This is a genomic window from Luteimonas flava (assembly GCF_036584485.1).
In the GTDB taxonomy this organism is placed as follows: domain Bacteria; phylum Pseudomonadota; class Gammaproteobacteria; order Xanthomonadales; family Xanthomonadaceae; genus Luteimonas; species Luteimonas flava.
The window spans coordinates 1-454,398 of the sequence record NZ_JAZHBM010000003.1 but is presented as its reverse complement, the minus strand read 5'-3'; the positions used below and the strand labels follow the sequence as shown (position 1 = coordinate 454,398).

400 protein-coding genes, 2 pseudogenes and 1 riboswitch (1 of these 403 only partly in view) are annotated in these 454,398 nt (G+C 68.4%); of the genes and pseudogenes, 201 read left to right on the top strand and 201 right to left on the bottom strand.

The genetic code is table 11. From position 1 onward, the window contains the following. Window positions 1-1,780: the 5' portion of an alpha/beta hydrolase family protein gene (locus V3391_RS14455; RefSeq protein ID WP_332079148.1), read on the bottom strand. Its footprint begins 188 nt before the window's first position; only the first 1,780 of its 1,968 coding nucleotides appear in the window; its start codon is at window positions 1,778-1,780; its stop codon lies beyond the left edge, outside the window. Window positions 1,781-2,072: 292 nt separating this feature from the next. On the opposite strand from V3391_RS14455, the gene V3391_RS14450 reads away from it, so the two are divergent. The 3 genes from V3391_RS14450 (at window position 2,073) to V3391_RS14440 (ending at window position 4,233) form a co-directional block, all read left to right on the top strand. Next, window positions 2,073-2,276 carry a hypothetical protein gene (locus tag V3391_RS14450; RefSeq protein ID WP_332079147.1) on the top strand — a complete coding sequence of 68 codons (204 nt, stop codon included), beginning with the start codon at window positions 2,073-2,075 and terminating at the stop codon, window positions 2,274-2,276. A 64-nt stretch (window positions 2,277-2,340) separates the two neighbouring features. Continuing rightward, window positions 2,341-2,880 (top strand): pyridoxamine 5'-phosphate oxidase family protein, encoded by a 540-nt coding sequence (locus V3391_RS14445; RefSeq protein ID WP_332079146.1) that lies wholly within the window; start codon window positions 2,341-2,343, stop codon window positions 2,878-2,880. A 207-nt stretch (window positions 2,881-3,087) separates the two neighbouring features. Beyond that, window positions 3,088-4,233, top strand: a complete 1,146-nt coding sequence (locus V3391_RS14440; RefSeq protein WP_332079145.1) for an extracellular catalytic domain type 1 short-chain-length polyhydroxyalkanoate depolymerase — start codon at window positions 3,088-3,090, stop codon at window positions 4,231-4,233. 66 nt (window positions 4,234-4,299) lie between these two features. Here the strand turns inward: V3391_RS14440 and V3391_RS14435 are convergent, their stop codons facing one another. Beyond that, the gene (locus V3391_RS14435) at window positions 4,300-4,902 is read right to left on the bottom strand and encodes a hypothetical protein (protein WP_332079144.1); all 603 of its coding nucleotides are present in this window, start codon (window positions 4,900-4,902) and stop codon (window positions 4,300-4,302) included. Window positions 4,903-5,051: 149 nt separating this feature from the next. Between V3391_RS14435 and V3391_RS14430 the strand changes: the two genes are divergently transcribed. Continuing rightward, entirely contained in the window at window positions 5,052-5,387 is a 336-nt protein-coding gene (locus tag V3391_RS14430; RefSeq protein WP_332079143.1) for a hypothetical protein, read from the top strand. 10 nt (window positions 5,388-5,397) lie between these two features. Here V3391_RS14430 and V3391_RS14425 read toward each other — a convergent pair whose 3' ends face one another. The 6 genes from V3391_RS14425 to V3391_RS14400 all read right to left on the bottom strand — a co-directional run bounded on the left by V3391_RS14425 (window position 5,398) and on the right by V3391_RS14400 (window position 12,152). Further along, window positions 5,398-6,606 (bottom strand): serine hydrolase domain-containing protein, encoded by a 1,209-nt coding sequence (locus tag V3391_RS14425; protein WP_332079142.1) that lies wholly within the window; start codon window positions 6,604-6,606, stop codon window positions 5,398-5,400. 159 nt (window positions 6,607-6,765) lie between these two features. After that, entirely contained in the window at window positions 6,766-8,028 is a 1,263-nt protein-coding gene (locus V3391_RS14420) for a S41 family peptidase (protein WP_332079141.1), read from the bottom strand. Between the two features lie 126 nt (window positions 8,029-8,154). Then, the gene (locus V3391_RS14415) at window positions 8,155-8,655 is read right to left on the bottom strand and encodes a CIA30 family protein (RefSeq protein ID WP_332079140.1); all 501 of its coding nucleotides are present in this window, start codon (window positions 8,653-8,655) and stop codon (window positions 8,155-8,157) included. After that, window positions 8,652-9,632 (bottom strand): NAD(P)H-quinone oxidoreductase, encoded by a 981-nt coding sequence (locus tag V3391_RS14410; protein ID WP_332079139.1) that lies wholly within the window; start codon window positions 9,630-9,632, stop codon window positions 8,652-8,654. Before V3391_RS14410 ends, V3391_RS14415 begins: the two co-directional genes overlap by 4 nt. A gap of 90 nt (window positions 9,633-9,722) precedes the next feature. Next, window positions 9,723-10,052: a hypothetical protein gene (locus V3391_RS14405; protein WP_332079138.1), complete on the bottom strand. Its 330-nt coding sequence runs from the start codon at window positions 10,050-10,052 to the stop codon at window positions 9,723-9,725. Window positions 10,053-10,241: 189 nt separating this feature from the next. Then, window positions 10,242-12,152, bottom strand: a complete 1,911-nt coding sequence (locus tag V3391_RS14400) for a putative bifunctional diguanylate cyclase/phosphodiesterase (protein ID WP_332079137.1) — start codon at window positions 12,150-12,152, stop codon at window positions 10,242-10,244. A 309-nt stretch (window positions 12,153-12,461) separates the two neighbouring features. Between V3391_RS14400 and V3391_RS14395 the strand changes: the two genes are divergently transcribed. Then, on the top strand, window positions 12,462-13,010 hold the full coding sequence (locus V3391_RS14395) for a DUF805 domain-containing protein (protein WP_332079136.1): 549 nt from the start codon (window positions 12,462-12,464) through the stop codon (window positions 13,008-13,010). A 24-nt stretch (window positions 13,011-13,034) separates the two neighbouring features. Here the strand turns inward: V3391_RS14395 and V3391_RS14390 are convergent, their stop codons facing one another. Both V3391_RS14390 and V3391_RS14385 read right to left on the bottom strand, forming a co-directional pair. Beyond that, a complete protein-coding gene (locus tag V3391_RS14390) occupies window positions 13,035-13,382 on the bottom strand; it encodes a hypothetical protein (protein ID WP_332079135.1) in 348 nt (115 codons plus the stop codon). 65 nt (window positions 13,383-13,447) lie between these two features. Beyond that, window positions 13,448-15,643, bottom strand: a complete 2,196-nt coding sequence (locus V3391_RS14385; protein ID WP_332079134.1) for a DUF5916 domain-containing protein — start codon at window positions 15,641-15,643, stop codon at window positions 13,448-13,450. Between the two features lie 249 nt (window positions 15,644-15,892). Here V3391_RS14385 and V3391_RS14380 point away from each other — a divergent pair, with 249 nt between their 5' ends. From V3391_RS14380 to V3391_RS14370, 3 genes are all read left to right on the top strand, one after another. After that, window positions 15,893-17,089, top strand: coding sequence for an FAD-dependent monooxygenase (locus V3391_RS14380; RefSeq protein ID WP_332079133.1), 1,197 nt, complete (start codon window positions 15,893-15,895; stop codon window positions 17,087-17,089). Window positions 17,090-17,250: 161 nt separating this feature from the next. Next, window positions 17,251-17,484 carry a hypothetical protein gene (locus tag V3391_RS14375; protein ID WP_332079132.1) on the top strand — a complete coding sequence of 78 codons (234 nt, stop codon included), beginning with the start codon at window positions 17,251-17,253 and terminating at the stop codon, window positions 17,482-17,484. Window positions 17,485-17,717: 233 nt separating this feature from the next. Next, window positions 17,718-18,050 carry a hypothetical protein gene (locus tag V3391_RS14370; RefSeq protein WP_332079131.1) on the top strand — a complete coding sequence of 111 codons (333 nt, stop codon included), beginning with the start codon at window positions 17,718-17,720 and terminating at the stop codon, window positions 18,048-18,050. Between the two features lie 209 nt (window positions 18,051-18,259). On the opposite strand, the gene V3391_RS14365 is transcribed toward V3391_RS14370, so the two are convergent. Next, a complete protein-coding gene (locus tag V3391_RS14365; protein WP_332079130.1) occupies window positions 18,260-18,598 on the bottom strand; it encodes a hypothetical protein in 339 nt (112 codons plus the stop codon). 406 nt (window positions 18,599-19,004) lie between these two features. Here V3391_RS14365 and V3391_RS14360 point away from each other — a divergent pair, with 406 nt between their 5' ends. The 8 genes from V3391_RS14360 to V3391_RS14325 are packed head-to-tail and all read left to right on the top strand — an operon-like array spanning window position 19,005 to window position 26,182. After that, complete coding sequence (locus V3391_RS14360; RefSeq protein WP_332079129.1) at window positions 19,005-19,664, top strand: thermostable hemolysin; 660 nt, start codon at window positions 19,005-19,007, stop codon at window positions 19,662-19,664. Further along, window positions 19,661-21,151, top strand: coding sequence for an AMP-binding protein (locus V3391_RS14355; RefSeq protein WP_332079128.1), 1,491 nt, complete (start codon window positions 19,661-19,663; stop codon window positions 21,149-21,151). The genes V3391_RS14360 and V3391_RS14355 overlap by 4 nt, the downstream gene beginning before the upstream one ends. After that, complete coding sequence (locus V3391_RS14350; protein ID WP_332079127.1) at window positions 21,148-21,828, top strand: iron-containing redox enzyme family protein; 681 nt, start codon at window positions 21,148-21,150, stop codon at window positions 21,826-21,828. Before V3391_RS14355 ends, V3391_RS14350 begins: the two co-directional genes overlap by 4 nt. Further along, entirely contained in the window at window positions 21,828-22,667 is an 840-nt protein-coding gene (locus V3391_RS14345) for an SDR family oxidoreductase (protein WP_332079126.1), read from the top strand. The genes V3391_RS14350 and V3391_RS14345 overlap by 1 nt, the downstream gene beginning before the upstream one ends. Further along, the gene (locus V3391_RS14340; RefSeq protein WP_425497266.1) at window positions 22,648-23,313 is read left to right on the top strand and encodes a hypothetical protein; all 666 of its coding nucleotides are present in this window, start codon (window positions 22,648-22,650) and stop codon (window positions 23,311-23,313) included. Before V3391_RS14345 ends, V3391_RS14340 begins: the two co-directional genes overlap by 20 nt. Before the next feature lie 22 nt (window positions 23,314-23,335). Further along, a complete protein-coding gene (locus V3391_RS14335) occupies window positions 23,336-24,010 on the top strand; it encodes a response regulator transcription factor (RefSeq protein WP_332079125.1) in 675 nt (224 codons plus the stop codon). Window positions 24,011-24,027: 17 nt separating this feature from the next. Then, window positions 24,028-25,413, top strand: a complete 1,386-nt coding sequence (locus V3391_RS14330; protein ID WP_332079688.1) for an ATP-binding protein — start codon at window positions 24,028-24,030, stop codon at window positions 25,411-25,413. A gap of 58 nt (window positions 25,414-25,471) precedes the next feature. Further along, window positions 25,472-26,182: a VIT1/CCC1 transporter family protein gene (locus V3391_RS14325; protein ID WP_425497265.1), complete on the top strand. Its 711-nt coding sequence runs from the start codon at window positions 25,472-25,474 to the stop codon at window positions 26,180-26,182. A 216-nt stretch (window positions 26,183-26,398) separates the two neighbouring features. Here V3391_RS14325 and arsH read toward each other — a convergent pair whose 3' ends face one another. Further along, window positions 26,399-27,112: an arsenical resistance protein ArsH gene (gene arsH, locus V3391_RS14320; protein WP_332079124.1), complete on the bottom strand. Its 714-nt coding sequence runs from the start codon at window positions 27,110-27,112 to the stop codon at window positions 26,399-26,401. A 44-nt stretch (window positions 27,113-27,156) separates the two neighbouring features. On the opposite strand from arsH, the gene V3391_RS14315 reads away from it, so the two are divergent. From V3391_RS14315 to arsB, 3 genes are read left to right on the top strand one after another with little or no spacing between them, the layout of a single operon-like run. Beyond that, window positions 27,157-27,480, top strand: coding sequence for an ArsR/SmtB family transcription factor (locus V3391_RS14315; RefSeq protein ID WP_332079123.1), 324 nt, complete (start codon window positions 27,157-27,159; stop codon window positions 27,478-27,480). A 36-nt stretch (window positions 27,481-27,516) separates the two neighbouring features. Next, a complete protein-coding gene (locus V3391_RS14310; protein WP_332079122.1) occupies window positions 27,517-28,008 on the top strand; it encodes an arsenate reductase ArsC in 492 nt (163 codons plus the stop codon). Then, a complete protein-coding gene (gene arsB, locus V3391_RS14305; RefSeq protein WP_332079121.1) occupies window positions 28,005-29,078 on the top strand; it encodes an ACR3 family arsenite efflux transporter in 1,074 nt (357 codons plus the stop codon). The genes V3391_RS14310 and arsB overlap by 4 nt, the downstream gene beginning before the upstream one ends. An 8-nt stretch (window positions 29,079-29,086) precedes the next feature. Here arsB and V3391_RS14300 read toward each other — a convergent pair whose 3' ends face one another. Continuing rightward, window positions 29,087-29,263 carry a hypothetical protein gene (locus V3391_RS14300; RefSeq protein ID WP_332079120.1) on the bottom strand — a complete coding sequence of 59 codons (177 nt, stop codon included), beginning with the start codon at window positions 29,261-29,263 and terminating at the stop codon, window positions 29,087-29,089. 349 nt (window positions 29,264-29,612) lie between these two features. Here V3391_RS14300 and V3391_RS14295 point away from each other — a divergent pair, with 349 nt between their 5' ends. Beyond that, entirely contained in the window at window positions 29,613-29,873 is a 261-nt protein-coding gene (locus V3391_RS14295; RefSeq protein WP_332079119.1) for a hypothetical protein, read from the top strand. A 488-nt stretch (window positions 29,874-30,361) separates the two neighbouring features. Beyond that, window positions 30,362-31,669: a putative bifunctional diguanylate cyclase/phosphodiesterase gene (locus tag V3391_RS14290; protein WP_332079118.1), complete on the top strand. Its 1,308-nt coding sequence runs from the start codon at window positions 30,362-30,364 to the stop codon at window positions 31,667-31,669. Window positions 31,670-31,838: 169 nt separating this feature from the next. On the opposite strand, the gene V3391_RS14285 is transcribed toward V3391_RS14290, so the two are convergent. The 3 genes from V3391_RS14285 to V3391_RS14275 form a co-directional block, all read right to left on the bottom strand. Continuing rightward, complete coding sequence (locus V3391_RS14285) at window positions 31,839-32,159, bottom strand: hypothetical protein (protein ID WP_332079117.1); 321 nt, start codon at window positions 32,157-32,159, stop codon at window positions 31,839-31,841. 592 nt (window positions 32,160-32,751) lie between these two features. Further along, window positions 32,752-33,048, bottom strand: coding sequence for a hypothetical protein (locus tag V3391_RS14280; RefSeq protein ID WP_332079116.1), 297 nt, complete (start codon window positions 33,046-33,048; stop codon window positions 32,752-32,754). 319 nt (window positions 33,049-33,367) lie between these two features. Then, the gene (locus V3391_RS14275) at window positions 33,368-34,726 is read right to left on the bottom strand and encodes a serine hydrolase domain-containing protein (protein ID WP_332079115.1); all 1,359 of its coding nucleotides are present in this window, start codon (window positions 34,724-34,726) and stop codon (window positions 33,368-33,370) included. A 579-nt stretch (window positions 34,727-35,305) separates the two neighbouring features. Between V3391_RS14275 and V3391_RS14270 the strand changes: the two genes are divergently transcribed. Continuing rightward, window positions 35,306-35,737 (top strand): DUF4189 domain-containing protein, encoded by a 432-nt coding sequence (locus V3391_RS14270; protein ID WP_332079114.1) that lies wholly within the window; start codon window positions 35,306-35,308, stop codon window positions 35,735-35,737. Between the two features lie 162 nt (window positions 35,738-35,899). Here V3391_RS14270 and V3391_RS14265 read toward each other — a convergent pair whose 3' ends face one another. Further along, window positions 35,900-36,100, bottom strand: a complete 201-nt coding sequence (locus V3391_RS14265) for a hypothetical protein (protein ID WP_332079113.1) — start codon at window positions 36,098-36,100, stop codon at window positions 35,900-35,902. Between the two features lie 268 nt (window positions 36,101-36,368). Between V3391_RS14265 and V3391_RS14260 the strand changes: the two genes are divergently transcribed. Next, complete coding sequence (locus V3391_RS14260) at window positions 36,369-38,849, top strand: hypothetical protein (RefSeq protein WP_332079112.1); 2,481 nt, start codon at window positions 36,369-36,371, stop codon at window positions 38,847-38,849. Window positions 38,850-38,946: 97 nt separating this feature from the next. Here V3391_RS14260 and aceE read toward each other — a convergent pair whose 3' ends face one another. Continuing rightward, a complete protein-coding gene (gene aceE / locus V3391_RS14255; RefSeq protein WP_332079110.1) occupies window positions 38,947-41,637 on the bottom strand; it encodes a pyruvate dehydrogenase (acetyl-transferring), homodimeric type in 2,691 nt (896 codons plus the stop codon). 201 nt (window positions 41,638-41,838) lie between these two features. Between aceE and V3391_RS14250 the strand changes: the two genes are divergently transcribed. The 3 genes from V3391_RS14250 to V3391_RS14240 are packed head-to-tail and all read left to right on the top strand — an operon-like array spanning window position 41,839 to window position 44,466. After that, window positions 41,839-43,653: a sensor histidine kinase gene (locus tag V3391_RS14250; RefSeq protein WP_332079109.1), complete on the top strand. Its 1,815-nt coding sequence runs from the start codon at window positions 41,839-41,841 to the stop codon at window positions 43,651-43,653. Between the two features lies 1 nt (window position 43,654). Then, window positions 43,655-44,095 (top strand): response regulator, encoded by a 441-nt coding sequence (locus V3391_RS14245; RefSeq protein WP_332079108.1) that lies wholly within the window; start codon window positions 43,655-43,657, stop codon window positions 44,093-44,095. Continuing rightward, window positions 44,095-44,466: a response regulator gene (locus tag V3391_RS14240; RefSeq protein ID WP_332079107.1), complete on the top strand. Its 372-nt coding sequence runs from the start codon at window positions 44,095-44,097 to the stop codon at window positions 44,464-44,466. Before V3391_RS14245 ends, V3391_RS14240 begins: the two co-directional genes overlap by 1 nt. A gap of 353 nt (window positions 44,467-44,819) precedes the next feature. On the opposite strand, the gene V3391_RS14235 is transcribed toward V3391_RS14240, so the two are convergent. From V3391_RS14235 to V3391_RS14205, 7 genes are all read right to left on the bottom strand, one after another. After that, on the bottom strand, window positions 44,820-46,478 hold the full coding sequence (locus V3391_RS14235; RefSeq protein ID WP_332079106.1) for a phosphoethanolamine transferase: 1,659 nt from the start codon (window positions 46,476-46,478) through the stop codon (window positions 44,820-44,822). Further along, a complete protein-coding gene (locus V3391_RS14230) occupies window positions 46,475-47,230 on the bottom strand; it encodes a phosphatase PAP2 family protein (RefSeq protein WP_332079105.1) in 756 nt (251 codons plus the stop codon). Before V3391_RS14230 ends, V3391_RS14235 begins: the two co-directional genes overlap by 4 nt. Further along, window positions 47,227-47,583: a diacylglycerol kinase gene (locus V3391_RS14225; protein WP_332079104.1), complete on the bottom strand. Its 357-nt coding sequence runs from the start codon at window positions 47,581-47,583 to the stop codon at window positions 47,227-47,229. The genes V3391_RS14230 and V3391_RS14225 overlap by 4 nt, the downstream gene beginning before the upstream one ends. Before the next feature lie 596 nt (window positions 47,584-48,179). Then, window positions 48,180-50,465 carry an NADP-dependent malic enzyme gene (locus V3391_RS14220; protein WP_332079103.1) on the bottom strand — a complete coding sequence of 762 codons (2,286 nt, stop codon included), beginning with the start codon at window positions 50,463-50,465 and terminating at the stop codon, window positions 48,180-48,182. A 114-nt stretch (window positions 50,466-50,579) separates the two neighbouring features. Continuing rightward, the gene (locus V3391_RS14215) at window positions 50,580-52,061 is read right to left on the bottom strand and encodes an OprO/OprP family phosphate-selective porin (RefSeq protein ID WP_332079102.1); all 1,482 of its coding nucleotides are present in this window, start codon (window positions 52,059-52,061) and stop codon (window positions 50,580-50,582) included. Window positions 52,062-52,104: 43 nt separating this feature from the next. Beyond that, on the bottom strand, window positions 52,105-53,127 hold the full coding sequence (locus V3391_RS14210) for an alpha/beta hydrolase (protein WP_332079101.1): 1,023 nt from the start codon (window positions 53,125-53,127) through the stop codon (window positions 52,105-52,107). A gap of 51 nt (window positions 53,128-53,178) precedes the next feature. After that, window positions 53,179-54,534: a dicarboxylate/amino acid:cation symporter gene (locus V3391_RS14205; protein WP_332079100.1), complete on the bottom strand. Its 1,356-nt coding sequence runs from the start codon at window positions 54,532-54,534 to the stop codon at window positions 53,179-53,181. Window positions 54,535-54,775: 241 nt separating this feature from the next. On the opposite strand from V3391_RS14205, the gene V3391_RS14200 reads away from it, so the two are divergent. Both V3391_RS14200 and V3391_RS14195 read left to right on the top strand, forming a co-directional pair. After that, complete coding sequence (locus V3391_RS14200) at window positions 54,776-55,951, top strand: OprO/OprP family phosphate-selective porin (protein WP_332079099.1); 1,176 nt, start codon at window positions 54,776-54,778, stop codon at window positions 55,949-55,951. A 59-nt stretch (window positions 55,952-56,010) separates the two neighbouring features. Beyond that, a complete protein-coding gene (locus V3391_RS14195; RefSeq protein WP_332079098.1) occupies window positions 56,011-58,656 on the top strand; it encodes a hybrid sensor histidine kinase/response regulator in 2,646 nt (881 codons plus the stop codon). Window positions 58,657-58,858: 202 nt separating this feature from the next. Here the strand turns inward: V3391_RS14195 and V3391_RS14190 are convergent, their stop codons facing one another. Further along, the gene (locus V3391_RS14190) at window positions 58,859-59,500 is read right to left on the bottom strand and encodes a response regulator transcription factor (protein ID WP_332079097.1); all 642 of its coding nucleotides are present in this window, start codon (window positions 59,498-59,500) and stop codon (window positions 58,859-58,861) included. An 89-nt stretch (window positions 59,501-59,589) separates the two neighbouring features. Here V3391_RS14190 and V3391_RS14185 point away from each other — a divergent pair, with 89 nt between their 5' ends. After that, a complete protein-coding gene (locus tag V3391_RS14185; protein ID WP_332079095.1) occupies window positions 59,590-62,775 on the top strand; it encodes a diguanylate cyclase domain-containing protein in 3,186 nt (1,061 codons plus the stop codon). A 134-nt stretch (window positions 62,776-62,909) separates the two neighbouring features. Here V3391_RS14185 and V3391_RS14180 read toward each other — a convergent pair whose 3' ends face one another. Both V3391_RS14180 and rsgA read right to left on the bottom strand, forming a co-directional pair. Then, a complete protein-coding gene (locus V3391_RS14180; RefSeq protein ID WP_332079094.1) occupies window positions 62,910-64,136 on the bottom strand; it encodes a peptidase MATCAP family protein in 1,227 nt (408 codons plus the stop codon). A 276-nt stretch (window positions 64,137-64,412) separates the two neighbouring features. Beyond that, window positions 64,413-65,570 carry a ribosome small subunit-dependent GTPase A gene (gene rsgA / locus V3391_RS14175; RefSeq protein ID WP_332079093.1) on the bottom strand — a complete coding sequence of 386 codons (1,158 nt, stop codon included), beginning with the start codon at window positions 65,568-65,570 and terminating at the stop codon, window positions 64,413-64,415. Window positions 65,571-65,720: 150 nt separating this feature from the next. Between rsgA and V3391_RS14170 the strand changes: the two genes are divergently transcribed. The 4 genes from V3391_RS14170 to V3391_RS14155 are packed head-to-tail and all read left to right on the top strand — an operon-like array spanning window position 65,721 to window position 68,852. After that, window positions 65,721-66,989: an aminotransferase class I/II-fold pyridoxal phosphate-dependent enzyme gene (locus V3391_RS14170; RefSeq protein ID WP_332079092.1), complete on the top strand. Its 1,269-nt coding sequence runs from the start codon at window positions 65,721-65,723 to the stop codon at window positions 66,987-66,989. Continuing rightward, window positions 66,986-67,606: an SGNH/GDSL hydrolase family protein gene (locus tag V3391_RS14165; RefSeq protein WP_332079091.1), complete on the top strand. Its 621-nt coding sequence runs from the start codon at window positions 66,986-66,988 to the stop codon at window positions 67,604-67,606. Before V3391_RS14170 ends, V3391_RS14165 begins: the two co-directional genes overlap by 4 nt. Then, on the top strand, window positions 67,603-68,319 hold the full coding sequence (locus V3391_RS14160; protein ID WP_332079090.1) for a class I SAM-dependent methyltransferase: 717 nt from the start codon (window positions 67,603-67,605) through the stop codon (window positions 68,317-68,319). The genes V3391_RS14165 and V3391_RS14160 overlap by 4 nt, the downstream gene beginning before the upstream one ends. Next, complete coding sequence (locus V3391_RS14155) at window positions 68,316-68,852, top strand: hypothetical protein (protein WP_332079088.1); 537 nt, start codon at window positions 68,316-68,318, stop codon at window positions 68,850-68,852. The genes V3391_RS14160 and V3391_RS14155 overlap by 4 nt, the downstream gene beginning before the upstream one ends. A 232-nt stretch (window positions 68,853-69,084) precedes the next feature. On the opposite strand, the gene V3391_RS14150 is transcribed toward V3391_RS14155, so the two are convergent. Further along, window positions 69,085-69,861 (bottom strand): polysaccharide deacetylase family protein, encoded by a 777-nt coding sequence (locus V3391_RS14150; RefSeq protein WP_332079087.1) that lies wholly within the window; start codon window positions 69,859-69,861, stop codon window positions 69,085-69,087. A gap of 117 nt (window positions 69,862-69,978) precedes the next feature. Here V3391_RS14150 and grxD point away from each other — a divergent pair, with 117 nt between their 5' ends. From grxD to V3391_RS14110, 8 genes are all read left to right on the top strand, one after another. Then, on the top strand, window positions 69,979-70,908 hold the full coding sequence (gene grxD, locus V3391_RS14145) for a Grx4 family monothiol glutaredoxin (RefSeq protein ID WP_332079086.1): 930 nt from the start codon (window positions 69,979-69,981) through the stop codon (window positions 70,906-70,908). 133 nt (window positions 70,909-71,041) lie between these two features. After that, window positions 71,042-72,070, top strand: a complete 1,029-nt coding sequence (locus V3391_RS14140; protein WP_332079085.1) for an isopenicillin N synthase family dioxygenase — start codon at window positions 71,042-71,044, stop codon at window positions 72,068-72,070. An 843-nt stretch (window positions 72,071-72,913) separates the two neighbouring features. After that, window positions 72,914-76,366: a hybrid sensor histidine kinase/response regulator gene (locus tag V3391_RS14135; protein ID WP_332079084.1), complete on the top strand. Its 3,453-nt coding sequence runs from the start codon at window positions 72,914-72,916 to the stop codon at window positions 76,364-76,366. A 95-nt stretch (window positions 76,367-76,461) separates the two neighbouring features. Then, window positions 76,462-76,602, top strand: coding sequence for a hypothetical protein (locus tag V3391_RS14130; RefSeq protein ID WP_332079083.1), 141 nt, complete (start codon window positions 76,462-76,464; stop codon window positions 76,600-76,602). 43 nt (window positions 76,603-76,645) lie between these two features. After that, complete coding sequence (locus V3391_RS14125; RefSeq protein ID WP_332079082.1) at window positions 76,646-76,882, top strand: thioredoxin domain-containing protein; 237 nt, start codon at window positions 76,646-76,648, stop codon at window positions 76,880-76,882. A gap of 113 nt (window positions 76,883-76,995) precedes the next feature. Beyond that, a complete protein-coding gene (locus V3391_RS14120) occupies window positions 76,996-77,934 on the top strand; it encodes a DegV family protein (RefSeq protein WP_332079081.1) in 939 nt (312 codons plus the stop codon). 127 nt (window positions 77,935-78,061) lie between these two features. Then, window positions 78,062-78,403 (top strand): hypothetical protein, encoded by a 342-nt coding sequence (locus V3391_RS14115; protein WP_332079080.1) that lies wholly within the window; start codon window positions 78,062-78,064, stop codon window positions 78,401-78,403. Between the two features lie 10 nt (window positions 78,404-78,413). Next, window positions 78,414-79,091, top strand: coding sequence for a Dph6-related ATP pyrophosphatase (locus tag V3391_RS14110; protein ID WP_332079079.1), 678 nt, complete (start codon window positions 78,414-78,416; stop codon window positions 79,089-79,091). 17 nt (window positions 79,092-79,108) lie between these two features. Here V3391_RS14110 and V3391_RS14105 read toward each other — a convergent pair whose 3' ends face one another. The 11 genes from V3391_RS14105 to yihA form a co-directional block, all read right to left on the bottom strand. After that, window positions 79,109-80,164 (bottom strand): L,D-transpeptidase, encoded by a 1,056-nt coding sequence (locus V3391_RS14105; RefSeq protein ID WP_332079077.1) that lies wholly within the window; start codon window positions 80,162-80,164, stop codon window positions 79,109-79,111. An 87-nt stretch (window positions 80,165-80,251) separates the two neighbouring features. Beyond that, window positions 80,252-80,779: a GNAT family N-acetyltransferase gene (locus tag V3391_RS14100; RefSeq protein WP_332079075.1), complete on the bottom strand. Its 528-nt coding sequence runs from the start codon at window positions 80,777-80,779 to the stop codon at window positions 80,252-80,254. 2 nt (window positions 80,780-80,781) lie between these two features. Next, window positions 80,782-81,612 (bottom strand): S-formylglutathione hydrolase, encoded by an 831-nt coding sequence (fghA, locus tag V3391_RS14095; protein ID WP_332079684.1) that lies wholly within the window; start codon window positions 81,610-81,612, stop codon window positions 80,782-80,784. 7 nt (window positions 81,613-81,619) lie between these two features. Next, a complete protein-coding gene (locus V3391_RS14090; protein ID WP_232136201.1) occupies window positions 81,620-81,952 on the bottom strand; it encodes a DUF3658 domain-containing protein in 333 nt (110 codons plus the stop codon). Next, window positions 81,952-83,061, bottom strand: a complete 1,110-nt coding sequence (locus V3391_RS14085; RefSeq protein ID WP_332079072.1) for an S-(hydroxymethyl)glutathione dehydrogenase/class III alcohol dehydrogenase — start codon at window positions 83,059-83,061, stop codon at window positions 81,952-81,954. Before V3391_RS14085 ends, V3391_RS14090 begins: the two co-directional genes overlap by 1 nt. A gap of 23 nt (window positions 83,062-83,084) precedes the next feature. Beyond that, on the bottom strand, window positions 83,085-83,360 hold the full coding sequence (gene frmR / locus V3391_RS14080) for a formaldehyde-responsive transcriptional repressor FrmR (protein WP_232136203.1): 276 nt from the start codon (window positions 83,358-83,360) through the stop codon (window positions 83,085-83,087). 52 nt (window positions 83,361-83,412) lie between these two features. Further along, window positions 83,413-85,164 (bottom strand): GGDEF domain-containing protein, encoded by a 1,752-nt coding sequence (locus V3391_RS14075; protein ID WP_332079071.1) that lies wholly within the window; start codon window positions 85,162-85,164, stop codon window positions 83,413-83,415. Between the two features lie 197 nt (window positions 85,165-85,361). After that, window positions 85,362-85,958 (bottom strand): glutathione S-transferase family protein, encoded by a 597-nt coding sequence (locus tag V3391_RS14070; protein ID WP_332079070.1) that lies wholly within the window; start codon window positions 85,956-85,958, stop codon window positions 85,362-85,364. Between the two features lie 108 nt (window positions 85,959-86,066). Beyond that, a complete protein-coding gene (gene ppc / locus V3391_RS14065) occupies window positions 86,067-88,790 on the bottom strand; it encodes a phosphoenolpyruvate carboxylase (RefSeq protein WP_332079069.1) in 2,724 nt (907 codons plus the stop codon). Window positions 88,791-88,837: 47 nt separating this feature from the next. Continuing rightward, the gene (locus V3391_RS14060; RefSeq protein ID WP_332079068.1) at window positions 88,838-90,202 is read right to left on the bottom strand and encodes a glutamate--cysteine ligase; all 1,365 of its coding nucleotides are present in this window, start codon (window positions 90,200-90,202) and stop codon (window positions 88,838-88,840) included. 175 nt (window positions 90,203-90,377) lie between these two features. Then, the gene (gene yihA, locus V3391_RS14055) at window positions 90,378-91,010 is read right to left on the bottom strand and encodes a ribosome biogenesis GTP-binding protein YihA/YsxC (protein WP_332079067.1); all 633 of its coding nucleotides are present in this window, start codon (window positions 91,008-91,010) and stop codon (window positions 90,378-90,380) included. A 129-nt stretch (window positions 91,011-91,139) separates the two neighbouring features. On the opposite strand from yihA, the gene V3391_RS14050 reads away from it, so the two are divergent. From V3391_RS14050 to V3391_RS14035, 4 genes are all read left to right on the top strand, one after another. Then, window positions 91,140-92,072 (top strand): c-type cytochrome, encoded by a 933-nt coding sequence (locus V3391_RS14050; protein WP_425497264.1) that lies wholly within the window; start codon window positions 91,140-91,142, stop codon window positions 92,070-92,072. Between the two features lie 142 nt (window positions 92,073-92,214). Beyond that, complete coding sequence (locus V3391_RS14045; RefSeq protein WP_332079066.1) at window positions 92,215-92,880, top strand: thiol:disulfide interchange protein DsbA/DsbL; 666 nt, start codon at window positions 92,215-92,217, stop codon at window positions 92,878-92,880. 41 nt (window positions 92,881-92,921) lie between these two features. Further along, the gene (locus V3391_RS14040; RefSeq protein WP_332079065.1) at window positions 92,922-93,716 is read left to right on the top strand and encodes a thiol:disulfide interchange protein DsbA/DsbL; all 795 of its coding nucleotides are present in this window, start codon (window positions 92,922-92,924) and stop codon (window positions 93,714-93,716) included. Window positions 93,717-93,728: 12 nt separating this feature from the next. Continuing rightward, complete coding sequence (locus tag V3391_RS14035) at window positions 93,729-94,514, top strand: endonuclease/exonuclease/phosphatase family protein (RefSeq protein ID WP_332079064.1); 786 nt, start codon at window positions 93,729-93,731, stop codon at window positions 94,512-94,514. 341 nt (window positions 94,515-94,855) lie between these two features. Here V3391_RS14035 and V3391_RS14030 read toward each other — a convergent pair whose 3' ends face one another. From V3391_RS14030 to purT, 5 genes are all read right to left on the bottom strand, one after another. Further along, the gene (locus V3391_RS14030; protein WP_332079063.1) at window positions 94,856-97,729 is read right to left on the bottom strand and encodes a TonB-dependent receptor plug domain-containing protein; all 2,874 of its coding nucleotides are present in this window, start codon (window positions 97,727-97,729) and stop codon (window positions 94,856-94,858) included. A gap of 119 nt (window positions 97,730-97,848) precedes the next feature. Next, window positions 97,849-98,964 (bottom strand): PLP-dependent cysteine synthase family protein, encoded by a 1,116-nt coding sequence (locus V3391_RS14025; RefSeq protein WP_332079062.1) that lies wholly within the window; start codon window positions 98,962-98,964, stop codon window positions 97,849-97,851. A 97-nt stretch (window positions 98,965-99,061) separates the two neighbouring features. Further along, entirely contained in the window at window positions 99,062-100,240 is a 1,179-nt protein-coding gene (locus tag V3391_RS14020; RefSeq protein WP_332079061.1) for an amidohydrolase, read from the bottom strand. Between the two features lie 28 nt (window positions 100,241-100,268). Next, entirely contained in the window at window positions 100,269-101,066 is a 798-nt protein-coding gene (locus tag V3391_RS14015) for a sulfite exporter TauE/SafE family protein (protein ID WP_332079060.1), read from the bottom strand. Window positions 101,067-101,307: 241 nt separating this feature from the next. Further along, window positions 101,308-102,501, bottom strand: coding sequence for a formate-dependent phosphoribosylglycinamide formyltransferase (gene purT, locus V3391_RS14010; protein ID WP_332079059.1), 1,194 nt, complete (start codon window positions 102,499-102,501; stop codon window positions 101,308-101,310). A 180-nt stretch (window positions 102,502-102,681) separates the two neighbouring features. Between purT and V3391_RS14005 the strand changes: the two genes are divergently transcribed. Both V3391_RS14005 and V3391_RS14000 read left to right on the top strand, forming a co-directional pair. After that, window positions 102,682-104,652 carry a lytic transglycosylase domain-containing protein gene (locus tag V3391_RS14005; protein WP_425497263.1) on the top strand — a complete coding sequence of 657 codons (1,971 nt, stop codon included), beginning with the start codon at window positions 102,682-102,684 and terminating at the stop codon, window positions 104,650-104,652. Window positions 104,653-104,657: 5 nt separating this feature from the next. After that, window positions 104,658-105,881, top strand: coding sequence for a multifunctional CCA addition/repair protein (locus V3391_RS14000; protein ID WP_332079058.1), 1,224 nt, complete (start codon window positions 104,658-104,660; stop codon window positions 105,879-105,881). 17 nt (window positions 105,882-105,898) lie between these two features. Here V3391_RS14000 and V3391_RS13995 read toward each other — a convergent pair whose 3' ends face one another. Genes V3391_RS13995 through V3391_RS13975 form a run of 5 tightly spaced genes read right to left on the bottom strand, consistent with a single transcriptional unit; the run spans window position 105,899 to window position 109,835 of the window. Further along, on the bottom strand, window positions 105,899-106,735 hold the full coding sequence (locus V3391_RS13995; protein WP_332079057.1) for a DUF72 domain-containing protein: 837 nt from the start codon (window positions 106,733-106,735) through the stop codon (window positions 105,899-105,901). Between the two features lie 28 nt (window positions 106,736-106,763). After that, entirely contained in the window at window positions 106,764-107,117 is a 354-nt protein-coding gene (locus V3391_RS13990) for a bleomycin resistance protein (protein ID WP_332079056.1), read from the bottom strand. Between the two features lie 18 nt (window positions 107,118-107,135). After that, window positions 107,136-108,164 carry an aminoglycoside phosphotransferase family protein gene (locus tag V3391_RS13985; RefSeq protein ID WP_332079055.1) on the bottom strand — a complete coding sequence of 343 codons (1,029 nt, stop codon included), beginning with the start codon at window positions 108,162-108,164 and terminating at the stop codon, window positions 107,136-107,138. 50 nt (window positions 108,165-108,214) lie between these two features. Beyond that, complete coding sequence (locus V3391_RS13980) at window positions 108,215-108,640, bottom strand: VanZ family protein (RefSeq protein WP_332079054.1); 426 nt, start codon at window positions 108,638-108,640, stop codon at window positions 108,215-108,217. 10 nt (window positions 108,641-108,650) lie between these two features. Beyond that, window positions 108,651-109,835 carry a class I SAM-dependent methyltransferase gene (locus tag V3391_RS13975; RefSeq protein ID WP_332079053.1) on the bottom strand — a complete coding sequence of 395 codons (1,185 nt, stop codon included), beginning with the start codon at window positions 109,833-109,835 and terminating at the stop codon, window positions 108,651-108,653. A gap of 236 nt (window positions 109,836-110,071) precedes the next feature. Here V3391_RS13975 and V3391_RS13970 point away from each other — a divergent pair, with 236 nt between their 5' ends. After that, on the top strand, window positions 110,072-110,803 hold the full coding sequence (locus V3391_RS13970; protein ID WP_332079052.1) for a pteridine reductase: 732 nt from the start codon (window positions 110,072-110,074) through the stop codon (window positions 110,801-110,803). An 84-nt stretch (window positions 110,804-110,887) separates the two neighbouring features. Here V3391_RS13970 and V3391_RS13965 read toward each other — a convergent pair whose 3' ends face one another. The 11 genes from V3391_RS13965 to tsaD form a co-directional block, all read right to left on the bottom strand. Further along, a complete protein-coding gene (locus tag V3391_RS13965) occupies window positions 110,888-111,721 on the bottom strand; it encodes a DUF6159 family protein (RefSeq protein ID WP_332079051.1) in 834 nt (277 codons plus the stop codon). A gap of 109 nt (window positions 111,722-111,830) precedes the next feature. Beyond that, on the bottom strand, window positions 111,831-113,093 hold the full coding sequence (locus V3391_RS13960; protein ID WP_332079050.1) for a glycosyltransferase: 1,263 nt from the start codon (window positions 113,091-113,093) through the stop codon (window positions 111,831-111,833). Continuing rightward, complete coding sequence (locus V3391_RS13955; RefSeq protein WP_332079049.1) at window positions 113,078-113,659, bottom strand: hypothetical protein; 582 nt, start codon at window positions 113,657-113,659, stop codon at window positions 113,078-113,080. Before V3391_RS13955 ends, V3391_RS13960 begins: the two co-directional genes overlap by 16 nt. Further along, window positions 113,649-114,683 (bottom strand): glycosyltransferase family 2 protein, encoded by a 1,035-nt coding sequence (locus V3391_RS13950; RefSeq protein WP_332079048.1) that lies wholly within the window; start codon window positions 114,681-114,683, stop codon window positions 113,649-113,651. Before V3391_RS13950 ends, V3391_RS13955 begins: the two co-directional genes overlap by 11 nt. Before the next feature lie 116 nt (window positions 114,684-114,799). After that, a complete protein-coding gene (locus tag V3391_RS13945) occupies window positions 114,800-115,756 on the bottom strand; it encodes an NAD-dependent epimerase/dehydratase family protein (RefSeq protein WP_332079047.1) in 957 nt (318 codons plus the stop codon). Continuing rightward, a complete protein-coding gene (locus V3391_RS13940; protein WP_332079046.1) occupies window positions 115,741-116,607 on the bottom strand; it encodes an MBL fold metallo-hydrolase in 867 nt (288 codons plus the stop codon). Before V3391_RS13940 ends, V3391_RS13945 begins: the two co-directional genes overlap by 16 nt. A 1-nt stretch (window position 116,608) precedes the next feature. After that, window positions 116,609-117,613 (bottom strand): 3-oxoacyl-[acyl-carrier-protein] synthase III C-terminal domain-containing protein, encoded by a 1,005-nt coding sequence (locus tag V3391_RS13935; protein WP_332079045.1) that lies wholly within the window; start codon window positions 117,611-117,613, stop codon window positions 116,609-116,611. Next, entirely contained in the window at window positions 117,613-118,116 is a 504-nt protein-coding gene (gene folK / locus V3391_RS13930) for a 2-amino-4-hydroxy-6-hydroxymethyldihydropteridine diphosphokinase (RefSeq protein WP_332079044.1), read from the bottom strand. Before folK ends, V3391_RS13935 begins: the two co-directional genes overlap by 1 nt. A 67-nt stretch (window positions 118,117-118,183) precedes the next feature. Then, the gene (locus V3391_RS13925; protein ID WP_332079043.1) at window positions 118,184-119,506 is read right to left on the bottom strand and encodes a mechanosensitive ion channel family protein; all 1,323 of its coding nucleotides are present in this window, start codon (window positions 119,504-119,506) and stop codon (window positions 118,184-118,186) included. A 56-nt stretch (window positions 119,507-119,562) separates the two neighbouring features. Next, window positions 119,563-119,919, bottom strand: a complete 357-nt coding sequence (gene folB / locus V3391_RS13920; RefSeq protein ID WP_332079042.1) for a dihydroneopterin aldolase — start codon at window positions 119,917-119,919, stop codon at window positions 119,563-119,565. 68 nt (window positions 119,920-119,987) lie between these two features. After that, window positions 119,988-121,022: a tRNA (adenosine(37)-N6)-threonylcarbamoyltransferase complex transferase subunit TsaD gene (gene tsaD / locus V3391_RS13915; protein WP_332079041.1), complete on the bottom strand. Its 1,035-nt coding sequence runs from the start codon at window positions 121,020-121,022 to the stop codon at window positions 119,988-119,990. Window positions 121,023-121,204: 182 nt separating this feature from the next. Here tsaD and rpsU point away from each other — a divergent pair, with 182 nt between their 5' ends. The 6 genes from rpsU to V3391_RS13885 all read left to right on the top strand — a co-directional run bounded on the left by rpsU (window position 121,205) and on the right by V3391_RS13885 (window position 126,310). Beyond that, window positions 121,205-121,420, top strand: coding sequence for a 30S ribosomal protein S21 (gene rpsU / locus V3391_RS13910; protein ID WP_101926061.1), 216 nt, complete (start codon window positions 121,205-121,207; stop codon window positions 121,418-121,420). 144 nt (window positions 121,421-121,564) lie between these two features. Continuing rightward, on the top strand, window positions 121,565-122,011 hold the full coding sequence (locus V3391_RS13905; RefSeq protein WP_332079040.1) for a GatB/YqeY domain-containing protein: 447 nt from the start codon (window positions 121,565-121,567) through the stop codon (window positions 122,009-122,011). Further along, complete coding sequence (locus V3391_RS13900) at window positions 122,008-122,505, top strand: GNAT family N-acetyltransferase (RefSeq protein ID WP_332079039.1); 498 nt, start codon at window positions 122,008-122,010, stop codon at window positions 122,503-122,505. Before V3391_RS13905 ends, V3391_RS13900 begins: the two co-directional genes overlap by 4 nt. A gap of 105 nt (window positions 122,506-122,610) precedes the next feature. Further along, window positions 122,611-123,594 (top strand): YihY/virulence factor BrkB family protein, encoded by a 984-nt coding sequence (locus V3391_RS13895; protein ID WP_332079038.1) that lies wholly within the window; start codon window positions 122,611-122,613, stop codon window positions 123,592-123,594. Between the two features lie 135 nt (window positions 123,595-123,729). Next, window positions 123,730-125,457, top strand: coding sequence for a DNA primase (gene dnaG, locus V3391_RS13890; protein ID WP_332079037.1), 1,728 nt, complete (start codon window positions 123,730-123,732; stop codon window positions 125,455-125,457). 217 nt (window positions 125,458-125,674) lie between these two features. Further along, window positions 125,675-126,310, top strand: coding sequence for a hypothetical protein (locus tag V3391_RS13885; protein ID WP_332079036.1), 636 nt, complete (start codon window positions 125,675-125,677; stop codon window positions 126,308-126,310). Window positions 126,311-126,692: 382 nt separating this feature from the next. Here the strand turns inward: V3391_RS13885 and cyoE are convergent, their stop codons facing one another. From cyoE to V3391_RS13865, 4 genes are read right to left on the bottom strand one after another with little or no spacing between them, the layout of a single operon-like run. Beyond that, window positions 126,693-127,625: a heme o synthase gene (gene cyoE / locus V3391_RS13880; RefSeq protein ID WP_332079035.1), complete on the bottom strand. Its 933-nt coding sequence runs from the start codon at window positions 127,623-127,625 to the stop codon at window positions 126,693-126,695. 1 nt (window position 127,626) lies between these two features. Beyond that, window positions 127,627-128,826, bottom strand: coding sequence for a COX15/CtaA family protein (locus tag V3391_RS13875; RefSeq protein WP_332079034.1), 1,200 nt, complete (start codon window positions 128,824-128,826; stop codon window positions 127,627-127,629). After that, window positions 128,826-129,422, bottom strand: a complete 597-nt coding sequence (locus V3391_RS13870) for a hypothetical protein (RefSeq protein WP_332079033.1) — start codon at window positions 129,420-129,422, stop codon at window positions 128,826-128,828. Before V3391_RS13870 ends, V3391_RS13875 begins: the two co-directional genes overlap by 1 nt. After that, window positions 129,419-130,153 carry an SURF1 family protein gene (locus V3391_RS13865; protein WP_332079032.1) on the bottom strand — a complete coding sequence of 245 codons (735 nt, stop codon included), beginning with the start codon at window positions 130,151-130,153 and terminating at the stop codon, window positions 129,419-129,421. The genes V3391_RS13870 and V3391_RS13865 overlap by 4 nt, the downstream gene beginning before the upstream one ends. Before the next feature lie 65 nt (window positions 130,154-130,218). Here V3391_RS13865 and V3391_RS13860 point away from each other — a divergent pair, with 65 nt between their 5' ends. After that, complete coding sequence (locus V3391_RS13860; protein ID WP_159681651.1) at window positions 130,219-130,437, top strand: twin transmembrane helix small protein; 219 nt, start codon at window positions 130,219-130,221, stop codon at window positions 130,435-130,437. A 54-nt stretch (window positions 130,438-130,491) separates the two neighbouring features. Here the strand turns inward: V3391_RS13860 and V3391_RS13855 are convergent, their stop codons facing one another. From V3391_RS13855 to coxB, 5 genes are read right to left on the bottom strand one after another with little or no spacing between them, the layout of a single operon-like run. Continuing rightward, a complete protein-coding gene (locus V3391_RS13855; protein WP_332079031.1) occupies window positions 130,492-131,373 on the bottom strand; it encodes a cytochrome c oxidase subunit 3 in 882 nt (293 codons plus the stop codon). A gap of 49 nt (window positions 131,374-131,422) precedes the next feature. Continuing rightward, the gene (locus tag V3391_RS13850) at window positions 131,423-132,037 is read right to left on the bottom strand and encodes a cytochrome c oxidase assembly protein (protein WP_425497296.1); all 615 of its coding nucleotides are present in this window, start codon (window positions 132,035-132,037) and stop codon (window positions 131,423-131,425) included. Between the two features lie 8 nt (window positions 132,038-132,045). Beyond that, on the bottom strand, window positions 132,046-132,189 hold the full coding sequence (locus tag V3391_RS13845) for a hypothetical protein (RefSeq protein WP_332079029.1): 144 nt from the start codon (window positions 132,187-132,189) through the stop codon (window positions 132,046-132,048). Continuing rightward, window positions 132,189-133,814 carry a cytochrome c oxidase subunit I gene (gene ctaD / locus V3391_RS13840; RefSeq protein ID WP_332079028.1) on the bottom strand — a complete coding sequence of 542 codons (1,626 nt, stop codon included), beginning with the start codon at window positions 133,812-133,814 and terminating at the stop codon, window positions 132,189-132,191. Before ctaD ends, V3391_RS13845 begins: the two co-directional genes overlap by 1 nt. Window positions 133,815-133,834: 20 nt before the next feature. Then, window positions 133,835-134,770, bottom strand: a complete 936-nt coding sequence (gene coxB / locus V3391_RS13835; RefSeq protein ID WP_332079027.1) for a cytochrome c oxidase subunit II — start codon at window positions 134,768-134,770, stop codon at window positions 133,835-133,837. Between the two features lie 290 nt (window positions 134,771-135,060). On the opposite strand from coxB, the gene V3391_RS13830 reads away from it, so the two are divergent. From V3391_RS13830 to V3391_RS13820, 3 genes are all read left to right on the top strand, one after another. Further along, entirely contained in the window at window positions 135,061-135,687 is a 627-nt protein-coding gene (locus V3391_RS13830) for a hypothetical protein (protein ID WP_332079026.1), read from the top strand. 91 nt (window positions 135,688-135,778) lie between these two features. Then, window positions 135,779-138,979: a bifunctional proline dehydrogenase/L-glutamate gamma-semialdehyde dehydrogenase PutA gene (gene putA / locus V3391_RS13825; protein ID WP_332079025.1), complete on the top strand. Its 3,201-nt coding sequence runs from the start codon at window positions 135,779-135,781 to the stop codon at window positions 138,977-138,979. A 276-nt stretch (window positions 138,980-139,255) separates the two neighbouring features. After that, window positions 139,256-140,170, top strand: a complete 915-nt coding sequence (locus tag V3391_RS13820) for an AEC family transporter (RefSeq protein WP_332079024.1) — start codon at window positions 139,256-139,258, stop codon at window positions 140,168-140,170. A 142-nt stretch (window positions 140,171-140,312) separates the two neighbouring features. Here V3391_RS13820 and V3391_RS13815 read toward each other — a convergent pair whose 3' ends face one another. After that, entirely contained in the window at window positions 140,313-141,659 is a 1,347-nt protein-coding gene (locus V3391_RS13815) for an OmpP1/FadL family transporter (protein ID WP_332079023.1), read from the bottom strand. 225 nt (window positions 141,660-141,884) lie between these two features. On the opposite strand from V3391_RS13815, the gene V3391_RS13810 reads away from it, so the two are divergent. From V3391_RS13810 to V3391_RS13760, 11 genes are all read left to right on the top strand, one after another. After that, on the top strand, window positions 141,885-142,583 hold the full coding sequence (locus V3391_RS13810) for a rhomboid family intramembrane serine protease (RefSeq protein ID WP_232136271.1): 699 nt from the start codon (window positions 141,885-141,887) through the stop codon (window positions 142,581-142,583). 23 nt (window positions 142,584-142,606) lie between these two features. Next, the gene (locus tag V3391_RS13805) at window positions 142,607-142,930 is read left to right on the top strand and encodes a DUF1820 family protein (RefSeq protein ID WP_332079022.1); all 324 of its coding nucleotides are present in this window, start codon (window positions 142,607-142,609) and stop codon (window positions 142,928-142,930) included. Window positions 142,931-143,052: 122 nt separating this feature from the next. Continuing rightward, window positions 143,053-144,738: an electron transfer flavoprotein-ubiquinone oxidoreductase gene (locus tag V3391_RS13800; protein WP_332079021.1), complete on the top strand. Its 1,686-nt coding sequence runs from the start codon at window positions 143,053-143,055 to the stop codon at window positions 144,736-144,738. A gap of 100 nt (window positions 144,739-144,838) precedes the next feature. Continuing rightward, window positions 144,839-145,354 (top strand): c-type cytochrome, encoded by a 516-nt coding sequence (locus V3391_RS13795; protein ID WP_332079020.1) that lies wholly within the window; start codon window positions 144,839-144,841, stop codon window positions 145,352-145,354. 84 nt (window positions 145,355-145,438) lie between these two features. Further along, window positions 145,439-147,145, top strand: a complete 1,707-nt coding sequence (locus V3391_RS13790; protein ID WP_332079019.1) for an ExeM/NucH family extracellular endonuclease — start codon at window positions 145,439-145,441, stop codon at window positions 147,143-147,145. Between the two features lie 70 nt (window positions 147,146-147,215). Next, complete coding sequence (locus tag V3391_RS13785; protein ID WP_332079018.1) at window positions 147,216-147,884, top strand: alpha/beta hydrolase; 669 nt, start codon at window positions 147,216-147,218, stop codon at window positions 147,882-147,884. Between the two features lie 46 nt (window positions 147,885-147,930). Then, window positions 147,931-149,124 (top strand): cell division protein ZapE, encoded by a 1,194-nt coding sequence (gene zapE / locus V3391_RS13780; RefSeq protein WP_332079017.1) that lies wholly within the window; start codon window positions 147,931-147,933, stop codon window positions 149,122-149,124. 292 nt (window positions 149,125-149,416) lie between these two features. Next, entirely contained in the window at window positions 149,417-152,047 is a 2,631-nt protein-coding gene (locus tag V3391_RS13775; RefSeq protein ID WP_332079016.1) for a TonB-dependent receptor plug domain-containing protein, read from the top strand. A 101-nt stretch (window positions 152,048-152,148) separates the two neighbouring features. Next, entirely contained in the window at window positions 152,149-154,731 is a 2,583-nt protein-coding gene (locus tag V3391_RS13770; protein WP_332079015.1) for a M14 family zinc carboxypeptidase, read from the top strand. Between the two features lie 329 nt (window positions 154,732-155,060). Continuing rightward, window positions 155,061-156,080, top strand: a complete 1,020-nt coding sequence (locus tag V3391_RS13765) for a LysR substrate-binding domain-containing protein (protein WP_332079014.1) — start codon at window positions 155,061-155,063, stop codon at window positions 156,078-156,080. Between the two features lie 67 nt (window positions 156,081-156,147). Beyond that, window positions 156,148-158,619, top strand: coding sequence for a mechanosensitive ion channel family protein (locus V3391_RS13760; RefSeq protein WP_332079013.1), 2,472 nt, complete (start codon window positions 156,148-156,150; stop codon window positions 158,617-158,619). A 13-nt stretch (window positions 158,620-158,632) separates the two neighbouring features. Here the strand turns inward: V3391_RS13760 and V3391_RS13755 are convergent, their stop codons facing one another. Continuing rightward, on the bottom strand, window positions 158,633-159,427 hold the full coding sequence (locus tag V3391_RS13755; protein ID WP_332079012.1) for a hypothetical protein: 795 nt from the start codon (window positions 159,425-159,427) through the stop codon (window positions 158,633-158,635). 394 nt (window positions 159,428-159,821) lie between these two features. Beyond that, window positions 159,822-160,035: riboswitch (cobalamin riboswitch) on the top strand. 188 nt (window positions 160,036-160,223) lie between these two features. Between V3391_RS13755 and V3391_RS13750 the strand changes: the two genes are divergently transcribed. The 7 genes from V3391_RS13750 to mntR all read left to right on the top strand — a co-directional run bounded on the left by V3391_RS13750 (window position 160,224) and on the right by mntR (window position 167,164). Further along, window positions 160,224-162,728 carry a ribonucleoside-diphosphate reductase subunit alpha gene (locus tag V3391_RS13750; protein WP_332079011.1) on the top strand — a complete coding sequence of 835 codons (2,505 nt, stop codon included), beginning with the start codon at window positions 160,224-160,226 and terminating at the stop codon, window positions 162,726-162,728. 164 nt (window positions 162,729-162,892) lie between these two features. Next, window positions 162,893-163,942, top strand: coding sequence for a ribonucleotide-diphosphate reductase subunit beta (locus V3391_RS13745; protein ID WP_332079010.1), 1,050 nt, complete (start codon window positions 162,893-162,895; stop codon window positions 163,940-163,942). A 60-nt stretch (window positions 163,943-164,002) separates the two neighbouring features. Continuing rightward, the gene (locus tag V3391_RS13740; RefSeq protein ID WP_332079009.1) at window positions 164,003-165,274 is read left to right on the top strand and encodes an nSTAND1 domain-containing NTPase; all 1,272 of its coding nucleotides are present in this window, start codon (window positions 164,003-164,005) and stop codon (window positions 165,272-165,274) included. Window positions 165,275-165,319: 45 nt separating this feature from the next. Continuing rightward, window positions 165,320-165,823: a flavodoxin gene (locus V3391_RS13735; RefSeq protein WP_332079008.1), complete on the top strand. Its 504-nt coding sequence runs from the start codon at window positions 165,320-165,322 to the stop codon at window positions 165,821-165,823. Next, the gene (locus V3391_RS13730) at window positions 165,795-166,139 is read left to right on the top strand and encodes a thioredoxin family protein (RefSeq protein WP_332079007.1); all 345 of its coding nucleotides are present in this window, start codon (window positions 165,795-165,797) and stop codon (window positions 166,137-166,139) included. Before V3391_RS13735 ends, V3391_RS13730 begins: the two co-directional genes overlap by 29 nt. Further along, window positions 166,139-166,552, top strand: coding sequence for an acyl-CoA thioesterase (locus V3391_RS13725; protein ID WP_332079006.1), 414 nt, complete (start codon window positions 166,139-166,141; stop codon window positions 166,550-166,552). The genes V3391_RS13730 and V3391_RS13725 overlap by 1 nt, the downstream gene beginning before the upstream one ends. 144 nt (window positions 166,553-166,696) lie before the next feature. After that, on the top strand, window positions 166,697-167,164 hold the full coding sequence (mntR, locus tag V3391_RS13720; RefSeq protein WP_332079005.1) for a manganese-binding transcriptional regulator MntR: 468 nt from the start codon (window positions 166,697-166,699) through the stop codon (window positions 167,162-167,164). Between the two features lie 423 nt (window positions 167,165-167,587). On the opposite strand, the gene V3391_RS13715 is transcribed toward mntR, so the two are convergent. Continuing rightward, complete coding sequence (locus V3391_RS13715; protein WP_332079004.1) at window positions 167,588-168,379, bottom strand: MipA/OmpV family protein; 792 nt, start codon at window positions 168,377-168,379, stop codon at window positions 167,588-167,590. A gap of 657 nt (window positions 168,380-169,036) precedes the next feature. Further along, entirely contained in the window at window positions 169,037-169,930 is an 894-nt protein-coding gene (locus V3391_RS13710) for a fructose bisphosphate aldolase (RefSeq protein ID WP_332079003.1), read from the bottom strand. Window positions 169,931-170,105: 175 nt separating this feature from the next. On the opposite strand from V3391_RS13710, the gene V3391_RS13705 reads away from it, so the two are divergent. From V3391_RS13705 to V3391_RS13675, 7 genes are all read left to right on the top strand, one after another. Next, window positions 170,106-171,113 (top strand): methionine ABC transporter ATP-binding protein, encoded by a 1,008-nt coding sequence (locus tag V3391_RS13705; protein WP_332079001.1) that lies wholly within the window; start codon window positions 170,106-170,108, stop codon window positions 171,111-171,113. Then, window positions 171,110-171,787: a methionine ABC transporter permease gene (locus V3391_RS13700; RefSeq protein ID WP_332079000.1), complete on the top strand. Its 678-nt coding sequence runs from the start codon at window positions 171,110-171,112 to the stop codon at window positions 171,785-171,787. Before V3391_RS13705 ends, V3391_RS13700 begins: the two co-directional genes overlap by 4 nt. Window positions 171,788-172,032: 245 nt before the next feature. Next, window positions 172,033-172,836 carry a MetQ/NlpA family ABC transporter substrate-binding protein gene (locus V3391_RS13695; protein WP_332078999.1) on the top strand — a complete coding sequence of 268 codons (804 nt, stop codon included), beginning with the start codon at window positions 172,033-172,035 and terminating at the stop codon, window positions 172,834-172,836. 149 nt (window positions 172,837-172,985) lie between these two features. Beyond that, entirely contained in the window at window positions 172,986-173,393 is a 408-nt protein-coding gene (locus V3391_RS13690; protein ID WP_332078998.1) for a hypothetical protein, read from the top strand. 200 nt (window positions 173,394-173,593) lie between these two features. After that, a complete protein-coding gene (locus V3391_RS13685) occupies window positions 173,594-173,998 on the top strand; it encodes a DUF2946 family protein (RefSeq protein WP_332078997.1) in 405 nt (134 codons plus the stop codon). A 112-nt stretch (window positions 173,999-174,110) separates the two neighbouring features. After that, a complete protein-coding gene (locus tag V3391_RS13680; RefSeq protein WP_332078996.1) occupies window positions 174,111-176,342 on the top strand; it encodes a TonB-dependent receptor in 2,232 nt (743 codons plus the stop codon). 2 nt (window positions 176,343-176,344) lie between these two features. Next, complete coding sequence (locus tag V3391_RS13675; protein ID WP_332078994.1) at window positions 176,345-177,745, top strand: PepSY-associated TM helix domain-containing protein; 1,401 nt, start codon at window positions 176,345-176,347, stop codon at window positions 177,743-177,745. A gap of 16 nt (window positions 177,746-177,761) precedes the next feature. Here V3391_RS13675 and V3391_RS13670 read toward each other — a convergent pair whose 3' ends face one another. The 12 genes from V3391_RS13670 to V3391_RS13615 all read right to left on the bottom strand — a co-directional run bounded on the left by V3391_RS13670 (window position 177,762) and on the right by V3391_RS13615 (window position 194,456). Next, complete coding sequence (locus tag V3391_RS13670; RefSeq protein ID WP_425497262.1) at window positions 177,762-177,935, bottom strand: oxidoreductase-like domain-containing protein; 174 nt, start codon at window positions 177,933-177,935, stop codon at window positions 177,762-177,764. Between the two features lie 2 nt (window positions 177,936-177,937). Then, on the bottom strand, window positions 177,938-178,804 hold the full coding sequence (locus V3391_RS13665; protein WP_332078993.1) for an acid phosphatase: 867 nt from the start codon (window positions 178,802-178,804) through the stop codon (window positions 177,938-177,940). 1 nt (window position 178,805) lies between these two features. After that, complete coding sequence (locus V3391_RS13660; RefSeq protein ID WP_332078992.1) at window positions 178,806-179,780, bottom strand: transaldolase; 975 nt, start codon at window positions 179,778-179,780, stop codon at window positions 178,806-178,808. 33 nt (window positions 179,781-179,813) lie between these two features. Beyond that, the gene (locus V3391_RS13655) at window positions 179,814-181,004 is read right to left on the bottom strand and encodes a CaiB/BaiF CoA transferase family protein (protein ID WP_332078990.1); all 1,191 of its coding nucleotides are present in this window, start codon (window positions 181,002-181,004) and stop codon (window positions 179,814-179,816) included. Between the two features lie 126 nt (window positions 181,005-181,130). After that, window positions 181,131-183,032 carry a glycoside hydrolase family 127 protein gene (locus tag V3391_RS13650; RefSeq protein ID WP_332078988.1) on the bottom strand — a complete coding sequence of 634 codons (1,902 nt, stop codon included), beginning with the start codon at window positions 183,030-183,032 and terminating at the stop codon, window positions 181,131-181,133. Further along, on the bottom strand, window positions 183,029-185,251 hold the full coding sequence (locus tag V3391_RS13645; RefSeq protein ID WP_332078987.1) for a formylglycine-generating enzyme family protein: 2,223 nt from the start codon (window positions 185,249-185,251) through the stop codon (window positions 183,029-183,031). The genes V3391_RS13650 and V3391_RS13645 overlap by 4 nt, the downstream gene beginning before the upstream one ends. Window positions 185,252-185,276: 25 nt before the next feature. Further along, window positions 185,277-186,221: a ribokinase gene (locus V3391_RS13640; protein WP_332078986.1), complete on the bottom strand. Its 945-nt coding sequence runs from the start codon at window positions 186,219-186,221 to the stop codon at window positions 185,277-185,279. Then, entirely contained in the window at window positions 186,218-187,450 is a 1,233-nt protein-coding gene (locus V3391_RS13635; RefSeq protein ID WP_332078985.1) for a serine hydrolase domain-containing protein, read from the bottom strand. The genes V3391_RS13640 and V3391_RS13635 overlap by 4 nt, the downstream gene beginning before the upstream one ends. Before the next feature lie 123 nt (window positions 187,451-187,573). Next, window positions 187,574-189,799, bottom strand: coding sequence for a TonB-dependent receptor (locus V3391_RS13630; protein ID WP_332078984.1), 2,226 nt, complete (start codon window positions 189,797-189,799; stop codon window positions 187,574-187,576). 258 nt (window positions 189,800-190,057) lie between these two features. Beyond that, complete coding sequence (locus V3391_RS13625; protein ID WP_332078982.1) at window positions 190,058-190,957, bottom strand: LysR family transcriptional regulator; 900 nt, start codon at window positions 190,955-190,957, stop codon at window positions 190,058-190,060. A gap of 146 nt (window positions 190,958-191,103) precedes the next feature. Further along, window positions 191,104-193,581, bottom strand: a complete 2,478-nt coding sequence (locus tag V3391_RS13620; RefSeq protein ID WP_332078980.1) for a sodium:solute symporter — start codon at window positions 193,579-193,581, stop codon at window positions 191,104-191,106. Further along, complete coding sequence (locus V3391_RS13615) at window positions 193,578-194,456, bottom strand: HpcH/HpaI aldolase/citrate lyase family protein (protein WP_332078979.1); 879 nt, start codon at window positions 194,454-194,456, stop codon at window positions 193,578-193,580. The genes V3391_RS13620 and V3391_RS13615 overlap by 4 nt, the downstream gene beginning before the upstream one ends. Before the next feature lie 262 nt (window positions 194,457-194,718). On the opposite strand from V3391_RS13615, the gene V3391_RS13610 reads away from it, so the two are divergent. Beyond that, the gene (locus V3391_RS13610; protein WP_332078977.1) at window positions 194,719-195,450 is read left to right on the top strand and encodes a response regulator transcription factor; all 732 of its coding nucleotides are present in this window, start codon (window positions 194,719-194,721) and stop codon (window positions 195,448-195,450) included. A 45-nt stretch (window positions 195,451-195,495) separates the two neighbouring features. Here the strand turns inward: V3391_RS13610 and V3391_RS13605 are convergent, their stop codons facing one another. Further along, entirely contained in the window at window positions 195,496-196,860 is a 1,365-nt protein-coding gene (locus V3391_RS13605; protein WP_332078975.1) for a sensor histidine kinase, read from the bottom strand. A 163-nt stretch (window positions 196,861-197,023) separates the two neighbouring features. Between V3391_RS13605 and V3391_RS13600 the strand changes: the two genes are divergently transcribed. The 5 genes from V3391_RS13600 (at window position 197,024) to V3391_RS13580 (ending at window position 205,496) form a co-directional block, all read left to right on the top strand. Next, window positions 197,024-200,608, top strand: a complete 3,585-nt coding sequence (locus tag V3391_RS13600) for a YadA-like family protein (RefSeq protein ID WP_332078974.1) — start codon at window positions 197,024-197,026, stop codon at window positions 200,606-200,608. A 47-nt stretch (window positions 200,609-200,655) separates the two neighbouring features. Next, window positions 200,656-202,608 carry a S8 family serine peptidase gene (locus V3391_RS13595; RefSeq protein WP_332078973.1) on the top strand — a complete coding sequence of 651 codons (1,953 nt, stop codon included), beginning with the start codon at window positions 200,656-200,658 and terminating at the stop codon, window positions 202,606-202,608. 112 nt (window positions 202,609-202,720) lie between these two features. Continuing rightward, window positions 202,721-204,019: an amidohydrolase gene (locus V3391_RS13590; RefSeq protein WP_332078972.1), complete on the top strand. Its 1,299-nt coding sequence runs from the start codon at window positions 202,721-202,723 to the stop codon at window positions 204,017-204,019. 166 nt (window positions 204,020-204,185) lie between these two features. Then, complete coding sequence (locus V3391_RS13585; protein ID WP_332078971.1) at window positions 204,186-205,202, top strand: 3-oxoacyl-ACP synthase III; 1,017 nt, start codon at window positions 204,186-204,188, stop codon at window positions 205,200-205,202. Window positions 205,203-205,244: 42 nt separating this feature from the next. Further along, window positions 205,245-205,496 carry a hypothetical protein gene (locus V3391_RS13580; RefSeq protein ID WP_332078970.1) on the top strand — a complete coding sequence of 84 codons (252 nt, stop codon included), beginning with the start codon at window positions 205,245-205,247 and terminating at the stop codon, window positions 205,494-205,496. Between the two features lie 71 nt (window positions 205,497-205,567). On the opposite strand, the gene V3391_RS13575 is transcribed toward V3391_RS13580, so the two are convergent. Further along, window positions 205,568-207,289 carry a GAF domain-containing protein gene (locus V3391_RS13575; RefSeq protein ID WP_332078969.1) on the bottom strand — a complete coding sequence of 574 codons (1,722 nt, stop codon included), beginning with the start codon at window positions 207,287-207,289 and terminating at the stop codon, window positions 205,568-205,570. After that, window positions 207,286-207,873, bottom strand: a complete 588-nt coding sequence (locus V3391_RS13570; RefSeq protein ID WP_332078968.1) for a biliverdin-producing heme oxygenase — start codon at window positions 207,871-207,873, stop codon at window positions 207,286-207,288. The genes V3391_RS13575 and V3391_RS13570 overlap by 4 nt, the downstream gene beginning before the upstream one ends. Before the next feature lie 162 nt (window positions 207,874-208,035). Between V3391_RS13570 and V3391_RS13565 the strand changes: the two genes are divergently transcribed. Further along, entirely contained in the window at window positions 208,036-208,938 is a 903-nt protein-coding gene (locus V3391_RS13565) for an alpha/beta fold hydrolase (protein ID WP_332078967.1), read from the top strand. Between the two features lie 96 nt (window positions 208,939-209,034). Here the strand turns inward: V3391_RS13565 and V3391_RS13560 are convergent, their stop codons facing one another. After that, a complete protein-coding gene (locus V3391_RS13560) occupies window positions 209,035-209,469 on the bottom strand; it encodes a YkgJ family cysteine cluster protein (protein ID WP_332078966.1) in 435 nt (144 codons plus the stop codon). 137 nt (window positions 209,470-209,606) lie between these two features. Then, a complete protein-coding gene (locus tag V3391_RS13555) occupies window positions 209,607-210,077 on the bottom strand; it encodes a YiiD C-terminal domain-containing protein (protein ID WP_332078965.1) in 471 nt (156 codons plus the stop codon). Window positions 210,078-210,143: 66 nt separating this feature from the next. Between V3391_RS13555 and V3391_RS13550 the strand changes: the two genes are divergently transcribed. After that, window positions 210,144-210,920: a uroporphyrinogen-III synthase gene (locus tag V3391_RS13550; protein ID WP_332078964.1), complete on the top strand. Its 777-nt coding sequence runs from the start codon at window positions 210,144-210,146 to the stop codon at window positions 210,918-210,920. Between the two features lie 85 nt (window positions 210,921-211,005). Beyond that, window positions 211,006-212,292, top strand: coding sequence for a heme biosynthesis HemY N-terminal domain-containing protein (locus V3391_RS13545; protein ID WP_332078963.1), 1,287 nt, complete (start codon window positions 211,006-211,008; stop codon window positions 212,290-212,292). A 275-nt stretch (window positions 212,293-212,567) separates the two neighbouring features. On the opposite strand, the gene V3391_RS13540 is transcribed toward V3391_RS13545, so the two are convergent. Further along, window positions 212,568-213,143 carry a hypothetical protein gene (locus V3391_RS13540; RefSeq protein ID WP_332078962.1) on the bottom strand — a complete coding sequence of 192 codons (576 nt, stop codon included), beginning with the start codon at window positions 213,141-213,143 and terminating at the stop codon, window positions 212,568-212,570. A 17-nt stretch (window positions 213,144-213,160) separates the two neighbouring features. Next, the gene (locus tag V3391_RS13535) at window positions 213,161-214,438 is read right to left on the bottom strand and encodes an acetyl-CoA C-acetyltransferase (RefSeq protein ID WP_332078961.1); all 1,278 of its coding nucleotides are present in this window, start codon (window positions 214,436-214,438) and stop codon (window positions 213,161-213,163) included. 92 nt (window positions 214,439-214,530) lie between these two features. On the opposite strand from V3391_RS13535, the pseudogene V3391_RS13530 reads away from it, so the two are divergent. Further along, a pseudogene (locus V3391_RS13530) lies at window positions 214,531-215,248 on the top strand (hypothetical protein); the annotation flags it as partial. Window positions 215,249-215,896: 648 nt separating this feature from the next. Here V3391_RS13530 and V3391_RS13525 read toward each other — a convergent pair. The 6 genes from V3391_RS13525 to V3391_RS13500 form a co-directional block, all read right to left on the bottom strand. Further along, window positions 215,897-216,529 carry a superoxide dismutase family protein gene (locus tag V3391_RS13525; RefSeq protein WP_332078959.1) on the bottom strand — a complete coding sequence of 211 codons (633 nt, stop codon included), beginning with the start codon at window positions 216,527-216,529 and terminating at the stop codon, window positions 215,897-215,899. A 101-nt stretch (window positions 216,530-216,630) separates the two neighbouring features. Then, window positions 216,631-217,182, bottom strand: coding sequence for a superoxide dismutase family protein (locus V3391_RS13520; protein ID WP_332078958.1), 552 nt, complete (start codon window positions 217,180-217,182; stop codon window positions 216,631-216,633). Between the two features lie 45 nt (window positions 217,183-217,227). Continuing rightward, a complete protein-coding gene (ntrC, locus tag V3391_RS13515) occupies window positions 217,228-218,649 on the bottom strand; it encodes a nitrogen regulation protein NR(I) (RefSeq protein WP_332078957.1) in 1,422 nt (473 codons plus the stop codon). Next, the gene (locus V3391_RS13510) at window positions 218,646-219,728 is read right to left on the bottom strand and encodes a two-component system sensor histidine kinase NtrB (protein ID WP_332078956.1); all 1,083 of its coding nucleotides are present in this window, start codon (window positions 219,726-219,728) and stop codon (window positions 218,646-218,648) included. Before V3391_RS13510 ends, ntrC begins: the two co-directional genes overlap by 4 nt. Window positions 219,729-219,775: 47 nt before the next feature. After that, on the bottom strand, window positions 219,776-221,425 hold the full coding sequence (locus tag V3391_RS13505) for a gluzincin family metallopeptidase (protein ID WP_332078955.1): 1,650 nt from the start codon (window positions 221,423-221,425) through the stop codon (window positions 219,776-219,778). Between the two features lie 79 nt (window positions 221,426-221,504). Further along, complete coding sequence (locus V3391_RS13500; protein WP_332078954.1) at window positions 221,505-222,314, bottom strand: rhomboid family intramembrane serine protease; 810 nt, start codon at window positions 222,312-222,314, stop codon at window positions 221,505-221,507. Between the two features lie 134 nt (window positions 222,315-222,448). Here V3391_RS13500 and V3391_RS13495 point away from each other — a divergent pair, with 134 nt between their 5' ends. Next, complete coding sequence (locus V3391_RS13495) at window positions 222,449-223,645, top strand: GGDEF domain-containing protein (protein WP_332078953.1); 1,197 nt, start codon at window positions 222,449-222,451, stop codon at window positions 223,643-223,645. 12 nt (window positions 223,646-223,657) lie between these two features. Here V3391_RS13495 and V3391_RS13490 read toward each other — a convergent pair whose 3' ends face one another. Continuing rightward, entirely contained in the window at window positions 223,658-224,617 is a 960-nt protein-coding gene (locus tag V3391_RS13490) for a TerC family protein (protein WP_332078952.1), read from the bottom strand. Window positions 224,618-224,863: 246 nt separating this feature from the next. Between V3391_RS13490 and V3391_RS13485 the strand changes: the two genes are divergently transcribed. Both V3391_RS13485 and V3391_RS13480 read left to right on the top strand, forming a co-directional pair. Continuing rightward, window positions 224,864-226,033 carry a class I SAM-dependent rRNA methyltransferase gene (locus V3391_RS13485; protein ID WP_332078951.1) on the top strand — a complete coding sequence of 390 codons (1,170 nt, stop codon included), beginning with the start codon at window positions 224,864-224,866 and terminating at the stop codon, window positions 226,031-226,033. A gap of 9 nt (window positions 226,034-226,042) precedes the next feature. Beyond that, window positions 226,043-228,148, top strand: coding sequence for a gluconolaconase (locus tag V3391_RS13480; RefSeq protein WP_332078950.1), 2,106 nt, complete (start codon window positions 226,043-226,045; stop codon window positions 228,146-228,148). Between the two features lie 7 nt (window positions 228,149-228,155). Here V3391_RS13480 and V3391_RS13475 read toward each other — a convergent pair whose 3' ends face one another. Then, a complete protein-coding gene (locus tag V3391_RS13475) occupies window positions 228,156-228,647 on the bottom strand; it encodes an Lrp/AsnC family transcriptional regulator (RefSeq protein WP_332078949.1) in 492 nt (163 codons plus the stop codon). A gap of 301 nt (window positions 228,648-228,948) precedes the next feature. Between V3391_RS13475 and V3391_RS13470 the strand changes: the two genes are divergently transcribed. The 5 genes from V3391_RS13470 to V3391_RS13450 all read left to right on the top strand — a co-directional run bounded on the left by V3391_RS13470 (window position 228,949) and on the right by V3391_RS13450 (window position 236,320). Then, window positions 228,949-231,201: a TonB-dependent receptor gene (locus V3391_RS13470; RefSeq protein WP_332078948.1), complete on the top strand. Its 2,253-nt coding sequence runs from the start codon at window positions 228,949-228,951 to the stop codon at window positions 231,199-231,201. A 76-nt stretch (window positions 231,202-231,277) separates the two neighbouring features. Beyond that, complete coding sequence (locus tag V3391_RS13465) at window positions 231,278-232,738, top strand: amidase family protein (RefSeq protein ID WP_332078947.1); 1,461 nt, start codon at window positions 231,278-231,280, stop codon at window positions 232,736-232,738. After that, entirely contained in the window at window positions 232,738-233,370 is a 633-nt protein-coding gene (locus tag V3391_RS13460; protein WP_332078946.1) for an FMN-binding negative transcriptional regulator, read from the top strand. The genes V3391_RS13465 and V3391_RS13460 overlap by 1 nt, the downstream gene beginning before the upstream one ends. Beyond that, on the top strand, window positions 233,367-234,350 hold the full coding sequence (locus tag V3391_RS13455; RefSeq protein ID WP_332078945.1) for an alpha/beta hydrolase: 984 nt from the start codon (window positions 233,367-233,369) through the stop codon (window positions 234,348-234,350). Before V3391_RS13460 ends, V3391_RS13455 begins: the two co-directional genes overlap by 4 nt. Then, a complete protein-coding gene (locus V3391_RS13450; RefSeq protein ID WP_332078944.1) occupies window positions 234,347-236,320 on the top strand; it encodes a S9 family peptidase in 1,974 nt (657 codons plus the stop codon). Before V3391_RS13455 ends, V3391_RS13450 begins: the two co-directional genes overlap by 4 nt. A 27-nt stretch (window positions 236,321-236,347) precedes the next feature. Here V3391_RS13450 and V3391_RS13445 read toward each other — a convergent pair whose 3' ends face one another. Beyond that, window positions 236,348-237,010, bottom strand: coding sequence for a LysE family translocator (locus V3391_RS13445; protein WP_332078943.1), 663 nt, complete (start codon window positions 237,008-237,010; stop codon window positions 236,348-236,350). Window positions 237,011-237,158: 148 nt separating this feature from the next. Between V3391_RS13445 and V3391_RS13440 the strand changes: the two genes are divergently transcribed. Continuing rightward, window positions 237,159-238,307 carry an aldo/keto reductase gene (locus tag V3391_RS13440; RefSeq protein WP_332078942.1) on the top strand — a complete coding sequence of 383 codons (1,149 nt, stop codon included), beginning with the start codon at window positions 237,159-237,161 and terminating at the stop codon, window positions 238,305-238,307. A 21-nt stretch (window positions 238,308-238,328) separates the two neighbouring features. Here V3391_RS13440 and V3391_RS13435 read toward each other — a convergent pair whose 3' ends face one another. From V3391_RS13435 to V3391_RS13415, 5 genes are all read right to left on the bottom strand, one after another. Further along, on the bottom strand, window positions 238,329-238,865 hold the full coding sequence (locus tag V3391_RS13435) for a nucleoside 2-deoxyribosyltransferase domain-containing protein (protein ID WP_332078941.1): 537 nt from the start codon (window positions 238,863-238,865) through the stop codon (window positions 238,329-238,331). A 70-nt stretch (window positions 238,866-238,935) separates the two neighbouring features. Further along, the gene (locus V3391_RS13430; RefSeq protein ID WP_332078940.1) at window positions 238,936-240,060 is read right to left on the bottom strand and encodes an alpha/beta hydrolase family protein; all 1,125 of its coding nucleotides are present in this window, start codon (window positions 240,058-240,060) and stop codon (window positions 238,936-238,938) included. 53 nt (window positions 240,061-240,113) lie between these two features. Beyond that, window positions 240,114-240,512 (bottom strand): VOC family protein, encoded by a 399-nt coding sequence (locus V3391_RS13425; protein WP_332078939.1) that lies wholly within the window; start codon window positions 240,510-240,512, stop codon window positions 240,114-240,116. Then, the gene (locus V3391_RS13420) at window positions 240,509-240,751 is read right to left on the bottom strand and encodes a DUF1653 domain-containing protein (protein ID WP_332078938.1); all 243 of its coding nucleotides are present in this window, start codon (window positions 240,749-240,751) and stop codon (window positions 240,509-240,511) included. Before V3391_RS13420 ends, V3391_RS13425 begins: the two co-directional genes overlap by 4 nt. Before the next feature lie 26 nt (window positions 240,752-240,777). After that, entirely contained in the window at window positions 240,778-241,008 is a 231-nt protein-coding gene (locus tag V3391_RS13415; RefSeq protein WP_332078937.1) for a hypothetical protein, read from the bottom strand. Between the two features lie 83 nt (window positions 241,009-241,091). Here V3391_RS13415 and V3391_RS13410 point away from each other — a divergent pair, with 83 nt between their 5' ends. Together V3391_RS13410 and V3391_RS13405 are read left to right on the top strand one after the other, a co-directional pair. After that, the gene (locus V3391_RS13410; RefSeq protein WP_332078936.1) at window positions 241,092-242,543 is read left to right on the top strand and encodes a DNA recombination protein RmuC; all 1,452 of its coding nucleotides are present in this window, start codon (window positions 241,092-241,094) and stop codon (window positions 242,541-242,543) included. A 149-nt stretch (window positions 242,544-242,692) separates the two neighbouring features. After that, window positions 242,693-243,238, top strand: a complete 546-nt coding sequence (locus V3391_RS13405; protein WP_332078935.1) for a glutathione peroxidase — start codon at window positions 242,693-242,695, stop codon at window positions 243,236-243,238. Between the two features lie 405 nt (window positions 243,239-243,643). Here V3391_RS13405 and V3391_RS13400 read toward each other — a convergent pair whose 3' ends face one another. The 6 genes from V3391_RS13400 to V3391_RS13375 form a co-directional block, all read right to left on the bottom strand. Further along, window positions 243,644-244,726, bottom strand: a complete 1,083-nt coding sequence (locus tag V3391_RS13400; protein ID WP_332078934.1) for an MlaA family lipoprotein — start codon at window positions 244,724-244,726, stop codon at window positions 243,644-243,646. A 38-nt stretch (window positions 244,727-244,764) separates the two neighbouring features. Continuing rightward, the gene (locus V3391_RS13395) at window positions 244,765-245,052 is read right to left on the bottom strand and encodes an STAS domain-containing protein (RefSeq protein ID WP_232136394.1); all 288 of its coding nucleotides are present in this window, start codon (window positions 245,050-245,052) and stop codon (window positions 244,765-244,767) included. Then, a complete protein-coding gene (locus V3391_RS13390; protein ID WP_332079681.1) occupies window positions 245,052-245,714 on the bottom strand; it encodes an MlaC/ttg2D family ABC transporter substrate-binding protein in 663 nt (220 codons plus the stop codon). The genes V3391_RS13395 and V3391_RS13390 overlap by 1 nt, the downstream gene beginning before the upstream one ends. Before the next feature lie 5 nt (window positions 245,715-245,719). Continuing rightward, on the bottom strand, window positions 245,720-246,274 hold the full coding sequence (mlaD, locus tag V3391_RS13385) for an outer membrane lipid asymmetry maintenance protein MlaD (RefSeq protein WP_332078933.1): 555 nt from the start codon (window positions 246,272-246,274) through the stop codon (window positions 245,720-245,722). A gap of 69 nt (window positions 246,275-246,343) precedes the next feature. Next, window positions 246,344-247,087: an MlaE family lipid ABC transporter permease subunit gene (locus V3391_RS13380; protein ID WP_332078932.1), complete on the bottom strand. Its 744-nt coding sequence runs from the start codon at window positions 247,085-247,087 to the stop codon at window positions 246,344-246,346. Then, window positions 247,084-247,881 carry an ABC transporter ATP-binding protein gene (locus V3391_RS13375; RefSeq protein WP_332078931.1) on the bottom strand — a complete coding sequence of 266 codons (798 nt, stop codon included), beginning with the start codon at window positions 247,879-247,881 and terminating at the stop codon, window positions 247,084-247,086. Before V3391_RS13375 ends, V3391_RS13380 begins: the two co-directional genes overlap by 4 nt. Window positions 247,882-248,165: 284 nt before the next feature. Here V3391_RS13375 and V3391_RS13370 point away from each other — a divergent pair, with 284 nt between their 5' ends. The 4 genes from V3391_RS13370 to recD all read left to right on the top strand — a co-directional run bounded on the left by V3391_RS13370 (window position 248,166) and on the right by recD (window position 260,263). Continuing rightward, window positions 248,166-250,754: a hypothetical protein gene (locus tag V3391_RS13370; RefSeq protein WP_332078930.1), complete on the top strand. Its 2,589-nt coding sequence runs from the start codon at window positions 248,166-248,168 to the stop codon at window positions 250,752-250,754. A 98-nt stretch (window positions 250,755-250,852) separates the two neighbouring features. Next, on the top strand, window positions 250,853-254,248 hold the full coding sequence (gene recC / locus V3391_RS13365) for an exodeoxyribonuclease V subunit gamma (RefSeq protein WP_332078929.1): 3,396 nt from the start codon (window positions 250,853-250,855) through the stop codon (window positions 254,246-254,248). After that, window positions 254,245-257,862: an exodeoxyribonuclease V subunit beta gene (locus V3391_RS13360; RefSeq protein ID WP_332078928.1), complete on the top strand. Its 3,618-nt coding sequence runs from the start codon at window positions 254,245-254,247 to the stop codon at window positions 257,860-257,862. The genes recC and V3391_RS13360 overlap by 4 nt, the downstream gene beginning before the upstream one ends. 292 nt (window positions 257,863-258,154) lie before the next feature. Next, entirely contained in the window at window positions 258,155-260,263 is a 2,109-nt protein-coding gene (gene recD / locus V3391_RS13355) for an exodeoxyribonuclease V subunit alpha (RefSeq protein ID WP_332078927.1), read from the top strand. Between the two features lie 73 nt (window positions 260,264-260,336). Here recD and V3391_RS13350 read toward each other — a convergent pair whose 3' ends face one another. Then, window positions 260,337-262,130 carry a hypothetical protein gene (locus V3391_RS13350; RefSeq protein ID WP_332078926.1) on the bottom strand — a complete coding sequence of 598 codons (1,794 nt, stop codon included), beginning with the start codon at window positions 262,128-262,130 and terminating at the stop codon, window positions 260,337-260,339. Window positions 262,131-262,361: 231 nt separating this feature from the next. Here V3391_RS13350 and V3391_RS13345 point away from each other — a divergent pair, with 231 nt between their 5' ends. The 10 genes from V3391_RS13345 to V3391_RS13300 all read left to right on the top strand — a co-directional run bounded on the left by V3391_RS13345 (window position 262,362) and on the right by V3391_RS13300 (window position 269,781). After that, a complete protein-coding gene (locus tag V3391_RS13345) occupies window positions 262,362-263,195 on the top strand; it encodes a restriction endonuclease (RefSeq protein ID WP_332078925.1) in 834 nt (277 codons plus the stop codon). Between the two features lie 55 nt (window positions 263,196-263,250). After that, window positions 263,251-263,544, top strand: a complete 294-nt coding sequence (locus tag V3391_RS13340) for an excalibur calcium-binding domain-containing protein (protein WP_332078924.1) — start codon at window positions 263,251-263,253, stop codon at window positions 263,542-263,544. Between the two features lie 134 nt (window positions 263,545-263,678). After that, window positions 263,679-264,803, top strand: coding sequence for an ImmA/IrrE family metallo-endopeptidase (locus V3391_RS13335; RefSeq protein WP_332078923.1), 1,125 nt, complete (start codon window positions 263,679-263,681; stop codon window positions 264,801-264,803). Beyond that, complete coding sequence (locus V3391_RS13330) at window positions 264,796-265,320, top strand: DUF4411 family protein (RefSeq protein ID WP_332078921.1); 525 nt, start codon at window positions 264,796-264,798, stop codon at window positions 265,318-265,320. Before V3391_RS13335 ends, V3391_RS13330 begins: the two co-directional genes overlap by 8 nt. Before the next feature lie 254 nt (window positions 265,321-265,574). Then, window positions 265,575-265,835 carry a hypothetical protein gene (locus V3391_RS13325; RefSeq protein ID WP_332078920.1) on the top strand — a complete coding sequence of 87 codons (261 nt, stop codon included), beginning with the start codon at window positions 265,575-265,577 and terminating at the stop codon, window positions 265,833-265,835. Window positions 265,836-265,916: 81 nt separating this feature from the next. Continuing rightward, a complete protein-coding gene (locus V3391_RS13320; protein ID WP_332078919.1) occupies window positions 265,917-266,291 on the top strand; it encodes a hypothetical protein in 375 nt (124 codons plus the stop codon). A 55-nt stretch (window positions 266,292-266,346) separates the two neighbouring features. Beyond that, the gene (locus tag V3391_RS13315) at window positions 266,347-266,883 is read left to right on the top strand and encodes a hypothetical protein (RefSeq protein ID WP_332078918.1); all 537 of its coding nucleotides are present in this window, start codon (window positions 266,347-266,349) and stop codon (window positions 266,881-266,883) included. Between the two features lie 144 nt (window positions 266,884-267,027). Continuing rightward, window positions 267,028-267,963, top strand: a complete 936-nt coding sequence (locus tag V3391_RS13310; protein WP_332078917.1) for a hypothetical protein — start codon at window positions 267,028-267,030, stop codon at window positions 267,961-267,963. A gap of 299 nt (window positions 267,964-268,262) precedes the next feature. Continuing rightward, window positions 268,263-269,102, top strand: coding sequence for an alpha/beta hydrolase family protein (locus V3391_RS13305; RefSeq protein WP_332078916.1), 840 nt, complete (start codon window positions 268,263-268,265; stop codon window positions 269,100-269,102). A gap of 505 nt (window positions 269,103-269,607) precedes the next feature. Further along, window positions 269,608-269,781 (top strand): hypothetical protein, encoded by a 174-nt coding sequence (locus V3391_RS13300; protein ID WP_332078915.1) that lies wholly within the window; start codon window positions 269,608-269,610, stop codon window positions 269,779-269,781. Window positions 269,782-269,862: 81 nt separating this feature from the next. Here V3391_RS13300 and V3391_RS13295 read toward each other — a convergent pair whose 3' ends face one another. The 3 genes from V3391_RS13295 to V3391_RS13285 all read right to left on the bottom strand — a co-directional run bounded on the left by V3391_RS13295 (window position 269,863) and on the right by V3391_RS13285 (window position 273,233). Continuing rightward, on the bottom strand, window positions 269,863-270,120 hold the full coding sequence (locus V3391_RS13295) for a hypothetical protein (protein WP_332078914.1): 258 nt from the start codon (window positions 270,118-270,120) through the stop codon (window positions 269,863-269,865). Window positions 270,121-270,182: 62 nt separating this feature from the next. After that, on the bottom strand, window positions 270,183-271,862 hold the full coding sequence (locus tag V3391_RS13290; RefSeq protein WP_332078913.1) for an ankyrin repeat domain-containing protein: 1,680 nt from the start codon (window positions 271,860-271,862) through the stop codon (window positions 270,183-270,185). 318 nt (window positions 271,863-272,180) lie between these two features. Continuing rightward, window positions 272,181-273,233: a hypothetical protein gene (locus V3391_RS13285; RefSeq protein ID WP_332078912.1), complete on the bottom strand. Its 1,053-nt coding sequence runs from the start codon at window positions 273,231-273,233 to the stop codon at window positions 272,181-272,183. Window positions 273,234-273,480: 247 nt separating this feature from the next. Between V3391_RS13285 and V3391_RS13280 the strand changes: the two genes are divergently transcribed. The 6 genes from V3391_RS13280 to V3391_RS13255 all read left to right on the top strand — a co-directional run bounded on the left by V3391_RS13280 (window position 273,481) and on the right by V3391_RS13255 (window position 280,256). Next, entirely contained in the window at window positions 273,481-274,980 is a 1,500-nt protein-coding gene (locus V3391_RS13280) for a helix-turn-helix transcriptional regulator (RefSeq protein WP_332078911.1), read from the top strand. 148 nt (window positions 274,981-275,128) lie between these two features. Then, complete coding sequence (locus tag V3391_RS13275; RefSeq protein WP_332078910.1) at window positions 275,129-275,311, top strand: CsbD family protein; 183 nt, start codon at window positions 275,129-275,131, stop codon at window positions 275,309-275,311. A gap of 176 nt (window positions 275,312-275,487) precedes the next feature. Then, complete coding sequence (locus V3391_RS13270) at window positions 275,488-276,360, top strand: hypothetical protein (RefSeq protein WP_332078909.1); 873 nt, start codon at window positions 275,488-275,490, stop codon at window positions 276,358-276,360. A gap of 280 nt (window positions 276,361-276,640) precedes the next feature. Next, complete coding sequence (locus V3391_RS13265; protein ID WP_332078908.1) at window positions 276,641-277,807, top strand: PepSY-associated TM helix domain-containing protein; 1,167 nt, start codon at window positions 276,641-276,643, stop codon at window positions 277,805-277,807. Next, window positions 277,804-277,998 carry a hypothetical protein gene (locus V3391_RS13260; RefSeq protein ID WP_332078907.1) on the top strand — a complete coding sequence of 65 codons (195 nt, stop codon included), beginning with the start codon at window positions 277,804-277,806 and terminating at the stop codon, window positions 277,996-277,998. The genes V3391_RS13265 and V3391_RS13260 overlap by 4 nt, the downstream gene beginning before the upstream one ends. A gap of 50 nt (window positions 277,999-278,048) precedes the next feature. Then, window positions 278,049-280,256, top strand: a complete 2,208-nt coding sequence (locus V3391_RS13255; protein WP_332078906.1) for a TonB-dependent receptor — start codon at window positions 278,049-278,051, stop codon at window positions 280,254-280,256. A 193-nt stretch (window positions 280,257-280,449) separates the two neighbouring features. Here the strand turns inward: V3391_RS13255 and V3391_RS13250 are convergent, their stop codons facing one another. The 3 genes from V3391_RS13250 to V3391_RS13240 all read right to left on the bottom strand — a co-directional run bounded on the left by V3391_RS13250 (window position 280,450) and on the right by V3391_RS13240 (window position 283,767). After that, window positions 280,450-281,532: a DUF1615 domain-containing protein gene (locus tag V3391_RS13250; protein WP_332078905.1), complete on the bottom strand. Its 1,083-nt coding sequence runs from the start codon at window positions 281,530-281,532 to the stop codon at window positions 280,450-280,452. Between the two features lie 93 nt (window positions 281,533-281,625). After that, the gene (locus V3391_RS13245; RefSeq protein WP_332078904.1) at window positions 281,626-282,825 is read right to left on the bottom strand and encodes a VWA domain-containing protein; all 1,200 of its coding nucleotides are present in this window, start codon (window positions 282,823-282,825) and stop codon (window positions 281,626-281,628) included. A gap of 72 nt (window positions 282,826-282,897) precedes the next feature. Then, entirely contained in the window at window positions 282,898-283,767 is an 870-nt protein-coding gene (locus V3391_RS13240; protein ID WP_332078903.1) for a type II toxin-antitoxin system RelE/ParE family toxin, read from the bottom strand. 279 nt (window positions 283,768-284,046) lie between these two features. Between V3391_RS13240 and V3391_RS13235 the strand changes: the two genes are divergently transcribed. Then, window positions 284,047-285,717, top strand: a complete 1,671-nt coding sequence (locus V3391_RS13235) for a hypothetical protein (RefSeq protein WP_332078902.1) — start codon at window positions 284,047-284,049, stop codon at window positions 285,715-285,717. Then, window positions 285,710-286,342, top strand: a complete 633-nt coding sequence (locus tag V3391_RS13230) for a hypothetical protein (protein ID WP_332078901.1) — start codon at window positions 285,710-285,712, stop codon at window positions 286,340-286,342. Before V3391_RS13235 ends, V3391_RS13230 begins: the two co-directional genes overlap by 8 nt. An 88-nt stretch (window positions 286,343-286,430) precedes the next feature. On the opposite strand, the gene V3391_RS13225 is transcribed toward V3391_RS13230, so the two are convergent. The 3 genes from V3391_RS13225 to V3391_RS13215 all read right to left on the bottom strand — a co-directional run bounded on the left by V3391_RS13225 (window position 286,431) and on the right by V3391_RS13215 (window position 288,604). Then, window positions 286,431-286,877, bottom strand: a complete 447-nt coding sequence (locus V3391_RS13225; RefSeq protein WP_332078900.1) for a DUF3597 domain-containing protein — start codon at window positions 286,875-286,877, stop codon at window positions 286,431-286,433. Between the two features lie 439 nt (window positions 286,878-287,316). Next, window positions 287,317-288,078, bottom strand: a complete 762-nt coding sequence (gene tam / locus V3391_RS13220) for a trans-aconitate 2-methyltransferase (protein WP_332078899.1) — start codon at window positions 288,076-288,078, stop codon at window positions 287,317-287,319. 385 nt (window positions 288,079-288,463) lie between these two features. After that, complete coding sequence (locus V3391_RS13215; RefSeq protein WP_332078898.1) at window positions 288,464-288,604, bottom strand: hypothetical protein; 141 nt, start codon at window positions 288,602-288,604, stop codon at window positions 288,464-288,466. 278 nt (window positions 288,605-288,882) lie between these two features. Here V3391_RS13215 and V3391_RS13210 point away from each other — a divergent pair, with 278 nt between their 5' ends. Next, entirely contained in the window at window positions 288,883-289,437 is a 555-nt protein-coding gene (locus tag V3391_RS13210) for a YdeI/OmpD-associated family protein (RefSeq protein WP_332079680.1), read from the top strand. Window positions 289,438-289,470: 33 nt separating this feature from the next. Here V3391_RS13210 and V3391_RS13205 read toward each other — a convergent pair whose 3' ends face one another. Together V3391_RS13205 and V3391_RS13200 are read right to left on the bottom strand one after the other, a co-directional pair. Then, a complete protein-coding gene (locus tag V3391_RS13205; RefSeq protein WP_332078897.1) occupies window positions 289,471-290,982 on the bottom strand; it encodes a S41 family peptidase in 1,512 nt (503 codons plus the stop codon). Between the two features lie 85 nt (window positions 290,983-291,067). Further along, on the bottom strand, window positions 291,068-292,213 hold the full coding sequence (locus V3391_RS13200; protein WP_332078896.1) for a helix-turn-helix domain-containing protein: 1,146 nt from the start codon (window positions 292,211-292,213) through the stop codon (window positions 291,068-291,070). A gap of 226 nt (window positions 292,214-292,439) precedes the next feature. Here V3391_RS13200 and V3391_RS13195 point away from each other — a divergent pair, with 226 nt between their 5' ends. Both V3391_RS13195 and V3391_RS13190 read left to right on the top strand, forming a co-directional pair. Further along, complete coding sequence (locus V3391_RS13195) at window positions 292,440-292,841, top strand: hypothetical protein (protein WP_332078895.1); 402 nt, start codon at window positions 292,440-292,442, stop codon at window positions 292,839-292,841. Between the two features lie 110 nt (window positions 292,842-292,951). Continuing rightward, complete coding sequence (locus tag V3391_RS13190; protein ID WP_332078894.1) at window positions 292,952-293,344, top strand: barstar family protein; 393 nt, start codon at window positions 292,952-292,954, stop codon at window positions 293,342-293,344. Between the two features lie 4 nt (window positions 293,345-293,348). Here the strand turns inward: V3391_RS13190 and V3391_RS13185 are convergent, their stop codons facing one another. The 3 genes from V3391_RS13185 to V3391_RS13175 are packed head-to-tail and all read right to left on the bottom strand — an operon-like array spanning window position 293,349 to window position 296,047. After that, window positions 293,349-294,749 (bottom strand): hypothetical protein, encoded by a 1,401-nt coding sequence (locus V3391_RS13185; protein ID WP_332078893.1) that lies wholly within the window; start codon window positions 294,747-294,749, stop codon window positions 293,349-293,351. Between the two features lie 54 nt (window positions 294,750-294,803). Continuing rightward, complete coding sequence (locus V3391_RS13180; RefSeq protein WP_332078892.1) at window positions 294,804-295,310, bottom strand: nuclear transport factor 2 family protein; 507 nt, start codon at window positions 295,308-295,310, stop codon at window positions 294,804-294,806. Next, window positions 295,310-296,047 (bottom strand): SDR family oxidoreductase, encoded by a 738-nt coding sequence (locus tag V3391_RS13175; protein WP_332078891.1) that lies wholly within the window; start codon window positions 296,045-296,047, stop codon window positions 295,310-295,312. The genes V3391_RS13180 and V3391_RS13175 overlap by 1 nt, the downstream gene beginning before the upstream one ends. A 109-nt stretch (window positions 296,048-296,156) precedes the next feature. Here V3391_RS13175 and V3391_RS13170 point away from each other — a divergent pair, with 109 nt between their 5' ends. Next, window positions 296,157-297,053 carry a LysR family transcriptional regulator gene (locus V3391_RS13170; protein WP_332078890.1) on the top strand — a complete coding sequence of 299 codons (897 nt, stop codon included), beginning with the start codon at window positions 296,157-296,159 and terminating at the stop codon, window positions 297,051-297,053. 177 nt (window positions 297,054-297,230) lie between these two features. Here the strand turns inward: V3391_RS13170 and V3391_RS13165 are convergent, their stop codons facing one another. From V3391_RS13165 to V3391_RS13140, 6 genes are all read right to left on the bottom strand, one after another. Beyond that, window positions 297,231-297,704, bottom strand: coding sequence for a hypothetical protein (locus V3391_RS13165; RefSeq protein ID WP_332078889.1), 474 nt, complete (start codon window positions 297,702-297,704; stop codon window positions 297,231-297,233). 94 nt (window positions 297,705-297,798) lie between these two features. Beyond that, window positions 297,799-298,374 (bottom strand): hypothetical protein, encoded by a 576-nt coding sequence (locus tag V3391_RS13160; protein WP_332078888.1) that lies wholly within the window; start codon window positions 298,372-298,374, stop codon window positions 297,799-297,801. Between the two features lie 26 nt (window positions 298,375-298,400). Continuing rightward, complete coding sequence (locus V3391_RS13155) at window positions 298,401-299,597, bottom strand: glycosyltransferase (RefSeq protein ID WP_332078887.1); 1,197 nt, start codon at window positions 299,595-299,597, stop codon at window positions 298,401-298,403. A 30-nt stretch (window positions 299,598-299,627) separates the two neighbouring features. Then, complete coding sequence (dbpA, locus tag V3391_RS13150; RefSeq protein ID WP_332078886.1) at window positions 299,628-301,019, bottom strand: ATP-dependent RNA helicase DbpA; 1,392 nt, start codon at window positions 301,017-301,019, stop codon at window positions 299,628-299,630. A 308-nt stretch (window positions 301,020-301,327) separates the two neighbouring features. Then, window positions 301,328-302,509 carry a glutathionylspermidine synthase family protein gene (locus V3391_RS13145; protein WP_332078885.1) on the bottom strand — a complete coding sequence of 394 codons (1,182 nt, stop codon included), beginning with the start codon at window positions 302,507-302,509 and terminating at the stop codon, window positions 301,328-301,330. 1 nt (window position 302,510) lies between these two features. Beyond that, window positions 302,511-303,044, bottom strand: a complete 534-nt coding sequence (locus V3391_RS13140) for a DUF1190 domain-containing protein (protein ID WP_332079679.1) — start codon at window positions 303,042-303,044, stop codon at window positions 302,511-302,513. 136 nt (window positions 303,045-303,180) lie between these two features. Here V3391_RS13140 and V3391_RS13135 point away from each other — a divergent pair, with 136 nt between their 5' ends. From V3391_RS13135 to folE, 3 genes are all read left to right on the top strand, one after another. After that, window positions 303,181-304,584, top strand: a complete 1,404-nt coding sequence (locus tag V3391_RS13135) for a serine hydrolase domain-containing protein (RefSeq protein ID WP_332078884.1) — start codon at window positions 303,181-303,183, stop codon at window positions 304,582-304,584. 131 nt (window positions 304,585-304,715) lie between these two features. After that, window positions 304,716-305,090 carry a hypothetical protein gene (locus V3391_RS13130; protein WP_332078883.1) on the top strand — a complete coding sequence of 125 codons (375 nt, stop codon included), beginning with the start codon at window positions 304,716-304,718 and terminating at the stop codon, window positions 305,088-305,090. Window positions 305,091-305,156: 66 nt separating this feature from the next. Further along, a complete protein-coding gene (gene folE / locus V3391_RS13125; RefSeq protein ID WP_332078882.1) occupies window positions 305,157-305,768 on the top strand; it encodes a GTP cyclohydrolase I FolE in 612 nt (203 codons plus the stop codon). 19 nt (window positions 305,769-305,787) lie between these two features. Here the strand turns inward: folE and V3391_RS13120 are convergent, their stop codons facing one another. Beyond that, entirely contained in the window at window positions 305,788-306,564 is a 777-nt protein-coding gene (locus V3391_RS13120; protein WP_332078881.1) for a sulfite exporter TauE/SafE family protein, read from the bottom strand. A 300-nt stretch (window positions 306,565-306,864) separates the two neighbouring features. Here V3391_RS13120 and argS point away from each other — a divergent pair, with 300 nt between their 5' ends. The 6 genes from argS (at window position 306,865) to V3391_RS13090 (ending at window position 312,339) form a co-directional block, all read left to right on the top strand. Beyond that, on the top strand, window positions 306,865-308,565 hold the full coding sequence (gene argS / locus V3391_RS13115) for an arginine--tRNA ligase (protein ID WP_332078880.1): 1,701 nt from the start codon (window positions 306,865-306,867) through the stop codon (window positions 308,563-308,565). Further along, on the top strand, window positions 308,565-309,350 hold the full coding sequence (locus V3391_RS13110; protein WP_332078879.1) for an SPOR domain-containing protein: 786 nt from the start codon (window positions 308,565-308,567) through the stop codon (window positions 309,348-309,350). The genes argS and V3391_RS13110 overlap by 1 nt, the downstream gene beginning before the upstream one ends. Window positions 309,351-309,684: 334 nt before the next feature. Further along, window positions 309,685-310,056, top strand: coding sequence for a hypothetical protein (locus tag V3391_RS13105; protein WP_332078878.1), 372 nt, complete (start codon window positions 309,685-309,687; stop codon window positions 310,054-310,056). Window positions 310,057-310,095: 39 nt separating this feature from the next. Beyond that, window positions 310,096-310,659, top strand: a complete 564-nt coding sequence (locus V3391_RS13100; protein WP_332078877.1) for a methyltransferase family protein — start codon at window positions 310,096-310,098, stop codon at window positions 310,657-310,659. A gap of 57 nt (window positions 310,660-310,716) precedes the next feature. Next, window positions 310,717-311,490, top strand: coding sequence for a UPF0149 family protein (locus V3391_RS13095; RefSeq protein ID WP_332078876.1), 774 nt, complete (start codon window positions 310,717-310,719; stop codon window positions 311,488-311,490). 96 nt (window positions 311,491-311,586) lie between these two features. Continuing rightward, complete coding sequence (locus V3391_RS13090) at window positions 311,587-312,339, top strand: SDR family NAD(P)-dependent oxidoreductase (RefSeq protein ID WP_332078875.1); 753 nt, start codon at window positions 311,587-311,589, stop codon at window positions 312,337-312,339. Between the two features lie 324 nt (window positions 312,340-312,663). Here V3391_RS13090 and V3391_RS13085 read toward each other — a convergent pair whose 3' ends face one another. Beyond that, window positions 312,664-313,620 (bottom strand): MBL fold metallo-hydrolase, encoded by a 957-nt coding sequence (locus tag V3391_RS13085; protein ID WP_332078874.1) that lies wholly within the window; start codon window positions 313,618-313,620, stop codon window positions 312,664-312,666. 241 nt (window positions 313,621-313,861) lie between these two features. Between V3391_RS13085 and V3391_RS13080 the strand changes: the two genes are divergently transcribed. Next, window positions 313,862-314,284, top strand: coding sequence for an EF-hand domain-containing protein (locus V3391_RS13080; RefSeq protein ID WP_332078873.1), 423 nt, complete (start codon window positions 313,862-313,864; stop codon window positions 314,282-314,284). Window positions 314,285-314,296: 12 nt separating this feature from the next. Here V3391_RS13080 and speA read toward each other — a convergent pair whose 3' ends face one another. Next, entirely contained in the window at window positions 314,297-316,186 is a 1,890-nt protein-coding gene (speA, locus tag V3391_RS13075; RefSeq protein WP_332078872.1) for an arginine decarboxylase, read from the bottom strand. 76 nt (window positions 316,187-316,262) lie between these two features. Beyond that, the gene (locus tag V3391_RS13070) at window positions 316,263-318,119 is read right to left on the bottom strand and encodes a M48 family metalloprotease (RefSeq protein WP_332078871.1); all 1,857 of its coding nucleotides are present in this window, start codon (window positions 318,117-318,119) and stop codon (window positions 316,263-316,265) included. Window positions 318,120-318,282: 163 nt separating this feature from the next. Here V3391_RS13070 and speE point away from each other — a divergent pair, with 163 nt between their 5' ends. Further along, on the top strand, window positions 318,283-319,134 hold the full coding sequence (speE, locus tag V3391_RS13065) for a polyamine aminopropyltransferase (protein ID WP_332078870.1): 852 nt from the start codon (window positions 318,283-318,285) through the stop codon (window positions 319,132-319,134). A gap of 79 nt (window positions 319,135-319,213) precedes the next feature. Here the strand turns inward: speE and V3391_RS13060 are convergent, their stop codons facing one another. Further along, window positions 319,214-319,552, bottom strand: coding sequence for a P-II family nitrogen regulator (locus V3391_RS13060; protein WP_232136472.1), 339 nt, complete (start codon window positions 319,550-319,552; stop codon window positions 319,214-319,216). Between the two features lie 217 nt (window positions 319,553-319,769). On the opposite strand from V3391_RS13060, the gene ubiK reads away from it, so the two are divergent. Both ubiK and V3391_RS13050 read left to right on the top strand, forming a co-directional pair. After that, a complete protein-coding gene (gene ubiK / locus V3391_RS13055; protein ID WP_332078869.1) occupies window positions 319,770-320,060 on the top strand; it encodes a ubiquinone biosynthesis accessory factor UbiK in 291 nt (96 codons plus the stop codon). A gap of 10 nt (window positions 320,061-320,070) precedes the next feature. Next, window positions 320,071-321,582 carry a YifB family Mg chelatase-like AAA ATPase gene (locus tag V3391_RS13050; RefSeq protein ID WP_332078868.1) on the top strand — a complete coding sequence of 504 codons (1,512 nt, stop codon included), beginning with the start codon at window positions 320,071-320,073 and terminating at the stop codon, window positions 321,580-321,582. Window positions 321,583-321,633: 51 nt separating this feature from the next. Here the strand turns inward: V3391_RS13050 and V3391_RS13045 are convergent, their stop codons facing one another. Then, window positions 321,634-322,599 (bottom strand): DUF4349 domain-containing protein, encoded by a 966-nt coding sequence (locus tag V3391_RS13045; protein WP_332078867.1) that lies wholly within the window; start codon window positions 322,597-322,599, stop codon window positions 321,634-321,636. A gap of 191 nt (window positions 322,600-322,790) precedes the next feature. On the opposite strand from V3391_RS13045, the gene V3391_RS13040 reads away from it, so the two are divergent. Beyond that, the gene (locus V3391_RS13040; RefSeq protein ID WP_332078866.1) at window positions 322,791-324,884 is read left to right on the top strand and encodes a S9 family peptidase; all 2,094 of its coding nucleotides are present in this window, start codon (window positions 322,791-322,793) and stop codon (window positions 324,882-324,884) included. A gap of 103 nt (window positions 324,885-324,987) precedes the next feature. Here the strand turns inward: V3391_RS13040 and V3391_RS13035 are convergent, their stop codons facing one another. The 4 genes from V3391_RS13035 to aceB all read right to left on the bottom strand — a co-directional run bounded on the left by V3391_RS13035 (window position 324,988) and on the right by aceB (window position 329,048). Then, a complete protein-coding gene (locus V3391_RS13035; RefSeq protein ID WP_332078865.1) occupies window positions 324,988-325,302 on the bottom strand; it encodes a hypothetical protein in 315 nt (104 codons plus the stop codon). Between the two features lie 207 nt (window positions 325,303-325,509). Beyond that, window positions 325,510-325,959 carry a hypothetical protein gene (locus V3391_RS13030; protein WP_332078864.1) on the bottom strand — a complete coding sequence of 150 codons (450 nt, stop codon included), beginning with the start codon at window positions 325,957-325,959 and terminating at the stop codon, window positions 325,510-325,512. Between the two features lie 110 nt (window positions 325,960-326,069). Further along, a complete protein-coding gene (gene aceA / locus V3391_RS13025; protein WP_425497261.1) occupies window positions 326,070-327,401 on the bottom strand; it encodes an isocitrate lyase in 1,332 nt (443 codons plus the stop codon). A gap of 57 nt (window positions 327,402-327,458) precedes the next feature. Next, on the bottom strand, window positions 327,459-329,048 hold the full coding sequence (aceB, locus tag V3391_RS13020; RefSeq protein WP_425497295.1) for a malate synthase A: 1,590 nt from the start codon (window positions 329,046-329,048) through the stop codon (window positions 327,459-327,461). A gap of 153 nt (window positions 329,049-329,201) precedes the next feature. Here aceB and V3391_RS13015 point away from each other — a divergent pair, with 153 nt between their 5' ends. Then, a complete protein-coding gene (locus V3391_RS13015; RefSeq protein WP_332078862.1) occupies window positions 329,202-330,170 on the top strand; it encodes a LysR family transcriptional regulator in 969 nt (322 codons plus the stop codon). Between the two features lie 617 nt (window positions 330,171-330,787). Here the strand turns inward: V3391_RS13015 and V3391_RS13010 are convergent. From V3391_RS13010 to V3391_RS13000, 3 genes are all read right to left on the bottom strand, one after another. Next, on the bottom strand, window positions 330,788-331,489 hold the full coding sequence (locus V3391_RS13010) for an alpha/beta fold hydrolase (RefSeq protein WP_332078861.1): 702 nt from the start codon (window positions 331,487-331,489) through the stop codon (window positions 330,788-330,790). A gap of 19 nt (window positions 331,490-331,508) precedes the next feature. Next, entirely contained in the window at window positions 331,509-333,686 is a 2,178-nt protein-coding gene (gene bglX / locus V3391_RS13005; RefSeq protein WP_332078860.1) for a beta-glucosidase BglX, read from the bottom strand. Window positions 333,687-333,790: 104 nt separating this feature from the next. Further along, on the bottom strand, window positions 333,791-333,970 hold the full coding sequence (locus tag V3391_RS13000) for a hypothetical protein (RefSeq protein WP_332078859.1): 180 nt from the start codon (window positions 333,968-333,970) through the stop codon (window positions 333,791-333,793). A 148-nt stretch (window positions 333,971-334,118) separates the two neighbouring features. Here V3391_RS13000 and ku point away from each other — a divergent pair, with 148 nt between their 5' ends. The 3 genes from ku to V3391_RS12985 all read left to right on the top strand — a co-directional run bounded on the left by ku (window position 334,119) and on the right by V3391_RS12985 (window position 338,343). Beyond that, window positions 334,119-335,054, top strand: a complete 936-nt coding sequence (gene ku / locus V3391_RS12995; RefSeq protein ID WP_332078857.1) for a non-homologous end joining protein Ku — start codon at window positions 334,119-334,121, stop codon at window positions 335,052-335,054. Between the two features lies 1 nt (window position 335,055). After that, a complete protein-coding gene (gene ligD / locus V3391_RS12990) occupies window positions 335,056-337,671 on the top strand; it encodes a DNA ligase D (protein WP_332078856.1) in 2,616 nt (871 codons plus the stop codon). A 63-nt stretch (window positions 337,672-337,734) separates the two neighbouring features. Beyond that, window positions 337,735-338,343 (top strand): hypothetical protein, encoded by a 609-nt coding sequence (locus V3391_RS12985; protein WP_332078855.1) that lies wholly within the window; start codon window positions 337,735-337,737, stop codon window positions 338,341-338,343. 6 nt (window positions 338,344-338,349) lie between these two features. On the opposite strand, the gene V3391_RS12980 is transcribed toward V3391_RS12985, so the two are convergent. Both V3391_RS12980 and V3391_RS12975 read right to left on the bottom strand, forming a co-directional pair. Then, window positions 338,350-339,786, bottom strand: coding sequence for an ABC transporter permease/substrate-binding protein (locus V3391_RS12980; protein WP_332078854.1), 1,437 nt, complete (start codon window positions 339,784-339,786; stop codon window positions 338,350-338,352). A 35-nt stretch (window positions 339,787-339,821) separates the two neighbouring features. Next, window positions 339,822-340,559: an ATP-binding cassette domain-containing protein gene (locus tag V3391_RS12975; RefSeq protein ID WP_332078853.1), complete on the bottom strand. Its 738-nt coding sequence runs from the start codon at window positions 340,557-340,559 to the stop codon at window positions 339,822-339,824. Window positions 340,560-340,666: 107 nt separating this feature from the next. Here V3391_RS12975 and V3391_RS12970 point away from each other — a divergent pair, with 107 nt between their 5' ends. The 3 genes from V3391_RS12970 to V3391_RS12960 all read left to right on the top strand — a co-directional run bounded on the left by V3391_RS12970 (window position 340,667) and on the right by V3391_RS12960 (window position 344,157). After that, window positions 340,667-341,272, top strand: a complete 606-nt coding sequence (locus tag V3391_RS12970) for a hypothetical protein (RefSeq protein WP_332078852.1) — start codon at window positions 340,667-340,669, stop codon at window positions 341,270-341,272. A gap of 50 nt (window positions 341,273-341,322) precedes the next feature. Then, entirely contained in the window at window positions 341,323-343,017 is a 1,695-nt protein-coding gene (locus V3391_RS12965; protein ID WP_332078851.1) for a M28 family metallopeptidase, read from the top strand. Between the two features lie 99 nt (window positions 343,018-343,116). Beyond that, window positions 343,117-344,157, top strand: coding sequence for a patatin-like phospholipase family protein (locus tag V3391_RS12960; RefSeq protein ID WP_332078850.1), 1,041 nt, complete (start codon window positions 343,117-343,119; stop codon window positions 344,155-344,157). Between the two features lie 476 nt (window positions 344,158-344,633). Here V3391_RS12960 and V3391_RS12955 read toward each other — a convergent pair whose 3' ends face one another. From V3391_RS12955 to coaBC, 4 genes and pseudogenes are all read right to left on the bottom strand, one after another. Continuing rightward, window positions 344,634-345,506, bottom strand: coding sequence for a DNA ligase (locus tag V3391_RS12955; RefSeq protein ID WP_332078849.1), 873 nt, complete (start codon window positions 345,504-345,506; stop codon window positions 344,634-344,636). 333 nt (window positions 345,507-345,839) lie between these two features. Then, window positions 345,840-348,176 (bottom strand): phosphomannomutase/phosphoglucomutase, encoded by a 2,337-nt coding sequence (locus tag V3391_RS12950; RefSeq protein WP_332078847.1) that lies wholly within the window; start codon window positions 348,174-348,176, stop codon window positions 345,840-345,842. Window positions 348,177-348,188: 12 nt separating this feature from the next. After that, window positions 348,189-348,662, bottom strand: coding sequence for a dUTP diphosphatase (gene dut, locus V3391_RS12945; RefSeq protein ID WP_332078845.1), 474 nt, complete (start codon window positions 348,660-348,662; stop codon window positions 348,189-348,191). Continuing rightward, window positions 348,659-349,875, bottom strand: a pseudogene (gene coaBC, locus V3391_RS12940) (bifunctional phosphopantothenoylcysteine decarboxylase/phosphopantothenate--cysteine ligase CoaBC). Before coaBC ends, dut begins: the two are co-directional and overlap by 4 nt. Window positions 349,876-350,048: 173 nt before the next feature. Between coaBC and radC the strand changes: the two are divergent. The 4 genes from radC (at window position 350,049) to V3391_RS12920 (ending at window position 353,023) form a co-directional block, all read left to right on the top strand. Then, entirely contained in the window at window positions 350,049-350,723 is a 675-nt protein-coding gene (gene radC, locus V3391_RS12935; RefSeq protein WP_332078844.1) for a RadC family protein, read from the top strand. 100 nt (window positions 350,724-350,823) lie between these two features. Beyond that, on the top strand, window positions 350,824-351,222 hold the full coding sequence (locus V3391_RS12930; RefSeq protein ID WP_332078843.1) for a YchJ family protein: 399 nt from the start codon (window positions 350,824-350,826) through the stop codon (window positions 351,220-351,222). Between the two features lie 88 nt (window positions 351,223-351,310). Next, window positions 351,311-352,576, top strand: coding sequence for a lytic murein transglycosylase (locus tag V3391_RS12925; protein WP_332078841.1), 1,266 nt, complete (start codon window positions 351,311-351,313; stop codon window positions 352,574-352,576). Between the two features lie 219 nt (window positions 352,577-352,795). Beyond that, complete coding sequence (locus V3391_RS12920; RefSeq protein ID WP_332078840.1) at window positions 352,796-353,023, top strand: hypothetical protein; 228 nt, start codon at window positions 352,796-352,798, stop codon at window positions 353,021-353,023. 86 nt (window positions 353,024-353,109) lie between these two features. Here V3391_RS12920 and V3391_RS12915 read toward each other — a convergent pair whose 3' ends face one another. Continuing rightward, window positions 353,110-353,550, bottom strand: a complete 441-nt coding sequence (locus V3391_RS12915) for an I78 family peptidase inhibitor (RefSeq protein ID WP_332078839.1) — start codon at window positions 353,548-353,550, stop codon at window positions 353,110-353,112. A 102-nt stretch (window positions 353,551-353,652) separates the two neighbouring features. Between V3391_RS12915 and V3391_RS12910 the strand changes: the two genes are divergently transcribed. Beyond that, window positions 353,653-355,368 (top strand): M28 family metallopeptidase, encoded by a 1,716-nt coding sequence (locus tag V3391_RS12910; protein WP_332078837.1) that lies wholly within the window; start codon window positions 353,653-353,655, stop codon window positions 355,366-355,368. 237 nt (window positions 355,369-355,605) lie between these two features. On the opposite strand, the gene tyrS is transcribed toward V3391_RS12910, so the two are convergent. Further along, window positions 355,606-356,823: a tyrosine--tRNA ligase gene (tyrS, locus tag V3391_RS12905; protein WP_332078836.1), complete on the bottom strand. Its 1,218-nt coding sequence runs from the start codon at window positions 356,821-356,823 to the stop codon at window positions 355,606-355,608. Window positions 356,824-356,997: 174 nt separating this feature from the next. Here tyrS and V3391_RS12900 point away from each other — a divergent pair, with 174 nt between their 5' ends. Together V3391_RS12900 and V3391_RS12895 are read left to right on the top strand one after the other, a co-directional pair. Beyond that, window positions 356,998-358,464 carry a M23 family metallopeptidase gene (locus V3391_RS12900; protein ID WP_332078835.1) on the top strand — a complete coding sequence of 489 codons (1,467 nt, stop codon included), beginning with the start codon at window positions 356,998-357,000 and terminating at the stop codon, window positions 358,462-358,464. Between the two features lie 69 nt (window positions 358,465-358,533). Further along, window positions 358,534-359,667 carry an anhydro-N-acetylmuramic acid kinase gene (locus V3391_RS12895; protein ID WP_332078834.1) on the top strand — a complete coding sequence of 378 codons (1,134 nt, stop codon included), beginning with the start codon at window positions 358,534-358,536 and terminating at the stop codon, window positions 359,665-359,667. Between the two features lie 58 nt (window positions 359,668-359,725). On the opposite strand, the gene V3391_RS12890 is transcribed toward V3391_RS12895, so the two are convergent. From V3391_RS12890 to V3391_RS12880, 3 genes are read right to left on the bottom strand one after another with little or no spacing between them, the layout of a single operon-like run. Beyond that, window positions 359,726-359,992: a hypothetical protein gene (locus V3391_RS12890; RefSeq protein WP_332078833.1), complete on the bottom strand. Its 267-nt coding sequence runs from the start codon at window positions 359,990-359,992 to the stop codon at window positions 359,726-359,728. Beyond that, window positions 359,989-361,314 (bottom strand): AmpG family muropeptide MFS transporter, encoded by a 1,326-nt coding sequence (locus tag V3391_RS12885; protein ID WP_425497260.1) that lies wholly within the window; start codon window positions 361,312-361,314, stop codon window positions 359,989-359,991. The genes V3391_RS12890 and V3391_RS12885 overlap by 4 nt, the downstream gene beginning before the upstream one ends. Next, window positions 361,311-362,129: an exodeoxyribonuclease III gene (locus V3391_RS12880; protein WP_332078832.1), complete on the bottom strand. Its 819-nt coding sequence runs from the start codon at window positions 362,127-362,129 to the stop codon at window positions 361,311-361,313. The genes V3391_RS12885 and V3391_RS12880 overlap by 4 nt, the downstream gene beginning before the upstream one ends. A gap of 83 nt (window positions 362,130-362,212) precedes the next feature. Here V3391_RS12880 and V3391_RS12875 point away from each other — a divergent pair, with 83 nt between their 5' ends. The 4 genes from V3391_RS12875 to V3391_RS12860 all read left to right on the top strand — a co-directional run bounded on the left by V3391_RS12875 (window position 362,213) and on the right by V3391_RS12860 (window position 364,939). Beyond that, window positions 362,213-362,725 carry a GNAT family N-acetyltransferase gene (locus tag V3391_RS12875; RefSeq protein WP_332078831.1) on the top strand — a complete coding sequence of 171 codons (513 nt, stop codon included), beginning with the start codon at window positions 362,213-362,215 and terminating at the stop codon, window positions 362,723-362,725. Beyond that, window positions 362,722-363,381, top strand: coding sequence for an orotate phosphoribosyltransferase (gene pyrE, locus V3391_RS12870; RefSeq protein ID WP_332078830.1), 660 nt, complete (start codon window positions 362,722-362,724; stop codon window positions 363,379-363,381). Before V3391_RS12875 ends, pyrE begins: the two co-directional genes overlap by 4 nt. 34 nt (window positions 363,382-363,415) lie before the next feature. Beyond that, window positions 363,416-364,066, top strand: a complete 651-nt coding sequence (locus V3391_RS12865; protein ID WP_332078829.1) for a hypothetical protein — start codon at window positions 363,416-363,418, stop codon at window positions 364,064-364,066. Between the two features lie 78 nt (window positions 364,067-364,144). Beyond that, window positions 364,145-364,939 (top strand): undecaprenyl-diphosphate phosphatase, encoded by a 795-nt coding sequence (locus V3391_RS12860; RefSeq protein ID WP_332078828.1) that lies wholly within the window; start codon window positions 364,145-364,147, stop codon window positions 364,937-364,939. Window positions 364,940-364,943: 4 nt separating this feature from the next. Here the strand turns inward: V3391_RS12860 and V3391_RS12855 are convergent, their stop codons facing one another. Further along, a complete protein-coding gene (locus V3391_RS12855) occupies window positions 364,944-365,732 on the bottom strand; it encodes a TatD family hydrolase (protein ID WP_332078827.1) in 789 nt (262 codons plus the stop codon). A 148-nt stretch (window positions 365,733-365,880) separates the two neighbouring features. Next, entirely contained in the window at window positions 365,881-367,656 is a 1,776-nt protein-coding gene (locus V3391_RS12850) for an endonuclease (protein ID WP_332078826.1), read from the bottom strand. Between the two features lie 92 nt (window positions 367,657-367,748). Between V3391_RS12850 and hrpB the strand changes: the two genes are divergently transcribed. Beyond that, the gene (hrpB, locus tag V3391_RS12845; RefSeq protein ID WP_332078824.1) at window positions 367,749-370,301 is read left to right on the top strand and encodes an ATP-dependent helicase HrpB; all 2,553 of its coding nucleotides are present in this window, start codon (window positions 367,749-367,751) and stop codon (window positions 370,299-370,301) included. A 355-nt stretch (window positions 370,302-370,656) separates the two neighbouring features. Next, window positions 370,657-371,013, top strand: coding sequence for a hypothetical protein (locus V3391_RS12840; RefSeq protein WP_332078822.1), 357 nt, complete (start codon window positions 370,657-370,659; stop codon window positions 371,011-371,013). Between the two features lie 77 nt (window positions 371,014-371,090). Here the strand turns inward: V3391_RS12840 and V3391_RS12835 are convergent, their stop codons facing one another. From V3391_RS12835 to V3391_RS12825, 3 genes are all read right to left on the bottom strand, one after another. Further along, entirely contained in the window at window positions 371,091-372,236 is a 1,146-nt protein-coding gene (locus V3391_RS12835; RefSeq protein WP_332078821.1) for a hybrid sensor histidine kinase/response regulator, read from the bottom strand. 118 nt (window positions 372,237-372,354) lie between these two features. Next, on the bottom strand, window positions 372,355-372,891 hold the full coding sequence (locus V3391_RS12830) for a pseudouridine synthase (RefSeq protein ID WP_332078819.1): 537 nt from the start codon (window positions 372,889-372,891) through the stop codon (window positions 372,355-372,357). A 102-nt stretch (window positions 372,892-372,993) separates the two neighbouring features. Continuing rightward, complete coding sequence (locus V3391_RS12825; protein ID WP_332078818.1) at window positions 372,994-373,848, bottom strand: class I SAM-dependent methyltransferase; 855 nt, start codon at window positions 373,846-373,848, stop codon at window positions 372,994-372,996. A 181-nt stretch (window positions 373,849-374,029) separates the two neighbouring features. Between V3391_RS12825 and V3391_RS12820 the strand changes: the two genes are divergently transcribed. Both V3391_RS12820 and V3391_RS12815 read left to right on the top strand, forming a co-directional pair. Further along, the gene (locus V3391_RS12820; RefSeq protein WP_332078817.1) at window positions 374,030-374,980 is read left to right on the top strand and encodes an aldo/keto reductase; all 951 of its coding nucleotides are present in this window, start codon (window positions 374,030-374,032) and stop codon (window positions 374,978-374,980) included. An 82-nt stretch (window positions 374,981-375,062) separates the two neighbouring features. Then, on the top strand, window positions 375,063-376,085 hold the full coding sequence (locus tag V3391_RS12815; RefSeq protein ID WP_332078816.1) for an NADP-dependent oxidoreductase: 1,023 nt from the start codon (window positions 375,063-375,065) through the stop codon (window positions 376,083-376,085). Between the two features lie 758 nt (window positions 376,086-376,843). Here the strand turns inward: V3391_RS12815 and V3391_RS12810 are convergent. Beyond that, window positions 376,844-377,896 carry a LysR family transcriptional regulator gene (locus V3391_RS12810; protein WP_425497259.1) on the bottom strand — a complete coding sequence of 351 codons (1,053 nt, stop codon included), beginning with the start codon at window positions 377,894-377,896 and terminating at the stop codon, window positions 376,844-376,846. Window positions 377,897-378,277: 381 nt separating this feature from the next. Here V3391_RS12810 and V3391_RS12805 point away from each other — a divergent pair, with 381 nt between their 5' ends. From V3391_RS12805 to V3391_RS12785, 5 genes are all read left to right on the top strand, one after another. Beyond that, window positions 378,278-379,108 carry an SDR family oxidoreductase gene (locus V3391_RS12805; RefSeq protein WP_332078815.1) on the top strand — a complete coding sequence of 277 codons (831 nt, stop codon included), beginning with the start codon at window positions 378,278-378,280 and terminating at the stop codon, window positions 379,106-379,108. Continuing rightward, a complete protein-coding gene (locus V3391_RS12800) occupies window positions 379,105-380,289 on the top strand; it encodes an efflux RND transporter periplasmic adaptor subunit (RefSeq protein ID WP_332078814.1) in 1,185 nt (394 codons plus the stop codon). The genes V3391_RS12805 and V3391_RS12800 overlap by 4 nt, the downstream gene beginning before the upstream one ends. A gap of 209 nt (window positions 380,290-380,498) precedes the next feature. Further along, the gene (locus V3391_RS12795; protein WP_332078812.1) at window positions 380,499-383,678 is read left to right on the top strand and encodes an efflux RND transporter permease subunit; all 3,180 of its coding nucleotides are present in this window, start codon (window positions 380,499-380,501) and stop codon (window positions 383,676-383,678) included. 85 nt (window positions 383,679-383,763) lie between these two features. Further along, a complete protein-coding gene (locus V3391_RS12790; RefSeq protein ID WP_332078811.1) occupies window positions 383,764-384,513 on the top strand; it encodes an SDR family oxidoreductase in 750 nt (249 codons plus the stop codon). Continuing rightward, window positions 384,513-385,979 (top strand): efflux transporter outer membrane subunit, encoded by a 1,467-nt coding sequence (locus tag V3391_RS12785; protein WP_332079676.1) that lies wholly within the window; start codon window positions 384,513-384,515, stop codon window positions 385,977-385,979. The genes V3391_RS12790 and V3391_RS12785 overlap by 1 nt, the downstream gene beginning before the upstream one ends. A gap of 17 nt (window positions 385,980-385,996) precedes the next feature. Here the strand turns inward: V3391_RS12785 and V3391_RS12780 are convergent, their stop codons facing one another. Both V3391_RS12780 and htpG read right to left on the bottom strand, forming a co-directional pair. After that, entirely contained in the window at window positions 385,997-387,007 is a 1,011-nt protein-coding gene (locus tag V3391_RS12780; RefSeq protein WP_332078810.1) for a Gfo/Idh/MocA family protein, read from the bottom strand. Between the two features lie 123 nt (window positions 387,008-387,130). Continuing rightward, window positions 387,131-389,029 carry a molecular chaperone HtpG gene (gene htpG, locus V3391_RS12775; RefSeq protein WP_332078809.1) on the bottom strand — a complete coding sequence of 633 codons (1,899 nt, stop codon included), beginning with the start codon at window positions 389,027-389,029 and terminating at the stop codon, window positions 387,131-387,133. Between the two features lie 558 nt (window positions 389,030-389,587). Here htpG and V3391_RS12770 point away from each other — a divergent pair. Beyond that, window positions 389,588-392,377 (top strand): TonB-dependent receptor, encoded by a 2,790-nt coding sequence (locus V3391_RS12770; protein WP_332078808.1) that lies wholly within the window; start codon window positions 389,588-389,590, stop codon window positions 392,375-392,377. Between the two features lie 73 nt (window positions 392,378-392,450). On the opposite strand, the gene V3391_RS12765 is transcribed toward V3391_RS12770, so the two are convergent. From V3391_RS12765 to V3391_RS12730, 8 genes are all read right to left on the bottom strand, one after another. After that, window positions 392,451-392,870 carry a DUF1801 domain-containing protein gene (locus tag V3391_RS12765; RefSeq protein ID WP_332078807.1) on the bottom strand — a complete coding sequence of 140 codons (420 nt, stop codon included), beginning with the start codon at window positions 392,868-392,870 and terminating at the stop codon, window positions 392,451-392,453. A 54-nt stretch (window positions 392,871-392,924) separates the two neighbouring features. After that, complete coding sequence (locus V3391_RS12760; protein ID WP_332078806.1) at window positions 392,925-393,512, bottom strand: cytochrome b; 588 nt, start codon at window positions 393,510-393,512, stop codon at window positions 392,925-392,927. Beyond that, window positions 393,509-394,591, bottom strand: a complete 1,083-nt coding sequence (locus V3391_RS12755; protein ID WP_332078805.1) for a catalase family peroxidase — start codon at window positions 394,589-394,591, stop codon at window positions 393,509-393,511. Before V3391_RS12755 ends, V3391_RS12760 begins: the two co-directional genes overlap by 4 nt. Before the next feature lie 93 nt (window positions 394,592-394,684). Beyond that, window positions 394,685-395,134 carry a hypothetical protein gene (locus tag V3391_RS12750; RefSeq protein ID WP_332078804.1) on the bottom strand — a complete coding sequence of 150 codons (450 nt, stop codon included), beginning with the start codon at window positions 395,132-395,134 and terminating at the stop codon, window positions 394,685-394,687. A gap of 113 nt (window positions 395,135-395,247) precedes the next feature. Beyond that, the gene (locus V3391_RS12745; RefSeq protein WP_332078803.1) at window positions 395,248-395,652 is read right to left on the bottom strand and encodes a hypothetical protein; all 405 of its coding nucleotides are present in this window, start codon (window positions 395,650-395,652) and stop codon (window positions 395,248-395,250) included. Window positions 395,653-395,744: 92 nt separating this feature from the next. After that, window positions 395,745-396,326, bottom strand: coding sequence for a hypothetical protein (locus V3391_RS12740; RefSeq protein WP_332078802.1), 582 nt, complete (start codon window positions 396,324-396,326; stop codon window positions 395,745-395,747). Window positions 396,327-396,375: 49 nt separating this feature from the next. Further along, window positions 396,376-396,756, bottom strand: a complete 381-nt coding sequence (locus V3391_RS12735; protein ID WP_332078801.1) for a GFA family protein — start codon at window positions 396,754-396,756, stop codon at window positions 396,376-396,378. Window positions 396,757-396,785: 29 nt separating this feature from the next. Beyond that, entirely contained in the window at window positions 396,786-397,004 is a 219-nt protein-coding gene (locus tag V3391_RS12730) for a polyprenyl synthetase (RefSeq protein ID WP_332078800.1), read from the bottom strand. 168 nt (window positions 397,005-397,172) lie between these two features. Here V3391_RS12730 and V3391_RS12725 point away from each other — a divergent pair, with 168 nt between their 5' ends. Continuing rightward, a complete protein-coding gene (locus tag V3391_RS12725) occupies window positions 397,173-398,009 on the top strand; it encodes a CPBP family intramembrane glutamic endopeptidase (RefSeq protein WP_332078799.1) in 837 nt (278 codons plus the stop codon). Between the two features lie 124 nt (window positions 398,010-398,133). Then, window positions 398,134-398,811: a hypothetical protein gene (locus tag V3391_RS12720; RefSeq protein ID WP_332078798.1), complete on the top strand. Its 678-nt coding sequence runs from the start codon at window positions 398,134-398,136 to the stop codon at window positions 398,809-398,811. 52 nt (window positions 398,812-398,863) lie between these two features. Here the strand turns inward: V3391_RS12720 and V3391_RS12715 are convergent, their stop codons facing one another. The 14 genes from V3391_RS12715 to V3391_RS12655 all read right to left on the bottom strand — a co-directional run bounded on the left by V3391_RS12715 (window position 398,864) and on the right by V3391_RS12655 (window position 410,072). After that, entirely contained in the window at window positions 398,864-399,403 is a 540-nt protein-coding gene (locus V3391_RS12715; protein ID WP_332078797.1) for a DUF1697 domain-containing protein, read from the bottom strand. Window positions 399,404-399,471: 68 nt separating this feature from the next. Then, window positions 399,472-400,218, bottom strand: a complete 747-nt coding sequence (locus V3391_RS12710) for a DUF3833 family protein (RefSeq protein ID WP_332078796.1) — start codon at window positions 400,216-400,218, stop codon at window positions 399,472-399,474. 9 nt (window positions 400,219-400,227) lie between these two features. Next, on the bottom strand, window positions 400,228-400,443 hold the full coding sequence (locus V3391_RS12705) for a hypothetical protein (RefSeq protein ID WP_332078795.1): 216 nt from the start codon (window positions 400,441-400,443) through the stop codon (window positions 400,228-400,230). Between the two features lie 275 nt (window positions 400,444-400,718). Beyond that, the gene (locus V3391_RS12700; protein ID WP_332078794.1) at window positions 400,719-401,060 is read right to left on the bottom strand and encodes a YciI family protein; all 342 of its coding nucleotides are present in this window, start codon (window positions 401,058-401,060) and stop codon (window positions 400,719-400,721) included. A gap of 101 nt (window positions 401,061-401,161) precedes the next feature. Continuing rightward, window positions 401,162-401,449 carry a hypothetical protein gene (locus V3391_RS12695; RefSeq protein WP_332078793.1) on the bottom strand — a complete coding sequence of 96 codons (288 nt, stop codon included), beginning with the start codon at window positions 401,447-401,449 and terminating at the stop codon, window positions 401,162-401,164. Between the two features lie 791 nt (window positions 401,450-402,240). Then, window positions 402,241-403,113, bottom strand: a complete 873-nt coding sequence (locus tag V3391_RS12690) for a hypothetical protein (RefSeq protein WP_332078792.1) — start codon at window positions 403,111-403,113, stop codon at window positions 402,241-402,243. Between the two features lie 89 nt (window positions 403,114-403,202). Then, a complete protein-coding gene (locus V3391_RS12685) occupies window positions 403,203-404,108 on the bottom strand; it encodes a hypothetical protein (RefSeq protein WP_332078791.1) in 906 nt (301 codons plus the stop codon). Window positions 404,109-404,178: 70 nt separating this feature from the next. Beyond that, the gene (locus V3391_RS12680; protein WP_332078790.1) at window positions 404,179-404,709 is read right to left on the bottom strand and encodes a hypothetical protein; all 531 of its coding nucleotides are present in this window, start codon (window positions 404,707-404,709) and stop codon (window positions 404,179-404,181) included. Window positions 404,710-404,792: 83 nt separating this feature from the next. Further along, window positions 404,793-405,110: a MafI2 family immunity protein gene (locus tag V3391_RS17865; RefSeq protein WP_484498683.1), complete on the bottom strand. Its 318-nt coding sequence runs from the start codon at window positions 405,108-405,110 to the stop codon at window positions 404,793-404,795. A gap of 70 nt (window positions 405,111-405,180) precedes the next feature. Further along, on the bottom strand, window positions 405,181-405,501 hold the full coding sequence (locus tag V3391_RS12675; protein ID WP_332078789.1) for a hypothetical protein: 321 nt from the start codon (window positions 405,499-405,501) through the stop codon (window positions 405,181-405,183). A 318-nt stretch (window positions 405,502-405,819) separates the two neighbouring features. After that, window positions 405,820-407,892: a peptidyl-dipeptidase Dcp gene (dcp, locus tag V3391_RS12670; protein WP_425497294.1), complete on the bottom strand. Its 2,073-nt coding sequence runs from the start codon at window positions 407,890-407,892 to the stop codon at window positions 405,820-405,822. A 282-nt stretch (window positions 407,893-408,174) separates the two neighbouring features. Next, complete coding sequence (locus tag V3391_RS12665; protein ID WP_332078787.1) at window positions 408,175-408,783, bottom strand: lysophospholipid acyltransferase family protein; 609 nt, start codon at window positions 408,781-408,783, stop codon at window positions 408,175-408,177. 32 nt (window positions 408,784-408,815) lie between these two features. Beyond that, complete coding sequence (gene arfB / locus V3391_RS12660) at window positions 408,816-409,226, bottom strand: alternative ribosome rescue aminoacyl-tRNA hydrolase ArfB (RefSeq protein WP_332078786.1); 411 nt, start codon at window positions 409,224-409,226, stop codon at window positions 408,816-408,818. A gap of 156 nt (window positions 409,227-409,382) precedes the next feature. After that, complete coding sequence (locus tag V3391_RS12655; RefSeq protein WP_332078785.1) at window positions 409,383-410,072, bottom strand: pseudouridine synthase; 690 nt, start codon at window positions 410,070-410,072, stop codon at window positions 409,383-409,385. Between the two features lie 84 nt (window positions 410,073-410,156). Between V3391_RS12655 and V3391_RS12650 the strand changes: the two genes are divergently transcribed. Then, window positions 410,157-412,880: a M16 family metallopeptidase gene (locus V3391_RS12650; protein ID WP_332078784.1), complete on the top strand. Its 2,724-nt coding sequence runs from the start codon at window positions 410,157-410,159 to the stop codon at window positions 412,878-412,880. 278 nt (window positions 412,881-413,158) lie between these two features. Here the strand turns inward: V3391_RS12650 and V3391_RS12645 are convergent, their stop codons facing one another. The 4 genes from V3391_RS12645 to V3391_RS12630 form a co-directional block, all read right to left on the bottom strand. Next, window positions 413,159-413,656 (bottom strand): hypothetical protein, encoded by a 498-nt coding sequence (locus V3391_RS12645; RefSeq protein ID WP_332078783.1) that lies wholly within the window; start codon window positions 413,654-413,656, stop codon window positions 413,159-413,161. Between the two features lie 66 nt (window positions 413,657-413,722). After that, window positions 413,723-414,679, bottom strand: coding sequence for a 2-dehydropantoate 2-reductase (gene panE, locus V3391_RS12640; protein WP_332078782.1), 957 nt, complete (start codon window positions 414,677-414,679; stop codon window positions 413,723-413,725). A 52-nt stretch (window positions 414,680-414,731) separates the two neighbouring features. Further along, window positions 414,732-415,541 carry an ABC transporter permease gene (locus tag V3391_RS12635; RefSeq protein ID WP_332078781.1) on the bottom strand — a complete coding sequence of 270 codons (810 nt, stop codon included), beginning with the start codon at window positions 415,539-415,541 and terminating at the stop codon, window positions 414,732-414,734. Then, the gene (locus tag V3391_RS12630) at window positions 415,538-416,500 is read right to left on the bottom strand and encodes an ABC transporter ATP-binding protein (protein WP_332078780.1); all 963 of its coding nucleotides are present in this window, start codon (window positions 416,498-416,500) and stop codon (window positions 415,538-415,540) included. Before V3391_RS12630 ends, V3391_RS12635 begins: the two co-directional genes overlap by 4 nt. A 269-nt stretch (window positions 416,501-416,769) precedes the next feature. On the opposite strand from V3391_RS12630, the gene V3391_RS12625 reads away from it, so the two are divergent. The 7 genes from V3391_RS12625 (at window position 416,770) to V3391_RS12595 (ending at window position 423,060) form a co-directional block, all read left to right on the top strand. Next, window positions 416,770-417,477: a ferredoxin--NADP reductase gene (locus V3391_RS12625; protein WP_425497293.1), complete on the top strand. Its 708-nt coding sequence runs from the start codon at window positions 416,770-416,772 to the stop codon at window positions 417,475-417,477. Between the two features lie 10 nt (window positions 417,478-417,487). After that, window positions 417,488-418,690, top strand: coding sequence for a site-2 protease family protein (locus V3391_RS12620; protein WP_332078778.1), 1,203 nt, complete (start codon window positions 417,488-417,490; stop codon window positions 418,688-418,690). Window positions 418,691-418,779: 89 nt separating this feature from the next. After that, window positions 418,780-419,355 carry a hypothetical protein gene (locus V3391_RS12615; RefSeq protein ID WP_332078777.1) on the top strand — a complete coding sequence of 192 codons (576 nt, stop codon included), beginning with the start codon at window positions 418,780-418,782 and terminating at the stop codon, window positions 419,353-419,355. Window positions 419,356-419,365: 10 nt separating this feature from the next. After that, window positions 419,366-419,566, top strand: coding sequence for a helix-turn-helix transcriptional regulator (locus tag V3391_RS12610; RefSeq protein ID WP_096296798.1), 201 nt, complete (start codon window positions 419,366-419,368; stop codon window positions 419,564-419,566). After that, on the top strand, window positions 419,563-421,089 hold the full coding sequence (locus V3391_RS12605; RefSeq protein WP_332078776.1) for an alpha/beta fold hydrolase: 1,527 nt from the start codon (window positions 419,563-419,565) through the stop codon (window positions 421,087-421,089). The genes V3391_RS12610 and V3391_RS12605 overlap by 4 nt, the downstream gene beginning before the upstream one ends. Before the next feature lie 46 nt (window positions 421,090-421,135). After that, window positions 421,136-421,882 (top strand): ABC transporter ATP-binding protein, encoded by a 747-nt coding sequence (locus V3391_RS12600; RefSeq protein ID WP_332078775.1) that lies wholly within the window; start codon window positions 421,136-421,138, stop codon window positions 421,880-421,882. After that, entirely contained in the window at window positions 421,879-423,060 is a 1,182-nt protein-coding gene (locus tag V3391_RS12595) for an ABC transporter permease (RefSeq protein WP_332078774.1), read from the top strand. The genes V3391_RS12600 and V3391_RS12595 overlap by 4 nt, the downstream gene beginning before the upstream one ends. 683 nt (window positions 423,061-423,743) lie before the next feature. Here V3391_RS12595 and V3391_RS12590 read toward each other — a convergent pair. The 5 genes from V3391_RS12590 to rpmH all read right to left on the bottom strand — a co-directional run bounded on the left by V3391_RS12590 (window position 423,744) and on the right by rpmH (window position 428,704). After that, window positions 423,744-424,811, bottom strand: coding sequence for an energy transducer TonB (locus V3391_RS12590; RefSeq protein WP_332078773.1), 1,068 nt, complete (start codon window positions 424,809-424,811; stop codon window positions 423,744-423,746). A 144-nt stretch (window positions 424,812-424,955) separates the two neighbouring features. After that, window positions 424,956-426,293, bottom strand: a complete 1,338-nt coding sequence (gene mnmE / locus V3391_RS12585) for a tRNA uridine-5-carboxymethylaminomethyl(34) synthesis GTPase MnmE (RefSeq protein WP_332078772.1) — start codon at window positions 426,291-426,293, stop codon at window positions 424,956-424,958. 66 nt (window positions 426,294-426,359) lie between these two features. Beyond that, a complete protein-coding gene (gene yidC, locus V3391_RS12580; protein WP_332078771.1) occupies window positions 426,360-428,072 on the bottom strand; it encodes a membrane protein insertase YidC in 1,713 nt (570 codons plus the stop codon). Window positions 428,073-428,085: 13 nt separating this feature from the next. Further along, complete coding sequence (rnpA, locus tag V3391_RS12575) at window positions 428,086-428,502, bottom strand: ribonuclease P protein component (protein ID WP_332078770.1); 417 nt, start codon at window positions 428,500-428,502, stop codon at window positions 428,086-428,088. A 61-nt stretch (window positions 428,503-428,563) separates the two neighbouring features. After that, entirely contained in the window at window positions 428,564-428,704 is a 141-nt protein-coding gene (gene rpmH, locus V3391_RS12570; RefSeq protein ID WP_047138036.1) for a 50S ribosomal protein L34, read from the bottom strand. Window positions 428,705-428,911: 207 nt separating this feature from the next. On the opposite strand from rpmH, the gene dnaA reads away from it, so the two are divergent. The 10 genes from dnaA to V3391_RS12520 all read left to right on the top strand — a co-directional run bounded on the left by dnaA (window position 428,912) and on the right by V3391_RS12520 (window position 440,306). Then, on the top strand, window positions 428,912-430,249 hold the full coding sequence (dnaA, locus tag V3391_RS12565) for a chromosomal replication initiator protein DnaA (protein WP_332078769.1): 1,338 nt from the start codon (window positions 428,912-428,914) through the stop codon (window positions 430,247-430,249). A gap of 254 nt (window positions 430,250-430,503) precedes the next feature. Further along, complete coding sequence (gene dnaN / locus V3391_RS12560; RefSeq protein WP_159681201.1) at window positions 430,504-431,604, top strand: DNA polymerase III subunit beta; 1,101 nt, start codon at window positions 430,504-430,506, stop codon at window positions 431,602-431,604. A gap of 139 nt (window positions 431,605-431,743) precedes the next feature. After that, on the top strand, window positions 431,744-432,841 hold the full coding sequence (gene recF, locus V3391_RS12555; RefSeq protein WP_425497258.1) for a DNA replication/repair protein RecF: 1,098 nt from the start codon (window positions 431,744-431,746) through the stop codon (window positions 432,839-432,841). Between the two features lie 223 nt (window positions 432,842-433,064). Further along, a complete protein-coding gene (gyrB, locus tag V3391_RS12550) occupies window positions 433,065-435,503 on the top strand; it encodes a DNA topoisomerase (ATP-hydrolyzing) subunit B (RefSeq protein WP_332078768.1) in 2,439 nt (812 codons plus the stop codon). 107 nt (window positions 435,504-435,610) lie between these two features. Continuing rightward, a complete protein-coding gene (locus V3391_RS12545; RefSeq protein ID WP_332078767.1) occupies window positions 435,611-436,420 on the top strand; it encodes a M48 family metallopeptidase in 810 nt (269 codons plus the stop codon). Between the two features lie 125 nt (window positions 436,421-436,545). Next, a complete protein-coding gene (locus V3391_RS12540) occupies window positions 436,546-437,769 on the top strand; it encodes a tetratricopeptide repeat protein (RefSeq protein WP_425497292.1) in 1,224 nt (407 codons plus the stop codon). A gap of 135 nt (window positions 437,770-437,904) precedes the next feature. Further along, the gene (locus V3391_RS12535) at window positions 437,905-438,570 is read left to right on the top strand and encodes an energy transducer TonB (protein ID WP_332078765.1); all 666 of its coding nucleotides are present in this window, start codon (window positions 437,905-437,907) and stop codon (window positions 438,568-438,570) included. A 100-nt stretch (window positions 438,571-438,670) separates the two neighbouring features. Then, window positions 438,671-439,420 (top strand): MotA/TolQ/ExbB proton channel family protein, encoded by a 750-nt coding sequence (locus V3391_RS12530; protein WP_425497257.1) that lies wholly within the window; start codon window positions 438,671-438,673, stop codon window positions 439,418-439,420. Window positions 439,421-439,457: 37 nt separating this feature from the next. Continuing rightward, window positions 439,458-439,880 (top strand): ExbD/TolR family protein, encoded by a 423-nt coding sequence (locus tag V3391_RS12525; protein ID WP_159681207.1) that lies wholly within the window; start codon window positions 439,458-439,460, stop codon window positions 439,878-439,880. 15 nt (window positions 439,881-439,895) lie between these two features. Further along, window positions 439,896-440,306, top strand: coding sequence for an ExbD/TolR family protein (locus tag V3391_RS12520; RefSeq protein WP_159681208.1), 411 nt, complete (start codon window positions 439,896-439,898; stop codon window positions 440,304-440,306). Between the two features lie 246 nt (window positions 440,307-440,552). Here the strand turns inward: V3391_RS12520 and V3391_RS12515 are convergent, their stop codons facing one another. The 3 genes from V3391_RS12515 to cls all read right to left on the bottom strand — a co-directional run bounded on the left by V3391_RS12515 (window position 440,553) and on the right by cls (window position 443,395). Beyond that, entirely contained in the window at window positions 440,553-441,314 is a 762-nt protein-coding gene (locus tag V3391_RS12515) for a pyridoxine 5'-phosphate synthase (protein WP_332078764.1), read from the bottom strand. Next, window positions 441,311-441,592 carry a hypothetical protein gene (locus V3391_RS12510; protein ID WP_332078763.1) on the bottom strand — a complete coding sequence of 94 codons (282 nt, stop codon included), beginning with the start codon at window positions 441,590-441,592 and terminating at the stop codon, window positions 441,311-441,313. The genes V3391_RS12515 and V3391_RS12510 overlap by 4 nt, the downstream gene beginning before the upstream one ends. A gap of 360 nt (window positions 441,593-441,952) precedes the next feature. Next, window positions 441,953-443,395: a cardiolipin synthase gene (gene cls, locus V3391_RS12505; RefSeq protein ID WP_332078762.1), complete on the bottom strand. Its 1,443-nt coding sequence runs from the start codon at window positions 443,393-443,395 to the stop codon at window positions 441,953-441,955. A 300-nt stretch (window positions 443,396-443,695) separates the two neighbouring features. Here cls and V3391_RS12500 point away from each other — a divergent pair, with 300 nt between their 5' ends. The 6 genes from V3391_RS12500 to V3391_RS12475 all read left to right on the top strand — a co-directional run bounded on the left by V3391_RS12500 (window position 443,696) and on the right by V3391_RS12475 (window position 449,511). Beyond that, the gene (locus V3391_RS12500) at window positions 443,696-444,217 is read left to right on the top strand and encodes a hypothetical protein (protein WP_332078761.1); all 522 of its coding nucleotides are present in this window, start codon (window positions 443,696-443,698) and stop codon (window positions 444,215-444,217) included. Continuing rightward, complete coding sequence (locus tag V3391_RS12495) at window positions 444,217-444,834, top strand: hypothetical protein (RefSeq protein ID WP_425497291.1); 618 nt, start codon at window positions 444,217-444,219, stop codon at window positions 444,832-444,834. Before V3391_RS12500 ends, V3391_RS12495 begins: the two co-directional genes overlap by 1 nt. Before the next feature lie 53 nt (window positions 444,835-444,887). Beyond that, window positions 444,888-446,435, top strand: coding sequence for an adhesin (locus V3391_RS12490; protein ID WP_332078759.1), 1,548 nt, complete (start codon window positions 444,888-444,890; stop codon window positions 446,433-446,435). Between the two features lie 182 nt (window positions 446,436-446,617). Next, window positions 446,618-447,313, top strand: coding sequence for a C39 family peptidase (locus tag V3391_RS12485; protein WP_332078758.1), 696 nt, complete (start codon window positions 446,618-446,620; stop codon window positions 447,311-447,313). Window positions 447,314-447,326: 13 nt separating this feature from the next. After that, window positions 447,327-448,085, top strand: a complete 759-nt coding sequence (locus V3391_RS12480; RefSeq protein WP_332078757.1) for a hypothetical protein — start codon at window positions 447,327-447,329, stop codon at window positions 448,083-448,085. Between the two features lie 115 nt (window positions 448,086-448,200). Further along, complete coding sequence (locus V3391_RS12475) at window positions 448,201-449,511, top strand: transporter family protein (protein WP_425497290.1); 1,311 nt, start codon at window positions 448,201-448,203, stop codon at window positions 449,509-449,511. A 94-nt stretch (window positions 449,512-449,605) separates the two neighbouring features. Here V3391_RS12475 and V3391_RS12470 read toward each other — a convergent pair whose 3' ends face one another. Further along, window positions 449,606-450,928: a sigma-54 interaction domain-containing protein gene (locus V3391_RS12470; protein ID WP_332078755.1), complete on the bottom strand. Its 1,323-nt coding sequence runs from the start codon at window positions 450,926-450,928 to the stop codon at window positions 449,606-449,608. A gap of 198 nt (window positions 450,929-451,126) precedes the next feature. On the opposite strand from V3391_RS12470, the gene V3391_RS12465 reads away from it, so the two are divergent. From V3391_RS12465 to V3391_RS12455, 3 genes are all read left to right on the top strand, one after another. Beyond that, complete coding sequence (locus tag V3391_RS12465; protein ID WP_332078754.1) at window positions 451,127-452,221, top strand: PA0069 family radical SAM protein; 1,095 nt, start codon at window positions 451,127-451,129, stop codon at window positions 452,219-452,221. A gap of 127 nt (window positions 452,222-452,348) precedes the next feature. Beyond that, the gene (locus V3391_RS12460; RefSeq protein WP_332078753.1) at window positions 452,349-453,368 is read left to right on the top strand and encodes a sensor histidine kinase; all 1,020 of its coding nucleotides are present in this window, start codon (window positions 452,349-452,351) and stop codon (window positions 453,366-453,368) included. Continuing rightward, on the top strand, window positions 453,365-453,799 hold the full coding sequence (locus tag V3391_RS12455; protein ID WP_332078752.1) for a response regulator: 435 nt from the start codon (window positions 453,365-453,367) through the stop codon (window positions 453,797-453,799). The genes V3391_RS12460 and V3391_RS12455 overlap by 4 nt, the downstream gene beginning before the upstream one ends. Window positions 453,800-454,398 lie beyond the last annotated feature (599 nt).

Here is a 454,398-nt window from a genome sequence, read left to right as displayed (position 1 = left end):
GGCTGTGCGCCAGCGGCGCGCGCAGATCCTGCCCACCTGCCGCCAGGAGCACCGGAATCCGGATGCGGTCGGCGAGCGTGGTCGGCGAGCGTGCCGCCAAGGTGTTGCGCGCGCCCATCCATTCGCCTGCCCACGTGCGGCCAGAGCGGCTGGCGGACTGGTCGCGATGTACCATCCCCAGATCGTAGACCCCCACGTAGCCGACCGCGCACTTGTACAGATCCGGCTCGCGCGCCGCGCCCATCAGTGCCGCGTAGGCACCGTAGCTCGCGCCGTAGATGCAGATGCGATCGGCCTGCGCGATCCCGGTCTCCACCGTCCAGCGGGTGGCATCGGTGAGATCGTCCTGCATCGCGCCGCCCCACTCCTGCGCGCCGGCATCGAGATGCGCGCGGCCATAGTTGCCCGAGCCCCGGTAGTTCACGCGCAGCACCGCGTATCCCGCGGCCGCGAGCACTTGGCTGTCCTCGTCGAAACCCCACTGGTCGAACACGCCGAACGGCCCGCCATGCGGCAGCACGACCAGCGGCGCCGGACCTGTCGTGTCGCGCGGCACGGTCAGATAGCCGTGGATCTGGCGGCCATCGCGCGCGGCGAATGCCACCTCGCGGCTGGCCAGCATGTCCGCCGGATGCAGCCACTCGCGCTGCGCGAAGATCCGGCTGCCGGTCTTGGCCACGGTGTCGAACAGGAAGTAGTCACCGCTGTTGCGATCGCTCCATAGCGACACCAGCGCCAGTCGTCCGTCTCCACTGGTCGATGTGATGCGGATCGCATCACCATCGAATGCGGGCTCCAGACTGCGATAGAGACGCGCGGTGGGATGCGCGTTGTCGAAGAACCGGTTTCGCACGCGGTCGGTCATGAACGATGCCCCGATCGGCGTGCGCCCATCGAGCGCGTAGAGAATTCCGTAGGGGTCCACCTTCGCGTCGCGCAGCAACTCGGTGTAACGGTCGGTGACGGGATCCCAGGCCACGATCGCATCCGGCCCGTCGGGCTGTTCGATCTGCAGATACGCCACGCGGCCGTCTTCGGAAAACCCCAGCGCGTAGGTATTCCGGCCAGCCGACGCGCTCGCGTCGATCTGCCGCCATGGGCTGCCGTCGTCTTCGCGATAGAACAGCTTCTGCACGTTGTCGGCATTCGCGCCGGACGCGAAGCGCACGCGGCCCTGCGCGTCGGCCAGAAACTTCGCGCGCCGCACGGGGACCATCGCCACCGTGTCGCGCCGGCCGGTGTAGATGTCGAGCCGCTCCACGCGCACGTTGGGGGCGCTGATCTGCGGGACCGCCGAGACCAGCACCTTGCGGCTGTCGCCGGGCAACGTGTCGAACAGGTAGACCGAAGGCTCGAGCAGCAACTGCACCGTGGTATCCAATGGTCCGCGCGCGCCGAACGGGCTGGCCAGCAATCGCGGATGGCTACCGTCGGCATTCACCGCGTGCAGTTCGCCGATCGAACTCGGCTCGTCGCGCGACCCGCGCTTGCTGGCGAGTGCGACCACGATGCGCTCATCGTTCGCCCACCAGAAATCCTCGACCACCGAATCGCGCTTGCCGACGACCTTGGCCGTCGGCACGTTGTCGGACGCGCGCACCACCGCCAGCGCGGTACGGTCTTCGAGCGCGGTGATCACCGCGTAGTAGTCACCGTCGGGCGATATCTTCACGCTCTGGAACTGCGGCTGCCGCAGATACGGCGCCAGATCCACTGCAGATGGCTGCGCCCACACTACGACCGGCACGATGCACAGCAGCACCGCCCACACACGACGCATCCAACGCGCCATAACGCCCCTGTCCTTTTTCTTCCCCGCGGCCATCTTGGCGACACCGCGATTCGGTGTCCATGCCTCCGACCGTGCAGGCCACGTCGCCCGATGGCCGCCGGCGACATGAAGCCTGCCTGTCGATGCATCGCCTCGCCGCGCATGAATGCTGTTGCGTCGCTCGGGATTCACGGCAGCGGGTGCAGCGTCCCGGTTCCACGCAGTCCGCCGGATCCGGACGTCTGCGTGTCTGATGCCACAGACGCTGCCCTTCCCTCACCACTCGATACAGGACACCCCCATGGGACTTCTCAGAATCGCCGCCGCTGGCGCACTCGGTTACTTCGCCTACCAGGCTTGGCAGCGCCGCGCATCCGCCGCGCCCGGGATCGAAGACGAGGCGCCGGCGCGCACGGACCGTCCGCTGGTCACCGATGTCTCCGACGACGCCAACCGCGCGTCCTACGACGACGCGACGGCCACACCGGGCGCCAGCGCGCACTGACGCGTCCGTCTGCCACGCGCCGCGCCATCCACAGCGACTCGCACTTCATCTTCCGGAGACATCCATGGATTCGATCAACCGCAACCAGCCCGAACACAACCGCGAGGATCTCGCCGGCACCGATGCCGCTGCGCGCATCCGCGACATGACCAAGGACGCAGAGTCGTGTTTCTTCTGCACCACGCCGTTGTCTGGCAGCGAAACCGGCGGCACGCGGCCGATGGCGATCGAAGAGGCCGACGCATCCGGTGCACTGTGGTTTCTCAGCGCGTCCGACAGCCACAAGAACGCCGAGATCGAGGCCGACCCCGCCGTGCGCCTGTACTTCCAGGCCTCGAAGCACTCGGGCTTTCTCGCCCTCGACGGCCACGCGACGATCAGCCGTGATCGCCAGCGTATCGAGGACCTGTGGAATCCGATCATGAAAACCTGGTTCACCGGGGGCAAGGACGACCCGCGCATCACCGTGATCCAGGTGAAGCCGACCGGTGGCTACTACTGGGACAACAAGCACGGCGATTTCGTCGCCGCGTCGAAGATGGTCGTCGGTGCCGCGATCGGCAAGACGCTCGACGATTCGATCGAAGGCCGCGTCTCGCCCTGACCGCAGTGCACCGGCGCGACGGAGCGGGGTCCAGCCCCGCTCCGTCGCGCCGGCGACTGAACGCCGCAATCACGATTCAGGACGTGCACCGCGCTACACCATCGCGCTCACACGCCCGGCCGTACGCTGCGCAGGCGGACTCCCCCTCTCCGCCTGGCGCCTCTCTTGAAATCCTTCAGCTCCCTGTTCCGCCGGCATGCGCCGGCGATGACCGCACTGGTCCCGAAATCCGTGCTCGACCGCGGTACTGCCGGTGCGCAGCAGATCCAGACCACGATCCAGGATGCGCTGTCGTCGGCGGGCATCCGCGCCGATGGCAATGCGACCGGCGTGCAGAAGACGATCCAGGACGCCCTGCAGCAGGCCGGCCTCCTGTCGCCGGACGCCGCTTCCGCGCAGGCCTCACCTGCGCACGACGAGACCTCGGGCCCGGATCGGCCGAACACGCGCCTGCATGGCGCCGAGCCGACGACACGCACCGCGCGCGGCACGACCACCGAGCACAGTTACAGCAACCACGCCGGCACGCGCAGCTACACCCTGTATGTGCCGCCGGCGCTCGCTGCGGCCGATGCCGCCGTCGCGCCGCTGATGATGATGCTGCACGGCTGCACGCAGACACCCGCGGACTTCGCGGCCGGCACGCGTATGAACGCCCTTGCCGATGCGCACGGTGTGATCGTGGCGTATCCGGCGCAGACCGCGCGCGACAACGGACAGAAATGCTGGAACTGGTTCCGCAGTGAAGATCAGGCGCGTGATGCCGGCGAACCGTCCATCCTGGCCGGCATCGTCGACGACATCGCCCGCCGTCATCGTGTGGATACGCGCCGCGTCTATGTCGCGGGACTGTCCGCCGGCGCGGCCATGGCGGTGATTCTCGGTCGCACCTATCCCGAAAAGTTCGCCGCCGTCGGCGCGCATTCGGGTCTGCCCTTCGCCGCGGCGACCGACGTGCCCGGCGCATTCGCCGCAATGCAGGGCCGCAGCACGCGGCCCGAAACGCGGACCCAGGCAGATGCGCAGCGCGTGCCGACCATCGTCATCCACGGCACGGCCGACCACACCGTGCGGCCCGACAACGGCAGCGCGATCGTGGCCGATGCGACCGCCGGCACCGCGACGGTTCCACCGCTGCGCGCGGAGGTGTCGGGCACCACGAAGATCAACGGCCGCGAATGCACGCACACCGCGTTCGTCGATGCCGAAGGCCACGCCCGCGTCGAGCACGTGCTGATCACGGGCGCCGGTCATGCGTGGAGCGGCGGCGATCCGTCAGGTAGCCACACCGATGCCAAGGGCCCGGATGCCTCCGCGCTGATCCTCGCGTTCTGCCTGCGTCACCCGCACTGACGCCATCCGGGCAGCCGAAGCTGCCCGGATGTGCTGCATGACATTCGCGGTGCTATCGCCGCGGCATCAGGGCCCGCACTGCCAGCGACCTTCGAGGGTGCGGCTCGCGCCATCGGCGCGCAGGTAGGTCAGCGTGGCTGGACGCGGCGGCGATTCGCCACCGCCGATTGCCGCGCCGGTTTCTTCGATGCGGATCGTTTTCCCCTGACCGGTGAACGTCGGGTTCTGCGTCATCCCGTCGAAGCCGCCAGGCGCTCGCACGGGTTCGACATAGCCGGCAACTTTCACGACGCCCTGCGCGGGATCCTGCGACCCGACGACGCCCACCGCGTGCAGCAGCGGCGGCCGGCCGTCTTCGGAGAAACTGCAGGCGAGCTCACCTTGGAGATTCGCGCCGGTCACGTCGGCTTCGGTCAAGGTGTCGAGCACGATCTGCGATCCATCGCCGCCCACGGTGCCGCCCGCGGCCACGGGCGCAGGTGTGGCAGGCTCGGGTGCGACTTCGTCGGCAGCCGTCGGCGTCGGCGCAACTGCAGGCACATCGGCCGCCGGTTCGGCTGCATCGTCGGCCGGCGAGCACGCGGCGAGCAATGCGGTCGAGACGATGGCGATGGCCAGCGCCTTCGCGATGGCGGCGGGTGGGAGCGCAGCGGGTGTCGGCTGGGACATGCAGACCTCGTACATGACGGCCGCGCACATCGGCGGCCCGGAACACCGATCCTCGCGGCGCAGACCTTCGCATGCCGTGAAGCGCACATGCGCAGTGCACACGCGACCTGTGTCTAGACTCGCGCGTCACCGCATCACGCGCACATCGCATGCCGCAACTGCTCACACCGGACGGCCGCTATCTCATCGTGCGCGGTCGGCTGTGGCGCGCGAGCAATCCCGGGCTGCCGGAGGCGGAACGCCGGCGCCTGGTCGATGCGCTGATGGATGCGCGGCGTGCGGTGAAAGACGCGAAGCAGGCGGATGACGCCACTGCCCTGACGCAGGCGCGTCGCGACGTGGATGTCGCGAAGCACGCACTCGGCGAACGCGGCCCCGTGTGGTGGCGCGATGGCACGCCGGACTACAACCGGCATCTGGCCAAGAATTCGCCGTATGTCGACTGGTACGCAGAACGCAGCGCGCACACGGACGCGTCCGGTTGATCGTGCGCCCTCAGGCTTCGGGCATGTCCGCCTCCACGGCATCCGCGAGACGCAGGACATCGCCGACGAAATCCGCGTAGTCGTCGCCGGGAAACGCATGCGTCTCCCGGCGGTGGATGAGCCGCACCGCCACGATGTCCTGGGCAGGCACGATCACCAGATGCTGGCCCAGATAGCCGTTCGCGGCGTAGGCACGTACCGGCCCACGGGCTTGCGTGAACATGTCGCTGAGGCGGATGCCGCGTCCGGTGATCTCTTCGCCGTATCGCGCCGGCCACGCCGGCCCGAGTCGCTGTGCCAGGAAATCCGTCAGCGCGATCCGACTGCCGAACTGCATGCCGGCGGTGGCGAGCAGTGCATCGCGCACATCCGGAGCGACGGCCTTGTCCGCGAGGAAGGCGCGCGCCTCGTCCTTGAGCGTGTAGCGCTCCCACGCGGCATGTCGCCACCACAGCAGGCCGACCTCAGGCGAACGCGCGCTTTCCGCCGTCAGCATCGCGGTGAAATCCTCGCCCAGAATGCGTCGGCCATCAGGCGCGATGCCCTTGTCCAGAATCAGACGCCCGAGTCTGGCGAGATCACGGGCCGACAGGGCGAGCCCGGCCATGCCCATCGGTGTGCCCGCGGCATCGCGCATCCACGTGTAATCGGTGATGCCCAGTGGCGCGAAGATCCGCGCGGCGACGTAGCGGTCGATCGGCTCGCCGGCCAGCGCGCCGACGATGCCGGTCAGCAGATTCGTCGCCTTGTTGTTGTAGGCGAAGGTCGTGCCGGGCGCGCTCGTCAGCTCCGCTGCCAGCGCGAGTTGCACGAGGTCCGGCGCACTCTCGAGTTCGACTCCCGCGTTCGGCACGTTCTGCAGGCCCGACGTATGGTCGAGCAGCATCCGGATCGTGATCTCACGCTTCCTGCCCTGCGCCCATTCGGGATACACGGTGCTGACCGGCTGGTCGATGGAGCCCAGCTTGCCATCCTCGATCAGCAGTCCGATCGCCAGTGCGACGATCGATTTCGTGGCGGACATCAGTGCCACCGGTTCTGCGGACGTGGCCGCTTCGAACAGCACCGTGTCGCCACGCAGGACCAGAACCGCGTCCGAATGCGAGGCCGCCGCTTTCGATTCGATGGTCGCGAGCGCATCGGAGACCTGCGCCGCATTCGCTGCAGGGATGCCCGATGCGGCACAACAAAGAATCGCGGTCGCAAGAAAGATGCGCATTCGAATTTCCTGTCCGATCAACGACGCGCATGTTGACTACAGATGTAGTCAACATGCAGTGCCGAAGGTCACGGAGGGCTATTCGCGCCCAGACGCACATCACGCGATCGCCGCTGATGCTTGCGATCGCGTCCGGTGCTGGTGCGGAACATCCTCCGCTCAAAGCTGCTGCGATTTCAGCCACTCCGTAGCGATGTCGATCGCGGTCTGCGCATCGTCCACCTGCACGTCGGGCGGCACGCCGTCCGGGTACGCCGCGCCCGCGCGATCGACGAACGCCGCGGTCGTCAGCATCAGCACGCTGCCATCGGGCAGCGGGAATGTCTGGTTGGATGTCGCCAGTCCGGCGGTGGGCGTTCCGAAGAATCGCGTCCGGTCGCGTCGCTTGAATGCGATCGCGACCGCTTCGCCCGAACTCGCGGTGCGGGCACCGATGAGCACCGCCACCGGGACGTGGAGGAGGTCCGCGCTGCAGGCATCGATCGGTCGGGGCTTCCATGGGCTCGACGCGCCCGCACGATCCTTGAACGCGCCGATGTGTACATCGCCCAGCAATGGGCGCAAGCCTGCGAGCATCGGCCACATCGCGCCACCGCCGTTTTCGCGCAGGTCGACGATCCAACCGGAAGACGCCGCCGCGCTGTGCGACTCGATGGCCTGGCACAGGGCAGCGCTGATGATCCGGCCGGCCTCGCGATCGGAACCGCGCACGCCCGGCACCCGGACGTAGCCCACGCCATCGCGCACGTGCGCGTCGATCGACTGCGTCGCGACAGCACCGGCGCGATAGTCCGCCGCCGCTCGCCTGGGCAGGAGTGCACTGTGCCGGTCGCCGAGCGCTTCGAGCACCGCTTCGATGTGCGCGTGCGCTTCCTGCGCAGGCGCGTCCTTCAAGGCCGGTGTCAAACGACGTGACTGCGCCGCCCAATCGACACGCGCGGTATCGAGCGCGTGCGCGCGGATTATCGAGATCGCCGTCTCCAGCAGCGCGTAGGCGGAACCGGTATCCCGCGCCGGCTCCAATGCCGTCAGTCTCAATGCAGTGGCGCGCACGGCACCCGCCGACTGCAGTGTGACCCCGGACTTCAGATGCGTGGCGTCCATCGGGATGTACAACTGGAGCGTGCGCGGCTGTGCACCGTTCTGCAGCGTGACGGGGCGGCTGCCCGTGCTGAAAACGCCAGACGTCCGGCAGGCCCGTCCGCACGCAACCACAGCGCCGCTGCGCCCGCACCGTGCGTGACCTCGAGCACGCCAGACAGTTCGACTTCGCGACCACGGAACGCCGTCGCATCCACAGAGGTGATCGCGCCGGATCCCGCTGGGCCTGTCACCTCGGTCGACAGTGTCACCGTCGCGCCGCCGGGTGCACTCGGGTCGCCCGCGGCCTGCACGACCGATGTCGGGTGCATCGGCGACCACGGGACCGCGGCGTGTGCAATGAAACTCCACAGCAAGAGCGCAAGCAGACATCCTGTCCGACGCATCCGGTGACCGTGCCCGTGTCCGAAGCCAGCGCGCATCGTAGCGGCCGCGGGCGTCGCTCTGCTATCCGGCCACCGGCCTGATCCACGCGACGTCCAGCGCGAAGTCACCGGCCTGGCCATCGCCGATCAGCAATCCGATTTCTTCGACCTTCGACAGATCCAGCGTCGGGCCGTCGAGCACGGTGCCGCGATACGTCGGCTGCATGTCGGCGAACGCGACGTCCGCTTCGATCCAGTCGCCGGCGCGGGTCTCGAAGTTGCCACGCCAGGACACGTTCGAACCGCGATGGCGTGCATCGGTGGCGATGCGCAGCTGGTAGGCGCGGCCATCGCCGCGGACGCGCAGCCGCATCGCGGGCACGCCGTGGAGATCGAACGCGCCGCGGGCACGGATCGAGGCGAAGCCGCCGTTGTCCTCCAGCGACGTGGCGCCGCTGAAATGCAGCACGCCCGCACGTACCTCGACGCGACTGCGGGAGTGGCCACCCATCACATCGTCGTCGAGCGTGGTCCAGTGCGCGTTGATCGCGCCGACGGGAAGCCCGGCAGGCGTCGCGCTCATGCGACCTCCAGCACGACCTTGCCGAAGTGCTCGCCGCTTTCGAGATACGCGTGCGCGGCGGCGGCTTCGGCCAGCGGGAACCTGCGATCGATGATCGCGTTGACGCGTCCGTCGGCGATCCACGGCCAGACGATGCGCTCGACGGCGACGGCCAGACGCGCTTTCTCGTCGGCGCTGCGCGGACGCAAGGTGGAGCCGGTGAGCACGGCCTGCTTCTGCATGATCTTCATCACCGGCACCTGCAGCACCGGGCCGCCGAGCGTCGCGATGTAGACGATGCGGCCTTTCGGATTCAGCGCGTCCAGCGTGGCGTCGAACGTCGGCGCGCCGACCATGTCCAGCGCCACGTCGATGCCGCTGTGTTCCTTCGCGATCGCACCGAACTCCATCGTCGAGGTATCGACGGACACGTCCGCGCCGAGTGCACGGGTCCGCGCCGCCTTGTCGGCGCCGCGGCTGCTCGCCAGCACGTGTGCGCCGGCGGCCTTGGCCATCTGGATCGCGGCCACGCCGATGCCCGAGGTCGCGCCATGCACCAGCAGCCATTCGCCCGGCTGCAGCGCGCCGTGTTCGAACACGTTGGCGTAGACGGTGAACACCGTTTCCGGCAGCGCCGCGGCATGGGCCCAGTCGAGGCCGTCCGGGATCGGCAGCACGTGGCGCGCATCGGCCACGGCGTACTCGGCATAGCCGCCCCCGCCCAGCAGCGCGCAGACGCGATCGCCTTCCTGCCAACGCCCAGCGCCACGCACGATTTCACCCGAGACTTCCAGCCCCAGCGTGTCGGGTGCGCCGGGTGGGGGCGGATAGGTGCCGCCGCGCTGGGCGATGTCCGGGCGATTGACGCCTGCCGCGCGCACGCGGATGAGCACTTCGCCGTCTGCGGGCACCGGCCGTGGCCGCTGCACCGGATGCAGCGCGGCGGCGTCCCCCGTGCCACCCCGGATGGCGATGGCGGTCATGGTCGGCTCTGGCATGGCGGGATCCTGCGATCGCGAGCGGGGCTCGCAGAGGGCGCCACCGTAAACGCGCAGGCGTTGCGATCAGGTGTTGTCTGATCTCCGACCTCAGTTGATCGACTGCCCCGGGCTGGGCGTGTGGTTCGCCCGGTAGCGCGTGACGATCAGCATCTCCACCCCGTGCACCCGGCCGATCGAGCGTGCCTCGTAAAGTTCCAGGGTGTCGGCGCGTCGCAGACGACACCAGCGCTTGAAATGCACCGCCCAGGCCCGATCCGGGGGCCGATTGCTCCGCGCCAGAAAGTCCTCCAGTGCGAACGTCTTCGACTCGCGGCCCATGGGGCTCGCTTCCCAGAACGGGATGTCCAGCAGCCAGTTGTATGTATCAGGCACGTCATCACCCGTTGCTTCCAGCCGGGCGCTCGAGGCGCCCGGCATCGTAGAGCGGCCGTCGTGGCCGCTACGGAGAACACCGCCTTACCGTCGGCTTCGTCTGCCTGGTGTTCCACATTGCGCAATGGATAGGCGCCGGACTGCCTGCACACGGTTCGTCCGACGCGCGTCGATCATGGGTTCATTGACGCCTGGCTTTCGTTACGAATTTCTGCGCGCCGGTCCGCGGCCGCCTCACCGGGACGGCAGCGACTCCGATTCCACGGGGGCCTTCAGCACCTGGCACAGCGCCGCATTCGGCATCGCCTTGCCGTACAGCCAGCCCTGCAGGCGATGCACCCCGGCGGCCGCCAGCGAAGCGGCCTGCGCCTGGGTCTCGACACCTTCCGCGATGACCTCGATTTCGAACGCGGCGGCGAGGCCGACCACCGCCCGCACGATGGCCAGATCCGCCGCGCTGTCGGGCATGCCTTCCACGAAGCTGCGGTCGATCTTCAGCGCATCCACGGGCAGGCGCTTGAGGTAGACCAGCGAAGCATACCCCGTCCCGAAATCGTCGATCGCCACCTGCACGCCCATCTCTCGCAAAGGCCGCAGGATGTCGAGTGCATGGTCGATGTCGCGCATGAGCGTGGTTTCGGTGAGTTCCAGACTCAGTCGTGCGGGATCGAGCCCCGACGCGTCCAACGCGGCCCGTACGTCCTCCAGCAGGCCGGATTCGTCGAACTGTCGTGCCGACACATTCACCCGCACGCTCGGCGCGGTGCCTGCCGCGTTGGCCGGCCAGGTCGTCGCATCCTGACAGGCCTGACGCAGCACCCAGCGTCCGACGTTCACCATCAGGCGGGACGGCTCCAGGACTCCGATGAACTCGCCTGCCACACGCAGCTGCTCTCCCGAGCGCCAGCGCAACAGCGCTTCGGCCGCCACCCACCGGCCGTGTCCTGCGTCGTATTCGGGCTGGTAGTGCAGCTCGAACTCGCCGTTGGCGAATCCGTCACGCAAGGCGCGCTCGAAGCGCAACGCCTCCACCAGCGAGGCATGGTGTTCGGTGTCGTAGATCGCGTAGCCGAACCGACCGGCTGCGCGCGCCTGCGCGGCGGCCTCTTCGCCCTGCTGCAACAGCAGCAGGGCATCCTGGGCAACGGCCTGCTCGGCCACCGCGATGCCGATGCTCGCACCCGGATCGACATCGGCGTGGTGCCAGTCCATCGACTCGAGCGTCGTGAGGATGGACTCGGCCAGACGGATCACGGTCCGCTTCGCCGGGTGGGTGCTGACCAGGAAACTGAATCCCTCGGCGCTGGTCCGCGCGAGCTCGGTGTCGTTGCCCATCAAGGAACGCAGGATCTGCGCGACGCGCCCCATCACCTCGTCCACACTCGGCGCACCTGGCGACCAGGCCACCCCTCGGCTCACGTCCATCTGCACGTGCACGATGGCGAGGATCTCGTTCTTGCGAAGCGGGCCCCCCAGAAAGCGCTGCCGGATCAGCTCGGTCATGTAGTCGCGGTTCGGCAGACCGGTTGCGCCGTCATGGAGCCGCAGATGCTCCACCTCGGCCTCGGCCCGTCGCCGCCGGGCGATCTCGAACGCCATCGCCACGTAATCGCCCATGCTCGCGGCGAACGTGGTTTCTTCGGGCGACCAGGTGCGTGCGCCCTCCAGACTTTCATGGCAGATGACGCCCTGCAGCTCGCCACCGACGAAGGCCGGCGCGTCGAGCACACCATGGATGCGGTGGCGTTGCAGGTAATCGCGCAGCGCGAGATGCGAACGCGCCATCTCGGCGTCGCGCTGCAATTCGTCTACTTCCAGTGTCCGTACATCCTTGAACGGCGCGATGTAGTCGTCCTCGTCGAGCGGCAGCGTTTCCAGCGCGTCGAACGGGGCGCTGAGGCCCGACTTCGCGTCGTAGACGTGCAGGCAGCGCAGGCAGGACGCGGTGGCCTCGTAGTTCCATACGCTCACCCGCTCGATCTGCAGCGCGCTGGCCGCGGTCTGGCAGATCGCCCCGATGGCCGTCTCGAACGTGCACTCGGGGCTCCAGACCTGGCGCGTGAGGGCAACCAGCGCGCGCGTGAACCGCTCGCTCGCATTCTCTGCATCGGGTTGCAGCGCCGACGAGGGGACGGGCTTGAACATCTGCAATGTCACTGGACCACCCCCGCGGGTCGAGGCGTAACGAGTCCATCCGGCGGATGCCCCGAGCGCTCGTTCAGCACAGTACGCCTAAAGCAGGCGCATAGTCCCGCGCGCGCGGCGTACCGATCTGCGCGATGCCTGTTCCCACGACAGCGCCGCCCTGGGCCCCGCCTGGATGACGCCCGGACTCCACAGCGCCCTGGCCCCGTGGCGGCCGAATGTCGGCCCCGTGTCGGCTCCGGATCGTAGCGCGATGCCGCGCGGCGGCGGGATGATGGGCGCCATCCGGGATCCACGAGCGAGGCACCCATGCAGATCGACAGCGTTTACCTCCGCGAGCTGCGGACCGGCCGCCGCTGGTCGCAAGAGCAACTGGCCGAGCTCAGCGGCCTGAACCTGCGGACCATCCAGCGGCTCGAATCCGGGGCGAAGGTATCGACCGAATCCCTGCGCGCCCTCGCAGCCGTGTTCGAAGTGCCAGCCGAGCGCCTGTTGCTGGGCACGCCCGCACCCTGCCAACCCGCGATCGCGGCGATGCGCGACGGCGTGCTGCGCGGCCTGGAGTTCACCGGCACCACCGGGCGCGCGGACTTCTGGTGGTTCGCGCTCGCGGTGACGATGGTGCTGGCGCTCGCCGGTCTGCTCGGCGAGGCGACCGGCCCGCTGCCGTTGCAGCTCGCATCGCTGGTCGTGCTGCTGCCCTGGATCGCGGCCTGCACCCGGCGCCTGCGCGATGCCGGTTTCAGCCCGTGGTGGCAACTCATCAGCCTGGCGCCGGTCGGCGGCCTGCTCGTGCTGCTGTGGCTGCTGAGTTACCCGACGAAATCCGGGGCACCGCTGGTCGCATCCGCGGGTTGAGGCGGCGCGCCGGCCCGTGCGCGCTCAATACCCGCTCGCCTCGTACTCGCGCAGGAACACCTCCAGCGGCACCAGCGCCTTCGGCGGCAGGTCTTCGTCCAGCAGCGGCGCGGTGTGGCGACGTGCGCCGATCCAGCGCGCCATGAACCGCTTGGCCTGCGCCGGCGACGCCGCGGTGCCGACGTATTCCCTGCGCCGCCACCTGAGCCAGTAACGCCCGCCCGGATACACCGCGCCGACCGTTTTGCCCTTCCACATCAGCATCGTGACGCCGGCGCACTCGCGCCAGTCGTAGAGCAGCGGAATCGTGCGCGGCACGCGCCGCGCCACGCCGATCTCTTCCCGCAGCAAGGGGTTGGTCTGCCATTCCATGGCCGCAGCGTGGCCGGTGGCCGCCTCAGCGGCTGAGACGCGGCGCGCCCGGCTCGCGATGCGCGCTACAGCTCGAAGCGGTAGCTCAGCTTCACCGCCAGCTGTTCGTCGTCGCGCAGCGACAGGCTGTCGAACAGAGCGTCGCCGACGCCGTCGCTGCCCGGCTGGCGCGCGAAGCCGCCGCGCGCGTAGACCACGTACAGATACGACAGCGGCGCCAGCTCGTAGCGGTAGCGCACCTGGAAGCCGAGATTGCGCACGTTGAAATCGTCGATGGCATCGGCGCCCGCGATCGCGTTGCCGGCCGGATCGAAACGCCACGCGCCGGTGGCGCGCGCGCCGATGCCGATGGCCTGCAGCTTCACGCGCAGTTCCTGGCGAGCATCGACCGTCCAGTCCATGCCTGCGCTCAACCGCGTTTCGCGACCGTCGAACGCACCGACCAGTCCGGGTTCGACCGGCCCCTGCCAGATCAGCCAGTCCGGCCGCCGGATCGCGACGACTTCCGCGTTCAGGCGGAACGCATCGCTGACGAAATACGTGCCGCCCAGCCAGCCCGCATAGCCGATCGCGTCGTTGCCGGCGAGGCCACCGCTGAAGACTTCGGCGCCGTACCCGGGCGCCCAGTTGCCTTCGCGTGGGCGCTCGTACTCGTAGGTCGCGCTGAAGCTCTCCGGCAGCTTCACCAGCCCGTTGCCGCGCAGCAGCAGATCGTTGACGCCGGCGCTTTCGATTTCAAGCTGGGCGTCGCCGGTGCCGCCATTGCGCAGCTGGCTCTGGCGGCGCATGCGGAACTGGTCGTTGAGCTTGTCGCCGCGGTCGTTGTGACTGGTGCTGATGCGCCAGCGCCAGTCGACGGACGCATTGCGCGCGGTCTCGGGCAGATCGGTGAAGCGCTTGCGGACTTCCCAATGCAGGTAGTTGGTGCTGTTGCGCGACAGATAACCGAAGTCGTTGATCTCCAGCGCGTCGCCGAAGTGCATGGCAATCCACTGCTGGCGCCAGCCGTCGTCCATCTCGTAGTCGGCCCACAGTGTCGCGCCGACATCCTGCTCGGTGTCACCGGCCTGTTCGATGCGGCTGCCGAGCAGGCGCGTGCGCACATTCCAGCGCGCGGTCGGGCGCCAGTTGTGGTCGACGCCGAGCACGGTCGCCTCGCGCGCGCGGAACGGATCGTCGACGCGGGTCAGCATCGCGCCCAGGTTCTGCGATTCGAAATCGCGCACCAGCCGCAGCGCCTGGTAGGCGCGTCCGGTCGGGCCGTCTTCCTCGGCCACGAACACGCCGTAGTTCGCGCGGCCCAGGCTGCCGTTGAACTTGACCGCCGCCTGGATGTCGCCGGTGCTGCCCACGCGCCGCGTGTAGAGCTGCTGGCTGAAATCGGACGGCGTGGTCAGCTCGAAGATGCCCTGGTTTTCGGTGAAGAACGGCCGCTTGTCGCTGATGAAGGTTTCGGTGGCGCTGAAGTTCACCACCAGATCGTCGCTTTCGACCTGACCAAAATCCGGATGCACGGTGGCGGCGAGCTGGAAACGGCTGCTCGGTTTCCAGAACACGTCGACGCCGGCATTGAAGTCCCGGCCCTTGCGCACGTTGTCATACAGGCCCGACGCATACGGCGTGACCGCGAGCAGCGACTGGCTGTACTGCTGCACGGTGATCGGCGCGAAGTCGGACAGGAAGCGCGGGCGCTCGAAGCTCGCCACCGGCCAGGCCATGCGTTCGCCGGTGGAGCCGATCACGCGCGCGAGAAACACCTTGAGCGTGCGCTGCCCGTCCACGCCGTCGCGCATCGGCGCGGTATGCCAGGGAATCAGCAGCTCGACCGACCAGCCGTCGTCGTCCTCGGCCACGGCATGGCGCCACTGCCCGTCCCAGTCGCTGTTGAAATCGTTCTGGTTGGTGATGATCTCGTCGGCGATACCGCCGCTCGCACTCACGGTGAACGCGTACCCGGTGCGCCCGTCGCCGTCGAAATCGACGAAGACGTTGACCCGGTCCACCTGCTCGTCGAAATCCCGCTGCACCTTCTGCCGCGAGCGCGCGACCTCGGGCGGCTGCACGTTGCGGAACGCCACGGCCAGGCCTTCCGGCGTCGCCAGCACCCACGCTTCGGTGGGCAGGGAACCGGGTTCGCCGGTCAGCGGCTGCACCCTGCGGAAGTCGACGATGTGCTGCGCGCCCGTCCATTCGTCGGGGTCGATCCGCCCGTCGATCTCGACCGCGAACGCAGGCGCGCACGCGAGCGCGAGCGCGGCCATTACGCAGCGGATGAACCCTCGACCCACACCCCTCTCCCTCGATCCCCTCGGAACGACGCGCAGGCTAGCCGCGCGCCCGGCGCGCAGCGCCTGCCATCGGTCATGGCGACTTCCGGGGACAGGGCGTTGCCGCAATGCAGCGCGGCGACCGGCGATCGCCAGACGGCTCCAGGCCACCGGTCACGCCCTCACCCGCCCTAGCCGAAGCACCGCGGATGCTGGCGCCTCCCGCCCCGGATACGCCCCCCCATGACGCGACGCATCCTGATCACCGGCGCCAGCATCGCCGGCAATACCGCGGCGTGGTGGTTGGGCCGGTCCGGCTTCGACGTCACCGTGGTCGAGCGTGCACCGGCCTTCCGCGATGGCGGGCAGAACGTCGACATCCGCGGCGTCGGCCGTGAGGTACTGCGCCGCATGGATCTGGAACAGGCCGCGCTCGATGCCGGTACCGGCGAGACTGGCACGGCATGGGTGGATGCACGGGGACGGATCGTCGCCAAGGTCGTCGCACCGCCCGGCGAAGACGGCCCGACGGCGGAAATGGAAATCCTGCGCGGCGATCTGGCGAAACTGATCCACGCGCCGGCGCAGCAACACGCCACCTTCCGTTTCGACGACTGGATCACCGCCCTCGACGACAGCGCCGAGAGCGTACGCGTGACCTTCCACAGCGGCACCACCGAACGGTTCGATCACGTGCTCATCGCCGAGGGCGTCGGCTCGGCGACGCGCGAGCTGGTGTTTCCCGGCGACAACGACCCGCGCTGGATGGACATGCTGTGCGCCTACTTCACGATTCCCGGGCAGGCCGATGACGACCGGCTGTGGCGCTGGTACACCGCGACCGAGCGGCGCAGCGTGAGCCTGCGGCCCGATCCCTACGGCACCGCGCGCGCAACGCTGACCGCCCTGCAACAGCCGGGCGACGAGCAGGACTGGCCGCGTGAACGCCAGCAGGCCTGGCTGCGCGAACGCTTCGCCGATGCCGGCTGGCAGACGCCGCGCGTGCTCGCGCACATGGCGACCACCGACGACTTCTACTTCGACGTGCTGCGCCAGGTGCGCATGCCGCGCTGGTCGAAAGGCCGCGTGGTGCTGCTCGGCGACGCCGCCTGGTGCGTGACCCCACTCGGTGGTGTCGGCGCCACGCTGGCGGTCACGGGCGCGTACGTGCTGGCCGGCGAGCTGGCCCTGCAAGACGATGCGCGGGCCGCCTACGACGCTTACGAACGCGCCATGCGGCCGATGGTGGAACAGGCCCAGGGCATTCCGAAGTTCGGGCCCCGCCTGCTGCATCCCAGTACCCGCGCCGGCATCGCGGTGCTGCATCGCGTGCTGGCGGTGGCGACCCGGCCGGGGCTGATCAAACTGTTCTCGCGTGTGTTCGCGTCCAAGCCGAAGACGCCCGACCTCTCGCGCTACGCCGCGTTGCCGAAGCGCTGATCGCGCGCGTGCCGGATCGCTCGCCGTCGGACGGCCAGGCGCGTCTCAGCTTCTGAGACGCACATCCGGACACTGCTCGCCCTGGGCAGTCTGGCGCCGCCCGGGCCCGACGCGACGCCATCATTCGCGCCCCTTTTCAGGAACTGCGGCAAGGATTCGATTTGAGCCTGCTCACCGACATCGAAGGCCAGATCCTCTTCATGCATTCCCAGGGCAAGCGCCCGCGACGCATCCAGGTTCCGCTGCGCCTGCGCCCGGAACTCGAATTCTCCATGCGCCGCTCGCAATCGGCCCGTCGCGATGACGAAATGCCGCTGCACATCATGGGTGTCATGGTCTATTTCGAAGGCGAGTCGGTGGAAATCGAGTCCGACAGCGGGGCCAACTTCGGATAATCCGGCTCGGGCTTGTTCATGAACAACCGCACGCCGAGCGCGTTTGCGGGTCGAACACGGTGCGCACCCCAAACCGCCTTCGCGCACAATGCCGACACGCGGCACGCAAGGTAGCGGGCCCGCTCACGCTTCCTGGCGCCGCGCAAGCGTCCCACCGGGAAGATGGCGTCACGACACGGATGCAGTGCGCGTGCGCCAATGCGCGGCTTGGCGCAGCCAGATCGGGAGGCATCGTGGAATCGCGAGACTATGCAACCGCGTCGCTGGCCGAGCTGGACGAAGAGCTCGAACGTCTGGCGCGCCTGAGCGCGTCGCCCGAGACCCTGCAGACGACCTTCGACCGATCCGCCGATGCCATGCGGTCTCTGATCTCGTCCGATTCGAAACCCTGGCTCGAGGAACGTCTTGCAGAGGTGGCCGATAAATTCTGCGGGCCCATGCGCCAGACCGGGATCGAAGACAAGGGTGACGAACCGGCCGCGTGTGAACTCGTCGAACTGATCGCGGCGCCGCTGGCGAACGTCTTACCCGAAGACCCGCCCGACTCGGCGTCGCTTCCGGCTTGACCCCGCCCACTGCGCACGAGGTGCGCACGACGGTCGTGCTGCCAACGTCGATACGGTGGCTGCGCGGCGTTGCATCCATACCGGTCTGGTGGGCCTGGGTGTCCCGCACGTTTCAGAGCGGTCGCCGGCTTCGCGTGTGCGGATCGCGCATCGTCAACGTCCGTGATCTCGACCTTGGCCTCGAACGCAGAGCTGCCCGGGATCGGTCTTCAGTTGGACTCGTTACTCGCCCGCCGCCGCATCAGCAGCACCATCTCGATGCCGCAGAACGCGGGCAGCGCGCGGGCATCGTAGAGCTCGAGTGCCTCCAGCCGGCGAACGCGGCACCAACGCCGGAAATAGACGTACCACGCCTGCGCGAGCGAGAGATTGCTTCGCTCGAGAAAATCCGAGAGCGCGAATTCGCAGGATTCATGCGTGGCCGACACTTCCCAACAGGAGAGATCGGAGATCCAGTCGAAAGAAGGCGCGTTTCGGCTGACTGGAGGCGCGGTGACACTGGCCATCTGGATTGCATCATTCCGGCCGAACATGCGGCCCAGCTGCACCTTACGCTCTATTCAGCTTTCGTTTCGTGCGAGTGCGCACAGAAAGATGGGACCTGCCATTCGCTTTCCATAACCCCGGCACGCCTTTTGAAGACCGGCGATCGTGCTGCTCTCGAGCCGGCGTCAAGTACGCCGCGATTGACCGGACGTGACACGCTCCAGCGAGACAGCAGCGGGTAATCCGAAGACGCATGTGGTTACCCTGAATCGAGCGCACGGGTGTGTGCGTCGACGTGCGTGTGTCGACGATCAGAGCATTGAACCGCAGGCCGATGCGTGGCGCGGTGTGGATCGCTTAGAACCCGTGTCGATCTCGTGTCACCTGCCGACACACCCGCGTACGTGGAACGAAGTCCTAACAACCGCCTAATCGAGCGGTAATCCGGCGTCCTCAGCATGCCGCCGCATGGACAGTCTCAAAGCGCCGCACACGGCCACGCCCTGGACCCGTTGGGATCGCGTCGAACCCGACGACCCCGCGCGCGCCGAGGTCGAAAGCTTCATCAGTCACGTGTATCGGGCGCGCTACGGCGCGCACCTGCGAAGCTTCCTGCCGCATCTGCTCGCGTTCCGGGACGACGCCGGGCGCCTGCAGGCCGCGGTGGGGCTGCGCATCGGCACCGAGGGGCCGCTGTTCGTCGAGCAATACCTCGATGCGCCGGCGGAACGCGCCATCGCTGCGGCAGGCCGCGGCCCTGCAACGCGGGACGAACTGGTCGAAGTGGGCAATCTCGCCGCATTGCGTGGCGGCGATGCGCGCGCCCTGATCGTGCATCTGACCGGCACGCTGCACGCGGCGGGTCTGCGCTGGGTGCTGTTCACCGCGACCCGCCAGTTGCGCAACGCCTTCGATCGCCTGCATCTGGATACCGTGGCGCTCGCCGACGCCGACCGCACCCGCCTGCGGGACGACGCCACCGACTGGGGGCGCTATTACGAAGTGCAGCCGCAGGTGCTGTTCGGCGATCTGGCCGCCGGCCATGCCTTCCTGCAGACACGCAACCGGCACGAACTGCCGCAGCGCGCCGCTCTTCCGACCCTGGATGCACTGGAGGCGCAGGCATGAGCGATTTCGCCGACATGCTGCAGACCCTCGGGACTTCGCGGGTGTGCGTGCTCGCCGGTGCCGGCACGCTCGACGGTCCAGGCCTGCGCGCACGCGCTCTGGCCGTTGCCGAAGCATTGCACCGGTGCGATGCACGCATCGTCGCCAGCCAGCTCGACAACGGTCCGGACTGGCTCGCTCTGGATCTTGCGTTGCGCGCGCACGGCCTCGTGCACGTGCCGATCCCCACGTTCTTCAGTCAGGCGCAGGTGGCGCACGCACTGGGGCGCAGCGGCGCGGATCTGCTGGTGACCGCAGACGACGGCGCGCGCCACGACGACGCGGCGCTGCTGATCGCAGGCTTGCGGGCACGCGTACTCGCGAGATCGCAAGCCGCGCCGTTGCCGACAGGCACCGCGTGCATCACCTTCACCTCCGGAACCACCGGACAGCCGAAGGGCGTGTGCATCGATGCGCCGGCCTTGCTGACGGTTGCAGGTGCTCTGGCGCACGCATCGCAGCCACTCGCCCCGGCACGGCACCTGTGCCTGATGCCGCTCTCGACGTTGCTGGAGAACATCTCCGGCCTGTACGGCGCCCTGCTGTCGGGCGCCGACATCGCCGTGCCGTCGCTGGCCGAGATCGGCTACAGCGGTGCGGCCGGACTCGATGTCGCACGCCTGGTCGCGTGCCTGCATCGCTACGCGCCCCACAGCATCATCCTCTTCCCGCAGCTGCTGCTGGCCCTGGTCACGACGGCCGAACAGGGCATCGCACTGCCGACATCCCTGCGCTTCGTCGCGGTGGGGGGTGGACGGGTCGGACCTGCGCTTCTCGCGCGCGCCGCTGCGCTCGGCTTGCCGGTGTTCGAAGGCTACGGCCTGAGCGAATGCGTCTCCGTCGTCGCCCTCAATCGACCCGGCGGAATGCGTCCGGGCAGCGTCGGCCGCCCGCTGCCGCATGCGCACGTGTCGGTGCTCGACGGCGAACTCCACGTCGCCGGCGTGCGCTGCCTGTCCTATCTGGGCGAGAACGCACCGCCACCGGGCGCGATCGCGACGGGCGATCTGGGCCATGTCGACAGCGACGGGTTCGTCCACATCACCGGTCGCCGCAAGCACATGTTCATCACCGGATTCGGACGCAACGTCTCGCCCGAGTGGGTCGAGAGCGAACTGCTGCAGCATCCGCTGTTCGCCCAGGCGATCGTGGTCGGCGAAGCGCGTCCCTTCAACGTCGCCGTCGTCTGGCTGCGGCGACCCGACGCCGATCCCGGGACCGTGCAGCGCGCACTGGATGCGATCAATGCCGGCCTGCCCGACTACGCACGCGTGAGCCGCATCGTCCGCGCAGACCGTCCGTTCTCTTCGACAGACGGCCTGCTCACCGACAACGGCCGCCCACGTCGCGACGCGATCGCGCGTGCGTATGCCGATGCGATCGCGCATGCGTATCACGACGCCAGCGCGTCTCCACCGTCTTCTCCCGCACAGGAACTGCCCGCATGACCTTTCACGAACGCCTGCTCGCCGACACCACGGATGCGCGCGCCACTCTCGTCACGCTGCCCATCATCCAGCGCGCCCTCGCCGGCGACATCCCGCGCGAGACCTACATCGACTTCCTGACCCAGGCCTATCACCACGTGCGCCACACCGTGCCGCTGCTGATGGCATGCGGTGCGCGTCTGCCCGCGCGACTGGAGTGGCTGCGCACCGCGATCGGCGAATACATCGAAGAGGAGATGGGCCACCAGGAGTGGGTGCTCGACGACATCGCCGCCTGCGATGCGGACCGCGCGGCCGCCGCGGCGTCCGAGCCATCACTGGCGACGGAGCTGATGGTCGCCTACGCCTACGACACCATCGCACGCGGCAATCCGGTCGGCTTCTTCGGCATGGTGCTGGTGCTCGAAGGCACGAGCGTCGCGCTGGCGACACGTGCGGCCACCAGCATCGAAACCTCGCTGGGCCTGCCGCGCACGGCGTTCAGCTATCTGCTGTCGCACGGTGATCTCGACATCGAGCACGCCGGCTTCTTCGAGGGCCTGATGAACCGCCTCGACGATCCGGACGACCAGGCTGCGGTAGTCCACGCGGCGCGGCGCTTCTACGTGCTCTACGGCAACGTCTTCCGGTCCTTGCGCACGTCCGACGTGGATGTGCGCCACGAGGAGGCTGCGTGATGAAACTCGAAGGGCGGACCGTCCTGCTGACCGGGGCCACCGGCGGCATCGGCGCGGCACTGGTGGCCACACTCGTCGCGCGCGGTGCGCACGTACTGGCGGTCGCGCGGCATGCGGATCGGTTGAATGCGCTCGCCCGCAGCCATCCGGCGGGCGCGGTCACGCCGTTCGCCGCCGATCTGACCGAGCCCGCCGACCGCGCATCCCTGCTCGCGCACGCGCGCACGCTGCTGCCGTCGCCATCGGTACTCGTGCTCGCGCATGCCCGGCCTGCATTCGGGCTGTTCCCGGCTCAGAGTGATGCCGAGTTCGATGCGCTCGTGCGGACGAACCTCACCGCCCCGATGCAACTGATCCGCTGCCTGCTGCCGGTGTTGCAGGCGCATTCGCAAGCCGCCGTGCTGGCCGTGGGTTCGACCTTCGGCAGCCTCGCGTTCCCCGGATTCTCGGCCTACAGCGCGAGCAAGTTCGGCCTGCGCGGCCTGATCGAGGGGCTGGGCCGCGAGCATGCGGACGGCACGGTGCGCTTCCAGTACATCGCGCCGCGGGCCACCCGCACTCCGTTCAATGCACCCGCCGTGGATGCGTTGAACCGGGCACTCGGCACGCACGTGGACGAACCGGCTGCAGTCGCCGATGCCCTGGTGCATGCCATCGAACGCGGCACGCGTCGTCGCCAGCTCGGCTGGTCCGAAGCGCTGTTCGCGCGCATCAACGCGTTGCTGCCGGCACTGGTCGACCGCAGCCTCGCCAAGCAACTCCCGCTGATCCGCCACCATGCCGGTGGCGCACCCTCCGCCGTCTCCCAGGAGCACCGCCATGATCCGCTTCCGCACTGAACGCCGCGCCGCCGCCCTCCTCGCGGCGTGCCTCCTCATGCCCGCGCTTGCGCCCGCTGCCGAACCCGCCGCGCCCGTGGCAGCCGTGCGCGATCAGTGGGCACAGGCTGCGTACGTCACACCGAAGGCCCAGCGCGGCGCTGCACTGGTGGCGCTCGCCGGCCGGTCCGAAGCGCTGGTCGCCGCGCGACCACGCGATCCCGATGCGCTGATCTGGGACGGCATCGTGCGCTCCAGTCTCGCCGGCGAGCGGGGGGGACTCGGCGCACTATCGCTGGTGAAACAGGCGAAACGCGACTTCGAGGCGGCGATCGCACTCGATGACACCGCACTCGGCGGTGCGGCGCACACCAGTCTCGGCGCGCTGTACTACCAGGTCCCGGGCTGGCCGGTCGGGTTCGGCGACGACGCCAAGGCGCGCGAGCATCTGCAGCGGGCGCTCGCGATCGATGCGACCGATATCGATGCCAACTATTTCTACGGCGATTTCCTGCGTGACCAGGGCGACTGGTCCGGTGCCGCAGCCGCGTTCGAAAAGGCCATCGCCGCACCGGCGCGTGCCGGACGGGAGGTCGCCGACCGCGGGCGTCGCGCCGAGGCCACGCGCAAGCTGGCCGAGGTGCGCCGGCACCTTGCCAGCCGCTGACGCCCGCCACAGACTGCGGTCCATGCGCATCCTGCTGGTCGAAGACGATCCATCGCTCGGTGAAGGGCTGCGCACCGCACTCCGGCGCGCAGCCTATGCGGTCGACTGGCTCAAGGACGGCAACAGTGCGCTCGCCGCCATCAAGACCGGCGGGATCGATCTGGTGGTGCTGGATCTCGGCCTGCCGCGCAAGGACGGTCTCGACGTGATCCGCGACGCGCGACGAGCCGGCGCGACGGTGCCGATTCTCGTGCTGAGTGCGCGCGAACGCGCCGCGGAACGCATGCTCGGTCTCGACCTCGGTGCGGACGACTACGTCGGCAAGCCTTTCGACAACGGCGAACTGCTGGCGCGCGTACGCGCATTGCTCCGTCGCAGCAGTGGACAGGCCAGTCCGACCTTGACCTTCGCGGGCCTCGCACTCGATCCGGCTTCGCTGACGGTGACCTGGCAGGGCCGCGTCATCGACCTGCCGCGTCGCGAGGTCGCGCTCCTGCGGCTGCTGATGGAACACCCGGGCCGGATCGTGTCGCGCGAGACCGCGCAGCAGCGCCTCTACGGCTGGGACGAAGACGTCGCCAGCAACGCGGTCGACGTGCACGTGCATTACCTGCGCAAGCGTCTGCACCCGGGCCTGATCCGCACCGTCCGCGGCGTCGGCTACGCCCTGGACGATCCATCGGCGGATACCGCATGAAGTCGATCCGCCGCCTGCTGCTGTTCGGCATCATCGGCGTGATGTCGATCGTCATGCTGGTCGCCGGTGCTTTCAGCTATCGCGCCGGCCTGCAGGAAGCGGGCGAGATGTTCGATGCCAAGCTCGCGCACTCGTCCCGCGTGCTGATGAGCCTGGTCGATGCGCCGCTCGGCGATCTGGGCGAACACGGCGCGACCGGCGATCCGATGGTGATCGCGGTCTGGCAAGGCGCTGCGACCGGTGTCGGCGATGCGCTCGCGTTTCCCACCGGCCATGCCTACGAAACCAAGCTCGCGTTCCAGGTGCGCGATGCGGGCGGGCATCTGCTGCTGCGTTCCGACAGCGGGCCGGATACGCAACTCGCGCCGCTGTCGCCGGGCTTCGCGGATGTGGTGATCGAGGGCGCGCACTGGCGCACGTTCACCCTGCGGTCGCCTGGCGGATACTGGTACCAGTCGGGCGAGCTGGCGGACATCCGCGCCGAGCTGGCCGAGGACATCGCCGAGGGCACGCTGCTTCCGCTGCTCGTCGCGATCCCGCTGATGGCGCTGCTGGTGTGGGTGCTGGTCGGGTGGAGCCTGGGGGGCCTGCTGCGGGTCTCGGACGAGGTGGAAGCGCGCGCGGCCCACCATCTCGAGCCGCTCAAGCCGGGCAGCGTGCCGAGAGAAGTGCACGGACTGGTCGCGGCGATCAACCGGCTGCTCGCGCGCCTGGACGCGTCGTTCCAGCGCGAGCGCCGCTTTACGGCGGACGCGGCGCACGAGCTGCGCACGCCGATCGCCGCGCTCAAGGTGCACGCCGACAATCTCAGGTCGTCGACGGATTCGAACGAACGCGCGTCCAGTGAGCAGCAACTCGACCTCGCCGTACTGCGCATCGAACGCCTGGTCGAGCAACTGCTGCAGCTCAGCCGCGTCGAGCCGGACGCACGCGCGCAGGCCGCCCAGCGCGTCGATCTGTACGCACTCGCGCAAACGCATGTCGGAGAGCGCCGCACGCTCGATGCCGCACGCGCGCTCTCCATCCGTCTCGACGGCGAGTCCTGCGAAGTCGTCGGGGACGAAACCGCGCTGGACGCACTGGTGGGCAATCTCATCGACAACGCCTGCCGCTACACGCCGGCGGGCGGCAGCGTGCACGTGCGCGTGTCCTGTCAGGCGGATCGAACCCGCCTGCTGGTCGAGGACAGTGGCCCCGGCATTCCGGCGCATGCGCGCGAGCGCGTCTTCGACCGCTTCCATCGTGAACTCGGCACCGGTGTGGTGGGCAGCGGACTCGGACTTTCGATCGTGCGGCAGGTGCTCGACCAGCACGCCGGCAGCATCGTGCTCGACACCTCTCCGACGCTCGGCGGTCTTCTGGTGAAGGTCGAGCTGCCGTCCGCGTCTTCCGGCGCCTTGTAACGGGTGCGACGCTTCCAAGCATGCAGGCGTGCGCATCGAGTTTCGACGTGTCGCGCCCATGTCCAGTCAGGAGACCGCGATGCGTCATACGGAGCACCATCGCAACGAACGCTCCGGCTGGCTGCGCGCCGCTGTGCTGGGCGCCAATGACGGACTGATCTCGACGAGCGCATTGATGATGGGCGTCGCTGCGGCAGGCGCGACCTCCCAGAATGTCCTGCTGGCCGGTTTCTCCGGATTGGCAGCTGGCGCCTTGTCGATGGCCGCTGGCGAGTATGTGTCGGTCAGTTCGCAAGCCGACACCATGCGCGCGGACACGGCCCGGGAGCGGCAGGAGCTGCAGACGAAGCCGTCAGCCGAACTTGCAGAGCTGGCGGGCATCTACGAAGCCCGCGGCTTGCGTCGTGAACTGGCACTCGAAGTCGCCGCTGCCCTGACCGCCCACGACGCGCTTGAGGCACATCTGCGCGACGAGCTGGGCATTGTCGAATCGACACGCGTACAACCCGTACAGGCCGCGCTTTCCTCGGCAGCTTCGTTCTGCTTGGGCGCTTTCCCACCTTTGCTGATCGGCGGGCTCTGGCCGCGAGCGGCCTATCTGATTCCCGTTTCGACGCTCGCGCTACTCGCAGTTCTGGGTGGGCTCGCAGCGGGCATCGGGGGCGCGCCACCCTGGCGGGGGGCTTTTCGGGTCACGGTTTGGGGTGCAATCGCGATGTTGGCAACCCACTGGCTGGGCCGTGCGTTCGACGTATCCGGGCTTGGTTGAAATCCGTTTCCTGAAGTTCATGACGCGCAGTCGCCTGCGGATGAAGGCCGCCGCACTTGCCGGGTGCACAACGTTTCGAATGCATTTCCGGCCGATGCAGTCATGTGCTCTGACCGTTCCACGCAGAGCCACATGATCCGCATCACCGATGTTCGCGACTGACTGGAAGCAGGCGCACGCCCCAAGTTCATTGGATGCGAGCAGCCGCACTGCCCGCTAGCCGTTCGCGCCCGACGCCTCCGCCAGCCTTGCGGCCGTCAGGTCGCCTTTTCGTTCGCTGTATCGATCTGACAGATGCGGCTTTCGAGCGCGCACGAGCAGCGTGAATTTCACCAGCTCCTCCATGACGTCGACGACGCGGTCGTAGTACGGCGACGGCTTCATGCGCCCGGCCTCGTCGAACTCCTGCCAGGCCTTGGGCACCGAGGACTGGTTGGGGATGGTCACCATGCGCATCCAGCGGCCGAGCAGGCGCAACGCGTTGACCACGTTGAAGGACTGCGAGCCGCCGCAGACCTGCAGCACCGCCAGCGTGCGGCCCTGGGTGGGACGCACGCCGGCACTTTCCAGCGGCAGCCAGTCGATCTGGTTCTTGAACACCGCAGTCGGTGCGCCGTGGCGCTCCGGGCTCACCCAGACCTGGCCTTCGGACCACAGCGACAGTGCGCGCAGCGCCTCCACCTTGGGATGGGTGGCCGGCACCGAATCGAGCATCGGCAGGTCGTGTGGATCGAACAGCCGGGTGTCGGCGCCGAACAGTTCGAGCAGGCGCTGGGCCTCCAGCGCCAGCTTCCGGCTGTAGGACTCGGGGCGCAGCGAGCCGTAGAGGATCAGGATGCGCGGCGGGTGGCCATCGGCCGTCACGCCGAATGCGGCCAGGTCGATGGGCTTGAACGCGTCGGGATCGAGATTGGGCAGATCGTGTGCCATCGGGTGACTTGTGACCGTCATAAATGTTCGACTATTCTAGAAACATGGAACATAAAGCCGCAACTTCCGCACTCGCCGCCCTCGGCCAGGACACGCGCCTGTCGGTCTTCAGGCTGCTGGTGCGGGCCGGTCGCGCCGGCAAGCTGGCCGGCGACATCGCCGAGGCGCTGGCCCTGCCCGGCGCCACCCTGTCCTTCCACCTCAAGGCGCTGACCGCCGCCGGGCTGGTGAGCGGCAACCAGAGCGGCCGGACCATCCGCTACCGCGCCGATTTCGATGCAATGAACGCACTGGTCGGCTATCTCACCGAGAACTGCTGCGCCGACGACGCGGGCGACTGCGCACCGTCCGCTGCCTGCGGGTCCTGATCCATTCCGTTACGCCATCCACCCGAGAGCCGACCCATGACCCGACGCGTCCTGTTCCTGTGCACCGGCAACTCTGCCCGCAGCGTGCTGGCCGAAGCCACGCTCCGCGCCTGGGGCGTGGGCCGTTACGAGGCCTACAGCGCCGGCAGCCAGCCGGCCGGCCAAGTGAACCCGTTCGCCATCGCGCAGCTCGAGCGCGAGGGCTTTCCCACCGACAACCTGCGCAGCAAGTCCTGGGACGCGTTCTCGGCCGAGACCGCCGCGCCGATGGACCTGATCGTCACTGTCTGCGACAGCGCGGCCAACGAGAGCTGCCCGATCGTCCATGGCGACTTCGTGCGCGTGCACTGGGGCCTGTTCGATCCCGCCGCGGTGACCGGCAGCGATGCCGACAAGCGCGCCGCATTCGCGCAGGCGCACGCGATCATCCAGAAGCGCATGCGCGCGTTTCTCGATATCCGCGATGACGTCTGGGCCGACAAGGCCGCGGTCAAGGCGCTGCTCGAACCGATCGCCGACATCGGATGAGCACGCCCGCGCCTGCGCCCGCACCCGGTCGCCTGTCGTTCCTCGATCGCTGGCTCACGCTGTGGATCTTCGCGGCGATGGCGCTGGGCATCGCGCTCGGCACGCTGTTCGACGGCCTGCCGGCCGCGCTCGATGCGCTCAGCTGGGGCAGCACGAACGTGCCCATCGCGATCGGCCTGATCCTGATGATGTATCCACCTTTGGCCAAGGTGCGCTACGCCGAGCTGCCCAACGTCTTCCGCGACAAGCGCGTGCTCGCGTTGTCGCTGGTGCAGAACTGGCTGATCGGGCCGTTCCTGATGTTCGGGCTGGCAGTGCTGTTCCTGCGCGAACATCCGGACTACATGACCGGCCTGATCCTGATCGGCCTGGCGCGTTGCATCGCGATGGTGCTGGTGTGGAACCAGCTGGCCCGCGGCGACAACCAGTACGTCGCCGGGCTGGTCGCGTTCAATTCCGTGTTCCAGATCCTGTTCTTCAGTGTCTATGCCTGGTTCTTCCTCAGCTGGCTGCCGCCGGTGTTCGGGCTGGAAGGCAGCGTCGTCGACGTCAGCACCTGGACCATTGCGCAGGCGGTGCTGGTGTATCTGGGCATTCCGTTTCTTGCCGGCTATCTGACACGCCGCTGGCTGGTCCGGGCCAAGGGTGAGCGCTGGTACGAGACGCGCTTCCTGCCGAAGATCAGCCCGATCACGCTGGCCGCCCTGCTCTTCACCATCGTTGCGATGTTCAGCCTCAAGGGCGCCGACGTGGTGCGGATTCCGATGGACGTAGTGCGCATCGCGGTGCCGCTGACGCTCTACTTCCTGATCCAGTTCGGCATCAGTTTCTGGATGGGCAAGCTGATCGCCAAGGACTATCCACGCACGACGGCCATTGCGTTCACCGCCGCGGGCAACAACTTCGAGCTGGCGATCGCCGTTGCCATCGCCGCGTTCGGTCTGGCGTCACCGGTGGCGTTCGCAGCCGTGATCGGCCCCCTGGTGGAAGTGCCGGTGCTGATCCTGTTGGTGCACGTGGCACTGCGCCTGCGGGCCCGATCGACGGCGGCGGTTCCGCGCGAGGCCTGAAGGCGCACTCAGGGTGCGTCGGTCTCGCTCTGTTTCGCGTGCTGCGTCTTTTTCGCCTGCGCGTCCTTCTCGTCCTGCGCATCCTTCTTGGCTTGATCGTGATGCCATTTGATGGCGAAGAACATGCCCACGCCGAGCACGACCACCTTGAACACGATGAACACTATCGGGAACCAATCGTACATTTCGATGTCTTCCGGGCCGGCACGCGATACCACCGATCGTGAGGCGCATGCTCGCCTTCACGACACCGCTTCAGCAGCATCCAGGTGTGCGTGCCGTCGAGTGGCATCTTAGTCCTCTCACACGCCCCGCCCGCGCGACCGTTTGTCGCACCACCCAGCCTCGGACCTGCCAACGCCATCCGCGCAATGACGACCGGGACTGCGCTGTCGCGCATGGCCGCGATTGCGCAAGGTCCGCGGACCCTGCATCTCCGATCTCCGCACACCTGGCGTTCTCAGGTGCATCCGCGCTTCACGGCCCGCCCGTATCTCGCTGTCCAAGCCCGTGCTCACACATTGGAGAGTTGCGATGGCGCGCCCCGACAATGCACTCGCTTTCACCGTCACCGCCCAGCCCCGCCGCACGATGCACATCGTCGTTGCCGAACTGAAGGCGCATGTGCGACGGCAGAAAGCGATGGGGCGGCGCGAGCTGGCCTGGAGTGTCAACGTCGGCGGACTCGACGACGAGACGCTCGACGATGCCCTGGCCGCCATGGCACGTGCCGGCTGCAATGGCGCCTGGGAGCGTGAGTGTGGATTCGTCGCCCACTACACCCTGACCTGGTAACGCCGAGCGGGCTGGACGCTCTGCGAGCGCGTGGCCCATCGGCACGCGCCGATGGCTGCGTTTCGAACCAAGCGCCCGGGTGGCCGTCGCGCCGAGACGGGCGACGTGGGCCTGCTCACAGGCTGGCGGTCTTCCTGGAACGAGGCGCCGCTGTCGTTCCGGTGCGCCCGACGATTGCCGGCGAGCGCATGGCGGTCAGAGGATCCGCTGCGCACACAGCGACCCATCCGTGCCGAACGCTGTGACAGCGTTCGCAGTTGACGACGCTGGTCGCAAGTTGCGGCCCAAAGATGAATACGTAACCGGCATCATCCGGACCAGATCGGCGCCGCCCTCGACGCCGCGTCGGATGCGCCAGACCGCCCCCCCCCAGTTGACCTTGCTCAATCAGCCTTCTCACGGGAAGACGAATTGATGTAGCCACGTCGCGCCAGCGCTGAAAGAACGAGCAACACCATGATGGACATCAACGGCGCGGCCAGTACGGCATGCTGAAATTCCAGACCACCGCGCGTCGCGAGAAGGTGGCCGCCATCCTGACGATGACCGGCCTGGCGTGCATGTCGCTCGGGCTGGCATGGGCGCTGTGCTACTGGTACTTCGACCGCGCGGACCTCTCGGTCCTGTTCGTGGGCGTCATCGTCGTCGGCGTGATGGCACTGGCCCGCAGCAGGCGCAGCGACGGCAGATCGATCCTGTTCGTCGCCCACGGCATCCTGATCGCGACGTGCGCCATCTCGCTGATCGACGCGCCCATCGAATGGGTGCCCCGCTCGGCGCACATGTTCCTGCTCCCGCTCGCAGCGGGCGCGGCCTTCACCTTCGAAGCGCGCGAGCGCTACGGCTCGCTGATCTTCCCCTTGATCTGCCTGGCAGCGTTTGCCGCGTTCGCGGCCGGCGCACTGGATCCACTGGCGCCACAGATCTCGCCGCCACTCGAAGTGCGGGAGTGGGGTGCACGTTCGAACATCCTCGTGGCCATCGCACTGCTCGCGGCCATCTTCAGGATTTACCGCGCGGATGTCGGCAAGCGCCTGCAGCTCGAACGCGAACTGGGACGCGCCGTGCGCAACGGCGAAATCGAGGTGATGTACCAGCCGCAGGTGCGCGGCGACGGTGCGGTCACCGGCGTGGAAGCGCTGGCGCGCTGGCGGCACCCGTCGGGCACCCTGCTGTCCCCGGATGTCTTCATCCCGGTGGCCGAAGAAAGCACGCTGATCAGCGACATCGGCCTGGAGGTCCTGCGCCAGGCCTGCGACAAGCTCGAGGCGTGGTCCGGCGCGGCGCACACCCGGCATCTCCGCATCGCGGTCAACGTCAGCCCGATGCAGCTGATGGACGAACACTTCACGCCGTCCCTCACTGCCGTCATCCGCCAAGCGGGCATCGACCCGACCCTGCTGGAGCTGGAGCTCACCGAGTCCGCGCTGTCCACCAACACCGCAGCCATCGTCGACAAGATGCGCGCGATCGAGACGCTGGGCATCACGTGGGCGCTGGACGATTTCGGCACCGGCTATTCGTCCCTGGCCACGCTGCGCCAACTACCGGTGCGCAAGCTCAAGATCGATCGCCAGTTCGTGCAGGAAGCCGCCACCCAGGACAGCGCGCAGCGCCTGCTGGGCAAGATCATCGAGATTTCCCAGGTGATGCACATGAGCGCATTGGCCGAGGGCGTCGAAACGGTCGCCCAGCGCGACCTGCTGATCGGGATGGGCTGCGACCACTTCCAGGGTTATCTGTTCGCGCGGCCCATGTCGGAATCGATGCTGGACGAGTGGCTCACAAGACAGTGAAGGCAACGACCGGCAGCATCAGCCCCCAAAGTGGGGCAATCGGCAAAGTTAGCTGTTGGCGTTCGACAAATTAACGAGGGCGCCCAAACGGTTAGCGCGTTGGAAGCAGAAACGAGTGAACCCATACCCCGTCGAGCAGGTGAACTTGGAAACGTTATTCTGCTGAAATTTACAGCCCATTGTTGGCTTGTAAGATTCTTCGCTCCAGCTTCTTGTGGATCAACCATGAAATCACTGAGAACGCACCAAGAAGAAGGCTGCTCGGCAATATCAAACTGTAGAACGCATAACTTCTATCATCCAGAAAAACAGAAATCCCCTTGATCACCACCGGATTAATTTCACCGGTAGCAAAGTCCGATACTCGCTTTGCAGTAGCGAGATGAGAACGGTCGTATTCCATTCTCGCGGCCCCGACAACAACGGCCGCCGCTGCAAAAATGAGTGAGGCACCGTTACAAACGCGACTCCAAAGGTCCTTGTTGATCATGCAAATGCCGGCTCTCGATTCGTTAGATCGCACTCTATCCTGAGCTTCCCTTCTGGTCCTATTTTCCTGGAACTGACGTCAAGAATGACGCTGGCGCGATTGCTGACGCCGACCATAGTTTTGTCGTCGGCCCCATAGAACGACAGTGCGTTGCTGGTCACGGGTGCGCCACCGTGTCCCAGTGCAGGACCTCTGGCGAATCTGACGAGATGAAGCGCGCGGTGTTAGGGGGTTGCTTCTTTCAACAGCGGCAGCGAGATCAGCCTGCCGCCTCGTGTGCTTAGGCGAATCGCAGTTCGTCCTCGCCCGTCGTGATGCCGCAACTTCAGCTAGTTCTAGCCGCAGGAACACGCCGCGCCCACCACCTTGCCCTTCCACACATCACATCACGCCGGCGCAGACGCTTTACTCGCAGAGGAGTGGGATCGAGCGCAGAGTCGACGGACCACATCGATCTCTCGTAGGGGCAAAGGGTTGGCCCACCAGTTCATGGGCGCAGGTTCACTCGACGAGCCCTCCTAAGCTGAGACCAGAGCCTCTCACTTCGCGGAGCCTGCCTCGGACTTCTTTCTCGTCATACCGACCAACCCGCTTAGCGCAGAGAGAGGCTGATGATCATCAGCAACATGGCACCGAGGAAGCCGGCATACACAGCTGCGTAGAGCGCAAAGACCAACCGATCGACATGTCGCAGTTCTGGCGCGCTCAAACGAAGAAGTCGAAACGGCAGAAGATCAGAGAAGAAGAACTGTCTTGGCTTGCCTAGTTCATCGTAAAGATCCGCTCGCTTGAGCAAGAAGATGGATAGAAGCCTCAAAGCAATCATCGCACTGCCAAGTATCAGGACCGCGTTCGAGATGTCTTCAAAACTCGTTCCGATCCACCGCATCCTGTTTCGCCCTCCAAAGATGAAAGTGCAGGGATTCCGATGCTAACGCGACACCTGCTTAGCGATTTTCCTCGACCATAAGAGCGGCCTGGTCAGAATCCGCGATATGTTCACATGAGTTGCCAAACGTTTTTCCTCCTGACCGCTCGCCTTTCATTTTCACGCGCATGCGTTCTCATCGCTGCACTCGAACGCACGTGAACTCGACGCGCGGGGCGATGATGTCAAGCCGTCGGCGCTTATTTCGTCGGCCGCCCAGAGCGAAGACTCTTCACTGTAGCTCTAGCTGTAACGGCTCTTCATACTTCAAGCCCGCTTATCAATCTCCAACAGGTTCGTCGGCATCCGAAGGCGGCGACAGATGCCAATGCAGCCGCGTCAGCAGGCGGTCGCAGACCGGCGGATCGCGGTTGCTGAGGCAGACCATGGTCATGTCGTTGGTCGGATAGATCGACAGGGCGGCGCTGTTGCCGGGCGCGCCGCCGCCGTGGCCCCAGTGCGGGAACTCGGGTGGGCCTGACGAGATGAAGCCATAGCCGTACCAGTCGGTCTGCTGGCTGATGGCCTCTTGCAACAGCGGCAGCGGAATCAGCTTGCCGGCCTTGAGCGCTTCGACGAATCGCACTTCGTCATCGGCCGTCGTGACGCCGCCGCCAGCAGGTGTACCGCGCCATGGGAGTTGATCAGCGCTGGGTACCAGCGTGCCGTCGCCAGCCTGCGTATAGCCGCGTGCGACATCGTCCATTTCGTCCAGCGTCGGGTAGCGCGTGGCGGTCATGCCGGCGGGCGCGAAGATGTGTTCGGCCACGTAGTCGTAGTAGCTCTGTCCGCTGACCGCCTCGACCACTGCGCCGAGCAGCAGGAAGCCGTAGTTCGAGTACTCGAAGTCCGATCCCGGCGGGAACGCCGGTGCGCGGTCGCCGTTGAGCCTGATCAAATCGGCGATGGAGCGCACCCACGCGCGGTTCGCGGCTTCGTCCGGCTGCAGCACGCCGATGTCGCCGGTGCCGCCCTGATGCGCGAGCAACCGCCGGATGGTGACGGCCGCCATCGCCTGGTTGGGGTAGTCGGTCAGGTGTTTGCCGAGCGGATCGTCCAGACCGAGCTTTCCAGCCGCGACCAGCTGCAGCGCCGCCACGGCGGTGAACATCTTGCCTTGTGATGCGAACAGGAACGGCGTGTCCAGTTGCACCGGCGTGTCGTCTTCGCGGTTGCCGAGCCCGAAGGGCTTTGCGTAGAGACGCTGGCCGTTCTGCTCGATCACCAGCACGCCCGAGAAGCGATCCGCTGCCGCCAATTGTGTGGCGAAGGCGTCGAATGCTTCCAGCGCTTTCGCCTGCGGAATCTGCAGCGGTTCCTGCGTGATGTGTTCGAGACGCCCGGACGCTGCGTCCTCGACCTGCACGGTGATGCGTCGCTGGACAGGAAAGCTTCGCTCCAGCGTCAGCGCGACGAACTTCAAGGGCTCGCTGCGCTCGACCGCGACAACAGCCAAGCCGCCGGTCTCTTCGCGGCTGTCGAGCAGGTACTCGAAGTTGTGCTCCGGCTCGCCGAAGCGTCGTGCGTTGAACTCGGTCAGCGCAGCTCGATCGTTGCGGTTGAATGCGTCCAGCCACTCTTCGAAGGCTGCCTCGGCAGGCGGCTTGACCAGTACCGGCGTTGAGAGGCAAACCAGCAAAGCTAACGCTTTCAACGAGATCCGCATGGGCACCCTTGCTTGTCGGTCACCGGAGCGGCAAGTGTGTCGCCAATCGAGCCGAGAAGTGAATTCGGGATCCTAGCGTTCGGTTGGGAATGGTCTTACACCCGCTCTCATGTCCCACTGCGCCTCGCCTGTCGCAAGGAAACGTGCGTGAAAAGTGGCGAACCCAACGAGGAGTGCAGCCCACGCTTTCTGCGCCAACGGATAGTCGGGGTCTGCCTCTGGGAAATAAATCGTTAAAGGTAAGAACATCACTAGAAACTTGATCCAGACCCATGCGCGCATGCGCCGAAAGCTCTGATGCCCGAGATAAGGCTCCATCACACCAAGGGGCACAGTGGGAGTCCACGCCCAATAAAAGCCTGCCCCAAGCACGAACCCGCCGATCAGAACCCCTAGGGTCCCTGCATCCATCGCGCTCTCTCCGTGCAGCCTCAGCCGTAGCCCTCTCTCGCCGAGAGCTTACAGAACCTGTAAGTGAACCTGACCCCGTTACTCTATTCGCGCGGCTCTGTGATATGAAGATCTCTGGTCAGTTCGCAAGGAAGCATCGGGATGAAATTGAACGTCGTGTCTGCGGCTTTTTACATCGTGACGCTAATGGGCGCCGGGCCTGCTATCGCACAACAGCCGGGGTCGTCTGCTTATAACACCCAGGTTCTTCCCGCACATGGCCTAGGCGATACGAGACGCGGAATTCAGAGCTGGGGCGCGTACGCCATGGCGTCGAACTCCTTCTTAGGCCTGTCGAGCAATGCTCGAAGCGAGCGCGAAGCTCGAACAAACGCAATCAAGAATTGCGCCAGTCGTGGCGGCGTCGAATGCGAGATCGTGAGTGTCTACGCAAACGGATGCATCGCGATCGCCGTCAACGAAGACGCGGGATTCTATGCGACCGGCTCAGACCTTGAAGAAGTCAAGCGCAGAGCTCTGGATAACTGCGGTGAGGGATGCGAGATATTCCGAGACGAGTGTTCGCTTCCGTAGCGATGTATCGCTCGTATCTCGCAGGAAGTTACTCCTTCTCCAACGTCCAGCCGTTCAACGCCCCTGACTTATTCACATCAGTGGCTTAGCTCAGAAGGCGAAGTGGGAGAAGTAAACCTGACCCCGTTACTGGCTGGCGGATGATAAGTGAAGCTGGCCCCGTTAGCGCTGCAAGGCGCCTACCTCGTAAGCGGAAAGTGAACCTGACCCCGTTACTCTGAGCAAGTACTCGATGTTGTGCTCAGGCTCGCCGAATCGTCGTGCGTTGAACTCGGTCAGCGCGGCGCGATCATTGCGGTTGAATGCGTCGAGCCATTCGTCGAATGCCGTCACGGCAAGCGGCTTAGCCAAGACGGGCGTCACGAGGCATAGCAGTAGCGAGACCGCCTTCAACGATATCCGCATGAGTACTTCTTCCCTGCCGGCCAATCAGCAGCAAGTGTCGCCCTAACCGAGTCGATAAGTGAACCTGACCCCGTTATCCCCGTCGAATGCGGTCTCGGCAGGCGGTTTAGCCAAGACCGGCATTGTGAGGAACCACAGCAACGCCATTGAGCTCAACGAGACCCGCATAAGCACATCTTGGTGTCGACCACCGGAATGGCGAGTGTCGCCCCAATCGAGCTGATAAGTGAACCTTACCCTGTTTGTCGCTATATTACTCTGCAGCTACAAAAATCACGGAGGAAATGGAATGCCGGACAACAAGGGCAAGCGAGCGAGAACTTTCGATACATTCAGTCAAGCTAACAATCTTCTTGAAACCAAAAATCTCGAAGAAGCCCACTCATTAAGTTCTTTCTTTTCATCTTCCTTGAAATGCATAAACTACGAATCGGATCCCAGATGGGTTGAAGCGATCAGCCTAACCCTTGAGGGGAAAAATGCGAAGCTTGAGCTAGATGCTTACCCTGAAGCAACTGCGATGCAGGCTCTGTTCATCGATTTCTATCATTTAGATATCTACATAGACACTGAAAATTCGAATCTACCGCTTGTCTTTGAAATACTCAACGATGAGATAAAGTGCAGAAGAATAATATTGCCGAACAGGTTCGGGAGAGAGCTGTACGATAAGTATAATTCCAACTTGAGGCGGCACAGAGAAGATCATCTTTCGTATGAAGAAAGCCTGGAGCTCACCGGGACAACTGAAGCTGGCGTCTACCAAGTGGGCACACTCGTCTCAGGGCCATTCGGTTTACTGAGATCTCCAGTAAGGCGCCTTACACCGCCCTCGTTGTCTCTGCCGCTTTGGCATTGCTCTGATGTAGGTTGTCGCGTGCTACACCAGGTTCGATTGATCGACGATCAGTCGCCCTTGAGCAGGGCCATACGTACGCTACAGAACAAACAAGTCGAGAATCTAGGCCCTCACGCGGATTGGGGCGCGGCGCTCCGCAGCCTCGTTATTCCTGAAAGAGGTACGGATCCCTTTTCTTATACTGATCTTGGCCCAATGGTCGCAGATTCAATTCACGGTCAGGAGAGAGCCGTACTTGTTGCTCAAGCCCTCGCGAGTGACTGTGGCAAGCGACTAAGAACGGCGCTGAAGTCCGGACCGGCTGCAAGCTCTGAGCTACGTAGGTCACCGGAAGAGATTAGTGCCGCGCTTAGTCAAGGCCAGCTACTACAGCTCCTTCATCTGCTCTCAGACGACGAACTCGTAAGACTTATAGACGCTGCAGTTTTTCAGCAGTCAATTCGAATACCTTCCAATGAGGTAAGGAAATCAAAGAATATTCCGCGAGCTACGCGACATTCGTCTGAGCTTTCGTCTTTGGGAGTACGCTGCGTAGGCAAGAGCCCACTTGTAGACCTCTGCTCACTAATTTGGGAAGCGTATACCTGCAGCGAGAAAACAGCCGACTTAGAGTGGAATTTACGCGTCGCTGTTGGAGGCGCCTCCACGAGGAACGCCCTCCTGCTACACCTTTGCAAGATAGAGCCTAGCGACGCGGTTAGGGAGCTTGTACTTTCAAGTGGCGACGTATCACGCCACATCGCTAATGCTATCGGCTGCCCGATCGATCATGCGAATGATTCGGGCTTCATCGACAGAGTCCTTTGGAAGCTCGGATTCAATACACCGAGATATAGCCTCCCAATACAACATCTTCGCCAACGTTTAGATTTCTTCAGCCAAGAGATACTCGCAGTTGGAGCTTTGAAGCATGAGAGAGATAGAGAAAGAATCCGCAGCGCCGGCGTAAATCTATTTGTATCGGTAGAGACCTATCTTCAAGAGCTTATCCGATATAACGTCTGGGTTCTCTCGAGCGACCACTACCTAGGCACTCAGTTTGTTTATAACACTGATGAAGCGATGGAAGCAGTTGCGAATACACTGGGACCTACAGTGGCTTCTGGCTCGGTGACAGTGCACTGGAGCACTACAGGAGACAACACTCTGGGTACGCTTCTCGCCTACTTACAAGCGACGCTTAATTGGATGAAAGGCCTGCCAAGCTCAGATCGCTCCGCATTCTTAAGACACGAAAACGATCTCCCGCACTATTATTCAGACAAGTTTAGAGTCTTTCCATTCAAACATACTGAGCTCTGGGCTGACTCAGACTACAGTGCACTGCAAAGAATTTACGAGAATTTCAACAGCATCTCTGCAAAATTAATGCGCTCCAAACTGGCCGAGATTCGCAATGGATTAGACCACCAGAGAGATGAGTCCAGGTTCCCCAGCATTGATCTAATGCTTGCCTTCGTAGCACATTTCCGAGAAGCGATGGAGACGTCGGAAGCGCTTCTATTTTATCCGAAGGAGTTCTGGACGTATGGCACAGAAACCGACCGGTACGACAGGACAACTACTAAGCTCTATGACTATGCACGAAGGCAACATGTACTCTACGGCCCATCTGTTGTTTATGACGTACAGCGCTCACTCAGCCCGAAACATCCCATACTAATCGCGCCGGGAAGCCCACTCGGGTTCGCAAACTCTGAGATTACATTTCAGATTGCCAACCCAAGTATTCACTCCAAGTATTGGTCGAACTACCCGATTCGCCCACCCGGCCCGGATTCGGGTAATCCGAATATGAAAGAGGCTTCCGGGTCCACTAACCAGTTTCCCGACAGTACCGACCTGTGAGAAGAGTTTTTTTTTGCGCCCAGCTTCCGAAACTTGAACTATTTCCAACAAAAAAAGGGCGGCCAAATGGCCGCCCTTTTTACATCGATTCCCGGAATCACATCCCAACCGGATTCGCCTTCTCAGGATCGATCTTGTACAGCTTGATCGCCCGGGCGACGTCCTTGCCGGTCATCTTGCCGTCCTTCATCAGGCCCTCAATCGCCGCCTGGGCGATGTAGTACCGGTCCACTTCGAAGTGACGACGCAGGTTGGCGCGGGTGTCCGAGCGGCCAAAGCCGTCGGTGCCGAGCACGGTGTACGTGGCCGGGACGAAGGCGCGGATCTGGTCGGCGAACGCGCGGACGTAATCCGTTGCGGCGATGACCGGGCCCTGGCGGCCTTCGAGCAGCTGGGTGACATAAGCCTTGCGCGGGGTCTTGGCTTCGGGGTTGAAACGGTTCCAGCGCTCGACGTCCCAGCCGTCACGACGCAGCTCGGTGAAGCTGGGGCAGGACCAGATGTCGGCGGTGACGCCGAAGTCCTTGTCCAGCAGCTCGGCAGCGGCGATGGCTTCGCGCAGGATGGTGCCCGAGCCCAGCAGCTGCACGCGCAGCTCGCCCTTCTTGGCCTTGCCGGCATCCTTGAGCAGATACATGCCCTTGATGACGCCCTCGGCCGCGCCTTCGGGCAGCGCCGGGTGGCTGTAGTTCTCGTTCATCAGGGTGAGATAGAAGAACTCGTCTTCCTGCTGGTCGAGCATGCGCTGCATGCCGTAATGCAGGATCACCGCCACTTCGCCGGCGAAGGTGGGGTCGTAGGCGCGGCAGTTCGGGATGGCGCCGGCCAGCAGGTGGCTGTGGCCGTCTTCGTGCTGCAGGCCTTCGCCGTTGAGCGTGGTGCGGCCGGCGGTGGCGCCGAGCAGGAAGCCGCGGGCGCGCATGTCGGCGGCCTGCCAGGCGGAGTCGCCGATGCGCTGGAAGCCGAACATCGAGTAGTAGATGTAGAACGGCAGCATCGGCACGTCGTTGGTGCTGTAGCTCGTTGCCGCGGCCATCCAGCTGGAGAACGCGCCGGCTTCGGTGATGCCTTCTTCCAGCACCTGGCCGGCCGCGTCTTCGCGGTAGTACGAGAGCTGGTCACGGTCGACCGGCTTGTACTTCTGGCCCTGCGGGGCGTAGATGCCCAGCTGGCGGAACAGGCCTTCCATGCCGAAGGTGCGGGCTTCGTCGGCGACGATCGGCACCACGCGCGGGCCCACCTGCTTGTCGCGCAGGATGATGGACAGCGACTGCACGAACGCCATGGTGGTGCTGATCGAACGCTCGCCGGTGTCCTGCATCAGGCGGTCGAACACCTTGAGCTCCGGCGCCTTGAGCGTTTCGGTGCTCTTGCGGCGACGCTGCGGCAGGAAGCCGCCCAGCGCCTGGCGGCGCTCGAGCATGTACTGCACTTCCTCGGAATCCTTGCCCGGGTGATAGAACGGGATTTCGCCGTCCTTGAGCGCGGCATCCGACACCGGAATCTTGAAGCGGTCGCGGAAGGTGCGCACGGCTTCGTCGTCGAGCTTCTTGGTGTTGTGGGTCGGGTTGAGCGCTTCGCCGGCGCTGCCGAGGCCGTAGCCCTTGACCGTCTTGGCGAGGATGACCGTGGGCTGGCCCTTGGTGTCCATCGCGTTCTGGTAGGCGGCGAAGACCTTGTGCGGATCGTGGCCGCCGCGGTTGAGGCGCCAGATGTCGTCGTCGCTGAGGTTGGCGACGAGGTTCGCGGTTTCGTCGTACTTGCCGAAGAAGTTCTCGCGCGTGTAAGCGCCGCCGAACGCCTTGCAGTTCTGGTACTCGCCGTCGACGGTCTCCATCATCAGCTTCTTGAGCATGCCGTCCTTGTCCTTGGCAAGAAGCGGATCCCAGTAGCTGCCCCAGATGGTCTTGACCACGTTCCAGCCGGCGCCGCGGAAGCCGCCTTCCAGTTCCTGGATGATCTTGCCGTTGCCGCGCACCGGGCCGTCGAGGCGCTGCAGGTTGCAGTTGATGACGAAGACCAGGTTGTCGAGGCCCTCACGGCCGGCGACCGAGATCGCGCCGAGGCTTTCCGGCTCGTCCGTCTCGCCGTCGCCCATGAAGCACCACACCTTGCGGTCGGACTTGGGCATCAGGCCGCGGGCTTCGAGGTACTTCCAGTAGCGCGCCTGGTAGATGGCGGCGATCGGGCCCAGGCCCATCGAGACCGTGGGCACCTGCCAGTAATCGGGCATCAGCCAGGGATGCGGATAGGACGAGATGCCCTGGCCGTCGACTTCCATGCGGAAGTGGTCGAGCTGGGCTTCCGTGAAGCGGCCTTCGAGGAACGAGCGGGCGTAGATGCCCGGCGAGCTGTGGCCCTGCGTGGCGATGACGTCGCCCGGGTGATCGGCCGACGGCGCGCGGAAGAAGTGGTTGAAGCCGACGTCGTACAGCGTGGCGCTGGAGGCGAAGCTGGCGATGTGGCCGCCGAGGTCGCCCGGCTTGCGGTTGGCACGCACCACCATCGCCATCGCGTTCCAGCGGATGATGGAGCGGATGCGCCATTCCAGCTCGGAATTGCCCGGCATCTTCGGCTCGAGATGCGTGGGGATGGTGTTGACGTATTCGGTGGTCGGCGCGAACGGCAGATGCGCGCCGGCGCGGCGCGTCAGCTCGACCATGTTCTCGAGCAGCTGGTGCGCGCGTTCCGGGCCGCCGACGTCGATGACCGCTTTGAGCGACTCGACCCATTCGCGGGTTTCGGTCGGATCGGGGTCGTTCTGCAGGACGTCGTTCAGCCAGTTCATTCTGTGCTCCAGCGCGGCGCGCATGCCCGCGTCTCATGGGGGTCGTTCGGACCCTGAATTCTAACAGGGGGACGCGACTGACACCGGACGCCAGCGGACGGTCCGCGTTGCCAGACACCCGGCCCTCGGCGATGATCCCGTGTTCAGGGGTGGATGCGGCATCATGCGCGACCGCTCCGTCCGCGCGAGACGCCCGCCCCGATGCCGCACACCGCCCCCGCCCCCTCCCTGCTGAGCCGCTGGCGCCTGCCCGCGCTGGGCATTGCGATCGCGGCCATCGTGGTGGGGCCGTTCCTGATCATGCGGTCGGCGATCAGCGAGGCGGACTTCGCCACGGAGAAGGTGCTGCACACCCGTGAGGTGGAATCGCTGATGCAGACGGTGGCGGCGGATGCGCGCAGCCTGGAAGGCGCGGCGGTCATCCGCGCCCGCGGCATCGACACGCCCGCGCTGCAGCAGCGCTTCGACGAGGCGCGTGCGCGCGTGCTGCCCAGCGTGGACGCGGTGCTGCAGCTCACCCGCGACAATCCCGAGCAGCTGGCCCGGCTGGGCGCCCTTCGCGGCAACATCGAACAGAAGCTCCAGCGCGTGGATGCCGTGTACAGCGCGGGTGAAAGCGCCCGCGCCCGGGATATCGACGACATGCTGGTGCTGTATCCGCTGCAGCGCCTGATCGACGACATCGTCAACGAAGAACAGTCCCTGCTGGCGGAGCGCTCGGCGCGCGCCGCGCGTGCCGACCGCAATGCCGACATCGCCAGCTGGACGGCGATGCTGGTGCAGCTGGCGCTGCTGCTGAGCGCCACCTATTTTGCCGTGCGCCAGCAGAGCGGACGCCTCGTGGCCGAGGGCCTGGCCGCGCGCGCCAGCAACCGCTCGGCGCTGGTGCTCGACAGCGTGCGCGAGCCGATCGTGCTGATCGACCGCGACCAGCGCGTGGTGATGCACAACGCCGCGTTCGCCGAGTTGTACGGCATCGGCGACGAAATCCGCGGCGAGCGGCTGGCGGAAGTGGGCGAAGGTGCGTGGGATCACGCCGAGACGCTGCGCCGTCTGCACGACGTGCTGGCCCGCGACCGCGAGCTGTGGGACCACCGCCTCAACCAGAGCACGGTCGACGGCATCGAACGCACCATGCTGCTCAACGCGCGGCGCATGCCGCTGCCCGACCGCGAGGATGCGGTGGTGCTGGTGACCGCGTCCGACGTGACCGCGCAGACGATCAGCGAACGCCAGATCCGCGAGCTCAACCAGCAGCTCGAAGGCAAGGTGGAGCAGGTCTCGGACGTCAACCGCGAGCTGGAGGCCTTCAGCTATTCGGTCTCCCACGATCTGCGCGCGCCGCTGCGGCACATCGCCGGCTTCGCCGACAAGCTGGGCCGGCACCTGGGCACCGACGTCGACGAGAAGACCACGCATTACCTGGGCGTCATCGGCAGCTCGGCGCGGCGCATGTCGGCGCTGATTGACGATCTGCTGGTGTATTCGCGCCTGGGCCGCAGCGCGCTGCGCCTGCAGAGCGTGGACCTGCAGTCGCTGGTGGCCGACACCCGCGCGATGCTCGATTCGAACGCGGCCTCCGAACATCCCGGCCACCGCATCGAATGGACGATCACGCCGCTGCCGATCATCGTCGGCGACGAGAACATGCTGCGGCAGGTGTGGCTCAACCTGCTGGGCAACGCGGTCAAGTACAGCACCGGCAGCGAGCCGGCGCAGATCGAGGTCGACTGCCGCCGCGGCGCCGATGGCGGTTACCAGTTCAGCGTGCGCGACAATGGCGCCGGCTTCGACATGCAGTACGCGGGCAAGCTGTTCGGCGTGTTCCAGCGCCTGCATTCGGCGACCGAATTCCCGGGCACCGGTGTGGGCCTGGCCAGCGTGCGCCGCGTGCTGGGCCGTCACGGTGGCCGCATCTGGGCCGAAGCCGAGCCCGGCAAGGGCGCCACGTTCCACTTCACCCTGCCTGCTTCGGTTGCCGAGGCGGGTCCGTCTACACCCTCTGGACATGCCTGACATGAGTGAAATCCGCACGATCCTTCTCGCCGAGGACAGCCCGCACGACGCCGAGATGGCGATCGACGCGCTGCGCGACGCCCACCTCGCCAACCCCATCGTGCACGTGGAAGACGGCGTGGAAACGCTGGACTATCTGCTGCGTCGCGGCAAGTTCGCCGACCGCCCTGAAGGCGATCCGGCGGTGCTGCTGCTCGACATCAAGATGCCGCGCATGGACGGCCTGGAAGTGCTCAAGCAGCTGCGCGAGCACCCCACGCTCAAGCGCATGCCGGTGGTGATCCTGTCGTCCTCGCGCGAGGAAAGCGATCTGGCCCGCAGCTGGGATCTCGGCGTCAACGCCTACGTGGTCAAGCCGGTGGACGTGGACCAGTTCTTCGAAGCCGTGCGCACGCTGGGCAAGTTCTGGGCCGTGCTCAACGAAACGCCCGACGAAGAGTGATGGTCGAGGCCACGCCGCTGCGGGTGCTGATCGTCGACGACTCGCGCGACGATGCCGAGCTCACCGAGCTGGCCCTGCGCGACGCGGGTATCGAAGTGGAGGTCCGCCGCGCCTATGGCGAGGCGGGCCTCACCGATCTGCTGCGCGAGTTCAAGCCGCAGATGGTGCTGTCGGACGTCAACCTGCCGGGTTTCTCCGGCGCCGAGGCCATGGGCCTGTCGCGCGCGATGCTGCCGGGTGTGCCGGTGGTGTTTCTGACCGGTTCGGCGATCGGTGCGCCGGGTGAGGAATTGCCGGTGGGCGACGGCCTGGTGTTCAAGGATGAGCTGGAGTTGCTGCCTGATGTGGTGCGGGGGTTGGTCGCGCCGTAAGTGGGGTTTTTGAGTTGCGTGCTTGAAGTATGTGGCGCTGCTGGGTGTTCGCGGCGCTGGTGGGGCGATGGGGTCTGCTTTGCTTGATCCATCCTACGAATGACTTGCTGCTTGCTTGCGGCTGGGTGACTGCGGGCGTCTGCCCTCACCCCAACCCCTCTCCCATGGGGAGAGGGGCTCGGTCAATCGCGAGCTCCGGCCTTCAAGCCCCGCTCCCTCTGGGGTGAAGAAGCACGCTTGCGAGCCACTGGCTCGCGTGCTGATGAACGCCCTCGCGATATCGCGAGGGCCGGGGCGCGGAGCGGGGGTTGGGGTGAGGGCAAGCGCGGACCAGATCCGCTCGACGCTCGCCTCTACGCGGCGGTGTGACGACACGGCGCGAACAGATCCAGATCCGGCGCGTAGTCGCGCGTCTGCACGCCGAACACGCCCAGCACCGAATGGAACAGGTTGTCGTGACTCAGCGGCATGGCAGACCGTGCGCGCAGACAGCGCATGTCCAGATCCATGTCAGCTGCGAGCCCTGACGACACCCACGCGATCATTGGCACGTGCAGCTGCTGCGACGGCGCGATCGCATACGGCGCACCGTGCAGGTAGAGGCCGTACTCGCCGAGCGATTCGCCGTGGTCGGACACGTACAGCAGCGCGGCATCGTGGTCCTGTTGCTGCTGCACGAGATCCAGTGCGCGGGCGAGGAAGGCATCGGTGTAGCCGATCGCGTTGTCGTAGGCGTTGGCGATCTGCGCCGGCGTGCAGCGGCTCAGCTCCGCGGTGTGGCAGGCGGGCTTGAAGGTCTCGTACGCCGCCGGATAGCGCTCGAAATAGTTCGGCCCGTGGTTGCCGAGCTGATGCAGCACGATCATCAGGTCGCCGGGCGTGGCGTCGATGCGCTCGCGCAGCCGGGTCAGCAGGATGTCGTCGAGGCAGCGGTCGTCTTCGCACAGCGCGGGGGCGTCGCTGGCCTGCATGTGCTCGATGCCGGTGCCGTCACACACGCCCTTGCAGCCGGACTGGTTGTCGCGCCAGCGCACGTCCACGCCGCTGCGCGCGACGACGTCGAGCAGGGACTCGTGGGCACGGATCGCGGCCTTGTCGTAATGCGCGCGGCCCTGCAGCGAGAACATGCACGGCAGCGAGACCTCGGTGCTGGTGCCGCAGGACTGCACGTCGCTGAAGTTCACGACGTCGCGTTTCGCCAGCTGCGGCGTGGTCTGCCGCGCGTAGCCGTTGAGGCCCCAGTTCTGTGCGCGCACCGTCTCACCGACGACGAGCACCAGCAGTCGCGGCTTCTCGCCGGCCGGCCGCGACACGCGCGCGGCATCGGCGGCGATCGTCAGCCGTTGTCCGGGCGGCGGTTCGGGTGCTTCGGTCAGGGCGCGCACCGTGGACACCACCAGATTGCCGGGCGTGATGCGGTACCGCAGTGCGTGATCGCTGCGCATCAGCGCGAACATGCCCTGCGAGGACAGCAGCACGGCGATCGTCGCCAGCAGCGCCATCGCGCCGAGAAACACCGCGCGCGCAGCGATCGCCTGACGCAACGGGCGTGGCGCCACCCGCACCCACGCCAGTACGAACAGCGGCGGTCCGGCCTGCAGCAGCACGTGCAGCACCAGCCATGGCGACAGCAGTTCGCGGCTCTCGGCGGGATCGGTGTGCAGGACGTTGAGGATCATCTCCACATCGAACAGCACCGCGTAATGGCGCATGTAGAACGTGGCGAACGCGGTGATGACGATCAGCGTGGCCAGCACCGGCCGCAGCGCACGCCGGATCGCGACCAGGCCGAACAGGAAGGCGTGCAACGCGAAGATCGCCACGCCCAGCGAGGCCAGCAGGCCGGGTGAGGCGCCGTCGTGCACGGCCGCCTGCCAGAAGCCGACGTTGCAGATCGCGACGAAGTACAGGCACGTGCCCGCGAGCAGGGATTCGGACGCGACCTGCGGACGCGTGAGCCAGCCGCTGCGCTGCGCCTGGACCAGCGGCCCGCGCCAGGGACGCGCACTCATCGCAGTGCCCCGTGTGCGATCGGCGCGCGGTGCGATGTGATGCGCGCGGCCGCGGCATCGCGCAGCTGCGCCGGCAGCCAGACGCGCGCCGACAGCGCCGCGACCAGCCAGCACAGCGTCAGCGCCCACAGATCGTGCGACAGGAAATGCGCGCCGCGCAGCTGCTGCACGGCGCCGAAGACCAGCCCCAGCGCGAGTCCGAACACGAGGCCCAGACGTCGCCACGTCCGCAGCGACGGACCGGCCGCCGCGCAGGCGAAGTACAGCGCCAGCCACGCATAGCCGGCCGCGGCATGCGCCGCAGGAAAACACGCGGCCGGGCCGAGTGCTGCGGGGCGCGGGTCGAAGGGCGACAGCCAGGGATGCGTGCCGCCGTAGCGCTGCAGATCCCAGGGGCAATCGATGCCGGTATGCGTCTTGAGCACCGACACCAGGGCGCTCGCGAGCGGAACCGTCAACAGCACGTAGCCCAGCGGTCGACGCCACGCCGCCGGCACGCGCCCGCTCCAGGTCAGGCCCCACGCGACGGCGGTCAGCATCCAGCAGCCGATGCTGAAACGGCGGCCGCCGACGTGCAGGAGTTCCGCGCTCCACCAGGCATCGCGCGCAGCCCAGGTGCCGCCCTGCCAGGCGTAGAGATGATCGGCCCACCAGGCGTCGCCGCCCGTTGCCGCCAGCAGACAGGTGAGCGCCACCGCGCCCGCGATCACGCCGAGCAGCGCCGGCGTCCGCGTGAGGGCGTCGACGCTCACAGCACGCAGATCCAGACCGCGACGTGCACCAGCAGACTCACCGTGACCGCCGCCGACCCCGCGTCCTTGGCCTTGCCGCTCAGCGCGTGCCAGTCGGCGCCGACGCGATCGACGACCGCTTCGATCGCGGTGTTGAGCAGTTCGACGACGAGGACGAAGCCGAGCGTGGCGAGCAGCAATGCGCGCGACAGCGGCGCGAGATCGAGCGCGAACACGAGGACCAGCAACGGGGCGCCGAGCAGCAGTTCCTGGCGGAACGCGGCTTCACTGCGCCAGGTGTCGACCAGGCCACGCCAGGAATGCCCGGTCGCACGCAGCAGGCGACCGGCACCGGTGGAGGAAGGGTTGCGCATCGGCAGGCTCTGCCGGGAATCCGTCCCGGCTTGTCGCGGCGCAGGATCGACAGCGCCACGTCGGAGCGGGGTCGGAGAGATGTTCGCTGGGGATTAAGGCGGGGGTGACCGGGGCGCGGTTGCGGATGAGGAATTCAGCGCCGCATGACGTCGAGCCTGCCGGCGACCTCGGGCTCGGGTGCGGGGCTGGCGTCGTGTGCGGGGTGGAGGTCCCCGGATGCGTCTTCCTGCGACAGGCATGCCAGGGCGGGGACAGCTTCGCGGATCGGGATGGCGCGCGTCGGCTTTGAGGACGGATATGGGTCCGATCGTCCGTAGGTCGAAGGTCGGAGTGTGCGCCGGAGCTGGACACTCGCCTCGAAGCTCCCTGAAACCCGTCATTCCGGCGAAAGCCGGAATCCAGCGCCTTTATCTTTTGCTTGAGAGCCTGGAGCCACTGGATTCCGGCTTTCGCCGGAATGACGGGGATATTGCCCCCCGCTTCACCGCGTGCGCTCGCTGTTCCGCAACCGGACCGTTTACCCCCATCCCGGCCTTCCCCGGCATGCGGGGGAAGGAGCAGGTCATACGCAGGTCAGAGAGCCCGCGAACGACGGTCAACCCTCCGCCAGCTGCGCCTTGCGGATCTGCGCGTCCACCGAGGCGATCGCGGTCATGTTGATGACGCGGCGCGGGGTGGCGGACGGGGTGAGGATGTGGGCGGGCTTGTTGACGCCCATCAGGATCGGGCCGAGCGCGGCGCCGCCGGTCATCACGCGGATCATGTTGTAGGTGATGTTGGCGGCGTCGATGTTCGGAAACACGAACAGGTTCGCGCGCCCGCTGAGCGTGGTGTCGGGCAGCATGCGGCGGCGCAGGGATTCGTCCCATGCGGTGTCGCCCATCATCTCGCCGTCGAATTCCAGCTTCGGCGCGCGGCGGCGCAGGATGTCGTGGACTTCGCGCATCTTGCGGGCGCTGGGGTCGTCGTGGCTGCCGAAGTTGGAGTGCGACAGCAGCGCGATCTTCGGCTCGATGCCGAACAGCTTCAGACGGAACGCGGCCTGGATGGTGCTCTCGGCGATCTGCTCGGCGCTCGGGTCGGGCTGCACGTGGGTGTCGACGAAGAACCACAGGCCCTGGTCGTTGACCACGCCGGTCATCGCCGAAGTGCTCTGCAGGCCCGGGTCGAGGCCCAGCACGCTGCGCACGTAGCCGAGCTTCTTGTGATAGCGGCCGACGATGCCGGTGATCATCGCGTCGGCTTCGCCGCGGTCGACCATGATCGCGGCGATCAGTGTGGGGCGCGAACGCAGCAGGTTCTTCGCCGAATCCGGGGTGACGCCGCGACGCGCGGTCAACGAGTGGTAGTGCTGCCAGTACTCGTTGAAGCGGGGATCGTCGTTGATGTTGGTCAGTTCGAAATCGCGACCGGCGACCAGGCGCAGGCCCAGACGCTTGATGCGCATGTCGATGACGTCGGGGCGGCCGATCAGGATCGGCGTCGCCAGACCTTCGTCGACCACGGTCTGCACCGCGCGCAGCACCACTTCTTCTTCGCCTTCGGCATAGACGATGCGCTGGCGGTCACCGCGCGCACGGTCGTAGACCGGCTTCATCACCAGACCGGTGCGGTGGATGAACTGGCCGAGCTTCTCGCGATACGCGCGCATGTCCTCCATCGGGCGCAGCGCGATGCCCGACTCCATCGCGGCTTCGGCGACGGCCGGGGCGACGATGGTCAGCAGGCGCGGGTCGAACGGGCGCGGAATGATGTACTCGCGGCCGAAGCTCGGAATCTCTTCGCCGTAGGCGCTGCCCAGATCGCTCGCTTCTTCCTTCGCCAGCTGCGCGATCGCGTGCACGCAGGCGAGCTTCATCGCTTCGTTGATGCCGGTCGCGCCCACGTCGAGCGCGCCGCGGAAGATGTACGGGAAACAGACCGCGTTGTTGACCTGGTTCGGATAGTCGCTGCGGCCGGTTGCGATGATCGCGTCCGGGCGCACGCGCTTGGCGTCCTCCGGCATGATTTCCGGGTACGGGTTGGCCAGCGCCAGGATCACCGGATTGGGCGCCATCGCCTCGACCATTTCCGGCTTCAGGATGCCGCCGGCCGACAGGCCCAGGAACACGTCGGCGCCGACGAGGATCTCGGCCAGCGTGCGCTTGTCGGTGTCGCGCGCGTAACGCGCCTTGTCCGGATCGAGATTGTCGCGACCGGTGTGGATCACGCCGTCGCGGTCGAAGGCGAGGATGTTCTCGGGCTTGAGGCCCAGTGCGACCAGCATGTCCAGACACGCGATGCCCGCAGCGCCCGCGCCGGTGGTGGCGAACTTGACGTCCTCGATGCGCTTGCCGGCGATCTCGAGCGCGTTGACGATCGCCGCGCCGACGATGATCGCGGTGCCGTGCTGGTCGTCGTGGAACACCGGGATCTTCATCCGCTCGCGCAGCTTGCGCTCGACGATGAAGCACTCCGGCGCCTTGATGTCTTCGAGGTTGATGCCGCCGAAGGTCGGCTCGAGGCTGGCGATGATCTCGACCAGCTTGTCGGGATCGGTCTCGTCGACTTCGATGTCGAACACGTCGATGCCGGCGAACTTCTTGAACAGCACGCCCTTGCCTTCCATGACCGGCTTGCCGGCCAGCGCGCCGATGTTGCCCAGGCCCAGCACCGCGGTGCCGTTGGAGATCACCGCGACCAGATTGCCGCGCGCGGTGAGTTCGCTGGCGGCGTTGGGATCCTTGACGATCTCCTCGCAGGCGTAGGCGACACCCGGCGAGTACGCCAGGGCGAGATCGCGCTGGGTCAGCATCGGCTTGGTCGCGCTGACCGTGATCTTGCCGGGCGGCGACGCGCGGTGATAGTCGAGGGCGGCCTGGCGGAATTCGTCGTTGGACATCGTCGGGGGATCTGCTCTGGGAAAAAATGACGCGGGACAGGATTCTAACCCCGCCCCGCGCAAACCCCTGGACGGGGGCGTGTGGTCCGCTTCAGGACCGGTCGGAACGGCCGGTCAGAACACCACCTGGGTGCGGACGTTGAAGGTGTGGCCCGAATCCCGGCCGGCGTAGGCACCGACCTGGTTGTCGGTGTTCCAGCGCACGACGTTGAACATCACGCGCGACCAGTTGTTGAGGTACCAGTTCAGGCCCAGCGTCCACGAATCGCCCTCGCCGCCGCGCGCGGCGTCGGTGAAGTCGTACTTGTCCCAGCGCGTGGCCAGTTCCCAGGCGCCGATGCCGCCGTCGGTGACCGGGCGCGCCACGCGGGTGGTGCCCCAGACGCCGGAGCGGGCGCTGAAGCCGGGCTTCTCGCCGGTGATCAGCCAGCCGGCGTAGGCCGAGTGCGCCTTCTGGTCGACTTCGCCCACCGAGGTGGAGCGCAGCGTTGTCTCGCTGGTCTCGGCGAAGGCCCAGACGTTGCGCCAGGTCCCGCCCAGCTCCGCGCCCCAGACCTTTTCGCCGGTGACGTCGTTGATGGCGCTGGCCGACACGCGCACGTTGTCGTTGAAGCGCGAGGCCACACGCGGCGTGCGGTTGATGCGGTTGGTGTCGACGCCGTAGTCCTCGTGCACGTACCAGCCACCGACATGCAGGAAGCCGGACGGGCGCTTGATCGGGTTCACGTGGCCGCGGAACGAATAGGTCAGCGAATCGGTCTCGGTGCCGGTATTGCCGACGTCGTCGCCGGTGATGCCGAAGGTGGTGTGCCAGTTCTGGCCGATCATCTTCATCTGCACGCCGAGGCCGAAATAACCGCTGGCCGGCATGCCGACGCTGGCGACCGCGTTGCGTTCCATGAAGGGCGTCCGGGTGAGCGTGGTGCTGGAATCGATGGCGCGGTCCTTGAGCTTGTTGCCGACGTAGAACTCGGTCGGAATGCTGCCGAGCATCGTGTCCCAGCTCAGGTAGGCATCCGACAGGCTGACGGTGTTGTTCGAGAGTTCGGCGTCGATCTTGTAGCCCAGCGCGCCGATGGTGCCCTGCGCGCCCAGACGCGCCTGGCGCAGGTTGGTGCCGGTGATGTTGCGGCTGTCGAAGTCCGAGCCGTGGGTGGACGAGAAATCGACCAGCACGCGGCCGCGCGGATTGAAGGTGAAGCTGCGGTCGCTGTTGCGGAACTCGGGGCCGCCGCGGCGCCAGCTGACGTTGCCGCCACCGCCGCCGGTGCCGCCGCTCGCGGCGAGCTGCGCGACCTGGGCCTGCAGGATCGCCATGTCGTCCTGGCGGGTGTCGGCCACGGCGGCGTCGATCTGTGCCTGCACGCCGTCGACTGGCGCGGTTGCGGGCGATGCGGCGACGGCGGGTGCGCCCATCGCGTCGAGGCGCCGGGTGAGCGCCTGCAGTTGCGCGGACTGCTGCTGGATCTGTTCGGCCTGCAGGCGGATCAATTCACGCAGTTCGGTTTCGGTGGCGGTGTCGGCAGCGAGGGCGGGCAGCGTGGCCAGGCCCAGCAGCGCGCCGGCAGCCAGCGCGCGGGGGTGTGTGCGATTCATTCGGTGGTCTCTCCCGTGGAACGGATGCAAAGGCGTGGACGGCTCAGTCGCCGTCTTCTTCGAGATCGGCGTCGGCGTCGTCGACCGGCGGCGGTGCCAGCGGCGCGGTCTCACCGGTCAGCGGCTGCAGGCTGACCGGCGGCGCGGCCATGAAGCCGTGCGCGCGCGCCCAGGTGACGAACAGGCGCGGCCACTGCGCGACCTGCGTGCCGGGTTTGCCCAGTCCCCAGCTGTGGCCGCCGCGGTCGAAGACGTGCAGTTCCGCCGGCACGTTCTGCGCGCGCGCGGCCTGGAACATCAGCAGGCTGTGCTGGACGTCGGCGATGCGGTCATCGGCGGCGTGGGCGAGGAACACCGGCGGCATGTCGCTGCGCACGTGGCCTTCGACCGAATACGCCTCCACCGCGTCGGGCTGGGTGGCGAGTTCGCGGCGGCTGCGCGTGGTGTCGTACGGCGGCTTCAGCGTGACCACCGGGTAGAGCATCGCCAGGAAATCCGGACGCGACGGCAGGCGGTCGCTGGCGTCGAGCGCGGGATAGAAATCGTGATCGAAGCGCGTCGACAGGATGCCGGCGAGGTTCGCACCGGCCGACGAGCCCATGACGCCGATCTTCGTGGGATCGATGCCGAGTGCATCCGCATGCGCGCGCAGCAGGCGCATCGCCCGCTGGCCGTCGGCGAACGGTGCCGACGCCGGCCAGCCGTCGACCGGCATGCGGTAGTACAGCACCGCCGAGGTCACGCCGATCGACGCCAGCCACTGCGCCATCGGCCGCGCCGCGGTGCCGACCTGGATGCGGAAGTAACCACCGCCGCCGAGGATCAGCACGGCGGTGCCGTTCGGGTTCGCCGGCTGGTGGATCTCCAGGCGCGGCTGCGAGACACGGGTGACCGCGCCCATCGAGCTGCCTTCGTTGCCGACCAGTTCCGGGCCGCTGACGGTCTGCGGCAGATGGCCGTCGGGCCACAGCGGCAGAGTCTGCGTGCCGGCCTGGGCATGTGCCAGGCCGGTAAAGCTGAGCAGGAGGCCGGCGATCAGGCCGGCCCAGCGGTGTCGTGTCGTCATGGGTCCCCTCCCAGGGCGTTGCGTGAATCGTTTCAAGCTTCGTGCGCGCCCTCAGTCCAGCGCGAGCACGTTGCGGTCGCCCGGGCCTGCGGCCGGATCGGGCGCAGCGGCGACCGGCAGCGGCTTGCCGTCGAGCGCGGCGGCCAGCTGGTCGCGGTCGAGCGCGCCTTCCCAGCGCGCGACGACGACCGTGGCGACGGCATTGCCGATGAAGTTGGTGATCGAGCGGCACTCGCTCATGAAGCGGTCGATGCCGAGGATCAGCGCCATGCCCGCGACCGGCACCGTCGGCACCACCGACAGCGTGGCGGCCAGCGTGATGAAGCCTGCACCGGTCACGCCGGCCGCGCCCTTGGAGCTGAGCATCGCGACCAGCAGCAGGGTGACCTGCTGCCACAGCGTGAGTTCGGTATTCGTGGCCTGGGCGATGAACAACGCGGCCAGCGTCATGTACAGGTTGGTGCCGTCGAGGTTGAACGAGTAGCCGGTGGGCACGACCAGACCGACGACCGACTTCTGGCAGCCGGCCTTCTCCATCTTCTCCATCAGCGACGGCAGCGCCGATTCCGACGACGACGTGCCCAGCACCAGCAGCAGTTCGGCCTTCAGATAGCGGATCAGCTTGAAGATCGAGAAGCCGCAGGCGCGCGACACCGCGCCCAGGATCACGAGCACGAACAGGGCCGCGCTGACGTAGAACGTGCCGACCAGCCACGCCAGGTTCGCAAGCGACGACAGGCCGTACTTGCCGATGGTGAAGGCGATCGCGCCGAACGCGCCGATCGGTGCGGCCTTCATCAGGATGTGCACCAGCTTGAACACCGGCACGGTCAGCGTTTCCAGGAACGACAGGATCGGCTTGCCCTTCTCGCCCACCAGCGCGAGCGCGATGCCGAACAGCACCGCGATGAAGAGCACCTGCAGGATGTTGCCGTCGACGAAGGCGCCGACCAGCGTGCCGGGAATGATGTCGAGCAGGAAACCGGTGAGCGTCATCTCGTGCGATTTCTGCACGTAGCCTTCGACCGCGGCGGTGTCGAGCGAGGCCGGATCGATGTTCATGCCCACGCCCGGCTGCACCACGTGCGCGACGACCATGCCGATCACCAGCGCCAGCGTGGAGAAGAACAGGAAGTAGGTCATCGCCTTGGCGAACACCCGGCCCACCGTGCGCAGGTGGGTCATGCCGGCGATGCCGGTGACGATGGTCAGGAAGATCACCGGCGCGATGATCATCTTGACCAGCTTGATGAAGGCATCGCCGAGCGGCTTGAGCTGTTCGGCGAACGCCGGCTCGAAATGGCCGAGCAAGGCGCCCAGTGCGATCGCGATCAGCACCTGGGCGTAGAGCTGGCGGTACCACGGCAGCCGCGGCGCGGCCGGAACATTGGAAGGCATGGCGTGCATGGGTGCGTACCGGGTGTGCGCATCCAGCGGATGTGGATGCAGGCGATGCGTTGTACGCGGGCGCGTCGACGCTGCCGATAGCGCATTGGTGTTAAAGGGCGCATTCCTAATCCTTTCGGATTAGCTCACGTGCCTGCGAGACGCTGCCGTCCTAGACTTCTCCGGTCGCGCGCCCGCGCGCGACCGCCCCCCACCGCAGCCGGCCGCCCCCGCGTCCGCCTGCCGCTTCCCCAAGGATTCCATGCGCAACGTTCTTCCCCCGCTTCTGGTGCTGTGCGCCTGCACCGCCGCCACGCCCGTTCTCGCCGCCGAAGGCGCGCAGGCCTGGCCGCCGAAATTCACGTTCGCCGACAAGACCGAAGTCGCGCTCACCGGCAACTTCGCCTGGGACAGCGCGGACTTCGCGGGCCACCCGCGCCTCGAGGACAACGAGGGCCTGCGTCGCCGCGAGTTCGGCGCGACCGTCAAGAAGGCCGGCGTCTGGGACGCGATGGTCTATTTCGACTTCGAGTCCAAGAGCTGGCTCGACGTGTTCGTGCGGTTCGACAGCAAGCATTTCTTCGACCGTGATCTCGGCAAGCTGCGCATCGGCTACATGAAGGTGCCGGTGGGTCTGGAAGGCGTGACCAGTTCGCGCGCGGGCACGTTCATGGAACTGGCGTCGCCGATCCAGGCGATCTACCAGGGCCGCCGCACCGGCGTGGAGTGGACGCTCGAGCAGGACAAGGCGCTGTTCCAGGTCGGCGGCTACGGCGGTAGCGACCTGCAGGGCGACAACCCCGGCCAGACCTATGCCGCGCGCGCCGCGTGGACGCCGCGCAAGGCCGCCGGCGACGTGCTGCACCTCGGCATCGCCGCCTCGCGCGAGAACCCGCAGGGCTGGACCGACGGTCGCGGCGTGCAGTTCGACCCGACCGCGCGCCTGCGTGCGCGTCCCGGCACCAACCTCACCGACGTGCGTCTGGTCGACACCGGCAGCCTGGCGCCGGTGAACCACATCCAGCGCACCGGTCTGGAAGGCATCTGGATCAACGGCCCGGTGTCGATGCAGGGCGAACTGCTGCGCGCCGACATCGCCCGCGACAACGGCCTATCCGACTACACCGCCGAGGGCGGCTATCTCGCCGCGAGCTGGCTGCTGACCGGCGAAAGCCGCGTGTATTCGAGCGGCAACGTGGCCAACCCGAAGCCGGCCAACGGCTACGGCGCGGTGGAACTGGCCGCGCGCTACAGCACGCTCGATCTCGACGACGGCCCGGTCAATGGCGGCCGCCAGCACGATTGGACCTTCGGCGCGAACTGGTACCTCACCCCGTACGTGAAGCTGCAGGCCAACTACGTGCGCGCCAACGCCACCCGCAACGGTGCGACCAGCCGTCCGGAGATCGTGGAAGTGCGCGCACAGGTACACTTCTGATCGTGCGCGGACGCCGCGCCCCTGCGGCGTCCGCGATGCCTGGCGCCTGAGTCCGCGCGATGCGTACGCAACCGCGCCTGCGACGTCTGCTGCTGACCGTGCTGATCGCCTGCGGCGGGCTCGTGCTCGTCGCCGGCCTCGGCTATCGCGAAGGGTCGCGGCGCGCGCTCGACGCGCAATCGGCGCAGGCCGCACAACAGCTCGACCTGCAGGCGCAGGCCCTCAACCAGCGCATCGAACGCTACCGCGCCCTGCCCCAGGTATTGGCGCTGGATCCCGACCTGCGTGCCGCCGTGGCCGCACCGGTCGATGCCGACACCCGGGCGCGTCTCAACCAGCGCCTCGAAGAAGCCAACCGCACCACGCGCGCGTCGACGCTGACGCTGATCGATGCACGCGGCATCGCGATCGCCGCGAGCAACTGGCGCGATGCCGGCAGCAATGTCGGCGAGGACTACGCGTTCCGCCCGTACGTACAGCAGGCGCTGCGCGACGGCCGTGGACGCTTCTACGGCATCGGCGTGACCACGTCGGTGCCCGGCTATTTCCTGTCCGAAGCGCTGCGCGACGATGCCGGCAACGCGGTCGGCGTGATCGCGATCAAGATCGAACTGGCGGCGATCGAACAGACCTGGCCCGACGACGGCGATCTGGTGCTGGCCAGCGATGCGCACGACGTGGTGTTCCTTGCCAGCCGCGCGGCATGGCGCTACCGCGTGCTCGCGCCGCTGGATGGCGAGGCCCGGCAGGAACTCGTGGCCACGCGCCAGTACGAAGGCGAGCAGCTGCGCGCGTACGCCGGCCAGGTGCTGCGCAATGCCGGCGCACACGGCGCGGTGGTGCGCGTCGACATGCCGGCGATGCCGGGCACGTGGCTGTGGCAGCGCGCGCCGGTCGCCGATACCGACTGGACCCTGCATCTGCTCCACGACGCCGCGCCGATTGCCGCCGCGGGCCGCGAGTGGGCGACGATCGCCGGCGTGTCATGGGCGGCGCTGGTGTTCCTCACCCTGTTCCTGCAGCAGCGCGTGCGCTTGGGGGCGCTGCGCCGGCGCAGCCGCGACGAACTCGAAACCCTGGTGCGTCACCACGCCGAGGAGCTGCGCAGCGCGCGCGACGGTCTGGTCGCCGCGGCGCAGGAAGCCGACACCGGCCTGAGCCGGCGGCTGGCGCATCTGCCGCAAGGCGTGGTGATCATCGACGCGGCGCTGCGCATCGTCGCGTGGAATGCACGCTACATCGAACTGTTCCGGTTCCCGCCGGACCTGGTGCGCGTGGGCACGCCGATCGAAGAGGTGTTCCGCTACAACGCGCGTCGCGGGCTGCTCGGTCCGGGGCCGGTGGAAGAGGCGATCGAACGTCGCCTCGAACATCTGCGCAGCGGCAAGCCGCACATGCGCGAGAGCGAGAAGTACGACGGCACGGTGCTGGAGATCCGCGGCAACCCGCTGCCCGACGGCGGCTTCGTCACCAGCTACGCCGACATCACCACCTACAAGACCACCGCACGCGAACTGCGCACGCTGGCCGACGCGCTGGAACGCCGTATCGCGGAGCGCACCGCCGATCTCGAACAGGCACGCGCCGAGGCCGAAGCCGCGAACCGCTACAAGGGCCGCTTCGCCGCCGCCGCGGTGCACGACCTGCTGCAGCCGCTCAATGCCGCACGCATGTTCGCCGCAGGCCTGCGCGCACGCCTGCGCGACGACGAGACGCGACGCCTCGCCGACAACATCGACGGCGCGCTGTCGGCGCAGGACGGCATCCTCGCCAGCCTGCTCGACATCTCGCGCCTGGAAACCGGCACGCTGCGCACCGATGTCCGCGAGGTCGCGCTCGGTCCGCTACTCGATGGTCTGGCGCGCGAAACCGGCGTGCTCGCGCAGGCGCGCGGTCTGCGCTTCGATCACGTGCCCACGCGCGCCTGGGTGCGCAGCGATGCCACGCTGCTGCGGCGGCTGGTGCAGAACTTCCTGTCGAACGCGGTGCGCTACACGGCGCGCGGCCGCATCGTGCTGGGCGTACGTCGCGACGGCGACCGGCTGTGGATCGAAGTCCACGACACCGGGCCCGGCATTCCGCCGAACCGGCAACGCGAGATCTTCGAGGAGTTCCGCCGCCTCGACGACGGCAATGCCGGTGACCGCGGTGCGGGCCTGGGGCTCGCCATCGTCGATCGCATCGCACGCCTGCTCGGTCACCGCATCGATCTGCGCTCGCGCCCCGGCACCGGCAGCGTGTTCCGCGTCTGCGTGCCGCTGACCGACGCACCCGCGCAGCCGGTTGTCGAACCCGTGGCACCACGCGTGCCTGCCGAAGACGACGCCCCGCTGCGCGGCTGCCGCGTCTGGGTCGTCGATGACGATCCGCAAACCTGCGCCGCGACGCGGCAGCTGCTGGAACGCTGGGACTGCGAGGTCCCGCTGGCCGACGGCCCGCACGCCGCGCTGGCCGCCGCCGTGCGCGGCGAAGCGCCGGACCTCGTGCTGCTCGACGTGCGCATGGGCGAGCACCACGGCCCGAGCCTGTTCGAAACGCTGTGCGACCGCTGGAGCGCGGTGCCGCTGGCGATCCTGGTCACCGGCGAATCCGACCCCGCCCTGCGCGCGCAGGCGCGCGATGCGGGTCAGGGATTTCTGCCCAAGCCGGTGCGGCCGCCGGCATTGCGGGCGCTGATGATGCAGATGCGGTTGCGGGGTTACTGAGGGAGAACTGCTCTCTGCCGAGGTGGTGGAACGGCACTTACCGCACGCCGCTAGATGCATCCCTCGTCATCCCAGCGAAAGCTGGAAACGCTTTTCAACAGCCGGATGGCTGGTCATCCATCTTGATTTTGGCTTTTCGAGCGAACGTCAAAATGGGCCCCAGCGTTCGCTGGGGCGACGGAATCTGAATTCGCTGAGGCGACTACGCCTCATCCTCCCGCTCCAACGCCTTCACCAGCACCGCGGCCTGCGTGCGGCTGTGGCATTCGAGCTTCTTGAGGATCGCGGTCACGTGCACCTTGACGGTGTTCTCGGCCAGGCCGAGCTGATGCGCGATCTGCTTGTTGAGCAGGCCGTCGGCGATGCCCAACAGCACGCGGAACTGCTGCGGGGTGAGCTGGGCGAGACGCGAGGCGAGCTGCGCGTCCTCTTCGGAACGCTCCGCGGTCAGCGGCGGGAACCAGCTGCCGCCGTCGAGCACGTTCGCCACCGCCTGGCCGATGGACTCGGCCGGCGCCGATTTCGAAATGAAGCCCGAGGCGCCGAACTGCTGCACGCGGCGGACGGTGCGCGGGTGGTCGTTGGACGAGATCACCACGACCGGCAGTTCCGGCCGCTCGCCGCGCAGCCAGACGAGCGACGACAGTCCGCGTGCGCCGGGCATCGTCAGATCCAGCAGCACCAGTTCGATGTCCGGGTGCGCGTCGAGCGCGGGTTCGAGGGCCGATGCGGTGGCGGCTTCGATCACGCGGATCTGGCCGAGGCTGTCGCGCAGCGCATGCAGGACGGCGGCGCGCAGCAGCGGGTGGTCGTCAGCGACGAGGATGGTGGGAGCGGCGTCCATGGCGTGCAGTCTGGCATGGACGGCGGAATGCGACGCCGGTCACGCTGGCACGGAATTCGCAGGCACACTATGCAAAGGGGGAACACCGATTGCGTAACCGAGCCGTCGCCAGCGCGCGCCGTGCGTGCCAGCCAGTACGTGCCGACGCGTGCAGCGTCGGCAGGGCCGGCCGTGCGCGCAGTCTGGCGACGCGCCTGCTGGCCGCGACGCTGCTGGCGTGCGCGTCGTTCACCGTCTCGGCGCAGGTGCCCGATCCGGTCGACGATCCGCCGCTGAGTCTGGAGATGTACGGCCTCGACGAAGGCCTGTCGCAGCTGACGGTCTCGGCGATGACCGGCGACGACCAGGGCTTCCTGTGGGTCGCCACGCAGGATGGTCTCAACCGCTTCGACGGCCACCGTTTCCGCGCGTATCGCAACCTGCCCGACCAGCCGGTCGGCGGCGCGAATCTGGTCAGCAGCAGCATCGACAGTCTCGCCTTCGAGCCGCAGCGCACGCGCATGTGGCTGGGCACGAACGATGCCGGTCTGGAGGTCGTGCATCTGCCGACGTGGACGCAGCGCCGGCTCGGCGTCGACGACGGGCTGTCGCATGCGCGCGTGGTGCGCATCCTGCTCGATCCGGCCGGCGGCGCGTGGCTGGGGACCGAGGCCGGCGTGGATCACGTCGACGCGGAGATCCGCGGCGCACGCCGGCTGGGCGCGACCGGCGAGATCGTCGGCCTCGCGTGGTCGGCGGCGCGCAAGCGTCCCGTGGCGCTCGATGCCGCGTGCGGCCTGTGGTCGGTCGAGGCGGACGGCCTGGTGCGGTTGCCGGCCCTGCCCGGCGCGAAGCGGTGCGTGTCCCTGCAGGCCGGCCGCGAGGGCCTGTGGGTGCTCGCCGCCGACGCCGGCCTGTTCCGGCTCGACACCGCCGCGCGCCTGCAGCGGCACTGGTCGCCGGCCGCGCTCGGCGTGGCCAGCGTCGACGCGACCGCGATGATCCGGCTCGAGGACGGCCGCGTGCTGACCGGTTACGGCAACGGCGCAGTGGTGCAGCTCGCGCCCGGCAGCGACCGGCCGCGACGCCTGCGCTTCGACAATCCACCGCGCAGCGCGATCACCAGCTTCCACCAGGGCGAGACCGGCGCGTGGTGGATCGGCACCTATACCTCGGGCCTGTACCGCGTGCGGCCGCTGGCCTCGGTGATCCGTCACGACGGCGCGGGCGTCGGCACGATGGACGACTGGGACAGCCACAGCGTCCGTGCGATCCGCCGCGACGGCGCGCGCATGCTGATCGGCACCGACAGCGGTCTGCGCATGCGCGACGGCCCGCGTGCGGACTGGCGCCCGGTCCCCGGACTCGCGGATCTGTCGGTACGTGCGATCGAACCCGCGCGCGACGGTGGCTGGTGGATCGGCACCCAGGTCGGCTTGCGCCGTCTGTATGCCGACGGCCGCGTCGATGCGCTCGACGGCCTGCCCGATGCACGCATCGACGCCCTGCTCGCCGAAGACGACACGCTGTGGATCGGCACGCGCAGCGGCGTGATGCAGCTGCGCGACGGACGCATCGACGCCGATCCGCGCTTCGCCGCGATCGCCGGCGACGTGGTGACGGTGCTTCATCGCGACCAGGACGGCAGCCTGTGGATCGGCACCAATACGCGCGGCCTGTGGCGGCTGCACGACGGCGTGTTCGCGCAGGTCCAACCCGCCGGCGCGGGCATGCACCGCTCGGTGTGGGCGATCCATGGCGACGCGGACGCGATCTGGGTCGGCGCGTTCGCCGCCGGCCTGTACCGCATCGATCGCGCGACCGGGGTGTCGTCGGTGCTGACCGAGCGCGACGGCCTGACCAACAACGTGATCTACCGGATCCTGCCCGACATCGGCGGGCGCCTGTGGCTGAGCACCAATCTCGGCCTGAGCGTCTACGACCCCGAGAGCGGCATCGTGCAGAACCTCGGCCGCCGCGACGGCCTGCGCAACCAGGAATACAACAGCGGCTCGGCGTTCAGCGGCCGCGACGGCCTGCTGTACTTCGGCGGCACGATGGGCGTGGACGTGATCGCGCCGATGCAGCTGCCGCGGCGCAGCGCGCCCGCGCATCCGGTGCTGACCAGCCTGCAGCTGCTGAGCCGCCAGTCCGACACCGACGCGCGCAGCGGCACCGAAACCGACATCGTGTACACGCCCGGCATCGACCTGCGCGAGGAGGACAGCGTCTTCACCATCGGCATGACGGCGATCGATTTTCTCGCCCCGGCGGCCGCGCAGTTGCGCTATCGCGTCGACGGCCTGCACACCGGCTGGATCTATCCGCACCAGGCGCGTACCGAGTTCTCGCTCAACCATCTGCCGGCGGGCCACTACCGGCTGGAAGTGCAGGCCGCGGGCCGCGACGGCCAGTTCGGCGAATCGCGCGTGCTGACGATCGCGATGCCACCGCCGCCGTGGCGGCACCCGCTGGCCTACGTGCTGTACGCGGTGCTGGCGGCGCTGGCGGTGGCGTTCTTCGTGCGGCGCACGCGGCGCGCGGTGCAGCGCGAACGCGAGCGCGTCGAACTGCTCAACCGTACCGTCGCCGAGCGCACCGCGCAGCTGGAGCAGGCCAACCGGCAGCTGCAGCAGAGCAACGCCCAGCTCGACGCGGCCACGCGGCTCGATCCGCTGACCCAGGTGCCCAACCGTCGCGAGCTGCAGGAATGGCTGGCCCGCGAAGCCGTGCATGCGCCGGGCCGGCGCGGCTCGGACACGCTGTTCTTCTTCATGCTCGACATCGATGCGTTCAAGCGCATCAACGACGGCCACGGCCATCAGGCCGGCGACGAAGCGCTGGTGCAGTTCGCCGCGCGCATGCGCGCCCTGACCCGCGACGGCGATCTGCTGCTGCGCTGGGGTGGCGAGGAATTCATGCTCGTCGCGCGGCTCGACGATGCCGATGCCGCCGCCGGGCTGGCCGAACGCATTCGCAGCACCGTCGCCGACACGCCGATCGCGCTCGCGCACGGCGCGTCGCTGCGCATGACCTGTTCGATCGGGTTCGCGCCCTGGCCGTTCTCGACCGCGTGGCCGACGCTCGGCGACTGGCAGCAGACCACCGCGATCGCCGACCGCTGCCTCTACGCCGCCAAGGACAGCGGCCGCAATGCCTGGGTGGGCCTGGTGCCGGGTCTCGATGCGGATCGACCGCGTCTGCAGGCACTGCTGTCGGGCGCCGACCCGGTGACGCTCGGCCATGCGGTGCGGCTGCTGCATTCGACGGTGGCGCCGCCGCGGTTCGAGCGTTGATGCGAAGGCTCCGACGGGTTTCGCGTTGCGCTACCCCTCCTGCGGTTCCGTGCGCACCTGCAACGGTTCACCGAATCCGGAGCGCTTCGCAGGCCGGGTAGCGCGCAGCGAAAGCCATCACTGCATCCGATCGCCTACAACTGGTCGATCCGGATCCGGTTCGCGAACAGCGAGAACGCGAGCATGCCGGCCAGGCCGCCGGTGCGCTCCAGCCATGGCGGCAACCAGCGCGGCGGTGCGAGCGTGCCGTCGTCGAACAGCGGCGACAGCCGTCGCACGTCGTCGAGCGTCATCTTGCCGGCGAACAGGTGCCGGCACAGCGGCAGACGCTGCGCGGCCAAGGCCTGACGGAAGAAGGTGTGCACGTCGATCAGGCCACGCAGATACACCGCATCCTTGGTGAAGGCGTGCCCGCCATTCAGCGGCACGCCGCGGAACACGCGCTGCGCGGACGCGAAGCTTTCCGCCGCCGGTTGTCCCGCGTGGTGGAAGTAGTCGAATACCTGCAGGAAATCCGCGCCGTCGAGTGCACGCGCGATCGCCTCGATGCGCAAGCTCACGCGTTTCATCCGGCCGATGTCGATGCTGCCGGTGATCTGTTCGGCGAACACCGCCAGTCCTTCCTGCGTGCAGGTCGTGCGCGGCGACGACATCGCCAGACTCGGCAGCAGCGGTTGCTCGCGGCCGTTGAGCGCGGTCAGCGAATGCACGAAGGCCTCGTGCTGCAGCAGTTGTTCGCGGTCGTGGATCGAATAGCGCGCGTCGCTGCGCAGTCGCAGGCGATAGGCGCCGGCCGCGGCCTTGGCGATCATGCCCGGATCGAGTTCCACCGCGACCACGCGCGTGCCGAAGTACGCGTCGAGATCGGCCTGCAGCTGCGTCTGCAGCGTGGCGGCGTCGAGCGTGGGATGTTCGACGTCGGCGAGCAGGCCGGGATCGAGTTCGTCGGCGATGTGGATGAAATGCCGTGCGGCATCGCAGGTCGTCAGCGCGCCGCCGGGCAGCGCGGCATCCGGGCGCCCGTAGAGTGCGATCGCGTGTTCGCCGGCGGCTGCGGTGCCGAGCGATTCCAGCAGCTGCGCGGCCGCGTCCCAGGCCTGCGTCGATTCGACGATGTAGGCACCGAGCGGATGATCCGGATCGGCAGCCGCGCCGATCGCGGCGAGTTCGCGGCGGGTGTCAGAGAATTCCAGCACCGGATACACGATCTCCGGCATCTCCCGGCGTCCGGCCGCGAACGCGGACAGGAAGCACTGCTGTGCACCGGACGGCCAGCTCGCCAGACTCAGCACCCGGATCCCGCGCGCAGCCACGACCATGCGCGCATCGAGCGCCGCGTGATGGGCGATGGCATCGGGCATCGGGAACTCCGGCGGGCGGTGTGGTCACGCTAGCGGATTGGTGCGGGGGACTCAAAGCGGCCGACGTCTGGTTCGGGAAGCGCCGCACGTCGGGACGGTTTGAAAGCGCGCGTGTCGGGACGCCCTATGCGACCGTCCGCCCTCACCCCAACCCCCGCTCCGCGCCCCGGCCCTCGCGATATCACGAGGGCCGGGGCGCGGAGCGGGGGTTGGGGTGAGGGCCGACGCCTCTCGATGCTTCAGAACGAAAGCGAATGGCGCGCTGTAAACATCGCCCTACTCCTCTTTGGTCCAATCCGACCCGCGCTTCGCCGGCTTCACCCCCGGACGCCCACCCGTCTTCGCGCCCGGTTTCTTTCCCGACGGCCGACTCTCCACCTTCTGCGCCATGCGGGTGGCGAGCTGCCCCGCAGCGCCGGCGAGCTCGTCGCGGAGTTTCAGGTAACTGCCCAGGCGCCCCGGATCGAGCGTGCCGGCATCGACAGCGTCCCACACCGCGCAGCCCGGTTCGTCGCCGTGTGTGCAGTCGCGGAAGCGGCATTGCGTCGCGATCGCCTCGACGTCGGCGAATCCACCTTCCGACAGGTCCTCCTCGCCGGTCGGCTTGAGTTCGCGCATGCCGGGCGTATCGATCAGGCAGGCGCCCGACGGCAGCGGAATCAGCGCGCGATGGGTCGTGGTATGGCGGCCGCGGTCGTCGGTTTCGCGCACGGCAGCGGTCTTCATGCGTTCGACGCCGAGCAGGCTGTTGGTCAGCGTGGACTTGCCCGCGCCGGAACTGCCGACCAGCACCGCGGTCATGCCGGGGCCGAGCCAGCGGTGCAGCACCGCGGCGCTGCCCGGATCGCGCGCATTGACCGGCACCACGGCGACACCCAGCCCGGCGATTTCGGTCAGCGCAGCCACCGCGGCGGCGATGTCGGCTTCGGGCTTGTCGGCCTTGGTCAGCACGATCACCGGCGTGCCGCCGCCCTGCACCAGCAGCAGATAGCGCTCGATGCGGCGCGGATTGAAGTCGGCATCGAGACCGCAGACCACCAGCACGGTGTCGATGTTCGCGGCGATCAGCTGCTGCTTGTAGTGCTCGCCGGCGGCGGCGCGCTTGATCGCGCTGCGCCGGGGCAGCATCGCGACGATGCGCTGGCCGTCCTCGACCAGCACCCAGTCGCCGACCGCGGCGCGGTCCTCGGGCGCGATCGTGCCCTTGCGGTAACCGCTGCGGCGCAGCCAGTCGGGCAGCGATTCGACCGCGATCGCCTCGCCCGGCGCACCGGCGACCAGATAACCGGAGCGGTGCTGCTCGACCACGCGCATCGGCCGGGCCTGTGCATGCGTGGCCATGACCTCGGCCCAGGGACCCGACGGCGCACCGTCGAAGGGCCAGCCGATCGCGCGCAGCGCGGTGTCTGGGGGACTCGGATCGGCGGGGTTCAAGCGCTGCGTCGGGCTGTCGTCATGCCGCGGATTCTACGGGCGCCAGGCGTGCAGGCGCGAACCGGCGGGGCCTGCCACTCATCGGCCCGGGCCGCATTCACCCGGCTTTTCCGCTAGCATCGCGCGACATTCCCGCGCCGAGCGCCGCCGATGTCCGCCCCCCTGAAAACCCGTGAACGCCTGACCGAAGTCCGTTACGAGATCCGTGGCGAGCTCGCGCGGCGCGCGCGGGAGCTCGAAGGCCAGGGCCGCACGCTGATCAAGCTCAACATCGGCAACCCCGGCGCGTTCGGCTTCCGCGCGCCGGATCACCTGCAGCGCGCGATCGCCGAACGCATCCACGACACCGATCCCTACACGCACCAGCAGGGCCTGCCGGCCGCGCGCGAAACGATCGCCGCGTTCCATGCCGCGCGTGGCACGCAGGATGTGTCGGCCGATCGCGTGTTCGTCGGCAACGGGGTGAGCGAGCTGATCGACATCGCGCTGCGCGCGCTGCTCAATCCCGGCGATGAAGTGCTGGTGCCCTCGCCCGATTATCCGCTGTGGTCGGCGGCGACGATCCTCAACGACGGCCGTCCGGTGTTCTACCAGTGCAAGGAGAGCAACGGCTTCCTGCCCGATCCCGACGCACTCGAAGCGCTGGTCTCGCCGCGCACGCGCGCGATCGTGCTGATCAATCCGAACAATCCGACCGGCGCGGTGTATCCGCGCGCGCTGCTCGAGCGCATCGTCGCGATCGCCGCCAAGCACGAGCTGCTGCTGCTGTGCGACGAGATCTACGACGGCATCACCTACGACGACGCGCCGTTCGAACCCATTGCGCCGATCGCCGGCGACGTGCCCTGCGTGTCCTTCGGTGGCCTGTCGAAGGTGCACCGCGCCTGCGGCTGGCGCGTGGGCTGGGCAGTGCTGTCGGGCGACGAGGCGCGCAGCCGCGATTTCCGCAACGCGATGGACCTGCTCGGTGCGCTGCGCCTGTGCGCGAACGTACCGGGCCAGTTCGCGATCGAAGCCGCGTTGACCGGCATCGACACGATCAGCGCGCTGTGCGCGCCCGGTGGCCGTCTGCACGAGGCGCGCCGCGCGGTGGTCGAGGCCTGCGAGGCGAGCCCCTACCTGCGCCTCGTCGCGCCGGCGGGTGCGCTGTACGCGTTTCCCGGCATCGCCGAGGAATTCAGCCAGGGCTTCGACGACCACGCATTCGCACTCGAACTGATGGAAGCCGAAGGCGTGCTGGTGGTGCCGGGCAACAGCTTCAACGTGCCCTATCGCAACCATTTCCGCGTGACCCTGCTGCCCGAGCCCGCGCAGCTGCGCGAGGTGTTCGCGCGCATCCATCGCGTGCTGGAACGGCAGATCACCGACGCCCGCAAGGTCGTGCCGCTGGCCAAGCGCCAGGCTCGCGTCGCCGGATGACCGTACCGCGCCGCTATCTCGCGCTCGGCGACAGCTACACGATCGGCGAAGGCATCGCCGCCGAAGACCGCTGGCCGGTGCAACTGGCCGATGCGCTGCGCGGCGCAGGCATCGCGCTCGACGCGCCCGAGATCATCGCGACCACCGGCTGGACGACCGACGAACTCGACGCGGCGATCGATGCCGCGGCGCCGGTCGGCCCCTTCGATCTGGTGAGCCTGCTGATCGGCGTCAACGACCAGTACCGCGGCCGCGATGTCGCGCTGTACGGCCCGGCGTTCTCGGCACTGCTGGCGCGCGCGATCGGCTTCGCCGGCGGCAATGCGGCGCGTGTGTTCGTACTCGCGATTCCGGACTGGGGCGTCACGCCGTTCGGTGCGCATTCGGGGCGCGACGTCGCCGCGATCGCGCGCGAACTCGACGCCTACAACGCGGCGGCTGCCGCGATCTGCGCCGCGCGCGGCGTCGCCTTCGTCGACATCGCAGCGGTCAGCCGCGCGCACGGCGGCGAGGCGGACATGCTCGCCGATGACGGCCTGCATCCCTCGGCCGCGCTGCATACCGAGTGGATGCAGCTGGCGTTGCCGGTCGCGCGCGGCTTATTGTCGCGGGCATGACTGCGACCACTTCCGACACCACGCCGCTCTCCACCGCACCGTATCCGCGCGAGGACGCCCGCAACATCGCGCGCGCGTTCCTGCCCAGGCACGTGCTGGGGAACCGCTACGACTACTACTACACGCTGACCAAGCTGCGCACCGATCCGCTGTATCCGGGCGTGCTGCAGGCGCTGCGTCCGACGACCGCGCCGGTGCTCGATCTGGGCTGCGGCCTGGGCCTGCTCGCGCATGCGTTGCGCGCGGACGGCCAGGCGCTGCCGTTCACCGGCGTCGACATCGACGCGGCCAAGATCCGCCGCGGCCGCGAGGTCGCCGCGCGCGCCGGACTCGCCGACGTGCAGCTCGACGTGCTCGATCTCGGCGTCGGCCTGCCGGCGCACCAGGGCAGCGTGGCGATTCTCGACGTGCTGCAGTACCTGTCGCCCGAACGCCAGCGCGAGCTGCTCGACAACGTGATCGCGATGCTGGTGCCGGGCGCGCGTCTGGTGATCCGCAGCGGCCTCGCCGACGACAGTTCGCGCAGTCGCACCACGCGCATCACCGACCGCCTCGCCAATTTCGCCGGCTGGATGCAGGAGCGGGCGAAGAGCTATCCGACCGCCGACGGCCTGCGCGGCCAGCTCGAAGGTGCCGGCCTGCAGACGACGCTGCGTCCGCTGTACGGCGACACGCCGTTCAACAACTGGTTGATCACCGGCATCCGCACATGACCGCCCGCGACGGCCTGCCGCATGCGCCGATGCTGGCGCTCGACGATCCGTCGTGGACCACATTGCGTTGCGCGCACGGGGATGCGCGCGGCATTCCCGCGCTGCTCGCGCAGCTCGACGGCGCGCGCGGAGACGACTGTCTCGGCGAACCGTGGCAATCCTTGTGGGAATCGCTGTGCGACGAGGGCCGCGTGTTTTCCGCTTCGTTCGCCGCCGTTCCGCACATCGTCGCGATCCTCGCCGAGGCACCGGAACGCGCGACGCCGAGTCACTTCGTGCTGCCTGCCAGCATCGAACTCGCCCGCGCCGCGCACGACGCGGAGATTCCGGAGCATCTGATCGACGGCTACGTCACCGCGTTGTCGCGCCTGCCGCTGCTCGCCGGCCTCGTCGCCGCTCCCGACTGGAGCGAACTGATGTGCAGCGCCGCGCTGGCCGCGACGGCAGCGGCAACGGGTCAGCATGCGGTGGCGGAACTGCTGCTGGAAGCCGATGACATCGGCGCCGTGCTGGCCTGGTTACGGGCGGAATAAGCCGGATTTCGCGCGAATCGATGCCGTTTTCGACGGCCCTACGATGGGTTTCGCTGGGGTCTACCCATCCTACAAACGGCCGCATCGTGCGGTTCGAGCCCCTCTCCCCATGGGAGAGGGGTTGGGGTGAGGGATGGGAGCACGCGCTACAGGTCAGATTCGACCCTACCCGCATCCCAGCTGCGCAGGACGGTTAAACCCATCACGCATCGCTGCCTGCCTCGCCTGACCGTCAGACCGCCTGATCCGGCAGCACCGCCCGCAATCCCTTGGCTTGCATCCGCGCGAGCACGCCTTCGACCATCGCGACATTGCGGCCATGCTTCGCGCCTTCGTGCAGCAGCACGATCGCACCGGGCGCGAGGTCGGCATCGATCCGCGCGACCACGTCCTCCACGTCCGCCTTCACCGCATCGAATCCGCGCGCACTCCAGCCGACGCGCGCCAGTCCTGCCTCCCGCAGCGGCGCGTGCACGAACGGATTGGTATGACCGACGACCGAACGGAACCACATCGGTGCATGGCCGGTGACACCGGTCAGCGTGCGCTGGGCGTCGAGAATCTCGCGCCGCATCCGCGCCGGTCCCAGCGCCCAGAACATCGCCTGCGGATGGGTCTGGCTGTGGTTGCCGATGCCGTGGCCGCGTGCAGCGATTTCGCGCACGAGGTCCGGTCGCTCGGCGGCGCGTGCACCGACCAGGAAGAACGTCGCCTTCGCGTCGTGCGCATCGAGCAGATCGAGCAGCGCGGGGGTGTCGTCGGACGGGCCGTCGTCGATCGTCAGCCACACGCTCTCGCCCGGCAGCCGGGTCAGCACCGGGCCGTACAGGCGCGATGCGGGCGCCAGCACGCCCCACAGGCACAGCCCGTGGCTGGCCAGCAGCAGCGGCAGGCCGATCATCCAGCCCAGCTGCCACCATACCAGCGCGATCAGCAGCTGCGAGGCGATCAGCAGCGGCAGCCAGAGCTGCGGACGACGAGGCGGGCGATGCACGGACATGGCGCGCATGATGCCATCGGCACCGCCGCGCAACGCGGTGTTCCGGGCTCACGGGCGGCGCCTGCGGGCTTGCATCGCAGGCCGCGCGGTACCATGTGGGTCGTTCCCGCACACCGGATCCATGCCATGTCCCTCGACCCCGCTCTCCGCACCCGCATCGAAACCCTGCTGCAGGGCAACCGGGCCGTGCTGTTCATGAAGGGCTCGCCGACGACCCCGCAGTGCGGCTTCTCCGCCAAGGCTATCTCGGCGCTGGAAGCGGTGGGCATCGACTACGCGACCGTCAACGTGCTCGAAGACGGCGAGATCCGCGAAGGCATCAAGGTCTACGGCGACTGGCCAACGATTCCGCAGCTCTACGTCGACGGCGAGCTCGTCGGCGGCAGCGACATCATCGAGCAGATGGTCGGCAGCGGTGAGCTGCACGGCCTGTTCGGCGTCGCCCCGCCGGACCGCACGCCGCCGTCGATCTCGATCACCCCGGCCGCGCGCGAGATGATCGCCAAGGCCGTCGGCGACGCCGGTGGCGATTACGTGCTGCAGGTCGACATCGACGGTAATTTCCGCACCCGCCTGCAGCTCGCACCGCGCAGCACGTCGGCGATCATCGCCCAGGCCGACGGCATCGACGTGCAGTTCGACCTCGCCGGCGCACGCCGCGCCGAGGGCATGACGATCGACTTCGCCGACGACATCCGCGGCCGCGGTCTGGTCATCGACAACCCGAACGCGCCCAAGCCCGTACAGGACATCAGCCCGGCCGACGCGAACGACCGCCTCGCCGCCGGCACGCTGACCCTCGTCGACGTGCGCCCGCCGGACGAACGCGCCACCGCCAGCGTCGCGCGCCCGTTCGAGGTGCTCGACGGCGACGCGATTACCCGCCTGCAGCAGCTGCCCAAGGACACCCCGCTGGCGTTCCTGTGCCACCACGGCGGCCGCAGCCAGCAGGCGGCCGAGCATTTCCGCAACCAGGGCTTCACCCACGTCTACAACGTCGCCGGCGGCATCGATGCCTGGAGCGACAGCGTGGATGGCGGTGTGCCGAAGTATTGACGGGGCGCGCCGGACGGACGAGAAAAGGAGACCACACGGTCTCCTTTTTTCATCGTCGACACACACGCCGGCGCCATCCGGCTGAGGTCGCGCCACTCTGAGTTTCAATGCGTCTGTCCCCGAGGATCGGACCATGTCCACGACCCACCGGCAGCTGCCGCTGATCGACCTGTCGCAACTCGAAGCCGGCAGTCCCGGCGATCGTGCCGCCGCGCTGCAGACGCTGCGCCAGGGCGCACGCGAGGTCGGCTTCTTCTATGTGGGACATCACGGTGTACCGCCCGAGCTCGACGCCGCGCTGCTGCTGCAGGCGCGGGCGCTGTTCGCGCTGCCCGATGCGGACAAGCAGGCCATCGCGATGGTCCACTCCCCGCATTTCCGCGGCTACAACCAGGTCGGCGCCGAACTGACCCGCGGCAAGGCCGACTGGCGCGAACAGATCGACATCGGCGCCGAACGCGAGGCGGTGCCGCAGGCGCCCGGCGTGCCGGCGTGGACCCGCCTGCAGGGCCCCAACCAGTGGCCCGCGGCATTGCCGGAGTTCCGCCCGCTGGTGCTGGCCTGGCAGGACGCCGTCACCGATGTGCTGCTCCGCCTGCTGCAGGCCTGCGCCGAAGCCCTCGGCCAGCCGCGCGAGGTATTCGCACCGATCTATCGCGACCAGCCCTACCAGCTGATGAAGCTGATCCGATACCCCGGCCGCGAACAGCTGGAGAACGATCAAGGCGTGGGCGCGCACAAGGACAGCGAGCTGCTGACGCTGATCCTGCAAGACGGCGTCGGCGGTCTGCAGATCGAACTCGACGATGGCAGCCTCATCGACGCCATCCCGCGCCCCGGCACCTACATCGTCAACATCGGCGAGTTGCTGGAGCTGGCATCGGACGGGTATCTGAAAGCCGCCGTGCATCGCGTCAGCAGCCCGCCGCCGGGCGTCGAGCGCCTCTCTGCTGCGTTCTTCCTCGGTGCACGTCTCGATGCGACGGTCCCGGCGCTGACGCTGCCGCCGGAGCTCGCCCGCGAAGCCAGTGGCTATACCCGTGACCCGCACAATCCGCTGTTCCACCAGGTCGGCCAGAACACGCTCAAAGGACGTTTGCGCTCGCATCCCGACGTGGCTGCGCGGCATTACGCCGATCTGCTGGCGCCTTCGCAGGCCTGACGTCAGCCGACACTCGCTTCTGCTTGTCGGCTTTTTCAGCTTTGGCTTTTGCTTTCGCTTTGTCTTGCGCCTTTGATCTGCATCGAGCCGTAAAGCGAGCCGAGCATCGCAGGGCGTCGGGGTCGAAGAGCAGCCCATGTCTGAGCGCAGCGAGTTTGGGCTGCGTGCCCCGTCGACCGAGAAGCGCAGGGGACCGGCACGGCGCAGCCGTGTCGGATCGCGTCCGGCGAAGGGACCTTTTGGTTCCTTTTGGGTCCATCCAAAAGGGACTCGCACGCGCAGCGGGCGAAAGCCCTGTACTTGCTTGAGGCTCCTCGCTCGTCGTTTTGCGGCTTCGATGTTCGGGGCGAAAGCAGATGAATCAATCGCAGAAGCGAAGATCAAGTACAGGGCTTCCGCGCTGTCGCGCGGCTTACTTTTGTCTTGGCAAAAGTAAGCAAAACCGTCTTCGCCGGACGCGAGCCGATGCGATGAAGCCGCATCGGTGCCCTGTGCTCCTCGCCTGACGCGGCACGCAGCCCAAACTCGCTGCGCTCAGACATGGGCTGCTCTTCGGCCACGCCAGGCTCCGGTGCTCGGCTCGCTCTACGGCTCGATTCGAGATCAAGTGCAACAGCGAAATCCAAAGCCAAAGCCAGAATCGAAGCCGAAGCAAGAACAACACAAAGCCAGAATGGATTCCCGCTTTCGCGGGAATGACGGCGGTAAAGCAAACGCCAAGGCAGAGACAGAAGCAGAAGCGCGAACGACGGCCGGACGGGAATAACGACAGCGGAACAACCTCCGGCCCACGCCCCGCCCCTCGCCCCGTACACTCGGCCGCTTCGGATCGAGGGGACGGGCATGCTGCCGGGCTGGGTACTGCTGCTGGTGTCGCTGGGCTATGCCGCGCTGCTGTTCGGTGTGGCCTGGTATGGCGACCGGCGTCCGCTGTCCCCGGATCGGCCGTGGCTGCGCACCGCTGTCTACAGCCTCGGCATGGCGGTCTACTGCTCGTCGTGGACGTTCTACGGCGCGGTGGGTACGGCGGCGCGGCAGGGGTTGGGGTATCTGCCGATCTATCTCGGGCCGTTGCTGTTGCTGCTGTTCGGCTGGCGCATCCTCGAGCGGCTGGCGCTGATCGCGCAGTCGCAGAACACGGTGTCGATCGCCGACTTCATCGCGTCGCGCTACGGCCGCTCGCAGCGGCTGGCGGCGATGGTGGCGTTGATCGCGCTGGTGGCCGCGGTGCCGTATCTGGCGCTGCAGTACAAGGCGGTGGCGATCAGCCTGGGCGTGCTCGGCGGGCCAGACGATCCGGTGACCCCGTTCGGCGATCCGGCGTTCTACGTCGCCGCATTGATGGCGCTGTTCGCGATCCTGTTCGGTACGCGCCAGGTCGATGCCACCGAGCATCGGCCCGGCATGATGCTGGCGGTCGCGCTGGAATCGCTGGTCAAGCTGGTCGCGCTGGTCGCGGTCGGCGTGTTCGCGATCGCGTGGTTCGACAGCAATGACCTGAAGCTCGTCGAGGCGACGCACGCGCTGGTCGAGAACGCGCCGCCCAGCAGTTTCGTTGCGCAGTGTCTGCTCGCGTTCGCGGCGCTGATCTGTCTGCCACGCCAGTTCCACGTGGCGATCGTCGAATGTGGCGACGTGCGCGACATCCGCCGCGCGCGCTGGCTGTTCGGCGGCTACCTCGTGATCATCTGTCTGATGGTGCTGCCGATCGCCAGCGCCGGCGTCGCGCTGTTCGGTCGCGACGGGCCGGTGGCGCCGGACAGCTTCGTGCTCGCGCTGCCGATGGCGATGAATGCCGATTCGCTGGCGCTGTTCGCCTACATCGGCGGCTTCTCGGCGGCGACCGGCATGGTGATCGTGTCCTCGGTCGCGCTGGCGACGATGGTCAGCAACGACCTGGTGATGCCGCTGCTGCTGCGCCGCGGCTATGCCGAACGCCACGGCGGCAACGTTGCACGCACGGTGCTGTGGATCCGCCGCGTCGCGATCGTCCTGCTCGCCGCGCTCGCCTACGGCTATTACCGCGCCAGCGGCACCGAGACCACGCTGGCGGCATTTGGCCTGATGGCGTTCGCGGCCGTCGCGCAGTTCGCGCCGGCGCTGATCGGCGGTCTGTACTGGCGCGGCGCGAGCCGGCGTGGTGTGGAGGTGGGCCTGCTGATCGGCTTCGGCGTGTGGACCTACACGCTGCTGCTGCCGACGCTCACGCAATCGGGCTGGCTCGATCCGCAGTGGCTGACGACCGGGCCGTTCGGCATCGACTGGCTGCGGCCGCATGCACTGTTCGGGCTCGCGGGCTGGGACCCGCTGACCCACGGCACGTTCTGGTCGCTGCTGCTCAACGTCGGTGCGCTGTTGCTGGTGTCGGCGCGCTGGCGGCCGACGCTCGACGAGCGCCTGCGCGCAGCGCCGTTCCTCGATCCTTACGCCGAGCGCCGCACGTTCGCGTCCGAGGACTGGAGCGGCAATGTCGGCATTCCCGATCTGCTGACGCTGACCGGCCGCATCGTCGGCGAACGCACCGCGCGCGCGGCCTTCGACGAACACGCGCAGGTGCAGGGCAAGCCGCTCGCGCTCAATGCGCCGGCCGATCGCACTTGGCTGCAGTTCACCGAACGCCAGCTCGCGGCGGCGGTTGGTGCATCGTCGGCGCGCCTGCTGATGACCAGCGCGCTGAAGGGCTCGGGCATGGAGGTCGACGAGGTCGTCGCGATGCTCGACGAGGCAGGCCAGGAACTGCGCTTCAACCGTGAAGTGCTGTCGTCGACGCTGGAGAACATCGATCACGGGGTGAGCGTGGTCGATCGAACGATGCGGCTCGTCGCCTGGAACCGCAGCTACCAGCGCCTGTTCGGCTATCCCGACAACATGCTCTACGTCGGCCGTCCGGTCGCCGACCTGATCCGCTACAACGCCGAGCGCGGCGAGCTCGGGCCGCGCGACGTCATCGACATCGACACCGAGATCGACAAGCGCATCGCCTACATGCGCGCCGGCTCGCCGCACGTGTCCGAGCGCGTGCTCGGCAACGGCCAGGTCATCGAACTGCGCGGCCAGCCGCTGCCCGGCGGCGGTTACGCGACCAGCTACAGCGACGTCACCGACTACAAGCGCGTGGAACGCGAACTGCGCGACATCAATGAGACGCTGGAACAGCGCGTCGCCGATCGCACGCGCGAGGCGGAAGCCGCGCAGGAATCACGCTCGCGCTTTCTCACCGCGGTCAGCCACGACGTGCTGCAGCCGCTCAATGCCGCGCGCCTGTTCACCTCGGCGCTGCGCGAAACGCAGGACGGCGCCGAGCAGAAACATCTCGCCGAACGCGTCGACACCTCGCTGCGCGCGGCCGAGGAACTGCTCGACGGCCTGCTCGACGTCTCGCGCCTCGATGCCGGTGCGCTGAAGCCCGAGATCACCGATCTCGACGTGTCAGAACTGCTGCGTCAGCTCGCCGGCCAGTACGCGCCGATGGCCAAGGCGCGCAAGCTCGACATCCGCCTGCACGCGCTCCCGATCGCGGTGCGCAGCGATCGCCGGCTGTTGCGCCGCGTGCTGCAGAACTTCCTCGCCAACGCGCTGCGCTACACGCGTACCGGGCGCATCGTGCTGTCGGCGCGGCGCCGCGGCGACCAGGTCGCCCTGCAGGTCTGGGACACAGGGCCGGGCATTCCCGAACACCACATGAGCCAGATCTACGACGAGTTCCACCGCTACGAACAGAACTTCGACTGGGACGGTCGCGGTCTGGGTCTGGGCCTGTCGATCTGCCAGCGCATCTCGCGCCTGCTCGGCCACACGCTCGATGCGCGCTCCAGCGTCGGCCGCGGCAGCATGTTCTCGATCACCGTGCCGCGCAGCGTCATGGCGACGCTGCCGCCGACCGCCGCGCCGGCGCCGCTGCACGACGAATCGCTGCACGGCTTGCGCGTGCTGTGCGTCGACAATGACGACGACATCCTCGCCGGCATGCGCGCCCTGCTGCGGCGCTGGGGCGTGGAGCCGCTGTGCGCGAAGACCATCGACGAGGCGATCGCCTGCATGGACGAATCGCCCGACGTGATGCTGGTCGATTACCACCTGCACGACCGGCTCGACGGCCTCGACACGCTCGACGCGCTGCGCGGCATCGCGCCCGACGTGCCCGGCGCGCTGCTGACCGCCGACGGCAGCGATACGCTCAAGCAGACCGCGCGCATCCGCGGCTATCGCGTGCTGACCAAGCCGGTGAAGCCGGCCTCGATGCGCGCCTTCCTCGGCGCCCAGCGGATGGCGGCGAGCCGACGCGCCGGCAGCTGACGGGCACGGTCGCGCGGGCGCCGCCGGGCTGCACGTCACGCGCGTCACATGCCGATGCCTAGGATCGAGCGCTCCCGCCTGTCCGGATCCCCACCATGAGTTCCAACGAGAAGACCCCCAAGCCGCCGATGACCAAACGCCGCCGCGTGTTCCTGTTCGGTGCCGTGGTCGCCATCGTGGTGCTGCCGCTGATCATCTACATGGTGGCGATCGGGATCGGCGGCGGCGTGGAGTAAGCGCCACGCACTGGAACCGACGCATTCGACGAGGGCGCCTGCGATGCCTGCGGCCTGGTATTTCGACGTCGTTTCACCGTTCGCCGACCTGCAGTGGCGCCGGCTGACATCACTGCTCGCGGCGCACGACATCCGCCCGGTGCCGATCCTGTTCGCGGCGGTGCTGTCGGCGATCGGCAATCGGGCCGGCGGAGATTCCGGCCAAGCGCACCTTCACCTACCCGCACGTCGCCTTGCGCGCGCAACGGGACGGCTGCCGGTCGGCACCACGCGCGGCTGAGATGCGGGCAACGGCGCCGATCGCGTAAAGTGCCTCCGGGTGCGACGCGCGCCCGACCCGCGACCCGTCGGCACAGACGGGCGCCGGCCACGCGAAAGAAATGGGGAGGGCGCATGCGCATCGGAATCGTCGTCGACTCGGCCTGTGATCTGCCGCCGGAGTGGCTGGCTGCCCACGGCATCCATCTGTTGCCGGTGACGGTGAAGATCGGCCAGTCCGCCTTCGTGGACCTGCGCGACGAACGCGCGACGCTGGACTTCATCGAAAGCCACGTCACCGGCCGGCACACCGCCGAGACCTCGGCGTTTCCCGCTGACAAGATCAAGGCGTTGTTCCTCGAGCAGTTGGTCATCGATTACGACTACGTGTTCTGCCTGACGGTCACGCGCCATCGCAGCCAGATCCACGACAACGCGACCCACGCGAGCTTCGCGATCCTCAACGAGTACAAGCCGATCCGCGCGCAGGCCGGTCGCACCACGCCATTCGCGCTGCGTATCGTTGATTCGCAGCAGGTGTTCGCCGGCCAGGGCATCCTGCCGGTCGAAGCCGTGCGCCTGCGCGATGCCGGCGCCAGCGCGCCGGAGATCCGCAGCCGTCTCGAATTCCTCGCCGAACGCAGCTACGCCTACATGGTGCCGCGCGATCTCGGCTACCTGCGTGCGCGCATCAAGCATCGCGGCGACAAGAGCGTGAGCCTGCTGGCCGCGTTGATCGGCGGCGCGCTCGACATCAAGCCGATCCTGCACTGCCACCGTGGTGACACCGGCCCGGTCGGCAAGGTGCGCGGGTTCGAACCCGCCGCCGAGAAACTGTTCGCCTTCGCCGTCGAGCGCGTGCGCGCCGGCCTGCTCACCCCGACGTTGTGCCTGAGCTACGGCGGCGAGCTGGACCAGATGCGCGCCCTGCCCGGCTACGCCGCCTTGGTGGCCGCGTGCGAGGAACATCACGTCGAGCGCTTCGAAACGGTGATGAGCCTGACCGGCATGGTCAACGTGGGCTCGGGCTCGCTGACGCTGGGCTTCGCGGCACCGCCGCATACGTTCGCCTGACCCGCTCGTGCGCGGATCGCGCCGCGCGCGACGCGCCGATCGTCGCGCCGTGCGCCCCGCATGACGGATTTCTAACACGCCCGGTTGCTAGGCTGACGGCCTTCCCGTTTCACCGAATGGACGCCGCATGAGCACCCGCTATCTGATCCGACTGCCCGAACCCGAGCAGGCCCGCGCCTCGGGCGAACACGCCTTCCGTGCGCAGGGCGCCGCCGGCATCGCGGCCGAACTGCAGGACGCCCTGCGCGGCGACACGCTGTTCGCCCGCTGGCGCGACCAGCAGCCGGATCCGGACGAGGTCGATCCGTCGCTGGGCATCACCGATCCCGGTGCGCAGGTCAGCGGCGAAGACCGCGATCTCGGCGTCGATCTGGTCGTGAACACCTCGATTTCCAGCACCGTGCTCAAGCACCGCCTGCGCCTGCTCGCCGGCAGCGCCTGGGAACTGCGCGACGTCCGCGCTGGCTGAGGTGGCCGCGATGCCCACGCCGGTGCTCCTGTCCTGGAGCGGCGGCAAGGACGCGGCCTGGACGCTGCACGTCCTGCGACAGCGCCATGACGTCGAAGTCGTGGGGCTGGTCACGACGATCACCGAAGGATTCGAGCGCATCTCGATGCAGGGCATCCGCGTCGACGTGCTGCATGCACAGGCGCGCGCCGCGGGTCTGCCGGTGATCGAGGCGCGGATCCCGCAGGCTGCGGACAACACGATCTACGAGGCCGCATTCGCCGGCGCGCTGCACGCGGCGCGTACGCGCTGGCCTGCACTGCGCACGATCGCGTTCGGCGACCTGTTCCTCGACGACATCCGCGCGTGGCGGCAGGCGCAATGCGCGAAGCTGGACTGGGACGCGCTGTTTCCGCTGTTCGGCAGTGACACATCGACCCTCGCGCGCACGATGCAGCAGCAGGGCCTTTGCGCGGCCCTGTGCTGCGTCGACACCACGCAACTCGACGCGCGTTTCGCCGGCCACGTCTTCGACGGCACCCTGCTCGATGCGCTGCCGCCGCAGATCGATCCCTGCGGCGAGCATGGCGAGTTCCACACCTGTGTCTACGACGGCCCGATGTTCGCGGCGCCCCTTCCGCTGGTGCAGGGCGGGACCGTGCTGCGCGACGCGCGCTTCGCCTATACCGATTTCCGTCTGCGCGACTGAGCCACGGCGATCGGCGATCAGCGCGCCGGCGGCAACGCGTCGAGCACGCGCTGGCCACGGCCGGTGGTTTCCGGCAACACGTGGGCGTCGGTCGCCACCAGCACGGTGCCGGGACGCAACCGCGGCAGCACGCGTTCGACGAATCCCGGTGGTACCTGCACGCCGGCCAGCAGAGTGGGATCGAGCGTCTGGCCGGCATCGGCCTCGCGGCCCGGGACCGCGATCGACTGCCATGCCGGCAGCTGGCCATCGGGCACGCCGTCCACATGCACCGGCAGCGTGCCGGCGCCCATGACGTAGACATGGGTGCCACGCGGCGCGGCCGCCGCCGGCACGACGATCCGTGCGCGCCCGACTTCGCGGCCATCGGCGAGTGCGATCAGGCGCTGGTCGCTGCGGCTGAGCACCAGCGACAGCGGACCGGTGGTCGCGTCATCTGCGGTCCACCGCCAAGGCTGACCGTCGTCGAGCGGCAGGGCCGCGATCGATGCCCCACTCGCGGGATCGACCGGCGCGAGCAGGCCGGGGTGCACGGCATCGGCCGACGCGTGTCCGTCCTCGGCGATGACCACCGTCATGCCCAGTGTCGTCGCGGCGAACAGACGACGCGCGAACTCGGTCGGCAGATGCACGCAGCCGTGCGATTCCGGATAGCCCGGCAGGCCGCCGGCATGCAGCGCGACGCCGTCCCAGGTCAGCCGCTCCTGGTAAGGCATCGCGGCGTTGTTGTACTTGTTCGAGTGGTGGTCGCGATCCTTCTGCAGGATGGTGAACACGCCGGTCGGCGTCGCGTGCCCGGGCTTGCCGGTGCTGACCGTGGTCACCGCGATCCGCAGGCCATTGCGATAGACGTAGCCGCGCTGCTCGTCGAGGCTGACGACCATCACCATCGGACCGAGTGCGGGATCGTCGCCCGCCCAGATCCACGCGCCGGGCTTCAGCGCTTCGGGCGGCGTGTCGACCGCGCTCGACTGCGGCGCGCCCCAGGACGGCACCGCGGTCGCAGCGCCTGCCGCGAACGGTGCGCACAGCAGGCAGAGCCAGCACAGCAGCCACATCCTTCGTATCGACATCGTCTTCGCCCCGGAACGCATGTAGCGTGACGCTAGCATGCAGCGCGGTGCGCGACGTCGCCGCCCGGATCGCGGGTGTCGGCGCGCTCACCGCTGCGACCAGTCGGCGCCCGACAGCCACAGCACGCGGCAGTCGTCGTCGCCGAACCGCCACGGTCCCAGATCGACGAAACCCAGGCGCGCGTACAACGCGCGTGCACGCATGTTCGACGCGAGTGGATCGAGCAGCACGCCGGCAACGCCGGGCACTGCGAAGACACGCACCAGCGCCGCCTCGAGCATGCGGGTGCCATGGCCCTGGCCCAGTGCGTCGGCCTCGCCGATCCAGATGTCGATCGCGCGCGAGACCCGGGCGGGATGGTCGGGATGCGCCGCCAGCCAGTCGGCCCAGTAGGCGTCGTCGGCGCGCACGGGATCGGCGATTTCCATGAAGCCGATCGGACGGCCGTCGACTTCGGCGATCAGCTGCGAGCGCCAGTCGGGCCGGCGCAGCAGTTCCGTCTCCCAGGCCCAGTCGTCGTTGGGATCGGCATCGACGACCTGCGGCGCCTCGTCCCAGCGCCGCAGCAGCGCGAGATCGTCGATCGTCGCCTCGCGCAGCTGCAGTGTGGCCATCGTCAGACGTGCAGCGCCTTGGCGTGATGCGCGATGTGCGCGCCGATGAAGCTCTGGATGAAGTAGTAGCTGTGGTCGTAGCCCGGCTGCAGGCGCAGTTCGATCGGATGACCGGCGGCCTCGCACGCGGCCTGCAGCAGCTGCGGCTTGAGCTGGCCATCGAGGAACTCGTCGGCATCGCCCTGATCGATCAGCAACGGCAGGCGCTCGGTCGCATGTGCCACGAGCGCCGTCGCGTCGTAGGCGCGCCACGCGGCGCGGTCGTCGCCGAGGTACGCACCGAAGGCTTTCTCGCCCCACGGCACCTGGCTCGGCGCGACGATCGGCGAGAACGCCGACACGCTGCGATAGCGCCCCGGATTCTTCAGCGCGATCACCAGCGCGCCGTGGCCGCCCATCGAATGACCGCTGATCGCACGCGCGCCGGTCGCCGGCAGTTCGGCCTCGACCAGCGCCGGCAGCTCGTGCACGACGTAGTCGTACATCCGGTAGTGCGTGGCCCAGGGCGCCTGCGTCGCATCGACGTAGAAGCCCGCGCCCTTGCCGAGGTCGTAGCCGTCGGCATCGGCGACATCGTCGCCGCGCGGGCTGGTGTCGGGCGCGACGAGGATCACGCCGTGCTCGGCCGCGTAGCGCTGCGCGCCGGCCTTGGTGATGAAGTTCTGCTCGTTGCAGGTCAGGCCCGACAGCCAGTACAGCACCGGCAGCTTCGCGTGCTCGGCCTGCGGCGGCAGATAGACCGCGAAGCGCATCGTGCAGCCGAGCGTCTTCGAGGCGTGCTCGTAGACGTCCTGCCAGCCGCCGAAGCAGGCGCGGTGTTCGACGCGCTCCAGCGCCACGTCAGCGGCCGCCCTGCGGCAGACGGATCTCAAAGGTCTTGAGCACCTGCGGATCGCCCTTGCCTTCGATACGACCGGCCTGCACCAGCGCGCGGATGCGGATCGTGTAGAGCACTTCCGGCAGTTCCTCGTGCTCGTCGGGCGCGGCGATCATCACGCCGGAGGCGATGAAGCCCGCCTTCTTCCAGCTGCTGTCGAGCGCCGACAGGATGGACTGGTCGATCTGTTCGAGATCACCGTCGTCCAGCTGCGCGATCGCATCGCGCTGCTCCTGTTCGAGGTCGAGATGTTCGATCGCGGCTTCGAGCGCGATCGTGTCCATGAAATCAGTCATCAGTAGTGCACCACGGAGCGGATGGATTTGCCTTCGTGCATCAGGTCGAAGGCGTCGTTGATGGCGTCGAGACCCATGGTATGGGTGACGAACGGCGCGAGTTCGATGTCGCCCTTCATCGCGTCTTCGACCATGCCCGGCAGCTGGGTCCGACCCTTGACGCCACCGAACGCGGTGCCGAGCCATTTGCGGCCGGTGACGAGCTGGAACGGGCGCGTGGAGATTTCCTGGCCCGAACCGGCGACGCCGATGATGACCGACTGGCCCCAGCCACGGTGCGCGCATTCGAGCGCGGCACGCATCACGTTGACGTTGCCGATGCACTCGAAGGAATGGTCGACGCCCCAGGTCGTCATCTCGACGATGACCTGCTGGATCGGCTTGTCGAAATCCTTCGGGTTGATGCAGTCGGTGGCGCCGAATTCCTTCGCCAGCTCGAACTTCGACGGGTTGGTGTCGACGGCGATGATGCGGCCGGCCTTGGCCTGGCGCGCGCCCTGGATCACCGCCAGACCGATACCGCCCAGACCGAACACGGCGACGCTGTCGCCTTCCTGCACCTTGGCGGTGTTGTGCACCGCGCCGATGCCGGTCGTCACGCCGCACCCGAGCAAACAGACGTGCTCGGGGTTCGCCTCCGGGTTGATCTTCGCCAGCGAAACTTCGGCGACCACGGTGTACTCGCTGAAGGTCGAGCAGCCCATGTAGTGATAGACCGGCTCGCCGTTGTATGAGAAGCGCGTGGTGCCGTCGGGCATCACGCCCTTGCCCTGCGTGGCGCGCACGGCAACGCACAGATTGGTCTTGCCGCTCTTGCAGAACAGGCACTCGCCGCACTCGGCGGTGTAGAGCGGGATCACGTGGTCGCCCGGCTTCACCGAGGTCACGCCTTCGCCCACTTCGACCACGATGCCTGCGCCTTCATGGCCCAGCACGGCCGGGAACAGGCCTTCGGGATCGTCGCCCGACAGCGTGAACGCGTCGGTGTGGCAGACGCCGGTGTGGGTGATCTTCACCAGCACTTCGCCCGCCTGCGGCGGTGCGACGTCGATCTCGACGATCTTCAGGGGTTCGCCCGCGGCGAACGCAACGGCGGCACGTGACTTCATGATGGACTCCCGGAAAACGAGGCTTACTTGAGATAGGTCCGCACCAGGGCGACGGCATCGTCGACACTGGCGCGGCGGTGTTCGGGCGAGTCGGCCGGCTGGCCAAGTTCCTCGCGCAGATGGCTTTCGAGTACGCCGGACATCAGCCCGTTGACCGCGCCGCGCAGGGCGGCGAGCTGCTGCAGCACGGGGCCGCAGTCGGCGCCGGCTTCGAGCGCACGCTCGAGCGCGTCGAGCTGCCCGCGCATGCGACGCACGCGCAGCAGGACACGCTTCTTCTCTTCGGGCGAATGCGGCATGGCAGCGTCGTCTCGATACTCTGGGGGAGTATACGACGTCTGCACTGAACCGTCAGCGTTCCAGCAGGTGCACCGACAGGCCGCGGCGCTTGGCTTCGCGTTTCGCGCGCGCCGCGCTGGATGCGATGTCCTCGGCGCCGCTGCGCTCGCCGGCAGCGACCTGCACGATGCCGATCGTCAGCGTGGTCAACGGGAAGGTCGCGTAACGCCCGCTGCGGTCCTCGCCTTCGAGCACGCCGCGCGCCCGGTCCTCGGGATCGAACAGCGCCAGCGCCACGGCATTGAACTCGCCGACGACGCGCCCGCAGCGCAGCGCCCAGTCGTCGCTCTGCATCAGCATCACGAAATCGTCGCCGCCGACATGGCCGACGAAATCCCAGCGCGGATCCGCGTGCCGCAGCAGCGTGGATGCGACCAGCTGGATCATGCGGTCGCCGAGGAAATAGCCGTACTGGTCGTTGTAGGGCTTGAAGTGGTTGAGATCGCAGTAGCAGGCGACAAAGCCCTGCCCGGTCTCGACCAGCCGTCGCACGTGCTCGGTGATCGGGATGTTGCCCGGCAGCTGGGTCAGCGGATTGGCGTAACGCGCCGCGTCGATGCGCAGCTCCGTCACGCGTCGCACCAGGGCCTCGCCGGTGCCCACACCGCGATAGCGGCCGTCGTCGGTGATGATGAAACCGTCGTAGAGATAGCGCTGGTCCTCGCCGAGCAGGATCTGCGACATCTCGTCGACGCTGCGGCGTACGTCGCACAGCACCGGCGATGCGTTCATGTGCGTCGTGCAGGATTTGCGGCCGAGCAGTTCGCGCGCGAACGGCATCGCCATCTGCTCGTTGAACGCACGGCGGTTGATCAAACCGACCGGCAGATCATCGCGGTCGACGACCGGAATCGCGGTGAGCTGCGGGTTCTGCCGGAACAGCACCTCGGCATCGTGGTTGGTCGCCGAATCGCGGATGCTCGGCGCCTCGATCAGCATGTGCTCGGCGAGAACGCGGCGGAACGCGCTGGGCCGGTCGTCGCGCGGCCAGACCTGGATCTTGTCGTCGGCGGTCGCGCGCACCGCATCGGACACCGTGCGCGAGATCGCCGCCGACGGCCGCCCCAGCAGATACCCCTGCACCAGGGGAATGCCGAGATCGCGCAGCACGCGCAGATCCTCGATGCGCTCGACGCCCTCGGCGATCAGTTCGGTGCCGAACCCGTCGGCCACCTGCACCAGCGCCTTGAGGATGTTGAGCCGCCCTGCGCTGTCGGCCAGACCGTGCACGAGGAAGCGGTCGATCTTGACGAACTCCGGCGACAGCTCGTGCCACAGCTCGAAGTTGGAATGCCCGTTGCCGAAATCGTCGAGCGCGATGCGCACGCCGGCCGCGCGCAGATAGCCGATCGCATGCGCGAGCTGCTGGCAGTCCTCGACGATGTCGCGCTCGGTGATCTCGACGACGTAGTTGCGCAGATCGCGTCCGCCGGCCTGCAGCGCTTCGAGCACCTGCTGCGGCCGCGTGCTGCCACCGAGGATCGCGTGCGCGCTCAGGTTGAGCAGCAGCAGGCCACCGCCGGCGAAGTCGTAACCGGCGGCCGCGCTGCGCACCGCGCGTGTCTCCAGCTCGCCGAGCGCGTCTTCGGCGCGGGCGCGGTCGAGCAGCTGCAGCGGCGAACTGCCGTCGTCGGGCCGCATCAGCGCTTCGTGCGCGATCACGCGATGGTCCTGCAGCCGCACGATCGGCTGGTAGACCATCGAGAACCCCGCCATGGCGGCGGATACGACGACGTCGTCGGTGGCGATGGCGACGGCGCTCATGCGCGCAGCCGCTGGAGAGGAGACGCGAACATCCACATGGCAGGTCCCGGGTCGTGAGGCGGCAGAGCTGACTGACCGGGGGACGACAGTGCAGAAACGGGCACGCGGCGACAGCCGTCGCGCGGACCCGTGCCATCCATGGCGGAGGGCATTGCACCGGGACTATGTGACAGCGGCGTTTCGGCGCCGCCGTCGACTCAATCGCGCCTGGGCATCGCCGCGTCGTCGAGCGCATTGGCGCGCTGCCATGCGGGCCGCGCCTGCAGCCGCTCGACGTAGGCGACGAAGGCCGGGCGCGCCGGCAGCGATTTGAACAGCAGACCCCAGGCGATCTGGCTGCCGACGTAGACATCGGCGGCGGTGAAGCGCGCGCCGGTGATCCAGGGCGCGGCGGATTCGACCGCCTGCTCCAGCACGTCGACCATCTGCTCGAAGCTGCCGTATCCGACCATCATCGAACGCTCGGGCGGCGCCAGCAGACCGAGCGACTTGGCCGTGACCGCGGCCTCGACCGGACCGGCGGCGAAGAACAGCCAGCGGAAATACGCCGCGCGCGACGCGGGCACGGGATCGGGCAGCAGATCGGCCTGCGGAAACGCGTCCGCGAGGTAGGCGCAGATCGCCGCCGCCTCGGTGACCACGACACCGCCGTGCACCAGCGTCGGCACCTTGCCCATCGGATTGACCGCGAGGAATTCGGGCGAACGGTTGCCGCCATCGAAGCCGACCAGCTCGACGCGGTACGGCTGCCCGGTTTCCTCGAGCATCCAGCGCGCGATGCGGCCGCGGGACATGGGGTTGGTGTGGAGGACGAGCTCGCCTGCAGCCATCGGAATGCTCCCGTTGCGAAAAGCGGAGTGTGCGCCGGGTTTCGCGACAGGTGTACGACGCCCGTCGGCACGTCAGCCTGTGTTCTGGATGCCCGCCGCGATGCCGTTGACGGTCGACACCAGCGCGCTGAGCAGGGCCTCGTCTTCGCGATCCGTTGCGCGCCAGCGGCGCAGCAGTTCGACCTGCAGCAGGCTGATCGGATCGACGTAGGGATTGCGCAGGCGGATCGACAGCTGCAGGCGGTAGTCGTCGGCGAGCAGCACGTCCTGTTCCTTCAGCAGCAGGATCGCATCGCGGGTGCGCAGGCATTCGTCGAGGATGCCCGGGAAGAACGCGTCGTGCGCGTCCCCGGCGAGGCGCGAGTAGCGTTCGAAGATCGCGATGTCGGTCTTGGCCAGCAGCATTTCCACGTCGTCGAGCGCGGCGCTGAAGAAGGGCCAGTCACGCGCCATCTCGGTCATCGCCTGCTGGCCGTAGGTCCGGATGCCGTGCTGCAGGGCGGTGCCGAGGCCGTACCAGCCGGTCAGGCCGGAACGGTTCTGCGCCCAGGCGAATACCCACGGAATCGCGCGCAGGTTGGAGATGCCGCCATCGCGCCGGCGCGACGGGCGCGAGCCGATCTGCAGGCGTTCGATGACGTCGATCGGCGTGGCCGCTCGGAAGTAGTCGGGGAAGTCGTCGCGTTCGTGCACCAGCGCGCGGTAGTGCGCGCGCGAGACGGCGGCCAGATCGGTCGCCATCGCGCGCCAGGTGTCCTCGCGCGGATCGGGCGCACGCGGACGCAGCGTCGCCTGCAGCACAGCGGCAGTGGACTGTTCGAGATTGCGCAGCGCCAGCGCGCGGATGCCGTACTTGCGATGGATCACTTCGCCCTGCTCGGTCACGCGCAGGCTGCCGTCGACGGAGCCGCGCGGCGCGGCGTTGATCGCGCGTCCGGTCTTGCCGCCACCGCGGCTCACCGAGCCCCCGCGGCCATGGAAGAACACGATGCGCACGCCGGCCTCGCGGGCGAGCGCGGTCAGTTCGACCTGGGTGCGTTGCAGCGCCCAGCGCGAGGCCAGCAGGCCGCCGTCCTTCGCGCTGTCGGAATAGCCGAGCATCACCGTCTGGCGCTCGCCACGCGACGCCAGATGCGCGCGATACCGTGGATCGTCGAACAGCGCGCGCATCACCGCCGGCGCGGCCTGCAGATCGTCGACGGTTTCGAACAGCGGCGACACGTCGAGCGGCACCTGGTCGTCCTCGACGCAGCCGGCGATGCGCGCCAGCGCCAGCACCGCGAGCGCATCGGCCGCGCTGCGCGCCATCGAGATGATGTACAGGCCGGTCGCGGATGCGCCATGGCTGCGGCGCAGATCGGTGACGGCGTCGAACACGCCGAGCGTCGAGGCGACGGTCTCGTTCGACAGTGCGCCGTTGGCCTTCGGCGGCGCATCGAGCATCGCGTGCAGACGTTCGACGCGCGCGTCGATCTCGAGCGCGGCCCAGTCGCTGTCGTCGATGCGGCCGAGCACCTCGTCGTGCACGGCCGAGTCCTGGCGCAGATCCAGTGCGGCGAGATGGAAGCCGAACGTACGCGCACGCCACAGCAGGCGCTCGAGCGCGAACAGGCCGGCGTGGTCGCCGCGGTTGCCGCGCAGGCTCGTATCCATCAGCACGAGATCGGCAAGGAACGCATCGGCGTCGGCGTAGCCGGCGCGATGGTCGGCATCGGTCAGGCGCAGGCGCAGCTGCATCAGATCGAGCAGGCGCCGGTAGGGCATGTCGGCGTGGCGCGGGTTGAGCGCGGCCTCGGCGTCGGGCAGGCGACGCCGGTAATCGTCGACGCGCGCGGTGATCGCCTCGTCGATCGTCGCGCGGCCCAGCGTCTGGGTCAGCACGTTGCCGAGACCGCGCAGATCACGCCGGTACTGCGCCAGCGCCTGGCTGCGCTGCGCGCCGAGGGCGGCGCGCATGGTGTCGGCGTTGACGTTCGGATTGCCGTCCATGTCGCCGCCGACCCAGGTACCAAAGCGCAGCACCTGCGGCAGCGACGGACGCGCGCCGTAGACCGATTCGATCGCGTCCCCGAGCGCCTCGTAGAACACCGGCAGCACGCGATAGAGCACGTTCGACAGGTAGTAACCGACGTGCTCGACCTCGTCGGCGACTGTGGGCTTGCGCGCCGGCGATTCCGAGGTCTGCCAGGCCGACGTCAGCGCCAGCACGATGCGGGCATCGTCGGCGCGGCGTTCGGTGGGGGTGCGTTCGCGGTCGATGTCGGCGATCAGGCGCTCGACGATCGTGCGTTCCTTCTCGAGCAACACGCGGCGCACGGCTTCGGTCGGATGCGCGGTGAACACCGGCTCGATGTGCAGGCGCGCGAGCGCAGCTTCGAGCTGCGGCAGGTCGACGCCGGCGTCCTTCAACTCGTGCAGGACCGCTTCCAGCCCGCCGGGCTGCGGCGCATCGCCGGTGCGCTGGTAATCGCGACGGCGCCGGATGCGATGCACGCGCTCGGCGAGATTGATTGCGCCGAAATACGCGGCGAAGGCGCGCACCAGTGCATCGGCATCGTCGAGCGAGACATCGGCCAGGCCGTCGGCGAGCATGTCGACCGGCGCGCCGGTTTCGCGGCGCGCGATCGCCGCACGGCGGACCGCTTCCACCTGGTCGAGCAACGCAGGCGACACCTGCTCGGACAGCATGTGGCCGACCATCGCGCCGAGGCGGCGCACGTCGTCACGGAGCAGGGTGTCGGTCTTCGCGAAACCGACTTCACGCAGCGGTGGGGGCAGGTCGTCGTGGGCGTTCATCCAGCCACGTTACACAAGCCCCGCGTGACTGTCGTGCAAGGCGTGCGTCAGTACGCGAACTCGCGGAACACGCGGTCGATGTCGCCCTGCCAGGGGCCGTGATACAGCGCGAGCTTGCGCTCGGCGGGCGTCTCGCCCGACTCGGCGATCTCGATCAACGTCTCGAGGAACACGCGCTCGTCCTGTCCGCGCGCATTGGTCCGCGCGCGACGCTGCAGGCCGGCAGCGGAAATCTTCAAGGCCTCGACCGCGAGATCGCGCAGCGTGCCGCCGCGGAACGGCGTCTTCAGCGCGAACTTCGGCACGTCGTCGCGCAGGGCGTTGCGCTCGGCCATCGAGAAGTCGCGCACGAGATCCCAGGCCGCATCGAGTGACGCATCGTCGTACAGCAGGCCGACCCAGAATGCCGGCAGCGCGCACAGCCGGCCCCAGGGACCGCCGTCGGCGCCGCGCATCTCGAGGAACTTCTTCAGACGCACCTCGGGGAACGCGGTGGTCATGTGGTCGTTCCAGTCGCGCAGCGTCGGCAGCTGGCCGGGCAGCACCGGCAGTTCGCCGCGCATGAAGTCGCGGAAGCTCTGGCCGCTGGCGTCGTGGTAGGTCCCGTCGCGGTACGAGAAATACATCGGCACGTCGAGCAGATAGTCGACGTAGCGCTCGTAGCCGAAGCCGTCCTCGAACACGAAATCGAGCATGCCGGTGCGGTCGGCGTCGGTGTCGGTCCAGATCTTCGAGCGGTAGCTCAGGAATCCGTTGGGGCGGCCTTCGGTGAACGGCGAATCGGCGAACAGCGCCGTCGCCACCGGCTGCAGCGCCAGCGACACGCGGAACTTCTTCACCATGTCGGCTTCGGTCGCGTAGTCCAGGTTGACCTGCACCGTGCAGGTGCGGGTCATCATGTCCAGGCCCAGATCGCCGACCTTGGGCATGTAGTCGCGCATGATCCGGTAGCGGCCCTTGGGCATCCACGGCATGTCGGCGCGCGACCACTTGGGCTGGAAGCCCATGCCGAGGAATCCGAGCCCCAGACCGTCGGCCACCGCGCGCACTTCGCGCAGATGGCTCTCGACTTCGCTGCAGGTCTGGTGGATGTGTTCGAGCGGCGCGCCGGAGAGTTCCAGCTGGCCGGCCGGCTCCAGCGTCACCGAGGCGCCGTCCTTGAGCAGGGCGACCGTGCGGCCGCCTTCGTCCACCGGCGCCCAGCCGAAGCGGGTCAGGCCGGTGAGCAGGGCTTCGATCCCGCGCGCGCCGTCGAAGGTCGGCGGGCGCAGGTCGTCCAGACGGAAGCCGAACTTCTCGTGCTCGGTGCCGATGCGCCAGTGATCGATCGGCTTTTCGCCCGACGCCAGCACCTCGACCAGTTGCGCGCGGCCGGTGATCGGGGTGTCTTCGACGTGACTGGGGCTGGACATGCGATGGACCGCTCTGCGGAAAAGGGGGCGCCCGGCAGACCCGGAATCGCGAGCGCGCACTATAAGCGCGGACCTGCGCAACGGGCGTGCCGCCGGTGCGACGCCAGCGTTCCAGTGATGCGCGATGGGGGGCCGGTCGCCGGCCCGCACTGCGGGCCGTGCACGGCGGCCGACGTCAGGACGCGCGCACGGGCGTGCGCGGACCGATCTCCATCCAGCGCGCGATCACCCCACGCGCCTCGTCGATGCCGATGTTGGTCTCGCCGGAGAACACCTGCACGCTGACCTTGTCGCCGTGCAGCGCCAGCAGTTCCTTGCGCACCGCCTGCAGCGTGTTGCCGGCCGCGCCGCGACCGAGCTTGTCGGCCTTGGTCAGCAGCGCATGCGCCGGCATGCCGTGCTCGACCGCGAACGCGATCATCTGGCGGTCGTAGTCCTTGAGCGGATGGCGGATGTCCATCACCACGACCAGGCCCTTGAGCGCCTCGCGCTCGCGGAAGTACTGGGCCAGGAACGCCTGCCAGTGGGCCTTCAGATCCCGCGGCACCTTGGCGTAGCCGTAACCGGGCAGATCGACGAGGAAGCGGTTGTCGTACGGCGGAAAGTCGAAGAACACCAGCTGCTGGGTGCGGCCCGGGGTCTTGGACACGCGCGCGAGCGCGTTCTGCTGGCACAGCGCATTGAGCGCGCTGGACTTGCCGGCGTTGGAGCGGCCGGCGAACGCGACCTCGTACCCGCCGTCGGCCGGAAGCTGCTGCGGGGTGTGGGCGGCCAACAGATATTTGGCGCGTGCGAAGGGATTGGACATCGCAATAGCTTGGCACGACCGGCGCCGGCTTGCCCGCGCGGTTTGACCCGCCCGGTGCGGGCCAACATAATCCGGAGACTCGCGGCCGGCACCTGTCGGACCGGCGTTGAAAGATCTCGGAGCCCAGCAATGCGCCACGCTCGCGCCATTGGTATCGCCGGTCTTGTAGTCATTGCCGTGGGCGCCGTCGCGTTCGCGCAGTCCACCGTGCAGCCGTTGCCGGACGCGCCGGCAGTGGAAACACGTGACCTGGACGACAACGCCGTCGCGGAACTCGCCAAGACCACGCACGGGGATCCACAGAAGGGTGCCCAGCTCGCCGGCGCCTGCGCCGCGTGCCACGGCCTCGACGGCAACGCCGACGCCGACCCCAGCCTCTACCCGCGCATCGCCGGCCAGAGCGAGCGCTACATGGCCCGCCAGCTCGCGCTGTTCAAGAGCGGCGAGCGCGTCAACGCGGTCATGCAGCCGTTCGCGATGCCGCTCAGCGCGCAGGACATGCGCGATCTCGGCGCGCACTTCGCCCAGCAGACCAGCGGCGCCGGCATCGCCGACGATGCGGTGGTCGAGGCCGGCCCCTACAAGGGCATGAAGTTCTTCGAGGTGGGCCAGAAGCTGTTCCGCAGCGGCGATACCGAGCGCGGCATTCCGGCCTGCATGGCCTGCCACGGCCCGGCGGGCAGCGGCAATCCCGGCCCGGCGTATCCGCACGTCGGTGGCCAGCAGGCCTGGTACAGCTCGGGTCGTCTCTACGCCTATCGCGAAGGCCAGACCAGCGAAGACGACAAGCATCTGTTCAACGTCATGGCCGCGGTCGCCAAGTCGCTGACCGACGAAGAGATCGAAGCGGTATCGAGCTACATGCAGGGCCTGCATGCACGTCCGGACCCGGCGATGCTGGCCGCGATCGAAGCCCAGGCCGCGTCGATGCCGGCGCCGGCGGTGCCCGCCGAAGAGCAGGCCGTCCCGGCGACCGATGCGACCGCCGACGAAGCGCTCGAAGCCGCGGAGCCGGCGCCTGCCGCCGAGCCCGCGCCCGCACCGGCGCCCGAAACGCCGTGATGCACGGCCCGGTGCCGGCATCCGGCACCCTGTCGATTTGAACCCGCACATCCCTTTTCTTCGCCGTGCCGATGGCGGCCCCCGCGCTCCTCGCGCCCGGGCCGACGCCTGCACGGCGTCCGCATTCCGGAGTGACCCGACGATGCCGTCCCCGCCCCGCGCCTGGCGCCACCTGTTCGCGATCGCCGTGCTCGCCGCATCCGCCTGGCTGCCGGCGGCTGCGCAGACGGCCGCCCCGGTCGAAGGCCTCGACTACGCCCTGATCCCCGACGGCCAGCCCTGGCAGCCGCTGGACGGCAAGATCGAGGTCGTCGAGATCTTCTCCTACGGCTGCGTGCACTGCTTCCATTTCCAGAAGCAGGTCGATGCCTGGCGCGCGAAGGCGCCGCGCGACGTGCGCTTCACCTATCTGCCGGCGGCGTTCTCGGCCGGCGACAACTTCGCCCGCGGCTTCTTCGTCGCCCAGGCCCAGCGCATCGATGCGCGCAGCCATCACGCGGTGTTCTCGGCTGTCCACGAAACATCGGTCCTGCCGCGCAGCGGTGCGAGCATCGATGCGATCGCGGCGTTCTACGTCACCCAGGGCGCGCGCTCGCAGGCCCGTTTCGCGGCAGCGATGGCGAGTCCGGCGACCGACGAAAAGCTGAACGCCGCGCGGGCGTTCGCAGTGCGCAGTGGCGTGGAGGGCACGCCCACGCTCATCATCAACGGCCGTTACCGGGTGATGGGACGGCGGCTGGAGGATCTGCTGGTGATCGCCGACCAGCTGATCGCACGCGAACGCGAACGCGAACGCGCCCAGCGCTGACACGCACCGCCCATCGAACGAATTCCTTCGAGAGAGACACCATGAAGATCCGCCACACCCTGCTCCTGATGCTCGCGCCCGTCCTGCTCATGGCCTGCAGCCAGCAGCCCGATCCTGCCGCCGCGCCTGACGCGACGGCCACGACGCCGGCACAGACCGCACCCGCGGCGCCTGCTGCCGATGCCGCGCCGGTCGGCGATGCTGCCGCGCCGACCGATCCGCAGGCCGAGGCGCCCGCCGCCAACAGCAATCCCGTCGTCGCGCCGCAGGGCGCGGCCCCGGTCGCCGGTACCGATTACGTCGAGATCCAGGGCGGCCAGCCGTTCGCCAACGCCTCGGGCGAGATCGAAGTGGCCGAGGTGTTCGCCTACTGGTGCGGTCACTGCGCCGCGTTCGAACCGCTGGTCAACGCATGGAAGGCGCGCCTGCCGGGCGACGTGAACTTTGTCGCGCTGCCGGCCGTGTTCGACGAGAACGACGCCTTCCCGCGCGCCTTCTTCGCGTCCGAGACGATGGGTACGCTCGCGCGCACCCACGACGCCACGTTCAACGCGATCCACCTCGAGAAGAAGCTGCGTCCGAACGCCGACGCCGCCGCGATCGCCGCGTTCTACGGCACGCTGGGCATCGACCAGCAGCGCTTCACCAGCACGATGCAGAGCTTCGCGGTCAACGCCAACCTCGGCCGCGCCCGCCAGTTCGCCGTCCGCAGCGGCGTCAATGCCACGCCGACGATCATCGTCAACGGCAAGTACCGCGTGATCGGCGGCAAGTCGCTGGAAGACATCCTGCGCATCACCGACCACCTGGTCGCCATGGAGCGCGCGGCGCAGTAAGCGTCCGACGTTGTGAACAACTCCGATCCGCAGCCCGCCGGGGCATCGCGCACGCTCAAGCTGCTGAGCGCGAACATCCAGGCCGGCTCCAGCACGCGTCGCTACAGCGACTACGCGACGCGCAGCTGGTCCCACGTGCTGCCGGCCGGCAAGCGCACAGCGCTCGACGCCATCGCCACGCTCGCCGGCACACACGACATCGTGGGTCTGCAGGAAGCCGATCCGGGCAGCTGGCGTTCCGGTTTCACCAACCAGACGCATTACCTCGCCGAACGCGGCGGCTTCGAGTACTGGACCCACCAGCCGAACCGGCGCGTGGGTGCGGTCGCATCCAGCGCCAACGGCCTGCTGAGCCGGCTGGAACCGATCGAGGTCGTCAACCACGCCCTGCCCGGCCGCATCTCCGGCCGCGGCGTGCTGCTGAGCCGTTTCGGCGAAGGCGACGAGGGCCTGGTGGTCGCGGTGGCGCATCTGTCGCTGGGCGCGCAGTCGCGGCTGTCGCAGCTGTCCTTCATCGCCGAAGTCCTGGCCGATCACCCGCACGCGGTGCTGATGGGCGACTTCAACTGCACCTCCGACCGCCCGGAGATGTCGGTGCTCTATCGCCAGACCGGCCTGCAGCCGCCGGCGTGCGCGGTGCACACCTTCCCCAGCTGGCGCCCGCAGCGCGCGATCGACCACATCCTGGTCACCGGCCATCTCAAGTGCGCGGACATGAAGGCGTTGCCGGCCGCGTTCTCGGACCATCTGGCGCTGTCGACCGAACTGCAGGTGCCCGAGATCGCGCTGCGGCGTTGAGGGTGCATCGCGCTTCGTAGGATGGATAGAGCGCAGCGACACCCGTCATTGCCATCGTTCCGCTCTGGATGACACAGATCGGAATCGAGATCGCGCTGACCGTGCACCGCGCGACCTGCTGCCCTCACCCCAACCCCTCTCCCAGAGGGAGAGGGGCTTCTTGGGCTGCAGCGCGCGACCAGAGCGCGACGGTACTGGATGGCGACGATGGGTTTCGCTGCGCTCGACCCATCCTGTGCATGCAAAAAGCCCTCCCCGGTTGAACCGGGAGAGGGCTTGATGGCGCACTCCGGCAGATCGCGTCGCGCCGATCTGCCGGTTTCAGCGACGTGCGAACCCGATCAGAAATCGATGCCCAACCGCGCGTAGATGAAGCGGCCCGGCAGGTCGTAGGTCGAGGCGTCGTAGCCGTTGAGGCTGCAGCTCAGGCACACCGGCGGTTCCTTGCCGGTCACGTTGTTGACGCCCAGCGCCAGACGCGTGCCCTTGAGCCAGGCGGTGTTGCGCCAGGACAGCTGCAGGTCGTGGTAGGTCGTCGAACCCAGGCCGTTGAGATCGTTGTCGCTGTCGTCACAGATCGGGAAGCCGTTGGCGCCGCCGCAGGATTCGACGAGGCTGTCGATGTAGCGGACCGTCCACGCCAGCGACCACGGGCCGCGGGTCCAGTCGGTGACCAGGGTGCCGCTCCATTCGGGAATCGCGCTGTTGTTGACCTCAACGCCCGGACGGCGCGGTTCGAGTTCGCCGGTCTCGTTCGCCAGTTCGTAACGCGTGACCCACGTGGTCTTGGCGTCGAAGCGCAGGCGGCCCCAGTCGCGCTCGGGCAGCGTCCACGCGGCGGTGAAATCCCAGCCGTCGGTCTTGATCGTGCCGAGGTTGGCGAGGATGTCGTCGAAGCGGATGATCTGGCCGCGGTCGCTGCGCTCGTAGGACGCGCAGGAGAACGGATCGCGCGTGGCGATGCAACGCTCGAGGATCGCCTGCGCATCGGGCGCCTGGATCGCATCGTCGATGTGGTGGCGGTAGAAGGTGACGCCGAGATCCAGACGGTCCGACCACCACACCTCGTCGGCGAACGACGGGCTCCACACCGAGCCGATCATCAGGCTGCGGCTGCGCTCGGGTTCGAGATCGGCATTGCCCGACGTCACCACCGAGATCTGCGAATTGGTCTGCTCGTAGCCCGGCGGCACGCCGTCCGCGGCGCAGGCCGGCGACGGCACGGCGGCACCGGAACACGGATCGACCAGGGTCGCGTCGAAGCGGCTCAGCGTGCCGTAGAGCTCGCCGATCGACGGCGCGCGGAAGCCTTCGGCGTAGCTCATGCGGAACAGCAGTTCGTCGACCGGCTGCCAGCGCAGGCCGACCTTGCCGGTGGTCTCGCCGCCGAAGGTCGAATAGTCCGAGTAACGACCGGCGATGCTGAGGTCGAGCGTTTCGCCGAACACGGTGTCGCGCATCAGCGGCACGCTGAACTCGGCATAGGCCTCGTTGACGTCGTAATCGCCGCGGGTGATGCCCGACGGCACGCCGTTGTACTCGCCGGCAACGGTGATCGGATCGGGCGTGTAGCTGCCTTCGTACTTGCGGTATTCGACGCCGGCGGCGAAGGCCAGCGGACCGGCCCACATCTCGAACAGGTCGCCGGTGACGTTGGCCGAGGCCAGGGTCAGCGTGTTGCTGCTCTCGTCGCGGACGATCGGCTGGATGAAGGCGAGCATCTGCGGGGTGATCGTGCCCGGGCCCCCGAACAGGTCCAGCGGCGTGCAGCCGGCGATCGCCGCGCACGCGGCCGGATCGCCCAGCGCTTCGTTGATGCGGCGGATGTTGTAGCTGCCCGAATTGGTCTGCTCGGCGCGGCTCTGGCTGCGCACCAGATTCACGTCCCAGTTCCAGGTGCGCACGCCGACACCGAACGTGCCCTCGAGACCACCGGCCGCGTACCAGGTCTTGACGTCCTGCTGGTAGCGACGCGGGCCGCCTTCGACCGGACGCCGCGCGAGCAAGAACAGGTTCGGGTTGTCGCCCTCGGTGGTGAGGTCGAAGCCGAAGGGGTTGAACGGATTGAGCGCGGAAATGGTCAGCGTGCTTTCGGCGTAAGGGTTGTACACGCCGGCATCGGTGCCGAGGAAGATCGGCTCGGGCGCGGCCTGGTTGGCCGAAGTGCGCTCGTTGTAGAGCACGCGCGCGTAGGCCGAGACCTGCGGGGTGAACTCGAAGCGCACCTGGCCGAACACCGACTTGCGCTCCGACGGGGTCAGCAGCAGGTTGTTCGGCGCGAAGTTGTAGCGGTCCGCGGTACCGAAACAATGGAAGTCGTCGGTGCGGGTGCAGCCGGTCTGGGACGGGTCGTAGAACGGCGACGTGGCGCCGTCGTTGGGCGTCAGGTTGAACGACTGCCCGGTGTTCGGATCCTGGAACACGAAGCGGCCCTGCGGCGTCGCCGAGCTGCCGTTCGCGAGCCCGGTGCCGGGCACCGGCACGCTGGCGTTGGCGAACTTCGACGAGGCGATTTCGCGTTGTTTGTAGTAAGAGGCGCCGAGGAACCACTGCGCGCGTTCGCTGCTGCCGCCCCAGCCGAGGTCTGCGCCCCAGGTCGCGCCGCCGAGATCGTCGTACTCGCCGTAGTGCAGGTCGAGCGTGCCGCCTTCGGCATCGCGCTTGGTGATGATGTTGACCACGCCGGCGATCGCGTCGGAACCGTAGATCGACGAGGCGCCGTCTTCCAGCACTTCGATGCGGTCGATCAGCGCGAGCGGAATCGTATTGAGATCGACCGCCGAGCCGACGCCCGAGGCGGAGGACTCGTTGACCCAGCGGATGCCGTCGACCAGCACCAGCACGCGCTTGGCGCCGAGGTGCCGCAGATCAACGGTCGCCGCGCCCGCGCCCACGCCGCCGCCATCGGGCGGGAAGCCGAAGTTGCCGCTGGAATTGAACTTGGTGTTGAGCGCCGCGCCGCTGGCGGTGAGGTTCTGGACGATGTCGGCGACGGAGGTGAAGCCGCTGCGATCGATGTCCTCGCGCGTGAGCACCTGCACCGGCACCGCGGTTTCCAGTTCCGCCTTGCGGATGCGCGAGCCGGTGACCTGGACGGTATCGAGCGTGCGCGCCTCGGGCTGCGGCGCGGGGGCCTGGGCGTTGGCGGCGGCGGGCAGCGCCAGCAGCAGCGACAGCTGGACTGCGGCAGCCAGGCGGTGGCGAGGCATCGTCATGTGTGCAACTCCGAATGGTGCGGAAGGTCGTGCCGGTGCCCCTGTGCCGCCGGCGATTCGTTGTAACGAATCCTTAACCTCCCCGCACCTGGGGTCAACCCCAGCTTGACGGGCGCCCGTCAGTCGACGGCGTCGCCGGCAGTCACCATCACAGGCAAGGCCGCGGCCTGCTCGGCCACTGCGCGCACCCGTGTGTCGGCCGCGTCCATGTCGAACCCGTGCGCCGCGTACCAGTCGGGGTTGTAGTAGCTGTGCGCGTAGCGCTCGCCGCCATCGCACAGGATGCTGACGATCGAACCGCTGCGACCGGCCGCGCGCATCGCATGCGCGACGTGCAGCACGCCGATGACGTTGGTGCCGGTGGAGCCGCCGACGCGCCGGCCCAGCCGCGTATTGGTCCAGCGCATCGCCGCGAGGCTCAGCGCGTCGGGCACCTTGAGCATCGCGTCGACACAGCCGGGGATGAAACTGGCCTCCGCGCGCGGACGGCCGATGCCTTCGATGCGCGACGACGGCGCGACGGTGTCGGCATCGCCGGACGTGTCGCCGTCGATGCAGCGCGCGTAATGGGCGAAGAACGCCGAATGTTCGGGATCGGCGCACAGCACGCGCGTGTCGTAGCCGCGGTAGCTCGCGTAGCGGCCGATCGTCGCACTGGTGCCGCCGGTGCCGGCGCTGCAGACGATCCAGCGCGGAACGGGATGCGCTTCCTGCGACATCTGCTTGAAGATCGACTCGGCGATGTTGTTGTTCGCGCGCCAGTCGGTCGCCCGCTCGGCGTAGGTGAACTGGTCCATGAAGTGGCCGCCGGTCTCGCGCGCGAGCTGCACCGAGGCCTCGCCGATGCCGCAGGCGCTGGGGACCAGATGGCAGCGACCACCGTGGAATTCGATCGCGGCGATCTTCTCCGGCGACGTCGACGCCGGCATCACCGCGACGAAGGGCAGGCCCAGCAGGCGCGCGAAATACGCTTCCGAGACCGCGGTCGAACCGCTCGACGCCTCGACCACCGTGCTGCCCGCATGCAGCCAGCCATTGGCCAGCGCGTAGAGGAACAGCGAGCGCGCGAGCCGGTGCTTGAGGCTGCCGGTCGGATGGCTGGATTCGTCCTTGAGATAGACGTCGATGCCCGGAAAGCCCGGCAGCGCCAGCGGAATCAGATGGGTGTCGGCCGAGCGGTTGAAATCGGCTTCGATCTTGCGGATGGCCTGCGCCACCCAGTCGCGCTGGGACATGGGGCACTCGCGTGGAGATGTCGACGGCCGCGATGGGCCGCGGCGCGGCGCACAGCTTACGCCGGTCTGTCGGGCCGCAGCAGTGCGGCGCGTCCGCTCAACCCAGACGACGCCGCACGATGCGGTCGAAGACCGCGGCGGCGACCGGCAGCAGGCCGTCGTCGAAGCGGAAGGTCGGGTGGTGGCACATCGCGCTGTCCATGCCGAGGAACAGATAGGCGCCGGGCCACTGTTCGAGCATGTACGAGAAATCGTCGGAGAACGGATACGCGCGCAGATCGGTCTTCACCTGATCCGCGCCGAGCACGTCGGCGATCGCCTCGGCCGCCAGCGCGGCTTGCTCCGGTGCGTTGACGCAAGGCGGGCACGAGTGCGGAATTTCCAGCGCGATGCTGCAGCCGGAGATCTGCGCGTGGCCCTCGCACAGCGCACGCAGGCGCTTGAGCAGTTCGTCGTGCACATCCTTCGACAGCGAGCGGATCGTGCCACTGAGCGTGGCGGTCGAGGGGATGATGTTGTGCGTGGTGCCGGCCTGCAGCGAGCCGACGTTGATCAGCGCCGCTTCCATCGGATCGATGTGGCGGCCGACGATCGCGCCGATGTCCACGGCCAGCCGAGCGGCGACCTGCAGCGGATCGTTCGCACGATGCGGCGCGGCGGCGTGTCCACCGACGCCCTCGATCGCGATCTCGAACACCGCCAGCGACTGCAGCGTGGCACCGCTGCGCACGCTGGCCTCGCCGGTCTTGAGCGCCGGCATGTTGTGGAAGGCGTAAACCTCGTCGCAGGGCCAGCGCGCGAACAGGCCGTCCTCGATCATCCGGATCGCGCCGCGCCCACCCTCTTCGGCCGGCTGGAAAATGAGCACCACGCGGCCGCTGGCCGGCGGATGCGCGACCAGATGCCGCGCCGTGCCGAGCAACGCGGAGGTATGACCGTCATGCCCGCAGGTATGCGCCACACCCGGACGCTGCGAGCGGTACGGAAGTTCGCCGCGTGCGTCGGCGACCTCGTCCATCGGCAGCGCGTCCATGTCGGCGCGCAGGCCGATCGACAGGCCCGGCGCGCCGCTGTCGACCACCGCGACGACGCCGGTGCCGCCCAGGCCCGTGTGCACATCCAGACCGAGCGCGCGCAGCTCGCGGATGACCAGCGCCGAGGTCTTCACTTCCTCGAAGCCGAGTTCCGGCCATGCGTGGATCTCGTGGCGCCACGCGGTCATCTGCGGCGCCAGCGCGGTGATGGAGTCGGGAATGGTCGGTGCGGAAGCAGTCATGGACGGTCCAACGGAAGAAGGAAAGGAATCACAGGAACAGCAGGCTCGCGCCCACGCAGTACAGGAACACGGCGAACACGCGCTTGAGCGCGGCGCCGCTGATCGCATGCGCGAGGCGCGTGCCGTAGGGCGCCACGATGACCGACGCGAGCGCGATGCCGATCGCGCCCGGCAGATACACGTAGCCCCAGGACACGCCGGGCAATACGTCCGCCGGCGCCTGCAGCGCGTAGCCCGCAGCCGCCGCCAGTGCGACGAACACGCCGCAGGCCGACGAGGTGCCGACCGCGCGCACCGGCGACACGCCCAGCCACACCAGCAGCGGCACCGTCATGCCACCGCCCCCGATGCCGACGATCGACGACAGCGCGCCGATGCCGACACCCGCGCCCGACAGACCGACACCGGTCGGCACCACCGCATCGCCACCGGGCGGCGGCGTGCGCGACAGCAGCAACTGCGTGCCCACGACCGCGCAATAACCGACGACGCAGTAGCGCAGCACATCGCCATCGAGCAGCACCGCGAGCCAGCTGCCGATCCAGCCGCCGAGCATCACGCCGGGCACCATCCACGCGACCGTGCGCCACAACACGCTGCGCCGCAGATGATGCGCGCGCGCCGACGACAGCCCGGTCAGGATGATGCTCGCAAGCGCGGTCGCGAGCGCGGTGTGCATCGCCGCGTCCTGCGGCACGCCGTAGAGCGGCAGCAGCCACACCAGCGCGGTCACCAGCACCAGCCCGCCGCCGATGCCGAGCAGACCGGCGAGCACGCCGGCGACGGCACCGAGCAGCGGGAAGCAGAGCATCGACCAGGTCAGCATGAGGATGCACCTGACCGAATATGCGGGCGGTGGAGAAGCGAAGCCCTCCCCCGTGCACGGGGAAGGGTTGGGTGGGGGCGAACGATCAGATCGAGGGGACCATTCGAATCCAGCTGGGAGAGTTGCCCGCGATCAAGCAGCTCTGCACACGGACCACTTGCCCCCATCCCAACCTTCCCCCGCGAGCGGGGGAAGGCGCTGCATTGCGCTCGGGGATAGAGGGCCAACACCAGGCGGAGAATCAAACCCACTCGATCGTGATCGCAGCCGCCGACTCGCGCGCCGTCGCCCGCGCCGCCTCCACATCGGTCCCGCGTGCGAGCGTCACGCCCACGCGCCGCTGGCCTTCGACGCGCGGCTTGCCGAACAGGCGCAGCGCGCTGTCGGGCGACTGCAGCGCGGCGTCGATGTTCGAGAACACCGGCACGCCCGTGCCCTGCGCGAGCAGCGCACAGGACGCGGCGGTGCCGTGCTGCACGACGTCGTCCGCATCCACCGGAATCGGCAGGCCGAGGATCGCGCGCGCATGCAGCGCGAACTCGCTCAGGTCCTGCGAGGCCAGCGTCACCAGACCGGTGTCGTGCGGACGCGGCGAGACTTCCGAGAACCACACGGCGTCGCCCTTGACGAACAGCTCCACACCGAACACGCCGCGGCCGCCGAGATCATCGGTGACCGCACGCGCCACGTCGCGCGCGCGCTGCAGCGCGGCCGGCGACATCGGCTGCGGCTGCCAGCTCTCGCGGTAGTCGCCGGCGATCTGCACATGGCCGATCGGCGCGCAGAACGCGGTGCCGCCGGCGTGGCGCACGGTCAGCAGGGTGATCTCGTAATCGAAATCGATGAAGCCCTCGACGATGCAGCGCCCCGCACCGGCGCGGCCGCCGGTCTGCGCGTAGTCCCACGCGGCGTCGATGTCGGCATCCGAGCGCACCGTGCTCTGGCCTTTGCCCGACGACGACATCACGGGCTTGACCACGCACGGCAGGCCGACGGCGTCGATCGCGGCGCGGTACTCCTCGCGCGTGTCGACGAAGCGGTACGGCGACGTCGGCAGGCCCAGCGTTTCGGCGGCGAGGCGGCGGATGCCTTCGCGGTCCATCGTCAGGCGCGTCGCGCGCGCGGTCGGCACGACCTTGAGGCCGTCCTGCTCCAGCGCGACCAGCGTGTCGGTGTGGATCGCCTCGATCTCCGGCACCACGAGGTGCGGCTGCTCCCTGGCGATCAGGGCGCGCAGCGCGGCCGGATCGAGCATGTCGAGCACGTGGCTGCGATGCGCGACCTGCATCGCCGGCGCATCGGCGTAGCGGTCGGCGGCGATCACTTCGACGCCGAAGCGCTGCAGCTCGATCGCCACTTCCTTGCCCAGTTCGCCCGAGCCGAGCAGCAGCACGCGGGTGGCGGAGGGAGACAGGGGCGTGCCGAGAGTGATCATGTGCGCGGGCCGGGAAGCGGTTGGGGACGCCAATTCTAAAGCGTCGGCGCCGGCGGCTCCGGCCGTTGTGCATGCGCAGTCGGTGATGCAGACGATTGCTTTCGCGCAAGCGCTGCCTGCGAAGGGCGCTTCAGCCCGCCTCCGCTATAGTCGGCCGCCGCCCTCGACATGCCTGTGCCGATGCCGCAGAACCGCCGCGACACGCTCCCGATCTTCCGTCCGCTGCGCACCCGTGCGCTGCGTGCCCTGCTGCCCGCGCTCGCACTCGCGTTGCCGGGCATGGCCTGCGCGCAGACCGCCGACGACGCCGCCTTCCGCGCCGCGATGCTGGCGGCCGAACGCGGCCAGCCGGTCGCGCCGGCGATGCAGTCGCATCCCGCCAGCGCGTGGCTGGAACTCGCCGCGCTGCGGCGCAATCTCGACACGCTGCCGCTCGCGCAGGGTCGGGATTTCATTGCGCGCCATCAGGGCGCGCCGGTCGCCGAAGTGTTCCGCGAAGGCTGGTTGCGCGCGCTCGCCACACGCCAGGAATGGGCCGCGGTGCGCGAGGTCTGGGTGCCCGGCACGACCAATGCGACGCTGCGCTGCATCGAGCTCGACGCGCGTGCGCGCACCGGCGCCACCGACGCGCAGTGGACCCGCGACGCACAGGCCCTGTGGCGCAGCAGCGGCAGTTCGCTGCCGAACGAATGCGATGCGCCGTTCGCGACGCTGGCCGCACGCGGCGGGCTCGGCGACGACCTGCGCTGGGAACGGTTCGATCTTGCCGTCGCCGAGCAGGACGTCGGCGTCATGCGCAGCGTCGCGCGCGGCCTTTCCAGCGGCCAGCAGGCACTCGCCGAGGACTACGCGGCGTACATGACCGCGCCGCACGCGCGAGCGCTGCAGTGGCCGAAGACCGCGCGCAGCCGCCTCGTCGCCTCGCACGGCCTGGCGAAGTTCGCCAAGGCCGATCCGCTGGCCGCCGAACGCCAGCTGCCGGCGCTGGCCGATGCGCTCGGCTTCGGTGAGACCGAGAACGGCCGCGTGCTGTACCAGGCTGCGCTGTGGACGGTCGCGTCGTATCTGCCCGATTCGGCGCGCCTGCTCAACCGCGTGCCCGAGAGTGCCTACGACGACCGCCTGCACGAATGGCGCGTGCGCGAAGCACTCGCGCGCAAGGACTGGCAGGCCGCGTTGACTGCGATCAGGAAGATGGGCGCCACACAGCGTGGCCAGTCGCGCTGGACCTGGTTCCAGGCGCGCACGACCGAACTCACCGGCGATCGCGCCGGCGCCACGCCGCTGTTCCGCGAAGCCGCGAAGAATTCCGATTTCCACGGCTTTCTGGCGGCCGATCGCGTCGATCAGCCCTACGCGCTGTGCCCCCTCGACTTCTCGCCGTCGAACGATGCACGCGCTAAGATCGCTGCCGATCCGGGCCTGACGCGTGCGCTCGCGCTGTATCGCATCGACCGGCCCGGCTGGGCCACGCGCGAATGGACCGCCGCGCTGCGCAATTTCGACGACACGCAGCGCCGCATCGCGGTGCAGGTCGCGCAGGAAAGCGGCTGGTACGACCGCGGCGTGTTCGGTCTCGGTCGCCAGCCGGAAGAAACGCGCCTGTACACGCTGCGCTTCCCGCTGACCCAGCAGGCCTTGATCGAACGCGAATCGCAGCGGCAGGGCCTCGATCCCGCGTGGGTCGCAGCCGAAATCCGCGCCGAGAGCACGTTCAATCCCAATGCGCGTTCGCCCGCCGATGCGCGCGGCCTGATGCAGGTGATGCCGGCCACCGGTGCCGCGGTCGCGCGTCGCCTGGGCATCGCCTACGGCGGCCCGGACAGCCTGTACGACCCGGCGACGAACGTCGCGATCGGCACCGCGTACCTGCGCGAGAAGAAGGACATGTACACACTGCCCTACGTGGCCATCGCGGCGTACAACGCAGGCCCGACACCGACCGGCCGCTGGCTCGCGCAGCGCCCGGACATGGATCCCGACATCTGGATCGAGACGATCAGCTATCGCGAAACGCGTGAGTACGTCGCGCGCGTGCTCGCCTTCAGCGTGCTCTACGACTGGCGCATGTACGGCCAGGCCGCGCCGCTGGAACCGCGCATGCGCGGCGCCGAGGCGCAGCGCAACAAGCGTTTTGCCTGCCCGGGCTGACGACGGTGGAGATCTACCTCGTCGGCGGCGCGGTCCGCGATCGCCTGCTCGGGCAACCGGCCGGCGACCGCGACCACGTCGTCGTCGGCGAAACCCAGGCCTCGATGGAAGCCGCGGGCTTCCGCGCGATCGGCCGCGACTTTCCGGTGTTCCTGCATCCCAGGACCCAGGAAGAACACGCGCTCGCACGCACGGAACGCAAGTCCGGTCGCGGGTACCGCGGCTTCGTCGTCGACGCCGATCCGTCGGTGACGCTGGAACAGGATCTCGGCCGCCGCGATTTCACGATCAACGCGATCGCGCAGGCGCCGGACGGCACGCTGGTCGATCCTTACGGCGGCGCGCGCGACATCGAAGCGCGCGTGCTGCGCCATGTCGGCGATGCCTTCTCCGAAGATCCGCTGCGCGTGCTGCGCGCCGCGCGTTTCATGGCCCGCTTCGCCCCGCTCGGCTTCACTGTCGCCGACGAGACCATGGCGCTGATGCGCGGCATGGTGGAAGCCGGCGAACTCGAAACGCTGACGCCCGAGCGCGTGTGGCAGGAGCTGTCGCGCGCGCTGGCGTCGGCGCGCCCGTCCGCGTTCCTGCGCACGCTGCACGACTGCGGCGCGCTCGCCGTCGTGCTGCCGGAAGTCGATGCGCTCTACGGCGTGCCGCAGCGTGCGGACTTCCATCCCGAAGTCGACACCGGCGTACACATCGAACTGGTCGTCGACATGGCCGCGCGACTCGCGCCCGGCGATGCGGTGATCGGCTTCGCGGCGCTGACCCACGACCTCGGCAAGGCGCTGACGCCGGCGGACAAGCTGCCACGCCACGTCGGCCATGAACACGCCGGCCTCGCGCCGCTCGAGGCCCTGTGCGCGCGTCTCAAGGTGCCCGCCGCGCAGCGCGAACTCGCGATCGTCGCCTGCCGCGAACACCTCAACGTGCACCGCATCGCCGAACTGCGCGACGCCACGCTGCACGACCTGATCGCCCGCTGCGACGGCTTCCGCAAGCCCGCGCGCATCGACCAGCTCGCACTGGTCTGCGAGTGCGACAAGCGCGGGCGCCTGGGCAGTGCAGACGATGCCTATCCGCAGGCCGACATCCTGCGCCGCGCCCACGCCGCCGCGCTCGCGGTCAACGCCCGCGACATCGCCGCCGAGGGCATCACCGGCCCCGCAATCGGTGAAGCGCTGCGCACGGCGCGGATCGCGGCGATCGCGCAGTCGCGCGCAGGCTGAGTGCGACGACGGCTGAGTTACGCGGCGGCCTGCAGCCGCTGCTGCAACGCCATCGCTGCGGCGGGGTTGCGTTCTTTCGCCGCCGAGATGAAGAACACGAAGGTGTCGCGCGGGGTGACCGGCGCGGCGTCGCGCGACCCGGCATACGGCAGGTCGGACGGCGCTGCCCCTGCGGCCCACTGCAGCGCGCGCTTGGCCCAGGCGTCGAGCTGCAGGCCCGGATAACCCGTGGCGCTGGTCTCGCGGCTGGCCATCAGGCGGGCGTAGACGAAATCGCCGGTGATGTCGGCGAAGGACGGGTAATCGCCGGAATCGGTGAACACCGTCGCCACGCCGCGCGCGCGTGCCAGGCGCAGCCACGCCTCGCTCTGGAACGAGGGATGCCGCACCTCGACCACGTGGCGCAGCGACAGACCGTCGACCGCATCGGGCAGCAGGTCGAGGAAGGCTTCGACATCCTCGGCATCGAAACGCCGCTGCGGCGCGAACTGCCACAGCAACGGACCGAGATGATCACCGAGTTCGGCGATGCCGCCTTCGACGAAGCCCGCGATCTGCTTCGCGGTGCCGGCCAGCGCGCGGGCACCGACGATGTGGCGCGGCGCCTTGAGCGAGAACACGAAGCCCGGCGGTGTCTCGCTGCCCCACTTCGCATAGGTCGCCGGCTTCTGCGCGCCGTAGAAGGTGCCGTTGATCTCGATCGCAGTCAGCCGGCGGCTGGCGTATTCGAGCTCGCGCTTCTGCACGAGACCCTTGGGATAGAAGTTGTCGCGCCACTCCGGATACGTCCAGCCGCCGATGCCGGTGCGGATGCCGTGGACGGGCACGGGTGCGTCTGCGAACAGATCGTCCATCGGAATCTCCTCGGGCCGTTCGGCGCGATCAGTCGGGATGCTGCGCGAACCGCAGGCGATTGTGGTCAGGATCGACGAGCACCATCTCACGCGTGCCCCAGTCCGTGTCCCAGGGCGCGGTCACGATCGGCACGCCGGCGGCGGCGAACGCACGCGCGCAGGCGTCGACATCGCGCACCTTGAAATACACCGCGCCGCCGATCGCACAGTCGCCGGCATGCCCGCTGAGAAAGAGCGTCTGCCCGTCGCGCGTGAGCTGCGCGAACAGCGGCATGCCGGTGTCGAAGCGGTGCTCCCAGTCGACGGTGAACCCGAGTGCGGCGTAGAAGGCCAGACTGCGCTCGGCGTCGGTCATGCGCAGCTGCGGGATCACGGTCTGCATGGCGATGCGTCCTTGGGGTCAGTCGGCGGCGAGTCGCGGGCGCACGTGGCGATCGAGCAACGCGCCCAGCGGCGCGAGCGCGGGATCGAGCGGCACCGCCGCGTCGAGATAGGCGAGGAAACGCGGTGCGTCGGCAAGGTACTTCGGCTTGCCGTCGCGATGATGCAGGCGCGCGAAGATGCCCATGACCTTGAGGTGCCGCTGCACACCGGTCAGCGCGGCGTCGTGGGCGAACTGCGCGAGCGCAGGCAGCGGCAGACCGCTCGCCTGCGCACGCGCGTGGTACTGCGCCAGCCAGGCATCCGCCTGCGCGGCGGGCCAGCTGTAGAACGCGTCGCGCAGCAGGCAGGCCACGTCGTAGGCGATCGGCCCGGTCACCGCGTCCTGGAAATCCAGCACCGCGACGCCGCCTTCGACCGGCATCAGATTGCGCAGCATGAAGTCGCGATGCACCAGCACCTGGGGCTGCGCGAGCATGGCCTCGACCAGATGCGCCTGCACGGATTCCCAATCGGCGCGCTCCGCGTCCGACAGGGTCACGCCGAGATGCCGGCCGAGGAACCAGTCGTCGAACAGCGCGAGTTCGCGCCGCAGCATCGCCGCATCGAAGGCCGGCAGATCATCCGGCGGCGCGATCGCCTGCAGCCGCAACAGCTGTTCGAACGCCGCATCCATCAACGCGTCGGCATCAAGCGAGTCCAGGGCCTGCAGGCAGGTCTCACCGCCGAGATCCTCGAGCAGCAGGAAACCGGATGCGACATCGCGCGCCCGCACGTGCGGCACGCGCACGCGGTGCAGTTCCAGCAGATCGCGGATGCGCAGCCACGGACGCACGTCCTCCAGATCCGGCGGCGAATCCATGACGATGCGCGACAGCCCGTTCGCCTCGCCGCGCCAGTAGCTGCGGAAGCCGGCATCCATCGACGCGCGTTCGAGTGTCAGCGCGGCATCGCCGCTGGCCTCGCGGGCCCAGGCCAGCCGCGCATCGGCACGGGCGGCATCGTCGGCGGGCGCGGCGGACGCGTTGGCAGGCAGGACAGCGGACATGCGATGGACCAGGTCGGGGATAAGGGATTATCGGGGAATCGATGCCGCGCTCAGCGTCCGATCCCGTCGAGCCCGCGCGTGTCGAACTGCAGCAGCACGTCGCGGAACGGGGTGAGTCGCGTCGACAGGCCGACGATCACGCCCAGCGTGTTCGCCAGTGCATCGGCGGGATCCTGCATGCGCGTCTGGGTCAATGCGCCCTGCGCGTATTCCAGCCCGATGCCGAGCAGCACAAGACCAACGCCGGCGCCGAGCAGCGCTGGCCAGCGTGCGTAGAGCTGCACCGCAGCGGCAGACAGCGCGAAATAGGCGAGGAAATGGCCGAGCTTGTCGCCATCAGGCACATCCGGCATCGGCACCGACGGCGCCAGCGACAGCACGACGACTCCTGCGATCGCGGCGATCCACAGCCCGCCCCACAGCAGCGGGCGCCGCAGCGGCTTGAACGAACGACCGAAGCGCGGACGCCGGTTCACGACAGCTGGCTCACAGACGGTGGCTCATGTCGCCGATCAGGAAGGCGTGGTCGAACTCGACGTCCTTCGCGAATCCGATCGCCTGGAAGGCCTCGCCCATCTCGCCCGGCAGCGTGAGCCGCTTGGCCTGCTGGCGCAGCGTGTACCGGCCGGCCTCGTCCGTCGCCAGGGCCTCGTGCGCGGCCAGTCGCTGTTCGAGGCGGTTGCCGAGCAGCAACGAGGTCTGGTTGCAGTATCCGGCGAACTCGAACCCGGCATGCGTGCCGGCTTCGGCCAGCGCGGTGAAATCGACCGACGCGGTCAGATCCTGCAGGCCCGGCAACGCGAACACGTCGCCGGTGACCTGGTGACGATGGAAGGCGCGCAGCGTGCCGGCGTCGCGATCGTCGCGGTAGAACTCGCGCCGCGCATAGCCGTAGTCGACGAACAGCATCGCGCCGCGGGTCAGCCCGCCGGCCACGGCCTGCACCCAGTACGGCAGCTGCGGCAGCAGTTCGGAACGGTAGCCATCGGGCAGCGGCCCGCCGCGCTGGCGCTCGACGTGGCGCACCGCCGAACCGAGCAGCGCATCGGCCGGATGCACGGTGCGGCCGAAGCCGTCGCCGTCGCGGGTCACGTACTCCTCGAACACCTCGCCTTCGCCGATGACGAAGCGCGGCGTCGGCAGCGCATCGACGACCTCGTTGGCGAACAGCACGCCCTGCCAGTCGCCGGGCATCGGGCCGTCGACCCAGTCCACGCGCGCGAACAGATCGGCCGACAGCCGCTGCTGCAGATGCGCACGCTGGCGCTCGCGCAGATCCGCGCTGGGTTCGAGGATCGCGTAGCGCGCGGGCGTCGCATCGAGCGCCGCCAGATGCGCCAGCGCATCACCCGCGAACGCACCGCTGCCGCCGCCGATCTCGAAGAACTGTGCGTCCGCGCCGATCTCTCGCAGCACCGGCGCGAACGCCTCGGCGATGCATTCGGCGAACAGCGGACCCAGCTCGGGGGCGGTGACGAAATCGCCGGCAGCGCCGAACTTCGCCGCGCCGGCGCTGTAATAGCCCAGACCCGGCGCGTACAGCGCCAGCTCCATGAATTTCCAGAACGGAATCGCGCCCCCGGCTTCGTCGATCTGGGCGTGGATCAGGGCGCGCAGACGCTCGCTGTGGGCGAGTGCGTCGTCGCTCGGGGCGTGGGGCTGGCTGGACATGCAGGGGTTCCGGAACAGTCGCGGATCAGGATACGCGAGGCCACCTGACGGCCTGCCGTCACGCACGCGCTTTCGGCACGCAACAGTCGTCAGTGCACGATGCCGGTCGGTCGCGAGGCGTCTCCCCTCACCGACCCCCTCTCCCGGCGGGAGAGGGCGATGACCGCCTCCGGCCGACGGGACTGCGACCGACCGGTGGCGTAAGGTGACCACCCATCGCCACAGCACGTCCCCGCATGCCCGCATCCGCCCCCGTCGTTCTCGTCACCGGCGCTGCCCGTCGCATCGGGGCGGCGATCGTGCGTCGCCTGCATGCAGGTGGCCATGCGGTCGCCCTGCACTGCAACCGCTCGCGCGACGATGCCGATGCGCTGGCTGCCGAGCTGGAGGCGCAGCGGCCGGGCCGCGTGCACGTGCTGCAGGGCGATCTGGCCGACGCGGCCGTGCTGCCGGGGCTGGTCGAGGACACCGTCGCGCATTTCGGGCGTCTCGATGCGCTGGTCAACAACGCCGCGGCGTTCGCGCCGACGGCGTTCGAGGCGACCGGCGCCGACGCCTTCGACGCGCTGATGGCGACGAATGCGCGCGCGCCGTTCCTGCTGGCGCAGGCCGCAGCGCCGCATCTGCGCGCGTCACGCGGCGCGATCGTCAACATCGGCGATCTGTATGCGGAACGCCCGCGCGCCGATCTCGTCGCCTATGCGGCGTCGAAGGCTGCGCTGCTCGGTCTGACCCGCGGCCTCGCGGTCGCGCTGGCGCCGGAGGTGCGGGTCAATGCGGTGTCACCCGGCGCGATCCTGTGGCCGGAAGACGGCGCGGATACCGCGCAGCAGGCCCGCATCCTCGAGGCGACGCCGCTGGCGAGGCTGGGCCATGCGGACGAAATCGCCGACGCCGTGGCCTGGTTGCTGCGCGGCGGATTCAGCACCGGCGAAGTGTTGCGGCTCGACGGCGGGCGTTCGCTCTGAAACGACCGTAGAGGCGCCCTCGTGCGCAACGGGGCGTTCCAGAAAACCCCGATCGCGCCCGAAGGCGCTCCCACACGGCTGCACTCAGCGCTTCGGCTCGAACGCATGCGCCAGCTGCGCGCCGGAGAATCCGTCCGGCACTTCGTGCGACACCGCGTAGCGGTACAGCGCCGCCGAGTAGATGCCGGTCAGCGCCGCCTGGTAGACGCCCAGCAGCAGTACGCCCAGTGCGCAGACCACGCCGATGGCGATGCCCAGCACGACCGAGCTCTGCAGCGCGATGACCGTCACGCCGACGCCGATCATCGCCACCAGCGTGGTCAGCAGACCGAAGGCCGCGCCGATGCCGACGTTGCCGATCGCGTTCTCGCCCCAGGTGCGCTTGAGCAGGGTCACGCTCTGCTTGAGCGCGTCGATCGGGCCGATGTCGCGGCTGACCAGCACCGGCACGACCAGAAACGTCGCCAGCGTCCAGGCCACACCGAGACCGCTGCCGAGCAGCCGCACGAGGACATTGTCTTCCTTGTGCTTGAGCGACTGCAGCAGCACGCCCACGGTTGCGGCGATCGCCGCGTAGCCCAGAATCGCCGGCAGCCGGCGCTTCGCCGCGGACAGACCATCGGACAGCGTCGGATCGCCACCGTCGAGGCGGATCATCGCCGCGCCGACCAGCGCGCAGTTGAAGAACACGATCACCGTGTACTGGCAGAAGTAGAAAACGAACGCGAGCAGCAGGCCGGCGACGCCGATGCCGTGCTCGAAGACGCGCAGCGCGAACAGCGGCAGCACGAAGGTCGCCAGCACCGCCAGCGTGGCCAGCCCCGACAGCATCGGGAACAGCATCAGCTCCTTGTCCGAACGCAGCACGGCCGCGCTCGCCTTCACCAGATCCCAGCTCCGCGACAGCTTGTCGAACATGTTCGGTCTCCCCTGTATGTACGCGACGCCGGCATGCGGGCGTCGACTGGATGGTCCCGCCCGACGGGCGCGATGCCCAGTGACAGAGGTCACCTTCTGCGCTCGGGCACTACCACGACGTGTCGTCGGCGACCTCTGTGACCAGGCGCGGCCCCGCGGCCGCCGCGCGCACCGCCGCCTCCAGCGCGGGGAGGCCCGCGAACAGCGCCGGCTCGGCGAACGCACGGCGCACGGCGGCCTCCAGGCCGGCCGGATCGCGCAGCCACAACGCCGCATGGGCGTGCTGCAGGCGCGCGGCGTGGTCGAACTGGTCGTAGTCCTGCGGGCAGACGATCGCCGGTCGCCCCGCCGCCAGGCACTGGTACAGGATGCCGGCGCCACCGTGATGCACGACGAGATCGTAGCGGCCGATCCAGCGCGCGTAGTCGATGTAGGCCAGACGCTGATGGTTACCGGCGTGCGCGTGGTGATCCGCAGCGGCATCGCCGTCGGTGAAGTGGAATTCCACGTCGGGCATCGCCGCGGCCAGCGCGCGCAGACGCACGTCGAAGCCGTCCTTCGCCCAGCGCAGATGCGTGCCCAGCGTCACCAGCACATGACGGCGGCCTTCGACGAAGCGCGGTGCCGGACGCGGCGCCAGCCAGGGCGTCTCCGTGCCGGGCGCCGGTAACTGTGGGCCGACGAAACGCAGCGCCGCCGGCCAGGTGCGCGGAAACTCCAGCGCCTCGATGCCAAGCGCGAGGATGCGCTCGGACGAATAGACCGCCTCGCTGCCGTCGTCGCGGTAGAGCCGCGGCAGGCCGAGCGCGGTCATCCGACGGCGATACGCGCGGTGCACGCCGCGCTTGAAGCCGCGCACGGCGAGCCGCGCCAGCGCGTGCTGGATGCGCTGGCCAGCATGCGTGGCAGGCAACAGGCCGCCCATGTAGGCCGGCGGTCCGTCGGGCGCTTCGAGCACGCACGGCGACGGCAGGCTGGTCCACCAGCGGATGCCGAGCGACTGCGCAACCGCGCCAGCCGCCGGTACGGTGAAATCGGCAATGACCAGATCGGGTCGCGTCGCCGCATCCGCATACGTCTCGCGCAGCGCCTGCGCGAAGCGCGCCATGACGTCGAGCGCGGCGCGCAGTTGCCGGTGCATGCGCAGCGGATGATTGCGCACGGCATGGCGCGGGTCGGAAATCGCATCGAGCGTGTGTTCGGCGTCGGCATTGAGCAGCGGCACACCGACCAGACCCGCACGTGCGATCTGCGCCATCGCCGACGGCGTCGACAGCACCCGCACGTCATGGAACGCGGCGAGCGTGCAGGCCATCGCCAGCACGGGATGCAGATGCCCGCTGTAGGGCGGCGCGATCAGGTCGATGCGCATGGCGTCGCCGCGATGAAGTCCTCGCACAGCCGCCGCATCTCGGGCTGGCGCAGGTAGTCCATATGACCGCCGTCGACGCGGTGCACCGGCCCGCGCCAACCGGCGCGCGAAATCCAGTCGCTGCGGCCCTGCACGCACAGCAGGCGGGCGACGTCCGGTGCCTGTCGTGCGACCGGACCATAGGCGAAGACGTGCAGGCGCGCGCGCAGCGAGGTGTCCAGGTGCAGATTCGCCAGCAGTTCGAGTCCGCAGCTGCCGGCCAGCAACACGATCGCACCGTCGCCTTCGAATGCGGCCGCCACCTGTGCGCGATAGCGCCCCGCGAACGCCGGACGTCGCGCAGCGAGGTAGTCGCCGAAGTTGCGCCACGCCGCCAGCGGCAACGGCACGGCGACGTGGCCGGACCGGGGCGCGGCGTACGGAAAATTGTGATCGACGGTTGCGCGGCCCGGCGCACGCAGGGCGTCGAGAAAGCCCTGCTGCTGTGGACTCAGGCCACAGCGCGCCGGATCGCTGCGCCCGGTCAGGAACGCGATGCGAACCGGCGTGGCGGCGTCAGGCGACATGGAAACCGCCATCGGCATGCACGCGATAGCGCCGGCTGCGCCAGCGCACTGTGCGCACGCAGACCGCGTGCAGCAGGTGCAGCGGCTGCAACAGCTCGCTCAGCAGCGACAGCAGCGGGCGTTGTGGCGCGGACACGCCGAGCTTGCGCTGCAGCCAGACGGGCACCGCCGCACGCAGTGTGAGCATGCCGATCGCGCAGACCGCGCCCGTCATCGTGGGCTGCAGCGCCAGCGCGATGCCCGTCGCCCACAGCAGCAGCGGCGGCAGACCGTGCAGCAGCGTGATCAGGACGCGCATGCGCAGCGGCTGGCGTCGCAGCAGCAGGGTCGCGAACAGCATCCAGCGATGCATCTGGCGCAGGTAGTGCGCCGGGCCGTCGATGCTCGTGCGCACGCGCACCGGCGCGATGGTCTGGGCGATGCGGCCGCCGTGCGCGCGCACCTGATCGGCCATCGCCAGATCGTCGGCCAGCGCGTGCAGCAGCGGCGCGAATCCGCCCAGCGCGCGCAGGCGCTCCGTGCGCAGCGCGTAGCACATGCCATTGATCGAGACCGGCGGTGCCCAGGTCAGCGGGGCGAGATAGGTCAGCGCCGCGTTGTCGTTGACGAACTGCGCCAGCAGTCGACCCGGCAGGCGTTCGCCATCGTCGACGTAGCCGGGCAGCGCCGTCGCGATGTCGGCGGCGCCGAGTGCCGCGACCAGACGCGCGAGTGCGTCGGCCGACAAGGTGGCGTCGTCGTCGAGCACCAGGCATACCGGCGCTTCGATCGCTGCGAGTGCGCGGTCGAGCTTGAAGCTCTTGGGATTCATGCCATCGGGCGCCGGCGGATTCACGTGCACGACGATGGCGACGTGCGGATGCCGCATCTGCAGCGCTGCGACCACCGACTGCGCATGCGTGTCGCCGTCATCCACGAGCCAGTGGAAGCGCGCTTCGCGCAGCGCGTCGACCGTCGCACCCAGCACGTCGGCGAGCCGCGGATCGCCACCGAGGATCGGTTGCAACACCGCAACCTCGTGCATCGCGAATGCGGCATCCGCGCGCGGCAACGCTGCCTGCCGGCGGATCTCCCGCGATGCGCAGAGCGCGCGCAAGGCCAACACTGCGCCGTACGCGCAAGCGAGTGCCGCGGCGAGGCTCACGCTGCCCACTGCGCCCGCTGCCAGGCGATGAAGTCTTCGATACCGGTGTCGATCGACACGCTCGGCGGGCCGAGGTCGGCGAGCATGCGCGCCGGATCGAAGGTCTTCGAATACGCGAACACGCCGACGCCGAAGCGTGTCAGCGGCGGCTCGCCGCGCAGTCGCAGACCGCGCCACAGCCACTCGGCGACAGTCGCCATGCGCAAGGCAGCGCCGATGCGTACGCGGCGCGTCGGCGCGGGCAGCTCCAGACGCGCCAGCACGTCGAGCAGCAGGGCCTGGATGTCGACCGGCTGCGCGTTGGTCAGGTTGTAGCTGTCCGCAGGATTCGCCATCGTCGCGACGCGCAGCAGGTAGTCCGACAGCGTGTCGATCTGGATCAGATCGCCGACGACCGGCCGGTCATGACCGGTGAACAGCGGCAAGGCACCGCGACGCGCGGCTTCGAGGATGCGCGGAAACAGCACCGTGTCGCCGACGCCGAACACCGCGCGCGGCCGCACGATCACGTGTTCGCCGGGATAGTCGCGCACCAGTCCTTCGCCTGCGTACTTGGTCTGCGCGTAGGTGTTGACGAACGTCGGGCCGATCGGGCTGTCCTCGCGCAGGTCAAGCTGGTGCGCCTCGCGATAGAACACCGAACTCGACGACAGATAGACCAGGCGCGGATGGCCGTTGCGACGGCAGAAGTCGATGACGTGCCGCGTCGCGTCGACGTTCTGCGCGATGTACTCGGCATGCGTGCCCCATGGCGACGAGCGTGCGGCGGCATGGATGACGACGTCGGGCCGCACCGGCAGATCGAAGGGCTGGCTGAGATCGCAGCGGATGTAGTCCGGCAGGTCGGTTGCGCGACGCCCGGTGCCGACGAGCTGCAGATCGGCGCGCTCCGCATGACGGCGCAGGAACGCGCCGCCGACGAAGCCGGACGCACCGGTCACGAGAATGCGCATGCGGGACCTCCGGGTGTCGCCGCGCGATATGTGTCGAGACTGGCCTGGCAATGCGACGGCAGGATCGCGACGTCCGGCGCGGCGTGCGCGAGCGTGTGCAGCCGTTCGACGGTGCGCACATAGGCCGCCCAGTCGTGGGTCACCAGCCGCGCCGGCCAGGTCGGCAGACGCCGCTCGCGGAAGGTCAGATGCGACCAGCAGGCATCCGCGCACAGCAGCACCGCGCGATCCTGCGCATCGCGCAGGCACAGGCCCATCTGCCGCGGCGCGTGGCCCGGCATCGGCACCGCGAACAGGCTGCCGTCGCCGAACAGGTCGACGCCCTCGCCGAGCGTCTCCCAGGGCGCCGGCAGCGCGCGTGCGACGCCATCGCCTGCGTAGCGCACGCGCGCATCGAAACCGGTCGGCAGCAAGGCGGGCAGCCAGCCGTTGCGCAGTCCGCGCACGCGCGACATCGCGCGCATCGACTCCAGATCCTCGCGCATGCAGACGAAGCGCGCGTTCGGCAGATCACGCAGGCCGGCGATGTGGTCGGCGTGGAAATGCGAGACCAGGCACCAGCGGATGTCGGACGGTCGCAGGCCGTGCGCGGCGAGCTGCACCTCGAGCCGTTGCGCCTGCGGCAGGTCGACCGGCGTCGCCCAGCGGTACAGACGCTCGGGGAATCCTGCGGTCGCGTCCATGAAATGCGGCGCGTAGCCGGTGTCGTAGAGGATCGCGCCTTCGGTGGGATGCACGATCAGCGCGACCATCGAGGGGAACGTCACGTTGCCCCAGCGCCCACCCGCCAGCGTGACGCGCTCGCAGTGGCGGCACCGGCCGACATCGAACAGGGTCAGCTCGACGCGCACGTCAGTACCGCAGCACTGCGCCGCCGACCGACAGGCCGGCGCCGGTGCCCAGCAGCAGGCAGATCTGACCGCGCTGCAGGCGGCCGCCGTCGATCGCGTGGTGCAGCGCGTGCGGCAGCGAGGCCGCGACCTGGTTGCCGTGTTCGGCGAGGATGCGCACCGTGCGGGCTTCGGGCAGGCGCAGCGCTTGGACGATGCGGTCGAGGCCGCCACCCGAGGCCTGATGCGGCACCACGCAGTCGATGTCGTCGAGGGCCAGGCCCGCGGCCCCGAGCAACCGCGCGAGCAGGCGCGGCAGACGACGACCCGCCATGCGGAACGTGGCCGGCCCGTCCATCTCGAACCGATAGGCATCGCGATCGTCGTGGCGCGGATCGCCGGGCGCAATGCGCGTGCCGCCGCCGCGGATGCGGCAGGCGTCGGCGCCGTCGGCGAATGTTTCCATGCGCCAGGCCAGCAGCGCCGAGTTCTCATCAGGCGCGGCGGTGCCCAGCACGACCGCTGCCGCGCCATCGCCGAACAACGGTGCAGTCACCGGATCGTCGGCGCGCAGGCCGCGCGACGGTACTTCGCTGGCGACGACCAGCACGCGTCGATACCGGCCGGCCGCGATCGATGCAGCGATCAGATCCAGCGCGACCAGGAAGCCCAGGCAGGTCGCATTGATGTCGAAGGCCGGAATACCCGAGCTTCCAAGACCCAGCGCGCGTTGCACCAGCGCGGCCTGACAGGGAATCGGCTGCTCCATGACCGCGCAGGTCGAGACGATCGCATCGAGCGCGCTGCCGTCGATGCCGGCCGCTTGCAGCGCCGCTTCGGCAGCGCGGGCGGCCATCCAGGAGGCGGTGTCGTCGTCGCCCGCGACGCCGCGCATCGCGACACCCGTCGCGGCTTCGCTGCTGCCCGGCGCGAGGCCCAGGCGCGTATCGAACACCGTCGACGCCACGCGCTGCGCCGGGTGGTGGCAGCCGGTGCCGAGGATGCGCAGGCCCGCAGGCGCGTCCATCAGCCGGGCGCGTCCACGTCGAGTCCGTCCACGCGGTCGAACACCGTGTCGCGATCCGCATGCGCATCCCACAGCCGCGCGAGCGGCGCGCCGTCTACGGGATGGAGCCAGTCGGGCGCGATCTCCGCCGCGGGTCGCAGCACGAAGGCATGGCGCAGTTCGTCGCGCGGAATGCGGAGGTTGCCGGCGCCGCTCAGCACCGCGTCGTCGAACAGCACGATGTCGATGTCGAGCGTGCGGTCGCTGTAACGCGGGCCGCTGCGATCGCGGCCGTGCGCGTCTTCGAGCGCGTGCAGCCAGTCGTTCAACGCGGCCGGCGAGAGATCGGTGTGCACCGTCGCCGCGGCATTGAGGAAATCCGGCCCCGTGTAGCCGACTGCCGGAAAGCGGTAGACCGCCGAGACCACCACATCGTCGAAGCGCGCCCGCAACGCGGCGATCGCCGCGCGCAGATGGGTCTCGGGATCGACATTGCTGCCGAGGCTGAGCAGGGCGATGGGCATGGCGCGCTCCGGTGGGGGCGCCATGATCGCCGATTGCCCCGCGTCCGCGCGAGGCGTGGCGCGTGACTCAGCCGGCGTCGGGCGCAGGCAGCGGCGGTTCGGCCCGGGGCCGCGGACCGGGGGTCGCCAGTGTCTCGTCCGCGTCCTGCAACTGACGCAGATTCACATCGACGGCGCCATCGCTCTGGGACTGGAACACGCGCAGACCGAACTCCGGCAGGATCGCCAGCAGGTGATCGAAGATGTCGGACTGGATGCCTTCGTAGACAGCCCACGCGGTGTTGTTGGTGAAGGCGTAGATCTCCAGCGGCAGGCCCGCCTCGGTGGGCTGGAGCTGACGCACCAGCAGCGTGAACTCCTGATGGATGCCGGGATGGTGACGCAGGTAGTGTTCGATGTACGCGCGGAAGGTCCCGAGATTCGTGACCCGGCGGTGGTTGACCGCTTCCGCGCCGCGCTCGGCGAGATCCGCGTTCCACGCCGCCAGCTCCTGGTCCTTGCGGTCGAGGTAGGCGTCGAGCACGGTGAAGCGGCGGAATTTCGCGATCTCCGACGCTTCGAGGAAGCGCACGCTGTGCTGGTCGAGGTGCAGCGCGCGCTTGATCCGGCGGCCGCCGCCTTCCGACATCTGGCGCCAGTTCTTGAACGCGTCGCTGACCAGCTTCTTGGTCGGCACGGTGGTGACGGTGCGGTCGAAGTTCTGCACCGTGACGGTATGCAGCGCGATGTCGATGACATCGCCATCGGCGTTCTGGCTGGGCATTTCGATCCAGTCGCCGACGCGCACGCGGCCGTCGTTGCTGATCTGCACGCTGGCGACCAGCGACAGGATGGTGTCCTGGAAGATCAGCATCAGCACCGCGGTCATCGCGCCAAGGCCGGTGATGATGTGCAGGAATTCCGCACCGATCAGCGTTGCGACGACCGAGATGCCGACCAGCACGAACATGATGATCTTGACGACCTGGAAGTAGCCCTTGATCGGCTTGTTCTGCGCTTCCGGGCGTCGTTCGTAACCGCGATTGATCGCATCGAGTGCCTTCGACACCGCCAGCGCGATCGTCAGCACCACGAACACCTGACAGAAGCGCTCGACCAGCATGACCAGTCTGGGCGGCAGGTCGGGCACCACGGTGATACCCCACGCGATCACCAGCGCCGGCACCACATTGGCGAGCCTGGGGATCACCTGCAGCCGTACTTCGTGATCGTGTTCCGCGCCACCCAGCGGCGTCTTCATCAGCAGTTTGCGCAGACCGCGCAGCAGGATGCGCTTGGTGACGAAGTTCGCGAGCCACGCCAGCAGCAGCACCACGCACAACACCGTGACGGTATAGGCCCAGGGATACGGCGCAAGAACGTCGCGGAGCTGTTCGAGTTGTGTCTGCATCGTGCGGGGATCTCCAGGTCGCGCGCCGCGCAGGCGCTACGCCGGCCCGCGTTGCATCAGGTCCGGCGCGTACGTTCGATATGGACGCCGACCGCGCGTGCACCACGCACCGCACCCGGCTTGCTGAGCTTCAATCGTACCCAATCGACCTTGAACTCCTCGATCACAATCGCCGCGCAGCGCTCGGCGAGCGTCTCGACCAGACCGAATTCCGACGCCGACACGTAGTCGATCAGCCGCTTGCTGACGGCTTTGTAGTTCAACGTGTCGTGGATGTCGTCGCTGGCCGCCGGCACGCGGTTGTCGAACGCCATCTCGACATCGAACACCAGCGGCTGGCGGATGCGCCGCTCCCAGTCGTAGATGCCGATCAGCGCCTCGATCTCGAGGCCTTCGATGAAGACTTTGTCCATGGCGGCGGTTGCGTGCGGCGGAAAGTCCGCAGCTTAGCGGCAGCGATGCGGTGGCGTCGCGTGGCCGCTCACGCCGCGGCGAGCGGCGGCAACGTCGCCATGTCCCAGCGCGGCACCACGTGCACCGCGGCATCGCCGTGCTGGCCGGCTTCCAGACGCAGCGCGCCGGCGAAGGCGATCATCGCGCCGTTGTCCGTGCACAACGCCGGACGCGGGAAACAGACGCGACCACCGCGACGCTGCGCGTCGCTCCGCAGCTTCTCGCGCAACCGCGTGTTCGCGCCGACGCCGCCGGCGACGATCAAGGTGTCGAAACCCGTGGCATCCAGCGCGCGTGCGCACTTGATCGCCAGCGTGTCGACCACCGCATCCTCGAAACCGCGGGCGATGTCGGCCTTCGTCGTGTCGGCCTGGTCGCAGCCCTGCCAGGCCAGCAGCACCTGGGTCTTGAGCCCACTGAAACTGAAATCCAGACCCGGCCGCGTGGTCATCGGCCGCGGAAACCTGAAAACGCCGGGCGTGCCATGTTCCGCCAGCGCCGCCAGCTGCGGGCCGCCGGGATACGGCAGGCCCATCATCTTCGCGGTCTTGTCGAAGGCCTCGCCCGCTGCGTCGTCGAGCGTCTCGCCGAGCAGGCGGTAGCGGCCGATCGCATCGACCGCGACCAGCTGCGTATGTCCGCCCGACACCAGCAGCGCGACGAAGGGCGCGGCCGGCGGATCGTCTTCCATCAGCGGCGCCAGCAGATGGCCTTCCATGTGGTGCACGCCGATCGCCGGCACGTCGAGGCCCCAGGCCAGCGCGCGCGCGACGCCGGCGCCGACCAGCAGCGCGCCCACCAGGCCCGGACCGGCGGTATAGGCCACGCCGTCGATGTCGTCGGTCGACAGCCCCGCCTCGTCCAGCGTCTGCCGCACCAGCGGCAGCAGCTTGCGCACGTGGTCGCGGCTGGCGAGCTCGGGCACCACACCGCCGTATTCGGCGTGCAGAGCGATCTGGCTGTAGACCGCATGCGCGCGCAGACCGTCGGCACCGCCGATCGCGGTGTCGTACACGGCGACGCCGGTTTCGTCGCAGGAGGTTTCGATGCCGAGGACTTTCATCGGGGGACTGCCTTCGAAGCGGAACGGAAGGCCGCGCCGGGCGCGGCGGCCCCACGGCTTGCACACCGCGGCGGGGGACGGCTATGATACGCGGCTCGCCGGGCCTGAGCCCGGTGATATCGCATTCGAAATTCGATTCGAACCGGCCGTCAGGACCGGACGATCAGATCCCCGGAGATTCCATGCCAAGCGTCAAAGTCCGCGAAAACGAGCCCTTCGAGTTTGCGCTGCGTCGTTTCAAGCGCACCTGCGAGAAGGCCGGTGTGCTCGCTGAAACCCGCAAGCGCGAGTTTTACGAGAAGCCGACCCAGGAGCGCAAGCGCAAGGCAGCTGCTGCCGTGAAGCGCCAGTCGCGTCGCGTGTCGCGCGACGTCACCAAGCGCCAGCGCCTGTATTGATCGGCCCGGGCCGGGGTCTCCCCGGTTCGACCGTTCGATGATGCAAAAAGCCGGCAGCGCCTTGCGCCGCCGGCTTTTTGTCGTCTCCGCCGCGGACCCGTCCGGTTCCGGCGCATCCCGCACCCGTTGCACCCGGAGCCCGCCATGACCCTGAAGCAGCAACTCACCGAAGACATGAAGGCCGCGATGAAGGGCGGCGACAAGCACGCGCTCGGCGTGATCCGCCTGATGCTGGCCGCGATCAAGCAGCGCGAAGTCGACGAGCGCATCGAGCTCGACGACGCCGCCGTGCTGGCCGTGCTCGAGAAGATGGTCAAGCAGCGCCGCGACTCGGTGAGCCAGTACGAGGCCGCCAGCCGCGAGGACCTGGCCCAGGTCGAGCGCGAGGAGATCGTCGTCATCGAGCGCTACCTGCCGGAGAAGCTCGGCGAAGACGAAATCCTGGCCGCGATCGCCAGTGCCAAGGCCGAAACCGGCGCCGCCAGCCCGGCCGACATCGGCAAGCTGATGGGCGTGCTCAAGCCGATGCTGGCCGGCAAGGCCGACATGGGCGTGGTCTCGCGCCTGGTGAAGCAGTCGCTGGGCGGATGACCGCCGTCGCCGGCACCGTCCTGCGCCCGGCACGACCCGACGACGTGCCGCTGGTGCTCGCGCTGATCCGCGAGCTGGCGGAGTACGAGCGCCTGTCCGACGCCGTCGTGGCCGACGAGCCGACGCTCGCTGCCTCGCTGTTCGGGGACGCGCCCGCGGCCGAAGTCGTGATCGTCGAAGTGGACGGTGCGCCCGCCGGCTTCGCGCTGTTCTTCCACACGTTCTCGACCTTCCTCGGCCGCCGCGGCCTGTATCTGGAAGATCTGTTCGTGCGGCCCGCGTATCGCGGTCACGGCATCGGTGCGCAGCTGATGCGCCATCTCGCCGCGCTCGCGGTCGCGCGCGGCTGCGGACGTTTCGAGTGGACCGTGCTCGACTGGAATGCGCCGGCGATCGGCTTCTATCGTGCACTCGGTGCGCAGCCGCAGGACGGTTGGACCGTGCAGCGCGTCGAAGGCGATGCGCTGCACGCGCTCGCGAACACGACGCGCTGAAATCGCCCGATGCTTCACGCGCTGCTACGCGCGCGTGCATAAGGTGACGGCAACGCCGCAGTGGATGCACGCGCTCCACACGTCGGCTTTCAAGAATCGCCACGCATGCGCACGTCGCCACAGGACACCCCGGATACCGATGCACCCGTGCGCCACACCCGCTGGGGTCGTCTGCGCACACGCGTCGACAAGGGCGTCACCCGCTTCGAAGAAAGCCTGCCGGCGGCACTGGTCAAACGCTTCGTCGATGCCGACCTGCTGACCCAGGCCGCGTCGCTGTCGTTCTACACGCTGATCTCGCTGGCGCCGATGCTGGTGCTGGTGCTGTGGATCACCGCGTCGCTGTATCCCTCCGCGCAGGAAGCGCTGCTCGCGCAGATCGGCGCGCTCGCGGGCGACGGCGCACGCGATGTCGCCGGCACCGTGATCCAGAACGCCACCGAGCAACCCGACATCGGCTCGCTCGCCGGCCTGTGGAGCACGCTGCTGCTGTTCGTCGGTGCGACGGTCGTATTCGCCCAGCTGCAGGGCACGTTGAACCTGATCTTCCGCACCGACGGCGACCGCCTGCCGGGCGGCCTGATGGTGTTCCTGCGCAAGCGTGTGTTCTCGGCCGGCGTGGTGTTCGCGCTCGGCTTCCTGGTGCTGGTGTCGACGCTTTTGACGACGGCGGTGGAGTTCATCTTCGCGAACGTGCCGTCGATCCTGCCGCTGGTCGGCAACACGCTGATGCTGGTGCTGTATTCGTTTGCGTTCGCCGTGCTCTACCACTATCTGCCCGACCGCCGGGTGCGCTGGCGCCAGGCCCTGTTCGGCGGCGTGGTGACGTCGGTGCTGTTCGTCGTCGGGCGCTGGGGCATCGGCATCTACATGACCCACGCCGCGCCCGGCAGCGCCTACGGCTCGTTCGGCACGCTGGTGATCCTGCTGGTCTGGATGTACTACGCGGCCACGATCTTCTTCGTCGGCGCGCTGATCACCGCGGTCATCGACGAGCGCGTGCGGCGCAGTTCGGTCGACCGCGCCTTGCAGAAGCGCGCCGAGCGCCAGGCGGCCGCGCTGGCGAAGGGGCCACCGCCCGCGGTCTGAAAGACGTACCGGATGCGGCGATCCGCGCCGCGCATGGCATCCTAGCGTCCGCATGATCCGCGTCGCCCCCACCCCGTCCTGCCTGCCCCGCGCCCGCCCTGCGGTCGCGCGCGCCTGCCTGCACGAGGAGCGCTGATGGCCCGCATCCCCGACGCGTTCATCGACGACCTGCTGGCGCGCACCGACATCGTCGAGGTGATCAACGCGCGAGTGCCGCTGAAGCGGCAGGGCAAGGAGTATTCGTCGCGCTGTCCGTTTCACGATGAGCGCTCGGCGAGCTTCACCGTGTCGCCGACCAAGCAGTTCTATCACTGCTTCGGCTGCGGCGCACACGGCACCGCGATCAGCTTCCTCATGAATTACGACCGCCTCGAATTTCTCGATGCGGTCGACGAGCTGGCCAAGCGCGCGGGCATGGAAATCCCGCGCGACACCCAGCAGCGCGAGGCGCGGCCCGACAGCGCGCCGATGTACGACGCGCTCGATGCCGCCTCGCGCTTCTTCGTCCGCGAACTCGCCGGCAACGACACCGCGCGCAGTTATCTCGACGGCCGCGGCGTCGACGCGTCGATCCGGGAACAGTTCGCGATCGGCTACGCGCCCGCCGGCTTCTCGGCATTGAAGGACGCGCTGGGCAAGGACGATGCGCGCCGCATCGCGGTGCTCGAGAAGGCAGGCCTGCTGTCGAAGAACGACCGCGGCCACAGCTACGACAAGTTCCGCGACCGGGTGATCTTCCCGATCCACGACCGCCGCGGCCGCGTGATCGCGTTCGGCGGCCGCGTGCTCAAGCCCGAGGATTCGCCCAAGTACCTCAACTCGCCCGAGACGCCGCTGTTCCACAAGGGCCGCGAACTCTACGGCCTGTGGCAGGTGCGCCAGGCCAACCAGAAGATCGAGCGGCTGGTCGTGGTCGAGGGCTACATGGACGTGGTCTCGCTGTTCCAGTTCGGCGTGCCGCAGGCGGTCGCGACCCTGGGCACGGCGACGACGCCGGACCACGCCGAGCTGCTGTTCCGCAATGCGCCCGACGTGTTCTTCTGCTTCGATGGCGATGCCGCCGGCCGCCGCGCCGCGACGCGCGCGATGGAGTCGGTGCTGCCACGCATGCGTGATGGCCGCCAGGCCTTCTTCCTGTTCCTGCCCGATGGCGAGGATCCCGACACCATCGTGCGCACCGAAGGCGCGCCCGGTTTCGAGGCGCGGCTGACGCAGGCGACGCCGCTGTCGACGTTCTTCTTCGATACCCTGGGCGACGGCATCAATCTGTCGACGCTGGATGGCAAGGCGCGGCTGGCCGAACGCGCCAAGCCGATGTTGGCGCAGATTCCGGATGGCGCTTTCGCCGACCTGATGCGCCAGCGGCTCAGCGAGCTCACCGGCCTCGGCGGCGCCTCGCCTGCACAACAGCCCGCGCCCAGCCGCATGCTGCGCGGCGGTCGCGGCGCGCCGCCGCCCAAGCGCAGCGTGGTGCGCCACGCGATCGCCCTGCTGCTGCAGAAACCCGGCCTGGCCGCGCAACTGCCGCCGCCCTATCCCTTCGTCGCCCTGCGCCAGCCCGGCATCGAGCTGCTGACCGAGCTGATCGCCATCGGCAGCGTCCGCCCGGACATCACCACGGGCGTGCTGCTGTCACAGTTCGAGGAACGCGAGGAAGCGCCGGCGTTGCGCAAGCTCGCGACCCAGGATCTCGCCGGCGACGAGGCGTCTTGGGAACAGGAGCTGCGCGACGCCATCGCGCAACTCGACCGCCAGGTGCTGCAGCAGCGCATCGACGACCTGCTGGGCCAGCAGCGCGAGGGCACGCTGGACGCCGCCGGCAAGCAGGCATTGCGGGAACTGCTGCTGCAGCGCGCCCGCTGACAGGGAAATGTAAGCGTTTTCAGATATATAGCGCTTACATCCCGGTGACGATTCCTTAACCTTCGCGCTGGTCTGATCCCGTCAGGGGGATCGACCGGTCGATATGGCGCAGCTGCGTCAGGGCGACCTGTCCGTCCAGCACCGAGTGTCCGCCGAGTCCGCGTAGACGGGTCCGGCGCGGTGCCCCGTCCTTTTCCTTCCCCGACAGGTCGTCACCATGATCCGATCCACCCGCTTCCCGTCCGCCCGCCTCGGCGCCGGTCTCGTGCTTTCCGCTGCGCTGCTGCTCGGCGCCTGCGCCAGGATCGACACCCCGCCCGCGCCCGCCAAACCGCTGCACATCGATCTCGCCGCGCCGGTCGCCGAACAGGTCGATCTGGCCTGGCCGCAGAAAGACGGCACCCTGGCGGCCGAACACACGATCAGCCAGTCGCGCGACGTCACCCTGCGCTTGCCCAATGGCCAGCAGATCGTCGTGCCGGCCGATCGCGTCGCGTTCAAGCAGCAGGGCGGCCTGCTGGTCGGCGTGCACATCCAGCCCGGCGGCGGTGCGCTCGATCACCCCGATGCGCTGGCGCAGACCCGCCAGCTGCTCGAAGCCAACCGCCTGCTCGATCCCGCCCTCGCCCACACGCTCGACGGTTGGGCCGCACGCAACGATGCGCAGCAGACCGCGCGCGTGACCATCCGCGACGTCGACGTGCAGGTCGCGCTGACGCCGAACACCAAGGCCGGCTGGCAGGCCACGCTCGATTTCGAACCGCGCGCCTGCGAGATGCCGGCCGGTCTCGACGGCGACCCGGACGCCTGCCTGCAGGCCACGCCGACTTCGACCGTGATCGCGGGCGGCTGATCTCCGGATCCGATTTCGCTGCATGCCGGCGCCGGCTGCAGCGACCGGCGCACGCACGTTTCGCAGGCGGATGACCTCTCTGCGCCTCGCGACACGCGCATCGACGACACTTGCGATGGGCGCGTCGAGTGACTCGGCGTAGGATGCGTCGTGATCCGGCGGCTGCATGCCGGGTCAGACCCCGGCACGGAACCCGTGTTCCTCGCCGCCCCAGAGATCCCAGCGGAGCGCGACGATGGCCAAGAGCCTCGACAAGAAGAAAGAGACCAAGAAGAAGCCGGTCAAGACCCTGAAGGAAAAGCGGGCCGAGAAGGCCGCGAAGAAGTCCTGATGTCCACTGCGCCGGCGGGCCCTGCGCCCGCCGGAGCGGACGCGGCGGTCGTCAGCGGATGCGCTGGAAATCCAGTCCGCCCGCCGCAGCGCCGGCGCCCGGCAACCACGGCAGCAGCCAGTGGTCGACCAGCAGGAACGCGAACAGCGCCATCAGGTACACGACGGAATAGTTGAACATCCGCATCGCGAAGAACTCGTCCGGCGGATCGAGCAGCCGCCACGCGTACCAGAGAAACACCAGGCCCAGCACCACGGCGCCGCCCAGATAGAACACGCCGCTCATGCCGATCGCGACCGGCAACAGGGTGATCACGACCAGCAGCACGCTGTAGATCAGGATCTGCCAGCGCGTGTACGCCACGCCGTGCGTGACCGGCAGCATCGGCACCAGCGCGCGCGCGTAATCCTCGCGGCGGAAGATCGCCAGCGCCCAGAAATGCGGCGGCGTCCACACGAAGATGATCAGCACCAGCAGCAGCGCGTGTGCCCAGTCCCACTGGCCCTGCATGTTGGTCACCGCGGCCCAGCCCAGCAGCGGCGGCGCCGCACCGGCGATGCCGCCGATCACGATGTTCTGCGGCGTCGCGCGCTTGAGCCAGCCGGTGTAGATCACCGCGTAGCCGATCAGCGAGGCGAAGGTCAACGCAGCGGTCAGCACGTTGACCAGCAGCACCAGGATCACCATCGACAGCGCACCCAGCGCCAGCGCGAACACCAGCACCTGCACCGGGCGCAGCGCGCCGGTCGCGAGCGGCCGGTGCGCGGTGCGCGCCATGACCTTGTCGATGCGCTGGTCGATCAGATGGTTGATCGCTGCCGCCGATGCCGCCGCCAGCCAGATGCCGAGCAGGCCGAACACCGTTTCCCTCCACGGCGGCAGGCCGGGCACGGCGAGGAACATGCCGACCAGCGCGGTGAACACGATCAGTGCCACCACGCGGGGTTTGGTCAGCGCCCAGTAGTCGCGTGCCTGGATCGCCATGTCAGTCCGGGCGCTTCAGGCGCGCGAGCAGCGACACCAGCACGAACAGCAGCAGCGCGGCGCCGCCGTTGTGCATCACCGCAACCGGCAATGGCAGGGCGAGCTTGACGTTGAGGATGCCCAGCGCGACCTGCGCGCAGGTCAGCAGCGCGAGCGCGACCGCCCAGCCGCGCAGGCCCGGCGTGCGCATCAGGCGCGCGGCGAATGCGATCAGATACGCGAACACCGCGATCGCCATGACCCGGTGCGCGAGCTGGATCGCCACGCGCGCCGCGCCGTCGAGCACGCCGCCTTCGTAATCCACGCCGACGCCGCGCCACAGCACGAAACCTTCGCGGAAATCGGCCTGCGGCCACCATTCGCCAACGCACTTCGGGAAATCGACGTAATGGTGCGCATCGGTCACCCAGCCGCCCGCGCCGCAGGCGAGCGCCGCGTAGTTCGCGCTGACCCAGCCGCCGAGTGCGATCTGCACGCCGACCAGACCGATCGCGCCGAGCGTCCAGCGCCGCAGCGTCGGCGCATCGACCAGCACGATCGGCTGCACCGTCGCGCGCCACGCCATCCACAGCAGCAGCGAGAACGTCAGCATGCCGCCGAGCAGATGACCCATGACGATCACCGGCTTGAGCAGCATGGTGACCGTCCATTTGCCGAGCAGCGCCTGGAAGATCACCACCGCCAGCGTCAGCGCCGCGGCGCGTGCGAGATCGATGTTCGACCAGCGCAGCGCGGCGATCAGCAGCAACGCCTCGCCGAGCGCGGCGATGCCCAGCGCGGCCATGACGTGGCCCTGCATGTACAGCGGAATCGCGAGCGCGACCAGCGCCGAGGCGCCGATGATCTGCAGCATGCCGAATCGGCGCCGGCGCGCGGCCAGCAGCGCGAGACCGAGCACCAGCACGCCCAGCGATGCGGCCAGGTGGCGGTGCACCTGCTCGCGCCAGGCCTTGTGCGATTCGAACTCGCGGATCGCGCTCGCGGCGTGGTCGACGACCTCGCTGGCCGCCTGCGGCCATGCGGCGCGCCCGTAACACGTGGGCCAGTCGGGACAGCTGAGGCCGGCATCGGACAGGCGCACGAACGCACCGAACACGATCACGCACAGCGTCAGCGCGGCGGCGAGCCAGGCGATGCGGTGGAAATGCTTGTGGGTCGACGGACGGAACGACGTCGCGCGCGCGGGAGGCGTGTGGGTCATCACTTGAGTTTCAGCAGCTTGGCCATGTCGCTGCGCAGGTCGCCCGGATCGAAGCCCGGGGCGTAGCGCAGGATGACGAACCCGTTGGGGTCCACGACATAGGCGGGGACCCCATTGTCCGCCTCGCCGGGCCCGCCGTCGACGCGCGGTAATGTCGCACGCAGCGCCGGGTCAGCTTCGACGAGCCGCCACGCCGGATTGCGGATCGCGCCTTCGGGCACCGCGCCCGCCCACAGGATGTCGACGTGATCGGCATTGCGGCCGAACAGCTGCCACACCAGATCCAGCTGCCGCGACAGTTCGACGCAGGTCTGCGCGCAATCGCGCGGCGGCGCGACGAGGATGCGCCAGCGCCGCTCGGCCGGGCGCCAGTCGTAGCTGCCGCCGTCGATCAGGTGCAGCGGATGCGAGCGCAGGTCGCCCGGTGGATCGAGCAGCTCGCCCTTGTTCTGCATGCCCGACGGCCGCCAGCCCGAGAAACGCAGCGCGCCGGCGACGACTGCGCTGCCGAGGAACAGCACCACGATCAGCACCAGCAGCATTCGGTTGCGGTTGCGCTGCGCGGGCGGCAGCGTCTGCGCGGGAGACGGATTCATCGGCGGCGGGTCCGGAACGTGAGCACGAGAGCGATGACGAGCACCGCGAGGGCCAGCCCGAACCACTGCACGGCGTAGCCGAGGTGCTTGTCGGGCGTGAGCGTGTTGGGCAGGACGTCGAGATCGCGGAGGTAGCCGATGTCGAGCGCCGGATCGAGCCGCAGCACGCGCGGTGGCAAGGCCGGCACACCGGTTTCGGCGGCGATCGCGGCGATGTCGATACGGGTCATCAGCACCGCGTCGCCCGGCGTGAGCGCCGGGCCGAGCGCGAGCCCGGGCGACGGCGGCGGTGCGAGCAGGCCGCGCAGCTCGAGATCGCGACCGAGCAGACCGTCGCCGCGCACGATGGCGGCATCAGGCAGGCGCGTCGTGCGATCGACGAGCGCGGTCCAGCCGAGATCGACCAGCAGCGGCGGCGCGTCGTCGGGCGCGAACAGGCGATACACGCGCAGGCCGGGCACGCCCGCCTGGATCTGGTTGTCGAGCACGAAGGCCGGACGGTCGACGAAACGGCCGCGGCCTGCACTCCAGTCATAGTCACGGGCGCGCGCGGCGTCGCCAGCGGCCGACACCGACACGGGCGTGCGGGCCTCCAGCGTCACCGCGACGGCGTCGAGCATCGCCTGCTTCTGGGACATCCGCGACAGCTGCCACTGGCCCAGCGACACGAAGGCCGCGATCGCCAGCACCGCCAGCATCCAGCCGATGATGCGGGTCCGACGCAGACTCACGCGCGGCGCTCCGCGGACTGCAATAATCGGCGCACACACCCAGTGTTCCGGAGCCTGCGATGGTGATGAACGATTCGCTGAAGTTGCTGCTGATCATCGCCTTCGTGCTGCTGATCCTGTGGAACCTGGGCAGCGCGCTGTACTACATGATGACCGACAAGGGCACGACCGACCGCACGGTGAAAGCGCTCACGCGCCGCATCGGCCTGTCGGTCGGACTGATCCTGCTGGTGCTGCTGGCGATCTGGATGGGCTGGATCAAGCCGCATGGCGTTTACGGCTGAGGCCGGAAGTGGGAAGCGGGCGGCGGCGACGCGCCGCCCGGCGTCGACGCGTCGTCAGACGACGTAGACGAACAGGAACAGGATCAGCCAGACCACGTCCACGAAGTGCCAGTACCAGGCGACCGCTTCGAACGCGAAGTGGTTCTCCTTGGTGAAGTGGCCGCGATAGCAGCGCAGCCAGATCACGATCAGCATGATCGTGCCGAGCGTCACGTGCGCGCCGTGGAAGCCGGTGAGCATGAAGAACGTCGAGCCGTAGATGCCCGAGCCCATCGTCAGGTTCAGATCGCGGTAGGCGTGGACGTATTCCTCGATCTGGAAGAACAGGAACACGCAGCCGAGCAGGATCGTCGCGCCGAGAAACACCAGCAGCTGGGTGCGGTGCGCGGCGCGCAGCGCGTGGTGGGCGATGGTGATGGTGATGCCCGACGCCAGCAGGATCAGCGTGTTGAGCAGCGGCAGACCCCAGGCCGGAATCGTCTGGAACGCGCCGCCGACATCGCCTGGGCCGGCCGACGGCCATGCCGCGCTGTAGCCGTCCCACAGCACCGCATTGGTCATCGCGCCCGAGCCTTCGCCGCCCAGCCACGGCAGCGACAGCGTGCGCGCGTAGAACAGCGCGCCGAAGAACGCGGCGAAGAACATGATCTCCGAGAAGATGAACCACACCATCCCCATGCGGAACGACAGGTCGACCTGCTTGTTGTAGTAGCCCGACACCGATTCGAGCACGACGTCGGCGAACCACTTGAACAGGATCAGCGCCAGCACCGCGATGCCGACGAAGAACATCGGCCGGCCCCAGGTGTGTTCGTTGAACCAGCTGGCCAGGCCCAGCATCGTGACGAACAGCGCCACCGAGGCGAACACCGGCCACTTGCTGTCATGCGGCACGAAATAGAGGTCGGGGTCCTGCTCGGGCTTGGCGTGGGCCATGGCGGTGTCCGGATCGTCGATGCGTGGTTCGGGAAAGTGCGGTACGGGCTCAGGGCGCCGCGGCCACACCGGGACTGTTGCGTACCGGCGCCGCGTGGGCGGTCAGACGCGAGGTGAGGACATCGTTCTTGAAGAAGGTGTAGCTCAGCGTGACCGTGTTGACGTCCTTCGGCAACGACGGGTCGATGATGAAACGCACCGGCATGTCGCGCGTCTCACCGGCCTGCAGGGTCTGCGCGGTGAAACAGAAGCACTCGGTCTTCTGGAAAAATCCCGACGCGCGCGCCGGTGCCACCGACGGCGTGGCGCTGCCGACGACGGCCGCGACGCTGTCGTTGTGCGCGTAGTACGTGGTCTCGTACTGCTTGCCGACGCGCACGCGCATGCGGGTGTCGTTGGGGCGGAAGGACCACGGCAGATGCGAGTTCACCGTCGCGTCGAACTCGACCGTGACCCAGCGCTCTGCCGGCGTCGCGCTCGTCGCCGGCGCGGCGACCGCGCTGTTCTCGAGTCGGATGCCGAACACTTTCTCGCAGGCGATGCGGTACAGCGGCACCAGCGAGAACGTGAACGCGAACGCGGCGATCGACACGCCGACCAGCTTGCCGATGCCGAATGTCGTCGACTTCGGCCGGGTGTCGGTGCGTACGTCCGTGGGCTGCATGTCGTCGCTCATGACAGCAGCACGCCGCGCGCGATGAAACTGATGTAGACCAGTGCCGCGATCGCGCCGACGACCACCGCTGTGCGCCGCGCGCGGCGGCGACGGGCAGCGAGATCGGAACCGGGATCGGGCGTGGTCATCGCGAGCTGCATCAGTGGCTGATGTCGTCGTGGGCCAGATCGCCCGCCTTGATCACCGGCGGCTTGGCGAAGGTGTGGTGCGGGGCCGGCGACGGCACCGTCCACTCCAGACCGCGCGCGCCTTCCCACGACCGCGCCGCGGCGGGCGCGCCGCGCAGCTTCGAGTGCAGCAGGATCGCGAACATCATGAAGGGCGTGGCGAACATGCCGAACGCGCCGATCGAGCTGATCAGGTTCCAGTCCGCGAACACGACGTTGTAGTCGGGAATGCGGCGCGGCATGCCGGCCAGGCCGAGGAAGTGCTGCGGGAAGAACAGCAGGTTGACGAAGATGATCGTCCACCAGAAATGCACCTTCGCCCAGAACTCGCTGTACATGCGTCCGGTCCACTTCGGCCACCAGTAGTACGTGGCCGCGATGATCGAAAACAGCGCGCCGGTCACCAGCACGTAGTGGAAGTGCGCGACGACGAAATAGGTGTCGTGGTACTGGAAGTCGGCCGGCACGATCGCGAGCATCAGGCCCGAGAAGCCGCCGATGGTGAACAGGATCACGAACGCGATCGCCCACAGCATCGGCGCCTCGAACGTCATCGCGCCGCGCCACATCGTCGACACCCAGTTGAACACCTTCACGCCGGTCGGAATCGCGATCAGCATTGTCGCGAACATGAAGTAGATCTCACCGCCGAGCGGCATGCCGACGGTGAACATGTGGTGCGCCCACACGATGAAGCTCAGGAACGCGATCGACGCGGTCGCGTAGACCATCGCCTGGTAGCCGAACAGCGGCTTGCGCGAGAACGTCGGCAGGATTTCCGAGACCACGCCGAACGCCGGCAGGATCATGATGTAGACCTCGGGGTGCCCGAAGAACCAGAAGATGTGCTGGTACATCACCGGGTCGCCGCCGCCGGCCGCGTTGAAGAACGAGGTCATGAAGAACTTGTCGGTCAGCAGCATCGTGACCGCGCCGGCCAGCACCGGCATCACCGCGATCAGCAGGAACGCGGTGATCAGCCAGGTCCAGCAGAAGATCGGCATCTTCAACAGGTCCACGCCCGGGGCGCGCATGTTGAGGATGGTCGCGATGACGTTGATCGCGCCCATGATCGAGCTGATGCCCATCATGTGGATGGCGAAGATCGTCAGCGACACGCTGCTGCCGCCCTGCAGCGACAGCGGCGGATACAGCGTCCAGCCACCGGCCGGGCCACCGCCGGGCAGGAACAGCGTCATCAGCAGCAGCGTGAACGCGAACGGCAGGATCCAGAACGACCAGTTGTTCATGCGCGGCAGCGCCATGTCCGGCGCGCCGATCTGCAGCGGAATCATCCAGTTCGCCAGGCCGACGAAGGCCGGCATCACGCCACCGAAGATCATCACCAGCGCGTGCATGGTGGTCATCTGGTTGAAGAACGTCGGGCTGACGTGCTGCAGGCCAGGTGCGGCGAGTTCGGTGCGGATGATCACGCTCATCGCCGCGCCGATGACGAACATCATGAAGGAGAACAGCAGATACAGCGTGCCGATGTCCTTGTGGTTGGTGGAGAAGAACCAGCGCTGGACGAACCCCTGCGGATGGGCATGGTGATCGTCGTGGTGCGCGTCAGCGGTGGCGGGGTGCGTCGTCGACATGTGCGGTGTGCCTCGATCGATCAGCCGGCCGCGGGCGCGGCAGGGGCGGACGGGGACTGCGTGGCGGAGGCGGCGGCCTCGGCAGGCGCGGCGTCAGGCGACGGTGCGGGTGCGGGTGCGGCGTCGGCGGGGCCGGGTTCGCCCGGCGACGGAATGGCCGGCGCGTTCTTGGCCTTCTCGGCGGCGAGCCAGGTGTCGAACTCCTCCGGCGACACGGCGCGCACGACGATCGGCATGAAACCGTGGTCCTTGCCGCACAGCTCCGCGCACTGGCCGCGGTAGACGCCCGGCTCGAGGATTTCGGTCCACGCCTCGTTGACCAGGCCCGGAATCGCATCCTGCTTCCAGCCGAAGGCCGGCACCCACCAGGAATGGATCACGTCGTCGGCGGTCACGACGAAGCGGATCTTGGTGTTGGTGGGCAGCACCAGCTGGTTGTCGACGTCGAGCAGGTAATGGCCGTGCGCGTCGAGCTCGGCGCGCGTGGTGTCGCGGCTCTGGCGCAGGCGGTCGCTCTCGCGGTCGAGGCGGCTGGTCAGCGTGACGTCCTCGCCCATGTACTCGTACTTCCACATCCACTGCACGCCGGTGACCTTGACGGTCATCGTCGCGTCGCGCGTGTCGTACATCGCGATCAGCTTCTGCGTGGCCGGCACCGCCATCAGCACCAGGATGACGATCGGGACGACGGTCCAGATGACTTCGGCGGTGGTGTTGTGGGTGAACTGCGCCGCGGTGACCCCGCGCGACTTGCGGAAGCGGAACATCGCCACCGCCATCGCACCGAACACCAGCACGCCGATCACCACGCAGACCCACAGCGCGAGCATGTGCGCGTCGTAGGCGTGCTGGGCGGAGGTCGTGACACCGCGGCCCATGTTGAGCTGCCACGGCTTGGGGTCTGCGGACTGCGCCAGAACGTTCGTCGATGCCAGAAGCGCGGCAGCGCCCCCCATCCACAGTCTGGACGCGTACCTGTTGGAACAAGCGCCTTGCTTCACATCGGACCCCATACCTGAGCTGGCCTTGGTGCTGGCGGGAACGCGTCCGTCCTCGCCCGGCAATGGGTGCCGGGAGATATCGCAGGAGCGGCGGCGTGCTGCGAATAACGCATGAATGGTAGCTGTCGGCGTTCGGCAGGGGCAAGCCGCGCTGCCGCAACCGCTGCGACCCCTCGGGTCGGCCCGGGTGTCGAGAGGCGCCGACGCGGGCTATAGCCTGTCTTACGCAGCCCGAGGATACCCCCATGGCCCACCGTTCTCCCGTTTCTCCGCCGATGCCGGTCGATGGCGGTGTGCGCCGCTCGCAGACCCTGCGCGCCCTGCCCGCCTCGAACACGGCCACGCGCCGGGGTTTCGGGGGCCTTCTGCCCACGCGCCAGCGCTTGCGGCTGGACCTGCGCGATGCCGACGGCCACGGCGGCAGCTTCACCGCCGACGACATCCTCGGCGCCGGTGCGCGGCGGCATGGCGAGCATGGCCCGCGCGTGCGCCTGCCCGACGTGCTGGAGGGCAGCTTCGCCGACGCCGCCGCCCAGTGCCTGGCCGTGGCCGAATCGGTGATCGGCCTGCATCGCACGCGGCTGTATCTCGATCCGCTCGATCGCAGCGGCACCGCGCGCGGCAACGGTCTGTTGATCGAATGGCGGCAGCCGCACGGCGACGCGCCGATGATCGAAAGCGTGACGCTGGAGACCTTCTGCGGTGGCCATTGGCACCCGCGCGCGGGCACGCTGCCGCCGGCGCACGGCGCGGCGATGGTCGAGCTGGCGGCCTGCATGCCGCGGCTGCTGCAGCCATTGACCGCACTGGCCGCCACCCATGCGCGCGTGCGCTTCGCGATGCGGACCTACGACGCCCCCGTCATCGCCTGAACACGACGCCCGTTTCCGGGCGTGTTTCGCACAGTGATGGAGCCGGCCGGCAGGCTAGAATTCCGCTTCTGTCTCTGCCGGTCGTCACGCCTTGAACGCCAGTCCGTCGCCCGCCGCGCCTGCGGCCTCCCTTCAGCCGCAGCGCGACGCGATCACCGCCGCGTGGACCGGCGATGAAACCGAGCGCGTCCATGCGCTGCTGGCCGAAGCACGCCAGCCCGACGCCGACCGCGCCGCGATCCAGGCCACCGCCGCCGATCTGGTCCGCCGCGTGCGTCTGCGCGCGCAGGACCGCGGCGCGATCGAGGCCTTCATGCAGCAGTACGACCTCGGCAGCGAGGAAGGCGTGCTGCTGATGTGCGTTGCCGAAGCGCTGCTGCGCATTCCGGACGAAGACACCGCCGATGCGCTGATCCGCGACAAGCTGGGCGAAGCCAACTGGCGCAAGCACATGGGCCAGTCCGATTCGGTGCTGGTCAATGCGTCGACCTGGGGCCTGATGCTGACCGGCCGCCTGGTCGATCTGGCCGACGACACCAAGCGCAACGTGCACAACGCCTTCCAGCGCCTGATCGGCCGCGTCGGCGAGCCGGTGATCCGCCTCGCGGTGCGCCAGGCGATGCGGATCATGGGCCACCAGTTCGTCATGGGCCGCACGATCGGCGAAGCGCTGACGCGCTCGCGCAAGGGCGACAACGCGGCGTATCGCTATTCGTTCGACATGCTCGGCGAGGCCGCGCTGACCCAGCACGACGCCGACCGGTATCTGAAGGCCTACCGCGATGCGATCGATGCGATCGGAAATTCCAGCCATCGCCAAGGCGATGGCGCCGGGTCGTTCGAAGACGAAATCACCGCGCCGTCGATCTCGGTCAAGCTGTCCGCGCTGCATCCGCGCTACGAACACGCCAAGCATGACCGCGTCCTCGCCGAACTCGCGCCGCGCCTGCGCGATCTCGCCCAGCGCGCGAAGGGCTATCGCATCGGCCTGACCGTCGACGCCGAGGAGGCCGATCGCCTGGAGCTGTCGCTCGACGTCATCGAAACCGCACTCACCGATGCCTCGCTGGCCGGCTGGCACGGCTTCGGCATCGTCGTGCAGGCCTACCAGAAGCGCGCGCCGTTCGTGATCGACTGGATCGCAGCCCTCGCCCGCGCGCACGGCCGTCGCATTCCGGTGCGCCTGGTCAAGGGCGCGTACTGGGACAGCGAGGTCAAGCGCGCCCAGGTCGAAGGCCATCCGGGCTACCCGGTGTTCACGCGCAAGCCCAACACCGACGTCAGCTACCTCGCCAACGCGCGCCGCCTGCTGTCGGCGACCGATGCGATCTATCCGATGTTCGCCACGCACAACGCGCACACGATCGCGGCGGTGCACCGGCTGGGGATGACGCTGCGCAACGACGCCGGCGCGAAGCCCTACGAATTCCAGAAGCTGCACGGCATGGGTGACGACCTCTACGCCGAAGTGATCCCGGCTGATCGTCTCGACGTGCCCTGCCGCGTGTATGCGCCGGTCGGCTCGCACGAGGACCTGCTGCCGTATCTGGTGCGTCGCCTGCTCGAGAACGGCGCCAACTCCAGCTTCGTCAACCGCATCAGCGACGAGGACGTCGCGATCGACGACCTGATCCGCGACCCGGTCGAAGTCGTCGCCGGTTTCGAATCCATTCCCCATCCCCGCATTCCGCTGCCGGTCGATCTCTTCCGCAGCCAGTTCCAAGACAGGAGCAATTCCATGGGCGTCAACCTCGCCAACGACGCACAGCTCGCCACGCTGGCCGCGCAGATCCAGGCCGCGACCGGTCCGTGGACCGCGGGCCCGCTGGTGCCGGGCGCGACCAGCGCCGGCGCGACCGTCGAGGTCACCAGCCCCGCCGACCGCCGCGTGCGCGTGGGCCAGTGGCAGGCCGCCGACAGCGCGACCGTCGAGCAGGCGCTGCGCAATGCGACCGACGCGCACGCGGACTGGAACGCCGTGCCGGCCGCCTCGCGCGCGGCGATCCTCGAGCACGCCGCCGACCTGCTGGAATCGCGCACGCCCGACTACATCGCGATGTGCACGCGCGAAGCCGGCAAGACGATTCCCGACGGCGTGGCCGAAGTCCGCGAAGCGGTGGATTTCCTGCGCTATTACGCCGCCGAGGCGCGCCGCCTGTTCGTCGTCGAGGCGCTGCCCGGCCCGACCGGCGAGTCCAACAGCCTGCAGCTCTCCGGCCGCGGCGTGTTCGTGTGCATCAGCCCATGGAATTTCCCGCTGGCGATCTTCGCCGGCCAGATCGCCGCCGCCCTCGCGGCGGGCAATACCGTGATCGCCAAGGCCGCCGAGCAGACCACGCTGGTCGGCCACGCCGCAGTCAAGCTGCTGCATGAAGCCGGCGTGCCGGCGCACGTGCTGCAGTACGTGCCCGGCGATGGCGCCAGCGTCGGCGCGGCGCTCACCGCAGATCCGCGCGTCGCCGGCGTCGTGTTCACCGGCTCCAATGCGACCGCACTGGCGATCAACCGCGCGCTCGCCGCGCGCGACGGCGCGATCGGCACGCTGATCGCCGAGACGGGCGGCCAGAACGCGCTGATCGCCGACTCCTCGGCGCTGCCCGAACAGCTGGTCAAGGACGCACTGGGTTCGGCGTTCACCTCGGCCGGCCAGCGCTGCTCGGCCGCGCGCGTGCTGTTCGTGCAGGACGACATCGCCGACAAGGTGATCGGCATGCTCGCCGGCGCGATGCAGGAACTCACCGTGGGCGATCCCGCGCTGCTGTCGACCGACGTCGGCCCGGTGATCGACGCCGACGCGCTGCGCATGCTCGACGCGCACGCCGAGCGTATGGCCAGCGAAGCGCGCCTGATCGCGACCACGCCGGTCGGCCCCGAGGTCGCCCACGGCACCTTCTTCGCGCCGCGCGCGTGGGAGCTGCAGTCGCTGACCCAGCTGCAGCGCGAGAACTTCGGCCCGGCGCTGCACGTGATCCGCTGGAAGGCCGACCAGCTCGACGCCGTGATCGATGCGATCAACAACACCGGCTACGGCCTGACGCTCGGCATCCACTCGCGCATCGACGAGACCGTCGAGAAGATCAGCGCGCGCGCCCGCGTCGGCAACGTCTACGTCAACCGCAACCAGATCGGCGCGGTCGTCGGCGTGCAGCCCTTCGGCGGCCAGCGCTTGTCGGGCACCGGCCCCAAGGCCGGCGGCTCGCACTACCTGCCGCGCTTCACCACCGAGAAGACCGTGACCATCAACACCACGGCGGCGGGTGGCAATGCGTCGCTGCTGACGCTCGGCGAGTAATCGCGGCTTGCGCGGCATGCCGCGCGCGATGACGAGTGCCCGCTGTGCTTCGGCGATCAGCGGCGCTTTGGTCGCGGCAGATGATTCGCCGCAATCCGTTCGGCCGGAATACTGCTCGCTGAGTGAGATCCCCTGATCAGCAAAATGCTCTGATCGCGAGCGGCCCTCACCCCAACCCCTCTCCCGGAGGGAGAGGGGCTTGAAGCGCGTTGCGAGGCCGACACGTTCGCATATGCCCGCTAAGATCCTGCGTTCCCCACGTCACCTCCGGCCCCGATGGCCTTCGACGCCTTTGCCCTGATCCTGGCGATGCTCGCGCTGGGCATGCTGTTCGCCCGGTTGCGGGTGATGCCGGCCAATGCCGCCGAGGTGCTCAACCTCGTCGTGCTCTACGTCTGTCTGCCGGCCGCGGTGCTGGTGCACGTGCCGAAGCTGAGCTTCGATGCGACCCTGCTCGGCGTCGCGGCGACGCCGTGGCTGCTCGCGGTCGCGACGCTCGCGCTGGTGTTGCCGCTGGCGCGCGGGCTGAAGTTCCGGCGCGACGAGACCGCGGTGCTGCTGCTGTGCGTGGCGCTGTGCAACAGCAGTTTCATCGGCTATCCGATGGTCGCGGCGCTACTGGGCGAGGACGCGGTGGCCTACGCGGTGGTCTACGACCAGTTCGGCACCTTCGTGCTGCTGTCGACGTTCGGCCTGACGATCCTCGCGCGCTACAGCGGCGACACGCCGCCGGGCTGGCGCGACATCGCGCGGCGCATCGTGCGGTTTCCGCCGGTGTGGGCGCTCGCGTTCGGCCTGACCCTGATGCCGGCCGCGCCGCCGGCCTGGATCGCCTCGGCGCTGGAGAATCTGGCCGGCGCGCTGCTGCCGCTGGTGATGCTGGCGGTCGGCCTGTCGATCCAGCTGCGCATGCCGCGCGACGAGATCCGTCCGCTGGCGGCCGGGCTGGTGCTGAAACTGCTGGTGATGCCGGCGATCGCGCTGCCGCTGTCGCTGCTGTTCGGCATGTCCGGAACGATGCTGCAGACGAACGTGCTGGAGTCGGCGATGCCGAGCATGATCACCGCCGCGGCGCTGGCGATCGCGCAGGGACTGGCGCCGCGGCTTGCGGCAGCACTGGTCGGTTACGGGATCCTGCTGTCGCTGGTGACCTTGCCGGCGTGGTCGTGGGTGCTGGGGCGGTTCGCATGACCACGACGCCGCCGGTTCGCGGTGATGGGTTTCGCAGCGCGCGATCCGGCCGGCGCGGGAACGCCCTTCGCGCGCGAGCGCGCTCCCACAACGAAAAAGCCCCGCCGGAGCGGGGCTTTCTCTTGTCACGATGTCGCGTGGATCAGAAGCGGTACTGCGCCGACACGCCGAACAGGTTGGCGTCGCCGTCGAAGTTGCCGGCCACGCGGCTGCCGCCGCTGGTGGTGTCGATCTTCGGATCGCGCGGTGCGATGTGCGTGTACGCGAAGTTGACGTCGAACGCGTCGCTCATCGCCCAGGTCGCACCGACCGAGTAGAAGATGCGGTTCGCATCGGGCAGACGCGGGGTGCGGTGCTCGAGGCTGGTCGGGGTTTCGTCGTACGCGACGCCGCCACGGAGCTTCCAGCTGTCGTTGAGCTTGAACTCGGCGCCGACGGCGGCGAAGTACGTGTCCTTCCACTCGAAGGGCTCGACCGAATCCGGATCCGGGTTGTCGAACTGGATGCGGACTTCGCGCAGCGAGGACCAGTCGGTCCGCGCGTACGTGGCCGACAGCTGCAGGGCATCGGTGACCTGCCAGGCGGCGCCGACGTTGAGGATCGACGGGGTGGTCAGCTCGGCGGTGACCGCGCCGTCCTGGAACAGCGGACGGGTGGACGGGTTGGCGCTGAACACGGCGCTGACGTTGCCCGGCACGGTCCAGTCGGCGGTGCCTTCCAGCTCGTAGTCGATCTCGGAGCGGTAGCTGACGCCGATCGACAGGTTGTCGGTCGGACGCAGGTTCGCGCCGAGGATGTAGCCGAAGCCGTTGTCGTCGCCCTGCACTTCGGCCAGGCCGTCGGCGGCCTGCGGACGCGCGAACGGCAGCGGACGGGTCTGCGGGTTGGCGAACAGCAGCGAACCGAAGTCCACGGCCTTCGACAGGGTGACGTCGGCGCGCGAGGCGATGACGCCCAGGCCCACCGAGAAGCGGTCGGTGATGTCGATCGCGCCCGACAGGGTCAGGTCGACGATCTTCACGTCCGACGTCTGCGCGGCGTAACGGCCGACCCAGCCCGCGTCGTATTCGGTCTTCAGACCGAACGGCGCGCTGATCATCGCGCCCAGCGCGACGCCGTTGTCGAGCTTGTGCACGACCGACAGCGCCGGGATCGGGGTCACGTCGCCGGCGTTGCCGCCGTTGCTGCCCGTGAGCGGACGGCCGAGCGCGTCGGTGCCACTGCCCTGGAACTCGTAGTTGAGGTCGATGACGGTCAGGTCGGCCTGCACCGTGGTGCCGGTGAACTGGGTCATCACCGCCGGGTTGTTGGTCACGACCGAGCTGTCGCCGGTCTTGGCGGCGGTGCCGGCGAAGGCGCTGCCCTGCGACTTGACGCTGTTTTCCTTGAGCTGGAAGCCGGCTGCATTGGCCTGGCCTGCGAGCGCCAGCGCGGCGGCGATGCCGACGGCGAGGACGGTGTTGCGCGTGTAGCGGGGGGTGGTAGCCATGTGTCGTGTTCTCTCCCGAACAGGTGTTGTGGTGATGCTGCGCCTGGCGTGGACGGGTCCCCCTCCGTCCGCCACCACCTGTCGGAATTCCCCTCCCGAACGCGCGTAGCGGGCGCACTATACCGTACGATTGCGTGTGGAAAACTTGCTGCGATGCGGCATTGCCGCGGTCCGTTTCCCGTCCGCTTTACCGGCCCTGCGACGGCCCTCGACAATGGTCGCCCGATGTTCGTCTCGATCCCAAACCGGCATGCGCGCACCCCCTTCCGCTGGGCGGTGCCGATGCTGTGCGCGCTGCTGTGGCTGGCGTTCCTGTGGGCGAGCACGCGTTCGGCCAACGAGCACTACACGCTGCTGCTCGACTGGGGCGCGCTGTACGGCGGGCCGGTCGGGACCGACGGCACGCTGGTGAACTGGCTCGACGCCGGGCCGTGGCTGCGCCTGGTGACCGCGCTGTTCCTGCATGCGGACTGGGCGCACCTGCTCGGCAACCTGGTGTTCCTGCTGATCTTCGGCCTGCCGGCCGAACGCCTGATGGGCGCGTGGCGGCTGCTGGTGCTCTTCATCGTCGGCGGCGCGCTAGCGAACCTGTCGGCGGTGCTGGCGATCGGCGCGCCGGACCGGTTGATCATCGGCGCGAGTGGCGCGGTGTCGGCGTTGATCGGTGCGTATCTCGCGCTGTTTCCGCGCGCGCGGCTCGGCGTGGTGGTGCCGCTGGGCCTGTTCCTCGAATTCGTGCGCGCGCCGGCGTCGTTGCTGATCGGCGTGTGGGCGGTACTGCAGGTGATCTTCGCCTACATCGGCCCGGCCTTCGGCGCCGTCGCCTGGACCGCGCATCTGGCAGGATTCCTGTTCGGCGTGGTCTTCGCGCTGATCTCGCGGCACGCCATCGGCCAGCGGCTGCGGCGGCTCAAGGGCTATTGAGAGCGGCGCTCTATAATCGGCGCATGACAGGCAAGACACTCTACAGGGTCACGTTCCTCAGCCACGGCAAGGTCTACGCGCTGTATGCGCGGCAGGTCGAGAGCGGCCGGCTGTGGGGGTTCGTCGAAGTCTCGGATCTGGTGTTCGACGTGCACGACGGCCTCGTCGTCGATCCGACCGAGGAACGCCTGCGTGACGAGTTCGCCGGCACGCGCACGCTGCACCTGCCGATGCAGAGCGTGCTGCGCGTCGAAGAAGTCGAGAAGAAAGGTCCGTCGGCGATCCGCGACGCGTCCACCGGCGAAACCGTGGTCACGCCGTTTCCGCTGCCTGCGCGGCCGCGCTGACTCCTGCACGACACGGCCCCGCCGGGGCACCGCGTTACACTCGCCGGCCCACGCGGCCATCGCGTGCCGGCTGCGAAGCTGGCTCCACGCGCCGCCACCCAGGCACACCGCCCAAGGCAACGATGACCACTCCCCAGGCACTGCTCGACACCCACGGCCCACGCGAATCGATGGAGTACGATGTCGTCGTCGTGGGCGCAGGCCCCGGCGGACTGGCGACGGCGATCCGGCTCAAGCAGCTGGCCGCCGAAGCGGGCCGCGAGGTCTCGGTCTGCGTGCTGGAGAAGGGCTCCGAGCCGGGCGCGCACATCCTGTCGGGCGCGATCATCGACCCGCGTGCGCTGACCGAACTGATTCCGGACTGGAAAGAGAAAGGCGCGCCGCTGAAGCAGGCGGTCACCCGCGACGAATTCCTGTTCCTCGACGAGAGCGGCCAGAAGTCCACGCCGGATTTCTTCCTGCCCGACTGCTTCAAGAACCACGGCAACTACATCATCAGCCTCGGCGCCCTGGTGCGCTGGCTGGCCACGCAGGCCGAAGCGCTGGGCGTGGAGATCTTCCCCGGCTTCGCGGCCGCCGAGGTGCTGTATGCCGAAGACGGCCACGTGCGCGGCGTCGCGACCGGCAACCTCGGCATCGGCAAGGACGGACAGCCGACGGCCGAATTCCAGCTCGGCATGGAGCTGCTCGCGAAGTACACGATCTTTGCCGAAGGCTCGCGCGGTCAGCTGGGTCGCGAACTGATCGCGAAGTTCGCGCTGGACGAAGGCCGCGATCCGCAGAGCTACGGCCTCGGCATCAAGGAGCTGTGGCAGATCGACCCGGCGAAGCACGAGCCGGGCCTGGTGGTGCACACGGCCGGCTGGCCGCTGACCGACGACACCTACGGCGGCTCGTTCCTGTATCACGCCGAAGACGGCAAGGTCGCGATCGGCCTGGTGGTCGGCCTCGACTACCGCAACCCGTGGCTGAGCCCGTTCGAGGAGTTCCAGCGCTTCAAGACGCATCCGGCGATCCGCAAGTATCTAGAAGGCGGCAAGCGCATCGGCTACGGCGCGCGTTCGATCACCGCAGGCGGTCTGCTGTCGATCCCGAAACTCGTGTTCCCGGGCGGCGCCTTCGTCGGCTGCGAGGCCGGCACGCTCAACGCCAGCCGCATCAAGGGCAGCCACGCGGCGATCAAGACCGGCATGCTCGCCGCCGACGCCGCGTTCGCCGCGCTCGGCGAGAACCGCAGCGGCGACGAACTGGCCGCGTATCCGGTCGCGTTCGAGGCCAGCTGGCTGCACGCCGAGCTGTCGCAATCGAAGAACTTCAAGCAGTGGTTCAAGAAGGGCCGCACCACCGCGACGCTGATGACCGGCATCGAGCAGTGGCTGCTGCCCAAGCTCGGCATGCGCGTGCCGCCGTGGACGATCCACCGCGACAAGCCCGATCACGCGTGCCTCGAGCCCGCCGCGCAGCACACGAAGATCGAGTACCCGAAGCCCGATGGCGCGCTGACTTTCGACCGCCTGAGTTCGGTGTACCTGTCGAGCACCAACCACGACGAGGGCCAGCCGGCGCATCTGACGCTCAAGGATGCCTCGGTCCCGGTCGACGTGAACCTGGCGACCTACGCCGGCCCCGAAGCGCGCTACTGCCCGGCGGCGGTCTACGAATTCCTCGACGGTCCCGATGGCCCGTTCCTGCGGATCAACGCGCAGAACTGCGTGCACTGCAAGACCTGCGACATCAAGGATCCGACCCAGAACATCATCTGGGTCGCGCCGCAGGGCGGTGGTGGTCCGAACTACGCGGGGATGTGAGGTCCATGCCGGCACTGCCGGCCGGACGCAGCATTCTTGAAAACCTGCCCGTATACTCGGGCGCAGCTGTGGCCGCGGGCCATGTCGCCAAGGGTGCTTCGTGCGTAATTACGATCTCGAATTCCTCAAGCGCTTCTCGATGGTGTTGGGCTTTCTGACCATCGTGACGCTGGGCCTGATGGTGGGAGCCTGGTATCTGCACAATTCGCTGCCCACGGATGTGCCGCCGAACGTCGCCAAGCGCACCGAGGCGCGCATCGCGCCGGTCGGCGCGGTCTATGCGGGCGCGACCGGCGCCGCGTCGCAGGCAGCGGCCACTGCTGCCGCCGCAGCCGCCGCTGCTGCGCAGGTCGCTTACGGCGGCACCACCGATGGCTCGGTGATCTACCAGAACCTGTGCGCGGGCTGCCACACCTCGGGCGCCGGTGGCGCGCCGACGCTCGATCACCAGCACTGGGATGCCCGCATCGCCCAGGGCACCGAGACGCTGTACCGTCACTCGATCGAAGGCTTCACCGGCGCTGCCGGCGTGATGCCGCCGCGCGGCGGCAATCCGGCGCTCAACGACGAGCAGATGCACGCCGCGGTCGACTGGATGGTCGACAACCTCAAGTAACGCGTGCCGGGTATGTTGCCCGTCCCAGACGCCGCCTCCGGGCGGCGTCGTCGCATCCGGCCTGTCGTGGCCGCTGGAGTTCCGATGTTCCGACCGACCGCCGCCCTGCTCGCCGTCGCGCTGCTCGCCGCCTGCCAGTCCACCGCGCCTGCGCCCGCCAGCGCCACCATCGCCATCGGCGAACTGCACCGCGTGCCGATGGCGGGACCTGCGCAGATCGAAGGCCGCGTGACCGCGCGCTTCGAGGGCCTGGGCGGCTTCTTCGTGCAGGACGCCGGTGACGGCGATGCGGCGACGCCCGACGCGGTGTTCGTGCAGGTGCCGGCCGGTCTCCCGCTGCCCGCCGTGGGCGCACACGTGCGCGCGCTCGGCCTGCGCGACGACGGCGACGTCGTGCGCATGCAGGGCCAGCGCGTGGATGTGCTGCCGACACCGGCGCCGGCGATCGCGCCGCGCGTGCTCGACGTGCCGCCGGCGGACTGGTCGGCGCTCGCCGGCACCTGGGTGCGCATCGAAGCGCCGCTGACGCTGACCGGCCAGCACGAGCGCGCGCGTCGCGGCACGCTGGCCGCGAGTTTCGACGGCCGGCTGTTCACGCCGACCGAGATCGCGCGCCCCGGCGCCGATGCCGCCCGCGTCGCGTCCGACAATGCGCGTCGCCGCGTGCTGCTCGACGACGGCCGCGAAGATGCACCGACCGATGGCCGGCTCTGGTACCTGCCCGATACCGCGCAAGCCCTGCGCAGCGGCAGCGTGCTGACCGGCGTCGAAGGCGTGGTGGACCATCGCCACGGCGCTTGGCGCCTGCAGCTCACCGCGCCGTTGCAGCCGCAGCCGGCCTCGCGTCCCGAGGCGCCGGTAGTCGGGGGCGACGTGCGCATCGCCGCGTTCAATCTGCAGAACCTGTTCAACGGCGACGGCCAAGGCGGCGGCTTTCCGACCCCGCGCGGCGCGCGCACGCCCGAGGAGCTGACGCGCCAGCTCGAAGGCCTGGTCGCGACGATCGCAGCGCTCGACGTCGATGTCGCCGCGCTGATGGAACTGGAGAACGACGGCTACGACGCGCGTTCGAGCATCGCGATGCTGGTCGACGCGCTCAATGCCGAAGGCCCGGCGCACGACTGGCGCTTCATCGATGCCGGCAAGGGTCCGGGCACGAACGCGATCCGCGTCGGCCTGATCTACCGCAGCGCGCGCGTACGTCCGAAGGGCCGGCCGGCGATGCTCGAAGGCGGCCCGTTCGCCGAACTCAGCCGCGTGCCGCTGGCGCAGGCCTTCGTGCCGCTGCGCAACGGTCGCGCGGACGGTCTGGATTTCAGCGTCGTCGCCGTGCACTTCAAGTCCAAGGGCTGCGGCGAAGCCGACGGCCCGAATCTGGATCAGCGCGACGGCCAGGCCTGCTGGAACGCGGCCCGCGTCGAGTCCGCGCAGCGCCTGCGCGACTGGCTGGCCACCGCGCCGACCCGCACCGGCGATCGCGTCGCCGTGGTCGGCGATTTCAACGCGTATGCGATGGAAGACCCGGTGCGCGTGTTCACCGACGCCGGCTGGCGCGACCCGTTCGCCGGCGGCGACGGCGACACGCACTACAGCTTCGTCTTCGACGGCCAGGCCGGTCGCCTCGACCATCTGCTGCTCGGCCCGTCCCTCGCCGCGCGCGTGGCCGGCGCGGCGAAATGGCACAGCAATGCGGACGAACCGGTCGATACCCGCGAACGCGAAGCGGCGGGCCCGTGGCGCAGTTCGGATCACGATCCGCTGGTGGTGGGATTGCGGCTGCGCGGACGCTGAGCTCGAGCCCTTCCGCTTGCGGGGGAGGGCTCAAACAGCCCCATCGCAACCGCCCCGGTATCATGGGCACATGACGTCCCCCACGTTCCCCACGCAATCCGGGCCGCTGCTGCTGCCTGGTCCCGCCGGCGACCTCGAAGCCGCGATCGATCTGCCCGACGCCGATGTCGCAGCGCTGCCGTTCGTCGCCGTGGTCTGCCATCCGCTGCCCACCGAGGGCGGCACGATGCACAACAAGGTCGTCACGATGGTCGCGCGCACGCTGCGCGAACTCGGCGCGGCGACGGTGCGTTTCAACTTCCGTGGCACCGGTACGTCCGATGGCACTTATGACGACGGCATCGGCGAGATCGACGATCTCACCGCGGTCGTCGAATGGGTCCGTCGCGAGCGTCCCGGTCACGCGCTGTGGCTGGCCGGTTTCAGCTTCGGCGCCTACGTGTCGCTGCGCGCGGCCGATGCGCTGCAGCCCGACGTACTGATCTCGGTCGCGCCACCGGCCGGTCGCTGGGATTTCGAATCGATCGTCTTGCCGACGTGCCCGTGGCTGGTGATCCAGGGCGAGGCCGACGAGATCGTCGATCCGCAGGCCGTCTACGACTGGCTCGACGACAGCGGCGCGCAGGCCGAACTCGTGCGCATGCCCGAGACCAGCCATTTCTTCCATCGCCGCATGATCGATCTGCGCGGCGTGGTGAAGCACTGGGCCACGCCGCACCTGCCGCAGGCCGCGGGTTGATGCGCGCGTGGCCGCTCCGGGCGCACGCGCGCCGGACGCGCTGCGCATGAGCGCACTGCCGACACCCTCCGAACGCTACGCCGCCGGTGTCGCCCGCGGCGACTGGCAATCCGATCCCGCGCAGCAGCCGGCACTGGTCGAACTCGACCGCCTGCACGCCGCATTGATCGAGCCGCCTGCGCGACGCGGCATGCTCGGCCGTCTGTTCGGCGGCAGCAACGCGCCGGATGTGCCGGCCGGCCTGTACCTGTGGGGCGGCGTGGGTCGCGGCAAGACCTTCATGATCGATCTGTTCCACGACGGGTTGCCCCTGCAGTCGATGCGCCCCACCCCGACGGAGGACGCGACGCCGGCACCGCCGATGAAGGATCCCGCGCGTCACGCGACGCCCGATCCGAAACTCGGCCGCAAACGCCGCACCCACTTCCACCGCTTCATGCGCGAGGTCCACGAATCGCTGCGCGCGCACAGCGGCGAGCGCGATCCGCTCGCGGCGATCGTGCGCGGCTGGCGCGACGCGGGCCTGCGCGTGCTGGTGCTCGACGAGTTCTTCGTCAGCGACATCGGCGATGCGATGCTGCTCGCGCGCCTGCTCGACCGCATGTTCGCCGACGGCATCGTGCTGGTGACCAGTTCCAACGTCGATCCCAAAGATCTGTACAAGGACGGCCTGCAGCGCGCGCGTTTCATACCGGCCATCGAACTGATCCAGCGCCACACCCATGTGGTGTATCTGGAGAGCGACACCGACTACCGCATGCGCGCACTGACGCGTTCGCCGGTCTACCGCGCGCCGCTCGATGCGGGCTCCGACAGCTGGCTCGACACGCGCTGGCACGAACTCGGCGGCGACGACGAACACCGCGATGCAGGCGTCGAGATCGACGGCCGCCGCATTTGTGTGCGTGCACGCGCGCCGGGCATGGCGTGGTTCGATTTCGACGCGCTGTGCGAAGGCCCGCGCGGCGCGAGCGACTACATCCAGGTCGCGACCGAATTCCACACCGTGCTACTCGGCGGCATCCCGCACATGGACGCCACCCGCGACGATGCCGCGCGCCGCTTCGTCACCCTGATCGACGAGCTCTACGACCGCCACGTCAATCTGGTCTGCACCGCCGCCGCCGAACCCCCGGCGCTGTATTCGGGCGAACGCCTGACCGGCGCGTTCGAGCGCACGGCCTCGCGCCTGATCGAGATGCGCAGCGCCGAATACCTGGCCCGCGAACACCGCGGCTGAGTCGAAACCGCGCAAGCGTCGCGCGGATCGCACCTCGAACCCGTGCTGCCGGGAGATCCGCCGCACGCATCCGTCCATCCGGATCGAACGATCCGGACATGCCGAACCGTCCGCAGACGATCGCCGGATGGACACAGCGATGCGGTCACAGCGTGGTTCGACGGCCTTCGCGGCCGCAGGCTTCGAACGGTCGACAGTCCGGATCGGACTGACGCAAGTCCACATCACCATTTTTTGACGTGCCGCGCCCGTGGCGTACTGCCTGCCCCACGGACTTATTGCGGTGCAGCAAATGCCACGATCCTCGCGTCTCGCCGCCGCCGTTCTGGCGGCCCTCATTGTCCCCGCCGCGGTGTCGGCGCAAACGCCGGCGACCGGTGAGGCGCGCACGCTCAATACGGTCACGGTGACCGGCTCCAACATCCGCCGCGCGGAAGCCGAAGGCAGCAATCCGGTGCAGGTCATCGACGCCGAGGAACTGGCGACCTCGGGCAAGGTCACCGTTGCCGACGTGCTGCGGTCGATCTCGGCCAACACCGGCAACGCGACCAACGAGACCAGCAACAGCGGCTGGGCCTCGGGCTCGGCGGGCATCGGCCTGCGCGGGCTGTCGCAGAAGAACACGCTGGTGCTGCTCAACGGCCGGCGCCTGGCGAACTACGGCTTCCCGGCAGGCGGCCTGTCGGACACCTTCGTCAATCTCAACGCGCTGCCGCTGGTCGCGGTCGAGCGCATCGAGGTGCTCAAGGACGGCGCATCGGCGGTCTACGGCTCCGACGCGGTCGCGGGCGTGGTCAACATCATCACCCGGCAGAATTTCCAGGGCCTCGAAGTCGGTGGCAGCTACGGCACGTCGGACGAAGGCGGCCTCGACACGCGCCGCGCGCGACTGGTCGGCGGCATCGGCGATCTCGACACCGACGGCTACAACCTGCTGGTCAGCGTCGAGGCCTACGACCGCGAACGCCTCGACCAGAACCAGCGCGATCTCACCGCGTCCGGCATCTACAGCGACCTGCCCGGCGGGCGCTGGAACGGCTGGTCGGCGAAGGGTGCGCGCTTCCTCGTAGGCGGCCGCTCGGTGCCGTTCCTCGACGCCGCAGGCAACTGCCCCGAGGGCATGACGCTGACGCCGAGCGCGCCGATCGACGGCCTTGCCGGCGACACCTGCGCGATCAACCTCGCGCCCTACACCACGCTGATTCCGTCGACCGAGCGCTACCAGGCCTTCGTCAACGGCACCGTGCGCCTGACCGACGACGTCGACCTGTTCGGCGAAGCGCTGGTCAGCCAGATCCGCGGCGCGTCGATCTTCGGCTCCAGCCCCTACTTCACCCTCGAAGGCGGCCGCTTCGCGCTCAACGCGCAGACCGGCCTCGCCGAGCCGGTGTCGAACCTGCTGCCGGCCGGCAATCCCTACAACCCTTACGGCGTGCCGACGCAGATCGAATACACCTTCTTCGATCTCGGTCAGTCGCTGAAGACCAACCGCTCCGATTCGTTCCGCATCCTCGGCGGCGTACGCGGCCGCGGCGAACGCTTCGACTGGGAATTCACCGGCTTCTTCGCCAAGAGCACCGAAGAGGAAACCGTCGCCGGCGGCTTCGCCAACCGCTGGCCGCTGGCGCAGTCGCTGGCCGATGGGTCATTGAACCTGCACGAGCCGGGCGCGACCTCGCCGGCGGTGCTCGATGCGATCCGCCTGTCGACGGTGCGCGAGGCGCAGTCGTCGCTGCACGGCTTCGACTTCAAGTTCAACGGTGACCTGTTCCAGCTGCCGGCCGGTCCGGTCGGATTCGCGGCCGGCATCGAGGCGCGCACCGAATCGCTGACCTCGCGCAATCCCTGGCAGATCGATGCGGGCCTGCAGGTGCGTCCGGCGATCGCCGCAGTCGACGGCGAGCGTGATGTCGCTGCGCTCTACGCCGAGTTCAACGTGCCGATCGTCAAGGGTCTGGAGTTGCAGCTCGCCGGTCGCGGCGACGACTACAGCGACTTCGGGAGCGCGTTCTCGCCCAAGGCTGGACTCCGCTGGCAGGCGCTCGACACCTTGCTGGTGCGCGCCTCGGCCTCGCGTGGCTTCCGCGCGCCGTCGCTGTCGGAGAACTCGGCCTCGACCAACATCTCCTACGGCAGCGTCGTCGATCCCTTCGATCCCGACATCGCCGGCTCGCGCCAGAGCCCGACGTTCTTCACCGTCGGCAATACCGAACTCGATCCGGAACGCACGAAGTCCTACAACGTCGGTTTCGTCGTCTCGCCGTGGGCCGACACGAGCCTGTCGCTGGACTGGTACCGCATCGAACTCGACAACCTGATCGGCACCAACAATTCGACGACGATCGTGCAGAACAACGATCCGAGCGACGTGATCCGCGATGCGCGCGGCAAGCTGGTCGCCGTCTACAACCGCTACCAGAACCTCTCCGCGCTCAAGACCTCGGGCCTGGACGCGGAGTTCAACCAGACCTTCCGCACCGGCGCGGGCGACTTCAGGATCGCCAGTGTCTACACGCACGTGCTCGACTACAGCCGCCCGCAGGTCGTCGGTGGTCCTCTGGTCGACTACGCCGGCAGCAACCTCGGCCCGTCGCTGCCGCGCAACAAGCTGACCTCGCGCTTCGGCTGGTCGACCGGCGATTTCGAAACCGCGCTGACCTGGTACCGCACCGGCGGCTATGACCAGATGGCGAGCGTCGCGGCGACCGCGGTGCAGTCGCGCGTCGATGCCTACGACCAACTCGATCTCTACGCCGGCTGGTCGGGCATCGAAGGCCTGACGCTGTATGCCAAAGTCGACAACATCCTCGACGAAGCGCCGCCGCACGACGCGTCGTTCCCCGGCATCCGCGCGCCCTACGACTTCAGCCAGTACGACCTGCGTGGGCGGTATTTCCAGGTCGGATTCGATTACCGGTTCTGACGCTGCGAGGCGCGGCTCCGCGCCACTCCGTTTCATCCGCCTGCGTGCGGTGGCGTCCTCTCCAGCGCCGTCGCACGCGGGCATCGACGATGGGAAACCCGATGTCCGTATCCATCCGCCACGCCGCGCGCGTGCTGCTGCTCGCACTCGCCTGTTTCGCCCTGCCGGTCGCCGCGCAGACCGCGTACTACTTCCCCGATGCCGCGCCGGATTCGCACGACCCCGCGATTCCGACGCCCGAGCAGTTCCTCGGCTATCCGATCGGCACGCATTACACGCGACACGACCGCATCGTCGATTACCTGCGCGAGCTCGAGCGGCTGTCGGACCGCGTGCATGTCGAGGAGATCGGCCGCAGCTACGAAGAACGTCCGCTGCTCGCAGTGCTGGTGACCTCCCCCGCGAACCACGCACGCCGCGAACAACTGCGCGCCGCGCACGCGACGCTGGCCGATCCCGATGCGCCGGCCGTCGATCCGGCGCAGGTGCCGGTCGTCGTCGGCCTGTACTACAGCGTGCACGGCAACGAGACCTCGAGCGGCGAAGCGATGCTGCTGACCGCATGGCATCTGGCAGCAAGCCGCGACCCGCAGGTCACGCGCTGGCTCGACAACGCGATCGTGCTGATCGATCCCGCGCAGAACCCCGACGGCCGCGACCGCGCGGCAAACTGGCACAACGCCTGGAAGTCGAATCCGCCGATCGCCGATCCGCTCGACAAGGAACACGTCGAACCGTTCCCGAACGGCCGCAGCAACCACTACTTCACCGATCTCAACCGCGACTGGCTGGCGGTAAGCCAGCGCGAGACGCGCGCCAAGCTCGACGTGTTCCATGCGTGGCTGCCGAACATCCAGATCGACTTCCACGAAATGGGTTCTGGCAGCACGTACTACTTCGAGCCTTCGCCGAGCAGCATGCACAGCCCGCTGCTGCCGCAAGCCTCCTACGACTGGAACGTGCGGCTCGCCCGCTATCACGCGCAGGCGCTCGACAGCTTCGGCTCGCTCTATTACACGAAGGAAAACTTCGACAACTTCTCGCCGGTCTACGGCTCGACCTATCCGGATTTCCACGGCGGCGTCGGCGTGACCGTCGAGCAGGCCAGCTCGCGCGGTCTGGTGCAGGACACCGCGAACGGGCCGCTGGAATTCCGCTTCACGATCCGCAACCAGCTGGCCGTGGGCCTGGCGACGATCCGTGGCGCGGTCGAAGAACACGCAGGCCTGTTCCAGCTGCAGAAGGACTTCTTCCGCTCGGCGCGTGAGCAGGGCCGGCGCAATACGTACTCGGCCTATGTGTTCGGCGACCCGGCCGATGCGACGACATCGCGACGTCTGCTCGATCTGTTGCTGACCCATCGCATCCAGGTGCATGCGCTCGACGCGGCGCTGACCGTCGACGGCCGCACCTATGCACCCGGCAGCGCCTGGGTGGTGCCGGCCGCGCAGCCGCAGTTCCGGCTGGTGCATTCGATCTTCGAGGAAACGCCGGAGACCGGCGGCGGCGTCTACGGCAGCACCTCGTATGCGATCGCGCATGCCTACGGTCTGCGCAACGATCGCCTGCGTCGCGCACCGCGGCTGGGCGCGGCCGTGACGCAGGTGCCGGCGCTCGACACCGGCGCGCGCGGCGAGACCGCGTATGCCTGGGCGATCGACTGGCGCGATCTCGGCGCGCAGCGCGCGCTCGCCGACCTGCTCACCCGGAACGTGCGCGTGCGCACCGCGTTCTCGCCGTTCACCACGCGCACCGCCGCCGGCGAGACCGCCTTCGGCGAAGGCACGCTGGTGATTCCGGTCGCCGGGCAGACGCTGGATTCGGCGGCCTTGCGCGCGGTGGTCGACACGGCCGCGCGCGATGCAGGCGTCGTCGCGCACGGCCTCGCCAGCGGACAGAGCGTGTCCGGCATCGATCTGGGCAGCGACGGCATCCGCGCGGTGCGCAAGCCTTCAATCGCACTGGTGATGGGCGAAGGCGTCAACGCGACCGAGATCGGTTCGACCTGGTTCGCGCTCAGCGAACGCCTGCACTACCCGGCGACGCGGCTCGACCCCGCGCAGCTCGGTCGCGTGCCGCTCGGGAGCTACACCAGCATCGTGCTGGCCGGCGGCCGCTACGACGATCTGCCCGAGGCCACGGTCACCGCGCTCAAGCGCTGGGTCGAGGCCGGCGGCTCGCTGGTGACCTTCGGCAGCGCCGCACGCTGGGCGCAGGCCAAGGGCCTGACCGGCGCTGCGCCCGTACCGGCCGCGAAGGACGCACCGCCGTCGACGGAACGCCTCGACTTCGCGTCGCGCCGCGACACGCTGGCCGAACAGCGCAGCGCCGGCAATCTGGTCTCGGTGGATGTCGACACCACGCATCCGCTGGCATTCGGCGTGCCGCAGCGCGCGGGCTTCGTGCACAAGGAAACCGATGTGACCTTGGCGCCCTTGCCCGACGCCTTCGCCAACGTCGTACGCATCGACGACGACCCGCTGGTCAACGGTTACCTCGGCGCCGACCTGCGCGCCGCGCTCGCCGGCACCGTCTGGGCGCAGGTCGCGCGCGTGGGCAGCGGCAACGTGGTGCTGTTCGCCGACGACCCGGCGCACCGCAAGTACTGGCTCGGCACCGAACGCATGCTGGTCAATGCGCTGTTCTTCGCCGATCAACTGGCCCCGGCGCCGCCGCGGCGCTGAGGTGACGCCGCCTGTCGGCAGAGCGCGAGGACTTCTGCGCGAACACGGAAACCCGTCGTTCCGGCGAATTTCAACAGACGTATGTCTGATCAAGCCGGAATGACGGGAATCGAGTTGGTCGCTGACCCGCAAAGGACGCGCAGCGTCCTGCGTGATCGGACAGAGCCGGGAGCGTGACATTGATCAGCCCCAAGCAAGCGCCTGAAGACGTCGTCCCATACGAGTCCACACAGTGTGGTCCCGCATGGAACATGTCGCCGGCGCATCCGGGCGAGGATCGGACGTATGCACACGCGCCCCTCCCCACGCTTCGTCGCCGGTCCGCCGGCATGACCCTGACCCAGTTGCGCAGCTTCATCGCGATCGTCGACTGCGGCCACAACGTGACCCTCGCCGCGCAGCGGCTGCACGCCACGCAGTCGGGCGTGTCGAAGCAACTTGCGCAGCTGGAAGCCGCGCTCGGCATGACCCTTTTCGTGCGCCGCGCGCGTGCACTGACCGGCCTGACCGAAGCTGGCGCGCAGGTGCTGTCGCATGCGCGCCGGCTGCTGGCGGAGGCGGCCAACATCCAGGCGCTGTCGGACAACCTGCGCCGCGAACGCCACGGCGTGCTGCGCATCGCCACCACGCACACGCAGGCGCGGCACGCATTGCCGCCGGCACTGCAGGCGCTGGAACGCGACTGGCCCGAGGTCGCGGTGCACGTCGTACCCGGCGATGACGCCGACGGCCTGCAGGCGCTGATCGACGGCCACGTGGATCTCGCCCTGCTCAGCGGCACCGGCGCGCCGCCGGCCGGTTGCATCGCCGTCCCGCTGTACCGCTGGCGTCGCCGCGTGGTGGTGCCGGTCGGACATCCGCTGTCGCAGTTGCAACGCCCGTTGCGGCTCGACGATCTGACCGGACGGCGGCTGGTGAGCTACGCGTCGAGCCAGCTCGCGGATTCGTCGCTGCAGCGCGCGTTCGCGCAGCGCGGGCTGCGGGCCGACGTCGCGGTGACGGCGCGCGATGGCGATCTGATCCAGGCCTATACCCGCGCCGGGCTCGGCATCGGCATCGTCGCGGAGATGGCGCTCGATCCGCGCGACGATCTGGTGGTGCCGCCGATCGAAGCCGATCTGCTGCCGTCGTGCACCACGTGGCTGCTGCTGCATCCCGCGCGCGTGCTGCGCGACTTCGGTTTCGCCCTGCTCGCCGCGCTGGCGCCGCAGCACGCGGTGGTCGATCTGCGCCGGCTGATCGCCGACGACCAACCGCTGCCCGAACCCGCCCCCGACTGGCAAGCCTGGCGCGTCGCGACACGTATCGCGCGACCGGTCGCATCGAAGGCGGCCGCCGCGACACGCTGACGCCCCGCGCAGTCGACGACGCGGCAGGTAGCATGCGGACATCCGCCGGCTGCTTTCCGGGTGCGTCATGCGTGTCGTTCTCCACGTTGCATGTGTGTTGCTGGCGACCCTCGCGCTGGCACAGCCGCTCGCCGCGCGCGCGCCGCTGCTGGCTGGCGCCGCCGCGATGACCACGGCGCCGGCACCGGCACCGGCCGATGCCGCGGCTGCCACTGCGACCGCCGCGGTCGATGTCGCCGACATTCCCGCGCAGGCCGATGTCGACCAGCGCCTGGCCGAACGCATCCAGGCCGCTGCCACCGAAGCGGGCACCGCATCGCCTGCCGATGCCTACGCCCGACGGCTCGCGGCGATCGAAGCCTCGGTCGAAGACCCGTTCTGGCGGTTCACCTCGGCCGAGATGCGCACGCTGCCGATCCCACGGCTCGAAAGCCTGTCGCGGCACTGGAGCTTCCAGGCCCGGCGCCTGGCGCAATGGCAGGCCGACCTGCGCCAGACCACCCAGCACCAGGCCGGTGACGCTGCCGGCTTGGCCGCGCGCCGCGCCGCCTGGGAAACCACGGCCGCGGCCAGCCAGGAACTGCCGGCCGCGCTGCGCCAGCGCGTGGACGAAGTGGTCATCGAACTGGCCCAGGCGGAGACCGCGCTGTCCGACCCGCTGGCGCGACTGATCGCGCTCGGTCGTCGCGGCAACGCGGTGGACGCCGGCATCGCGACCGCGCGCAGCCGCGTGGACGACACGATGGCCGCCTACGACATCAGCCTGCTGCGGCGCGACGCGCCGCCGCTGTGGCGTCTGGACGCCGCAGGCGTGGCGCCGACGGCCGGCACCGGTGACGTGATCCGCAGCGGTCTGGAGATCGAGTCGCGCTTCGCCGCCGAGTACGCCCAGGGCGATGCGATCAGCGGCCTGCGCGCCTTGCAGACGCTGCTGGTCTGTTCGCTGCCGCTGCTGCTGTGGCTGGCCTGGCGCAGCCGCAGGCCGATCAAGGCCGGCGAGATCAGCCATACCGAGGCGACCGTGCTGTCGCGCCCGATTTCGTGCTGGCTGCTGCTGGTGGTGATCGGCGTCTTCGCATTCCAGCCCGACGCGCCGATGCTGACCCACCAGCTCGCGCTGCTGGCTGCGGTGGTGCCGGTGCTGCGCCTGCTGCCGGCGTCGCGGCGGCGCCTGCTGGGCATGGCGCCGTACGTCGCCAGCGCGCTGTTCCTGCTGCTGCGGCTGGGCTTCGTGTTCCTGTCGAGCGCGTCCACCTATCGCCTGTACATGCTCGGCCTGACCTGTATCGGTCTGGTCGCGGCCGGCTGGCTGCTGTGGCGCGCGCATCGCCACCACCACGCCGCGCACACCGGACGCATCGGCCAGGTGCTGCGCGCAGCCGTGGTGGTGGGTGCGTGTCTGCTGGCGGTCTCGCTGGTGGCCAATGTCGTCGGCAACGTGTCACTGGCCGAGACCCTGACCGGCGGCGTCATCGACAGCCTGTATTTCGCGTTGCTGCTCGGCGCCGGCCTGACCGTCGTCGCGACCTGGATCCAGCTGCTGCTCAAGCGGCCGGGCGTGTCGCGCTTCCGGCTGGCGCGCGACCATGCCGGCCCCGCGGTGCAGATGCTGCTGCACCTGCTGACGGTCGCGGCGATCGTCGGCTGGATCGTCTACGCGCTCGACCGCTTCCGCGTGCTGTCGCCGGTGCACGCGTCGCTGTCGGCGCTGCTGGGCTACAGCTGGGCGCTGGGCGATCTGCGCCTGAGCCTGGGCCACGTGCTGCTGTTCGTGCTGACGGTGATCGTCGCGTTCTGGCTGGCGAAAACGGTGCGCCTGATCCTCGACGGCGAAGTGCTGCCGCGGATGTCGCTGCCGCACGGCGTCGCCAACAGCGTCGCCGCCCTGAGCTACTACGCGGTGCTGATGCTGGGCCTGGTCGGCGCGCTGTCGGCGGCCGGCTTCAAGGCCAGCCAGCTGACCTTCGTGCTCGGCGCGCTGGGCGTCGGCGTGGGCCTCGGCCTGCAGAACGTGGTCAACAACTTCGTGTCCGGCCTGGTGCTGATCTTCGAGCGCCCGTTCCAGCCCGGGGACGTGGTCGAGGTGGGCGGCACGACGGGGCGCGTGGTCGACATCGGCATGCGCGCGACGCGCGTCGCGACCTTCGACGGCGCGAACGTCGTCGTGCCCAACGGCCAGCTGATCTCGCAGCAGCTGGTCAACTGGACCCTGCGCGACCGCAGCCGCCGGCTGGAGGTGCGCATCGGCGTCGCCTACGGCAGTGCGCCGGGCGATGTGGAAGCGGTGCTGGCGGAGGTCGCCGCGGCCACGCCGGGCGTCGCGTCCACGCCCGCGCCGGTGGTGCTGTTCGACGGCCTGGGCAGCGTGGCGATGGAATTCGTCGTGCGCGCCTGGACCCACGAGTACGAGGATGCCGGCGCGATCCGCAGCGCCCTCGTCGGCCGCCTCTACGACGCCCTGCTCGCGCGCGGCATCGGCCTGGCGCATGGCGCAGCGACGGTGTACCCGCCGCCACCGCCCGCGCCCGCAGGCCCCTGATCGCAGCGCCGCGTCAGCGGCAGCGGGCGGCGTCCACCGGTCGGATCGATTCGACACGGCCGTCGTAGGTGACGACATCCACGCAATCGCGCGTGTCCGCGTTCCACCAGGTCACCGTGGGCCGTCCGTTGGACTGCCGCGCGTTGCGATCGACATAGCCGCGCGCCAGCAGTTCGGTCTCCGCGCCTGCCCCGCGCGCGCCCACCAGATCATCCAGCCTGCCCGAACGCATGCCGCTCGACCTGCCGGACTGCCACGGCACCTGCGCCGAACGTTCGCGCAGGCCGGCGCCGTAGCCGTCGCTGTAGGCGCCACGGTCGGAATCGGCGCGGTAGCCGTGCAGGCCGTCGCGGTAACCGCGTTCGTAATCGGCCTCGCGGCGGGGATCGTCGTCGTGGTCGCCGTCGTCGTGGTGATGCGACCGGTGCGCGAGCGCGGCGATGCCGAGAATCGCCGCCGCGGCCACGGCCGCCTTGGCGCCGTCGCTCATGCCCTCGCGCGGCGCGGCCCCGGCCTGCTGGCCGCAATCGGGCGCCGGGGTCGTGACCACCGAGGCGATGCGCCCGCCGTCGCTGCGCACCATCACGCAGCGCCGGTCGCGCGCGTTCCACCAGCTGCCGTAGTCGCCGGACCCCGACTGCCGGACGTACCCGCGCGCGCCCAGCGTGCGTGACGCGGTGCGGTCGGCGAGACCCTGCAGATCGCCCAGCCCGGGCGCGGGGTCCTGCGCGGCGACCAGCGACGGCGCGAACAGGGCGGACAGCGACAGCGTGGCAGCGGCCAGCGCGCTGCGGCGGATGACGGACATGGGGCACCTCCGGATGTGCCGGCCGGACTGGCCGCGCTCGGCGCAGCGTGCGCCGGAAATCGTGCAGGTTGTGTGGCGGGATTCGAGGTTTTGACGAGGTGGCGCCTGGGCAGGCAGGCCGTGAGCACCTCTCCCTTTGGGAGAGGTCGGCGCGCGAAGCGCGTCGGGTGAGGGCCGGGGCCCTACAGGGACGTTCAGGAGCCCCCTCATCCGCCCTTCTGGCACCTTCCCCCAAAGGGGGAAGGATCAAGACAATCATCCCGGAGGGCTTGCCCTCCGCACCCCGATCTGCATCGCAGGGCCTGCACGAAGGGCTTGACGAACGACGATTCCCGCCACGACGCGGCCTGCCGCATCTTCACTACATTTAGCGTTGACGCTGCCGACCCACCCCACTATCTTGGGTCCCGTCGGTTCCGCGCCCCCCAAGGGCTGTGGATTAAAACGGGAAGCCGGTGACGCCTCGCGCCACTCCGGCACTGCCCCGCAGCGGTAATTGGGAACGAACCCGCCATCAGCACTGGAGCGATCCGGGAAGCGGCGGGGGAGGAGAAGGCGCCGCCTTCGTGCCCATGAGTCCGAAGACCTGCCGACAGCCGCGTGGACAGCACAACGCGCGGTGCCGGCTGCGGACGTCCCGTGGGGGGCGGGTTTGCGGAGTGGGGGCGATGGCGCTGTGCGCCCGATCGCGATCCCTGCGACGCCGCCCGATCACCCTCGGAACCCTCCAAGGCCGCCGGACCCGACGTGGGTGGGCCGGTCGTGTGCGCGAATGCACTGGACAAAGAGAGGACGCATGACCAGCCACGAGACCGTCGCGACCGAGACCCCGGCCGCCGCCGCAGACGCCACACCGGACACCGCCACCGCACCTGCCACATCCCCCATTTCCGTTGCGCCGCCCGCCGTCGAACCCGACGACGTGGTGCCGCCACCCCCGAGTGCCGCCATGAACACCGCAATTGCAGAAGTCTTCGACGCCGAGGCCGGCGTCTCCAACTGGATCACCAAGGAAGCCGGCAACCGCCGCATTCCGTACGACCGCGCGCGCCTGGAGCGCAGCATCGATCGCACGCATGCCGAGTTCCCGCAGCTCGAGATCGCCGACTACAAGCGCAGCGTGTTCGGCTTCGTCGAGCGCAAGGACGCGGTCAACGCCGACGACCTGGTCGACCATCTGATCCGCGAGGCCGAAGCCCGCGTCGACGTCACCGCGCCGGAGTGGGAATTCTTCGCCGCCCGCCTGTACCTGCACCGCCTGTACAAGCGCGCCAGCCGCAACCGCTTCTACGACGCCGAGCAGAAGTACGGCTCCTACGTCGGCCTGCAGGAATCGCTGGCCGATCGCAACATCTACTCGAACGACATCCTGCGCGCCTATTCCAAGGAAGAGCTGCAGGAAGCCGGCCGCATGATCGAGCCCGAGCGCGACAAGCTGTTCGCCTACAACGGCCTGTACCTGCTGGCCACGCGCTACCTCGCCACCGATACCTCGCGCGCCGTGTTCGAGCTGCCGCAGGAGCGCTGGCTGACCATCGCCCTGTACCTGATGCAGAACGAGACCAAGGGCGGCCGCGAGCGTCGCATGCAGCTCGTCGGCGAGGCCTACTGGGCGCTGTCGAACCTGTACATGACCGTGGCCACGCCCACGCTGCAGAACGCCGGCAAGGTCGGCGGCCAGCTGTCGTCGTGCTTCATCGACACCGTCGACGATTCGCTGCAGGGCATCTACGACTCCAATACCGACATCGCCCGCGTCTCCAAGGGCGGCGGCGGCGTGGGCGCGTACATGGGCTACGTGCGCTCCAGCGGTTCGGCGATCCGCGGCGTGCCCAATTCCTCCGGCGGCGTGGTGCCGTGGATCAAGCAGCTCAACAACACCGCTGTGTCGGTGGACCAGCTGGGCCAGCGCAAGGGCGCGGTCGCGGTCTACCTCGACATCTGGCACCGCGACATCGAGAACTTCCTCGACCTGCGCCTCAACAACGGCGACCAGCGCTTGCGCGCGCACGACGTGTTCACCTCGATCTGCATCCCCGACATCTTCATGGAAGCCGTCGAGCGTCGCGGCGACTGGTACCTGTTCGACCCGCACGAGGTCCACAAGATCAAGGGCTGGCACCTGCAGGACTTCTTCGACGAGAAGAAGGGTGATCCGAACGGCAGCTTCCGCCGCAAGTACGAGGAAGTCGTGGCCGACGAGCGCATCTCGCGCAAGACCGTCAAGGCGATCGACATCTTCAAGCGCGTGATGGTGAGCCAGCTCGAGACCGGCAACCCCTTCATGTTCTACCGCGACGAAGTGAACCGGAAGAACCCGAACAAGCACGTCGGCCGCGTGTACTCGTCGAATCTCTGCACCGAGATCCTGCAGAACATGAGCCCGACGAAGATGATGCAGGAGATCATCTCCGGCAATCAGATCGTCACCACCAAGCAGGCCGGCGACTTCGTCGTCTGCAACCTGTCGTCGGTGAACCTGGGCCGCGCTGTCATGCCGCAGGCCGGCCAGAGCGATCTGATCACCGACGTGCTCGAGCGCCTGATCCCGATCCAGGTGCGCATGCTCGACAACGTGATCGATCTCAACATGCTGCCCGTGCCGCAGGCCACGATCACCAACCAGAAGTACCGCGCGATCGGTCTGGGCACCTTCGGCTGGCATCACCTGCTGGCGCAGAAGGGCATCCAGTGGAACGACGCGCAGGCCGAGGACTTCAGCGATTCGCTGTATGAGCGCATCAACTTCCTGACCGTGCAGGCCAGCATGGAACTCGCGAAGGAAAAGGGCGCCTACCCGGTGTTCGCCGGCAGCGACTGGCACACCGGCGCGTACTTCAGCGACCGCAGCTACAACTCGCCCGAGTGGATGGATCTGGCCGCGCAGGTCGGCGTCAACGGCATGCGCAACGGCTGGCTGATGGCGGTCGCCCCGAACATGTCCACCGCGCAGATCGCCGGCTCCACCGCGTCGATCGATCCGATCTACTCCGCGTTCTATTACGAGGAGAAGAAGGACTACCGTCGTCCGGTCGCCGCTCCGGGCCTGTCGCTCGAGACCTGGCCCTACTACGAGAAGGGCGCCTACAAGGTCGACCAGTTCGCGTCCGTGCGCCAGAACGCGCGTCGCCAGCGCCACGTCGACCAGGCGATCAGCTTCAACTTCTACGTACCCAGCACCATCCCCGCCCGCACGTTGCTCGACCTGCACATGACCGCGTGGAATCTCGGCATGAAGACCACGTACTACGTGCGTTCGAACGATATCGATATCGCCGAGTGCGAATGGTGCAGTAGCTAAGCGCATTCGCGCTTCGCTTTGATTGAACCCTTCCCCCTCTGGGGGAAGGTGGCCCGAAGGGCCGGATGAGGGCGCTCTTACGCAGCACGCAAAAAGCCCCGCCCTCACCCCAACCCCTCTCCCACAGGAGAGGGGCTCAAGACCGAATTCCGAGACAGACATCCATGGCCGCCACTGCTACCCCGCTCGACCGCATCAAGATCCTCGAGCCGCGTCACCCCAACCGCTCGACCGGCATCATCAACGGCCAGACCAGCGGCATCCTCAACTGGAACGACATTCCGTATCCGTCGTTCTATCGCGCCTACAAGGAACTCTCGACCAACTTCTGGATTCCGGACGAAGTCGACATGAAGGGCGACGCCAAGCAGTACGGCGAGCTCTCGGCGCGCGAGAAGAACGCCTACGATTCGATCATCGGCCTGCTGGCCACGCTGGATTCGCCGCAGACGCGCTACATCTACAACGTCGCCGAATACATCACCGACCCGGCCGCGCACGCCAACGCCGCGATCATCGGCCAGCAGGAAGTGATCCACAACGAGAGCTACAGCTATGTGCTGGCCTCGATCGCCGGTCTCGCCGACCAGAACCGCGTGTTCGAACTCGCGCGCACGCATCCCACGATCATCGCGCGCAACCAGCCGATCATGGATTCGTACAACGATTTCATGCGCGAGCGCTCGGCCGAAACGCTGATCCGCTCGCTGGTGCAGTCGTCGATCCTCGAAGGCATCAACTTCTATTCCGGCTTCGCGTACTTCTACAACCTGGTCCGCCAGAACCGGATGACCGGCACCGGCAAGATCATCAGCTTCATCAACCGCGACGAACTGGCGCACAGCAAGTTCATCAGCGAGCTGATCCGCGCCATCGTCGGCGAGAACCAGACCCTGCAGGGCGACCAGCTCACCCAGTACGTGCACGACGCGTTCGAACACGCGATCGAACTGGAAACCCGCTGGACGAGTGAGGTGCTCGACGGCATCGACGGCATCGACGTCGACGAAATGGTCCGCTACGTGAAGTACCGCGCCAACAAGATGGCCGGCATGCTCGGCATCGAGAAGCTGTATTCCGACACCACCGACAACGTGATGCCGTGGATCAAGGCCTACGCCGACAACTTCACCGAGACCAAGACCGACTTCTTCGAGATGCGGAACGCGTCTTACAAGAAGACGAATTCGGATAACGGGTTTGATGATCTTTGATCATCGCCAGGTCATGAATTGTTTGACCCACCATTTGAGAGTGCTCAAAAGGAATTGATCATGAGCGAAGTGACTCCGCATAACGCTTTTACCCCAGCAAAGGAAGTGCAAGACCTAGATCGATTTGCTGGAAGGTCTGCGGCATTAGATTCTCTAGCCGCAGCTCTTCAAGCCGAGGGAGCACAGATCATCCTGTATGGGCAGAGGGGGATAGGAAAATCTTCTCTTTCCCGAGTCCTCACTCAGCTATCCGTTAATGACGCCGCCGCGCTTTCACGCTTGGAGACCAAACCGCACAAGCGTTTCGACTTCCTGCCTCTCTACGTCACTTGTGACGACAGCATTACAAATGTGGGAAAGCTTTGCTTGCGACTCCTCACCGACGACCAAGCACTTGCCCCTTGGATCCCCTTCAAAGTCACAGAGAAGACGATCGCGGGACAGACTGGCGGAAAACTTGGCATCAAGGTTGTGGAGCTGTCAGCTGGGGCCTCAGGTTCGATTACGGAAAGGCAGACCGAAGTTGAGTCTGATGTCACCTCAACCTTTGTAAGCGCGTGCCGACAGATCGTAGCCAGTGGGGTCGCGAAAGATGGCGTGCTTATCGTCGTGGATGAGTTCGACCGCATAGCTGATAAATCTGGCTTCGCTTCAATACTCAAGGCGCTGGGCCCCGAGAAAGTTACGTTCGCGCTCGTGGGCGTTGCCTCAGATGTGCGTGAACTGATTGCTGACCATGAATCAGTAGCCCGCCAGTTTGCCGACGGCACGATCTTAGTGCCGCCAATGGATGACAACGAACTTGCAGAGATCATATCGAGAGCAATGAATGCCCTCGACAACAAGTACTCTTTTGATTTGTCGTCAATCACTTGGATTACGCGCGTGGCGCGAGGCCACCCCTTCTACGTTCACCTAATCGGCAAGCACGCATTACTCCGCGCGATCGCCCAGAAGACGGATGTGGTGACGGAGTCTATTGCGAGAGAAGCCCTATCAGACATTGCCTTCAAGGGCTCGGCGCCAATTCAAGAAGCCGCTTACAAGAAGGCCGTGGGCCACAGCTACATTCGCGAACACATTCTTAAGAAGTTTGCAGATGTCGACACCGAAGAGGTTTACACCACGAACCTTTACTCCGACATAGCGAAAGAGCTCAGCATTGATCCCAGCGCTATCTCGGTCTATGTAGGACAACTTGCAAATGATAAGTATGGCGGCGTCCTCGAGAGGACTCGCGACAGGTACTACCGTTTTAAAGACAGCCTATTCAAGGCCTACGCGGCTGCACGCCCTTATGAGCGGATGACTGGCGATAAGGAAGAGGCCTAAGCGATCGTCTTGAATAACTACTGACTACTTAGCCTTAGACTTGTTATGCGCATCCTCCTCGCCCACACATCGCTCAGCGGCAACACCCGCGATGTCGCGCGTGCGATCTGCGCGCGGTGCGAGGAGATGGGGCATGCCGTCACCTGGATCGATGCGGACATCCAGACGCTGGCCAAGGCCTGCCCCGAGGGCGCCGAACATGATCTCTACGTGCTCGGCAGCTGGAGCATCAACGCCGGGCGCACGCCGCCGGAGATGAAGCGTTTCATCGAGGACCTCGTCGCCGCGGTCGGCAAGCCGGCACATGTCGCGGTATTCGGCACCGGCGAGACGCAGTGGGGCGAGGAGCATTACTGCGGCGCGGCCCGGCGCATGGCCGCGTTCTTCGGCACGCGGTACCCGCGGCTGGAGATCGAGCAGATGCCCCACGGCGCACACGACGCCAACAAGATCCAATGCTGGACCGACACCATTCTTGCCATCACTGAAACACCGTTCGAGAACATCGAGAACACGCCCCATGCAGACGCTCCACGCCTCCACCCCTGACGATTACGCCGCAGCACTGGCCGCGCATCCGCGCCTGCTCGTCGATTACTACAAGGACGATTGTCCGGGCTGCAAGATGCTCGACATGTCGCTGGCGAAATTCGCCGCAAGCGAGGACGCCGCCGGCGTCGCGCTGCTGAAGGTGAAGATGGAAGTGATCGGCGAGGACTTCTTCCGCGATCTCGGCCTGCGCCAGACGCCGACGCTCGCGCTGTTCAAGGACGGCGCCGAGGCGGCGCGCCTGCCGGGCTTCCAGGCACCCGGACAGATTGCGCAGGCCGTGGGGCTGCATCTCGCCACGGCGGACGCGTCTTGATGGCGCCGCTGGCCGACACGCCCAAGACCGAAGCCCGCATGCTGGAGATCGTGTTCCCCGATCACACCAACCATCTGGGCACGCTGTTCGGCGGCACCGCGCTGGCGTGGATGGACAAGGCCGCCTTCATCGCCGCGTCGCGCTACTCGCGCCGCACGGTGGTGACGGCGCGCTCGGAACAGGTCGATTTCAAGCTGCCGATCAAGCAGGGCCAGCTGGTCGAGACGATTGCGCGCGTGGTCGAAGTGGGCCGCACGTCGATGCAGGTGGAAGTGGAACTGATCGCTGAGGATCTGCTCAGCGGCGACCGTGAACTGTGCACGCGCGGCCGCTTCGTGATGATCGCGCTCGATTCGCGCGGACGCCCGGCGCAGGTCGCGCAGTTGCCCACGCAGGCGGACGGCGCGGCATGAGCGAGCTGACGCTGTGGCAGTGGATCGGCTTGGGCGTGAGCCTGGGCATCCTCTACGCGGCGGTGCGCGCGTGGCGCGGTCCGAAGCGCTGAGCCGCGCCACGCGATCGGCGACACTACGCCTGGTGTCCTCGGGGCCTCTGCCATGACCGCTCGAAAGACCGCCGCCGCCCAGGCCGCACGCGACGCCGGCCTGCCCGATGCGCAGGTGCACGTGGAGAACTTTCGCCAGGTACGCGAAGCGCGACGCGCCGAACTGGTGGAGGACTACGTCGAACTGATTTCCGACCTGCTGGCCACGACGGGCCGCGCGCGCCAGGTCGACATCGCCGAACGTCTCGGCGTTGCCCAGCCCACCGTTGCCCGCACGCTGCAGCGTCTGGTGCGCGACGGGCTGGTGCTGCAGAAACCGTATCGCGGCGCGTTCCTCACCGACGCCGGCGAAACCCTCGCCCGCGCCAGTCGCGCGCGGCACCAGACCGTCGAATCCTTCCTCGTCGCACTCGGCGTACCGCCCGACATCGCGCGTCGCGATGCCGAAGGCATCGAACATCACGTGAGCCCGGAAACGCTGGCGGTGTTCGAGGCGTTCGTCGAGAAGACGCGCGGCTGAGCATCGGCCTCAGGCATGGCCGAGGCGGTGCATGTTTCAACCGACGAGGTGCTGCCCAGGCGCGGGAAAGCATTCGTCTTTCAGTTCCCGCGGCTGCCAGACATGTCCGGGCTGCGGTGGCGGTAGCGGCGGGTACGGGTATAAATCTCGAAGACCGGACGTCTTCGTCGCAAGTGTCTGCTCGGACATGACTGGCCTCCTCTACGCCATGCAGCCAATGCGCGGACGCTAATCGCGGGATCGTGAAGCGCGCGCGTGGCCCGGGCATTCATGCTGAGCGCATGTCGAACGCAGCGAAGCGATCGCGCAGTCAGGTGCCCAAGCGACGTGTACCGCGGCGTATCCCGGCGCATCGAGGTCGAAGCTGCCACCTCCCATGCATCTTTTCAGCGCACGACGGCACGGCGTCGGTGCTCCCTGATTTCAGAAGCGGTAGCTGACCCCACCGAACAGCGAGGGGATGCCGTTCGCATCGCGTTCGAGCAGCGGGCTGTCGGTGAGTTCGTCCGGCAACACGCGGTAGCTGACACCACCGATGAAACTCCAGCGCTCGCCCAGCGGACGCGTCGCAGCGACGCTGACCGACGGCACGACGGCCGAGCCCGGCGTGTAGCGGACGACGCCGCGCGCGACTTCCGAATCCAGCGTGCCGAAGTAGTAGCCGGTCAGGTCTTCCGACATCCAGCGCACGCCCGCGCTGGGCAGGATGGTCCACGCACCCGAGCGCAGCATGTAGGTGTATTCCACGCCGAATTCGTGACCGCCGCTGGTGTCGGTGACATCGGCCAGCGCATGCACGCGCACGCGGCCGAACGTACCGGACCACGACGCGCCGATGCCGGCGTCGAGACCGTGGTCGCGGTCATCGAGCAGACGCGCGTCGAGGCCGTTGCCGGCGAGACCGGACGCGCTGAGATCGTCGATGTCGAAGCCATCGAGACGCGCGGACACCAGGCCGTCGAGCTGGAGCGCACCGGTGTCGACGAGATGGACACCGCCGGCAATGCCGCGCAGGAACAGACGCTCGCCCTCGTAGGCGAAGGTGGGGAACGGCAGCACGCGCGCGCCTTCGCCCACGTACGGACTGTCGGCCGCGGCAACGGCCACACCGAGCGACCAGCCCGGCGGCTGTGCGGGCGGGCCGGGGCGCGCCTCGCGCGCCTGTGCGAATGCGAGACCCGGGAGCAGGGCGAACAGGGCAAGGGCGGCTTTCATCGGACAGTCCGTGTGGCGACGAGGGAGCCGGCACCATAGCAAGCGTCGGTGCCACCGCCTGTGCGCGACGTGGCGCTCTGCACAGACGACTGGCCGCTACGCACCACGATCGGCACACCTCACTTGGACGTACAGGTCCTACAGCACGCCGCCTACCCCCGATGCGTCAGCTCGCGCGACGGATCGCAGAGGGGTAGCGAAGCCGCGAAGGCGCCTGTGCATGCAGGTCGGCTCCATCGCGCGCACCGCGCCCGATACGGGCCTCGCGCGGACGCGAAGATTCGGAATTGCCGGCCTTCGGTCGGCGCACCATGTAATGGGTGACGAATGTCGGCTGTGACATCGGATGATCCTCCAGGCGTCTGCCTCGGTGGATCGAACCGTATGACCGCATCGCGCAAGCCAGGGTGTAATCGGTGGCTTCGTGCCGACGGTGTTTATCTGCTCGTCGGGGTTGTCGCGAACGCACGCGTCCGAACAAACCGCTTCCTAACATCCGGGGCGGAAGTGTTCACGCGGCCGCGCCGCCCGCTTCACGCGGCACTGATCAAGCGCGTGTGGGCGGATGGAATGGAAGGCCTCACGTCGTGCGCTCCCGACAACGCAAAAAGGCCGACGCAGATGCGCCGGCCTTCATGCGACACCCGCTTCGACGGATCAGGCAACCGAAGCGCGGTAGATCGACTCGATCGCCTTGTCGAGCGACGCGTTGAAGTCCTCGTCGCTCTGCTTCGCGCTCAGGCCTTCGGTCAGCGCGCGGCTGAAGCTGGCGACGACGCCGGGGTTCTTCGCCAGACGCGCATTCGCATCGTCGCGTGCGTAACCGCCCGACAGCGCGACGACCTTCAGCACGCTCGGGTGCTCGACCAGCTCTTGGAAGAAACCGTCGACCTCCGGCAGCGTGAGCTTGAGGATCACCGGCGTCGACGGCGCCACCTTGTCGAGGCGCTCGAGCAGGCCCTGCTTCAGCGTCGTCTCGATGTCGGCCTTGTCGGCGGCGTTGATGTCGACTTCCGGTTCGATGATCGGCACCAGGCCGGCGTCGAGCACCTGCTGGCCGAGTTCGAACTGCTGGTCGAGCACCGCGGCGATGCCGGCGGCGTTGTTCTGCTTGATGACCGAGCGTTCCTTGGTGCCGAACACGCCCTTGGCCTTGGCGCGCGCGAGCAGGTCCGACAGGCCCGGGATCGGCTTGAGCAGCTGCACGCCATTCGCCTCGTCTTCCAGACCCTTGTCGATCTTCAGGAACGGCACGACGCCCTTGGTCTGCCACAGGTATTCCGCGGCGCCCTGGCCTTCGAACGCATCGTCGAGCGTGCGCTCGAACAGGATGGCGCCGAACACGCGCTCGCCGCTGAAGGCGGGGCTGGTGACGATGCGGGTGCGCATCGCGTGGACGAGGCCGAACATTTCCGCGTCGTTCGCGTACTCGGTTTCCTCGATGCCGTAGAGCTTGAGCGCCTTGGGCGTGCTGCCGCCGCTCTGGTCGAGGGCGGCGATGAAGCCCTGACCCGACTTGATCCTGTCCAGCTGTTCCTGATTCACGGCCACGTGCGTAAGTCCTGTGCGATCGGTGGAGACCCGGGCCCGCGATGATACCGCCCCGCTCCCGACGACGCCCCCACGCGCCCGGAACGCCGCTGCCGGGATGCTGAAACCTTGCGACCGGAACGCTGCGGACACGTCGCCCTGCTAGGCTGCCCGGCCGCCCGCCAGCCCCGTCGCCGTGATCCGTTTCGAAGGCATCCACAAGTCGTTTTCCGCCGCCGGGCGCGAGGCCGTCGCCCTGCATCCGCTCGATCTCACGATCGAGGCCGGCGAGGTGTTCGGCATCGTCGGCCATTCGGGCGCGGGCAAATCCACGCTGCTGCGGCTGATCAACGGACTGGAAACGCCGAGCGGCGGCCGCCTGACCGTCGATGGCCAGCGCCTGGATACGCTCGACGGCGATGGCCTGCGCGGCTTGCGCCGGCGCGTGGGCATGATCTTCCAGCACTTCAATCTGCTGTCGGCCAAGACCGTCATCGACAACATCGCGTTTCCGCTGCGTCTGGCCGGCGTGTCGAAGACGCAGGCGCACGCGCGCGCACAAGCGCTGCTGGTGCGCGTCGGACTCGAAGCGCATCGCGACAAGTATCCGGCCCAGCTCTCGGGCGGCCAGAAGCAGCGTGTCGGCGTGGCGCGTGCACTCGCGACCGAGCCGAAGATCCTGCTCTGCGACGAGGCGACCAGCGCGCTCGATCCACAGACCACCGCCTCGGTGCTGCAGCTGCTCGACGGCATCAACCGCGAACTCGGGCTGACCATCGTGCTGATCACCCACGAGATGGACGTCGTGCGCCGGGTCTGCGACCGCGTCGCGGTGCTCGATGCCGGGCATCTGGTCGAGAGCGGCCCGGTGGCCGACGTGTTCCTGCATCCGCAGCATCCGACGACGCGGCGCTTCGTCGCCGAATCCGAGGACGTCGACGAGGACGCGCAGCACGACGACATCGCGCATGTCGAAGGCCGCCTGCTGCGCCTGACCTTCACCGGCGATGCGACCTGGCAACCGTTGCTCGGGCGCGTCGCGCGCGAGACCGGCATCGACTACACGATCCTGTCGGGCCGCATCGACCGCATCAAACGTCTGCCCTACGGCCAGTTGACGTTGGCGGTGACCGGCGACCGCTTCGACGCCGCCGCGCGCAGCTTCGCCGAGGCCGGTGTGCACGTGCAGGAGTTGCCGCGATGACCACACCGCTGCTGCCCAACGTCGATGCCGGCAAGTGGGTCGAGATCGGCCAGGCCACGGTCGACACGCTGCTGATGCTGGCCGGCTCGCTGCCGCTGACGCTATTGATCGGCCTGCCGCTCGGCGTGCTGCTCTATCTCACCGGTCCACGCCAGCTGCACGCGCGCCCAGTGCTGTACGGCGGGCTGTCGCTGGTGGTGAACCTGCTGCGCTCGGTGCCCTTCATCATCCTGATGATCGTGCTGATTCCGATCACGCTCAAAGCCATGGGCACTTCGCTCGGCGTGCGCGGCGCGATCCTGCCGCTCGTCGTCGGCGCCGCGCCGTTCTACGCGCGGCTGGTCGAAACCGCATTGCGCGAGATCGACCGGGGCGTGGTCGAAGCAAGCCTCGCGATGGGCGCAACCACGCGGCAGCTGGTCACCCGCGTGCTGCTGCCCGAAGCGCTGCCCGGCCTGATCGCCGGCGCCACGGTGACGACGATCGCGCTGATCGGTTTCACTGCGATGGGCGGTGCGATCGGGTCAGGTGGTCTGGGCGACCTGGCGTATCGCGACGGCTATCTGCGCTCGCGCACCGATGTCGCGGTGGTCACCGTCGTCGCGCTGCTGGTGATGGTGCAGGTACTGCAGATGGTCGGCGACCGGCTGGTGGCGCGGTTCACGCGGCGGTAGTGGCCTCGGTCGCCTCCCATCCCCCATCACGTCATTCCGGCGAAAGCCGGAATCCAGTGTCTTCGGGCCTCCCAGCGAAATGCACACGCCGCTGGATTCCGGCTTTCGCCGGAATGACGGGAACCTTGCGAACGTCACGCCCCAGCGTGGGCGGCCGCCACACCACACACTGATTTCCACCCCCGCACTCGATCCCCACGCGCAGATCCCGATACTGGTCGGCCCCTCGCTCGACCGGATCCGACATGGCCCTGCTGCCCCGACTCGCCACTGCCGCCCTGCTGCTGTCCGCCCTCGCCGGTTGCGGCGGTGCCGGATCCGGCGCGGATGGCGAACGCCTGACGATCGCCGCGACCGCAGTGCCGCACGCCGAGATTCTCGAAGTGGTGAAGCCGTTGCTGGCCAAGGACGGCATCGATCTGCAGGTGCGCATCTTCAACGACTACGTGCAGCCCAACGACCAGGTCGTGCAGGGCCAGATCGACGTCAACTACTTCCAGACCGAGCCCTACCTCGACGCGTACAACCGCGATCGCGGCACCGATCTGACGACGCTCGTCGGCGTGCACATCGAACCCTTCGGCGCCTACTCGCGCCGCTACACCTCGCTGGACGCGGTGCCGGACGGCGCCGACGTGGTGATCCCCAACGACCCGAGCAACAACAGCCGGGCGCTGATCCTGCTGCACCACAGTGGCGTGATCACGCTCAAGGATCCAGACGACGCGCTGGCCACGCTGCGCGATATCACCGCGAACCCGAAGCACCTCAAGTTCCGCGAACTCGACGCCGCGATGCTGCCCCGCGTGCTCGACCAGGTGGACCTCGCGCTGATCAACACCAACTACGCGCTCGATGCCGGTCTCGATCCCGGCAAGGACGCGCTGGCGATCGAAGGCAAGGATTCGCCGTACGTGAACTTCCTCGTCGGGCGCCCCGACAAGAAGGACGACCCGCGCGTGCAGAAGCTGATTACCGCACTGACCGGCGAAGAAGTCCGCAGCTTCATCCAGACGAAGTACCGCGACGCGGTGATTCCGGCGTTCTGACGGGCGGATGCGCCCATCGGACTCCGTCGTTTCGCACTGGAGATTCTGTCGCGGCCGCGGTGGACAGAGGCTTGATCCGCGCGTGAGAATCCAGCGCTTGCGGATCCGGGGTGGAGACGCACAGGAATGTGATACGCAAGGAGCGCTTCTTGAAACGTGTATGGCGGGTGGTCGCGCTGGGACTGTTCGGCATCACCCTGATCCTGTCGGTCGGGTGTTCCGCTTCCGGAAAATACGAAGGCGATGCGTCGACCTTCGTGTTCGTCATGATTCCGGAGTCGATCTGGCCGGTCGCGCGCGGAGAGAAATATGAAGACCCGATCCATACCGCTCTGCAACAGGATGGTCTGGGCGAAGTGACTGGCGGTGGCAGCCAGGTCGGCCCGCCCGGGTCGGATGGCGAACCTACGATCGAATGGGTCGGCATCGATATCGAGCTTTTCGACCTTCCGCGCGGCCTGGCTCTGCTGCGATCAGAGCTGAAGCGGATCGGCGCGCCTGCAGGCACGACCTTCGAGTACGAGCACGACGGCAAACGGGTCTCGGAGTCCCTCTGAGCCTGTCTCGCGGCGCGCCAACGTGCTGCCTCGATACGCAGGTTCCTGTAACGCCGCTCGCCAGGATCGAGCGGCGTGCCACGTCTCGATCCACGCGACCTGCTTCGCGGCTTTCGTCCTGCGCAGGTGCGACGATCGGTCGCGGCCTGCAGCGTGCGCATCGTTGTCCCAATGCGTGCATGCGCGAATAGACTGCTCCGATGATCGCGGGCCGCCGGTTCCAGCATGCATTCGCCTGGCTGTCGCTGACGGCCGTGCTGCTGCTCGCGCTGCTGCCGTCGATCGGACGCATCGCGCATGCGCACGACGGCGCGCCGCGCATGATCCTGATGGAGATGTGCACGATGGGCAGCGAGAAGCTGATCAGCATCGTCGATCCCCACAGCCTGCTCGACGATGCGCCGCGCCCGGCGCCGTCGGCGCATGTCGACATGCAGGACTGCGGCTACTGCCCGCTGCTCGCCACCGCACTGCTGGCGGTGTTGTGGTGCGCGATCGCGCGCCTGCTGCACGTCCCGCAGTGCGCGCGCGTCGTGCATGCGTTCCGGCGGGTCGAACGCCATCCCTGCGGACTCGGCTCACGCGGCCCGCCACTCGCGGCCTGAGCTGAGCTGCGGCGACCGCTCCGGTCGCCATTTTTCCTGCGATGACCGCGCGTGCGTGGTCTCGCCCGTGCGCGCGTGTCCATACCGCGCCGCACCCGCACTGGATGCCCACATGTTCCGTTCCGCAATCACCCGGCCTGCGCCGGCCGACACCCTGTTCCGTACAACGCCCGCGATCTCCCTGCTCGCCAGCCTGATCGCCGCCACAGTGGCGGCGCCGGCTTCCGCCCAGTCGTCGACGGACGCCACACAGCGGGCGACCACGCTCGACACCCTGCAGGTGCAAGGCCAGCGCCTGCGCACGCGCGACGCGCCGCAGGAGACCGGCAGCCGGCTCGGCCTCTCGCAACGCGAAACCCCTGCATCACTGCAGGTGATCGACCGCGAGGCGATCGCCCGCAAGGGCGCGCGCACCACCCGCGAAGTCTTCCAACTGGCCGATGGCGCGATGGTCGGCAACGTGCCCGGCAATCCGGCGGTGGTGACGTTGCGCGGCTTCAGCGGCAACACGATCTCGGTGCTGCACGACGGCGTGCGCATCGGCGCGTCCACCTTCGTCACCCGCGATGTCGACACCTGGGGACTGGAGCGCGTCGAAGTGCTGCGCGGACCGGCGTCGGTGCTCTACGGCGAGGGCGCGATGGGCGGCGCGATCAATCTGGTCTCACGTCGGCCGGACACGGACGCGCAGGTGATCGACGCCATGTTCGGCGTCGGCAGCTTCGATACCCGCCGCGCGGGGTTCGGCATCAACCAGCCGCTGTCGGACACGCTGGCGCTGCGATTCGATGCCAGTGGCCTGCGCTCCGACAGCCTCTACGACATCGCACACAACCGGGTCGAGATGTCGACGCTGTCGACCAGCCTTGCGTGGACGCCACACGACGCGCTGTCGATGCTGCTGTCCTGGCAACACGCCGAGGACGACAGCACCGGCACCTACCAGGGCTCGCCGATGGTGGCAATCGAGGACGCCATCGCACCGTCGCGTGTGGTGCGCAGTGCGAACGGACTGGTGATCGACGCGGCCACGCGCCACGTCAACTACAACCCGATCGGCGCGTACACCGGCGCACGCAGCGATCTGCTGCGCTGGAACGTGGCGATCGATCTCTCGCCCGAATGGCAACTGCGCAACGATCTGGCCTGGTACCGGGCGGATCGCGACTTCGTCTATTCCGACGACTGGCTCTACGACCGCGGCACCGGCCTGTACGCGCGTGGCGCGCAACGTGTGTTCCACGATCACCGGTTCTGGAACGAGCGTATGGCGCTGTCCCATGACGGGCCGTTCGCGGGGCGTCGCAACCGGTTCACCGCAGGCGTCGAGCTCAACGGCACCGATTTCGTCAATCCGCGCCAGAGCGGCAGCACGACGCCGGTCACGCCGGTCGATCCGGATGTGGGCGTGTTTCCCGGTGCGGATTCGCCGGTGTACACCAGCGATCAATTGTTCCGCACCGATCTGCGCACGCGCGCGGTATTCGTCGAGAACGCATTCAATCTCACGCCACGCTGGCTGCTGGTCGGCGGCCTGCGTTACGAGCGGATCGATCTCGAGCGCAGCATCGACAACCGCATCACCGGTGCGACGACTGCTTTCTCGCCGCGTTATTCGCCGCTGTCGTGGCGCGTGGGCAGCGTGTTCGATCTGCGCGACGACGTGCAGCTCTACGGCCAGTTCTCCACCGCGGCCAGCCCGGTGTCGAGCCTGCTCACGATCCAGACCGCGTCGGGCATCTTCGATCTCACCGACGCGACGTCCGCCGAGATCGGCATCAAGGCCGATGCCTGGAACGAGCGCCTGTCGCTGACCGCGGCCGCGTACAGGATCGAGCGCGACGACATCCTGACCCGCGATCCGGCGAATCCGTCGATCAGCGTGCAGGGCGGACGCCAGTCGTCGCAGGGGCTGGAACTGTCGGCGGATCTGCAGGCCACGCGCGGCCTACGACTGGACGCATCAGCCACGTGGGGACGCGCGCGTTTCGATGAACTGATCGAAGCCGGTGGCGTGGATCGTCGTGGCAACCGTCCGAGCAACGTGCACAATGGCACCGCGACGCTCGCAGGCACCTACCGGTTCGCGCGCGTGCCCGTGTCGATCGGCGCCAGCGGCCAGCACGTCGGCGGCTTCTACACCGACACCGCGAACACGATCCATGTCCGCGGCCGCACCACGTTCGATGCCTGGGCGAGTTACGACTGGCGCCGCGCCTCACTGGCGCTGCGCGTGCGCAATGTCGGCGACGCGCTCTACGGCGAGTACTCCGGCTATCCGGCCACCCACGTCTATCTCGGCGCGCCGCGCAGCGTCGAGATGACACTGCGCACGCGGTTCTGACGATGGCCCGTCTTCCGAAGTCTGCAGATGCAAGCGATCGCTACCGGCTGTTCTGGCGCTGGCATCTGTACGCCGGCCTGTTCGTCGCACCGTTCCTGGTCATCCTCGCGATGACCGGGGCGGTGTATCTGTTCAACGACGAACTCGACGACGCGCTCTATCCGCAACTCCGCTTCGCACCGGCGCCGTGGTCGGAGCGTGTCGCGCTGGCACAGATGATCGACACCGCCGAAACGGCCGTCGACGACGCGACCGCGACGCGCATCGATGTGCCCAGCGATCACACGCGCAGCGCGCGCGTGCATATGGCGACGGCCGAGGGCGACACGCGCGTCGCATTCGTCGATCCCGGCAGCGGCACGCTGCTGGGTACGCTCGTGCCGGCGCGCACGCTGGTCGGCATCGCGGACCGGCTGCACGGTTCGCTGATGCTCGGCACCTTCGGCCGCTACGTGATGGAGCTCGCCGCGTGCTGGGCCGTGCTGCTGATCGTGTCCGGGCTGTATCTGGCCTGGCCACGCGATGGCCGCCGCGCATGGCGTGCATTGCTGCCGGACCTGCGGCAGCGCGGACGCGCATTCTGGAAGTCGCTGCACACCGCGGTCGGTCTGTGGGTCGCGCTGCTGGTGCTGTTCCTGATCTTCACCGGTCTCCCGTGGGCGGCATTCTGGGGCGGCTGGATCCGCGGCGGCGCGGAACTGATCGGCGAAGGCTATCCGCCGGTGTATCGGCGTTACGCCGCGGTCGATGCGCCGACGGTCGGCAGCGACTTCAACGACGTGCCGTGGACGCTGCAGCAGGCGCCTCTGCCACCGGTCTCGCCGGACGCGCATCACGGCCATCACGGCGCACCGGGCCCGCAGGCCGGCGCGGCGCGCGCATGGACGCCAGGTGGGCTGGAGCGCGCGATCGCGCATGTGCGCGCGGCCGGCACGCAGGACGATCTGCGCGTGTTCCTGCCCGCCGACACGCGCGGCGCGCTGATGGCCTACACGTATCCGGATCGTCCGCAGGGGCAGATCACCTATCACTTCGATCGCGACGGCGCGCTACTGGTCAGTGCCGGCTTCGCCGACTACGGCCGCGTGGCGCAGGCGATCGAGCTGGGCGTGCAGCTGCACATGGGCAACTACTTCGGCCGCGCCAACCAGCTCGTGATGCTGGCCGCGTGCATCGGTGTCGTGGGTCTGGCGATCAGCGGCTTGGTGATGTGGTGGCGCCGGAGACCCGCCGGACGTCTCGGCGCGCCACGGACCGCGCGCCCTGCACCGACACGCGTGCTGCTCGGCCTGATCCTCGCGATGGCATTGCTGTTGCCCCTGCTCGCGGTGTCGATGATCGTCGTGTACGTCTTCGACCGCTGGCTGCGGCCGCGCATTCCGGCGCTGCGTTGGCTCGATTGAAGCCGGTACGGCGCGATCAGTCTTCGCCCGGATGCCGCGCCCGCCACGCCTTGAGCTGCTCGCGGTAGTACTGGAGCTCTTCGTTGTAGGTGTCGTGCACGCAGACGGCGCAGCCGCTGTCACAGCAATCGCTGGGCAGCGGCGCTTCGGGCGGCTGCGGGCGCGGGTCGGGATGCGTGGGGCTGGACACGGTCAGTCGCGGTCGTCCGCGGCCGGGATCGGCGACTGCCGCAGGCCGACGGTTTCGGTGTCGCAATGCGCGGGCGTCGCGCCGGCTGCGCGTTGCGCGGCGATCTCGGTGCGTGCGGCGTCGAGGTCGGCGCGGAACGCGGGCGATGCCTGCAGGCGCGCGAAGGTGGCCGCGCCGACGCGTTCGCCTTCGACGATGTCGCTGTGCCAGTGCACGTTGCAGACCAGCCGGCTCTCGCCGAATGCGCGACCACGTTGCAGCAGTGCGTCGCTGCGCTCGGGCGCGAGTTCGACCAGCGCCAGCGTCCACGCCCAGCCGATCGCGGTGTGGCCCGACGGATACGAGGCACTGGTCGTCAGCCGCTCAACGTCTTCGGGCGTGCACACCGGTGCGGCGTTGCGCACGAAGGGGCGGCCGCGCTGCCAGTGATCCTTCGCCGCGCGACCGGCATTCGACGCATCGGCGAGGCTGCGCCGCAGCAGGCGCACGAGATGCGGTGTGCGGTCGGCGCTGATCTCGACGCCGAGCGCGCAGGCGAACAGCGGCTCGGCGGCCGGGAACGTCAGATCGGCATCGACCGTGGCCTGACGCCAGCGCGCGGTGTCGTGCAGGGCGAGACTGCGCGCGGCGATCGCATCGTCATGTGCCTGCGCAGCCGAACCCGGCGCGGGCGGCGCCGGCAGCAGCGCGCGGCTGTCGAACGCAGGCGCGTCGAGATAGCCGATCGTGACCCCGGGCCGGCTTTCCGGCACGACCACGGCCGCGCCGGGCGCGGACGCCTCTCGCGCGGGCAGCGCGCAGGCGACCAGCATCGACAGCAGCGCGCCGCACGCGGCGACGCGCATGCCGTCCCGCACACGCGGGCGCATGTCAGCGGGCCTGCAGGCGCTGGGCGATGGTCGCCCGCAGTGCGTCCAGATCCTTGGCGAACGCGGCGATGCCGTCGCGCAGTTTCTCGGTCGCCATCGGATCGGCGGCGAGGTCGGCGGCGTAGCGCGCGCCATCGACCGGCGGTGCGATCTCGCCGTCGCCCTCGTCCGCGTCGAGCTTGCGCGGCAGCTCGCCATGCTCGGCGTCGAGCTTTTCCAGCAGGTCCGGCGAGATCGTCAGACGGTCGCAACCGGCCAGCGCCTCGATCTGCGCGGTCGAGCGGAACGACGCGCCCATGACCACCGTCGGCGAACCGCGACGCTTGAACTCGGTGTAGACGTCGCGCACGAAGCGCACGCCCGGATCGTCGTCGATCGTCGCCGGCGTGTCGCCGCGCGCGACGTGCCAGTCGAGAATGCGGCCGACGAACGGCGAGATCAGGAACACGCCGGCCTCCGCGCAGGCGATGGCCTGGGTGCGGTTGAAGATCAGCGTGAGATTGCAGTCGATGTCTTCGCGCTGCAGCTCGCGGGCGGCGCGGATGCCTTCCCAGGTCGCGGCGATCTTGATCAGCACGCGCTCGCGCTGCACGCCGGCATCCTGGTACATCTCGATGAACTGGCGCGCCTTGGCGATCGTCGCCTCGGTGTCGAACGACAGATCGGCATCGACCTCGGTCGACACGCGACCCGGCACCAGACCGGCGAGCTTGCGGCCCACGCCGATCGTCAGGCGGTCGACGACCTTGCGCGCGACGGCGTCGACGTCGCCGTCCAGATCCTCGGCGCGTTCGAGCTCGCGCTCGACGAGATCGGCGTAGATCGGCAGGTCCAGCGCCTTGCGCACCAGCGTCGGGTTGGTGGTGCAGTCGACCGGCTTCAGGCGGGCGATGGCGTCGGCATCGCCGGTGTCGGCGACGACCACGGAGAGCTCGCGCAGCTGTTCGAGTTTGGACGCGGATGTTGCAGCAGACATGGACACCTCGGGGTTCGGGACGCGCGCCGCGTGTCAGGCGGGCCCGTCATTGTCGCGCCCGGCGTCGTCGAGGGCCACCCTGACCGCGTCCGAGTGCTCGCCGAGCCCGGGCGCGGCGAACGGGGCGGGTCCCGGCGTGCGGCCGAAGCGGATCGGCCGGGAAACGCCACGATAGCTGCCCAGTCGCGGGTGATCGATGGTCGCCACGATCTCCTCGGCCAGTACCTGCGGGTGTTCGAACATGTCCTCGACCGCGCGTGCGGCCGCGCAGGGCACCGCGTCGCCGAAACGTGCTTCCCAGTCCAGCGCGTCCCGCGTGGCCAGCGCCGCGTGCAGCTGCGGCAGGATTTCGTCGGCATGCACGGCGCGCTTGCGCACGCTGTCGTAACGCGGATCGGCGGCCAGTGCATCGAGACCGGTCAGCGCGCACAGCGCCTGCCAGAACCGCGGCGTGTTGGCCGACACGTACAGCCAGCCCTCGCGCGTGGGATGCAGGCCGGTCACGCCGCCCGAGCGCATGTCGCGGCCGATGTCGAGCGCCTCGCCTTCGGCCCAGACCATGCGCGCGGACTGCATGGTCAGCGCGCTGCGCAGCAGCGACACGCCGACGAACTGGCCTTCGCCGCTGCGCTCGCGCTCGAACAGCGCGGACGACACGCCGGCGGCGAGCAACGCGGCCGCGTAGTAGTCGACCACCGAGCCGTAGATGATCTCCGGTGCGCCACCGCGCTTGCCCTGCAGCGTGCACATGCCGGTCATCGTCTGCAGCACCTGGTCGTAGCCGGCCTTGTCCTTCAGCGGACCGGTTTCGCCGTAGCCGGTGACCGCGCAGTAGATCAGCCGCGGATTCAGCGCCGACAGCGTGGGGAAATCGATCGCCAGCCGTTCCGGCACGCCGGGGCGGAAGTTGTGCACCAGCACGTCGGCCTCGCGCACCAGGCGATAGAGCACGGCGCGATCGTCGTCGTCCTTCAGGTTCAGGGTGACGCCGCGCTTGCTGCGGTTCACGCCGAGAAACGCGCGGCTTTCGTCGGCGAGCGTCGACGGATAGTTGCGCAGGTTGTCGCCATCCGGCGGCTCGACCTTGATCACGTCGGCGCCCTGGTCGGCGAGCAGCGCGCACCCGTAGGGACCGGCGATGTACGCGCTGAGATCGAGCACGCGCACGCCGCTCAGCGGCCCCGGCGGCCCGCTGCGACCGCTGTCGAAGATGGAACCCGTCATGTCGTCCGACATCCTTCCCAAGCTGCGGCGGTGCCCGCGCGCAGTCTGCGCAAGCCCGGCATCGCAACCCATCCGTCCTGTCTATGTTCTCGCGCCACAGAAACTTGCTTGCGCAGGGGCATCATCTCAAAGCGCTCCGCAATCTCCGCTGTCCACGCCGCCCTGCGGCGCCAGGCCCAGCCAGGTCAGCCGCCAGATGCGGTCGGCACGCGCGCCGAGGCCGTAGTACGGCGCGAAATCGATCGGCGCACGATCGTCGAGATGCAGGCGCAGGCCGACGGCCGGCGCATCGCCCTGCGGCGCCAGCGTCTCCAGACGGATCTGCGCATCGTCGTCGGGCAGACGCACGATCTCCGATGTCTTGTAGCCGTCGATCAGTCCGGTCGCATACGCCAGCGGGCCGCGTCCGAACGCGATCCAGGCGTAATGCAGCACCTGCTGGCGCACCGGGCTGCCGTCGGGGGCACGCGAGATCTGGACGTTGCGGTAGCTGCGGCGATGCACGCGCGGCGACATCGGCAGATCGAGCGTCACCACGTCGCCGTCGCGCCAGGTGCGCGCGAGGCTGGCGTAGTCGCCCGCGACGAGCGCAGCGTCGAAGGGCGCACCATTGAGCGCCAGCGTCGCGCCCTGCGCCCACGCCGGAATCCGGATGTGCAGCACGAAGTCCGCCTCGCGTTCCACATCCAGCGTGAATTGCACGGCGCCATCGAATGGATAGCGCGTGTCCTGCACGATGCGCACGCGCCCGGCGTCGATGCGATCGAACGTCGCCTCGCTCGGCCCGAGCAGGTTCACCACCAGGCCATCGTCGCGCTCGGCGTAGGCGATGCCCTGCAGTTCCTCGATCGCCATCGCGCCGCTGGATTTGCAGCACCGCCAGTAGTTCGTGTGGATGCGCTGACCGTTGGCGTAGGAGTAGTAGCACCAGTCCTCGCCGTTGGGCGCCTGCGCGCCGAGCAGATCGTTGTAGGCGGTGCGTTCGATCTCCTCGGCGTGGCGCGCGTGACCTGTGATCGCGAGCAGTTCGCGGTTGAGCTGCAGCCAGGCGAGGATCGAACAGGTTTCGACGTACGCCTGCGGGTCGAACACGAAGGCCGGATTGAACACTTCGCGCGAGCGATGGCCGATGCCGCCGAACGGCCCGCCGCCGAGACTCAGGTGATGGTCGGCGATCGCCTGCCACTGCGCGTCGAGTACCGCACGATGACGCGGATCACCGCTGACGCGCGCGAGCTTGGCCAGGCCGACGAGGTTCCAGCACAGCTGGTAGGCCTTGCCGGTCGCGATCTCGGACGGATCGGCGCCGTCGAGCGCGCGTTCGATCAGCGCCAGACGCGGATTGGCATTCATCTGTTCGACGATGCGATGCGCCAGCGCAAGCAGATCCGCATCGCCGGTCAGCGCATGCAGATCCATCACCGGATCGAGCAGCACCGTCGCCGACATGCCGTGGTGGTTGCCGACACTGGTGATGTCGATGCCGTCGACGCAGAACGTGCGCCAGCACAGCGCGCCGATCCGTCGTGCGGCGTCGAGTGCGCCCGAATCCGGAAACGCGCGATGTACGTCGAGCAGGCCGAGCAGCAGATAGGCGTGCGTCCACACGTCCCAGGTGCGCAGCGCCGGCTCGCCGTTCCAGCTTTCGGGCTTCGGCGGCTGCGGCACCATGAAGCGTCGGTGCGGCGCATAGGTGCCGAGATAGCCGTCGGTGTCCTGCACCGCGTGCAGATAGGACACCACCGCGCGCAGATGCGCTTCCAAAGCCGCGTCGCCGCTGCGCGCCGCCGCCTTCGCCGCCGCCGACAACCACTTCCCGGCGTGTTCGCCGTACCAGTCGCCCTCGTCGTTGTGCGCGCGATGCGCGGGATCGAAGATCGCGATCGCGGGGCTGTCGGGACCGGTGACGAAGGTCGACAGGCGGCCGCGGCGGTTGGCATCGAGCGCATCGCCCAGCAGGCCGCGCAGTTGCACCTGCGACGGTGCGGGCGGCCGCTGTACGTCACGCACGGTCGTCGGTGTGCTCATTGCGCGCCCCCGCCGGCATCCACCACGCAGCGAAAACCGATCGTGCCCGAACGGTCCTTGCACGGTGCCATCAGCAAGTACTTGCCGTGCTGGTCGAGGCGGTAGGCCTGCGGGAAATACCAGTGCGAGGTCTGCGGCTGGTAGCTGCTGCCGCCGCGCAAGATCGCCGCGCGTGTGTGGTCGTCGGCGAACGCGTCGGTCCACTGCCAGACGTTACCGACCAGATCTTCGACGCCGAACGGCGATGCACCCTGCGGATGCGCGTCGACATCGGCGGGCGGCTGCAGGCGGCGTCCGCGATTGACCCGCGGCGCGAAGCTGTCGTGCCAGTCGTTGCCCCAGGGGTAGCGGCGACCGTCGATGCCCTGCGCGGCGTACTGCCACTCCCATTCGCGCGGCAGACGCTTGCCGGCCCACGCGGCGTAGGCACGGGCGTCTTCGAGCGACACCCAGATCACCGGCTTGCGGTCCCAGCCGGCGCGCGGCGCGCCGTCGACCCAGTGCCGCAGGAAGTTGTGCGCGTCACGCGGCGCGTAGCCGCTGTCATCGATGAATCGCTTGAACTGCGCGTTGGTGACCGGATGGCGGTCGATGTGGAACGCCGCCAGGTCCATGCGCCGCCGGTGATGGCGACGTGGACTGTCTTCCCACGGATACTGCACGTCGACGCCGGACCAGTTGAAGCCTTCGATCTCGATGCCGCCGACCTGGAACAGGAAGCTGTCGGCCGGCACAGTGACCATGCCCTCGGGGGCGTCGGCCTGCGGCGTCGTCGACGCCACATCGACCAGCGTCTGCGGGAGCGTACGCCAGGCCGCCGAGTGCGCGCCGAGCGGCTGCGCCGCCTGCGCGGCCACCGTTGCGAGGAAGCCGTCGAGACCTTCGACCGGTGCGCCGGCATCGACTGCGAGCACAGCGCCGAAACCGCGCGTTTCCATCGGCAGTTCGAACAGCGCCTGGCCATCGACGATGCGCGGCGACAGCGCACGTCCATTCCAGACGTCGTAGTAGCGCGTGCCCTTGACGTGCGGCTGCGCGAGCTGTTCGCCATCGACGGCGTACGCATTGCGATTGACCAGCGTCCACAACGTGCGGCCCGCCCCGGGGAACCGGCTGATGAACACCCCGCGCTGCAGACTGGTCTGGTACGGCGCCCAGTCCATCGACACGACGAGATCGGGGAACTGGCGATAGATCGTGGCGATGCGGCGCAGGACTTCGGCATCGCGCGGGGTGAACTGGTTCCAGATCCCCCAGATGTTCTCCCAGGCGTTGTAGCCGATGCCGTTGAAGAAGCAGTACTGCAGGTCGTGCGTGCGGTCGCGGCCCCAGCGGTTCTCGTAGTTCACCATGTGCCGCGGTTCGAGCCACTTCCATTTCGACACCGGCGGCACCGGCCCGTCGGGCGCCTTCTTGCCCCAGCTCTGCACGTTCCAGATCAGCTGTTCTTCGGAACTGATCGTCGATTCGGGCTGCAGCACCACGGTGCGGCCCAGACGCTGGCAGGCATCGAAGAACGCGCGCGGTACGCCGTTGAAGGTGTCGCCGTTGATGCCGTCCGCGCCGACCGCCGCGACGATCTCTGCGAGGCCTTCCCAGTGGCTGACGCCGGGATCACGCGTGCCGTGGTCCCAGGGCTTGGCCGGCAGGAATACGCGCACGCCGCGCGCCTGGAAGGCCTGTACGGCTTCACGCAGGCCGTCGAGACCACCGGGCATGTCGTGGGCGAGATCGAACTGGTTGCGGTCGTCGACGCCGATGTTCGGATAGACGTACCAGATCAGCACCGAATCGAGGCCGCCGAAGCGCTCGACCAGATCGTCGAGATAGCGGTCGACGGTGTAGGTGCCGGTGTCGGGATCGAAGAAGTAGCGGTCCTCGACCATCATCTGCGCGTGCACGAAGTTGCGCTGCGCCCACTGCAGGTCGGGATGGCGGTAGTTCGCGTCGTCGTAGCCGATGCGCACCAGGTGTTCACGGCGCCAGTCGCGCAGTTCGGCCAGCCAGTCCTGCGCGCTGTCGTTGGCGTCGATCATCCAGTCGCCGATGTCGGCGAACGGCCAGCCGGGCGCCTTGCCCGGTGTCGGCAGATACCGTCCGGTGGTGACGTGCGAGAACTTGTACTCGGTGCGGCGCGGCGCCGGGCCGTAATCCGCGTCGACGGGCCTGCCGTCATCGGGCTGGTCCTCGTCGAGCGTGCGGTAGGGAGACGGACTCATGGGGGAACTCTCGAAGAAGAACGGATCAGGCGGCCGACGAGGCGCAGCGCGCGGCGAGTGCATCGAGGCCTGCACTGTCGGCATCGCCACGCAGCAGCGCGTCGACGTCGGCGCGCGCCGGCACACTCGACTGCGCACCGAGCGCGGTGCAGGCGAGCGCCGACGCCGCCGCGGCAGCGCGCAGTCCGGCCACCAGCGTTGCGCCGCGCGCGAGTGTCGCCACCAGCACGCCACAGAAGGTATCGCCCGCAGCCGTGGTGTCCACTGCCGCAACCGGAAATGCGGGTTGCAGATGCAGGTCCGTCCCATCCCGGGCGATGCAGCCGACTGCGCCGAGGGTGACGACGACGGCCGGCACCGGCACGCATTTCAGGGCGCTGATGAGATCGTCGGCCTGGTGGGCGATCATCGCCAGCTCGCCTTCGTTGACGATCAGCACGTCGACCTGGCGCAGCAGCGCATCGGGCAGGATGCGCGCCGGCGCGGCATTGAGCACCACGCGCACGCCGGCCTCGCGCGCACGCGTGGCCCACGCGGTGACCGCGTCGATCGGGGTTTCCAGCTGCAGCAGCAGGGTGTCCACGCCGGCGAGATCGGGCAGGTCGTCGGCGACGAGCGCGGCATTGGCGCCCGGCGCGACGGTGATCGCGTTCTCCGCGCCATCGGACAGGCAGATGAAGGCGACACCCGTCGCGTGTGCGGTCTGCCGGCGGATGTCGAGTGCGACGCCCGCCTCGCGCAGCGAGGCCTCGACCGGCACCGCGTGCGCGTCGTCGCCGAGGGCGAGCAGCATCCGGGTGTCCGCACCGCCCGCGCGTGCGGCGGCAACGGCCTGGTTGGCGCCCTTGCCGCCGGGGAAGGTCTGGAATTCACGGCCCAGCACGGTTTCGCCGGGCGCCGGGATGTGCGCGGCGCGCACCACGAAATCGAGATTCGCCGAGCCGGCGACGAGCACGCGACCGGCGCTCACGGTGCAGCGCCTTGCTGGACGAGGTTGTAGAACGGCGTCGCCAGCCGCGGTGGATCGCCGGCCACGTCGCGCGGCAGATGCTGGGCGAGCAGGATCGCGACGAGGCCGCGCGCCGGATCGATCGTGAAATACGTCGACGCTGCGCCCGACCAGCCGACCTGTCCCGGCGCACCGAGACGCCCGCGCGCGGCAGGATCGAGTTGCACCGAGACACCGAAGCCGAAGCCTTCGAATGGACTGAAGCTCGTGTGTGGCGCGTCGAGAAAGCCGAGCTGGTTGCGCAGCATCATCGCCACCGTGTCCTCGCGCAGATAGCGCGTGCCGTCGAGCGCGCCGCGCCCGAGCAGCATGCGCGCGAACCGCAGATAGTCCGCCGCGGTCGAGTACAGCCCCCCGGCGCCACTGGTGTAGGGATTGAGCGCGGCGCCAGGCGTCGTCGCACTCGGACCGTCGGCGATGCGCAGGTGGCCGTCGTCGCCGGTGGTGGTGATGTCGACCACGCGGGCACGCTGGTCTGCCGGCACCGAGAATCCGGTGTCGCGCATGTCCAGCGGCACGAACAGCCGGGCCCGCAGGAACACGTCCAGAGATTCGCCGGAGACCACCTCGACCAGTCGCGACAGGACATTCGTCGCGGCGCCGTCATAGGCGAACACCGTGCCGGGATCGTGCTGCAGCGGCACGGCGGCAAGGCGTTGGACGTACACGTCCAGATCCGCGGCGTCGTCCAGGCCCGCCGCCTCGCGCAGACGCAGTGCCGCGCCCTCGGTGTTGGCGATGCCGGACGTGTGGGTGAGCAGATGGCGGACCGTCAGCGCACGCGCGGGTGCGCGCAGCGCGCCGTCATCGCCCAGCACGCGCAACTGCGCGAACGCCGGCAGGTGCGCCGCGATGTCGTCGTCGAGTCCGATGCGCCCGCGCTCGACCAGCATCAGCACGGCGACCGAGACGATCGGCTTGGTCATCGAGTAGACGCGGAAGATCGCATCGGCGCGCATCGGCGTGGTGCCGGCGAGATCGCGCGCGCCTGCAACGTGCACGTGCGGCGCCTGGCCGTCCTGCCACACCGACGCCACGGCGCCGGTGTAGCCACCCGGGCCCACCGCGTCGTCGACAAAGGCATCGAGCGCCTGCCAGCGCGCAGCCGGCGCGACCGGTTCGAGCGCATGCGCGGACATCAGCGGCGACAGCCACGCGCAGGCGAGCAGCGCGATCACCGGCAGTCGCACGCGCCGCCGCCTGTCACCGTTCGCGCGACGCGGTCGCGTCCTGTCTGCTGCCTGCACCGGCATCTCCCGCATCCCGCACGCAGGCCCCGCGCCACGCGGGGCCATCTCATCCGATCGCATCGATCAGAACGTGATCGTGTGCGTGAGCGACACCATCCGCCCGCGACCGGCCCAGTAGTTCTGGAAGCCCGGCACCTGCGACCAGCTGAGGATGTACTGCTTGTCGAGCAGGTTCTCGATGCCGACGGTCAGCTTGCCGTAGCGGCCGGTGTCCACGTTCACGCCCAGATCGAACAGCGTATAGCCCTCGGTGTTCTCGACGTAGCTGAAGCTGCGGTTGTCGAAGCTGCGCACGTCGCTGCCGGACAGGTCACGATCGAGCAGCGTGGTCGCGCCCAGCGTGACGTCGGCCGTCGGCATGAACTTCCAGGTGACCGACACGGCGATCTTGTCGGGATTGACGTCGAGCACGCCCAGCGGCTTCTTCAGTTCGCCGGCGTCGTAGTCGCCGTTGGGCGCCGACGACCAGAACGCGGTCTTGCCACGGATCCGCGAATAGATGCCCGACACCTTCCACTGGTCGTTGAAGCGGAACTCGCCGTTGGCCTCGAAGCCCTTGATCCGCACCGGCGCACGCGCCAGCACGAAGTCGTTGGTGATCGGATCGACCGACAGCGAGGTGCCGAACGGCGAGCGCGAGTCGTAGTACGACGCGCCGAAGGACGCATCGGTGCCGGCCCAGTTGAAGCCCACCTCGCGGTTGGTGACGATGATCGGATCGAGATCGGCGATGCGGTCGACCGACTGGTTCGGCACGCTGATGTTGCGCAGCGGAATGCCGATGTTCGCCAGGCCGAAGCCTTCGCCGTAGCTGACGAACGTGGAGAATTCGTCGGTGATGCGCCAGATCGCGCCGATGTTCTTCATCGTCTCCGAGTATTCCAGGCCGCCGCCCTGCACGAACACGCTGTTGCGGAACGCGGTCGTCGTGTAGCTGTCGACGTCGAGCTTGCCGTCCTCGTGGCGCACACCGCCGCTGACCGTGACCGGACCGACGTCCCAGCTCAGCTGCGCATACGGTGCGACGCTCGAATACTGCATCGGCGGCACCCACAGGCGATTGGTGATCGCGAGCCGCTGCGCGGCTTCGTCCTCGACCAGATCCAGACCGGTGCGCAGCTGCAGACCTTCGACGGCGAACAGGTCACCGCGCGTCCACGACGTGCGCAGGCCGCGCTTCTTCGACACGATCTCGGACTGGTCGAAGATGCGGTCCGCTTCGTCGAAGTTGTCGTCCACCTTGACCAGCTGGCGGTCGTCGCCGTCCTCGGGCAGGTAGCGCATCGCCTGGTCGGCCCAGTAGATGTCGGCATTGAACGTACCGCCGAACAGATCGCCATGGCTGTAGTTCACGGCCGCCTGGCGGAAATCGTTGATCTCGGCGAGCGCGCCGGCGATCGAACCGCGTTCGGAGGTATTCGTGGTCGGCACCGGGCAGAGCACCGGATCCGGGCGACAGCCTTCGACCTGGATGTAGTTCGCCTTGCCTTCGATCTTGAAGTCGCTGTAGCTGAACTGCAGGCGTTGCGCGAGGCCTTCGCCGAAGTTCATGCCGCCCTTGAAGTACAGATTGCGCGCTTCGGAATCCGACACCGAGCCGCTGGTGTTCATGCCGATGCGGCGACCGTTGCCGTCGTAGGAGATGCCGCGGTCGATGTAGGACGCGCTGGCCAGCATGTCGAAGGCGTCACCCTTGTAGGCGTGGTTCACGCCGACCTTCCAGCCGCTGCTGTCGGTGCCGAACTGCGTCGAGTAGCGCGTGGTCAGCTGGGTCTCGTGCCCCTCGACCGTCGGCACCTTGGAGATGTAGTTGATGATGCCGCCCGCGGCGCCGATGCCTTCCGACGCCGACGGTCCGTTGATCACTTCGATGCGGCCGACCAGGCCCATGTCGGTGAACGTGCCGTTGCGGCCGCCCTCGCGCAGCGGCGAGCCCTGCGGGATGCCGTCGAACAGACGCAGTGCGATGCGGCCGCGCAGCGTCTCGCCGGTGTTGCTCATCGCCTGCGAGGACTCGGCGTAGCCCGGCACGGTACGCGCGAGCACGGCGGTCGCGTCTTCGGTCAGCGCCAGCGTGTGTGCGACCTGCTCCTGCGAGACCAGACTGATGGCGCCAGGAATCTTGTCGATCGAGGTCGCCACGCGCGTGCCGGTCACGACCATGCGATCGAGTGTCTTGGCATCGCGGCGCGCGGCGTCATCGGTGTCGCTGTCGGCCTGCTGCGCGTGTCCGGCGCCGGCGGCGGCCAGCAGGATGCAACCGATCGCGGCGGAAAGCGGCTTGATCATGGTGTGTTCTCTTCGGGCTGTGCGATGCGTGGGCCCCCGGTGGCGGGGTGCGGACGGCCGGTGGACGTGGCGCTGCGATCGCGCATCGATGCGGCAGGACGGGTTCGCATGGAACGGCGCCTCCCCACGCGCGTTTCCGGTACGTTGCGGCGAAGGTTAGGTGCGCGCAGGGTGCGGATGAACCGCCTGCACCTATGTTCAAACGACAGTTTTTATTGCCTGCGATCGCACAAAATGTTTGCTGCTATGCAGCATCGATCATTCGCGCATCGCGGCTTCGTCGACATGGCGACGCGCGGTCGCGCGGCACTCCTCGCGCAGCGCCGTCACGAGCCGGCTGCGCACGCTGGCATTCGACCAGACGATGCCGATGCGGCGCGGCTCCGCGGGCTCCGGCAGTGGAATGCGCGCGAGCCGAACACCGGCCGGCCACGGCTGCGCCCAGTCGGGTACCAGCGACACGCCGAGACCGCGATCGACCATCACCGCGATCGCGTTGAGCGCGTTGAGTTCGAAGCGCTCGCGCGGGGTGATGCCGACGCGGCGCAGATAGTCGTCGGCCTGGCGGCCACCCCACTGGTGGCGGTCGTAGCGGATCAGCGGTTCGCTCGACAGCAGCTCGTGCGGATCGCGATGCGCCATGTGCTGCGGCGCCAGCACCACCAGCGGCTCCTCGCGCAGCACTTCCCAGTTGCACGTCTTGGGCAGCGCGAACGGCGCCTGCAGCACGATCGCCGCATCGAGGTTGCCCTGCTCCACCTCGGTGTAGAGCTCGGCCGAGTAACCGGGTTTGATGAAGACGTTGATCTGCGGCAGCGTGGTGACCATGCGCGCGAGCACGTCGGGCAGCATGCCGGCCAGCGCGGTCGGACACGCGCCGAGGCGCAGTTCGCCGGCGACCGCGCGATCGTTGGCGACGCTGCGCAGGTCCGACACGTCGCGCAGCAGGTCGCGCGTGCGCTGCAGGATGCGCGCACCTTCCTCGGTCACGCAGACGGTGCGCCCGGCGCGCGCGATCAGTCCGACGCCGAGTTCGCGCTCCAGCGTGCGGATCTGCTGGGCGACCGCCGCCGGCGTGATGTTGAGGAAACGGGCCGCGGCGGCCATCGAGCCCCGGTCGACGACGTTGACGAAGGTGTAGAGGAACTGGGTGTCCAAGAATCGTCTCCGTGCCGGCGGCATGCGCTCCTTCGCATGACCTGGCGGTGCGCGCGGGGCCGTCGATGGACGGCCGTGGACCGGGCGTGGCGCGACAGTAGCCCGGCCGTCGGCGCTGCGCCCCTGCCGGACGGCAGGGGTCGTGCTCAGACGGCTTCGATCGGCGTCTTGCGGTCGTGGATCGTCAGGCCTTCGAGCGAGCGCTGCGTCGGCGGGAACAGCAGGCTCGCCAGATAGCCGATCACGATGCACAACATGATCGAGATGCCGAGATAGAAGTACGGGTGCACGAGGTCGAACGACCACGCCAGGGTGGTCAGCACGATCGCCCCGCCGATGCCGATCGCCACGCCCTGCGAGTTCGCGCGACGGGTGAACATGCCCAGCGTGTACGCACCGGCGAAGCCACCGCCCAGTAGGCCGGCCAGTTCGATCGACACGTCGAACAGCGAATGGATGTCGAAGCGCGACAGCAGCAGCGCCAGCCCCATGCCGATCAGGCCGACGACGACGGTCATCCATTCGGCGAAGCGCACGCTGCCGCGCTCGGTCGGCGTCTTCGCGAGGCGGTCGTAGAAGTCCACCGACAGCAGCGTCGCGACACTGTTGATGATGCTCGACAGCGTCGACATCGCAGCGGCGAAGATGCCGGCGATGATCAGGCCGGTCACGCCGACCGGCAGCTCGGCGGCGATGAAGAGCGGGAACGTCGCGTCGATCGGCAGCAGCGGATCGAGCCGTTCGGGATTCTGCCGGTAATACATCCACAGCGCGGTGCCGATGGAATAGAACACGAACCCGCCGGGAATCATGATCGCGGCAAACACCCAGATCGAGCGACCGGCCTCCTTGTCGGACTTGGTCGCCAGCGTGCGCTGCATCAGCACCTGGTCCTTGGGGAAGGTCAGCACGACGTCGAACACGACGAGAAAGATGAAGCCCCAGACCGTCGCCTTGGTGAGATCGAAACTGAAGTCGAGCAGCTTGGTCTTGTCCTGCACGACGACCGCTTCGCGCACCGCGTCGAGATCGCTGCCCAGCGACATCAGGATGAAGATGATCGCGAACACCGCGCCCCCCATCTTCACGAACACCTGCACGAAGTCGGTCCACACCACCGCGCGCATGCCGCCCATCACGGTGTAGATGATGGTGAAGCCGCCCATGATCATGATGCTCCACACCACATCGAGGCCGGTGATCGTGGCGATCGCCAGCGCGGGCAGGAACAGGATCACGCTGAGCCGGCTGCCGATCTGCATCAGGATCGCCAGCGCGCTGGCGAGCATGCGGATCGCCGGATGGAAGCGCGTCTCCAGATACGAGAACACCGACATCAGATCCAGCCGGCGCAGCAGCGGCACGATCCACACCGCGACGAACATCAGGCCCAGCACCGCCACCAGATTGTTGGTCAGGTACTGCCAGTTGGTCTCGTAGGCCTTGGCGGGAATGGCGATGAAGCTGATCGAGCTGGTGTTGGTCGCGTAGAGGCTCACGCCCGCGGCCCAGAACGGGATGCTGCGGCCGCCCATGAAGAACTCGGCTTCCGATCCCTTCTGGCCGCGCAGATAGAAATAGCCGCCGATGCCGAGCATCGCGACTAGATAGACCACGATCACCAGCCAGTCGATCCAGTGCAGCAGATGCTGGCCCGAGCGCAGGGTTTCGCTGTGCAGGCGCAGCTGCGCGCCGTCGCCGGCGGCCCACAGCAGGCCGTTGCGCCAGCCGGTGGCCAGACGCGGATCGCCCGACAGCGTCGCCGGCAGCGATGCCCAGGAATCGGTGATGGTGTGGAACAGCCGCAGATCCGCCGCCGCGCCGGGCGCGCCCCGCACGAGGTACAGGATGTGCGCCTGGCCGATGGACCGGGCGACACCCGCCTGCACCGCACCCGGCACACGGCCACGATCGCTCCATCCACCATCGGCGACCCAGCGGCGCATGTGGCCGTCGGCGCTGGTCAGATACAAGCCCGCGCGTTGCGCGGCCAGCGTCACCGGCGCGGCCCCGCCGGGCCAGACATCCATCGCGCGCCAGGTCACAGCGTCCGGCGCTGCGCCCAGCGCCAGCGTCACGAGGCGCGCGCTGCCGTCGGGGGCAAGGCCGGCGACGTAGAGCGTGTCGCCGAGGACCGCGGCCTGCGGCTGCTGCAACGTTTCGGGCAACTCGGCCAACGGCTGCGCGACGAGTGCGTCGCCGCGCCACGTGAGTGCGACCGGTCGCGTGACACGCCCATCGGCGCCCGCCAGCACGAACGCGCGGCCCGCGCCGGTGGCGCTCGACACGATGGACGCGCCCAGGAGTGCATCGGGCATCGCGAGCGGACGCCAGGCCGTGCCGTCCTGCGCGAGCACCCACGCGCGATCGGCGGCGAGCACCAGCGGCTGGTCATCGAGCACGAACAGCGCCTGCACGTTCGCGGGAGACGGCAGCGCGGGCAGATCGCGACCGTCGACGGTCGTCAGGCTCTGCGCCTGGGCGACCAGCGGCGCGAGCAGCGACAGGCACAGCAGGGTCGCGGTCTGCAGCAGACGGCGCAGGAAGGGATTCGGCATGCGGGTGATTCCGGTGTCGGGCGTGCGCGCGAGCTCGCGGCGTGCCGTCGGGACGCGAAGACTCATGTCGGCGATGCCCCGTCGGCGCGCGCGTCGCGCCGGCCTTGGGCCAGCACGCGTTCGGCGCGGCGCAGATAGGGCGCATCGATCATGCGGCCGTCGACGACGCAGACCGCGCGTCCTTCGCGGCGTGCATCGGCGGCGCCGTCGACGATGCGTCGGGCACGGGCCAGCTCGTCGGCATCGACGGCGAACACCGCATGCGCCAGCGGCACCTGGCGTGGATGGATGCAGCTCTTGCCGACGAAGCCCAGCTGCCGCGCAAGGTGTGCCTCGCGCTCGAAACCGGCATCGTCGGCGAGGTCGGCCCAGGCACCATCGCAGGCGAACACGCCGGCTTCGGCCGCGGCCAGCGCGACCTGCAGCATCACCGCCTGCACGTGCGCCGGCACGCGGTGGATGCCGCCGGGTTCGAACAGATCACCGAGGCCCAGCTGCAGGCCGGCCACGCGCGGATGCGCGGTGGCGATCGCGGCGGCGTTGCGCAACGCACGCGGCGTTTCGATGTTGAGCAGCAGACCGACCGATGGCGCGAGGCCGAGCGCGGCTTCCTGCGCTTCGATCCGCGCGACCGCGACGCGGACGTCGTCGGCGCTGTCGGTCTTGGGCAGGTTGACCAGATCAGGCCTGGCCGGCAGCACGGCGGCGAGGTCGGCTTCGTATTCGGGCGAGTCCGGTGCATTGGTCCGCACGATCGCCAATGGCGCGCCCGCACCGCGTGTCTGCGCCTGCAGGAACGCGGCGATGTTGGCACGCGCCTCGGCCTTGCGCGCATCGGCGACGGCGTCCTCGAGATCGAACGAGACCGCATCGGCCTGGCCGTTCCAGGCCTTGCCGAACAGGTCCGGGCGCACGCCCGGCACGAACAGTTTGCTGCGCATCGGCCCTCCCGAGTTGCGGGAGGCAGTGTGCGCGAAGGACACCGCGGAAAAAGTCGCCGCTGCGAGTTTCAGACGATAGTTTTCCTGCGGTGTCGAACGGCCGATCACGGCACGTGCGCGCGTGTGCATCCCACTGCCGCGTGCGTGCGTACGCTTGCCAGCACGCAGGCGCGGGCACAAGCTGACGTCGCTGCAAGGGCGGCCGATCCGGCCGCCCGCACTCCGGAACATCGCCATCGCACCGCCCGTCCCGCCGCCGTCCATGCCCACCGATCCATCGCCAGACCATGGCGGCGCGGACCGTCCCCTGTGCGTCGCCCTGCTCGAGGACGACGACGTCCTGCGTGATCGCGTGCTGGTGCCCGGGCTGCGCCGGCACGGCCTCGACGTGCGCCCGCTGCGTACCGCCGCCGCGCTCGCGGCGCTGTTGCCGCAGGCGCCGGTCGACATCGTGGTGCTCGACATCGGCCTGCCCGACAGCGACGGCTTCACCGTGACCCAGTCGCTGCAGGCCGCGCATCCGGGACTGGGCATCGTGATCCTCAGTGGACGCGGCGAGCCGCCCGACCGGCTGCGCGGCCTGAGCGGCGGCGCGGATGCGTATCTGGTCAAGCCGGTCGAGATCGACATCCTCGCCGCGACGATCTTCAGTCTCGCGCGGCGGCTGTCGCGCACGCCGCAGGTGGCCGACGAGGGCTGGCAACTGCAGCCCGACGGCTGGTGCCTGTTCGCGCCGAACGGCCAGTCGATGGCGCTCACCGGCTCGGAGCGCCACGTGCTGCAGATGCTGTGGGCGCAGCGCGACCGGCTGGTCACGCGCGAGGCCATGCTCGACGCCGCGCCCGGTCGTGCACGCGATGAAAGCGGCGCCGATCCGCACCGGCTCGACGTGCTGCTGCACCGCTTGCGGCGCAAGGTGCTCGACCGCACCGGACTGGCGCTGCCGCTGGACGCGGTGCGCGGCGAAGGCTACGTGCTGCGCCCGGGCGGCTGAGCCCGCCCGGAACCCGGTCGCTCGCGACGGCCCTCGAACAGGCGCTCAGATCACGCGCGGCAGTTGCAGGGTGAAGCGCGTGCCGTGGCCGGGCGTGCTGTCGACCGTCAGCGTGCCGCCTGCTTCCTGCGTCATTTCCCGCGCCACGGCCAGCCCCAGGCCCGTGCCCTCACCGGCGGGCTTGGTGGTGAAGAACGGCTCGAAGGCCTGGCGCATCACCTCGGGCGGCATGCCCTGGCCGGTGTCGGTGACGACGATGCGCGCCCAGCCGTCACCGGTGTCGCGCAGGGTGACGCCGAAACGCCCGCCGCCGGGCATCGCATCGCGCGCGTTGGCGGCGAAGTTGAGCATCACCAGATCGAGCTGGCTGCGGTCGAGGAACACCGGCACCGGCGTGTCGGGCAGGTCGAGTACGACGTCGACGCGGCCGTCGAACAGCTGCCGCAGCATCGGCACCAGATCGGCGAGCGCCTGCGCCGCGTCGAAGCGCGCCGGCACCGCGAGTTCGCGCCGGCTGAAGCTCAGCAGCTTGCGGCTGAGCGCGATGCCGCGCTGCGCGGCGAGTTCGATGCCCTCCAACGCGTCGCCCATGCGGCGCGCGTCGGGTTCGGGATCGAAATCGAGTTCGTCCAGGCGGTGCCGCTCGGCGGTGTAGCCGACGATCGCGCCGAGCACGTTGTTGAAATCGTGCGACACGCCGCTGGCCAGATGGCCCACCGATTCGATCTTCTGCATGTGCAGCATGCGTTCGCGCATGCGCTCGCGTTCGATCATCTGCTCGCGCAGCTGCTGGGCGCTGCGTTGCGCCTTCCACAGGGTTTCGCGCAGCGCGGCCACGGTGCGGTCGAGCACGATGGCGATCATCAGGTAACTGAAGGCCAGCGACGGCAGGTTCTGGAACGCGCTGCCGCTGCGCGCCGGACCCAGGCCCCACGGGCTGGCCATGCCCAGTGCGAACACCACCGGAATACAGGCGTAGACGATCCACAGCGCGCGGCGCCCGATCACCAGCGCCGCCGTGGTCAGCATCACCATCGGATACGGATCGAAGGCCTGCAGCTGGTAGCCGAACGCGATGTTCGCCGCGACCGCGCAGCTCATCAGGATCGTCAGGAATGCGGCGATGCCCTGGCGCAGGCGACCGCGCCGGATCATCCAGACCGCGAAGAACGCCGCGCCGGCGATCGCGACGTCGGTGCCCAGATCCACGAACAGCCGCGGGCCGGTCATCGACACGTGCCCGCTGAGCAGGTGATAGCCCTTGTTGAGCGGAATCTCGATACCGAGGAACAGCAGCAGCACCTGCAACGCCGGCGCATTGCGGCGGTCGACCGGATCGGAGATCGGCACCCGGCGCAGCCATGCCGCCAGGCGACGGCCGGGGGCGACGAGGGGCGACGCGTGCGACATGCGGCTGACGTGTCCCGGGGCCGATGCCCCGTCTGCAGATGAGAGTCGAGTGTAAGTCGGCGGAGAGTTCCGGTGCATTGAGCGACGGGCATCGCACCGGCTTAGATCGGAAACCCAGCGCCTGTCACGGCGCCGTCATCCCGCCGCAACCGGAAGCCAGACGATGTCCACGCCGCGCACTCCTTCTTCCCGCCCCATCGCCCGGCGCACGTTGCGCCCTGGTCTGCTGTCAGCGGCCCTGCTGCTGGCCCTGTCGGGTCATGCCTTCGCCGCGCCGCAGGCAGCGCCCGCGCCCGTCGCGAGCGCCGCATCCGACGCAGTGCCCGCCGACGAGGCGCGCGACACCGCGACGTCCGAGGCCGCCGATCCCGACGCCGACGCCGATGCCGATGTGAATGCAGCCGAGTACGACCGCGTCGTTGCGGCCTATTCGCTGGATGCGGCCGCGTACTACTTCGCCGTCAACGGCGCACAGGACGGCAGCGACGATGCCAGCGCCACCGGCGCACGCTCCATCGCAGCCGGTCCGCGCGCCGATGCGAGTGGCGGCGATGCCGTCGCGATCGGCAGTCGCGCCCGCTCCACCAGTTCGGCGGCCATCGCCATGGGCGACAGCGCGCTGGCCAGTTCCACCGGCGCGATCGCCATCGGCGGCACGTTCTTCGGCAGCGATTTCGGCGAGTCCGACGGCGCGCAGGCCACCGCTTTCGGTGCGATCGCGCTCGGCGCGGCGACCGAAGCCAGCGGCGGGACGTCGACGGCGCTGGGCTGGTCATCGCGTGCGACGGCCAACGATGCCGTCGCCGTCGGCGCGACCGCATTTTCGGACGCCGCCGGTGCGATCGCCGTGGGCCGCGCCGCGTTCGCATCCGAGGTCGAAGCCATCGCCATCGGCTACGGCGCGCAGGCTACCGGTTTTGGTGCGATGAGCATGGGCGCGTACGCGAACGCGACCGGATTCGCGGGCATCGCGCTCGGCAGCGATGCGCGCGCACCGGGCAACGGTGGCATCGCGATGGGCGACGGCGCACTCGCTGCCGGCCAGCAGAGCGTCGCGATCGGCGCCAGCAATGCCGGCGTGCCGACCCAGGCCAACGGCCTCGGCAGCACCACGGTCGGCGCCGCCTCGTGGGCACTGTCGGACTACGCGACCGCGATCGGCTTCGACAGCCATGCGGACGCGACGCGCAGCCTCGCGGCGGGCGCCAACGCACTCGCGCTGGCCACCGATGCGAGCGCGATCGGCTCGGGCAGCTACGCCAGCGCCGAGTACGCGACGGCCGTCGGCGCGACCTCGGCTGCGTGGGGTGTAGGTGCGACCGCGCTCGGCAGCGGCGCATTCGCGCTGGAGGAGAACAGCCTGGCGCTCGGTTACAACGCCAGCGCGACCGCCATCAATAGCGTCGCGCTCGGTGCGGCATCCGTCGCCGATCGCGACAACGTCGTCTCCATCGGCAGCGTCGATGGCGAACGCCAGCTGGTGAATCTCGCCGATGGCGTGGATGCGACCGACGCCGTCAACAAGCGCCAGCTCGACGCGGTGATCGCGGCTGGCAGCGAAGCGCAGGCCTACTTCTCCGCCAATGGCGCGGGTGACGGCAGCGATGTCGCCAGCGCCGCAGGCGCGCGTTCCATCGCGGCCGGTCCGCGCGCCGATGCGAGCGGCGGCGACGCCGTCGCGATCGGCAGTCGCGCCCGCTCCACCAGTTCGGCGTCCATCGCCATGGGCGACAGCGCGCTGGCCAGTTCCACCGGCGCGATCGCCATCGGCGGCACGTTCTTCGGCAGCGATTTCGGCGAGTCCGACGGTGCGCAGGCCACCGGTTTCGGTGCGATCGCGCTCGGCGCGGCGACCGAAGCCAGCGGCGGGACGTCGACGGCGCTGGGCTGGTCGTCGCGCGCGACCGCCAACGATGCCGTCGCCGTCGGCGCGACTGCATTTTCGGACGCGGCCGGTGCGATCGCCGTGGGCCGCGCTGCGTTCGCGTCGGAGGTCGAAGCCATCGCCATCGGCTATGGCGCGCAGGCCGCCGGTTTCGGCGCGATGAGCATGGGCGCGTATGCCAACGCAACCGGATTTGCGGGCATCGCGCTCGGCAGCGATGCACGCGCACCGGGCAATGGTGGCATCGCGATGGGCGACGGCGCGCTCGCCGCCGGCCAGCAGAGCGTCGCGATCGGCGCCAGCAACGCCGGCGTGCCGACCCAGGCCAACGGCCTCGGCAGCACCACGGTCGGCGCGGCTTCCTGGGCGCTGTCGGATTACGCGACCGCGATCGGCTTCGACAGCCATGCGGACGCGACGCGCAGCCTCGCGGCGGGCGCCAACGCACTCGCGCTGGCCACCGATGCGAGCGCGATCGGCTCGGGCAGCTACGCCAGCGCCGAATACGCGACGGCCGTCGGCGCGACCTCGGCCGCCTGGGGCATCGGCGCCACCGCGCTCGGCAGCGGCGCATTCGCGCTGGAGGAGAACAGCTTGGCGCTCGGTTACAACGCCAGCGCGACCGCGATCAACAGCGTCGCGCTCGGTGCGGCGTCCGTGGCCGATCGCGACAACGTCGTGTCGATCGGCGATGTCGGCAGCGAGCGCCAGCTGGTCAACGTGGCCGATGGCGTGTTCGCCACCGATGCGGTCAACAAGGGCCAGCTCGACACCGCGATCGCGACCGTCGGCGGCGATGTCGGCGCGCTCGATGCCGCGGCGGTGAAGTACGACGACGTCGCCAGCAAGGATACGGTGACGTTCGCCGGCGCAGGCGGCACGACGCTGCGGAACGTCGCCGATGGCGCGCTCGTGAGCGGCAGCCTGGATGCGGTCAACGGTGGCCAGGTGTTCGGCGTCGGCACCGCATTCGCGCAGGCGCTGGGCGGCGGCGCGGCGATGACGGCGACGGGTTTCGCCGGTCCGTCGTACACGATCCAGGGCAGCAGCTTCGGCTCGGTCGGCGATGCCTTCGGCGCCGTCGACAGCCAGTTCGACGCGATCCGCGCACGTTTCGATGCGATCGGCACCGGCGGCGCCGTGCCCGTCGGCAGCGGCGATGGTCTGGCGATCGGCAGCGGCAGTGTCGCCACCACGGCGAACAGCACCGCGGTCGGCAGCAATGCGCAGGCCGGCAGCGGCGGCACCGCGATCGGCGCCGGCGCGGTCGCGAGCGCCGACGGGTCGGTCGCGATCGGCCAGGGTTCGGTCGCCGATGCGGCGAACACGGTGTCGGTGGGCAGCGCGGGCAACCAGCGCCGCGTGACCCACGTCGCCGACGGCGTGGCGGCGAGCGATGCGGCGACGGTCGGCCAGGTGCAGAGCAGCGCCACCGCCAGCCGCACCTACGCCGATGCCGGCGACACCCGCACGCTCGCCGACGCGAAGGCGCACGCCACCGCGGGCGACACGGCCACGCTCAACAGCGCGCGCAGCTACACCGACGACGTGTTCGCACGCGCGCTCAACCGCAGCGATTTCGACGCCTTCCGCACCAGCGTCGATGACCGCTTCCAGCGGGTCGATCGTCGTGTCGACAAGATCGGCGCGATGGGCACGGCGATGTCGCAGATGGCGGTCAACAGCGCGGGCCTGTCCGGCGCCAACCGCATCGGCGTGGGCGTCGGCCAGCAGGGCGGCGAAGAAGCGCTGGCGATCGGCTACCAGCGTGCGTTCCGCGACAACCGCGCCAGCGTGTCGATCGGCGGCTCGATGTCCGGCTCCGAAAGTTCGGTCGGCGTCGGCGGCGGCTTCAGCTGGTGACGACAGGCCCCTCGTTTCTTCCATCCCATCTTCCAGGAATCGCACCCATGTCCCTGTCTTCCCGTGTTCTCCGCCGTGGCCTGCTGGCCGCCGCGCTCGGCGCCGTCGTCGCACCTGCCCTGGCCGCGTCGCCCGTTGCGCCGCTGTCGGTGATGTCCACCGCCGATCCCGAAGCGCCGCGCGTCGTCTACGACGGCCTGCTGGTGACCTACAAGGCCGGCACCGCCGAACGTCGCAGCGCGACCACCGGCGCGGCGACGATGCAGCGCATCCTGCGCGCGCCGGCGACGGCCTCGCGGTTCAACGCCACCCATCGCGCCGCCGCGCCGGCACTCGCCTCCACGCGTCGTCTCGCGATCGGCGCCGATCTGGTGCGGCCCGACCGCCGCCTGTCCGATGGCGAACTCGACACGCTGATGCGCACGCTCGCGGCCGATCCCTCGGTCGCGCACGTCGAACCCAACCGCTACTGGCAACGGCTGCGCACCGTGCCTGCCGCGACGGCGGCGACGCCGAACGATCCCGGCTTCGAAGTCCAGTGGCATTTCCGCGCACCCGACGGCACGCTCGAAACGCTGGCCCCGGATCCGGGCTACCCGAACCGCGGCGGCATCGACGTGCTCAACGCCTGGCAGTACGGCCGCGGCGCAGGCGTGGTGGTCGCGGTGCTCGATACCGGCATCCTGGCCCACCCCGATCTCGACACCTCGCTGGCCGACGCCGGCTACGACTTCATCAGCAACGCACTCAACTCCGGCCGCGCCACCGACGGCCGCGCACCCGGCGGCTGGGACACCGGTGACTGGAATACCGAAGACCGCTTCCTGGCCGAAAACGGCGGTTGCGTGTTCCCCGGCCAGCAGACCAACAGCAGCTGGCACGGCAGCCATGTCGCCGGCACGATCGCGCAGATCACCGGCAACGGTGTCGGCATGGCCGGCGTCGCCCCCGACGCGAAGGTGTTGCCGGTGCGCGTGCTCGGCCACTGCGGCGGCACCACGGCCGACATCTCGGACGCGATCGTCTGGGCATCGGGCGGCAGCGTGCCGGGCGTGCCGGCCAACCAGAATCCCGCCGAGATCATCAACATGAGCCTCGGCGGCTTCGGCGTCTGCGACGCCGACAGCGCCTACGGCCAGGCGATCGCCTCGGCCCGCCAGCGCGGCACGACCGTCGTCGTCGCGGCCGGCAACAGCAACAGTGATGCGTCCTCGTTCACCCCGGCCAGCTGCCCGGGCGTCATCAACGTGGCCGCGACCGGCATCACCGGCGCGCGTGCGGTGTACTCGAACTTCGGCGCCAACATCGCGCTGTCGGCGCCGGGTGGCGGCGTGTATCCGAACGACGGCACCAGCGGCCCGACGGCGCGCACCGGTTTCGTTTGGTCGGCAGGCAACCGCGGCCTGACCACGCCGGGCGAGTCGGCCTACGTCGGCCAGGCCGGCACCTCGATGGCGGCCCCGCACGTGGCCGGTGTCGCGGCGCTGGTGATCAGCGCGGCGATGCAGGCCGGACGTCCGGTGCCGACGCCGCAGGAGATGCGCGAAATCCTGACCCAGACCTCGCGCGATTTCCCGGTGCGCCCGCTGCGCCAGATCGGCGTGGGCATTCTCGATGCCGCCAAGGCCGCCGCGCGCGGTGCCGGCAATGCGGCCGGCGGCGACGAGCCGACGGCGATCCGCATGGCCAAGGCGGTGGCGGTCAACGGCATGTCCGCAGCCCAGGGTGCCGGCACGCTGTACCGCATCGACGTGCCGGCCGGCGCGCGCAACCTGCAGATCCGCACCTACGGCGGTCGCGGCCAGGCCAAGCTGCTCGCACGTGTCGGACGATCGCCGGCGCTTGACGGCAGCAACGCCGCGTTGACCTCGTCGCGTCCGGGCACCACGCAGAGCGTGCAGGTGACGATTCCGCTCAACGACAGCTACTTCGTGCGCGTCGTCGGCGGCACCGGCGGCTACCAGGGCGTCAGCGTCATCGCGACCTACTCGGGCCTGTAAGCCCATCGCGACACGCGCGGCGGCGGGTCCGTCGCGCGTGTCTGCATCGCCACTCGCCTGCGGCATGCGCCGCAGGCGCTAGCATGTCGGGCCTCCCTTCTGGACCGCCCCCATGCGCATCCGATTCCAGTCGCTGCCGCTCGGTCTCGCACTCGCGCTGGCATGCGCCGCTCCGGCTGCGACGGCCGCGCCCGATGCAGCACTGACGCAGAAGCTCGTCGACTGGCGCCGCGATCTGCACCAGCACCCCGAACTCGGCAACCAGGAAACGCGCACCGCTGACGTGGTCGCGACGCATCTGCGCAGCCTCGGTCTCCAACCTCGGACCGGCATCGGACCGACCGGTGTCGTCGCCGTGCTCAAGGGCGCCAGGCCCGGCCCCCGCATCGCGCTGCGCGCCGACATGGACGCGCTGCCGGTCACCGAACAGACCGGCCTGCCGTTCGCCTCGACCGCGCGTGCGACCTATCGCGGGCAGGAGGTCGGTGTGATGCACGCCTGCGGCCACGACATGCACGTCGCGATCCTGATGGGCGTGGCCGAAGCGCTGGCCGGCATGCGCGAGCAGCTCGCCGGCGAAGTGGTCTTCATCTTCCAGCCCGCCGAGGAAGGGCCGCCGGAGCCCGGCGAAGTCTTCGGCGCCAGGCGCATGCTCGACGAAGGCGTGTTCGATGATGCGAAGCCGGACGCGATTCTCGGCCTGCACGTGTGGGCTGGTCTGCAGACCGGCCAGATCGGTTTCCGCAGCGGACCCTCGCTGGCCAGCGCCGACGAATGGTCGCTGACGATCACCGGCAAGCAGACGCATGGCTCGCGGCCTTGGGATGGCGTCGACCCGATCACGGTCGGCGCGCAGGTGCTGCTGGCGACGCAGAGCATGCTCGCGCGGCAGATCAACACGGTGAACGCGCCGGTGGTGCTGACCGCCGGCCAGTTCCAGAGCGGCGTGCGCTTCAACATCATTCCCGACGACGCGCGTCTGGTCGGCACGCTGCGCACCTACGACGACGCCGTACGCGCGGACGTCATCACACGCTTCGACCGGATCGCCACCGACTACGCACATGCCGCCGGCGCGACCGCGAAGCTCGACGTCGTCAACAACGCACCGGCCACGGTCAACGATCCCGAACTCGCGCGCCGCGTGCTGCCGTCGCTGCAGGCCGCGGTCGGTGCCGACAACGTCATCGAGATGCCATTGGTGACCGTGGCCGAGGATTTCTCGCAGTTCGCCAACGTCGTGCCCGGCGCGTATTTCTTCGTCGGCACCACGCCCGCGGGCCAGGATCCGGCGACGATGCCGATCAACCACTCGCCGCATTACGCGCCCGACGAGGCCGCGCTGGCGGTCGGCGTGCGCGCGATGCTGCGCACGACGCTGGATCTGCTGGGCGCCACGCCGCCGGGCTGAGCAGGCGCCGATCCGGTTCCACGCGGACGCCGCGAATGGCGTGGAACCGGCACGAAACCCGTCGCGCCGCGGCGTGCACCGGGTTTTGCGTGATCCCCCCGTCATGCGTCACCCCGCCGAAGCGGGTAACCTATGCGGCTCCTTTGCCAGATCCGGCGCCCAGCCCATGCTCTTCAAGAACGTCGCCATCGCCGGCCTCGCCCATGTCGATGCGCCGAACCGCGTGACCAGCGACGACATCAATGCAAGGCTGAAGCCGACCATCGACCGCCTCGGCATCAAGACCGACGTGCTCAAGGACATCGCAGGCATCCATGCCCGGCGCCTGTGGGACGACGAGGTACAGGCCTCGGACGCCGCGACGATGGCCGGCCGCAAGGCGCTGGACGATGCCGGGATCGAAGTCGGCAAGCTCGGCCTGCTGGTCAACACCTCGGTGAGCCGCGATTACCTCGAGCCGTCCACCGCCAGCATCGTCGGCGGCAACCTCGGCATTCCGGACACCTGCCAGAACTACGACCTGGCGAACGCGTGCCTCGCGTTCGTCAACGGCATGGACGTCGCCAGCCGCATGATCGAGCTGGGCGAGATCGATTACGCGCTGATCGTCGACGGTGAAACCGCGAACCTCGCCTACGAGAAGACCATCGAGCGTCTGCTGCGTCCGGAGACGACAGAAGAGGACTTCCGCAACGAGCTGGCCACGCTGACCCTGGGCTGCGGCTCGGCGGCAATGGTGCTCGCACGCGCCGACCTGCTGCCCGATGCCCCGCGCTACAAGGGCGGCGTGACGCGTTCGGCGACCGAGTGGAACACCCTGTGCCGCGGCAATCTCGACCGCATGGTCACCGACACCCGCATGCTGCTGATGGAAGGCATGAAGCTCGCGCAGAAGACCTTCGTCGCCGCGCGTGAGGCGATGGGCTGGGTGGTCGACGAGCTGGACCAGTTCGTGATCCACCAGGTCAGCAAGGTGCACACCGGCGCCTTCATCCAGTCCTTCGGCATCGACCCCACCAAGGTCCACACGATCTTCGGCGAGCACGGCAACATCGGTCCGGCCTCGGTGCCGATCGTGCTGAGCAAGCTCAAGGAACTCGGACGCCTGAAGAAGGGCGACCGCATCGCGTTGCTGGGCATCGGCTCGGGTCTGAACTGCACGATGGCCGAGGTCGAGTGGTAAGCGATACGCTGCGCTGATCCACCGCCATCGCAAGGACGCCCGATGCCGCACCGACTTCCCGATCACCTGCAACTTGCGCTGGCCGCGATTCCGGCCTTCACCGACGACGGTCGCCTGTCGCTGGACGAACTCGAGCATCTGCTCGGGCTCGCGTTGCGCGACGAGGTGATCGACGCCGAAGAGCAGCGCGTGCTCGGCAACATCCTCGACCGCGCAGAGCGCGATGGCGTGGACGCGGACGTGCTGGCCCGCATCCAGCAGGTGCGCGGCGCACACGGTCTGACGTCGGCCTGATCGACGACACCGCCGCAACGAAAAAAGCGCCCGAGGGCGCTTTTTTCGTATTCCGACGCTGGACGCCGCGATCAGTCGGCGTTGGCCACGTTGACCGTGCCGATCATCGACTGCAGATCGCTTTCGAGCTTGTTGATGCGATCCGACAGCTGCGTCGCTTCCTGCGGGCTGACGTGCACCAGGCCTTCGAGCAGTTCGGAGAGCTGCATCAGACGTGTCTGTTGTTCGCGCACGTCCAGACGCACGCGGCGCGCGCGGATGTCGCCCAGTTCGGCGTGCAGGGCACCGCGGCGATAGCGCTCGCGCAGCATCATGTGCAAACGGCCGACGATGCGGCGATCGGCGTCGCTCCAGGGCGCACCGCTGCCGCGCACGGTCTCGTGCCACGCCGAGAAGCTCGCGCGCGGACCGATCTTGCTGCCGTCGTGATCCACCAGGAACGGCTCGTCCGGACTGCCGGCCCAGCGCACTTCTTCCACCTGCTCGCAGCGGAAGAAGAACAGCCATTCGTCGCGTGCGAGATCCAGCGGCAGCGCGAGCACACCGGCGATGCCGTCGGCTTCGTCGGCGCTGTTGCTCCAGTCGGCCGCACGCTCGGTGCTGACCGCGCCAGTGCCGGTATTCGACCGGCGCAGCCAGTCGAGCAGGCCCGGCAGGCGCGACTCGTCGGGCGCACGGCCGGCGCTGTACCAATGGCCGGCCTGTACGAGGCCGACGCCGTCGCTGTCGATCGCGCGATTGAGCAGATCCAGCTCACCCTGCAAGGCCAGGCGCGGGTCGACCGCATTGTCGAGGCGCAGCGCGAGCGTATCGCGCACGCTGCGTGCGCCTTCTTCGAGTGCGACCGCATCCTGCTGCTCGCGCGAGGCGACGCGCATCGACACGAACAGGCCGAACAGGTCCGCTGCGGCGCGCACGCCCGGCGGTACCCGGCGCGGCGTGCGGTGATGGCAGGCGATCAGGCCCCACAAACGTCCACCGGACACGATCGAGATCGACATCGACGCGATCACGCCCATGTTGGCGAGGTATTCCAGATGCACCGGCGACACGCTGCGCAGCGCCATCTGTGCGAGATCGAGTGCACCGCCGCGGCTGTCGCGATCGGGCAGGATCGGCACCGGCGTGTAGGTCGCGTCGGGAATCACGCGGATGCGGTTGCGCAGATACAGCGTGCGCGCCTGCACCGGAATGTCGGACTGCGGATAGCGCAGGCCCAGATACGCCGGCAGCGCGGAATCGCGCGACTCGGCGATCACCTCGCCGGCATCGTCGTGGCGGAAGCGGTAGACCATGACGCGGTCGTAGCCGGTCAGCAGACGCACCTGCTCGGCGACGCGCTGGTTGAAATCGTCGATGTCCTCGCTGCCGGCGACGCGCGCGATCATCGTCTGCGCGACCACGGTCGGCGAACGCTCGCCGGCGCTGCGCGGCTGCGGTTCGACTTCGATGTGCACCAGACCATCGGCGACGTGGACGCTGATGTCGCACAGGTTCGCCATCGGCCCGATGTTGCCCACGGCCGCGCGTTGCGGCGGCGAGCCGGGCTCACCGAAGCCGATCGTCTCGGCGATCGCCTGGATCAGGTCGTCGGTGAGGAACTCGCGCAGCGAATGCCGCAGCATTTCCTCGGGCGTCGCACCGGTCAGCGCCTCGACGTTCGCCGAGACGTGGCGGATCGTCCAGTCGGGCAACTGGCAGCTGATCAGGTAGCCGTGCGGCTGGATCGCACCCGACAGATGGATCGGTTCGTTGGCGCATTCCTGGAGTGCGCGTTCGAGCGCTGGATTCATGCAACAGGCTCCTGAGAGGGGGCGGGGATCGCGTTGAAGCCGCGCTGGAAACACGACTGGACCAGCAGGAAGGCATCGCGCGCGCCCTGCAACAGATGGGTACGGGGCCGCTCGACATGCGCCGAACGCGCATCGAGGCGGTCGAGCACGTTGCGCCACTCGTCGCCCGCCGCATGGCGCGTGAGAAACCGGGCACCGGTGTCTCCGGTGTGGCCCATCGCCTGCACGCCGCGCAACAGATAGCGTGCGCCCAGGCTGCTGCCGGACATCACGTAGTCCCAGCCCAGACGCTCGTCGGCTTCGCTCGCGAAGCCGCGCACACCGGACGGCGGCAGCGGCGTCAACGCCAGATCGCGCAGATCGTTCGCGAGCCAGTACGACGCGCGCGGCAGACCACCGATGACGATTTCGTAGTCCGCAGCAAAGCGATGCATGCCGACCAGATACCGCGCGTACGCGAGCGGCGTACCGAGACCATCGGCGAAACATGCATCGACACTTGCATGCAGGTCCGAGGTCCCGGCGCGCAGGAAATGACGCAGGTCGTCGGGACCTGCACCCAGCTTGCGTGCACTCGTATTCATCTTTCCAGCATACGCCGTTGGCGCACGGCCTACAGTCTCCCAGCGCACACAGTGCACCCCAGCTTCAGCGCTGTGAAGACCCCGGGTCGGCCGGTTCCGGGCCCGTCCGCATCCGTTGACTACAATGTGTCGTATTCATCGCATCCCCTGGTCCTTGTCGCCGTGCAGCTTCCCGATTATCCGTTCGACGGTCACCGATTCGAAGCGCGTCCCGGCGTGCAGATGCACTACCTCGACGAGGGCCCGCGCGACGGCGAGATCGTGCTGATGCTGCACGGCAATCCGTCGTGGAGTTACTACTGGCGCCATCTGGTGCTCGGCCTGCGCGACCGCTACCGCTGCATCGTGCCGGACCACGTCGGCATGGGCTGGTCGGACAAGCCCGACGACGCGCCCGGTGCGTTGCCCCGATACGACTACACCCTGGCGTCGCGCGTCGAGGATCTTGGCGCCCTGCTCGCCCATCTCGGCATCGACGGCCCGGTGACGCTGGCGGTGCACGACTGGGGCGGCATGATCGGTTTCGGCTGGGCGCTGGAGCACATGCCACAGGTCAAGCGGTTGGTCATCACCAATACAGCCGCGTTCCCGCTGCCGACCGACAAGCCGATGCCGTGGCAGATCGCGCTGGGGCGCGACTACACCGTCGGCGAGTGGATCATCCGCGGCTTCAATGCGTTCTCCGCGGGTGCCTCGTGGCAGGGCGTCGAAACCCGCATGCCGGCCGACGTGCGCCGCGCCTACGTCGCGCCCTACGACAGCTGGGCCAACCGCATCAGCACCGTGCGTTTCATGCAGGACATCCCGCTCGGCCCGAAGGATCGCGCCTGGCCGCTGCTGGAGGCGGCCGGCCAGCGGCTGCCCGCCTACGCCGACCGTCCGGCCTTCATCGGCTGGGGACTCAAGGATTTCGTGTTCGACCACCATTTCCTCGCCGGCTTCCGCGCGGCGTTGCCGCAGGCCGAGGTCATGGCGTTCGAGGATGCGGGGCATTACGTGCTCGAAGACAAGCACACGGTGCTGGTGCCGGCGATCCGCACGTTCCTGGATGCCAATCCGGTCTGAGGCGTCGGCGCGTCTCCGCCCGATGGGTGGCGCGCAACACGACCCATCGCCGCCGGACAAGCACGCGCAGCCGGACGCGGCCTCGCGGGGATGGACCTACACGCCGGGCGCTATGCCTGCCTGTGCAGTCGGGACTCCACCGAACGACGCCGCCGGCGCGTTCGCATCGACCAGCACCATCTCGATCGCAGGCACCCAGTCCGCCGCGCGCAGCACCGGCAAGCCGTGCGCACGGCGCGCGCGATCGCATTGCGGACTGGCCTCGCCGAATTCCCAGGACGCCTGCACATCGCGACAGGCCTGCGGCCGCACGGCGTGGATCGTGCAGCGCGATGACGTGCCGATCTCGGCGTCGAGCGCCACGCAGCGCGGCTTCGATTCCCAGGTGCCGCGCATCACGACCTGGTGCGGACCGAAGGTCTCGGTGAGCGCGTGCGGCACGACGCCGCCGGCGGCGTCGGTCTCCATCCAGTGCATGGACACCCGGTAGTGACTGCAACAGGCCCCACAGGTCATACACGGATGGCGCATGGGACGACCCCGGGGATCGCAGAGACGGACAAGGAGCGCGGAGTCTTGGCAACGGCGGGCCCGCGCGCAAGTGCCGGCGAGCGCGTCGTCAGCAACCGGTCGGTGTCACGTCGGATCCGCCGTCGCGGGCGGCGACCTCAGGCGTTCCCGGTCGGCCGCCGGATCGCCACGTAGCGCGCCTGCATTTCGGTCGCGGTACTGCCGTCGGGCAATGCGATGCGCGCGGTGAGCGCGACGCGCGCGCGGCCCCGGTCGCGCAGCGTGCGTGCGAACGTCGACCAGTCGCCGGCCGCGTCGAGCGTGGCCTCGGCTTCGAGATCGCCGAGCAGCGGCGCGCGATAGCGGACCGTGGAATCGGCCACGTAGACCTCGGCATCGAGACCTGCCTGCTCCACGCGCAACGTCACCAGCCCCCAGGCCGCGAGCGTCATCACCGACACGAGACTGCCGCCGAATGCGGAGCCCTTGTCGTTGACGTGCGAGGACAGCGGCGCATGCAGGCGCAGGGAATCGCCGTCGTAACCGGCAACGGACACGTCCATCGCCGCGACGGGCGGCATCGAACCGTAATAAGCCTCGAGGGCGCGGAGCGAATCATCGAGCGTCATGCGGAATCCTGTGGGGGTGGGGTCGTCCGGCTTGCGCCGCACCACCGCAGCCACCAAGCTTGGCGCATGCATGCCGCGCCGGCTTTCCCGCATCTGTCGGGATATTACGTCATCTCGCTACGGCCGGCCGGTGCACATTCAGGCCTGCGTCGCGAAGCCGCGCGTCTCGGCGCGCGCACCTTCGCGCTGTCGCCGTGGCGCATCGTCCATCGCGACGACGCCGGCACGCGCGATGCGTTGCGACGCGCACTCGCTGCCGATGTCGTGATCTTCACCAGTCCGCCGGCGGTCGCTTCGGCCGCGCTGCTGCAGCCACTCGCCGCGCGTGACACGCAGTCCTGGCTCGCGGTCGGTGCAGGAACGGCAACGGCCCTCGAACGTGCCGGCATCGTCGGCGTTCGTGCGCCTGCACGCATGGACAGCGAAGGTGTGCTGGCGCTTCCGGAACTGGCGAACCTGAAAGGACGCAGCGTCGGACTGGTCACTGCGCCGGGCGGGCGCGGCGTGATCGCGCAGTCGCTGACCGACGCGGGCGCGGACCTGCGACGCGCGGATGTCTACGCGCGCGTGCCGACGCCACCATCGCCCTCGCGTATCGCCAGGCTGCTGGCGGTACCGGCGCCGTGGCTGCTGCCGCTCAGCAGTGGCGAAGCGCTGCAGCGCACGCTGGACGCCCTGCCGCCGGACGCTGTCGCACGCCTGCGCGAGGCGCGCGTGCTCGCCGCCAGCGCGCGCCTCGCCGATCTCGCCCGCGACACCGGATTCGCGCATATCGAACAGGCGACCGATGCCCGCCCGGCCTCGCTGCTGGCGGCAGCCCTTCCGGAGCGCACAGCCAGCTGAATGGACGCGCGGACCCGCGACGGGCCCGTCACGACGGGCTCTGGCACCGTAGCGATCTGTCCCCTGCGCCATCCGGAATTCCGCCATGTCCCTGCTCCGTGCTCTGCTGGTCTGGATCGTCATCGCCCTCCTCGGCGCGCTGGCCGCGCAACTGCTGCTGTCGGGCGACCCCGGCTACGTGCTGGTCCGCCGCGGCGGTGTCGACTACACGACGACCGTCATCAATGCGATCGCGATGCTGCTCGGCGCGATGGTCGTCGTCTGGCTGGTGATCACGCTGATCCTGCTGCCGTTCCGCAGCTGGGGGCGCTACCGCGAGACCAAGGCGCAGAGCCGCGTCGGCGAAGGCCTCGATGCGCTGCATCAGGGCCATTACGCCCGCGCCGAAAAGCTGCTGGCGCAGTCCGCCGACGAGAACCCGCACTACGAGCCCGCCGCGCGTATCGCCGCGACCCAGGCGGCAATCGGCCGCGGCGACGATGCCGGCGCGCGTGCACATCTCGACAGGTTCGGTGACCGCCACCCGGCGACGCGCGCGATCGCACTGGCCGAACTCGCCCTGGTCGACGAACGCCCGATCGATGCACTGACCGCACTCGATGCACCGGCCGCGCAGCCGCTGCCGCCGCGTGGCCTCGCGCTGCGCGCCGATGCCTGGGCGATGACCGGCCATGCCGCCGAAGCCTATGGCCTGCTCGGCGCACTGCGTCGCCAGAACGCGTTGCCGGAAGCGCAGCTCGAACTCCGCGAGATCCGCTGGGCCGCCGCGTCGCTGCACGAGGCCGCCGATGCCAACGTGCTCGCCGAGCGCTGGGAAGCGCTGCCCAAGCACATCCGCACCGAGACGCCGGTAGTGCTGGCCTACGCAGACCGCGCGGTTGCGCTGGGCTGGCACGACGCCGCGCTCAAGAGTCTGGAAACCTCGCTCGATGCGCGCTGGGACGAGCGTGTCGCCGCGCGTTACGCATCGCTGGAGGTCGGCGACGCCGCACATCGCCAGTCGCGCATGGAGCGCTGGCTCAACGCGCATCCGTCGAGCCCGGGCGTGATGCTCGGCCTCGCGCGCCTGCATCACATGCAGCGCGACTGGCCGAACGCGCGCGACTACCTGCAGCGCGCGATCGACCAGGGCGCCGGTAGCGATGCCTGGGTGCAGATGGGCGACGCGTATGCCGCCGAGGGCGACGATCGCAACGCACGTCTGTGTTACGCGAATGCGCTGCGCGCCGCCCGCAACGAACCCGTGGTCGCGCTTCCGCCGGCAACGCCGCTCGCAGCGCGCGACGATCTGATCGAACCCGAGACGCGTGATGCGCACGGCCTGCCGTACGTGCACGGCGATGCGCCGCCGCATCCGACGGACCGGTTCTGAGTTCGTTCGTCCGGCTGACGCGTGCGTCAGCGGGCACGAACACCACTTCTTGCAGTCGAAAAGCGAACACCCCGGCCCCTGGTCCGGGGTGTTCCGCCAGATGCGGCCGCGACTGATGGGCGCGTCAGCAGATGGCTCGGCTGCGCCGCGTCAGCAGTTCAAGGCAACTGGATCGAGCACGTCCAGCGAGCGCATCTGAAGTAAGCCGAACGCGCAGCAATCGAAAGGCGGCTCACCCGCGACGCCGACGGCACGCCGAAGACCGCGGCCCACCCTCAACGCATCGAACGGTGCACCGCCACCGCGCCATCGACCGCCTGATCCAGCGTGATATCCGCCGCACGTCCGCGCCCGTTGCTCGCCAGCGTGACCGTGACCGGTCCGACGATGACCTGCGGTCCCACGGGGCCGAGCGGCGCATTGCCATCGAGCAGCGCATCGGGAATCGCGACGAAGCCACCCAGCGCGGCCACGCGCGGATCCTCGACGTACATGCCGGCGCGCTGCATGTCCTGCGCCGTCAGCGGCTCGTTGTCGACGATGACGATCGCGCCGATCGCCGCGCCGTCGTCGGCCGACCGCCAGGCGCAGCTGATGCCGTAACTTTCGGGCGTGTCCTGGCGGGTGCCGGCGTCGTCGACGGCCTCGAGACCGGCAACCATGTCGCCGAGCGTCGATGCCAGGCGCGGACAGTCCGGCAAGGCATCACGCGGCGGCGGCGCCGAGACCAGCTGCGGACCCGACGCGCTCGGCGGCGGCACTGCGTCCGCGTCGTCCTTGCCGCATGCGGCGAACGCGCACACGGCGACGGCGAGCAGACCGAAACGGCCCGGAATGCGGAACACGGACATGACGACGCTCCCTGCGATCAGCGTTCGAGGATCGCGACGACGCCCATGCCACCGGCGGTGCAGATCGAGATCAGCGCGCGGCCACCACCGCGTTCCTTCAGCTGCTTCGCAGCCGTGGCAACGACGCGCGCGCCCGTCGCCGCGAACGGGTGACCCGCGGCGAGCGACGAGCCGACCGGATTGAGCTTCGCCGGATCGATGCGGCCGAGCGGCGCGTCGAGACCGAGGCGCGTGCGGCAGTAGTCCTCGCTCTCCCACGCGCGCAGCGTGCACAGCACCTGCGCAGCGAACGCCTCGTGGATCTCGTAGATGTCGAAATCCTGCAGCGTGAGATTGTTGCGCGCGAGCATTTCGGCCACGGCGACGGTCGGCGCCATCAGCAGGCCCTCGCCGTGCACGAAATCGACGGCCGACACGTGTGCGTCGCGGATATGGCACAGCACGTCGTGTCCGTGCGCCGCAGCCCATTCGTCGCTGGCCAGCAGACACGCGGAGGCGCCATCGGTCAGCGGCGTCGAATTCGCGGCGGTCAGCGTGCCGCGGCCGGAGGTCTTGTCGAACGCTGGTTTGAGCGTCGCCAGCTTCGCCAGCGAGGTGTCGGGCCGCAGGATGTTGTCGCGCGAGACGCCGCGGAAACTCACCACCAGATCGTCGAAGAAACCGCGCTCGTAGGCGGCCGCGAGTTTGTGGTGCGAGGCGACGGCGAGTTCGTCCTGCGAATCGCGCGCGATGTTCCACTCCTTCGCCATGTCCTCGCAGTGCTCGCCCATCGACTTGCCGGTGCGCGGCTCGGCGACGCCCGGGAAATCCGGCTTGAGCTCGCGCAGACGGAAGCCCTTGAACGCGGCCAGCTTGTCCTTCGGCGTCTTCGCCGCATTCGCGGCCAGCAGCCGGCGACGCAGCGCGCGGCCATAGACGATCGGCACGTCGGACGTGGTGTCCGAACCGCCGCCGATGCCCGATTCGATCTGGCCGGTGGCGATCTTGTTGCCGATCGTGATGATCGAATCCAGCGACGTGCCGCAGGCGCGCTGCAGGGTGATGCCCGGCGTCAGCGCCGACAGGCCCGACGACAGCGCGGCCTCGCGGCCCAGATTCCAGTCGCTGGAATGCTTGATCACCGCGCCCATTGCGACTTCGCCGAGCTGCTGGCCGTGCAGGCCGAACTTCTCGACCAGGGCCCCCAGCGTGCGCACCGACATCCCGAGATTTCCGACGTCCGCATAAGCGGTGTTCTGGCGGCAGAACGGAATACGAACGCCGCCGAGCACGGCGACGGGACGACCTAGCAGCATCGGAATGACCTCGACAGAACCTGCGTGAGACTGTCCCTGACGCGGGACGGGCATAATGTGAACGAGTGTATCGCTGCCCATGTGCACGGCCAATGACCGCAGATCCCGACATTTCCCGACAAATTCCCGCCCCGCAGGTGCTCGGCGTGCTCGCCCTCGAGTTGAGCGACGACTCCACGCCCGCGCGCGGCGCGCTCGGCCAGCAGGCCGCGGGCGAGCTCGCCAAGCTGCTGGGCCGCGACCTCGGCGCGCTCGTGCCGGGGGTGCGCGATCTCGACCTGTCGTTCGCCGCCGCCCACTTCGATCCCGCCGAACTGCTGCGTCCGGGCTGGCCGGTGCACCGCCGTCTCGACGAGCTGCGCGTCCGCGCGCCGCAGTCCGGGCAGGGCCCGCGCATCATCGCCTTCGGCGCCGATGCCGGCGGCGCCGTGCCGCTGCCGTTCCAGTCCGACGCGCAGCTCGCCGGCGGGCGTCTGCGCGTGCTGCCGTATCTGTTCGTGGGCGAACCCGCGGCGACCGAAGCTGTCGCGGCGCACATGGAATCGATGCTGCTCGACCTCGGCATGGCCCAGGCCGACACCGCCCTGTGTGCGCAGGAGGCCTTCGGCGCGCGCATCGAACACGCGCGCTATCTCACGCTGCACGACCTGCTGGCGATGACCGCGCTGCAGTACCGCAACCAGGGACTCGACCCGCTGTGGGACGTGCTGGAAACGGCACTGCTCGCACCGGAATCCGAAGCCTGGCTCGACGCGCCGCCGGAGCCGCTGCTGCGGTACGTGGACGGTGAAGTGCGGATCGCGATGCTCGCGCCCGACGACTGGCGTCGCCGGTGTGCGCCAGGCGAGTCGGACGACGACCGGCTGGCGAAGGGCTTCGCGATGTACGAGGCGCGCCAGCGGCAGTTGTCCGCGGTGCTGCAGGCGCACGGCGTGCCGGTGGTGTTCGTGCACGTGGCGCCCGGGCAGGATCCGGCGGGGGCGTTGCGCTGAGGTTGGTGTTCGAATTGTTGCGGCCAGTCGGATCGGTCGGACTTTCTGCTGAGGGTCGCGCGAAGAGCGCCCTCACCTGCCGCGCGATGCGCGTCGGCCTCTCCCGGAGGGAGAGGCGTCTGGGTCGCCTGGGTCTGATTGCGCGTTGATACGTCAGCGTAGTGTTTCTAGCCCCTCTCCCTCGGGAAGAGGGGTTGGGGTGAGGGTCGACGCCGCCGCGGAATCTGGAACCTGGTCGACGAGTTTCGCTGCGCTCTACCCGTCCTACGAACCGGATTCGAAAGAACGCCCTGCCGTCACCCGACACGCGATGCGCGTCGGCCTCTCCCGGAAGGGGAGGCGTTGATCACGCGGGAACGCGACGGGGCTTGAGCGTCGGACAGCGCACGCGCACAAAGAAAACGCCCGCCTCCTGCAACAGGAGACGGGCGCCGGGTCTTGCTTCAGGGCGCAGTTGCGCCGGTGCTCAGCCTGCCTGGATCACACCGCATGCCAGGCGGTCGCCGGCATTGCCGGTCGGCTGCGTCTTGTAGTCGTCAGCGTCCTTGTGGACGATCACGCCCTTGCCGACGATGTCGTCGGCGCCACCGCCGCCGATCGTCGCGCCTTCGAGCCAGCCGCTGACCTGGGCCGTGCCGTCGGTGCCGGCGGTGATGTTGTCGCTGTCACCGGCGTGGTGGGCGCCCTGGCCGACGCGGCCGTGATCGGTGCTGCCGGGATTGAAGTGACCACCGGCGCTGCTGCCGTCCGGCGCGCTGCAATCGCCGGTCTCGTGCACGTGGAAACCGTGGGTACCGCCGGCCGGCAGGCCCGTCACGGTGCCGGTGACCTCGATGCGACCGTTGACGACGGCGAAGCGCAGTTCGCCTGCGGTCTGGTTGCCGGCGGTCGGCTGCAGCGTGGCCATGGCGGTCGCAGCGGCCATCGCGTCCGGCGCAGGCGCTGCTGCGGGCGGGGTCGCGGCGGTGGTTTCGGCGGCGCGGTCGGCTTCGGCTGCGGCGTTGTCGCCGGTGTTCGCGTTGTCGGCACCGCCGCCGCAGGCGGCCAGCGCGAGGGCCAGCGCCGCGGGGATCGGCATCAGGAATGTATGGGTGCGCATGGAGCTCTCCTCGAATCGGGTGGGGCGCGGCGGGCGCGCGTTGACGCAGCGGGCAGCATCCCCGCGGGCGGGTCTGGGCCGCGTGAGTGCGCCACGGCCGCTCACTGGACCTGGACGGTGCCGCAGGCGACGCGGGCGCTGATCGCGCCGGGTGTCGCACCGAGGATCAGCAGCGCGCGGCCGACGATGTCGTTGGCCGCGCCGCCGCCGAGCACGGTGCCGGGCAGCAGCAGATCGAGGGTGGCGACGCCACTGCCGTTGGCGACGATGCGGCCGCGTTCGCCGGAATCCGGCTGCCGCGACGGCACGCCCGACTGCGCGTCGAACTCGGGACCGGCGCTGATCGCATCGACCGCGCTGCAGTCGCCGCGCGTGTGCAGGCGCAGGTTGTGGGTGCCGTTGCGCACCAGGCCACCCACCTCGCCGCGCACGCGCACGCCGCCGACATCGGGCGTCAGCACCACGCGGCCGCTGACCAGCGAGCCGGACGCGGATGCGAGATTGGCGATCGCGCCCTGGGCGGTGCCGGTGCTGGCGATCGCGGTCACGGCGGGCGGCGCGCTCTGCGCGGCGGGACGGGGCCCGCTGGCGCAACCGGCGAGCAGGGTCGCGGCGGCGGCCGCGAGTATCGGAAGTCGGATCGTGCTGTTCATGGCGGCCACCTTAGCCCGCGCGCACGGCGCATCGATGAAGGGCATTCAACTGCGACGCCGGCGCGCGCCGAGTTTGCGGGTCAGTGTGTTGCGGCCGACCCCCAGACGCGTGGCGGCCTCGGCGCGGCGGCCGCCGGTGTGCACCAGCGCGGTTTCCAGCAGTGCGCGGTCCAGACGTTCGCGCGCCTGCGCATGGATGTCGTCGTCGCCGGCGCGCAGCCGCGTATCGGCCCAGGCGCGCAGCGCGTCGTCCCAGTCGCCTGCGGCCACCGGTTCGGCTGCATCCGGCACCGACGCGCTCGCGCTTAGCAGGCCGTCGAGATCCTGCGGCGTGACCAGATCGGCTGGCGCCAGTGCAGCCAGACGCCAGCACAGGTTCTGCAGTTCGCGCACGTTGCCGGGCCAGGCGTGTTCGCGCAGGCGCTGCAGCGCTGCGCGACCGAGCCGCTTGGGCGGCGCATCGAGCTTTTCGGCTGCGGCCTGCAGGAACCGCTCGGCGAGCTGGCCGACGTCGTCGCGCCGGTCGCGCAGCGGCGGCAGCTTCAGGCGCACAACATCGAGGCGATGCAGCAGATCGGCGCGGAAGCGGCCCTCTGCGACCAGACGCTCCAGGTCCTGATGCGTCGCCGCGATCACGCGCACGTCGACGCGGATCAGTTCGCGTCCGCCGACGCGGAAGAATTCGTCCTCGGCCAGCACGCGCAGCAGGCGCGTCTGCAGCGAGGCCGGCATGTCGCCGATCTCGTCGAGGAACAGCGTGCCGCCGTCAGCCTGTTCGAAGCGGCCGATGTAGCGCCGCGACGCGCCGGTGAACGCGCCGGCCTCGTGGCCGAACAGTTCGCTCTCCAGCAGTTCGGCCGGAATGGCCGCGGTGTTGAGCGCGACGAAAGGCTTGCGCGCACGCGGCGATTCGCGGTGCAGCGCGCGTGCGACGAGTTCCTTGCCGGTGCCGGTTTCGCCCGTGACCAGCACCGATACCGGCGCCTGCGCGAGGCGGCCGATCGCGCGGAACAGCTGGCGCATTTCGGCGGTGTCGCCGACCAGCGCATCGCTGTCGCCGGTCGGCTGCGGCGCATCGGCGGGCGCGGTGTCGTGGTCGCCGAGCACGCGTGCGGCCAGCGCGACGGCCTCGTCGAGATCGAAGGGCTTGGACAGGAATTCATGTGCGCCGCCGCGGAACGCGCCGGCGGTGCTGGCGACATCGGTGTAGGCAGACATCACCACGACCGGCAGCTGCGGATGCTGCTGCTTCAGGCCATCGAGCAGCTGCAGGCCCGAATCGCCGGGCATGCGCACGTCGGTGAACAGCATGTCCGGCGGCGGCCGCTTGGCCAGCGCGTCGCGCACGGCCTGCGCGCTGTCGAAACCGGACACGTCGTAACCGGCTTCGCTGAGCGCGGTGGCCAGCACGAAGCGGACGGAGCGGTCGTCATCGACGACCCAGATGCGCGGGGCGGGGGTACTCATGCGGCGGGCTCCGGCGCGGTGCTGGCGGCTGTTTCGGGCGCGTCGTCCTCGACAGGAAACGGCAGCTGCAAGGTGAAAACGGTATGCCCGGTGCGCGAGCGGTAGACCAGCGCGCCACGGTGTTCGCGCGCGACCTGCTGCGCCATCGCCAGGCCCAGGCCGCTGCCGTCGGGACGCCCGGACACCAGCGGCAGGAAGATCTGCTCGACCATGTCCTCCGGCACGCCGCGGCCGTCGTCGACGACTTCCAGCCGCAGCACCATCGCGTGCACTTCGTCGCCGATGCGCACGCCGAGCGCGGCGCGGGTGCGCAGGGTGATGTTGGCGGCGCCGGCCTGGATCGCGTTGCGCACGAGATTCCAGATCGCCTGGGTGAGACGGTCGGGATCGCCGGACAGCTCGGGCAGGCTCGGGTCGTAATCGCGCAACATGCGCACCGCCCAGCCGGCGTCGGCTTCGGCGAGGCGCAGCACCTGTTCGAGCACGCCGTGGATGTTGAGCGCGCGGTGCGGCGTGGGCGAACGCGGCGACAGCAACTGGTCGACCAGCGTGCCGAGACGCGCGACTTCGGTGTCGACCAGCGCCACCAGCTCGCGTGATTCGCCATCGCTGACGCGCCGGGCCAGCAGCTGGGCAGCGCCTTTGAGGCCGGCCAGCGGATTGCGGAGTTCATGGGCGAGACCGCGCAGCGCCGCCGACAGCGCCAGCGGCATCGCGAGCGTCGGATCGGCGCCGGGGAATTCGTCGACCGGATGCGCTTCGAGCAGCAGCCCGCCGTCGGCCTCGCGCGACAGCCAGGCATCGGCGAAGCGCGGCTCGCCGCCGAGGAAGGCCAGCACCAGCCGGCGCACGCGCATCGGACCGTCGGCCGGATCGCCGGGCGTGCGCAGGGCCAGCCGCAGGACTTCGCCATCGACCTCCAGCGCCGCCAGCGGCTGGTCGATCAGGCGCTTGCGCCCGACCCCGAGCCAACGCGCGAAGGCGACGTTACAGGTGCGGATGCGCCCGTCGGCGTCGGCCCAGACCAGCGGCGTGACCAGTGCGTCGAAAGGTTGCGGCGGTGGGGTTTCGTCGGCCATTGCACCAATGTAGTGCATTGGACGCAGAAACCACATCGCGCCTGCGCTCAGATCGGGGCGGACGTTTCCTCGCGTGCCAGATCGCACGCCGATTCCGGCGCGCATCGTATCCGGAGGACGGGTTTCGGCCGCGAGATAGGCTGCCTGCACTCAACCTGCAGATGGGTGCCCATCGGCTGCAACAGGCGGATCGGCATGTGTCGTTCGCATGCACCGATCGCTGCCTCCACTGCCGCAGCCGCATCGGGGCCGAACAGACTGACGGCTTCGACGCCGTACACACGCGGCCTCCCGGACAGAGGCCCGCAGTCGTCACCGGTGTCCAGCTCGACGTGGTCCTCGAAGGTGGTGAATCCGTACGGCGGTCGCGGGCAGAACTGTTGGACCAGCGCCTGCAGCAGATGGGCCCTCGCCTGCGTCCCGAATACTTCCGATGTCGTGTCCGCGATGACCGTCAGTCCCAGACCATCTTCTTCGGGCGATGTCGCCATGCGATCGATGTCGCCCGCGGTGATCGGTTCGGCGCCTGCGGCTACGTAGTGCTTGGCCACCTCGTCAAGCGTGACTCCCAAGCCTGACGAATCGAACACGCTGCGCCAAGGGGCGGCCGCGTGGGCGATCGTTGTGCTCCCCAGAGACCGGTCGAGCCGATAGACGGCCGTCACCCCGCAGTCGTAGATCGATGCGCCCGAGAGCGATGAAGGCCGGGACGATCCGCCCGCCGTATGCGCAAGGCATCGATCGTAGTGATCCATGATCGCGCGCTGGAACTCTGCGACCGGTTGGTGTCCACGCTCGCGCATCAGATCTAGCGCGAAGTACTCCGCGAAGCCCTCGGACAACCACGCCGGCGTATTCGGATCGGCAGGCCGCTTCCACCCGAACCACAGGTGAAGCACCTCGTGCATCACGTACTTCCTGGCTTCTAAGCGGAGTGCGTCGTCCTCGCTCCAGTCGCCCGAGAATCCGAGAAACAACTCCGGGCCGCTGGTCCAACCGCGCCATGTCTGGGGTCCCGGCCCGGCGTCATACCTGACGAACAGGCGTACGGGTGCAGTGTCAAGGGCTCCGAACAGCGATTTCCCCCGGGCGAGCGTGTCGGTGAATGTCGTTTCGAGCAGATGCGCGAGCCAGGCGGGTGTACGTGCATCAATCGACGTCGTGGCTGCGCTCTGCACGCAGGAATCGATCAGCCGGTAACCGGTGAGCGCTGTTGGCGAGGTCTCCGGGCAGCCTGACGACACCAGGCGAACCGCGTCCGGCGTCGATGCAGGCTCACCGGCCACGGCAAGCGCCGGAAGATGGACGTGCAGCCCCGCCGCCGACGCGAACACGAACGGATACTCACGATCCGCTGCGTCGCTCTCCGCTGGTGCCGAGAACGCGATCCGGGACAGACAGGTCGGGCTCCGCGCCTCACGGTCATCCACCCACGACCAGGGTGCCTCCAGCCGCCAGCTGGCGCGGCGCCCACCGGGCACATCTTCGGCGAACACGATCCGCGCGGTGCAGTGCGCTCGCACCATCTCCACCGCGACTCGGCTCCCGGACTCCGCGGCATTCAACGCGATGCGCGCCTGCGCTTGTGCACCCACCGGACATGCGAGCAGACCCCACGTGATCGCCATCGCGCAAAGCCGGTCGCCGCATCGCCAACGCGCGGGGCCGGACAGCCACTGGTGTTCGATGACATCCATGTCATACCTCCGGATCGACGCGCCGCTTCAAAGGCCGTGCCGCAGCCTGACACAGGTCAGCAGGTTTCGGCGGCATCGTTCACTCCGGTGCGCCGTCTCGCCCACTCCGCCGATCCGGAAACCGCAGCACCACACCGCGCGGCTCTTCCGTTGGTCGTTCCCACAGCACCGGCACGTCGTGCGGGGCGGGCGGTTCGAAGGTGTCGCGGCGTTCGAGTTCGGCGCGCGCGGCTTCTTCCTCTTCGATCTCCCAGCTGTAGCGCCGGCGCGGCGGGACCGGATCGGCGTAGCGGAACCAGAACGCGGCCAGCACGCCGCCGATCGCGCCGCCCATGTGCGACTGCCAGGACACACCGGGCTCCTGCGGCAGGATCGTCAGCAGCATGCCGCCGTAGAACAGGAAGGCGATCATGCCGGCGGCGATCGAGGGCCGGTCGCGGCGCAGCAGGCCCAGCACGAACACCAGGAACATCAGGCCGTGGGTCACGCCGCTGGCGCCGAGATGGTGCGAACCGGGCGTGCCCATCAGCCAGGCGCCCAGGCCCGAGCCCAGCCACATCAGCGGCAGGCCGCGCAGCGTGGCGCGGGGATAGACCACCAGCGCCAGCGAGCCGAGCAGCAGCAGCGCGCTGGCATTGGCGATCAGATGTTCCGGCGAGCCGTGCAGCAGCGGCGCGGTGAGCAGGCCGAGCAGGCCGCTCCATTCGCCGGGCTTCACTGCGAGGAAGCGCCAGTCGATCGCCGCCTGCACGCCGAACACGATGCACAGCAGCAGCACGAACAGCACGCTGGCCTTCAATGCGTTGGACAGGCGGCGCTTGTCGCGTGCGCGCTGGAGTTCGGAATCGGGGAGGTCGTCGGGACTGTCGAGATGCATGTGTCCCAGCATGGCGACGGATCGCGCGGTTGCAAGCCGACGTGACGCGCGTCGCTTTTCACGGTGCGCACGACACACATCCGCGATCCACACGCTACCGTATCGCCCGACCCCGGTCCGGGGCGCCCTGTCGGAGCGTGCATCGCATGGATGCCTGGCACGTCACCCTGCTGTCGATGTTCGTGCTGCTGGCGGTCTCGCTGGCGGCGATGACGTGGCTGGTCCTGCGCGAACAGCGCATCCGCGAACGTGCCGGCCTGCGCGAATGGACGGCCGGGCTCGCGTTGCAGACCCTGGCCTGGCCGTTGTTCGCCGTGCCGACCTCGGTGCTCGGCGGGACGGTGCAGGCGATCGCCTGCGCGCTGCTGGTCGCCGGTTATGCGGCGATGCTGCGCGCCCTTTTGCGCAGCCTGCCGTCGACACCCGCGCGCACGTCGTGGTCGTGGGCTCTGGTCTATCTGCCGGCGCTGGTGCTGTTGCTGGCGTTGCTGGTGCCCGACCAAGGGCCCGAGAAACGCATCGCGATGTTCTGGACCGCCGCGCTGCTGACGGTCCTGCTGTCGGTACGCGCGCCGCTGCGTCGCGGCGGGCGGCGGCCGTGGCCGGAACGCGCGCTGGTGGTGCTGTTCGTCGGCGCCGCGCTGGTGTGCCTCTATCGCCTCGCCGAGCAGGGCTGGAACCCGCAGTCCGGTCCGACCTTCGGCGCCGGCATCACCCCCGGGCAGCAGATGGCGCTCGCGTACTTCCTGGTGGCGCCGGTGTTCGCGACGTTCGCGTTCCTGCTGCTGCAGCTCGAACGCCAGCAGCGCTGGCTCGAGGGCCTCGCGGCCGAGGACGCGCTGACCGGCATCCACAACCGGCGCGCGTTTTTCGAACTCGCGCAGCGGCGCCTGGCGCGCACGCGCGACGACGGGTTGGCCGCGTTGCTGATGATCGACGTCGACGGCTTCAAGGCCGTCAACGACGCGCACGGCCACGCCGCCGGCGACGGTGTGCTGGCGAGCGTCGCCGCGCGTCTGCGTGCCGCGATGCGCGAGGGCGAAGTCGTCGGCCGTTTCGGCGGCGACGAGTTCTGCATGCTGCTGACCGGTGGCGGCATCGGCGATGCGGCCGAGCGCGCAGACCGTCTGCGCGCACAGGTCGCCGCGTATCCGCCGGTGGTCGATGGCGTGGCCACGGCGGTGACGCTGTCGATCGGCATCGCCCATGTGCGCGAGGGCCGGGAGCCGGACCTCGACGCACTACTGGCGATGGCCGATCGCCGGCTCTATCTGGCCAAGCGCGCGGGCCGCAACCGCGTCATCGATCGCGATGTCGAGGTCGCCCTGCCCGCGCCGGCCTGACGCGGACGCGCCTCAGCCACCGGTCACCGGCTTCGGCGGTCGCGCCAGACTCAGCGCCACCGTGACCGCCAGGATCACCGCCACGACGCCCAGCGACCACAGCACCGGGATCTTGTAGACGTCGATCAGCAGCATCTTGGCGCCGATGAAGACCAGCACCACGGCCAGGCCGTAGGGCAGCAGATGGAAGCGGTCGGCCATGCCGGCGAGCATGAAGAACATCGCGCGCAGGCCCAGCACCGCGAAGACGTTGGACGTCAGCACGATGAAGGGATCGGTGGTGATCGCGAAGATCGCCGGGATGCTGTCGACCGCGAAGATCACGTCGATCACGCCGATCAGCACCAGCACCACGAACAGCGGCGTGTAGGCCCAGGCGCCGCCCTCGCGCACCCGCAGCGCCGCGCCGCGGTAGCCGTCGGTGAGCCGCAGATGCCCGCGCATCCAGCGCAGCACCACGTTGTTCTCCAGATCCGGCTCCTTGCCGGCGGCGAACCACATCTTGAAGCCGGTCAGCAGCAGGAACGCGCCGAACACGTACAGCAGCCAGTGGAACTGCGCCAGCAACGCCGCGCCGACAAAGATCAGCACCGCCCGCAACACCAGCGCCAGCAGGATGCCGATGATCAGTACGCGCTGGCGTTGTTCCTCGGGCACGCCGAAGAAGGTGAACAGCAGCAGGAAGACGAAGATGTTGTCGACCGCGAGCGACTTCTCGACCAGATAGCCGGTCAGGAATTCCAGGCCCACGCGGTTGGCGAGCGCAGCGCCCGCGGTTTCGTGCAGGTACCACCACAGGCCGGCGTTGAACAGCAGCGCCAGGGCCACCCAGCCCAGGCTCCACCACAGCGCTTCCTTGAACGTCACCTTGTGCGCGCCGCCATGGCGCATCAGCACCAGGTCGACGAGCAGCGCGACCACCACCAGGCCGCCGAAGCCGACCCATAACCAGACATTGCCAATCGTATCCATCGAGATTCCCGAGCATGTGGAGGAGGTCCGCAGGGCGCGGACATCGTCGGGAACCGGGAACCGGAATCCGGGGACGTGCCTTCGCCATTGCGGCGAAGGTCTTGCTCACAGCCCGGTTGGACTGCCGTGCGACCGGAGCATCGCTGCTCGAAATGACGGCCTGCACGCTGGGAGCTACTCCCCTTCGGGGGCGGATTCTGCGGTGACCGCGCGTGACGGGCAAGTGCACGCGGTAAAATCGCAGGGATGAACGCACCCTACCCGACCGTACACCTGAAGAACGCCTGGCGTTCCAGCCATCCCTGGATCTTCCAGCGCCTCGTCGAAAAGCCGGCGCAGCGCCCCAAGCCGGGCAGCATCGTCGATGTCATCGGTGTCGAAGGCGAGTGGATCGGCCGCGGTTTCTACAACGGCCATTCGCGCATCGCCGTGCGCATCCTCGAAACGCACCCCGATGTACCGGTCGATGCGGGCTGGTTCTCGCGCAAGATCGCCGAGGCCGTGTCGCTGCGCCGCGATGTGCTCAAACTCGATGCGGTGTCCGATGCCTGGCGCGTCGTGCACAGCGAAGGCGACGGCCTGTCGGGCCTCGTGGTCGATCGTTACGGCGATCTGCTGGTCGTCGAATTCTTCAGCGCCGGCATGTTCCGCCATCGCGAATGGATCTACGAAGCGCTGACCGAACAGTTCCCCGGCTGCCGTTTCCACAGCTTCGCCGACGAGCACGTGCAGAAGCAGGAGAGCTTCGATTACCGCGGCAGCGTGCCGGCCGATCCGGCGATCATCACCGAGTACGGCGTGCGCTTCCGCGCCGATCCGGCCGGCGCGCACAAGACCGGCTTCTTCGCCGACCAGCGCGAGAACCGCGAATGGCTGAGCCGCCAGGTCGAAGGCAAGCGCGTGCTCGACCTGTGCTGCAACACCGGCGGGTTCGGTGTGTATGCCGCCGTGCGCGGCGCCAGCGAAGTGGTCGGCATCGACATCGACGAAGACGTGATCGAGATCGCCAAGGGCAACGCCCGGCTCAACGATGCCCGCATCAGGTTCGTGCAGGCCGACATCTTCCCGTGGCTGCGCGATGCATCGAATGCGGGCGATGCCTACGACGTCGTCGTGCTCGACCCGGCCAAGATGACGCGTGACCGCGAGCAGGTGATTCCGGCGCTGAAGAAATACCTCGACATGAACAAGCTCGCGCTCGGCGTGGTCAAGCCGGGCGGCCTGCTGGCGACGTTCTCGTGCACCGGCCTGGTCAGCGAGGAACAGTTCCTCGACATGCTGCGGCGCGCGGCGTTCTACGCCAACCGCACGATCCAGATCCTCAAGGTCTCGGGCGCGGGCGCCGATCATCCGTTCATGGCGCACGTGCAGGAGTCGCGTTACCTCAAGGCGGTGTTCTGCCGCGTCGTGGACTGATCCGGCTGCATGGCGCGGAGGCTGCGGCCCGGCTTGCGCGGCGCGATCTGGTGCGTCGCCGCGCTGACGGCGGTCGCGCTCGCGGCGAGCTTCATCTGGGACTGGCGCACGCCCGAGCGTCCTGTGCTCGGCCCGCCGCCTGCGGGCCTGCCGGCGCGGATCGAATCCGTGGCCGGCGACGGCCATCGCGACGTGCGCGATGGCGCGCGCTCCGAGGCCCGGTTCGACGACCCCTTCGGCATCGCCGTCGCGGCGGACGGCACTGCGTTCGTCGCCGATGGCGGCGCGTCGAACCGCATCCGCCGCGTGTGGCCCGACGGCCGCGTGGATACCTTCGCCGGCAGTCTCGAAGGTCTCGAGGATGGACGCGGCGCCGATGCGCGTTTCCACACGCCGTCCGGTCTCGCGCTCGACGCAGGCGGTGCGCTGTACGTCGCCGACACCGGCAACCATGCGATCCGCCGCAGCGCGCCCGATGGCACGGTGACGACGCTCGCCGGCACCGGCGAGGCCGGTTTCGTCGATGGCCCGGCGGCGCAGGCGCGCTTCCACGCGCCGACCGGCGTGGCCGTCGATGCGACGGGACGCGTGTACGTCGCCGATGGCTTCAACGACCGTATCCGCGTGATCGAAGCCGGCGCCGTGCGCACGCTGGCCGGCGACGGACGGCCGGGCTTCGTCGACGGCGTCGGTATGCAGGCGCGTTTCGATACGCCAAGCGGACTCGCGCTGGCCGACGACGGTGCGCTGTGGATCGCCGACACCGGCAACCACGCGATCCGGCGCATCGCGCCCGACGGCATGACGACGACGCTGGCACTGCACGGTGACGAACCCGATGCCGCGCCCGCGTCGCCGGTGGCCATCGCCATCGATGCGCAGCAGCGGCTCTACGTCGGCGAACTCGCGCAGGGCCGCGTGCTGCAGCTCGAAGCCGACGGTCGCGCACGCGTGCTGACCGGTCGCGACATGGCGCAGCGCCTCGCGCGGCCGGCCGGCCTCGCGTTCGATCGCTTCGGCCGCTTGTGGGTGGCCGATGCCGCGGCGTATCGCGTGCACCGGATCACTCGGGTGCGCCGCGCCGGTGCGAAGCAGAATCTCGCCAACGCCACGGTCGGTCCTGCGCCGGACGCCGCGCTGCCGGACACACGCGGCCGCTGGCCGCTCGCGCCGCAGGACGGCTGGCACGAAGTCGTCGGCACGCTCGGCGAGGTGCGCGGCAATTTCCGCGGCGAATCGCGCAGCCATCTGCACGCCGGCTTCGACGTACGCGGCGATGTCGGCAGTCCGGTCCTGGCGATCGCCGATGCGAAAGTCGCGAGTCCTTATGCGGCGAGCGGATTCGGCGACCAGGCCGAGCACCTCGCGATCGACGATCTGGCCTACATGCACATGCGCGTCGGCCGTACGCCGCGCGGCCAGGTGCTCGACCCGCGTTTCCAGCTGATCGCAGGCGATGACGGCCGACCCATGCGCGTGCGCATTCCGCGCGGCACGCACATCCGCGCGGGCGATGCGATCGGCACGATCAACGCGCAGGCGCACGTGCATCTGATCCTCGGACCGTCCGGCTACCAGCGCAATGCCGTGACGCTGGGCTTCCGCAATTTCGTCGACACCATCGCGCCGCGCATCGACGATCTCGCCCTGCTCGACGCGCTCGACATGCCGATGACGTCGCGCGAGGACGGCCGCGTGATCCTGCCGCGCGACGGCGGCGGCCTGCAGATCATCGTCGAGGCCTGGGACCAGGTGGACGGCAACCTGCCGCGCCGGCGTCTCGGCCTGCACACGCTGGGCTGGCAGCTGCTGGCCGCCGACGGCCGCCCGATGCCCGGTTTCGAAGTCCCGCGTTTCACGATCGATTTCGACCGCATGCCGCCGCATCGCGATGCGGTGCGCGTCGCCTATTCCGCCGACAGCGGCATCACCGTGCACGGTGCCTCGCGCACGCGCTTCCGCTACGCGGTCAACAACCTCGTCCGCGACGGTCATCTCGAAGCGATGCTGTGGGATCCGGCGGACCTGCCGGTCGGCGATTACCTGCTGCGTGCCACCGTGCGTGATTCCAGCGGCAACAGCGCCACGCGCGAGCTGCCGATCCGGCTGTACTGAGCCGCGCTCAACCGCGCGCTGGTTCGTCGTCGGTCAGCGGATAACCGGCGAAGGATTTGACCTCGTCCATCAGGAAGTGGGAGACGATCTTCTCCACGCCGTAGTCGCCGCTGAGCAGCGAGCGTGCGATGTCCTTCCAGTGATGCACGTCGCGCACGATGACCCGCAGCATGTAGTCGTAGGGGCCGGACACGCGGCTGGCTTCGACGATCTCCGGCATCGCCAGGATGCAGCGGTCGAACGCGGTGAACTCCTCAAGCGCGTGCTTCTGGAAACTGATCTGCGCCATGACGATCGTCGCCGAGCGGATGCGGTCAACGGCGACGTGGGCGCGATAGCTGCGGATCAGGCCGCGCTGCTCCAGCGCGCGCACCCGGGCCAGGCAGGCACTGGGCGACAGCGCCACCCGCTGGGCAAGGGCGTGGTTGGTGATCCGTGCATCCTGCTGCAGCACATCGAGGATCTTCAGGTCGGTGCGGTCGGGCGAACGGGCGGACATGCGGCGCTCCTGGGCGGTTGCGGCGGCCGCGGCGGGCTGCGGCAGCGCTACAACGTATCGAATTCCGGGGCCGGCGACGCAGATCCTGCGTAATTCGCGCCCGCATTCCGTGGCTTCTTCGGCGGCGTGCCCATCAGGCCTTTTCCGATCAATGATTTAAACCATGCACGACTTCCGTGGAATCTGCTGGACGCGGTTGCGCCCGTCTTCTATTACTCGAACGTCAGCGCCGCGCTTCGCCCGCACTCCGCGAAGCCGCAGCGGCCTGGTCCCAGTCCAGCCATCGCCCACGGGAATCGCCATGAAGCCGCTCACCACCGCACGTCTGGCCCACGCCATCCGTCTCGTCTGCCTGTGCATGCCGCTGATCGCCGCGCCGGCAATGGCGCAGACCGCAGCGCCCGCCGCGTCGACCACGCCCGCCTCGACCACCGATCTTGACGCGATCGTCGTCACCGCCGGCAAGCGCAACGAATCGGTGCGTGAGATCGCCGGCTCGGTCTCGGCGGTCACCGGCCAGCAGCTGGAGGATCTCGGCGCGCAGTCGCTGGCCGACTACATCCAGCGCACGCCGGGCGTGGTGTTCAACAGCTACCAGCCGGGCGTCTCGCATGTGGTCATGCGCGGCATCGCGACCAGCTCGGGCAACGTGCAGGGCCAGACGACGACCGGCTACTTCCTCAACGAAGTGCCGTTGACCGAACCGGGCTTCAGCATCGTCATCCCCGACATCGACGCCTTCGACATCAACCGCGTCGAAGTACTGCGCGGGCCGCAGGGCACGCTGTTCGGCTCGGCCTCGATGGGCGGCGCGATCAACTACGTGGCCAACGTCGCCGACCCGACCGGCTTCGACGCCGCCGTGGAAGCCACCGCCAGCCAGACGCGCAACGCCGACATCGGCTTCGGCGGCAAGGCGATGGTCAACCTGCCGATCGCCGACGACATCCTCGCCGTGCGCGCCGTCGCGCAGTACCGCGACGATCCCGGCTATCTGGACAACATCGGCCTCGGCCGCGAAGGCAGCAACGACAGCCGCACCGCGGGCGGCCGCCTGTCGGTGACGCTGACGCCGTCGGAGGCGACCACGCTGAGCTGGCTGAGCCTGTGGCAGAACACCGATGCCGACGACAACAGCTACCGCATCGCCGGTCTCGGCGAGTTCGAACGCGACACCGCGATTCCCGAATTCACCGACACGAAGGTCGCCGTGCACAGCCTGCGCCTCGATCAGAACCTCGGCTTCGCCACGCTGACCGCACTGCTGTCGCAGCAGCACAAGCAGCAGGACTGGCAGTTCGATTTCACCCCGATCCGCGTGTTCTACAACGCCGATCTCGACCTCGATCTCGACACGCCGCTGTTCATCGCCTCCGGCGGCGAAAGCACCGGCCGCAGCCTCGAACTGCGTCTGGCCTCGCCGGGCGACCAGCGCCTGGAATGGCTGGTCGGCGGCATGGTGTTCCAGACCGACAAGGATCTCTACGAGACCATCGGCGCCGCGGGCGCTGCCGGTGCGTTCGACCGCTCGTCGCTGTTTGGTCCGGGCAGCGGCGCGGTGATCGCGCCTGACGGTTCGACGTTCAACGCGTTCTACAGCCATCTCGACGGTTCGGAACTCGCGGTGTTCGGCGAAGGCACCTTCCACTTCAATGATCAATGGAAGGCTACCTTCGGCGGCCGCTTCTTCCGCACCAGCGTCGAAGCGCAGACCACGCAGGTCGGCTTCTCGACGTATCCCGGCGATCCCATCGTCACCCGCTCGCGCACCGACGAGGACGGCTTCAATCCCAAGGTCTCGCTGACCTGGACGCCGTCGGCGGATCTGATGCTCTACGCGCTGGTGTCGGAAGGCTTCCGCTTCGGCGAGCCGAACACGCCCGGGCTCAGTGCGTTCCCGATTCCCGCCGGCTCCGCCAGCGACAGCCTGATCAACTACGAGCTCGGCACGCGCACCAGCTGGGCCGACGGCCGCTGGCTGGTCGACGCGACGCTGTTCTACGTCGACTGGAGCGACATCCAGCTGCGTCTGCAGACGCCGGACTTCTTCAACTACGCCAGCAACGGCGGCAAGGCCTACAGCCGCGGCATCGAACTGGCCACCACGTGGCGCCCGGTCGACAGCTTCGACTGGACGCTGGCCGCGACCTGGCAGCAGGCGCGCCTCGACGAGGATCTCGACATCCTGTTCGCCGGCACCGCGCCCGCCGGTTCGCAGTTGCCGGGCTCGGCCGACTGGACCGTCAGCAACGTGCTGAGCTACCGCTTCGACACGCGCTTTTCGCCGACGCTGACGCTGGCCCACCAGTACATCGGCAGCGGCATCAGCGATCTCAACTCCGCCGTGCCCGGCGCGGTGCGCAACGAACAGGGCAACTACAACACCGTCGACCTGCGCTACCGCATGTCGTTCGGCAACACCGACCTGACCCTGTTCGGCAGCAATCTCGGCGACACCCGCGGCATCACCCGCAGCGTGTCGGAGGTCAACGGCATCGGCCAAGGCATCGTGCGGCCGCGCACCGTCGGCGTGACCGTGCACTGGCACTACTGACGATGCGCGATCCCCACGCCGGCCCGCGCCGGTTGTCCGACCACGACCGCCATTGCGGCCGGAGATCTGTTTCCCCATGACCGTGTTCGATTCCCCGGCCGGCCTCGCCGATGCGCTCGCGCTCGGCCGGCTGGACGCCCACGCCCAGGGTGCGCTGCGCGCCCGCGGCGAGCTGGGCGCGCTGGACCTCACCGACGCGGCGATTCTCCGCGCCCGCCATTTCGATCCCGTGCTCGGCGCGTTGAGCCACACCGCGTTCGACGCGGCCCGGCAGCATGCGCGCGCGCTCGATGCCGCCGGTGTCGACACCGCCACGCCACTGGCCGGCGTGCCGTGGCTGCCGAAGGATTCGCTGCGCGTGCCCGGCATGCCGACGCGTGGCGGTTCGCGCAGCCGCACCGGCACGCTGGCGACCGCGGATGAGGCCTCGCCTTTCGTCCGGCGTTTCGAGGCCGCCGGTCTCGTCGCGATCGGCAAGAGCGCGATGCCCGAGTTCGGCCTGATGGGATCGACCGAACCGCTGCTCGGACCGGTCACCGCCAATCCCTGGGCGCTGACGCATTCGCCGGGCGGTTCCAGCGGCGGCGCCGGCGCGGCGCTCGCGGCCGGCATCGTGCCGCTGGCGCATGGCAGTGACGGGGCGGGGTCGATCCGGATCCCCGCATCGGCCTGCGGCGTCGTCGGCCTCAAGCCTGGACGCGGTGCCTGCGTGCCGGTGCGCGGACGTCATGCGATCGAAGACCTGATCGTCGCCGACAGCCTGATGTCACGCACCGTGCGCGACACGGCGTGGGCCTTCGCCGCCGCGCATCCGGAGTCGCCCGTCGCGGTGACCGGACCGGACGCGCGCCGTCTGCGCATCGGTCTGGTCGTCGATGCGCTGCCCGGCCTCGCGCCCGATCCCGAGGTCGCCGCCGCGCTCGATGCCACGGCGCGTCTGTGCCAGTCGCTGGGCCACCACGTCGAGCCGGTCGCCTGGCCGTTGCCGGGTGAGGCGGTGTGGGCCGCGTTGTACACCTTGTGGTCGCGGCTCGGTGCGGACGCGGTCGAACTCGCGGTCGCGCAGGGCGGCGCGGCCTTCGCCGAACGTGCGCTGGAACCGTGGACGCGCGGCCTCGCGCACTGGCACGACACGCACTGCGGCGTGCCCGAACTCGAACAGGCCTGGGCGACCGTCGCGGCGTTGCCTGCGGCGTTCGCCGACTTCCACGCGCGCCACGACGTGCTGCTGTGCCCGACGCTGCGCACGCCGCCGCCGACGCTCGGCACGCTCGCGCCCGATCGCGATTTCGATGCGCTGATGCCGGCGATGTTCGAATGGATCTCCTACACACCACTGCAGAATCTGGCCGGCACGCCGGCGATCTCGCTGCCGCTCGCGCACGGCCGCGACGGCCTGCCGATCGGCCTGCAGTTCGCCGCCGACCGCGGACGCGAAGCCATGCTGCTCGCACTCGCCTTCGAGCTGGAAACGGCCGCGCCCTGGTGCGACCGTTGGCCGCCGGTCTCGGTGGCCGCCACACAGGACACACGCTGATGGGCCACTCCCGCGATTCCCGATACGCCCCGCGCCACGACGGCGACGTGCTGCGCCTGCTCGACGCGCAGCCGTTCGCATGGCTGGTCTCCGCCGGCGGCGACGATGCCGCGTTCACGCCGCTGCCGCTGCGCACCGAGATCGATGCCGAGGGCCGTCTGGTCGCGCTGCGCGGACACGTCGCGCGTCGCAATCCGCATGTCGCGCGACTGCGTCGCGATCCCGTCGCCTATGCGCTGGTGATCGGGCCACATGCCTACGTGTCGCCGAGCTGGCTCGACGATCGCACCCAGGCACCGAGCTGGAACTACGCCGCCGCCGCATTCACCCTGCACGTCGACTGCAGCGAGACCGAGGCCGACATCGCCGACGAACTCGATGCCCTGGTCACGTCGATGGAAGCCGGGCGACCGAACGCGTGGGCGCTGCCGGAAATGGGCGAACGCTACGCGCGGCTCGCGCAGGGCGTCACCGCATTGCGGGGCCGGATCCTCGATACGCGCGCGACGTTCAAGCTCGGCCAGGACGAGGCACCGCACGATTTCGCGCAGCTGATCGCGGGCCTGATCAGCGGCGGCGAACACGATCTCGTCGCCTGGATGCGCGATTTCGACGCGGACCGCCCTGCATGAGCGCGAGTCTCGACGCATTGGATCCGGCGCTGCGCACCTTCGTGCACACGGTCTGCAGCGAAGGCGCACGACTCGCCGACGGCCGCCGCCTCGACTGGCCGCAGCAACGCGCGATCGCGGAGACCGTACGCACGCCGTGGCGCGCGGGCGGACCGGAGATGGCAGCGACCACGATGCACCGGATCGCCCACGGCGCCGACGGTTTCGACGTGCGCGTGCATCGGCCGCAGGGCGTGACCACACGCGCGCCGGCGCTGGTGTATCTGCACGGCGGCGGCTGGTGTCTCTTCAGTCTCGACACGCACGACCGGCTGATGCGCGAACTCGCCGAACGCGCCGGCGTGGTCGTCATCGGCGTGGACTACGCGCTGGCCCCTGAACATCCGTATCCGGTCGCGCTGGAGCAGTGCCTCGCCGCGATCCGGGCGCTGCGCGAGCAGCCCGATACGTTCGGCATCGACGCGACGCGCGTGGCGCTGGGCGGCGATTCGGCCGGCGCGAATCTCGCGCTCGCGACCGCGCTGCGCCTGCGCGATGTCGGCGCGCATGATGGTATCGACGCGCTGCTGCTGCTCTACGGCGCCTTCGATACCGCGCTCGACACCGATTCGGTGCGCACCCTCGGCACCGCCGACGACATGCTCAGCGCCGACGAGATGGCGGCCTACTGGACCGCGTATCTCGGGCCCGACGCGGCCACCTGCCGCGATGGCTACGCCGTGCCCGCACACGCCGCGCTGCACGACCTGCCACCGACGCTGCTGCTCTGGGGCGAGCGCGACGTGCTCGCGGCGCAGAGCGCGGCGATGACGGCGCGGCTGCGCGCGGCCGGCGTCGAGGTCGACGCGCATGCCTACCCGCGGACGCCGCACAGCTTCATCGAGGCGATGTCGATCTCGGACATCGCCACCGATGCGCTCGCGCGGGGCGGAGGCTGGCTGCGCACCCATCTCGCCGTGACGCAGGACGCTTCCGCATGATCCGCCACCTGCTGCTGTCCTGCGCCTTGTTGTCGCTGGCGCCGCTCGCGTCCGCGCAGGTGCCCGCAACGCGCGCGCATGTGCCGACGCCGCAGGACATCGCCGCGCTGCTTGCTGTCGACGATCCGCAGATCAGCCCTGATGGCCGCCGGATCGCCTACACCGTCGGCACGCCGCGCGCCGACGGCAAACCGCCGCGCACGCAGCTGTGGCGCGGCGCATTCGACGGCGACGCCGCGCCGCGTGCGATTCCCTTGCCTGCCGAGGCCAGCGACCGGCAGCCGCGCTGGTCGCGCGACGGCCGCCAGCTGCTGTTCCTGTCGGACCGGCCCGTGTCGGGCCGACAGACACTCGGCACGAACCAGGTCTGGCGCGTCGCTGCCGACGGCACGCAGGCGACGTTGTTGACCCGCGCCGCGACCGACATCGCCAGCTTCGATCTGTCCGCCGACGGCCGCCGCATCGCCTGGCTGGCGACCGACGCGCCCTCGCACGCGGACGCGGCGCGACTCGCGGCCAAGGACGATGCGGTTGTCGTCGAACGGCCCACGCGGTTCTCGCGCGTCTGGGTGCAGGATCTCGCGACCGGCGCGGCGCGCGTGCTCACGCCGACCGGGATGCAGATCCACGATCTCGCCTGGTCGCCCGATGGCCGCACGCTCGCGCTGCGCCGCTCGACCGGCACCACGCTCAACGACTTCTGGTACGACTCGGCGGTGGTGCTGCTGGATGTCGACAGCGGCCGCATCGGCGACGTGCTGGAACCCCACGCGTCCGCGCATCCGCTGCAGTGGTCGCCCGACGGCACGCGCCTGCTGTACGGCCGGCTCGGCGCGCACGGCATGGTCGCGACGCCGATCGTCCACGACATCGGGCGCGGCACGCGGATCGCCCTCGGCGAAGCCTGGCCCGGCACGTTGTGGCTCGCCCGCTGGCAGACCGACACCACGCTGCTCGGCCAGGGCCAGCGCGGCATCCGCGGTGCGCTGCTGCAGCTCGATGCGTCGAGCGGCACGGCCATCGAACTCGCGCAGCCGCAGATTCCGTATCGCAGCTTCACCGCGTCCGCCGATGGCCGCATCGCCTACCTCGGCCTGCGCGACGACAGCCCGGGCAACGTCTGGACCTGGGACGGCACCCGGCTCGCGCAGCGCAGCGATCACCAGCCGCAGGTCGCGGACTGGGCGCTGGGCCGCGCACGCGAACTCGAATGGGCGTCGTCGCGCGACGGCCGCGCGATCAGCGGCCTGCTGGTCACGCCGCCCGACTGGGACGGCCAGACGCCATTGCCGACGCTGGTGCAGATCCACGGCGGACCGGCGTGGGCGTGGTGGTCGGGCTGGCAGGGCTCATGGCACGAATGGGCGCAGCTGCTTGCCACGCGCGGCTACGCCGTGCTGCTGCCGAATCCGCGCGGCTCCGAAGGCCATGGCAGTGCGTTCGCCGAACTCGCCCGCGGCGACTGGGGCGACGGCCCGCTGCAGGATGTGCTCGACGGTGTCGACGTGCTGGAAGCCGAAGGCGTGATCGACCCGAAGCGCCTCGCGATCGGCGGCTGGAGTTACGGCGGGTATCTGTCGGCGTGGGCGGTCGCGCGCAGCGACCGGTTCCGCACGGCGATCGTCGGCGCCGGCGTGCTCGATCTCGCCAGCGCGGCGCTGACCAACGACGTACCGGACTACCTGCCCGGCTACTTCAGCGATCCGCTGCGCGAACGCGGCACCTACGACGCGCAGTCGCCGCTGCATCACGCCGCGGACGTGCGCGTGCCGGTGCTGCTGCTGCACGGCGAGGCCGATGCACGCGTGCCGCTGTCGCAGGCGCAGATGTTCCACCGCGCCCTGCGCTTCAACGGCACGCCGGTCGAGCTGGTGACCTATCCACGCGGTCCGCACTGGTTCCACGAGCAGGCGCACGAGATCGACCTGCAGCAGCGCGTCGTCGACTGGCTCGATCGCACCCTGCGTTGAGCGCGTCGCGACACGCGCCGACGCCTTTCAGTTGAACGCGAGCCGCACGCCGAAACCGACCAGACACGCGCCGGCGATCCGCCGCAACCACGTGGTGATGCGCGGATCGCGGGCGACGCGTGCACGCAGCGCGTGTCCGGCGAGGATCAGCAGCGAGCAGTAGAGCAGCCCGAGCACGCAGATCAGCACCGACATCGTGGCGAACGTCGCGAGGCCGCGGTGCTGCGCCGGATCGATGAACAGCGGAAAGAACGCCATGTAGAACAGCACGGCCTTCGGATTGAGCAGCGTGATCAGCAGGCCCTGCCGGAACCAGTGACCGCTGCCCATCGAGACCATGCCCGCGCCGTCGCCGCGACTGCGCAGCAGCTGCACGCCGATCCACACCAGGTACGCAGCGCCGAGCCATTGCACGCCGCGGAACAGCATCGGATTGGCGGCGAGCAATGCGGCCACGCCGCCGGCGGCCAGCCACAACAGGATCTGGTCGCCGAGCGCCAGGCCGAAGAACGCCGCATAGCCGCCACGCACGCCACCGCGCGCGGTCGCGGTCAGCAACGCGAACGTGCCCGGCCCCGGAATCGCGAGGAACACGAGCACCGCGACCACGAAGGTCGGCAGATCGGAAATGCCCATCCAGCCCATGTCGTCACCACCGCGGATCGAGCGCGAATGATACGCAGGCGACACGCGCGATCGGCACCGCGCTGCGCGTTCCGATGCCGGTTCACGGCGTCTGGTCGGCGCGGCTGGCACCGTGTGCAGTCGCGGGCATCGACGCAGGGCGGCCAGACGGCCGGGAGGCGATGGTCGCAATTCCCTGCTGCCGGAGATCCCCATGCATTCACGTCGCACCTTCCTGTCCGCCGCCGCGCTCGGCGCCGCCACCCTCGCCGCCGCGCCGCTGATCGCCAGCGCGCAGACCACGCCCGGCGATGTGTTGCCGACGCAGGGCCGTCGCGGCACCCGTCCGTTGCCGACCAACCCCGCGGGCGGCCGCAAATACCGGCCGACCGCTCGCGTCGGTCTCGGCGGTGCGCCGCTCGGCAACAACTGGGCGGTGGTCACCGAAGACGACGCGCAGGCCACGCTGGAAGCGGCGTGGGATGGCGGCATGCGCCTGTTCGACACCTCGCCCTGGTACGGCCTGGGCCGCTCCGAGCGTCGCTTCGGCCATGTGCTGGGCCAGAAGCCGCGCGAGGAATACGTCATCTCCAGCAAAGTCGGCCGCCTGCTGACTGCGACCAAGGAGACGCCGAAGGTCAGCTGGAAAGAGCCGCCGCCGTTCGCGTATCGCTACGACTACAGCGCCGAAGGCACGCGCCGTTCGGTCGAGGACAGCCTGCAGCGTCTCGGCATCGATTCGCTCGACATCGTGCTCGTGCACGATCTGTCGCCCGACAACGGCGACATGGGCGCGCGCTGGCTCGAGTACTTCGAGCAGGCGCGCACCGGCGCGTTCCCGGAACTGACGAAGATGCGCGAGGAAGGCCTGATCAAGGCCTGGGGCATGGGCGTGAATACGCCGGACCCGGCGATGCGTGCGATCGAAGTCGCCGATCCGGACATCTTCCTGCTCGCCTGCCAGTACTCGCTGCTCGACCACACGCACGCGCTCGAACACACCTTCCCGAACCTCGCCACGCGCGGTATCTCGGTGATCGTCGGTTCGCCGCTGCTGGCCGGCTTCCTCGCCGGGCGCGACCGCTACCTCTACGGCTCGCAGCCGGTGCCGCCGGATGCACAGCAGAAGCGCGCGAAGGCCGAAGAGATCGTGCGCGCGCACGGCGTCGACCTGCGCACCGTGGCGCTGCAGTTCGCCAACGCACCGGAAGTGGTTTCGGCGATCGTGCCCGGCTCGCGCAATGCCGAACAGGTGGCCGCGAACATCGAATCGATGTCGGTCGCGATTCCGGCAGCGGTGTGGTCGGACCTGCGCGCCGCGAAGATCATCACCGCGAACGCGCCGGTGCCGGACGCGGTTTGAGACCGTCGAACGCGTCCGGCGCTACGGCGCCGGACGTGGCGCGTCGCGCGCACGCACCGCGTCGATCAGGGCCGGCAGGGTTTCGTAGCGCGGCACCGCGTAGCGCTCGGCGGTGATGTCGAGATTGCCCTTGCGGAAGTAGCCCGCCGGCGCGGCGAGCAGCAGCTTGCCCGAGCGGGCGTACAGGCCGAATTCCAGCAGCGTGATCGGGCTCTGCGTGCCGGGTGCGAAATACATCAGCACGAGATCGGCGCGCTCCAGCGCGTCGAGTTCCCATTCCACCTGACGGCGGAACTCGGGTTCGTCAGCCTCGGGTCGCCAGTCGGGATTCCAGTCGGCGCGGCGCGGGTTGAGCAGCACCACGTCGAGATCGGCGAGCGCGTCCTGCACCTGCTGTTGCCAGTCACCGGCGCGGCCCATTTCGATACTGCCGGCGAGGAACACCTTCGGACGCGCATCGTCCGCGATCGCGTCGGGCGAGGTGATCGTCGTGGCGGCGGACGCCGACAGCGGCGCAAGGGCGCACAGACACAGCGCAACGAACAGGCTTCGGGACATCACGGGCACGCGCAGTCAGGGACGCGCCATGATCGCAGACGCCCGCCGTCGTGTTCGTGTCACCGATTGCTCAACGTGGCGGCCGCGCGGTCAGCACATCGAAGGCTTCGTCGATCTGCTCGGGCGAAAAGCCGCAGTGGCCTTCGCCCGCCGGCGGCAGCACCGTCACCTTGTCGGCGTGCCCCGCCGTGGCCGCGAGCGCGGGGTAGACGCTCTGCCAACGTGGCGGAATCGTCGGATCGTCATGGTTGTAGCGCAGCACCACCGGCTTGCCGATGGCGCCGCGCAGCTCTGTGGTGTCGTCCAGATAGGCCATCGCCTGCGGGCTCGCGGTGTAGCGACGCACGCCGGCATTGAACGCAGCATCGTCGCCGAATCCGCTGTACACCGTGTCGCGATTGCCGACCGGCAGACCGCCCGCGCGCGCGATCATTTCGCGTTGCACCAGCACGTGCAGGCTGAGCGTGCCGGCGAGCGCATCGGGCGCGACTTCCAGCGCGCGCGCCAGCGTGGCGGCGGCGTCGGGATTGGCTGCGAGCGCAGTGCCGATCGCCGTCATCAACGCGACCTGGTCGGCGCGCGGATCATCGAGCGGGGGCGCCGCCGGATCGGACAGACTGCCACCCGGCAGGCCGGCATCGGGAAACAGGACATCGAATGCCACCAGCGAGCGCAGCGTCTCGGCGAATACCTGCGTTGCGGGCACGTTGACGCCGCACAGCGACAGCGCGCCGTCGTAGGCCGCACCGTGCTGCTCCAGGCTGGCGAGGGCGACCAGTCCGCCCATCGACATGCCGACCAGCCAGCTGCGCTTCGGCTCGTGGCGCGCGGCGACGTGGGCGCGCAGGCGCTCGCTGTCGGCGATCGCATCGGCAACCGCCCAGCCCTGCGAGGCGTACGCGCTCTCGGCGACCGCATAGCCGCGGGCGAGAAAGATCGCCGTCGCCGGATCGGCCGGCCAGGGCGTCTCGCGCGGTACGCCGCGCGACTCGTAGCCGTGCAGCAGCACGACGAGTTCCCCGTTCCAGTCGGCCGGAATCTCGAAGCGCCAAGGCGCGCCGGCGAGCGTGCCGGTCTCGACGACCGGTGCCGCGCGGGTGATCGGCTCCGGCGATTGTGCGGGTGTGCCCGCGCAGCCGGCGAACAGGGCGACGGCGACCGCGAGTGCGGCGCCGCGCAGCAGGTGATGTCGCATCGTCGGAACCTCCCCGGGCCTGCGGCGGAGCATCGCACGACGCCGGTGCGCGGTCAGCCGATGGCCGGCGGCGCCTCGCGCACCTCTTCCATCAGCCCGACGAGGTTGCCGTCGGGATCACGCAGGAAGCCGATCCACAGATCGTGGTCGGGAATCCGCGCGGCGAGTGCGGGTGTGCGTTCCGACACCGCGCCCTTCGCGATGCAGCCTTCGAAGACGCGCACGATGTCGTGCACGTGGAAGTACAGCACCGAATTGCGACCCGGCTCGCCCGCACCCTGCGGCGTGCTGAGCATCAGCCGCACGCCGCCCGCATCGAGGAACGCGAGCCCGGGCCCGGCGCGGAACAGGAAGTCGAGCGCCAGCACGTCGCGGTAGAAGCCGAGCGCGGTATCGACATCGGACACGGTCACGGCCACCTGGCGCAGCGCGATCGCAGGCACGGCGCTCATCGCACGCCCTCCGGCAGCGGCGCGAAGCGCGGCACGTCGGCGCCGTCCACATCGACGGTTTCGACGAACATCGCATGCGGCCGTACCCACAACGCGCCTTCGCCGTACAGCGGGCGGTAGACGACCACCGGTTCCAGGGTCTCGCTGTGCCGCGCCACGCCGATGACGTCGTAATCGCGGCCCTTGTAATGGCGGTAGCGGCCCGGCACGAGCGCGGGCAATACGGGCAGATCGGACATCGGCGTCTCCGGTGAAAGGTCGAGGATCAGCGGCGCGCGCGTGTCGACGCGAACAGGCCAGACACGTAGACGAGCAGCCCGATCGCCACCACGGCGCCGCCGACGATCCGGCCGAGATCGCGCGCGCCGGCGTCGGTGGCGAAGAGGTGGATCGCGACCAGTACGCCCGCGCCGATCAGCAGCAGGCAGCGGCCGAGCATCACCATCGGCCGGGTGAACCGCCGCTTCGCCTCGTCGATCGGCCGGTTGCGCTGCATCGTCGTCGCCTCGTGTTTCGATACCGGACGCGAGTTTCGCACGCAGGCGCAGCCGCTGAGACGCCGACCGCTAGAATCACCGGATGAATGCCACGCTCGTCCTGCTCGCCCTGATCCTGCTGCTGGTCGCCATCGCGACCGGCCTCCTCGTCGTTCTCGTGTTGCGCCGGCCCGGCCAAGGGAGCGACACGCTGGAGCGCGTGTTGCGCGAGGAACAGCGTGACGGCCGCGGCGAACTGCGCCAGCAGCTCGATGCCTCCGCGGCCTCGCAGGCGCAGCGCATCGACGCCTTCGGTGCGCAGCTGCAGGCCGTCGCCGCGCGCACCGACCAGCGTCTGGACGAGTTCACCCTGCGCACCGACGCACGGCTCGATGCGTTCACCCGCACCACCGACGAGCGCCTCGGCGTGCTGCGCGCCGCGCTGACCGAGGACGCGCGCAAGACGCGCACCGAAGGCGCCGAGCAGCAGCAGCGGTTTGCCGATGCGCTCGGCGCGCGCCTCAACGAGCTGACCCAGCGCAACGAACAGCGCATCGGCGAGATGCGCACGACGCTCGAGCAGCAGCTGCAGCGTCTGCAGGCCGACAACGCCAGCAAGCTCGACCAGATGCGCGCGACCGTCGACGAGAAGCTTCAGACCACGCTCAATACGCGCCTCGATGCCTCGTTCAAAATCGTGTCCGAGCGACTAGAGCAGGTGCAGCGCGGCCTCGGCGAAATGCAGCAGCTGGCGACCGGCGTCGGCGATCTCAAGCGCGTGCTGACCAACGTCAAGGACCGTGGCGGCTGGGGCGAAGTGCAGCTGGAGAACATCCTCGAGCAGACGCTGACGATGGAGCAGTACGCGCGCGGCGTGCGGGTGAAACCCGACAGCGCGGAAGCCGTGGATTTCGCGATCCGCCTGCCCGGCCGCGGCGACGACACGGTGGTGTGGCTGCCGGTCGATGCCAAGTTTCCGCGCGAGGATTACGAGCGCCTGATCGACGCCCAGGAGAAGGGCGATCTCGACGCGCTCAAGAGTTCCGCCGCGCAGCTCGAACGCGCGATCCGCGTGCAGGCGAAGTCGATCAGCGACAAGTACGTGTGCCCGCCGCATACGACGGATTTCGCGGTGATGTTCCTGCCGACCGAAGGCCTGTATGCCGAAGTGATCCGCCGCGCCGGACTCGTCGATCTGCTGCAACGCGAACATCGCGTCGTGCTCGCCGGCCCGACCACGTTCACCGCCCTGCTCAACAGTCTGCAGATGGGCTTCCGCACGCTGGCGATCGAGAAGCGTTCCAGCGAGGTCTGGCAGGTGCTGGGCGCGGTGAAGAGCGAGTTCGGCAAGTTCGCCGGCATTCTCGAAAAGGCCGAGAAGCAGATCACCACCGTCGGCAAGAGTCTCGGCGAGGCCAGCCGCAAGACGCGGACGATCGAGCGTCGCCTGCGCGGCGTGGAGTCGCTGCCGGGGCCGGATGCGCAGGCGCTGCTGGGCGAGGCGCTGGACGACGTCGCGGGCGACGAGGACGACGAGGGGTCGCAGGCGCCGTAAGCGCCCTGGCGCTAATTACGGCTTGATCGAGCTGGACGCGTGATGGGTTTCGCCGCGCTCGAGCCATCCTACGGTTGTGGCGGGCGGTGAGTCCGCGGAGACGCGTGGGCCGCTAACATCGGGCGTCTTCTCTCATCGAGCCCGCCGCCATGACCGCACCGCTGACCGACATCCCGCTCAAGACCATCGACGGCGACACCACTACGCTCGGTGCGCACGCCGGCAAGGTGCTGCTGGTGGTCAACGTCGCGTCCAAGTGCGGCCTGACGCCGCAGTACGCAGGTCTCGAAGCGCTGTACCGCGAGAAGCGCGATGCAGGTCTGGAAGTGCTGGGCTTTCCGGCCAACGATTTCGCCGGCCAGGAGCCGGGCAGTGACGCCGAGATCCAGCAGTTCTGCAGCCTGAGCTACGACGTCAGCTTCCCGCTGTTCTCGAAGATCGCGGTGACCGGCGAGTCGATCCATCCGCTCTACGTCGCGCTGACGACCGCGCAGCCCGAGGCGACCGGCGAAGGCCCGATGCGCGAGAAGCTGCGCGCCTTTGGCCCGCCGAATCCGGCGCCGGGCGTGCTGTGGAATTTCGAGAAGTTCCTGATCGACCGGCACGGGCACGTGGTCGGCCGGTTCGCACCGGACGTGAAGGCGGACGATCCGCGGCTGCGTGCGGCAGTCGAGGCGGCGCTGGCAGGAGCGTGATTGTTGCGGGTGTGGGTTCTGCGGTGACGGGTTCGGGTCGACGCCGCATCCTGCTTTGAATTTCCTGCGGGAAGCGCCCTCACCCCGACCCCTCTCCCGAAGGGAGAGGGGCTCGCGTCATGCACGACCGCGCGCTTCTGAGCCCCTCTCCTTTCGGGAGAGGGGTTGGGGTGAGGGCCGCTTTTCGCAGGCGTGCTCTTCGCAGCGACGCTCTCGAAATCGCCACGTCGCGCGCGCTCGGTTCCAACGAACTGCCCAGACGCGGGATGCACCCGCGCGTCACCAGATTTGCCGACAACGGGTGCTTCGCCCCCACCCAACCTCCCCCGCAATCGAGGGAGGGCTACAACAAAAAGCCCGCTTTCGCGGGGCTTTTTTCAGAACTTCAACGACCCACCCGATCCATCAGGGCGTCGGCGACAGCGGCACCATCGGCATCACGTCGACCGGCACGGTCGGCATCGCGTCGTCGTCGTAGAGGTAATCCGGCAGGCCGGCTTCCTCGTCGTCGCGGTTGGCGCGGCGCACGGATTCGATCTGGTAGGCGCGGCGCTGCATCCAGGCATCGCGGATCAACGCGTACTCGTCGGTGGCGCCCTCGCGCATGCTGTCGACGGCGAACAGGCGCGTACGCAGGTCGACGAGCTGCAGGCCCTGCAGGCCGTAGCGCCACGGATCGTCGCCGACCTGGCGCAGCGGCGACAGCGGCGCATCGCCGACCAGACCGAACCCGTCGCGCAGCGTGCGTGGCCCGAACAACGGCAGTTCGAGGTAGCGCGAACTGCGCCAGCCCCAGACGCCCATCGTCTGGCCGAAGTCGGCGCTCTGGTTCGGAATCTCCGCATCCGTCGCCGGATCGAAGATGCCGCCGATGCCCAGCGTGCTGTTGACCAGGAAACGGCCCAGCGACTGTCCGGCCGCCTTCGGGCGCCCCTGCAGCAGCGCATTGAGCGCGCTGACCGGCTGGCCGAGGTTGCTGAAGAAGTTGGTCACGCCCAGACGCACCGGACGCGGCACGACCTTGGCGTAGACCTTGGCCAGCGGCTTGGCGAACCCGCGGTCGATCGCGCTGTTGAACGCGAACACCTTGCGGTTGAGCGGCTCCCACGGATCGTAGCTGCGCGGCATCTGCGCGGCTTCCGGGAGGGTGGGATCGTAGATCGGGTCGTAGACCGGCTCGCCGTAGAGCGCGGCGTAATCGAGCTCGGCATCGGTCGGTGTGCCGTTCGCAGGCGCGGCATCGCCGGCCACGCGCGCGGCATCGTCGAAGGCTTCGATGACCACGCCGCTGTCGGGCGCGGCCGGCACGTCCGCGGCAGCGGCATCGGCGGCGGTGGGCACGTCGGCGATCGCCGGCGCGGGCGCACTGACGGTCTCGCCCACCGACGCGGGCGCCGGGTCCCGGGGCGCGCCGTTGCCGGCGCAGGCGGCGAGCGCTGCCGACGCGATCAGCGGCAGCAGGAAACGGAAGCGGACAAGGCTCGACATCGTCGGATTCCCGAGGGGGGCCGGGGTGGGCAGAAGGGTCACGCGGACACGTAGGCCAGCGTCGGCGTCAAACGGTAGGCGCGGCAGAGCTCGGCCAGGCCGGGCGGGGTGCCGTCGACGCGCAGAGCGCCATCGCCGGCGAGCTCGGCCAGCAGGGCGAGCCCGGCGCTGTCGAGCGTGGTGACGGCGGACAGGTCCAGTCGGGCGGCACCCGCGCGACCGGCCTGCGCCTGCGACCACAGCGCCGGCACCGATGCGGCCACGACGTCGCCGGCGAACGCCAGCGCATCGCCATCGCGTCGAACCGAAGCTGCGGCCGTGCCCATCACTCGGCGGTCGCCTGGATCTGGCCGCTGCGCAGATCGCGCGCGACTTCCTGGATCGACTTGCGCTGCAGCGGGGTGTCGAACTGCTCGCGGAAGGTGCGCACGAATGACACGCCTTCGACCATCACGTCGAACACCTTCCAGGTGCCGCCGCTCTGGCGCATCAGGTAGTCGACCGGAATCGGCTCGCCGCCGCTGCGCAGCAGTTCGCTCGACACGCGCACGCCCAGGCCACGCGGCAGCGGGGCTTCGGACTTGATGCGCACGCGCAGCTGGGTGTTGAAGTCCAGCAGCGAGGAGCCGTACTTGCGCATCAGGTTCTCGGCCAGCGCGTCGCCGAACGCCTTGACGTCGGCATCCGACGCACCGCGGCCGTGGCGACCCAGCACCTGCCGCGCCGCGTAGTCGCGGTCGAACATGGTGTTGAATTCGCTGTTGATGAAGGTCTGCAGCGCACCGCGGTCGCGGGTGAACTCGGCGCGGCGCGATTCCAGCGTCTTGAGCACGCGCTCGGTGTTGGCCAGCACCAGCTGGCTCGGCGAGCCGGCCTGCGCGGTGCTGGCGGCGGGCGCCGCGGCCGGACGGGCCTGCGCGAACGCGGCGGCGGGCAGCACCAGCGCGGCGGCGAGGGCGATCGGCAGGGCGCGACGGATCAGGGGCATACGGATCATGGAAGAACTCCTTCGTCACTGGGGGACGCGTCGGGCGACGCGGTGCCGGCTCCGGGCGCGGCTGGCGTGGCGGCGTCGGCACCTTCGCCGCCGCCACCGAACATGTACTTGCCGACCATCTGCATCAGATCCACCGCCGGCGACGTGAAGGCGATCTCCTCGCCCGGCTGCAGCACTTCGAGATCGCCACCGACCGACAGGCCGATGTAGCTCTCGCCGAGCAGGCCGCCGGTGAGGATCGCCGCCGAGGTGTCGGCCGGGATCTCGTTGAAACGGTCTTCGATCTTCATCGACACGATCGAGTCGAAACGCACCGGATCGAGGTCGATGCCGGTCACGCGACCGATGGTCACGCCGCCCACCTTGACCGGCGCGTTGGGACGCAGCTGGCCGAGATTGCTGAAGCGGGCGGTGAGGTCGTAGGTGCCGCCGCGGCTGAAACCGAACTGGCCGTTGGTCGAGGCGATCGCCAGCACCAGCAGCGACGCGAGCGCGAGCAGCAGGAATGCGCCGACGGCGAGTTCGAGACGGGGACCACGGGCGCTTGTCATGGGTGTCACCTTTGCAGCGGACCGCCGGGTGCGGCGGTGAAAGAAGGAATCCGGTTCAGGTCGCCGACATCAGCGGAACAGGAAGGCGGACATCACGAAATTGAACATCAGCACCAGCAGCGAGGCGTTGACCACCGCGCGCGTGGTCGCGACCGAGGTGCCCTCGATCGTCGGCTCGGCGTGGAATCCCACGTACGAGGCGACCAGCGCCGCGGTGCCGCCGAAGACAGCCGACTTCAGGAACGCCGTCAGGAAGTCCTGGCGGAAATCGACCGCGTCCTGCATCGACTGCCAGAACATGCCGTTGTCGATGCCCAGCACCTGCACCGCCTGGAACCAGCTCGCCGACAGCGCCAGGCTGCAGAAGAACGCGGTCAGCAGCGGCACGCAGATCACCGCGGCCCAGAAGCGCGGCGCGACGACCTTGGCCACCGGATCGATCGCCATCAGGCCCAGCGCGGTGATCTGGTCGGTGGCGCGCATCAGGCCCAGTTCGGCGGAGATCGAACTGCCGGCGCGGCCGACGAACAGCAGCGCGGTCAGCACCGGCGCGAGTTCGCGGTACAGGCCCAGCCCGATCAGCACGCTGACCTGGTTGCTGGCGCCGTAGGTTTCCAGCGCGCGGTAGCCGAGCAGCGTCAACGACAGGCCGACGAAGGCGCCGCCGACCGCGATGATCGGCAGGCTGCGGCCGCCGATCTTGTAGATCTCGCGGACCAGCTCGGAGAAGAAATCGGCGCTCGGCTTCGACGCGCGCAGCACCGACAGCGAGAACAGCCCGGCGCGGCCGAGCGAGCGGATCGCGGCGCTCATCGTGCAGCCTCCGTGCGGGCGAGATCGCCGCGGTCGAATGCGATGGGCCCGTCGGGCTCGCCGCGCAGGAACTGGCGCACCAGCGCGTCGTCGCTGGCCTCGAGTTCGGCCGGCGTGCCCTGGAACACGATGCGGCCGTTGGCGATCACGATCGCGTGGTCGGCGACGGGCAACGTCTCGTGTACGTGGTGGGTGACGATGATGCTGGTCAGCCCGAGCGAGGCATTGAGGCGGCCAATCAGACTCATGATCACGCCCGAGGCGATCGGGTCCAGCCCGGTCAGCGGCTCGTCGTAGATCATCAGCGGCGGATCCAGCGCCAGCGCGCGCGCCAGGGCGACGCGACGCGCCATGCCGCCCGACAGCTCGCGCGGATACAGATCGCCGGCGTTGCGCAGGCCCACGGCCTGCAGCTTCATCGCGACCAGACGCGCGATCACCGGCTTCGGCAATTTCGTGTGCAGACGCAGCGGCAGCGCGATGTTCTCACCCGCGGTCAGATCGGTCAGCAGGCCGTTGCCCTGCAGCAGCACGCCGATGCCCTTGCGCAGTTCCAGCAGCTCGCGCATGCGGGTCGGCACCGGCTCGCCGAAGACTTCGACACTGCCGGCCGCCGGCACCAGCTCGCCGGTCAACGCCGACAGCAGCGTCGACTTGCCACTGCCCGACGGCCCCAGCACCGCGGTCACGCTGCCACGCGGCACCGACAGGTCGATGCCCGACAGCACGCTGCGCCCGCCACGGTCGAGGCGGACATCGCGCAGCAGCACGGCAGGGGCGTTGGTGTCGGGCATTCGGCTCGTGGGCGTGGTGTCGGGGGACGATCGCGCAGAGAACGCGCGAAACCCGCAGAGGATGGCGTGAACAAACTGAATCTTAACCCAGTCGGTGTACTGACGAGTACAGAAATTGTCCCGGGAGCGGGGCGATGTGTCCCGAGGATCGAACCCGCCCGTCTGCCTGAAGCCCCGCCATCCGCGTGGTGCCGTCTAGGGCGCACCCCAGCTGTGGCTCCGCCCGGCCGGGCGTAGATATGGCGCGCTGCCGCCGCGACGTCCGCGGGGAGGATCCTGTTGCCATGAACATACCGGTCGAACCCACCCGCGATTACACCCCGCCTCCGCCGCCGCCTCCGACCCTGGACGTGCTGCGCCAGGCCGATCCCATGACGACCGGCCCGGCGATCGACGCGATGACGCCCGAGCAGCAGGCCACGCTGACCGACGACGTCGCGAACCTCGGCGTCGGCGAACGCACCGACCTGTTGAACGGACTGGCCGCGCAGCTCGACGCCGGCCAGCTGCAGCGCCTCGAACCGGTGTTCGGCGCCGATGCGGTGATGGCCGCGGTGCAGACCCGCAGCCCGGCCGCCGTGCGCGAGACCTACGAGCAGCAGGCCGGCGCCGGCCCCGCCGTCCCGACTGCCGAGCCCTCGGGCCGCACCCCGGACCAGCAGCGCGCCGACGCCGCCACCGATTACGCGGAGCGCGTCGAAGGCCAGGCGATCATGTCCCAGCACGCGCTGGGCGATCTGATGGTCGCCAATGCCGGTGACCCGGCCTATCTCGCCGAACTGGTGCGTCTGTCCAACGAAGACGGCGTGCTCGAACAGGTGGTCAGCCCGATGTACGGCGGCCTCTACGAGCGCGACGACAGCGGCTACGTGGTGACCAACGCCAACGCCTCCTTCGATGCCGACGCCCGCCGCGAGGCCTTCGCGCTGGCGATCGGCGCGGCGGTCGACCGCGGCGTGCTGTCGGAGACCGACGTGCGCGCCCTCGGCAACCAGCAGACCGGCTGGGCCGACGTGGCCGGCCGTGCCGGTATCGGCCAGGTCGGCGCCACGGACGCGACCCGCGCCACGGCCACAGATCTGGGCAATGTGCTGGACGCGCACACCGATGCCGCAGAGGACGTGGCCAAGCTCGATGCGGAACTCGGCGGATTGCTGGCCGAAACCGGCCCGATGACCCCGGCGCAGCAGGCCGCGTTCGTCGATGCGTTCCGCACCGATCCCGAAAACGCAGGCACCTACACACGGTTGACCGACGCGACTGCAGCGTTGACCGACTACGTCACGCAGAACACCGACGCCGTGCTCGACGCCGCCGTGCGCGATCCCGCGGTGGCGCAACAGGTCGCTGATGCGATGACCGGGCTGGCACAGGACGGCCGCGGAGAGGAAGTACTCGCGCTGCTGACCGAGATCAACGCCGGCGGGCCGACGTCCGCGCTGGCCGAGGCCTTTGCCGGATTCGAGAATCTCTCGGGCGCAGTGCTGGAGGATGCTTCCGCCGCCGCGATGACGCAGTTGCTCGAGCGCAACAACGGCGATGTCGCCGCCGCGACCGCACAGTTCGAAGCCTTGATGCTCGGTGTCGTCCAGGCGGTGCCGGCCTGGGGCGGGCGCACCGACCTGACACAGGGTCTGCAGTTCCTCGGCGCCGCCGGCCGCGGCGACGTCAGCGCGATGCAGATCTACCTGTCCGAATACGAAGGCAAATCGCCGCTGATGCGTGCGCTCGGTGCAGCCGGTGTCGTCGCCGGTGCAGTCGGCGCGGCCAATGCCGGTCGCAACGAGGACTACGTCAACATGATTGGCGGCATCGCCGCATCCGGCGAAAACGCCGCGCGAATGGTCGCCGGCACGATGGGGACGATGAGCGCGGTCGGCGACGCCGCGCAGGCGGCCGGGCGCTTCGCCGGTGCCGCCGGGTTCGCTGCGCGTCTCGCGCCAGGTCTCGGCCTGATCGCGAGTGGCGCCTCGCTTGCCAACAGTCTCGACCGCGCATTCGACGGCAATCCGGGGTACGCCGTTGCCGCATTCGGCGACGCGCTTGGTGTGCTCGGCGCGGCCGGAGAGATGACGCCGCTCGCGCCGCTCGGTTTCATCGCCTCAGGCGTCGGCGCGATCATTTCCGGCCTCGGTTCGTTCGCGGGCGAGATCATCAGCGGCAACCAGCGACGCGACGACATCGAGCGTTATCTCGTCGACGCGGGTGTGCCGGAATCCATCGCGCAGGAGATGGCGGCCAGCGGCAAGCAGTTGTTCGAAATGTCCGAAACCCTCGATCTCACGCCCGAGCAGGTGCAATCCCTGCTGATGGCCTATCCCGACATCGGCGGCGCACCGGGCCTGGCCGGCACATTCACCGACGTGGCCGCGGCCGCCGGCATCAGCGGCAGCGACGTGCAGGACTTCGCCGCCGCGCTCGCCGCCGACAATCCCAACTCCGCCTGGGACCTGATCGGCATCGCGTCCTACGTGCCGAGCAACCCGGGCGAAGCGGCGACGTTCTATCGCAATTACCTGGAAGGCAGCTATCCGGAGGCGACCACACTCGCCGAATCGCTGTCGCCCGATCTGTTCGGTGACACCGCCCAGCAGCGCGACCTGGCGCTGGCCGACTACAACCGCAGCGGCAGTTCGACGATGTGGGAAATGGAGATCGGCAACCTGCTGAAGAACAACGACGATCCGGCCTATCGCGCCGAGGTCCTGCGTCTGCTCGCCGAGGGCGGCGACCAGCGGCTGGAGATGTTCGCGCAGATGACCAGCGGTTATGGCGACACGTGGTCGGGCGCGGTGCGCGATTCGGTGGCCGATGCGGTCGAAGCCGGCACGCTGAGCCAGTCGCAGGCCGACATGGTGCTGGGCTACTTCTGATCGGCGCGCGTCCGGGGGCGTGAGCGCGGGCGACGTCCGATGACGTCGGCCCGCACGCGGTCTCACGCTGCGAGAGCCCGCTCCGGCATCATGGCCCGATGCCTGATGCCGCACCCGACTTCCGCCTCTACCACTCCAATGCGTTGGAGGTGTTGGCGGGCCTGATGGCGCACGCGCTGCGCACGCCGGCGCCCGGGCAGTCCTTGCTGGCGCCTGACGTCGTGCTGATTCCGCAGGTCGCGATGCGGCGCTGGCTGCAGGCCACGCTCGCTGCCGAGCACGGCGTCGCCGCGAATCTCGAGTTCGTGACGCCCGGCGAATTCGTCGGCAGGGCGCTGTCGGCCAATCTCGGTCCACCGACCGACGAACCCGACGCCGCCGCGTTGCGCTGGCATCTGTATGCCGCGCTCACCGATCCGGCGTTTCTCGCCCAACCCGCGCTCGCCGCCTTGCGTGCGCATGTCGACAGCGTCGACCCGCTGCGGCCATGGGCGCTGGCCGGCGAACTCGCCTCGGTGTTCGAGAAGTACCAGGCTTGGCGCCGCGATTGGCTGCTGCGCTGGGAAGCGGGCGCGGACGCCGACGATCCGCAGGCGATCCTGTGGCGACGCATCGCGCGCGGTCGCCAGCACCGCGCGCGGCGCATCCAGCAGTATCTCGACTGTTTCGAAAGCGCCGACGCGCCGTTGCCCGGCGGCCTGCCACCGCGGCTGTTCGCGTTCGCCACGCTCAACGTCTCGCCCGACGTGCTGCGGGTGTTGGCTACGCAGGCGCGCGTCGGCACGCTGCATTTCTACGTGCCTTCGCCCAGCCGCGATTACTGGGGCGATCTGCAGCGCGTGCGCGCCGGCGGCGCCGAGGCTGCGCGTACCGAGAATCCGTTGCTGCAGGCCTGGGGCCACGCCGGTCGCGATTTCATGGCGGTGCTCGGCAGTTACGAAGTCGTGCATCCCGATGTCGAACTGCGCAGCGATGCCGATCCCGCCGGGGGCGGCGGCGCGCTGCACGGCAGCCTGCTGCGGCGTCTGCAGTCGGATCTGTTCCAGCGGCTGCCGTCACCGCCGCTGGCGCCGACCGCAGACGATCCACGCACGCGCCTGCCCGCGCTGCGCCGCGACGATCCCAGCCTGCAGGTGCACGCCTGCCACACGCGCCTGCGCGAACTGCAGGTGCTGCACGACCAGCTGCGCGCCCTGTTCGAGGATCCGCGCTTCGATCCGCCGCTGCAGCCGCGCGACGTCGCGGTGCTGGCACCGGACATCGATCCCTACATCCCGTATCTCGATGCGGTGTTCGGCGGTCGCGGGCGCGAGGGGCAGGCCGCGCACGAGCACATTCCCTACGCGCTGGCCGATGCCAGCCCGCTCGCCGGCGAGCCGTTGGCCGACGTGTTCCTGCGTCTGCTCGCACTGCCGGTCGCGCGTTTCGGTCTGGAGGAAACGCTGGACCTGCTGGCCAGCCCGCCGCTGGCCGAATCCGCCGGGCTCGATGCCGGTGCGTTCGCACGGCTGCACGCCTGGCTCTTCGCGGCGGGTGCGCGCTGGGGCATCGACGCTGCGCATCGTGCGCGTCTCGATGCGCCGGCCGACGATGCCTACACCTGGGCGTTCGCGCTCGATCGTCTGCTGCTCGGCCATGCCAGCGGCAGCGATGCGCCGATCGCGACCGCATCCGGCCATCTGATCGCGCCGCTGCCGGAACTCGAAGGCAGCGCGCTCGACGCGCTCGACACGCTGATCCGTCTGCTGCGCGTGCTCGCACGTCATGCGCAGGACCTCGGCGATGCGATGCCGCCCGAAGCCTGGCGCGATCGCCTGCTGCGTCTGCTCGACGCGCTGTTGCCGAAACCGCCGTCGACGCCCGCCACCCAGCGCGCGCTCGATCGCCTGCGCAGCCTGATCGACGCGTTCGCCGCCGACGCCACGCGCGCCGGCTTCGATGCGCCGGTGCCGTCGGAGGCGGTTCGCGCGCATTTCGCCGCCGTGCTCGGCGAGGCCGACACGCGCGCGCCGCTGCTGACCGGCGGCGTGAGCATCGGTCGCATGGTGCCGATGCGTCTGCTGCCGTTCCGCGCGATCTGCCTGCTCGGCATGGACGATGGCGACTTTCCGCGTCGCGATGCCGCGGCGGGTCTGAATCGCCTGACCGCCGAACTCGGCACCGATCGCCGCCAGGTCGGCGACCGCAGCACGCGCGACGACGACCGCTTCCTGTTCCTGCAGCTGTTCGCCGCTGCGCAGGACGTGTTCTACGTCAGCTACCAGGGCGCCGACCCGCGCGACGGCAGCGTGCGCGAGCCATCGGTGTTGGTGACCGAACTGCTGGCCGCCGCCGATGCGCAACACGCGCCGGATGCACATGCGGCCGCCGGTCTCGTCGTGCATCACCCGCTGCAACCGTTCGCGCCCGCGGCATTCGGCGCCGGCGACGAGCCGCGTCGCTTCTCGTACCGCCAGCAGTGGTGGCAGGCCGCCTCGCAGCCCGTGCAGCGGCGCATCGCATTGCCGGCATGGTTCGACGGCACCGTGCTGCCGCCGATCGAGGACGACGACGCGTCGCTGTCGCTCGATGCGCTGCGCCGGTTCCTGCAGGCCCCGGCAGAGACCTTCCTGCGCCAGCGGCTCGGCATGCGGCTGGCCGACGTCGACACGCTCGAAGGCGATGTCGAGCCGTTGCTCGCGCCCGGCCGCGGTCTCGCCAAACAACAGCTGCAGCGTGCGGTGTTCGAGGCGCGTCTGCGCGGCGACAACGATGCGACCACGCAAGCGCTGCTGCGCGCGCGCGGATTGCTGCCGTCCGGACCGCTGGGGCGTCGCACGCTCGATGCGGTACGCCGCGAGGTCGACGGCTACGCCGAGGCGTTCCGCGACTGGCGTGGCGATGCGGTCCCCGATTCACCACGCATCGAGGTCGACATCGATGGTGTCCCCGTGCACGGGCGACTCGCCGACGTGTATCCGCATGGCATCGCGCGCATCCGATTCGACGCGCCGAACGGCAATTCCTCGATCCGCGATGGCCTCGACTGGCTGCTCGCCAGCGCAGCCGGACTCGACACACCGCTGGTGCAGTTCCACGATGGCGGCGATGCGGGTGCCGGTCCGCACACGCGCGCCACGCTCGCACCTCACGAGGCCCGCGCCCTGCTCGCGCACCTGATCGCGCTGCGCGCACAGGGCCTGCGCGCGCCGCTGCCGTTCGCGCCCTACAGCGGCTGGGAACTGTTCAACGCGCCGACGCTCGAACGCGGTCTCCAGAACGCGGCGAAGAAGTGGCACGGCAGCGACCGCAGCTGGGGCGAAGGCAATACCGAAGCCTTGCGGCTTGCGTTGCGCGGGCGCGATCCCTTCACCGACGCCGCCACGCAGGTCGCGTTCGTCGATCAGGCGCTGACGGTCTTCAACGCGGTCGTCTCGGGACGGGTGTACGGCGGCACCGATCCCGATGCGCTGCGCACGATCGCCGCGGAACTCGACGTGGAGGAATCGGAATGAGTGAATCCGATCCCTACCTGCTGCTGCCGCTCGACGGCGTGCGCGCCATCGAGGCGTCGGCCGGTACCGGCAAGACGTTCACGCTGGCGACGCTGGTCGTGCGCCTCGTCGTCGAAGGTGGCCTGCGCGTCGGCGAGATTCTCGCGGTGACCTTCACCGAAGCCGCCACGCAGGAACTGCGCAGCCGCATCCACACGCGGCTGAAGATGGCCGAGGCGCTGGTCGAGGCCGACATCGGCGACGACGCCTCGCCCGAGACCGCGCTGACCCACACCGTGCTCGCGCAGCATCTCGCGCGCGGCGAGGAAAGCGCCGATGCCTTGCGGCGCCGCCTGCGCACGGCGGCCGACGAGATCGATCTCGCGGCGATCTTCACCATCCACGGCTTCTGCGCGCGCGTGCTGCGCGAACACGCACTGGAAGCCGGGCAGGGTTTTGATGCGCCCGAGCTGATGGCCAGCGACACCGCCTTGCGCGAAGCGATCGCCGCCGATCTGTGGCGCTCGCACGGCGTCGAGCCCGATGCCGCCGACGATCTGCTGAGCCTGTGGTCGGGCGGCCCGCTCGCCCTCGCCGGCGATCTGTCGCCGCTGGTGCGCGAACGCGTGCTGCGGCCTGCACTCACTGAACTGCCCGACGATCCAGCGCCGCGTCTACGCGCTGCCGGCGCCGCGCTCGCGCATGCCTTCCATGCGCACGGCGACGATTTCCGCGCGTCGCTGATCGAAGCGGTCGACAGCAAGATCCTGCATGGCGCCAGCTACAAGGCCGACTGGATCACCGCGCTGTTCGCCGATCTGCGCACCTGGTGCGCGGCCGGCAATCACGATGCGCCGTTCCATCACGCCAAGCTGCCGCATCTGCATCGCGAGCGGCTGCTGGAAAAGACCAATAAGGCCGGCGCTGGACGCACGCCCGACTCGCCGATCTGCGATGCGATTCCCGCATATCTCGATGCGCTCGACGAAATCGCCGAATGGCAGGACGCGCGCCGCGTCGAGCTGCTGCATCGCCTGCGTGATGACGCGCGCGCCCGTGTCGATCGCTTCAAGCAGCAACAGCGCGTGCAGACCTACGACGATCTGATCGACCGCGTCGCCGATGCCGTCGACGGCCCGCAGGCCGATGCGCTGGTCGCGCAGTTGCGGGCGCAGTACCGGGTCGCGCTGGTCGACGAGTTCCAGGACACCGATCCGCGCCAGTGGCGCATCTTCGAACGCGTGTTCGGCGCCGCCAGTGGCGCGCCGGCGCTGTTCGTGATCGGCGATCCCAAGCAGGCGATCTATGGCTTCCGCGGCGGCGATGTCGAAACCTATCTCGCCGCGCAGGCTTCGGCCGAACTCGCGCCACCGCTCGCGCTGAACTTCCGTTCGCGCCCCGGTGTGCTGCGCGCGGTCGCGGCGCTGTACGCGCAGGCGGAAGGCTCGGGCCATCCGCCGTTTGTCGATGCCCGCATCCGGTTCCGCGAAGTCGAACCCGGCGGCATGCGTCGCGATGACGACTATCTGCGCGACGGCTTGCCCGCGCCTGCGCTGACCTTGTGGCAGGCGCCCGATCCGCCGCCCGACCACAAGGGCAAGGTCAAACCCTGGAGCGCCGGCCGTTCGCGCGAACTCGCGACGCAGGCCTGTGTGGCCGAAATCCATCGCGTGCTGTCCGATGCACGCGAAGGCCGCGCGTTGATCGAGGGCCGCCCGGTGCAGCCCGGCGACGTCGCGGTGCTGGTGCGCTCGCACAGTGAGGCCACGCGCATCCGCGCCGCGCTGGCGATGGTCGGCATTCCCGCGGTCGCCGCCGGAAAGCAGAGCCTGTTCGCGACCGTCGAAGCGCGCGACGTGCATGCGCTGCTGCTCGCACTGCTGCACGGCGCCGACGACGGCCGCCTGCGCATGGCGCTGTCGACGGTACTGGTCAGCGAGGACGCGACGCAGGTCGCCGCGCTCGACGAGGACGGGGACGCGCTGCGCAGCTGGCAGCTCGCCGCACTCGGCTGGCGCGACCGCCTGCAACGCGGCGGCCCGCTCGCGTTGATCACCGATCTCTGCGCCGCGCACGCCGGCCGCCTGCTCGGCCTGCTCGATGGCGAGCGTCGTCTGACGAACTATCTGCAACTCGCCGAACTGTTACAGGAAGCGCAGGCGCATGCGCTGGGCCTGCACGGTCTGGTCGACTGGCTGGCGCGCGCGATCGCGTCCGCCAGCAGCGACGACGACAGCCAGTTGCTGCGCCTCGAATCCGACGCGCGGCGGGTGCAGGTGGTCACGCTGCACAAGAGCAAGGGCCTCGAATATCCACTGGTGTTCCTGCCCTTCGCCGGCATCGGCGGCAAGCCGCGCGACGCCGGACGCCACGTCACCGTGGCCGACGACGACGGCCGCGCCCTGCACTGGAAACTGCTGCCGTCGCGCTCGGGCTGGAACGACGCGAAGCAGCGTTGGCAGGACGGCCAACGCGCCGAAGATGCGCGCCTGCTCTACGTCGGCCTGACCCGCGCGCGGCATGCGCTGTGGCTCGCGGGCGGCAAGTTCTACGGACACGACAAGGCCGCGATCGCGCACATGATCGACGCGCCGAACGCGCTGGCCGAAGCAATGGGCGATGCCATCCGAATCGACACGCAGACGCCGCCGACATCGCTGCCTTGGCTGCCGCCCGAATCCGAAGACGCCGTGCCGCCCGCGCGCGTCGCCACGCGCTCGCTGCTGAGCGACTGGTGGGTCTACAGCTTCACCCAGCTGGCGAATGCCGAATCCGGCGGCGACGCATCGAGCGCATCCACGCAGGCCGCGCCCGGTGGCCTGGACGAGCCGGCCGTCGATCCCGATGCCGCGCCGGACGCTGCGGTCGAGACCGATGTCTACGATCCGCGCTTCGCCGGCGCGCGCTTCGGCGTGGTGCTGCACGACGTGCTCGAACGCAGCGACTTCGCGCAATGGTCCGGCTGGACGCCCGATGCACCTGCACCGGAGGCCGATGCGGACGTCATCGTCGAGCGCCTGCGCGCCGCTGGTTACGCCGACGCCGATCTCGACGACGGCATCGCCGTACTGACCCCGCTCGTCGGCCAGACGCTGACCGTCACCCTGCCCGAAGGCGTGCGCCTCGCCGATGTGCCGTCCGACGCGCGTCGCCCGGAAATCGAATTCCAGTTCGCGCTCGCACCGACGCGCGTCGATGCCCTGCTTTCACTGCTCCATCGACACGGCGTGCTGTCGGCGCGCAGCGGCTTCGGCACGCGGCGTCAGCTCGAAGGCCTGATGACCGGCCTGATCGATCTGACCTACGTGCACGACCGCCGCTGGTACGTGCTCGACTACAAGACCAACCGTTTGCCCGGCTACGGCCCCGCGCAACTCGACGCCGCGATGGCGCACAGCGAATACGACCTGCAGGCGCTGATCTACACCGTCGCGCTGCATCGCTGGCTGCGGTTCCGGCTGGGCGACGGCTACGACTACGCGCGTGACTTCGGCGGCGTGCGCTACCTGTTCTGCCGCGGGCTGGATGCGACGCGCGACGACGCGCCGGGTGTGCAGGCGTGGCGGTTTGCGCCGGCGCTGGTGGATGCGTTGGATGAATTGTTCGCGGGGCGGGATGTGGGGGTGGTGCCGTGAGCGCCGGACGCGCAATCCATTTTGAACACGCTCAGGAGCAGCGCCCTCCCCGGCGCGCGGGGGAGGGTTGGGTGGGGGCGATCGGTCAGTGCTGTGAAAGATTGCACGCGCGTGCTTTTTCGGGCTGGCGAGCGGCTGGCGTTTCGTTCATCGCGAGCGTCTGCCCTCACCCCAACCCCTCTCCCGAGGGGAGAGGGGCTCAGTTCGTGCGAGCGTTGCGTTGGTTTGAGCCCCTCTCCCTCCGGGAGAGGGGTTGGGGTGAGGGCCAACGCTCGCTGGAAACCCGAATTCCATGAGCACCCCCAAACTTCTCCAAAGCCTCCGCGACGCCGGCGCCCTGCGCACGCTCGACACCGCGCTCGCGCAATCGCTGCGCCGTCTCGATCCCGCCACACCTGACACCGTGCTCGCCGCCGCCGCGCTCGCCTCGCTCGCAGTCGCCAACGGTCACGCCGGTTTCGATCCCGCCGCGCCCCAGCGTCTGGTCGACGCCGACATCGATTGGCCTGCACCCGACACCTGGCGCGCCGCACTCGACGCCTCGCCGTGGATTTCGCAGCCTGCCGACGGCGACACCGAATCCATCGCCGACACGCCGCTGGTGTTCGAACACGGCCTGCTCTATCTGCGCCGCTATCGCGAGTACGAACGCCGTCTCGCACTCGGCCTGCGCCGCATTGGTGCGCACAAGTCCGAAGGCGGCGACCTGGAGGCACTTGCGCCCCTGTTCGTGCAGCTGTTTCCCGATGCCCGCACCGGTGACGATCTGCAGGCGCGCGCCGCGGCAGTCGCGCTCCGCCACAACCTCGTCCTCGTCACGGGTGGCCCCGGCACCGGCAAGACCACGACCATCACCCGTCTGCTCGCCCTGCTCACCGCGCAGGCGCAACAGGCCGGTCATCCCGTGCCGCGCATCGCACTGGCCGCACCGACCGGCCGCGCCGCCGAGCGCATGGCCGAGAGCGTGCGCAAGGCCGTGCTGTCGCTCGCGGCAGCCGGTGTCGATGCCGTGCTGCTCGACGCATTGCCCACCGCCGGCACCACGCTGCACCGCCTGCTCGGCACGATTCCCGACAGTCCGCGCTTCCGCCACCACGCCGACAATCCGCTGCCGTTCGATGTCGTTGTCGTCGACGAAGCCTCGATGATCGATCTGCCGCTGATGGCCAAACTGGTCGAAGCCGTCGCCGACGGCGCGCGCCTCGTCCTGCTCGGCGATCCCGATCAGCTGCCATCGGTCGAAGCCGGTGATGTGCTCAGCGGCATCCTGCGTGCGGCCGGGGACGGCACCGGGTCACCCATCGGCGACGAGGCTGCATCGAACTTTCTCTTCGGCGAGCCCGCTTGGCGCATGTCTGCGACGCTTGCTGCCGACGCATCGCCCACGATCGACACCCGATTGCCCGTCAAGGGAGATCGCGCCACGAGCGCCGTCGATATGGATGCGCTACAGGCCGTGCTCAGCGCTTCCTTAGCCGCCGGTCCGGTCACAGATCAAACGCGTGTCTCGATAGCACGTAGTGCGGACCATTCGGCGACGTTACATCCAAGCACCACCAACTACTTCCCCGGCCGCCGCATCCACCTGCAACGCGGCTACCGCCAGAGCGCCGCTCTCGATCTCGCCCCGCTCGCGACCGCCGTGCGCGAAGGCGATGCGCCCAACGCGCTGTCGCTGCTGCGCGCGGGGGAGCTGGCCGGCGTGCACTTTCACGAAGGCCAGTCCGATCCGCTTGCCGCGCATCGCGCGCATCTGCTCGCGCACTGGACCGCACTCGCCGACACCAGCGATCCGGCCGAAGCACTCGCACTCGCCGGCCGACTGCGCATCCTCACCGCAGTCCGCGAAGGACCGCAGGGCGCACGCGGACTCAATGCGCGCATCGAAGAACTCCTCGGCGGCAGCACGCGTCGCGGCGTCGGCCCCGGTTACTTCCATGGCCGGCTGCTGCTGGTCACCGAGAACAGCTATCGCCACCGGCTGTTCAACGGCGACATCGGCATCTGTCTCGCCGATGGCAGCGGCGCGGTCACGGCCTGGTTTCCCGGCGACGACCCGCTGCATCCGCGGCCTTTCCATCCCTCTGCGCTGCCCGCGCACGACAGCGCGTTCGCGATGACCGTGCACAAGGCGCAAGGCTCGGAGTTCGACGAGGTCTGGCTGGTGCTGCCCGAACGCTTCAACCGCGTGCTGTCGCGCGAACTCGTCTACACCGGCATGACCCGCGCCCGCAGCGCGCTGCACATCGCCGCGCATGCGGATGTCATCACCGAAGCACTCGCGCGGCATGCCAGCCGCTGGTCGGGGCTGGGCTGGAGGCTGGGCGCGGACCGCCCACCGCAGCCGCTTCCAGTGGACACCGCCGACCCGGAGATTCCGACGCAGGGCGCGCTGTTCTAGAGGCATCGCATCCGCGGGGCACATGGAAACGCCCGGGCATGCCGGGCGCTCCCGTTCCAGCCGCTACCCGCTCTTATGCCTTCAGCAGCTGCGAGGCTTCCTTCACGATCTCGGCGCGGATGCCGGCCGTGCCGTCGCCGTCCAGACCGCGCAGCAGTTGCGCCTCGATGAACTCGTTGGCGTTGTCGCGGAACGTCGCCAAGTACTGGTCCTGATGATCCGACTTGCTCAAGATCTCGACCATCTTGTCCTTGAACACGTCGACGCTGTTCCCATCGATCACGCCGCTCACGGATTCGGATGCGCTGTCGAAGGCCTTGGTCACGCCGCTGTTTTCGCCGAAGACCTTGGTGATGCCCGACTTGAGGTTGTCGGTCAGCAGGCCACCCGGTGACGGCACCATGCCGACGAAGAAGTTGAGCATCTTCATCATGTCGGCTTGGCGTGCGGCGTCGTCTTCGGCCTTGTCGGCGAAGCCGTTGAGCACGGCCTGCTCGGTGGACGCCACCGCGTGCGTCAACTGGTGTTCGTAGAGATACATGCGGTCGGTGTTGCCTGCCTCACGCGCATCCAGGTAGTCCTTCGCCCAGCCGTCCGACAGCTTGGTCAGCGAATTCAACACGTCGGGCGCGGCCTCGTTGGTCGGCGACAGGCCGGTCAGACGCGTGAGGTTCGCCATCGTCTGCACGTTGCGCTCGACGTTGCTGACGTTGCTGCCGTCGTGGATGCCGGACTCACCCAGGCCGTTGAACTCGAAGATCTCGCCAGCCTTCTTCATCACCAGCTCGTTCACCGCCTCCTGCCGGCCGGTCTTGGGAATGTTCTGGTCGTCGAAGAAGCCGTTCTCGCCCCACGGGTTGTTCTCGGACTGGTCGAGGATCGTCTCCGCGAGATCGGCCGCATGGCTGCGCGAATCGCCGGCGTAGACGCTGGCCGGATCGTTGGCCACGGCGCGGATGATGATCTCCATCGGATCGCGGTTGTAGCCGTCGGGCAGGTGGCTGTCCTCGCGGTCGAGCCATGCGTTCTCGGTGGTGACCTTGCTGAAGTTCTCGCTGACGTCCTGGATCGCCTGCGCACGCTTCTCGCTGTCCACGCCGTGCAGGATGTTGTTCACCACCTCGTGATTGTCGCTGGCGTGATCGGCGGCGTTGAGCAGCAGGCCGAGGTGATCGCCGCGGTCATTGCTGTCGGTGTCGGTCGAGCCGACCGTGCCTTCCTGGAGCTGGTCGATGGTGAAGGTCTCGATGAAATCCGCGAACGCCGCACTCTTCGTGTCGCCCTCGCCGAGACCGTTGAGGAAACGCGTCATCACCTCACCCGAGGTGTTCTGGTTCTCGATCTTGCTGATGCCCAGCGACGTCTGTCGCGGCGTCGCCTTGTCCACCACCTCGCCGCTGACGCCGTCCATCTCCATGAAGCGCCACGTGTTCTCGGTGTCGGCCTCGCCGGCGGTGTACGCCTGACCGAAGGCCTCGAGCACCTGCTGCCGCTGCTCGCCCGTCATGCGTCCCTCGTCGACGAGCTTGTCCAGACGCGCGCCCTGCAGCCAGGAGTCGGACTTCGTCGCACCCGTGTCGTTCTCGAGGATCGCACCGATGAACCGGCCACGGTCTTCCACACTCAGATCAGGCAGGAACTCGCTGGCCAGCGCGGTCAGCCGCGCGTCGTAGTCGTCCTTCTTGCCCTTGATGTCGCCGTGCGAATGCAGTTCCTTGGCCATGTCCAGCAACTGGCCTTTGTCCGGCGACGTGTAGTCATCCGGCAGGTGGGCATCGGGGCTGTTCGCGGCACCGCTGCCGGTACTCGCGGCGAGTTCGCGGATGGCGTTGGTGAGTGCGTGGATATCGAGGGCGACTGCGGACATGTGATGACTCCTTGGAGAGCGAAGGGATCCTGTTGCGTCGCTTCCCGAGTCTCGGTGCGAGTGCCGCCTCCCGATACCGGGACAGCCCTAGGTCGCGTGCCCCGCGTTCGAGTGCGGGCAAGGAAGCTGGCTGGGGGGCATGCGGCGCGCTGGCGCCGTTCCAGCCCAGCACGACCGCTTTCCCGCACGCGGCCTTCACGCTATCGTCCGCGCAGGGAAAGGGGGATTCGCATGGGACGCGGACGTCGTGGGTTTTTCGACGATTTGATCAGACTGCCGTGGCCGGTCGCACTGGTCGTCGGCGTCATCGGCTATGCCGGCATCCGGCACGGCATTCCAATGTTCCTGTCGCGACAGGGCGGACCGTTCGGTCAAGCGTTCGCGACCCGGAGCGACGTGTTCGCACCATTGGCTTGGATATTCCTTGCCGCCTGCACGCTGTGTGCGCTGGCGGCCTTCGCGAATGCGCGCAAGCGCCGTCGCCTGCTCGACACGCGCACCGGCCTCGACAGCCTCGCCGCCATCGGCTGGCGCGATTTCGAACGCCTCGTCGGCGAAGCCTTCCGTCGACAGGGCTACAGCGTCGAGGAAACCGGCCTGGGCGGCGCCGACGGCGGCATCGATCTGATCCTGCGCAAGCACGGCCAACGCACGCTGGTGCAGTGCAAGCAATGGCACCGCGAGAAGGTGCCGGTGAATGTCGTGCGCGAGATGTACGGCCTGCTCACCCACCACGGCGCACACGCCGTGCGCATCGCGACCGTCGGCGGATTCACCCAGGACGCCGCGCGCTTCGCGGCCGGCAAGCCGATCGAACTGATCGATGGCGCCACTCTGCTGGCAATGATCCGCGACGTGCAGCACGCAGACCGCGCGCCTGCGTCGGCACCGCCGCCGATGCCCGCGCCCCGGATCGAACCCGCCTTCGCAACCGCCACGCCAGCCATCGCGGTAAAACCCGACTGCCCACGCTGCGGCAGCGCGATGGTCGAACGCACCAACCGCCGCGCAAACACCCCCTTCTGGGGCTGCATCACATTCCCCGCATGCCGCGGCACGCGATGAGCGTCGTCCGCGGTCATCGCAGTCTTCCTTCGCCACCAACCAGGCAGAACCCGCCATGCGCTTTCTGATCGTGCTGCTGCTCATCGCCGCCGCGTGGGGCGGCTATCGTCATTTCCATGCGCCGCAACCTGTGGCCAGAACACCGATCGCCGCGACCGACACGCCATCACGCGCCGCGTCGACGCGTGTATTGCCGACGCCGGCCCAGAGCTTTAGCTGCGATGGACGCCAGCACTGCTCGCAGATGCGATCATGCGAGGAAGCGACGTTCTTCATCCGGAATTGCCCGGATACGAAGATGGATGGGGATCACGATGGGGTGCCTTGTGAGGCGCAGTGGTGTGGATAAAAGGAACCCAGGATTGCTAACCGTCACCACAGCGCTTACTCCGCAACTGACACACTAGCGCCCTACACCTCGATCAATCGTTACGCCGAGCTGTGGTTTAATTCGTCGCCGGCCGAGGAAGGCATCGGTAATCTATGGAAGCCATCACACTCTCGCGCGAAGTTCTCGAATGGGCAGCCAAAAAGGCTGGTCTCACGCTCGAGTCTTTTGCTCATGAGATATCGAATCGTGATGTGACGCGGCAACGCATTGCGGATGGGGTGATGACCCCGCCGCAGATCGAGAAGCTGGCTAAGCGAGCTCGCGTTCCGTTCGGTTACCTATTTCTGCCGAATCCGCCAGATCTCCCCAAGGCCTCGATACCAGATCTTCGACAAACGCAAGATCCACTGCCTTTGAGCGAGGACTTCTATGAGGTCTTAGAGGATGTCTCCGCTAAGCAGACTTGGTACATCGACTACCTGACCGAGCGCGGGGCACGTGCACTCGAATTCGTTGGTAAATTCAAGGGCACAACGCTCAAATCTTACAACGATGTTGTTGACGACATGCGTAAGGTTCTCGGAATTACTGATCTAGATCGAAGCCGAAGTCCTGACCCGCCAGCTTACTTTTCTCGATTGAGCGCTAAAGCGGAAGCTTCCGGCGTCTTGGTAATTAAGTCTAGTTTCGTGAAGTCTGCAACAAGGCGCGGCCTTTCGGAACGCGAGTTCAGAGGTTTTGCAATATCCCACCCTCTTGCACCGCTTGTTTTCGTGAACGGAAAGGATGCTGAAGTCGCCGCTGTTTTCACTTTGGTTCATGAGCTTGCGCACATCTGGCTTGGAGTTTCCGGAGTAAGTGATGTCAGCCCTAAAAACAACAGCAACATCGAGCGCATTTGCAACGCTATCGCCGGTGAGATTCTTGTGCCTATGGCAGATTTCGAGAAGCGATGGGAAAAACAGGGCGAAGAAGTTACAGCTCTTGCGAAGCACTACAGAGTTAGCCGGCTTGTGATAGCACGCCGGGCGCTCGATCGCGGCTTCGTCGATCAAGCGTTCTATGAACGCGTACTGCATGCCTCCAAGGCGGTAAAGAGGGACGGCGCTCCCACAGCACTAATCACTATTCCGATTCGCAACAGCAAGAAATTCACGCACACGATTGTCGCCGAAGCTATGAGTGGACAGGTAATGCTGCGTGAAGCGGCGCGCTTGCTCAACGTCAAGCCAGATACAGTCGTCGCACTAGGGAAGGGGCGAGATAGCGATGGCTAACAGATATATTGTCGATGCAAATGTTTTCGTTCAAGGGAAGAATTTCCACTACGACTTTTCTTTTTGTCGCGGATTCTGGGATTGGATTGAAATCGGCCACGAAGCGGGCGTCATATTCAGCATTCGCAAAGTTCGTGATGAGTTGTTACGCGGAAAAAAAGGGGATGCAGCACGTGAATGGGCACTAGCGATGCCTGATTCGTTTTTTTTGGATGACGTTGCTGATTTGGCTGTAATGAAAGAGTACGCGAATGTTATTCAGTGGGCGGCTTCCAATCAGCACTATAAGCCACAAGCGAAAAATGATTTCGCGGACGCCAATCGAGCTGACGCATTCCTCTTGGCCTGCGCGAAGGTGCATGGTTACTGCATTGTCACGCAGGAGCATCACAATCCGGAAAAGAAGGTCAGCATTCCGATACCCACCGCTGCGATTGCTCTTGGCAACATTCCAACTCGAACTATTTTTGAAACCCTGCGAAAGCATGCGGTTCCAACCTTCATGTTCAAGCGATAGAAGATCGATGCGAGATTCGCTTGTTTCTAGACATTGGCGCGCGAGCTAGCCATAGGCAAGCAGTACGTCAATCTCTACTGTTCGCGGCGAATAACGGGGTCAGGTTCACTTACTGCGTGCAGCGACATTAGCGGAAGAGGCTGGACAGTTCAGACGTACTCGATCATGCACGCGGATGCGGTGAGCACAATCGACCTGCCAAATGCGGGCGCTCCATTCCGGAGGTCGCCAGCGACCATCGATAAGGGTTACGCATGCGACGCATCCTGTTCGGCCTGCTTTGGTTCGTGGCGTTCACCATGCCTCTGCTGTTCGTGCTCAGCATGGTGGTCGCCCTCGTCGCCTGCGAGGGTATCGAGACGTTCGACGGCGGCTACGACTGCGGGAAAGCGGCGGTCGAAGCGTTCATGGGTCGGTTCCGCCTGCCTGTCGCGGCAGCTTCGCTGCTGTTGACCGCAGTTGCCACATGGGCCGGGGTGCTGCCCGGCACCCGGCCGCGCAGTCGGCGGCAATGAGTCCGTTAACGGGGTTCGATCGAGGCGGCCACGCCCACTTACAGAGTCATCCCGGAAAGTCATGCCGGACACGGAGGTCCAGTGCGCTATTTGCTTCGGTTGATCGGGCTTCTGGCCCCGCTGTTCTCCAACGGTCAATCCGCGCGCTACGGCGACGTCTCCTACAGCCAGCCGCAGGACTGCAGTGTCATCACCCGCGATCAGCGCGCGAACCCGTACGCACATCTGTTCCGCAACATGTGCGAGCAAAGTGACGCGCGAACGAAGCAGAGCGTCGCGCGGATCATGGGCCGGCCGCAGCCGTCGACCCGGGTCTTGAGCGTCCCCGCCCACGGCACCGACGATGCGAAGCGCTATGGCGTCGCCTGCATGGGCGGTCTAGTGATGTTGCGGTTGCCGAACGGCTGGCAGCAGGCACTCGATGCGGAACATCGCTATCTGACATGCCGCAGCTGATGCCCGTACGCTGCTCCACGGCAGAAGCCCATCCGGATAACGAGAGGCACACACGATGCAACTGACGTGCTCCCATTTCCGCGTTCCCGCGGCGCTATCGCTGGCGGTGCTGCTGGTTGCCTGCACAACCCGTGGAGACGTCATCTCCGAGGAATACATGACGCTCGAGCTGGATGGACGGAGCCTTGTACTGCCCGGGTCTGTCACCGCGCTTCCGTTCGGCTCGACGCGACGCGTGCACACGCTATCGGTCAGTGCCCGCGAGCGCGAAGACCTGCGATCGCAAGGCTTCTTCTTCCAACTGGGCGGGGAAGATCTTCGCCCCGGTACGTACACCATCGGTGGAGGCGTGGTGCACGTGAACTATCACGGCGAAGCCGCGCGCGACACGCTGCCTGCCGTGTATGCAGCGAACCTTTCGCTCGGCACCCCATTCACGGTGACGCTGACGGCGATCGGAAGCGACGGCGTGCAGGGCACGTTCTCCGGCACGCTCCGGCGTGGCGGCGATGGTCCCGGACCAGAGCTGATGACGGTCTCGAACGGTCGTTTTTCCGCGCGCTATCGCCGGGATCAGGATGGCGTCCGATAGCGACGCTATAGACCCGTTTGCGGTCCATGGTGGTGACCAGTTGGCGAGGGAAGCCGGGTCGCGGGGTTATTCCCCACCTTAAACAAGCATCGATGCCCCGTGGTCGCGGACAATTCAGAGTTGATCCACCGAGGACTGCCAGCCGTGACCAATCCGCTGTCGAATAGTGCGTACATGCGCCTCTTCAATCTGCAGGCGGCATTGCATGCCTGGACGCGCGATACCGCCGCCGAGTACGAAGTGGACGACACCGCACCCGACCATCCGCTCTGGTCTTTCCATTTCAATTACCTGAGCGTCGCACCCATGCTCAACGGACTGCATGTCGAGTATCACGGCAGCACGTACGAAACGCCTTTCGACATGACGATTGCGTGCCTGTCCGAACAGGTGGTGGCCGACAGCATCACGTCGCTGGCATTCTCGGGACCCGATGAAGGGGCCAACGGCACGCGCGAGTGGACCTTCTCCGGTTTGCTGGATTCGCAGGTCAGGTTTCCGATCCTGCGCGCGTTGTATGTGCGACCCACGGAGCCCGATCACCACAACGGATCGATCATCGTCCGCGAAGGTTCGATTCTGGACGAGGGTGGCGACATCGCCCGACTGGTAGCGAGGATGCCGTATCTGACTGAGATGACGGTGCCGAATGCGCCCGATGCAGGCTTCTTCGAGCATTCCCTGCCGCATCTGGAAGCCCTGAGGATCGGCGGGAACTTCGACACGAAGTATTTCATCCGCAACTTGGCGTCTGCAGACACGATGCCCAACTTGACGCGTCTGGACTTCACCGAGTCGACCGAGCTGCAAATGACTTGGGCGAAGGATCGGGAGGAAGCGCTGGTCACGCCGTTCGCCGCATACGAGCGTCTGTTCGAAAGCGCAGTTGGCGCGCAGCTAAAGGCGCTGGTGCTGCGGAACACGCGCTTGAGCCGCGAGGAGCTGGAACACTTGCAGACGATTCGCCCGGGCCTTCAGTTCATGGTGATCCAAGCCGCGCAGGGGGGATATGTCAGTCACTTCAGGCGCCGCGTCTTCCCGTTCAAGCACCTGGTACAGACAGACCCGGGCGTCGAGTGATCCGCCGGATTGGAAATGCACGCGCATGGGCGATTGCGGGTCGATGTCGATGCGTGACTCGCAGTGCCGGTGCATTTCGATAGGTCACGTCTCCGCGCGCTGATCTGGCCTTGTCCGATCAGGCGCCGGTTCCACGTTCTGGCTCTCAATGGTCGTGTCGTGACCGAGGGGATGCCTGCATGAACACTGGACGCCGTCTTTCCGTTCTCGCCACTGCCGTAATGCTGGCCGGCCTTGGTCTGCACGTCGCGCCCATGCAGGCGCAAACAACAGCCGCGGTGCCTGCGTCGAAATCGGCCATGCAGATCCAGCAGGACGCGGATGCGGCCGCGCCGCCACCGACGGCGACGCTGGCCTATGGCGCCGGCCCGCAGCAGCGTGGGCAGTTGCGGATTCCCGACGGCAACGGGCCGTTCCCGGTGGCGATCGTGATCCACGGCGGCTGCTGGATGGCGGAACTGGGCGGCACTGGCTTGCCCGGCTTGTCGGAGATGTTGCGTAAGCGCGGCATCGCGACCTGGGACATCGACTACCGGCGCGTGGGCCATGCGGGCGGTGGCTGGCCTGGCTCGTTCGAGGACGTGGCGGCCGGCATCGATCATCTGGGCGCGGTGGCCAAGGACCAGCCGCTGGATCTGGACCGCGTGGTGACCATCGGCCATTCGGCCGGTGCGCTGTTCGCCTTGTGGGCACCGGCGCGGGCGCAACTCGCTGCGCCGTGGACACCGCCTGCGAACAGTCCGCGCATCAAGGCGGCCGTGGCGATCGACGGGCCGGGCGCGCTGGCGCCGATGATCGGCATCGATGCACAGGTCTGCGGCCAGCCGGTAATCGTGCCGCTGATGGGCGGCACACCGGCACAGGTGCCGGACGCCTATCGCGCGGCCAGTCCGTCGGACCATCTGCCGCTCGGCGTGTGGCAACTGCTCGTGACCGCGGAACTCGGCCCCTTCATGCAGGGCTACATCGAGGCGGCGAAAGCAGCGGGCGATCCGGTCGAGGTGTTCGCGCCGCCTGCGCCCAACCACTTCGACATCGTGACGCCGGGTCTGCCGAACGGTGAAGCCGTCGCGGACTGGATTGCGGCGCACGCGTTCGGCATGCGCGGCGCACCGGCTGCGAAGCCTGAAGCGCCCTGATCGGGGGGGCGGTCGCGCCGGCGTCGTGCAGTTGCTTCGCAAGTGTTGCGCGGCCACAACACACAGATCGTTTCGTGATCGCAGCGGTCAGCTGACGACTCGGCATTGCCGATAGCTGCGCGAGGTCACGTCATTGCAGTCGAGGATTTCCCAGCAGCTGATCGCTGCATACCGGACTGCACGGGCGATGCCGCGCGCGGATCAACGCTGGCGGCGGGCCTGGAATTCAGCCTCGGCCTGGGCGAGTTCCTTGAGCTTGAGTTCGGAAATAAAGGGTCCGGTTCACTTACGGCATCATTTCGAACAGTCGCGCCGGACACGGAGGCCTAACGCACGCTCTTCTTCCACTGCTGGGACTTTTGGCCGCTGCTGTCATCCAGCGCCCACCGCAGGGGTTGATTGCCTTAATGTAATTGCGTCACCCGTTCAACCGAGCCGCAGCAAAGACTTCAATCTCGAACCCAAAGGGTTGCCAATGTTTCAGCGTGTGTGCGGATACGTCAGCGTGGCGTTCTTCGGCTTTCTGTCGCTGCGGATCATCTACTACTTCGGCCAGAAGCTGATTTCAGGCGCGGGCTTCGCCGAGGCCGATCTCATAGTGCTGGTGTTCGGGCTGCTTCTCGTATTTGTCACCATCGCGCAGATCATCTCGCTACGTCCGGGCAGAAAGCCGATCTAGGATCCCCGGACAATGCCGGCGCCGGAATCCTCGGATGTGGCTTTGGCTTGCTGAAGAATGCGACTGCCGCCCGCGCGCGAATCAGCGCTGACGGCGCGCCTGGAATTCGGCCTCTGCCTGCGCGAGTTCCTTGAGCTTGAGTTCGCGCTGGTGGTCCGCCTTGCGCAGCGATTCGCGCGCTTCCTTGATCACTTCCTGCGCCAGGCTGTGGCTGGTGTGGTGCTGCTTCATGTCGATCGCGGTCGCCAGGCGCTGATGGGCCAGCCGGATGTTCCGGTCGACGCGGAACAGGGGCGAGTTGGAGTTCTCGGTCAGCGGCGGATCGTAGGTCTTCTTCATGGTGTGTCTGCGTGATCAGGACGGCACGATAGCCGGCTTGTCCCGGCGCCGCATCACTCGGCTCACCGGGGCAGCTTCGGTTCCTGGCGATCTTTCAGCCAAGCCAGCACGCGATTCCAGTGCTGATCGCGGGCGTAACGCAGGAATCCGCTGCCGTTGTCATCCATCTGCCAGTCCGATCCGTGCTGAAGCAACATGAGCGCGATGTCCTCGTTTGTGGCGGTTCCCAGAGCGGGGAGATCGAACTCTCCAGGCGCGTTGACATCGAACTTTTGGTTCAGAAGGAAGCGCACGAACTCGATGTCACCCGCACGAACCGCAACGTGCAGAAGCGTCGTTCGGCTTGCACCGCGCGCCTTGAGGTCGACACCACGGGCGGCCAGCCATTGCGCAATCCGCAGGCCTTCCCAGCCCTCGTCTCCGTAACGACGTGCGAGCAGAAACGTGACTGGCACGTCTTTCGTCATCTGATCGGGTTGTTCCGTGAAGAGCAGTGCCGGCTGAACGCCGTGCCCGCCTTGATCCCAGATGGCCTGCACAGCTGCAAGCCTGCCTCCTCGGATCGCAGCCCGGAATGCGGAATCCAATTTGTGTGGATCGAGTGCGCCTTTCGTTTTCAGTGCCCCACGCTCGATCAGTGGCGACACCAGCAACAGGCGATGATTCTCCAATGCCCTGTCCAGCAGGGACGGCTCAGCAGGCGCTGTCTGTAGCCCATTCGACGTTCCGTCTTGAAGAGGAGCGCCGTATTCGATCAGCAGGAGCATGGCCTGGTCGTCTTGGCCTGCATCGTTTTCGACTGCCCGCGCGAGCAGATCTCCCGCGGCTGGCGAGCGAAAATCGAAGCCCTCCTGCTGCAGTCGGTCAACTGCTGCGACGGACAGGCGGGTCCACGCTTCCACCTGGCCAACTTTGTCCACGTGCGCCTGGAACTCCCGGATATCACGAGGCATACCGATCATGACGCCCGCGTAGTCGTCGATCCGATGTACGTGCTCCCCCATGCGCAGCGTCAGCACGTGCGTCGGGTTGTCGGTAACTGGCGCGCGATAACTGCTGTCCATGGACCACAGGTTCCTGCGCGTGATGTCGGCAACCAGCAATGCCACCTGACTTGGCGGAATCTCGTAGCGATGCACTCCCTCGACGTCGACCCAGCCATGTCCCTCGTACGTGACAGCACCGTCGCCCTGGATCTCGACGCTGTAGGCAGGACACGATCCAAAGCAGCCAGTGCGACGAAGTGAAATCTTGACCTGATCGAGCGGGACACCAGGGGGCGACCGATGCGTGTGCGGAAGCCGCTGTTCGTAGACCTGCTCGCGGACGATGGCGGGAACCGGCGCGCCTTCCTGCAGAAACGGCTCGAAGCGCCATGTCCGCATGCCACGTAGGAGCACGCGGTGCTCGTTGGTCATGGGCTGCCGATCCCCGAATTCATCTTCCGCCCTGTAGCAGGTGACTGAGCCTGACCTGTCCACCTGCAGAACGAGTGTCAGTCCCCAAATACGCTCGGGGTCATGCGGCTCGGCAATGGTCAGTAGCGGAACGTCGTATCGACGATGCGCGGCGATCTCTGATGCCGTCGGTGCAATACCGGCAGGCTGACCTTCAACGCACGCCGGAACTTGGGCATGCGATGCGTCCAGGGGCTGGCCTGGTGTCGTCTCGCTGCATCCGAGCAATACCGTCGTGGCGAGCGCAGACAACGAAGGGAATCCAAGCAGATTGCCGATCTTCAAGTCGATGCCTCCTGGCCAGGTTGTCCATTGCTCCGCCTAGACTCGGCGGCTCCGGCCGTCGGGTCACGCTGCAGGGCTCGATGATGTCAGCGTTGTAATCAATTGCAGCGGATGACACCGCGGCGGAATTCCGCAGAGCCGCATTCTGCTTGGAGTTTTCGTGTCTGTCTTCAGAGATCGCGTCTTCGGGTTCACCCCAGCCTCGCCACGTGCTGCGTGCACAGTGCGCGACCCTAGACTCGACCGTTTCGCAAGGCAGATCGCAGACAGACAAAAAGCCGGCAGCCGAGGCCTCGACTGCCGGCTTCGGGTTCGACCTCAGTACGCCGCGTGCAGCATGCGGCGACGGAAGCCGATGGCGCCGGCGAACCAGCTGATGGCGGCGCCGAGGATCAGCAGCACGACGGCCGTCCAGGCAGCCTTGGACACGCCGCGGGCGGCGGCGTCGCTGGCTTCGCGGGCCTTCTGCTCGGCTTCGGCCTTCAGCGTGTCGATGCGCGCCATCATGGCCTGGGCCTGCTGCTGGTAGCGGGCGACGATCTGCTCGGCTTCGGCGCGGGGCTTGCCGGTGCGGGCGACGACGATGTTGACCAGCGCGTCGCGGTCGGCGGCTTCGAGCGTGGTGCGGCCTTCGCGGCGGGCGCGGTCGAACCAGTCGGCCAGCGCGTCGCCGGACTGCGTCGGGTCTTCGAGGGCCTGGCGGGCGCTCTGCTCGCCGTCAGTGCCGACGGCCTCGGCCTTCTGCTCGATCGCGTCGGGCGACAGTTCCGCCTTGCCGGTCTGCGCCAGCAGGGTCTCGAACTCACCGCGCAGATCGTTCCAGTCCAGGTCCACGCCGCGGTCGCGCAGTTCGTCGCCGACCTGCGATGCGATGCCGGGCGATGCCGCGGCGACGCCCTGCCCGGCCAGCGACAGGCCCTTGCCGACCACACCGAACGCGGTGCCGACAAGGCCGCTGGCCGCCGAGGCCAGCAGGAACGTCGTGACGAGCGTGGTCACCGACCAGCTCAGCACGCCGTGCAGGCCACCCTGCGCCGGAGCCGAGCGGCCCGCGACCAGCGCACCGAGGCAGATGGCGATGATGGTCGACATCGCCAGCCAGATACCGGCGCCGGTGCCGAAGCCGCTCAGCGGATTGGCATCGCCGGTGGGATCGACGGCGCTGGCGCCCACTGCGGTGCCGAGGATGCTCAGGAACAGATAGGCGACCAGCGACAGCACGCAGCCGGAGAACACGGCCGCCCAGGAAATGGCGGGCGCGGGCCGTGGGCGGGCGGCGTCGACGCGGGCAGTGCGCGTGCCGGGCGGGCGCGCCTCGCCGGGCTGCATCCGGGGCGCGAGCGGGTCATCGGGATTCATCGTGGAGGTCATGTCGGTCTCGCCATCTCGTCTGTGGGGAGCGGGCACTGCGGGACGCACTGCCCGGGTGGCGCGCAGTGTCCGGACGCACGGGGCGCGTGTCTGCGTGCATATGCACCAGCGGCGTTAGTGCATGCGGACGATGGGCGGGCGGACGACGCGGATGTGTGCGTGGCGTGGGCGGCCCGGCCGGATGCGGGCGTCACAATGCGCGGCCATCCGACCGACCGCGCCCTGGCGCAGCCTCGAGACACCGCCGATGACCGACGACGCCAGCCTGGCCACGCAGACCAACCGCAAGCAGTTGCAGCAGATCATCACCGGCCTGAGCGAAGGCGTGATCCTGGTGGAGCCCGACCAGCGCATCGTGTGGGCGAACGAATCGGCGCTGCAGCTGCACGGCGTGGAGGCCATCGAGGATCTGGGCGCCGACGTCGGCGCGTATCGCGAGCGCTTCGCGCTGCGCTATCGCAACAACCATCGGCTGCAGGCGGGCAACTATCCGATCGACCGGGTGATCGCCGGCGAAACGTTCAGCGACGTCATCGTGGAGGTCATTCCGGCGGCCGATCCCGACCGCTGCTGGGTGCATCGCGTGCGCAGCCTGGTGCTGACCGATGCACGCGGCGAGCCCGACTGCCTGGTGCTGATCATTGCCGACATCACCGAGTGGGCCAGCGCGGAGCAGCGCTTCGAGAAGACCTTCAACGCCAATCCGGCGCCGGCGGTGATCTGCCGGCTCGACGACCTGCGCTACATCAAGGTCAACCAGGGTTTCATGGAGATGACCGGTTACGCGCGCGACGACGTGATCGGCCGCTCGGTGTACGAGCTGGATGTGTTCGAAGGCGCCGAGGCGCGCAAGGCCGCGATCGAGAAGCTCGGCGAGGGCGTGACGATTCCGCAGATGCAGGCCGAGCTCAGCCTGCCCGGGGGCGGCAGCAAGCTGGTGATCGTGGCCGGCCAGCCGATCGAGGTGGGCGAAGAGGACTGCATGCTGTTCTCCTTCATGGATCTCGAGCCGCGCCGCAAGGCCGAGGATGCGCTGCGCCAGAGCGAGGAACGCTTCGCCAAGGCCTTCCAGATGACGCCGGTGCCGACGCTGGTGTGCAGCGCCGACACGCTGCGGGTGATCGAGGTCAACGAGGCCTTCGTGACGACGACGGAACTCGCGCCGGAAGAACTGCTGGGCAAATCGCTCGACGAGATCGGCCTGTTCGAGGACCGCGCCGCGCACTCGCGCTTGCAGGCCGCGCTGCGCGACAGCGGCGTGCTGCGCAGCACGGAGTTCCGCATCCATCGCAAGCATGGCGCGCCGCTCGACTGCCTGGTGTCGGCGGATTCGTTCGCGATCCACGGCACGCCCTGTCATCTGATGGCGCTGCTCGATATCACCGACCGCAAACGCTCGGAAATGGAGCTGGTCGGCGCGATCGAAACGGTGATGCAGGACGCCTCGTGGTTCAGCCAGACGCTCATCGAGAAACTCGCCAACGTGCGCCGCGGCAACGCGCCGGGCGCCGAGGCCGTGGCGCTGGCCGACCTCACCGCGCGCGAGCGCGATGCACTCGGGCTGATGTGCGAAGGCCTCTCGGACAAGGAGATCGCCACGCGTCTCGGGCTGGCCACCAATACGGTGCGCAACCACGTCGCGTCGCTGTACTCGAAGATCGACGTGCACAGTCGCGCCGAGGCGATCGTGTGGGCGCGCGAGCGCGGTTACTTCGGCAGCGGCGCGTCTTCGCAAAAGAGCGGCTGAACGACGCACGGACTTGCTGCGGATGCACCAGTGCCGCTGGTGCATTTGCAACTGTCGGCGCTGCGCCCTGCAACGCAATCTGTGTCCACCGGGGCGTGCTGCCACGCAGGACGCCCGTCGGGTCCCTCATCCCCACCAGGAGACACGCATGGACAAGAACCGCATCGAAGGCACCACCAAGCAGATCAAGGGCTCGGTGAAGGAAGCCATCGGCAAGCTGACCGGCGACCGCAAGACCGAGGCCGAGGGCGCGGCGGAGAAGACCGTCGGCAAGGCGCAGCGCAAGGTCGGCGAGGTGGCCGACACGGTGCGCGACAAGACCGGCGGCTGATACGCGCCTGACATCCTGCAACGCTTGGCCGCCGCTCTGTCCGGCGGCATGGCGGGATCACGCTCCGGCGTATCCCGCCTTTTTCGTGTTTGCCGTATGCGCCGCGTGTGGCCGGTGGTGATCCAGCGGGCGCCCTGCGCCGTAAGCCATGCAGACCGATCCAAGGAGCGTCTGCAATGCACGTCGTGATCCGGAGTGTGGTGGTGCTGGTGGCGGGCCTGTGGCTGGCCGGGTGCGCGACGGGCTTTCCGCGAGCGTCGGCGCCGTATGAAGCCGCGGACGGACTGGATGGCGCGGCAGTGCTCGCGCGCAGCGTGGCGGCGCATGGCGGTGATCTGCGCACGCACAGCGGCGATCTGAATTACGCGAGCGACGGACGCTGGGAGTCGTTGATCCAGCGCATCCAGCCGGTGGTCACCGATGCGGGCTACCGGGTGACGTCCGAGACGCGCTACGCGCCTGCGCTTGGCCTGCACGTGATCCGCTCGCAAGGGCCGACGGGCACGAAACAGGTGGTGCGCAGGCCCGGGAGCATCGAGGTGTATCGCGACGGCGTGCGCGCCACCGACACCGAAACGCTGCGGGCAGCGGCGATGACCACCGACGCGTTCGAGCTGTTCCACTTCGGCCCGTCGTTCCTGGCCGCACGCGCGACACAGGTCACGCGCATGGCCGATGCCGACGAGGACGGGCAGCGCTACCAGCGCGTGCGGGTGGAGATCGCGCCGGGATTCGGTGAGGCGGCGAACGACACGGTAATCGCGTGGTTCGATGCGCGTACGCATCTGCTGCACCGCGTGCACCTGACCTTGAACGGATTCCCGACCACGCAGGGCGCGCACGTCGACACCACGATGACCGGCTACCGCGCGTTCGACGGCGTGATGCTGCCGACGCGCTTCCACGAGCGCGTGCGTGGACCGCTGCGCATCAATGCGCATACCTGGTGGGTCACGGGCCTCGATACCGGTCGCGGCTGGCAGCCCGGTGATGTGGCCAACGGCCTGTTCACCGGCGCCGCGGCGCCGCCCGCGACGGCACTGCCGTAAGCGGGACCGACACCGCCCTTTGTCGCAACGCCACGCAGGCTGGCGTTGTGACTGGCCGGGACTGCAGACGATCCGCACGGACGCCCAGGCGCGCGGCGGACGCAGGATCGCCGCGCGGCGGCGGTCCAGGCCATCGGCGACCTGCGTCTTCCGGTTCCGCGCCTTGCTCAGCGAATTCCGTGCGTCCGGAAGACGGCCCGGTCCAGAACCCGGGATCCGATGCGCGTTCTGAGCGTGTGTCGTCTGTAAATGAGAGTAATTCGCATGTAAAATCCGCCGCATGCAAAACCGCTCGATCCGTGCCTGGGCATGGGTGCACAAGTGGACGAGCCTCGTCTGCACCCTGTTCCTCCTGATGCTGTGCGTCACCGGGCTGCCGTTGATCTTCCATGACGAGATCGACCGGCTGACCGAGGGGACCCCGCAGTTCCGTCTCCCTGGCGTGGGCTCGTCGAGCGACGCGCCTGGCTTGCGCCCGCTGGACGACATGCTGGCCCGTGCGCTGGCGGAACGGCCTGGTGAGGTGCCGGTGTTCATGGCGTTCGACAACGACCAGCCGTCGATGACCGTCACCACGGCGCCGCGTCCGGATTCGCCCGCCAGCGACATGACCATCCTGCAGCTGGACCGTTCGACCGGCGAGATCTTCGCGGCCGAGAGCGACAGCGAGGGCGTGATGCATTTCATCCTGCAACTGCACACCGACATGTTCCTGGGGCTGCCAGGCATGCTGTTTCTGGGTGCGATGGGGCTGCTGTTCGCCGCGGCCGTGGTCTCGGGCGTGGTGCTGTATGTCCCGTTCACGCGCAAGCTGCCGTTCGGCACGCTGCGCTATTCCCGCAGCGCGCGCGCGAAGTGGCTCGACTACCACAACCTGCTGGGCGTGGTGACCGTTGCCTGGGTTCTGGTGGTCGGCATCACCGGCACCATCCACACCCTGGCCGATCCCATCAACCAGGCCTGGCAGCGCAGCGAGCTGGGTGAGATGACCCGCGCCTACGCAGGGCGCGAGGCGCTGCCGCCCGCGCGTTATGGCTCGCTCGACCGCGCGATGGCGCGTGCCCGCGAGGCGCTGCCCGGCAACAACCCGCAGTTCATCGCGTTTCCCGGCGGCAAGTTCAGCTCGAAGCATCATTACGCGGTGTTCTTCCAGGGCGACACGCCGCTGACCGAGCGGCTGCTCACCCCTGCGCTGATCGATGCCGAAACCGGTGCGTTTACCGATGCGCGCCCGATGCCCTGGTACTACAAGGCGCTCTCGCTCTCGCGCCCGTTGCACTTCGGCGACTACGGCGGCCTGCCGCTCAAGCTGCTGTGGGCGGTCCTCGATGTGTTCACGATTGTCGTGCTGGTGACCGGCCTGTACCTGTGGCTCGGCAAACGCCGCGCCTCTGGTCCTGCGCCTGCCCCCGCCACGTCGTCGCCAAGATTGCGGCGCGCCGCATGAAGTCGCATTCGACGCAACAGCACCGCAGGCTGCGCCACGTCTTCGCCGTGCCGGCAGTGATCGCCGTGGCGGGGCTCATCGGGCTGGTCAGTGCGCTCACCGGCGATGGCTGGCGCGACGGCCTTGCCTGGCTGGGCCTCGCAGCGCCGGTGGCGGCGGTGCTGTGGGCACGCGCGGCCCGGCGTTCGTGACGCGCCTTTCTCTCCCCATTCGATCCGCGTGCCTTTTCTCTGGAGTGTCCATGTCCCACCGCCATCCGCGCCGATGCCATCTGGCCCTGCTGATCGCCGCATCGCTGTCCACGCCGTGCGCTGTCGCCCAGGATGGGCAGTCCCCGCGTGCCGATGACGCAGCGCGCATGCTCGACCGCGTGATCGTCACCGCGCAGCGCGGCAACCAGACCGGCGTCAGCCGCGCGGGCGGTGTGGGCGTGCTCGGCGAGCAGGCGGCCGAGGACGTGCCGTTCGGCATTCGCAGCTTCAACGCGGCGTTGATCCTCAACCAGCAGCCGCAGACGCTGGGGCAGGTGCTCGAGAACGACCCGTCGGTGCGTACCACCTACGGCTTCGGCAACGCAGCCGAGCAGTTCGTCGTGCGCGGCTTCGCGCTGGCCGGTGACGACATCGGGTACGACGGCCTGTACGGCATCCTGCCGCGGCAACTGGTTGCCCCGGAGCTTTACGAATCCGTGCAGGTGCTCAACGGCGCCAGCGCATTCCTCAACGGCGCCGCGCCCGGTGGCTCCGGCATCGGCGGCAGCGTGAACCTGGTGCCCAAGCGGGCGGGTGACACGCCGCTCAATCGGGTCACGCTGGGCTTCACCTCGCCGGGCCATTCGGGCGCGAGTTTCGACATTGCACGGCGCGTCGGCGGCGACGCGGCGTGGGGACTGCGCATCAATGGCGCCACGCGTGGTGGCGATGTGGCGATCGACGACGAGGACCGCCAGTCCGATGTGCTCGGCCTGGCGCTGGACTACACCGGCAACGGGTTCCGTGCGGCGCTGGATCTGGCCTACCAGGACATCCGCGTCGAACGCCTGCGCCCGAAGGTGACCGTCAACAACGTGGTGCCGCGGGTGCCGGATGCGGACCTCAACTACGGCCAGCCGTGGCAGTACACCGAGCTGCGCGACGTGTTCGGCCAGCTGCGCGCGGAGTGGGACATCGGCGAGCACACACTGCTCTACGGTGCACTGGGTGCACGCGACGGCCGCGAGGACGGTGTCTACAGCTCGCTCACCCTGCTGGATGCGGAGACCGGCGATGCCAGCGTCAGCGGCTCCTTCATTCCGCGCACCGACAACAACGAGGCTGCGACCGTCGGCCTGCGCACGCAGCTGGAGACCGGTCCGGTCAGCCACGCACTGAATGTCGGCGTGTCGGCCAACTGGCTGACCAATCGCAACGCGTTCGAGTTCTACGCCGACGCGATGCCCACCAACCTGTACAACCCGGTGGACACCGTGCGGCCGTCGACCGTGTCGTTCGTCGGTGGTGACCTGTCCGATCCGTTCCCGATCTCGAAGACGCGCCTGACCAGTGCGTTCGTGTCGGACACACTCGGCGTCCTCGACGACCGCGTGCTGCTGACCGCCGGCGCGCGGTTGCAGAAGATCAACGTGCGCTCGTATTCCAACGTGACCGGTGCGCTGACCGCCGAATACGACGAACAGGACGTCACCCCGGTCTTCGGCGTCGTCTACAAGCCCGTCGACGGCGTGTCGCTGTATGCCAACCGCATCGAGTCGCTGGTGCAGGGCGGTACCGCGCCGGCGAGCGGCGCCAACCCCGGTGGCGGCGCACCGTTGCCGGTCATCAATGCCGGCGAGATGTTGAAGCCATATGTGTCCCGTCAGACCGAGATCGGCGTCAAGCTCGGCCATGCGCGCCTCAACGCAGGTGTCGCGCTGTTCCAGACGGACCGCGAGACCGCATTCCTGCAGCCCGACCCTGCCACCCAGGGCGCCCTGCGCTTCGGACCGTTCGGGGAACAGCGCAATCGCGGCATCGAATTCAGCGCTGAAGCGATGCCGGTCGATGGGCTGCGCATGATCGGTGGCGTCTCGATTCTGGACACCGAGTTGCGCCGCACCGTCGGCGGCCTGAACCAGGGGAACGACGCCGTCGGCGTGCCCGACCTGCTGGTCAACGCCAACGTCGAATGGGACGTGCCCGCGCTGCCCGCGCTGACCCTGACCGGCCGCGCAGTCCACACCGGCGAACAGGCGGCCAACCTCGCCAACACCACACATCTCGACAGCTGGACGCGATTCGATATCGGCGCGCGCTACGTCACGCTGGTCCGCGACCATCCCCTGACGCTGCGCTTCAACATCGACAACATCACCGACGCACGCTACTGGGCGTCGGCGTTCGACAGCTTCCGACCGGACCTGCTGCAGGGCGCGCCACGCACCTACAAGCTGTCGGCATCGATCGATTTCTAGCCGGCAGGCGGCGGCGCACATACGACGGAATCACGGGGCGGTCCAGTCCGGTCCGTGTCTCGACACCTGCCTTCAACCAACGGGAGCAGGCGCACTCCGTTGAACTCGGCGCAGGGACACGCGGCGCTTCATGCCGACAAGGCGAGCGGCGCGGACAGAAATGGCGGAGCGGCTGGCTGTCCCCGCGCGCGGCTTACCGCTGCATGCAGCGTTCCCAACGCTCCTGGACGCGGTTGGCGAACCACGCAGTCGTCAGGGTGCGGGTGATCTTGGGGCTTTCGAGCACGATGCCGGGCAGCACGGCGCGTGGCAGCGCGCGGCCGGCAGCGGTGTCGGCCAGTGCGAAGACGCGGCGGTAGAGATCGGTGTCCTCGAACCCGTGTTCGCCGCCCTGCGCCAGCGCGCGGCGGATCTGCGCGGCGTCCATGCCGATGCGGCCGCCCAGCGCGCGCACCGCGCGTTCGGTAGCGCCGGGCGTGTCGAGGTTCGCGCCGGGCAGCAGCAGGTCGCCATCGAGCGCGAGTTCGATGCCCGAGGCTTCGGTCACCGCGTTCTGGAAGGCCGCGTTGCGGCTGGCGTACCAGCCGGCGTTGAAGTCCGCAAAGCGGTACAGCGGCGTCTCGTAGTTCGCGGGATAACCCAGCAGATGGGTGGTGCCGAAGTACAGACCGCCGCGCCGGGTGAACACTTCGTGCCGGATGTCGTGCTCGACCGGATACGGATAGCCACTCGCGTGCGTTTGTGCGAAGTCGATGCGGACCTGCATCGGCCCGCCGGTGCGCACCGGGTTGTGGTCGGCGAACAGACGCCGTCCCAGCGGCACCATGGAAATGAAGTCTTCGTAGAGTTCGCTCAGATCGCGCTCGGTGCGCACGCGATCGAGCCGCTGCGCGTAGGTGCGGCCGTCGGGCGATTCTAGGCGCAACGCGGCGTTGAGCAGGAAGTCCGGCACGTGCACCGCGGCGGCGCGGCGCTCGATCTCGGTGCGTGCGAGTTTCGGCAGGCCCGACACCGCGGGATCGGCGGTGTAGGTGCTCTCCTGTTCGGTCACGGCGAGCACGGCGCACAGGTGTTCGCTGGTGGGCGCGATGTCCTGCGCGGTGAGCGCGACGTAGACATCGTTCGCCCAGCCCGCGCGATCGTCGAGGCGGGCCGGCAGCTTGCGCAGGATCTCGGCGCGGACATCGTCGGGGCTGCGCTGAATCTGCAATGGTGCCTGGCTGGCGCAGCCGGCGAGCAGGCACAGCGCGGTCAGGGCACACAGGATCCGGGTCATGGCAGGCGCTTTGCGGCGAACGGTGCGGCATCGTCGCAGACCATCTGCCGTGCGCGTGGATCGCGCGCGGCGGCAGTCATGCAAGTGACAGGATCACCGCGTCTCGCCGTCGCGCGCGTCCTGCGTGGCCGCTTCGCGATCCGCATTGGCGGCGTCCACGCCGGCTTCGAGCGCATTGCTGGAACCCGACACCGCAGCGTCGTATTCGGCCCTGGCGGGTCGGATGAGGCCCTCGCGCTTCTCGCTTGCCTGACGGATGGCGTAGTCGAACTGTGCCGCAGTCGCGCGGCCGGCGTTGCGGTCGGTCGTGGCGGCGCCGATGACGGCGTTCGACTCGCGGACTGCCTTGCCGACGATGCAGTTCAGGCGCGTGGAGTGCGTGCCGACGGTGCGATTGAACGACGCCGACGCAGCGCCGATACGGCAGTTGAAGCGCGCACTGATCGCAGCAAGGCGGCGGTTGAACAGGGCGGTGAGATCGTCGCGGTTCTGCGCGGCGAGGTATTCGCCGCCGCCGGCTTCGGCAACGCTGCGCAACTGCTGTTCGGCCTGCGCATCGACGTCGAAGCCGATCACGTTGACGACCACGCCGATATCGCCGGCCCGCAACGCGCGCGCCGCAGCCACCGGATCGCCATCGCAGGTTTCGATGCCGTCGGAGACGAGATAGACCACGTTGCCGTCGGCATTCGCGCCGCCATCGGCGAAGTCGCGCGCGGCGGCCTGCAGGGACGCGGCGATCGGCGTGAAGCCGCTGGGCTGGAACGCGCGCACGGCGGTTTCGAACGCGGCCGGGTCGCGCGGTGCGAACGGCTGCACGAGTTCGGTGGCGCGGCAGGACTCGGGCTTGTCCTGTTCGCGGTTGCCGCCGCGGTGGCCGTAGACGCGCAAGGCGACCTGGGCGTCACCTTCGATGCGGCGCGCGAAATCAAGCAGCGCGTCCTGCGCGATCACGAGTTTGGTCTCGCCGCCTTGGCGGCCGGCCATCGAGCCGGAGGCATCGAGCATCAGCAGCACGCGGCGAGGCGCGGCCGGCATGCCGGCGACGGTGTCGTCGGCGCAGGCCTGCGCATCGGGCGACTCGGCCTGCGGGCAGGTTGTGATGTCTTCGCCATGCGTGGCGACGAGGCCGTCGTAATAGCTGCGCAGCGCGGGATCATCGGTGGCCGCGGCAGCCGGTGCGTCGGGCGCGGCGGAAGACACGGCGGTGTCGGCGGTGTCGGATCGGCTGCAGCCCGCGGACAGGCAGGCGGCGATCACGAGGGCCAGCAGGTGACGGGCGTTGCGCGGCATGCGGCGTCTCCGGTGTGGACGCGCAGTGTGCGGCCGGGCCGTCGTGGCGCGATCAAGACGGCCGTGGGTCGATCAGCGGTACGGCCCCGGCCCGCGCCAGACCACTTCGCCGCGGCGGTAGACGCGGTGGAAGCCGATGACTTCGCGCGAATCGCGGATGTTGGCCATCGCCGGATCTTCCGGGGCGAGCATGCGGCAGTCGCTCGACTCGCGGCGCAGCGCGGTTTCCAGCGGGCAGACCATGTAGTCGCGGGTGCCCGGCAGCGGAATGAAGAGTTCGGTAACGCCTTCGTCGCGCCATTCGCGCAGACGGGTTTCGCTGGTGGTGTCGTAGACCACCTGGTAGCCGCCGACTTCGAGACTGGGCTGGTCGGACGTGGAATCGCGGCCGCGGCCCCGTCCGATCTGCGCGGTGCGTTCGCGACCGGCGTTCACCGGCGCGGTGGCCTCGGGCAGCATGCCGGGCGGCTGGCCCCAGGTCCGCGCGCGACGCTGGGCATCGGGCGGGCTGGCGGCGGCCTGCGACTGTACGGGCTGCGGCGGTGTCGCCGGGGCCGGCGGCGCGGGACGCGGCGGGCGCACTTCGGTGAGCGCTTCGATGGGCGCGGGTTCGTCGGGCGGCACCGGTTCGGCGGCCTCCTCGACGCGCGTGGTCACCACGCGCGAGGTCACGGGCGCGGCCTGCGTGGGCGGCGTCTGCGGCGGCGGGCTCGCGATCGGCGCGGTCACCGGCTGCGGCGGGGTGATGCCGATGTACTGCACCGCCATCGGGCTGCCGGCCGACGAACCCTGCGGCGTCTTGAAGACGATGGGTTGGGAGATCAGCAACAGATACGCGAACAGCACATGCAGCACCGCGCTGACGCACGCGGCGAACCACGGCTGCAGACGTTCGATGCGGGAAGGGGCGCGTCCCTCCGGACGGCGGAACGCCTTGCTCATGCCGCCTGCAATGCGTCGGAGGTGCGGGCCTTCATGCGGAATCTGGAGGTGCGGCGTGGGGACCGGCATCGTAACGCGAGCGGATGTGCAAACGCGGGGACGCGGGGGCCGTGATCCAGCGGTGGTGCAGGTCCGAGTGCGCTCCGACACGCGTGGCGGCGCGGATGGCGCGGGTGGTCACCTGCACACCAGGCGTCGCCCCTAGGGGCGGCCCCACTGGGCGACGTGACAGGCAGGTTGCACGCTGACGCCACGTCCCGCGCGCGCCAGGTTCCGGCCATGACCAATCCCCTGTCTTCCGCCACGAATACGCTGCTCACCCACTACGATCGCGCCGCCGCTGCCGACACCGGCTTCTTCAGCGACACCTCGCGGATCACCACCAGCGATCTCGAGGCCCTGATCGCCGACGGGTCGACGCCGCAGGATCTGCGTGAGGCCGCGCAGTTCCTGCTCGACAGCGCGGTCTCGCAGCGCTATCTCGATACCGCCAACGGGTCCGGTGGGTTCGATGGGCGCATCAGCCGCGACGATCTGCAGTCGGCCGCACAGGAACTGGCGGGACCGGGCGCGTACAACGCCCTGCTCGACACCGCGGCCGGACAGCGGTCTTCGGCCTGGAATCCCTTTTCCGCCGCGCGCGACGGCAACGTGGGTGATGCCGACATCGCCGCCGCCCTCGCCGATCCCGGCGTGCCGCAGGAGGTGAAGGACACCCTGCAGCTGCTGCAGCAGTCCGGCGACACCACGCGTGCGAGCGAACTGCTGCGCAGCCTGACGCCCGAAGGGGCTGCGGCGGCGAGCGCGCTGCAGAACACGCCGGCCTACGCGGCGCTGTCGGACGCGGACCGCGCACTGGTCGCGCAGGCGTTCGTCGATTCGGGCGCGTCGACGTCGGTCGCGCGTGATCTCGCCACGCTGGTCGGCGAGCCCTCGTTCCAGGCGATGACGCCGGCGCAGCGCACCGCCGCGCTGAGCGAAGCGGCGCTTCTGCAGACGCCGGAGTTCAAGGCGCTGTCGCCGGCGGACCAGCGCCTGGTGACCGAGGCCCTGGCCAACCGCACACCGGGCGACACCGATCTGCCGGCCGCACTCAAGACATTGATCGAAAGCGCGGACTTCCAGTCGAGCGACCGGTTCGGCGCCGACGAGCGCACCGCGCTGCTGAGCCAGGTGCGCAACTATCCCGATTCGCGCTCGGTCGAGAACCTCGGGCAGCTGATCGGCAAGGACTGGTTCCGCGAGTTCGATCTGGGCGACAGCCAGCGCGCATTGAAGGCGGTGGCCTATCTGTCGCAGAACGATGCTGGCGACATGACCATCATCGACAACACGCTGGATCTGTTCCTGGCCGATGACGCGCCGTACCGCTTCGACTTCGGCGAGACCTCGGCCTACGGCTCGGTGCCGCCCGAGCCGGGCGACCTGTTCCAGATGAACCGTGCGTACATCAGCGCCGACAACAATCCGGTCGACATGTCGGCGAACTCCACGCGGTCGGGCGAACTGCGGGTCATCGGCCACACCTTCGTGCACGAGGTGAACCACATGCGCAACTGGGACAAGAGTCTGTCCCTCAACTCGTCCTACGGGTTCCATGAGGAATACCGCGCGTTCTACGTCGGCTCGCAGGCACAGCACGGCCGCACGCCGACGGTCGCGGACGTCATCGACCGCGTGGCCGGCTTCGTCAACGTGGATGGCAGCTACGATCACCTCGCCGCGCTGCTGGATGCGAAGGGCGCGGATGCGCAGGGGATCGTGGATCATCTCAATACGATTCTGGGGCGCAGCGATCTGACGGTCGACAACGCCCGCGCCGAGGTCAACGCGCTGGTGCAGGCGAAGAAGGAGGCCGAAACCAATGGCAAACCCTTGCCGCCGGAGCTGTCACAGTCTGCCGGCGTCACCACCGGGCCCGATGGCACGAACAATCTGACCAATGCGTAAGCTGATCCACGCCGCCGGCTGTTGCCTGTTGATCGTCGCCCCGACCGGGTGCGCGCAGCAGGCGGCTGCGCCCGCGGCGACCCCAACCGAATCGACGGCGGAGACGATGGACGAGACCAGCAAGCGCGTGGCCGAAGTAGCCGCGGACGCCAATGGATGGCAGGTGGCGGATGTCGTGGTGACCGATGTGCCGGACGGCGCCGCGGGTGCATGCCGCCTGGTGGGCGTGCGCTCGAACAATGTGCTGTCGGCCTCGACCAAGACCTATGCAGTGCTGCACGGCGACGAAGTCGTCGGCCGTGGCGACGCGGATGCACTGGCGCGCGTCCTCGACGCCTGCGGTGACGAGGCGAGCCCGGCGCTGTGGGCCGAGGCGGTGGCCGCATTCGGCGCGGACGTGCCGCCGGGTCGCGTGCCCAGGACCGAGGCGAACATTTCCAGTGATGCGCACCGCGGCGCGATCGAGCGAGGTGGCTACCGCTTCCATCCGCCGCAGTTCGCGGCCGACGGCGCGGTCGAGTTCTTCATGACCGATGTCGAAGGCGGCCAGCTGTTCGAAGTGCGCGCGGCGCGCGGCGCTGATGGCGCGATCGATGTGGCGGTGAAGCCTGCCGGGCGCGGCTGATCGCGGCGCGCGGTCCGGATCAACTGAAACGCAGCGGGCCGGCGCGTGTGCGGCGCCGGCCCGGTTTTCTACATGTCGCTTCGAGCGGTCAGTCCTTCAGATCGTCCGGGACCTTCCCGCCGTTCTCGGCCAGCTTGCGCATCACCGCCCTGTGCAGGGCGAGGTTCTGCTCGGCACTGCCGTGCGCACCGGCGTTGACGTCGAGCTCGGCGGCGAGCTCCTTGCGCGCCTCGAGGCTGGAATCGAGATCGAGCAGCTTGAGCAGGTCGACGATCGAACGGCGCCAGTCGCTGGCACCGCCCTTCTCGGCGGCGAGCGCGGTCAGCACCGCTTCGACATCGACCGGCTCGGCCGGCTGCGCGGGCGCAGTCGCAGTGGGCGCCGGGTTGTGCGACGGCGGCGACACCTTGGGATCGTTCTCGCTGCCGGTGAAGATCACGGCCGCCGGCTTCGCAGGCGTGGCAGGCTTGGACGTCGGCGCGGGTGCATCTTTGCGGCCGAAGATGCGGTCGGCGATTTTCGAGAACAGGCCCATGCGGGTCACTCCGTTGAAGGGAACGGCGAGTGTGTGGCCGCGTTCGCAAAGGCCGCATGAAAGAATCGTGCGCTTGCGATGACGCAGATCGGGGTTAGGCTGGCGTCGACGCGACCCGTCTTGATTGAAAGGATGTGCTGATGGCTCTGGTGCGATGCAAGGAATGTCAGCGTGAGATCAGCGACCGGGCGATCGCGTGCCCGCAATGTGGCGACCCCAAGCGCATGGCGTCGTCATCCCGAGGCATCCGGATTCTGCTGGGCGTCCTCGTATCCGTTCTGGTGCTGATGTTCGCAGCCGGCATTCTGTTCGCGTGGCTCGCGCCGAAGGCGTCGTATCCGATCGACGTCGAACTGCAACAGCGGAGCGTTCCATCGACTTCGCTACAGGCTGACTGTCTCCCGCACCACGCGTGCACAACGACACAGCTTGCGTCTCGCTAGACCTGCGCGACAACGAAGAGACGCGGAAACGGCAGCAACACGGTTCCGTCGGCCTGCGCAGGCATCGCGCGCGTGATGCCGTCGAGGTAGGCGTCGAGAAATTCACCGCGCTCCGCGTCGTCCAGCGGTTCGAGATACGGGCCGAGTGCGGAACCCTTGAACCATTCGACGACGGCGGCGTGATCGGCCAGTGGGTGGAAGTAGGTCGTGCGCCAGATGTCGACGCGACTGCACAGCGGCGTCAGCAGTGCGTGGTACCACGCGGCGTCGTGGCGGTCGGGATGCTGCACATGGCCGATGCGCGCGGACCAGCGCGGCGATGCGGTCAGCGTCTGCGCGACGCGGTGCGGCGGCTCGCCGAGATTGTCGGGGGTCTGCACCGCGAGGCAGCCGCCGTCGGCGAGCTGCGCCAGCAGCTGCGGGTACAGCTGCGCGTGGTCGGGCAGCCACTGCAAGGACGCGTTGGCCAGGATCACATCGACCGGATGCCCGGCGCGCCAGCTGGCGATGTCGGCGACCTCGAACGTGATGTCCGGCAGACGTTGGCGTGCGGCGCGGATCATGTCGTCGGCACTGTCGATGCCGAGGATCGTCGCATCCGGATAGCGGGCAACCAGCACCTGCGTGGAGTTGCCGGGACCGCAGCCCAGATCGACCGCGTACGCGGCGGTTTCGCGCGGAATGGCGGCGACGAGATCGCGGGACGGCCGCGTGCGTTCGTCTTCGAAGCGGCTGTACTGGGTGGCGGACCAGGTCATGCATGTCTCCGTGCGCGGTAGTTGGGCGCCATCCACAAACCCGCAGTGCGTCATCCCAGCGCACGCTGGGATTCATTGTGATCTTCGCGTCTGCGTTGGATCGTGCGACGACGCGCGAGCGAACACGGTGAAGCCGATGGGTTTCGCTGCGCTCGACCCATCCTACGGGGCGCGTTGCCTGCTGTCGGCCGCGTCTGCAAGTGCTGGAGGGCGATGCGATCGGCAAATGTTGCGACGGCTCTTGCCCTCACCCCAACCCCTCTACCCCGGCGGGCACGTAGTCCCAAGGAGAGAGGGGCTGAAGCACGCCTCAAGCCAACCTGATGCGTCCCGACAAAAAAACGGCGCCATCGGCGCCGTTTTCCCGATTGCCTGTACCAGCGCCTCACTTCTTGGACGAAAAGCCCTTGCCGCCACCGGAGGACTTGCCGCTGTCCTTCTTCTGCGCGTCCGCGCCCTTGCTGTCACCCGCGCCGGAGCCCGATTTCTGCTGCGGCTTCTTCGCGTCTTTCTGATCGTTCGCCATCATCTACTCCTGCGCGGTGGAATCACCGCCCGGCCAACCTCCTCCCGATGAAGTGACGGCGAGGTCGGTCTGCGCACCTAGATCGCGACCGATGCGCGGCAGGTGTCGGGGCGAAGGGGACACTGCCCGCCAGACCGCGGGCACATGCATCGTGAGCGCGTGCCGTCGGGTCTGACGGGCGGCCGGTTGGCGGCCGGAACCGGGTCTCACGCGCGGTGCGCGAACGACAGCATGCGCCACCACCTGCGCCGCCCGCGCGGCGGGTTTATCGTCGCGGCATGCCCGCATCCACCCCGATCCGCTGCCAGGTTCGATTGCTGCGCCCGGCCACGCCGAAGACCGCAACGTGGACGTTCGTCGTTCTGCCAGCCGCGGCCAGCGCACGGCTGCCCACGCGCAGCATGGTCACCGTCGACGGCACGCTGGCCGGCCAGTCCTTCCAGGCGACGCTGGCACCCGATGGCGTGGGCAGCCACTGGTTCAAGGTGGAGAAAAAGCTGCGCGAGGCAGCGGACGTGGCAGTGGGAGACAGGGTCGAACTCGTGCTGTCACCCATGGCCGAAGAGCCCGAACCGACCGTGCCCGCCGATGTGCGCAAGGCGCTGGCCGCCCATCCGCCCGCGCATGCGCAGTGGAAGACGCTGACCGCGGTGCAGCGCCGCGACTGGATCCACTGGATCACGTCCGGCAAGAAGGCGGAAACGCGGGTGAAGCGCCTGGCGACTGCCTGCGACATGCTGGGCTCGGGCAAGCGGCGTGCGTGCTGCTTCGACCGCTCGGGGATGTACAGCAAAGGGAATATGGGCGCGCCGGAGGCGGCGGACGCGTCCTGACGGCGATCCGGGCGCGCACCGGAACCCGAGACCTCAGCTGGCGCGCAGCGCGCGCCTGACCGCGCCCATTTCCGCATCGCGACCCTCGACGATGTCCTGCACCGTGTGCTCCACCCGGATGTCGGACTCGATGCCGGCATCCGGTGGCGCGCCACCCGGGGACGGCCCGATCGGAAACTGGCCGACCAGCGGCAGGTCCAGCTCGATGCCACTGTGCGGCAGGGTCAGGAAGAAGAATGCGCTGCCGTTGATGCCGCGCTGGTTGCCGCCGGTGGTCTGCCCGACCAGCGTGGCCAGTCCGCTGGCCTTGGCCTGCTGCGCGAACTCGAAGGTCGCCGAACTGTTCTCGGCGCCGATCAGGATGAAGACGCGGCCGGTGTAGCGCGGCGCGACGGGCACGATGCGCTCGACGCCAGTGTCGGGCTGCCAGCGCGTCAGACGGAAATCACCTTCGGCGCGCGGCGTCGCGGCGTCGCCCCAGTCGTAGAAGCTGCGGTCCCAGGTCGACAGGCCTGCGCGCAGGGCGTCCGGCACACGACGGACGCGGACCCGATGTTCGATGCGCGGGAGCTCGATCGGTGCGGCCGCGAGATGGGCGAGCAGCCCTTCGCCGACCCCGAGCCCGCCTTCGTTGCCGCGCAGATCGATGACGAGCGCGGGCGTGCCGGCCGCATCGAGTTGCGCGAACGACGTGTCGATGAAGGCGCGCCAGTCCCATGTGCTGTTGAACAGGGCCCAGGTCGGCATGCGCAGGACTGCCAGCGCCGGGTCGCGCGTGTCGAGCGACCATGCCGGCGCCTCGGGCGCGGCTGCGGCAGGATTCACCAACTGCGCGCGGCGCTGGGCGAGTGTCAAACCCTGCAAGGCGCGCTCGATGCGCGTGCCATCGGGATTCCGCCAGACCACGATCGGGCGCTCCCCGAGTCCTGGGTACAGCAGCGGCAGATAGACATCGAACGCCTCGATGGCGTCGTAGCCCAGCACCTGCATCTGTGCGATGCGCTTGGCGTCGTTACCGCCGTCGGCGCGGGCGACCTGCAGCAGCGCGGTGAGCATGTCCTGCGCAGGCACGCCGCCGATGGTGAGGACGTCCGCGCCGCGTTGCAGATCCGGAATCCCGAAGCCGTCGGTCACGACCATGCGGCCTGCGATCCAGCGGAAGTGGAACGGCAGCCGCTGCGCGCCGCCGAGCAGCGCGGATTGCAGCGCATCGGGCTGGTTGAGGACGTTGGGAAACGTGTGTCCGCAGCGGATCGTGGCCGCGAAACGCGCGAACGCCAGGAAGGCCTCGCCACGCGTGGCGCCGCCGGCGAGTGCACGACGCAGGCCGTCGAAGCGTGTCCGCACTTCTTCAGGCGTGGCGTAGCGGTACAGGCCGGGATGGAGCGCCGTGTAGGTGCGCTGCAGCCGGTCGACATCGGAGACGAGGCCGGCACCCGACAGGACATCGTCCAGACGCGCGCGATCCGCGTCGGGCACCGCGGCAAGCGACACGGGCAACGGAAACACGAACAGACAACACAGGAGCAATACGAAGCGCGCCATGGACATTCCGGCAATGGAGGAGATGGCGGAGCATCGGCCCGCAGCGGCCGCACGGCGCCTCATCGCGCCAGCGCCTGCACGCGTTTCAGGAATCGGGACGTCGCGTGCGCCGCCACTCGCTGGGCGTACAGCCGGTGGACGCGCGGAACACCCGGTTGAAGGTGGCCTTGGAGCCGAAGCCGACCGACAGGCCGATGTCGAGGATGTCGTCGCCGCCGACCAGCCGGCGTTGTGCGTCCTCGACCCGCATCCGGTTGATCAGGGCGCTGAAGCTCAGCCCGAGACCTTCGTTGAGCGCGCGGGACACGTAGTTGGTGTTGCTGCCGACCCGCCGCGCCAGCTCGTCGAGGTCGAGGGTCGGCTCCCGCCACCAGCTGCCTTCAATGATGGCCGCTTCGATACGCGCCCCGAGAGCAGCCCAGTCGCGGGGCGGACGGGCCGACTGCGCGGCAGGTGGCGTGTCGACCGACGCATCCGATGCTGCGGGTCCCGTGCCGGCATCACCGATGCGCGGGCGCGCATCGCGCGCATGGCGCCAGCCTTCGAGCCCGAGGTAGTAGACCAGCGCCGCCAGCGCCACGTACATCGGGAACTCGCGGAAGTAGCCGAGCCCGCCCACGACGCGGTCGGCGATCGCGAATCCCAGCCGCAGCAGACTCCACGCCAGCATCGCCACGATGAAACGCTGCAGCCAACGCAGCCGCCATTCCTCACGCGCGGCGCTATGTTGCTCGAGCCAGTGCTGGTAGCCGCGGAAGCTGCGATACGCGAGCACCAGATAGAGGAGCACCGACAGCTGCACCGCAGCGGTTTCGGCCGGCAGCACCCATGGATGATGGACCGCTGCGTTGAACGCCAGCTTGTCCGGCAGCGGCCGTATGAACTGCAGGGCGTAATAAGTTCCTTGCAGCGCTGCCGGCATGAAGTGCCATGCCCAGCCGCGCGGCAGGCCCGCGATCGAGAGCTGGCGCGCATAGAGCCAGACGCAGGGCCCGATCGCCAGATCCCAGTAGAAGGGCGCGAACGTCAGCCACTGGAATGCGTCGTACACCCCCGCGTAGCCGATCGTGTACGGGGTGATCTTCAGCACCATGACGATCAGCAGCGCGGCGAGTACGCGGTTGGCGGCGCGGTTGTCGCGGGTCCGCCACAGCAACGCCGCCATCAGCAGACCGTGCAGGCTGGCGAGCAGGAGCAGCAGGCTCCAGGTGCCCAGGCGGATGTGCGTCATCAGGAGGTCCGTGTGCGGCATCGCGCGACGCCGGCGCAAGCCTAGCAATCGCCGATCGCCCCCACCATTTCTCGTGACGACGCGGACGCCGGCGTGTGAGACCTGGCCGCATCGCCCCGCCGTCCACGTCTGTTTTCGGTGGAAGCCTTCGAAAACAGGACCCGGCATGACCCGCTCATCGCTTTGCGCCCTCGCCCTCTGCTGTGCACCGTGGCTGGCGTCCTGCATGCCCGCGCCGCCGGTGGTGCCGGTCGCGGCCGCTCCGGCTGCGGCGCCTGCGGTCGTCGCGCCGTCCGGCGAGCATCTGGTCTACATCGTCGGGTGCGTGAACTGCCATCACCAAACGCCGAAACAGATCATCAACGCGCCGCCGCTGACGCTCGCCAAAGGCTATTCGCCGGCCGAGTTCACCACGCTGCTGCGGACCGGCGTCGCCCGGGACGGGCGCGATCTGTATGCGCAGGGGAGTCTGATGGGCATTGTCGCGCGGGAGCAGCTGTCGCATCTGAGCGATGCGGAGATCGGCGCGATCCATGCCTTCCTGCGCAACGACTGGACCGCGGCGCGCGCGGCGGTGGAAGAAGCCAAGATCGCGACGTTCCCGCCGCCGACGTTCCACAAGAACTGAGGCGCGCATCGTCGGATCCGATGCGAGGCCTGCATCGATCGCGCGAGCGGCGATCAGCCGGCGACGACACCGTCGATGCGATGATCGCCGGCCCCGGATCGACCACCGCCATGACCCGCATCCTGACCCTCGACGGCAGCCGCATCCACGATCTCGCGTCGTTCTACGACGAGGTCAACCGGGTGTTCATGACCGGTGTCGACTGGCAGCTCGGCCACAGTCTCGATGCGCTCGACGACATGCTCTACGGCGGCTACGGCGCACTCGATGGCGATGCGCCGGTGACGCTGGTCTGGACCGACTTCGCGCACAGCCGCGACGCGCTCGGCATCGACGCCACCCGCGCCTGGCTGCAGGACAAGCTCGACACGCCCGGCCGCTACGACAAGGCACGTATCCGGCGCGACCTCGATGCGCTCGAGGCCGGCAGTGGACCGACGTTCTTCGATCTGGTGCTGGAGATCATCGCCGCGCATCCGAACATCACGCTCGAGACGCGCTGAAGACTCAATCCCGCTGCACGCGCTCGGCGATCTGCGGGATGAACCAGAACGGGATGCGGTACTCGCGGCGGCGCTGTTTGCCGGTGTCGCCGCCGTCGGCGTTCCACACCAGTTCGAGCGTGTGGCGACCCGGCTGGCGGTCGCCGAGCGGGATGTAACCGACGAGGCCGCGCATTCCAAGGTCGCGACGTTCGATCGGCACGAAGTCGTCGAGCGGAATCGCGGTGCCGTCGATGCTGACGGTCCACATCGCGGCCATGCAGTCGATGGCATTGCGGGTGGCGGCGGCGCCTTCGGCGGTGTTGCGGCCGTCGGTCAGCATCGGACACAGGCGGCGCGCGAGTGCGTTGTCGCGCTGCGGCTGGTGCGGGATGAACAGGCGCAGATGGGTTTCGGCGATGCGGTCCGACGGGATCATCGGATAGCGCAGCAGGGCGTCGTGCTCGGCGCGCATGTTCTCGTAGTGCGCGCCGAGCATGCCGTGGTCGACGGCGTCGTCGGTCACGACCTCGTAGCCCTGCAGCAGGGTGAACTTCATCGAGTTGATGACCTGCAGACCGCCGATCACCATCGCGCCACCGATCACGAGCGCGTAGACCGCGAGGAACAGGCGGCCGTTGAGATTGCTCTGCAGCGTGAACTGCATCGGCCCGATCAGGCGCTGCGGCACCAGCACGCCGTAGACGCGCAGCAGCCGCAGCAGCAGACGACGCAGGCCTTCGCTGGATCGTCCGGCCGCGTCGCGGCGTGCGATCAGTTTCTCGCACACCGCCATCGCCACCGCGCCGGCGATGAACAGCGCGTACAGCACGCCGCCGGTGATCAGCGCGACGCGATCGGCCATGCCGAACAGCGCACCGACGAGGCTGCCGAGCACCATCAGCACGATGGCGAACACGCCGACGCCGGCGATGGTCAGCGCCATCAGGATGCTCATCGCGAACAGGATCGACGCCATGCGGTCGGCACGGTCGATCGCCTGTCCGATGTCGCCGACGCGCGCGCGCTGGTAGCCGCGCGACACCGGGCCCATCGAACTGAGCCGGTCCCAGCGCACGCCGTCGGGGAAGGTCGCCTTCAGGCCGATCAGCCCGACCCAGTAGCCACGGATCGCGATGTGGGTCATGAAGGCGGCCGCCAGCGCGTAGCTCACGCCCACGCCGACCGCGAAGCCGAACCAGATCGCGTACTGCGCCATGCCGTCGGCGTGGACGGTGTTGGACACCCACGCGTCGAACAGTCGCCCCGGCACGGTGAACAGACCGAACACCAGCAAGCCGGAGATCAGCAGTTCGAGTTCGTCGCTGCGCTCGCGCAGGCGCTCGAAGCTGATGCGGCCACCCGGCGTGGCCGGCATCGGCGTGCCGTCGACGGGCCGCGGTGCGGCGTCGGTCTCGTGTTGCATGCGCGGTCTCCCCAGATCCGGAGGGCGAGTGTAGCCGCGCGCGGGGTGACGCGTTCAGCTCGGATCGACCAACCGCGCGAGCGCCCACGTGTCGAGGAAGGCGGTCGCGCGGACAATGCGGCCGTCGGCGAGTTCCAGATGCCAGGCGTAGTGATTGCGGTAGGTGCTGCCGTCGCGCGCGGTGGCGCTGCCCTGCCACAGCACGACCACATGCGCGCCGTCGGCGACGATGCGCGTGACCTCCGGCACGATCGGCGCTGCGAGTCGCGCGGTGATCGGCGCGACCGCCTCGTCGAGAAACACCTGCTTCGAGCGGTACGTGCCCGACACCGGACTGTCGCCGGCAACGGTCCACACGACATCGTCGGCCAGCAGGTCGAACACGCTGCCCTGCCCGAGTCGCCAGGCCTCGAACGCGGCGCGGATCTGCGCGGAGTTGTCGTGGATGGCGGTCTGCGCCGGTGCATCGCCGGCGTGCGCGGACATCACCGGCACCGCCAGTCCCATCGCGATCGCGAGACCGGCGAGCCTGCAGCAGCGCGGCACCGTGCGGGCGGCCATCAGTACGGACTCGCGACGGGACGCACGATCAGCTCGCTGACATCGACGTCGGCGGGCTGGGTCATCGCGAATGCGATTGCGCGGGCGATGGCTTCGGGCTCGATCGTGATGCGGCGGAAATCGCGCATGCCTTCGGCCGCGCCGGCGTGGGTGATGGTGTCGGCGAGTTCGGACGTGGTTGTGCCCGGGCTGACCACGGTGACCCGCAGCGTGGTGGTCTCCTGCCGCAAGCCTTCGGAGATCGCCCATACCGCGTACTTGGTGGCGCAGTAGACGGCCGACGTGGGGAAGACCTGGTGCGCACCGATCGAGGCGACGTTGATGACGTGGCCGAAGCCCTGCTGTTCCATCGCCGGCAGCACCGCCGCGATGCCGTGCAGCACGCCGCGGATGTTGACGTCGATCATGCGGTCCCACTCGTCGCGCTTGCGCGCCGACAGAGGCGACAGCGGCATGACGCCGGCGTTGTTGACGAGGGCATCGATACGGCCGTGTGCAGCGAGTGCATGGTCGACGAAGGCCTGCATATCGTCCGCCGACACCACATCCAGCGCACGCGCGTCGGCGCGGCCGCCGGCGGCGGTGATGTCGGCGACCAGCGCGTCGAGACGATCGACGCGACGTGCGCCGAGCACGACGGTGGCGCCACGGGCGGCGAGTTCGCGCGCGGTCGCGGCGCCGATGCCGCTGCTGGCGCCGGTAATCAGCACGATGCGATCGGTAAGGTCCTGCTGCATGGGAGAACTCCTGCATGGGGCGTCTGGGCCCGGTGCAGATACGGTAGACACGGCCCGGTGTCGCGAGAACTCCCTCAGAACTGGATGCTGTGGTTAGACTGGCTAACCAATGGATCTCGACCTCAACCTGCTGCGGGTGTTCGTCGCGGTCGCCGAAGGCGACAACTTCCGCGCGGCCGCCGACCGGCTGGGCGTGACCCGCTCGGCCGTCAGTCAGGGCATGCGCAAGCTGGAGGACCGGCTCGGCGTCGCGCTGGTGACGCGGTCCACCCGCAGCGTGCGGCTGACCGAGGCCGGGCACCGCCTGCATCAGCAGATCGCGCAACCGCTGGCACGGATCGGCGCCGCGCTCGACGACGCGCTCGATGACGGCCCACCCCGAGGCCTGTTACGTGTCGCGGTGACCTCGATCGCCGAACGCTTCCTCGCCGGCCCGCTGGTCGCGCGTTTCGCGGAGGCCTACCCGCAGATCACGCTCGACGTGACCGTGACCGACGACGAATCGGACATCGTCGCCCAGGGCTTCGATGCCGGCGTGCGGCTGGGCGAGGTGATCGAGCAGGACATGATCGCGGTGCCGCTGACCGGACCCGTGCGCCAGGTCGTGGTGGCGACGCCCGGCTATCTGGCCGCACACGGCACGCCGACGCATCCGCGCGAGCTGGTCGCGCACCGTTGCATCGGCTGGCGGCCCGCGCCGGGCGTAGCGCCGTATCGCTGGGAGTTCGTGCAGGACGGGCAGGATTTCGACGTCGCCGTGCAGCCGCAGGTCACGACCAACGACATGCTGCTGATGGTGCGCACCGCACTCGCCGGCGGCGGCCTGACGATCGGCATCGAGGAGACCTTCGCGCCGTGGATCGCACGCGGCGAACTGGTGACGCTGCTCGACGACTATCTGCCGCCGTTCCCCGGCTTTTTTCTGTATTACCCCGACCGCCGCAATCTGCCGCCGAAACTGCGTGCACTGATCGAACACGTGCGCGGGTTTCGCGGGGCAGGTTGAAGCGACGTCGTCTTGGACCGTGCGATCCCCGCATCTCTCCCTCCGGGAGGGATCGACGCGCAACGCGCGTCGAGTGAGGGCGCTGCACGTCAGCGCTCAGCAGACAGCCCCCGACGCCTCATGTCCAGACGCCAAGGGCTTCAGCTGTCCGTATCGAACGAACGCGCTATTGCTGCCTCAGGACCAGATCCCGCCCAGCTGGTTGATCGTCGACAGCGCCAGTCCCTGCGTCGGCGAGGTCGGCGCCTCGGACACGCACGCGCCCAGTCCTTGCGACGCCTGCATGCCGTCGAGCGCACTGCGCGCGGACGCCGCGGCCTCGGTGGCCGCCTGCGCGTAGCTGGCGGCGAACCCCGCCATCGCTTCGGTCGCCGGCGTCGGATTGTTCGCCGCGATGTCGGCCATGGCGGCCGCCGCTTCGACCGCTTCGGCAGCGGCGGCTTCGGCGCGATTGGCCGAGGCTTCGGCGGTGCAGGTGTCGCCTGCGGCAGCGGCGGCTTTGCCGGTCTCAGCTGCGGACACGGCCTCGTTCGATGCGCTGGCGGTGGCGTCCAGACCGTGCTCGGCGGCGGCTTCGGCGGCTGCGCCGCGCGCGTCGTTCGCGCCGTTCGAAGAGTCGGCGCCCGAGACGCCCGATGCGTTGTCGCTCATATGCTGCGGTCCATGTGCAGTGGGGCCTTCATTTTCTCGACTGCACGCGGGGCTGGGACCTCGGGTGAACCCGAGGTGCGCCCGATGCGTTCAGTCATGGTGCGGTGTACGTGCCGCGGTTATGGCCGCCGACGGGTGACGAAACAGCCCACCGTGCGCGCAATGATTCGAGCGTGCGGGCTTCCGCGCGTGCACGCGACATCGATCCGGCGAACGGCACGTTCAACTGCACACGCCCCTCGGGATCCCGCGGAAATCCACCGTGCCGGGACATCAACAGGCGTCGATCCGCTTCCCGCAGATCGACGGTGATCGCAATCGAATGGCCATCTCCGCCATAGCCGCCGTTTGCGTGCGCCGCGATGTCGCCGACCACGCTCCACGCATACTGCAGCCAGTCCGGATCGTCGTTGATCCACAGGCGCCGCGGGATACGGATGCCGTGCGCATCTGCGCCGATCAGGACCCGCTTCGGCCGGCGCCGACAGCGTCTGAACGCCAAGAGAGCCAGACCCAGGACAGCAAGCGAGAAGACAGCCAGCGTGGCCGGCGACAAATCACCGAACGCAGAGGCAACCAGAATGCCTGCGATCCAGATCGCCATCGCGATCGTCGAGACCATTGCAATACACCCACCTGCAGGTTCGCGCACGTCGTAACCGTCGTCCATCGCGCTGCACCTCCATGGCAAGAGACTCAATCCTGCAGCAGGCGTTCGATCCACGCCACGGCGATCCTGCAGCCATCTTCGTCCCGCATCACGCGCCCCAGTGCGTCGGCCCGGGCAAGTATTTCGGGGCGTTCGGCGAAGGCGATCGCTCCGCGTAGGCCGGATGCCGAAGGCCGCCGACCCGACAGCACCCGGTCCGCGATGCCCAGCGCGCGCAGACGGCCTGCCCAGAACGGCTGGTCACCGGCGAACGGCAGGATCACCGATGGAATGCCAGCGCGGCATGCGGAGTGCGTGGTGCCCGAGCCGCCATGATGGATCGCCAGCGCGCAGCGTGGCAGCAGCCAGTCGTGCGGCACGCTGCCGATGACGTGGACGTTCGCTGGAAGACCGGTGATGTCGATGCCGCTCCAGGCGGGATTGAACAGCACGCGCCGATCGCCAACCGCGTCCAGCAGTGCGGCACGCACACGCGGCGCATCGAAGCCACTCATGCTGCCGAAGCCGGCGTAGACCGGCGGCGGCCCGGACGCGATCCACTCGAGGAGTTCGCGCGGTGGCGTCCAGTCCGTCGACGGCGGCACCCACTGGCCGCAGGCGATCGCATCCGCCGGCCAGTCGTCGATGTCCGGCAGCAGCGCCGGCGACACGCCGTAGAGCACCGGGTGCGTGGTCCACAACGCCTTGCGGGGTGGCAGGCCGATCGCGATGCGGCCGCGATTGGTCGTCGCGCGGAACGTGCGCCAGACCATGTGGCTCACGAAGGCGTGCGAGCTGCGGTTGAGCACGCGCGGCAGACGCAGCGGCGACAGCGGCGAGGTGAACGCAGCGGTCGGACTGATCGGAATCATCATCGCGCCGATCGCAGGCTTGCCCAGCGCCTCGGCCACCGACAGGCCGACGAACGCGGTGAGGCCGGACACGATCACCGCATCGCATCCCGCGCCGAGCGCCATCGCCTGCTGCATCCATTCGGGCGTGCGCGCCTCGACGATGCGGATCAGCGCGCGTTCGATCTGGCGCATCGCGCGCATGCGCGACAGCGTGCCGCGGATGTCGCCGGCTAATGCAGTCGCCGGCACGCCGAGTGCGCGTGCACTGTCGAGCGTGTCGGCGTCGCCGAGCAGATGCACCGAATGCCCGGCGCGCATCAACGCGCAGCCGAGCGCGGCGAGCGGTCGCGCGTCGCCTTCGGTGCCGTAGGTGATGATCAGCAGGCGCATGCGCGCAGTCTCGCGCAGCGCCGGGGATGATTACGTCGTCTTCAGCGGCTGCACGCGGAAGCGTCGGCCCTTGATCTTGCCGTCGCGCAGGTGGTTGACCGCCTGCTGCACCTTGCCGCGCGTGATGGCGACGTAGCTGCGCGTGGCGAAGACATCGATCTTGCCGATCGCGTCCTTGTGCAGGCCGGCGTCGCCGGTCAGCGCACCGACGATGTCGCCGGGACGCAGCTTGTCGGTGCGGCCGGCGTCGATGCGCAGCGTGACCATCGGCGCGGCCGGCACATCGCTGCCCTTGCCGCTGAGCGGCAACAACTTTTCCCAGCGCAGCGGTGCGCCGAACTGGCCTTCGACGAGCGCGGTGCGGGGCAGCTCGCGCGGCGTGACCAGGCTCAATGCCAGGCCCGAACGCCCGGCACGACCGGTGCGGCCGATGCGGTGCACATAGGTGTCGGCGTCGTGCGGCAGCTCGTAGTTCACCACCGCGCCGATGTCCTCGACGTCGAGCCCGCGCGCGGCGACATCGCTCGCCACCAGCACATTGCAGCTGCGGTTGGCGAAGCGCACCAGCACTTCATCGCGGTCGCGCTGCTCCATGTCGCCATGCAGCGCGAGCGCATCGAAACCGTAGTGCGCGAGCGAGCCGGCGACCTCGTTGACGTCGGCGCGGGTATTGCAGAAGACCACCGCAGATTCCGGGCGATGACGCAGCAGCAGCGCGGCCAGCTGCGGCGCGCGGCGCGACGGTTCGACCTCGTGGAAGATCTGCTCGATCTTCGGCGCGGGCGCGTCACCTTCGACGCCGATCTGCACCGGCTCGCGCAGCATCGCGGTGCCGAGATCGCGGATGCCGTCCGGGAACGTCGCCGAGAACAGCAGGCCCTGCCGCGTCGGCGGCACGCGCTTGACGATGTCGCGGATCGACTCCTCGAAACCCATGTCGAGCATGCGGTCGGCTTCGTCGAGCACCAGCGTGCGCACGTGGCGCAGGTGCAGTGCCTTCTTCTTCGCCAGTTCCTGGATGCGGCCCGGCGTGCCGACGACGACGTGCGGCGGATGCGTCAGCGACGCGAGCTGCGGCCCGAGCGGAATGCCGCCGCACAGCAGCGAGAGCTTCAGGTTCGGAATGCCGAGCGCGAGCTTGCGCAGCTGCTTGCCGACCTGGTCGGCGAGCTCGCGCGTCGGGCACAGCACCAGCGCCTGGGTCTCGATGAGGCCGGTGTCGATCTTCTGCAGCAGCCCGAGCCCGAACGCCGCGGTCTTGCCACTGCCGGTCGGCGCCTGGGCGATGACATCGCGACCTTCGAGGATCGGCGGCAGCGATTCGGCCTGGATCGGGGTCATCGACGTGTAGCCGAGGGCGTCGACGCCCTGCAGCAGGGCGGGCGGCAGCGCGAGCGCGGAGAACGGGAGAGGCGTGGTCATGCGTGCATGATCGCAGGAGTGGGGGCGGGAGCGGCGGAACGGGCAGCAGATATGCATGTCCTCTCGCGCTCGCCAGGCCAGGGTCATGCACTCGACGGCAGGCGATGCGCACCTCTCCCTCTGGGACAGAGCCTGCCCCGGACCTGAGCCGGGGTCGACGCACAACGTGCGTCGGGTGAGGGTCGGGGTTCTATACAAGGACAACTGAAAGCGCCCTCATCCGCCCTACGGGCACCTCCCCCTAGGGGGGAAGGGAAAGACGCATTCCCCGACTTCGAACTTGCGCGAGCGAGGGCTTGTATCTCGCCTCAGGCGTAGAACGTCGCCGGCGCGTCCGCTTCGACGATCGCATGCGGCACGAAGCGCGCACTGTCACGCGTGATGGGTGAGTTGTCCTCGCGGATGCCGATGCCGCAGGCGTGATCGCCGACGATCCAGCTGCCGACCATCGGGTAGTGACCGTCGAACGCGGTGAGCGGATGTGCGGCCTGGCGGATGCACGGCCCTGCGTAGGGACCGTCGCTGTGCAGCCGCGATCCGTCGGCGAGATGCAGTTCGATGTTCGCGCCTTCGCGCGAATGCAGCGGTTTGCGTACCCAGCCGGCGGGCAGGTCGCCGCCGGTGTCGAACTCGGCCGCGAGCAGGTTCGGATGCCCGCGATGGCGCGCCCACAGCAGCGGCAGCAGGCCCTTGTTGCTGAGCACAGCCTTCCACGGCGGTTCGATCAGGCGCAGGCCGGACTTGGGCAGCGCGCGGCCGAAGTCGTCGTTGAACAGGTCTTCGAGCGGATACAGCTTGAACAGCGAACCGATTACCGTGTCGTCGAGATCGGTGTAGCGGCCGTCTTCGGACAGGCCGATGTCTTCCAGCGCGATCGCCGCGCCGTGCAGGCCGGCCTGCGCCGCGCAGTCGCGCAGGTAGGCGATCGTGCCCTGGTCTTCTTCGGAGTCCCGCACGGCGGCGAACAGCAGCGGCGGCGGCAGGCTCGATGCGAGGTCGGCGAAGCGGTCGACCAGCGCTTCGTGGATCGAATTGAACTGGTCGGCGTCGCGCGGCAGGCGGCCGCTGGCACGCTGGTCCTCGAGCCATTGCCACTGGAAGAACGCGGCCTCGAACAGCGAGGTCGGCGTGTCGTAATTGAGTTCGTAGAGCTTGGCCGGGCCGGTGCCGTCGTAGGCGAAATCGAGGCGCCCGTAGAGATGCGGCTCGCGGCGGCGCCAGCTCTCGGCGATCCAGTCGCGGTAATGCGCCGGAATCGCCAGTTGCTCCATCAGCGATTCGCTGCCGACGATCTCGTCGACCAGGCCCATCGCCATCTGGTGGACTTCGACGCTCGGGTCTTCGAGGTCATGTTCGATCTGCGCCATCGAGAACGCGTAGTACGCGCGCTCATCCCAGTAGCGGGCGCCGTCGATGGTGTGGAACCGGAAGCCGCATTCGACGGCCTGCGCCTGCCAGTCGCCGCGTTCGACGATCGGAATGCGCCGCACCTCAGCCGCCGGTGCTGCGACCGGTGGCAGAGCGACCGAAACCGCCGCGGTTCGCGGTCACCGCGCGGTCCGGCGTCGCCGACACCGGCGCCATGCCGGCCCGGCCGGCGCCCGGTGCGCCGTTCGGACGCAGCCAGCCCTGGCGGTTGTCGCGGAACGCGGGCGAGGCCTGCGGCGTCTGCTGGGCGAGACCGGCGCGGTTGCCGCCCATCATCTGCGACAGGAAGAAGCCGGCCATCAGCGGACCGATGAAGGAATGCCCGGTCGAGGTCTTCTGCTCGACGCATTCCTCGGCCGGGAACTCGGCCTCGCACGCAGCGCGGCTGCTGTACTGCGGCGCGGTGTCGGCCGCCTGCAGCTTGGCCTGCTCGAACGCGATGCGGCACGTGGCGGTGTCGCCGACGGCCTGCGCGCAGGTTTCGACCGAGGTGTAGAGCCCGTCCTGCACTTCCACGGGCGCGGTGCGCTGGCAGGCGGTGAACAGCAATGGCGCGGTGCCCATCAACAGCAGGGCCGTCGTCTTCGAACGCTTGATGCGTCGCGTGCCAGTGGTGTCCGTCATGTCCTGCTCCGTGTGTTGCGTGTGTCCGGCCGGACATGATGCCCGTCGCCGGTCGCGCGGCAAAGCGCGACGCCTACACTGGCGTTCAGTCCCGTTGCCCGGAATGCCGATGCGTCTCGCCCTGTTGCTGCCGCTGCTGCTGCTCACCACGTCCGCCGTCGCGCAGACAGCGATGGAGCGCGAACGCGCGACCCATGCGCGCGCGATCGCCGCGGGCTACAAGGCGCTGACGCTCTGCAGCGTGCAGTTCAATGCGGGCCGCACGCCCGGGCAGGCGCAGGCGCTGGAGCTCGTCGGCATCTATCCCGACTACCAGGACGACGTGCGGGTACTGGACGCGGTGGTCGGTACCGATGCGCACACGGTGTCCGTCGCGTTCGACGACGCGCTGCCGCCTCGCATCGCCGCGTGGCGTCCGAACCTCGGCTGCGCACAGTTGCCGATCGGTGCGGGTGCCGATGCGATCACCGCCTTGCCGCGCTTCGATACCGCGACACCGGATCTCGACGACCGGCCCTGGCCGCTCGGCGAACGCGACGCGACCGCTGCGCCGCGTGGCGATGCAGCCGCGCTCGACGCCGCCGTGGCTGCCGCGTTCGACACCCCGGCCTACGGCGAGGGTCATGCGACGACCGGCGTGCTCGTGCTGCAGGACGGGCGCATCGTCGCCGAGCGCTATCGCGATGGCTTCGGCCCGCACACTTCGCAGCGCACCTGGTCGGTGGCCAAGAGCCTAGCCGGCGCGCTGGTCGGGGTGGCGCAGGCGGCCGGCGAGCTCGATCCGTCGAAGCCGGCGCCGGTGCCCGAATGGCAGGCACCCGGGGACCCGCGCGGCGCGATCACCGTCGACCAGCTGCTGCGCATGAGCAGCGGCCTGCACAGCGACACCGCCGGCAACCGCACCGATGCGCTGTATTTCGGTGGCGTCACCGTGGCCGAATCCGCGACCGGCTGGCCGCTGGCGCATCCGCCCGGCACGCAGTTCCGCTACGCCAACAACGACAGCGTGCTGGCCGTGCACGCGCTGCGTGCGGCCACCGGCGACGAGGCCCGCGCCCTGTCGCGGCCGTTCACCGACCTGTTATGGCCGCTGGGCATGACCCGCACCGTCGCCGAGACCGACTGGCGCGGCGGCTTCGTGCTGTCGAGCCAGGTCTGGTCGACGGCGCGCGATCTCGCCCGTTTCGGCCTGCTGCTGCAACAGGGTGGCGTGTTCGAAGGCCGCCGCCTGCTGCCCGAGGGCTGGGTGCGCGCCGCGACCACGCCCGCCGGTCCGCAGCCCGAAGGCGATCTCGGCTACGGCGCCACCCTGTGGCTGATGCAGCGCGCGCCGGGCGTGCCGGCCGACACCTTCGCCGCGATGGGCAACCGTGGGCAGTACGTGATCGTGGTGCCGTCGCGCGGCGTGGTGCTGGTGCGGCGGGGGGAGGATCCGACCGGCAAGCGGTTCGATCCGGCCGCATTCACGGCGGCGGTGCTGGCCGGTCTGGACCCGGACGTGGCGCCGCGCTGAATCGCAGCTGGCACCGACCGACGACGACCGTCGCGTTTCACCGGCATCAGACAGGGCCGGGTCTAGCGTCGCCCCCAGCAGCACGTCCTCCCATACGCCTTATCGGCGCTGGCGTGCTCGCGGGACCCGCCATGACCAACGACCTCCACAACCGCGCCACGTCTCCAGACCCACACACGCCGGCCGATGCGGCCGCGGAGGGCCAGGACGCGCTCGAGGCCCAGTTCAAGGCCAGCCTGCCCCAGGCGCCGTACTATTCGGCCGGCCGCCACTGGAACGATTACGCCCCGGCCTACCGGTTCGGTCGCGACAGCCGCCAGCGCCATGCCGGCAGCCGGTTCGACGAGGTGGAGCGCCAACTCGAGAAGGAATGGAAGAGCGCGCGCGACACCTCGCGCCTGGGCTGGATCGAAGCCCGCGGCGCGGTCGAGGATGCGTGGTCGATGTCGCCCGATGGCGGCGATGTCGACGTCGCGCTCGATTCGCCCGGCCCGAAGGTCGGCTGAGCCGGCCATTGCCGATGCGGTGAATGCGACGCGGTACCATGGCGGTCTTTGCCGCGGTGCCCGCCCATGACCCGTTCTTCTGATTCTGACGCCCGCCACGGCGTCAGCCGCGACGACGCCGAATCGGCGGTCCGGACCCTGTTGCGCTGGGCCGGTGAGGACCCCGCGCGCGAGGGTCTGCTCGACACGCCGCGCCGCGTCGCCGACGCCTACACCGAGTGGTTCAGCGGCTATGCGACCGATGCGGACGCGTATCTCGCGCGGACGTTCGAGGAAGTCGGCGGTTACGAGGAAATGATCGTCCTGCGCGACATCGAGTACGAAAGCCACTGCGAGCACCACATGGCGCCGATCATCGGCAAGGTCCACGTGGGCTATCTGCCGGCCGGCCGGGTCGTGGGCATCAGCAAGCTGGCGCGCGTGGTCGAAGCCTATGCCAAGCGCTTCCAGGTGCAGGAAAAGATGACCGCGCAGATCGCCGGCTGCATCCAGCGCGCACTGGCGCCGTTGGGCGTGGGCGTCGTCGTCGAAGGTGCGCACGAGTGCATGACCACCCGCGGCGTGCACAAGCGCGGCGTGAGCATGATCACCTCGACGATGCTCGGCAGCTTCCGCGAAGACGCGCGCACCCGCGCCGAGTTCCTGCGTTTCATCGAAGTGGGCGGCAACCGCCGCTGAGGCGCGTGCCCGCCGGTACTTAGACGCCGGCGAGCGTGTCCCAGCCCATCTTGGCGATGAGCACGACCACCAGGGTCACGAACAGCTTGCGGATCACCGGCGTGCCGCCCCGCAGCGCGAGCCGGGTGCCGGCGAACGCGCCGGCTACGTTCGCCACCGCCATCGGCACCGCGAACGCCAGCAGCACGTGGCCCGAGGGCACGAAGAACGACAGCGCGGCCAGGTTGGTCGCGATGTTGACGATCTTCGATGCCGCGGTGGCGCGCAGGAAGTCGAGCCCGAAGAAGCGGATGAACAGAAAGATCAGGAAGCTGCCGGTGCCGGGGCCGAACAGGCCGTCGTAGAACCCGATCGCCGCACCCATCAGCAGCGCCAGCCCGAGCTCGCGACGCCCGACATCGCGCGGCCGGTGCAGCGCGCCGAAATCCTTCTTGACCAGCGTGTAGGCCAGCATCGCGATCAGCAGCGCGAGGATCAGCGGCCGCACCGCATCGCGCGGCAGCAACGTCACCGCGGTGGCGCCGAGGAACGAGAACACGAACGCGGTCGCCGCGGCGAACAGCACCGGCGCCCACGGAAAGCGGACGTTGCGCGCATAGCGCCAGCCGGCGGCGGCGGTGCCGAAGAACGAACTGAACTTGTTGGTGCCCAGCAGCGCCGCCGGCGTGTGCTGCGGCAGCGCGGTGAACAGCCCCGGCAACTGCACCAGCCCGCCGCCGCCGACCGCGGCATCGACCAGCCCGGCCATGAAGGCGACGCAGACCAGCCAGATCAGTTCGGGAAACAGCGCGTCCACGCGAGCGGCCGACAGCGGGGGGCGCAAAGCATACGGCTTGAGCGGCGATTGCGGCTGCCCTGAAGCCCTCCCCCGTGTTACGGGGGAGGGTTGGGTGGGGGCGAACCGTCAGTGGGTGCAGTTCAAGACTCGGGCGCAGATTCGCCGCGTGGGTCGGGCTCTCGTCGATCGGTCTGTTTGCCCCCTCCCAACCCTCCCCCGCGTTGCAGGGGAGGGCTTCGCACGTTCGTCCATCACCGAACCCGGGCGCCATCAGCGCTCGCGTACAATGTCGGACCGTTTGTCCGCGATCGAAATTCCGTGAAATCCCAGCTCCGCGCCCTGATCGAGCCGCTGGTCGCGCAGGCCATTGCCGCCCTGCGCGACACCGGCACGTTGCCTGCCGACTTCGCCACGCCCGCCTTCACCGTCGAACGTCCGAAGGACCGCAGCCACGGCGATGCGTCGACGAACGCGGCGATGCTGCTGGCCAAGCCCGCGAAGTCGAACCCGCGTGCGATCGCGCAGGCGCTGGTCGATGCGCTGCCGGTCAACGACTCGATCGCGTCGGTCGAGATCGCCGGCCCGGGGTTCCTCAACTTCCGCCTCACCGCGAACGCGTGGCGCGACCAGCTGGTCGCCGTGCACACGCAGGGTGATGCCTTCGGCCGCAACGACAGCGGCGCCTCGCAGACCGCCGGCGTCGAATACGTGTCGGCGAATCCCACCGGCCCGCTGCACGTCGGCCACGGCCGCGCGGCGGTGATCGGCGACTGCATCGCGCGCGTGCTCGATGCCAACGGCTGGCACGTCAAGCGCGAGTTCTATTACAACGACGCCGGCGTGCAGATCGAGAATCTCGCCCGCTCGACCCAGGCGCGCGCCAAGGGCTTCAAGCCCGGCGACGCGCAGTGGCCGGCCGATGCCTACAACGGCGACTATATCGGCGATGTCGCGCGTGCGTACCTCGATGGCGCGACCGTCGAGGTCGACGGCCACACCGTCGCGGGTATCGACGATGCCGACGATCTCGACGCGATCCGCCGCTTCGCGGTGGCGTGGCTGCGCCGCGAGCAGAACGAGGACCTTGCCGCGTTCGGCGTCGGCTTCGACGTGTATTTCCTCGAGTCGTCGCTGTATGCCGACGGCAAGGTGGAAGAGACCGTGCGCGAGCTCGTCGCCCACGGCCACACCTACGAGGAAGGCGGTGCGCTGTGGCTGCGCAGCACCGACTACGGCGACGACAAGGACCGCGTGATGCGCAAGTCCGACGGCACCTACACGTATTTCGTGCCGGACGTGGCCTACCACCTGTCGAAGTGGCAGCGCGGCTACACGCGCGCGATCACCGAACTCGGCGCCGACCACCACGGCTCGCTGGCGCGCGTGCGCGCGGGTCTGCAGGCGCTCGACGCCGGCATTCCGCAGGGCTGGCCGGAATACGTGCTGCACCAGATGGTCACGGTGATGCGCGGCGGCGAGGAAGTGAAGCTCAGCAAGCGCGCCGGCAGCTATCTGACGCTACGCGATCTGATCGACGAGGCCGGCCGCGATGCGACGCGCTGGTTCCTGGTCGCGCGCAAGCCCGATTCGCAGCTGGTATTCGACATCGACCTGGCGCGCAGCCAGTCGCTCGACAACCCGGTGTACTACGTGCAGCTCTCGCACGCGCGCATCTGCGGCCTGCTGCGCAAGCTCGGCGACGCGGGTCTCGCGTTCGATCTGCAGAACGGCCTGGCGCAGTTGCCGGACATGACGGACGTCGCGCTGCGCGACGTGCTGATCGATCTGTCGCGCTGGCCGGAAATCGTCGCCGTCGCGGGCGCACAGCTTGAACCCCACCTGATCGCGACCTACCTGCTGGAGCTGGCACAGGGCTTCCAGACGTACTACAACGATCACCAGTTCCTGGTCGACGACGCCGACGTGCGCGACGCGCGTCTGGCGCTGGCCACTGCAGTGCGACAGGTACTGCGCAACGGCCTCACGCTGCTCGGCGTGCAGGCCCCGGAGGCGATGTAATGGCGGCACGACGCGGCAAGACCCAGGCCCGACGCAACGGCGGCAGCTCCGGCGGATTGCCGGGCTGGGCGTGGATGATCATCGGTGTGGTGCTCGCACTGGGCATCGTGTTGGCGGTACCGCGCCTGCTCAAACCCGACTCCCAGGACGGCTTCTTCCGGCCGAGCCCGAATCCCGATGCGCAGCCGGCGGTCAGCACGACGGACGCGGACGCCGAACCCGAACTGCCGACCCCGGCCGGCCAGCGACCGCGCGCCGCCACGGGCTCGCAGGGCACGTCGACCGACTACGATTTCTACACGATGCTGCCCGAGCAGGAAGTCCCGATGACGGACGCCGAACTCGCCGCCAGCACGCGCGCCGAAGCCCAGCGCCAGCAGCGCGCCGAGGCGCAGCAGCAGGCGCTGCAGGCCCAGCATCCCGACGCCGCCGACATGGCCGGCGGCGCGACCACCGGTCCGCAGCCCCTGCCCGAACAGCGCCCGACGCCCGCGCAGCAGGCGACCACTGCGCCGGCCACCGCCGCCAGTGCCACGCCGGCCGCAGCCGGTGATGCCCGCTACATCCTGCAGGCCGGCTCGTTCAGCGCCTCCGGCGACGCCGAAGCCCTGAAAGCCCGCATCGCCCTGCTCGGCCTGACCGCACGCGTCGAATCGGGCGAAGCCGCCGGCCGCACCGTCTACCGCGTCCGCATGGGGCCCTACGGCACCGCGACGGATCTGGCGGAAGCCAAGCAGAAGCTCGGCAATGGCGGCCTGCCGGCACTGGCGATCAAGGCGCAGTAAGCAAGCGTCTTCCGCCCCAGGTGGAGTGACTGAACACCTCTGCCTCGGGGAGAAAGCCTGCCCCGGACCTGATCCGGGGTCGACGCGCAGCGCGCGTCGGGTGAGGGCAGAGCTCCCGCGCTTTGGTTCGACACCCGGCGGCTGTCTTGCCCTCACCCCAACCCCTCTCCCAGGGGGAGAGGGGCTCAAAAGCGCTAATCGCGTTCTAAGGCTGAGCCCCCTTCGAATCAGCCGACGCCTCCCCACCTCCCCATTCCGTGCCCCCCGTCCCATCCGGATCGCAGCCCACGCGATCCGCCTGCGGACAATGGAGGCTCAAGGGAGGAAGGGCGCCATGACCATCGAAGCGGCACTGATCAAACCCGTCGTCGACGTGCTGCTGGCGCTGTTCCAGCAGGGCAGCGATCTCAAGCTGAAGCACAACGCGCAGGCGTCGGTGCGCGAGGCGATCCGCGAACTGTTGCAGGCCAATCCGGACGAGAACCGGGCGGCGGCGCGCATCGCGATCGCGCGCGCCGCCGGCATCCTGTCCGAGGACGTGGTGCTGGCCGAGGACATGCTGCAGAAGCATCGCGCGACCAAGGCACGCACACGCGGCAAGTCGACGACCGGGCGGCGACGCGTGCCGAGCGAACCGGTCGAGACCGACACGCCGGCACGCAAGCCGCCGGCGAAACCCGGTCCCGGCACTCCGACATCACACTGAGCCTGTAACGTTCGACGCTCCCGTCTCCGGAGCGTGGCCATGGCCGGTGTCCTCGTGTTCGCGGCGTTGAGCCTGCTGTGGTGCTGCAGCGAGCTGTGGATCGGACTGCGCCATCGCGCGTCCGATCGCAGTCGCGATGCCGGCACGCTGGCGCGCCTGGTGCTCGTGATCGGCGGCTGCGTGACCGTCGCGCTGGTCGTGTCGATCTGGCCGCCCGGGCGCTTTCCTCCCGCGTGGCAACCGCTGCTGCTGTGGAGCGGCTGCGCGCTGATGCTCGCCGGCATGCTGTTCCGCTGGTGGGCGATCCGCGTGCTCGCCGAACATTTCACCGTCGATGTCGCCATCGCCGCCGATCACAAACTGATCCGCAGCGGCCCGTACCGGACGCTGCGCCATCCTTCGTACACGGGCCTGCTGATCACCTTTGCGGGATTCCTGTGCGTGCTCGGCAGCTGGCTGGCGCCGCTGGTCGTCGCCGCGCCGTTGTGGTTCGCGCTGCGCGGGCGGATCCGCATCGAGGAAGCCGCGCTGTCGGCGGCGTTTCCGGTCGACTATCCCGAGTACGCACGCACCACGCGTCGGCTGCTGCCCGGCATCTGGTGAGCCGGCGCGGCGACGTCACCGGGTAAGCTGTACCACCCCGCACGTTGCCGAAGCCGCATGACCACCCAGCCCACGACCGCCCTCAGCGACACCGAACTCGACCGGCTGGATGTGCTGCTCGACCGCTGCACCGATCCCGAAACCGGCCTCGGCAATCTGGAAATGCTCGACGGGTTCCTGTCCGCGCTCGCGGTCGGGCCTGTCGACGTCGAACTGCCGACGGTGTTCCCGGCGATCTGGGGCACGGGCGAGGTGCCGCGCCGCGACGAGCGCCAGACCCGCGAAGCCGAGGCGCTGATCACGCGACTGGCTGCCGAAGTCGAACAGCGCATCCGCCACGATCCCTCGGAAGCAAGCGATCGCGAATCGCTGATGCCGCTGCTCGGCCTGCCGCCCGAATCCGAGGGTGACGAAGACAAGGTCGACGACGCCGATGCGCTCGACGGCATTCCCGAGGACTTCCCGTTCGCCGCGGCCTGGGCCGCCGGCTTCCTGCGCGGCGCCGCGCAGTTCGAAGACGCGTGGGCGAAGTGGATGGAAGACCACGAGGCGATCGACAACGATCTGGGCGTGATCACGCGCCTGGCGATCGTGGATCCCTCGCAGCTCGCAGATGCCGAAATGACGGCCGAGGAGATGCTGACCCTCGACGAGCGTTTCGACCTGACCTATGACCTGCCGGACATGCTCTACGACATGTACCTGCAGCGTCTGCACGACCGCCGCCCGGCGCCGGCCAAGCGCGCCGACGTGCCCGGCCGCAACGATCCCTGCAGCTGCGGCAGCGGCAAGAAGTACAAGAAGTGCTGCGCGGACCAGGCGTCCGAGTAAGCCGCAGCTCGGCGCGGACGACTCGCGCCCGCGTTGCCTGATGCCGCATCGATCGCGCGCCGCCCGCCGGCGCGCTGCGTCCCGAGGAGACCCGTCATGACCCGCACCATTCTCATCACCGGCGGCACCTCCGGTTTCGGCGCGGCCGCCGTCGCACGTTTCCTCGCCGGCGGCTGGCGGGTGATCGCGACCGGCCGGCGCGCCGAGCGCTTGCAGGCGCTGGTCGATGCGCACGGCAGCGAGCGCCTGCACACCGCCGCGTTCGACATCCGCGACGAGGCCGCGATGCATGCCGCGCTCGCGGCGCTGCCGGCCGACTTCCGCGACATCGACGCACTGGTCAACAACGCCGGTCTCGCGCTCGGTACCGCGCCGGCGCAGCGCGCCGACCTCGCGCAGTGGCGGCAGATGATCGACACCAACGTCACCGCACTGGTCACGCTGACGCATGCCCTGCTGCCGACGCTGATCGAACGGCGCGGCGCGATCCTCAACGTCAGCTCGATCGCCGGCAGCTATCCCTATCCCGGCGGCAACACCTATGGCGGTACCAAGGCCTTCGTCACCCAGTTCTCTCTGGGCCTGCGCAGCGACCTGCACGGTACCGGCGTGCGCGTGACCTCGATCGAACCGGGCCTGGCCGAAACCGAGTTCACCCTCGTGCGCACCAGCGGCGACCAGAGCGCGTCCGACACGCTCTACACCGGCGCGCAGCCGATCGTCGCCGACGACATCGCCGAGACGCTGTGGTGGGTGGCGAACCTGCCGCCGCACCTCAACATCAACCGGCTCGAAGTGATGCCGGTCAGCCAGTCGTTCGCGGGCTTCCAGATCCATCGCGAGGTTTGATCGGACGTCGCGACTCGCAGGCCTCGGTGAACGCTCGCGTGTGTTGGCGGACTCTGCGGGCGCTGTCGCGTGTCGCCGACGGGCCGACGCTACAAACATAGTTGAGCCGAACTCAAACGCCTCGTCATCCCGGCGAAAGCCGGGATCCAGTGACTTTGTGTGCAGCCATCCGGCGCCCAGTGGCGCCGCGACAGTTGCGCTCGATACGCGCTCCAGCCCTCAAGACGCTGGATTCCGGCTTTCGCCGGCATGACGAGTTCTGACCGTCATCGCTTGAGTAAGTCGGGTCGCACACAACGCGCGCCCCATTGTCGTGGTTTCCGCTTACTGCAGCGGCGCCCACACGAAGCTGCCCTCGCGGCGCACGATCCGACCCAGTCCCGGGTACGGGAAATGCGGCGAGGCCACAGTGACGCCGCTGTCGGCCGCGCGCGCCAGCAGGGCTTCGCGGCTGGCCTCGGCGGCCGGCGCATCGCCGTCGAACGCGATCGTCCACTGCGGCCGCTGCACCGACACCGCGAAGTGGTGCGCGCCGTCGCCGATGTAGAACAGGCGCGCATCGCCGTCGACGATCTCGTAGGCGCTGTGCCCTGCCGTGTGGCCTTCGACCGCCACCGCAGTGACGCCCGGCACCACCTCAGCGCCCGGTGCGAATGCGTCGACGCGCGGCGAGATCGCCGCCGCCAGCGCGGCATTCGCAGGGTCGGCCTGCAACGCCTGCCATTCTGGCGCCGAGAGGTGCACGGTCGCGCTCGCGAACACGGCCTGGCCGGCATCGTCGAGCAGCCCGCCGACGTGGTCGGGATGCGCGTGGCTGATGAAGATGTCGGTGACCTCCGCCGGCTCGACGCCTGCGGCGCGCACCGACGCCGGCAGACGTCCCGCATCGGCGAAGTCGGCATCGCCGGCGCCGGTGTCGAACAGCAGCACGCGGTCGCCGCTGCGCACCAGCAGGGCCTGCACGCTCAGATGCACGGTGTCGGTGGGTTCGCCGGCTTTCGTCAGCAGCGCATCGACTTCGGCCTTCGGTGCGCCGACGCCGACGGTCTTGCCGTCATTGGGAAACCGGATGTCGCCGTCGCGCAGCACAACTGCATCGAGCGTGCCGATCTTGAAACGATGCACGTCGGCGCTGTCGGCGGCGGGCGCGGCGTCGGCGGTCGTCATCGGCGGCGGCGGTGCATCGACGGTGGCCGGCGGCGGCGCGGGCTCGGCGCAGGCAACGAGCACGGCGGCGAGGGCAATGGCGAGCAGCGCGCGGGCAGGGCGGACAGAACGCATGGACAGAACTCCGGAAAAGGGACGCGGCCGTTTTGGGGCCGGAAACGATGCCCGGCAAGCATAATCCCGGGGCAGGTTTCGATTGATTGCACCGGAGGCCTGATGCATTCCGTGATCATTGCCGCGATGCCAGCGAAAGAAAATCCGACGCAATGGCACGCCGCTGCTGGACGCATGTGTTGCTATCGTGGTCGCGACACCATGCAAGGAAGCAGGACACATGAAAGGACACATCGCCGCATTGCTCGCGATATCGCTGCTCAACCTGTCTCCAGCACACGCGGACCCGCGCGCCGCCGCGCATGTTGAGAACATGTTCCGCGTCGTGGATACGAATCGCGACGGCGTTATCACGATTGCCGAGAGTGATGTCGCGATCGAAACCGAATTCCGGAAGTTCGACCTCGACGGCGATGGCATCTGGAGCTACGCCGAAGTGAGCAAGCAACAACTTGACGCAGGCGCCTCGCAACTACCGCCCGACGTGCAGGCGAAGGTCATTGCAGGCGTCTACGCCAACTACGATCTGGACGGCGACCGACGTATCACGCTCGCGAACTACCGGCAGGTCCAGACCGCAATGCTGTTGCAGGCGGACTTCGACAAGGACGGCCAGGTGACACTGCAGGAAGCGCGCCAGCTGCATGGCGTGGTCGCGCCCTGACCGTCCGGCGCGTCACTCGAGCGGCGTGTCGTCCAGATACGTGTAGCCGGTGAGTCCGGCTTCCAGCGCGTCCTTGAGCCGCTGCGATTCGTCCGCGGCCAGCGCGGCATCGTCGACCAGCGTGGTGTAGCGCGCGCGCAGGTCGTCGAGGCGATAGCCCACGTAGTCGAGCATCACGTCGGTGGTGTCGCCGCGACGCTGCTGCACGACCGTGATGCCGTCGCCCTCGATCTTCACTTCGACCGCGTCGGTGTCGCCGAACAGGTTGTGGATGTCGCCGAGGATTTCCTGGTAGGCGCCGACCATGAAGAACCCGAGCCGGTACTGCTCGCCCTTGCGCAGCGGATGCAGCGGTAGCGAGGTGTCGAGATCCTCGTTCTCGACGTAGATGTCGATCTTGCCGTCGGAATCGCAGGTCAGATCCGCGATCACGCCGCGACGCTCGGGCAGTTCGTCGAGGCGTTCGATCGGCACGATCGGGAACACCTGGTCGATCGCCCACACATCCGGCATCGATTCGAACACGCTGAAATTGACGAAGTACTTGTCGACCAGGCGCTCGTTGAGTTCGTCGAGCAGCGGGCGGTGGCTCTTCTCGTCGAAGGTCAGCCGCGCGCGCACCGCGTGCGCGATCGCATAGAACAGATCGTCGATGCGCGCGCGATGCGTCAGGTCCAGCTGGCCCAGGGCGTAGAGCGCCAGCCCTTCGGCGTGATGGTGCTGCGCTTCGTGGAACAGCTCGACCGCCGGACGCGAGGTCAGTTCGGTATGGAGCTCGCGCAGGTTCGCGACCACGGACGGCTCGTCGTCGTGCACATCCGGCACGCGACCCTCGGGCGCACGTTCGACTTCGGACACGTTGGCGACCAGCACCGCGTGGTGCGCGGTCATCGCGCGACCGCATTCGGTGACGATGCGCGGCGGTGTGAGACCGTGCTCGGCGCAGGCCTGCGCCAGCGGTTGCACGATCGAACCGGCGTATTGGCGGATGCCGTAGTTCACCGAGTTGTAGCTGCGCGAACGCGTGCCTTCGTAATCGACGCCGAGACCGCCGCCGACATCGACGTGGGTGATCACCGCGCCCAGCTTGGTCAGTTCGACGAAGTACCGCACCGCCTCGCGCATGCCGTTGGAGATGTCGCGGACGTTGGAGATCTGCGAACCCATGTGGAAATGCAGCAGCTGCAGGCAGTCCGCCATGCCGGCGTCGCGCAGCTTCTTCCACAGGTCGAGCAGCTGGCGCGGATTGAGCCCGAACTTGGCCTTGTCGCCGCCGCTGTTCTGCCACTTGCCGGCGCCGAGCGAAGCCAAGCGCATGCGCACGCCGAGACCCGGCTTCACGCCGAGCGCCGCGGCTTCTTCCATCACCAGCGCGAGCTCGGACGGCTTCTCGACGACGATGAAGGTCTCGAGGCCCAGCTTGCGGCCGATCAGCGCGAGCCGGATGTATTCGCGGTCCTTGTAGCCGTTGCAGACCACGAGCCCGCCCGGACGCGACAGCGCCAGCACTGCCATCAGTTCCGGCTTGCTGCCCGCTTCCAGACCGAAGCCGTCGCCGTGGTGCGAGGCCAGCGTGCCGGCGACGCCCTGATGCTGGTTGACCTTGATCGGATACACGGCCGTGTAGCCGCCCGGATAGTCCCACTCGGCCTGCGCCTGCGCGAACGCGTCCTGCAGGCGCGCGAGGCGGTCACCGAGGATGTCGGGGAAGCGCACCAGCATCGGCAGCTGCGCGCCGTTCGCGCGCGCGGCGTCGACCGCCTCGGGCAGCGCGATCGACGGGCCCTGCTGGCCGCGCGGCGACACCACGATGCGGCCGGCGTCATCGACGTCGAAATACCCCTCGCTCCAGTGCGGGATCGAGTAGGTCTTGCGGGCGAGGTCGGTGGACCAGGCGGTCATCGGCGGCATTCCGGTCGAGCGTGAAGGCCGCATAGTCTAGGGGCTGGCAGCCGAACCTGTGGTGACACCGCCGGCGTCAGGCTTGGCCGTGGCGATAGCTGGGCGCACCCGCGCACTTGCGGACACGCCGCGCCACGCGCCGCTGGTTGGGTGCGGTGAAGGCCACCCAGCTCCCCGGCAGCTGCAGCGCGTCGACCATGCGCTGCAGCGCCGCGTCCTCACCGAACACCAGGCCACGCCACTTCACCAGCACCAGGAAGTGCGGCGGCCCGGCCGGGTCGCCGTCGATGTGCTTGCGCACGATCCACGCACGGCCCACCTTGCCGGTGCTCGCCAGCGAGGCACGGGCCGCGTCCAGCGCGGCGTCATCCAGGCCATGCGGCAACAGCGTGTCGTGCACGGACAGGGCATTGCGAGCCTGCGCTGCATCGCGGCGCAGGCGATCGCGCGCCTGCTGGTCGCCGACCACGCTGTCGAGCGCATCGAGTTCGTCGTGCCGGTGATGGAATTCCGCCAGCACCTCGTTGACCGCGTCGCCAGCGTCGGGATCGAGCATGCGCGCGCGGTGCAACAGGTCGATGCCGGCCCGGTTGTCGCGCGCGAGCAGCAGCACGCCGAGGCGGTAGTGTGCGAATGCATCATCCGGCGCCCTGCGCACCGCATCGAGGTACAGCGGCACCGCATCCACATGCGGATGCAGGCGCTCCACCAGGGCGGCATGTTCAACAGCCTCGGCCGGCGTGCGTTCCAGCTGGCCTTCCAGTTCGCCGAGCCGGTCGCTGTCGAGCGCATGCGCGCGATGTCGTTCGCGCCAGCCGTCCTCGACCCGCAGCCGCCAGTCGTCGCTGAAGTCCGCTTCCAGCACCGGCAGCAGATCGCCGAGAAGAGCTTCGGCCGCGCTGCGCTCAGGCGGTGCCGCATCCCCGGCGGCGACACCCAAAGCCTGCAGGCGCTGGGCGAGCGAAGGATGGGTGTCGTGGACGTCGGCGCGCGCGGTCAGGCGCTTCGCGATGCGGGCATCGTCGTCGGCGTGACGACTGCGCAGGGCGGCGGCCATGTCGCGCTGCAGACCACGCGGCGGCTCGCCCTCGCGCCGGTTGGCCTCGACCACCGACGGCCAGAACTCGTGCTCGAGCCGGGCGGCGCCGATGTTGACCCGCACCAGCGCGCTGCCGGCGACATCGGCGCCGACCAGACGCGCGGCCATGGCATCGGCCTGGTATTCGTTCTGCCGCGCCAGCACGAAGCTGTAGGCATCGAAATAGGGCGCGTACCACCGGAAGAAACGTTCGAACAGACCGCTGGCCCAGGCGCCGCGGCCGGCCAAGCCGTCAAGCACGCGATACCAGCTCACCCGCACGCGGTGGATCCAGCCCGAGAAGCGCCCGTGGCCGCCGCCGAAATGGCCGAACTCGTGCGCCACCACCGAGGCGAACTGTTGGCGGTCGAGCAGTTGCATCAGCGGCAGCCCCAGCACCAGGTAATGCCGATGTCCGAGCAGGCCCAGCGCGCGCGGCACGCTGGCCGCGGCGGCGTTGAGTTCGTCGTCGATCAGGATGCCCGACAGCTTCGGTGCCTTCGCCGCGCGACGCAGGCGTTCGACCTCGGCGACCAGCGCCGGCGCCTCGCCGGGCGCGAGCAGGTGGCCGGACGGCGCCTCGAAGCGCACCCATAGTGCGCGCAGCACCACCCAGCCGAACGCGACCGGAATCCAGACCACCTTGGCCAGCTTCGCCAGCAGGATCGGACTGATCGCGAGCAATACGACAACCAGCCCGACCGACAGGCCGAGCGCGAGAACCACAGCGCCGCCGAGTACACCGAACCCCAGCCCGGCCAACAGCGCCAGTTGCACCCGGTACGCGGTGGGCGCGCGCTGCGCGAACGCTTCCAGCCGCGCGACGCGCGCACGGCGATCCGATTCCGACATCATCCCTGTCATCCCCTGTCGCGCCCCCGGCGCATCCCCGCCGCCAATCCTATGGGGACCGGCCGCCGCGGGGAAGCCGCGGCATGCTGCGCGCAAAGGGGCCGCGCCATGCCTGCCACGGGGCCTCGGCTACAATGCGCGCCCCGCAATCGCCCGGAATCCCCGCATGGCCGCCCCGAACTGGCTCTACGAAAACTTCGACACCGCCGGCTCGGCGATCGGCTTCCGCGTCAACAAGAAGCTCGACGAAGTGCAGTCGCCGTTCCAGAAGATCGAGATCTATGGATCGACCGACTGGGGCAACGTCATGCTCATCGACGGCGCGATGATGGTCACCACGCGCGACAACTTCCTGTACCACGAGATGATGTCGCACCCGGCGCTGTTCACCCACGCCGATCCGAAGACCGTCGTGATCATCGGCGGCGGCGACTGCGGCACGCTGCGCGAAGTGCTGCGTCACCCGGGCGTCGAGAAGGCCGTGCAGTGCGACATCGACGAGCAGGTCACGCGCATGGCGGAGAAGTACTTTCCCGAGCTGTGCGAATCCAATGGCGACCCGCGTGCCGAGATCCTGTTCGACGACGGCATCGCGTATATGGCGAATTGCGAACCCGGCAGTGTCGACATCGTGATCGTCGATTCGACCGATCCGGTCGGCCCGGCCGAAGGCCTGTTCAACAAGGCGTTCTTCGAAAGCTGCCATCGCGCGCTGAAGGATGACGGCATTCTCGTGCAGCAGTCCGAATCGCCGCTGGTGCTGCTGGACCTGATCAAGGCCATGCGCACCGAGATGGGCAAGGCCGGCTTCACCACGTTCCAGACCCTGCCCTTCCCGCAGCCGTGCTACCCGACCGGCTGGTGGAGCTGCACGCTGGCACGCAAGGGCCAGGGCTTCGATTTCCGCGACGCCGACGCGCGCGCCAAGCCGTTCGAAACGCTGTACTACACCGCCGACATCCACAAGGGCGCGCAGTCGCTGCCGCCGTTCGTGGCGAAGGCGTTGGGCGAGGGCTGAGCCACCGCGTCAGCCGCATCCGCTGGATACGACGAGGCCCCGCATTGCGGGGCCTCGTGCGTTGCGGCGCAGTGCAAGCTCAGATCGCGTCGGAATCCAGCTCTCCGGTGCGGATGCGCACCGCGCGCTCCAGGTCGTAGACGAAGATCTTGCCGTCGCCGATCTTGCCCATGCCGGCGGACTTGAGGATCGCTTCGACGACGTTGTCGACGATGTCGTCGGTGATCACGATTTCGAGCTTCACCTTCGGCAGGAAATCGACCACGTACTCGGCGCCGCGATAGAGCTCGGTGTGGCCCTTCTGGCGACCGAAGCCTTTCACTTCGGTGACGGTGATGCCGTTGACCCCGACGTCGGCCAGCGCTTCGCGCACGTCGTCGAGCTTGAACGGCTTGATGATGGCCATGACCATTTTCATCGCATGGGCCTCCCCGGTATGGATTCGGGGACAGGATACGCCACGCTCACGCGGCGCCCCACACGATCACGGCAACCGCGGCTTGTCGCGGCCCCACCCGCATGCTGTAGTGCCGCCCCGCCAGGCGCCGGGATTCCCCTACCGCGCCCCAGGGCCACTGCCGACGGCATGCACGTACCCGCCGGGCGAGTCTGGCCATGCAATCAAGGACACCGTGATGATCGATCTGAACTCCGTCGACGAACTCGCCCGCCGCCTCAGCAGCCTGGTGCCGCCGGGGCTGCGCGAGAGCCGCGAAGAGATCCAGGAAAACTTCAAGGCCGTGCTGCAGTCGGGCCTGACCAAGCTGGATCTGGTGACCCGCGAGGAATTCGAAGTCCAGCGCGCGGTGCTGCTGCGCACGCGCGAGAAGCTCGAGGCACTGGAAGCGCAGGTGCGTCAGATCGAGGCCCAGTCGTCGCCGGCGAGCGCCGCGTCGACCGGTAACGCGAGCAACACCGCCCACTAGAGGACACACCATGGGACTTGCGCTCGTGCACGGACGTGCGCGCGCAGGCATCCGCGCCCCCGAGGTCAAGGTCGAAGTGCATCTCGGCGGCGGACTGCCGTCAATGTCGATCGTCGGGTTGCCGGAAGCGGCGGTACGCGAAGCCAAGGACCGGGTCCGCGCCGCGATCCAGTGCGCGCAGTACGAATTTCCCGCGCGCCGCATCACCGTCAATCTCGCGCCCGCCGACCTGCCCAAAGGCGGTGGCCGTTTCGACCTGCCGATCGCGCTCGGCATTCTCGCCGCGAGCGGACAGATTCCTGCAGATGCACTGCGCGACTGGGAATTCGTCGGCGAGCTCGGCCTGACCGGCGAACTGCGCGCGATCGATGGCGCATTGCCGGCCGCACTCGCGGTGGCCGGCACCGGACGTTCGCTGCTGGTACCGGCGGCAAACGGCGCCGAAGCCGCACTCGCCTCCGATGTCGCCGTGCACACTGCGCGCACGCTGCTCGAAGTCTGCGCGATGCTCGGCGGCCAGAAATCGCTGCCGCAGGCCGTCCCGCCGCCGCAGCGGGACCTGCCGACGATCGATCTGCGCGATGTGCGCGGACAGGCGCAGGCGCGGCGCGCGCTGGAGATCGCGGCAGCCGGTGGCCATCACCTTCTTCTAATCGGGCCGCCGGGGTGTGGCAAGACACTGTTGGCCTCGCGCCTGCCCGGCCTGCTGCCGCCTGCCAGCGAAGCCGAAGCACTCGAGACCGCAGCGGTGCTGTCGGTCAGTGGACGTGGACTGGACCCGAGCGCCTGGCGCACGCGGCCGTTCCGCAATCCGCATCACACCGCGAGCGCAGTGGCACTGGTCGGCGGTGGCGCCGAACCGCGGCCGGGTGAGATTTCGTTGGCGCACAACGGCGTGCTGTTCCTCGACGAATTGCCGGAATGGCAGCGGCATGCGCTGGAGGTGCTGCGCGAACCGCTGGAATCGGGGGTCGTCACGATCTCGCGCGCCGCGCGCCAGAGCGAATTCCCGGCGCGTTTCCAGCTGGTCGCGGCGATGAACCCGTGCCCCTGCGGCTGGGCCGGCGACGTCTCCAGCCGGTGCCGGTGCAGCAGCGACGTCATCACCCGCTACCGCGCACGCATCTCCGGACCGCTGCTGGACCGCATCGATCTGCACGTCGACGTGCCACGCCTGCCACCCGCGGCCCTGCGCCCCGATGCGCCGGGCGGCGAGCCCAGCGCCGACGTCGCCGCGCGCGTCGCGTCGGCACGCGATCGGCAACTCGCGCGCGCCGGCACGCTCAACGCCCAGCTCGACCAGAGTGCGACCACGCGCGATTGCCGGCTCGCCTCGAAGGACCAGGCCCTGCTCGAGCGCGCGATCGAGGCCCTGCATCTCTCGGCCCGCTCGATGCACCGCATCCTGCGCGTCGCACGGACGATTGCCGATCTCGACGGCAGCGAGGCCATCGCCACGGCGCATCTCACCGAGGCGCTCGGCTATCGGGGTGCCAGCGGCGGACGCGCGCCCCAGACCTGAGCCGGCGCGCCGCCGCCGTGCCATGTCCGCCGCTACATGGTTCCGGGTGGCTCAGCTTTGCGCACGCGTGCGCATGCGCATCCAGAGACGGGCGACCAGAACGGCGACGACTACGAAAAGCCACAATGGCCACATGGCCACCAGCGCAACCGTGACATCGAGCACGCCCTGCCAGCCGCCGCGCAAGGCCTCTCCGATCCGGGAGAAGAATCCCGGCCGGTGCTGCGCGAATGCAGCGTCCGGATCCGGCCGCTCGCTGCGCCGGACCTGCGCCGGCTGATACAGCGACAACGACAGCGTTGCGAATGCGATGCGGTCTTCGACCTCGCGTTGCGCCACGCGGGCGTCGTCGCGCGCGGCCAGCGCCTGCTCGCGAGCGGCGAAGGCCTCGCTCTTGCGGTCCAGTCGATCTTCGTCACGGACGGCCTGGCCCAGCGACTGCTGCAAGGTCTCCGACCGCGTCTGGGCAAGCTGCTGGCGCAGCAGATCGAACTGCACGTCGCGGGCCTCGAAGTCGCGGCTGTCGAGGAACGTCATCTGCTCGGCGAGCGCACGCAGGAAGGCCTGCGCGCGATCGCTGGGCACGCGGACGACGAGCTCGCCCTGTGTCGTGTATTCGGTCAGCTCCAGCAGTCGTCCGTCACCGATCTTGTGGCGTTGCACGTCCTGCGTATCGGAGCTGATCCGGTTGGAAACCACGAATCCGTCCTGGCTGGCCGCGAGGTCTTCGATCGCGAGCGCCGACCGGTAGACGTCATCCACCGAGAACCGCACATCCGCGGTTCGCACGAAGCGGCGTCCTGCATCGTCCTGGGTCATGGCGCCGGATGCCATCTGCACGGCCGCGTCGACCGGCGCGCCCGCGGCCGACGCGTCTTCCGCAGAGACGGCCTCGGCCTGCGGCGCGTCCACCGACGCGGATGCCATCTCCGCCGCGTCCCCGGGCTGCCTCGCGCAACCCCCCATCAGCATCGCCAGTACGCAGGTCGACCACGCAACGCGTCGGAACTCAAGCATGAAGCTCTCCAGGAAACGTGGGTATGGGAGGCGACGGGGTGCGCGGAATGCGTCGCGCGCGATCGAGCATCGTGCCCTGCGCAGTCCGACGCCACCCTGCCATCGGTCACGCCGCGCTTTTAACGGGTTTCCAACACGCCGCGCAGAGCGTCGCGCTAGCGTCACGCGGCACCACTCACCCGGGGAATCTGATGCGCCAACTCCTGCTCGCGACCGGCATCGCCGTCGCGCTAGCCGCCTGTGGCGGTCGTAACGAACCCGCCGACCCTGCCGCGCAGGCGCCCGCCGCCGCGGCGCCGACGACGCTGGCCGATGTCGAACTCATCCCGCGCGAGGCGCTGTTCGGCAATCCCGAACGCGCCGGCGTGCAGCTGAGCCCCGACGGCCAGTACCTCAGCTGGATCGCGCCGGTCGACGGCACGATGAATGTCTGGGTCGCGCCGGCCGATGACCCCGGCGCGGCGAAGGCGGTCACCCAGGACACCGCGCGCGGGATCCGCAGCTATTTCTGGACCTACAAGCCGGGCACGTTGCTGTATCTGCGCGACACCGGCGGCGACGAAGATTTCCACCTCTTCGCGGTCGATGTGGACAGCGCGCAGGCGCGCGACCTGACGCCGTTCCCGAAGACCACCGCGCAGGTCGTGGGCGTGAGCCATCGCCAGCCCGATACGTTGCTGGTCGGCATGAACGATCGGGATGCGCAGTGGCACGATCTCTACAAGGTCGATCTCTCCAGCGGCGCGCGCACGCTGGTCGAGCAGAACTCCGATCAGATCGCCGGCTACATCGCCGATGCCGATTACGCGCTGCGCTTCGCCTCGCGCAGCCGGCCCGACGGCGGCATGGATGTCCTGCGTCGCAACGGCGATGCCTGGGAGGTGCAGGACGACATCCCGTTCGAGGACGTGCTGACCACGGCGCCGGCCGGCCTCACCGAGGACGGCAGGACGCTGTACATGTCCGACTCGCGCGAACGCAACACCGCCGCGCTGTACGCGATCGACACGACCAGCGGAGAGAAGACGCTCGTGCACCAGGATCCGCGCGCCGATGTCGGCGGCAGCCTGACCGATCCGCGCACCGGCGTGCTGCAGGCGGTGTCGGTGAACTATCTGCGCGAGGAGTGGACCACGCTCGACGATTCGATCAAGGCCGATCTCGCCAAGCTCGAGGCGATCGGTCCGGGCGAAATCTCGATCAACAGCCGCACGCTGGATGACAAGCACTGGCTGGTCGCCTACTCGGCCGCCGAATCGCCGGTGAAGTACTACCGCTACGATCGCGGCGAGGCCGGCGCGGAAGGCACGCTGACCGAACTGTTCTCCGGCCGCCCCGCGCTCGACGGCAAGCCGCTGGTGCCGATGTGGCCACTGGAACTGAAGTCGCGTGACGGCCTGATCCTCGTCAGCTATCTCACCCTGCCGAAACATGCCGACGCCGACAACGACGGCAAGGCCGATGCGCCGGTGCCGATGGTGCTGCTGGTGCACGGCGGCCCGTGGGCGCGCGATGGCTACGGCTACAGCTCGATGGACCAGTGGCTGGCGAATCGCGGCTATGCGGTCCTGAGCGTCAACTTCCGCGGCTCGACCGGCTTCGGCAAGGCGTTCACCAACGCCGGCAACGGCGAGTGGGCGGCGAAGATGCACGACGATCTGATCGACGCCGTGCAGTGGGCGGTCGACAGCGGCGTCACCACGTCCGACAAGGTCGCGATCATGGGCGGCAGCTACGGTGGTTACGCCACGCTGGTCGGCCTGACGTTCACGCCGGAGACCTTCGCCTGCGGCGTCGACATCGTCGGCCCGGCCAACCTCAACACGCTGCTGTCGACGGTGCCGCCGTACTGGGCGAGCTTCTTCGAGCAGCTGACCCGGCGCATGGGCGATCCGCGTACCGAGGAAGGCAAGGCCTGGTTGACCGAGCGCTCGCCGCTGAGCCGCGCCGACGCGATCACCAAACCGCTGCTGATCGGCCAGGGTGCCAACGACCCGCGCGTGAAGCAGGCCGAGAGCGACCAGATCGTCGAGGCGATGACCGCCAAGAACATCCCGGTCACCTATGTGCTGTTCCCCGACGAGGGCCACGGCTTCGCACGGCCCGAGAACAACAAGGCATTCAACGCGGTGGCCGAAGGCTTCCTCGAGACCTGCCTGGGCGGGCGTTCACAGCCGATCGGCGAGGAGTTCAAGGGCTCGAGCATCACCGTGCCAACCGGCGCCGACGGCGTGCCGGGTCTGGCGGATGCGCTGAAATCGCATACGCAGGAAGTGCGGAAGTAAAACCGAAACCACCGCGGCATTTCTGCTGCGGTGGTTTTATCGATGGGTTTCGGGGCAGAAACCCGGGTCAGCACGCGCGTCGTTGACGGCGCAGCGCGAGCGGTCAGGGAAGACGGATCTGCCCTTTTGGGCGCGCGATGCTGCGCAGCGTGCCGTGCGTGTCGCTTCGCAACGTGTCCATCTCACTGGCCTTCCGGCACACACGCTTCGTGTGGTTGCTGCCGATGGGCTTTTCACGCGTGCAGATCGTGCGATCGTCCTCGGACTGTTCAGCCGCTGTGGCTTGGGCGGACGCAGCGTCGGTCGCGAGTGTTCCGACCGGAGCGGCAGGCGGCGTGTCGGAGGCCCGTGCCGGGGCGCCGGCAACGACGAGACCACCGAAGAGGATCGAAAGAAGAATCATATGTGGCGTGCGCATGGGTCTGCTCCTGCATGAAAGGTCGTCCAACGCTGCAGCCTATGAGATCGAACCGCTGGTTCGATAGTCGGAATCTGGCGTTTCGCGGGATCTGCAATTGAATGCCGTCTTCCGAGTCACTTCACGAAGATATGCGGCCGTAGCACAACGCGCCAACGCCCATTCAGATCGTGCCGGTGCGGAGATGTCGCGCTTCACACGACGCCTCTACCGCTGGCCAGCTCGCTTCCAGACGCGCTGGTAGGTCTGATTCTGCGCCTGCAGGCCCCGCGCGGTGCTGCAGCGGGTCTGCGCCTGCAGCGTCCCGACCGGGCGCTCGCGCCAGCACTCCAATCGACCGCCGGGATCGTTGTTGACGAGCGCGGAGATCGATTCCAGCGCATTGAAGAGTTCGATCTGGCGTCGCTCGGGAAGCGCCGCCGTGCTGTCGACGTGCGCGAGCAGGCGGTCGACGCGGTACTGCTGAGCCAACAGTTCAGTCCTCGACGCCGCGTCGAGGTGGGCGTAACGCGGCGTTCCCGCAAGGACATCGTGGCGGATGCCGGCCTGCTGGGTCCGGATCGCGCTCGCATCCCGTTGGGACGTCGGTGCATCCGTTGCGCTCGCGCCGGATGCCACAAGAACAAGGAGCAGCGGTAATGCGGTCTTCTTCCACATGGCACGCACCTCGACGGGTCGGTTACCGCAGCGTATGCCGATTCGCGCGCCGCTGCGAGCGGCTCCCGCCTGGATCCGGAAGCCGCCGCAAACGTGCCCGCCTGCGCGCCTCAGGCCGCCTTCGTCTCGTAGAACTGCTCCTCTTCGGTCGAGCCGGTTAGCGCGGTGACGCTCGACACGCCGCCCTGGATCACGGTGGTCACGTCGTCGAAGTAGCCGGCACCGACTTCCTGCTGGTGCGAGACGAAGGTGTAACCCTTGCCGCGCGCGGCGAATTCGCGTTCCTGCACCTGCTCGACGTAGTGCTTCATGCCTTCGCCGCGGGCGTAGTCGTGGGCGAACTGGAAGCTGTTGAACCAGTTGATGTGGATGCCGGCCAGGGTGATGAACTGGAACCTGTAGCCCAGCGCCGCCAGGTCCTCCTGGAAGCTCGCGATCTGGCGGTCGTCGAGGTTCTTCTTCCAGTTGAAGCTCGGCGAGCAGTTGTAGCTCAGCAGCTTGCCGGGATGCTTCGCGTGCACGGCCTGGGCGAACTCGCGGGCGAAGCCGATGTCGGGCGTGCCGGTCTCGCACCAGACCAGATCCGCATACGGCGCGTAGGCCACGCCGCGGCTGATCGCCTGTTCCAGACCGTTGCGCACCTTGTAGAAGCCCTCGCTCGTGCGCTCGCCGGTGACGAAGGGCGCGTCGTTGGCATCGAAGTCGGAGGTCAGCAGGTTCGCGGCTTCGGCGTCGGTACGCGCCAGCACGATCGCCGGCACGCCGAGCACGTCGGCGGCCAGACGCGCGGCGACCAGTTTCTGCACGGCCTCCTGCGTGGGCACCAGCACCTTGCCCCCCATGTGGCCGCACTTCTTGACCGCGGCCAGCTGGTCTTCGAAATGGACGCCCGACGCGCCGGCGACCAGCATGTTCTTCATCAGCTCGTAGGCGTTGAGCACGCCGCCGAAACCGGCCTCGCCGTCGGCGACGATCGGCAGGAAGAAATCGATCGCCTCAGACTCGTCGAGCTTGCCGTCGGCGATGTTCTTCCACTGGATCTCGTCGGCGCGCTGGAAGGTGTTGTTGATGCGGCGGACCATCGTCGGCACCGAGTCGTAGGCGTACAGCGACTGGTCCGGATACATGGTCTCGGAACTGTTGCCGTCGGCGGCGACCTGCCAGCCCGAGAGGTACACCGCTTCCAGACCGGCCTTGGCCTGCTGCATCGCCTGGCCTGCGCTGATCGCGCCGAAAGCGTTGACGTAGCCCTTCTTCGCGTCGCCGTTGACCAGCGCCCACAGTTTCTCGGCGCCGCGCTTGGCCAGCGTGTGCTCGGGCTGCACGCTGCCACGCAGACGCACGACGTCGGCGGCGGAGTACGGCCGCTGGATGCCCGTCCAACGAGGGTTTGTGCTCCAGTCCTGTTGCAGGGTGTCGATCTGTTGCTGGCGGGTACGCATGATGGAACTCCTTCGCAAACGGATAGGGGATCGGGCGGTGTGGGCGAGGCGTGGGCCTCAGTCGAGGCGCGCGTACGCTGGCAGCGTGAGGAAATCCTCGAGCGTGTCGCGATGCGTCAGGTCCTCCAGCAGCGCGATGGCTTCGGGCACGCGCGCCGCGCCCGGGATAGCCTGACCGGCAAGCTTCGACGGCAGCGACAGCAGCACGCGGTCGAGCAGGGCCTCGTCGATCGCAGTGCCATCGTCGAGATGCAGCGGCGCATGGCCGTCGTCGGCGTAGTGGAGCCATTGCCAGAGTTGCGCGCGCGCGATTTCGGCCGTCGCGGCGTCTTCCATCATGTGGTGGATCGGCACGCAGCCGTTGCCGTCGAGCCAGGCGGCGATGTAGCGCACGCAGACCTCGACGTTGCCGTCAAATCCGCCGCGGCTGATCGTGCCGATCGACGGTGCGATCAGATCGTCGCGATCCACCAGCACGTCGTCGCGCGTCATCGCGTGCTGGTGCGGGCCGCGCATGCGCTCGTCGAAGATCTGCTTCGCCAGCGGGATGAGTGCCGGATGCGCGACCCAGGTGCCGTCATGGCCGGCGGTGACCTCACGCAGCTTGTCGGCGCGCACGCGCGCCATCGCGGCATCGTTCGCCGCGTCGTCGCCGGCGATCGGAATCTGCGCCGCCATGCCGCCCATCGCATGCGCGCCGCGGCGGTGGCAGGTCTGCACCAGCAGTTCCGAGTACGCCTTCAGGAACGGCTGCGTCATCGTCACCTGCGCGCGCTCGGGCAGCACGCGGTCGCGGTGCCGGCGGAAGGTCTTGAGGTAGGAAAAGATGTAATCCCAGCGCCCGCAGTTGAGGCCGGCGATGCGGTCCTTCAGCGCGTGCAGGATCTCGTCCATCTCGAACACGGCCGGCAGGGTTTCGATCAGCACGGTCACGCGGATCTGCCCGGCCGGCAGCCCCAGCGTGCGCTCGACGTGGGCCAGCACGTCGTCCCACAGCTGCGCCTCTTCCATCGACTGCAGCTTGGGAATGTAGAAGTACGGGCCGCGGTCCTTCGCCGCCAGCGCGTGCGCGTTGTGGAACGCGAACAGGCCGGCGTCGAACAGCGCGCCCGACATCGGCGCGCCGTCGATGCGCACGTGTTTCTCGTCGAGATGCCAGCCACGCGGCCGCACGATCAGCACGGCGCGCTGGTCCTCGGGCTTGAGCGCATAGCGCTTGCCGGCGGGCGAGGTGAACGCCAGCGTGCCGTCGATCGCCTCGCGCAGCGCGCGCTGGCCGGTCAGCAGGTTGTCCCAGGTCGGCGACGTCGAGTCCTCGAAGTCGGCCATGTAGCAGTTCGCGCCCGAGTTCAGCGCGTTGATGACCATCTTCGGATCGACCGGGCCCGTGATCTCGACCCGGCGGTCGCGCAGCGCGGCCGGCAGTGGCGCGACCCGCCACTCGGACTCGCGGATGCTGCGCGTCGCGGTGCGGAAGTCCGGCAGCGCGCCGGCATCGAAGGCGGCCTGGCGGCTGCGGCGCGTTGCCAGCAACGCGAGACGGCGGGCGTCGAAGCGGTCGTGCAGATCGGCTAGGAACGCGCGGGCATTTGCATCCAGCAGGTCGGCTGGGGTGCCGACGGGCACGGTGATGCGGGGATCTTCGATGGGCGGAGCGGGCTTGACGACGGCATTCACGGGAGCGGTCCTTTCGCGTGCAGCGGCGGTATTGCGGTGCAGCAGACCGTCCTCCCATGCCGATTATTTGACAACCGAGTTCTGTCAATGCCTATCATCAGCTGCGCTTATACGAGCAGTTCGATGACCGCCAAGTCCCCGTCAGAGCTCAGATTTCCGTACAAGAGCGATCGGCTCAAACCCCTGCGGGCCTTCTGCCAGACCACGCGTTTGGGTTCAGTCTCACGCGCCGCGGAGGCGCTTTACGTCAGCCAGCCCGCGATCTCGCTGCAGCTGCAGGCGCTGGAACGCGAGCTCGGGGTCAAACTGCTGGAGCGCAGCGGTCGGCGGCTGGTGCCCACGCGCGAGGGCGAGGCGCTCTATGCACTGGCGATGCCGCTGGTCGAGGGACTCGACGGTTTGCCTGCAGCATTCCGGCGCGAAGTCGGCGGGCTCGACGCCGGCGAACTGACGGTCGCGGCCAACAGCTCGACGATCCTCTATCTGCTGCCGCGCATCGTCGACCTGTTCCGCCGCCAGCACCCGGACGTGCGCTTGACCCTGCAGGACGCGATCACCGCCGACGGCACCGACCTGCTGCGCAGCGACGCCGTCGACCTCGTGGTCGGCTCGATGGTCGACGTGCCCGGCGATCTCAGCTACGCGCCGGTCTACCGCTTCGACCCGATCCTGCTGACCCCGCCCGACCACGCCCTCGCCCGCGCGAAGACGCTCACGCTGGAGGAGATCGGCCGCTACGGCCTGATACTTCCGCCGAAACGCCAGATCACCTACCGCCTCGTCGACCAGGTCTTCCAGCAGGCCCGCGTGCCCTACACCGTGGCGCTGGAAGTCGGCGGCTGGGAGGTCATCAAGCAATACGTGGCGATGGGCATGGGCATCTCGATCGTCAGCTCGATCTGCCTCGACGACAGCGACAGCGCGCGCCTGAAGACGCGACCGGTGTCGGCGTGGTTTCCGGCACGCTCCTACGGCGTGGTTGTGCGCAAGGGCAAGGTGTTGTCACCGCAGGCGCGCGCCTTCATCGAGCTGATCCGGCCGGATCTGTTCGTGCGGCGGGATCATGAGGATGCGGGGCATTCGGAGCGGTAGCTCGGGTTTGGTTTGCCGTGCCGTTGCGGTTGCGGTTGCGGTTGCTGTTGATCTCGATCTTCAGGACGCTCCGGGCTTAAACGCAGACCCGGAGGGCGACGGGCATGGATGCCCGTCGTTTTTCGACCGAGCCAGGATGGCGAGTCGAAAAATCCCGGAACGGATGACACGCCGGGTGAGCTTCGTCGGGGCTGGCCCTTTTCTTTGGTTCTGTTTCTTTTGGGCCAGCAAAAGAAATGAACCCGCTCGCCGCAAGGTGAGTGGAAGCGTTTGATTTTGCTTTTCGCCATGAGAGAGCGAAGCGGAATAGCAACGTCAACCGCTTTCGTCCGCTGAAGCGGCCGAGTTCATTTCTTTTGGTGGACGCCAAAAGAAACGGAACCAAAGAAAAACGTCTCCCCGACAAGTCCGCAGCCCGCGGTTTGTAGTCCAACGGGATTTTCCGACTCGGCATCCTGCCTCGGTCGGAAAACGCCGCCCATCCGTGGGCGGCGCCCTCCGGGTATGCAAATGCAAAGTGGCTTTTGAGCTACAGAACATCGACGGCAAGAGCAGAAACAAGTGGCGATTGGACTGGTCGCAAGTGCAGAGCGCTTACTCCTCGATCGACAACAAGATCAGGGAGCGGCTAGCCAGTTCCGCATCAAATCTGATGTTTCATCTGCCCGCTCGAGCGGCGGCAAATGCCCGCACACCTCCAACCGATGCAACGTCGACCCCGCGATCCCCGCGTGCATCGCTTCCGCCTCGACCGGCGGCGTCAGCCGATCGTCCTCACCGACGACGATCAATGTCGGCACCTCGATACACGCGAGCAGCGGCTCGGAATCCGGACGACCCAGAATCGCCGCCTGCTGCCGCAGATACCCGTCCGCGCCGACCTCGGCCGCCATCGACTGCACGATGCCGCCGATCAGCCCATCGACGCGCGATGGATGCACCAGGCTCGGCAGCAGCTGGCGGGTCACGCCGACGAAGCGGCCGCGGCCGATCGCGTCGATGCCGCGGCGGCGTTGGGCGGCGCGTTCCGGTGAATCGGGACGCGCGCTGGTCGCGATCAAGGCCAGACGCGTCACGCGTTCCGGCGCACGGCGCAGGATTTCGAAGGCGACGTAGCCGCCCATCGACAGCGCGGCGAGCGCGAAGCGCGGGGGCGCATCGGCGAGGGCGCGTTCTGCCATCGCGCCGACGCTGTCGTGCCGCGTGAGATCGGCGACGTGCGACTCGGCGACATCGTCGAGCGCGTCGATCTGCGCCTGCCACAAGCGGGCCGTGCACAGCAGTCCCGGCAGCAACAGCAGCGGTGCGCGGTCGCTCACGATGTCGGCCGCAATCGCCTCAGGCCTTGAGCAGGGTGAACTGCGCGGCCGTGCCGGCTTCCGAATCGGCTGCGATCCACACGTCGAACAGCCCCGGCTCGGCAGCGAACGCGCCGCTGCGCGTGGTGAAGGCGAGCTGGTCGCGATGCAGGGTGAACGACACCGTGGTGTGTGCGCCCGGCGCCAGTGCGACCTTGCGGAAATCCTTGAGTTCGCGGATCGGGCGCACGCGGCTGGCGACGCGGTCGTGGATGTAGAGCTGCACGACTTCCTCGCCGAAGCAGCTGCCATCGTTGCGCAGCGTGACCGACACGGTCAGCGTGCCGTCCCAGTCCAGCGTGTCGGCCGACAGCTCGACATCGCCGTAGACGAAGCGCGTGTACGACAGGCCATGGCCGAACGGATACAGCGCGCTGTGCGGCATCTCGCGCCAGCGGCTCTTGAACTCCGACATCGTCGGCAGTTCCGGGCGGCCGGTGCGCTGGCGGTTGTAGTACAGCGGCTGCTGGCCCGAATCGCGCGGGAAGCTCACCGGCAGACGCGCGGACGGGTTGTAGTCGCCGAACAGCACTTCGGCAACGGCGGGACCGGTCGCGGTGCCGAGGAACCAGGTCGCCAGGATCGCCTGCGCGTCGTGCACCGCGCCGTGCAGCGCGAGCGCGCGGCCGTGACGCAGCAGCACGACGACCGGCGTACCGGTCGCGGCGACCGCCTCGGCCAACGCCTGCTGCGCGGCGGGAATGACGATCTGGGTGCGCGACTGCGCCTCGCCGCTGAAACTCTGCGGTTCGCCGATCGCGAGCAGCACGACGTCGGCATTGCGCGCGGCCTCGACCGCGGCCTCGAGACCGCCATCGATCGCCTCTTCCATGCCGCTGCCGTCGACGACGTCGAGCGCGTCGCCGTCCTCGAGCGCGGCACGCAGGCCGTCCTCGAGATTGACGTGCAGGCGCTTGTCGCCGAACAGCGTCCAGCAGCCTTCGATGTTGTCGCGGTCGCGCGCATACGGGCCGATCAGCGCGAGCTTCTGGCCGGACTTGCGCAACGGCAGCAGATCGCCATCGTTCTTCAGCAGCACGATCGAACGGCGCGCGGCGTCGAGCGCGAGGTCGCCGTGCAACGCCTGTGGATCGAGCGCGGCTTCGACCTCGGGATCGAGCGAGCGATACGGGTTGTCGAACAGGCCGATCGCCTGCTTGACCGCGAACACGCGGCGCACGCCCTGGTCGATCACGTCCATCGGAACTTCGCCGCTGGCGACGAGGTCCGGCAGGTGCGCGGCATAGAGACCGCTCTGCATGCTCATGTCGACGCCGGCGGTGAACGACAGCTTCGTCGCCTCGCGGTCGTCGCCGGCGAAGCCGTGTGCGACGAGTTCGAAGTCCGCGGTGTAGTCGGACACCACGAAGCCCTTGAAGCCCCACTCACCACGCAGCAGATCGGTCAGCAGGCCGTCGTGGGCCGACGCCGGCACGCCGTTGATATCGTTGAAGGCGCTCATCACCGTCAGCGCGCCGGCATCCAGCGCGGCCTTGAACGGCGGCAGGTGCACGTCGCGCAACGTGCCTTCGGCGATCTCGACACTGTTGTAGTCCAGGCCGCCCATGACCGCGCCGTAGCCGACGAAGTGCTTGGGCGTGGCGAGCATCGAATCGTGTGCGGTCAGATCGCTGCCCTGGAAGCCGCGCACGCGCGCGGCCGAGAACGCATTGCCGAGCACCACGTCCTCACCGGCGGCTTCGGCCACGCGGCCCCAGCGCTGGTCGCGGGCGATGTCGAGCGTCGGGGCGAAGGTCCAGTGCAGGCCGCAGGCGGTCGCCTCGATTGCCGCGGCGCGCGCGGTGCGCTCGGCCAGCGCCGGCTCGAAGCTCGCAGCTTCGCCCAGCGGGATCGGGAACACGGTGCGCATGCCGTGGATCACGTCGGCGCCCATCAGCAACGGAATGCCGAGCCGGCTCTCCTCGACCGCGATGCGCTGCGACTCACGACCCTGCACCGCGCCCACGCCGTTGAACACCGCGCCCACGCGCCCGGCGCGGATCTGCTCGCGCAGCTCGCCCGCGTTCAGCTCGTTCATCTCGGGATTCACGTCGGCCGCGAACGGCCGCAGCATGTCGGCGAAGATGCCGAGTTGGCCGATCTTCTCCTCGAGGGTCATCCGTGCGAGCAGCGCTTCGAGCCGGTCATCCAGGCGCATCAATTGTTCCCGTGTAAACGATTACAGCCGGCGATTATAGGACGCACGCCAGCAGGCGGGTCCAGTATCGCCGCGCGCGGCGCGCAGGAACAGCCGCAGCGCGCTCAGCCGAGGTCGTCCACGGTCGGCGCGGACGCAGGCGGTGGCGCAGGGCGGCGGGCCGGCATGAAGGGCGAGACGGGATCGCTGGCCGGGAAGGTCTCGTCCAGCGCTTCATCCTGGGTCTCTTCCACGTGCTGCCGGTCGGCGTCCGAATCGGGCGGCGATGTCGGGGATGAGTGCATGCGGTCACCGTGGCCCCGTGACCTGCGCGCGCGCGTGAATCCGAAGGCCTGCTTCAGCGCCCCGGGTTGACGCGCGATGCACGGCAGCGGTGCGAGCTTCCGGAGTTCATGCGGCCGGCCGCCCCGCGCCGGTGCATCGGAGGCTTCCATGGCACGTCCCATCTGGTCCGGCTCACTGTCCTTCGGCCTGCTCAACATCCCGGTCTCGCTGATGTCGGGCGAACGCCGGACCGATCTCAGCTTCCGCATGCTCGATTCGCGCGACAAGAAGCCGATCCGCTTCGAGCGCGTCAATGCCGACACCGGCGAAGAGGTCCCGTGGAAGGACATCGTCAAGGCCTTCGAGTACGACAAGGGCAGCTACGTCGTCATCGAGAAGGAAGACATCGCCTCGGCCGCGCCCGAATCGCACGAGTCCGTCGACGTGGAAGCCTTCGTCGATGCCGGCAGCATCGGCACGCGCTTCTATGAGAAGCCCTACATCCTGGTGCCGGGCAAGAAGGCCGAGAAGGGCTACGTGCTGCTGCGCGAGACGCTGAAGAAGACCGGCAAGATCGGCATCGCCCGCGTCGTGATCCGCACCCGCGAGTACCTGTGCGCGGTGATGCCCGAGGACGATGCGCTGGTGCTGATGCTGCTGCGTTATCCGCAGGAACTCGTGGACCCGGCCGACTACAAACTGCCCACCGGCAGCGCGTCGAGCTACCGCATTGCCGACAAGGAGGTGCAGATGGCGAAACAGCTGATCGATTCGATGGCCGCCGACTGGGCGCCGGACGCCTACCACGACGAATTCCGCGAGCGCCTGTCGGACATCATCAAGAAGCGCATCAAGGCCAAGGGCGTGAAGACCAAGGTCGTCGACGCGCCGGCCCATCAAGAGGACGCCGCGACCAACGTCGTCGACTTCGTCGCCCTGCTGCAGAAGAGCCTCAAGGACAACACGCGCACGCCCGCAGGCAGCACCGACAAGGTGCCGGTGAAGAAGTCCACGACCAAGAAGGCCGCGAAGAAGGCGACGAAGAAAGCCGCCAAGACGCCTGCAACCAAGGCAGCGAAGAAGACCACGCGCAAGGCCTCGTGAGATGTCGCTGACCGAGTACCGGCGCAAGCGCAAGTTCGATGCGACGCGCGAACCGGAACCGGGCAAGCCCGCGCCACGCGGACGCCGCGCGATTTTCGTCGTGCAGCTGCACCATGCCAGCCGGCGGCATTACGACTTCCGTCTTCAGGTCGGCGATGCGCTGAAGAGCTGGGCGGTGCCGAAGGGGCCGAGCTACGACCCGGATGTGAAGCGCATGGCGGTCGAGGTCGAGGACCACCCGCTCGACTACGCCGGATTCGAAGGCGAGATCCCGAAAGGCCAGTACGGCGGCGGCCACGTCGCGCAGTTCGATACCGGCGTGTGGGCCGCCGATGGCGATGCCGAAGCCGGCCTGGCCAAGGGCCATCTGCGTTTCGAACTGTTCGGCCGCAAGCTCAAGGGGCGCTGGCATCTCGTGCGCTCCGGCAAGCAAGCGAAGCAGCCGCAGTGGCTGCTGTTCAAGGACCGCGACGACTACGCCGGCACGCTGGAAGCCGACGACCTGCTCGCCGACGTGCCCGCGCCGCCGGCCGAAGATGCGAAGCGCGCCGGCACCGGCAAGGCGCGCAAGCGCAAGAAGACCGCAATCGACGTGCCGACCCGGCGCGCCCACGACTGGGCCGCGGAGGCGCGCAAGTTGCCCGGAGCGAAGCGCGGTGCGGTGCCGAGCGGCGCGTTCGAGCCGCAACTCGCGAAACTCGGCGACGCCGCGCCTGCTGGCGAGACCTGGTTGCACGAACTCAAGTGGGACGGCTACCGGCTGCTGGCCACCGTCGCGCGTGGCCAGGTGCAACTGTGGTCGCGCAATGCGCTGGAGTGGACCGGCAAGGTGCCAGAGATCACCGAAGCAGTGTCACGGCTCGGGCTGAAATCGGCGGCGCTCGATGGTGAACTCATCGCCGGCCGCGGCAGCCGCGAAGATTTCAATCTGCTACAGGGCACGCTGTCGGGCGAGCGTCAGGGCGCGCTGGCGCTGGTGCTGTTCGACCTCCTGCACGTGGACGGCGTCGACATCAGCGCAGCGCCGCTGCTTGCCCGCAAGGCGCTGCTGCAGCGCATCCTCGGCGACGCGCCGCCCGCGCACCTGGCCTTCAGCACGCACATCGAAGGCAACGCCGACACCGCGATCGAACTGGCGTCGGAATCCGGCTTCGAAGGCATCATCTCCAAGCGCAGCGATCGTGGCTATCGGCCCGGACGCGGCGACGACTGGCGCAAGACCAAAGAGCTGGCCAGCGACGAATATGCGGTCGTCGGCTATACCCCGCCCAAGGGCAGCCGCAGCGGCTTCGGCGCATTGCTGCTCGCACGTCCCGATGCCGAGCACGGCTGGCGCTACGCTGGCCGCGTGGGCTCGGGCTTCAGCGATGCCCTGCTCGACGAGCTCACCCCGCGGATCGGCCGCGCCGGCCGCAGCGAGCCCAGCGTGTACGTGCCGCCGAACGACACCGATCTGCGCGCGGCGAAATGGTTCGCGCCGCGTTTCGTCGTCGAGGTGTTCTCGCGCGGCACCGGCGGCCACGGCCTGCTGCGCCAGCCGTCATTGAAAGCGGTGCGGCCCGACAAGTCGGTGGACGATCTGCACGACAGCGATCGCGACGGAGCGAACGACATGGCCAAGCGAAGCGAACGATCGGCAAGCGCCGCAGCGCCGACGCAGAAGAAGACTGCCAAGCGGGCCACGAAGGCGGCTTCGAAAGCCGCTGCAAAAGTGCCCGCGAAAAAGCGTACGACGCGCATTACCGACATCGAACGCGTACCGCCGACCCTGTCGAGCCCGGACAAGGTGCTGTTCCCCGGCGACGCGCTGACCAAACGCGATGTCGCCGACTACTACGCTGCGGCGATGCCATGGCTGCTGCCGGAGATCGCCGGGCGTCCGCTGTCGGTGATCCGATGCCCCGGCGGCATCGACGGTCCCTGCTTCTTCCAGAAGCACCACACCGCCGGCATAACCCTGGTCGAGACGGTGCGGCTCAAGGACGAGGCCGGCGCCAGCGACTATCTGGTCGCCAACGACGCCGCCGCGGTCATGGAACTGGTGCAGTTCAATGCGCTGGAATTCCACCCCTGGGGCGCGCATGCCGATGCGCCAGAGACCGCCGACCGCATCGTGTTCGACCTCGATCCGGGCGACGGCGTGACGTGGGCCGAGATCGTCGCCGCTGCGCGCCAGGTGCGCGGGCTGCTGCAGCAGCTCAAGCTGGAATCCTTCGTGCGCACCACCGGCGGCAAAGGGCTGCACGTGGTGGTGCCGCTGGATCCGGGCAGCGACTGGGATGTGGTCAAGCCGTTCGCGCATGCGTTCGCGCAGGGCATGACCGAACTCGACCCGCTCAAGTACGTGGCCACCGCGACCAAGAAATTCCGCAAGCAGAAGATCTTCGTCGACTACCTGCGCAATGGCCGCGGCGCGACTGCGATCGCCTCGTTCTCGCTGCGCGCACGCGCGGGCGCACCGGTGTCGATGCCGCTGCGCTGGGAGGAGTTGGGCAAGCTCAAGTCCGGCGACGCCTGGACGCTGCGCAACGCACTTGCCCGGCTCAAGCGTCTCAAAACGCATCCCTGGGGTGATTTCATGGCGCTGCGGCAGTCGCTCGACGGCATCGTCGACTGAGGCGCACGGGCGGTCCGGTAGCATGCGGCGCGTCCATGACCCATCGCATGCCGATCGACATCCATGAGCATCCCGCACGACCCTTACACACCACCGGCGACCGAAGTCCGAGACACCCCGCCCGAAACGATCCGCGACGCGCCGTTCTACGTGGTGGCGCCGACGAAGTTCGTCGTGCTGTACGTCGCCACGCTCGGCCTCTACCAGCTGTTCTGGTTCTGGATGCACTGGTCGCGTTGGCGCGTGGGACGTCGCGAGACGATCTGGCCGGTGCCGCGTGCGGTGTTCGGTCTGTTCTATGCCCACGCGTTGGCGCGCCGCATCGACAGCACGCTGATCGAACGCGGCGTCACCCGGCGATGGTGGCCGATGACGCTGGCCACGCTGTTCGTGGTCATGGAAGTCCTCAACTACGGCAGTGCGATCGCATGGCCGTGGCTGATATTCCACGTGTCGGATGCATGGCTGTGGCTCGAGTGGCTGGGCGTGATCGTGATTCCGGTCAACTGCGCATGCCTGCTGCGCATGCAGTTGGCGGCGAACGCCGCGTGCGGCGATCCCGATGCGCGCCGCAACCGGCGTTTCACGATCTACAACCTCGCCTGGATCCTGCTCGGCATCAGTGCGACCGCGTGGACGGTCTACGACGGCCTGCGCACGGGTACGCTCTGATCCGCGTCAGCGCCGCGCAGCCAATCGCAGTCCCCGCGGCGTGAGCACGCGCTCGGCGATCTCGAACACGCCCTGCACCGCGAGCGCGAGCAGCGCCGCCGGGACGGCACCTTCGAGGATCAGGCCGATGTCGTCGAGGCGGATGCCGGTCAGGATCGGCTGGCCGTAACCGCCCGCGCCGATCAGTGCGCCGAGCGTCGCGGTGCCGACGTTGATCACCGCCGCGGTCTTGATGCCGGCGAGAATCGTGCGCAGTGCCAGCGGCAGCTCCACACGCCACAAACGCGTGCCGGCCGGCAGGCCGATCGCCGCGGCGGTCTCGCGCAACTCGCGCGGAATCGCGGTCAGTCCCGCATGCGTGTTGCGCACGATCGGCAGCAGGCTGTAGAGGAACAACGCTGCGATTGCCGGGCCGGCGCCGATGCCGAACAGCGGGATCATGAAGACGAACACCGCCAGCGACGGCAAGGTCTGCAGCACGCCGGTCAGCGCCAGCACGGCCTGTCCGAGGCGCGGTCGACGCGCGGCGAGGACGCCCAGCGGCAATGCGACCAGCAGTGCGGCGCCGAGCGAGATGCCGACCAGCGCGAGGTGTTCACGCGTGCGCTGCCAGATGCGGGGGACGCGTCCGTCGCTGTCGGGTGCTTCCAGTCCCAGCCAGTCGGCAGCGACTCCGGATTCCGCTTCGCGGTCGAGCTTCACGCGTGCGTTGAGCCGCTGCATCGTCGCCGCATCGATGCGCCCTTCCAGTCCATGCAGTGCGTCGCGCAACGCCGGCGCGCGCTGCGCCAGATCGCTGCGATAGAGATAGACCGCCGCGTAGGACGGGAAGTAATGGCGATCGTCGCGCAGCACGACGAGGTCGTGATACGGAATCTCGGCATCGGTGCGATAGAGATCGGTCGCGTCGATCGCGCCGTTGGCGAGTGCGCGGTAGGCCAGGTCGTGATCGAGACCATCGGGCGACTGCGGCAACGCGTACGCGTCGCGCAGACCCGGCCAGCCGTCGGCCCGCGACATGAACTCGTTGCTCAGACCAAGCCGCAACGTGGGATGCGCGCGCAGGTCCGACAGCGTGCGGATGCCGAGTCCGGCCGCGTACGCACGCCGCATGCCCAGCGCGTAGCTGTTGTCGAAGCCGAGCGGCGCCGTCATCGCCAGGCCTTCGCGCGCGAGCGCCGCCTGCAGCGTCGCGACATCGGCGCCTGGCTTCTGCAGCAGCTCGTCGGCCAGCGTGCCGGTGTACTCGGCGTAGGCGTCGATGCTGCCGTCCTGCAGCGCCCGCCACAGGATGCGGGTGCCGCCGAGCTGGCGCTGGTGGCGTACGTCGGCGCCGGCCTCGCGACCGGCCTGGGTCGCGATCTCGCCGAGCAGCACGCCTTCGGTGAAGTTCTTCGAGCCGACGACAACCGGCGCGGCGAAAGCGCTGCCGCACACGAGCATCAGCAGAACTGCGACGGCGCACCGCACGCCCCGCCTCACGCGGCATCCTCGACGCCGCGCTGCGCGGTCATGAAAGCGCGCACGAAAGGCTCGGCCGGCGCATCGAGCAGGGTCCGCGGCGCCCCCTGCTGGACGATGCGCCCGTCGCGCAGCAGCACGATGGTGTCGGCGAACCACGCGGCCTCGGCGACATCGTGGGTCACCAGCACGACGGTCTTGCCGAGACGCGCGAACAGCGCGCGCATCTCGGCCTGCAGGTCGAAGCGGACGATGGGATCGAGCGCGCCCAGCGGCTCGTCGAGCAGCAGCACGTCGGGATCGAGCATCAGCGCGCGGATCAGGCCCACGCGCTGCCGCTGACCGCCCGAAAGCTCCGCCGGATAGCGTCGCAAGGCATTGTCCGGCAGACGGCACAGGGCGGCGAGCTCGCTTGCACGCGCGGTAATGCGCGCGGGCGACCAGCCCAGCGTGCGCGGCAGCAGACCGACGTTGCCGATCGCATCGAGATGCGGAAACAGCCCGCCTTCTTGGATCACGTAGCCGATGCGTCGCCGGTGCGCGAGCAGCGCGTCTCGGCGCAACGGCGCGCCCTCGAACCGCACCTGCCCGGCATCCGGCCATTCGAGACCGATCAGCAGCCGCAGCACCGTCGACTTGCCGGCCCCGCTCGGCCCGATCAGCGCCGTCGTCGCGCCGGGCGCGATGCGCAGATCGATGCCGTCGAGACCGACGGTCGCGCCGAAGCGGCGCTGCACCTGGTGGAGTTCGAACATGGGCCGACAGTAGCGCAGCTCAGGACGGCGACGTGTCGTGATCGGGCGGCTGTTCGTGGCCGCCGCCCGGACATACGATGCAGGCTTCTCATTGCAAGGACGCAACGATGCAGGACATCCGCCCGGAACCGAATCTCTACGCGCCGCCGGCCAGCGAGATCCGCGCCGAATCACCGACAGACGCGCTGCGGGCGCACACGTTCTACGTCGTGTCCATCCCGAAGTTCTGCGTGCTCTACGTCGCGACCTTCGGGGTCTACGGGCTGTACTGGTTCTACATGCATTGGCAGCGCTATCGACGCGGACAGGGCCAGCACGAGTCGATCTGGCCGGTGCCACGCGCGTTCTTTTCGATCTTCTTCACCCACGCACTCGTCGCGCGCATCGAGACCGTGCTCGGACCGGGCCGTCGTGACGTCCGCTGGTCGCCCGGACTGCTCGCTACAACCTATGTGGTCTTCGAGATCGCCAGCAACATCCTCGGTCGCCTCGACGGCCGTGGCATCGGATCGCCGATGACGGGGATCCTGGCGATCGCGGCCATCGCACCGATCACGCTCGCGCTGCTGCAGATCCAGAGTGCCGCCAACCACGCCTGTGGCGATCCCGATGGCAGCAGCAACCGTCGCGTCACCTGGGCCAATCTGTGCTGGATCGCATTGGGCGTGATGTTCTGGGCGCTGGTGGTGATGGGTCTCTTCATGCCCGCATGAAGCGTCGGGGACCTGCGTGCTACCGTCGCCCTCCCGCACCGGAGCCGCCCATGTCCCGTCCCCTTCTGACCGTCGCCTGCGCGTTGTGGCTGGTCGCCTGTGGCGGTCGCGACAGCGACGCGGCGGTGCAGGCGCAGACCGCGCCGGGTGCGCCGATGCCGCCTGCGGCGGTAGTCGTCAACGAGACGCCGGCCGGGCAGCGGATCGAGGCCGATGTGCGCGTGCTGGCCGACGATGCGATGGCCGGGCGCGAGACCGGCACCCCGGGCTTCGACAGTGCCGCCGAACACGTTGCGCTTCGCTTCGCCGAGAGCGGTCTGCAGCCGGCCGGCGACGACGGCAGCTGGTTCCAGCGCGTGCCGCTGGTGCGCGCGGTGGCGGATCCGGCCGCGGCGACGCTGTCGGTGTCGCGCAATGGCCGCACGATCGCGCTGCGGCCGAACGACCAGTTCCTGCCGATGCCGGATTTCAACGCCGTCGAGGGTGAGGTCACCGCGCCGGCGGTGTTCGTCGGACAGGCGATCCACGCGCCGGAACTCGGCCACGACGACTTCTCCGGGGTCGAGCTGCAGGGCCGGATCGCCGTCGTGTTCGGCGGCGCGCCGCGCGGTTTCGAGCCGAATCCGCAGGCGCACTACGCCAGCCTGCGCACCAAGACCGACGCGGTGGTCGCGCGCGGCGCGGTCGGTCTGGTGCTGGTCAACACCGTCGATGACGAAGCCGGCATGCCGTGGGCGCGCAGCGTCGCGCAGGCGGAACGGCCGGCGATGCGCCTGCGGGATGCCGACGATCGTCCGGTCGATGCGCCTGCGCAGTTGCGTGCGAGCGCGCGCGTCGCCGCGACTGCCGCGGACCTGGTCTTCGCCGACGGCCCGCGCTCGGCTGCGCAACTGTTCGAGGCCGCACGCGCCGGCACGCTGAAGCCTTTCGCGTTGCCCGGCACGCTGACGCTGCGCACGCGCAGCCGCATCGACACGCTCGAATCGCGCAACGTGCTCGGCGTGCTCCCGGGCCGCGACGCGGCACGCGCCGGCGAGTCGCTCGTCCACACCGCGCACCTCGACCACATCGGTACCGGCACGCCGGTCGACGGCGACGCGATCTACAACGGCGCGCTCGACAATGCGCTGGGCGTGGCGATCCTGATCGAGGCCGCGCGCACGCTGGCCGAAAGCGACACCGCGCCGGCGCGCAGTACGGTCTTCGCTGCGTTGACCGCGGAGGAGCAGGGCCTGCTCGGCGCCGAATGGCTGGCGCGGCATCCGCCGGCCAAGGCCGGCAGGCTGGTCGCCAACCTCAATATCGACATGCCGATCCTGACCGCGCCCACGCGCGACATCGTCGCGATCGGCAGCGAACATTCCACGCTGTCGGCTGCGGTGACGCAGGCCGCCGGCGAAGTCGGCGTCGAGGTGTCGCCCGATCCGTTCCCGGAAGAAGTCGCGTTCGTGCGCAGCGACCAGTACGCCTTCGTGCGCGCGGGCATTCCCGCGCTGTATCTCGATGCCGGCGTCGCGCCGGCCAACGACGACCAGAAGCCGAAGATCGCGGCGACCTGGTTCCTGCGCAACTGCTACCACCAGCCCTGCGACCAGGTGGATCTGCCGATCCAGTACGGCGATGCCGCGCGGATGGCGCAGGTCGTGGTCGCATTGACGCGTATCGTCGGCGATGCCGATGCACCGCCGCGCTGGAACGACGGCGACTTCTTCGGCACACGTTTCGGCAGCCGTCCCGCGCGCTGATCAGCGGTCGCAGGTCCGCAAGCACACGCGCGGTGCTTCAGCCGCCGACAGGCGAGACGCCGGTATCCTCGGCGGCACTCCAGAACCGGCGTCCCTCGCATGCGTTTCCGCACCCCGTTCCGCCAGGCGCGTACCGCGCTCCTCGTCGCCGGCCTGTGCGTGCTCGCGGCCTGTGGTCGTGACGACGTGCGTCCGACGCCGCCGGTCGCGGTGCAGCCGACGACACCCGCAGCGGTCGCACCGCGGCCGCAGCCGGTGCGTATCGGCCTGGCGCTCGGCGGCGGCGCAGCGAAGGGCTTCGCGCATATCGGCGTGATCAAGATGCTGGAGGCCAACGGCATCAAGGCCGATGTCGTGGCAGGCACCAGCGCCGGCAGCGTGGTCGGCGCGCTGTACGCCAGCGGTATGGATCCGTTCCAGATGCAGGAGCGCGCGGTTGCGCTCGACGAGTCGAGCATCCGCGATGTGCGCCTGTTCTCCGGCGGCCTGGTGCAGGGCGTCGCGCTGCAGAACTACGTCAACCAGGAAGTCGGCAACCGCACGCTGGACCGCATGCGCATTCCCTTCGCCGCCGTCGCGACGCGACTGGAAACCGGCGACCGCATCGTATTCGTGCGCGGCAATACCGGCCAGGCGGTGCGCGCGTCGAGCAGCGTGCCGGGCGTGTTCGAACCGGTGAAGATCGGCGACCGGCATTACGTCGACGGCGGCGTCGTCAGTCCGGTGCCGGTCGATGCCGCGAAGCAGCTCGGCGCCGACCTGGTGATCGCGGTCGACATCTCCAGCAAGGCCAGCGGCACGATGCCCGGCAGCATGCTCGGCATCGTCAACCAGTCGATCGCGATCATGGGCCAGAACCTCGGCCGCCAGGAGCTCGCGCGCGCCGACGTGGTGATCCGTCCGCAGGTCAACGACATCGGCCCGGCGAGTTTCGAGCAGCGCAACGCGGCGATCCTGCAGGGCGAACGCGCCGCGCTGGCCGCGATGCCGCAGATCCGCGCGAAGATCGCCGAACTCGAGCGCGCCCGCGTCGCTGCACGCACGCCGGTCAAGCCGGTGGAACCGGAACCGGTCGACATCGACTGCGGCGACAGCTGGGTGCGCCGCCTCAATCCGTTCGCGAAGGAACGGGCCTGCTGAGCGGGTGTTGGTTGGTGGTTGGTGACTATGCGTTCCGCGTTTGCGCTCGTTTTTCGCGCGACGAAGTGCAACCGATGACGCGCGAGGAGCCCCCCTCCCTCTGGGAGAGGGGTTGGGGTGAGGGCTGAGGCTTGTGGGGTAGCTCGCTGCTGCAATGTTGCCGGCGTTCTGCCGAAACGTGCCTGGTGACGATTGGTGGCGCTTGGATGCGTCAGGATCGAAGTTGCCGTTGCGGTGGCACAGCGATTTCCTGATCGCGTTGCAGCAATCAAGCAGTTTCGGAAGCGGACATTCCCGCGAGGGGCCTGGCCTCACCCCACCATTTGCTTCGCAAATGGTCCTCCCGCGCTCTGCGCCCCTGCCCTCGCGAGCCGCGAGGGCGTTCGCCGTCACGCGAGCCCGTGGCTCGCAGGCGTGACGCCTCACCCTAAGCGGGAGAGGGACGTCGGTGTCATCCGCTGCGCGGATGACGCTTTTCAGTTGGGCATCTCATCGCGGATGCGCAGGAAGCGTGCGAAGCGCGGCAGGCCCGTCGACGTCAGGCCGTTGTAGCGATACGTGACCCAGCTGCCGAGCGGCGGTGGATCGGCGCGTTGCGCATCGGTGAAGCCGGTGCCGATACGGAACTGGCGGCCGTCGTGATGTTCGACGACGAGCGCGCCGAGCATGCCCGTGTACTTGCCCTTGCCGGGCGCATGCGCGAGCACGCGCGCTTCGGCATCGTCGTGCGGCTTGAGTTTGAGCAGCGCGTTGCTGCGTCCGACGCCGTAGCGCGCATCGGCGTGGTGCAGCATCAGACCTTCGCCACCGGCTGCAACGACCTGCGCCAGACGCGCATCGAGTGCGGCGCGCGATGCGACGCGGTCCTGTTCGACCATGCGCAGCTGCGGATGCGCGGTCCGCGCGATGAGCGTCCGCATCGTGGCGACACGTTCGGCGAACGGTCCCGGATGCGCGGGCAGGTCGAACACCATGAAGCGCACCGCCTCCCACGCCGCAGGGTCGGGCCGCGTGCTGCGTGCGATGCCGCTGACGACATCGAACCGGTTGCGCGCGATCCACAGTTCGCCGTCCATCGGTGTCGCCGGCCAGCCCTGCACGAAGCCCGCCGGCGTCGCGATGCGATGTCCGCCGCGCGTCCACAGCGCCTGGCCGTCCCATCGGGCGCGCACACCATCGAGTTTCTCGCTGACGAAGTACGCAGGCACGTCGATCGGCGTGGTGCCGAGATCGCGCGCGAGCATCAGCGCAGGCGGCGAGGGCGTGACGGCCTGCAGCGCGGTGGAGACCGCACACAGCAGCAGAATCAATGCGAGCGAAAGGTTTCGAAGTGCATGGCGGAGCGGCATCGGCGGACTCCGGTGGATTCGGGCAGCCAGCGTGCGATGCGGGTGCGAGTCGTTGGGATCGCCTCAGGAAGTGAAACGTCGTCGGCGGGGCCCGCAGTCCGATGTGGGATTCCGGGCACGAGATGCCATGACTGCGTTCGCAGGATGGGTCGAGCGCAGCGAAACCCATCGTCTGTGTTCGACGGATGTAATGCGTCGAAGCGCTTCGTCGCCTGACGCGTTTTTTCCGCAAAGGGGCCGCCCTCACCCCACCATCGGCATCCGCCGATGGTTCCCTCGTTCCCGTTGAAGGGAGAGGGGCCAACGTGTCTCCGCCGTAGGCGGAAGACGCGCTTAGAAGGGCAACGCCAGACCGGGATCGATCGCCAGCAGCTGCTGGCGGAAGGTCTGCTGGATGCGCACGAGCGCATCGCGGGTGTCGGCGTCGAAGCGCAGCACCAGCACCGGCGTGGTATTCGACGCACGCACCAGCCCCCAGCCGTCGGGCCAGTCGGCGCGCACGCCGTCGATCGTCGACAGGCGCGCGCCGTCGAATGCGGATTCGGCCTGCACGCGGGCGACGAAGCTGTGCGGATCGTCGTTGGGCGCGGGCACCTTGATCTCGGGCGTCGAGATGCCGTTGGGCAGCGCCTTGAGCACTGCCGACGGGTCGTCGTCGAGCGCGAGGATTTCGAGCAGGCGCGCGGCGGCATAGATGCCGTCGTCGAAGCCGTACCAGCGCTCGGCGAAGAAGAAGTGGCCGCTCATCTCGCCGGCCAGTTCGGCGCCGGTCTCGCGCATCTTGGCCTTGATCAGCGAGTGACCGGTCTTCCACATCAGCGGACTGCCGCCGTGGCGCAGCACGTGGCCGGGCAGGCGGCCGGTGCACTTCACGTCGAAGACGATCATCGCGCCCGGGTTGCGTTCCAGCACGTCGGCGGCGAAGAGCATCAGCAAGCGGTCGGCGAAGATGTTCTCGCCGTCCTTCGTGATTACGCCGAGGCGGTCGCCGTCGCCGTCGAATGCGATGCCGAGGTCCGCGTCAAAACGCTGCACCGTGCGCACCAGGTCTTCGAGGTTCTGCGGCTCGCTCGGATCGGGATGATGGTTCGGGAACGTGCCGTCAATGTCGCAGTACAGCGGCACGACCTCGGCGCCGATCGCTTCCAGCACGCGCGGGCCGAGTTCGCCGGCCACGCCGTTGCCGGCATCGATGACGATCTTCAGCGGACGCGCGATCTGGATGTCGTCGGCGATGCGCCGCACGTAGTCCTCGCTGATGTCGCGCTCGGACACCGCGCCCGGCTGCGGCGCCGTGTGCAGGCGGTCGTCGGCGACGCGCGTATGCAGATCGGTGATCGCATCGCCCGACAGTGTCTCGCCACCGACGACGATCTTGAAGCCGTTGTAGTCCGGCGGGTTGTGGCTGCCGGTCACCGAGATGCAGCAGCCGGTGCGCAGGTGATACGCGCCGAAGTAGACCAGCGGCGTCGGCGCCATGCCGATGTCGATGACGTTGCGCCCGGCCTTGCGCAGACCGGCGATCAGGCCGGCGACGAGATCGGGGCCCGACAGGCGGCCATCGCGGCCCACGACGATGTCGGCCAGATCCTGTTCGCGCATCAGCGAACCGACGGCCTGGCCGATCAGTTCGGCGACGCCCGCATCGAGCGTCGTGCCGACCACGCCGCGGATGTCGTAGGCGCGGAAGATCGACGGATCCAGCACCACCGAAGACGGCGTCGCCTTCTTCTTCGTTGCTTCGGTGCGCACCGGCACAGGCGGCGGCGCGATGCCGTCCTCGCCTTCGACACCGTCTGCCGGCGTGCGCAGTGCCTCGGCGAACGTCGGCGTGGTGTCTTCGGCCCTGGCGACCGACGTGGCGCCGCGCGGCAGTCGGTACACCACCACCGCGAGCAGCAGGAACACGCCCGCACCGGCGAGCAGCGGGATCGCACCCAGACCCAGTAACGGCGGGTCGACACGCGGCACGGCGGCGGCGATGCGCAGCGGCGTGCCGGGGATCGGCTGGGCCATGCGCGCCGCGACATTGGACAGGCCTTCGTCGCCGCGCGAGAGCAGCGTGTGGTTGCCCTGACGCAGCGCGAGATAGGTCGCGCCGTCCAGCGGCGCGGCTTCGAGACCGGCCGTCGCGAGCGCCATCGGCAGCTGCACCAGGGCGACGCCGGCCAGACGCGTGTCCACACGCGCGGGCGCGGCGATCAGCACGCGCGGCGCGCCGTCGATCTGGGCGATTGCGAGCACGGCGCGGTCCTCGACCAGCGCCGCTTCGAGCGCGGACAGACGACCGAAGCCGCCATCGTCCAGACCCGCGTAGGCATCCTTGAGATCGGCCGGCACGATCGTGGCGGCTTCGAGCTGCGGCCAGTCGGCGGCGAGCGCGGTGCCGGCTGCGGCGAGATCGCCCGTCGCCAGCGCGCGCTGCACGGCGGCATCGGCGATGCGCGCGTCGATGCGCTTGAGTTCCGCGCCCAGCGACTGCTGCGTCGCGCCGACCGCGGCATCGCGTCCCTGTTCGGCGGCGGTGGTGCGCTGTTCGCCGCGCAGCTGCTGCCAGCCGTTCCAGGCGAACCACAGCGCCAGCACGGCCAGCAGCACGGCCAGCAATGGTGCGGCCTGGCGCAGCTGCGCCAGTACTGCAGCCGCCTGTCGCGGTTCCTTCTCGCTCATCTGCATTCCCCGTCAGCGCACGCCGGAATGGCCGAACCCCCCGGCCCCGCGCGTGGTCTCGGCGAAAGTATCCACCACATTCAGGGTCGCCCGCACGACCGGAAGCATGACCAGCTGCGCAATCCGGTCGCCCGGCTCGATCGTGAAGGCGTCCTTGCCGCGGTTCCAGATGCTGATCATCAGCGGGCCCTGGTAATCGGCGTCGATCAGACCGGTACCGTTGCCGAGCACGATGCCGTGCTTGTGGCCCAGGCCCGATCGCGGCAACACCACGGCACACAGGCCGGAATCGCCGATATGGATCGACAGGCCCGACGGCAGCAGGGACACATCGCCGGGCAGCAGGGTCAGCGGTTCGTCGAGCGCGGCGCGCAGATCCAGACCGGCGCTGCCGTCGGTGGCGTAGGCCGGCAGCGGCCACTGCTGGCCGAAGCGCGCGTCGAGCACGCGGACATCGAGAATGTGGTGCGTGGCGGCAGTACTCATCGCGGATCCTGTGTGAGGCGGGCGGCGACCAGCGCGACCAGACGGTCGGCGATTTCGGCTTTGGAAGCGGGGCCCAGCTGCACGTGGCCCGCGACGTCGTGCACCAGCAGCGTGTTGTCGTCGCCTTCGAACCCGCTGCCGGCGATGCCGACGCGATTGGCGGCGATCAGATCGACGCGCTTGGCGGCGAGCTTGCCGCGCGCGTTGACGTCGACATCGTCGGTTTCGGCGGCGAAGCCGACGACCAGCTGCGGGCGCGGGTCGGCGACGGCGACGTCGGCGAGGATGTCGCGGGTGCGCACCAGATGCAGATCGAGGCCGTCCTCACCCGGGCGCTTCTTGATCTTCGACGGGGCGACCTGCGCCGGGGTGAAGTCCGCGACCGCGGCCGCGCCGATGTAGAGATCGGCCGGCAGCGCATCGAACACGGCGGCATGCATCTGCGCGGCCGAGCGCACGTCGATGCGCTGCACGCCTTCGGGCGTCGGCAGGTGCACGGGGCCAGCGACGAGCACCACGTCGGCGCCGGCACGCTGCGCGGCGGCGGCAATCGCGAAGCCCATCTTGCCGCTGCTGCGGTTGCCGAGGAAGCGGACCGGATCGAGGTCTTCGAACGTCGGGCCGGCGGTGACCAGCACGCGGCATCCGGTGAGCAACGTGCTCATACCGGCAGCGCGGCCACGATCGCCTGCGGCTCGGCGAGACGGCCGGGGCCGGATTCGCCCTCGGCCAGCGGACCGTCCTCGGGGCCGATCACCTGCGCGCCGCGCTCGCGCAACAGCGCGATGTTCGCCTGCGTCGCCGGATGCAGCCACATGCGGTGGTTCATCGCCGGGCACACGGTCAGCGGCGCCGTGGTCGCCAGGCACAGTGTCGTCACGAGGTTGTCGGCGAAGCCGTGCGCGAGCTTGGCGAGCGTGTTCGCCGTCGCCGGTGCCACGACTACACGCGTTGCCCAGCGCGCGAGCTCGATGTGGCCCATCGCGGCTTCCGCGCCCGGATCCCACAACGTGGTGCGCACGGCATTGTGCGAGACGGCCTGGAAGGTCGTCGCGGACACGAAATGCTGCGCGCTCTCGGTCATCGCCACGCGGACCTCGGCGCCGGCGTCACGCAGGCGGCGGACCAGGTCCGCGGCCTTGTACGCGGCGATACCGCCACACACGCACAGCAGGATGCGCTGCCCGTGCAGCGGGGTCGATGCGGCGCCCATCGTCGGCGTTGTCCTACCGGAAAACCGGCCGACAGCTTACCCGAAGCGATGTCCGCAGCCGCTGCCGGGCCTGCGCCGCGCGCGCTGCAATGAAGGCCTCGCCGGTCCGGGCGCGGCGCGCATCCTTCCCCTGGGACGCGACGCCCCGCACCGGCGTTCCGTCTGGAGACCGCATGCACATCCGCGAATGGCCGGCCGGCGAACGGCCGCGCGAGAAACTGCTGGGACAGGGCGCGGCCGCACTGTCGGATGCCGAACTGCTGGCGATTTTCCTCGGCTCGGGCCTGCGCGGGCAGGACGCGGTCGCGACTGCGCGACAACTGCTCGCCGCGCACGGACCGTTGCGCGCGCTGATCGAACGCGGCGCCGCCGGACTCGCGGCGCTCCCCGGCCTCGGCCCCGCACGCGCCTGCGCACTGACGGCGGCGCTGGAACTCGGCAACCGCGTGCTCGCCGCCGATCTCGCACGCGGCGAGGCGATGACCGACCCCACCGCCGCCGGCCGCTATTTCTCGCAGCGTCTGCGCGGCTTCGCCCACGAGGTCTTCGCCGTGCTGTTCCTCGACAGCAGGCACCGCGCGCTGGCCTTCGAGGAACTGTTCCGCGGCACGATCGACGGCGCCGAAGTGCATCCGCGCGAGGTCGTGCGTCGCGCACTGGCGCACAACGCCGCGGCGGTGATCGTGGGCCACAACCATCCCAGCGGCAGCCGCGAACCCAGCGCCGCCGATCGCGCGGTGACGGCGCAACTCAAGCAGGCGCTGTCGCTGGTCGACGTGCGGCTGCTCGATCACTTCGTCGTCGGCGATGGCGCGGCGGTCTCGCTGGCGGCGCGGGGTTGGGTGTGAGCGCCGACCGCGCGCATCGAACGGCACACGCGACGCCGCGTGCGGCGGTTCCGCGTGCACACCGGTTGGCGCGCCGCTGGCGCGGCCGCACACTGGCGCGATGCCGACACTCGACATCACGCCCGCTGCGCCCTGCCCCTGCGGCCGCCCGCGCACCTACGCCGATTGCTGCAAGCCGCTGCACGACGGTGCCGCGGCGCCTGACGCCGAGGCCCTGATGCGTTCGCGCTACGTCGCCTACGTGCAGCGTGACGCGGATTACCTGCGCGCGAGCTGGCACGCCTCCACGCGTCCGGACGATCTCGGCTTCGACGATCCGCAGCCGGTCTGGCTCGGCCTCGACGTCAAGGCGCACGACGTGATCGATGCCGACCATGCCGAAGTCGCGTTCGTCGCGAAGTACCGCATCGGTGGCGGCAGCGTGGTGCGCATGCGCGAGCGCAGCCGCTTCGTGCGCGAGGACGGGCGCTGGTTCTATGTCGATGGCGACCTCGGCTGAGCGCACCGTGAAACCGGCGCCGGCCCGGGGATGCGCCCGCCACACCGGCTCGTGCACAGTGGTCGCCCCGCCCGCGCAGGCCGCCCGCATGTTCCGTCTTCCGACGCCTCGTCTTCCGACCCCCGCGCGCCTCGCGCTGTCCGGCCTGCTGCTGTGTGCAGGCGGCGCCGCCGCGCAGACACCCGCCACGCCGGCGCCGGCTGTGGCACCGGCTTACGACGCGGCCGCGTTCGCGCGCTGCATCGCCGGCATCCGCGGCGACGCGGCCAAGGCCGGCATTCCGCAGGCGTCATTCGATGCGCTCGCCGACGTGACGCCGGACATGACGGTGCTGCCGTTGCTCGATTCGCAGCCCGAATTCACCACGCCGCTGTGGGATTACCTCGCTGGTCTCGTCGATGACGAACGCGTGGCAGATGGCCGCGCGCGGCTGGTCGAGCATCGCGCGCTGCTCGATCGCGTGGCCGCGCAGTACGGCGTCGACGCCGAGACCGTGGTCGCGATCTGGGGCGTGGAGAGCGATTACGGCAGCATCTCCGGCAAGCGGCCGCTGCGCGTGTCGCTGGCGACACTGGCCTGCAACGGCCGCCGCCAGCCGTTCTTCCGCAGCGAGTTCGTCGCCCTGCTCAAGCTGATGCACGACGGCGATCTGCGCAACCGCGACACCACCGGCTCCTGGGCCGGCGCGTTCGGGCACACGCAGTTCATGCCGAGCACCTACGCGCGCATCGCGGTCGATTTCGACGGCGACGGCCGCCGCGATCTGGTCGACAGCATTCCCGATGCGCTGGCGTCGACGGCGAACTACCTCAAGCGTTCGCGCGCCGGCTGGAAGACCGGGCAGCCCTGGGGTTACGAGATAAAGCTGCCGGCCGGGTTCGACACCGCGCAGGCCGGCCGCACGAGCCGCCGCAGCGTCGCCGACTGGACCGCGCGCGGCATCACCCGCGTCGACGGCGGCGCACTGCCGGCCGGCAATACGCAAGCGGCGATTCTCGTGCCCTCCGGCGCCAAGGGCCCGGCCTTCATCGTCTTCAGCAACTACGACGCGATCTTTTCCTACAACGCCGCCGAGAGCTATGCGCTGGCGATCGCCACGCTGGCCGACCGCCTGCGTAGTGGCGGCGGGTTGCAGACGCCGTGGCCGACCGACGATCCGGGCCTGTCACGCGCGCAGCGCCGCGAACTGCAGAGGCTGCTGCTCGCGCGTGGTCATGCGATCGGCGAGGTCGACGGCATGATCGGCACCGCGACGCGACGCGCGATCCAGACCGAACAGCGGCGCATCGGCCTGACGCCCGACGACGGCCGCGCCGGCGTGCGGATTCTCGATGCGCTGAAAGCGGGCCGCTGATTCCGCGTGTGCCGGCAGGCTTCACAGGATGGGTCGAGCGCAGCGAAACCCATCGTTGCCACGCGGGCACACCGACAGCGACGATCGAAACCGCAGAATCGAGTGGGCAGCGGGTCAACGGGAAGCTGCGCTCTACCCATCCCACGTGCGGACTCGACCGTATTTGCGAGGCTTCGCACGATCTGCGATCGTCGAATCTCCATCGCATCGAGACACGTCATGCGCATTCCGGTCATCGCCGGCGCGGTCCTGCTGCTCGCGGGCTGCGGCTCCTACGAGTACCGCGACAACAGCGCGGCGGCCGACGCAAATCCGCTGTGCATGAGCCGGCCGAGCCAGCCCGGCGAACCGGTATCGCGCGATTGCGAGCGCGATGCCAGCGGTCGCTGGAGCAGCGAGCGTGATGGCCAGCCGGTGGACTTCAAGCGCACGCGCGACGACCGCTGATCGATCTCCTTCGCGGATGCATGGCCCGCAACGCAGAACGCCCGGCGCGAGCCGGGCGTTCGGGTTGTCGCAGCGGACGAACCGGATCAGCCGCAGCGGAAGCCGGTGATCTTGCCGCTCGCGTCGAGATCGATGTTCAGCCGGTCGGGGCGGAAATCCATCGTCGCCATGCCGGTCGGGCCCAGCGCGCGATGCGACTTGGCGCCGGAATCCTGCACCGCCTTGGCGTAGACCGTTTCGCTGCCCTGGGTACCGATCAGGCTCTGCACCGCTTCGGTATCGCAGGGCGTCTCGCCCGGCACTTCGGTCGGCGGCGCCGCGGCCTCGGGCGTGTCGCCGATCTCGGCCTGCGCGGTTTCGGTTTCGATCGCGCTGCCGGCGCCGGTGTCGGCATCGGCCGCGGTCGCGGCGGGCTGTTCTTCTTCGAAGCCTTCTTCAGGCGCGGGCGTGCAGGCCGACAGGGCCAGCAGCGGAACGAGGGCAGCGGCCAGCAGAGCCGGCGGCGCAACGCGGAAACGACGGATCATCGAGTGCTCCTGGAGGGGGGAACCGGCGGCCACTGTAGCCAATCGGCGGCGGCCTCGGCCACTTGCGGCATCATGGCCGGCACCTCGTTCCCGGATTTTCCGATGTCCCGACCGCGTTGCCTGACCGCCCTCGCCTGCGCGCTGCTGCTCGCCGCCTGCACCCCGTCGACGCCCGCCGCGCCCGATGCGGACGCGTCCAGCGCCGCGACTGCGGCGACCGACATTCCCGGCGGCGGCATCCAGTCCGACAACCTCGCCCGGCATCTGTCGATCCTGGCGTCCGACACGTTCGGAGGCCGCGCGCCGACCACCGAAGGCGAGCGCCTGACGGTCGACTACATCAGCGCGCAGTTCGCGGAAGCAGGCCTCGAACCCGGCGGCGATGATGGCGGCTGGACCCAGGCGGTCACGCTGGAACGCAGCGTCATCGACGGTCCGGTGACGGCGCAACTGCACGTCGGCGGCGCCACGCGCGCGCTGGCCAATGGCGACGACATCGCGGTCGAAACCCTGCGTCCGGGCTCGGGCGTCGACCTGTCGGGCACGCCGCTGGTGTTCGCCGGCTACGGCATCACCGCGCCGGAACTCGACTGGGACGATTACGCGGGGCTCGATGTCGCCGGCAAGGTGGTCGTCGTGCTGATCAACGATCCGGATTTCGAGGCCGCCGAGCCCGGCCGCTTCGGCGGTCGCGCGCTGACCTGGTACGGCCGCTGGACCTACAAGTACGAAGAGGCTGCGAAGCGCGGCGCAGCCGGCGTGCTGATCGTCCACGAGACCGAGCCGGCTTCGTATCCATGGGCGACGGTGCGCAACGGCCGCGCCGGACCGCAGTACGACATCGTCCGCGCCGACGCCGAGTCCCATCACCTGCCGATGCGCGGCTGGATCCAGCGCGGCGCTGCCGAGCAGCTGTTCCAGGATGCCGGGCTCGATTTCGAGGCCGAGAAGCGCCGCGCGCAGCAGCACGGCTTCAAGGGCGGCGCGCTGGGCGATGCCACGCTCGATCTCGCCTTCGCGGTCAAGCGCGACCGCGTGATCAGCCACAACGTCGTCGGCATGCTGCCGGGGGCGTCGCGTCCCGACGAGACGGTGATCCTGTCCGGCCACTGGGACAGCTTCGGCGTCGGCAAACCCGACGACAGCGGCGACGCGATCATCAACGGCGCGGTCGACAACGCCACCGCGATCGCCTCGATGATCGAACTCGGCCGCGTGTTCGCCGCCGGCCCGCGCCCGGCGCGCACGCTGCAGTTCATCGCGCTGACGGCGGAGGAGAACGGCCTGCTCGGCGCGACCTATTACGCGGCCAATCCGCTGCGCCCGCTGGAGACCACGGCCGCGGTGCTCAACATGGAAATGTGGAGCCCGGACGGGGAAACGCACGACATCTCGTCCTGGGGCAAGGGTCGCGTATCGCTGGAACGCGATCTCGCCACGGCGGCCGCGGTCGATGGCCGCGGCTGGTCGCCGGATCCGAATCTCGAAGCCGGCCTGTTCTACCGCGCCGACCATTTCGCGTTCGCCCAGGCCGGCGTGCCGGCGATCACGATCGGCCCCGGCATGGACCAGCTCGATGGCGGCGTCGAAGGCGGCAAGGCGGCACGCGCCGATTATTTCGCCCACCGCTATCACCAGCCGGGCGACGCCTTCGACGACAGCTGGGACATGTCCGGCCCGACCGCCGACACGCGCACGGTCTACCGCCTGGCCGAAGCGCTGGCGAACGGCGAGACCTGGCCGGCGTGGGATGCGGACAGCGAGTTCAGCGCGCGGCGGGTGACGAGTGATGCGGCGCGGGCGACGCCGGCGCAGTGATGCTTGAAGCCCTCCTCCGTTTACGGGGGAGGGTTGGGTGGGGGCAAGGCGTCAGGTTGCGGCGAGACAGGGCGCGCAGATGCGGCAGGTCGTCCACGCTCCGTCAATTACCTTGGTACGTCGAGCTTGCCCCCATCCCAACCTTCCCCCGCACGCGGGGGAAGGAGTGGATTACGGCGTGTCCAGAATCAGCTGAGACACGACACTAATCACGCCGCATGCGCGGAGGAGCAGAGCTCAGCCTGCGACGAGTCTGACGCGCGCGAAATTGCGCTTGCCGACCTGCAGCACGCCTTCGAAGCCGGGCTTGAATTCCAGGCCTGCGTCGTCGATCACCGCGCCGTCGACCTTGACCGCACGCTCCTTCAGCTTGCGGCTGGCTTCCGAATTGCTCGGCGTGATGCCAGCCGCCGTCAGCAGCGCGCCGATGCGCAGGCCCTCGGCCGGCACGGTCACGTCCTGCAGCGGCAGCAGCGACACGTCGCCCTCGCCGGAGATCGCGACCTGCCATCCGCGGATCGCGAGTTCGGCCGCGTCGGCGTCGTGGAAGCGCGTCGCGAGTTCGCGCGCCAGGCGCAGCTTCACGTCGCGCGGGTTCAAGGTGCCGGCCTCGACCTGCGCCTTCAGCGCCCTGGCCTCGTCGATGCCGATCTCGAAGCTCAGCAGTTCGATCCAGTCCCACATCAGCGCGTCGCCGATCTTCATGGTCTTGTTGACCATGTCGATCGCCGGCTCGGTCACGCCGATGTAGTTGCCGAGCGACTTGCCCATCTTGTTGACGCCGTCGAGCCCGACCAGCAGCGGCATCGTCAGCACGATCTGCGGCGCCTGGCCGTGGCTTTCCTGCAGGCCGCGGCCCATCAGCAGGTTGAACTTCTGATCGGTGCCGCCGCACTCGACGTCGGCCTGCAGCGCGACCGAGTCGTAGCCCTGCACCAGCGGGTAGAGGAATTCGTGGATCGCGATCGGCTGCTGGCCGGCATAGCGCTTGGCGAAATCGTCGCGCTCGAGCATCCGCGCCACGGTGTGCGAGGAGGCGAGGCGGATCATGTCGGCCGCGCCCATCGTGCCGAACCATTCGGAATTGAAGCGGACCTCGGTCTTCGCCTCGTCCAGCACCTTGAACACCTGCGCCTTGTAGGTCTCGGCGTTGGCCAGCACGTCCTCGCGCGACAGCGACTTGCGGGTCGCGCTCTTGCCGGATGGGTCGCCGATCATCCCGGTGAAGTCGCCGATCAGGAAGATCACCTGGTGGCCGAGGTCCTGGAACTGGCGCAGCTTGTTGAGCAGCACCGTGTGGCCCAGATGCAGGTCCGGCGCGGTGGGGTCGAAACCGGCCTTGATCCGCAGCGGGCGGCCGAGCTTCAGGCGCGCTTCGAGGTCGTCACGCTTGAGGATCTCGTCCGTGCCGCGGGCGATCAGATCGAGGGGAGCGGTGGCGGGCTGCAGGGACATCGGTGCGGGGATCTCGTGGATGGCTGAAAAGTGAATGCGGACACGCCAGGTTAAGGCTTCGTTATCCGGTGAACGGGGTAAAAATTCCAGTCTGGTCAGGCATTTGACGCATGGACCTCACGTCTCTATGTTACCCCGCTGACACGCCGTTCACGCCATCCGGACCCGCCCACGATGACGACTCCCGTCCCGCCGCCCCAGGCCGACGCGCACCACCAGCAGGTGCTCCACGACAACCTGCAGGCTGCGGCCCGGAACAGGCAACAGGAACAGGCATCGCGCCTGCGGCTGTATCCCGGTCGCTGGACGCGCCGCGACTGGGGCCACGCCAGCCTCTTCGCCACGCTCGGTGTCCTCGTCGTCGCGCTGGTGCCCGGCGTCTCCCAGGCCATGCGCGGCGATGCGGAGCCGCAGCACGATCTGGTGACGATGTCGCTGGCGCTGCCGCCGCTGACCGCCAAGCAGCGCACCGCACAGCAGACCCACGACAACTGGCAGCTGGTCACCGTCGAGCGCGGCCAGACGCTGGGTTCGATCTTCTCCGAGCTCGATCTGCCGGCTTCGACGATGCACCGCATCCTCGAGCTGCCCGATGCCAAGGCCAAGCTGACGCGCATGCGTCCGGGCACCGAGCTGGGCTTCGACCTCGCCCTCGACGGCACGCTCAACAAGTTGCGCTACGACCGCAGCGACACCGAGCGTGTCGAACTGAGCCTGGCCGGCGACACCGTCCGCGAAGAAGTCGTCGAGCGTCCGGTCGAGATCCGCAATGTCGTCATCAGCGGTGAAGTGGGTCGCTCGCTGTTCCACTCGGCGCGCAAGCTGGGCCTGTCGGGCGCGAACATCAACACGCTGACCGACGAAGTCTTCAAGTACGACATCGACTTCAACACCGACGTCACCCAGACCGACCGTTTCAGCGTCGTCGTCGAGCAGGTCTGGCGCGAAGGCGAACTGATCCGCAGCGGCCCGGTGCAGGCGGCGGTGTTCACCGCGAAGGGCAAGCCCTTCAGCGCGTTCCGTTACGAGCAGGACGGCAAGGCCGAGTACTACAACGCCGAAGGCCGCCCGCTGAAGAAGAGCTTCATCCGCATGCCGATCCAGTACGCGCGCCTGAGCTCGCGTTTCGGCAGCCGCCGCCATCCGGTGCTGGGCACGATGCGCATGCACAAGGGCGTCGACTACGCAGCGCCGACCGGCACGCCGATCATGGCTGCCGGCGATGCACGCGTGCAGTTCCGCGGTGTGCAGGGCGGCTACGGCAACACCGTGGTGCTCGACCACGGCCGTGGCCACACCACGCTGTACGCGCACATGTCGCGCTTCGGCAACATCCGCCAGGGCCAGCGCGTCGCGCAGGGCACGGTGATTGGCTACGTCGGCACCACGGGCCTGTCGACCGGCCCGCACCTGCACTACGAATTCCGCGTCAACGGTGCGCACCGCAATCCGCTGCAGCACACGATGCCAGAGCCCGATCCGCTCAGCGGCGCCGCGCTGGCGCAGTTCCGCCAGCAGACCGGCCCCGCACTCGCCCGCATCCGCGAGGTCGAGAACGTGATCTACGCGCAGGTGCCGGCCAAGCCGGATCCCGACCGGCAGGTCGCGAACGCCGCGCGGCCCGGCAACGGCCGCGGCTGATCCGCCCCGAACGCCCGGCTCTGCGCCGGGCGTTTCGTTTGCATCCTTCTCATCTCCGGCGCTGACGCCATGTCCGATCTGTTCCTCGGCCTGATTTCGGGCACCAGCGCCGACGGGATCGATGCGGCGATCGTCCGCTTCGACGATCGCGCCGACGGCACGCTGCACGCCGAACTGCGGTTCGGCGCGACCTATTCCTGGGACGGCGCGTTGCGGGCGCGCCTGGTCGCGCTCGGCCAGCAGACCGCGTCGCTGACGCTCGACGACGTCGGCGAACTCGACGTCCTGATCGCCGATGCGTTCGCCGATGCCGCGCTGGCGGCGATCGCCGATGCCGGACTCGTCGCCGCCGACATTGCCGCGCTCGGGTCGCACGGGCAGACGCTGCGCCATCGCCCCTACGGCCGCGATGGCGACGGCCGTGCACCGTTCACCCTGCAGTTCGGCGACGGCGCGCGCATCGCCGAGCGCACCGGCGTGGCGACGGTCGCCGATTTCCGCCGGCGCGATGTCGCCGCCGGCGGACACGGCGCGCCGCTGTTGCCCGCGTTGCATGCGGCGCTGCTGTCACGCGCCGGCGAAGACCGTGCGGTGCTCAATCTCGGCGGTATCGCCAACCTGACCCTGTTGCCGGGCGATGGTGGTCCGGTGCGCGGGTTCGACACCGGCCCAGCCAACGGCCTGATGGATGCGTGGTGCCTGCGCCACACCGGCGAAGCCTTCGACCGCGATGGTGCGCTGGCCGCGCGTGGCCGCGTCGACGCCGCGCTGCTTGCGCGGTTGCGGGCCGAGCCGTGGTTCGCCGCGCCACCGCCGAAGTCCACCGGGCGCGACCAGTTCCATCTCGACTGGGTCGAGTCCGCGTTGCAGGGCTTTGAGGCCATCGACGATGTCCAGGCGACGCTGCTCGCGCTCAGCGTGACGACGATCGCCGACGCGCTGCGTGCGACCCAGCCCGGCACCGCGCGGGTGATCGGCTGTGGCGGCGGCGTGCACAACGGCGCGTTGATGCGCGCGCTGGGCGAGGCGCTACCGGGCGTGGTGGTCGAATCGAGCGCCGCGCACGGACTCGATCCGGATCATGTCGAGGCGATGGGCTTTGCGTGGCTGGCGCGGCAGACCGTGCTTGGCCGGCCGGGCAATCTGCCGTCGGTCACCGGCGCGGCCGGGCCGCGCGTGCTCGGCGTCGTGCATCTGGCCTGAGACGTCCAGCGACACCGGCGACGGGTTCGCTGCGCGCGACCCGTCCTGCGAACGCAGGTCAGCTCGCAGCAGCGGGCTGCGCGGGGCCGCGGCCGATCAGGGCGAAGGTGTCGTCTGGAATCTGCTCCAGCGCACCGATCGCCGCGGCCAGCACGCCATCCTCGGCCGGATCGAAGGTCGAGCGTTCGTCGCCGACACTGGCGCGCAGTCCCTGCTCGAGCAGGAAGCGCAGCGTGCGCGCCTGGCCCCAGCCCTGCGTGTCGGCGTAGGCATGGATGCGCTCGAGCAGCGCGGGGTCGAGATCCCTGAGTACGAGTTCGGTCATTCCGTGATGTCTCCGGTGGCGGCCGCTTCGTCATCGTCGTTGAGACGGACCCGCGGCTTGAGCCAGAAGAAGAGCACAAGTGCGGGCACCGCGACCACGGCGGTGATCACGAAATACGTCGCATACCCTTCGGTCGCTTCGACGATGTGCCCGGAGAAGAACCCCAGCACCTTGCCCGGCAGCATGATCAACGACGAAAACAGCGCGTACTGCGTGGCGGTGTAGCGCATGTTCACCAGCGCCGACAGGTAGGCCACGGCGACGGTGCCGAGGAAGCCCTGGGCCAGGTTCTCGCCGGAGATCACGATGGTCAGGCGGGTCAGATCGCCGTCGGCGCCGATCAGCGCGAGATACAGCAGGTTGCTGCAGGCGCCCATCACGATCGCCACGAACAGCGGCCACTGGATGCCCCAGCGCGCGACCGCGATGCCGCCGAGGAACGCGCCGGCGATGCCGATCCAGATGCCGTAGACCTTGGTCACCGCGGCGATCTCGGTCTTGGTAAAACCCTGGTCGAGATAGAACGGACCGATGATGCCGCCGATCAGTGCCTGGTCGGAGATCTTCATCGCGAGGATGAAGAGCAGGATGCCGATCGCGACCTTGCCGCCGAAACGGCGGAAGAAATCGGCGAAGGGTTCGACCACGCCTTCGCGCAGGCCCTGGGCGAAGTTCTGCGCGCGCACGCGCACGACGTCGGGCTCGGCGGCGAACAGGATGGTGATGATCGGCACCAGCATGCATGCGGCCATGACCCGGTAGACCGCCGGCCAGGCGACGTGGTCGGCCAACACCAGCGCCAGCGCGCCGGTGACGATCAGCGCGATCCGGTAACCCAGCGAATACGTCGCGACCAGCGCGCCCTGCGCGTTCTTCGGCGCGATCTCGACGCGGTACGCATCCACCGCGATGTCGAGCGTGGCGCCGGCGAACGCGACCAGCAGGGTGATCGCGACGAACAGCGGCAGCGGGCCGGTGCCGACGCTGGCCATCGCCAGCAGGCCGACCATCACCGCGGCCATCGCCAGCAGCAGCCAGCCGCGGCGCTGGCCCAGGCGCCCGAGCAGCGGCAGCCGCCAGCGGTCGACCAGCGGCGCCCACAGGAATTTGAACGAATACGCCATGCCGGCGCTGGCGATCATCGTGATCTCGCGCAGCTCGATGCCGCCCTCGCGCAGCCAGTAGGCCAGCGTGCCGGCGACCAGCAGAAACGGCAGACCGGATGCGAAGCCGAAGAAGAACATCGTCCATGCCGCGGGCTGGGTGAACGCGCGCCAGATCGACGGCTTGCCGGCCGGTGTCGCCGGGGCGGCGGCGCTCACGCGCTGTAGTCCACGACCAGCGGCGCGTGATCGGAGAAGCGCGGCTCGGGATGCACGGCGACCGAACGCACCCGGTCACGCAGCGACGGGGTGATGAACTGGTAATCGATCCGCCACCCCACGTTGTTGGCGCGCGCCGCGCCGCGGTTGCTCCACCAGGTGTACTCGGGCGCATCGGGACGCAGCACGCGCAGCGCGTCGAGCCAGCCGGTCGCCGGCGGCTCGACCAGGCCATCGCCACTGGCGTCGCCGATCATCGCGTTGAGCCACGCGCGCTCGGGCGGCGTACAGCCCGAATTCTTCTGGTTGCTGGTCCAGTTCTTGATGTCGTGGCGCGCGCGCACGATGTTCCAGTCGCCGCACAGCACGTAGTCGCGGCCGCTGGCCAGCCATTCGTCGAGGATGGGCTTGAGCCAGTCCATGACTTCGAACTTGAAGCCCTGGCGCAGATCGCCGGATGAGCCGGACGGAATGTAGAACGACACCACGCTGAGGTTGCCGAAGCGCGCTTCGATGTAGCGGCCCTCGTCGTCGAACGGCGCCCAGCCGAGCGCTGTGCGGATCTCGTCGGGTTCGCGTCGCGCGTAGATCGCCACGCCGCTGTAGCCCTTCTTCGTCGATGCGTCGCGGAACCAGGCCTTGTAGCCGGCGGGCAGGAAGTCCGCATGCAGGCCGGACTCGCCGACCAGCTGGTGTTCCTGCGCCTTGGTTTCCTGCATGCACAGCACGTCGGCGTCCTGGGCGACGAACCAGTCGAAGAAGCCCTTTTTCGCGGCGGAGCGCACGCCATTGGCGTTGAAGCTGACGATTTTCATGCAGACCGGATCCACGTGTACCGGCGCCAAGCCTAACGGATTCGTGCTGAGCGGCCGGCCTCCGCGGCGCGTATCCTCCGCCGATGTCGTCGGGCCTGCTGCCATGTGTCGTCATCGCCTCGACGGCGCAGGCCGAGGCCGCGCGCTGCCTGCTGCTCACCGCGACGCAGGCCGTCTACGCCGGCGACATCGCCTTCAATGTCGACAACGCCATGGCTGCGCCGGACAGCGACGCGATGGCGGTGCTGCTGGGCGACGTCGTCATCGGCTTCTACCGCCTCGACTACCCCACCGCGGCCTTCGCGACGCAGGCCGTCGACCGGCGTCTGGTCACGCTGCGCGCCTTCGCGCTCGGCCTGGCCTGGCAGGGCCGCGGCTTCGGGCTGCCGGTGCTCGCCGCGTGCTGCGCGGATCTCGCGCTGCGGCATCCCGAACGGCTGACGCTGGCGCTGAACGTGCACGCGGCCAACGTCATCGCCGTACACCTGTACACGCGCGCCGGCTTCGTCGACAGCGGCGAGATCGTGCGCGGCGGCCGCGGCGGGCCGCAGCACCTGATGCGGCGCGCACTCGGCGTGGGACAATGGGCGCCATGACCGACCACCGCACCCGTTTCCTGCAGCTCGCCCTCGAGGCCGACGCGCTGCGCTTCGGCGAGTTCACGCTGAAGTCCGGCCGCGTCAGTCCATATTTCTTCAATGCCGGGCGCTTCGATTCCGGTGTCGCCATCGCCACGCTGGCCGGTTGCTATGCCGATGCGCTGGACGCGGCCGGGGTCGAGTTCGACCTGCTGTTCGGCCCGGCCTACAAGGGCATCCCGCTGGCGACGGCGCTGGCCTGCGAATACGCGCGCCGCGGCCGCGATCTGCCGGTCGCGTTCAACCGCAAGGAAGCCAAGGCGCACGGCGAAGGCGGCCTGCTGATCGGCGCGCCGCTGGCCGGGCGCCGGGTGCTGATCGTCGACGACGTGATCACCGCCGGCACCGCGATCCGCGAAGCGCTGGGCCAGATCGCCGAGGGGGGCGGCACGGTGGCGGGCATCGTCATCGCGCTCGATCGCCAGGAACGCGTGGCCGAGGACAGCCAGGAGTCCGCCGCGCAGCGCGTCGCGCGCGAGCAGAACGTGCCCGTGGTGGCCATCGCCGGGCTGTCCGATCTGCTTGCATTTGTCGGACAGAGCGCGACACTGGCGGCAGAACGCGAACGCCTGCTCGCCTACCGGGCTCGACATGGCAGCGACACCACACGCTGATTCAACGCTTCGGGCCGTCAGGGGGACGGACGACATGCACCTTTCGATCCGACTGATGGGCGGCCTGCTGCTGGCCTGCATCTCCACCGGTGCCCTGGCGCAACAGCCGGCCGCCGACCGCAAGGTCTATTGCTGGAACGAAGGCGGCCGCCGCGTGTGCGGCGACGCACTGCCGGCGTCGGCGGTGGATGCCGAACGCACCGAGATCAGCGCCCGCAGCGGCATGGCCACCGCGCACGTGGGCCGCGCGCTGACCGCCGAGGAACGCAGCGCCGCCGCCGCGGCCGCGCAACAGGCCAAGCTCGACGCCGAAGCCGCGGCCCTGCGCCAGCGCCAGGAACTGGCGATGGTCGAGTCCTACGCGACCGAAGCCGACCTGCGCCGCGCCTACGGCGAGCGCATCGTGCTGGTGGACGAAGCGCTCAAGACCTCGCGCATGGGTGTCGACAATCTGCGCAACAGCCTGCTGTCGCTGCTGCGTCAGGCCGGCGAGCGCGAACTGGCCGGCCAGCCCGTCGCCAAACCGCTGATCGACAACATCCGCAGCCAGCACACGGATCTGCAGCGCCAGTTGGCGATCCTCGACCAGCAGCGGGTCGAACAGGCCGCGCTGGGCGGCGATCTGCAGGCGGCGCTGACCCGCTACCGCGAACTCAAGCAGTCCGCGGCCACCACGCGCGACTGACCGCGGCCACTGCGCGGGTTCGCGCGGGGGTCGACGACCGGTATCCTCGCGGGCTTGCCCCCGCTTCGCATGAACGCCGTGTCCGATCCGATCTCCGCCCTGCTCCTCGGCATCATCGAGGGGCTCACCGAATTCCTGCCCGTCTCCAGCACCGGCCATCTGCTGATCGCCCAGCATTGGCTGGGCGCGCGCTCGGACTTCTTCAACATCGTCATCCAGGCCGGCGCGATCCTCGCGACACTGCTGGTGTTCCGCCAGCGCATCTGGCAGCTGACGACGGGCCTGCGCGAGCGCGAGCACCGCGACTATTCGGCAAAGCTCTTCGTCGCCTTCGCGGTCACCGCGCTTGTCGGCCTGCCGGTGCGCATGGCCGGCTGGGAACTGCCCGAGACGGTCACGCCGGTCGCCTGGGCGCTGATCATCGGCGGCATCTGGATGCTGGTCGCCGAGTACTTCGCCGAGAAGCGTGGCGACAATGCGCACGTCACGTGGACGGTGGCGATCGCGGTCGGTCTGGCGCAGGTCGTGGCCGGCGTGTTTCCCGGCACCTCGCGTTCGGCGACGACGATCTTCCTCGCGATGCTGCTGGGCCTGAGCCGGCGTTCGGCCGCGGCCGAGTTCGCGTTCCTCGTCGGCATCCCGACGATGTTCGCCGCCAGCGCCTACGCGTTCCTGGAGCTGTGGATGGACCAGGGCCTGGGCGAGGAAGCCTGGGGCGATGTCGCGATCGCGTTCGTCGCCGCGATGGTCACTGGTTTCATCGTCGTGAAGTGGCTGCTCGGCTACATCAAGCGGCACCGCTTCACGGGCTTCGCGATCTATCGCATCGCGCTGGGTGCGGGACTGCTGCTGTTGATGCCGTCCGGCTTCTGAGTCTTTACGGCAGCCGGAAGAACGCTGCCGCCGTGGCCGTCGTGGCCTCTGCAGTGACCGCGACCGCCTCGCCGCGATCGCGCGCGAGTTCCTCGACGATGTGCGGCAGGAACGCCGGCTCGTTGCGGCGGTCTTTCGGCAGCGGCTTGAGCGTGCGCGGCAGCAGATACGGCGCGTCGGTCTCGACCATCAGCCGGTTGGCCGGAATGTTCGGCACCAGTTCGCGCAGATGCTGCCCGCGGCGTTCGTCGCACAGCCAGCCGGTGATGCCGATGTGCCAGTCACGATCGAGACACTCGAACAGCTCGCGCTTGCCGGCGGTGAAGCAGTGCACGACCGCGGTGCCGATCCGGCCTTCGAACTCGCGCATGATCGCGACGAAGTCGTCGTGCGCATCGCGCTGGTGCAGGAACAGCGGCTTTCCGGTGTCCACGGCGATCTGCAGCTGACGCTCGAAGGCCTTGCGCTGCGCCGGTCGCGGCGAGAAATCGCGGAAGTAATCCAGTCCGCATTCGCCGACCGCGACGACCTCCGGATGCGCCAGCAGCGCGCGCATCTCCGCATCGCATTCGGCGGTGTACTCGACCGCATGATGCGGATGCACGCCCGCCGTCGCGTACAGAAACTCCGGATGCGCCTGCGCGAGTTCGAGCGCTTTCGGCGAATGCTCGCGGCTGGCACCGGTGATCACCATGCGCGTCACGCTCGCGTCCCGCGCGCGCTGCAACACCGCGTCGCGATCGTGATCGAAGCTGTCGTGGGTGAGGTTGGCGCCGATGTCGATCAGCTGCATGGCGGACTGCGGGCAACGTGGGGGGCGTGCATTGTAGACGGCGGGGCTTTGAAGCCCGTCCTGCATGCCCTCGATTCGCCCGTGGAGCCCGACCCGCACCCGACGCGCTTCGCGCGTCGACCTCTCCCGGAGGGAGAGGTGCAGATGCCTAGTTCAACAGCTCGCAACTCGCCGGCGTCGTGCTCTCGAACAGCGCGCGCGTCGCCCATTGCGGCTGGTCGATGAAGGGATTGCGGTTGCCCTGGAAGCTGTAGACCACTTCATTGCGTTCGCGCTCGCGGGCGTCGGGCGGGTCGGCCTGGTGCCACGCCAGCAGCGTCGACAGCAGGCCCATGTAGGCCGGCGATGCCGACGTCGACACGATGCGGCTGCGGTCGTCGGTCAGTTCGAGGTCGGGCTCGCCCTGACCCGTCGTCGGATGCACGCCACCCTCGTAGCGGATCGCCATGTACAGCACCGCGCGTGCGACGTCGCCCTTGCGATGGCCCCAGACCTGGAAGCCGCTGGCGTTGGTCCAGTTGGAATTGCCCGGGAACAGGCCGGTGCCACCGCCGACGCCCTGGTTCGCTTCGGTCGCGCGTTCGCTGCAATTCGCCGACGCCGTGCAGTCGGCCAGCGGTTTGTTGCCGCGCGCCGAGTTGTGGTCGGTATCGCTGAGATAGAGCATGTGCGCGTCGGTATGCGGCGCGTTCGGCAGGCCCTTGTCGCCGCTGGTCGACGGGAAGCCGAGCGACTTGGGCCAGGTGTGCTCGCGGTTGTAGGTCAGCCCGCTGCCGGTGCCCGCGCGGCCGCTGCCCTTGGCGTAGCTGCGGTTGCGGTAGACGTCGAGCACCTTGCCGCTGTCGGCCGGATCCTCGTCGGCGATTTCAAGAATCGTCCAGGTGTTGGTGGTGCCACCGCTGTAGGGATACGAAGTGTGGCCGCGGATCGTGGCGTGCAGCGAGCAGCGCAGCTGGCCGGGGCTGCTGGCGTTGACGCGTGCGTAATAGTCGCCGCTGTCGCCACCGCCACCGCTGCTGGCGACGTTGAACGCGATGACGGTATTGGCGCCCGGCGACAGACCGGCGGCATCGGTCACCGCGCTCGCGTTGACCGTCAACGTGCACGCCTCGCCGGCATGCAGGGCGGTGCCGGTGCCGATGGCAAACGTACTGCCGCTGTTCGCATGGTCGAGCGTCACCGCGCCGGACGTCGCGCACTGCAGTGCGAACGCGCCGTTGGCGAGCGTCACCGCTTCGCTGAAGGACACCGACAGATCGCCGGCTGCAGGGAAATCCGATGCACCGCTGGCCGGCGTGGTCGCAGTGATCGACGGCGCCGTGGTGTCGCCGCCCCCGCCACTGCCGCCGAAGGTCTGGCCGGTATTGCAGGCACCGAAGGTCTGCGTCGCCGACGGCGCCCAGTCGAAGTCGGCGGCGGTGCTGCCGTTGCCGGTCAGCTGCAGCGAGGTGCCGACCGGCGCGGTCGCGCTCTCCGACACCGGCAGGTTCTGGCTGGTCAGTCCGGCGGCGGGGCCGTTGCCGGCGACGATCGTGCCTTCGTAGCTGATGAATTGCACGACGTTCCCGGCGCCGTCGACCAGCGCGATACCGTCGTTCGGCCCGTTCTGCAGACCATCGCGCGGCCAGGTGACGGTGGCGATGCCGACGCTCGCGCCGCAGGTGCGCGTCTGCGCGGCCGGCACCGCGGCATTGCCGTAGGTCGTCGCCGCATTCGGCGCGTTGCTGCCGTTGTAGAGCCACACGCGGTAGTCGGCGAGGTTCTCGCCTGCGGTCGCGACGATCTCCACGGCTTCGCCGGCATCCGCGCCCGCGTTGTCGTAATGCAGCTCGTTGATGAAGACCTCGGCGAACGCGGCAGGCGCGGTCGCGGACAGGCCGCAGAGCAGCAGGACGTGCGGAAGACGACGGAGGCGAGCGCGCATGGCGGATCCGGTGGCGGTGCAGCGGCCGAATCTAATCGGCTGCGATGACCACCGACACCGGGGCAAACCCTTGCATGCGCGCATCGACGCCGATGCGTGACGTCGTTAGCCTGTGCGCCGTGACGCACGCCGCCTCTCCCGTCTTTCCCATCACGTCGTTGTTGCCGGAGATCGTCTCCAGCCTCGCCGCGCATCCGCGCCTGGTGCTCGAAGCGCCGCCAGGCGCGGGCAAGACCACGCAGGTGCCGCTGGCGCTGCGCGATGCGCCGTGGCTGGGCGACCGGAAGATCGTGATGCTGGAACCGCGACGCGTCGCCGCGCGTTCGGCGGCGACGTTCATGGCGCGGCAGCTCGGCGACGAGGTCGGCGGCCTCGTCGGCTATCGCATCCGGTTCGAGCAGCGGGTCAGCGCGCGCACGCGGATCGAGGTCGTCACCGAAGGCATCCTGACGCGGATGCTGCAGGACGATCCGGAGCTGGGCGACGTCGGCGCGCTGCTGTTCGACGAATTCCACGAACGCCATCTCGCCGGCGATCTCGGCCTCGCCCTCGCACGCGACGTGCAGACGGGCCTGCGCGAGGACCTGCGGCTGGTCGTGATGTCGGCCACACTCGACGGCGCGCGCATCGCGCAGTGGCTCGACGCGCCGCGGCTGTCGAGCGCGGGCCGCAGCTTTCCGGTCGACGTGTCGCATGCACCGCCCAAGCGCGACGAGGCGCTCGAACACCAGGTGCGTCGCGTGCTCGTCGACGCACTGGCGACGCAGCCCGGCGATGCGCTGGTGTTCCTGCCCGGACAGCGCGAGATCGCACGCTGCCGTGCGCAGCTCGAAGCCGCGTTGCCCGGCGATGTCGAGCTGCTGGTGCTGCACGGCGAACTGCCGGTCGATGCGCAGACGCACGTGCTGCAACCGTCGACCGATGGCCGTCGCCGCGTGGTGCTGGCCACCAACGTCGCCGAGAGCAGCGTGACCCTGCCGAGCGTGCGCATCGTCGTCGACAGCGGCCAGGCGCGCGAGCCGCGCTTCGATCCCAACAGCGGGTTCTCGCGGTTGGAGATCGTGTCCATCTCGCAGGCGTCCGCAGATCAGCGCGCGGGCCGCGCCGGGCGTGTCGCGTCGGGCGTGGCGCTGCGTCTGTGGCCGGAATCGCAGCGGCTGGAGCCGCAGCGGCGGCCGGAGATCGCGCAGGTCGATCTCGCCGCGCTCGCGCTCGAACTCGCCGCGTGGGGCGATCCGTTGCTGGCGTTTCCCGACCAGCCGCCGGCCGGTGCAATGGGCGCCGCACATGATCTGCTGCAACGCCTCGATGCGCTGGACACGCGCGGTGCGATCACGCAGACCGGGCGCCGCATGCTCGCGTTCGGCACGCATCCCCGGCTCGCGGCGATGCTGCTGGCCGGCGCGGATGCCGGCGAACGCGCGCTGACCTGCGATCTGTGTGCGCTGCTGGAAGCGCGCGATCCGCTGCGGCCGTTGCCGGGTGCGCCGCGCTCGGACGGTGTGGCCGCGCGCTGGCAGGCGCTGGCCGCATTCCGCAGCGGACGCACGCCGGCCGATGCGCAGCGCGGCGCACTCGCCGCGATCGATGCGGCCGCGAAACAATGGCGACGGCGCCTGAAACTCGACATCGTGCCGCCGTCTTCCGCATCGGCGCATCTGCTCGGCGATCTGCTCGCCCATGCGTTTCCCGATCGCATCGGCCACCGCCACGCGCGCGACGCTGCGCGCTACACGCTCAGCAACGGCCGCATGGCGCGTCTGTTCGACGACAGCACGCTGCGCGGCGAACCGTGGATCGTCGCCAGCGAGCTGCGCCACGAGGCCAAGGACGCACTGCTGCTGCGCGGCGCACCGGTCGACGAGGCGCGGCTGCGCCGGCAATGGCCGGACCGCTTCACCGAGGCCGACGAGACGCGCTGGGACACCGAGCGTCGCGCCCTGGTCGGCGAGCGCGTGCGCCGCTTCGACGGCATCGTGCTCGATGCGCGCGCCAATGGCCGCGTCGATCCGGCGCAGGCCGCACAAGCGCTGAGCGATGCGGTCGGCGCCCTCGGCCTCGACGTGCTGCCGTGGCGCGACGGTCTGCGGCAATGGCAGGCGCGTGTGCAGGCCGTGCGCGCGTGGATGCCCGAACTCGCATTGCCGGATCTCTCGGACGCGGCACTGCTGGCGACACGCGACGCGTGGCTGCGGCCCGCGTTCGCCGGCCTCACCCGGCTCGATGCGCTCGGCGCGGACGCACTGGCCGACGCCTTGCAGCACCGACTGGACTGGTCGCAGCGCCAGCAGCTCGACCGTCTCGCCCCGGTGCGAATCACGGTGCCGTCGGGCATGGCGCGCGCGATCGACTACGCGGTCGAGGCCGACGGCACGCCCGTGCCGCCGGTGCTCGCGGTCAAGCTGCAAGAGCTGTTCGGGCTTGCGAAGACGTTGACCGTCGCCGACGGTCGCGTGCCGCTGACGATCCATCTGCTGTCGCCCGCCGGGCGCCCGCTGCAGGTCACGCGCGACCTCGCCGGCTTCTGGGAACGCACGTATCCGGACGTGCGCAAGGAAATGAAGGGGCGGTATCCCAAGCACCCTTGGCCGGAAGATCCCTGGAATGCACCGGCAACGCATCGCGCGAAACCGCGCGGCACCTGAGGCCCGTCGATCTAGACCCGTGGCGACGGTGCGACATGACCGCAGCGTTGGGTTGTGCGTGGCGCGGCCGGAAAATCCCTGGAATGCACCGGCGACGCATCGCGCGAAACCGCGTGGCACCTGAGGCCCGTCGATCTAGACCCGCGGCGACGGTGCGACATGACCGCTGCGTTGGGTCGTGCGCGGCGCGGCCGGAAGGTCCATGGAGCGCGCTGGCGACGCATCGCGCGAAACCGCGTGGACCTGAAGTGCCGGAAGCCGAACGTCAGCCCAACGAGCGCGGCAGCGCTCACGCCGGATCGACAGCCGGTAACGAAGACTCGTCCATCCCACATCGGACATCCGAGGTCATTCCATGAGCAAGTTCGAAGCGTTGTCCGACAAGGCACTGTCGCTGGTCGGTCAGGCAGGCGACAGCCTGCGTCATGCGATTCCCGATTCCGCCGAGAAGTGGCTGCAGACGGGTGTTGCGCTCGGCGCGGCCCGCACCGGCACCAAGCTGGCCGGCGGCTTCCTGCGTCGCAATCCGGCGATTCTCGCCGCGTCGGTGATCGGCGCCGGTCTGGTCTGGGTTGCGGCCCGCCAGTACAAGAAGCGCAAGGAAGGCGGGACCGTCGAAGGCACATCGCGCCGCATCGAACCGACCCGTGCACCGGCCCGCAAGCGCACCACCGCGCGTCGCGGCGCACCGGCGGCGAACGGCAACGACTGAGTCGAAAGGATCACCCGTGCGCTGGCCATGCGGCTAGGCGCTGGTCGACCGAACGCGGGCCTCAGGCCCGCGTTTTTTTATGCCGGCGCGTCCTGCGGATCGTCGTTCGCGGCCGGACGCTCCGTCTCCGCGGACATCTGCGGCAGCTCGATGATGAAGCGCGCGCCGCCGCCTTCGCGGTCCTCGTACCAGAGCTGGCCACCGAGGTCGACGATGATCTGCTTGGCCAGCGACAGGCCCAGACCGCTGGAGCGGCCATCGTCCTTGCCGGCATGGGCGAGCCGCTGGAACGGCCGGAACAGCGCGTGCTGCTGGTCGCGGGCGATGCCGGGGCCGCGGTCTTCGACCAGCAGCTGCCAGAAGCCCACGCCGCCGCCGCGCAGCGAGATGTCCACGTTGCTGTCGGGCGCGTACTTGATGGCGTTGGTGATCAGGTTCTCGGCGACCTGGCGCAGCACCAGCCCGTCGATCGCGACCATCGGCGCGGCATCGGGCGCGCGCGCCTGCAGCTGCACGCCGCGATCCTCGAACTGCATGGCGTAGCGCGCGACGATCCAGTCCAGCACGTCGCGCAGACCCGTCGACTGCGCGGCCTCGGCGGCCTTGCGCGAGGTGTCCTGGGTTTCCAGGTAGCGCCGGATGTAGCCGAGCGCGTCTTCGGCGCTCTCGTGGATCATCTTGTGGTAGCGCGGAATACGCTCGGGCTTGGTCTCGTTCTTGACCAGCATGTCGCTGGCGAACCAGATGCTCGACAGCGGATTCTTCAGATCGTGCGCGACCAGGTTCACCAGCTCCTGGCGCTCGCGCGCGATGCGCTCGAGGCGGTCGCGGGTCTGCTTGAGGCCGACGTGCGCGTTGACGCGCGCGAGCAGTTCCTCAGGCATGAACGGCTTGGTGACGTAGTCGACCGCGCCGGCGTCGAACGCGCGCAGCAGCAGTTCGCGATCCTGGGCGACGGTGAGGAACACCACCGGCAGGCGCAACAGATCCGGGTTCTGCTTGATCTCGGCCAGCAGCGCGAAGCCGTCCATGTTCGGCATCAGCATGTCGAGCAGCAGCAGGTCGGGCTGGCGCGCTTCGAGCATCGCCAACGCTTCGGCGCCGTCGGGCGCCGTCTGCACTTCGTAGCCGTGACGGCTCAGCAGCGAACTGACGACACGCAGGTTCGCAGGCTGGTCATCGACGACGAGGATGCGACCGCTGGCGTTTGCAGAGTTCGGCATTGGCTTCCGGGGTGGCCCCGAACGGGGAATGGGCGACACGCGACGCAGACGTGCGATCCGCCCGGCACGTTACCAGAAAGCCGGTCGACTGCGGACCCTGCGCGGACCGCCGGTCCCCTCAGATCGCCCGCCAGGCGCCGGGCGCCAGCGTGTCCAACGACCAGTCGCCGATCGCCACCCGCACCAGCCGCAGGGTCGGCAGACCCACCGCCGCGGTCATGCGCCGCACCTGGCGGTTGCGGCCTTCGCGGATGGTCAGTTCCAGCCAGGCATCGGGCACGGTCTTGCGGAAGCGCACCGGCGGATCGCGCGGCCACAGCGTCGGTGGCGGATCGAGCAGCGTGGCCTGCGCCGGGCGGGTCGGGCCGTCGTTGAGCGTCACCCCGTCGCGCAGCGCCTGCAGCTGCGCTGGCGACGGCGTGCCTTCCACCTGCACCCGGTAGGTCTTGGGCAGCTTGTGGCGCGGATCGGTGATGCGGTTGGCCAGCGGGCCGTCGTCGGTCAGCAGCAGCAGGCCCTCGCTGTCGTGATCGAGCCGCCCGGCGGCGTAGACGCCAGGCGGCAGGCCGAAGCCGGCCAGCGTCGGGCGCGGCGGCGTGCTGCGGTCGGTGAACTGGCAGAGCACGCCATAGGGTTTGTTGAAGGCGACGAGCATGGAATCCGCAGATCGATCGGAACGGTACCGCGACCCGACACCAGCACCGGACGACCGCGATCGTCCAGCACTGACGTCTGACCGCTTACGCCCTCACGGCGTTCAGGGCTTCACGAACCGCAGCGTCATCCGGTCGCTCTCGCCGATCGCGGCGTACTTGGCAGCATCCGCCGGGGTGTGCCGGTTGGCCGGCGGCAGCATCCACACGCCATCGGGATGGTCGCGGGTGTCCTTCGGGTTGGCATTGACCTCGCTGCTGCCGTCGACGCGGAAACCCGCGGCCTGGGCGAGCGCGATGACCTGCGCGGTGCCGACATAGCCGCTGCGGTCGTCGGCCGGCACGTCGGCCTTGGCGCGGTGTTCGACCACGCCCAGCACGCCGCCCGGGCGCAGCACGTCGTAGAAGCCCTTGAACATGCCTTCGGCCTGACCGGACGAGCGCCAGTTGTGCACGTTGCGGAACGTCAGCACGACATCGGCGGAGTTCGACGGGCCGAAGCGCGGCGCCTTCGGGTCGTAGCTCACCATGCGCGCGCGGTCGAACTGCGCGGGCGCGGCGTCGAAGCGGGCCTGCAGGCCGTCACGCTGGCTGGTCTGGTAATCGCGGCCGCGGCCTTCGGCGACGCTCGCCGGGTCGACCATCGCGGCGATGTAGCGGCCGTTGTCGCGCAGATACGGCGCCAGCACCTCGGCGTACCACGCGCCGCTGCCGGGGGTGATCTCGATGACGGTCTGCTCCGGACGCACGCCGAAGAAGGCCAGCGTTTCGCGCGGATGGCGGTACTGGTCGCGCGCGCGGTTCTCGGCGCTGCGCCACTCGCCGGCGAGCGCGCTGTCGAGGCGGGCGACATTGCTGGAATCGAGGTCGGCGGCCGAATCGGCGGGCACCTGCGGCGCGCTGGCGCAACCGGCGAGGGCGATCAGGGCGACGGCGCAGAACGACAAGCTGCGTTGCATGGGCGGAACTCCGGACGCGGACGTGGCGCAAAGGGTGCCACAAGCGGCGTGGCGAACGCCGCCGCCCGTCGCGCGGCCGCGACGGCGCCGTGCCGGAACACTGCTTTGCGCGGTCCCCGGTGTCGGGCGCGCGCGGGGCCTGCCTATGCTGTGGCCATTCTTTTGCAAGCAGGAGCGGCACATGTCGGAACGCGAACTCGGACGCTCGGGCCTCAAGGTCTCGCCACTGGCGTTCGGCGGCAACGTCTTCGGCTGGAGCGCCGACGCGGCGACGACACACGCGCTGCTCGACGAATGCGTCGCGCTGGGCCTCAATCTCGTCGATACCGCCGACGTGTATTCGGCCTGGGTCGACGGCAACCAGGGTGGCGAGTCGGAAACGCTGATCGGCCGCTGGCTGCAGACGAGCGGCAAGCGCAACCGCGTGGTGATCGCCACCAAGGTCGCCAAGTGGCCGCAGCGCAAGGGCCTGTCGCCGGCCAACATCCAGGCCGCATGCGAGGACTCGCTGCGTCGCCTGCGCACCGATGTCATCGATCTCTACCAGGCGCACGAGGACGATCCCTCGGTGCCGCTGGAAGACACGCTGGGCGCGTTCTCGCGCCTGATCGAACAGGGCAAGGTGCGCGCGATCGGCGCATCGAACTACACCGCGCCACGTCTGGCCGAGGCGCTGGACGTCGCGAAGCGCCACAACCTGCCGCGTTACGAAACGCTGCAGCCCGAGTACAACCTCGTCGACCGCGCCGGTTACGAGGCCGCGCTGGAACCCCTGGTGCGCGAGCACGGGCTCGGCGTGATCGGCTACTACTCGCTGGCGAGCGGCTTTCTCAGCGGCAAGTACCGCACCGAAGCCGATGCGGCGAAGAGCAGCGCGCGCGGTGCGCAGGTCGTGAAGCAGTACCTCAATGCACGCGGCAAGCGCGTGCTCGCCGCGCTCGACGATGCCGCGTGCCGGCATGCGGCGACTGTGGCCCAGATCGCGCTCGCATGGTTGATCGCACGGCCCGGCGTGACCGCGCCGATCGTCAGCGCGACCAGCATCTCCCAGCTGCGTGAACTCGCGGCGGCGCGCACGCTGCTGCTGACGAAGGCCGACATCGCCGCGCTCGACGGTGCCAGCGCGGGCTGAGCGGTCGCTGCGCAGCCGCAGATTGACGGCGCCGCACGGTCGCGTGCGCTATGAAGGGCGTCCACTCGAACAGGCCGACCCGATGCGCGACTCCACCGCCACCCGCATCGTCCTCGCGGCGCGCCCGACCGGCGCGCCGACGCCGGACGATTTCAGGATCGAAACGTTCCAGATGCCAGCGCCGCGCAATGGCCAGGTCCTGCTGCGCAACCGCTGGCTATCACTTGATCCCTACATGCGCGGCCGCATGAACGCCGGCCGCTCCTACGCCGCGCCGGTCGAGATCGGCGAGGTCATGGACGGCGGCACGATCTCGGAAGTCGTGCAGTCGCTGCATCCAGCCTGGTCGCCGGGCGATCTGGTGCTCGCGCATGCCGGCTGGCAGACACACGCCGTCGTCGACGGCGAAAGCCTGCGCCGCAAACTCGATCCGGCCGGCCTGCCGGTGCAGACCGCACTCGGTGTCCACGGCATGCCCGGCTTCACCGCCTACGCCGGCCTGCACGAGATCGGAAAACCGCAACACGGCGAAACCGTCGTCGTCGCCGCCGCGAGCGGACCAGTGGGCGCGACTGTCGGCCAGATCGCGAAGCTCCACGGCGCACGCGCCGTCGGCATCGCCGGCGGCCCGGACAAGGTCGCGCACGTGCGTGACGACCTCGGCTTCGACATCGCCCTCGACCACCGCGCCGACGACTTCGCCGAACAGCTCGCCGCTGCGTGCCCGGATGGCATCGACGTCTACTTCGAGAACGTCGGCGGCAAGGTGTTCGACGCCGTACTGCCGTTGCTCAACGACTTCGCCCGGATTCCGGTGTGCGGCCTCGTCGCCCACTACAACGACACCGCCCCGCCGTCCGGCCCCGACCGCGTGCCGCAACTGATGGGCGCGATCCTGAGCCGCCACCTGACCGTCCGCGGTTTCATCCAGCGCGACTTCATCGCGCTCTATCCCGAGTTCGTGCGCGAGATGGGGCAGTGGTTACGCGATGGGCGCGTGCGGTATCGGGAGGATGTCGTGGCGGGACTGGAGAACGCGCCGGAGGCGTTCATCGGGATGTTGGCGGGGCAGAATTTCGGGAAGTTGCTGGTGAAGCTGGACTGATTGTTTTGCGCCTCGCGCGCTGGCGCTCTCGCCTCTGCGTTTCCGCTTTTGCTCTGCGCTCTCCGCTTCGGGCTTTTGATCTCCGTAACGCACCCGCACTCGCACTTACCCGGAGGGCGCCGCCCATGGATGGGCGGCGTTTTCCGACCGAGGCAGGATGCCGAGTCGGAAAATCCCGGTGCACATGACGCCGCGGGCTTCGGACGTGTCGGGGAGACGTTTTTCTTTGGTTCCGTTTCTTTTGGCGTCAACCAAAAGAAATGAACTCGGCCGCGTCAGCGGACGAAAGCGTTTGATCTACGCCTGCGAGTTTGCCCGCGGCGGGAGAAGCAACGTCAGACGCTTCCACTCGCCTTGCGGCGAGCGGGTTCATTTCTTTTGCTGGCCTCACGCACGCAGTGCGAACGGCGAAGCCGGCCCCGCAGGGGCGAGCATCGAAGATGCGAGTCAAAGAAACGGAACCAAAGAAAAGGGCCAGCCCCGAGGGAGCTCACCCGGCGATTCACTCGTTCCGGCATTTTCCGACTCGCCACCCTGGCTCAGTCGGAAAGCGCCGCACTTTGCCTGCTTCGGAGTCAAAGACCGGCCCGCGCTCGCAGCGCGGTCGCTCTATCGGCGCGCGAGCCAGTGGCTCGCAACTCGCGCCTCATCGCCCATGTGCGGCGCCCTACGGGTCTGTATGCAGACGCGATAGCAATCCGGCGATCAACAGCGAAGAGCAGGAGCAGGCACGCCGCCTACGGCGCGTGCCAGAAAAATTACCTGCCGACCGGCACAACCTCTTCCTCCACATCCACCACCGGCGCCACCACCCGCCGCGTGGCCTTCTCCAGCTGCGCCAGCGCCACCTTGCCTGCCGCCTTCGCTTCCAGTGCCTGCTGCTGCACCTGGCAGAGCGTCTGCATGTGGTCGGCGTCGAAGTTCAAGCGCTCGATCAGGAAATCGACGAACGCGCGCACCTTCGGCGATACGAGGCGGCCACCAGGAAACACGGCGTTGAAGTCGACTTCCGGGCCGGTCCAACCGGCGAGCACGCGTTGCGCCATGCCGGCTTCGACGAAGGCCTTGGCCATCACGTCGCCGGTCAGCATCAGGCCTTCGCCCTTGATCAGCGCCCAGTTGAGCGCGGCGGGATCGTTGGCGACGAGCTGCGGGTTGACCGGAAAGTCGCGCAGCGCGCGGCCGTCGGTGAGCGACCAGATGAAGCGGTTGTTGGCGTTGTGGCTCTTGCGCATCACCAGGGTGCGGTGGTGCTGCAGGTCGTCGGGGTGCAGCGGTTCGCCGTGCTGTTCGATGTAGGACTGGCTGGCGAAGACCTGCGTGCGCAGGCTGCCGAGCTTGCGCGCGACGAGGTTGGAATCGGGCAGCGTGCCGATGCGCAGGGCGAGGTCGGCTTCGCCCGCGATCAGGTCGAGCTTCTCGTTGCCCATGTGCATGTCGAGTTGGATCTCGGGGTACTGCGCCTGGAAGTCGCCGAGCAGCGGCGCGATCCAGGTGATGCCGATCGAGTACGGCACGGTGAAGCGCAACCAGCCGCGCGGGCCGCTCTGCAATTGCGCGACCGCGCTCTCGGCATCTTCGAGTCCGCGTGCGATGCGCTGGCAATGCTCGTGATAGATGCTGCCGGCTTCGGTCAGGCCGAGCCGGCGCGTGGTGCGGTTGAGCAGGCGCGCGCCGAGCCGCTGTTCGAGTTCCTGCACCTTGCGGCTGACCGTGGTCTTGGGCAGACCGAGCGCGTTGGCGGCAGCGATGAAGCTGCCCTGCTCGACCACCTTGACGAAGATCAGGGTCTCGTTGAGATCGTGTGCCATGTGGAACTCCGGGAGCGGGGGCGCGCAGAGTGCGCGGCGGATTGGACCGTGACGGGGATAATTATTCCCTCGAATGGGGACTAATCAAGTCCCCTTTCGAGGCGGATGATCTGCGGCATCCCCCGAGTCGACGCCGCCCATGTCCGCCCCCCATCCTGCTGCGCCCCCTGCCCCACGCCCCGCGACCGCCCCCGCGCGTCGCCGTGGGCAGCGCATGGAAATCCCGCCGAATCAATCGTCTAGCGCACGGATCGCCACCCCCAAGCGGCTCCAGGCCGGCCATGCCGGCTGGGGCTGGCTGTGGGCGTGGTTGCCGGGCAATGCCCGCCGCCGCAGTGCCCCCGCATCGATCGAAGCCCGGTTTTCGGGAGACAAAATCCCATGAAAGGGACAATCAAGGCGCCGCTGGTGATTGTTGGCGCCACCGGGATGGTCGGAACGCGCGTGGTGGCGCAGGCCGTGGCCGCCGGGCGTCGCACGATCGCGGTCGCCAACGACGCCGATGCACTCGACCGGCTGCAGGCCGCGCACGGTGCCGGACTGACGACGCTGTTCGCGGATATCCGCAGCGACGGTGACGCGGCCGATCTCGCCACGCGCCTGCGGGCACTGCCCGGCCCGGCGCCGGGTTCGGTGATCGCGGCGATCCGTGGCGCGGCCGGCAGCCAGCGTGTGCTCGATGCGCCCGCGGACTTCCTGCGTCGTCGTCTCGACGAAGACCTGCTGCCGCATCTCTCGATCGCGCGCCATCTGCTGCCGCTGCTCGCCACGCAGCCGCGCGCCGGCTACGTGCTGGTCGGCGGTCCCGGCGCGGACCATCCGTGGTCCGGCTACGGCCATCACTCGATCGGCGCGTCCGCGCTGCGGATGCTCGCGCGGGTGCTGCACGAAGAAGCCCGCACGCTGCCGGTGCGCGTGCAGATGCTCGCCGTCGATTCGCCGGTGCGCTGCGATGCCAACGCCGCCCATGCGCGTGCGCAGTGGCCGGATGTCGATGCGATCGCCGACCACGCGCTGCGTCTGGTCGATGGCGCCGCGAATGCGGATGTCGCCCTCGTGCGCTTCCCGATCGGCGCCGCCGTGCGCCCGCCCGGCCTGTCCGACGACCTCGATGTCGGGCCCTGCGCGCCCACCCATTCCCATCAGACCGATGCCAGCGCCCTGCTGCGTCGCCTCGCCACTGCCGCCTCCCCCCAGGAATCACGCTCATGATCCGCTCCCACATCAGCCCGCGCGCGTGGCGCGCACTCACCGCGACCGGTCTCGCCGTCGCCGTCGCACTCGTCGTCGCCGGTTGCGACACCCAGGCCCAGGAACAGACCCAGCCGCCACCGCCGGATGTCGGCGTTGCCGCCGTGCTGTCGGAACAGGTGCAGGACTGGAACGACGCCACCGGCCGCATCGCCGCGATCGAAAGCGTCGAGCTGCGCCCGCGCGTCAGCGGCTACGTGCAGCGCGTGGCCTACTCCGAGGGCGACGAGGTGAAGCAGGGCGACCTGCTGTTCGTCATCGATCCGCGTCCGTATCGCGCCGCGCTGCAGCGCGCGGAAGCCGAACTCGCCCGCGCCCGCGCCGATGCCCAGCTGGCGACCACGCGCCACACCCGCGCGCAGCAACTGATCGATGCCAGCGCGATCTCGCGCGACGATTTCGAAGCGCGCAGCGCCGGGCGCGCCGAAGCCGAAGCCGCCGTACGCGGTGCCCAGGCCGCGGTCGACACCGCACGACTGGATCTGGCCTTCACCGAGGTGCGTGCGCCGGTCGCCGGCCGCGCCGGACGCGCGATGCTGACCACCGGCAACCTCGCCCAGGCCGATGCGTCGCTGCTGACGACCGTGGTCTCGCAGGATCCGGTGCACGTCTACTTCGAGACTGATGAGCGCACCTATCTGCGCCACCAGGCGATGACGCGTGCAGGCGAGCGCACCGGCGCCGACAACGCGGTGCGCGTGGGCCTGGCCGACGAGACCGGCTACCCGCACGCCGGCACCGTCGACTTCCTCGACAACCAGATCGATCCCGCGACGGGCACCGTACGCGCCCGCGCCGTGCTGCCGAACCCGGACCGGCGCTTCACCCCGGGCCTGTTCGCGCGCGTGCAGCTGGAAGGCGCGGCCGCGCGGCCGGCGATCCTGATCGACGACAAGGCCGTGATCACCGACCAGGACCGCAAGTTCGTCTACGTCGTCGGCGAGGACAACACCGCGCAGCGTCGCGACATCGTGCCGGGCCGCATCGTCGAGGGTCTGCGCGTCGTCGAGTCCGGTCTTGCTGCCGGCGACCGCGTGATCGTCAACGGCGTGCAGAAGGTCTTCATGCCGGGCATGCCGGTCGCGCCGAAGGCGGTCGCGATGCGCGGCGGTGCGCCGATCGAGGCGGTCGCGAAGCGCTGACGCGCGCTTGACCCACACCTCTCCCTTCGGGAGAGGTCGACGCGCGCAGTGCGTCGGGTGAGGGTGAGGCGTCACCGTTGAAACCCCGCCCTCATCCGCCCCTCCGGGGCACCTTCTACCCCGAGGGCACGTTGTCCCAGAAGGAGAAGGGCTTGCCGTTCCCGCGTTCTTTTCTCTGCGGCCACCGCGCCGCCCACAAGGAATTCCCCGTGGACTTCTCCCGCTTCTTCATCGACCGGCCGATCTTCGCCGCGGTGCTGTCGATCCTGATCTTCGCCGGTGGCCTGATCGCCATCCCGCTGCTGCCGATCGGCGAGTACCCCGAGGTCGTGCCGCCCTCGGTGGTCGTGCGCACCGTGTATCCGGGCGCCAACCCGAAGGTGATCGCCGAGACGGTGGCGACGCCGCTCGAGGAGGCCATCAACGGCGTCGAGGACATGATGTACATCAAGTCCGTCGCCGGCTCCGACGGCGTGCTGCAGCTCACCGCCACCTTCAAGCCCGGCACCGATGCCGACGAGGCGGCGGTGCGCGTGCAGAACCGCGTGGCCCAGGCGCTCGCGCGCCTGCCCGAGGACGTGCGCCGGCAGGGCGTGACCACGCAGAAGCAGTCGCCGGTGTTCCTGATGGTCGTGCATCTGACCTCGAGCGACGGCCGCTACGATTCGCTGTACTTGCGCAACTACATGCGCCTGCACGTCAAGGACGAGATCGCGAAGATCTCCGGCGTCGGCGATGCGCAGGTCTTCGGCGGCGGCGACTACGCGATGCGGCTGTGGCTGGATCCCGACAGGATCGCCGCGCGCGGCATGGCCGCCAGCGACGTGGTGCGCGCGGTGCGCGAGCAGAACGTGCAGGTCTCGGCCGGCCAGCTCGGCGCCGAACCGATGCCCAACCGCAGCGATTTCCTGCTGCCGATCAACGCCAAGGGCCGTCTGGAAACCGTCGAGGAGTTCGGCGACATCGTGCTGAAATCCGGCGCCGACGGTGAACTGGTGCGTCTGGCTGATGTGGCCCGCATCGAACTCGCCGCCGGCGACTACACGCTGCGCGCGCGGCTCGACGGCAAGAACGCGGCCGCGATCGGCGTCTTCCAGGCGCCGGGTGCGAACGCGCTCGAGATCCGCGACGGCGTGGTCGCGACCATGGAACAGTTGCGCCCCTCACTGCCGCCGGGCGTCGAGATCCAGTCGATCTACGACACCACGATCTTCGTGCGCGATTCGATCAAGTCGGTCGTCGTCACGCTGATCGAAGCGACGCTGCTGGTGGTGCTGGTGGTGATCCTGTTCCTGCAGACCTGGCGCGCGTCGATCATTCCGCTGCTGGCGGTACCGGTGTCGATCGTCGGCACGTTCGCGGTGCTGTACCTGCTCGGCTATTCGATCAACACGCTGACCCTGTTCGGATTGGTGCTGGCGATCGGCATCGTGGTCGACGACGCGATCGTGGTGGTGGAGAACGTCGAGCGGCACATCGAACTCGGCGCCACGCCTCTGGAGGCGGCACATCTGGCGATGCAGGAAGTCTCCGGCCCGATCATCGCGATCGCGCTGGTGCTGTGCGCGGTGTTCGTACCGATGGCGTTCCTGACCGGTGTGACCGGCCAGTTCTACAAGCAGTTCGCGGTGACCATCGCGATCTCGACGGTGATCTCGGCGATCAACTCGCTGACGCTGTCGCCGGCGCTCGCCGCCAAGCTGCTGCAGCCGCACGGCGCGCCGAAGGATCGCCTCACGCGCATCATCGATCGCCTGTTCGGCTGGCTGTTCCGTCCGTTCAACCGATTCTTCAACCGCAGCTCGGAGCGCTACGAAGGCGCTGTGTCGCGGTCGCTGGGTCGCCGCGGTGCGGTATTCCTGGTCTACGCGGTGCTGCTGGTCGGCGCGGGCGTGATGTTCAAGGTGGTGCCGGCCGGCTTCATTCCGGTGCAGGACAAGTTGTACGTGATCGCCGGCGTGAAAATGCCGGAGGGCGCATCGATCGAGCGCACCGACGTGGTGCTGAAGAAGATGGCCGCGCTCGCCAGTGAAGTCGACGGTGTCGCCAGCGAGATCGCGTTCCCGGGCCTCAACCCGCTGCAGTTCACCAATACGCCCAACAACGGCGTGATCTTCTTCACCCTCGATCCCTTCAGCGAGCGCTCGCGCACCGCCGAAGAGATCACCGCCGAGCTCAACCAGAAGTTTTCGACGATCCAGGAAGGCTTCACCTTCGCTTTCATGCCCCCGCCGATCCAGGGCCTGGGCAACGGCTCGGGCTGGTCGCTGTTCGTCCAGGACCGCACGCGTCTGGGCTACGGCGAACTGCAGGCGGCCGTGCAGGCGTTCCAGGGCGCGGCGATGCAGACGCCGGGTCTCGGCTATCCGATCAGCAGCTACCAGGCCAACGTGCCGCAGCTCGATGCCGACGTGGATCGGGTCAAGGCGAAGGCGCAGGGCGTGCCGCTGACGGAACTGTTCGACACGCTGCAGACGTATCTCGGTTCGGCCTACGTCAACGACTTCAACATGTTCGGTCGCACCTGGCAGGTCATCGCCCAGGCCGACGGCCAGTTCCGCGACGAGGTGGGCGACATCGCCAACCTGCGCACGCGCAATGCGGCCGGCGAGATGGTGCCGGTGGGTTCGATGGTCAATGTGCGCCAGACCTATGGCCCCGACCCGGTGATCCGCTTCAACGGCTATCCCGCCGCCGACCTGCTGGGCGATGCCGATCCGCGCGTGCTGTCGTCGGGCGAGGCCATGGCCAAGGTCACCGAGCTCGCCGGGCAGGTGCTGCCGGCCGGCATGGGGATCGGCTGGAGTGATCTGAGCTATCAGCAGTCGAACCAGAGCGGCGCGGCGATGGTGGTGTTCCCGCTCGCGGTGCTGCTGGCGTTCCTCGTGCTGGCCGCGCTGTACGAGAGCTGGTCGCTGCCGCTGGCGGTGATCCTGATCGTGCCGATGACGCTGCTGTCCGCGTTGTTCGGCGTGTGGCTGGCCGGCGGCGACAACAACGTGTTCGTGCAGGTGGGGCTGGTCGTGCTGATGGGCCTGGCGTGCAAGAACGCGATCCTGATCGTCGAGTTCGCCCGCGAACTGGAAATGCAGGGCAAGGGCATCGTCGAGTCCGCGCTGGAAGCCAGCCGCCTGCGTCTGCGCCCGATCGTCATGACCTCGGTCGCCTTCATCGCCGGCACCGTGCCGCTGGTGCTGTCGACGGGTGCAGGCGCCGAAGTCCGCTCGATCACCGGCGTCACCGTGTTCGCCGGCATGTTGGGCGTGACCCTGTTCGGCCTGTTCCTGACGCCGGTGTTCTACGTCGCGCTGCGCAAGCTCGCGAACACGCCTGTGGTATCGCACAAGCCGGTGGCGCACGACGCGCCCGTCAGCAGCACCCACGCATGAGCCACGTCGCACACATTTCCTTCTTCGAGCCAGGCCGCGCCCACGCGCGCGGCCGCGGCCCGCATCCCCCCGTCAGGAGTCATCCATGAACACTTCGTCCCGCATCGCCCTCGTCACCGGTGCCACCCGCGGCATCGGTCTGGAAACCGTGCGTCAGCTCGCCGAAGCCGGTGTGCACACGCTGCTGGCCGGTCGCAATCGCGAGCGCGCCGTCGAAGCCGCATTGAAGCTGCAGGCCGACGGCCTGCCGGTCGAAGCCATCGCGCTCGACGTCACCGATGCCGCCAGCATCGCCGCGGCAGCGAAGACCATCGAAGACCGGCACGGCCGCCTCGACATCCTGGTCAACAACGCCGGCATCATCGCCGACGATCCGCAGCTCGGCGCCGCCGGCCAGTCGATCGACACCTGGCGCACGACGTTCGAGACCAACGTGTTCGGCCTGATCGCCACCACGCAGGCGTTGCTGCCGCTGCTGCACAAGTCCAAGGCCGGTCGCATCGTCAACGTGTCCAGCCTGCTCGGCTCGATCAGCGAGCATCAGAACCCCGAGTCCTTCATCTACGACTTCAAGGGCGTGCCGGCCTACAACGTGTCCAAGAGCGCGGTGAACGCGTGGACCGTGCATCTGGCGCACGTGCTCAAGGACACCAGCATCAAGGTCAACACGATCCATCCGGGCTACGTGCGCACCGACATGAACAAGGCCGGCGACGAACAGAACGGCGAACTCGAGGTCGCCGATGGTGCGCGCACCAGCGTGCGCCTGGCGCTGATCGACGATGCCGGCCCGACCGGCGGCTACTTCTATCTCGACGAGGTGCTGCCGTGGTGATGCGACCCCTGATCTCGGTGCTGGCGGCGGCCCTGCTCGCCGCCTGCGCCGTCGGCCCCGAGCACGTGCGGCCGTCGATGGCCGTGCCGCAGAGCTTCGAAGGCACGGCCGCACCGGATGCGACCGCGGCAACCGCGAACCCCGCGACTGCCACCGCTGTGCCCGCCGTCGCCGACACCGCGTTCTGGCAGGCCTTCGGCGATCCGCAGTTGAACGCACTGGTCGACGACACGCTGGTCGCGAACCACGACCTGCGCATCGCGCTCGCCCGCTACGACCGCGCGAATGCGTTGCTGCGCGGCACGCGCTTCGACCAGCTGCCGACGATCGACGCGAGCGGCACCGCGAGCAGCAATCGCGCGAGCGCCGACCAGGCACCCGGCGTGCCGCGCGATGCCCGCGACACCGACAGCTTCGACATCGGCATCGGCGCGAGCTGGGAACTCGACCTGTTCGGCCGCGTGCGTCGCAGCGTCGAGGCCGGACGCGCCGACGTCGCCGCGAGCGCGGACGATCTGCGCGCGTTGCAGGTCGCGATCGTCGGTGAATTGGCGACGGCCTATCTCGATCTGCGCGGGCTGCAGGAGCGCCTGCGCGTGGCGACCGAGAACGCCGGCAACCAGCAGCACACGCTGGCGCTGGTCGATGCGCGTCGCAATGCCGGACAGGACAGCGACTTCGACAGCGCACGCGCCTCGGCGCAGGCCGCGTCGACGGCCTCGCGCATCCCGATGCTGGAAGCCGAGATCGCCGTCGCCACCCATCGCATCGCCGTGCTGACCGGGCGCACGCCTGATGCGCTGCGTGCCCAGCTGAGCGTCGCGCGGGCGCTGCCCGCAGTACCGCGTGCGATCGATCCCGGCACACCGGCCGACGTGCTGCGGGTGCGTCCGGATGTGTCCGCCGCCGAACATCGCCTGCACTCGGCGACCGCGCGTGTCGGCGTCGCGACGGCGGACCTGTTCCCGCGGCTCACGCTGGGCGGCCTGATCGGCAGCCAGGCCGGCGACATCGACGCCCTGTTCGGACGCGATAGCGAGACACGACTGGTCGCGCTGGGCATCGACTGGTCGTTCCTCGACATCGGCCGCGTGCGTGCCCGCATCGCCGCGGCCGACGCCGACGCCTCGATGGAACTCGCGCGCTACCAGCAGACCGTGCTGCGCGCGCTCGAAGACACCGGCAATGCGCTGGTGCGTTTCGACCGCGCTCACGACGCCGACGTCGAACTCGAGCGCGCCGCCCGCGACAGCGCCCGCGCCGCCCAACTCGCCCGTCTGCGTTTCGACGCCGGCGGCACCAGCCTGCTGGAAGTGCTCGACGCCGAACGCACCCAGCTGCAGGCCGAAGACGCCTTCGCCGCCGGACGTACGCGCACGGCGACGGATGCCGTGGCGCTGTATCGCGCCTTGGCCGGAGGCTGGCCGCAGACATTGCCGGCGCGTGAGACGGCGGGGATGCGCTGAAGCCGGAGCGTGCGGCGTCAGGGGCCGTCGGCGAATGCGAAGCCGACGGCCTCGGTACCTGGACCTCGCAGGATCTGCTCGGTGGCCCAGGCGGTGCGGATTGCGGAGTCGACCGTCGACGGGTGTGGCGCACCGCCGCGCAGGTGCTGGTTCATCGCCTGCACGTGATGCAACTGGATCGGCACCGGATGTTCGATGAGGCGGCATTCTTCGACCGCGCTGCCAGACAGCATCAGCGGTGCGTCATCGAACATCGAGAGCCGGATTGCGCCCCCGGTGCCGGTAATCGTGACCCGGTCGAGTCGCTTTCCGGCTGCGAAGTTCCAGTCGCCCTCTCCCACGATGCGTTCGCCATGACGCCATCTCGCTGCAACGTGGTCGGGAACGCGACCGTTGGACGCGGTCAACGTCGCCCGATCGATGCACGTGATCGGGCCGAGCAGCATGTCGAACAGATCGAGGCCATGGCAGGCCAGATCCTCGAACAGTCCGCCCGGCGCCTGCAGCGGATCGAGACGCCACACATCATCGATCCGCGCCGGCGACGGCGTGCGATGCAGCTGCCATGCGACGGACTCGATCTCACCGATCGCGCCGTCGCGGATCCACTGGTCCACCTGCTCGAACCGGGGCAGCGTGCGGCGGTAGTACGCGACGAAGAGCGGTTGATCGACCTCGACGAACGCAGCCTGCATCCGCAGCGCGTCCGCGTGACGGACGCTCATCGGTTTCTCGACGCAACAGGGCTTTCCCGCGCGCGCCACGCTGAGCGTCAGCGCAACATGCGAAGCAGGCGGCGTGGCGATGTAGACCGCATCGATGTCCGGAGACTCGATCAGTGCCGTCGCATCGGGGAATACCAATGCCACGCCGTGCCGCTCGGCGTAGGCGTGCGCTGCGTGCGCACGGCGCGATGCCACACCCGCAAGCCTGCCGCCGTGCGCCCGCGCGAAGGCCGGGCCGCTCTTGTGCTCGGCAACCGAGCCGACGCCGATCATGCCCCAGCGGATGTCTCCCATTGCCGCCATGCACGCGTGTCCTGCTTGACCAGGACGACAGGATAGGTGCGTCCGGCCGCCTCACGGGCATCGGGTCCACCGGAAGATGCGCCCGCTCCGCTTCAGGAAGCGGGCGCACCGGATCACCGGCGATCAGCCGCCCAGCAGCACCCGGTTCATCCGCTGCACGAACGCTGCCGGATCCGGCAGCGGCGCGCCGGCGGCGATCTCGGCCTGCTCCAGCAACAGCGTCGCCAGATCGGTCGCCTTCGCATCATCCGCTTCGCTTTCGATCCGCTGCAGCAGCGCGTGCTGCGGGTTGATCTCGAGCGTGGGCTTGCTCTCGGGCACGTCCTGGCCGGCTTCGCGCAGCAGGCGGGCCAGGTGCGGGGCCATTTCGTAGTCGGCGAGCGCGAGACAGGACGGCGAGTCGGTCAGGCGTGCGGACACGCGCACGTCGCCGACGCGATCGCCGAGCAGACGCTTGATGCGCTCGACCAGCGGTGCGGCGGCCGTCGCGGCTTCCGCCTGCTTCGCCTTGTCGGCTTCGTCGAGCGGCAGCTCGCCCTTGGCGACGTTCTTCATCGGCTTGCCGGCGTACTCGTGCAGGCTGCCGAGCATCCATTCGTCGATGCGGTCGAACATCAGCAGCACTTCGATGTCCTTCGCGCGGAAGGCTTCGAGTTGCGGGCTGCCGGCCGCGGCCTTGTGACCGTCGGCGGTGATGTACCAGATGGTGTCCTGGCCGACCGGCATGCGGCCGACGTAATCGTCCAGCGACACGGTCTGCGCAGCGCCATCGCCCTTGGTGGACGCGAAGCGCAGCAGCTGGGCGATGCGCTCGCGATTGGTCGCGTCCTCGACGATGCCTTCCTTCAGCGTGTTGCCGAAGGCCTTGTAGAACGCGGTGAACTTCTCGGGCTCGTCGCGCGCGAGCTTCTCGATCAGGTCGAGCACGCGCTTCACGCAGGCGCCCTTGATGCGGTCGAGCTGGCGGTTGTGCTGCAGCAGTTCACGGCTGACGTTGAGCGGCAGGTCGTCGGCATCGACGACGCCGCGCACGAAGCGCAGATAATTGGGCAGCAGTTCCTCGGCGGCATCCATGACGAACACGCGCTTGATGTAGAGCTTCAGGCCCTTTCGCTCGTCGCGACCGCCCATCATCAGGTCGAACGGCGGCTGCGACGGCAGGTACAGCAGCGTGGTGAAGCTCTGGCTGCCTTCGACGCGGTTGTGGGTCCACGCGGCCGCGTCGTTGAAGTCGTGGCCGAGCGCCTTGTAGAAGTTCTGGTAGTCCGCGTCGCTGATGTCGGACTTGGACTTGGTCCACAGCGCGGACGCGTCGTTCGCGGTTTCCCACTCCGGCGCGGCGTCGGCCGGCGCGTCCTCGCCTTCGGCAGGTGCCCGTGCGTCCTTGGGCATGCGGATCGGGAACGAGACATGGTCGGAGTACTTCGTCACCAGTGAGCGCAGCTTCCAGCCGTCGAGGAACTCGTCCTCGTCGGCCTTGAGATGCAGCACGACCGTGGTGCCGCGCTCGGGCAGGGTGACGTCTTCGAGCGAGTATTCGCCGCGGCCGTCGCTTTCCCACTTCACGCCGGACTCGGGCGACGCGCCCGCGTGTCGCGTCAGCACGGTCACGCGGTCGGCGACGACGAAGGCCGAGTAGAAACCGACGCCGAACTGGCCGATCAGGCGCGCGTCGGCCTTCTGCTCGCCGCTCATCGCTTCGAGGAAACGGCGCGTGCCCGAGCTGGCGATGGTGCCGATGTTGGCGACCACGTCGTCGCGGGTCATGCCGATGCCCGTGTCGCGGATCGTCACCGTACGCGCCGCCTTGTCCCAGCTGACGTCGATGTGCAGCTCGCTGTCGCCGGCCAGCAGGTCGGGATTGGCGATCGATTCGAAGCGCAGCTTGTCGCAGGCATCCGATGCGTTGGAGATGAGCTCGCGCAGGAAGATCTCCTTGTGCGAGTACAGCGAGTGCGTGACCAGGTGCAGGACCTGGGCGACTTCGGCTTCGAACTTGCGGGTTTCGGCGGTTGCGGTCATTGCGTGCGGCGTCCGTGTAGATGTGGTGCGAGCGGTCGATATTGGTGTGGTTGCGGGGGAATCAAGGCGCGGCCGGCCGCGGGCCGATCGCTGCCGGCGCACGCGGCGCAGGGGGCGGGCTCACCGCCAAGGCGCGGGACCGGTCGGATCGCGCGCGCGCGTGGTGAGGTGCGTTCGCGTGAGAACCGACGCCCAGGCCGGACTGCTCCGGATATTCAGAGGATCGGCCGATCCGGAACTTCAGAGACCGGCGCCTGCTCGCGCTGGAAACCTCTTGTGCCAGCGGACCACGTCTGCAGGCGCGAACGCTGTTCTTGACGTGTCGTCGCGGTGCGCACGCACGGGGTCACCAACACGCGCCCCGCCCTATTCCGGATAATGAATAGATAATCCAAGTAAATACGCGTTGAATATTCATGTAAATAAACCGAATTAATAGCGTTTCGTCACGTGCCCGGCACGTTAACCAAATATTAACTGGCGCCGAATCGCTCGACATCGGACGTGGATCGATCCCAGCAGTCGTCGTCCATGCAAATCCACGCTCGAGGATTCCAGATGAACGCGATCCACAACCGCTTCCGGGTGCGTCGTACCCGGCTCAGCCTCGCCGTTCCCGTTGCGCTCTGTGCGCTCGTGTTGCCGCTCGCGGCGTCCGCGCAGAGCAGCACCGGGCAGGCGACCACGCTCGACCGGATCACGGTCACCGGTTCGAATATCCCGCGTACCGATACCGAAACCGCATCGCCTGTGCAGGTGATCTCGCGCGACCAGATCGACCGCACCGGCAAGACCACGGTCGGCGAATATCTGCAGAGCCTGTCGGTCGACGGCGCCGGCTCGGTGCCCAAGAGCTTCGGCAATGGTTTCGCCGGCGGTGGCTCGGCGATTTCGCTGCGCGGCCTCGGCGCGGGCTCCACGCTGGTGCTGCTCAACGGGCGGCGCATGGCGCCGTTCGGGCTGGCCGATGACGGACAGAAGGTCTTCACCGACCTCAGCACCATTCCCCTGGATGCGGTCGCGCGCATCGAGATCCTCAAGGACGGCGCGTCGTCGATCTACGGGTCCGACGCGATCGCCGGCGTGGTCAACGTGATCCTGCGCGACGATTTCGAGGGCGCGATCGCCAGCGTGTCCTACGGCTGGTCCGGCGATGGCGGTGGCGATCAGCCCAAGGCCTCGCTGACCGCGGGCACCGGCAGCATGAGCGAGGACGGCTACAACGCGTTCTTCAGCATCGAGGCGGCCAAGACCGATGCGATCCGCGTGCGCGACCGGCGAGACCGCAAATGGATCGGCACCGGCGATACGCGGCCGTGGGGCTACGGCATCGGCACCAATCTGCCCGGCCGCATCACCGGTGGCGGCACCGGCGCCGGCGGTGGCCCGAGCGGCGCGATCGAGAATCCGAACACCGGCCTGTTCGAGTCGCTGCCCGGCTGCGCGGCGCTGTCGAACGTGACGCCGCAGGATCCGGCGGGCGGCTGCCTGTGGGATGTCGCGCAGTTCCGCGATCTCTCGCCCGAAGAGGAATACGTGAACTTCTTCTCGCGCGCGGCGTTCGCGGTCGGCGATACCGGCGAGCTGTACATGGAACTGAGCGCTGCGAGCAAGAAGACGACGTTCCAGAACACACCCTCGGGCGTCTCCGGTGCGTGGGGGTTCCCCGGCGGTCCGGTCAATGCCAGTGATCCCGGCCCCGGCGCCACCGTGCTCGGACCGGACCATCCGGACAATCCGTACCCGGGCACCGCAAACCGGCTGCGTTACACCGCCTTCGATGTCGGCCCGCGCGTGACCTACAACGACAGCCGCTTCGTGCGCCTGCTGCTGGGCTTCAAGGGCACGGCCGGCGCATGGGATTACGACGTCGGCTATCTGCACTCGGGCACCGACCTCACCAACGAGCGCACCGGCTTCCTGCAGTACAGCCACGTCAAGACCGCGCTGGAGGATCCCAACAGCCCCGTCGGCTACTGGCGCATCGGCGACAACGGCGGCCAGAACTCGCAAGCGCTCTACGACTACATCTCGCCGCGCATCAGCGCGACCGGCCGCACGCGGCTCGACATCTTCGATGCCAAGGTCACGCGCCCGTTGATGGATCTGCGCGGCGGCGCGCTCGGGCTCGCGCTCGGCGCCGAGTACCGGCGCCAGTCCGTGCTGCTCACGCCGCAGACCTTCACCGACCAGGGCGACATCATCGGTCTCGGCTATTCGGCCTACGGCGGCGTGGAGAAGGTCACCAGCGCCTACGCCGAACTGCAGGCACCGGTGCTCGACAGCCTGGAGCTGACCGGTGCGCTGCGCGTCGACAAGTACGATGGCGGCGAGACCGCGACGACGCCCAAGGTCGGCGTGAAATGGTCGCCGACGGACTGGATCGCGGTGCGCGGCACGTACGCAGAAGGCTTCCGCGCCCCGAACCCGGCTGAAGCCGGCACCGGCGGCTTGGCGGCCTTCAGCACGGCGGTCGATCCGGTGCGCTGCGCTGCACCGGGCAACGAGCCGCAGGATTGCGACGCCGGTCCGATCGCGCTGATCACCTCGCCCAATCCCGATCTCAAGCCGGAAGAGTCGAAGAGCACCACACTCGGCATCGTGCTGTCGCCGTGGACCGGCGGCTCGCTCGCGGTCGATGCGTTCCGCATCAAGCGTACCGACGAGATCTTCGGCGGCAGTGCGGACGCAGCGATCGCGGCCGGCGGCGACAACGTCATGCGCGGCACCAACGAGATTCCGGGCACGCCCGGCAGCGGCTCGATCCTCGCGGTGCTGGTGGGTTACGAGAACGCGTCGTCCACGACCGTCGAAGGCTTCGACGTCGACATGGAACAGCGCTTCGATCTGGGCGCGGGCAATCTGCGGCTCGACCTGCAGTTCACCCACATCAGTGCGTTCGAACGCGAGGATGTCGACGGCACCGTCTACGAATTCGCCGGCACGCATGGCAACTGCGACGTGACCAACTGCATCGGCACGCCGAAGAACAAGGCGAACTTCGGCGCGACCTGGGAGATGGATGCGTTCTCGATCAGCAGCGTCGTGAACTGGCGCGACAGCATCCGCAACGTCACCGAGGCCGGCGACACCGAGTGCGCCAACGGCTTCGCCAATGGCGACGACGCGCCCCGCGGTTGCGAGCTGGCCTCGTTCTACACCGTCGATCTGTCGGCGCGCTGGATGCCGACCGAACACTGGGAGCTGTTCGGCTCGGTCAACAACGTGACCGACCGCATCGCGCCGCTCGATCCGCTGACCTATGGCGCGATCAACTACAACCCGATGGATTTCAGCGGCGCGATCGGCCGCTATTTCACGGTCGGTGCGAAGTTCAAGTTCGACTGAGATCGCTGCAGCCTGCAGGACCGGACGCCCCGCATGTCGGGGCGTTCGCGTCTTTCCGGTCGCACTGCTTGCCTCAAACGTGCGCGATCCACTGGCGCAGCAGCGCCTGCACGGCGTCGGCGCCGCTGTCGACCGCATCGCGGTCCGCGAACGCCAGCAGTGCGCGATCCGGCGATGGCCAGGTCAGCAATCCGTCGGGATCGTCGATCGCGAGTCCGCCGTCCGGCAGTGCACGCGCTTTCGCGCCCCGGTGCAGCACCAGCCCGATGCCGGACGCTGCGCGCAGTTGCGTGGTCGCGAAGTATTCGGTCGTGCGCCAGCTCGGCGCGTTCCATTTCACGCCTTCCGCGATCGTCGGGTCGACGCCGAGCACCAGCGCGCGCAACCGTTGCACGGCGCCGGCGTGCGGGTGATCGAGCGCGGCCATGAAGGCATCGACGGCGACCGAGGTATCGGCCGGCGTGCTGTGTCGGGGACGGGCGGTCTTCGCCATGGCTGGACTCCTGTCGAAAGGGGCCAGCCTAACGGGACGGGTGTCGCAGGCGGCTCAAGGCGCGTCGTGTTCCGTGCGCGGCGCGCCTGCGTCGTGCGGGCGAGGCCCCAGCGGCACCGGCGCCATCGTGCGATACACGCCATCGCGGCGCACCCACGCGTGGTACAGCGCGGCCGCGACGTGCAGCAGGATCACCGCGAACAGCGCGCGCGCCAGCCACGTGTGCGCGGCGCGCAACACGCTGTAGATCGCCGGATCGTGCGGCGCGATCGGCGGCAGATGCAGATCGCCCCACAGCACGACCGGATTGCCGGCCGCCGACACCATCGCCCAGCCGATCAGCGGCATCGCGAACATCAGCGCGTACAGCGCGACGTGCGACGCGTGCGCGGCGGCGCGTTGCCAGGCCGGCAGATCGCGCGGCAGGTCCGGCGTGCGCCGCATCAACCGATGGATCGCGCGCACGATCACCAGCACCAGCAGCGCGATGCCGATCGGCCGGTGCAGCATCAGCAGCGACGGACGCAACGTCATCGACGACACCATCGCCACGCCGACGAACAGCATCGCCAGGATCAGCGCCGCCATGCTCCAGTGCAGCACGCGGGCGAATGCATCGTGGCGATCGGTCGGGGCGTTCATCGGGCGGCCTCCGGCGGCGGGGTGCCATCGACATCGGCGCCGCGCGCGACCTCGCGCTCGCGTCGATCGAAGGACTGCGCATACACGGCCGCGCGCGCGGCGAGGATCGGATCGTCCGACAGCGCGACGCCGCTCGGCACGATGGTCGGATCGAAGTTCAGATCACGGCACGCACCGGTCGCCTGGTCCTGCGCGTCGGTCAGCACGACCGTGCCGACGACGACCTGCTCGCGGTCCTCCGGCCAGGGCGTGCTCGGATCGCTGGCATCGTCGCCATCGCCGGCAATCGTGGCGACCATGTCCCAACGCAACGGACCCTGCGCGAGCCGCTCGCGCAGCTCGTCCTGCAGATAATTGCCTTCCGCCGCCTCGCGCTGCGCTGCCGTCATCTCGACGAACGGCGCCTGCGGACGCATCGACCAGCGCACCAGCCGTTCGCCGCCCGCGCCGTTGAAGCGATAGGCGTGGATGCCGTTGTACTGCGTGTTGGCGAAGCTGTCCGACCACGGCGCGGTCTTCGCCCAGGAAGCGAAGCGCTGCGCTTCGGGATGCTGCGCGGCGAAGGCGGCCATGCGGTCGGGATCGGGCTTGCCGGTCGCCGGATCTGGCGCCGACGCGCGCGTCTGTTCGAGGAAGGTCTCGATCGACGCCGCACCGAAGAACGGAAAACTGTTCATCGCCATGCGCCATTCGCTGCCGTCGGCGCCTTTGAGCACCAGCGCCATGCTGCGCACGCGCGCCTGTGCATCCAGACCGTAGGGCGAGCCCCCGCCGATCGACAGGCGGCCGAGCACCGGCGTATCGGTCCGCGAGAACACGCTGGCGCGGCTGAGCGCCGAGCCGTCGGGCGTGCCTTCGAAATGACCGACGACGCAGATGCCCTTGGCGTGCGCACGCCGGAAGCCGGGATACGGCGTCGTCGACGTCGCCTCGATCGCATCGGTCATGCGCGCGGACGTGAGCCGGTCGGGCGTGAGCCAGCCTGCGGTCCAGGCGAAGGCGCCGGCGACTGCCGCCACGATCGCCGCGATCGCGACATAGGCACCGGTGCGGCGGCGGGGTGCGGGGACTTGCGACATGGGCGCGGCTCGTGGCGGATCGCCGCGAGCGTACGCCCGGCGCGGGGCCGGGCGGGTGAAGGCGTCAGGTCGCGCCCGGCCGGCGTGCGCGATTTACTGCAGCTGGATCCGCGACGCGTCGGTCACGCGCACATGGGTCTGGTAGTAGTACTTGCCCGTCGGCTGGCCGGCAGTGGTGAAGTCGATCCGCACGCGCCGCGCCTCGCCCTGCACCAGGATGCGCTTGTGCTGCAGTGCGACCGCCAACGGCTCGCCCAGACGCAGTTCCAGGTCACGTGCCGCCGCAGGCGTGAGCGCCACCGTCAGATTGCGCTGGTCGCGGTAATCGGTCTCGGAGTTGAGGTAGGTCGCGCCGTCCTGATGGCCGATCGCATTGACCTGCATCGAGAAGGTGCCTGCCGCACCACGTGGCGCGGCGTCGGCGGCCAGCTGGATCGCCTGCGCCGGTTGCAACCATCGCGCCTGGTCGCTCGATGGTCCGCTGCTCACGCAGCCGGTCACGAGGAGTGCGGCCAGCAATGCCGTCATGCCTTTCGAAATCATCTGTCGTCCTTGAGCGTGGAATGTTCCACCGCGATGCTCGCATCGCACGCATGACGCGTCTGTCGAGCCGAGTAGTACCGCACGGGCGAGCGTCACCCGTGCGGTCCGATGTATCAGGGCTGGTAGCACGCACCCGACGGATCGGCTTCGATCTGGATCAGCTCGCTGCCACCGCCGCCCCACACATTGCCGCCGGTGAAGATCAGGCAGCCCTCGTCGCGGAACAGCGCCTGCAGGCGTGTCGCATCGTTGCCGAAGTAGAACGGAATCCAGCGTTTGCCGGATTCGTAGGTGTGGAAGCGATCCGGCGCGCGATCCAGCAGCTCCTGCACGTCCTGCATGCTCATGCCGATCTCGAGCTGCGCGAACTTGCTGCCTTCGGCGGGCGTGCCGACGATCTCGCCGGTGAACGTGCCGTCCTTCGACTGGACCTCCCGCGTCTGCCCATCCTGCGCGGCGACCGACCCCGAGGCCGCCACGGCCAGCGCCAGCGCGGCGCCGATTCTCCAATTGCGCATTGCAATCCCCTTGCGTGCTGCGTCGCCGGAATGGCGACGGCGTGGGGATGCTAGCAGGCGAATCATGCGCTGCACCGGCTTGCGTCGCGCATCTAGTCCGCGCGATCCAGACACGCCGCCGATTCCGTGGTCGGAGCATCACTGTCGTCGAGCTCTTCTCCGAACCTTCCTCGCGCCTCGGTAACGCGGCGACCCGCGACGCACACATGGGCGCAACCCCCGCGTGTCTCTGGCAAGCCGCCGTGACGCTCGCAGCGAATCCGGCATCTATCCGACAGAGAGCATCGCTTCGCCAGCGCCTTGAGTTCGCATTGCTGCGCCTGGGACAAATCACTGGATTCAAGCCATTGGACGTCGCATCGCGGATACGGATCTCCAGCTGGCCCGTTTCCCAAGCCGAGCACATCCATCGAGGGTGGATCAGCGACATCCCAGTTTCCGCCGGTGAGCGCGACCATAGGCGGGAAGCGCCATTTCGCGGTCGTGATGTCGGTTGTCTCTGCTGAGGTAACGTCTGCGGCGGACGGATGAAGCTCGTCCAACGCGTCTGATGCCGACACGTTGAAAGGCGCAAGAATCAGCATGCTCAGAATCAGCGTCGCGAAGCGTCCGCTGACACTCCACAGCTCGCGCCAACGTGGACGATTCGCAGCGATTGATGTGTAGATCAACATCTTTGCTCTCTCCGAACACCGGCTCGACTCTACATCGACGGACGCTCCTTTAAGGGAGCTCCTCCGGAGGCACCAGACTCTGCGCCGCCCCATTGCTGCGCCCGATCTCGCCGATCGACGCCATGTCCACGCCCTCGATGCACGCCAGATTGAACCCGTACTCGTTCGGTGCGCTGCGACGCTGGTGGTGCGTGTAGATGCCGCAGACGCTGCAGAACCAGTGCCTGGCGATCTTCGTGTTCCACTGGTACAGGCTGAGCACATCGGCGCCGCGGGTCACGCGCAGGCGGTCGAGCGTCACGCCGGCCATCACGGCCCCCTTGCGGCTGCAGAGCGAGCAGTTGCAGCGACGGATGTTCTCGAAGCCGTCGATCAGATCGACCTCGAATTCGACAGCCTTGCAGTGACAGGTGCCAATGACCGTCTGCATTGCGGACTGTCCGATCGTGGAGGCGTCCGTCACTTCTTCAGACCCGCGACGACTTCCGACACGTTGAGGCCCAGTTCGAGCTGCAGGCGCACGTACTCGCGCTCCTTGCGCGAGAGGCTGCGGCCCATCTCGATCCGCACGTCCTCCGCCTGCATGATGCGGATGATCCGCGGCATCGCCGAGCCGATGGCGTCCGGGTCGTAGCCGGCTTCGCGCAGGGCTGCGATGAGAAGGGCTTCAAGTTCCATGACGCGTCCGGATCGATTCGAGGCGTGCATTGTGCGCCAGGCGTCAGGCGTCGACACGCATGCAGCTCTGCTTTCGACATCAGTGCGGCGCCATGACTTGCGGCCTTTGTGCGTGCATGCGTTGCACGCAAGGATGGCGAACGATCACCGACCGGCCCTCTCGCGCCAATGCCCATCATCACCGGCACTGCTGACCCAGCTGCCCACGGATTCCGAATCAGACGCTGGACCGCGCTGCCGATCATCGCGGTCTTCCTGTGGCTGGATCACTTCCATCTCGATCTGTTCCGCGCCGTCGCCGGCGACTGGAGCGGCGCGGCACGCACCTGGGCGCTGGTACTGCTGGGCTATCTGCCGCACTGGATCGTCGCATTGGGCGTCGCGGCGCTGCTGACACGGCCCGGCCATGCCGCCCATGCGCTCGGCCTCGATGGCCGTCCCCTGCGTGCCTTGCTGCTCGGTCTGCTGTTGACCGCGCCAATGGCGCTGGGCCTCGCACTCGAGGCACCGCTGACACTCGATGCCGACACGCCGCATACACTGATGCGCCACGCCGTGCTCCCCGGCTTCGGCGAAGAACTGCTGTATCGCGGCCTGTTGTTCGGCCTGCTGTTCCGCATCGCCGGCTGGGGTTTCGTGCCGGCGGCGTTGACCGGCGCGCTGCTGTTCGGCGCCGCGCATCTGTCGCAGGGCGGCAGCGCGGTCGAGGCGGCCGGCATCTTCGCCATCACCGCGCTGGGCGGGGTGTGGTTCGCGTGGCTGTACGTCGAATGGGATTTCGACCTGTGGGTGCCGGTCGCGTTCCACGTGCTGATGAACGCCTGGTGGGTGGTGTTTCCGGTGGCGGACAACGCACTCGGGCCGCTGTGGACAGTTGGCCTGCGGCTGCTGGTCATCGCGCTTTCGGTCGGTGTCACGCTTGCGTACGCAAGACGCCGGGGTGGCCGGCGCATCCGCGGACGACACTGGTTCTGGATTCGCGCGAGAAGCAGTGCCATGTACTGATGCGGGCGGACGCCTTGAAGCACGAGCGTCTCGTAGCAGTGTGCGTGCACGCAGGTTTCACAATAGATTGAGTCCCGACGCCCGTCCGGACATGCTGCCTGCTTCGCATCCAAGCGCGTCCTCCATGAAGATCACCCGGCTGCTCGGCATCTACGCACTCGGCATGGGCCTGGTCTTCGTGCTGCTGCTCGCCTGGATCGGCGCGGTGTACGCGATCAACGTCTACACCACGGCGAAGCTGTCGGCCGAGGCCATTCTCAACACGATGTTGACCGGGCTGCTGAGCGTCGTCGGGCTGCCGATCGTGCATCGCGCCGTGTACCGGCATCACTGGCACATCAGCCGCAAGCTAGCGTCGGGCGAACTGCAGGTTGGTGACCACATGCCGATCATCGGCGCCGAGCCCAGCCCGCCGGTACCGCGTGTCCGCAAGACGCAGTGGCAGATCGCGCTTTACGTTGCGCTCTACGCGCTCGCGATGGCATCGCTGCTCGCCGCCTACGCGCCCTTCGGGCATCAGGAAGCGTTGAACGCGTTCCTCGCCCGCTTCAGCGCCGGGCGTAGCTCCTTCTCCAGCCTCGCCACGCTGGTGGTGATGTACGCACCGATGGCGATCGGACTCGGGATCGCGATGCCGCTGCTGGAGATCGACCGCAAGCGCATGCAGTCACGCGAACTGCCTGCATCCGAAACGCTGCGCCTGCAGCTTCGTCAGGACTGGGTGATCTCGTTCGTGATGTCGTACGTCACCGTCAGCTTCCTCGCGTTCCTGACGGGCAACCTGATCCTCAATCATCTTTGAGGCGCGCCGCACGTCCGAGCGTTCATTCGCGCCCGCAGTCATCCAAGCTGCATCACTCCGCGTCGAGCAACCCCTGCAACTTGAGCACCGTCGCCCAGTTGCGCGTCGTCAGTGCGCGACCTGACTTGCCCAACAACGCAGGCGCGACCTTGCTCTCCAGCAAGCCGGCCGGACATTCCAGATAGCCAGCGTCGCCGGTGACGACGAGTTGCTCCGGCAACACCGCCAGTGGCTGCAGATCGTCCAGCAGCCGCAGTGCTTCGGGTGCCTGCGCGAAGATCACCAGACACCGCGAATGCTCTGACTCGGCCGGCACCATCGGGCTCTCACTGACGATGCGGTCGAGCTCCGCTGCCGACTTCACGATGACCGGCGTCGACACGCCCAGCTGCGCGGACAGCGCATCGGCGATGGTCTGCGCGAACTTCGCCGTCGCGCGCACCGACGCGGTAACCACCGCATTGCCGCTGTTGAGCAGCGTCCGTACCTGCGTGCAGCCCAAGGATTCGAGCAGCTGCTTGAACGCCGCCATCGGCACGCGATTGCCCTTGCCGACATTGACGCCACGGAGCAGCACAACGAAACGGGGCATGGCGATCGCCTGGGAATGTCGGAGTCAGCGAGTGTGCAATGAAGCGAAAGGTGCAGCGACTGACGCCGTCACCGGCCCCGATCGACCGGGTCGTCTGAACTAGACGCGGGCACCTTGCGCGTAATCGTCTCCTGCAGACGGCCGATCGGAATGCCGAGCAGTCTGACCACGCCCACGTTGTCGATTGTGCGCCCGTCCGCAGACAGCACCAGGTCCTGATGCATGAACACCGGGCCCTTGACCCGGTAGCGCAGCGACAGGTGCAGTCCCGAGACCGTCGCCTCGACCGGTCCTGCGGCGTCGCCGAGCGTTGCCGCGTAGCGATGTGCCGCGGTGCGTGTCATGACCCAGAAGCGTGACTGCGGCGGCTCGCCGGCGAAGGTGATGGTCTGATCCAGACGGAACGTCCCGTCGCTCTGTTCGATGCCGTGGCTGATGACCTGAAACGCGCGCGGCTTGCGAAAGACGAATTTCAGTGTGCCGCGACCCTCGCTCTCACCCGCGAATCCAGCGCTAGGCGTGAACTCCACGGGCGCCTGCGCAATGGCCGGCGGGCACGGCACGGTCACCGCAGTGAGCAGTGCAAGGCACAGCCATTTCAGTGTTCTCGTCACACCTGAAGCCTGCTCGGAACGGAGACGCATTGTGGCGGCAAAGCGGGCGCTGATTGCGTTCGGCGTTGCGAGCCCAAGGCTCATGCCGCGCAAAAGACCCACACCCGAACCCGAGTGCGACAAATTCTCTAAGGTGTTGCTCGGCGTCTCCAGCGAGCCCGATGCGCCGGCGTCGTGAATCAGCGACGAACTCGAACACACCCGAGCCCGTTACCGGAGCGCCTGCGACACCCCGATCGCAAGGGCAGCCGAGAGCAGCCAGACCACGCCACGCGTGAGGAAGGCCTTGTCGACAGCGCCTCGACCCACCGCCTGATTCGGCCCGAAGCCCACGACGAACGCGTGTGCCGGCAAGGCAACGGCCAGCAGGAAGGCGACGACCATCAGCATGGTGTCGTCCGCCAGTCGCAACCAGAAAACCGACATCGCGGTGCCTGCGACGATGCCTGCAAGCGCAGCGGTGATCGGTGTAGGCGTGATTCTCAAGATGTACGGACCATTCGCTTCAGAGCCGGAAGTCTAAGCGAATGCGTCCTTTGCATTCACGAGCAGGTGCGATGCGCGTTACGAAGTCTGGCGCCTGCGTTCTTCCTCTGTCGCGACGTTGGAAATCGGTGAACGTGGCACCGTCATTCCTCGCAGCACACCAATCGATGCCTCGGGCAAGGCCGAGTGCACCGAGTTCCGTTACACCGTGCGACTCACGATGCGGGATCGAAATGGAAGACCCGCAGTTCCTGATCGCACCGGCAGGCGGTTGCGAGCCGCGCAGCCCACGCCACCGCTGCGTCGCGTGACGACAGTTCGAGCACCGCAAAGCCACCGTCAAGTTTCGGGCCGGATGGATAGCCGCCTTCAACGACGGTGCTATCGCCCGATACGCGCACCACCGGCACGCCCGCATCGATGCCCCCGCCGAACACATAGACGCCGGCCGCTTTCGCCGCTTCGATGACCGCATGCGAATCGCGGCTGGCGCGTTCCAGCTCGACATCGCTCACCAACATCGCGGCGGCAGGAAAGGAGATCAGGTATTTGACCATCAGAACCAACCTTTCGGAAGATCGGCGTCGCCGCGGGACGAGAACCTGACGCGATCGTCTACTCGGTCGCAAGTATTCGTACGCCTGTTTCAGGCGCTCCGTCAGAACAGGAGAGTGCCGATGACAAAGACGGCCGGAATCGACAGCACAGCATAAGTGACCAAGGTTGCGCGATAGGCCGACGTGTTCGGAACAAGTCGCTTCCCCCAGGCCCGCATCGCCAGGGCAACTAACAGCAATGTCGGGAGAAAGAGCAGTGCCGACAGGTAACCGGCGCTCCCTTCGAACGTCGATGCGCCCGCAATGTACGGGACGAGGAACGCAATCGCACCTGCGACTGTCACCGCGGCCAGCACTGACAAACATCGATGTAGGGCGCTTGCTTTCATAGGACTCTTGTAGATGACGTGGCGACAAGCGCTTCACAGTTGACGCATAGCGCGTCGCTTCCGCGGCAATAAGTAAACCTGACCCCGTTACTCCCGATTTCGTCTAACGTGGTCGGTGCTCCGCCCGGGTTGAGAGAGAAGAAGAAGTACATCCCTGCAATTCCGAACAGTGCCCCGCCGATTCGTTTCTGCCTAGTCAGCGGACTGAACAGTATCTCCCCTTCTCGGAATTTATATGGCTCCGGGCACTGGAGGGTGTACAAGCCCATGCGGTGGGTCAATCGAAGTTGGCCAAACACCATATCCACGACGTAGGGGGAAGGCCATCCAGCCTCTGACTCGTTCATCCCCTCACCGATGTGGTCGTCCGTGCCAATCGAGAGGCCAACGAGGGTCTTGAGAAACCAACGCTCTAGCGACCTGCCCTGTACGGGACCGACCGCTTTCTGCCTAGTGGCCGCAATATTCAGTTTGGCGATTGATTCGTCTGCTGACGACAGTTCGTTATTGTGTTTGGTACAGAGAATCTTCCGCGTGAGTGACTCGACCCCAACTCTCTTCGGCTCTTTGCACCAATCGAAACCTTCGACCAATATGGACGTCTCTGACAACAAAGCACGAGATATCACATGCTCTCGCGACTTTTTTTTCAGAGCACTCGCGACGTATCGAAGCCCAGCACTCAGTTCGCTTTGCGCTGTCCATGAGGCCTAACGTTTGAATTAAGCCATGCCGCGAAGCGGCATCGGCTTAAGTGAATTGTTATTCGCAGTGCCGATAGAAAGCCGCCATTAGAAGTGCTTCCTAAGCTCTTGTGTGAACTCATTAATATTCGGCGGCGGTTTAAACTTGATGCCAAAGCTTGGTGGCGGCGATCCATCTTTCCTCGCGGATCTAGGATCAATTTGTGAGATCTGCTCAAGCACATCTAGGAACTCTCGGACCCCATCCCGGATTGGGGTCGACCAGCCCCACGTCATTTCATGTGCGTTTGTTAATTCTTCCGGTGGGTCAATGCTGCGTGCCTCAAGTTCGAAGGTGACCGTTGCTTGGTAGAGCTTGGACAGCTGTGTGACAGAGTCTTTTAAGTCTGCAAGGAAATTTTCGCTGCGAGGTCTAGCAAGAACTGATGGCAATTCCGAGGTGCTCTGAATCGCCACGGAGCGTGACAAGCGAAGCAGAACTTCCGGACGCCGCTTAATCCAGTCCAAGTACTCTTTATTGTCAATAGTCTTCGGGGCGACAAAGCTAGCTCCATTTTCTATGCGTTGTAGCATTCTGTCAGAAGAATTGATTCGTTCCTTTAGCATTTGCAGAGCTAAAGCGAACTGCCATCCGCACCTACCCTTCCGATGTATTGCTTGGGAAGCCATACTTTCATCGAGTAGGGCTTCTGGAACGCTGGCTTTATATCTTTGAATGGCTTTGTAAGATGCTACTGCCAACGCAGTTGCGAGCGCTGGAGCTGCAAGGATTCGAAGACTTATTGCTTCTCCGCCCAGCTCGGAAAGCACCTCGGCGACGCCCCAGAATGAGATTGTGACTGCAGCGAATAGTGGAATTTCCCTAGGAAGGAAAGGGAGGAATTCTTTTAAGCGATCGAAAAGCGACGTTTCCGTAAAGGTAACGGTGTGCTGGGTGTCGTAGATGCCATCGCTTGTCATTTCAGATACCCTTGAATTCAGTGGCGCATAACGCTTGAATTAAGCCAACCCGCGAAGCGGGTTCGGCTTGAATTAATTGTTAAATATGCTCACTCGTAACCCGCCTCTAACAAGGCATCAGCGTCAACGTACTTAAGTTGATCGTACTCGTCGAGTTTGAGTGAGCAGTACAAACACTGGATATCAGTAACGTAAACGCCTGATATGTACCCGAAGGTAGTGCCGTCCTCCGGGTCATGGTCGTAGTCATAGTCGGGTTCAAGCGTGGCAACCGCCAAATTTCCGCAGGCTGGGCACGGACAATCTGTGGTCTCGCTCCGCTTGGTTAGATAGGCATTGGTCACCTTCTCTGCGTGGGACACTATTATTGCGTTCTTGGATCGTTCCTCCCAGATCTTTCGGTGGCGCTCCAAGAGCGCTTCCATGTCGGCCAGGAAGTTGTCATGCGCAATTAGCTCCTCGCTGAGAGCTTCGAGACGAGTGGAATGCTGTCCTAGGAAATCTTGTGTGGATAAAGACAGGTCGGACGATATGTCGCGAATCACGTTGTGTAGATCGCGGCAAAGGAGACGGTCAACCCTAACCGCATCTAGCTCATCGCTAGAACGATGCAGGGCAATGTCTCGGAAATCAGCCAGAGTGTGGATGAACTGTGCATTGTCTTTGACGCCTTTGCTGAAGAGTGAGGCGCGTTGGATCGATGCTTTAAGTGTGATGACGTCTGGAGAGGCCTTCTTCTCCATGTCAGCAACCCTATCCGTCGCGGTGATTGCTTCGCGATGACAATGAAGGACGACGCTATCGAAGTCTTGCGACTTCAGAATAAGTGCAGGATTCACCTCAGCAATGATGTGCTTGAGCAGCTTCTCAATCCCGACCGCAACCAGCACAACAGCGTGGAAGCGCTGATCGTTCGTGGTTCCTTTGGCAATAGCTGGAGCAGCCAGGCTAATGTGACTTTTCGCGTCTTTCAGGTAGCGGCTATTGTTCTGCATGAACAGGTCTAACGCCTGAATTAAGCCGTGCCGCGAAGCGGTGTCGGCTTGAATGAATTTTTAGACACCCTTAGAGGCCGAGAAGCTCTTTGAATTCTTGAACTTCATTAGCTGGCTTTCCTTTTGGGGAATTTAATAGTCCTGGCACAACCATCTCTCGCAAAAGCTTGGTGTCTCTCAGGTTCAATAGACTCTTGTTCCGGGTTAGGCAATTGCCAATTAACATTACTTCTAACTGCTGAATATCTCTGTGCCCACTAGGGTTCGGAGAAGAAAGAGACCACTTGGGCGTGTATTTTGGAATCACCGTGAGTAGTGGCGTGCCTTTTCTTGCAGCAATGGCGTTGTTGTAGTGATTGATCTTATGCGGAGTGAAACACTCTTTTCGTAATGATTGTTTTTCAGCAAGCCCAACATACCAAGGCAAGATTCCTTTGCCAGCTCTAATCGAGAACACATAACAGCCGACGCCGGAGGAAGCATCCTCGCCATACAAAGAGTCCACTTTCTGCCAGAACGATTGGAGCGAAGATTTGTCCGCGGCAATGAGCCCATTTTTTTGCTTGGAGATTGCTACAGCGGGATATGGATAGAAGTTCATTTTTTCGCTGAGCACCTATGTCTGTGGGTGTCTAACGCCTGAATTAAGCCGCGCCGCGAAGCGGCGTCGGCCTGAATGAATTGTTAGGCCGCACTATCGGGCTCCCAACGTCGGTAAACAAGGTGCGTCAGCGAATGAAGGGGTCCCGGCAAAGGAGCGGCCACATGTTGCTCATCTAGATCCCAAGGCGCAGGGAAGTCCGCAATAACCTCTGCCGCCGCGCAAGAGCAGCTTTCTTGGGCTGGACCTTCGGCTGCACCGTCATACTCAAAGCGGAGGCGAACAACGAACGCGCTTTCATCGGCTTCGATGGAGGCTTGACGCAGCTCCGGATGGACCTCGCCCCAAAGCGCGCGAACTAAGGAGAGCGCCAGATTCTGACGTGATGCGATGCTGTCCATGCGGCCTAACGCCTGAATTAAGCCGCGCCGCGAAGCGGCGTCGGCTTGAATGAATTGTTAGGCTGCTGCCCTAGAGGACAACCTCTAAGTCGATCTCGTCCACGCATGTCTGCGGGCGCGAGTGATTTGCCGCAGTGACCCACGGCCCATCTTTTACTGTGACGTCGGACAGGCCCGCTATGGGAATGCAACGCCAGTTTTTGGCTGCGTCAGGGATGATTGGTCCGCTACTGCTTGTGCCGCCGAACTGATAAAACAGGGCTTGCTCTCGCCCGTTCTTCCTGCCGATCACGTGAGGGCACATTTCCCGGACGTGATCTTGGTAGGTGGCGACTACGATCTGCTTGTTTGCGATGGCGCTGCGGATAAGGTTGTACGTGCTGTTGCTCATGCTTCTACTCTCCTTGTGAAATGAAACAACAAAAGCAGCCTAACTAGCTATTCGGCCCCAAATGTGGGGCGTTGCGCCGAGTATGACCCGCCACTACGAGCCGCGCCATCGGGCGACTAGCCGCCGAACATCAAAGCCTTGGACCTTCCGGAATTTGCGCGGATGGGAAACTGTTAGGCGACATTCCTGCCTTCTGTCGTTACACGACGAATCCGTCGCGTAACTCACTTTTCGTTGGCTCAGAACGAAACAGGGCGACCGAATGGCCGCCCTGTTTCTCAGGATCACTTCACGACGCGAACGCGCGACGGACGTGCCTCACTTCAATCCACGATGCTCCAACAACGGCTCCACACTTGGCTCCTTGCCGCGGAACTCGCGATACGCCACCGCCAGATCACGCGAATGGCCGATCGACAGAATCTTGTCGCGGAAGATCTGGCCGTTCTCGCGGGTCAGGCCGCCGTTTTCGCGGAACCACTGGAAGGCGTCGTGGTCGAGGACTTCGGCGCCGAAATAGGCGTAGTAGCCGGCCGCGTAACCGCCGCCCCAGATGTGGCTGAAGTAACTCGTGCGGTAGCGCGGCGGCACGGCGGCGAGGTCGACCTTGTACTTCGTCAGTGCCTGCTTCTCGAATGCATCGACGTCCTGCTTGGCTTCACCCGCGGGCAGGGTGTGCCAGGCGAGGTCGAGCAGGGCGGCCGAGAGGTATTCGGTGGTCGCGTAGCCCTGGTTGAAGGTGCGGGCGGTGACGATCTTGTCGACCAGCTCCTGCGGCATGGCTTCGCCGGTCTGGTAGTGCTTGGCGTAGTTGGCGAAGACCTTGGGGTCGAGTGCCCAGTGCTCGTTGAACTGCGAGGGGAACTCGACGAAGTCGCGCGGGGTGTTGGTGCCGGCGACGGACGGGTACTTCGTGTTCGAGAAGAAGCCGTGCAGCGCGTGGCCGAACTCGTGGAACAGGGTGGTCACGTCGTCGAAGCTCAGCAGCGCGGGCTGGCCGGCGGCGGGCTTGGTGAAGTTCTCGACGTTGTAGACGACGGGAATCGTGCCGGTCAGGCCATTCTGTTCGACGAAGTTGCCCATCCACGCGCCGCCCTGCTTGCTGTCGCGCTTAAAGGGGTCGAGATAGAACAGGGCGAGCTGCTTGCCGTCGGCGTCGAAGATGTCGAACACGCGCACGTCGGGGTGGTAGACGGGGATGTCCTTCCGCTCCTTGGCGGTGATGCCGTAGAGCTGGTTGGCGGCGAAGAACACGCCGTCGTTGAGCACGCGGTCGAGCTCGAAGTAGGGCTTGATCTGCGATTCGTCGAGATCGAACTCGGCCTTGCGGACCTGCTCGGCGTAGAAGTCCCAGTCGGCGGCGCCGGCGGTGAAGCCGCCGTTCTGTGCATCGACCACGCCCTGGATCTTGGCGAGCTCGGCGCGCGCACGCGCGGTGGCGGCGGGCACGGTGTCGGTGAGCAGCTTCATCGCGGCTTCCGGGGTCTTCGCCATCTGGTCGGCGATGCTGTAGGCGGCGTAGTTCGGGAAGCCGAGCAGCTGCGCCTGGCGCGCGCGCAGTTCGGCGAGGCGCTGGATGGTGGCGCGGGTGTCGTTGGCATCGCCCTTCTCGGCGCGGCCGGTGGATGCGGCGAGCACGCGTTCGCGCAGGGCGCGGTTCTTCAGCGAGGCGAGTACCGGTTGCTGCGTGGTGTTCTGCAGCGTGAGCAGCCACTGGCCGTCCTTGCCGGCCGCCTTGGCGGCATCGGCGGCGGCGGCGATCGCGCCTTCGTCGAGGCCGTCGAGTTCGGCGACATCGGTGACGAACACGCCGCCGGCATTGCTCGCGGCCAGCAGCTTGTTGCCGAACGCGGTGGACAGCGTGGACGACTCGGCGTTGAGCTTGCGCAGCTCGGCCTTGTCGGCATCGTTGAGCAGGGCACCGGCGCGGACGAAGCCGTCATGGGTGTGTTCGACGACGGTCTTCTGCTCGGGGGTGAGGCCGAGCGTGTCGCGCTGGTCGTAGATGGTCTTGACGCGCGCGAACAGCCCCGGGTCGAGATGGATGGCGTCGCTGTGCTCGGCGAGCTTGGGCGCCAGCGCTTCTTCGGCGGCCTGCAGGGTCTCGTTGGTGTTCGCGCCGGTGAGCATGAAGAAGACGTTGGCCGAACGGGTCAGCAGTTCGCCGCTGCGCTCCATGGCTTCGATGGTGTTCTCGAAGGTGGGCGCTTCGGGGTTGTCGGCGATGGTGCGGATCTCGGCCAGGTGCTGCTTCATGCCTTCTTCGATGGCCGGCTGGTAGTCGGCGTCTTTCAGCTTGTCGAAGGGCGGGGCCTGGAACGGCAGCGCGCTGGCGGTGAACAGGGCGTTCTCGGTAGGCGCGGCGGTGGCGGCGGTATCGGTGGTGGGCATCGTGGGCTCGGCAGGGGTGCGGTCGCCGCAGGCGGACAGCGCCAGCGCGATCGCGGAAGACAGGAGCAGCGTACGCAACATGGGAGGGAACTCCGGAAAGACAACGCGGGGATAGCGTCGGTCGCGCTGGGCGCGGCCCGCCAGCCGCGCAGCGTGCGCCTGTCGCGGGCCGTTGGGTATGTGCCGTTGGTTGGCCGATTCAGCTTGTGGTGCGGGAGGGCGCGGCCTGGCCGCGACGGGCGCCGTTGCGTCGCACGGCGCAGGGCCCGTGCCGGTGCCCGGTCAGACGGTGCCGCGGTTCTTGCCCATCCAGGGCGCATACCAGTTGCGGATCATCGCCATGTCGGCGTCGAGATCGTCGCCGGGCTGGAACATCGGGCCGAAGCCGATGATCTTGTCCGGGTAATGGAAATACAGCGTCTGGATCGGCACGTTGGCGGCCTTGGCGATCTTCCAGAAGCCGGTCTTCCAGCGCTCGACCCGCTTGCGCGTGCCCTCGGGCGCGAGGCCGTACCAGAACGCGTCGTGGCCGTTGATCGCGGCGGCGGCCTGCTCGATGACGCGCGAGGCGCGGCTGCGGTCGACCGGAATCACGCCGAGCGCGCGCAGTGCCCAGCCGAGCACCGGAATGCGGAACAGCGAATCCTTGCCGAGCACGCGGATGTCGAGCCCCAGCGCGGCCTTGGCGGCGAAACCCCAGACGCCGTCCCAGTTGGACGAGTGCGGCGCGCCGATCAGCACCAGGCGCGGGACATCGGGCAGTTCACCGACGACGCGCCAGCCCCCGATCCGCAGGATGCTGCGGCCGATCCAGCGCGCGAGGCGGCTGGGCCTGACACGCGGGGCGCGCGGTGGAACGGGAACCAGGAACGGATACTTCGAAGTGCTCATGCGTCCTCGGCGCAGGGCCAACAGTGACGGGATCAATCCCAGTCGCGTGTGGCGCGACCGCGCTTGATGGTACTGCGTTCGCGTTTCGCCCCCAGGCGCCGCTCCTTCGCGCCGCGCGAGGGCTTCGTCGCCACGCGGGTCTTGGGCACTTCGTAACCGAAGGCGACGAAGGCCGCGAGGCGTTCGCGCGCGTCCTCGCGGTTGCGGTCCTGGGTGCGGAAGCGTTGCGCGTTGATCACCAGCACGCCGGCTTCGGTGATGCGCCGGTCGCGGCGTGCCAGCAGCCGCGTGCGCACGTGTTCGGGCAGCGACGGCGAGCCCGCGATGTCGAAGCGCAGTTCGACCGCGGTCGACACCTTGTTGACGTTCTGGCCACCGGGACCACTCGCGCGGACGAAACGCTCGACGAGTTCGGCTTCTGGAATGGCGGGCGGGGTGGACATCGGCGGCGATTGTAGACGCTGACATGCGATGGCCCCACCGCGAACGATGGGGCCGAAGGGTTTGCGGGTCTGTATGGCGAAGGTATCGACAGGTCGCCATTCAATCGGGCGACCCGTGTTCGCCCCCACCCAAGCCTCCCCCTTCAACGGGGGGCTTCAGAGCGCCGGAATTCCGGGAAACAACAGCAACGCCTTCGCGAACTCGTCGCCCGGCGGTGTGTCCACCACCAGGCGCGCGCCCGTCTGCGGATGATCGAAACCCACGCGCTCGGCGTGCAGCAGCATGCGGTGGATGCCGAGCATGCGGAAATTGCGGTTGTGGCGGCCGTCGCCGTGGCTGGTGTCGCCGATCAGGTGATGCGACAGGTGCTTGAGATGCCGGCGGATCTGGCGGAAACGGCCGGTCATCGGCTCGGCGCGCAGCAGTGCGTAGCGCGAGGTCGGAAAACCTGCGGACGGCACCGACAGCTCGGTCGTCGCCAGTCGGGTGAAGCGCGTGACCGCGGGTTTCTTCACCGGCTTGCCGGGACCGCCATCGAGCGGATGGTCGACGACGATGTCGTCCGGCCAGCCGCGGCAGATCGCGAGGTAGTGCTTGTCGACGCTGCGCGCCATCCACTGCGTGCCGAGTGCGGATGCGGTGTCGCGATCGAAGGCGACCAGCAGGCCGCCGCTGGTCGCGCGGTCGAGCCGGTGGATCAGGAACAGCGGGCGGCCAAACTGGTCGCGCAGGCGATCGGCGAGGAAGTCGTGTTCGTCGCGCGCGAGTGCGCTGTCGTGGACCATCAGGCCCGCCGGCTTGTTGACGACGGCCAGCCATTCGTCCGCGTAGCGCACCTCGATCATCGTGAATCCAGTGATGTGTCGCCGCCGGTCGGCCGCAACTGATCTGCTATTTTCGTCGATCGTCTTCGCCAACGGGGGATCCGCATGCAACGTCGTCTGCGTGCCTGTGTCGTGGTGTTGTTGCTCGGCACCGCATGGCCGCTGTGGGCCGCGCCGCCGCAGCTCGATGCACCGGTGCACGAAGCCGAAGGCATCCGCGAATACCGATTCGACAACGGCCTGGCGCTGGTGCTGTTTCCCGACGCCAGCAAGCCGGTGACCACGGTCAACGTGACCTACCGCGTGGGCTCGCGCCACGAGGGCTACGGCGAAACCGGCATGGCGCATCTGCTCGAACACCTGGTGTTCAAGGGCACGCCGACGCACACCGACATTCCCGGCGAGATGCGCCGCCGCGGCGTGCGCTTCAACGGCACTACGTGGCTCGACCGCACCAACTACTTCGCGAGTTTCTCCACCGACGCCGACACGCTGGACTGGGTGCTGCGGATGGAAGCCGACCGCATGGTGAACTCGCGCATCGCGCGCGAGGATCTCGACAGCGAGATGACTGTCGTCCGCAACGAGATGGAATCGGGCGAGAACAATCCTGTGCGCGCGCTGGTCCAGCGCGTGATGGGTGCGGCCTACCAGTGGCACAACTACGGCAACTCGACGATCGGTGCACGCAGCGATGTGGAGAACGTGCCGATCGACCGGCTGCAGGCGTTCTACAAGACCTGGTACCAGCCCGACAATGCGGTGCTGGTGATCGCCGGCGATTTCGATCCGGCACAAGCGCTGGCGACCGTGGGCGAGCGCTTCGGCGCGTTGCCCAGACCCACGCGCGCGCTGCCGGTGACCTACACGCGCGAACCCGCGCAGGATGGCGAGCGCCATGTCGTGGTCCGCCGCGTGGGACGCACGCCGTATCTCGTCGCCGGCTATCACATTCCTGCCGGCCGCCACGACGACAGCGCGGCCGTGGCGGTGTTGTCGCAGGTACTGGGCAGCACACCCGGCGGACGCCTGCATCGCAAACTGGTCGAGCCCGGACTCGCGACCGGTGCGTCGGCATCTGCACTGGCGATGGACGAGCCCGGCTATCTGACCTTCGTTGCCGAGGCGCCGGAAGGCAGTGACCTCGATGCGCTTCAGACCGAGCTGCTGGCGCTGGTGGAAGACGCGTCTGCGACACCGTTCACCGAGGCGGAAGTCGACGACGCGAAGCAGCGCATGCTCGCCGGCTACGAGCGCGCGATGCGCGACCCGAACGCGATCGGCGTGGCCTTGTCGGAAGCCATCGCGCAGGGCGACTGGCGTCTGCTGCTGCGCACGCGCGACCGGCTCGATGCGGTGACGGTGGCCGATGTCACGCGCGTCGCGCAGACCTATCTGCGTCGCGACAACCGCACCACGGGTCAGTTCCTGCCGACCGATGCGGTCGAGCGCGTGACGATCACCGAAGCGCCGACGGCGGAAGCCGCGCTGGAAGATTTCGTACCGCGCGCTGCGCTCGACGCCGGCGAAGCCTTCGATCCGTCGTACGCGAACATCGATGCACGCACGAAGCGCTCGACCCTGTCGAACGGCGCGAAGCTCGCGGTGCTCGACAAGGACACGCGCGGCAACTCGGTGCAGATCCGCATGAACCTGCGGCTCGGCGACGCCCAGCGCCTGCACGACCGCGCCACCGCCGGACAGATGGCCGGCGCGCTGCTGATGCGCGGCAGCGCAGGCTACGACCGCGCCGCACTGTCGCGTCAGCTGACGGCGCTGCGTTCGACGCTGAGCGTCGGCGGCACGGCGACCACGGTGACGGTGGCGGCGACGACCGATCGCGAACATGTCGGCGCGTTGCTCGATCTCGTCGCCGACGTGCTGCGCACGCCGACCTTTCCCGACAGCGAATTCACCCAGCTGCGCAGCCAGCAACTGACCGGCATCCGCAGCAGCATGAGCGAACCGGGTGCAGTCGCGAACGAAGCGCTGTCGCAGCACTTCAATGCGTTTCCGAAGGGCCACCCGTATCACGCGACGACGTTCGAAGAGCGCATCGCGCTGATCGAAGCATTGCAGCTCGACGACGTGCGCGCGTTCCATCGCGATTTCTACGGCATGGGCGACGGCGCAACGATCGCCGTGGTCGGCGATGTCGACGCAGGCGCGGTGCGCGCGCAGCTCGAAAGCCTGTTCGGAGACTGGACGCTGCCGACGCCCTTCGTGCGCATCGAGACGCCGTACATGCCGCGCGACGCGGTGCACGCGAAGCTGCTCACACCCGACAAGGCCAATGCGACGCTGATCGCCCGGCAGTCGCTGCGCATGCATCAGGACCATGCGGATTACCCCGCGCTGCTGATCGGCAACTACATCCTCGGCGGCTCGGGGATGAAGTCGCGCCTGGGAGATCGCATCCGCCAGCGCGAAGGCCTGAGCTACGGCGTGGGCTCGAATTTCTCGGCCAGCGTGTTCGACGATGCCGGCATGTTCGGCGTGTCGGCGATCGCCGCGCCGGAGAACATGGCGCAGGTGAAAACCGCGATGCGCGAAGAACTGCAGCGCATCCGCAGCGAAGGGATCACCCAGGCCGAACTGGACGACGCGCTCGACGGCATGCTGCGCGCGCGCCGCACCTCACGCGCGAACGATCCCGAACTCGTCGGCATGCTCGACAGCAATCTCTACATCGGTCGCGACATGGCGTACTCGGCCGCGTTCGAAGAGAAGTTGCGGGCGTTGACGCCGGAAGACGTGCGCGCTGCGATGGAACGGCATCTGCAGCCGGACGCGCTGTCGGTGTTCATCGGTGGGGATTTCAAGGACTGAGTGGCGTTGGTGTTCTCCCTCGGAGGGAGAAACGCCGCCTCGCAGGATGGGTAGCGCGAAGTGAAATCCATCGCTGCACAGTCCGTGCGGTCTTTCAGATTCCGGCATGTCCGTTGCCGACGTCGACGTAGGTTGGGTTTCGCTGACGCTCTATCCATCCTACGGAGGCATTGACCTCTCTACCCGCCCTCACCCGACGCGCTCTGCGCGTCGACCCCGGATCAGGTCCGGGGCAGGCGCTCTCCCGGAGGGAGAGGTGCTCGAAGGCGAGCCGAACCTCAGCCCGCCGGCGGGGGGGGTGCCTGCGAGGCCATCGCTTCGAGTTCGTCGCACATCTGCTTCTGCTGCGGCGGCGTGGCCTGGGTGAACTGGGCGTTGGTCTTCTCGTGCGCGGATGCGAACTCGCCATCGAACGTGGCGACATCGCCACCCATCTTGGTGAACTCCTGGCGCAGCTGGTCCTTGGCCTGGTCGAGCTGTGCGTCCGAGACGTTCGGATCGCAGAGCTTCGCCGCGGCGTGCATCGCGCCGGCGATGCCGGCGATCTGGGTCAGCATGGTGCTCGCCGCATCGCCGGTCAGCGGGGCGTCGACCGGCGGCGTGCCGGATTCGATCTGCGCTTGCGCGGCTTCCGATGGCCGGGTCTGCGTGTCCTCGACCGGCTGGGTCTGCGCTGCGTCGTCGCTCGCGGGCTGCGGCGCGGGATTGCACGCGGCGAGGCCGAACACCGCGGGCACGAGCAGGCAGGCGAAACGTCGGGTACGGGGAAGCGTCATGCGGCCATCTCCATCAGGGGAGCGGCGAGCCTAGCAAACGCGTTGCGAAGGCCAGGCGGTGTGCCGTCAGGGTGTCTGCGGCGTCGCGCGGCGCGAGCGGTAGGCCTGCAGATGCACCCATGCCGCGTCGAGATGCGGTACCGCGCGACCGGCCGCATGTGCACGCGCGCGCAGGTCGCCGATGATCTGCAGCGCCTCGACGTCCTGGCCGGATTCGAGATCGCGCAGCATCGAGGCGGTGACTGTCGAGCCGGGCTTCGTCAGCAGTGCACGCGCCTGCTGCGCGGCTTCAGCCGGAATCGCGTGTCCGTCCGCGGCGGCAACTGCGAGACATTCCTCGTGCAGCGCCGACAGGAATTCAGTGCCGCCGTCGGTGTCGACGATGCGGCCGATGCTGGCGCGCATCAGGCAGGTCGCCGCAGCGAGCGCGGCGAGGAAGGTGAACTTGTTCCAGGCGGCCTGCATGAAGCTGTCGCTGCGCACGGCATCGAATCCGGATGCCCCCGCGCACACCGCGTCCAGCGCGCGCGTGCGTGCACTGCCGTTGTGCGCCGCATCGCGCTCACCGAAGGTCATCGAGGGCGGCGATGGCAGATGCACGACTTCGCCGTCCTCGCCCTTCATCGCACTGATGAAACACAGGCCGCCGAGTACGCGCTCCGCGCCGAAGCGTGCGTCGAGCGCGGCGTAGTGCAGCAGGCCATTGAGGATCGGCAGTACGGCGGTGTCCGACGTCACGGCCGGCGTGATCGCGTCGATCGAGCTGTCGAGGTCGTAGGCCTTGCAGCTCAGCAGCACCAGATCGAACGGACGCTCCGCAGCAAGCGCAGGCAACGCATCGGCGGTGACGTGCGCCACCGGAAACTGCGCATCGCCCAGGCCACTGCGGATGCGCAGACCGTCGCGTTCGAGCTGCGCCGCACGTGCGGGACGCACGAGGAAGGTGACGTCGACGCCAGCCTGCGCGAGGCGACCGCCGAAGTAACCGCCGGTGCCACCGGCGCCGAGAACGAGAATGCGCATGACCAGTCCTTGTGCAGGGATGCGCGCGGCGCTCGCCGCGCGCAGGTAGACCTCAGCTGCGCAGGCCGATGCCGCGCTTGAGCAGCCACAGCGCCAGCGCGCCGAGTGCGATGACGAAGCCGATCATCAGCGCGAACGACACGCCCAGCGACACGTCGCTGACGCCGAGCAGGCCGTAGCGGAACGCGTTGACCATGTAGAAGATCGGATTGGCATGCGTCGCGGTCTCGGCCCAGCCGGGCAGCAGCGAGACCGAATAGAACACGCCGCCCAGATACGTCAGCGGGGTCAGGATGAAGATCGGCACGATGGCGACGTCGTCGAACTTCTTCGCGTAGACCGCGTTGACGAACCCGGCGAGCGCAAAGATCGTCGCGCCCAGCAGCACGGTGGCGAAGGTCACCAGCGGGTGCGGAATGCGGACCGTGGTGAACAGCATCGCGATGCACAGCACGATGACGCCGACGGCGAGCCCGCGCGCGACCGCGCCGATCACGTAGCCGCCCAGGATCACCCAGCTCGGCATCGGGCTGACCAGCAGTTCCTCGACATGGCGGCCGAACTTCGCGCCGAAGAAACTCGACGAGATGTTGCCGTAGCTGTTCTGGATCACGCTCATCATCACCAGGCCCGGCACGATGAAATCCATGTAGCGGATGCCGTCCATTTCGCCGACGCGCGCACCGATCAGGCCGCCGAAGATCAGGAAGTACAGCGTCATCGTGATCGCGGGCGGCACGAGGGTCTGGCCCCAGATGCGCAGGATGCGGACGATCTCGCGCCGCGCGATCGTGTACAGCGCGACCCAGTGGCGCTGCGCGGTGCCTTCGATGGCGGCGACGTCGGTGCTCTTCGTGCTCATGCCGTCTTCTCCTGCTGCGAGGCGGCATTGGGGCCGGTCATGCGCACGAACAGTTCCTCGAGCCGGTTGGACTTGGTGCGCATCGAGCGGACGCGGATGCCGGCGCCATCGAGCGTGGCGAACACGCGGTTGAGGTCCATCGCGCGCGGCATGTCGAGATCCAGCGTGTGGTCGTCGGTCGCGACCAGGGTGGTGCCTTCGATCGGCGGCAGCGTGGCGGGCAGCGTGCCGTCGATGTCGAAGATGAAACCCTCGACGTCGAGCTTGGACAGCAGCACGCGCATCGGACCCTGCTCGACGATGATGCCGCGATCGATGATCGCCAGGTTCCGGCACAGGCTCTCGGCTTCTTCGAGGTAATGCGTGGTCAGGATGATCGTCGTGCCGGCGGCGTTGATCTCCTTGAGCGTCTGCCACATGCCGCGGCGGATCTCGATGTCGACGCCGGCGGTGGGCTCGTCGAGGATCAGCAGCCGCGGGCGCGTCATCATCGCGCGGGCAATCATCAGGCGACGCTTCATGCCGCCCGACAGCGTGCGCGACATCGTCGTGGCCTTGTCCCAGAGCTGCGCGCGCTTGAGTTCCTCTTCGGCGCGCATCATCGCCTCGGCGCGCGGGATGCCGTAGAAGCCCGCGTAGTTGACGAGGATGTCGAAGGGCTTTTCGAAGAAGTTGAAGTTCAGCTCCTGCGGCACCAGGCCGATCAGGCGCATCGCCGCGTCGCGGTCGGCATGCAGATCGGTGCCGAACAGGCGCACATCGCCCGAGGTCTTGTTGACCAGCGAGGAGATGATGCCGATCAGCGTCGACTTGCCCGCGCCATTGGGGCCGAGCAGGGCGAAAAAGTCGCCCGGTGCGACGTCGAGCGAGATGCCCTTGAGCGCCTCGACACCGCCGTCATAGGTCTTGCGCAGATCGCGCACCGAAAGGGCGGCGTCGGCGGGGGAATTCGGGGACATGGTCCATCGCTCGTGCCGCGGACAGCGCGGCGGGGTCCGTAGTATAGGGACGCCCCGACGGGCCCGGCCGCAACGGCGCGTTGCATGCGTGGCGCCATGCGGCTGCGCAACACGGCATTGCGGCGTCTGCACCGGGCGCGCCGCGGCGACCCGCTACCATAGGCGCATGGAGCCCACCGGCCGCGGACCGCGCCGGACGCTCGTCGAATCACGGACAAATCCCCGCAGTGGCCATCACGCAGTTCCCCATCAAGCTCGTCTCGCGGCGCATGGTCGCGCCGACCGTCGCCCACCTGTCCTTCGTCCGCGACGACGGCCAGCCGCTGGACTTCATCCCCGGGCAGTTCATCCAGATCCATTTCGAGTACGCCGACGGCACGCCGACCAAGCGCTCGTATTCGCTGGCGACGATCCACGACCACGCGATCGGCCCGGGCGAGGCGATCGAGGTCGCCGTGAGCTACGTGCCTGGCGGCGCGGCGACGGCGCTGTTCGAGGGTCTGGATCTGGGCAGCACGGTGCAGGCCAGCGGGCCGTTCGGGCGCTTCTGCCTGATGCCGCAGGACACCAACCGCCGCTATCTGCTGGTCGGCACCGGCACGGGCGTCACGCCGTACCGGGCGATGCTGCCGCTGCTGGAGAAGGCGATTGCCGAGCGCGGCGTCGAGGTGGTGCTGCTGATGGGCGCGCGCACGCCGGCCGAACTGCTCTACGGCGACGATTTCCGCGCGTTCGCCGACGCGCATCCAAACTTCCGCTTCGTGCCGTGCTTTTCGCGCGAGCTGCCGGACGCGCCGCATGCCGACGTGCGCCACGGCTACGTGCAGCAGTTCCTCGAGGAGTTCGCCCCGGGCGAGGGCGACATCGCCTACCTGTGCGGCAATCCGAACATGGTCGACGCGACGTTCGAGGCGCTGAAGGGCTTCGGCCTGCCGGTGCCGCTGATCCGTCGCGAGAAGTACGTCAGCAGCAAATGACCCGCCGCGGATGACGACGCCCGACAGCGCCCCGCCGCCGCACGCCCCGTTCGCCTCCCTGATGCCGCCCGCGCCCGAAGCGCCGGCGGCGAAACGCGCGCTGTGGCGGCGCGCGCTGCGGCCGATGGCGCTGTTTCTCGCTGGCGGTCTGTTCGGCGTGGGCCTCGCGAAGCTCGGCCTGCCGGCGCTGGACGGGTTGCCGCGCGGCACGGGGCTCGCGTTGCTGGCCGGCTTCTTCCTGTCGCTGTGGCCGCACATCGTGCTGCACGAAGCGGGGCATGCGCTCGCAGGACTGTCGCGCGGCATGCATGCGATCGCGTTCGGGGTCGGGCCGCTCCGGATCGAGCGCGGCAGCGACGACCGCTGGCGCTGGCGCTACGGCGGCGGCGTGCGCGGCATCGGCGGATTCGCCGCCTTGCTGCCCCGCGGCGAACGCGGCCTGTCGCGCCTCGACCAGACGGTCTTCCTGCTGGGCGGGCCGCTGGCCAACCTGCTCACGGCGGCGTTGTGTCTGGCCCTGGTGGCCTGGGTGCCGATGTCGACCTGGTGGATGGCCGCGGGTCTGGGCGTGGCGCTCGGCGCCGCGTGTATGGGCCTGGGCAATCTGGTGCCGCTGCACCGGGAGGGCTGGCGCTCCGATGGCCGCGGCCTGCTCGATCTCGCGCGTCGCACGCCCGATGCCGCGCTGCAGCTGCAGATCAACCAGTTGATGGCGCTGAGCCTGGCCGACGTGCGACCGCGTGACTGGCCGGCCACGTCGATTCCCGTCGTGGACGCCGGCGTCGCCAGCGACGGCCTGCAGCTGACGGCGCGCCTGTTGCGGCTGTCGCACGCGTCCGATTGCCGCGATGCCGATGCTGCGCGCGAGGAAGCCGAGGCGCTGGCCGCCGCCTTTCCGAAAGCGCCGGCGGTGTTCCAGCCCGCCATCGCCGTCACGCTCGCCAGCCATGCGGCGCTGCTGGTCGGCGACCGCGGCTTGCTCGCCGCGTGGCGCGCGCGTTGCGAAGGCGGGCTGATGGACCTGTCGCCGTATCGCGCGTGGATCGATGCCGAACTCGCAGCCCTGGACGGCGACGCAGATGCGCTCGCGGCGCATCTCCAACAGGCGCACCTACTCGCGGAGCGGCTGCCGGACGCCGCCAGCCGGCGCGTGTTCGAGGAACGACTCGTCGTGCTGGCGCAGACCCGCGACGCCGGGGCTGTCGCGAGCTGACCCGACGGTGCAACCTGTCAAGCACGCTTGACACCGCAATTCGCGCCGCGCATGCTCCGTGTCAAGCCCACTTGACACACGGTCCCGCCATGGTCGCATCGTCCGCCCGTTTTCCCCTGCGCGCCGTCGCCGTCCTGCTCCTGGCTGCGGCGGTCGCCCTCCGCCTGCTGGTACCGACCGCGCCGGAATGGGCGAGCGTCCTGATCCTGCTGTCGGCAGTAGGCATCGGCGTAGTGTCGCTGTCGCGGCGCGCGACCGCCTGCGACGACGCGCCTCCGGCGCTGCGCCGCCGCTACACCCGCGATGTGCTCATCGGCATGGGCGCCTACACCGTGCTGCTATTCGTCTCCCTGCTGCTGTTGCGCAGTGTCGAGGCGCCGGCGTTGCGGGCGCTGATCGCGCTGCTGCCGGTCGCGCCGATCGCGCTGGTGCTGCGGGCGATGGTGCATTTCGTCCGCGGCGTCGACGAACTGCAGCAGCGCATCGAGTTCGAAGCGGTCTGCATCGCCGCCGCACTGGTCGCGTTCGCGTACATGACCGCCGGGTTCCTGCAGGCGGCGCGTGTCATCGACGTGCCTGCGAGCGCGGCGATGCTGTGGGTGTTTCCGCTGCTGTGCGGGACCTACGGCATCGCCAAGGCCGTCATCGCGCGGCGCTACCGGTGAGTGCGCGCGGATGAAGAGCCGGGTGCGCGAACTGCGCGAGGCCTGCGGCTGGTCACAAGCACAGCTTGGCGAACGTCTGGATGTCTCGAGACAGACGATCAACGCGATCGAAACCGGGAAGTACGACCCCAGCCTGCCGCTGGCATTCCGGATCGCCCGCGAGTTCGCCGAGCCCATCGAATCCATTTTCCTGTTCGAGGACGTTCCATGAGAGCAACGAGGCTTTCCCTGCTGGCGCTGGCCGCGAGCGCGACGCTCGCCGGCTGCAGCGGCGGTGCACCGGCGCCGGCCGACGGCGACGGCGCACGACCGGCGCGCATGTTCGGCCAGATTCCGTTCCAGGCCTGCACGCTCGACGGCGGCAACGCCGCCACGCGCGTCGAAGCGCAGTGCGCGACCTTCGAAGTGCCGGAGAACCCCGACGCACCCGAAGGCCGCAAGATCGGGCTCAACATCGCGTGGCTGCCGGCGGATTCGAACGACGGCGGCACCGCCGATCCGGTGTTCTTCCTCGCCGGCGGTCCCGGCCAGGCGGCGACCGAACTGGCCGCGCAGATCAACGCCGGCCTGCGTGAAGTGCGTCGCCAGCGCGACATCGTGCTGGTCGACCAGCGCGGCACCGGCAGTTCGAATCCGCTGACCTGCACCGATGCCGATGGCGAGGCGATGGAACTCGATGCACTGACCGCGCCCGACGACGCCGCGCTTGACGCCTACGTCGGCCGATGCCTGGCCGGCCTGGAAGACCGCGCGGATCCGCGCTTCTACACGACCGCCAACGCGATCCGCGATCTCGACACCGTGCGCGCCGCGCTCGGCGCCGAACAGGTGAACCTGGTCGGCGGCTCCTACGGCACGCGCGTGGCGCAGCAGTACGCGATGGCGTATCCGCAGCACACGCGCAGCATCGTGCTCGACGGCGTGGCGCCGAACGATCTGGTCGTCGGCGGCGAATTCGCACACACCTTCGAGGATGCGCTGTCGCTGCAATCGAAGCAGTGCGCGCAGGACGCCGCTTGCCGCGAACGCTTCCCGACCGATCTGCAGGCGCAGCTGCGCGGTGTGCTGTCGACGCTGCAGACGACGCCGGCGCCGGTGACCTATCGCGATCCGACCACCGGTGCGCAGCGCGATGGCGTGGTCACGCCCGATACGGTGACCGGCCTCGCGTTCCTGTTCTCGTACGCGCCGCAGACCGCGTCGCTGCTGCCGCTGATCCTCGACGAAGCGGCGCAGGGCCGCTACGGCCCGCTGATGTCGCTGTCGCAGCTGATGTACAGCAACGTCGGCGGGCAGATGACGCGCGGCATGCAGTGGTCGGTGATCTGCGCCGAAGATGCGGGCCGGTATCGCGAGGACGGCCGCGTCGCCGACACCATCCTTGGTCCGGGCGTGGCGCGCATGTTCTTCGGCGCCTGCCGCACGTGGCCCACCGGCGCGCCGCCTGCGAACCACACCGCGGCGCTGCAGTCCGACGTGCCCGCGCTGCTGATGTCGGGCGAGCTCGATCCGGTGACGCCGGCCGCCTACGCCGACCGCGTGCTGGCCGGTCTGCCCAACGGTCGCCATCTGGTGTTCAAGGGCCAGGGCCACGGCACGTTCGCGCTCGGCTGCGCGCCCAAGCTGCTCGCGCAGTTCATCGAATCCACCGATGCGAAGGCGCTCGACGCGACGTGCCTGGATGCGATGCGTCCGGTGCCACCGTTCACCAGCTTCAACGGGTGGTCGCCGTGACCGCGCCGCGCCTGCCGACGTCCCTCTTTCTTCCGGAGCTCCGCCGATGATCACGGCCCAGCAACTGCACAAGGCGTTCAAGACCAAGACCGGCACGGTCAAGGCCGTCGACGGCGTCGACTTCGTCGCCGAGGACGGCCGCATCACCGGCCTGCTCGGCCCCAACGGCGCCGGCAAGACGACGACGCTGCGCATGCTCTACACGTTGATGAAGCCCGACAGCGGCCGCGTGCTGGTCGACGGCATCGACGCCGCGCAGGACCCGGCGGCCGTGCGTCGCGTGCTCGGCGTGCTGCCCGATGCGCGCGGCGTCTACAAGCGCCTGACCGCGCGCGAGAACATCCGCTACTTCGGCGAACTGCACGGCCTGTCGAAGGCGGAGATCCTGGAGCGCACGCGCGTGCTCAGCGAGCAGCTCGACATGGGCGAGATTCTCGACCGCCAGACCGAAGGCTTCAGCCAGGGCCAGCGCACCAAGACCGCGATCGCGCGCGCGCTGGTGCACGACCCGCGCAACGTGATCCTCGACGAACCGACCAACGGCCTGGACGTGATGACCACGCGCGCGATGCGCGAGTTCCTGTTCAAGCTGCGCGCCGACGGCCGCTGCGTGATCTTCTCCAGCCACATCATGCAGGAGGTCGCCGCGCTATGTGACCGCATCGTCATCGTCGCCAAGGGCCGCGTCGTCGCCGACGGCACCGCCGACGAACTGCGCGAACGTTTCGGCAAGTCGAACCTGGAAGACGCGTTCGTCAGTGCGATCGGTTCCGAGGAGGGCCTGCTGGCATGAGCAACCTGAAATGGATGTGGTGCGTGGTGCGCAAGGAGCTGCTCGACATCGCGCGCGACCGGCGCACGTTGTTCATGGCGCTGCTGCTCGGCCCGTTGATGTATCCGCTGCTGATGCTGGGCATGAACTTCATGGCCGAGAAGCGCATGAAGACCGAGATGGACCGCGTGCTGGAGGTGCCGGTGATCGGCGCCGAGCATGCGCCCAATCTCGTCGCGCATCTGGCGACGCTCGGCATCCAGGCCGTCGATGCACCGGCGGATCTCGACGCGGCGATCGCCGGCCAGGACATCGACGTGGCGATCGAGATTCCGGCGAGCTTCGCCGAGGACTGGCACGCCGGTCGCCCGGCGACGGTCGAGATCATCAGCGACAGCACGCGCCGCAACGCCGAGACGCCGACGCGTCGTGTGCGGAATGCGATCACCGCCTACGGCCAGCAGGTCGGCGCCCTGCGCCTGCTCGCCCGCGGCATCGATCCGGGCGTGGTGCAGCCGCTCGCAGTCGGCACACGCGACACGGCGACCGAGGAAGCCAAGCGCGGCATCCTGCTGGCGGTGCTGCTGCCGTATCTGCTGATCCTGTCGAGCTTCATCGGCGGCTCCTACCTGATCCTCGACGCGACCGCCGGCGAACGCGAACGCCAGTCGCTGGAACCGCTGCTGGCCACGCCGGCGTCCCGCGGTGCGATCGTCAGCGGCAAGATCGCCGCCGCCTGCCTGATCGGCATGGCCTCGTTGATCCTGACGATGCTCGCCTTCAAGGTCAGTGCGCAGATGGGCGGCGGGTCGGCCAGGCTGCTCGACGTGAGCTTCATGGCGATCGGCAAGATGCTGCTGGTGCTGCTGCCGATGCTGTTCGTCGGCACCTCGCTGCTGACCTTCCTCGCCGCGACCGCCAAGAGCATGAAGGAAGCCCAGAGCCACATCGTCTGGCTGATGCTGCTGCCGATGGTTCCGAGCTTCGTGCTGATGATCAATCCGATCAAGACCGAGCTGTGGCAGTTCGCGGTGCCATTCCTCGCGCAGAACCAGCTGCTGCTGAAGATCATTCGTGCCGAGCCGATCGCACCGGAAGTCTGGGGTGTGTATCTGGGCGCGAGCCTGGCGTTGGCTGCGGCGCTGTGGATGCTGGCGGTGTGGCGCTACGGACAGGAGAAGCTGGCGGTTGCCGGCTGAGGTCAGCTTTCAGCGTCATAAGAAAGCCCGGCATTTTCCGGGCTTTTTCTTGCTTGTCCTTGTCAGACGTCTCGACGCATGACGCGGCTGTTCGTAACGCCGCGATGCGCCTGCGTACCCGAAGGGCGCCGCACATGGATGTGCGGCGTTTTCCGACCGAGGCAGGATGCCGAGTCGGAAAATCCCGGTGCGCTACAAGCCGCGGGCTGTGGACGTGTCGGGGAGACGTTTTTCTTTGGTTCCGTTTCTTTTGGCGTCCACCAAAAGAAATGAACTCGGCCGCGTCAGCGGACGAAAGCGGTTGACGTTGTTATTCGCTTCTCCGCCTGCGGCGGCGAGCAAGATCAAACGCTTCCACTCGCCTTGCGGCGAGCGGGTTCATTTCTTTTGCTGGCCCACGCGCGCAGTGCGAGCGGCGAAGCCGGCCCCGCAGGGGCGAGCATCGAAGATGCGAGTCAAAGAAACGGAACCAAAGAAAAAGATCCAGCCCGACGAAGCTCACCCGGCGTGTCATTCGTTCCGGGATTTTTCGACTCGCCCGCCTGGCTCGGTCGGAAAACGCCGCACATCCATGTGCGGCGCCCTACGGGTCTGCGATCGGCATCGACACGTTTCGCTCATGCAAAAACAGGTGCAGAAAGCGGGAGCCGAAGCAAACGCAAACGCAAAAGCAGAGCGCCGAATCAATTCGCCGTCGGCGAGAACCCGATCGTCCGCCGCGTCGTCACCGGCGCCGGCACCGGCTCGAAACGCCAGCGCCGCACCGCCGCCAAGGCCTCGCGATCGAAAGTGCGCGGCGGATCGGCGCGGACCACGCGTGCATTGCTGACCGAACCGTCGACGCCGACGGTGAACTCGACCATGACTTCGCCGCTCGTGCCGGCGCGCAGGGCGTCGGCGGGATAGCGCGGCGCGGGCGTGCTCAGCGGACGCAACTGCGCGGGCGCAGCAGACGGTGCGGGTGTCGCGGGTGCGGGCGCAGGGGTCTCCTGCGGCGCGGGTTCGGGGCGGGCCGGCTGCGGGCGGGCGGCCTCTTCGCGGGCGGCAGCCTGCCGGGCGGCTTCTTCGCGCGCCGCCTGATCGGTCGCGCTCTGCTGCTGCGCCAGCTGCTGCGCGGCGGCGGCCTGTTGCTGCTGCTGCTGGGCCGCGCGCTCGCGCTCCAGGGTCTGCGCGCGCTGGGCTTCCTGTTCGGCGGTCAGCTTCTGCTGCTCCACGCGGGCCGCGGCCTGTTCCTCGGACGTGGCGATGCTCGCGCGCAGGCGCTCGAGCGCAGGGTGCTTGCTGTCGGCGCGTTCGATCAGACCGAGCAGACGACGCGCTTCGGCGTAGTCGCCGCGATCGCGGCTCTGCTCGGTGGCGATGACGCTCATCGGCAGCAGGTCGATCAGCGCGCTGGAGGCCGCAGCGTCACCGGCCTGCTTCTCGCGCAACGCGAGGTAGTACTCCATCGCGTTCTCGCCGGCCGGCGCGTACAGACGGCTTTCCTGGTAGGCGGCCGCGCCTGCGCTGCGCAGCTCGTCGACCGACAGCCCGGCGATCGCGTCGTCGGCGGCCTGCTGACGCGCGGCGGCCTGCTGGCTGGCCTGCGCGGTGACCGCGCCCGGCGCGGCGGCGACAGGCGCTTCGGCCTCGTCGCTGCGCCCGCAGGCGGCGAGTACACAGGCCAGACCCACGGCGGCGGCCAGCCGCGCGCGGGACGCGCGACGGGTCGTCGGAATCTTCGAGACCATCATCTTTCCCCAAGGATGCATGTCCGCAAGAGTGCGTAGAACGCGTCAGCGGAGACGATTTGTCAATGCTTGCGCGTTCGCCGAGCACGCAGGCTGTCGACGCGATCACGAATCTTGGCGTCCCGATCGCCGTCGATGGCGCCCATTCGGTGCCCGGGCCGCGGGCTACTTGCCGATGCAGAAACTCGAGAAGATGTGCCCGAGCAGATCGTCGGGCAGGATCCGCCCGGTGATCGCGCCGACCGCATCGTGCGCGACGCGCAACGATTCGGCGGCCAGCTCGAGATGCTGCGCCGCCAGGGTGCCGCGCGCGTCGTCGACCGCATCGGCCGCATCGCGCAACGCATCGACATGCCGCTGCCGCGCGGTGAACGCGCCTTCGCCTGCGCGCGTGTCGCCGCCGAGCCGCGAGTGCAGCGCGTCGCGCAACGTGTCGAGCCCGGCGCCGGTGCGCGCGGAGACGTGCACGGCATCGCGCGCGATCGACGCGGCGTCGGCGAGCAGATCGGTCTTGTTGTGCACGACGATGCGGTCCGCCACATCGGCAATGGCGTCTTCCACCGATGCCCACCCCGCCTCCGGGTCGCGTGCATCGAGCACCACCAGCGCGAGATCGGCGCGCTGCAGTTCGGCGCGCGCGCGGCGCATGCCTTCCTGCTCGATCGCGTCACCTTCGCTGCGCAGGCCCGCGGTATCGACCAGGGTGAGTTCGACGCCGCCGATGCGCAGCGTCTCGTGCAGCAGATCGCGCGTGGTGCCGGCGATGTCGGTGACGATCGCGCGGTCCACGCCGGCCAGCGCGTTGAGCAGCGAACTCTTGCCGGCATTGGGCGGGCCGACAATCACCGCGTGCAAGCCGTCGCGCAGCCGCCGGCCCTGCTCGGCCTCGGCCAGCAGTTGCGACAGCGACACGGCAAGTGCCTCGATGCGGCGCGCGACCTCGTCGCCACCGAGCGTGTCGATCGGCTCGTCGGAAAAGTCGATCATCGCTTCAACGTAGACGCGCAGGTGCAGCAGCTCGGCGGCGAGCGCGTCGCAGCGATCGGAGAACACGCCGTCGAGTGCGCGGCGGGCGGCGCGGGCCGCGCGTGCGTCGCCGGCCGCGATCAGATCGGCGACGGCTTCGGCCTGCGCCAGATCGAGCCGGCCGTTGAGGAACGCGCGTTCGCTGAACTCACCGGGTCGCGCGAGTCGCGCGCCGAGCATGCGACAGCGCGCCAGTAACTGCTGCAGCACGACCGGGCTGCCGTGCGCCTGCAGCTCGACGACATCCTCGCCCGTATAGCTGGCCGGGCCGGGGAAGGCGAGCGCGAGGCCGTCGTCGAGCACGGCGCCATCGGCGTCCAAGAAACGCACGTGATGCGCATGGCGCGCGCGCAGGGCGCGTCCGCAGATCGTGCGCGCGATCGACAGCGACGCCGGACCCGACAGGCGCACGATGCCGACGCCGCCGGCGCCGGGCGCAGTGGCGATCGCGGCGATGGTCTCGGTGGATGTCGTCATTTCAGTGTTCCTCAACGCACGAGCCCGCCATGCGGCGGGCTCGTGGAGATCGAATCGGCGCGGCCGTCAGGCCTTCGCCGGCGCCTCGCTGTAGCGGCGGATCATCCACCACTGCTGCAGCAGGCCGAGGCCGCCGTTGGTGACCCAGTACAGCACCAGACCGGACGGGAAGAAGATCATGATCGCGCCGAACACCAGCGGCATGAACTGCATGATCTTCTGCTGCATCGGATCCATGCCGACCATCGGCGTAAGCTTCTGCGTCGCCCACATGATCGCGATGTTGAGCACCGGCAGGATGAAGTACGGATCGCGCGCGGTCAGATCCTGGATCCACAGCATCCACGGCGTGTGGCGCAGTTCCACCGACTCGAGCAGCACCCAGTACAGCGCGAAGAACACCGGCATCTGCAGCAGCACCGGCAGACAGCCGCCGATCGGATTGATCTTCTCCTTCTTGTAGAGCTCCATCATCGCCTGCTGGAACTTCTGCTTGTCGTCGCCGTAGCGCTCCTTGAGCTGGGCGATGCGCGGCTGGAACTTGCGCATCTTCGCCATCGACTTGTACTGCGCGACCGACAGCGGATACAGCGCCAGCTTCACCAGCAGCACCAGGCCGATGATCGACCAGCCCCAGTTGCCGATCAGGCCGTGCAGCTTGGCCAGCACCCAGAACAGGCCTTCGCCGAGCATCGCGAAGATCGAGAAGCGGCTGTAGTCGACGACGCGATCGAGACCGCGCACGCCCTGCGCCTGGATCAGATCGACCTGCTTGGGTCCCACCCACAGACGCGCGGTGGTCGAGGCCTGCTGTCCGGCGGGCACGGCGATCGGCGCGCCGAACTCGCGGATCAGGTACCGCGGCGCACCGGTGCTGCGATCGATCTGCATCGAGATCGTGCCGGTGTCGTCGGGACGCGGGATCCACGCACTGAAAAAGTGGTGCTGGACCATCGCGATCCAGATCTGGCTGTCCTTCGCGTTGAGCGGACCGTCGCTCTCAAAGTCGCCCAGCTGGCGGCGGCTGTAGCCGATGTCGCTGCCGAACCAGGTCGCGCCGGTCAGGCTGTAGGACTCGGGATTGGTCATGCCGCGCTTGACCGCCGGTGCGGTGCGGATCAGCTGGCGGTACGGAAAGCCCTGCCACGCGGTCGTGCCGGTGTTGACGATTTCGTCGCGGACTTCGATCGCGTAGTCGCCGCGGGTCAGCACGAAGCTGCGGCGGATCGTCACGCCGTCGGCGCCGGTCCACACGAAGGGCACGATGACGGTGTTCTCGCCCTGTGCGAGCACGGCCGACGTCGCGGTGCCTTCGGGCACGAACTGGCCCTCGTGGCTCGGCGCGGCATTGCTGCTGCTGACCCAGCCGGTCTGCGCGGCGTAGTAATGCAGCGGATCGGTGTCGAACATCCGCACCGGCGGCGCGCCGTCCTCGCGCGTCTGCGGATAGGCCAGCAGATCGGCTTCGATCACGTTGCCGGCGTCGAGCACCACCCGCAGCACGTCGGTCTGGGCGACGACCTGGCGCGCAGCCGGCGCGGCGGCGGCGGAGACCGGCGCAGCGCCCGGGGCCGGCGGCACCGGCGCAGCATCGGCAGGCGCGGTCGGCACGGCGGCACTGCCGGCAGCGGCGCCCGGCACGGTGACCGACGGCGACGCCTGGGCGGCGCTGGTCTGCGGCTGGGTCGCGGCTGCGGTCTTTTCCTTGCCCCACTCCATCCACAACAACACGGCCACCATCAGCCAGGCGAGGACGAGGAAAGTACGGATCTGGTTCATCAGGCAGGCAGGCTCATGCGCCGGAAGACACCGGCGTGGATGGAATCGGGGAGGCGGGCATTGTGCCGGCCGCAGATGACGGCGGCAACGCGCGGGCGCGCCGCAACACATTGAGGAAGGCGGCGCGCAATGCGGGATTGTCGGCCTGCGCCGCGGCCGGACGGGCCACGACGACATAGCTGCCCGGCGCCAGCTGGGGCTGCATCAGGCGGAAGGCATCGCGCAGCACGCGCTTGATCCGGTTGCGACCGACGGCGCGCTTGTCGACCTTGCGCGACACCGCCAGGCCAAGACGCGCCGGGCCTTCTTCGGGCAACAGATGGACGGCCAGCATCGGCGACGCGGTCCGCGTCGCACTGGCGAAGATTCGATCGAAATCGGCGCGCGCGCGCACACGCACGTGCCGCGGATAGCGGACACCGGCGGTCATGGAAGCTGCGCTGCAGAACGGGTCGGGAGTGCGGAGACGCGACTCACCGACCCGGAGGGCTTCAGGCCGAGAGGACCTTGCGGCCCTTCGCGCGACGACGCGCGAGGATCTTGCGGCCGTCGGCCGTCGCCATGCGGGCACGGAAACCGTGGTCGCGCTTGCGCTTGAGGTTGCTGGGCTGATAGGTGCGCTTGGTAGCCATGGTCGAGCCCTTCGGGCAACGTGACGAATAGAACCGGAAATTCTAGCGGCCCGGTGCCGGACCGGTCAAGCCGGTGCGCGCGTCGGGTCTGCGGAGGCCGCGCGGGGACTGGCCGCGGGTGGCGACATGATAGTCTGCCTGCCCTTCCCCGGCGACCTTGCCGCGCACCTGCGTGGCGGCGCCCGCTTTGTCGAATTCCGCCGCATGATGGATGCCTGGCCCCGCTGCCTTCAACGCCTCGAAGCCGAGTTTCCGGTCGAGGATGTCCACACCTGGCTCAAGCCGCTGCAGGCCCACGCCGACGACCGCTCGACCGTGCTCTACGCGCCCAATGCCTTCGTCCGCGACGAGGTGCAGGCGCGCTACATGCCGCGCATCCGCGAGCTGCTGGCGCATTTCGCCGGCGTCGAGGACGTGAGCCTGCAGGTCGGCTCGCTGCCGCGTGCGGTGGCGCCGCCGTCGGCGACCACGCTGTCGGGAGGCGATGCACGCGCCCAGCCCGCGGCGCCGATCGAAGCCTTCGCCGGCAACATGGACAGCCACTACACCTTCGACAACTTCGTCGAGGGCCGCAGCAACCAGATGGGCCGCGCCGCGGCCTGGCAGGCTGCGCTCAAGCCGGGCGACCGTGCCCACAACCCGCTGCTGCTCTACGGCGGCACGGGCCTGGGCAAAACCCATCTTATGTTCGCCGCCGGCAATGCGATGCGACAGGCCAATCCGCGTGCGCGCGTGCTGTATCTGCGTTCGGAGGAGTTCTACAGCGCGTTCTTCCGCTCGATCCAGGAAAAGACCTCGGACCAGTTCAAGCGCCAGTTCCGCCAGATCGACGCGCTGCTGATCGACGACATCCAGTTCTTCGCCGGCAAGGACCGCACCCAGGAAGAGTTCTTCCACACCTTCAACACGCTGTTCGACAGCAAGCAGCAGATCATCATGACCTGCGACCGCTATCCGCGTGAGGTGGACGGCCTGGAGCCGCGGCTGAAGTCGCGCCTGGCCTGGGGCCTGTCGGTGGCGATCGATCCGCCCGATTTCGAGACCCGGGCGGCGATCGTGCTGGCCAAGGCCGCCGAGCGCGGCACCCAGGTGCCCGACGACGTGGCGTTCCTGCTGGCCAAGAAGATGCACTCCAACGTGCGCGACCTCGAGGGCGCGCTCAATACGCTGGCCGCGCGTGCGAACTTCATGGGCCGGGCGATCACCGTCGAGTTCGCCCAGGAGACGCTGCGCGACCTGCTGCGCGCCCAGCAGCAGGCGATCAGCATGTCCAACATCCAGAAGGTCGTGGCCGACTACTACGGCCTGCAGATCAAGGACCTGCTGTCCAAGCGCCGCACGCGCTCACTGGCGCGTCCGCGTCAGGTGGCGATGGCGCTGTCCAAGGAGCTCACCGAGCACAGCCTGCCGGAGATCGGCGAGGCCTTCGCGGGCCGCGACCACACCACCGTGCTGCACGCCTGCCGGCAGATCCGCACGCTGATCGAAAGCGACGGCAAACTCCGCGAGGACTGGGACAAGCTGATCCGTAAACTCAGCGAGTAAGCTGTGCATCACCGGGCCCTGCACAACACGGGGACCGGAGGTGGAGAGCCTGTGGACAACTTGAGGGGTCGAAAGTTGTCCACAGCTTGATCCACCTCTCCACACTGCACTGTCCACCGGGTTTGAAGGTCGGAAAAACGTAATCGATTCAGCGGCTTGCAGTAGATACCAACCGATTTCGGCCTTACCCAGCACCACCATTTTTAGATTTATATCCTTTTTATAAAAGCACGGGACAAGGGGATAACACCGACATGCGTTTCAGTCTCCAACGCGAAACACTGCTCAAGCCGCTGGCCCAGGTCGTCAACGTCGTCGAGCGCCGCCAGACCCTGCCCGTGCTGGCCAACCTGCTGGTCCAGGTCCAGGACGGTCAGCTGTCGTTGACCGGTACCGACCTCGAAGTCGAGATGGTGTCGCGTCGTGCGGTCGACGATGCCCAGGACGGCGAGACCACGATTCCGGCCCGCAAGCTGTTCGACATCGTTCGGGCGCTGCCCGACGGCAGCAAGGTCGTCATCTCGCAGTCCGGCGAGAAGATCACCGTGCAGGCCGGTCGCAGCCGCTTCACGCTGTCGAGCCTGCCGGCGGGCGATTTCCCGTCCGTAGACGAGGTCGAAGCCACCGACCGCATCGCGGTCCCGGAAGCGGCGCTCAAGGAACTCATCGAGCGCACCGCGTTCGCGATGGCGCAGCAGGATGTCCGCTACTACCTCAACGGCCTGCTGTTCGATCTGGGCGATACCCGCCTGCGCTGCGTCGCGACCGACGGCCACCGCCTCGCGCTGTGCGAGACGACGCTGGAGACCGCGGTCCAGACCAAGCGCCAGATCATCCTGCCGCGCAAGGGCGTGACCGAACTGCAGCGCCTGCTCGAGGGCGGCGACAAGACGCTGGAGCTGGAACTCGGCCGCAACCACCTGCGGGTCAAGCGCGACGATGTGACTTTCACCAGCAAGCTGATCGATGGCCGTTTCCCGGATTACGAGGCCGTGATTCCGATCGGCGCCGACCGCGAAGTCACGATCGACCGCGAACTGCTGCGCGCCGCGCTGCAGCGCGTGGCGATCCTGTCGAACGAGAAGTACCGCGGTGTGCGGCTGGAAGTCTCCCCGGGCACCGTGCGCATCAACGCGCACAACCCCGAGCAGGAAGAGGCGCACGAGGAAGTCGAGGCCGACACCAAGGTCGACGATCTGGCAGTGGGCTTCAACGTGAACTACCTGCTGGACGCCCTGACCGCGCTGCGCGGCGAGCAGGTGATCCTCAAGCTTCGCGATGCGAATTCGTCCGCACTGGTGCGCGAGGCGACCGACGAGCGCAGCCGTCACGTGGTGATGCCGCTGCGTCTCTGACGCCATCGGTAGACTGGGCGCCCGTCGCCCACACATGTTTCACGTGGAACACGACGCCCGGCTTGCCGGGCGTCTTCCGTTCCGGCCCGCTTACTGCGCCTACGGTGGCAGGCGCCGGGATGCCACTTGCAGGACTTCCGTGCAGATCACCCGCTTCGACCTCCACAACGTACGCAATCTGCAGCCGACCTCGCTGCGGCCGGGCCCCGGCTTGAATCTGCTGCTGGGCGACAACGGGGCGGGCAAGACCAGTGTGCTGGAGGGGCTGCATCTGATGGCCTACGGACGCAGCTTCCGGGGGCGGGTACGCGACGGCCTGGTGCAGCGCGGACGTGAGGCGGTCGAGCTCTACGCCGAGTGGCGCGAGGATCCCGCGCAGCCGGACCGCATTCGCCGCGCCGGGTTGCGCCACACCGGCCAGGACTGGAGCGGCCGTCTGGATGGCGAGGACGTTTCCCAGCTCGGGGACCTGTGTGCTGCGTTGATGGTGGTGACCTTCGAACCCGGCAGCCACGCCCTGATTTCCGGCAGCAGCGAGGTCCGGCGCCGGTTCCTGGATTGGGGACTGTTCCACGTGGAACAGGACTTCCTGCAGCAATGGCGCCGTTACGCGCGGGCGCTTCGGCAGCGCAACGCCCTGCTCAAGTCCGGCGCCGGTGGCACGCAACTCGATGCGTGGGATCACGAACTCGCGGACGCAGCGCTGCCGCTCGATACTCGGCGCGAGGCATATTTGCAGCGGTTGCAACTGGCGGTGCAGGCAGTGGCCGCGCAAGTCGCGCCGTCCCTCGGCACACCGGAGCTCGTGTTCCTGCCCGGCTGGCGCCGGCAGGATCTGTCGCTGGCCGACGCGCTGGTCGTGGCCCGCGATCGCGATCGCTCGGCCGGCCATACCAGCGTGGGACCGCACCGCGCCGATTGGCGGATCCGATTCGAGGACAGGCCGGAACAGTCGCTGCTGTCGCGCGGTCAGGCCAAGCAATCCGCGCTGTGCTGCCTGCTCGCGCAGGCCCGGGATTGCGCGGATCGCTTCGAAGGGCGCTGGCCGGTGATCGCGCTGGACGACCTGGCCTCCGAACTGGATCGCCATCACCAACGGCAGGTGCTGGCGTATCTGCGGGATGCGGGCGCGCAGGTGCTGATCACCGGGACCGAACGCCCCGACCATTGGCCGGATGCAGTGCTGGCGGAGGCCACGACGTTCCACGTGGAACACGGCGTGGTCAGCCAAGGCTGACGGCCTCACCGAGCGCGCCAACCCGATGCGCTCATGTTCCACGTGGAACATCCTGAAGCCCGGTTCGAATCCCCGGTCGACGTGTTGTTCCACGTGGAACACGCGCCGGAGGGCCGGGTCCGAACTGCTATAATTCCGCCCTTGCGGCCCATTCCTGCCGCGTGCGACCGGTGCTCCGGACGCCGCGCACGGACGCCGCGCTCCCGGCCAGACAGCGAACCGAATGAGCGACGAGACGATCTCCAGCGGCGCCCCCGCCAACTCCGATTACGATTCCAGCCGAATCACCGTCCTGCGTGGCCTCGAGGCCGTGCGCAAGCGTCCCGGTATGTACATCGGCGACGTGCACGACGGCACCGGTCTGCATCACATGGTCTTCGAAGTCGTCGACAACTCGATCGACGAAGCACTGGCCGGCCACGCCGACGATATCGTGGTGACCATCCACGAAGACGGCTCGGTCTCGGTGTCGGACAACGGCCGCGGCATTCCGGTCGACATCCACAAGGAAGAAGGCATCTCGGCGGCCGAGGTCATCATGACCCAGCTGCATGCCGGCGGTAAGTTCGACGACAACAGCTACAAGGTTTCGGGCGGCCTGCACGGCGTCGGTGTTTCGGTGGTCAACGCGCTGAGCGAGAAGCTCACCCTCGACATCTGGCGCGACGGCTTCCACCACCACCAGGAATACGCGATGGGCGAGGCGGTATCGCCGGTCGAACGCGGCGAGCCGTCGACCAAGCGCGGCACGCTGCTGCGCTTCTGGCCGGCCGTGGCCACGTTCTCCGACGTCACCTTCCACTACGACATCCTGGCCCGCCGCCTGCGCGAGCTGTCGTTCCTGAATTCCGGCGTCAAGATCAACCTCGTCGACCTGCGTGGCGACGGCCGCCGCGACCTGTTCGAGTACGAAGGCGGCATCCGCTCGTTCGTCGAGCACCTGGCCCAGCTCAAGACGCCGCTGCACCCGAACGTGATCTCGGTGACCGGCGAACAGAACGGCATCACGGTCGACGTCGCCCTGCAGTGGACCGACGCCTACCAGGAAACGATGTTCTGCTTCACCAACAACATCCCGCAGAAGGATGGCGGCACCCACCTGATCGGCTTCCGCGCCGCGCTGACGCGCACGCTGACCAACTACATCGAACGCAACGGCATCGCCAAGCAGGCCAAGGTGGCGCTGTCGGGCGACGACATGCGCGAAGGCATGATCGCGGTGCTGTCGGTCAAGGTGCCGGACCCGAGCTTCTCCTCGCAGACCAAGGAGAAGCTGGTGTCTTCCGAGGTCCGCCCGGTGGTCGAGAGTGCCTTCGGCCAGCGGCTGCAGGAATTCCTGGACGAGAATCCGAACGAAGCCCGCGCGATCGCCGGCAAGATCGTCGACGCTGCCCGCGCCCGCGAGGCCGCGCGCAAGGCGCGCGATCTGACGCGCCGCAAGGGCGCACTCGACATCGCCGGCCTGCCGGGCAAGCTGGCCGACTGCCAGGAAAAGGACCCGGCGCTGTCGGAACTGTTCATCGTCGAGGGTGACTCGGCCGGCGGCTCGGCCAAGCAGGGCCGCAACCGCAAGAACCAGGCGGTGTTGCCGCTGCGCGGCAAGATCCTGAATGTGGAGCGCGCCCGCTTCGACCGCATGCTCGCCAGCGCCGAGGTCGGCACGCTGATCACCGCGCTCGGGACCGGCATCGGCAAGGACGAATACAACCCGGACAAGCTGCGCTACCACCGCATCATCATCATGACCGACGCCGACGTGGACGGATCGCACATCCGCACGCTGCTGCTGACGTTCTTCTACCGGCAGATGCCGGAGCTGATCGAGCGCGGCTACGTCTACATCGGCCTGCCGCCGCTGTACAAGATCAAGCAGGGCAAGAACGAGCTCTACCTCAAGGACGATGCCGCGCTCGACGTCTACCTCGCCGGCAATGCCGTCGAAGGCGCCGCGCTGACGCCGGCCGCGGGCGAACCCGCGATCGAAGGCGCCGCGCTGGAGAAGCTGCTGCTGATCTTCGCCGCCGCCAAGGAGACGATCGCCCGCAACGCGCACCGCTACGATCCGGCCGTCATGGAGCTGCTGCTCGACGTCGCGCCGATCGCATCCGGCACCGAGGCCGAGATCGACACCGCGCTGCGTGCGCTCGAGGCACGGCTGAACCAGAAGGGGCTGGGCCGTCCGCGCTTCAAGTTCGCGGTACAGCCGGCCACCGAGGCACGCGGCGCCGTGCTGACCATCGACCGCCAGCACATGGGCCTCGACGTTACCCAGCTGGTGCCGCTGGCCACGCTGGAGAGCGGCGAGCTCCGCACCATCGGCGAGGCGGCGCGGGAACTGCATGGCCTGATCCGCGACGGCGCGCAGATCGTCCGCGGCAACCGCGCCCAGCCGGTGAAGTCCTTCGCCGAAGCGCAAGCCTGGTTGCTCGAGGAGGCCAAGCGCGGCCGTCAGATCCAGCGCTTCAAGGGCCTGGGTGAAATGAATCCCGAACAGCTCTGGGACACCACGGTGAACCCGGAAACCCGCCGCCTGCTGCAGGTGCGGATCGAAGACGCGGTCGCCGCGGACGAGATCTTCAGCACGCTGATGGGCGACGTCGTCGAGCCGCGCCGCGCATTCATCGACGACAACGCGCTCAAGGTCGCCAATCTCGACGTCTGACCGGCGTAATCCGCCGCACCGTGCGCCTCCGTATGGAGGCCGCGGTTGACGGCGCGTTAATCCGTGCCGTTTTACAACACGGGTTCTTGAACAGGGGAGTCTCGTCCATGAAAACGCCCATCGCGGCGCTCGCTGCGGCTGTGTTGCTGGCCGGCTGCGCGACCACCACGTCCCCGACCGGCCGTACCCAGTACGTCGGCGCGGTCTCGCAGGCCCAGCTCAACCAGATGGGCGAGCAGGCCTTCGCCGAGACCAAGTCCCAGATGCGCGCCTCGACCGATGCGAAGCAGCAGGCATACGTGCGCTGCATCGTCACCGACATCGTCCGCGAACTGCCGGCCAACTGGCAGCAGCTCAACTGGGAATCGGTGGTCTTCGTCGACGACAACCCGAATGCGTTCGCACTGCCCGGCGGCAAGGTCGGCGTGCACACCGGCATCCTCAAGGTCGCGCAGAACCAGGACCAGCTGGCCGCCGTGATCGCGCACGAGATCGGCCACGTTTACGCGAACCATCACGACGAACGCATCACCCGCCAGATGGGCGCGCAGGGCGCGCTCGGCGTGGCGGGTGCACTGCTGGGCTCGCGCTACGGCGAAGGCGCGCAGCAGTCGGCGAACCAGCTCGGCGGCGCCGCGCTGCAGACGACCTTCCTGCTGCCCGGTACGCGCACGCAGGAAACCGAGGCCGATGTCGTCGGTCAGGACCTGATGGCCAAGGCCGGGTTTGATCCGCGCGCGGCGGTCGGCCTGTGGCAGAACATGATCGCGGCCAGCGGCGGCAGCCGTCCGCCGCAGTGGCTGTCGACGCATCCCAATCCCGAGAACCGCATCAGCGAACTGCAGACGCGTGCCGCGAGCCTCGTGCCGACCTACGAACAGGCGCAGGCCGCAGGCAAGCGTCCGCGCTGCGGCTGAGCGCGTTTCACCCGCGCCTGCGCGCATCTGCGCAACCATCGGGCGATAATCGCCGTATCCAGACTCCGGCCCCCGGCGTACCGCGGGCCACCTGCCAATCGAGGTGTTCCATGTCGAAGTCCCGCATGTCCCAGCAGGCGCTCGCCGCTGCCCTGACCACCGCCCTGCTTGCGTTCGCCGCGCCGTCGATGGCGTTCGCGCAGGACGAAGGCGGCAGCGACCGCAGCGAGCGCAGCAGCCGCTCCGCGCGCAGCGCCGATCGCAGCGAACGCCGCAGCTCGCGCCAGGCGCCGCAGAAGGCCGAGGCGCTGTATCCCAACAGCAGCCGCCAGGAGCCGGGCGTGTCGGCCAGCCAGCGCCTGGTCAAGCAGCTCAACACCCTCTCCGAAGCGAACAACGCATCCGACGCCGCCAAGGGCCTGCCGGTCGCCGACGAGATCATCGCCAACGGCAGTGCCAACACCTACGACAAGTCGATGGCGGCCCTGCTCGCCGGCCAGCTGCTCCTCAACGAGGACAACGACCGCGCGATCGCCTATCTCAACCAGGCGATCGAGACCGGTGGCCTCGACAACAACAACCACTTCCAGGCGATGCTGATCGTCGCGCAGCTGCAGGCGCAGGACGACAAGTACGCCGAAGCGCTCGCGACGCTCGATCGCTACATCAGCGAGTCCGGCTCGACCGATCCCAAGGACCAGGCGCTCAAGGGCAATCTGCTGTATCGCCTCGAGCGCTACCCGGAGGCGATCGCGACGCTCAAGCCGCTGGTCGACGCGGGTGGTGAAGTCGATCCGCAGTGGCAGCAGATCCTGATGGCGTCGTACGCCGAATCGGGCAACAGCGCCGAAGCCACGCGCCTCGCAGAACAAGTCGCGCAGGCGACGCCGGGCGACAAGCGTTCGCAGGTCAATCTCGCCGTGTCGTATCTGCAGACCGACCAGAACGACAAGGCGATCGAAGTGTTCGAGCGTCTGCGTGCGGCCGGTCAGCTCACCGAAGAGAGCGAGTACCGCAACCTCTACGCGCTGTATCTCAACAGCGAGAACAAGGAGCGCGAAGCGATCGCGGTGATCAACGAAGGCCTGCAGAAGAACATCCTCAAGGAGGATTACCGCACGATGGCGGCGCTCGGTCAGGCGAACTACTTCAGTGATCAGATCGAGCCGGCGATCGCCGCATGGCGCAAGGCCGCACCGCTCGCGGAAAACGGCGATACGTACCTCAATCTCGCGCGCGTGCTGCACCAGGAAGGCCGTGCGGACGAAGCGAAGGAAGCGGCGCGTCAGGCGATCGCGAAGGGCCTGAAATCCAACACCGACGCCGAGCGCATCATCTCCGGTCGTTAAGAAAAAGTTGCCGGAATCATGGATGGTGCTGGCCACTTGGATTGGTATAAGCTTTAGGGTTCCTGCCGACCGAACAGGTTGGCAGTTCAACTTTTCCACCGGGGTTTCGACCCCGGCCTCACCAGAGTTCTCCGCATGACGCAACGCTCGACGACGACCGACAGGAACGACGAAGACGAGGGCCTGAACTGGGGCCGCATCGCCGGCTTCACGATGGTGGTCGCGTTCCACGCCGCTGCGATCATGCTGCTGCTCGCGCCCGTCAATCCGCCGAACGCCGCAGCGCAGGAAGAAGCGGCCACGCGTGTGGTGATCATCGAACCGCCGCCGCCGCCCCCGCCGCCGCCGCCGCCGCCGCCGGAGCCGCCGAAGCCGACGCCGATCAAGGAACTGACCCCGCCGCGTCCGACGCCGGTCCCGCCGCCGCCGGAATCACCGCCGGTCGTGTTCGACGATCCGTCGCCGATGGATACGCCGGCCCCGCCGCCCGCGCCGCCGTCGCCGCCCGCACCGTCACAAGACATCGGCGCCAGCGTCGACATCTCGTCGAAGAACATGAATCCGCCGCGTTACCCGCCTGCCGCCGCCCGTGCGCAGATCGAGGGCACGGTGATCCTGGTCATCGACGTCGACGCCAACGGCAACGTCACCAACGTGTCGGTCGAAAAGTCCAGCCGCAACCGTGACCTCGATCGCGCCGCGATCGAAGCCGCACGCAAGTGGTCGTTCCAGCCGGCCATGTCGAACGGCCAGCCGGCTGCAGGTCGCGTCCGCGTCCCGGTCGACTTCAACCTCGGCTGATCGATCCAGCTGTATCCGATACACCGGCGTTCTTCGGAACGTCGACACTTTCGCGTCAACGTTCCACTCTTCAAACCACTACATCTAGAAGGTAAGCGTCATGCTGCAGGAAACCACCAACGCCGCTGTGTCCAACGCTGCCGGTCTGGAGTCGATGGGCTTCGCTGACATGATCGAGCACATGGACGCGGTCAACTGGACCGTGCTCATCGTTCTGATCGCAATGTCGGCCATGTCGATCTTCTGGATCATTTTCAACGCCATCAAGGCCGCGCGCCTGAAGGGCAGCACCGACCGCGTGATCAACACGTTCTGGGAAACCCCGAACGCGCAGGACGCGATCCGCTTCATGGAAGAGCAGCCGAAGAGCGAGCCCTTCTCGAAGGTCGCCCTCGATGCCGCCCAGGCCGCCGCGCACCACCAGCGTCATGAAGGTTCGCGTCTGGTCGAGTCGCTGAACCGTTCGGAATTCGTCGATCGCGCCCTGCGTCAGGCCGTGACCCGCGAATCGCTGAAGCTCGAAGACGGTCTGACCGTGCTCGCCACCGTCGGTGCGACCGCCCCGTTCGTGGGTCTGCTCGGTACGGTGTGGGGCATCTACCGCGCCCTGATCCGCATCGGTGCCAGCGGCCAGGCCGACATCGGCGCAGTGGCAGGTCCGGTCGGCGAGGCGCTGATCATGACCGCCATCGGTCTGGGCGTCGCGATCCCGGCAGTGCTCGGCTACAACTTCTTCGTCCGTCTGAACCGCGGCACGAACAACAAGCTCGACACCTTCGCGCACGACCTGCACGACTTCTTCGCCACCGGTTCGCGCGTCGGCGAGACGCCGGTTCCGGCCAAGGTCTAAGAAGCGCGCACGTCAGTAGCGACAACGGAGTTCAGATATGGCTTTCAGCTCAGGTGGTGGCAACGACAAGGTCAACGCCACGATCAACATCGTCCCGCTTGTCGACGTCATGCTGGTGCTGCTGATCATCTTCATGGTCACGGCACCGCTGATGGCGCACAAAGTGCAGGTCGAGTTGCCGGAAGCTAACCTCGACGAGCGGCCGGAAACGGCACCAGGCCCGACGCCGCTGACGGTAGCGGTCACCGAAACCGGTGACATCTACCTCAACGACGAGCCGGTGACGCTCCAGCTGCTGGAGAGCGCTTTCTCGGTCGAGGCCCAGAAGACGCCGCAGCCGCCGGTCAACATCCGTGGCGACTCGACGACGAAGTACCGGACGATCAACGACGTGGTCAACACTGCGCAGGCCCAGGGCATGCGCAAGGTCGGCTTCGTCGCGACGGTCGAAAACAGGTAAACCGGAGCAACACGCATGGCATTTTCATCCGGTGGCGAAGGCCCGATGGCCGACATCAACATCATTCCGCTCTGCGACGTGATGTTGGTGCTGCTGATCATCTTCATGGTGACGGCGCCGAAGGCTTCCTATCCAATCGACATCGATCTCCCGCAGCGTTCCACGACGCCGCCGGAGAATCCGGTGGAACCACCGGAGCCGATCCGGCTGCGCATCGACGGTTCGGGCCAGATCTTCTGGAACGACAGCCCGACGCCAGTCTCGGCACTGCGCAACATGATGGAGTCGGAAGTCCAGCGTGACCCGACCAATCAGCCGACGCTCGAGATCGACACCAGTGGCGACGCCGATTACGGCGTGCTGGCCAAGGTGTTGGCGGAAGCGAAGAACGCGCAGATGCAGAAGATCGGCTTCGTGCGCCAGTAATACGCAGCAAGCACCGGTGCGGGCCTGCAGCACGCGCCGGTGATCGATGCAGTGATTTGAACGCCGCCTTCGGGCGGCGTTTTTTTTGCGTGCCGGCATGCCGGACGTGGCGTCAGTGCGGACTCGATGGCGCCGGAGCAGGGACGCGCGTCACACCGCGGTCGTAGTAGCGGAAGGGCGTGCGGATCCGGCGCGCGAGGCTGCGCACAGGACGCCGGGATCAGATGCGCGGATCGAACGTCCGGATCAGACGCGCGGGGCTGCTGCCTCGGTGATCGCGAGATAGCGGCGCACCGTCGTGTCCAGGCCGTCGTACAGCGCCTCGCCGATCAGCGCGTGCCCGATCGAGACTTCGTCGATCCCGCCGAGCGCTGCGAGCAACGCGCCGAGATTGGCCTGGCTGAGATCGTGGCCGGCATTGACCCCGAGTCCCGCGGCGCGGGCCTGGCGCGCCGTCGTCACGAATGCGGGCAGCGCCGTCTCGGGCGTGCCCGAGTCGAAGGCCTCGGCCCACGGACCGGTATAGAGCTCGATGCGATCGGCGCCGCTGGCGCGCGCGGCTTCGATGTCGGCGCCGGCATCGGCGAACAGACTGACGCGGCAGCCGAGCGCGTGGAATGCCGCGACCAGCGGAATCAGCGCGTCGCGCTCGCGCGCGAAATCGAAGCCGTGGTCCGACGTCAGCTGCGCATCGCCGTCGGGCACCAGGGTGACCTGCGCTGGACGTGTTTCCTCGCACAGCGCGAGCAGCCCCGGATACCCGTCGCGCGGTGGCGCGAACGGGTTGCCTTCGATATTGAACTCGACGGCGCGCGCCGCAGTCACTCGCGCGAGTGCACGCACGTCGTCGGCACGGATGTGCCGCGCATCGGGCCGCGGGTGCACGGTGATGCCGTGCGCGCCGGCATCGAGGCAGGCACGCGCCGCGCGCACGACGTCGGGATCGCGACCGCCGCGTGAATTGCGCAGCACCGCGATCTTGTTGACGTTGACGCTGAGCCGGGTCACGGCCCGGTGGGTGGCGTGCGGGCCGGATCGTCGACCGGCGACGCGGCAGCCGCGCGGCGGGCATCGGCCTGCTCGCGCAGACGACGCAGCTCCGCAGGGTCGACCATCATCGCTTCGCTGCGGCTCTGGTTGCCGACACGCTGCGCCAGCAAGCCCAGCACACCGATCACGACGAACACGAGCGACAGCACCAGCGAGATCGCCGCGAGCGGGACCGACGTGGTGGTGAACGCGATGACGACCGCGCCGAGCGCGAGCAACAGGAACAACCAGGGCATGGGACGGACTCCGCCTGACGTGTCCGCGAGTCTAAACCAGTCGCCGGCCGGAACCGGCGTCGGGCGCGGCGACGTGTCGACGAACGTGGCATTGGCGCGACGGGCGGCGGATTGCGGTGCGGTGTTCCACGTGGAAGCCGGCGTCGAAGCGGGCTTGTCGATCCGTGGGCCGGGCAGATCGCAGCGAAACCATCGCGGATGCGTTCGCCTGTACGTCGAATGCGAGGTTGGGTTTTCCGAATGGCCGGAACACATATTCAACGGGCGTGTACCTGCGCGACACGAGGCTCGGCGAACGATGGGTTTCGCTGCGCTCGACCCATCCTATGAAGGGCTGTGGTCCGCCCCGGAAGCGCGCGGCTACAGCAGCGGCGAACACAGCCGGGCGAGGGCTTCGGGCAGGCGCGCGCTCAGCAGCGGGCGGTGCCGGCCGCGCTGGACGCGAGGCGCATTGGCGAACTCGCGCTCGATGTACTGGGCGAGCGCGGCGGCCATGCCGGGGTCGTCGAACAGCACCGAGACCTCGAAGTTGAGCCGGAAGCTGCGGTGGTCGAAGTTGGCACTGCCGATCAGGGCGAGATTGTCGTCGACCAGCAACGTCTTGCTGTGCAACAGGCGCGAGCGGTACTCGTAGACCTTCACGCCCGCGACCAGCAGCTGGCCGAAGTACGAGCGGGCGGCCAGTGTCACCAGTGTCGAATCGCTGGTCCTGGGCACCAGGAGGCGTACGTCGAGTCCGGCGAGCGCGGCCGAGGTCAGCGCCATCATCGCGGCCTCGCCGGGCACGAAGTACGGCGTGGTCATCCACACCCGCTGCTTCGCCGCGTGGATCGCGCCGACGTGCGCGCGATGGATCGCTTCCCAGTTGGAATCCGGACCCGAGGTGAGCACCTGGGTGCGGATCGGTCCGGCATCGGCCGGCGGCGTCTGCCGTTCGACGTCGGCGAGAAAATCGCGCCGGCCGGTGGCGTAGGCCCAGTCCTCGGCGAATACCAGCTGCAGCACGCGCACCGACTTGCCGACCAGGCGCATGTGCAGATCGCGATAGGCGTCGTCGCGCAGCCGTTCGTCCTGCTCGTCGGTGATGTTCATGCCGCCGGTGTAGCCGATGCGGCCGTCGATTACGACGATCTTGCGATGCGTGCGCAGATTGGTCCACGGCCGCCGCCAGATGCGTCCGAAGCGCATGGGATGGAACCAGGCGAGTTCGCCGCCGGCATCGAGCAGCGGCGCGAAGAACTTGCGCGAGGCCTTCGAGCCGACGAAATCGAGCAGCACGCGCACGTGCACGCCGGCGCGTGCGCGCTCGACCAGCGCATCGCGCAACGCGGCGCCGGTCGTGTCGGGTTCGTAGATGTAGTACTCAAGATGCACGTGGTGTTCGGCGCGCGCGATGTCGGCGAGCAGCGCGGTGTACTTCGCGGCGCCGTCGACCAGCAGCTCGACCTGCGCCGAAGACGTCGCCGGCAATCCCGTCGTCGCCTGTCCCAGTCGCACGAGTTCGGCGGCCTCGCCTTCTTCCGCCTCGATCTGCGCGCTGCGCATCGACGCGCGGCTGTGGCTGCGGCGCAGGCGATTGCGGCGGATCTTCTGCGGCCCGAACACGTGATAGACCAGAAAGCCCACGTAGGGCAGCAGGGCAAGGCCCAGCAGCCAGCTCAGCGTCGCGACCGGCTCGCGCTTCTGCAGCACGATCCACATGCCCAGCACCAGCAGATACAGCGCCCAGCCCACGGTCAGCAGCGTCACGAGATGCGGCATGGTCGCGAACCACTCCCAGGCGCGCTGCAGGTTTCCGGACATGGACGACTCGACGACGGCGCCGATCGCGCCGCGCACAGGGTAGCGGCGCCCCATGCAAAAAAACGCGCAAGGTCGCAGCGCTGTGACCTGTCACATCCGGGTGTCGCATTCGTGTGACACCCGCGCAGCCGCGTCGTGGCGCGGTTCGAGGCGTTCGACGGTCGACCTACCTGTAACAGGCGGCAACGGCCAGCAACGCGCGCGAACGCGTAAATGATCACAAGTGATTGATCGTAAAGGATAAAAAGAATTGGCACGCGCTCTGCGTTGACTCCCTCGCTGAAGAACCGGGGAGCCGACATGCGCCAGCCAATCCAGACGGGCCTGATCCTGCTGCTGCCGTGCCTCGCACTGGCCGCCGGCACGGTGCATGCCGCCGGCGCGCGCGCCGGCGTGCAGCCGACGCCCGGCGAGATGGTGTTGCTGCGCGACGTCAGCGCCCGCCATGCGGTGCGCCAGGCGCCTCCGGGCATCGGCCTGATCGTGGATCCGACTCCGAACCGGCAGCTGATGCCGTCGCTGCCCGGCGGTGAACTGAGCGATGCCGACTTCCTCGCGCTCGATACCGGCCACCAGGTGCAGGGCGCGATGCGCGGCAACGGCGGCATCGCCGCGCCGGTGACCCAGGTGTTGACCGGGACGCTGGGCGGCGGCGCGAATGCACGCGACGCCAGTGGCGTGCAGGGGGCCGGCACGCTCGGTGCGGCCACCGGCGGCGTCTCGGGCATGGTCACCGGCGCAACCCGCGGTATCGGCAGCCAGATCACCGGTGCGCTGTCGCAGATGCCCTTCGCCCAGCCGGCGAATGGAGGTGGGCCGTGATCCGCATCGCCGCCTGCCTCGCGCTGGGCCTGCTCGCCGCGGTGCCGGTGTTCGCCGCCGACGACTACCCGGCGATGCTCGGCTATCTCACGCAATCGCGCGTGGACGGCAATGCGTTCACCGGCGCGTCCGGTGCGATCGCGATCAACCTCGCCGCAGGCGATCTCAACCAGCAGGCGAACCTGCGTGCGATCGCGGTCGGCACGCATGCGATCGCCGATGTCGACGCGCGCCAGTCGCGCCGTCGCGACTTCGCCACTTCACCCGACACGGCCACGGCCGTCATCGCCGGCAACACGCTCGCCGGCGCGTCGGGCATCGCATCGATCAATCAGGCCAGTGGGGCCGGCAACGCGTCGTTCAACGCGGTGTCGCTTGCACTGGCGCAACAGGGCATACGCGAAAGCGACGACGACAGTTCGCTGTCGGCGGCGTTCGCGTCGGCGGGGCAACAGCACGGTTTCGAACACGGGGGCGCGACATCGAATCGTCGCGTGGCGTCCGTCGAGTCCACTGCGCTGCAGGGCTTCGAAGGTGTGTTGCAGCTCAACCAGGTCGCGGGATCCGGGAACGACACCGGCAACACGCTGGCGATGTCGATCCAGGCGGGGCCGTGACCGGGCACTTCAACGGGAACTCCACGAGAGCAGACGAGAGAGAGATCACAGACATGAAGACCATCAAGACCACCCTGCTGGCGATTGCCGTCAGCGCTGCCGGTGTCGGCACGGCCCAGGCGCAGACCTACTACGACTGGACCGTCATCGATCACGACATCACTGTCGACGACACGCGCAATTACGAAACCAACGTCACCAACCGCAACACCGAGGTCAACACCACGGTCAACCAGACGCAGGACTGGACCCAGACCGTCAACCAGACGGTCGACCAGAGCCTGACGGAAACCGTGGACCGCAGCCTCACCGAGTCCTACGACATCAGCGTCAACGACTCGTTCAACCGCGAGGTCAACCAGCAGGTCGACCAGAGCCTCGACGAGGCCCATCGCATCCGCACCAACCAGGTGTACGAGAACATCGATCGCACCGAGAACGTGAGCTCCGACGTCCGTCGCGAGCGCAACGAACACGGCGTGTCGGTGAATCTCGAGAAGGATCTGTCGCTGAGCTCGGACATCGCCTTCACCGGCGACCCGACCATCACCGGCAACATCGATCTCGACTCGGCCGCGATCGCCGTCGTCGACAACCGCCAGTCGGTCAGCGGCAACCTCGGCGCCAACGAAGTGCTCGAGAACACCGCCAGCATCGCCGACGACGTGGGGTCGGAAGCCTCGGGCAACCTGCTGTTCAACGTCGCCGCGGGCGACAACAACGTGCAGGACAACGCCGCGGCGCTGTCGGCTGCCGACGCGGGCTTCGCGTTCGGTCTCGCCGATGCCGAAGTGTTCGTGAACCAGTCCGGTTCGCAGAACATCACGATGAACGAAGGCGTGACCAACGCGGCCAGCCTCGGCGGCAACGCGTTCTCGGCGGCGACCGGCAACATCGGCGTCAACATCGCTTCGGGCAACAACAACGCGCAGAAGAACGCGATGGCCGCTTCGGTCGCCACCGCCGCCTATGCGCAGGCCAGCGTCAGCTCCAACCAGGCGTCGTCGGGCAACATGACCTCGAACGCCGGCAGCTACGAGTCCTTCACCGACAGCACCGAAATGACGATGAGCGGCACGCTCAGCGGCGGCTCGATCGCGGTGGGTTACGGCGGCTACGAAGGTTCGACGAGCGGCACCACCGAGTCGCGCGGCAACGCCTACCAGCAGTCGAACTTCTACGCCGACATGTGGGAAGGCGAGCAGCATCCGCAGGGCCCGTCGATGGGACACGCGGACTTCGACAACGAGAGCCAGGGTGCGGTCGACAACCCGTACCGCGACGGCGTGGGCGGTCTCGCGTTCGATACCGATTCGGAAGGCAGCTACGAGGGTTCCGAGTCCGGCGAACTGGCCTTTATCGAACTGGGCTACACCGAACTGGAAGCGTCGCTCAGCGGCGAAGTCAGCACGACCCAGTGGGTGGCGGTCGCGGCGACCAACGATGCCAGCCTGTCGGGCAGCGCCTTCAGCGCGGCCTCCGGCAACATCGGCGTGAACGTGGCGGCGGGTACCGGCAATCTGCAGGCCAACAGCCTGTCGATGGCGGTCGCGCAGCCGGGCGCAGCGGCCCCGCCTCCGGGCGGTGGTGGCGGCGAGTAAGCGCCCACGAGGTGTGACGCCCGGTCTGCCCCCAGGCCGGGCTTCTCCCGGAAGCCCCGCGCCACATGCCCCGTGGCGCGGGGCCTTCCTTCGAAGGTCGTGACTTCCATTGCCGGAGGCGGGTACCGGTCCGGCAATGGAAGACACGCGATGCGCGCCAGGCGCGTCAGGAGTCGAACGCAATGATCCGCAGTCTTGCCGGCATCGCAGTGGCGCTGCTCGCGCTGGCCAGCCCCGTGCGGGCGGCCGACGTGGCCTTCCAGGGCATCCTGCCCAATGGCGCGGTGATGCCGGTCAACGTGGAGAGCATGCGCGAGGCGCGCTACCGCAACATCGTGCGCCAGCACACCGATTACAGCTGTGGCGCTGCCGCACTGGCGACGGTGCTCAAGTTCGCCTACCGGCTCGACGTCGACGAGGCGACGGTCATCGAAGGGATGATGGGCCTGGCCGATCCGGCGGTGGTGCAGTCCCGCGGCTTCTCGTTGCTGGACATCAAGCGCTACGTGGAATCGCTGGGCATGCGCGGCCGCGGCTACCGCATCGAGGAAGACCGCCTGCGCGCCTTGCGCGTGCCGGGCCTGGTGCTGATGGACGTGCGCGGCTTCCGCCACTTCGTCGTGCTCAAGCAGGTCAGTGGCGAGTACGCGGAAGTCGCCGATCCGATCCTCGGCAACCGCAGTGTGCCGATGGCGGAGTTTCTCGAATCGTGGCCGTCGCGGGCCATTTTTATCGTCATAGGCAGTGACTTCGACCGTTCGACCGCGCTGCTGCAGCCGGTCGAGCGCCCGAGCGCGAAGCGGCTGTTCGCGCGTCAGGGACCGGTGACCGATGCCGAGCTGCTGGATTTCGGCTTCAGCCACGCGGACCTGTTCTGAGAGGAGACACGAGATGCGCAACTACACGACATGGCTGGTGGCCATCGCCCTGGGCGCGAGCGTCGCGCCGGCGTGGTCCAGCGACGACACGACGACGCACGCCAGCGGCCTGCGCGAGATTCCCGACAGCGAGCTCGGCGCGATGCGCGGCCGCTACATCGTCGGCGACAACCGCGTCGCCTGGTTCGGCGTGACCATGGTGTCGAACTGGGTCACCAGCGCCGGCCAATCGATCCAGAGCGCGGTGAAACTGGGCTTCGACCTGCGCGGCGCGAAGCCGGAGGTCAGCTTCCAGCCCAGCGTCACCATCACCGAACAGACGCCGGCACTGGCCGCGGCCGCCGGCACCGGCGACGTGGATGCATCGGGCCTCGCCAATGTCGGCGGTCTGGTGCAGAGCGTGCAGGTCGCCGGTGACGGCAACATCGCGCGCAATGGCATGTCGCTGCAGGTGCGCGAGGGCGACGTGCCCGTCGCGGCTGCGAATGCCGCCAGTACGACGGTCGCCGACATGACGCTGGGCGGCGCGCATGCACGGGCGTCGCTCGAGGACGGCGGCGCGCGGATCCTGCTGCAGGTGGCCGGTCAGGGCGCGGCCGAGCAATGGATCGACGCCCGTTCGATCGGCCAGAGCATCCAGCTCGCCGGCAACGGCCAGGCGGTCGGCAACCAGCTGCAACTGGATCTCGTGCGCCAGTCGGTGCCGTCCAGCCAGACCATCCACCAGAACCTGGTCCAGGCCATCGGCATGACACGTGTCGGCGGGATCTGAGGCAGGCACACACACGCGTCGATGCAGGAGGGGCACCTTGAAATCGACACCGACACGCGCGCGACGGCCATTGGCTCTCGCGCTGGGACTGGCACTGCTGTGCCCGTCGATCGGCATGGCGCAGGACGCCGGGCAGATCACCGCCGAGGACCGCGTGCGCATGCAGCAGTTGCTGCAGGCGCTGCAGTCGCTGAAGCAGGACTACGCGCAGGAGGTGCGCCGGCTGCGCGAACTGGACATGCAGATCCAGGCGCTGCAGGCGCGCGTCGCAGGCGTCGCGCCGGCCATCGCAGCGCGTGACGCGCCGCAGATGGCGGCGCAACCGGTCGCACCTGCGCCGGTGTCGTCGACGCCATCGTCCAGTCCGCCGCCGCTGCCGGCCAATGCGGCTGCGGCGCCAGCACCGCGCGGCGACGAAGGCTACGCCAGCACCGCCGAAGATGCGCAGCGCGCCCAAGACACCGACTCGCGCAGCGTCGCCGACGTCAAACAGCAGAGCACGGCGCTGTTCAACCGCCGGCTCACGCTCGAAAACGGCATCAGCTACAACCGCTACGACCGCAAGCAGGTCACGCTCAACGGCTTCCTCGCGCTGGATGCGATCTTCCTCGGCAACATCGCGATCGAGAACGTCGAATCCGACACGGTGAACTACAACTTCGCCGCGCGCTGGGGCGTCAGCCCGCGCCTGAGCTTGAACCTCGACGTGCCCTACATCGCGCGCAAGACCGTCTACCAGAAAGGCGGCGCCGGCGGCGCGGCGGCCGCGATCGCGCAGGAGGAAACCGACGGCCACGGCCTGGGCGACATCAGCGCGAGCGCGAACTGGAAACTGTTCGGCGAACGCGGTCCCTGGCCGGAAACCGTGCTCAATGTCGGTGTCACCGCGCCGACCGGCCGCGAGCCCTACGGCATTCCGTGGCGCGTGCTCGAACGTGATTCGGACAACTTCATCCGCTTCGCGGTACCCGAGGAGCAGCCCACCGGCAACGGCCTGTGGCAGGCGACCGTCGGCCTGTCGGCGGTCAAGACCACCGATCCGGCTATCCTGTTCGGCAACATCGGCTACGTGCGTTCGTTCGCGAAGGATTTCGGCGATCTCGACAACAATCCGGACACGACGAATCCCGGGCGTGTGGAGTTGGGCGATGCGTTCTACTTCGGCGCCGGCGTCGCGTTCGCGTTCAACGAGCGCACCAGCCTGAGCATCTCCTTCAGCGATCGCCTCAACGCCCGTGCACGCACGCGCTACGAAGGTGCCGACTGGATGAAGCTGATCGGCAGCGACGCGAATGCCGCGACGATGAGCCTGGGCGTCACCCACGCGATGACGCCCAACGCGACCTTCGTCGGCGTGCTCGGCATCGGCCTGACCCCGGACGCACCGGATTTCAATCTGACGGTGAAGGTGCCCTACGCGCTGTAGCGGCGTCTGTGGGCGCGCGCTTGCGCGCGATGGGGCTTCGGCGGTGGCGCCACATCGCGCGCAAGCGCGCGCCCGAACGACCGCCGCAAGACCTTCAGCGGAACGCCTCGAGCGACACGCCGTGCTTGCGGCACAGCCGGTAGATCGTCACGCGCGACACGCTGAGCCGGCGCGCGCTGGCGCTGACGTTGCAACCAGTCGCGCGCAAGGCATCGAGCAGGGCATCGCGTTCGGTGCGGTCGCGGTGATGATCGAGCGCGACGACCTGTGCATTCGAGTGCCCGAGCTGCAGATCCGCCGGTTCGATCAGCGTGTGCTCGGCGACCACCGCGGCGCGGCGCACGCGATTGAGCAGTTCGCGCACATTGCCCGGCCACGTGTGCTGACGCAGGCATTGCCGCGCGGCCGCGCTGAAGCCGCGCGCCTGTACCGCATGGCCCGCGCGGAATTCATCGAGGAACTGGCGCGCGAGCAGTTCGACATCGGTGCCGCGCGCACGCAGCGGCGGCAGCTGCAGCCGCAACACATCAAGGCGGTAGTACAGGTCCTGGCGGAACCGCCCCGCGGCGATCGCCGCTTCCAGATCGACATGCGTCGCGGCGAGCACGCGCACGTCGACGCGGATCGCGTGATTGCTGCCGACGCGTTCGATCGTGCCTTCCTGCAGCACGCGCAGCAGGTTGGTCTGCGCATCGAGCGGCAGATCGCCGATCTCGTCGAGGAACACGGTGCCGCCGTCCGCCGATTCGAACAGGCCCGTGCGTCGCGTCGCCGCGCCGGTGAACGCGCCGCGCTCGTGGCCGAACAGTTCCGACTGCACCAGCGTCGGCGAGATCGCGCCGCAGTTCATCGCCACGAACGGGCGCGTGCGTCGTCCGGACAGATCGTGCAATGCGTGCGCCGCGAGTTCCTTGCCGGTGCCGGACTCGCCGGTGATCAGCACCGGCAGTTCGACGTCGGCATAGCGGTGCAGCAGGGCGCGCACGCCGAGCATCACCGCGCTCTCGCCGCCGACGCTGGCGATGTCGCGCCGCGGGCTGGCCAGCAGGGTCGCCAGCGTGGCATCGAGGGTCTGCGGGTCGAGCGGCTGCGGCAGGCGGCCGCCACAGCGGGCGAGGATCCGCTGACAGGCGGGATCGCCCAGGTCGGTGGTGTCGTCGGCGAGCGCGAGGCTCGGCAGGTCGGCGTGCTCGGCCAGGATGGCTTCGAGCGCGGCGAGGTGCGTGACATCGGCACCGCGCAGGTCGACGACCGCGATCACCAGATCGCCACCGCGCATGCCGACCTGCACGCTGGTGTCGGGGCGCGCCACGCGCAGGTGCCAGCCACTGGCCGCGAACACGGCTTCGTCGCGTGCACTGGGTCGTCCGAACCAGACCGCGCAGCGCTGGACGCGCGGCGCCGTCATCGACGCCATGACGCGGCGCCGTACGGACGTGCGGACGGACCGGCCAGTGCCGGCACGAAACGGTCAGACATGCCCCCTCTCCATTCGATGCCCCGAGTGTCAGTCCGGACCAACGCCGGGAGCGTCCGCAGGCGGACACCGCGCGCGTGCGCATTCACCTGGAGCCGGGTCGCAGGGGCTGAGACGCCCGCCGGTGACACTGCCGGCATGAGTTCGCGTGCGCCGCCCCCCGTTCCCGTCGCCCTGAAGGGCCGCGGCAGCGCGTCCTGGGTCGCCGGGCGGTTCGAGAAACGCTCGGCGACCGCCGAGGACGACGGCTGGGACGCCCTGCAACAACTCCAGGACGAGGCGATCTCGCCGGCCACCGTCGTCACCGAGGAGCGCGCGCGCAGCATCGTCAGCCGCAACACTTCGCCCGACATCAGCTTCTCGCAATCGGTGAATCCGTATCGGGGCTGCGAACATGGCTGCGTCTACTGCTTCGCCCGGCCCTCGCACGCCTATCTGGACCTGTCGCCCGGGCTGGATTTCGAGACGCGGCTGTTCGCCAAGACCAATGCCGCCGAGCGCCTGCGCGCCGAGTTCGCCCGCCCCGGCTACGTGTGCTCGCCGATCGCGCTGGGCATCAACACCGACGGCTATCAGCCCATCGAACGCCGCTACGGGCTGACCCGGTCGCTGATCGAGGTCATGGCCGAGGCCCGCCACCCCTTCAGCATCGTCACCAAGAGCGCCAACGTGGTGCGCGATCTCGACCTGTTGGCGCCGATGGCGGCCGACGGTCTGGTCACGGTGCACTTCTCGGTGACCTCGCTCGACAACCGCCTCTCGGCCCGCATGGAACCGCGCGCGGCCGCCCCGCACGCGCGGCTGCGGGCGATGCGCGCGCTGCACGAGGCCGGTGTGCCGGTCGGGGTGATCGTGGCGCCGGTGGTGCCGGCGATCAGCGATTCGGAACTCGAAGCGATCCTGGCCGCTGCGCGCGAGGCCGGTGCCGCCAGTGCGGGCTATGTGCTGCTGCGGCTGCCGAACGAACTCAAGGCGGTCTGGCGCGAGTGGCTGCAGCTGCACTACCCCGAGCGCGCTGCGCACGTCATGAGCCTGTTGCAGCAGCTGCACGGCGGCCGCGACTACGACAGCACCTTCGGCCACCGCATGCGCGGGCAAGGGCCGTTCGCCGATCTGATCGCCGCGCGCTTCGCCCGGGCGCGGCGCACGCTCGGCTTCGCCCGCCTGCCGCCGCTGCGGACCGATCTGTTCGTGCCCCTGCGGGCGGCCTCGCCCCAGGGCGAGCTGTTCTAGGGCGCATTCACCCCGCCTGCACCTCGCATCGACGCCGGCGTCTCCTACACTGCGCGGTCACCTCGAAGCCTCCGTCGCAATGTCCGATGCCGCGCCCCTGCGGAACGCCCCCGACGCGGGCGCCTCCGTGGACCTGATCGACCAGCTGCCGAACGGCCTCGCCGTGCTCGCGGCGGACGGCACCTGGCTGCGGGCGAATGCGGCGCTGGGCGACATCTGGGGCGTCACATCCGCCGCACTGGTCGGCCATGCCGCGCATCGCGAGCGCCTGCCCGGCCTCGCCGCGCACATCGATGCGGCGCTGGCCCGGTTGCCCGCCGCCGACGACACCCTGCGCGATGTCTCCGTTCCCGATGAGGCGACCGGCCGCCATCTGCGACTGACCCTGCGCCCGCTGGCCGATGGCACCGCGCTGCTGCAGCTGCACGACGACACCGCGCTGAAGACGCTCGAAGCCCAGCAGGAAACCCTGGCCTTCGGCATCTCGCACGAACTGCGCGCCCCGGTGCGCGCGATCGAACAGTTCGCGCGCCGCCTGCTGGCCCAGGACGGCACCGCCGATCCGCAGACCGCCCGCGACCACCTGCAGCGCATCCAGCACGCCTCCGGTCACGCCGGCGGCCTGATCGACGCCCTGCTCGAGACCATGCGCGCCTCGCGCCCGCCACGCGCGTCGGCGGCGGTCGACATCAGCCTGCTCGGCGACTGGATCTGCGCCGAACTGCAGGACACCGAGCCGGGCCGCGCCGCCGAGATCCAGATCGCGCCGGACCTGTGGGCCTGGGGCGACGAACACGCGCTCAAGCAGCTGCTCGGCAAGCTGCTGCACAACGCCTGGAAGTTCTCTTCGCAGCGCGACACGGTGCGCATCACCCTCGACGGCGAACGCGTCGGCGACCGCCTGCAGCTGCGCCTGCGCGACGCCGGCCGCGGTTTCGACATGCGCTATGCTGAACGACTGTTCGTGCCGTTCAGGCGCCTGCACAGCGCCGACGACGGGGCCGGACATGGCCTCGGCCTGGCCATCGCCCAGCAGCTGGCGCGGGCGCAGGGCGGACACATCCGCGTGGAATCGGAACCGGACGCCGGCACCACCTTCTTCATCGAACTGCCGGCGGTGCCGGACGAGGACGCCCCCGCGCCATGAGCGACCACACGATCCTGTTGATCGAGGACAACCCCGACGATGCCGAGCTGACCCGCATCGCCTTCGCCGAAGCCGCCATCGACAGCCAGCTGGTCGTGGTCGGCGACGGCGCCGAAGCGCTCGACTACCTGTTCGCACAGGGCAAGTACGCGGCGCGCGACGCGGCCGACCTGCCGTCGATCGTGCTGCTCGATCTCAACCTGCCCAAGCTCGACGGCCGCGAAGTCCTGCAGGCCCTGCGCGCGAACCCCGCGACCCGCGGCCTGCCGGTCGTCGTACTGACCACCAGCACCGAGCCCTTCGACGTCGAAGCCAGCTACGCGCTGGGCGTGAACAGCTACATCCGCAAGCCGGTGGACTTCCAGAAGTTCGTCGAGGTGGTGAAGCAGATCGGGCTCTACTGGCTTGTGTTGAATCACCCGAGGGGTTGATTGAGGTTCTGGGGTTTCGACCGTTGAGGCGGTCGGACTCTTCTGCGGCGGATGTCTAGCGCGCGGCGTGTGCACCGTGTGCCGCTTGGGCGTGCACATAGAGAAAACGCGGCCTTCGCTTTCGCCTTGGCTTTTGCCGTTGCGTTTGCTCCGGCTCTGCTTTGGCTTTTGACTTGAATCGAGCCGTAGAGCGAGCCGAGCATCGCAGGGCGACGGGGTCGAAGAGCAGCCCATGTCTGAGCGCAGCGAGTTTGGGCTGCGTGCCCCGTCGACCGAGAAGCGCAGGGGACCGCCGCGGCTGTATTGCGGCGGATCGCGTCCGGCGAAGACGGTTTTGCTTACTTTTGCCAAGACAAAAGTAAGCCGCGCGACAGCGCGGAAGCCCTGTTTTTGATCTTGGCTTTTGACGTTGATTCGTTTCTCTCATGCCGGAGCGACAAGCAAAAAAGCGCGAGCAAGTGCACGGCTTTCGCCCGCTGCGCGTGCGAGTCCCTTTTGGATGGACCCAAAAGGAACCAAAAGGTCCCTTCGCCGGACGCGAGCCGACGCGATGGAGCCGCGTCGGTGCCCTCCGCTCCTCGCCTGACGCGGCACGCAGC

What these genes read in the sequence shown, in the direction of transcription:
- V3391_RS13630 (WP_332078984.1), bottom strand. Translation starts at nt 189,799, where the DNA reads ATGATCAAGCCGCTTTCCGCCGCGATCGGTTGCATCCTGCTGGCCGCC.
- V3391_RS12690 (WP_332078792.1), bottom strand. Translation starts at nt 403,113, where the DNA reads ATGACAAGCGATGGCATCTACGACACCCAGCACACCGTTACCTTTACG.
- V3391_RS13505 (WP_332078955.1), bottom strand. Translation starts at nt 221,425, where the DNA reads ATGGATGTCATCGAACACCAGTGGCTGTCCGGCCCCGCGCGTTGGCGA.
- V3391_RS13725 (WP_332079006.1), top strand. Translation starts at nt 166,139, where the DNA reads ATGGCGCCGCTGGCCGACACGCCCAAGACCGAAGCCCGCATGCTGGAG.
- V3391_RS14385 (WP_332079134.1), bottom strand. Translation starts at nt 15,643, where the DNA reads ATGGCCGCGCTCGCGCTCGCGTGCGCGCCTGCGTTCGCGGTCGAGATC.
- V3391_RS14445 (WP_332079146.1), top strand. Translation starts at nt 2,341, where the DNA reads ATGGATTCGATCAACCGCAACCAGCCCGAACACAACCGCGAGGATCTC.
- V3391_RS12700 (WP_332078794.1), bottom strand. Translation starts at nt 401,060, where the DNA reads ATGGTCAAATACCTGATCTCCTTTCCTGCCGCCGCGATGTTGGTGAGC.
- V3391_RS14315 (WP_332079123.1), top strand. Translation starts at nt 27,157, where the DNA reads ATGGAACATAAAGCCGCAACTTCCGCACTCGCCGCCCTCGGCCAGGAC.
- V3391_RS12540 (WP_425497292.1), top strand. Translation starts at nt 436,546, where the DNA reads ATGTCCCAGCAGGCGCTCGCCGCTGCCCTGACCACCGCCCTGCTTGCG.
- V3391_RS14105 (WP_332079077.1), bottom strand. Translation starts at nt 80,164, where the DNA reads ATGTCGATACGAAGGATGTGGCTGCTGTGCTGGCTCTGCCTGCTGTGC.
- V3391_RS13035 (WP_332078865.1), bottom strand. Translation starts at nt 325,302, where the DNA reads ATGCGCACGCCACATATGATTCTTCTTTCGATCCTCTTCGGTGGTCTC.
- V3391_RS13155 (WP_332078887.1), bottom strand. Translation starts at nt 299,597, where the DNA reads ATGCGCCTGCTGATCATCACCTACGGCACCGAAGGCGACGCGCGACCG.
- recC (WP_332078929.1), top strand. Translation starts at nt 250,853, where the DNA reads ATGCCTGATGCCGCACCCGACTTCCGCCTCTACCACTCCAATGCGTTG.
- V3391_RS13660 (WP_332078992.1), bottom strand. Translation starts at nt 179,780, where the DNA reads ATGTCTGCTGCAACATCCGCGTCCAAACTCGAACAGCTGCGCGAGCTC.
- V3391_RS13415 (WP_332078937.1), bottom strand. Translation starts at nt 241,008, where the DNA reads ATGCAGCGCAACCGGCCGATCGACGAGGCGAAGCGGCGGTTCACCCGG.
- V3391_RS13395 (WP_232136394.1), bottom strand. Translation starts at nt 245,052, where the DNA reads ATGGGCACGGCCGCAGCTTCGGTTCGACGCGATGGCGATGCGCTGGCG.
- grxD (WP_332079086.1), top strand. Translation starts at nt 69,979, where the DNA reads ATGTCCCTCGACCCCGCTCTCCGCACCCGCATCGAAACCCTGCTGCAG.
- V3391_RS12915 (WP_332078839.1), bottom strand. Translation starts at nt 353,550, where the DNA reads ATGATCCGTCGTTTCCGCGTTGCGCCGCCGGCTCTGCTGGCCGCTGCC.
- V3391_RS12605 (WP_332078776.1), top strand. Translation starts at nt 419,563, where the DNA reads ATGAGAGCAACGAGGCTTTCCCTGCTGGCGCTGGCCGCGAGCGCGACG.
- V3391_RS12615 (WP_332078777.1), top strand. Translation starts at nt 418,780, where the DNA reads ATGGTCGCATCGTCCGCCCGTTTTCCCCTGCGCGCCGTCGCCGTCCTG.
- V3391_RS13135 (WP_332078884.1), top strand. Translation starts at nt 303,181, where the DNA reads ATGCGTCTCGCCCTGTTGCTGCCGCTGCTGCTGCTCACCACGTCCGCC.
- V3391_RS13925 (WP_332079043.1), bottom strand. Translation starts at nt 119,506, where the DNA reads ATGCAGACACAACTCGAACAGCTCCGCGACGTTCTTGCGCCGTATCCC.
- V3391_RS13190 (WP_332078894.1), top strand. Translation starts at nt 292,952, where the DNA reads ATGACCCGCATCCTGACCCTCGACGGCAGCCGCATCCACGATCTCGCG.
- V3391_RS13180 (WP_332078892.1), bottom strand. Translation starts at nt 295,310, where the DNA reads ATGGCCGCCCGCACGGTGCCGCGCTGCTGCAGGCTCGCCGGTCTCGCG.
- V3391_RS14220 (WP_332079103.1), bottom strand. Translation starts at nt 50,465, where the DNA reads ATGTCCAACGACGAATTCCGCCAGGCCGCCCTCGACTATCACCGCGCG.
- V3391_RS12645 (WP_332078783.1), bottom strand. Translation starts at nt 413,656, where the DNA reads ATGACGCTTCCCCGTACCCGACGTTTCGCCTGCCTGCTCGTGCCCGCG.
- V3391_RS13210 (WP_332079680.1), top strand. Translation starts at nt 288,883, where the DNA reads ATGCCCGCATCCACCCCGATCCGCTGCCAGGTTCGATTGCTGCGCCCG.
- dnaG (WP_332079037.1), top strand. Translation starts at nt 123,730, where the DNA reads ATGGCCCGCATCCCCGACGCGTTCATCGACGACCTGCTGGCGCGCACC.
- V3391_RS13260 (WP_332078907.1), top strand. Translation starts at nt 277,804, where the DNA reads ATGAAGTCGCATTCGACGCAACAGCACCGCAGGCTGCGCCACGTCTTC.
- V3391_RS12630 (WP_332078780.1), bottom strand. Translation starts at nt 416,500, where the DNA reads ATGTCCCCGAATTCCCCCGCCGACGCCGCCCTTTCGGTGCGCGATCTG.
- V3391_RS13935 (WP_332079045.1), bottom strand. Translation starts at nt 117,613, where the DNA reads ATGGACGCGCCTGCGGGCCTGCGCATCCTCGGCACCGGCTGCCACCAC.
- V3391_RS13000 (WP_332078859.1), bottom strand. Translation starts at nt 333,970, where the DNA reads ATGCACTCATCCCCGACATCGCCGCCCGATTCGGACGCCGACCGGCAG.
- rnpA (WP_332078770.1), bottom strand. Translation starts at nt 428,502, where the DNA reads ATGACCGCCGGTGTCCGCTATCCGCGGCACGTGCGTGTGCGCGCGCGC.
- V3391_RS14110 (WP_332079079.1), top strand. Translation starts at nt 78,414, where the DNA reads ATGCCCACGCCGGTGCTCCTGTCCTGGAGCGGCGGCAAGGACGCGGCC.
- V3391_RS13105 (WP_332078878.1), top strand. Translation starts at nt 309,685, where the DNA reads ATGACCATCGAAGCGGCACTGATCAAACCCGTCGTCGACGTGCTGCTG.
- zapE (WP_332079017.1), top strand. Translation starts at nt 147,931, where the DNA reads ATGAGCGCACTGCCGACACCCTCCGAACGCTACGCCGCCGGTGTCGCC.
- V3391_RS13305 (WP_332078916.1), top strand. Translation starts at nt 268,263, where the DNA reads ATGCAGATCCAGCAGGACGCGGATGCGGCCGCGCCGCCACCGACGGCG.
- V3391_RS14045 (WP_332079066.1), top strand. Translation starts at nt 92,215, where the DNA reads ATGCCGTCCCCGCCCCGCGCCTGGCGCCACCTGTTCGCGATCGCCGTG.
- V3391_RS13985 (WP_332079055.1), bottom strand. Translation starts at nt 108,164, where the DNA reads ATGTCCGCTGTCCTGCCTGCCAACGCGTCCGCCGCGCCCGCCGACGAT.
- V3391_RS13575 (WP_332078969.1), bottom strand. Translation starts at nt 207,289, where the DNA reads ATGAATCCAGCGCTCGAACGCGCACTCCAGGAATGCGCCAACGAACCG.
- V3391_RS13945 (WP_332079047.1), bottom strand. Translation starts at nt 115,756, where the DNA reads ATGCGCATTCTCGTGACCGGTGCGTCCGGCTTCGTCGGCGGCGCGTTC.
- V3391_RS13545 (WP_332078963.1), top strand. Translation starts at nt 211,006, where the DNA reads ATGTCCCTGCTCCGTGCTCTGCTGGTCTGGATCGTCATCGCCCTCCTC.
- V3391_RS12865 (WP_332078829.1), top strand. Translation starts at nt 363,416, where the DNA reads ATGCACCTTTCGATCCGACTGATGGGCGGCCTGCTGCTGGCCTGCATC.
- V3391_RS13555 (WP_332078965.1), bottom strand. Translation starts at nt 210,077, where the DNA reads ATGACGCTCGATGATTCGCTCCGCGCCCTCGAGGCTTATTACGGTTCG.
- V3391_RS13450 (WP_332078944.1), top strand. Translation starts at nt 234,347, where the DNA reads ATGATCCGCCACCTGCTGCTGTCCTGCGCCTTGTTGTCGCTGGCGCCG.
- ku (WP_332078857.1), top strand. Translation starts at nt 334,119, where the DNA reads ATGGCACGTCCCATCTGGTCCGGCTCACTGTCCTTCGGCCTGCTCAAC.
- V3391_RS13340 (WP_332078924.1), top strand. Translation starts at nt 263,251, where the DNA reads ATGCGCTTTCTGATCGTGCTGCTGCTCATCGCCGCCGCGTGGGGCGGC.
- V3391_RS14025 (WP_332079062.1), bottom strand. Translation starts at nt 98,964, where the DNA reads ATGTCCCAGCGCGACTGGGTGGCGCAGGCCATCCGCAAGATCGAAGCC.
- V3391_RS14020 (WP_332079061.1), bottom strand. Translation starts at nt 100,240, where the DNA reads ATGACTGCTTCCGCACCGACCATTCCCGACTCCATCACCGCGCTGGCG.
- tam (WP_332078899.1), bottom strand. Translation starts at nt 288,078, where the DNA reads ATGACCTGGTCCGCCACCCAGTACAGCCGCTTCGAAGACGAACGCACG.
- V3391_RS13800 (WP_332079021.1), top strand. Translation starts at nt 143,053, where the DNA reads ATGACCACTCCCCAGGCACTGCTCGACACCCACGGCCCACGCGAATCG.
- tsaD (WP_332079041.1), bottom strand. Translation starts at nt 121,022, where the DNA reads ATGAAAGTCCTCGGCATCGAAACCTCCTGCGACGAAACCGGCGTCGCC.
- V3391_RS13270 (WP_332078909.1), top strand. Translation starts at nt 275,488, where the DNA reads ATGCACGTCGTGATCCGGAGTGTGGTGGTGCTGGTGGCGGGCCTGTGG.
- dnaA (WP_332078769.1), top strand. Translation starts at nt 428,912, where the DNA reads ATGGATGCCTGGCCCCGCTGCCTTCAACGCCTCGAAGCCGAGTTTCCG.
- V3391_RS13490 (WP_332078952.1), bottom strand. Translation starts at nt 224,617, where the DNA reads ATGGATACGATTGGCAATGTCTGGTTATGGGTCGGCTTCGGCGGCCTG.
- cls (WP_332078762.1), bottom strand. Translation starts at nt 443,395, where the DNA reads ATGTCCGGAAACCTGCAGCGCGCCTGGGAGTGGTTCGCGACCATGCCG.
- V3391_RS12485 (WP_332078758.1), top strand. Translation starts at nt 446,618, where the DNA reads ATGATCCGCAGTCTTGCCGGCATCGCAGTGGCGCTGCTCGCGCTGGCC.
- V3391_RS12470 (WP_332078755.1), bottom strand. Translation starts at nt 450,928, where the DNA reads ATGGCGTCGATGACGGCGCCGCGCGTCCAGCGCTGCGCGGTCTGGTTC.
- V3391_RS12745 (WP_332078803.1), bottom strand. Translation starts at nt 395,652, where the DNA reads ATGCGCAATTGGAGAATCGGCGCCGCGCTGGCGCTGGCCGTGGCGGCC.
- V3391_RS13110 (WP_332078879.1), top strand. Translation starts at nt 308,565, where the DNA reads ATGGCGGCACGACGCGGCAAGACCCAGGCCCGACGCAACGGCGGCAGC.
- V3391_RS13435 (WP_332078941.1), bottom strand. Translation starts at nt 238,865, where the DNA reads ATGTCCCGAAGCCTGTTCGTTGCGCTGTGTCTGTGCGCCCTTGCGCCG.
- V3391_RS13665 (WP_332078993.1), bottom strand. Translation starts at nt 178,804, where the DNA reads ATGCGCCCGCGTGTGCGGGACGGCATGCGCGTCGCCGCGTGCGGCGCG.
- ntrC (WP_332078957.1), bottom strand. Translation starts at nt 218,649, where the DNA reads ATGAGTACCCCCGCCCCGCGCATCTGGGTCGTCGATGACGACCGCTCC.
- V3391_RS13695 (WP_332078999.1), top strand. Translation starts at nt 172,033, where the DNA reads ATGGCCCTGCTGCCCCGACTCGCCACTGCCGCCCTGCTGCTGTCCGCC.
- V3391_RS12970 (WP_332078852.1), top strand. Translation starts at nt 340,667, where the DNA reads ATGCAGGACATCCGCCCGGAACCGAATCTCTACGCGCCGCCGGCCAGC.
- V3391_RS12680 (WP_332078790.1), bottom strand. Translation starts at nt 404,709, where the DNA reads ATGAACTTCTATCCATATCCCGCTGTAGCAATCTCCAAGCAAAAAAAT.
- V3391_RS14250 (WP_332079109.1), top strand. Translation starts at nt 41,839, where the DNA reads ATGCCGCACACCGCCCCCGCCCCCTCCCTGCTGAGCCGCTGGCGCCTG.
- V3391_RS13470 (WP_332078948.1), top strand. Translation starts at nt 228,949, where the DNA reads ATGAAGCCGCTCACCACCGCACGTCTGGCCCACGCCATCCGTCTCGTC.
- V3391_RS13160 (WP_332078888.1), bottom strand. Translation starts at nt 298,374, where the DNA reads ATGGACGACGGTTACGACGTGCGCGAACCTGCAGGTGGGTGTATTGCA.
- V3391_RS14295 (WP_332079119.1), top strand. Translation starts at nt 29,613, where the DNA reads ATGGCGCGCCCCGACAATGCACTCGCTTTCACCGTCACCGCCCAGCCC.
- V3391_RS14240 (WP_332079107.1), top strand. Translation starts at nt 44,095, where the DNA reads ATGGTCGAGGCCACGCCGCTGCGGGTGCTGATCGTCGACGACTCGCGC.
- V3391_RS12725 (WP_332078799.1), top strand. Translation starts at nt 397,173, where the DNA reads ATGCCCATCATCACCGGCACTGCTGACCCAGCTGCCCACGGATTCCGA.
- V3391_RS13350 (WP_332078926.1), bottom strand. Translation starts at nt 262,130, where the DNA reads ATGTCCGCAGTCGCCCTCGATATCCACGCACTCACCAACGCCATCCGC.
- V3391_RS13205 (WP_332078897.1), bottom strand. Translation starts at nt 290,982, where the DNA reads ATGGCGCGCTTCGTATTGCTCCTGTGTTGTCTGTTCGTGTTTCCGTTG.
- V3391_RS13230 (WP_332078901.1), top strand. Translation starts at nt 285,710, where the DNA reads ATGCGTAAGCTGATCCACGCCGCCGGCTGTTGCCTGTTGATCGTCGCC.
- V3391_RS14135 (WP_332079084.1), top strand. Translation starts at nt 72,914, where the DNA reads ATGCTGCCGGGCTGGGTACTGCTGCTGGTGTCGCTGGGCTATGCCGCG.
- V3391_RS13330 (WP_332078921.1), top strand. Translation starts at nt 264,796, where the DNA reads ATGGCTAACAGATATATTGTCGATGCAAATGTTTTCGTTCAAGGGAAG.
- V3391_RS13165 (WP_332078889.1), bottom strand. Translation starts at nt 297,704, where the DNA reads ATGAGCGACAACGCATCGGGCGTCTCGGGCGCCGACTCTTCGAACGGC.
- V3391_RS13770 (WP_332079015.1), top strand. Translation starts at nt 152,149, where the DNA reads ATGTCCGTATCCATCCGCCACGCCGCGCGCGTGCTGCTGCTCGCACTC.
- V3391_RS13760 (WP_332079013.1), top strand. Translation starts at nt 156,148, where the DNA reads ATGCGTGTCGTTCTCCACGTTGCATGTGTGTTGCTGGCGACCCTCGCG.
- V3391_RS12835 (WP_332078821.1), bottom strand. Translation starts at nt 372,236, where the DNA reads ATGCCGAACTCTGCAAACGCCAGCGGTCGCATCCTCGTCGTCGATGAC.
- V3391_RS13375 (WP_332078931.1), bottom strand. Translation starts at nt 247,881, where the DNA reads ATGCCCGACACCAACGCCCCTGCCGTGCTGCTGCGCGATGTCCGCCTC.
- V3391_RS12920 (WP_332078840.1), top strand. Translation starts at nt 352,796, where the DNA reads ATGCGCATTCCGGTCATCGCCGGCGCGGTCCTGCTGCTCGCGGGCTGC.
- V3391_RS13275 (WP_332078910.1), top strand. Translation starts at nt 275,129, where the DNA reads ATGGACAAGAACCGCATCGAAGGCACCACCAAGCAGATCAAGGGCTCG.
- dcp (WP_425497294.1), bottom strand. Translation starts at nt 407,892, where the DNA reads ATGCCCACCACCGATACCGCCGCCACCGCCGCGCCTACCGAGAACGCC.
- V3391_RS13950 (WP_332079048.1), bottom strand. Translation starts at nt 114,683, where the DNA reads ATGCACGAGGTTGCGGTGTTGCAACCGATCCTCGGTGGCGATCCGCGG.
- hrpB (WP_332078824.1), top strand. Translation starts at nt 367,749, where the DNA reads ATGCGTGACGTCGTTAGCCTGTGCGCCGTGACGCACGCCGCCTCTCCC.
- V3391_RS13430 (WP_332078940.1), bottom strand. Translation starts at nt 240,060, where the DNA reads ATGCGACATCACCTGCTGCGCGGCGCCGCACTCGCGGTCGCCGTCGCC.
- V3391_RS14165 (WP_332079091.1), top strand. Translation starts at nt 66,986, where the DNA reads ATGACCGTACCGCGCCGCTATCTCGCGCTCGGCGACAGCTACACGATC.
- V3391_RS14355 (WP_332079128.1), top strand. Translation starts at nt 19,661, where the DNA reads ATGAGCGATTTCGCCGACATGCTGCAGACCCTCGGGACTTCGCGGGTG.
- V3391_RS13845 (WP_332079029.1), bottom strand. Translation starts at nt 132,189, where the DNA reads ATGCAGCTCGCGATGACCACGCCCGATCCCGGTTCCGATCTCGCTGCC.
- V3391_RS14410 (WP_332079139.1), bottom strand. Translation starts at nt 9,632, where the DNA reads ATGCCAGAGCCGACCATGACCGCCATCGCCATCCGGGGTGGCACGGGG.
- V3391_RS12620 (WP_332078778.1), top strand. Translation starts at nt 417,488, where the DNA reads ATGACGACGCCCGACAGCGCCCCGCCGCCGCACGCCCCGTTCGCCTCC.
- V3391_RS14160 (WP_332079090.1), top strand. Translation starts at nt 67,603, where the DNA reads ATGACTGCGACCACTTCCGACACCACGCCGCTCTCCACCGCACCGTAT.
- V3391_RS13610 (WP_332078977.1), top strand. Translation starts at nt 194,719, where the DNA reads ATGCCCACCGATCCATCGCCAGACCATGGCGGCGCGGACCGTCCCCTG.
- V3391_RS12465 (WP_332078754.1), top strand. Translation starts at nt 451,127, where the DNA reads ATGAGTTCGCGTGCGCCGCCCCCCGTTCCCGTCGCCCTGAAGGGCCGC.
- dbpA (WP_332078886.1), bottom strand. Translation starts at nt 301,019, where the DNA reads ATGACCACGCCTCTCCCGTTCTCCGCGCTCGCGCTGCCGCCCGCCCTG.
- V3391_RS12880 (WP_332078832.1), bottom strand. Translation starts at nt 362,129, where the DNA reads ATGAAAATCGTCAGCTTCAACGCCAATGGCGTGCGCTCCGCCGCGAAA.
- V3391_RS14235 (WP_332079106.1), bottom strand. Translation starts at nt 46,478, where the DNA reads ATGAGTGCGCGTCCCTGGCGCGGGCCGCTGGTCCAGGCGCAGCGCAGC.
- V3391_RS12925 (WP_332078841.1), top strand. Translation starts at nt 351,311, where the DNA reads ATGTTCCGTCTTCCGACGCCTCGTCTTCCGACCCCCGCGCGCCTCGCG.
- V3391_RS13990 (WP_332079056.1), bottom strand. Translation starts at nt 107,117, where the DNA reads ATGCAGACCGTGATCCCGCAGCTGCGCATGACCGACGCCGAGCGCAGT.
- V3391_RS12830 (WP_332078819.1), bottom strand. Translation starts at nt 372,891, where the DNA reads ATGCTCGTCGCCTTCAACAAACCCTATGGCGTGCTCTGCCAGTTCACC.
- V3391_RS13995 (WP_332079057.1), bottom strand. Translation starts at nt 106,735, where the DNA reads ATGGACGATCTGTTCGCAGACGCACCCGTGCCCGTCCACGGCATCCGC.
- V3391_RS12735 (WP_332078801.1), bottom strand. Translation starts at nt 396,756, where the DNA reads ATGCAGACGGTCATTGGCACCTGTCACTGCAAGGCTGTCGAATTCGAG.
- V3391_RS12910 (WP_332078837.1), top strand. Translation starts at nt 353,653, where the DNA reads ATGTCCCGACCGCGTTGCCTGACCGCCCTCGCCTGCGCGCTGCTGCTC.
- V3391_RS12805 (WP_332078815.1), top strand. Translation starts at nt 378,278, where the DNA reads ATGAAAGGGACAATCAAGGCGCCGCTGGTGATTGTTGGCGCCACCGGG.
- V3391_RS13015 (WP_332078862.1), top strand. Translation starts at nt 329,202, where the DNA reads ATGACCGCCAAGTCCCCGTCAGAGCTCAGATTTCCGTACAAGAGCGAT.
- V3391_RS14005 (WP_425497263.1), top strand. Translation starts at nt 102,682, where the DNA reads ATGCCGCAGAACCGCCGCGACACGCTCCCGATCTTCCGTCCGCTGCGC.
- V3391_RS13510 (WP_332078956.1), bottom strand. Translation starts at nt 219,728, where the DNA reads ATGGCCGACGAAACCCCACCGCCGCAACCTTTCGACGCACTGGTCACG.
- V3391_RS14335 (WP_332079125.1), top strand. Translation starts at nt 23,336, where the DNA reads ATGCGCATCCTGCTGGTCGAAGACGATCCATCGCTCGGTGAAGGGCTG.
- V3391_RS14180 (WP_332079094.1), bottom strand. Translation starts at nt 64,136, where the DNA reads ATGCCCGATGCCATCGCCCATCACGCGGCGCTCGATGCGCGCATGGTC.
- V3391_RS13650 (WP_332078988.1), bottom strand. Translation starts at nt 183,032, where the DNA reads ATGAGCACACCGACGACCGTGCGTGACGTACAGCGGCCGCCCGCACCG.
- V3391_RS14215 (WP_332079102.1), bottom strand. Translation starts at nt 52,061, where the DNA reads ATGAATCGCACACACCCCCGCGCGCTGGCTGCCGGCGCGCTGCTGGGC.
- V3391_RS13750 (WP_332079011.1), top strand. Translation starts at nt 160,224, where the DNA reads ATGACCAGCCACGAGACCGTCGCGACCGAGACCCCGGCCGCCGCCGCA.
- V3391_RS14030 (WP_332079063.1), bottom strand. Translation starts at nt 97,729, where the DNA reads ATGACGATGCCTCGCCACCGCCTGGCTGCCGCAGTCCAGCTGTCGCTG.
- V3391_RS12770 (WP_332078808.1), top strand. Translation starts at nt 389,588, where the DNA reads ATGAACGCGATCCACAACCGCTTCCGGGTGCGTCGTACCCGGCTCAGC.
- htpG (WP_332078809.1), bottom strand. Translation starts at nt 389,029, where the DNA reads ATGACCGCAACCGCCGAAACCCGCAAGTTCGAAGCCGAAGTCGCCCAG.
- V3391_RS12875 (WP_332078831.1), top strand. Translation starts at nt 362,213, where the DNA reads ATGTCGTCGGGCCTGCTGCCATGTGTCGTCATCGCCTCGACGGCGCAG.
- cyoE (WP_332079035.1), bottom strand. Translation starts at nt 127,625, where the DNA reads ATGGCGATCCAGGCACGCGACTACTGGGCGCTGACCAAACCCCGCGTG.
- radC (WP_332078844.1), top strand. Translation starts at nt 350,049, where the DNA reads ATGCACATCCGCGAATGGCCGGCCGGCGAACGGCCGCGCGAGAAACTG.
- V3391_RS13370 (WP_332078930.1), top strand. Translation starts at nt 248,166, where the DNA reads ATGAACATACCGGTCGAACCCACCCGCGATTACACCCCGCCTCCGCCG.
- V3391_RS13745 (WP_332079010.1), top strand. Translation starts at nt 162,893, where the DNA reads ATGGCCGCCACTGCTACCCCGCTCGACCGCATCAAGATCCTCGAGCCG.
- V3391_RS13070 (WP_332078871.1), bottom strand. Translation starts at nt 318,119, where the DNA reads ATGATGTCGGAATCGGATCGCCGTGCGCGCGTCGCGCGGCTGGAAGCG.
- V3391_RS13250 (WP_332078905.1), bottom strand. Translation starts at nt 281,532, where the DNA reads ATGACCCGGATCCTGTGTGCCCTGACCGCGCTGTGCCTGCTCGCCGGC.
- V3391_RS14430 (WP_332079143.1), top strand. Translation starts at nt 5,052, where the DNA reads ATGCCGCAACTGCTCACACCGGACGGCCGCTATCTCATCGTGCGCGGT.
- V3391_RS13790 (WP_332079019.1), top strand. Translation starts at nt 145,439, where the DNA reads ATGTTCCGACCGACCGCCGCCCTGCTCGCCGTCGCGCTGCTCGCCGCC.
- V3391_RS12820 (WP_332078817.1), top strand. Translation starts at nt 374,030, where the DNA reads ATGTCGGAACGCGAACTCGGACGCTCGGGCCTCAAGGTCTCGCCACTG.
- V3391_RS12800 (WP_332078814.1), top strand. Translation starts at nt 379,105, where the DNA reads ATGATCCGCTCCCACATCAGCCCGCGCGCGTGGCGCGCACTCACCGCG.
- V3391_RS14075 (WP_332079071.1), bottom strand. Translation starts at nt 85,164, where the DNA reads ATGAGCGCCGTCGCCATCGCCACCGACGACGTCGTCGTATCCGCCGCC.
- V3391_RS13520 (WP_332078958.1), bottom strand. Translation starts at nt 217,182, where the DNA reads ATGAACAGCACGATCCGACTTCCGATACTCGCGGCCGCCGCCGCGACC.
- V3391_RS13060 (WP_232136472.1), bottom strand. Translation starts at nt 319,552, where the DNA reads ATGAAAATGGTCATGGCCATCATCAAGCCGTTCAAGCTCGACGACGTG.
- V3391_RS14310 (WP_332079122.1), top strand. Translation starts at nt 27,517, where the DNA reads ATGACCCGACGCGTCCTGTTCCTGTGCACCGGCAACTCTGCCCGCAGC.
- V3391_RS14125 (WP_332079082.1), top strand. Translation starts at nt 76,646, where the DNA reads ATGCCTGCGGCCTGGTATTTCGACGTCGTTTCACCGTTCGCCGACCTG.
- V3391_RS13715 (WP_332079004.1), bottom strand. Translation starts at nt 168,379, where the DNA reads ATGAAAGCCGCCCTTGCCCTGTTCGCCCTGCTCCCGGGTCTCGCATTC.
- V3391_RS12500 (WP_332078761.1), top strand. Translation starts at nt 443,696, where the DNA reads ATGCGCCAGCCAATCCAGACGGGCCTGATCCTGCTGCTGCCGTGCCTC.
- V3391_RS13285 (WP_332078912.1), bottom strand. Translation starts at nt 273,233, where the DNA reads ATGACCTCCACGATGAATCCCGATGACCCGCTCGCGCCCCGGATGCAG.
- V3391_RS12520 (WP_159681208.1), top strand. Translation starts at nt 439,896, where the DNA reads ATGGCATTTTCATCCGGTGGCGAAGGCCCGATGGCCGACATCAACATC.
- V3391_RS13965 (WP_332079051.1), bottom strand. Translation starts at nt 111,721, where the DNA reads ATGTTCGACAAGCTGTCGCGGAGCTGGGATCTGGTGAAGGCGAGCGCG.
- V3391_RS13215 (WP_332078898.1), bottom strand. Translation starts at nt 288,604, where the DNA reads ATGGCGAACGATCAGAAAGACGCGAAGAAGCCGCAGCAGAAATCGGGC.
- V3391_RS12665 (WP_332078787.1), bottom strand. Translation starts at nt 408,783, where the DNA reads ATGAGCACTTCGAAGTATCCGTTCCTGGTTCCCGTTCCACCGCGCGCC.
- V3391_RS12985 (WP_332078855.1), top strand. Translation starts at nt 337,735, where the DNA reads ATGAGCATCCCGCACGACCCTTACACACCACCGGCGACCGAAGTCCGA.
- V3391_RS13390 (WP_332079681.1), bottom strand. Translation starts at nt 245,714, where the DNA reads ATGCCCCTGATCCGTCGCGCCCTGCCGATCGCCCTCGCCGCCGCGCTG.
- V3391_RS12815 (WP_332078816.1), top strand. Translation starts at nt 375,063, where the DNA reads ATGCGCGACTCCACCGCCACCCGCATCGTCCTCGCGGCGCGCCCGACC.
- V3391_RS12490 (WP_332078759.1), top strand. Translation starts at nt 444,888, where the DNA reads ATGAAGACCATCAAGACCACCCTGCTGGCGATTGCCGTCAGCGCTGCC.
- mlaD (WP_332078933.1), bottom strand. Translation starts at nt 246,274, where the DNA reads ATGACAAGCGCCCGTGGTCCCCGTCTCGAACTCGCCGTCGGCGCATTC.
- V3391_RS13785 (WP_332079018.1), top strand. Translation starts at nt 147,216, where the DNA reads ATGACGTCCCCCACGTTCCCCACGCAATCCGGGCCGCTGCTGCTGCCT.
- V3391_RS14270 (WP_332079114.1), top strand. Translation starts at nt 35,306, where the DNA reads ATGAAATTGAACGTCGTGTCTGCGGCTTTTTACATCGTGACGCTAATG.
- V3391_RS13590 (WP_332078972.1), top strand. Translation starts at nt 202,721, where the DNA reads ATGCGCATCCGATTCCAGTCGCTGCCGCTCGGTCTCGCACTCGCGCTG.
- V3391_RS13700 (WP_332079000.1), top strand. Translation starts at nt 171,110, where the DNA reads ATGACCACACCGCTGCTGCCCAACGTCGATGCCGGCAAGTGGGTCGAG.
- V3391_RS13570 (WP_332078968.1), bottom strand. Translation starts at nt 207,873, where the DNA reads ATGAATACGAGTGCACGCAAGCTGGGTGCAGGTCCCGACGACCTGCGT.
- V3391_RS14130 (WP_332079083.1), top strand. Translation starts at nt 76,462, where the DNA reads ATGAGTTCCAACGAGAAGACCCCCAAGCCGCCGATGACCAAACGCCGC.
- V3391_RS14400 (WP_332079137.1), bottom strand. Translation starts at nt 12,152, where the DNA reads ATGTTCAAGCCCGTCCCCTCGTCGGCGCTGCAACCCGATGCAGAGAAT.
- V3391_RS13765 (WP_332079014.1), top strand. Translation starts at nt 155,061, where the DNA reads ATGACCCTGACCCAGTTGCGCAGCTTCATCGCGATCGTCGACTGCGGC.
- V3391_RS13475 (WP_332078949.1), bottom strand. Translation starts at nt 228,647, where the DNA reads ATGTCCGCCCGTTCGCCCGACCGCACCGACCTGAAGATCCTCGATGTG.
- V3391_RS12765 (WP_332078807.1), bottom strand. Translation starts at nt 392,870, where the DNA reads ATGGCGAAGACCGCCCGTCCCCGACACAGCACGCCGGCCGATACCTCG.
- V3391_RS13030 (WP_332078864.1), bottom strand. Translation starts at nt 325,959, where the DNA reads ATGTGGAAGAAGACCGCATTACCGCTGCTCCTTGTTCTTGTGGCATCC.
- V3391_RS12705 (WP_332078795.1), bottom strand. Translation starts at nt 400,443, where the DNA reads ATGTCGGTTTTCTGGTTGCGACTGGCGGACGACACCATGCTGATGGTC.
- V3391_RS12545 (WP_332078767.1), top strand. Translation starts at nt 435,611, where the DNA reads ATGAAAACGCCCATCGCGGCGCTCGCTGCGGCTGTGTTGCTGGCCGGC.
- ubiK (WP_332078869.1), top strand. Translation starts at nt 319,770, where the DNA reads ATGATCGATCTGAACTCCGTCGACGAACTCGCCCGCCGCCTCAGCAGC.
- V3391_RS13605 (WP_332078975.1), bottom strand. Translation starts at nt 196,860, where the DNA reads ATGTCGCACGCGTCGCCCCTCGTCGCCCCCGGCCGTCGCCTGGCGGCA.
- V3391_RS14415 (WP_332079140.1), bottom strand. Translation starts at nt 8,655, where the DNA reads ATGAGCGCGACGCCTGCCGGGCTTCCCGTCGGCGCGATCAACGCGCAC.
- V3391_RS12655 (WP_332078785.1), bottom strand. Translation starts at nt 410,072, where the DNA reads ATGATCGAGGTGCGCTACGCGGACGAATGGCTGGCCGTCGTCAACAAG.
- V3391_RS14325 (WP_425497265.1), top strand. Translation starts at nt 25,472, where the DNA reads ATGTCCAGTCAGGAGACCGCGATGCGTCATACGGAGCACCATCGCAAC.
- V3391_RS12685 (WP_332078791.1), bottom strand. Translation starts at nt 404,108, where the DNA reads ATGCAGAACAATAGCCGCTACCTGAAAGACGCGAAAAGTCACATTAGC.
- V3391_RS14345 (WP_332079126.1), top strand. Translation starts at nt 21,828, where the DNA reads ATGAAACTCGAAGGGCGGACCGTCCTGCTGACCGGGGCCACCGGCGGC.
- V3391_RS12720 (WP_332078798.1), top strand. Translation starts at nt 398,134, where the DNA reads ATGAAGATCACCCGGCTGCTCGGCATCTACGCACTCGGCATGGGCCTG.
- V3391_RS14440 (WP_332079145.1), top strand. Translation starts at nt 3,088, where the DNA reads ATGACCGCACTGGTCCCGAAATCCGTGCTCGACCGCGGTACTGCCGGT.
- V3391_RS12900 (WP_332078835.1), top strand. Translation starts at nt 356,998, where the DNA reads ATGACGACTCCCGTCCCGCCGCCCCAGGCCGACGCGCACCACCAGCAG.
- speA (WP_332078872.1), bottom strand. Translation starts at nt 316,186, where the DNA reads ATGACCGCCTGGTCCACCGACCTCGCCCGCAAGACCTACTCGATCCCG.
- V3391_RS13420 (WP_332078938.1), bottom strand. Translation starts at nt 240,751, where the DNA reads ATGTCCGATCTGCCCGTATTGCCCGCGCTCGTGCCGGGCCGCTACCGC.
- recD (WP_332078927.1), top strand. Translation starts at nt 258,155, where the DNA reads ATGAGCACCCCCAAACTTCTCCAAAGCCTCCGCGACGCCGGCGCCCTG.
- V3391_RS13245 (WP_332078904.1), bottom strand. Translation starts at nt 282,825, where the DNA reads ATGCCGCGCAACGCCCGTCACCTGCTGGCCCTCGTGATCGCCGCCTGC.
- V3391_RS13410 (WP_332078936.1), top strand. Translation starts at nt 241,092, where the DNA reads ATGAATGCCACGCTCGTCCTGCTCGCCCTGATCCTGCTGCTGGTCGCC.
- V3391_RS13885 (WP_332079036.1), top strand. Translation starts at nt 125,675, where the DNA reads ATGATCCGATCCACCCGCTTCCCGTCCGCCCGCCTCGGCGCCGGTCTC.
- V3391_RS14350 (WP_332079127.1), top strand. Translation starts at nt 21,148, where the DNA reads ATGACCTTTCACGAACGCCTGCTCGCCGACACCACGGATGCGCGCGCC.
- V3391_RS13905 (WP_332079040.1), top strand. Translation starts at nt 121,565, where the DNA reads ATGACCCTGAAGCAGCAACTCACCGAAGACATGAAGGCCGCGATGAAG.
- V3391_RS13240 (WP_332078903.1), bottom strand. Translation starts at nt 283,767, where the DNA reads ATGAGCAAGGCGTTCCGCCGTCCGGAGGGACGCGCCCCTTCCCGCATC.
- V3391_RS17865 (WP_484498683.1), bottom strand. Translation starts at nt 405,110, where the DNA reads ATGGACAGCATCGCATCACGTCAGAATCTGGCGCTCTCCTTAGTTCGC.
- V3391_RS12760 (WP_332078806.1), bottom strand. Translation starts at nt 393,512, where the DNA reads ATGAACGCCCCGACCGATCGCCACGATGCATTCGCCCGCGTGCTGCAC.
- V3391_RS13050 (WP_332078868.1), top strand. Translation starts at nt 320,071, where the DNA reads ATGGGACTTGCGCTCGTGCACGGACGTGCGCGCGCAGGCATCCGCGCC.
- V3391_RS12955 (WP_332078849.1), bottom strand. Translation starts at nt 345,506, where the DNA reads ATGCCGCTCCGCCATGCACTTCGAAACCTTTCGCTCGCATTGATTCTG.
- V3391_RS14340 (WP_425497266.1), top strand. Translation starts at nt 22,648, where the DNA reads ATGATCCGCTTCCGCACTGAACGCCGCGCCGCCGCCCTCCTCGCGGCG.
- V3391_RS14285 (WP_332079117.1), bottom strand. Translation starts at nt 32,159, where the DNA reads ATGATCAACAAGGACCTTTGGAGTCGCGTTTGTAACGGTGCCTCACTC.
- V3391_RS13405 (WP_332078935.1), top strand. Translation starts at nt 242,693, where the DNA reads ATGACCGCACCGCTGACCGACATCCCGCTCAAGACCATCGACGGCGAC.
- V3391_RS13195 (WP_332078895.1), top strand. Translation starts at nt 292,440, where the DNA reads ATGCCCGCGCCGCCGGTGGTGCCGGTCGCGGCCGCTCCGGCTGCGGCG.
- V3391_RS12480 (WP_332078757.1), top strand. Translation starts at nt 447,327, where the DNA reads ATGCGCAACTACACGACATGGCTGGTGGCCATCGCCCTGGGCGCGAGC.
- V3391_RS13425 (WP_332078939.1), bottom strand. Translation starts at nt 240,512, where the DNA reads ATGAGCGCCGTGCCTGCGATCGCGCTGCGCCAGGTGGCCGTGACCGTG.
- V3391_RS13315 (WP_332078918.1), top strand. Translation starts at nt 266,347, where the DNA reads ATGCAACTGACGTGCTCCCATTTCCGCGTTCCCGCGGCGCTATCGCTG.
- V3391_RS13045 (WP_332078867.1), bottom strand. Translation starts at nt 322,599, where the DNA reads ATGCTTGAGTTCCGACGCGTTGCGTGGTCGACCTGCGTACTGGCGATG.
- V3391_RS13465 (WP_332078947.1), top strand. Translation starts at nt 231,278, where the DNA reads ATGACCGTGTTCGATTCCCCGGCCGGCCTCGCCGATGCGCTCGCGCTC.
- V3391_RS14090 (WP_232136201.1), bottom strand. Translation starts at nt 81,952, where the DNA reads ATGACTGATTTCATGGACACGATCGCGCTCGAAGCCGCGATCGAACAT.
- V3391_RS13775 (WP_332079016.1), top strand. Translation starts at nt 149,417, where the DNA reads ATGCCACGATCCTCGCGTCTCGCCGCCGCCGTTCTGGCGGCCCTCATT.
- V3391_RS12785 (WP_332079676.1), top strand. Translation starts at nt 384,513, where the DNA reads ATGCGACCCCTGATCTCGGTGCTGGCGGCGGCCCTGCTCGCCGCCTGC.
- V3391_RS12790 (WP_332078811.1), top strand. Translation starts at nt 383,764, where the DNA reads ATGAACACTTCGTCCCGCATCGCCCTCGTCACCGGTGCCACCCGCGGC.
- dnaN (WP_159681201.1), top strand. Translation starts at nt 430,504, where the DNA reads ATGCGTTTCAGTCTCCAACGCGAAACACTGCTCAAGCCGCTGGCCCAG.
- V3391_RS13870 (WP_332079033.1), bottom strand. Translation starts at nt 129,422, where the DNA reads ATGAATCCGTCTCCCGCGCAGACGCTGCCGCCCGCGCAGCGCAACCGC.
- V3391_RS14205 (WP_332079100.1), bottom strand. Translation starts at nt 54,534, where the DNA reads ATGCACGCCATGCCTTCCAATGTTCCGGCCGCGCCGCGGCTGCCGTGG.
- V3391_RS13130 (WP_332078883.1), top strand. Translation starts at nt 304,716, where the DNA reads ATGACCAACGACCTCCACAACCGCGCCACGTCTCCAGACCCACACACG.
- yidC (WP_332078771.1), bottom strand. Translation starts at nt 428,072, where the DNA reads ATGAACCAGATCCGTACTTTCCTCGTCCTCGCCTGGCTGATGGTGGCC.
- V3391_RS12535 (WP_332078765.1), top strand. Translation starts at nt 437,905, where the DNA reads ATGACGCAACGCTCGACGACGACCGACAGGAACGACGAAGACGAGGGC.
- V3391_RS13535 (WP_332078961.1), bottom strand. Translation starts at nt 214,438, where the DNA reads ATGCTGCTAGGTCGTCCCGTCGCCGTGCTCGGCGGCGTTCGTATTCCG.
- V3391_RS14070 (WP_332079070.1), bottom strand. Translation starts at nt 85,958, where the DNA reads ATGTCCCGCGGCCGCATCGCGCGCTGGATGCTCGAGGAAACCGGGCAG.
- V3391_RS13455 (WP_332078945.1), top strand. Translation starts at nt 233,367, where the DNA reads ATGAGCGCGAGTCTCGACGCATTGGATCCGGCGCTGCGCACCTTCGTG.
- V3391_RS13335 (WP_332078923.1), top strand. Translation starts at nt 263,679, where the DNA reads ATGGAAGCCATCACACTCTCGCGCGAAGTTCTCGAATGGGCAGCCAAA.
- V3391_RS14280 (WP_332079116.1), bottom strand. Translation starts at nt 33,048, where the DNA reads ATGCGGTGGATCGGAACGAGTTTTGAAGACATCTCGAACGCGGTCCTG.
- V3391_RS12960 (WP_332078850.1), top strand. Translation starts at nt 343,117, where the DNA reads ATGCGTTTCCGCACCCCGTTCCGCCAGGCGCGTACCGCGCTCCTCGTC.
- V3391_RS12740 (WP_332078802.1), bottom strand. Translation starts at nt 396,326, where the DNA reads ATGTTGATCTACACATCAATCGCTGCGAATCGTCCACGTTGGCGCGAG.
- V3391_RS13380 (WP_332078932.1), bottom strand. Translation starts at nt 247,087, where the DNA reads ATGAGCGCCGCGATCCGCTCGCTCGGCCGCGCCGGGCTGTTCTCGCTG.
- V3391_RS13185 (WP_332078893.1), bottom strand. Translation starts at nt 294,749, where the DNA reads ATGCAACACGAGACCGACGCCGCACCGCGGCCCGTCGACGGCACGCCG.
- V3391_RS14140 (WP_332079085.1), top strand. Translation starts at nt 71,042, where the DNA reads ATGTCCACGACCCACCGGCAGCTGCCGCTGATCGACCTGTCGCAACTC.
- V3391_RS14395 (WP_332079136.1), top strand. Translation starts at nt 12,462, where the DNA reads ATGCAGATCGACAGCGTTTACCTCCGCGAGCTGCGGACCGGCCGCCGC.
- V3391_RS12780 (WP_332078810.1), bottom strand. Translation starts at nt 387,007, where the DNA reads ATGGCGGCAATGGGAGACATCCGCTGGGGCATGATCGGCGTCGGCTCG.
- V3391_RS14290 (WP_332079118.1), top strand. Translation starts at nt 30,362, where the DNA reads ATGCTGAAATTCCAGACCACCGCGCGTCGCGAGAAGGTGGCCGCCATC.
- V3391_RS13360 (WP_332078928.1), top strand. Translation starts at nt 254,245, where the DNA reads ATGAGTGAATCCGATCCCTACCTGCTGCTGCCGCTCGACGGCGTGCGC.
- aceE (WP_332079110.1), bottom strand. Translation starts at nt 41,637, where the DNA reads ATGAACTGGCTGAACGACGTCCTGCAGAACGACCCCGATCCGACCGAA.
- V3391_RS14150 (WP_332079087.1), bottom strand. Translation starts at nt 69,861, where the DNA reads ATGCGCGCCATGTCCGTGCATCGCCCGCCTCGTCGTCCGCAGCTCTGG.
- V3391_RS13500 (WP_332078954.1), bottom strand. Translation starts at nt 222,314, where the DNA reads ATGCTGGGACACATGCATCTCGACAGTCCCGACGACCTCCCCGATTCC.
- V3391_RS13440 (WP_332078942.1), top strand. Translation starts at nt 237,159, where the DNA reads ATGCATTCACGTCGCACCTTCCTGTCCGCCGCCGCGCTCGGCGCCGCC.
- arsH (WP_332079124.1), bottom strand. Translation starts at nt 27,112, where the DNA reads ATGGCACACGATCTGCCCAATCTCGATCCCGACGCGTTCAAGCCCATC.
- V3391_RS12595 (WP_332078774.1), top strand. Translation starts at nt 421,879, where the DNA reads ATGAGCAACCTGAAATGGATGTGGTGCGTGGTGCGCAAGGAGCTGCTC.
- V3391_RS13805 (WP_332079022.1), top strand. Translation starts at nt 142,607, where the DNA reads ATGACAGGCAAGACACTCTACAGGGTCACGTTCCTCAGCCACGGCAAG.
- mntR (WP_332079005.1), top strand. Translation starts at nt 166,697, where the DNA reads ATGACCGCTCGAAAGACCGCCGCCGCCCAGGCCGCACGCGACGCCGGC.
- V3391_RS13850 (WP_425497296.1), bottom strand. Translation starts at nt 132,037, where the DNA reads ATGCAGCCCACGGACGTACGCACCGACACCCGGCCGAAGTCGACGACA.
- V3391_RS12980 (WP_332078854.1), bottom strand. Translation starts at nt 339,786, where the DNA reads ATGCTCGTGTGCGGCAGCGCTTTCGCCGCGCCGGTTGTCGTCGGCTCG.
- arfB (WP_332078786.1), bottom strand. Translation starts at nt 409,226, where the DNA reads ATGTCCACCCCGCCCGCCATTCCAGAAGCCGAACTCGTCGAGCGTTTC.
- V3391_RS12715 (WP_332078797.1), bottom strand. Translation starts at nt 399,403, where the DNA reads ATGCCCCGTTTCGTTGTGCTGCTCCGTGGCGTCAATGTCGGCAAGGGC.
- frmR (WP_232136203.1), bottom strand. Translation starts at nt 83,360, where the DNA reads ATGCCGCATTCGCCCGAAGAGAAGAAGCGTGTCCTGCTGCGCGTGCGT.
- V3391_RS13235 (WP_332078902.1), top strand. Translation starts at nt 284,047, where the DNA reads ATGACCAATCCCCTGTCTTCCGCCACGAATACGCTGCTCACCCACTAC.
- V3391_RS13460 (WP_332078946.1), top strand. Translation starts at nt 232,738, where the DNA reads ATGGGCCACTCCCGCGATTCCCGATACGCCCCGCGCCACGACGGCGAC.
- V3391_RS12455 (WP_332078752.1), top strand. Translation starts at nt 453,365, where the DNA reads ATGAGCGACCACACGATCCTGTTGATCGAGGACAACCCCGACGATGCC.
- V3391_RS13280 (WP_332078911.1), top strand. Translation starts at nt 273,481, where the DNA reads ATGACCGACGACGCCAGCCTGGCCACGCAGACCAACCGCAAGCAGTTG.
- yihA (WP_332079067.1), bottom strand. Translation starts at nt 91,010, where the DNA reads ATGTCCAATCCCTTCGCACGCGCCAAATATCTGTTGGCCGCCCACACC.
- V3391_RS13265 (WP_332078908.1), top strand. Translation starts at nt 276,641, where the DNA reads ATGCAAAACCGCTCGATCCGTGCCTGGGCATGGGTGCACAAGTGGACG.
- V3391_RS14245 (WP_332079108.1), top strand. Translation starts at nt 43,655, where the DNA reads ATGAGTGAAATCCGCACGATCCTTCTCGCCGAGGACAGCCCGCACGAC.
- folK (WP_332079044.1), bottom strand. Translation starts at nt 118,116, where the DNA reads ATGCCCATCGCCCTGCTCAGCCTCGGCAGCAATGTCGATCCCGAGACC.
- tyrS (WP_332078836.1), bottom strand. Translation starts at nt 356,823, where the DNA reads ATGTCCCTGCAGCCCGCCACCGCTCCCCTCGATCTGATCGCCCGCGGC.
- V3391_RS12510 (WP_332078763.1), bottom strand. Translation starts at nt 441,592, where the DNA reads ATGCCCTGGTTGTTCCTGTTGCTCGCGCTCGGCGCGGTCGTCATCGCG.
- V3391_RS14210 (WP_332079101.1), bottom strand. Translation starts at nt 53,127, where the DNA reads ATGACGACACGACACCGCTGGGCCGGCCTGATCGCCGGCCTCCTGCTC.
- V3391_RS13255 (WP_332078906.1), top strand. Translation starts at nt 278,049, where the DNA reads ATGTCCCACCGCCATCCGCGCCGATGCCATCTGGCCCTGCTGATCGCC.
- V3391_RS13580 (WP_332078970.1), top strand. Translation starts at nt 205,245, where the DNA reads ATGCCGCACCGACTTCCCGATCACCTGCAACTTGCGCTGGCCGCGATT.
- V3391_RS12475 (WP_425497290.1), top strand. Translation starts at nt 448,201, where the DNA reads ATGGCGCAGGACGCCGGGCAGATCACCGCCGAGGACCGCGTGCGCATG.
- folE (WP_332078882.1), top strand. Translation starts at nt 305,157, where the DNA reads ATGACCCGTTCTTCTGATTCTGACGCCCGCCACGGCGTCAGCCGCGAC.
- purT (WP_332079059.1), bottom strand. Translation starts at nt 102,501, where the DNA reads ATGATCACTCTCGGCACGCCCCTGTCTCCCTCCGCCACCCGCGTGCTG.
- V3391_RS13325 (WP_332078920.1), top strand. Translation starts at nt 265,575, where the DNA reads ATGCGACGCATCCTGTTCGGCCTGCTTTGGTTCGTGGCGTTCACCATG.
- V3391_RS12675 (WP_332078789.1), bottom strand. Translation starts at nt 405,501, where the DNA reads ATGAGCAACAGCACGTACAACCTTATCCGCAGCGCCATCGCAAACAAG.
- speE (WP_332078870.1), top strand. Translation starts at nt 318,283, where the DNA reads ATGGCCGCCCCGAACTGGCTCTACGAAAACTTCGACACCGCCGGCTCG.
- V3391_RS13480 (WP_332078950.1), top strand. Translation starts at nt 226,043, where the DNA reads ATGGCGCGGAGGCTGCGGCCCGGCTTGCGCGGCGCGATCTGGTGCGTC.
- V3391_RS13735 (WP_332079008.1), top strand. Translation starts at nt 165,320, where the DNA reads ATGCGCATCCTCCTCGCCCACACATCGCTCAGCGGCAACACCCGCGAT.
- V3391_RS13085 (WP_332078874.1), bottom strand. Translation starts at nt 313,620, where the DNA reads ATGCGTTCTGTCCGCCCTGCCCGCGCGCTGCTCGCCATTGCCCTCGCC.
- V3391_RS13685 (WP_332078997.1), top strand. Translation starts at nt 173,594, where the DNA reads ATGATCGCGGGCCGCCGGTTCCAGCATGCATTCGCCTGGCTGTCGCTG.
- V3391_RS13600 (WP_332078974.1), top strand. Translation starts at nt 197,024, where the DNA reads ATGTCCACGCCGCGCACTCCTTCTTCCCGCCCCATCGCCCGGCGCACG.
- bglX (WP_332078860.1), bottom strand. Translation starts at nt 333,686, where the DNA reads ATGCGCCTGGATGACCGGCTCGAAGCGCTGCTCGCACGGATGACCCTC.
- V3391_RS12755 (WP_332078805.1), bottom strand. Translation starts at nt 394,591, where the DNA reads ATGTCGCAAGTCCCCGCACCCCGCCGCCGCACCGGTGCCTATGTCGCG.
- V3391_RS13655 (WP_332078990.1), bottom strand. Translation starts at nt 181,004, where the DNA reads ATGACGGGTTCCATCTTCGACAGCGGTCGCAGCGGGCCGCCGGGGCCG.
- V3391_RS13615 (WP_332078979.1), bottom strand. Translation starts at nt 194,456, where the DNA reads ATGCGCAGCAAACTGTTCGTGCCGGGCGTGCGCCCGGACCTGTTCGGC.
- V3391_RS12825 (WP_332078818.1), bottom strand. Translation starts at nt 373,848, where the DNA reads ATGCAACGCAGCTTGTCGTTCTGCGCCGTCGCCCTGATCGCCCTCGCC.
- V3391_RS13810 (WP_232136271.1), top strand. Translation starts at nt 141,885, where the DNA reads ATGTTCGTCTCGATCCCAAACCGGCATGCGCGCACCCCCTTCCGCTGG.
- V3391_RS14190 (WP_332079097.1), bottom strand. Translation starts at nt 59,500, where the DNA reads ATGGACGCCGCTCCCACCATCCTCGTCGCTGACGACCACCCGCTGCTG.
- V3391_RS13960 (WP_332079050.1), bottom strand. Translation starts at nt 113,093, where the DNA reads ATGCGCATCGACCTGATCGCGCCGCCCTACAGCGGGCATCTGCATCCC.
- V3391_RS12525 (WP_159681207.1), top strand. Translation starts at nt 439,458, where the DNA reads ATGGCTTTCAGCTCAGGTGGTGGCAACGACAAGGTCAACGCCACGATC.
- V3391_RS13175 (WP_332078891.1), bottom strand. Translation starts at nt 296,047, where the DNA reads ATGCAGCAGGACCTTACCGATCGCATCGTGCTGATTACCGGCGCCAGC.
- V3391_RS14405 (WP_332079138.1), bottom strand. Translation starts at nt 10,052, where the DNA reads ATGCCGGGCGCCTCGAGCGCCCGGCTGGAAGCAACGGGTGATGACGTG.
- V3391_RS12650 (WP_332078784.1), top strand. Translation starts at nt 410,157, where the DNA reads ATGCAACGTCGTCTGCGTGCCTGTGTCGTGGTGTTGTTGCTCGGCACC.
- V3391_RS13540 (WP_332078962.1), bottom strand. Translation starts at nt 213,143, where the DNA reads ATGTCCGTGTTCCGCATTCCGGGCCGTTTCGGTCTGCTCGCCGTCGCC.
- V3391_RS14390 (WP_332079135.1), bottom strand. Translation starts at nt 13,382, where the DNA reads ATGGAATGGCAGACCAACCCCTTGCTGCGGGAAGAGATCGGCGTGGCG.
- V3391_RS12950 (WP_332078847.1), bottom strand. Translation starts at nt 348,176, where the DNA reads ATGAGCGAGAAGGAACCGCGACAGGCGGCTGCAGTACTGGCGCAGCTG.
- V3391_RS13485 (WP_332078951.1), top strand. Translation starts at nt 224,864, where the DNA reads ATGAACGCACCCTACCCGACCGTACACCTGAAGAACGCCTGGCGTTCC.
- V3391_RS14155 (WP_332079088.1), top strand. Translation starts at nt 68,316, where the DNA reads ATGACCGCCCGCGACGGCCTGCCGCATGCGCCGATGCTGGCGCTCGAC.
- V3391_RS13495 (WP_332078953.1), top strand. Translation starts at nt 222,449, where the DNA reads ATGGATGCCTGGCACGTCACCCTGCTGTCGATGTTCGTGCTGCTGGCG.
- V3391_RS13860 (WP_159681651.1), top strand. Translation starts at nt 130,219, where the DNA reads ATGAACGATTCGCTGAAGTTGCTGCTGATCATCGCCTTCGTGCTGCTG.
- V3391_RS12965 (WP_332078851.1), top strand. Translation starts at nt 341,323, where the DNA reads ATGTCCCGTCCCCTTCTGACCGTCGCCTGCGCGTTGTGGCTGGTCGCC.
- V3391_RS12730 (WP_332078800.1), bottom strand. Translation starts at nt 397,004, where the DNA reads ATGGAACTTGAAGCCCTTCTCATCGCAGCCCTGCGCGAAGCCGGCTAC.
- V3391_RS14195 (WP_332079098.1), top strand. Translation starts at nt 56,011, where the DNA reads ATGCGTACGCAACCGCGCCTGCGACGTCTGCTGCTGACCGTGCTGATC.
- V3391_RS13740 (WP_332079009.1), top strand. Translation starts at nt 164,003, where the DNA reads ATGAGCGAAGTGACTCCGCATAACGCTTTTACCCCAGCAAAGGAAGTG.
- V3391_RS13820 (WP_332079024.1), top strand. Translation starts at nt 139,256, where the DNA reads ATGGCCTTCGACGCCTTTGCCCTGATCCTGGCGATGCTCGCGCTGGGC.
- V3391_RS13200 (WP_332078896.1), bottom strand. Translation starts at nt 292,213, where the DNA reads ATGACGCACATCCGCCTGGGCACCTGGAGCCTGCTGCTCCTGCTCGCC.
- V3391_RS13900 (WP_332079039.1), top strand. Translation starts at nt 122,008, where the DNA reads ATGACCGCCGTCGCCGGCACCGTCCTGCGCCCGGCACGACCCGACGAC.
- V3391_RS13585 (WP_332078971.1), top strand. Translation starts at nt 204,186, where the DNA reads ATGCTCTTCAAGAACGTCGCCATCGCCGGCCTCGCCCATGTCGATGCG.
- V3391_RS13730 (WP_332079007.1), top strand. Translation starts at nt 165,795, where the DNA reads ATGCAGACGCTCCACGCCTCCACCCCTGACGATTACGCCGCAGCACTG.
- V3391_RS14200 (WP_332079099.1), top strand. Translation starts at nt 54,776, where the DNA reads ATGCGCAACGTTCTTCCCCCGCTTCTGGTGCTGTGCGCCTGCACCGCC.
- V3391_RS13895 (WP_332079038.1), top strand. Translation starts at nt 122,611, where the DNA reads ATGCGCACGTCGCCACAGGACACCCCGGATACCGATGCACCCGTGCGC.
- V3391_RS13975 (WP_332079053.1), bottom strand. Translation starts at nt 109,835, where the DNA reads ATGTCCAGCCAGCCCCACGCCCCGAGCGACGACGCACTCGCCCACAGC.
- V3391_RS12625 (WP_425497293.1), top strand. Translation starts at nt 416,770, where the DNA reads ATGGTCGCGCCGACCGTCGCCCACCTGTCCTTCGTCCGCGACGACGGC.
- V3391_RS12890 (WP_332078833.1), bottom strand. Translation starts at nt 359,992, where the DNA reads ATGACCGAACTCGTACTCAGGGATCTCGACCCCGCGCTGCTCGAGCGC.
- V3391_RS13680 (WP_332078996.1), top strand. Translation starts at nt 174,111, where the DNA reads ATGTTCCGTTCCGCAATCACCCGGCCTGCGCCGGCCGACACCCTGTTC.
- V3391_RS13830 (WP_332079026.1), top strand. Translation starts at nt 135,061, where the DNA reads ATGGCCCACCGTTCTCCCGTTTCTCCGCCGATGCCGGTCGATGGCGGT.
- V3391_RS13560 (WP_332078966.1), bottom strand. Translation starts at nt 209,469, where the DNA reads ATGCGCCATCCGTGTATGACCTGTGGGGCCTGTTGCAGTCACTACCGG.
- V3391_RS12850 (WP_332078826.1), bottom strand. Translation starts at nt 367,656, where the DNA reads ATGCGCGCTCGCCTCCGTCGTCTTCCGCACGTCCTGCTGCTCTGCGGC.
- V3391_RS12590 (WP_332078773.1), bottom strand. Translation starts at nt 424,811, where the DNA reads ATGCATCCTTGGGGAAAGATGATGGTCTCGAAGATTCCGACGACCCGT.
- V3391_RS14120 (WP_332079081.1), top strand. Translation starts at nt 76,996, where the DNA reads ATGCGCATCGGAATCGTCGTCGACTCGGCCTGTGATCTGCCGCCGGAG.
- V3391_RS14380 (WP_332079133.1), top strand. Translation starts at nt 15,893, where the DNA reads ATGACGCGACGCATCCTGATCACCGGCGCCAGCATCGCCGGCAATACC.
- V3391_RS13620 (WP_332078980.1), bottom strand. Translation starts at nt 193,581, where the DNA reads ATGAGTCTTCGCGTCCCGACGGCACGCCGCGAGCTCGCGCGCACGCCC.
- V3391_RS13855 (WP_332079031.1), bottom strand. Translation starts at nt 131,373, where the DNA reads ATGGCCCACGCCAAGCCCGAGCAGGACCCCGACCTCTATTTCGTGCCG.
- rpmH (WP_047138036.1), bottom strand. Translation starts at nt 428,704, where the DNA reads ATGGCTACCAAGCGCACCTATCAGCCCAGCAACCTCAAGCGCAAGCGC.
- coxB (WP_332079027.1), bottom strand. Translation starts at nt 134,770, where the DNA reads ATGGGGGGCGCTGCCGCGCTTCTGGCATCGACGAACGTTCTGGCGCAG.
- V3391_RS12750 (WP_332078804.1), bottom strand. Translation starts at nt 395,134, where the DNA reads ATGATTTCGAAAGGCATGACGGCATTGCTGGCCGCACTCCTCGTGACC.
- V3391_RS12975 (WP_332078853.1), bottom strand. Translation starts at nt 340,559, where the DNA reads ATGTTCGAACTCCACCAGGTGCAGCGCCGCTTCGGCGCGACCGTCGGT.
- V3391_RS12810 (WP_425497259.1), bottom strand. Translation starts at nt 377,896, where the DNA reads ATGGCACACGATCTCAACGAGACCCTGATCTTCGTCAAGGTGGTCGAG.
- ppc (WP_332079069.1), bottom strand. Translation starts at nt 88,790, where the DNA reads ATGAACGCCCACGACGACCTGCCCCCACCGCTGCGTGAAGTCGGTTTC.
- V3391_RS14060 (WP_332079068.1), bottom strand. Translation starts at nt 90,202, where the DNA reads ATGTCCAGCCCCAGTCACGTCGAAGACACCCCGATCACCGGCCGCGCG.
- V3391_RS13675 (WP_332078994.1), top strand. Translation starts at nt 176,345, where the DNA reads ATGGCCCGTCTTCCGAAGTCTGCAGATGCAAGCGATCGCTACCGGCTG.
- V3391_RS14085 (WP_332079072.1), bottom strand. Translation starts at nt 83,061, where the DNA reads ATGAAGTCACGTGCCGCCGTTGCGTTCGCCGCGGGCGAACCCCTGAAG.
- V3391_RS13970 (WP_332079052.1), top strand. Translation starts at nt 110,072, where the DNA reads ATGCCCGCATCCGCCCCCGTCGTTCTCGTCACCGGCGCTGCCCGTCGC.
- V3391_RS14360 (WP_332079129.1), top strand. Translation starts at nt 19,005, where the DNA reads ATGGACAGTCTCAAAGCGCCGCACACGGCCACGCCCTGGACCCGTTGG.
- V3391_RS14225 (WP_332079104.1), bottom strand. Translation starts at nt 47,583, where the DNA reads ATGCGCAACCCTTCCTCCACCGGTGCCGGTCGCCTGCTGCGTGCGACC.
- V3391_RS13525 (WP_332078959.1), bottom strand. Translation starts at nt 216,529, where the DNA reads ATGCGCACCCATACATTCCTGATGCCGATCCCCGCGGCGCTGGCCCTC.
- V3391_RS13040 (WP_332078866.1), top strand. Translation starts at nt 322,791, where the DNA reads ATGCGCCAACTCCTGCTCGCGACCGGCATCGCCGTCGCGCTAGCCGCC.
- ctaD (WP_332079028.1), bottom strand. Translation starts at nt 133,814, where the DNA reads ATGTCGACGACGCACCCCGCCACCGCTGACGCGCACCACGACGATCAC.
- V3391_RS14300 (WP_332079120.1), bottom strand. Translation starts at nt 29,263, where the DNA reads ATGTACGATTGGTTCCCGATAGTGTTCATCGTGTTCAAGGTGGTCGTG.
- V3391_RS14435 (WP_332079144.1), bottom strand. Translation starts at nt 4,902, where the DNA reads ATGTCCCAGCCGACACCCGCTGCGCTCCCACCCGCCGCCATCGCGAAG.
- gyrB (WP_332078768.1), top strand. Translation starts at nt 433,065, where the DNA reads ATGAGCGACGAGACGATCTCCAGCGGCGCCCCCGCCAACTCCGATTAC.
- V3391_RS13400 (WP_332078934.1), bottom strand. Translation starts at nt 244,726, where the DNA reads ATGTCGAGCCTTGTCCGCTTCCGTTTCCTGCTGCCGCTGATCGCGTCG.
- mnmE (WP_332078772.1), bottom strand. Translation starts at nt 426,293, where the DNA reads ATGACGACATCCACCGAGACCATCGCCGCGATCGCCACTGCGCCCGGC.
- V3391_RS12610 (WP_096296798.1), top strand. Translation starts at nt 419,366, where the DNA reads ATGAAGAGCCGGGTGCGCGAACTGCGCGAGGCCTGCGGCTGGTCACAA.
- V3391_RS14050 (WP_425497264.1), top strand. Translation starts at nt 91,140, where the DNA reads ATGCGCCACGCTCGCGCCATTGGTATCGCCGGTCTTGTAGTCATTGCC.
- V3391_RS13170 (WP_332078890.1), top strand. Translation starts at nt 296,157, where the DNA reads ATGGATCTCGACCTCAACCTGCTGCGGGTGTTCGTCGCGGTCGCCGAA.
- V3391_RS14425 (WP_332079142.1), bottom strand. Translation starts at nt 6,606, where the DNA reads ATGCGCATCTTTCTTGCGACCGCGATTCTTTGTTGTGCCGCATCGGGC.
- V3391_RS13295 (WP_332078914.1), bottom strand. Translation starts at nt 270,120, where the DNA reads ATGAAGAAGACCTACGATCCGCCGCTGACCGAGAACTCCAACTCGCCC.
- V3391_RS12600 (WP_332078775.1), top strand. Translation starts at nt 421,136, where the DNA reads ATGATCACGGCCCAGCAACTGCACAAGGCGTTCAAGACCAAGACCGGC.
- V3391_RS14115 (WP_332079080.1), top strand. Translation starts at nt 78,062, where the DNA reads ATGAGCACCCGCTATCTGATCCGACTGCCCGAACCCGAGCAGGCCCGC.
- V3391_RS13875 (WP_332079034.1), bottom strand. Translation starts at nt 128,826, where the DNA reads ATGACCCACACGCCTCCCGCGCGCGCGACGTCGTTCCGTCCGTCGACC.
- pyrE (WP_332078830.1), top strand. Translation starts at nt 362,722, where the DNA reads ATGACCGACCACCGCACCCGTTTCCTGCAGCTCGCCCTCGAGGCCGAC.
- V3391_RS12840 (WP_332078822.1), top strand. Translation starts at nt 370,657, where the DNA reads ATGAGCAAGTTCGAAGCGTTGTCCGACAAGGCACTGTCGCTGGTCGGT.
- aceA (WP_425497261.1), bottom strand. Translation starts at nt 327,401, where the DNA reads ATGCGTACCCGCCAGCAACAGATCGACACCCTGCAACAGGACTGGAGC.
- V3391_RS13225 (WP_332078900.1), bottom strand. Translation starts at nt 286,877, where the DNA reads ATGGGCCTGTTCTCGAAAATCGCCGACCGCATCTTCGGCCGCAAAGAT.
- V3391_RS13095 (WP_332078876.1), top strand. Translation starts at nt 310,717, where the DNA reads ATGACCACCCAGCCCACGACCGCCCTCAGCGACACCGAACTCGACCGG.
- panE (WP_332078782.1), bottom strand. Translation starts at nt 414,679, where the DNA reads ATGCGCATTCTCGTTCTCGGCGCCGGTGGCACCGGCGGTTACTTCGGC.
- V3391_RS12930 (WP_332078843.1), top strand. Translation starts at nt 350,824, where the DNA reads ATGCCGACACTCGACATCACGCCCGCTGCGCCCTGCCCCTGCGGCCGC.
- V3391_RS13595 (WP_332078973.1), top strand. Translation starts at nt 200,656, where the DNA reads ATGTCCCTGTCTTCCCGTGTTCTCCGCCGTGGCCTGCTGGCCGCCGCG.
- V3391_RS13090 (WP_332078875.1), top strand. Translation starts at nt 311,587, where the DNA reads ATGACCCGCACCATTCTCATCACCGGCGGCACCTCCGGTTTCGGCGCG.
- dut (WP_332078845.1), bottom strand. Translation starts at nt 348,662, where the DNA reads ATGAGTACTGCCGCCACGCACCACATTCTCGATGTCCGCGTGCTCGAC.
- V3391_RS13345 (WP_332078925.1), top strand. Translation starts at nt 262,362, where the DNA reads ATGGGACGCGGACGTCGTGGGTTTTTCGACGATTTGATCAGACTGCCG.
- V3391_RS13645 (WP_332078987.1), bottom strand. Translation starts at nt 185,251, where the DNA reads ATGAGTCCGTCTCCCTACCGCACGCTCGACGAGGACCAGCCCGATGAC.
- V3391_RS14015 (WP_332079060.1), bottom strand. Translation starts at nt 101,066, where the DNA reads ATGCTGACCTGGTCGATGCTCTGCTTCCCGCTGCTCGGTGCCGTCGCC.
- V3391_RS13815 (WP_332079023.1), bottom strand. Translation starts at nt 141,659, where the DNA reads ATGGCTACCACCCCCCGCTACACGCGCAACACCGTCCTCGCCGTCGGC.
- V3391_RS13550 (WP_332078964.1), top strand. Translation starts at nt 210,144, where the DNA reads ATGCATGCCGCGCCGGCTTTCCCGCATCTGTCGGGATATTACGTCATC.
- V3391_RS14450 (WP_332079147.1), top strand. Translation starts at nt 2,073, where the DNA reads ATGGGACTTCTCAGAATCGCCGCCGCTGGCGCACTCGGTTACTTCGCC.
- ligD (WP_332078856.1), top strand. Translation starts at nt 335,056, where the DNA reads ATGTCGCTGACCGAGTACCGGCGCAAGCGCAAGTTCGATGCGACGCGC.
- V3391_RS12530 (WP_425497257.1), top strand. Translation starts at nt 438,671, where the DNA reads ATGCTGCAGGAAACCACCAACGCCGCTGTGTCCAACGCTGCCGGTCTG.
- V3391_RS12695 (WP_332078793.1), bottom strand. Translation starts at nt 401,449, where the DNA reads ATGAAAGCAAGCGCCCTACATCGATGTTTGTCAGTGCTGGCCGCGGTG.
- V3391_RS14040 (WP_332079065.1), top strand. Translation starts at nt 92,922, where the DNA reads ATGAAGATCCGCCACACCCTGCTCCTGATGCTCGCGCCCGTCCTGCTC.
- V3391_RS13955 (WP_332079049.1), bottom strand. Translation starts at nt 113,659, where the DNA reads ATGTCGCCTGACGCCGCCACGCCGGTTCGCATCGCGTTCCTGACCGGG.
- arsB (WP_332079121.1), top strand. Translation starts at nt 28,005, where the DNA reads ATGAGCACGCCCGCGCCTGCGCCCGCACCCGGTCGCCTGTCGTTCCTC.
- V3391_RS14100 (WP_332079075.1), bottom strand. Translation starts at nt 80,779, where the DNA reads ATGGCCACACTGCAGCTGCGCGAGGCGACGATCGACGATCTCGCGCTG.
- rpsU (WP_101926061.1), top strand. Translation starts at nt 121,205, where the DNA reads ATGCCAAGCGTCAAAGTCCGCGAAAACGAGCCCTTCGAGTTTGCGCTG.
- folB (WP_332079042.1), bottom strand. Translation starts at nt 119,919, where the DNA reads ATGGACAAAGTCTTCATCGAAGGCCTCGAGATCGAGGCGCTGATCGGC.
- V3391_RS14170 (WP_332079092.1), top strand. Translation starts at nt 65,721, where the DNA reads ATGTCCGCCCCCCTGAAAACCCGTGAACGCCTGACCGAAGTCCGTTAC.
- V3391_RS13100 (WP_332078877.1), top strand. Translation starts at nt 310,096, where the DNA reads ATGGCCGGTGTCCTCGTGTTCGCGGCGTTGAGCCTGCTGTGGTGCTGC.
- V3391_RS13755 (WP_332079012.1), bottom strand. Translation starts at nt 159,427, where the DNA reads ATGTCCGTCATCCGCCGCAGCGCGCTGGCCGCTGCCACGCTGTCGCTG.
- V3391_RS12855 (WP_332078827.1), bottom strand. Translation starts at nt 365,732, where the DNA reads ATGCAGCTGATCGACATCGGCGCCAACCTCACCCACGACAGCTTCGAT.
- V3391_RS12895 (WP_332078834.1), top strand. Translation starts at nt 358,534, where the DNA reads ATGTCCGATCTGTTCCTCGGCCTGATTTCGGGCACCAGCGCCGACGGG.
- V3391_RS12635 (WP_332078781.1), bottom strand. Translation starts at nt 415,541, where the DNA reads ATGAGCACGAAGAGCACCGACGTCGCCGCCATCGAAGGCACCGCGCAG.